Annotated in this window: 423 protein-coding genes, 3 tRNA genes and 2 pseudogenes (2 of these 428 only partly in view); 197 read left to right on the plus strand and 231 right to left on the minus strand. The window is 66.2% G+C overall.

The features are described from left to right. A protein-coding gene (locus tag G6N38_RS09075) for an aldehyde dehydrogenase family protein (RefSeq protein ID WP_163747226.1) crosses the window boundary here: on the plus strand, nt 1–1174 show its 3' portion. Its footprint begins 272 nt before the window's first position; only the last 1174 of its 1446 coding nucleotides appear in the window; its start codon lies beyond the left edge, outside the window; it ends in the stop codon at nt 1172–1174. Between the two features lie 62 nt (nt 1175–1236). Here G6N38_RS09075 and G6N38_RS09080 read toward each other — a convergent pair whose 3' ends face one another. Next, on the minus strand, nt 1237–2295 hold the full coding sequence (locus G6N38_RS09080; RefSeq protein ID WP_163747227.1) for a zinc-dependent dehydrogenase: 1059 nt from the start codon (nt 2293–2295) through the stop codon (nt 1237–1239). Between the two features lie 154 nt (nt 2296–2449). Between G6N38_RS09080 and G6N38_RS09085 the strand changes: the two genes are divergently transcribed. Then, entirely contained in the window at nt 2450–4441 is a 1992-nt protein-coding gene (locus G6N38_RS09085) for a PTS mannitol transporter subunit IICBA (RefSeq protein WP_163747228.1), read from the plus strand. Nucleotides 4442–4462: 21 nt separating this feature from the next. Then, the gene (locus G6N38_RS09090) at nt 4463–5221 is read left to right on the plus strand and encodes a DeoR/GlpR family DNA-binding transcription regulator (protein ID WP_163747229.1); all 759 of its coding nucleotides are present in this window, start codon (nt 4463–4465) and stop codon (nt 5219–5221) included. Between the two features lie 12 nt (nt 5222–5233). Here G6N38_RS09090 and G6N38_RS09095 read toward each other — a convergent pair whose 3' ends face one another. From G6N38_RS09095 to G6N38_RS09110, 5 genes and pseudogenes are all read right to left on the minus strand, one after another. Continuing rightward, nucleotides 5234–6700, minus strand: coding sequence for a peptide MFS transporter (locus G6N38_RS09095; protein ID WP_163747230.1), 1467 nt, complete (start codon nt 6698–6700; stop codon nt 5234–5236). 93 nt (nt 6701–6793) lie between these two features. After that, nucleotides 6794–7543, minus strand: a pseudogene (locus G6N38_RS09100) (L,D-transpeptidase); the annotation flags it as partial. Nucleotides 7544–7811: 268 nt separating this feature from the next. Then, nucleotides 7812–8714 carry a LysR family transcriptional regulator ArgP gene (locus tag G6N38_RS09105; protein WP_246227980.1) on the minus strand — a complete coding sequence of 301 codons (903 nt, stop codon included), beginning with the start codon at nt 8712–8714 and terminating at the stop codon, nt 7812–7814. Continuing rightward, nucleotides 8711–8983: a hypothetical protein gene (locus G6N38_RS30655; protein ID WP_246227808.1), complete on the minus strand. Its 273-nt coding sequence runs from the start codon at nt 8981–8983 to the stop codon at nt 8711–8713. The genes G6N38_RS09105 and G6N38_RS30655 overlap by 4 nt, the downstream gene beginning before the upstream one ends. Nucleotides 8984–9076: 93 nt before the next feature. Beyond that, nucleotides 9077–10327, minus strand: a complete 1251-nt coding sequence (locus G6N38_RS09110; RefSeq protein WP_163747232.1) for a cytochrome P450 — start codon at nt 10325–10327, stop codon at nt 9077–9079. A gap of 75 nt (nt 10328–10402) precedes the next feature. Between G6N38_RS09110 and G6N38_RS09115 the strand changes: the two genes are divergently transcribed. The 4 genes from G6N38_RS09115 (at nt 10403) to G6N38_RS09130 (ending at nt 13239) form a co-directional block, all read left to right on the plus strand. Beyond that, nucleotides 10403–11011: a TetR/AcrR family transcriptional regulator gene (locus tag G6N38_RS09115; RefSeq protein ID WP_163747233.1), complete on the plus strand. Its 609-nt coding sequence runs from the start codon at nt 10403–10405 to the stop codon at nt 11009–11011. Continuing rightward, nucleotides 11011–11814 carry a siderophore-interacting protein gene (locus tag G6N38_RS09120; protein WP_163747234.1) on the plus strand — a complete coding sequence of 268 codons (804 nt, stop codon included), beginning with the start codon at nt 11011–11013 and terminating at the stop codon, nt 11812–11814. Before G6N38_RS09115 ends, G6N38_RS09120 begins: the two co-directional genes overlap by 1 nt. A 139-nt stretch (nt 11815–11953) precedes the next feature. Next, a complete protein-coding gene (locus tag G6N38_RS09125) occupies nt 11954–12133 on the plus strand; it encodes a hypothetical protein (RefSeq protein ID WP_163747235.1) in 180 nt (59 codons plus the stop codon). A gap of 467 nt (nt 12134–12600) precedes the next feature. Then, nucleotides 12601–13239: a helix-turn-helix domain-containing protein gene (locus G6N38_RS09130; protein WP_246227810.1), complete on the plus strand. Its 639-nt coding sequence runs from the start codon at nt 12601–12603 to the stop codon at nt 13237–13239. A gap of 99 nt (nt 13240–13338) precedes the next feature. On the opposite strand, the gene G6N38_RS09135 is transcribed toward G6N38_RS09130, so the two are convergent. Next, on the minus strand, nt 13339–14538 hold the full coding sequence (locus G6N38_RS09135) for an FAD-dependent monooxygenase (protein ID WP_163747236.1): 1200 nt from the start codon (nt 14536–14538) through the stop codon (nt 13339–13341). A 202-nt stretch (nt 14539–14740) separates the two neighbouring features. On the opposite strand from G6N38_RS09135, the gene G6N38_RS09140 reads away from it, so the two are divergent. From G6N38_RS09140 to G6N38_RS09180, 9 genes are all read left to right on the plus strand, one after another. After that, nucleotides 14741–15340 (plus strand): LysE/ArgO family amino acid transporter, encoded by a 600-nt coding sequence (locus G6N38_RS09140; protein WP_163747237.1) that lies wholly within the window; start codon nt 14741–14743, stop codon nt 15338–15340. A 9-nt stretch (nt 15341–15349) separates the two neighbouring features. Beyond that, nucleotides 15350–16336 carry an ABC transporter substrate-binding protein gene (locus G6N38_RS09145; RefSeq protein ID WP_163747238.1) on the plus strand — a complete coding sequence of 329 codons (987 nt, stop codon included), beginning with the start codon at nt 15350–15352 and terminating at the stop codon, nt 16334–16336. A gap of 23 nt (nt 16337–16359) precedes the next feature. Beyond that, on the plus strand, nt 16360–17076 hold the full coding sequence (locus G6N38_RS09150) for a queuosine precursor transporter (protein WP_163747239.1): 717 nt from the start codon (nt 16360–16362) through the stop codon (nt 17074–17076). 21 nt (nt 17077–17097) lie between these two features. Next, nucleotides 17098–17751, plus strand: a complete 654-nt coding sequence (locus G6N38_RS09155; RefSeq protein WP_246227814.1) for a 5-oxoprolinase subunit B family protein — start codon at nt 17098–17100, stop codon at nt 17749–17751. Further along, nucleotides 17751–18644 (plus strand): 5-oxoprolinase/urea amidolyase family protein, encoded by an 894-nt coding sequence (locus tag G6N38_RS09160; protein WP_179968549.1) that lies wholly within the window; start codon nt 17751–17753, stop codon nt 18642–18644. Before G6N38_RS09155 ends, G6N38_RS09160 begins: the two co-directional genes overlap by 1 nt. 10 nt (nt 18645–18654) lie before the next feature. Beyond that, on the plus strand, nt 18655–19206 hold the full coding sequence (locus tag G6N38_RS09165; protein WP_163747240.1) for a GNAT family N-acetyltransferase: 552 nt from the start codon (nt 18655–18657) through the stop codon (nt 19204–19206). A gap of 221 nt (nt 19207–19427) precedes the next feature. Then, nucleotides 19428–19916 (plus strand): MarR family winged helix-turn-helix transcriptional regulator, encoded by a 489-nt coding sequence (locus G6N38_RS09170; protein ID WP_246227816.1) that lies wholly within the window; start codon nt 19428–19430, stop codon nt 19914–19916. A 14-nt stretch (nt 19917–19930) separates the two neighbouring features. Then, entirely contained in the window at nt 19931–20371 is a 441-nt protein-coding gene (locus G6N38_RS09175; RefSeq protein ID WP_163747241.1) for an MmpS family transport accessory protein, read from the plus strand. Then, nucleotides 20368–23271: an MMPL/RND family transporter gene (locus G6N38_RS09180; protein WP_163747242.1), complete on the plus strand. Its 2904-nt coding sequence runs from the start codon at nt 20368–20370 to the stop codon at nt 23269–23271. Before G6N38_RS09175 ends, G6N38_RS09180 begins: the two co-directional genes overlap by 4 nt. A gap of 10 nt (nt 23272–23281) precedes the next feature. On the opposite strand, the gene G6N38_RS09185 is transcribed toward G6N38_RS09180, so the two are convergent. Beyond that, the gene (locus G6N38_RS09185; RefSeq protein WP_163747243.1) at nt 23282–24043 is read right to left on the minus strand and encodes an isocitrate lyase/PEP mutase family protein; all 762 of its coding nucleotides are present in this window, start codon (nt 24041–24043) and stop codon (nt 23282–23284) included. Between the two features lie 169 nt (nt 24044–24212). On the opposite strand from G6N38_RS09185, the gene G6N38_RS09190 reads away from it, so the two are divergent. The 5 genes from G6N38_RS09190 to G6N38_RS30220 all read left to right on the plus strand — a co-directional run bounded on the left by G6N38_RS09190 (nt 24213) and on the right by G6N38_RS30220 (nt 28401). Then, the gene (locus G6N38_RS09190) at nt 24213–24509 is read left to right on the plus strand and encodes an Rv0250c family protein (RefSeq protein WP_163747244.1); all 297 of its coding nucleotides are present in this window, start codon (nt 24213–24215) and stop codon (nt 24507–24509) included. Between the two features lie 68 nt (nt 24510–24577). Beyond that, nucleotides 24578–25414, plus strand: coding sequence for a succinate dehydrogenase subunit SdhC (locus tag G6N38_RS09195; protein WP_163747245.1), 837 nt, complete (start codon nt 24578–24580; stop codon nt 25412–25414). A gap of 56 nt (nt 25415–25470) precedes the next feature. After that, on the plus strand, nt 25471–27399 hold the full coding sequence (locus G6N38_RS09200) for a fumarate reductase/succinate dehydrogenase flavoprotein subunit (RefSeq protein WP_163747246.1): 1929 nt from the start codon (nt 25471–25473) through the stop codon (nt 27397–27399). A gap of 2 nt (nt 27400–27401) precedes the next feature. Then, nucleotides 27402–28157 carry a succinate dehydrogenase/fumarate reductase iron-sulfur subunit gene (locus G6N38_RS09205; RefSeq protein ID WP_163747247.1) on the plus strand — a complete coding sequence of 252 codons (756 nt, stop codon included), beginning with the start codon at nt 27402–27404 and terminating at the stop codon, nt 28155–28157. Nucleotides 28158–28245: 88 nt separating this feature from the next. Further along, nucleotides 28246–28401 (plus strand): hypothetical protein, encoded by a 156-nt coding sequence (locus G6N38_RS30220; RefSeq protein ID WP_170314159.1) that lies wholly within the window; start codon nt 28246–28248, stop codon nt 28399–28401. Between the two features lie 24 nt (nt 28402–28425). Here G6N38_RS30220 and G6N38_RS09210 read toward each other — a convergent pair whose 3' ends face one another. Next, the gene (locus tag G6N38_RS09210; protein WP_163747248.1) at nt 28426–28908 is read right to left on the minus strand and encodes a flavin reductase family protein; all 483 of its coding nucleotides are present in this window, start codon (nt 28906–28908) and stop codon (nt 28426–28428) included. 86 nt (nt 28909–28994) lie between these two features. On the opposite strand from G6N38_RS09210, the gene G6N38_RS09215 reads away from it, so the two are divergent. Both G6N38_RS09215 and G6N38_RS09220 read left to right on the plus strand, forming a co-directional pair. Beyond that, nucleotides 28995–30716: an AMP-binding protein gene (locus G6N38_RS09215; RefSeq protein WP_163747249.1), complete on the plus strand. Its 1722-nt coding sequence runs from the start codon at nt 28995–28997 to the stop codon at nt 30714–30716. Nucleotides 30717–30728: 12 nt separating this feature from the next. Then, nucleotides 30729–31364 (plus strand): GAP family protein, encoded by a 636-nt coding sequence (locus G6N38_RS09220; RefSeq protein WP_163747250.1) that lies wholly within the window; start codon nt 30729–30731, stop codon nt 31362–31364. Between the two features lie 4 nt (nt 31365–31368). On the opposite strand, the gene pe is transcribed toward G6N38_RS09220, so the two are convergent. From pe to G6N38_RS09235, 3 genes are read right to left on the minus strand one after another with little or no spacing between them, the layout of a single operon-like run. After that, entirely contained in the window at nt 31369–32487 is a 1119-nt protein-coding gene (pe, locus tag G6N38_RS09225) for an acyltransferase PE (protein WP_163747251.1), read from the minus strand. After that, complete coding sequence (locus tag G6N38_RS09230) at nt 32484–35462, minus strand: MMPL/RND family transporter (protein ID WP_163747252.1); 2979 nt, start codon at nt 35460–35462, stop codon at nt 32484–32486. Before G6N38_RS09230 ends, pe begins: the two co-directional genes overlap by 4 nt. Before the next feature lie 59 nt (nt 35463–35521). Then, nucleotides 35522–36931 (minus strand): condensation domain-containing protein, encoded by a 1410-nt coding sequence (locus tag G6N38_RS09235; RefSeq protein WP_281357905.1) that lies wholly within the window; start codon nt 36929–36931, stop codon nt 35522–35524. A gap of 352 nt (nt 36932–37283) precedes the next feature. Here G6N38_RS09235 and G6N38_RS09240 point away from each other — a divergent pair, with 352 nt between their 5' ends. The 3 genes from G6N38_RS09240 to G6N38_RS09250 all read left to right on the plus strand — a co-directional run bounded on the left by G6N38_RS09240 (nt 37284) and on the right by G6N38_RS09250 (nt 51920). Further along, nucleotides 37284–48368 (plus strand): type I polyketide synthase, encoded by an 11085-nt coding sequence (locus G6N38_RS09240; protein ID WP_163747253.1) that lies wholly within the window; start codon nt 37284–37286, stop codon nt 48366–48368. A gap of 295 nt (nt 48369–48663) precedes the next feature. After that, entirely contained in the window at nt 48664–50499 is a 1836-nt protein-coding gene (locus tag G6N38_RS09245; RefSeq protein ID WP_163747254.1) for an acyl-CoA dehydrogenase, read from the plus strand. A gap of 185 nt (nt 50500–50684) precedes the next feature. Beyond that, entirely contained in the window at nt 50685–51920 is a 1236-nt protein-coding gene (locus tag G6N38_RS09250; protein ID WP_407662955.1) for an alpha/beta hydrolase family protein, read from the plus strand. Between the two features lie 232 nt (nt 51921–52152). Here the strand turns inward: G6N38_RS09250 and G6N38_RS09255 are convergent, their stop codons facing one another. After that, nucleotides 52153–53457, minus strand: a complete 1305-nt coding sequence (locus G6N38_RS09255) for an acetyl-CoA C-acetyltransferase (RefSeq protein ID WP_163747255.1) — start codon at nt 53455–53457, stop codon at nt 52153–52155. 118 nt (nt 53458–53575) lie between these two features. Between G6N38_RS09255 and G6N38_RS09260 the strand changes: the two genes are divergently transcribed. Both G6N38_RS09260 and G6N38_RS09265 read left to right on the plus strand, forming a co-directional pair. Next, nucleotides 53576–54940: a 3-oxoacyl-ACP reductase gene (locus G6N38_RS09260; RefSeq protein ID WP_163747256.1), complete on the plus strand. Its 1365-nt coding sequence runs from the start codon at nt 53576–53578 to the stop codon at nt 54938–54940. After that, nucleotides 54913–55797, plus strand: a complete 885-nt coding sequence (locus G6N38_RS09265) for a MaoC/PaaZ C-terminal domain-containing protein (protein ID WP_163747257.1) — start codon at nt 54913–54915, stop codon at nt 55795–55797. Before G6N38_RS09260 ends, G6N38_RS09265 begins: the two co-directional genes overlap by 28 nt. Nucleotides 55798–55828: 31 nt before the next feature. Here G6N38_RS09265 and G6N38_RS09270 read toward each other — a convergent pair whose 3' ends face one another. Both G6N38_RS09270 and G6N38_RS09275 read right to left on the minus strand, forming a co-directional pair. Further along, nucleotides 55829–56449, minus strand: coding sequence for a TetR/AcrR family transcriptional regulator (locus tag G6N38_RS09270; protein WP_163747258.1), 621 nt, complete (start codon nt 56447–56449; stop codon nt 55829–55831). 43 nt (nt 56450–56492) lie between these two features. Then, nucleotides 56493–57698 (minus strand): glycoside hydrolase family 3 N-terminal domain-containing protein, encoded by a 1206-nt coding sequence (locus G6N38_RS09275; RefSeq protein ID WP_163747259.1) that lies wholly within the window; start codon nt 57696–57698, stop codon nt 56493–56495. A gap of 119 nt (nt 57699–57817) precedes the next feature. On the opposite strand from G6N38_RS09275, the gene G6N38_RS09280 reads away from it, so the two are divergent. The 4 genes from G6N38_RS09280 to G6N38_RS09295 are packed head-to-tail and all read left to right on the plus strand — an operon-like array spanning nt 57818 to nt 64807. After that, entirely contained in the window at nt 57818–57991 is a 174-nt protein-coding gene (locus G6N38_RS09280; protein ID WP_163747260.1) for a DUF2613 domain-containing protein, read from the plus strand. Nucleotides 57992–58037: 46 nt separating this feature from the next. After that, nucleotides 58038–62333, plus strand: a complete 4296-nt coding sequence (locus G6N38_RS09285; RefSeq protein ID WP_163751898.1) for an alpha-(1->3)-arabinofuranosyltransferase — start codon at nt 58038–58040, stop codon at nt 62331–62333. 10 nt (nt 62334–62343) lie between these two features. Continuing rightward, nucleotides 62344–63348: a phosphotriesterase family protein gene (locus G6N38_RS09290; RefSeq protein ID WP_163747261.1), complete on the plus strand. Its 1005-nt coding sequence runs from the start codon at nt 62344–62346 to the stop codon at nt 63346–63348. Then, entirely contained in the window at nt 63341–64807 is a 1467-nt protein-coding gene (locus G6N38_RS09295; RefSeq protein WP_163747262.1) for an AMP-binding protein, read from the plus strand. The genes G6N38_RS09290 and G6N38_RS09295 overlap by 8 nt, the downstream gene beginning before the upstream one ends. A 23-nt stretch (nt 64808–64830) precedes the next feature. Here the strand turns inward: G6N38_RS09295 and G6N38_RS09300 are convergent, their stop codons facing one another. Then, the gene (locus G6N38_RS09300; RefSeq protein WP_163747263.1) at nt 64831–65571 is read right to left on the minus strand and encodes a winged helix-turn-helix transcriptional regulator; all 741 of its coding nucleotides are present in this window, start codon (nt 65569–65571) and stop codon (nt 64831–64833) included. 134 nt (nt 65572–65705) lie between these two features. Here G6N38_RS09300 and G6N38_RS09305 point away from each other — a divergent pair, with 134 nt between their 5' ends. From G6N38_RS09305 to G6N38_RS09335, 7 genes are all read left to right on the plus strand, one after another. Next, nucleotides 65706–66698: a ferritin family protein gene (locus tag G6N38_RS09305; RefSeq protein ID WP_163747264.1), complete on the plus strand. Its 993-nt coding sequence runs from the start codon at nt 65706–65708 to the stop codon at nt 66696–66698. Next, nucleotides 66698–67048, plus strand: coding sequence for an MmoB/DmpM family protein (locus tag G6N38_RS09310; RefSeq protein WP_163747265.1), 351 nt, complete (start codon nt 66698–66700; stop codon nt 67046–67048). Before G6N38_RS09305 ends, G6N38_RS09310 begins: the two co-directional genes overlap by 1 nt. Beyond that, nucleotides 67045–68547 carry a ferritin family protein gene (locus tag G6N38_RS09315; protein WP_163747266.1) on the plus strand — a complete coding sequence of 501 codons (1503 nt, stop codon included), beginning with the start codon at nt 67045–67047 and terminating at the stop codon, nt 68545–68547. Before G6N38_RS09310 ends, G6N38_RS09315 begins: the two co-directional genes overlap by 4 nt. Next, entirely contained in the window at nt 68544–69584 is a 1041-nt protein-coding gene (locus G6N38_RS09320) for an FAD-binding oxidoreductase (RefSeq protein WP_163747267.1), read from the plus strand. The genes G6N38_RS09315 and G6N38_RS09320 overlap by 4 nt, the downstream gene beginning before the upstream one ends. Nucleotides 69585–69679: 95 nt before the next feature. Then, entirely contained in the window at nt 69680–70984 is a 1305-nt protein-coding gene (locus tag G6N38_RS09325; RefSeq protein WP_163747268.1) for a lipase family protein, read from the plus strand. A gap of 49 nt (nt 70985–71033) precedes the next feature. Next, on the plus strand, nt 71034–71447 hold the full coding sequence (locus tag G6N38_RS09330; RefSeq protein WP_163747269.1) for a rhodanese-like domain-containing protein: 414 nt from the start codon (nt 71034–71036) through the stop codon (nt 71445–71447). A gap of 20 nt (nt 71448–71467) precedes the next feature. After that, entirely contained in the window at nt 71468–71641 is a 174-nt protein-coding gene (locus G6N38_RS09335; protein WP_163747270.1) for a hypothetical protein, read from the plus strand. A 33-nt stretch (nt 71642–71674) separates the two neighbouring features. Here the strand turns inward: G6N38_RS09335 and G6N38_RS09340 are convergent, their stop codons facing one another. Beyond that, nucleotides 71675–71887, minus strand: a complete 213-nt coding sequence (locus tag G6N38_RS09340; protein ID WP_246227818.1) for a hypothetical protein — start codon at nt 71885–71887, stop codon at nt 71675–71677. A gap of 36 nt (nt 71888–71923) precedes the next feature. Then, nucleotides 71924–73138 carry an acyltransferase family protein gene (locus tag G6N38_RS09345; RefSeq protein ID WP_163747271.1) on the minus strand — a complete coding sequence of 405 codons (1215 nt, stop codon included), beginning with the start codon at nt 73136–73138 and terminating at the stop codon, nt 71924–71926. 164 nt (nt 73139–73302) lie between these two features. On the opposite strand from G6N38_RS09345, the gene G6N38_RS09350 reads away from it, so the two are divergent. The 4 genes from G6N38_RS09350 to G6N38_RS09365 are packed head-to-tail and all read left to right on the plus strand — an operon-like array spanning nt 73303 to nt 77245. Then, a complete protein-coding gene (locus G6N38_RS09350; RefSeq protein ID WP_163747272.1) occupies nt 73303–74502 on the plus strand; it encodes a cell envelope lipid trafficking protein PgfA in 1200 nt (399 codons plus the stop codon). A 7-nt stretch (nt 74503–74509) separates the two neighbouring features. Next, nucleotides 74510–76234 carry an MmpA family trehalose lipid delivery protein gene (locus G6N38_RS09355; RefSeq protein WP_163747273.1) on the plus strand — a complete coding sequence of 575 codons (1725 nt, stop codon included), beginning with the start codon at nt 74510–74512 and terminating at the stop codon, nt 76232–76234. Beyond that, on the plus strand, nt 76228–76674 hold the full coding sequence (locus G6N38_RS09360) for an SRPBCC family protein (RefSeq protein WP_163747274.1): 447 nt from the start codon (nt 76228–76230) through the stop codon (nt 76672–76674). The genes G6N38_RS09355 and G6N38_RS09360 overlap by 7 nt, the downstream gene beginning before the upstream one ends. Beyond that, nucleotides 76658–77245: a TetR/AcrR family transcriptional regulator gene (locus G6N38_RS09365; RefSeq protein WP_163747275.1), complete on the plus strand. Its 588-nt coding sequence runs from the start codon at nt 76658–76660 to the stop codon at nt 77243–77245. Before G6N38_RS09360 ends, G6N38_RS09365 begins: the two co-directional genes overlap by 17 nt. Here G6N38_RS09365 and G6N38_RS09370 read toward each other — a convergent pair. Both G6N38_RS09370 and G6N38_RS09375 read right to left on the minus strand, forming a co-directional pair. Beyond that, complete coding sequence (locus G6N38_RS09370) at nt 77242–77706, minus strand: DUF1003 domain-containing protein (protein WP_163747276.1); 465 nt, start codon at nt 77704–77706, stop codon at nt 77242–77244. The two genes, G6N38_RS09365 and G6N38_RS09370, sit on opposite strands and share 4 nt — an antisense overlap. A gap of 58 nt (nt 77707–77764) precedes the next feature. Further along, nucleotides 77765–78922 (minus strand): glycosyltransferase family 4 protein, encoded by a 1158-nt coding sequence (locus tag G6N38_RS09375; protein ID WP_163747277.1) that lies wholly within the window; start codon nt 78920–78922, stop codon nt 77765–77767. Nucleotides 78923–78983: 61 nt separating this feature from the next. Between G6N38_RS09375 and G6N38_RS09380 the strand changes: the two genes are divergently transcribed. Further along, complete coding sequence (locus tag G6N38_RS09380) at nt 78984–79763, plus strand: class I SAM-dependent methyltransferase (protein WP_163747278.1); 780 nt, start codon at nt 78984–78986, stop codon at nt 79761–79763. Between the two features lie 41 nt (nt 79764–79804). Next, entirely contained in the window at nt 79805–81289 is a 1485-nt protein-coding gene (locus G6N38_RS09385; RefSeq protein WP_163747279.1) for an aldehyde dehydrogenase, read from the plus strand. Between the two features lie 54 nt (nt 81290–81343). Here G6N38_RS09385 and G6N38_RS09390 read toward each other — a convergent pair whose 3' ends face one another. Then, on the minus strand, nt 81344–81802 hold the full coding sequence (locus G6N38_RS09390) for a MaoC family dehydratase (RefSeq protein ID WP_163747280.1): 459 nt from the start codon (nt 81800–81802) through the stop codon (nt 81344–81346). Nucleotides 81803–81855: 53 nt separating this feature from the next. Beyond that, a complete protein-coding gene (locus G6N38_RS09395) occupies nt 81856–83685 on the minus strand; it encodes an acyl-CoA dehydrogenase (RefSeq protein ID WP_163747281.1) in 1830 nt (609 codons plus the stop codon). A 261-nt stretch (nt 83686–83946) separates the two neighbouring features. Between G6N38_RS09395 and G6N38_RS30470 the strand changes: the two genes are divergently transcribed. After that, the gene (locus tag G6N38_RS30470; RefSeq protein ID WP_220101384.1) at nt 83947–84084 is read left to right on the plus strand and encodes a hypothetical protein; all 138 of its coding nucleotides are present in this window, start codon (nt 83947–83949) and stop codon (nt 84082–84084) included. Continuing rightward, nucleotides 84085–84714, plus strand: a complete 630-nt coding sequence (locus tag G6N38_RS09400; RefSeq protein WP_179968498.1) for a TetR/AcrR family transcriptional regulator — start codon at nt 84085–84087, stop codon at nt 84712–84714. Nucleotides 84715–84767: 53 nt separating this feature from the next. On the opposite strand, the gene G6N38_RS31000 is transcribed toward G6N38_RS09400, so the two are convergent. After that, nucleotides 84768–86807 (minus strand): hypothetical protein, encoded by a 2040-nt coding sequence (locus G6N38_RS31000; protein WP_163747282.1) that lies wholly within the window; start codon nt 86805–86807, stop codon nt 84768–84770. On the opposite strand from G6N38_RS31000, the gene G6N38_RS09410 reads away from it, so the two are divergent. Beyond that, entirely contained in the window at nt 86800–87276 is a 477-nt protein-coding gene (locus tag G6N38_RS09410) for a hypothetical protein (protein WP_163747283.1), read from the plus strand. The two genes, G6N38_RS31000 and G6N38_RS09410, sit on opposite strands and share 8 nt — an antisense overlap. A 361-nt stretch (nt 87277–87637) precedes the next feature. On the opposite strand, the gene G6N38_RS09415 is transcribed toward G6N38_RS09410, so the two are convergent. Continuing rightward, the gene (locus G6N38_RS09415; protein WP_163747284.1) at nt 87638–88162 is read right to left on the minus strand and encodes a dihydrofolate reductase family protein; all 525 of its coding nucleotides are present in this window, start codon (nt 88160–88162) and stop codon (nt 87638–87640) included. Nucleotides 88163–88224: 62 nt separating this feature from the next. Here G6N38_RS09415 and G6N38_RS09420 point away from each other — a divergent pair, with 62 nt between their 5' ends. Genes G6N38_RS09420 through G6N38_RS09430 form a run of 3 tightly spaced genes read left to right on the plus strand, consistent with a single transcriptional unit; the run spans nt 88225 to nt 91354 of the window. After that, nucleotides 88225–89133, plus strand: coding sequence for a PaaI family thioesterase (locus G6N38_RS09420; RefSeq protein WP_246227820.1), 909 nt, complete (start codon nt 88225–88227; stop codon nt 89131–89133). Between the two features lie 5 nt (nt 89134–89138). Then, nucleotides 89139–90299: an acyl-CoA dehydrogenase family protein gene (locus G6N38_RS09425; protein WP_163747285.1), complete on the plus strand. Its 1161-nt coding sequence runs from the start codon at nt 89139–89141 to the stop codon at nt 90297–90299. Further along, the gene (locus G6N38_RS09430) at nt 90296–91354 is read left to right on the plus strand and encodes an acyl-CoA dehydrogenase family protein (RefSeq protein ID WP_163747286.1); all 1059 of its coding nucleotides are present in this window, start codon (nt 90296–90298) and stop codon (nt 91352–91354) included. Before G6N38_RS09425 ends, G6N38_RS09430 begins: the two co-directional genes overlap by 4 nt. On the opposite strand, the gene G6N38_RS09435 is transcribed toward G6N38_RS09430, so the two are convergent. Beyond that, entirely contained in the window at nt 91348–92244 is an 897-nt protein-coding gene (locus G6N38_RS09435) for a LysR family transcriptional regulator (protein WP_163747287.1), read from the minus strand. The genes G6N38_RS09430 and G6N38_RS09435 overlap by 7 nt on opposite strands. Nucleotides 92245–92316: 72 nt before the next feature. Here G6N38_RS09435 and G6N38_RS09440 point away from each other — a divergent pair, with 72 nt between their 5' ends. After that, the gene (locus G6N38_RS09440) at nt 92317–93366 is read left to right on the plus strand and encodes a DMT family transporter (protein WP_163747288.1); all 1050 of its coding nucleotides are present in this window, start codon (nt 92317–92319) and stop codon (nt 93364–93366) included. On the opposite strand, the gene G6N38_RS09445 is transcribed toward G6N38_RS09440, so the two are convergent. Next, a complete protein-coding gene (locus G6N38_RS09445) occupies nt 93278–94060 on the minus strand; it encodes a crotonase/enoyl-CoA hydratase family protein (protein ID WP_407662956.1) in 783 nt (260 codons plus the stop codon). The two genes, G6N38_RS09440 and G6N38_RS09445, sit on opposite strands and share 89 nt — an antisense overlap. Nucleotides 94061–94214: 154 nt before the next feature. Between G6N38_RS09445 and G6N38_RS09450 the strand changes: the two genes are divergently transcribed. Genes G6N38_RS09450 through G6N38_RS09465 form a run of 4 tightly spaced genes read left to right on the plus strand, consistent with a single transcriptional unit; the run spans nt 94215 to nt 98751 of the window. Then, entirely contained in the window at nt 94215–94955 is a 741-nt protein-coding gene (locus G6N38_RS09450; RefSeq protein ID WP_407662981.1) for a 1-acyl-sn-glycerol-3-phosphate acyltransferase, read from the plus strand. Continuing rightward, nucleotides 94955–96610, plus strand: a complete 1656-nt coding sequence (gene fadD12, locus G6N38_RS09455; protein ID WP_163747291.1) for an acyl-CoA ligase FadD12 — start codon at nt 94955–94957, stop codon at nt 96608–96610. The genes G6N38_RS09450 and fadD12 overlap by 1 nt, the downstream gene beginning before the upstream one ends. Then, a complete protein-coding gene (locus tag G6N38_RS09460) occupies nt 96579–97865 on the plus strand; it encodes an alpha/beta hydrolase (protein ID WP_163747292.1) in 1287 nt (428 codons plus the stop codon). Before fadD12 ends, G6N38_RS09460 begins: the two co-directional genes overlap by 32 nt. After that, entirely contained in the window at nt 97858–98751 is an 894-nt protein-coding gene (locus G6N38_RS09465) for a DUF4436 family protein (RefSeq protein WP_246227822.1), read from the plus strand. The genes G6N38_RS09460 and G6N38_RS09465 overlap by 8 nt, the downstream gene beginning before the upstream one ends. Here the strand turns inward: G6N38_RS09465 and G6N38_RS09470 are convergent. The 3 genes from G6N38_RS09470 to G6N38_RS09480 form a co-directional block, all read right to left on the minus strand. Continuing rightward, on the minus strand, nt 98748–100166 hold the full coding sequence (locus G6N38_RS09470) for a WS/DGAT/MGAT family O-acyltransferase (protein WP_163747293.1): 1419 nt from the start codon (nt 100164–100166) through the stop codon (nt 98748–98750). The two genes, G6N38_RS09465 and G6N38_RS09470, sit on opposite strands and share 4 nt — an antisense overlap. A 58-nt stretch (nt 100167–100224) precedes the next feature. Then, the gene (locus G6N38_RS09475) at nt 100225–101421 is read right to left on the minus strand and encodes an alpha/beta hydrolase (RefSeq protein ID WP_163747294.1); all 1197 of its coding nucleotides are present in this window, start codon (nt 101419–101421) and stop codon (nt 100225–100227) included. Between the two features lie 143 nt (nt 101422–101564). Next, on the minus strand, nt 101565–102557 hold the full coding sequence (locus G6N38_RS09480; RefSeq protein ID WP_163747295.1) for a glycoside hydrolase family 6 protein: 993 nt from the start codon (nt 102555–102557) through the stop codon (nt 101565–101567). Nucleotides 102558–102632: 75 nt separating this feature from the next. On the opposite strand from G6N38_RS09480, the gene G6N38_RS09485 reads away from it, so the two are divergent. After that, nucleotides 102633–104270: an amidohydrolase gene (locus tag G6N38_RS09485; RefSeq protein WP_163747296.1), complete on the plus strand. Its 1638-nt coding sequence runs from the start codon at nt 102633–102635 to the stop codon at nt 104268–104270. A gap of 8 nt (nt 104271–104278) precedes the next feature. On the opposite strand, the gene G6N38_RS09490 is transcribed toward G6N38_RS09485, so the two are convergent. Then, entirely contained in the window at nt 104279–105304 is a 1026-nt protein-coding gene (locus tag G6N38_RS09490) for an alcohol dehydrogenase catalytic domain-containing protein (RefSeq protein ID WP_163747297.1), read from the minus strand. Nucleotides 105305–105311: 7 nt separating this feature from the next. Then, nucleotides 105312–107255, minus strand: coding sequence for a flavin-containing monooxygenase (locus tag G6N38_RS09495; protein WP_163747298.1), 1944 nt, complete (start codon nt 107253–107255; stop codon nt 105312–105314). A gap of 132 nt (nt 107256–107387) precedes the next feature. Here G6N38_RS09495 and G6N38_RS09500 point away from each other — a divergent pair, with 132 nt between their 5' ends. The 4 genes from G6N38_RS09500 (at nt 107388) to G6N38_RS09515 (ending at nt 111997) form a co-directional block, all read left to right on the plus strand. After that, complete coding sequence (locus G6N38_RS09500) at nt 107388–108275, plus strand: alpha/beta hydrolase (RefSeq protein WP_163747299.1); 888 nt, start codon at nt 107388–107390, stop codon at nt 108273–108275. 5 nt (nt 108276–108280) lie between these two features. Next, nucleotides 108281–109381: an acyl-CoA dehydrogenase family protein gene (locus G6N38_RS09505; RefSeq protein ID WP_163747300.1), complete on the plus strand. Its 1101-nt coding sequence runs from the start codon at nt 108281–108283 to the stop codon at nt 109379–109381. Continuing rightward, nucleotides 109378–110541, plus strand: coding sequence for an acyl-CoA dehydrogenase family protein (locus tag G6N38_RS09510; RefSeq protein ID WP_179968499.1), 1164 nt, complete (start codon nt 109378–109380; stop codon nt 110539–110541). The genes G6N38_RS09505 and G6N38_RS09510 overlap by 4 nt, the downstream gene beginning before the upstream one ends. A 118-nt stretch (nt 110542–110659) precedes the next feature. Continuing rightward, a complete protein-coding gene (locus tag G6N38_RS09515) occupies nt 110660–111997 on the plus strand; it encodes an HNH endonuclease signature motif containing protein (RefSeq protein WP_163747302.1) in 1338 nt (445 codons plus the stop codon). Here the strand turns inward: G6N38_RS09515 and G6N38_RS09520 are convergent. The 3 genes from G6N38_RS09520 to G6N38_RS09530 are packed head-to-tail and all read right to left on the minus strand — an operon-like array spanning nt 111994 to nt 115438. Further along, the gene (locus G6N38_RS09520; protein WP_163747303.1) at nt 111994–113292 is read right to left on the minus strand and encodes an amidohydrolase family protein; all 1299 of its coding nucleotides are present in this window, start codon (nt 113290–113292) and stop codon (nt 111994–111996) included. The two genes, G6N38_RS09515 and G6N38_RS09520, sit on opposite strands and share 4 nt — an antisense overlap. Next, nucleotides 113286–114473, minus strand: a complete 1188-nt coding sequence (locus G6N38_RS09525; RefSeq protein ID WP_163747304.1) for a CoA transferase — start codon at nt 114471–114473, stop codon at nt 113286–113288. Before G6N38_RS09525 ends, G6N38_RS09520 begins: the two co-directional genes overlap by 7 nt. A gap of 44 nt (nt 114474–114517) precedes the next feature. Further along, complete coding sequence (locus G6N38_RS09530; protein WP_246227983.1) at nt 114518–115438, minus strand: hotdog family protein; 921 nt, start codon at nt 115436–115438, stop codon at nt 114518–114520. Between the two features lie 197 nt (nt 115439–115635). On the opposite strand from G6N38_RS09530, the gene G6N38_RS09535 reads away from it, so the two are divergent. Both G6N38_RS09535 and G6N38_RS09540 read left to right on the plus strand, forming a co-directional pair. Then, the gene (locus G6N38_RS09535; RefSeq protein ID WP_407662982.1) at nt 115636–116763 is read left to right on the plus strand and encodes an acyl-CoA dehydrogenase family protein; all 1128 of its coding nucleotides are present in this window, start codon (nt 115636–115638) and stop codon (nt 116761–116763) included. Between the two features lie 64 nt (nt 116764–116827). Next, on the plus strand, nt 116828–117583 hold the full coding sequence (locus tag G6N38_RS09540; RefSeq protein WP_163747307.1) for a GntR family transcriptional regulator: 756 nt from the start codon (nt 116828–116830) through the stop codon (nt 117581–117583). Here G6N38_RS09540 and G6N38_RS09545 read toward each other — a convergent pair. The 6 genes from G6N38_RS09545 to G6N38_RS09570 all read right to left on the minus strand — a co-directional run bounded on the left by G6N38_RS09545 (nt 117561) and on the right by G6N38_RS09570 (nt 125317). Next, entirely contained in the window at nt 117561–118517 is a 957-nt protein-coding gene (locus G6N38_RS09545) for an enoyl-CoA hydratase/isomerase family protein (protein WP_170314207.1), read from the minus strand. The two genes, G6N38_RS09540 and G6N38_RS09545, sit on opposite strands and share 23 nt — an antisense overlap. 12 nt (nt 118518–118529) lie before the next feature. Further along, nucleotides 118530–120065: a fatty-acid--CoA ligase FadD4 gene (gene fadD4, locus G6N38_RS09550; protein ID WP_163747309.1), complete on the minus strand. Its 1536-nt coding sequence runs from the start codon at nt 120063–120065 to the stop codon at nt 118530–118532. Nucleotides 120066–120115: 50 nt separating this feature from the next. Next, nucleotides 120116–121009 carry a DUF4436 domain-containing protein gene (locus G6N38_RS09555; RefSeq protein ID WP_163751902.1) on the minus strand — a complete coding sequence of 298 codons (894 nt, stop codon included), beginning with the start codon at nt 121007–121009 and terminating at the stop codon, nt 120116–120118. 51 nt (nt 121010–121060) lie between these two features. Beyond that, nucleotides 121061–122887, minus strand: coding sequence for a phosphoenolpyruvate carboxykinase (GTP) (locus G6N38_RS09560; protein ID WP_163747310.1), 1827 nt, complete (start codon nt 122885–122887; stop codon nt 121061–121063). A 166-nt stretch (nt 122888–123053) separates the two neighbouring features. Next, nucleotides 123054–124466 carry a hypothetical protein gene (locus tag G6N38_RS09565; RefSeq protein ID WP_163747311.1) on the minus strand — a complete coding sequence of 471 codons (1413 nt, stop codon included), beginning with the start codon at nt 124464–124466 and terminating at the stop codon, nt 123054–123056. Then, entirely contained in the window at nt 124463–125317 is an 855-nt protein-coding gene (locus tag G6N38_RS09570) for a hypothetical protein (protein WP_246227827.1), read from the minus strand. The genes G6N38_RS09565 and G6N38_RS09570 overlap by 4 nt, the downstream gene beginning before the upstream one ends. A gap of 171 nt (nt 125318–125488) precedes the next feature. Between G6N38_RS09570 and trmB the strand changes: the two genes are divergently transcribed. From trmB to G6N38_RS09585, 3 genes are read left to right on the plus strand one after another with little or no spacing between them, the layout of a single operon-like run. Continuing rightward, the gene (gene trmB / locus G6N38_RS09575) at nt 125489–126253 is read left to right on the plus strand and encodes a tRNA (guanosine(46)-N7)-methyltransferase TrmB (protein ID WP_163747312.1); all 765 of its coding nucleotides are present in this window, start codon (nt 125489–125491) and stop codon (nt 126251–126253) included. A 7-nt stretch (nt 126254–126260) separates the two neighbouring features. Beyond that, on the plus strand, nt 126261–126953 hold the full coding sequence (locus tag G6N38_RS09580) for an NYN domain-containing protein (protein ID WP_163747313.1): 693 nt from the start codon (nt 126261–126263) through the stop codon (nt 126951–126953). A gap of 45 nt (nt 126954–126998) precedes the next feature. After that, nucleotides 126999–130046, plus strand: coding sequence for a trehalose monomycolate exporter MmpL3 (locus tag G6N38_RS09585; protein ID WP_163747314.1), 3048 nt, complete (start codon nt 126999–127001; stop codon nt 130044–130046). Here G6N38_RS09585 and G6N38_RS09590 read toward each other — a convergent pair. Continuing rightward, the gene (locus G6N38_RS09590; protein ID WP_163747315.1) at nt 130043–131194 is read right to left on the minus strand and encodes an AI-2E family transporter; all 1152 of its coding nucleotides are present in this window, start codon (nt 131192–131194) and stop codon (nt 130043–130045) included. The genes G6N38_RS09585 and G6N38_RS09590 overlap by 4 nt on opposite strands. A gap of 80 nt (nt 131195–131274) precedes the next feature. On the opposite strand from G6N38_RS09590, the gene G6N38_RS09595 reads away from it, so the two are divergent. Together G6N38_RS09595 and G6N38_RS09600 are read left to right on the plus strand one after the other, a co-directional pair. Beyond that, nucleotides 131275–132453, plus strand: coding sequence for a lysylphosphatidylglycerol synthase transmembrane domain-containing protein (locus G6N38_RS09595; protein ID WP_163747316.1), 1179 nt, complete (start codon nt 131275–131277; stop codon nt 132451–132453). 23 nt (nt 132454–132476) lie between these two features. Next, nucleotides 132477–132854 (plus strand): DUF3054 domain-containing protein, encoded by a 378-nt coding sequence (locus tag G6N38_RS09600; protein ID WP_163747317.1) that lies wholly within the window; start codon nt 132477–132479, stop codon nt 132852–132854. Here the strand turns inward: G6N38_RS09600 and G6N38_RS09605 are convergent. The 4 genes from G6N38_RS09605 to G6N38_RS09620 form a co-directional block, all read right to left on the minus strand. After that, nucleotides 132851–134191 carry a HAMP domain-containing sensor histidine kinase gene (locus G6N38_RS09605; protein ID WP_246227830.1) on the minus strand — a complete coding sequence of 447 codons (1341 nt, stop codon included), beginning with the start codon at nt 134189–134191 and terminating at the stop codon, nt 132851–132853. The genes G6N38_RS09600 and G6N38_RS09605 overlap by 4 nt on opposite strands. Further along, entirely contained in the window at nt 134188–134856 is a 669-nt protein-coding gene (locus G6N38_RS09610) for a response regulator transcription factor (protein ID WP_170314208.1), read from the minus strand. The genes G6N38_RS09605 and G6N38_RS09610 overlap by 4 nt, the downstream gene beginning before the upstream one ends. 57 nt (nt 134857–134913) lie before the next feature. Beyond that, nucleotides 134914–135282: a heme-binding protein gene (locus G6N38_RS09615; RefSeq protein WP_163747319.1), complete on the minus strand. Its 369-nt coding sequence runs from the start codon at nt 135280–135282 to the stop codon at nt 134914–134916. 164 nt (nt 135283–135446) lie between these two features. Beyond that, on the minus strand, nt 135447–135983 hold the full coding sequence (locus G6N38_RS09620) for a hemophore (RefSeq protein ID WP_163747320.1): 537 nt from the start codon (nt 135981–135983) through the stop codon (nt 135447–135449). 268 nt (nt 135984–136251) lie between these two features. On the opposite strand from G6N38_RS09620, the gene G6N38_RS09625 reads away from it, so the two are divergent. From G6N38_RS09625 to G6N38_RS09635, 3 genes are read left to right on the plus strand one after another with little or no spacing between them, the layout of a single operon-like run. Next, nucleotides 136252–139188 carry an MMPL family transporter gene (locus G6N38_RS09625; protein WP_163747321.1) on the plus strand — a complete coding sequence of 979 codons (2937 nt, stop codon included), beginning with the start codon at nt 136252–136254 and terminating at the stop codon, nt 139186–139188. Beyond that, a complete protein-coding gene (locus tag G6N38_RS09630) occupies nt 139185–139679 on the plus strand; it encodes an XRE family transcriptional regulator (RefSeq protein WP_163747322.1) in 495 nt (164 codons plus the stop codon). The genes G6N38_RS09625 and G6N38_RS09630 overlap by 4 nt, the downstream gene beginning before the upstream one ends. Before the next feature lie 5 nt (nt 139680–139684). Beyond that, nucleotides 139685–140122: a CoA-binding protein gene (locus tag G6N38_RS09635; protein WP_246227833.1), complete on the plus strand. Its 438-nt coding sequence runs from the start codon at nt 139685–139687 to the stop codon at nt 140120–140122. Here the strand turns inward: G6N38_RS09635 and G6N38_RS09640 are convergent. Then, a complete protein-coding gene (locus G6N38_RS09640; RefSeq protein ID WP_163747323.1) occupies nt 140109–140798 on the minus strand; it encodes a hypothetical protein in 690 nt (229 codons plus the stop codon). The two genes, G6N38_RS09635 and G6N38_RS09640, sit on opposite strands and share 14 nt — an antisense overlap. Beyond that, entirely contained in the window at nt 140795–141403 is a 609-nt protein-coding gene (locus G6N38_RS09645) for a hypothetical protein (protein ID WP_163747324.1), read from the minus strand. Before G6N38_RS09645 ends, G6N38_RS09640 begins: the two co-directional genes overlap by 4 nt. Nucleotides 141404–141470: 67 nt before the next feature. Here G6N38_RS09645 and G6N38_RS09650 point away from each other — a divergent pair, with 67 nt between their 5' ends. The 3 genes from G6N38_RS09650 (at nt 141471) to G6N38_RS09660 (ending at nt 145321) form a co-directional block, all read left to right on the plus strand. Further along, nucleotides 141471–143483, plus strand: coding sequence for a M13 family metallopeptidase (locus G6N38_RS09650; RefSeq protein WP_163747325.1), 2013 nt, complete (start codon nt 141471–141473; stop codon nt 143481–143483). A 5-nt stretch (nt 143484–143488) separates the two neighbouring features. Then, entirely contained in the window at nt 143489–144004 is a 516-nt protein-coding gene (locus G6N38_RS09655; protein ID WP_163747326.1) for a nitroreductase family protein, read from the plus strand. Between the two features lie 102 nt (nt 144005–144106). Then, on the plus strand, nt 144107–145321 hold the full coding sequence (locus G6N38_RS09660) for an MFS transporter (RefSeq protein ID WP_163747327.1): 1215 nt from the start codon (nt 144107–144109) through the stop codon (nt 145319–145321). On the opposite strand, the gene G6N38_RS09665 is transcribed toward G6N38_RS09660, so the two are convergent. The 5 genes from G6N38_RS09665 to G6N38_RS30435 form a co-directional block, all read right to left on the minus strand. Continuing rightward, nucleotides 145287–146735, minus strand: a complete 1449-nt coding sequence (locus tag G6N38_RS09665) for an alpha/beta hydrolase (protein WP_179968500.1) — start codon at nt 146733–146735, stop codon at nt 145287–145289. The genes G6N38_RS09660 and G6N38_RS09665 overlap by 35 nt on opposite strands. 91 nt (nt 146736–146826) lie before the next feature. Continuing rightward, nucleotides 146827–147843 (minus strand): L,D-transpeptidase, encoded by a 1017-nt coding sequence (locus G6N38_RS09670; RefSeq protein ID WP_163747328.1) that lies wholly within the window; start codon nt 147841–147843, stop codon nt 146827–146829. A 144-nt stretch (nt 147844–147987) separates the two neighbouring features. Further along, nucleotides 147988–149223, minus strand: a complete 1236-nt coding sequence (locus G6N38_RS09675) for an MFS transporter (RefSeq protein WP_163751907.1) — start codon at nt 149221–149223, stop codon at nt 147988–147990. Between the two features lie 966 nt (nt 149224–150189). After that, nucleotides 150190–151332: a serine hydrolase domain-containing protein gene (locus G6N38_RS09680; protein WP_163747329.1), complete on the minus strand. Its 1143-nt coding sequence runs from the start codon at nt 151330–151332 to the stop codon at nt 150190–150192. A gap of 151 nt (nt 151333–151483) precedes the next feature. Beyond that, a complete protein-coding gene (locus G6N38_RS30435; RefSeq protein WP_197748122.1) occupies nt 151484–153037 on the minus strand; it encodes an alpha/beta fold hydrolase in 1554 nt (517 codons plus the stop codon). Between the two features lie 67 nt (nt 153038–153104). Here G6N38_RS30435 and G6N38_RS09690 point away from each other — a divergent pair, with 67 nt between their 5' ends. Both G6N38_RS09690 and G6N38_RS09695 read left to right on the plus strand, forming a co-directional pair. Next, nucleotides 153105–153725 carry a TetR/AcrR family transcriptional regulator gene (locus G6N38_RS09690; protein ID WP_163747330.1) on the plus strand — a complete coding sequence of 207 codons (621 nt, stop codon included), beginning with the start codon at nt 153105–153107 and terminating at the stop codon, nt 153723–153725. Nucleotides 153726–154127: 402 nt separating this feature from the next. Beyond that, entirely contained in the window at nt 154128–154955 is an 828-nt protein-coding gene (locus G6N38_RS09695) for a class I SAM-dependent methyltransferase (protein WP_163747331.1), read from the plus strand. 239 nt (nt 154956–155194) lie between these two features. Here the strand turns inward: G6N38_RS09695 and ricR are convergent, their stop codons facing one another. Continuing rightward, nucleotides 155195–155485, minus strand: a complete 291-nt coding sequence (ricR, locus tag G6N38_RS09700) for a copper-sensing transcriptional repressor RicR (RefSeq protein ID WP_163747332.1) — start codon at nt 155483–155485, stop codon at nt 155195–155197. Continuing rightward, the gene (locus tag G6N38_RS09705; RefSeq protein WP_179968501.1) at nt 155486–156082 is read right to left on the minus strand and encodes a DUF305 domain-containing protein; all 597 of its coding nucleotides are present in this window, start codon (nt 156080–156082) and stop codon (nt 155486–155488) included. It lies immediately after the preceding gene. Nucleotides 156083–156159: 77 nt separating this feature from the next. Here G6N38_RS09705 and ilvD point away from each other — a divergent pair, with 77 nt between their 5' ends. Beyond that, nucleotides 156160–157857, plus strand: coding sequence for a dihydroxy-acid dehydratase (gene ilvD / locus G6N38_RS09710; RefSeq protein ID WP_163747333.1), 1698 nt, complete (start codon nt 156160–156162; stop codon nt 157855–157857). On the opposite strand, the gene G6N38_RS09715 is transcribed toward ilvD, so the two are convergent. The 3 genes from G6N38_RS09715 to G6N38_RS09725 all read right to left on the minus strand — a co-directional run bounded on the left by G6N38_RS09715 (nt 157854) and on the right by G6N38_RS09725 (nt 161769). Continuing rightward, complete coding sequence (locus G6N38_RS09715; protein ID WP_163747334.1) at nt 157854–159494, minus strand: PE-PPE domain-containing protein; 1641 nt, start codon at nt 159492–159494, stop codon at nt 157854–157856. The two genes, ilvD and G6N38_RS09715, sit on opposite strands and share 4 nt — an antisense overlap. Before the next feature lie 151 nt (nt 159495–159645). Continuing rightward, on the minus strand, nt 159646–160428 hold the full coding sequence (locus G6N38_RS09720) for a DAPG hydrolase family protein (RefSeq protein ID WP_163747335.1): 783 nt from the start codon (nt 160426–160428) through the stop codon (nt 159646–159648). Further along, nucleotides 160429–161769 (minus strand): FAD-binding oxidoreductase, encoded by a 1341-nt coding sequence (locus G6N38_RS09725; RefSeq protein WP_163747336.1) that lies wholly within the window; start codon nt 161767–161769, stop codon nt 160429–160431. Between the two features lie 90 nt (nt 161770–161859). Here G6N38_RS09725 and G6N38_RS09730 point away from each other — a divergent pair, with 90 nt between their 5' ends. Next, nucleotides 161860–162621, plus strand: coding sequence for an IclR family transcriptional regulator (locus tag G6N38_RS09730; protein ID WP_163747337.1), 762 nt, complete (start codon nt 161860–161862; stop codon nt 162619–162621). Nucleotides 162622–162687: 66 nt separating this feature from the next. Further along, nucleotides 162688–164916, plus strand: coding sequence for a molybdopterin oxidoreductase family protein (locus G6N38_RS09735; protein WP_163747338.1), 2229 nt, complete (start codon nt 162688–162690; stop codon nt 164914–164916). 10 nt (nt 164917–164926) lie between these two features. Here G6N38_RS09735 and G6N38_RS09740 read toward each other — a convergent pair whose 3' ends face one another. Beyond that, nucleotides 164927–165541, minus strand: a complete 615-nt coding sequence (locus G6N38_RS09740) for a pyridoxamine 5'-phosphate oxidase family protein (RefSeq protein WP_163747339.1) — start codon at nt 165539–165541, stop codon at nt 164927–164929. A 7-nt stretch (nt 165542–165548) separates the two neighbouring features. Next, nucleotides 165549–166403: a class I SAM-dependent methyltransferase gene (locus G6N38_RS09745; protein WP_163747340.1), complete on the minus strand. Its 855-nt coding sequence runs from the start codon at nt 166401–166403 to the stop codon at nt 165549–165551. Nucleotides 166404–166516: 113 nt separating this feature from the next. Between G6N38_RS09745 and G6N38_RS09750 the strand changes: the two genes are divergently transcribed. Next, nucleotides 166517–167191, plus strand: a complete 675-nt coding sequence (locus G6N38_RS09750; RefSeq protein WP_163747341.1) for a TetR/AcrR family transcriptional regulator — start codon at nt 166517–166519, stop codon at nt 167189–167191. Here the strand turns inward: G6N38_RS09750 and G6N38_RS09755 are convergent. The 5 genes from G6N38_RS09755 to G6N38_RS09775 are packed head-to-tail and all read right to left on the minus strand — an operon-like array spanning nt 167172 to nt 170999. After that, the gene (locus G6N38_RS09755) at nt 167172–167837 is read right to left on the minus strand and encodes an O-methyltransferase (RefSeq protein ID WP_163747342.1); all 666 of its coding nucleotides are present in this window, start codon (nt 167835–167837) and stop codon (nt 167172–167174) included. The two genes, G6N38_RS09750 and G6N38_RS09755, sit on opposite strands and share 20 nt — an antisense overlap. Then, nucleotides 167834–168331, minus strand: a complete 498-nt coding sequence (locus G6N38_RS09760; RefSeq protein WP_163747343.1) for a TIGR04338 family metallohydrolase — start codon at nt 168329–168331, stop codon at nt 167834–167836. The genes G6N38_RS09755 and G6N38_RS09760 overlap by 4 nt, the downstream gene beginning before the upstream one ends. Further along, a complete protein-coding gene (locus tag G6N38_RS09765; RefSeq protein WP_163747344.1) occupies nt 168328–169077 on the minus strand; it encodes a DUF2786 domain-containing protein in 750 nt (249 codons plus the stop codon). Before G6N38_RS09765 ends, G6N38_RS09760 begins: the two co-directional genes overlap by 4 nt. Nucleotides 169078–169125: 48 nt before the next feature. Further along, nucleotides 169126–170157, minus strand: coding sequence for an alpha/beta hydrolase family protein (locus G6N38_RS09770; RefSeq protein WP_163751911.1), 1032 nt, complete (start codon nt 170155–170157; stop codon nt 169126–169128). 2 nt (nt 170158–170159) lie between these two features. Further along, nucleotides 170160–170999, minus strand: a complete 840-nt coding sequence (locus G6N38_RS09775) for an alpha/beta hydrolase (protein ID WP_163747345.1) — start codon at nt 170997–170999, stop codon at nt 170160–170162. A gap of 65 nt (nt 171000–171064) precedes the next feature. Here G6N38_RS09775 and G6N38_RS09780 point away from each other — a divergent pair, with 65 nt between their 5' ends. Next, nucleotides 171065–172099, plus strand: a complete 1035-nt coding sequence (locus G6N38_RS09780) for a sigma-70 family RNA polymerase sigma factor (protein WP_407662958.1) — start codon at nt 171065–171067, stop codon at nt 172097–172099. A gap of 4 nt (nt 172100–172103) precedes the next feature. Here the strand turns inward: G6N38_RS09780 and G6N38_RS09785 are convergent, their stop codons facing one another. The 3 genes from G6N38_RS09785 to G6N38_RS30665 all read right to left on the minus strand — a co-directional run bounded on the left by G6N38_RS09785 (nt 172104) and on the right by G6N38_RS30665 (nt 174291). Further along, entirely contained in the window at nt 172104–172526 is a 423-nt protein-coding gene (locus tag G6N38_RS09785; protein WP_163747346.1) for a nitroreductase family deazaflavin-dependent oxidoreductase, read from the minus strand. Between the two features lie 129 nt (nt 172527–172655). Next, a complete protein-coding gene (locus G6N38_RS09790; protein ID WP_163747347.1) occupies nt 172656–173618 on the minus strand; it encodes a ferritin-like domain-containing protein in 963 nt (320 codons plus the stop codon). A 427-nt stretch (nt 173619–174045) separates the two neighbouring features. Then, entirely contained in the window at nt 174046–174291 is a 246-nt protein-coding gene (locus tag G6N38_RS30665) for a hypothetical protein (protein WP_246228144.1), read from the minus strand. Between G6N38_RS30665 and G6N38_RS09795 the strand changes: the two genes are divergently transcribed. Next, nucleotides 174209–174547 (plus strand): heme-binding protein, encoded by a 339-nt coding sequence (locus G6N38_RS09795; RefSeq protein ID WP_246227985.1) that lies wholly within the window; start codon nt 174209–174211, stop codon nt 174545–174547. The genes G6N38_RS30665 and G6N38_RS09795 overlap by 83 nt on opposite strands. A gap of 55 nt (nt 174548–174602) precedes the next feature. Here the strand turns inward: G6N38_RS09795 and G6N38_RS09800 are convergent, their stop codons facing one another. Continuing rightward, complete coding sequence (locus G6N38_RS09800; RefSeq protein WP_163747349.1) at nt 174603–175049, minus strand: MarR family winged helix-turn-helix transcriptional regulator; 447 nt, start codon at nt 175047–175049, stop codon at nt 174603–174605. A gap of 92 nt (nt 175050–175141) precedes the next feature. On the opposite strand from G6N38_RS09800, the gene G6N38_RS09805 reads away from it, so the two are divergent. Further along, on the plus strand, nt 175142–175897 hold the full coding sequence (locus tag G6N38_RS09805) for a pirin family protein (RefSeq protein WP_163747350.1): 756 nt from the start codon (nt 175142–175144) through the stop codon (nt 175895–175897). A 93-nt stretch (nt 175898–175990) separates the two neighbouring features. Here the strand turns inward: G6N38_RS09805 and G6N38_RS09810 are convergent, their stop codons facing one another. Further along, nucleotides 175991–176269 (minus strand): GlsB/YeaQ/YmgE family stress response membrane protein, encoded by a 279-nt coding sequence (locus G6N38_RS09810; protein ID WP_163747351.1) that lies wholly within the window; start codon nt 176267–176269, stop codon nt 175991–175993. Nucleotides 176270–176550: 281 nt separating this feature from the next. Here G6N38_RS09810 and G6N38_RS09815 point away from each other — a divergent pair, with 281 nt between their 5' ends. Continuing rightward, nucleotides 176551–177585: a phosphodiester glycosidase family protein gene (locus G6N38_RS09815; RefSeq protein ID WP_246227986.1), complete on the plus strand. Its 1035-nt coding sequence runs from the start codon at nt 176551–176553 to the stop codon at nt 177583–177585. Between the two features lie 4 nt (nt 177586–177589). Here G6N38_RS09815 and G6N38_RS09820 read toward each other — a convergent pair whose 3' ends face one another. From G6N38_RS09820 to G6N38_RS09835, 4 genes are read right to left on the minus strand one after another with little or no spacing between them, the layout of a single operon-like run. Beyond that, on the minus strand, nt 177590–178060 hold the full coding sequence (locus G6N38_RS09820) for a ribose-5-phosphate isomerase (protein ID WP_163747353.1): 471 nt from the start codon (nt 178058–178060) through the stop codon (nt 177590–177592). After that, complete coding sequence (locus G6N38_RS09825; RefSeq protein ID WP_163747354.1) at nt 178057–179775, minus strand: dihydroxyacetone kinase family protein; 1719 nt, start codon at nt 179773–179775, stop codon at nt 178057–178059. The genes G6N38_RS09820 and G6N38_RS09825 overlap by 4 nt, the downstream gene beginning before the upstream one ends. A 26-nt stretch (nt 179776–179801) precedes the next feature. Next, nucleotides 179802–180563, minus strand: a complete 762-nt coding sequence (locus tag G6N38_RS09830; protein WP_163747355.1) for an SDR family NAD(P)-dependent oxidoreductase — start codon at nt 180561–180563, stop codon at nt 179802–179804. A gap of 23 nt (nt 180564–180586) precedes the next feature. Continuing rightward, nucleotides 180587–181417, minus strand: coding sequence for a sugar phosphate isomerase/epimerase family protein (locus tag G6N38_RS09835; RefSeq protein WP_163747356.1), 831 nt, complete (start codon nt 181415–181417; stop codon nt 180587–180589). A 196-nt stretch (nt 181418–181613) separates the two neighbouring features. On the opposite strand from G6N38_RS09835, the gene G6N38_RS09840 reads away from it, so the two are divergent. The 4 genes from G6N38_RS09840 to G6N38_RS09855 are packed head-to-tail and all read left to right on the plus strand — an operon-like array spanning nt 181614 to nt 185460. Next, a complete protein-coding gene (locus G6N38_RS09840) occupies nt 181614–182948 on the plus strand; it encodes an MFS transporter (RefSeq protein WP_163747357.1) in 1335 nt (444 codons plus the stop codon). Next, nucleotides 182948–183775 carry a transketolase gene (locus G6N38_RS09845; RefSeq protein WP_163747358.1) on the plus strand — a complete coding sequence of 276 codons (828 nt, stop codon included), beginning with the start codon at nt 182948–182950 and terminating at the stop codon, nt 183773–183775. Before G6N38_RS09840 ends, G6N38_RS09845 begins: the two co-directional genes overlap by 1 nt. Nucleotides 183776–183804: 29 nt before the next feature. Beyond that, nucleotides 183805–184755, plus strand: coding sequence for a transketolase family protein (locus tag G6N38_RS09850; protein ID WP_179968552.1), 951 nt, complete (start codon nt 183805–183807; stop codon nt 184753–184755). A gap of 39 nt (nt 184756–184794) precedes the next feature. Further along, nucleotides 184795–185460, plus strand: a complete 666-nt coding sequence (locus G6N38_RS09855; protein ID WP_163747360.1) for a GntR family transcriptional regulator — start codon at nt 184795–184797, stop codon at nt 185458–185460. 16 nt (nt 185461–185476) lie between these two features. On the opposite strand, the gene G6N38_RS09860 is transcribed toward G6N38_RS09855, so the two are convergent. The 15 genes from G6N38_RS09860 to fadD5 all read right to left on the minus strand — a co-directional run bounded on the left by G6N38_RS09860 (nt 185477) and on the right by fadD5 (nt 201522). Further along, on the minus strand, nt 185477–186301 hold the full coding sequence (locus G6N38_RS09860) for an SDR family oxidoreductase (protein ID WP_163747361.1): 825 nt from the start codon (nt 186299–186301) through the stop codon (nt 185477–185479). Between the two features lie 14 nt (nt 186302–186315). Continuing rightward, a complete protein-coding gene (locus G6N38_RS09865) occupies nt 186316–186999 on the minus strand; it encodes a YoaK family protein (RefSeq protein ID WP_163747362.1) in 684 nt (227 codons plus the stop codon). A gap of 25 nt (nt 187000–187024) precedes the next feature. Then, entirely contained in the window at nt 187025–187681 is a 657-nt protein-coding gene (locus G6N38_RS09870) for an Mce protein (RefSeq protein ID WP_163747363.1), read from the minus strand. Continuing rightward, complete coding sequence (locus G6N38_RS09875; RefSeq protein WP_163747364.1) at nt 187648–188205, minus strand: Rv1363c family protein; 558 nt, start codon at nt 188203–188205, stop codon at nt 187648–187650. The genes G6N38_RS09870 and G6N38_RS09875 overlap by 34 nt, the downstream gene beginning before the upstream one ends. Continuing rightward, nucleotides 188202–189206, minus strand: coding sequence for an RDD family protein (locus G6N38_RS09880; protein ID WP_246227835.1), 1005 nt, complete (start codon nt 189204–189206; stop codon nt 188202–188204). The genes G6N38_RS09875 and G6N38_RS09880 overlap by 4 nt, the downstream gene beginning before the upstream one ends. Then, nucleotides 189203–189790: an Rv1363c family protein gene (locus G6N38_RS09885; protein ID WP_179968502.1), complete on the minus strand. Its 588-nt coding sequence runs from the start codon at nt 189788–189790 to the stop codon at nt 189203–189205. The genes G6N38_RS09880 and G6N38_RS09885 overlap by 4 nt, the downstream gene beginning before the upstream one ends. A 55-nt stretch (nt 189791–189845) precedes the next feature. After that, nucleotides 189846–191396, minus strand: a complete 1551-nt coding sequence (locus G6N38_RS09890) for an MCE family protein (RefSeq protein ID WP_163747365.1) — start codon at nt 191394–191396, stop codon at nt 189846–189848. 15 nt (nt 191397–191411) lie between these two features. Beyond that, nucleotides 191412–192569: a virulence factor Mce family protein gene (locus G6N38_RS09895; RefSeq protein WP_407662959.1), complete on the minus strand. Its 1158-nt coding sequence runs from the start codon at nt 192567–192569 to the stop codon at nt 191412–191414. Beyond that, the gene (locus G6N38_RS09900; RefSeq protein ID WP_163747366.1) at nt 192566–194188 is read right to left on the minus strand and encodes a virulence factor Mce family protein; all 1623 of its coding nucleotides are present in this window, start codon (nt 194186–194188) and stop codon (nt 192566–192568) included. Before G6N38_RS09900 ends, G6N38_RS09895 begins: the two co-directional genes overlap by 4 nt. A gap of 3 nt (nt 194189–194191) precedes the next feature. Further along, nucleotides 194192–195745 (minus strand): MCE family protein, encoded by a 1554-nt coding sequence (locus G6N38_RS09905; protein ID WP_163747367.1) that lies wholly within the window; start codon nt 195743–195745, stop codon nt 194192–194194. Continuing rightward, nucleotides 195742–196782, minus strand: coding sequence for a virulence factor Mce family protein (locus G6N38_RS09910; protein ID WP_163747368.1), 1041 nt, complete (start codon nt 196780–196782; stop codon nt 195742–195744). The genes G6N38_RS09905 and G6N38_RS09910 overlap by 4 nt, the downstream gene beginning before the upstream one ends. Next, on the minus strand, nt 196779–197990 hold the full coding sequence (locus tag G6N38_RS09915) for an MCE family protein (protein ID WP_163747369.1): 1212 nt from the start codon (nt 197988–197990) through the stop codon (nt 196779–196781). The genes G6N38_RS09910 and G6N38_RS09915 overlap by 4 nt, the downstream gene beginning before the upstream one ends. A gap of 4 nt (nt 197991–197994) precedes the next feature. Beyond that, nucleotides 197995–198864, minus strand: coding sequence for an MlaE family ABC transporter permease (locus G6N38_RS09920; protein WP_163747370.1), 870 nt, complete (start codon nt 198862–198864; stop codon nt 197995–197997). Nucleotide 198865: 1 nt separating this feature from the next. Further along, nucleotides 198866–199666, minus strand: a complete 801-nt coding sequence (locus G6N38_RS09925; RefSeq protein ID WP_163747371.1) for an MlaE family ABC transporter permease — start codon at nt 199664–199666, stop codon at nt 198866–198868. Nucleotides 199667–199896: 230 nt separating this feature from the next. Then, entirely contained in the window at nt 199897–201522 is a 1626-nt protein-coding gene (gene fadD5, locus G6N38_RS09930; protein WP_163747372.1) for a fatty-acid--CoA ligase FadD5, read from the minus strand. A gap of 146 nt (nt 201523–201668) precedes the next feature. On the opposite strand from fadD5, the gene G6N38_RS09935 reads away from it, so the two are divergent. After that, entirely contained in the window at nt 201669–202364 is a 696-nt protein-coding gene (locus tag G6N38_RS09935) for a GntR family transcriptional regulator (RefSeq protein WP_163747373.1), read from the plus strand. Here the strand turns inward: G6N38_RS09935 and G6N38_RS09940 are convergent. Together G6N38_RS09940 and G6N38_RS09945 are read right to left on the minus strand one after the other, a co-directional pair. After that, nucleotides 202361–202804 carry an SRPBCC family protein gene (locus G6N38_RS09940; RefSeq protein WP_163747374.1) on the minus strand — a complete coding sequence of 148 codons (444 nt, stop codon included), beginning with the start codon at nt 202802–202804 and terminating at the stop codon, nt 202361–202363. The genes G6N38_RS09935 and G6N38_RS09940 overlap by 4 nt on opposite strands. Nucleotides 202805–202824: 20 nt before the next feature. Beyond that, a complete protein-coding gene (locus tag G6N38_RS09945) occupies nt 202825–203475 on the minus strand; it encodes a TetR/AcrR family transcriptional regulator (RefSeq protein ID WP_163747375.1) in 651 nt (216 codons plus the stop codon). A gap of 153 nt (nt 203476–203628) precedes the next feature. On the opposite strand from G6N38_RS09945, the pseudogene G6N38_RS30670 reads away from it, so the two are divergent. The 3 genes and pseudogenes from G6N38_RS30670 to G6N38_RS09955 form a co-directional block, all read left to right on the plus strand. Further along, nucleotides 203629–203739 (plus strand): annotated as a pseudogene (locus G6N38_RS30670) (CAP domain-containing protein); the annotation flags it as partial. Between the two features lie 19 nt (nt 203740–203758). Continuing rightward, nucleotides 203759–204907, plus strand: coding sequence for a low temperature requirement protein A (locus G6N38_RS09950; protein ID WP_163747376.1), 1149 nt, complete (start codon nt 203759–203761; stop codon nt 204905–204907). Then, nucleotides 204904–205371, plus strand: coding sequence for an acyl-CoA thioesterase (locus G6N38_RS09955; RefSeq protein WP_246227840.1), 468 nt, complete (start codon nt 204904–204906; stop codon nt 205369–205371). Before G6N38_RS09950 ends, G6N38_RS09955 begins: the two co-directional genes overlap by 4 nt. Before the next feature lie 11 nt (nt 205372–205382). On the opposite strand, the gene G6N38_RS09960 is transcribed toward G6N38_RS09955, so the two are convergent. The 5 genes from G6N38_RS09960 to G6N38_RS09980 all read right to left on the minus strand — a co-directional run bounded on the left by G6N38_RS09960 (nt 205383) and on the right by G6N38_RS09980 (nt 210235). Next, nucleotides 205383–206816: an NAD(P)(+) transhydrogenase (Re/Si-specific) subunit beta gene (locus G6N38_RS09960; protein WP_163747377.1), complete on the minus strand. Its 1434-nt coding sequence runs from the start codon at nt 206814–206816 to the stop codon at nt 205383–205385. Continuing rightward, complete coding sequence (locus G6N38_RS09965; protein WP_163747378.1) at nt 206813–207136, minus strand: NAD(P) transhydrogenase subunit alpha part 2; 324 nt, start codon at nt 207134–207136, stop codon at nt 206813–206815. Before G6N38_RS09965 ends, G6N38_RS09960 begins: the two co-directional genes overlap by 4 nt. Next, complete coding sequence (locus G6N38_RS09970) at nt 207137–208255, minus strand: Re/Si-specific NAD(P)(+) transhydrogenase subunit alpha (protein ID WP_163747379.1); 1119 nt, start codon at nt 208253–208255, stop codon at nt 207137–207139. Nucleotides 208256–208401: 146 nt separating this feature from the next. Continuing rightward, nucleotides 208402–209598 carry a sensor histidine kinase gene (locus tag G6N38_RS09975; protein ID WP_163747380.1) on the minus strand — a complete coding sequence of 399 codons (1197 nt, stop codon included), beginning with the start codon at nt 209596–209598 and terminating at the stop codon, nt 208402–208404. Then, nucleotides 209591–210235, minus strand: coding sequence for a response regulator (locus tag G6N38_RS09980; RefSeq protein ID WP_163747381.1), 645 nt, complete (start codon nt 210233–210235; stop codon nt 209591–209593). Before G6N38_RS09980 ends, G6N38_RS09975 begins: the two co-directional genes overlap by 8 nt. Nucleotides 210236–210386: 151 nt before the next feature. Between G6N38_RS09980 and G6N38_RS09985 the strand changes: the two genes are divergently transcribed. The 4 genes from G6N38_RS09985 (at nt 210387) to G6N38_RS10000 (ending at nt 212979) form a co-directional block, all read left to right on the plus strand. Further along, nucleotides 210387–210557, plus strand: coding sequence for a hypothetical protein (locus tag G6N38_RS09985; protein WP_163747382.1), 171 nt, complete (start codon nt 210387–210389; stop codon nt 210555–210557). Between the two features lie 19 nt (nt 210558–210576). Then, on the plus strand, nt 210577–210786 hold the full coding sequence (locus tag G6N38_RS09990; protein WP_163747383.1) for a hypothetical protein: 210 nt from the start codon (nt 210577–210579) through the stop codon (nt 210784–210786). 184 nt (nt 210787–210970) lie between these two features. Further along, nucleotides 210971–212188, plus strand: coding sequence for an acyl-CoA dehydrogenase family protein (locus G6N38_RS09995; protein ID WP_179968553.1), 1218 nt, complete (start codon nt 210971–210973; stop codon nt 212186–212188). Then, entirely contained in the window at nt 212185–212979 is a 795-nt protein-coding gene (locus G6N38_RS10000) for a tyrosine-protein phosphatase (RefSeq protein ID WP_163747385.1), read from the plus strand. The genes G6N38_RS09995 and G6N38_RS10000 overlap by 4 nt, the downstream gene beginning before the upstream one ends. Here the strand turns inward: G6N38_RS10000 and G6N38_RS10005 are convergent. The 6 genes from G6N38_RS10005 to G6N38_RS10030 form a co-directional block, all read right to left on the minus strand. Further along, nucleotides 212968–213453 (minus strand): DUF456 domain-containing protein, encoded by a 486-nt coding sequence (locus G6N38_RS10005; RefSeq protein ID WP_163747386.1) that lies wholly within the window; start codon nt 213451–213453, stop codon nt 212968–212970. The two genes, G6N38_RS10000 and G6N38_RS10005, sit on opposite strands and share 12 nt — an antisense overlap. A gap of 9 nt (nt 213454–213462) precedes the next feature. Beyond that, complete coding sequence (locus tag G6N38_RS10010; protein ID WP_163747387.1) at nt 213463–214155, minus strand: haloacid dehalogenase type II; 693 nt, start codon at nt 214153–214155, stop codon at nt 213463–213465. 18 nt (nt 214156–214173) lie between these two features. Beyond that, nucleotides 214174–215037, minus strand: a complete 864-nt coding sequence (locus G6N38_RS10015) for an SDR family oxidoreductase (protein WP_163747388.1) — start codon at nt 215035–215037, stop codon at nt 214174–214176. A gap of 70 nt (nt 215038–215107) precedes the next feature. Continuing rightward, entirely contained in the window at nt 215108–216043 is a 936-nt protein-coding gene (locus G6N38_RS10020; protein WP_163747389.1) for a class I SAM-dependent methyltransferase, read from the minus strand. A gap of 155 nt (nt 216044–216198) precedes the next feature. Then, entirely contained in the window at nt 216199–216831 is a 633-nt protein-coding gene (locus G6N38_RS10025; RefSeq protein WP_163747390.1) for a TetR/AcrR family transcriptional regulator, read from the minus strand. Between the two features lie 308 nt (nt 216832–217139). Further along, nucleotides 217140–218540, minus strand: a complete 1401-nt coding sequence (locus tag G6N38_RS10030; protein WP_163747391.1) for an aldehyde dehydrogenase family protein — start codon at nt 218538–218540, stop codon at nt 217140–217142. A 149-nt stretch (nt 218541–218689) separates the two neighbouring features. Here G6N38_RS10030 and G6N38_RS10035 point away from each other — a divergent pair, with 149 nt between their 5' ends. Together G6N38_RS10035 and G6N38_RS10040 are read left to right on the plus strand one after the other, a co-directional pair. Next, on the plus strand, nt 218690–219250 hold the full coding sequence (locus tag G6N38_RS10035) for a TetR/AcrR family transcriptional regulator (RefSeq protein WP_163747392.1): 561 nt from the start codon (nt 218690–218692) through the stop codon (nt 219248–219250). Beyond that, nucleotides 219247–221397, plus strand: coding sequence for an FUSC family protein (locus tag G6N38_RS10040; RefSeq protein WP_163747393.1), 2151 nt, complete (start codon nt 219247–219249; stop codon nt 221395–221397). Before G6N38_RS10035 ends, G6N38_RS10040 begins: the two co-directional genes overlap by 4 nt. 6 nt (nt 221398–221403) lie before the next feature. Here the strand turns inward: G6N38_RS10040 and G6N38_RS10045 are convergent, their stop codons facing one another. Beyond that, the gene (locus tag G6N38_RS10045; RefSeq protein WP_163747394.1) at nt 221404–222381 is read right to left on the minus strand and encodes a pirin family protein; all 978 of its coding nucleotides are present in this window, start codon (nt 222379–222381) and stop codon (nt 221404–221406) included. Nucleotides 222382–222416: 35 nt separating this feature from the next. Beyond that, nucleotides 222417–224114 carry a phosphoenolpyruvate--protein phosphotransferase gene (gene ptsP / locus G6N38_RS10050; protein ID WP_407662960.1) on the minus strand — a complete coding sequence of 566 codons (1698 nt, stop codon included), beginning with the start codon at nt 224112–224114 and terminating at the stop codon, nt 222417–222419. Nucleotides 224115–224217: 103 nt separating this feature from the next. On the opposite strand from ptsP, the gene G6N38_RS10055 reads away from it, so the two are divergent. From G6N38_RS10055 to aqpZ, 6 genes are all read left to right on the plus strand, one after another. Continuing rightward, entirely contained in the window at nt 224218–224997 is a 780-nt protein-coding gene (locus G6N38_RS10055; protein ID WP_163751916.1) for a DeoR/GlpR family DNA-binding transcription regulator, read from the plus strand. Beyond that, entirely contained in the window at nt 224994–226001 is a 1008-nt protein-coding gene (gene pfkB / locus G6N38_RS10060) for a 1-phosphofructokinase (RefSeq protein WP_163747395.1), read from the plus strand. Before G6N38_RS10055 ends, pfkB begins: the two co-directional genes overlap by 4 nt. A 14-nt stretch (nt 226002–226015) precedes the next feature. After that, nucleotides 226016–228019 (plus strand): PTS fructose transporter subunit IIABC, encoded by a 2004-nt coding sequence (locus G6N38_RS10065; protein ID WP_163747396.1) that lies wholly within the window; start codon nt 226016–226018, stop codon nt 228017–228019. A gap of 73 nt (nt 228020–228092) precedes the next feature. Continuing rightward, on the plus strand, nt 228093–228350 hold the full coding sequence (locus G6N38_RS10070; RefSeq protein WP_163747397.1) for an HPr family phosphocarrier protein: 258 nt from the start codon (nt 228093–228095) through the stop codon (nt 228348–228350). A gap of 27 nt (nt 228351–228377) precedes the next feature. Then, nucleotides 228378–229823 carry a chloride channel protein gene (locus tag G6N38_RS10075; RefSeq protein WP_163747398.1) on the plus strand — a complete coding sequence of 482 codons (1446 nt, stop codon included), beginning with the start codon at nt 228378–228380 and terminating at the stop codon, nt 229821–229823. Between the two features lie 112 nt (nt 229824–229935). Next, nucleotides 229936–230697 carry an aquaporin Z gene (aqpZ, locus tag G6N38_RS10080; protein WP_163747399.1) on the plus strand — a complete coding sequence of 254 codons (762 nt, stop codon included), beginning with the start codon at nt 229936–229938 and terminating at the stop codon, nt 230695–230697. 8 nt (nt 230698–230705) lie between these two features. On the opposite strand, the gene G6N38_RS10085 is transcribed toward aqpZ, so the two are convergent. The 8 genes from G6N38_RS10085 to G6N38_RS10120 all read right to left on the minus strand — a co-directional run bounded on the left by G6N38_RS10085 (nt 230706) and on the right by G6N38_RS10120 (nt 237094). Then, complete coding sequence (locus tag G6N38_RS10085; protein ID WP_163747400.1) at nt 230706–231248, minus strand: Dps family protein; 543 nt, start codon at nt 231246–231248, stop codon at nt 230706–230708. 72 nt (nt 231249–231320) lie between these two features. Continuing rightward, nucleotides 231321–232235, minus strand: coding sequence for a DNA-3-methyladenine glycosylase family protein (locus tag G6N38_RS10090; protein ID WP_163747401.1), 915 nt, complete (start codon nt 232233–232235; stop codon nt 231321–231323). A 2-nt stretch (nt 232236–232237) separates the two neighbouring features. Continuing rightward, the gene (locus G6N38_RS10095) at nt 232238–232615 is read right to left on the minus strand and encodes a DUF427 domain-containing protein (RefSeq protein ID WP_163747402.1); all 378 of its coding nucleotides are present in this window, start codon (nt 232613–232615) and stop codon (nt 232238–232240) included. 63 nt (nt 232616–232678) lie between these two features. Continuing rightward, nucleotides 232679–234049 carry an NAD(P)/FAD-dependent oxidoreductase gene (locus G6N38_RS10100; protein ID WP_163747403.1) on the minus strand — a complete coding sequence of 457 codons (1371 nt, stop codon included), beginning with the start codon at nt 234047–234049 and terminating at the stop codon, nt 232679–232681. An 81-nt stretch (nt 234050–234130) separates the two neighbouring features. Further along, nucleotides 234131–234514: a cupredoxin domain-containing protein gene (locus G6N38_RS10105; protein WP_163747404.1), complete on the minus strand. Its 384-nt coding sequence runs from the start codon at nt 234512–234514 to the stop codon at nt 234131–234133. Between the two features lie 31 nt (nt 234515–234545). Further along, complete coding sequence (locus G6N38_RS10110; protein WP_407662961.1) at nt 234546–235565, minus strand: NAD-dependent epimerase/dehydratase family protein; 1020 nt, start codon at nt 235563–235565, stop codon at nt 234546–234548. After that, nucleotides 235562–236062, minus strand: coding sequence for a nuclear transport factor 2 family protein (locus G6N38_RS10115; RefSeq protein ID WP_163747405.1), 501 nt, complete (start codon nt 236060–236062; stop codon nt 235562–235564). The genes G6N38_RS10110 and G6N38_RS10115 overlap by 4 nt, the downstream gene beginning before the upstream one ends. A gap of 57 nt (nt 236063–236119) precedes the next feature. After that, nucleotides 236120–237094 (minus strand): GGDEF domain-containing protein, encoded by a 975-nt coding sequence (locus G6N38_RS10120; RefSeq protein WP_163751918.1) that lies wholly within the window; start codon nt 237092–237094, stop codon nt 236120–236122. A 187-nt stretch (nt 237095–237281) separates the two neighbouring features. Between G6N38_RS10120 and msrB the strand changes: the two genes are divergently transcribed. Further along, a complete protein-coding gene (gene msrB / locus G6N38_RS10125) occupies nt 237282–237743 on the plus strand; it encodes a peptide-methionine (R)-S-oxide reductase MsrB (protein ID WP_163751919.1) in 462 nt (153 codons plus the stop codon). Continuing rightward, nucleotides 237740–238249: a peptide-methionine (S)-S-oxide reductase MsrA gene (gene msrA / locus G6N38_RS10130; protein WP_163747406.1), complete on the plus strand. Its 510-nt coding sequence runs from the start codon at nt 237740–237742 to the stop codon at nt 238247–238249. The genes msrB and msrA overlap by 4 nt, the downstream gene beginning before the upstream one ends. 85 nt (nt 238250–238334) lie before the next feature. On the opposite strand, the gene G6N38_RS10135 is transcribed toward msrA, so the two are convergent. Next, nucleotides 238335–239693, minus strand: coding sequence for a cytochrome P450 (locus tag G6N38_RS10135; protein ID WP_163747407.1), 1359 nt, complete (start codon nt 239691–239693; stop codon nt 238335–238337). A 123-nt stretch (nt 239694–239816) separates the two neighbouring features. On the opposite strand from G6N38_RS10135, the gene G6N38_RS10140 reads away from it, so the two are divergent. Further along, on the plus strand, nt 239817–240434 hold the full coding sequence (locus G6N38_RS10140; RefSeq protein WP_163747408.1) for a TetR/AcrR family transcriptional regulator: 618 nt from the start codon (nt 239817–239819) through the stop codon (nt 240432–240434). Between the two features lie 9 nt (nt 240435–240443). On the opposite strand, the gene G6N38_RS10145 is transcribed toward G6N38_RS10140, so the two are convergent. Then, nucleotides 240444–240956 carry a hypothetical protein gene (locus G6N38_RS10145; RefSeq protein WP_163747409.1) on the minus strand — a complete coding sequence of 171 codons (513 nt, stop codon included), beginning with the start codon at nt 240954–240956 and terminating at the stop codon, nt 240444–240446. A gap of 169 nt (nt 240957–241125) precedes the next feature. Here G6N38_RS10145 and G6N38_RS10150 point away from each other — a divergent pair, with 169 nt between their 5' ends. From G6N38_RS10150 to upp, 5 genes are all read left to right on the plus strand, one after another. Then, the gene (locus tag G6N38_RS10150; protein WP_163747410.1) at nt 241126–241338 is read left to right on the plus strand and encodes a TOBE domain-containing protein; all 213 of its coding nucleotides are present in this window, start codon (nt 241126–241128) and stop codon (nt 241336–241338) included. Nucleotide 241339: 1 nt separating this feature from the next. Continuing rightward, on the plus strand, nt 241340–242380 hold the full coding sequence (locus tag G6N38_RS10155) for a zinc-binding dehydrogenase (protein ID WP_163747411.1): 1041 nt from the start codon (nt 241340–241342) through the stop codon (nt 242378–242380). A gap of 118 nt (nt 242381–242498) precedes the next feature. Then, nucleotides 242499–243755 (plus strand): GTP cyclohydrolase II, encoded by a 1257-nt coding sequence (locus tag G6N38_RS10160; protein WP_163747412.1) that lies wholly within the window; start codon nt 242499–242501, stop codon nt 243753–243755. Continuing rightward, nucleotides 243755–244981 carry a URC4/urg3 family protein gene (locus tag G6N38_RS10165; RefSeq protein ID WP_163747413.1) on the plus strand — a complete coding sequence of 409 codons (1227 nt, stop codon included), beginning with the start codon at nt 243755–243757 and terminating at the stop codon, nt 244979–244981. The genes G6N38_RS10160 and G6N38_RS10165 overlap by 1 nt, the downstream gene beginning before the upstream one ends. After that, complete coding sequence (gene upp, locus G6N38_RS10170) at nt 244981–245610, plus strand: uracil phosphoribosyltransferase (RefSeq protein ID WP_163747414.1); 630 nt, start codon at nt 244981–244983, stop codon at nt 245608–245610. The genes G6N38_RS10165 and upp overlap by 1 nt, the downstream gene beginning before the upstream one ends. A 13-nt stretch (nt 245611–245623) precedes the next feature. On the opposite strand, the gene G6N38_RS10175 is transcribed toward upp, so the two are convergent. The 3 genes from G6N38_RS10175 to G6N38_RS10185 form a co-directional block, all read right to left on the minus strand. Further along, complete coding sequence (locus G6N38_RS10175; RefSeq protein WP_163747415.1) at nt 245624–245890, minus strand: SHOCT domain-containing protein; 267 nt, start codon at nt 245888–245890, stop codon at nt 245624–245626. A 22-nt stretch (nt 245891–245912) separates the two neighbouring features. Beyond that, entirely contained in the window at nt 245913–247406 is a 1494-nt protein-coding gene (locus tag G6N38_RS10180) for a multicopper oxidase family protein (protein ID WP_163747416.1), read from the minus strand. Nucleotides 247407–247607: 201 nt separating this feature from the next. Beyond that, nucleotides 247608–248330 carry a hypothetical protein gene (locus G6N38_RS10185; protein ID WP_246227844.1) on the minus strand — a complete coding sequence of 241 codons (723 nt, stop codon included), beginning with the start codon at nt 248328–248330 and terminating at the stop codon, nt 247608–247610. Nucleotides 248331–248442: 112 nt separating this feature from the next. Here G6N38_RS10185 and G6N38_RS10190 point away from each other — a divergent pair, with 112 nt between their 5' ends. After that, nucleotides 248443–250344 (plus strand): glycosyltransferase family 39 protein, encoded by a 1902-nt coding sequence (locus G6N38_RS10190; protein ID WP_163747417.1) that lies wholly within the window; start codon nt 248443–248445, stop codon nt 250342–250344. Here G6N38_RS10190 and G6N38_RS10195 read toward each other — a convergent pair whose 3' ends face one another. Together G6N38_RS10195 and G6N38_RS10200 are read right to left on the minus strand one after the other, a co-directional pair. Next, the gene (locus G6N38_RS10195) at nt 250345–251421 is read right to left on the minus strand and encodes a fatty acid desaturase family protein (protein ID WP_163751921.1); all 1077 of its coding nucleotides are present in this window, start codon (nt 251419–251421) and stop codon (nt 250345–250347) included. Between the two features lie 27 nt (nt 251422–251448). Then, nucleotides 251449–252495, minus strand: coding sequence for a ferredoxin reductase (locus G6N38_RS10200; protein WP_163747418.1), 1047 nt, complete (start codon nt 252493–252495; stop codon nt 251449–251451). Nucleotides 252496–252565: 70 nt separating this feature from the next. Between G6N38_RS10200 and G6N38_RS10205 the strand changes: the two genes are divergently transcribed. The 4 genes from G6N38_RS10205 (at nt 252566) to glgX (ending at nt 256926) form a co-directional block, all read left to right on the plus strand. After that, entirely contained in the window at nt 252566–253261 is a 696-nt protein-coding gene (locus G6N38_RS10205; RefSeq protein ID WP_163747419.1) for a TetR family transcriptional regulator, read from the plus strand. Between the two features lie 45 nt (nt 253262–253306). Continuing rightward, a complete protein-coding gene (locus tag G6N38_RS10210) occupies nt 253307–253987 on the plus strand; it encodes an HAD family hydrolase (RefSeq protein WP_163747420.1) in 681 nt (226 codons plus the stop codon). Then, on the plus strand, nt 253984–254691 hold the full coding sequence (locus tag G6N38_RS10215) for a pyrimidine reductase family protein (RefSeq protein WP_163747421.1): 708 nt from the start codon (nt 253984–253986) through the stop codon (nt 254689–254691). Before G6N38_RS10210 ends, G6N38_RS10215 begins: the two co-directional genes overlap by 4 nt. Nucleotides 254692–254793: 102 nt before the next feature. Next, the gene (gene glgX / locus G6N38_RS10220; protein WP_163747422.1) at nt 254794–256926 is read left to right on the plus strand and encodes a glycogen debranching protein GlgX; all 2133 of its coding nucleotides are present in this window, start codon (nt 254794–254796) and stop codon (nt 256924–256926) included. Nucleotides 256927–257188: 262 nt separating this feature from the next. Here the strand turns inward: glgX and G6N38_RS10225 are convergent, their stop codons facing one another. The 4 genes from G6N38_RS10225 to G6N38_RS10240 form a co-directional block, all read right to left on the minus strand. Then, entirely contained in the window at nt 257189–257794 is a 606-nt protein-coding gene (locus tag G6N38_RS10225) for a GNAT family N-acetyltransferase (protein ID WP_163747423.1), read from the minus strand. 9 nt (nt 257795–257803) lie between these two features. Then, a complete protein-coding gene (locus tag G6N38_RS10230; protein ID WP_163747424.1) occupies nt 257804–258703 on the minus strand; it encodes an SDR family NAD(P)-dependent oxidoreductase in 900 nt (299 codons plus the stop codon). A gap of 145 nt (nt 258704–258848) precedes the next feature. After that, nucleotides 258849–259631, minus strand: coding sequence for a hypothetical protein (locus G6N38_RS10235; protein WP_163747425.1), 783 nt, complete (start codon nt 259629–259631; stop codon nt 258849–258851). A 46-nt stretch (nt 259632–259677) separates the two neighbouring features. Continuing rightward, nucleotides 259678–260496: a hypothetical protein gene (locus G6N38_RS10240; protein ID WP_163747426.1), complete on the minus strand. Its 819-nt coding sequence runs from the start codon at nt 260494–260496 to the stop codon at nt 259678–259680. Between the two features lie 86 nt (nt 260497–260582). Here G6N38_RS10240 and G6N38_RS10245 point away from each other — a divergent pair, with 86 nt between their 5' ends. Next, the gene (locus G6N38_RS10245) at nt 260583–261227 is read left to right on the plus strand and encodes a TetR/AcrR family transcriptional regulator (RefSeq protein WP_163747427.1); all 645 of its coding nucleotides are present in this window, start codon (nt 260583–260585) and stop codon (nt 261225–261227) included. 23 nt (nt 261228–261250) lie between these two features. Here the strand turns inward: G6N38_RS10245 and G6N38_RS10250 are convergent, their stop codons facing one another. From G6N38_RS10250 to G6N38_RS10270, 5 genes are all read right to left on the minus strand, one after another. Then, complete coding sequence (locus tag G6N38_RS10250) at nt 261251–261766, minus strand: TetR/AcrR family transcriptional regulator (protein WP_163747428.1); 516 nt, start codon at nt 261764–261766, stop codon at nt 261251–261253. Nucleotides 261767–261844: 78 nt separating this feature from the next. Continuing rightward, on the minus strand, nt 261845–262807 hold the full coding sequence (locus G6N38_RS10255; RefSeq protein WP_163747429.1) for a spirocyclase AveC family protein: 963 nt from the start codon (nt 262805–262807) through the stop codon (nt 261845–261847). Between the two features lie 103 nt (nt 262808–262910). After that, nucleotides 262911–263705, minus strand: coding sequence for an enoyl-CoA hydratase/isomerase family protein (locus G6N38_RS10260; protein ID WP_163747430.1), 795 nt, complete (start codon nt 263703–263705; stop codon nt 262911–262913). A 17-nt stretch (nt 263706–263722) separates the two neighbouring features. Beyond that, complete coding sequence (locus G6N38_RS10265) at nt 263723–264961, minus strand: NRAMP family divalent metal transporter (protein WP_163747431.1); 1239 nt, start codon at nt 264959–264961, stop codon at nt 263723–263725. Beyond that, the gene (locus tag G6N38_RS10270; protein WP_163747432.1) at nt 264958–265800 is read right to left on the minus strand and encodes a magnesium and cobalt transport protein CorA; all 843 of its coding nucleotides are present in this window, start codon (nt 265798–265800) and stop codon (nt 264958–264960) included. Before G6N38_RS10270 ends, G6N38_RS10265 begins: the two co-directional genes overlap by 4 nt. A gap of 110 nt (nt 265801–265910) precedes the next feature. Here G6N38_RS10270 and G6N38_RS10275 point away from each other — a divergent pair, with 110 nt between their 5' ends. The 3 genes from G6N38_RS10275 (at nt 265911) to G6N38_RS10285 (ending at nt 273300) form a co-directional block, all read left to right on the plus strand. Beyond that, nucleotides 265911–267206, plus strand: coding sequence for an acyl-CoA dehydrogenase family protein (locus tag G6N38_RS10275; RefSeq protein ID WP_163747433.1), 1296 nt, complete (start codon nt 265911–265913; stop codon nt 267204–267206). Then, complete coding sequence (locus G6N38_RS10280; protein ID WP_163747434.1) at nt 267206–267886, plus strand: helix-turn-helix domain-containing protein; 681 nt, start codon at nt 267206–267208, stop codon at nt 267884–267886. Before G6N38_RS10275 ends, G6N38_RS10280 begins: the two co-directional genes overlap by 1 nt. 179 nt (nt 267887–268065) lie before the next feature. After that, nucleotides 268066–273300 carry a type I polyketide synthase gene (locus G6N38_RS10285; RefSeq protein WP_246227847.1) on the plus strand — a complete coding sequence of 1745 codons (5235 nt, stop codon included), beginning with the start codon at nt 268066–268068 and terminating at the stop codon, nt 273298–273300. A 9-nt stretch (nt 273301–273309) separates the two neighbouring features. On the opposite strand, the gene G6N38_RS10290 is transcribed toward G6N38_RS10285, so the two are convergent. After that, nucleotides 273310–274959, minus strand: a complete 1650-nt coding sequence (locus tag G6N38_RS10290) for a (2,3-dihydroxybenzoyl)adenylate synthase (RefSeq protein WP_163747436.1) — start codon at nt 274957–274959, stop codon at nt 273310–273312. Between the two features lie 111 nt (nt 274960–275070). On the opposite strand from G6N38_RS10290, the gene G6N38_RS10295 reads away from it, so the two are divergent. Further along, complete coding sequence (locus G6N38_RS10295; protein ID WP_163747437.1) at nt 275071–278544, plus strand: non-ribosomal peptide synthetase; 3474 nt, start codon at nt 275071–275073, stop codon at nt 278542–278544. On the opposite strand, the gene G6N38_RS10300 is transcribed toward G6N38_RS10295, so the two are convergent. The 3 genes from G6N38_RS10300 to G6N38_RS10310 form a co-directional block, all read right to left on the minus strand. Continuing rightward, nucleotides 278541–279353: an acyl-CoA thioesterase gene (locus tag G6N38_RS10300; protein ID WP_163747438.1), complete on the minus strand. Its 813-nt coding sequence runs from the start codon at nt 279351–279353 to the stop codon at nt 278541–278543. The two genes, G6N38_RS10295 and G6N38_RS10300, sit on opposite strands and share 4 nt — an antisense overlap. Continuing rightward, complete coding sequence (locus tag G6N38_RS10305) at nt 279350–280483, minus strand: CoA transferase (protein ID WP_407662983.1); 1134 nt, start codon at nt 280481–280483, stop codon at nt 279350–279352. Before G6N38_RS10305 ends, G6N38_RS10300 begins: the two co-directional genes overlap by 4 nt. Before the next feature lie 106 nt (nt 280484–280589). Beyond that, nucleotides 280590–280889, minus strand: coding sequence for a hypothetical protein (locus tag G6N38_RS10310; RefSeq protein WP_163747440.1), 300 nt, complete (start codon nt 280887–280889; stop codon nt 280590–280592). 122 nt (nt 280890–281011) lie between these two features. Here G6N38_RS10310 and G6N38_RS10315 point away from each other — a divergent pair, with 122 nt between their 5' ends. Genes G6N38_RS10315 through G6N38_RS10330 form a run of 4 tightly spaced genes read left to right on the plus strand, consistent with a single transcriptional unit; the run spans nt 281012 to nt 283611 of the window. Then, nucleotides 281012–281512, plus strand: a complete 501-nt coding sequence (locus tag G6N38_RS10315) for a metallophosphoesterase family protein (RefSeq protein ID WP_163747441.1) — start codon at nt 281012–281014, stop codon at nt 281510–281512. 26 nt (nt 281513–281538) lie between these two features. Continuing rightward, nucleotides 281539–281991 carry a MarR family winged helix-turn-helix transcriptional regulator gene (locus G6N38_RS10320; RefSeq protein WP_163747442.1) on the plus strand — a complete coding sequence of 151 codons (453 nt, stop codon included), beginning with the start codon at nt 281539–281541 and terminating at the stop codon, nt 281989–281991. After that, nucleotides 281988–282797 (plus strand): ATP-binding cassette domain-containing protein, encoded by an 810-nt coding sequence (locus G6N38_RS10325; RefSeq protein ID WP_163747443.1) that lies wholly within the window; start codon nt 281988–281990, stop codon nt 282795–282797. The genes G6N38_RS10320 and G6N38_RS10325 overlap by 4 nt, the downstream gene beginning before the upstream one ends. Next, nucleotides 282787–283611, plus strand: coding sequence for an ABC transporter permease (locus G6N38_RS10330; protein WP_163747444.1), 825 nt, complete (start codon nt 282787–282789; stop codon nt 283609–283611). The genes G6N38_RS10325 and G6N38_RS10330 overlap by 11 nt, the downstream gene beginning before the upstream one ends. A gap of 151 nt (nt 283612–283762) precedes the next feature. Here the strand turns inward: G6N38_RS10330 and G6N38_RS10335 are convergent, their stop codons facing one another. The 8 genes from G6N38_RS10335 to G6N38_RS10370 are packed head-to-tail and all read right to left on the minus strand — an operon-like array spanning nt 283763 to nt 296364. Beyond that, nucleotides 283763–284992: an NADH-ubiquinone oxidoreductase-F iron-sulfur binding region domain-containing protein gene (locus G6N38_RS10335; protein ID WP_163747445.1), complete on the minus strand. Its 1230-nt coding sequence runs from the start codon at nt 284990–284992 to the stop codon at nt 283763–283765. Next, nucleotides 284989–285546 carry a ferric reductase-like transmembrane domain-containing protein gene (locus tag G6N38_RS10340; protein ID WP_163747446.1) on the minus strand — a complete coding sequence of 186 codons (558 nt, stop codon included), beginning with the start codon at nt 285544–285546 and terminating at the stop codon, nt 284989–284991. Before G6N38_RS10340 ends, G6N38_RS10335 begins: the two co-directional genes overlap by 4 nt. Further along, complete coding sequence (locus G6N38_RS10345; RefSeq protein ID WP_163747447.1) at nt 285543–286034, minus strand: hypothetical protein; 492 nt, start codon at nt 286032–286034, stop codon at nt 285543–285545. The genes G6N38_RS10340 and G6N38_RS10345 overlap by 4 nt, the downstream gene beginning before the upstream one ends. A 55-nt stretch (nt 286035–286089) precedes the next feature. Further along, nucleotides 286090–287832: an exodeoxyribonuclease V subunit alpha gene (recD, locus tag G6N38_RS10350; protein WP_163747448.1), complete on the minus strand. Its 1743-nt coding sequence runs from the start codon at nt 287830–287832 to the stop codon at nt 286090–286092. Continuing rightward, complete coding sequence (gene recB / locus G6N38_RS10355; protein ID WP_163747449.1) at nt 287829–291128, minus strand: exodeoxyribonuclease V subunit beta; 3300 nt, start codon at nt 291126–291128, stop codon at nt 287829–287831. The genes recD and recB overlap by 4 nt, the downstream gene beginning before the upstream one ends. Then, entirely contained in the window at nt 291128–294415 is a 3288-nt protein-coding gene (recC, locus tag G6N38_RS10360; RefSeq protein WP_163747450.1) for an exodeoxyribonuclease V subunit gamma, read from the minus strand. Before recC ends, recB begins: the two co-directional genes overlap by 1 nt. A 51-nt stretch (nt 294416–294466) precedes the next feature. Beyond that, nucleotides 294467–295687, minus strand: a complete 1221-nt coding sequence (locus G6N38_RS10365) for a sensor histidine kinase (RefSeq protein WP_163747451.1) — start codon at nt 295685–295687, stop codon at nt 294467–294469. Next, a complete protein-coding gene (locus G6N38_RS10370) occupies nt 295684–296364 on the minus strand; it encodes a response regulator transcription factor (protein WP_163747452.1) in 681 nt (226 codons plus the stop codon). Before G6N38_RS10370 ends, G6N38_RS10365 begins: the two co-directional genes overlap by 4 nt. 136 nt (nt 296365–296500) lie before the next feature. On the opposite strand from G6N38_RS10370, the gene G6N38_RS10375 reads away from it, so the two are divergent. Continuing rightward, the gene (locus tag G6N38_RS10375) at nt 296501–297415 is read left to right on the plus strand and encodes an FAD:protein FMN transferase (protein ID WP_163747453.1); all 915 of its coding nucleotides are present in this window, start codon (nt 296501–296503) and stop codon (nt 297413–297415) included. Continuing rightward, entirely contained in the window at nt 297400–297630 is a 231-nt protein-coding gene (locus tag G6N38_RS10380; protein ID WP_246227850.1) for a ferredoxin, read from the plus strand. Before G6N38_RS10375 ends, G6N38_RS10380 begins: the two co-directional genes overlap by 16 nt. A 26-nt stretch (nt 297631–297656) precedes the next feature. On the opposite strand, the gene G6N38_RS10385 is transcribed toward G6N38_RS10380, so the two are convergent. The 4 genes from G6N38_RS10385 to G6N38_RS10400 all read right to left on the minus strand — a co-directional run bounded on the left by G6N38_RS10385 (nt 297657) and on the right by G6N38_RS10400 (nt 302438). Further along, on the minus strand, nt 297657–298979 hold the full coding sequence (locus G6N38_RS10385; protein WP_163747454.1) for a maltokinase N-terminal cap-like domain-containing protein: 1323 nt from the start codon (nt 298977–298979) through the stop codon (nt 297657–297659). Next, nucleotides 298976–300730, minus strand: coding sequence for a maltose alpha-D-glucosyltransferase (gene treS / locus G6N38_RS10390; protein ID WP_163747455.1), 1755 nt, complete (start codon nt 300728–300730; stop codon nt 298976–298978). The genes G6N38_RS10385 and treS overlap by 4 nt, the downstream gene beginning before the upstream one ends. Before the next feature lie 128 nt (nt 300731–300858). Further along, on the minus strand, nt 300859–301845 hold the full coding sequence (locus G6N38_RS10395; protein WP_163747456.1) for an NADPH:quinone oxidoreductase family protein: 987 nt from the start codon (nt 301843–301845) through the stop codon (nt 300859–300861). A gap of 125 nt (nt 301846–301970) precedes the next feature. Beyond that, a complete protein-coding gene (locus G6N38_RS10400) occupies nt 301971–302438 on the minus strand; it encodes a GreA/GreB family elongation factor (RefSeq protein WP_163747457.1) in 468 nt (155 codons plus the stop codon). 263 nt (nt 302439–302701) lie between these two features. On the opposite strand from G6N38_RS10400, the gene G6N38_RS10405 reads away from it, so the two are divergent. Then, the gene (locus G6N38_RS10405; RefSeq protein WP_163747458.1) at nt 302702–303502 is read left to right on the plus strand and encodes a HugZ family pyridoxamine 5'-phosphate oxidase; all 801 of its coding nucleotides are present in this window, start codon (nt 302702–302704) and stop codon (nt 303500–303502) included. Between the two features lies 1 nt (nt 303503). Here the strand turns inward: G6N38_RS10405 and G6N38_RS10410 are convergent, their stop codons facing one another. Together G6N38_RS10410 and G6N38_RS10415 are read right to left on the minus strand one after the other, a co-directional pair. Beyond that, the gene (locus G6N38_RS10410) at nt 303504–303749 is read right to left on the minus strand and encodes a hypothetical protein (protein ID WP_163747459.1); all 246 of its coding nucleotides are present in this window, start codon (nt 303747–303749) and stop codon (nt 303504–303506) included. A 32-nt stretch (nt 303750–303781) separates the two neighbouring features. Further along, nucleotides 303782–304792 carry a VWA domain-containing protein gene (locus G6N38_RS10415; RefSeq protein WP_163747460.1) on the minus strand — a complete coding sequence of 337 codons (1011 nt, stop codon included), beginning with the start codon at nt 304790–304792 and terminating at the stop codon, nt 303782–303784. 89 nt (nt 304793–304881) lie between these two features. On the opposite strand from G6N38_RS10415, the gene G6N38_RS10420 reads away from it, so the two are divergent. Then, nucleotides 304882–305892, plus strand: a complete 1011-nt coding sequence (locus tag G6N38_RS10420) for a VWA domain-containing protein (RefSeq protein ID WP_179968503.1) — start codon at nt 304882–304884, stop codon at nt 305890–305892. Between the two features lie 73 nt (nt 305893–305965). Here the strand turns inward: G6N38_RS10420 and G6N38_RS10425 are convergent, their stop codons facing one another. After that, complete coding sequence (locus tag G6N38_RS10425; RefSeq protein WP_163747461.1) at nt 305966–307384, minus strand: MprF family protein; 1419 nt, start codon at nt 307382–307384, stop codon at nt 305966–305968. Nucleotides 307385–307545: 161 nt separating this feature from the next. Next, the gene (locus G6N38_RS10430) at nt 307546–308916 is read right to left on the minus strand and encodes a cytochrome P450 (protein WP_163747462.1); all 1371 of its coding nucleotides are present in this window, start codon (nt 308914–308916) and stop codon (nt 307546–307548) included. A 144-nt stretch (nt 308917–309060) separates the two neighbouring features. Between G6N38_RS10430 and G6N38_RS10435 the strand changes: the two genes are divergently transcribed. After that, nucleotides 309061–309285 (plus strand): hypothetical protein, encoded by a 225-nt coding sequence (locus tag G6N38_RS10435; RefSeq protein WP_163747463.1) that lies wholly within the window; start codon nt 309061–309063, stop codon nt 309283–309285. A gap of 11 nt (nt 309286–309296) precedes the next feature. Here G6N38_RS10435 and G6N38_RS10440 read toward each other — a convergent pair whose 3' ends face one another. Beyond that, the gene (locus tag G6N38_RS10440) at nt 309297–309917 is read right to left on the minus strand and encodes a TetR/AcrR family transcriptional regulator (protein WP_246227989.1); all 621 of its coding nucleotides are present in this window, start codon (nt 309915–309917) and stop codon (nt 309297–309299) included. Nucleotides 309918–309957: 40 nt separating this feature from the next. On the opposite strand from G6N38_RS10440, the gene G6N38_RS10445 reads away from it, so the two are divergent. Together G6N38_RS10445 and G6N38_RS10450 are read left to right on the plus strand one after the other, a co-directional pair. After that, complete coding sequence (locus G6N38_RS10445; RefSeq protein ID WP_163751925.1) at nt 309958–310797, plus strand: SGNH/GDSL hydrolase family protein; 840 nt, start codon at nt 309958–309960, stop codon at nt 310795–310797. Between the two features lie 173 nt (nt 310798–310970). Continuing rightward, nucleotides 310971–312212, plus strand: a complete 1242-nt coding sequence (locus G6N38_RS10450; protein WP_163747464.1) for an MCE family protein — start codon at nt 310971–310973, stop codon at nt 312210–312212. On the opposite strand, the gene G6N38_RS10455 is transcribed toward G6N38_RS10450, so the two are convergent. Both G6N38_RS10455 and G6N38_RS10460 read right to left on the minus strand, forming a co-directional pair. Beyond that, nucleotides 312209–313111, minus strand: coding sequence for an LLM class F420-dependent oxidoreductase (locus G6N38_RS10455; RefSeq protein WP_163747465.1), 903 nt, complete (start codon nt 313109–313111; stop codon nt 312209–312211). The two genes, G6N38_RS10450 and G6N38_RS10455, sit on opposite strands and share 4 nt — an antisense overlap. Before the next feature lie 14 nt (nt 313112–313125). Beyond that, nucleotides 313126–313854, minus strand: a complete 729-nt coding sequence (locus G6N38_RS10460) for a TetR/AcrR family transcriptional regulator (protein ID WP_246227854.1) — start codon at nt 313852–313854, stop codon at nt 313126–313128. Between the two features lie 66 nt (nt 313855–313920). On the opposite strand from G6N38_RS10460, the gene G6N38_RS10465 reads away from it, so the two are divergent. The 3 genes from G6N38_RS10465 to G6N38_RS10475 all read left to right on the plus strand — a co-directional run bounded on the left by G6N38_RS10465 (nt 313921) and on the right by G6N38_RS10475 (nt 318437). After that, nucleotides 313921–315498: an MFS transporter gene (locus G6N38_RS10465; RefSeq protein WP_163747467.1), complete on the plus strand. Its 1578-nt coding sequence runs from the start codon at nt 313921–313923 to the stop codon at nt 315496–315498. A gap of 32 nt (nt 315499–315530) precedes the next feature. Further along, nucleotides 315531–316673: a GDSL-type esterase/lipase family protein gene (locus G6N38_RS10470; protein WP_163747468.1), complete on the plus strand. Its 1143-nt coding sequence runs from the start codon at nt 315531–315533 to the stop codon at nt 316671–316673. A 96-nt stretch (nt 316674–316769) separates the two neighbouring features. After that, complete coding sequence (locus G6N38_RS10475) at nt 316770–318437, plus strand: acyl-CoA synthetase (RefSeq protein ID WP_163747469.1); 1668 nt, start codon at nt 316770–316772, stop codon at nt 318435–318437. A 95-nt stretch (nt 318438–318532) separates the two neighbouring features. On the opposite strand, the gene G6N38_RS10480 is transcribed toward G6N38_RS10475, so the two are convergent. Beyond that, a complete protein-coding gene (locus tag G6N38_RS10480; RefSeq protein WP_163747470.1) occupies nt 318533–319357 on the minus strand; it encodes a mycofactocin-coupled SDR family oxidoreductase in 825 nt (274 codons plus the stop codon). Nucleotides 319358–319430: 73 nt separating this feature from the next. Between G6N38_RS10480 and G6N38_RS10485 the strand changes: the two genes are divergently transcribed. After that, nucleotides 319431–320225 (plus strand): SDR family NAD(P)-dependent oxidoreductase, encoded by a 795-nt coding sequence (locus tag G6N38_RS10485; RefSeq protein ID WP_163747471.1) that lies wholly within the window; start codon nt 319431–319433, stop codon nt 320223–320225. Continuing rightward, entirely contained in the window at nt 320222–320890 is a 669-nt protein-coding gene (locus G6N38_RS10490) for a YoaK family protein (protein WP_163747472.1), read from the plus strand. Before G6N38_RS10485 ends, G6N38_RS10490 begins: the two co-directional genes overlap by 4 nt. Here G6N38_RS10490 and G6N38_RS10495 read toward each other — a convergent pair whose 3' ends face one another. Next, nucleotides 320891–321691 carry an SDR family NAD(P)-dependent oxidoreductase gene (locus G6N38_RS10495; RefSeq protein ID WP_163747473.1) on the minus strand — a complete coding sequence of 267 codons (801 nt, stop codon included), beginning with the start codon at nt 321689–321691 and terminating at the stop codon, nt 320891–320893. It abuts the gene before it with no gap. A gap of 4 nt (nt 321692–321695) precedes the next feature. Further along, nucleotides 321696–322547, minus strand: a complete 852-nt coding sequence (locus G6N38_RS10500) for an LLM class F420-dependent oxidoreductase (RefSeq protein ID WP_163747474.1) — start codon at nt 322545–322547, stop codon at nt 321696–321698. A gap of 96 nt (nt 322548–322643) precedes the next feature. On the opposite strand from G6N38_RS10500, the gene G6N38_RS10505 reads away from it, so the two are divergent. The 4 genes from G6N38_RS10505 (at nt 322644) to G6N38_RS10520 (ending at nt 328153) form a co-directional block, all read left to right on the plus strand. Further along, a complete protein-coding gene (locus tag G6N38_RS10505) occupies nt 322644–324116 on the plus strand; it encodes an adenylate/guanylate cyclase domain-containing protein (RefSeq protein WP_163747475.1) in 1473 nt (490 codons plus the stop codon). A gap of 126 nt (nt 324117–324242) precedes the next feature. After that, a complete protein-coding gene (locus tag G6N38_RS10510; RefSeq protein ID WP_163747476.1) occupies nt 324243–324800 on the plus strand; it encodes a TetR/AcrR family transcriptional regulator in 558 nt (185 codons plus the stop codon). Between the two features lie 19 nt (nt 324801–324819). Beyond that, nucleotides 324820–327069 (plus strand): molybdopterin-dependent oxidoreductase, encoded by a 2250-nt coding sequence (locus tag G6N38_RS10515; protein ID WP_163747477.1) that lies wholly within the window; start codon nt 324820–324822, stop codon nt 327067–327069. 115 nt (nt 327070–327184) lie between these two features. Further along, nucleotides 327185–328153, plus strand: a complete 969-nt coding sequence (locus G6N38_RS10520) for an enoyl-CoA hydratase/isomerase family protein (protein ID WP_163747478.1) — start codon at nt 327185–327187, stop codon at nt 328151–328153. Here G6N38_RS10520 and G6N38_RS10525 read toward each other — a convergent pair. The 5 genes from G6N38_RS10525 to G6N38_RS10545 all read right to left on the minus strand — a co-directional run bounded on the left by G6N38_RS10525 (nt 328125) and on the right by G6N38_RS10545 (nt 332270). Further along, a complete protein-coding gene (locus tag G6N38_RS10525; protein ID WP_163747479.1) occupies nt 328125–328826 on the minus strand; it encodes a TetR/AcrR family transcriptional regulator in 702 nt (233 codons plus the stop codon). The genes G6N38_RS10520 and G6N38_RS10525 overlap by 29 nt on opposite strands. A gap of 62 nt (nt 328827–328888) precedes the next feature. After that, on the minus strand, nt 328889–330112 hold the full coding sequence (locus G6N38_RS10530) for a cytochrome P450 (RefSeq protein WP_163747480.1): 1224 nt from the start codon (nt 330110–330112) through the stop codon (nt 328889–328891). Further along, nucleotides 330112–330816 carry an NIPSNAP family protein gene (locus tag G6N38_RS10535; RefSeq protein WP_163747481.1) on the minus strand — a complete coding sequence of 235 codons (705 nt, stop codon included), beginning with the start codon at nt 330814–330816 and terminating at the stop codon, nt 330112–330114. The genes G6N38_RS10530 and G6N38_RS10535 overlap by 1 nt, the downstream gene beginning before the upstream one ends. A 3-nt stretch (nt 330817–330819) precedes the next feature. Then, nucleotides 330820–331014: a ferredoxin gene (locus tag G6N38_RS10540; RefSeq protein ID WP_163751926.1), complete on the minus strand. Its 195-nt coding sequence runs from the start codon at nt 331012–331014 to the stop codon at nt 330820–330822. 14 nt (nt 331015–331028) lie between these two features. After that, the gene (locus tag G6N38_RS10545) at nt 331029–332270 is read right to left on the minus strand and encodes a cytochrome P450 (RefSeq protein ID WP_163747482.1); all 1242 of its coding nucleotides are present in this window, start codon (nt 332268–332270) and stop codon (nt 331029–331031) included. 104 nt (nt 332271–332374) lie between these two features. Here G6N38_RS10545 and G6N38_RS10550 point away from each other — a divergent pair, with 104 nt between their 5' ends. From G6N38_RS10550 to G6N38_RS10560, 3 genes are all read left to right on the plus strand, one after another. After that, entirely contained in the window at nt 332375–332923 is a 549-nt protein-coding gene (locus tag G6N38_RS10550; protein ID WP_163747483.1) for a TetR/AcrR family transcriptional regulator, read from the plus strand. 35 nt (nt 332924–332958) lie between these two features. Beyond that, nucleotides 332959–333855 carry an LLM class flavin-dependent oxidoreductase gene (locus tag G6N38_RS10555; protein ID WP_407662984.1) on the plus strand — a complete coding sequence of 299 codons (897 nt, stop codon included), beginning with the start codon at nt 332959–332961 and terminating at the stop codon, nt 333853–333855. Nucleotides 333856–333930: 75 nt separating this feature from the next. Next, entirely contained in the window at nt 333931–334683 is a 753-nt protein-coding gene (locus G6N38_RS10560) for an SDR family NAD(P)-dependent oxidoreductase (RefSeq protein ID WP_163747485.1), read from the plus strand. A gap of 30 nt (nt 334684–334713) precedes the next feature. On the opposite strand, the gene G6N38_RS10565 is transcribed toward G6N38_RS10560, so the two are convergent. From G6N38_RS10565 to G6N38_RS10575, 3 genes are all read right to left on the minus strand, one after another. Then, nucleotides 334714–335640, minus strand: a complete 927-nt coding sequence (locus G6N38_RS10565) for a hypothetical protein (RefSeq protein ID WP_163747486.1) — start codon at nt 335638–335640, stop codon at nt 334714–334716. A 98-nt stretch (nt 335641–335738) separates the two neighbouring features. Next, complete coding sequence (locus G6N38_RS10570) at nt 335739–336947, minus strand: FAD-dependent oxidoreductase (protein ID WP_163747487.1); 1209 nt, start codon at nt 336945–336947, stop codon at nt 335739–335741. 26 nt (nt 336948–336973) lie between these two features. Next, nucleotides 336974–338902: a potassium transporter Kup gene (locus tag G6N38_RS10575; protein WP_163747488.1), complete on the minus strand. Its 1929-nt coding sequence runs from the start codon at nt 338900–338902 to the stop codon at nt 336974–336976. Between the two features lie 97 nt (nt 338903–338999). On the opposite strand from G6N38_RS10575, the gene G6N38_RS10580 reads away from it, so the two are divergent. From G6N38_RS10580 to G6N38_RS10595, 4 genes are read left to right on the plus strand one after another with little or no spacing between them, the layout of a single operon-like run. Beyond that, the gene (locus tag G6N38_RS10580) at nt 339000–339740 is read left to right on the plus strand and encodes a (Fe-S)-binding protein (RefSeq protein ID WP_163747489.1); all 741 of its coding nucleotides are present in this window, start codon (nt 339000–339002) and stop codon (nt 339738–339740) included. Continuing rightward, nucleotides 339740–341227, plus strand: a complete 1488-nt coding sequence (locus G6N38_RS10585; protein WP_163747490.1) for a LutB/LldF family L-lactate oxidation iron-sulfur protein — start codon at nt 339740–339742, stop codon at nt 341225–341227. The genes G6N38_RS10580 and G6N38_RS10585 overlap by 1 nt, the downstream gene beginning before the upstream one ends. Beyond that, nucleotides 341224–341871, plus strand: coding sequence for a LutC/YkgG family protein (locus G6N38_RS10590; RefSeq protein WP_163747491.1), 648 nt, complete (start codon nt 341224–341226; stop codon nt 341869–341871). The genes G6N38_RS10585 and G6N38_RS10590 overlap by 4 nt, the downstream gene beginning before the upstream one ends. A gap of 60 nt (nt 341872–341931) precedes the next feature. After that, nucleotides 341932–342390 (plus strand): hypothetical protein, encoded by a 459-nt coding sequence (locus G6N38_RS10595; protein ID WP_163747492.1) that lies wholly within the window; start codon nt 341932–341934, stop codon nt 342388–342390. A 27-nt stretch (nt 342391–342417) separates the two neighbouring features. Here G6N38_RS10595 and G6N38_RS10600 read toward each other — a convergent pair whose 3' ends face one another. After that, nucleotides 342418–343281: a rhomboid family intramembrane serine protease gene (locus G6N38_RS10600; RefSeq protein WP_163747493.1), complete on the minus strand. Its 864-nt coding sequence runs from the start codon at nt 343279–343281 to the stop codon at nt 342418–342420. Between the two features lie 44 nt (nt 343282–343325). Next, entirely contained in the window at nt 343326–345086 is a 1761-nt protein-coding gene (locus tag G6N38_RS10605) for an N-acyl-D-amino-acid deacylase family protein (protein WP_163751927.1), read from the minus strand. A 379-nt stretch (nt 345087–345465) separates the two neighbouring features. Here G6N38_RS10605 and G6N38_RS10610 point away from each other — a divergent pair, with 379 nt between their 5' ends. The 7 genes from G6N38_RS10610 to G6N38_RS30225 all read left to right on the plus strand — a co-directional run bounded on the left by G6N38_RS10610 (nt 345466) and on the right by G6N38_RS30225 (nt 349475). After that, nucleotides 345466–345906: an STAS domain-containing protein gene (locus G6N38_RS10610; protein WP_163747494.1), complete on the plus strand. Its 441-nt coding sequence runs from the start codon at nt 345466–345468 to the stop codon at nt 345904–345906. Nucleotides 345907–345966: 60 nt separating this feature from the next. Beyond that, on the plus strand, nt 345967–346602 hold the full coding sequence (locus G6N38_RS10615; RefSeq protein ID WP_163747495.1) for a class I SAM-dependent methyltransferase: 636 nt from the start codon (nt 345967–345969) through the stop codon (nt 346600–346602). Between the two features lie 37 nt (nt 346603–346639). Further along, a complete protein-coding gene (locus tag G6N38_RS10620) occupies nt 346640–347047 on the plus strand; it encodes a VOC family protein (RefSeq protein ID WP_163747496.1) in 408 nt (135 codons plus the stop codon). 90 nt (nt 347048–347137) lie between these two features. Beyond that, complete coding sequence (locus tag G6N38_RS10625; protein WP_163747497.1) at nt 347138–347545, plus strand: VOC family protein; 408 nt, start codon at nt 347138–347140, stop codon at nt 347543–347545. Nucleotides 347546–347564: 19 nt separating this feature from the next. Continuing rightward, nucleotides 347565–348050 (plus strand): peroxynitrite isomerase, encoded by a 486-nt coding sequence (locus tag G6N38_RS10630; RefSeq protein ID WP_163747498.1) that lies wholly within the window; start codon nt 347565–347567, stop codon nt 348048–348050. Beyond that, on the plus strand, nt 348047–349300 hold the full coding sequence (gene lipE, locus G6N38_RS10635) for a lipase LipE (protein WP_163747499.1): 1254 nt from the start codon (nt 348047–348049) through the stop codon (nt 349298–349300). Before G6N38_RS10630 ends, lipE begins: the two co-directional genes overlap by 4 nt. 37 nt (nt 349301–349337) lie before the next feature. Further along, nucleotides 349338–349475 carry a hypothetical protein gene (locus G6N38_RS30225; RefSeq protein ID WP_170314161.1) on the plus strand — a complete coding sequence of 46 codons (138 nt, stop codon included), beginning with the start codon at nt 349338–349340 and terminating at the stop codon, nt 349473–349475. A gap of 6 nt (nt 349476–349481) precedes the next feature. Here G6N38_RS30225 and G6N38_RS10640 read toward each other — a convergent pair whose 3' ends face one another. The 6 genes from G6N38_RS10640 to G6N38_RS10665 all read right to left on the minus strand — a co-directional run bounded on the left by G6N38_RS10640 (nt 349482) and on the right by G6N38_RS10665 (nt 353502). After that, complete coding sequence (locus tag G6N38_RS10640; protein WP_163747500.1) at nt 349482–349787, minus strand: DUF2694 family protein; 306 nt, start codon at nt 349785–349787, stop codon at nt 349482–349484. Continuing rightward, nucleotides 349784–350101 carry an ESX-1 secretion-associated protein gene (locus G6N38_RS10645; protein ID WP_163747501.1) on the minus strand — a complete coding sequence of 106 codons (318 nt, stop codon included), beginning with the start codon at nt 350099–350101 and terminating at the stop codon, nt 349784–349786. The genes G6N38_RS10640 and G6N38_RS10645 overlap by 4 nt, the downstream gene beginning before the upstream one ends. 1 nt (nt 350102) lies before the next feature. Then, entirely contained in the window at nt 350103–351494 is a 1392-nt protein-coding gene (locus G6N38_RS10650; RefSeq protein ID WP_163747502.1) for a DUF4226 domain-containing protein, read from the minus strand. Between the two features lie 59 nt (nt 351495–351553). Beyond that, nucleotides 351554–351913, minus strand: coding sequence for a DUF4226 domain-containing protein (locus G6N38_RS10655; protein WP_163747503.1), 360 nt, complete (start codon nt 351911–351913; stop codon nt 351554–351556). A 63-nt stretch (nt 351914–351976) separates the two neighbouring features. After that, entirely contained in the window at nt 351977–352765 is a 789-nt protein-coding gene (locus G6N38_RS10660) for a C40 family peptidase (protein WP_163747504.1), read from the minus strand. After that, the gene (locus G6N38_RS10665; RefSeq protein WP_163747505.1) at nt 352762–353502 is read right to left on the minus strand and encodes a helix-turn-helix domain-containing protein; all 741 of its coding nucleotides are present in this window, start codon (nt 353500–353502) and stop codon (nt 352762–352764) included. Before G6N38_RS10665 ends, G6N38_RS10660 begins: the two co-directional genes overlap by 4 nt. 129 nt (nt 353503–353631) lie before the next feature. Here G6N38_RS10665 and G6N38_RS10670 point away from each other — a divergent pair, with 129 nt between their 5' ends. After that, nucleotides 353632–354042 carry a WhiB family transcriptional regulator gene (locus G6N38_RS10670; RefSeq protein WP_163747506.1) on the plus strand — a complete coding sequence of 137 codons (411 nt, stop codon included), beginning with the start codon at nt 353632–353634 and terminating at the stop codon, nt 354040–354042. A gap of 1 nt (nt 354043) precedes the next feature. On the opposite strand, the gene G6N38_RS10675 is transcribed toward G6N38_RS10670, so the two are convergent. Then, nucleotides 354044–355183 carry a 3-ketosteroid-9-alpha-monooxygenase, oxygenase component gene (locus G6N38_RS10675; RefSeq protein WP_163747507.1) on the minus strand — a complete coding sequence of 380 codons (1140 nt, stop codon included), beginning with the start codon at nt 355181–355183 and terminating at the stop codon, nt 354044–354046. Between the two features lie 95 nt (nt 355184–355278). Here G6N38_RS10675 and G6N38_RS10680 point away from each other — a divergent pair, with 95 nt between their 5' ends. The 5 genes from G6N38_RS10680 to G6N38_RS10700 are packed head-to-tail and all read left to right on the plus strand — an operon-like array spanning nt 355279 to nt 358302. Next, nucleotides 355279–355911 carry a TetR/AcrR family transcriptional regulator gene (locus tag G6N38_RS10680; protein ID WP_163747508.1) on the plus strand — a complete coding sequence of 211 codons (633 nt, stop codon included), beginning with the start codon at nt 355279–355281 and terminating at the stop codon, nt 355909–355911. Between the two features lie 49 nt (nt 355912–355960). Then, nucleotides 355961–356251 carry a hypothetical protein gene (locus G6N38_RS10685; RefSeq protein ID WP_163747509.1) on the plus strand — a complete coding sequence of 97 codons (291 nt, stop codon included), beginning with the start codon at nt 355961–355963 and terminating at the stop codon, nt 356249–356251. A gap of 17 nt (nt 356252–356268) precedes the next feature. Continuing rightward, nucleotides 356269–357234: a pirin family protein gene (locus G6N38_RS10690; protein ID WP_163747510.1), complete on the plus strand. Its 966-nt coding sequence runs from the start codon at nt 356269–356271 to the stop codon at nt 357232–357234. Between the two features lie 10 nt (nt 357235–357244). Beyond that, nucleotides 357245–357439 (plus strand): GNAT family protein, encoded by a 195-nt coding sequence (locus tag G6N38_RS10695; RefSeq protein WP_163747511.1) that lies wholly within the window; start codon nt 357245–357247, stop codon nt 357437–357439. A 29-nt stretch (nt 357440–357468) separates the two neighbouring features. Beyond that, nucleotides 357469–358302, plus strand: a complete 834-nt coding sequence (locus G6N38_RS10700) for a thioesterase family protein (protein WP_407662962.1) — start codon at nt 357469–357471, stop codon at nt 358300–358302. A 58-nt stretch (nt 358303–358360) separates the two neighbouring features. On the opposite strand, the gene G6N38_RS10705 is transcribed toward G6N38_RS10700, so the two are convergent. The 4 genes from G6N38_RS10705 to G6N38_RS10720 all read right to left on the minus strand — a co-directional run bounded on the left by G6N38_RS10705 (nt 358361) and on the right by G6N38_RS10720 (nt 362684). Further along, nucleotides 358361–358636, minus strand: coding sequence for a hypothetical protein (locus tag G6N38_RS10705; protein ID WP_163747512.1), 276 nt, complete (start codon nt 358634–358636; stop codon nt 358361–358363). Nucleotides 358637–358732: 96 nt separating this feature from the next. Further along, entirely contained in the window at nt 358733–360076 is a 1344-nt protein-coding gene (locus G6N38_RS10710) for an APC family permease (protein ID WP_163747513.1), read from the minus strand. After that, nucleotides 360073–361704 carry an amidohydrolase gene (locus G6N38_RS10715; RefSeq protein WP_163747514.1) on the minus strand — a complete coding sequence of 544 codons (1632 nt, stop codon included), beginning with the start codon at nt 361702–361704 and terminating at the stop codon, nt 360073–360075. Before G6N38_RS10715 ends, G6N38_RS10710 begins: the two co-directional genes overlap by 4 nt. Next, nucleotides 361701–362684: a nitrilase-related carbon-nitrogen hydrolase gene (locus G6N38_RS10720; protein ID WP_163747515.1), complete on the minus strand. Its 984-nt coding sequence runs from the start codon at nt 362682–362684 to the stop codon at nt 361701–361703. The genes G6N38_RS10715 and G6N38_RS10720 overlap by 4 nt, the downstream gene beginning before the upstream one ends. Before the next feature lie 76 nt (nt 362685–362760). On the opposite strand from G6N38_RS10720, the gene G6N38_RS10725 reads away from it, so the two are divergent. Next, nucleotides 362761–363366 carry a TetR/AcrR family transcriptional regulator C-terminal domain-containing protein gene (locus G6N38_RS10725; RefSeq protein ID WP_163747516.1) on the plus strand — a complete coding sequence of 202 codons (606 nt, stop codon included), beginning with the start codon at nt 362761–362763 and terminating at the stop codon, nt 363364–363366. 9 nt (nt 363367–363375) lie between these two features. Here the strand turns inward: G6N38_RS10725 and G6N38_RS10730 are convergent, their stop codons facing one another. Further along, nucleotides 363376–364350, minus strand: a complete 975-nt coding sequence (locus tag G6N38_RS10730) for a GGDEF domain-containing protein (RefSeq protein WP_163747517.1) — start codon at nt 364348–364350, stop codon at nt 363376–363378. Next, entirely contained in the window at nt 364350–364619 is a 270-nt protein-coding gene (locus tag G6N38_RS10735; RefSeq protein WP_163747518.1) for a YdeI/OmpD-associated family protein, read from the minus strand. Before G6N38_RS10735 ends, G6N38_RS10730 begins: the two co-directional genes overlap by 1 nt. 476 nt (nt 364620–365095) lie before the next feature. Here G6N38_RS10735 and G6N38_RS30675 point away from each other — a divergent pair, with 476 nt between their 5' ends. The 3 genes from G6N38_RS30675 to G6N38_RS10750 all read left to right on the plus strand — a co-directional run bounded on the left by G6N38_RS30675 (nt 365096) and on the right by G6N38_RS10750 (nt 368269). Next, a complete protein-coding gene (locus tag G6N38_RS30675) occupies nt 365096–366382 on the plus strand; it encodes a diguanylate cyclase domain-containing protein (RefSeq protein ID WP_246227856.1) in 1287 nt (428 codons plus the stop codon). An 89-nt stretch (nt 366383–366471) separates the two neighbouring features. Then, nucleotides 366472–367230 carry a polysaccharide deacetylase family protein gene (locus G6N38_RS10745; RefSeq protein WP_163747519.1) on the plus strand — a complete coding sequence of 253 codons (759 nt, stop codon included), beginning with the start codon at nt 366472–366474 and terminating at the stop codon, nt 367228–367230. Between the two features lie 292 nt (nt 367231–367522). After that, nucleotides 367523–368269 (plus strand): SAM-dependent methyltransferase, encoded by a 747-nt coding sequence (locus G6N38_RS10750; RefSeq protein WP_163747520.1) that lies wholly within the window; start codon nt 367523–367525, stop codon nt 368267–368269. Between the two features lie 44 nt (nt 368270–368313). Here the strand turns inward: G6N38_RS10750 and G6N38_RS10755 are convergent, their stop codons facing one another. Further along, on the minus strand, nt 368314–369033 hold the full coding sequence (locus tag G6N38_RS10755) for an SDR family NAD(P)-dependent oxidoreductase (RefSeq protein ID WP_163747521.1): 720 nt from the start codon (nt 369031–369033) through the stop codon (nt 368314–368316). Between the two features lie 59 nt (nt 369034–369092). Here G6N38_RS10755 and G6N38_RS10760 point away from each other — a divergent pair, with 59 nt between their 5' ends. Next, on the plus strand, nt 369093–369647 hold the full coding sequence (locus tag G6N38_RS10760; RefSeq protein ID WP_163747522.1) for a MarR family winged helix-turn-helix transcriptional regulator: 555 nt from the start codon (nt 369093–369095) through the stop codon (nt 369645–369647). Then, a complete protein-coding gene (locus tag G6N38_RS31170; RefSeq protein WP_407662963.1) occupies nt 369598–369927 on the plus strand; it encodes a pyridoxine 5'-phosphate oxidase C-terminal domain-containing protein in 330 nt (109 codons plus the stop codon). Before G6N38_RS10760 ends, G6N38_RS31170 begins: the two co-directional genes overlap by 50 nt. Nucleotides 369928–369981: 54 nt before the next feature. Here the strand turns inward: G6N38_RS31170 and G6N38_RS10770 are convergent, their stop codons facing one another. From G6N38_RS10770 to G6N38_RS10790, 5 genes are all read right to left on the minus strand, one after another. Beyond that, nucleotides 369982–370881 carry an aminoglycoside phosphotransferase family protein gene (locus G6N38_RS10770; RefSeq protein WP_163751930.1) on the minus strand — a complete coding sequence of 300 codons (900 nt, stop codon included), beginning with the start codon at nt 370879–370881 and terminating at the stop codon, nt 369982–369984. 196 nt (nt 370882–371077) lie between these two features. After that, complete coding sequence (locus tag G6N38_RS10775; protein WP_163747523.1) at nt 371078–371380, minus strand: hypothetical protein; 303 nt, start codon at nt 371378–371380, stop codon at nt 371078–371080. 364 nt (nt 371381–371744) lie between these two features. Beyond that, on the minus strand, nt 371745–373529 hold the full coding sequence (locus G6N38_RS10780) for a hypothetical protein (protein ID WP_163747524.1): 1785 nt from the start codon (nt 373527–373529) through the stop codon (nt 371745–371747). Beyond that, nucleotides 373507–374589, minus strand: a complete 1083-nt coding sequence (locus tag G6N38_RS10785; RefSeq protein ID WP_163747525.1) for a hypothetical protein — start codon at nt 374587–374589, stop codon at nt 373507–373509. Before G6N38_RS10785 ends, G6N38_RS10780 begins: the two co-directional genes overlap by 23 nt. Before the next feature lie 906 nt (nt 374590–375495). Further along, a complete protein-coding gene (locus tag G6N38_RS10790) occupies nt 375496–375780 on the minus strand; it encodes a hypothetical protein (protein ID WP_163747526.1) in 285 nt (94 codons plus the stop codon). A 183-nt stretch (nt 375781–375963) separates the two neighbouring features. Here G6N38_RS10790 and G6N38_RS10795 point away from each other — a divergent pair, with 183 nt between their 5' ends. After that, nucleotides 375964–376296 carry a hypothetical protein gene (locus G6N38_RS10795; RefSeq protein WP_163747527.1) on the plus strand — a complete coding sequence of 111 codons (333 nt, stop codon included), beginning with the start codon at nt 375964–375966 and terminating at the stop codon, nt 376294–376296. Between the two features lie 234 nt (nt 376297–376530). Here G6N38_RS10795 and G6N38_RS10800 read toward each other — a convergent pair whose 3' ends face one another. The 11 genes from G6N38_RS10800 to G6N38_RS10850 form a co-directional block, all read right to left on the minus strand. After that, nucleotides 376531–377343: a uracil-DNA glycosylase family protein gene (locus G6N38_RS10800; protein ID WP_246227858.1), complete on the minus strand. Its 813-nt coding sequence runs from the start codon at nt 377341–377343 to the stop codon at nt 376531–376533. Between the two features lie 121 nt (nt 377344–377464). After that, a complete protein-coding gene (locus tag G6N38_RS10805) occupies nt 377465–377863 on the minus strand; it encodes a hypothetical protein (RefSeq protein ID WP_163747528.1) in 399 nt (132 codons plus the stop codon). Between the two features lie 293 nt (nt 377864–378156). Beyond that, a complete protein-coding gene (locus G6N38_RS10810) occupies nt 378157–378996 on the minus strand; it encodes a restriction endonuclease (RefSeq protein ID WP_163747529.1) in 840 nt (279 codons plus the stop codon). A 421-nt stretch (nt 378997–379417) separates the two neighbouring features. Beyond that, nucleotides 379418–381403, minus strand: coding sequence for an ATP-binding protein (locus tag G6N38_RS10815; protein ID WP_163747530.1), 1986 nt, complete (start codon nt 381401–381403; stop codon nt 379418–379420). 145 nt (nt 381404–381548) lie between these two features. Next, nucleotides 381549–382693, minus strand: a protein-coding gene (locus G6N38_RS10820) for an IS3 family transposase (RefSeq protein ID WP_407662964.1) whose coding sequence is annotated in 2 segments (ribosomal slippage) — nt 381549–382429 and nt 382429–382693 — 1146 coding nt in all. Because the reading frame shifts where the segments join, the coding sequence is not laid out codon by codon here. A gap of 63 nt (nt 382694–382756) precedes the next feature. Beyond that, on the minus strand, nt 382757–383422 hold the full coding sequence (locus G6N38_RS10825) for a hypothetical protein (protein ID WP_163747532.1): 666 nt from the start codon (nt 383420–383422) through the stop codon (nt 382757–382759). Next, on the minus strand, nt 383340–383984 hold the full coding sequence (locus tag G6N38_RS10830; protein ID WP_163747533.1) for a hypothetical protein: 645 nt from the start codon (nt 383982–383984) through the stop codon (nt 383340–383342). Before G6N38_RS10830 ends, G6N38_RS10825 begins: the two co-directional genes overlap by 83 nt. Nucleotides 383985–384280: 296 nt before the next feature. Beyond that, nucleotides 384281–387694, minus strand: coding sequence for a DEAD/DEAH box helicase family protein (locus G6N38_RS10835; RefSeq protein WP_163747534.1), 3414 nt, complete (start codon nt 387692–387694; stop codon nt 384281–384283). Nucleotides 387695–387703: 9 nt separating this feature from the next. Continuing rightward, nucleotides 387704–388867, minus strand: a complete 1164-nt coding sequence (locus G6N38_RS10840) for a restriction endonuclease subunit S (RefSeq protein ID WP_246227990.1) — start codon at nt 388865–388867, stop codon at nt 387704–387706. A gap of 2 nt (nt 388868–388869) precedes the next feature. Further along, complete coding sequence (locus G6N38_RS10845; RefSeq protein WP_163747536.1) at nt 388870–390324, minus strand: type I restriction-modification system subunit M; 1455 nt, start codon at nt 390322–390324, stop codon at nt 388870–388872. Nucleotides 390325–390587: 263 nt separating this feature from the next. Further along, nucleotides 390588–390670, minus strand: a tRNA-Leu gene (locus tag G6N38_RS10850). Between the two features lie 225 nt (nt 390671–390895). Here G6N38_RS10850 and G6N38_RS10855 point away from each other — a divergent pair. From G6N38_RS10855 to pknB, 7 genes are all read left to right on the plus strand, one after another. Continuing rightward, on the plus strand, nt 390896–392311 hold the full coding sequence (locus G6N38_RS10855; RefSeq protein WP_163747537.1) for an FhaA domain-containing protein: 1416 nt from the start codon (nt 390896–390898) through the stop codon (nt 392309–392311). Nucleotides 392312–392459: 148 nt separating this feature from the next. Further along, nucleotides 392460–392927: an FHA domain-containing protein FhaB/FipA gene (locus G6N38_RS10860; RefSeq protein WP_163747538.1), complete on the plus strand. Its 468-nt coding sequence runs from the start codon at nt 392460–392462 to the stop codon at nt 392925–392927. Further along, entirely contained in the window at nt 392924–394537 is a 1614-nt protein-coding gene (locus G6N38_RS10865; RefSeq protein ID WP_163747539.1) for a PP2C family protein-serine/threonine phosphatase, read from the plus strand. Before G6N38_RS10860 ends, G6N38_RS10865 begins: the two co-directional genes overlap by 4 nt. Next, entirely contained in the window at nt 394534–395937 is a 1404-nt protein-coding gene (locus G6N38_RS10870; RefSeq protein ID WP_163747540.1) for a peptidoglycan glycosyltransferase RodA, read from the plus strand. The genes G6N38_RS10865 and G6N38_RS10870 overlap by 4 nt, the downstream gene beginning before the upstream one ends. Further along, nucleotides 395934–397409 (plus strand): D,D-transpeptidase PbpA, encoded by a 1476-nt coding sequence (gene pbpA, locus G6N38_RS10875; RefSeq protein WP_163747541.1) that lies wholly within the window; start codon nt 395934–395936, stop codon nt 397407–397409. Before G6N38_RS10870 ends, pbpA begins: the two co-directional genes overlap by 4 nt. Nucleotides 397410–397475: 66 nt before the next feature. Further along, entirely contained in the window at nt 397476–398753 is a 1278-nt protein-coding gene (locus G6N38_RS10880) for a protein kinase domain-containing protein (protein WP_163747542.1), read from the plus strand. Beyond that, nucleotides 398750–400624, plus strand: a complete 1875-nt coding sequence (pknB, locus tag G6N38_RS10885; RefSeq protein ID WP_163747543.1) for a Stk1 family PASTA domain-containing Ser/Thr kinase — start codon at nt 398750–398752, stop codon at nt 400622–400624. The genes G6N38_RS10880 and pknB overlap by 4 nt, the downstream gene beginning before the upstream one ends. Here pknB and G6N38_RS10890 read toward each other — a convergent pair. Then, complete coding sequence (locus G6N38_RS10890) at nt 400608–401333, minus strand: aminodeoxychorismate/anthranilate synthase component II (protein WP_246227860.1); 726 nt, start codon at nt 401331–401333, stop codon at nt 400608–400610. The genes pknB and G6N38_RS10890 overlap by 17 nt on opposite strands. Before the next feature lie 28 nt (nt 401334–401361). Beyond that, nucleotides 401362–402153, minus strand: a complete 792-nt coding sequence (locus G6N38_RS10895) for a DUF881 domain-containing protein (protein ID WP_179968504.1) — start codon at nt 402151–402153, stop codon at nt 401362–401364. 49 nt (nt 402154–402202) lie between these two features. Between G6N38_RS10895 and crgA the strand changes: the two genes are divergently transcribed. After that, the gene (gene crgA, locus G6N38_RS10900) at nt 402203–402484 is read left to right on the plus strand and encodes a cell division protein CrgA (protein ID WP_163747544.1); all 282 of its coding nucleotides are present in this window, start codon (nt 402203–402205) and stop codon (nt 402482–402484) included. A 155-nt stretch (nt 402485–402639) separates the two neighbouring features. Continuing rightward, nucleotides 402640–403068 (plus strand): PH domain-containing protein, encoded by a 429-nt coding sequence (locus tag G6N38_RS10905; RefSeq protein ID WP_163747545.1) that lies wholly within the window; start codon nt 402640–402642, stop codon nt 403066–403068. A 57-nt stretch (nt 403069–403125) separates the two neighbouring features. Here G6N38_RS10905 and G6N38_RS10910 read toward each other — a convergent pair whose 3' ends face one another. Beyond that, nucleotides 403126–403653, minus strand: coding sequence for a peptidylprolyl isomerase (locus G6N38_RS10910; RefSeq protein ID WP_108058019.1), 528 nt, complete (start codon nt 403651–403653; stop codon nt 403126–403128). Between the two features lie 107 nt (nt 403654–403760). Between G6N38_RS10910 and cwsA the strand changes: the two genes are divergently transcribed. Next, nucleotides 403761–404171, plus strand: coding sequence for a cell wall synthesis protein CwsA (gene cwsA / locus G6N38_RS10915; protein ID WP_163747546.1), 411 nt, complete (start codon nt 403761–403763; stop codon nt 404169–404171). A 43-nt stretch (nt 404172–404214) separates the two neighbouring features. Here cwsA and G6N38_RS10920 read toward each other — a convergent pair. The 10 genes from G6N38_RS10920 to dnaA form a co-directional block, all read right to left on the minus strand. Continuing rightward, a tRNA-Ala gene (locus G6N38_RS10920) sits at nt 404215–404287 on the minus strand. 138 nt (nt 404288–404425) lie between these two features. Beyond that, nucleotides 404426–404499, minus strand: a tRNA-Ile gene (locus tag G6N38_RS10925). A gap of 64 nt (nt 404500–404563) precedes the next feature. After that, nucleotides 404564–405433, minus strand: coding sequence for a DUF3566 domain-containing protein (locus tag G6N38_RS10930; RefSeq protein WP_163747547.1), 870 nt, complete (start codon nt 405431–405433; stop codon nt 404564–404566). A gap of 26 nt (nt 405434–405459) precedes the next feature. Next, nucleotides 405460–407997: a DNA gyrase subunit A gene (gene gyrA / locus G6N38_RS10935; RefSeq protein WP_163747548.1), complete on the minus strand. Its 2538-nt coding sequence runs from the start codon at nt 407995–407997 to the stop codon at nt 405460–405462. A 38-nt stretch (nt 407998–408035) separates the two neighbouring features. Continuing rightward, the gene (gene gyrB / locus G6N38_RS10940) at nt 408036–410051 is read right to left on the minus strand and encodes a DNA topoisomerase (ATP-hydrolyzing) subunit B (protein WP_163747549.1); all 2016 of its coding nucleotides are present in this window, start codon (nt 410049–410051) and stop codon (nt 408036–408038) included. A 222-nt stretch (nt 410052–410273) separates the two neighbouring features. After that, nucleotides 410274–410777 (minus strand): DUF721 family protein, encoded by a 504-nt coding sequence (locus tag G6N38_RS10945; RefSeq protein ID WP_246227991.1) that lies wholly within the window; start codon nt 410775–410777, stop codon nt 410274–410276. A gap of 65 nt (nt 410778–410842) precedes the next feature. Continuing rightward, entirely contained in the window at nt 410843–411988 is a 1146-nt protein-coding gene (gene recF / locus G6N38_RS10950) for a DNA replication/repair protein RecF (protein ID WP_163747551.1), read from the minus strand. A gap of 9 nt (nt 411989–411997) precedes the next feature. Further along, nucleotides 411998–412891 (minus strand): phosphogluconate dehydrogenase (NAD(+)-dependent, decarboxylating), encoded by an 894-nt coding sequence (gnd, locus tag G6N38_RS10955; protein ID WP_163747552.1) that lies wholly within the window; start codon nt 412889–412891, stop codon nt 411998–412000. A gap of 28 nt (nt 412892–412919) precedes the next feature. After that, nucleotides 412920–414107 (minus strand): DNA polymerase III subunit beta, encoded by a 1188-nt coding sequence (dnaN, locus tag G6N38_RS10960; protein ID WP_179968505.1) that lies wholly within the window; start codon nt 414105–414107, stop codon nt 412920–412922. 509 nt (nt 414108–414616) lie between these two features. Next, nucleotides 414617–416119 (minus strand): chromosomal replication initiator protein DnaA, encoded by a 1503-nt coding sequence (gene dnaA, locus G6N38_RS10965; protein WP_163751933.1) that lies wholly within the window; start codon nt 416117–416119, stop codon nt 414617–414619. A 596-nt stretch (nt 416120–416715) separates the two neighbouring features. On the opposite strand from dnaA, the gene rpmH reads away from it, so the two are divergent. The 9 genes from rpmH to G6N38_RS11010 all read left to right on the plus strand — a co-directional run bounded on the left by rpmH (nt 416716) and on the right by G6N38_RS11010 (nt 422804). After that, nucleotides 416716–416859 (plus strand): 50S ribosomal protein L34, encoded by a 144-nt coding sequence (rpmH, locus tag G6N38_RS10970; protein WP_005142265.1) that lies wholly within the window; start codon nt 416716–416718, stop codon nt 416857–416859. An 18-nt stretch (nt 416860–416877) separates the two neighbouring features. Next, entirely contained in the window at nt 416878–417234 is a 357-nt protein-coding gene (gene rnpA, locus G6N38_RS10975) for a ribonuclease P protein component (protein ID WP_163747554.1), read from the plus strand. Beyond that, on the plus strand, nt 417231–417512 hold the full coding sequence (gene yidD, locus G6N38_RS10980) for a membrane protein insertion efficiency factor YidD (RefSeq protein WP_163747555.1): 282 nt from the start codon (nt 417231–417233) through the stop codon (nt 417510–417512). The genes rnpA and yidD overlap by 4 nt, the downstream gene beginning before the upstream one ends. Beyond that, nucleotides 417505–418596 (plus strand): membrane protein insertase YidC, encoded by a 1092-nt coding sequence (gene yidC, locus G6N38_RS10985; RefSeq protein ID WP_163747556.1) that lies wholly within the window; start codon nt 417505–417507, stop codon nt 418594–418596. The genes yidD and yidC overlap by 8 nt, the downstream gene beginning before the upstream one ends. A 34-nt stretch (nt 418597–418630) precedes the next feature. Next, nucleotides 418631–419170, plus strand: a complete 540-nt coding sequence (locus tag G6N38_RS10990) for a Jag family protein (RefSeq protein ID WP_163747557.1) — start codon at nt 418631–418633, stop codon at nt 419168–419170. Between the two features lie 46 nt (nt 419171–419216). After that, entirely contained in the window at nt 419217–419921 is a 705-nt protein-coding gene (gene rsmG, locus G6N38_RS10995; RefSeq protein ID WP_163747558.1) for a 16S rRNA (guanine(527)-N(7))-methyltransferase RsmG, read from the plus strand. Beyond that, complete coding sequence (locus G6N38_RS11000) at nt 419918–420859, plus strand: ParA family protein (RefSeq protein WP_163747559.1); 942 nt, start codon at nt 419918–419920, stop codon at nt 420857–420859. The genes rsmG and G6N38_RS11000 overlap by 4 nt, the downstream gene beginning before the upstream one ends. A gap of 13 nt (nt 420860–420872) precedes the next feature. Beyond that, nucleotides 420873–421844 (plus strand): ParB/RepB/Spo0J family partition protein, encoded by a 972-nt coding sequence (locus G6N38_RS11005; RefSeq protein ID WP_163747560.1) that lies wholly within the window; start codon nt 420873–420875, stop codon nt 421842–421844. Between the two features lie 228 nt (nt 421845–422072). Beyond that, nucleotides 422073–422804, plus strand: a complete 732-nt coding sequence (locus G6N38_RS11010; RefSeq protein WP_163747561.1) for an acetyltransferase — start codon at nt 422073–422075, stop codon at nt 422802–422804. Between the two features lie 4 nt (nt 422805–422808). Here the strand turns inward: G6N38_RS11010 and G6N38_RS11015 are convergent, their stop codons facing one another. The 8 genes from G6N38_RS11015 to G6N38_RS11050 form a co-directional block, all read right to left on the minus strand. Then, nucleotides 422809–424056 (minus strand): N-acetylmuramoyl-L-alanine amidase, encoded by a 1248-nt coding sequence (locus G6N38_RS11015; protein ID WP_179968506.1) that lies wholly within the window; start codon nt 424054–424056, stop codon nt 422809–422811. A 143-nt stretch (nt 424057–424199) separates the two neighbouring features. Then, on the minus strand, nt 424200–424532 hold the full coding sequence (gene trxA / locus G6N38_RS11020) for a thioredoxin (protein WP_163747563.1): 333 nt from the start codon (nt 424530–424532) through the stop codon (nt 424200–424202). After that, nucleotides 424529–425500 (minus strand): thioredoxin-disulfide reductase, encoded by a 972-nt coding sequence (trxB, locus tag G6N38_RS11025; protein WP_163747564.1) that lies wholly within the window; start codon nt 425498–425500, stop codon nt 424529–424531. Before trxB ends, trxA begins: the two co-directional genes overlap by 4 nt. A 109-nt stretch (nt 425501–425609) precedes the next feature. After that, nucleotides 425610–426104, minus strand: a complete 495-nt coding sequence (locus G6N38_RS11030) for an RsmA family anti-sigma factor (RefSeq protein ID WP_163747565.1) — start codon at nt 426102–426104, stop codon at nt 425610–425612. A 42-nt stretch (nt 426105–426146) separates the two neighbouring features. Beyond that, a complete protein-coding gene (gene sigM / locus G6N38_RS11035; protein WP_163747566.1) occupies nt 426147–426695 on the minus strand; it encodes an RNA polymerase sigma factor SigM in 549 nt (182 codons plus the stop codon). 81 nt (nt 426696–426776) lie between these two features. Next, a complete protein-coding gene (gene murJ, locus G6N38_RS11040; RefSeq protein ID WP_163747567.1) occupies nt 426777–430337 on the minus strand; it encodes a murein biosynthesis integral membrane protein MurJ in 3561 nt (1186 codons plus the stop codon). Next, on the minus strand, nt 430334–432667 hold the full coding sequence (locus G6N38_RS11045; RefSeq protein ID WP_163747568.1) for a DUF6049 family protein: 2334 nt from the start codon (nt 432665–432667) through the stop codon (nt 430334–430336). Before G6N38_RS11045 ends, murJ begins: the two co-directional genes overlap by 4 nt. Beyond that, entirely contained in the window at nt 432664–433467 is an 804-nt protein-coding gene (locus tag G6N38_RS11050; RefSeq protein ID WP_179968507.1) for an NUDIX hydrolase, read from the minus strand. Before G6N38_RS11050 ends, G6N38_RS11045 begins: the two co-directional genes overlap by 4 nt. 86 nt (nt 433468–433553) lie before the next feature. On the opposite strand from G6N38_RS11050, the gene G6N38_RS11055 reads away from it, so the two are divergent. Together G6N38_RS11055 and G6N38_RS11060 are read left to right on the plus strand one after the other, a co-directional pair. Further along, a complete protein-coding gene (locus G6N38_RS11055) occupies nt 433554–435020 on the plus strand; it encodes a CCA tRNA nucleotidyltransferase (RefSeq protein WP_163747570.1) in 1467 nt (488 codons plus the stop codon). Between the two features lie 7 nt (nt 435021–435027). Further along, nucleotides 435028–435543 (plus strand): pullulanase, encoded by a 516-nt coding sequence (locus G6N38_RS11060; protein WP_163751934.1) that lies wholly within the window; start codon nt 435028–435030, stop codon nt 435541–435543. Here G6N38_RS11060 and G6N38_RS11065 read toward each other — a convergent pair. The 4 genes from G6N38_RS11065 to G6N38_RS11080 form a co-directional block, all read right to left on the minus strand. Next, nucleotides 435453–437921 carry a putative bifunctional diguanylate cyclase/phosphodiesterase gene (locus G6N38_RS11065; protein WP_163747571.1) on the minus strand — a complete coding sequence of 823 codons (2469 nt, stop codon included), beginning with the start codon at nt 437919–437921 and terminating at the stop codon, nt 435453–435455. The genes G6N38_RS11060 and G6N38_RS11065 overlap by 91 nt on opposite strands. Continuing rightward, nucleotides 437918–438505 carry a molybdopterin-dependent oxidoreductase gene (locus tag G6N38_RS11070; protein ID WP_163747572.1) on the minus strand — a complete coding sequence of 196 codons (588 nt, stop codon included), beginning with the start codon at nt 438503–438505 and terminating at the stop codon, nt 437918–437920. Before G6N38_RS11070 ends, G6N38_RS11065 begins: the two co-directional genes overlap by 4 nt. A 130-nt stretch (nt 438506–438635) precedes the next feature. Next, complete coding sequence (locus G6N38_RS11075) at nt 438636–439409, minus strand: TIGR03084 family metal-binding protein (protein ID WP_163747573.1); 774 nt, start codon at nt 439407–439409, stop codon at nt 438636–438638. Between the two features lie 15 nt (nt 439410–439424). Continuing rightward, on the minus strand, nt 439425–440699 hold the full coding sequence (locus G6N38_RS11080) for an MFS transporter (protein ID WP_163747574.1): 1275 nt from the start codon (nt 440697–440699) through the stop codon (nt 439425–439427). Between the two features lie 71 nt (nt 440700–440770). Here G6N38_RS11080 and G6N38_RS11085 point away from each other — a divergent pair, with 71 nt between their 5' ends. Then, nucleotides 440771–441376 carry a YqgE/AlgH family protein gene (locus tag G6N38_RS11085; RefSeq protein ID WP_163747575.1) on the plus strand — a complete coding sequence of 202 codons (606 nt, stop codon included), beginning with the start codon at nt 440771–440773 and terminating at the stop codon, nt 441374–441376. Here G6N38_RS11085 and G6N38_RS11090 read toward each other — a convergent pair. The 3 genes from G6N38_RS11090 to G6N38_RS11100 are packed head-to-tail and all read right to left on the minus strand — an operon-like array spanning nt 441363 to nt 443642. Further along, nucleotides 441363–442349 carry a bile acid:sodium symporter family protein gene (locus tag G6N38_RS11090; protein WP_163747576.1) on the minus strand — a complete coding sequence of 329 codons (987 nt, stop codon included), beginning with the start codon at nt 442347–442349 and terminating at the stop codon, nt 441363–441365. The genes G6N38_RS11085 and G6N38_RS11090 overlap by 14 nt on opposite strands. A 16-nt stretch (nt 442350–442365) precedes the next feature. Continuing rightward, the gene (locus G6N38_RS11095) at nt 442366–442704 is read right to left on the minus strand and encodes a hypothetical protein (protein ID WP_163747577.1); all 339 of its coding nucleotides are present in this window, start codon (nt 442702–442704) and stop codon (nt 442366–442368) included. A gap of 23 nt (nt 442705–442727) precedes the next feature. Further along, entirely contained in the window at nt 442728–443642 is a 915-nt protein-coding gene (locus tag G6N38_RS11100) for an LpqN/LpqT family lipoprotein (protein ID WP_163747578.1), read from the minus strand. A gap of 223 nt (nt 443643–443865) precedes the next feature. On the opposite strand from G6N38_RS11100, the gene leuS reads away from it, so the two are divergent. Further along, entirely contained in the window at nt 443866–446739 is a 2874-nt protein-coding gene (gene leuS, locus G6N38_RS11105; RefSeq protein ID WP_163747579.1) for a leucine--tRNA ligase, read from the plus strand. A 48-nt stretch (nt 446740–446787) separates the two neighbouring features. On the opposite strand, the gene G6N38_RS11110 is transcribed toward leuS, so the two are convergent. Continuing rightward, nucleotides 446788–447462: an SDR family oxidoreductase gene (locus tag G6N38_RS11110; protein ID WP_163747580.1), complete on the minus strand. Its 675-nt coding sequence runs from the start codon at nt 447460–447462 to the stop codon at nt 446788–446790. A 52-nt stretch (nt 447463–447514) separates the two neighbouring features. On the opposite strand from G6N38_RS11110, the gene ggh reads away from it, so the two are divergent. After that, nucleotides 447515–448855, plus strand: a complete 1341-nt coding sequence (gene ggh / locus G6N38_RS11115; RefSeq protein ID WP_163747581.1) for a glucosylglycerate hydrolase — start codon at nt 447515–447517, stop codon at nt 448853–448855. 149 nt (nt 448856–449004) lie between these two features. Here ggh and G6N38_RS11120 read toward each other — a convergent pair whose 3' ends face one another. The 4 genes from G6N38_RS11120 to G6N38_RS11135 all read right to left on the minus strand — a co-directional run bounded on the left by G6N38_RS11120 (nt 449005) and on the right by G6N38_RS11135 (nt 452746). Then, nucleotides 449005–449463 carry a MarR family winged helix-turn-helix transcriptional regulator gene (locus tag G6N38_RS11120; protein ID WP_163747582.1) on the minus strand — a complete coding sequence of 153 codons (459 nt, stop codon included), beginning with the start codon at nt 449461–449463 and terminating at the stop codon, nt 449005–449007. A 63-nt stretch (nt 449464–449526) separates the two neighbouring features. Continuing rightward, on the minus strand, nt 449527–450267 hold the full coding sequence (locus G6N38_RS11125) for an amino acid ABC transporter ATP-binding protein (RefSeq protein WP_407662965.1): 741 nt from the start codon (nt 450265–450267) through the stop codon (nt 449527–449529). Further along, on the minus strand, nt 450267–452036 hold the full coding sequence (locus G6N38_RS11130; protein WP_163747584.1) for an ABC transporter substrate-binding protein/permease: 1770 nt from the start codon (nt 452034–452036) through the stop codon (nt 450267–450269). The genes G6N38_RS11125 and G6N38_RS11130 overlap by 1 nt, the downstream gene beginning before the upstream one ends. Nucleotides 452037–452080: 44 nt before the next feature. Next, nucleotides 452081–452746: a GntR family transcriptional regulator gene (locus G6N38_RS11135; RefSeq protein ID WP_163747585.1), complete on the minus strand. Its 666-nt coding sequence runs from the start codon at nt 452744–452746 to the stop codon at nt 452081–452083. A gap of 112 nt (nt 452747–452858) precedes the next feature. Here G6N38_RS11135 and G6N38_RS11140 point away from each other — a divergent pair, with 112 nt between their 5' ends. Next, a complete protein-coding gene (locus tag G6N38_RS11140; protein WP_163747586.1) occupies nt 452859–454022 on the plus strand; it encodes a cytochrome P450 in 1164 nt (387 codons plus the stop codon). A gap of 19 nt (nt 454023–454041) precedes the next feature. Here G6N38_RS11140 and G6N38_RS11145 read toward each other — a convergent pair whose 3' ends face one another. Together G6N38_RS11145 and G6N38_RS11150 are read right to left on the minus strand one after the other, a co-directional pair. Beyond that, the gene (locus G6N38_RS11145) at nt 454042–454830 is read right to left on the minus strand and encodes an LLM class F420-dependent oxidoreductase (RefSeq protein WP_163747587.1); all 789 of its coding nucleotides are present in this window, start codon (nt 454828–454830) and stop codon (nt 454042–454044) included. A 53-nt stretch (nt 454831–454883) separates the two neighbouring features. Next, nucleotides 454884–455783 carry an Rv0045c family esterase gene (locus tag G6N38_RS11150; RefSeq protein WP_163747588.1) on the minus strand — a complete coding sequence of 300 codons (900 nt, stop codon included), beginning with the start codon at nt 455781–455783 and terminating at the stop codon, nt 454884–454886. Nucleotides 455784–455862: 79 nt separating this feature from the next. Here G6N38_RS11150 and G6N38_RS11155 point away from each other — a divergent pair, with 79 nt between their 5' ends. After that, nucleotides 455863–457428 (plus strand): cytochrome P450, encoded by a 1566-nt coding sequence (locus tag G6N38_RS11155; protein ID WP_246227862.1) that lies wholly within the window; start codon nt 455863–455865, stop codon nt 457426–457428. Nucleotides 457429–457440: 12 nt separating this feature from the next. On the opposite strand, the gene G6N38_RS11160 is transcribed toward G6N38_RS11155, so the two are convergent. From G6N38_RS11160 to G6N38_RS11170, 3 genes are all read right to left on the minus strand, one after another. After that, nucleotides 457441–458532, minus strand: a complete 1092-nt coding sequence (locus tag G6N38_RS11160) for an inositol-3-phosphate synthase (RefSeq protein WP_163747589.1) — start codon at nt 458530–458532, stop codon at nt 457441–457443. Nucleotides 458533–458591: 59 nt separating this feature from the next. After that, nucleotides 458592–459137, minus strand: a complete 546-nt coding sequence (locus G6N38_RS11165) for a PadR family transcriptional regulator (protein ID WP_108057927.1) — start codon at nt 459135–459137, stop codon at nt 458592–458594. 131 nt (nt 459138–459268) lie between these two features. After that, nucleotides 459269–460120: a DUF1707 SHOCT-like domain-containing protein gene (locus G6N38_RS11170; RefSeq protein ID WP_163747590.1), complete on the minus strand. Its 852-nt coding sequence runs from the start codon at nt 460118–460120 to the stop codon at nt 459269–459271. 112 nt (nt 460121–460232) lie between these two features. Here G6N38_RS11170 and G6N38_RS11175 point away from each other — a divergent pair, with 112 nt between their 5' ends. Both G6N38_RS11175 and G6N38_RS11180 read left to right on the plus strand, forming a co-directional pair. Further along, the gene (locus G6N38_RS11175) at nt 460233–460667 is read left to right on the plus strand and encodes a DUF5318 domain-containing protein (RefSeq protein ID WP_163747591.1); all 435 of its coding nucleotides are present in this window, start codon (nt 460233–460235) and stop codon (nt 460665–460667) included. A 154-nt stretch (nt 460668–460821) separates the two neighbouring features. Further along, nucleotides 460822–461373, plus strand: the 5' end (the start) of a protein-coding gene (locus G6N38_RS11180; protein ID WP_163747592.1) for a transglycosylase domain-containing protein. Its footprint extends 1773 nt past the window's final position; only the first 552 of its 2325 coding nucleotides appear in the window; it begins with the start codon at nt 460822–460824; the stop codon falls past the right edge of the window.

A 461373-nucleotide genomic window follows, 5' to 3' on the forward strand; every position in this document is an offset into this window, starting at 1 on the left:
GACCGAGGAAGGCAAGACCACAGCCGAGGGTATCGGCGAGGTCCGGCGGGCCGCCCAGATCCTGCGGTATTACGGCAACGAGGGCGACCGGCAGAGCGGCGAGATCTTCGCCTCCCCCCGCGCCGGTGAACAAATCCTGGTGACCCGCAAGCCGATTGGCGTCGTCGCCGTCATCACCCCGTTCAACTTCCCGATCGCCATCCCAGCCTGGAAAATCGCGCCCGCACTGGTATACGGCAACACCGTGGTGTGGAAACCGGCCAGCACCGTTCCCCTACTGGCAATCCGGCTCGCGGAAGCATTAACCGATGCCGGCCTGCCCCCGGGAGTGCTCAACCTGGTGATCGGCGACTCGCCAGTCGGTGCGGCACTGGCCGACCACCCCGACGTCGCCGCGATCAGCTTCACCGGCTCCACCACGGTCGGCCGGCGCATCGCCGCCGCGGCCGCAGCCCGCGGGGTACCAGCTCAGGCCGAAATGGGCGGAAAAAACGCCGCCGTCGTCCTCGATGACGCAGACATCGACCTAGCGCTGGACCAAGTCATACTCGGGGCCTTCCGCTCCACCGGCCAAAAATGCACAGCCACCTCACGATTAATCGTCACCGAGCGGATTGCCGATCGATTCCTGGAAGAACTCACGGCACGGGTGGAGGCGCTGGTCGTCGGCGATCCGACCGACGAAGCGACGCAGATGGGTCCGGTCATCACCGGCGCGGCCCAGCGGAACATCTACGGGGGCATCGGGTCAGCGATCAACCAAGGCGTCGAGGTACTGACCGGCGGCGAGCCCTACTTCAAGGGGCTTAGGGCCGAGGGCTTCTTTGTCGCACCCACGATCGTGGAAGTGGTAGGGCCTGCCGACATCTGGTCCGAGGAGTTGTTCGGCCCTGTGCTCGCCGTCAAACGCGCCACCGACGCCGACCAGGCGTTCGCGCTGGCCAACGACAGCGAATTCGGCTTGTCCGCCGCGGTGTTCACCCAGGACCTGACGCGGGCGCTTGCCGCGGTCGAGCACATCGATGTTGGTGTGCTGCACATAAACTCCGAATCGGCCGGCGCCGACCCGCACGTGCCGTTCGGCGGGGCGAAAAAGAGCGGACTCGGCCCCAAAGAGCAGGGCACCGCAGCGCGCGAGTTTTTCACCCACACCACGACGGTCTATCTCCGTTGAGTGAGCGTTGAGGGCGCAAGATCCCGCGAATTTTCTGCGCTGGTGCTCACTGAACGCCTGAACTACGGCTCGACAGTGACTTTGATGGCCTCACCACTTTTGACGATGCCGAAGGCATCCAGCACGTTGTCGAGCGAGATATGGCACGTGATCAGGTCTTTGACCGGAACCTGCCCGGTGGAGATGTACTCGAGCGCGCGCTTGTTGTGCTCAGGGGCCGAGCCGTTGGCCCCGTGGATGTGCAACTGCCGGTAATGCACGACGTTGGAATCGCAGGTGATCGTGGGGTTGGTCTTGGGAAGACCACCAAAGAACGAAATCCGCCCGCTGCGTGCGGCCATCGCGATCGCCTGCTCCTGGGTGATGTTGGCCGCCGTCGCGGTGATGACCACGTCGGCGCCGCGGCCGCCGGTGAGCTCCATGACCTTGTCGACGACGTCGACATCGGCGGCATTGATGACCTCGTCGGGGCCGACGGCATCGGCTGACATCTTGAGTCGGCTGTCGTTGACATCGACCAGATAGACCGGGCCGCACTTGTGCACGCCGCGGGCGATCCGGATGTGCATGCACCCGATCGGGCCGGCGCCGAAAACCACGACGGTGTCACCCTCTTCGATCCCGAGCAGTTCCTGGGCGTTGATGGCACACGCGAACGGCTCGGCGGCCGACGCTTCGTCGAAGCCGACGTTGTCCGGGATGCGGTTCAGCCCATCGACGGCCAGCACCTGCTTGGGCACGATCATGTACTCGGCGAACCCGCCGTCGTACTGATAGCCCACCGAGGTCTGGTTCTGGCACACCGCCATCCAGCCCTTGCGGCATTCGTGACACTTCCCGCACGGCACCGCGGCGATCACCTGCACCCGGTCGCCGGCCTGCCAATCGCTGCCGTAGGCCTGGTTGACGTCCGCACCGACCTCGACGATCTCACCGGCAATCTCGTGCCCGATGGTCCGCGGCGGGGTGAGGTTCTGGTGCCCGTTGTAGAAGATCTTGACGTCGGTGCCGCACGTCGAGCAGTTGCGCACCCGAATCTTGACCTCGTCAGCACCACAGGTGGGCTCGGGAACATCCTCCAGCCGGACATCCTCGGGGGCGTAGAAGCGCAGGGCTTTCATGGCGATCGTCCTTCCGATAGTCCTGTGTTCCAGACAACCCTAGCGACAATCCGGGCATAAATCCACAATCATTTCTGCCCGTTTATGACCGATTGCTTGCGCTACTGCCCGATTATGGGGTTTACTGGTCGTCGGATGTGACCGGCATCACCCCATGATCGGAGGCCTCGAGTTGTCCACCACCGAGACGACGCCGCGGAGCGGCGCACGGGTTCACGTTCAGAAACTGGGCACGTCGCTGTCGAACATGGTCATGCCCAATATCGGCGCGTTCATCGCCTGGGGCCTGATCACCGCACTGTTCATCAAGGCCGGCTGGCTGACCGGGATCTTCCCGGGATTGCGTGACCCGGCCGGGTGGGTGGCCAAGATCGGCGGCTGGGGTGACTTCGCCGACGGCGGCATCGTCGCGCCGATGATCACCTACCTGCTACCGATCCTGATCGGAGCCACCGGCGGGCGGATGGTGTACGGGATCCGCGGCGGTGTCGTCGGTGCAATCGCGACCATGGGCGTCATCGCCGGCACCGACATCCCGATGTTCCTCGGCGCGATGATCATGGGGCCCCTCGGCGGTTGGGTGATCAAGAAGGTCGACGCCATCTGGGACGGCAAGATCCGCCCCGGCTTCGAGATGCTCATCGACAACTTCTCCGCAGGCATCGTCGGGCTCATCCTGGCCGCCTTTGGCTTTTTCGGAATCGGTCCGATCGTGTCGAGCTTCAGCCACGGCGCCGGCAAGGTCGTGGATTTCCTGGTCGCCCACGATCTGCTGCCGCTGACATCGATCTTCATCGAGCCGGCCAAAGTCCTCTTCCTCAACAACGCCATCAACCACGGGGTGCTGACTCCGCTGGGGACTACGCAGGCACTGGCGACCGGTAAGTCGGTGCTGTTCCTCCTGGAGGCCAACCCCGGCCCCGGCCTGGGAATCCTGCTGGCGTTCATGGCATTCGGTCGAGGTGCCGCAAAGGCATCGGCACCCGGTGCGGCAATCATCCAGTTCTTCGGCGGCATCCACGAGATCTACTTCCCGTACGTCCTGATGAAGCCCAAGTTGATCCTCGCCACGATCTTGGGCGGCATGACGGGCGTCTTCATCAATGTGCTGTTCGGATCGGGCTTGCGTGCGCCTGCCGCACCCGGGTCGATCATCGCCGTCTACGCGCAGACCGCCACCGGCAGCTACCTCGGTGTCACGCTGTCGGTAATCGGCGCGGCTGCAGTCTCATTCGTAGTGGCCGCCCTGCTGTTGAAGACGGATAAGTCCGAAGACGACGGCGATCTGGCCGCCGCGACCGCAGGTATGGAGGCCCTCAAAGGTAAGAAGTCGAGCGTGTCGGCGGCGCTGGTGGGATCGGCCAACAGCGGTCCGATCAGCAACATCGTCTTCGCCTGTGATGCCGGCATGGGGTCCTCGGCGATGGGCGCCTCGGTACTGCGAAAGAAGGTGCAGGGCGCCGGCTTTGCCAATGTCAAGGTCACCAACCAATCGATCGCGAACCTCACCGACACCTACGGACTGGTGGTGACGCACCAGGACCTGACCGCCCGCGCGAAGCAGAGAACGCCGTCGGCGGTGCACATCTCGGTGGAGAACTTCATGAACGCCCCACAGTACGACGAGATCGTAGAACTGCTCGGGGAGGTCAACGGCGGCAACGGCGCTGCAGCCACCCCAAGCGTCGAGGAGCCGGCCGACGAGGCGCCGCCTCAGGACGTGCTGGCGGTTGAGTCCATCGTGCTCGCGGGTACGGCCACCACACGAGACGGTGCGATCAGCGAGGCCGGCCGGTTACTCGTGGCGTGTGGCGCCGTCGAACCGTCCTACGTCCACGCGATGCACGAGCGGGAGGGCTCGGTGTCGACATATATGGGCAATGGCCTGGCCATCCCGCACGGCACCAACGAGGCCAAAGATTCCATCAGGCGCACCGGAATCTCGTTCGTGCGCTATGCCGAGCCGATCGACTGGAACGGCAAGCCGGCCGAGTTCGTGGTCGGTATCGCCGGCGCCGGAAAGGACCACATGGCCCTGCTGACGAAGATCGCCGGGGTGTTCCTCAACAAGGACGAGGTGGCCCGGCTCCGGGACGCCACGAGCGCCGAGCAGATCCGATCGGTGCTCGGCGGCTCCAACGCGTGACAGACAAGTGAGAATGGTCAGGTGGATTCGGACACCCGTCAAGGCCGCATCGTCGAGCTCGCCCGCACCAGGGGGCGGGTCGAGGTAGCCGCGCTGGCTGAAGAGCTCGACGTCGCGGCCGAGACGATCCGCCGGGACCTGAAAGTTCTCGCCGGTCGCAGAATGCTCAAACGCGTCCACGGCGGCGCCATCCCGCTTGAGACCGCAGCCTTCGAATCGACGGTCGAGTACCGCAGCCAGGTGGATCTCGCCGAGAAGCACCGGATCGCAGGCGCGGCCACCGACCTGCTACATGGGGCCGAAACCGTATACCTGGACGAGGGATTCACTCCGAGGCTGATCGCCGAACGACTGGCCAACCAGGAGCTGACGGTGGTCACCTCCTCCCTGCTGGCCGCCGAGGCGCTGGCCCACAGCGAGTCCGCGACGGTCCTGCTGCTCGGCGGGCGGATGCGGGGGCGCACGCTGGCCACCGTGGACCACTGGGCGACCGACATGCTGGGCAGCCTGGTGATCGACATCGCATACCTTGGGACGAACGGTATTTCACCCGACCACGGCCTCACTACACCCGACCCTGCGGTCGCCGCGGTGAAACAGACCGCCGTCAAGGTCGCGCGCCGCCGCGTTCTGGTGGCTGCGCACACCAAGTTCGGCGTCAGCAGTTTCTGCCGGTTTGCCGAAGTATCCGATTTCGACTCGATCGTGACCGGCACGGAGCTTTCCGTCACCGAAGCACGCCGCTACGAGGCACTGGGGCCGTCCGTCGTCCGGATCTGAGGACCCGCAGCCTTAGTGCACACCCTCCATCAGCCGGCTGACGCGAGGCGCGAACACCCACACGACCACACCGACGACGATGGCGATCACCCCGAGAATCCCGAAGTAGGCGAATTCGCGGTCCGAACTGTAGTAGCCGGACAGCACACCCGACATCGCCGTGCCCAGGCCGACGGAAAAGAAGTACAGCGCCATCATCTGAGCGCGAAAGGCGTTGGGCGCCAACTGTGTGGTGACCGATAGCCCGATCGGGGACAACATGAGTTCGGAGATCGCGAACACACCCATGATCGCCACCACGAAAAGGGCGGGCACGCTGCGACCCGTCGTCCCGGCCATCGGCAGGAACAACAGAAACGCCAAGCCCATCCCGATGACGCCGTAGGCGAACTTGCGCGGGGTGGTGGGCGCTCGCCGGCCGAGTTTGGTCCACATCGCCGCAAACAGCGGTGACAGCAGAATGATCCACACCGGTTCAATCGAACCAATCCAGTTCGACGGTGCCCGCCAGCCGAAGATCGACCAGTTCATCCGGTCATCGGAGTAGACCGCGAGCACGGTGAAGATCTGCTGAAACAGCGACCAGAACACGGCATTGGCGATGAACAGCGGGATGAACGCGCGCACCCGGGTCCGTTCCAGCGGCTCGACACTGGGGCTGCCCAGCATCACCGCGAAGTAGCCGATGGACGCGACGATGAGGACTCCCGTGGTCACCTGGGAGAGGTTGGCCAGCGTGATCAGACCGAAGACGAACGCGAGTACGGCGGCCGCCAGAACCACCACCGCGACGCCGGCAGTGCGCCAGAACTCTTGGTGCGACAACGGATGCGGAACCGTACGCCCGTGGCCACCGAGGTTGCGCCGGAACACCACATACTGGGTCAGGCCCAGCGCCATACCGACCGCGGCGGCACCGAAGCCGTAGTGGAATCCCACCTTGGTCTGCAAGAGTCCGGTGATCAGAGGCCCGACGAACGACCCGAGGTTGATCCCGAGATAGAACAGCGTGAATCCGCCGTCGCGCCGAGGATCGCCCTCGTCGTAGAGCGTGCCCAACAGCGAGGACGCATTGGCTTTCAGTGCACCTGATCCCAGCGCGATGAGCACCAGACCGACGGCGACACCCGACAGTCCGGGCAGCACGGCCAGCGCGATGTGGCCGCACATCACCACCACACCGCCGTAGAACACGGTTCGCTCCATGCCCAGCACTCGGTCCGCGATCCAGCCACCCAGGACCGTGGACAGGTACACCAGGCCGCCGTATGCGCCGACGATGCCGGTCGCGGTGGCCTTGGGTAGTGCCAGACCACCGTCACTGAGCGAGTAGTAGAGGTAGTACCCGAGGATGGTGAGCATCCCGTAGAACGAGAACCGCTCCCACAGCTCGACACCGAAGAGGTTGGCCAGACCGACCGGATGTCCGAAGAAGGCCTTTTTCGTGGGCACGTTCTCGGTCGCTGCGGCATCGGACATGGCTGTACGATGCCACATCGTTAACCGAGGTTCAGCGGTTCAACACGTTCGAACACCTTCCCCGGGTCGCTGCGCCCCTGCCCGCCGAAACGATCAGGCCCACTGGTCCCAGGGCACGCTCCAGTCCCCGTTCTGCCACAGCTGTAGCGGTTTACCTCCGGTGTTGCGCACCTCGACGACGTCGCCTGGCACCGAGAAGTTATAGAACCAGGTCGCGTTGTCCCGGTTGAGGTTCAGGCATCCGTGGCTGGTGTCGGTGTTGCCCTGAGCCCACACCGTCGCGTCCAATTCGTGGAGGTAGACACCGTCGGTGCTGATGCGCACCGCATAGTTGATCGACTCCTTATAACCGAGGTGGGAGTTGATCGGCAGACCGTAGGTCGAGGAGTCCATGATCACCGGATTGCTCTTGTCCAGAACGGTATAGACGCCCGGTTGGGTCCAGAAGCTCAGTGTGGTGTTGCCGACCTTTTCGGTGCCGCCACGACCCATCGATGTGGGCATGGTGCGCACCAGCTTCCCGCCGTCGAATACGGTCACCTGCTTGGTGGCGTCGTCGGCGATGGACACGTGCGAGGCCCCGATGGTGAACGTCAGCGGCGGTCCCGGCCCTGGGGTCACGGTGACGACGGTGCCAGGGGCGTAGTACTGCGGTGGGCGCCAATGCGCGGTCCGATCGTCGACCCAGTGCCAGGCGCCGTCGACCGGCGGTGCGGTATCCACCAGCAGCGCTTGGTTGGCCAACCCCTTGTCCACCACCGGACCGTCGAAATGCGCGACGATAACCGTGCCGATGCCGTAGGTCGCGCCGTTCTGCAACGCAGCACCCGAGGTCGTGGTGAACCGAACATTGGGCAGGACATCATCGGCATGCGCGGCAATAGCCGGACCAGCCTGCAGCGCGATCAGCGCGACCACCATCGACAACAGGACCCGTACCCCGCGACTCACAACGCTCATTCACCACTCCACGGTCGACGGCCCCAACCAATCGATCGTAGACGGCCAGCCGGCCTAGCCGGGTGTCGCCGATGTCGGCGTGGTGGTGATCTGCGTCCGGATCGATGGAACAGCAACCCGCGCCTCGACTGCGACTTCCCTGTGGCTGCGCCTACCGATGCCACCGCAGACTTTCTGCTGCCGCCAGCACGGTGGTGGTCAGGGTCGCCATGAGCGGGCTCTCGAGCTTCCAACACTGCCAGAACAACGGAACGTCCAGGTGGACATCGTAGACCTGGACGAAGGACCCGTCGGCCAGGGCCGAGGCTGCCGATTGTTCGGGGTACATTCCCCAACCCAATCCGGCTCGTACCGCGGCACCGAATCCCTCCGAAGTCGGCACATAATGGACTGGCCGGTCGATTACTCGGCGAAAGACTTTGCGCACCAACATATCCTGTAGGGCATCGTCGCGGTTCCAGGCTAGCGACGGTGCTTGCGCCACCGCCTCGGCGGTGAAACCACTTGGTAGATAACGTTTCACGTAGCCGCTGCTGGCTACCGGCAGATAGCGCATCACGCCAAGGGGGTGCACTCGGCAGCCCGGCACCGGCGTGCGCTCGGTAGTGACCGCACCCATCACCACACCCTCGCGCAACAGCCGGGCCGAATGGTCCTGGTCCTCGATGCGGATGTCGAACACCACGTCAGCCAGCTCCGAGAGAACACTGACAAACCACGTCACCATTGAATCGGCGTTGACCGCCATCGCAATCCGCGGCCGAGGGGCGAACTGACCGCCACCGGCCATCTCGGCGAGAGCCTCCGCCTCGAGCATCGCGGTCTGAGCGGCAAGCCGCAGCAACGGCTTGCCGGCTGCGGTTGGCACACAAGGTTTTCCGCGGACCAAGAGCACCTGGCCCACATATTTCTCCAACGCCTTGATGCGCTGGCTCACCGCTGACGGCGTCACATGTAACTGTTCGGCCGCCGCCTCGAAACTGCCGAGTTCGACTATCGCGGCGAAAGCCGCGAGCTGGCCCGCATCCAGACGAGCCTCACCGGAGCCGCTCAGTAGCAGGGGTCCGCGCCTGGGGTGTAATACGGCACTCCTTGCGGCGTGTAGCACGGTGGCTGGCCAGAGGCCGCCTGCGCGGCGGCATCGTCTGCGCCGGCCACTGCGCCGGCCACCGCAACATCTCCGGCGACGTTGGTGCATCCACCTACATCGACGTGACGCCCTCCGACGTCACCACACACATCGGCTTGTGCGGCCGGTGCGATCGCCACCGGCACCGCAGCCATTGCCATAGCGCTCAACAGCGCCGCTGCCAGCTTTTTCATCGTCCGTACTTCCCCTCTTAAGACCGGCTCATCGGCATTATCGCCGTTGGCGCTGGGTGCCGTGGGGTATTCGCCGGAGCGGGAGCGCCGGGACTATTTCAGCGAGTAGCGGATCGGCAGGTGCTTGATCCCACCGACGAAGGTGGTGGCCGTCAGTTCGGGCTCGCCGGCCAGTTCGATGCTGTTGATGCGGGGGATGAGTTCGGAGAAGAAGCTGTGCATTTCCATGCGGGCCAGGGCAGCACCCAGACAGAAGTGCACGCCGTAGCCGAAGGACAGATGTTTGTTGGGGTCGCGGCCCACGTCGAAACGCATCGGATCATCGAACACGTCTTCGTCTCGGTTGGCCGAAACATAGGACAGCAGAACCGATTCGCCCTTGGCGATCGGGACGCCGCGGACTTCGGTGTCGGCTTGGGCGGTGCGCATGAATTCCTTGACCGGCGTCGTGCAGCGGATCATCTCTTCGACCGCGGTGCCCATCAGGCCGGGGTCGTTCTTCAGCCGCTGCAGTTCGCCGGGGTTACGCACCAATTCCAAGAGCCCGCCGGCGATTCCGGCGCTGGTGGTGTCGTGGCCTGCGCTGGCGACGATCACGTAATAGGAGGCGGTGTCCATATCGGACAGTGGCTGGCCGTCAATGGTGGCGTTGGCGATGGCCGAGGTCAGGTCCTCGGTCGGGTGTTCGCGGCGCGAGGCGGTCAACGCCGCGAAGTAGGTGAAGAAATCCAACAGCACCGCGATCATCGCGTCACTGGATTGACTGCGCTGCAACTCGATGTCGTCGCCGCCGAACAGTTCCTGGGTGAGCTTGAGCATCCGGGGGAAGTCGGATTCCGGCAGGCCCAACAAACTCAGGATGACGTATAGCGGATAGTTGACCGCGATCTCTTGGGAGAAGTCCAGTTCGGGGCCGCGCTCGACCATCTGGTCGACGTACATCTTGGCCAACTCATCGCAGCGTGCCTTCAAGGCGCGCATGGCTTTCGGGCGAAACCAGTCCGCACCGATCTTGCGCATGTCGCGGTGGTGCGGATCGTCCATGTGGATCAGCGTGCTCAATCCGATCCCGGCTTCACGATCCGCGCGCAACTTCTCGTCGAGCACCGTCGCCACGAGCATCGGCCGGGGATCGTTGGTGAACAGATCGTTCTGCCGCTCGATGTCCATGACATCGGCGTGTTTGGTGATCGCCCAGAACGGCCGATAACCCCCGACATCAACCCACGACACCGGCGCGTGCGCGCGCAAGTGGGCCAGCGCCGCGTGCAGCCGGGCCTCGTCGGCATACGACTGCGGGACAGCCAGAACGCGGGCCGCGTCGTCCATGATGCGTGCGGTCATCGGGGCACTCCTTGAGATCTGGAACGAAGTCGTTCTAGATTATGGCGCAGACCACAGATGGGTCAAGATGACGTCATGACTGCCCAAGGACGCACCTACGGCGGGCAGAGCCCCCAGCAACGCTCCCTAGAGCGGCGAGAACGCCTGCTCGACGCCGCGCGCGAACTGATCGCCGAGGTCGGTGTGGCACCCCTGACCGTCGACCTGGTGTGCCAGCGGGCGAAACTGAGCAAGCGATACTTTTACACCGAGTTCGCCACCAAGGACGATCTACTGGACGCCTGCGCCGACGATCTGTACACCCGGCTCAAAGCCGCAATGGAGACAGTGCTGAGTACCACTCCGCTCCCCGACCGGGCACATGGCGTGTTGCGTACGGTGGTGCGCACATTGGTCGCCAGCGCGGCGGACGCGCGCCTCTACATGGAGTCACCTGGATTTCCGCGGCTACGCCAGCTCCAGCAACGCGAGATCGGCGAGTTCACCGGGCGCATCGCCGCCGAAGCCATGCAATTCGCCGGACCGCCGAAACCGTCGGTCGACCGTCAACTCGCGGCCAGGGCAGCTGTCACCGCGGCCACCGAGCTCATCATCGCGTGGCTGCTCGGTGACATCGACACCGACGAAGACACTCTCGTCGCAACCATGGCTGCCGTCACCCTCGGGGCTGCCGGGGCCGTTTGATGAGCTTCTCCCCAGCGTCTGTCGTCGAGGCGCTCCAGTTGAGCCCGCGGCTGCGCCGGATCAGTCTGCGCGTCGACGACCCCGAATCTCTGGCCATCCCGACGATCGGCGACTGCGCCGTCGGCGTGTATTTCGACCCGGGAACGCCCGAGGAGGGCCGCACCTACACCGTCCGCCACCACGACGGTGACCACATCGACCTCGACATCGCGCTGCACTCCGGAGGCCGTGGCGGCGCCTGGGCGCAGACTGCCACCGCCGGGGATCGGGTCGGGCTCGATCACGCCCGCGCGTGGTACCGGCCGCCGCGGGCTATTGCGCGCCAGCTGCTCGTCACCGATCTCGCCGGGCTGCCTGCCGCTGCCCGCATCGTCGAGGAAACGCCCCCCACCGTCGCGACCACCGTCATCATCGAGGCCGCCGACCACCACGACCTGGACTACCTGCCCGTCCGCCCCGGTGTCGCCGTCGTTCCCAGCCTCGGTACCGGCAACGGCGTCGCACCGAGCGCACTCGCGGATCTGGTCCGGCAGGCCGACTTGCCGGCGTACGGCTACTGCTGGTTTGCCGGCGAAGCCGCCGCATCACGTGAGGTCCGCAATTACGTGCGGGGGCGGGGCTGGACCATCGACCGGTACGACATCACCGGGTACTGGCGATTCGACTCCGCGGCCTGGGACGCCAGGTTCGCTTTGGTCAGTGACGAGGTTGTTGCGGTCTATCAGCGAGCGATCGCTGCAGGTAAGGGCGACAAGATGGCGTTCGAGGAGTTCGAGGACACCCTCGAACGAATGGGGCTCTAGCCGGCGCCGAGACCTGCGCGTAAGGTGGCCGCGCCGTTCCCCATTTGTGATGTGCATCACCTATACTCCAAATGATGAGCCAGGTCACAACCGGAGGTGTTCGATGATCGGCATGGAACGTTCGAGAAGGTCGACAGTCGTGCCGCTCTCGTCCGGCGCGATCAATCCGCACCGGGGCCTGATGGCTTTCCTGATGGTCGCCATCTTCATCGCCGGCATCGTCGGCGTCGTGGTGGCGCTGTCAATGGGCCACGCAGCGGCGGTGCTGAGCATCGTGCTCATCGCGTTCGGGCTGATCGCCGCAGCCGCGATCTGCTGACGTCGCGCAGACATTGGGTTGCCGGCGCGTGCGGTCGGCTACTGGCACGCGCCGATAACGCCGGTTCGGCACCCGCATCTGTGGAGTGGAATTCCTTGCGGCCCATTGTGACTCCAAGCATCATTGCCCCACCGCAACTTTGAAGTCTGGCATACGAATACCAGCATCGGCGGGGCGCCCGTTCGGTCGCAAGGGACGTTTTCTCGCCCGTGGTTACGACGGCTGAGGAAGGTATTTCGGCAGCCGGATTACGCCTCATCCCAGCCATCTGCCGGCCGCACCGCGGCCACCAAATAGCCTTCGCCGTTGATAGATTGACGATGATGCCGGAAGCCCGCCGCTCCTTCGACCCCGTGGTCCCACCCCGGGACATCACACCACCTCACGGCGCGTGGCTCCCCCACGGTTTCCACATCGATGTGCATTCGCACACCGACGGACAATTGGTGTACGCGGCGTCTGGGGCATTGACCACCACCACCGAACGAGGGACATGGATCGCACCTGCCACCCGGGTGACATGGACACCGCCCGGATTCGTCCACTCCCATCGCTTTTACGGGCGGACCGATGTACGTCTTGTCATCATCCCTGCCGAACTGTGTGATGGCGTGGTTGCCTTTCCCAGCGTGTTCGTGGTGACTCCGCTACTGAGAGAGGCGCTGCTCGCCCTGACCGGTCGGCGGGAAGTCCGCCCCGGCAGTTACGAACGCCTGCGAGCGGTGTTGATCGATGAGCTCGGCGAGGCCCCGGATCAGTCGTTGCATCTGCCGGAGCCGTGCGACGACCGTCTGCGTACGGTCACGGGCCTTCTGCACGACGATCCTGCGATCTCACTGAACCTGAGCGAGCTAGGTCGCGCTGCGGGAGCAAGCGAGCGCACTCTCAGCCGTCTCTTCCACACCGAACTAGGCATGAGTTTTCACCGTTGGCGCACTATTTTGCGCGTACACCACGCGCTCGTGCATCTGACCAACGGGAACTCCGTCACAGACACCGCGACCAAATGCGGCTGGTCTAACACCACAAGCTTCATTGACGCGTTCACCGCCGTCGTCGGCCAAACGCCAGGTCGCTACCAAGCGGAACTTCGCCAAGGCAGCTGATCAACGTCAGCTCCGTGCCGAAATCCGTTGGCGCTCTGGCACGCAACCGCCCATGCCGGCCCGGCGAGCAACGCGCTGCCGCGATGAACGAACCCCGCCTCATAGGTAATTCGCAAACACAAAATCGTCCGCAATCCTCCTTGCGCGCTTCGCCGGGCTGGGTTTCAAGATTTTCTGCACGACGCGGCCTGCGACAAGTCTTTGCGCGCGATGTGTGAGAGAGACCCCAAGCCGTGTTTTCGGATGTATCAACCGAATACGACCTGGGCTCAATCTATTCTGCGACGCCTCGACATACGGGCGCACAAGACCTTCGTAACTATCAAAGGCGTGCGCATGATCCGCGCTCCTTTTGATTTCGCCAGCGAGCACATACGCTCCGACGATAGATAACGCCGTGCCCGCCCCAGTGAACGGCGTCGGGCAACAAGCAGCGTCGCCGACCAGAACGAACCGACCCTTCGACCAGCTCGACGCTTGAACCTGGCTCATCGGGCCGAAGTAAAAATCGTTGACCTTGTCCAGATCCGCACTGATTCGGTCGGCGACGGTGCCTCGACCTCTCAGCGCTTGGCAAAGCAACTCCCGCCTCACACCGGGCTCATCATCATTGATGCCAGTTTCGTTCCTGAGGAAGGTCACGAGGACCGTAGTCTCTGCCTCGTTTCCCGGCCTCAGAGTAATGAACGTTCCCCCAACACCATTTACCGAATGGGCCCATTTATCATCCTCGGGACGTCGTGGGATCTTGAAGAACGACATGTACGCCCCCAAGTAACGGAAGTGGGTCTCCGCGGCCAGTACCAAACCCCTGGTCGAAGAATTGATACCCTCGGCGCAGATTACAAGCTCAAACTCCTCGCTCTCACCATTATCAAAATTCACCGATATGCAATCATCCTTCTCATCAAGACCAGTGACGAAGCGCCCGAATCGATATTCACAGTCGTCTTTCGTGGCTTCAAACAGTACCTGCGCGAAATCGCCCCGAAGGATTTCAAAGTCGCTGGTAAGGCATGCGAATGCGCCCTTCGGAAGCACCGCCACCACATTCCCAGCAGCATCAAGATATTTCTGGCCTTTTTCCTGCGTATTCCGTGCTTCGATCCTTTCGGACAGGGCCATCCGGTCGACGACTTGTTGACCCGCACCTTTGATATCGACGTTCTGACCGCCGTCCCTTAGTGCACGAGCTTTTTCTACGATGACGACAGAATAGCCATATTGGTTCAGCCAGTACGCGCACGTGGGGCCGGCGATGCCTGCACCACAGACCAAGATCTTCTTTGTTATCTCCACAATATCCTCACAATTCCGGTCGTTGCGATCGACGTGTAGAGGATGGTCCCCTAAATGAATCGGGGAGCACTACCGGAAATGTGTCATTCGATGCCGGAAACCCGCCAAGCTATGACACCGCATAGTTTCAAATAAGTTGAAGTAATGGGGATGAAGAATCTTTAGCTGTACTGACTCATCCCTGGTGCCTACCGTCATCCCCATGACCTCACCCCTGCTCGTCGGATTTCTGACGTCCTTCACCCTGATTGCCGCCATCGGCGCGCAGAACGCGTTCGTGCTGCGCCAGGGCATCCGACGCGAGCACGTCCTCGCGGTGGTCAGCGTGTGCGCGGTCTCCGACCTGTTGCTGATCACCGCCGGCATCGCCGGAATCGGGGCGGTCATCACCGCCCACCCCCAAACGGTGACCGTCGCCAAGATCAGCGGCGCGGGCTTTCTGTTCGTCTACGGTGCGCTGGCGGCCCGCCGGGCCATGAAACCGTCGACCATGGCACCGGCTCAGAACGGCTCGGCCCGCCTGATCTCGGTTGTGCTGACCTGCCTGGCGATGACGTTTCTCAACCCCCACGTCTACCTGGACACCGTCGTGTTGCTCGGCACACTGGCCAACCAGCACGCCGACAGTCGGTGGTTGTTCGGCATCGGCGCGGTAACCGCCAGCGTGGTCTGGTTCTTCGGGCTTGGGTTCGGCGCGCGCCGGCTTTCCGGCCTGTTCGCCGTCCCGCTGACGTGGCGAATTCTGGACGGCCTGATCGCGGTCACAATGGTTGGGCTCGGCATCTCGCTGGTGGTGAGCTAATCTCGCGCCGTGAGGGCGCAGTGGACGAGGCGCGGGTTTCTTGGGGCCGCCGGCGCGGCGGGCGCGCTGCTGGCCGCGGCGTGCTCATCGGACGGCTCGAGTGATGACGCCACCCCCACAACGGTGACCATCAAGCACCTCTTCGGCGAAACCACCATTCCGGCACCGCCCACGCGCGTCGTCAGCGCCGGGTTCACCGAGCAGGACGATCTCCTCGCGGTCGGCGTCGTACCCATCGCCGTGACCAACTGGTTCGGTGACCAACCGTTCGGGGTGTGGCCGTGGGCACTGCCCAAACTCGGATCCGCCCAACCCGTTGTGCTCAACCTGGACAACGGAATTCAAGTGGACCAGATCGCCGCGCTCAAGCCCGACCTCATCGTGGCGATCAACGCAGGCCTCGACGCCGACACCTACAAGAAACTGTCGGCGATCGCACCGACCATCGCCCAGTCCGATGGCGACGCCTTCTTCGAGCCGTGGAAGGTCCAAGCCACCGCGGTCGGAACCGCGGTGTTCCAGGGGCGCCAGATGAAGCAGCTCGTCGCGGGCGTCGACGACAAATTCGCCGACGTCGCGAAGAACAACCCCGCGTTCAAGGGCAAGAAGGCATTGCTGCTGGCCGGCAGTTTCGTTGGCGACACCCTGACCGCGACGCTGCCCGGGTGGCGCACCGAGTTCCTGACCGCGATGGGCTTCCAGGTTCCCGACAGCATTGGCGCCTACGCCGCCGACGACAACCGGGCCGCCATTCCCCGCGACAAACTCGCCGAGGCCCTCGATTCCGCTGATGTGCTGATCTGGTCCACCGAGAGCGACGCCGATCAGGCTGCGCTGCTGGCTGACCCGTCCGTTGCCGCCCTGGCGGCCACCAAAGCCAACCGGAACGTCTTCACCGGCAAGGACCTCGCCGGGGCGATCGCGTTCGCGTCGCCGCTGTCCTATCCGGTGGTGGCCGATCAACTGCCACCGCTGCTGTCCAGCGCGCTGCGCTGACCAGTCGTGCTTGGATAACATCTGTGACGAGCAGCCCTGACACCGCGCGCCCAGCCGCCCCGACCCCTGGATTCGCTCAAGTCGGCTCGCTCTACTATCCGGGCCTCGTCGCCGTATTCACCGCGCTGGTGATCATCTCCAACGTCACTGCCACCAAGGGGGTCGCGTTCGGGCCCGTGATCGGGAACTGGTCGATCATCACCGACGGCGGCTTCATCGTCTTCCCGTTGACCTACGTGATCGGGGACGTGCTCTCCGAGGTGTATGGGTTCAAGGCCGCGCGGCGGGCGATCGTCCTCGGCTTCGCGATGAACATTCTGGCCGCGCTGGCATTCTGGGTGACCATCTATCTGCCGGCCGCCGACTTCTACACCAATCAAGAACATTTCGAGAACATCGTCCACGCCTACACCCAGTTGATCGTGGCCGGCCTGGCCGGTTTCATCGTCGGCCAGACGATCAACGCCTGGACCGTCGTCAAGATCAAGGCCCGCACCAAGGAGAAGCACCTGTGGGCGCGGCTGGTCGGCTCAACCTTCGCCGGGCAACTCGGTGACACCCTGGTGTTCTGCAGCATCGCCGCCGGCGCCATCGGCATCAACTCCTTCGGCGACTTCGTCACCTACACCGCACTGGGATGGATCTACAAGACCGCCGTCGAAGTGGTCATGCTGCCCATCACCTACCGGGTGATCGGGTACATCAAACGCCACGAGCCGACGTACACCCAGCTGGTCTGACGTATGAGTCGGTGAACGAGTGTGGCGACAGATCTCGTGGTGACCACCACAATCCGTGACTACGGCGACCAGGGGTTGCTGCTCGAATGCGAGTCGACCGAGCAGGTGCTGACACTGGCCGCGGGACTGCGCCAAGCACAGCTGTCCGGAGTGCTCGACATCGTCCCGGCCGCCCGCACCGTCCTGATGAAGCTCGCCGATCCGCAACACCAGGCACCTACCCGTCAGCGACTTCTGCGGCTACACATCGACGCCCCTGATCCGGGCGATCACCGGGGCGCAGACGTCGACGTGGTGATCGAGGTGGTCTACGACGGCACCGATCTCGCCGACGTCGCCGCGCACACCGGCATGGACATCGCCACCGTGATCGAAGCGCACACCGCCACACCCTGGCAGGTCGGATTCGGTGGATTCGCGCCGGGTTTCGCCTATCTGGTCGGTGGCGATCCCCGCCTGGCGGTGCCCCGGCGCAGCGACCCGCGCACCGCCGTACCGGCCGGATCAGTCGGACTGGCCGGCGAGTTCAGCGGCATCTACCCGCGCCAGTCGCCCGGTGGTTGGCAGCTGATCGGACGTACCGATGCGGTGCTGTGGGATATCGACCGGCCGCGGCCGGCACTGCTGGAACCCGGCATGTGGGTTCAGTTCCAGGCGATCACCGGCACCCCCTGATGATCGCGCTGGAAGTGTTGCGGACGGGGCCGTTGGCTCTGCTCGAAGACCTCGGCCGGCCGGGCCTCGCCCACGTCGGCGTGACGCGCTCCGGGGCGGCCGACCGCCGAGCCCACCGGTTGGCCAACCGACTGGTGGCCAACCCAGACGACCGCGCCACCGTCGAGATCACGCTCGGCGGATTCGCCGCACGGGTGCACGGCGGCGGCGTGGACGTCGCGGTGACCGGGGCCGACACCGATCCTGCCGTCGGCGGAATTCCTTTCGGCACCAACAGCATTCACCACGTCCAGGCGGGCGAAGTGATTTCGCTGGGTGCCCCACACGCCGGCCTGCGCAGCTATCTCGCGGTTCGCGGCGGCATCGCCGTTGACCCGGTGCTGGGGTCTCGCAGTTACGACATGATGTCGGCGATCGGACCCCGCCCGCTGCGCGACGGCGACATGCTCCCGGTGGGCGCCCATACCGGGGGCTATCCCGAACTCGACCAGGCCCCGGTTGCCGCCATCGCCGAGGACCTGATCAAGCTGCGCGTGGTGCCAGGCCCACGCGACGACTGGTTCACCGACCCCGACGCCCTCGTCCACACCGACTGGGTGGCCACCGACCGCAGCGACCGGGTCGGCATGAGGCTGGCCGGGCGGCCGCTCGCCTACCGCTGGCCCGACCGCCAGTTGCCCAGCGAGGGCGCCACCCGCGGCGCGATCCAGGTGCCGCCCAGCGGTCACCCGGTGATCCTGGGCCCCGACCACCCGGTCACCGGGGGCTATCCCGTCATCGGTGTGGTCACCGATGACGACACTGACACGGCCGCGCAGATCAGGCCGGGCCAGACAGTGCGACTGCACTGGACCCGGCCGCGTATCGCAGCGGCGAGCTCCCCGGGCTGGTAGAGCTGAGGGTGTGCACGCGCAGGTCCACACCGCCCGGCTGGTTCACACCAGCGACCTGGACACCGAGACCCGCCACAACGCCCGGCAGATGGTTACCGAGGCGTTCGCCGAGTGGACCGAGTTCACCGATTCGGACTGGGAGCACGCCCTGGGCGGGATGCACGCCGTCATCGTCCATCGTGGTGTGCTGGTCGCACACGCGGCCGTCGTGCAACGGCGGCTGCTTTACAACGGCGCAGCGCTGCGCTGCGGCTACGTAGAAGGCGTCGCGGTGCACGAAGACTGGCGCGGGCAGGGCCTTGCGCACGCCGTGATGGACGCGATCGAACAGGTAATCCGCGGGGCCTATCAGATCGGGGCACTGAGCTCGAGTCCCATCGGGGAGAAGATCTACCGTCCCCGCGGCTGGCTGAACTGGCAGGGCCCAACCTCCGTCCTTGCGCCCGGCGGGCCGGCCCGCACGCGAAAGGACGACGGCTCGATCTTCGTCCTGCCGGTCGACATCGATGTCGACACCAATTCCGGACTGACCTGCGACTGGCGCGACGGCGACGTCTGGTAGCGACGCCGATAGATAGTTGACGGAATATAACAGCCCGTGTCGTTGTTCCGATCTGCCCGCGTGCACGCGGACGGCACCTTCGGGGACTAGCTGCACCGCAACAACTCTGAGCCATTCCGCGCTCAGCCAGGCCGTCGACCAGCAAACCTGTGAAGTGGCCGTGAGCGAGATTAGCCTGGGCTTTGATTGCCGCTACATAGCACGCGTGATATAGATACCGGGTGGGAAATCAGCTGACCGATCAAGACGTCAGCGAGTGCGTCGGCGATGCCCTCGACCAAGCAATGGATCTGACGATCCGGTTCCTCGCCGACCGTGCCGACCTGAGCGCATCCGCGGCATTCACGCTCAACCAGGTGTGTCGCGAAGGTCCTATCCGGTTGACCACGCTGGCCGCCAAAGAGGGCGTCAGCCAGCCATCGATGACCCAGTTGGTCCAGCGGTTGGAGCGCGCGGGGCTGGTGAGCAGGCTTGCCGATCCTGACGACGGCCGGGCCTGCTTGATCGCCATCACGGACCAGGGGCAGGCGTTGCTCAACGAGCGCAAGCGCATGCGCCGGGAACGGCTGGCGACGTTGATCGCAACACTGACCGACGAGGAGCAGGCGGCGTTGTGGCTCTCTTCGCGAGTTGCGTTCCCGCTCATCTGCCAGCTCGCTGCAAATGCCGGCGGCGCTACTGAAGCGGCCGCACCGCGGCCGGTGGCTTGACGGAAGGTGTTCGGGTGAAAGCTATTCCGGTGGGTCGCGTACTGAAACGCATCTGGATCCCGGTGGTCCTCGTGGTGGTGCTGGCGGTCTCCGGCCTGGTCGTTTCGCGTCTGCACAAGAAGTTCGGGTCGCAGGACCTGAACGCCGGCGCCGGTGCGGGCATCGAGATCGTCCAGTTCAATCCCAAAGTGATGGTCTACGACGTCTATGGCGCGCCGGGGACCACCGCACAGATCAGTTATTTCGACCCGGAAGCCAAGGTGCACACCGTCACCGTGCCACTGCCCTGGTCGATCACCCTGTCGACAACGTTGCCTGCCGTCAGCGCCAGCCTTATGGCGCGAACGGATGGCGATCAGATTGGATGCCGCGTCACCGTGAACGGAACCGTCCGTGAAGAGCAATCGGCCGATGGCATCAATGCCCAGACCTACTGCCTGGTGAAGTCCGCATGACCCACACCGTCACCGCGGCCGAATCCGCCAGCAAGCCAAAGCGGCCCGCTGTGCCTCACCTGATCCGCATCCTCGCCTGGCCGATCGTCCTGTTCTGGGTCGCGATAGCCGTTCTGGTGAACGTCGTCGCGCCTCAGCTCGAGGTCGTCGGCGAATTGCACTCGGCGCCGATGGCGCCCGAGGACGCCCCGTCGATGCGGGCGATGAAGCTGATGGGCGCCAACTTCCAGGAATTCGACTCCAACAGCACGATCATGATCGTGGTGGAGGGTCAGAAGCCGCTCGGCCCGGATGCGCACCAGTACTACGACGAGATCATCCGCAAGCTGGAGCAAGATCCCGAGCACATTCAGCACATCCAAGACTTCTGGGGCGACACGTTGACGGCCGCAGGCGCCCAGAGCGCGGACGGCAAAGCGTCTTACGTGATGTTGAACCTCGCCGGTGAGCAAGGCCAGACCCTGGCCAACGAAGGTGTCGACGCCGTCCGCAAGGTCATCAAGGAGACCCCGGCCCCGCCCGGCGTGCAGGCGTACGTCGCAGGCCCCGCTGCGCTCACCGACGATATGCACGTCATCGGCAATGCCAGCCTTATCCAGATCACTCTGATAACGCTGATCGCAATCGCGGGCATGCTGCTGGTGGTCTACCGCTCGATCCGGACCACTCTGATCCAGTTGTTCCTGACGTTCCTCGGACTGCTGACTGCGCGTGGCGTGGTCTCAATTCTGGCCACCCACGGCGCATTTGGGCTGACCACGTTCGCCGGCAACATCCTCACGATGCTGGCGATCGCCGCAGCCACCGACTACGGCATCTTCATCTTCGGTCGATATCGCGAGGACCGCGGCATGGGGTTGGACCGCGACGACTCCTACTACGCCACCTTCAAGTCCGTCGCGCCCGTCATCGTCGGCTCGGGACTGACGATCGCGGGAGCGACGTACTGCCTGAGCTTCGCCCGCCTGCCGTACTTCACCACCATGGGTGCCCCCGTCGCGATCGGCATGCTCGTGATCGTGGCCATCGCCGTCACGCTCGGGCCGGCCGTGCTCTACCTGGGCAGCCGCGTCGGACTGTACGAGTCCAAGCGACCACCACAGAGCAGATTCTGGCGGCGGGTCGGCACCGCCGTGGTGCGCTGGCCCGCACCGATTTTCGTGGCAAGCCTGTTCGTGGTGCTGATCGGCCTGGTGGCAATTCCCGGCTACAAGCCGGCCTACAACGACCGCTACTACCTGCCCACCGATGCCCCGGTCAATCAGGGCTTCGCCGCCGCGGACCGGCACTTCAGCCAGGCCAGGATGAATCCCGACATCCTCATGGTCGAAGCCGACCACGATATGCGCAATCCCGCCGACATGCTGGTGCTGAACAAGATTGCCAGCAATGTCATGCACACCGAGGGCATTGCGATGGTGCAGAGCATCACCCGGCCACTGGGTATTCCGATCCAGCACAGCTCGATTCCGTTCCAGACGAGCGTGGCGGGCCAGACCACCAACATGAACCTGCCGTTCCAACGGGATCAATTGGACAACCAGCTCAAAACCGTTGATTCGATGAATGTTTCGATCGACATCCTGGAGAAGCAGTACCAACTCTCCCTCAAGCAGACCCAGCTGACCCAAGACTCGGCAGCCCGGTCAGAGGATCTGCTGGAGACCACCAAGGCGCTGCGCGACAACATCGCGAACTTCGACGACCAGTTCCGACCCATGCGGAACTACTTCTACTGGGAGCCGCACTGCTTCGACATCCCCCTGTGCGCAGCGGCGCGATCCCTGTTCGACTCCCTTGACGGGATCGATGAGGTGACCGATAAAACCCAAGGGGTGCAGGGCAACACCGACCAGCTGGCGGCACTCGCACCGCAGCTGACCGCACTGCTGCCCCAGACGATCGCGTCGATGAAGGTCAGCAGAGACCTGGCGCTGGCGTCATACAACTCGCAGAAGGCGCTGCTCGATCAGATGCAGGCGACCAACGACACGGCGCTGGCGATGGGGGAAAGCTTCGATCAGGCCAAGAACGACGATCTGTTCTTCTTGCCGCCGGAAGCCTTCCAGAATCCCGACTTCCAGCGCGGTCTGAAGATGTTCCTCTCACCGGACGGCAAGTCCACCCGCATGTTCATCACCCACGAGGGCGACCCAGCCACTGTCGACGGCATCGCCCGGGTCGACTCGGAGCGCAAGGCCGCGCAGGAGGCCTTGAAGATGTCCTCCCTGTCAAACGCCAAGATTCATCTCGGCGGGGTCGCGGCCACCTATAAAGACATGTCCGACGGCGCGAGATACGACCTGCTGATCGCCGTGGTGTCGTCGCTGACGCTGATCTTCATGATCATGCTCATCCTGACCCGAAGCGCCGTTGCCGCATTGGTGATCGTCGGAACCGCCGGCAGCTCGATCGCCGCATCCTTCGGTATCTCGGTGCTGATCTGGCAGGACCTGTTCGGGGTGCAGGTGCAATGGCTGGTCATGCTGATGTCCGTCATCATCCTGTTGGCGGTCGGCTCGGACTACAACCTGCTGCTGGTCTCCCGGTTCAAGGATGAGATCCACGCCGGCTTGAAGACCGGCATCATCCGGTCCATGGCCGGCACGGGTGGTGTGGTGACGTCGGCCGGTCTGGTGTTCGCCGCCACCATGGCCGGGATGATGGGCAGCAAGCTGATCGTGCTGGCCCAGATGGGTTCGACGATCGCCATCGGCCTGCTGATCGATACCTTCATCGTGCGGTCGCTACTGATGCCGTCGATCGCGACGATGCTCGGCCGGTGGTTCTGGTGGCCGCAGGTCGTGTACCCCCGTGGCGACAACCACTTCCGCAAGCCGACGCCGCCGCGGGCGTCGAGCGACGACGTCGACACGGCGGCGCTGCCCGCGCAGGCGTAGCCGCTGGCAGCTAGCGCCAGCGGTCCAGGATCTCGTTGGCCCGCACCGACAGCGCGCGCTGCCAGAACGGCCCGAAGCTGATCCGCGCCACCCCAAGTGGCCCGAACCAGGCCGGGTCGTCAGACTCCGGTATCGCGATCGCGTTGATCGGTAGCGGGAGATCAGTGGCCAAGCGGCGCAACGTTTCCGGTTCGTGTCGGCCCACCGGGTAGAGCACGTCGGCGCCCGCCGCGGCGGCCTCGGCCAGCCGCGCGATGGCGCGGTCAACCCGATCGGCATCGTCACCGTCATTACGCAGGAACAGATCGGTGCGAGCGTTGACGACCACATGGACCCCGGCCTTATCCGCGGCGGCCCGCAACGAGCCAACCAGTTCGGCGTGCTCGGCCGATGACCGCAGCCGCTTACCTTCGCTGTGCACGGTGTCCTCGATATTCAGGCCAACCGCCCCGGCGCCAAGCAGCCCCTCGATCAGGCGCTCACCGGGTTGTCCGTAGCCCGATTCGATATCGACCGACACCGGCACGTCCACGGCGGCAGTAATCTGGGCGACCCGGGCAACGACGTCGTCGAAACCCATGCCTTCGCCGTCGGGCTTACCGACCGAGTCGGCCAGTGGATGGCTTCCGACGGTCAGCGCGGCAAATCCGGCTTCCACCGCCAGTGACGCCGACCAGGCATCCCACACCGTGGGGAGCACCACGGGGTTTCCCGGCTGATGCAACGCCAACAACGCTCGAGCATGCTGCGCAAGACTGCTCTGACTGGGCACCCCGGCACCTCTCCTTGAGTTTTTCGTTCACACTGGCGGCCTACTGGCGGTGCAACACGGCTGTCGCAGCGCCATTCCCGACGTGACCTGTCTCACGTTGAGTTCCAAATGTGGCTAGCATCGATTGTCGTACTGTGATCCATGACACCTTCAGCCCAAGGAGGTCCCGTTGTCTACCACTACCGAACTTGCCGAACTTCACCATCTGATTGGTGGATTGCGACGTTGCGTGGCCTCGTTGAAGTCGCGATATGACGACAGTCCGGCAATGCGCCGAATCGTCAACGACGCCGAACGCATCCTCAATGACGTGGAACTTCTCGATATCGACGCCGATGAGCTTGCCCTAACCCAGCAAACAGCAGTCATTGCCGGAGAGAAGATCGGAATTCCGGACACGCCATACGACAGCACCTTCTGGCGGGACGTCGACGACGAGGGCGTTGGCGGCCACAGTCGCCGCTGACCCCGATTTAGCCGGGTGCCGTGATCTAGGTACCCTCCGATGAGTTAATGCGAAGGGGATCACAGTAGATGAGCGCACCTGCGGGTAACCGCCCTGCGACCGGCGTCTTCTCACCCGGCCGTGCCCAAATTCCGCAACGTACGCTGCGGACCGACAACTGGCTGAAATCACCCATCCTCACGGACCTGGGTTTCGCCGCGTTCGTCATCTACGCGACGGTGCGCGCGTTCCAGCGGGACCACTTCTTCGTCCCGCAGTACCACTACCTGACGCCGTTCTACTCGCCGTGCCTGAGCAAGGCGTGCGGTGAGGCAAGCGACTTCTGGCCGCAGATCCTGCCCGCCACCGGGCCGCTGTCGTTGCTGCCGTACGCGTTTCTGTCACTGCCGTTCCTGCTGCTGTTCCGGCTGACCTGCTACTACTACCGCGGCGCCTACTACCGTTCGGTGTGGCAGTCCCCGACCGCCTGCGCAGTGGCTGAGCCGCACGCGAAATACACTGGCGAGACCCGCCTTCCGCTGATCATCCAGAACACCCACCGGTACTTCTTCTACATCGCTGGCGCCATCTCGCTGATCAACACCTACGACGCAATCGTCGCCTTCCACTCCGAGGACGGGCCCGGCGGCTTCGGATTCGGCCTGGGCAACATCATCCTGGTCGGCAACGTCGTCATGCTGTGGGTCTACACGATCTCCTGCCACTCCTGCCGCCACGTCACCGGTGGCCGGCTCAAGCACTTCTCCAAGCATCCGGTGCGGTATTGGATCTGGACCCAGGTCAGCAAGCTGAACACCCGGCACAAGCTGTACGCCTGGATCACGCTGGGCACCCTGATGCTCACCGATTTCTACGTCGCACTGGTGGCCAGTGGCACCATCTCCGATCTGAGATTCGTCGGCTGACGCTGAGATCCATTGACTGACTGAATTTTTCCGAACCATAGCTTGAGCGAGGTCAAATGACGGTTGAGGTCGAACGGCATTCCTACGACGTGGTCGTGATCGGTGCCGGCGGCGCGGGCCTACGAGCGGTCATCGAAGCCCGGGAACGGGGTTTGAAGGTCGCCGTGGTGACGAAGTCGCTCTTCGGTAAGGCGCACACCGTCATGGCCGAGGGCGGTTGCGCCGCGGCAATGCGCAACGTCAACACCAAGGACAGCTGGCAGGTGCACTTCGGTGACACCATGCGTGGCGGCAAGTTCCTCAACAACTGGCGGATGGCCGAGCTGCACGCGCAGGAAGCTCCCGACCGGGTGTGGGAGTTGGAGACCTACGGCGCGCTGTTCGACCGCACCAAAGACGGCAAGATCAGCCAGCGCAACTTCGGTGGGCACACCTATCCGCGGCTGGCACACGTCGGCGACCGCACCGGCCTGGAGATCATCCGCACCCTGCAGCAGAAGATCGTCTCGCTGCAGCAGGACGACAAGAAGGAACTGGGCGACTACGAGGCCCGGATCAAGGTCTTCCACGAGTGCGCGATCACCGATCTCATCAAGGACGGCCCGGAGAATGGTGGGCGGATCGCCGGCGCCTTCGGCTACTGGCGCGAGACCGGCAAGTTCATCCTGTTCGAGACGCCGGCTGTGGTGCTCGCGACCGGCGGCATCGGCAAATCGTTCAAGGTCTCGTCGAATTCCTGGGAGTACACCGGCGACGGGCATGCGCTCGCGCTGCGCGCGGGATCCGGCCTGATCAACATGGAGTTCATCCAGTTCCATCCGACCGGGATGGTCTGGCCGCTGTCGGTGAAGGGCATCCTGGTCACCGAGGGTGTCCGCGGTGACGGCGGAGTTCTGAAGAACTCCGATGGCAAGCGGTTCATGTTCGACTACATCCCCGAAGTGTTCAAGGGGCAGTACGCCGAAACCGAGGAAGAAGCCGATCAGTGGCTCAAGGACAACGACTCCGCGCGCCGCACCCCTGACCTGCTGCCTCGCGACGAGGTCGCCCGCGCCATCAACGACGAGGTCAAGGCCGGTCGCGGCACGCCGCACGGCGGCGTCTACCTGGACATCGCCTCGCGTATGCCCGCCGAGGAGATCAAGCGCCGCCTGCCATCGATGTACCACCAGTTCATCGAGCTGGCCGAGGTCGACATCACCAAGGACATGATGGAGGTCGGTCCGACCTGTCACTACGTGATGGGCGGCATCGAGGTCGATCCCGACACCGGCGCCGGCTCGACACCCGGCCTGTTCGCAGCCGGCGAGTGCTCCGGCGGTATGCACGGCTCGAACCGGCTCGGTGGCAACTCGCTTTCTGACCTGCTGGTGTTCGGCCGGCGCGCCGGACTCGGTGCCGCCGACTATGTGCGGGCGCTCTCCGCACGCCCTGCCGTGACGGACGAGGCGATCGACGCGGCCGCCAAGCTCGCGCTGTCGCCGTTCGAGCCGAAGGCCAACGCCGAGAATCCCTACACCCTGCATGCCGAGCTACAGCAGTCGATGAACGACCTGGCGGGCATCATCCGCAAGGAAGGCGAACTCGAAGAGGCGCTCGCCAAGATCGACGAGCTCAAGGCGCGCTACGCCAACGTCGTCGTCGAGGGCGGACGGGTCTTCAACCCCGGGTGGCACCTGGCGATCGACATGCGCAACATGCTGCTGGTCAGCGAGTGTGTGGCCAAGGCCGCGCTGCAGCGCACGGAAAGCCGTGGCGGACACACCCGTGACGACTTCCCGAAGATGGACGCCCACTGGCGCAATAAGTTGCTGGTCTGCCGGGTCGCACCCGGGGAGGCCGATAGCGTCGTGCCCGACGTGACGGTGACGCCTGAGCAGCAGCCCGTGATGCGGCCTGATCTGCTGGCGACGTTCGAGCTGTCCGAACTCGAGAAGTACTACACCGAAGATCAACTAGCCGAGCACCCTGAGCGGAAGGGCTGAAAATGGCTGCTTACGACGCGAAACTGCGGGTTTGGCGCGGCGATGAAACCGGCGGCGACCTGCAGGACTACACCGTCGAGGTCAACGACGGCGAGGTGGTGCTCGACATCGTCCACCGGCTGCAAGCCACGCAAGCCGGTGACCTCGCGGTGCGGTGGAACTGCAAGGCAGGCAAATGTGGTTCGTGTTCTGCCGAGATCAACGGGCGGCCACGGCTGATGTGTATGACCCGGATGTCGACGTTCGGCGAGGACGAGGTCGTGACGATCACGCCGCTGCGGACCTTCCCCGTGATGCGCGACCTGGTCACCGACGTCTCCTTCAATTACGAGAAGGCGCGGGAGATCCCGTCGTTCACTCCCCCGAAGGACCTGCAGCCCGGCGAGTACCGCATGCAGCAGGAGGATGTGAACCGCAGCCAGGAATTCCGCAAGTGCATCGAGTGCTTCCTGTGCCAGAACGTGTGCCACGTCAACCGTGACCACGAGGAGAACAAGAAGTCTTTCGCCGGCCCGCGTTATCTGATGCGGCAGGCCGAATTGTCGATGCACCCGCTGGACACCCTGGACCGTCGCAATATGGCCCAGGAAGAAAACGGCCTCGGCTTCTGCAACATCACCAAGTGCTGCACCGAGGTGTGCCCCGAGCACATCAAGATCACCGACAACGCGCTGATCCCGATGAAGGAGCGCGTGGCCGACGCCAAGTACGACCCGATCGTGTGGCTCGGCAATAAATTGTTCCGGCGCGATAAGTAGTCAAAGCCTCGGCGAGCGGGCCGCGAGATTTCCCCAGGGATTTCTCGCGGCCCGTTCCTCTAGGCAGCTATCTGGGTAGCCTCGAACCATGGGTAGCGTGCACAGCGTCAACGACATTCGCACAGCGATCCGCGAGCTGACCGTCCGCGCCGAACTGGCTCTCAAAGAGGGTCGGCCCCACGACGCGGCCGAGATCGAGCAGCGCATCGCCGCGTATCGCGAAGAACTCGGCGAGAAACCCTGACCCGCGCGGCGGGACCAGGCTGGGCTAAGCGCCCAGTCTGTGGAAGGTGCTGCGGTGGAACACAATCGGCGGAACGTTGTGCACCGTGATGTTCGTGACCGCCAGGACGACGATGGTGTGGTCGCCGGCCGGCACCAGCTGCTCGATCGAACTCTGCAACCACACGCTGGTGCCGTGCACGAAGACCGCACCACTCTCGTGCGAGTGGGTATCCAACCCGGCAAAGCGATCCCCGGTCTTGGCTGCCAGGGTTCGCGCCGCGACGTCATGCGACTCACCGAGAAGGCTGATCCCCAGAGACGGCAGGTCCTTCAGCTTCGGCCAGGTCTCCGAATTGTTCTGCACACAGAACGAGACCAGCGGCGGATCCAGCGACACCGGCACGAAGGTGCTGGCGGCCAGACCCACCCGAACACCGTCGACCTCCGCGGCGATAGCGATGACACCAGACGGAAAATGCCCGAACGCCTCACGCAGCGAGGTGGGGCTCAGCTCTGTGTTACTCATAACACAGCCATTTTCACATGTGACGGTGCGCCGCGGCCATAGCAGGGTCAGGCCTGATTCAAATACCCGTTGAGTAGCCTAAGGCCGTGCCGAACGTTTCAATCCTGTCCGTGCTGCGCGAACGCGCTGGTCTGACACCAGACGACGTCGCCTTCACGTTCACCGATTACGACCGGGATTGGAACGGAATAGCCCAGAGCTTGACCTGGTCGCAGGTGTATCGCCGGACCCTGAACGTCGCGCAGGAGATCAGCCAGCACGGAGTCCCCGGCGACCGGGCACTGATCATCGCTCCGCAGGGTCTGGCCTACATCGTTGCGTTCCTGGGCGCCATGCAGGCTGGTTTCATCGCCGTCCCGCTGTCGGTACCGGTACCGGGTTCTCATGACGAGCGGGTCAGCGCCGTGGTGACCGATACGTCGCCGACGGTGGTCCTGACGACCTCTGAAGTCTTCGAGGTCGCCGCACAGTATGTGGACGACGGCGCCGCCGTGATAGCCACGATCGCGGTGGACACGCTCGATCTGGATGCCACCAGAGCTGTCGACCCCGAGATACCCGACGGACCGGATATCGCCTACCTGCAGTACACCTCCGGCTCGACCCGGTTGCCGGCGGGGGTGATGATCTCGCACCGCAACATGAGCGCGAACTTCGAACAGTTGATGGCCGACTACGTGCCGCACTTCGGTGGCGAGTTCCCACCGGGAACCAGTCTGGTCTCCTGGCTGCCGTTCTACCACGACATGGGGCTGATGCTCGGGATCGGTGCGCCGATCTTCAGCGGGCACCCGGCAGACCTGATGAGCCCGATCGCGTTCCTGTCCCGGCCGGCGCGATGGTTACACGCCATGGCCCGCCAACCGAAGGCGTGGTCGGCCGCACCGAACTTCGCGTTCGACCTCACCGCACGACGCGCCACCGATGAGGAACTGGACGGCATCGACCTCAGCGGGGTCATCGGCATCATCAACGGAGCCGAACGCATCCACCCCGAGACCGTGGTCAGATTCAACGAACGCCTCGCCCCGATCGGCCTTCGCCCCGAGGTGATGGCACCCTCCTACGGCCTGGCCGAGGCGACGGTCTACGTCGCCAGCAGCACCGCGAATCAGGTGCCGGAAGTCGTCGACTTCGACATCGACGAGCTGTCTGCGGGCGTGGCTGTGCGCAAACCCGGTGGGGCACCATTGCTGCGGTACCAGCTGCCGGACTCGCCATTGGTACGGATCGTCGACGCCGATACCTGCCAACTGTGCCCGGATGGCATCGTCGGCGAGATCTGGACGCATGGTGAGAACGTCTCCGCCGGCTACTGGCGCAAGCCGGAGCAGACCGGGTCCGCGTTCGGCGCGACGCTGATCGACCCGCCCAAGGACATCCCGGGCATTCCGGAGAACGGCTGGCTGCGCACCGGCGACCGGGGATTCGTCTCCGAGGGTGAACTGTTCATCGTGGGGCGCATCAAAGACATGCTGATCGTGCGTGGCCGCAACCACTACTCGGAGGACATCGAGTCGACGGTGCAGAAGATCACCCGGGGTCGGGTGGCTGCCATCGCGGTGTCCGATGAACAGAGCGAGGCGCTGGTGACCATCGTCGAGCTCAAGAAGCGTGCCGATTCCAACGAGTACGCAGAAGTGAAAACCAATGTCATCGCAGCGATTTCGCGTGGCCACGGCTTGCAGGTCGCCGATATCGTGCTGGTCGAACCAGGGTCGATCCCGACGACGACCAGTGGCAAGATCCGCCGGGCAGCGTGCGTCGAGGAGTATCGCCATGGACAGTTCGTCCGGTTGGATGCGTAGCTGATCTCCCCGATGTGGTTCGCCCTCTTGGTGATGGCGGTCGCGGTCAGTCTGGAACCGTTTCGCATCGGGATGGCGGTCCTGATGCTGAATCGGCCCCGCCCCCATCTGCAGCTTGCCGCTTTCCTGTGCGGCGGCTTCGTAATGGGCCTGACCGTCGGCGCGGTGGTGTTGTTCGCGCTGGAGTCCCGGATCCCGGCGTCGGCTCATTTCACCCTGCCCAGGGTGCAGATCGTGATCGGGATGCTGGCGCTGCTGGCGGCGGGGATCCTGGCCGTCACCAAGGGCCGTGACCGCACCGCGCCGGCGTGGCTGAGCCGTCTGCTCGACGGCCAGTCACTGTGGGTGGCCGGCGTGGCCGGCCTGGGTATCGCGCTACCTTCGATCGACTACCTGGCCGCACTCGCCGTCATCGCCGCCGGCGCGGCCGCCCCGGCTGTCCGGTTCGGGGCGTTGGTGACGTTCAATGTGGTGGCGTTCGCGCTGGTGGAGATTCCGCTGCTGGCCTATCTGGTGGCCCCGCAGCGCACCCGCGCAGCGATGACGGCACTGCACGGCTGGGTTCGTGCCCGGCGCCGCCGCGAAGTCGCCGTGTTATTGGCCGTCGTTGGTGTCGTGCTGCTCGCGGCAGGCCTACTCGGCGTGTAGAAAGTCAGTGCGCGCTGGGACCGTGATCCAGCACGTACTGCAGACCCGCCGTCAGCTGCGACAGCGGATCGGTCCCGCCCCCGAAGGCGGCCTGGGTGGCCGGTGCGGTGACGGCCGCCGGGTCATAGCCGTGTACCGGATCGACCTCGATCGGCGCGGTCAGTGGATCGTCGTTGCGCGAATATCCGGAATCCACCATCGGTTTCAGTACGCCGTCCAGCTGATTCAGCGTGCCTTCGTCGACACCGAGATACTTGAACGGCAATACCAGCGGCAGATGTTGTTCGGGGATCAGGTACGTCGTGGTCTTCGCGCCCCTGGAGTTCACCGTGGTCCGAATGTTCTGCGGCGGAACCATGCTCGGGTTGGTGAACGCGACGGCCGTGTGACCGGTCGCCAGTCCGACGATCGCGTTGGCCATGGCCATCCAGTTGTCCTGGCGGTCCGGCCAGTCGGCGATGCTGTCGTAAGCGGAGACGAAACGGTAGGAGTCATACTGGCTCTCGACCGGGGGTGGGATCTGGTAGTCCAGCGCCGGAACGACGCTGCCCACCGGGAAGTTCTGCGCCAGGAAACTCGCACCGAAGGCGTGCGGTGCAATCGGATCGCCATATGTGGCGAAGGACAACTGATCCGGCGGCGGGGCGTTCGGATCGGTGGCCAACCGGTTCTGCACGGCGTTGAGCACCATCGCACCTTCAGACAGCCCGATCGCGGTGCCGGGCCCGCCTGCCTGGATCGCACGAAGGACGTTGCCTTCGCCTTCGTCGACCGACTCACCGATGCTCGGGCCGTCGATGCCCAGGCCGGGGAAGTTGTCGTCCAGCTTGCCGATACCGGGGAACAGCCGCTCCAAGGTGTGGCCCTGGACCTGCCCGGCCGGGTAGTCGACGATCTGGCGGTTCAGGCCGGGGAACCAGTCCGCGCCGGTGCGGCGAATGTACTCGTCATAGGGAATACCGAGAACGTGGGCGCCGCCTAGCGCATATCCCCGGCCCGGCGTACCGATCGGCGTCGGCCCGTCGTTGTTCGGCTGACCCGGCACCGGCTGATCGGCGGCCGCAATTCCCCCGGTGGCACACAGGGTCAGCAGCGTGGTTGCCGTGGCGAGTAGCTTCTTCATGCCTTACCGCTTCCCTGCGATGTCATTCGTGACGGCCACCAATTCGCCTTTCCGACCAGGGTAGCCATGGCGGGCACCGTGACGGTCCGGACCAGGAACGTGTCCAGCAGGATTCCGACACCGATGACGAACCCTCCCTGCACCACGGTACCGATGCTGGAGAACAGCAGACCCCACATGGAGGCAGCGAAGATCAGACCAGCCGCGGTGATCACACCGCCGGTCGACGAGAGCGTGCGGATGACTCCGTAGCGTGTGCCACCAAACGATTCGTCCCGCAATCGTGACGCGAACAGCAGGTTGTAGTCGGCTCCCACCGCGACCAGCACCACGAACGCCAGCGGCGGCACCGTCCAGTGCAGCTCTTGACCGAAGAGGTACTGGAAGACCAGGACGCCGATGCCGAGTGCGGCGAAGTACGAAAGCACCACGGAACCAACCAGATACAGCGGGGCGATGATCGCGCGCAGCAGCAACATCAACGTCAGCAACACCACGGTCAAGGTGACGGCGATGATGAACCGGATGTCCTTCTGGTAGTAGTCGCGGGTGTCCCGCAGCGCGGCGGGATAACCGCCCATCGAGATCGTGGCGTCCGACAGACTGGTGTTCGGTTGCGCACTGCGCGCGGCGTCGCTGATCGCATTGACCTGATCCATCGCCGCGGCGCTGAACGGATCGAGTTTGGTGAGCACGAGGTAGCGCACCGAATGCCCGTCGGGTGAGATGAACATCCTGGAAGCCATCTTGAAGTCCGGCAAATTGAGGACCTCGGGCGGAATGTTGAATCCCGCCATCGCGGGGCTTGCGGCGTCCTGCTTCATCGACAACAGGAACGCCGCGGCCTGATCGAGGCCGGTTCGCATGAGTTGGATCTGGTCGACGACCTGGTCCACACCGTTGGCGACGTCCCGGCTGCCGCTGGCAGCCCGATCAGCGCCCTGCCGAAGTTTGTTGGTGCTCGCCTGCGCGCCACCTGGCGAGTCCAGCCCCATGGAATGCATGACCTTGGTCAGCCTGCCGAAGGCGTCACTGAGCTGGCGCAGGGTCGCGTCGAGGGACTGCCTGTCCTGCATCGACTGCAATTGCCCTGCCAGAGAATTGATCTCGTCGAGGGTTCCGTCGTTGCGTGCGTCGACCAGTGCCTGAAAATGACCGCGGGTCTCGGCACAGGAGGGGTCGAGGTCACAGACGGCGTTACCGTGCAGTGCCACCAACACCGGCCCCACCCAGGCGAACAGATCCTTGGCGGCTTGGACGTTGATACCCATCGAATTGCCCAGCCGGTTCATCGCATTGACGAGCTTGGCCGCGGTCTCGACGTTCTTGACCAGCTTGTCGCCGCCGTACTGGCTTTTGATCGAGGAGAACGCGTCCACCATCCCCTGGACGCCGGTGGCTATCTGACTGACTTGGCCGCGCACATCGCCAAGGTTGTTCGCGAGCGTATTGGCCCCGCCCGCAAGGCGATTGAGGTCGTTCATGTTGGCGGCGATCATCGCGGCACCGTTGCCCAGCTGATTGCCGACCAGGCCCGCTTGATATGTGGCCCTGAACTCTTGCGGCACTGATCCGGTCGGTCGGGTGATACCACTGACCATCGCGATGTTCGGCACCTGACTGATGCGCTCGGCCATCTGTTCGAGGTCCGCCAGTGCCTGCGGGCTGCGCAGGTCACGCGGCGAGCGGACCAGCACGTAGGACGGGATGGACTGGTTGAGGTCGAAATGGCGTTCCAGCGCGGTGTAGCCGACCGAGCTCGGATCTGACGCCGGCACCGCCTTGCGGTCGTCGTAGTTGTATTTCGCCAACCCCACGCAGCTGGCGAGCAGAATCAGGATCAGGACGCTGGCCACCAGATGCACCCGTGGCCGGCGCACGATGCGGATACCCGACCGTCGCCACCACCGGGCGGTCAATTCACGCCTCGGCGTGATCCAGCCGCGCGGCCCGGCGACGGCGATGATGGCGGGCAACAGTGTGAGCGCGGCGAGGTACGCCACCCCGACCCCGATGGCCGATGACACGCCGACGGTGGAGAACACCCCCATCTTGGCGAAGCTGACTCCGAGGAACGTGACACCGATGGTGGCAGCGGATGCGGTGATCACCTTGCCTACCGAGCCCAATGCGTGGCGCACCGCATCCTCGGAGCTTTCGCCGCGCCGCACATAGTCGTGATAGCGGCTGATCAGAAAGACCGCGTAATCCGTTCCGGCACCGGCGATCATCGCGCTAAGGAGAATGATGGCCTGGTTCGATACCCCCAGCCCGGTCAGATTGGACAGGCCGGCGACCACGGACTGCGCGATCACCAGGGATATCCCGATTCCGATCAACGGCAGCAGCATGGTGATCGGGTTGCGATACACCACCAGGAGCACGATGAGAACCAGGATGCCGATCGCGAGTTCGATTGGCAGCCGGTCGCGTTCGCCGGCGACGGTGAGATCGGCGACGGTGGCCGCCGGTCCGGTCAGGTGTACTTCCAGCGGGCTGCCGGCGGTGTTCTGTTTGACGATATTGGCCACCCGCTTGTACGCGTCATACGACTGCGGAGTGCCCAACGCGCCGGCCAGCCCCACCGGCACGACCCAGGATTTATTGTCCTTACTCGTCAAAAAGGAACGCAGCGCTGGTGTTTCGATAAAGTCCTGCAGCATCACGACGTCGTGCTGGTCTTCGCGCAGCGCGCCCACCAGCTTGCGATAGGTCGCTTCGTGAGCGGGGCTGAGCCCGCGCTCGTCGGTGAGCACCACCAGCAGCAGATCGTCGCCGCCCGGTTCAGAGAACGCTTCGGTCATCTGCCGGGCCGCCACGCTGGAGGGAGCGTCGCCAGGCAGCATGGCCAGCGGGTGTTTCTGGGCCATGTCGGTCAAGCTCGGGAACGTCAACGGTAAAGCGACCGCCAACGCGACCCAGAGCCCAATCACCGCCCAGGGCCACCGCACGACAAAGTCAGCTAGCCGTCGCACGTTGTCCTCATCCGGCTGCCCTCACCTGTGTTCTGTGAGGTCTCGCTACTCGCAAGTCGTCACCAATGCCCGCCGTCTGCGATCCGACCGCACACCGATTTCATCGCGGCGATGTACCGGCCGACCGACTTCTGGGCGATCGGGTTGTCCGGAAACATCACTGACATCACGGTGCCGGCCTCGTACCGGAATATATAGATCGTCAGCTGGTAGGAGAATCGTCCGTCCGAGTAGATGCCGATATTGTTCGAATAGCCCATGTCGGCGGCCGCCAACACGGCGTTGAGGGGCGCGGCACCGCCGTGCAGAAAGTTGGAAACCGGGAAGTTCGGCGCAGGCTTGTCCAACCACGGCGCCAACTCCAGCACGCGGTAGTACGGAACCCTCGCCAGGCTCAGGCCGGTATCGAAGGAGTTCTGCGCCGCCCAGGCTGCCTCACCGAACGACGTCGCGGCGATCGGGACGGTGATCGGGACCAGGCCGGTGAACCAGCCCTGCGTCGTGAAGTTATCCGTCGTCCTGCGGGTGTCTCTCGGTGTCAGTCCGTAATAAGTTGCCGCACCGGTCAATTCGTGGTCCACCATGGCGGTGCAGGCAAACAAACCGCCGACGAAGCGGACACCTGCCGCCGTGCACGCGGCTTCGAATCTCGTGGTCTGTTCAGCGTCCATCAGCACGTCGCCGACCATGTCTGCGACGGTCGGTTCCAGCGGGTTGCCCAACGGCAGCGGGAACTCCGGCAGGGTGCCATTGTTGTTCTCGGCAAACTCGATCCAGGCGCGGACCTCCGGCGAATCGACGGTCAAATCCGCCGTGGACTGGTGCTCCTGGAGACAGAAATCGTCGAAGCTGCCCGCCTCAGGCAGGGCCATGGGCTGACCGGTCACCGTCAACGACGTGTACATGCCGTGAGCCTCGAGCATCGTGATCCCGATGAGCGCCGCATCCCCGTGGACGTGGTCGATGCTGGCATAGAAATCGAAGTGATCCGCACTCTGGACCACCCCGAAGGAAAAACAGCCCCATTCCAGGGGAGTCGGGATATCGACAATGTGCTTACGCGCATCTTCGGCAGCCATTTCGCCGAAATCAACGGGCTCGAACTCAATATCGGCGGCGTCCGCGATTGTTCGTCGGACGATATCGCCAGAACCCGAGTATTCGAACCAACTCCGATAGGTGTCATGGCGGCGCAGATAGGCGTTCAACGCGTGATTCATGGCCGATATATCGCACTGACCAGGCACTTCGCAGGTAGCAATGATCTGCCGTGAATAATCGAGCCCAGCGGCATCCTGCTCGTAAACGCCACGAATATGTTGGCCCTGCATATAGCTGACGGGCACCGAACTGACCGGCGCTTGCCGAGCCTTCTCCATCGCCGCAGTTGTCGGGCGCCAGGAAGTCACCACACCGGGGCTCGGCGACCAATCATCGATTGTGCCGATCGAAATCTTCCCGATATGCAATATTCCCCTCCCGGTTCTGAACAGCCACGGCCGGGGGACCGGCAACGCTGGTGGCCAGACCAACATAGCGCCTGTGGCTGAGACGGTCGTCGACAGACCCGATAGGCCAGCTCAGGGGTGGTAGCGAGGCCCGATTCAGGACCCCGTAGGGCACTCCTATGAGGACGCTATCAACGGATCCCGAAAGCGCGTCCTTCAGCAACCCACATGCAATACTGGCCCCCGGGAGATTGAGCCGGCCGTCGCTGTCGGGAGATGACCGGGCCGTGGCCGTTCGGAAGTTAATCCTGGGCCTGACGTGGTCTCCCTTCGTAACGACGATTTACCGGCCCGACGCGGAGAGCACACCCTGATGGCATTAACCCAACGTCCGACGCAGCAGGCACCCCGCTTCGCGATCATCGGCTACGCAGCCCGCTTTCCCGGCGCCGCGGATGCGGACCAATACTGGGACCTGCTGCACAACGGTCGGGACGCGGTCACCGAGGTGCCCCAGGACCGGTGGGATGTCGACGAGTTCTTCGACCCCGACCCAGACGCTCCCGGCAAGATCGTCACCCGTCGCGCAGGATTCGTCGACGATGCCACCGGGTTCGACGCACCGTTCTTCGGAGTGTCGGCCCGCGAAGCCAATGTGATGGACCCGCAACACCGATTGCTCCTGGAGACCGCCTGGCGCGCCGTCGAGCATTCCGGCACCGCGCCAACGACTTTGACGAACACCCGCACCGGCGTGTTCGTCGGTTTGGCCACCCATGACTTCCTCGGCATGGCATCGGACGCACTGACCTACCCCGAAATCGAGGCGTATCTGGCAATCGGCACGTCCAGCGCGGCCGCCGCTGGCCGAATCAGCTACCGATTGGGGCTGCAGGGCCCGGCCGTCACCGTCGACACCGCGTGCAGCTCGTCGCTGGTGGCGATTCATCAGGCCTGCCAGGCGCTGCGTCTGGGCGAATGTGACCTCGCGCTGGCCGGTGGGGTGAACGTCATCCTCAGCCCGGCCACCATGATCACCTTCTCCCATTCCCGGATGCTGGCGCCCGACGGCCGATGCAAGACCTTCGACGCCGCGGCCGACGGCTATGTGCGCGGTGAAGGCTGCGGTGTGATCGCCGTGAAACGCCTCGAAGACGCGATCCGAGACGGTGACCGTATTCGGGCGGTGATCCGTGGCAGCGCAGTCAACCAGGACGGCGCATCGGGCGGCCTGACGGTGCCGAACGGGGTAGCCCAGCAGCGCGTGATCAGTGAGGCGCTGGCCTCCGCGGGGCTGGACCCCAGCGATATCGGCTATCTGGAGGCACACGGGACCGGGACCTCGCTGGGCGATCCCATCGAGGTCCAGGCCGCCGCTGCCGCGCTGGGCAAAGGCCGCGATCCCGACCAGCCGCTGCTGATCGGGTCGGCGAAGACCAACATCGGACATCTGGAAGCCGCGGCCGGTGTCGCCGGTGTCCTCAAAGTCGTCCTGTCCCTGGAACACCAGGAACTACCTCAGCACTTGCACTTCCGCAATCCGTCACCGCACATTCCCTGGGATCGGATTCCCGTGCGCGTCGTGGACGAAGCGGTCGCCTGGGAGCGCTCCGAGAAGCCCCGTATCGCGGGCGTCAGCTCGTTCGGCTTCTCCGGCACCAATGCGCACGTCATCCTCGAAGAAGCACCTCAAGTCGCCCCCACCACCGCTGCAGCAGTTCCGGCCGATGACCGCCGGTTCATGGTGCTTCCGCTGTCGGCCCGCACCCCGGCCGCGTTGGTACAGACCGCCGAGAACTACCGCAGCTGGCTCAGCGAGCATCCGGAGGCCACCCTGGCCGACGTGTGCCTGACGGCCGGCGCCGGTCGCGCCCACTTCGAGCACCGGGCCGCCTTGGTGGTCAATTCCCTGGAGTCCGCACGGGAGCTGCTCGGTGCACTCGCTGACGATCTGCCGGCCCCCGGACTGGTGCGCGGTGACAGCGTCGATACACCCAAGACCGCGTGGTTGTTCCCTGGGCAGGGCAGTCAGTACGCCGGCATGGCCCGCGAGCTCTTCGAGACCGAACCGGTGTTCGCCGAGACCATGACCCGGTGCGCCGAGGCGGTTGCCGGTGCGCAGGAAAAGCCGTTGCTGGACATCATCTTTGACGCGGATGGCACCGAGACCCTGAAGCAGACCCGGCACGCCCAACCGGCGATATTCGCTGTGGAGATGGGCCTGGCCAGGCTCTGGCAGTCGCGGGGCTTCGAACCGGATGTGGTGCTCGGACACAGTGTTGGGCAGTACTCGGCGGCCTGTGTGGCGGGCGTGTTCAGCCTCGAGGACGGCGCCCGGCTGCTGGCCGAGCGGGGCCGCATGTTCGGGGACCTGCCCACCGGTGGGCGGATGTGCGCGATCTTCGCCGACCCCGACCGGGTCGAACGCCTCACCGACGAGTTCCCGAGCCTGTCGGTGGCCGCCTACAACGGCGCCAACACGGTCCTGTCCGGGCCTGCGGCCGACCTGGAGCATGCGGTGGCCCAGCTGACGGACGACGGCGCCCGCTGTGACTGGCTGGACACCAGCCACGCATTCCATTCGGCGCTGCTGGATCCAGCCCTGGACGCATTCGAGTCTTATGCGAATGGGTTCGAATTCGGCGCGCCACAACGGATTCTGGTGTGCAACCGGACGGGTGCCGCCCTCGGGCGTAACGCCAAACTTGACGGCTCCTACTGGCGGCGCCACGCGCGCCAGCCGGTTCAGTTCGCCAAGGGCGTGGCCACATTGGCCGAGCTTGGCTGCGCACTGCTGCTCGAAGTCGGCCCACAGCCGGTACTCACCGCCGCGGCCCTGCGGGCCTGGCCAGACCCGGCGACCGCACCCAAAGCGGTGCCGTCGCTGCGTCGCAACGGCGCCGACCACCGCCAGGTCACCGAAGCACTGGCCAACGCCTATGTCGCCGGACATCTGCCCGACTTCGGCGCGCTGGTGCCGCAGCCGGCGCACAAGCTCGACCTGCCGACCTATCCCTTCCAGCATCGGCAGTACTGGTTCAGCAACAAGCAGGTTCAGACGACCACGACCGACGGTGCGCGCACCGAAGCCGTCCGGCTGCTCGAGGACGGCCGAATTGACGAACTCGCCGCCCTGCTCGATGTCGCCGGTGCCAGCCAGACGACCGCCGACGTACTGAACAAGCTTGCCGCACAACATAACCGGCAACGAAGCGCGCAGTCGATCGCTGACATCCGCTACGAGATCCGCTGGGAACGGTCCTCCAACTCCTCGCCCGCAGAGATCGGTGAAGGCGCCGCTTGGCTGCTCATCGGCGATGACGCCGTGATCATGCGGCCGTTGATCGACGCGTTGACCACCAACGGCCACCGGCACCGGGTCCTCGGACTACCGGTGTCCGACGCCGACGAGGAACGCCTCGTCGACGAATTGCGCGTCGCGGTCCATGATGAGCCCGAGCTGCGCATCCTGCATATCGCGGCGCTGGACTCCGACGGGCCGTCGTCGATGCGCTCGCTGTTGCGGATGCAGCACCGGGTCCTTGGTGGCACCCAGCGGCTGTTCCGCGCCGCGGCCGCCGCTGAACTGCGCACCCCGATCTGGGTGACAACCCAAGGTGCACAACGTGTTACCGATGACGACGCGGTGTCACCCGAGCAGAGCAGCCTGTGGGGATTCTGCCGCGCGGCCGCACTGGAGTATCCGCAGGTATGGGGCGGGCTGGTCGACCTGTCCAGCCGCGGCGCCGACGAGTGGTCCCGGTTGGTCAAGCAGGTCGTCACGGCGTCTCCGGGCGAAGACCAGATCGCGCTTCGGGCGGAGACCGTGCAGGTTCCCCGGCTCGTTCGCCGTACCGGACAACCCAACTCGACGGCATTGGAATTGCGCGCCAACGCAACATATCTGGTGACCGGTGGATTGGGCTCGCTCGGACTCGAGATTGCGGGATATCTGGCCGCGCACGGCGCACAGCAGCTGGTGCTCACCGGCCGGCGGACACCCGACGAAGCAACACAACGCCGCATCGACGCGCTCCGCGAACAACACGGCTGCAGTGTCCGGGTGATCGCCGCCGATGTCGCCGACCCACACGATGTCGCGCGCCTACTCGCCACGGTGCAGGCCGAACTCCCCCCATTGGCCGGCATCGTGCACGCCGCAGGCGAGAACAACACCACCCCCCTGAGCTCCTTGGAGGGCACCGAGGTGGATCGGGTTTTCGCCGGGAAAGTCTGGGGTGCTTGGTATCTGAGCGAGGCAAGCACAGATCTGAACCTGGACTTCTTCTTGTCGACCTCCTCGATATCGTCGGTGTGGGGCAGCTACGGCCAGACCGCCTACAGCGCAGCCAACGCGTTCCTCGACGGGCTGACCTGGCGGCTGCGCGAGCAGGGCGTTCCCGCGATCAGCGTCAACTTCGGTCCGTGGTCGGCAGGCATGGCCGACCAGGACGCCCGAACACAACTCGACCGCCGGGGCATCCGTACTCTGTCGCCCTCAGACGCACTGGCCGGGATGGCCGACGTCATGGCCGCGGCGGGTGCACAGGGTCCGGCGCAGGCAGTGGTGGCGCGGATGGACTGGGCCCGCTTCCTGCCGATCTACTTACAAGCCGGCCGTCGAGCACTGCTGGCCGAGGTGGGCCGCGAGGTGCCGGAATCGGTGTCCGCGACTGGGACGTCGGGCTCGCCCGTCAATACCCGACTGGTCGAGCAGCTCATCGCCGCTCCAGTGCAGCAACGCAAGAAACTCGTCCTCGAACACCTCCGCAACACCGTCGCGGAGGTGACGCGGATCGACGCGTCCGAGATCCGGGAAGAGGCCGGATTCTTCGATCTCGGTATGGATTCCCTGATGGCCGTGGAGCTGCGGCGCCGGCTGGAGCAGGCGGTTGGCAAGGAGCTCCCGGCGACGCTGGCCATGGACTTCCCGCGGCTGTCCGACGTGGCGGACCACCTGCTCTCGGACGTGCTCAACCTGAACGAACGCGCCGGCAGTCAACTTGTGACCCAGCCGACCTCACTCGCGACCTCGGCGACCGACGAACCGATCGCCATCATCGCAGTGGCCTGCCGGTTCCCCGGCTCGCCAGACGCCGACGCGTACTGGGAGGTGCTATCAGGCGGGGTTGATGCGATTCGGGAAATCCCCGAGGACCGCTTCGACGTCGACCAGTTCTACGACCCCGATCAACAGATGCCGGGCAAGATCTACACCCGCAGCGGCGGATACCTGGACAGCGTCGATGGATTCGATCCGGAGTTCTTCGGCATTTCTCCGCGCGAAGCCGTCTGGATCGATCCGCAGCAGCGCCTGATGCTCGAGATTGCGTGGGAAAGCCTGGAACGGGCGGGATACTCGCCGGCTTCGCTGCGCGGCAGCCGAACCGGTGTCTTCGTCGGCGTGGGCGCCAACGAATATTCGCATCTGCTGTCGGGCGAATCGGTCGAGAACCTGGAAGCCCATTTCATCACCGGCAACGCGCTCAATGCCATTGCCGGCCGGGTGGCGTTCACTCTCGGCCTGGAAGGACCGGCCATGGCGGTGGACACCGCCTGCAGCTCATCGCTGGTGGCCGTCCATCAGGCCAGTCAGGCACTGCACTCGGGCGACTGCGATATGGCCCTGGCCGGTGGCGTCAACGTTCTGTTGAGCCCGGCGTCCATCGTCGCCGCGTCCCGCGCGCGGATGCTGGCCCCCGACGGCCGATGCAAGACCTTCGACGCGGCGGCCGACGGCTACGCCCGCGGTGAGGGTTGCGGCATTCTGGTGCTCAAGCGCCTGAGCGACGCGCAGCGCGACGGCGACCGGGTCTGCGCGGTCATCCGCAGCAGCGCGGTCAACCAGGATGGCGCCTCCAGTGGTTTGACAGTGCCCAATGGTGGTGCCCAACAGCGCCTTATCACTGCGGCACTGACGCGTGCGGGCCTGCGTGGTGGGGACGTCGACTACCTCGAAGCGCACGGTACTGGCACCCCGCTGGGCGATCCGATCGAAGTGCAGGCCGCCGCGGCGGCCTATGGCGACGGCCGGGACTCGAACCGGCCGCTGTTGATGGGAACGGCCAAAACCAACATCGGGCATTTGGAGTCCGCGGCCGGTGTCGCCGGATTGGTCAAGGTGGTGTTGTCGCTACAGCACGATCTGCTCCCGCGGAGCCTGCACTTCCAGAATCCGTCGCCGCACATCCCGTGGGACTCACTGCCGGTGCAGGTCGTGGACAAGGCGACACCATGGCACGCCAACGGCAGGCCGCGGCGGGCCGGTGTCAGCTCGTTCGGCTTCACCGGCACCAACGCACACGTCCTGATCGAAGAGGCGCCGCAGCCCGCACTGGCTGACGATGTCGCCGACGAACCTGTGGACGGCGCACCCGCCGCAGCGGCAGCCCGCGAACCGTTGAGCCTGTTGCCGCTATCTGCGCGGTCGGCGCAAGGCCTGGTCGCCCTGGCCCAGCGTTACTCCACCTGGCTGGACACCCATACCGAATCCTCGCTCGCCGACGTGTGTTTCACCGCCGGGGCGGGACGTTCCCACTTCGAACATCGAGCCGCGGTGGTCGCAACGTCCGGCCAAGAGGCCAAGATGCTGCTGGACGATCTGGTGGCGAACCGGTTGCGTCCGGGCGTACTCCGAGGCGAGTGCACCGACCCGCCCACCACGGCGTGGTTCTTCCCCGGGCAGGGCAGCCAGTATCCGGGCATGGCGCGCGAATTGTTCGACACCGAGCCGGTCTTCGCCGACACTGTGCGGCGCTGTGCGCAGGCCGTGGATCCGATGCTGCCGCGTCCACTGCTGGACGTGCTGTTCTCCAGTGACCGTGAGGCTGCAGAAACATTGCGGCACACGTCGTTTGCCCAGCCGGCGATCTTCGCAGTGGAGATGGGCTTGGCGCGGCTGTGGCAGTCGTGGGGCATCGAGCCCGACGTGGTGCTGGGCCACAGCGTCGGCCAGTATGCGGCGGCGTGCGTGGCCGGGGTCTTCAGCCTCGAAGACGGCGCCCGGTTGATTGCCGAACGAGGCCGGCTGTTCGGCAGCCTGCCGGCGGGCGGGCGGATGGTGGCTGTGTTCGCCGATCCGGAATACGTGGAGCGTGCCGCGGCTGCCTTCCCTCGGGTTTCGGTGGGTGCCTACAACGGCCGCAACACGGTGCTGTCGGGTCCGGGCGAGGATCTGGAACAGGTCGTCGCCGCCTGCAGCGAGGATGGCACCCGCTGCACCTGGCTGGAGACCAGCCACGCCTTCCATTCGGAATTGCTGGATCCGGTGCTCGACGAATTCGAGGCGTTCGCCAAGCAATTCGAGTACGCCGTGCCGTCCAGGCCGCTGGTCTGCAACCGGACCGGTGCCGTCCTCACCAGTGAGACGCCGCTCAACGCAGCGTATTGGCGGCGGCATTCCCGTCAACCGGTGCAGTTCACCGAGAGTGTGCGAACCGTGGCCGGGCTGGGCTGCTCGGTACTGATGGAGATCGGCCCGCAGCCGATCCTGACCGCGGCCGCACTGCAGATCTGGCCCGAGACCTCGACAACGCCGCGCGCGATCGTCTCGTTGCGCAAGGGCGCCAATGCCCAGCGCCAGATCACCGAAGCTCTTGCCACGGCCTACATCTGCGGGCACCGGCCGGACTTCGCCGCCAAGCACCACGCTCCGAGCCACCGACTCGAACTGCCGACCTATCCGTTCCAGCGCCGCCGCTACTGGCCCAAGACGTCCGGCCTTTCAGGCGGAGGTGCTGACGGCGTTCGACTCTCCGGAATCCTGGGCAGTGCCAAGGATCTCGCTTCCGGCGACACCGTCTACACCACCGTGCTGTCGGTCAAGACCCAGCCGTGGTTGGCGCATCACGTCATCTACGGCACTGTGGTCGTTCCCGGCGCGACGTACGCGGCGATGGCACTGGCTTCGGCAGGAGCGCCGGCTCGGGTCAAGGAAGTCTTCTTCTACGAGCCGATCATCCTGCCTGACAAGGCATCCCGTGAAGTCCAGCTCACCCTGCATCCGGTCGATGACGGCTGGAAGTTCCAGGTGCACAGCCGGCCCTACGGGGTCCGGGACACCGAGTGGTCGCTGAACTCCGACGGAACCCTGCTGGCGGGCGTCGATCCCGATGGAGCGCAGGAGAGCACACTGTCCCCGGACGAGGCGATCGAACAGATGAATCGCACCCGCCCACAGGAACTGTTCGACATCTTCCACGACATGGAACTGGCCTGGGGACCGACGTGGTCGACCTCGCTGAAATCGTTGTGGGTCGGCCAGAGTGAGGCCATCGGCGATATCGCTATCGGTGAGGAACTCGCCGAACACCTGGGCGCTGAACCGATCCACCCGGTACTGCTGGACCTGTGCACCGGTGTGGCGTTCCCGGCCTTCCCTGCGACGCTGGCCGCCGAGCAGGGGATGTCGGATCTGTTCCTGCCCTTGCGGTACGGGCAAGTCACGGTGGCCGAGAAGATGCCGCGACGGTTCTACTGCCGGGCCCGCTGGCATGAGAACGCCCTCACCAATGAAACCCAGGTCTTCGACATCGACTTCCTGAGCCCCGAAGGGCGGGTGCTGGGCGGGATCCACGAGTTCACCGTCAAGCGTGCCCCGCGCGAGGCGCTGCTGCGTGGACTGGGTGGGGACTCGACCCGGCTGCTGTACAGCCTGGGCTGGCAAGAGATCGCGGCCCCAGTTACCGGAGACGCCGAACGGGAAACCGCCAAGACCTCGAACGGCACCTGGCTGATCGCCGGATTCGACGCTTTGGCGGCCGAAGTCCCCGGCGCCACGACCGTGGATGACGTCACCGACGCCCAGTCCTGGCAGCGGGCGTTTGCCGAGGCGGCCGAGCGCGGTGCGCCGGTCACCGGAATCGTCTGGCGCGGCTTCGGACAGCCGGACTCATCCGGATCTACCGCCGACCTCGCAGCACGGCTGGAGGCCGAGATAGCGACCTTGCTCAGCGCAACTCAGACTGCGTTGACCGCGCAAGCCGCACAGAAGGCCACTCTGGCCGACGGGGTGTGGATCGTCACCGAGAGTGCGGTGGCGACTGAACCCGGGGAGCCGGTCGATCCCGTCCAAGCCGCCCTGTGGGGATTTGGGCGCACGCTGGTCGCCGAGCAGCCGACGCTGCGTATTCGACTGGTGGACGGGGACGGCTCCGACGAGTCGCTGAGCTGGCTGGCCGGTGCGCTCGGCACAGCAGTGGTCGAGCCCGAAATGGCGGTGCGGCAGGGACGATTCCTGGTGTCCCGGCTGCTGCATTGGGCCCGCAACGGCCAGCTGCCGATGCCACGCAGCGACGACTACGCCCTGGCGCCCACCGAGCGCGGCGCGATCGACAATCTGCGCCTGACCGAGGCGGTGGTGACCCCGCCGAAGCCGAACGAAGTGCAAGTCCGGATCGAAGCCGCCGGCCTCAACTTCCGCGACGTGCTGAACGTGCTCGGCCTCTACCCCGGAGATCCGGGCCCGATTGGCGGCGACCTGTGCGGTGTGGTCACCGAATTAGGTTCCGAGGTAACGGGATTCGAAATCGGTCAGCGGGTTTTCGGCTCCATGCAAGGCGCCTTCGCCAGTCGACTGAATGTGCCTGCACCGTTGTTGGCAGGAGTTCCCGAGGGCATCGGCGCAGTGGATGCGGCGACCATTCCCGCCGCGGCACTGACGGTTCGACTCGCCTTCGACTGGGCCAAGCTCAAGCCAGGCGACAAGGTGCTCATCCACGCCGCGAGCGGTGGCGTGGGGTTGGCCGCGGTGCAGATGGCCCGGGCGCACGGTGCGACCGTGTTCGCCACCGCCAGCAAATACAAGCGCGCGACGCTGCGCGAGATGGGCGTCGAGTACGTCTACGACTCGCGCACAACAGATTTCGCGGATCAGATATTGGAGGCAACTGGCGGTCATGGCGTTGACGTGGTACTCAACTCCCTGACCAACGAGGGCTTTGTCGAGGCCACGGTGCGGGCGACCGCCAAGGGCGGCCGGTTCGCCGAGATCGCCAAGCGCGATATCTGGACCGCCGAGCAGATGGCCGCGCTGCGGCCCGATATCGCCTACGAGATCGTTGCCCTGGACGTGACGATGATGACCGACCCGGATCACATCCAGAAGCTGATGGTCGAGGTGTCCGACGGGTTGGCCACGGGTGAGTGGACACCGGTGCCGGCCGAGGTCTATCCGCTGACCGAGGCCAGGACCGCGTTCCGGCGCATGCAACAGGCACGCCACATCGGCAAGATCGTGGTGCAGATGCCCAAACCGCTTCAGCCGCGCGGTGATCGGAGCTACCTGGTCACCGGCGGTCTCGGGGCCCTCGGTCTGCACACGGCGTCGCATCTGGCCCAGCTCGGGGCGGGTGACATCGTGCTGACCAGCCGTCGTGTTCCGGATGCCGAGATCCAGCAGGCCATCGATGCCATCGTCGAACGGTTCCACTGCCGGATTCACGTCTTCTCCGCCGATGTCGGCGTGGAGTCCGAAGTCGCCGCGCTGTTGGAGAAGATCCGGGCCGAACTGCCGCCGCTGGCGGGCGTGGCACACCTCGCCGGCGTACTCAACGATGCCCTGCTCCCCGAACAGGACCTTGAGCGGTTCCGAACCGCTTTGGGCCCCAAGGCTTACGGTGCGCACCATCTGCACCGGTTGACGGTGGACGATGACCTCGAGTTCTTCATCCTCTACTCATCAGCCTCGGCAGTGCTGGGGTCGCCGTCGCAGGCCAACTACGCCACGGCGAACGCCCTGCTGGACGGGCTCGTCGCGCAACGCAGAGCGCAAGGCCTCCCGGCAACGGCCGTCAACTTCGGCCCGTGGGGGCACGGTGGCATGGCCAGCTCGCAGGCCGCTGTCGCCAACCTCAGCGCCCAGGGCATGATGCCGCTGGAGCCGTCGGCGGCGTTGGCTGCTCTCGGCGAGGCCATCCGGCACGGCGCGGCGCAGGCCACTGTGCTCAAGGCCAACTGGCAACGGACCGCGAAGATGCTGGGCGGTATCCGTCCGCCGCTGCTGGATCAGGTACTGCCCAGTGGCGACGGAACGGTTACCGGCGACAGCGAGATGCTGCGGCAGCTGCTGGAACTGCCCGTGGCGGCGCGGGGAGGCTTCGTTACCGAGTTCCTGCAACGCGAGGTGCAGGGTTTCCTTCGGCTCGCCCAACCGCCGGCCGCGTCCAGCAGATTCCTGGACCTCGGCACCGATTCATTGATGGCGGTCGAACTCCGCAACCGGTTGTTCGGCCAGTTCGGCGGCAAGTTCGACATCAGCCCAACTGCGGTGTTCGATTACCCGACGCTTGCAGAACTCGCCGAGCATCTGGTGTCGCAACTGCCCGATTCCGCCGCGCCATCGGTCGATGCGGGAGCTCCCGAGGCCCCGGAGGGTCCCGCGGCCCAGGAGCCCACAGAATCCGCTTCCGAGTCTGAGGTCGCTGCCCAGAACGAGGCCGAGGCCGCCCCCGAGGACTGACCGCAGGGCTTAAATGCGATAGCGGTGTGACCAAGGTCGCACCGCTATCGCTGTTTTAGATGGCACCACATGTCCTCGTTATTACCTGTGTTGACCAGCGGATGCACCACAGCTGACCGACGCAGCGAAGTGCCAACCCAACCAGTGGGTTGATTAGCCGACTGAACTTGCTCACAGGGACTTGCGTTCCGGTTACCCGCCGGTATAGTTTCGGGTTACTGGTGGGTAACTTAGACCCGAGTACCCAACCACAAAGCCCAAGTTCAGATGACTTTCTCGCTGAGGAGTAACCGTCATGAGCCACTACAAGTCCAACGTGCGCGACCAGGTATTCAACCTGTTCGAGGTCTACGGCATCGACAAGGCATTCGGTGAAGGCAAGTACACCGAGCTCGACACAGACACCGCCAAGGAAATGCTCGCCGAGATGAGCAAGCTAGCCGCGGGCCCGCTTGCCGATTCGTTCGTCGAGGGCGACCGCAACCCGCCGGTCTTCGACCCCGAGACCCATACCGTGACGCTGCCCGACGCCTTCAAGAAGTCGATGCGCGCGCTGATCGACGGCGGCTGGGACAAGGTCGGACTTGCCGAGGAACTCGGCGGCATGCCGGTACCGCGCGCACTGCAGTGGGCACTGATCGAGCACGTGCTCGGCGCAAACCCCGCGGCCTACATGTACGCGATGGGCGCGGGCATGTGCGAGATCTTCTACAACAACGGCACTGACGAGCAGAAGAAGTGGGCTGTCATGGCCGCCGAGCGCGGCTGGGGCGCCACGATGGTCCTCACCGAGCCCGACGCCGGCTCCGATGTCGGCGCCGGCCGCACCAAGGCGGTCCAGCAGGAGGACGGCACCTGGCACATCGACGGCGTCAAGCGCTTCATCACCTCGGGTGACTCCGACGACCTGTTCGAGAACATCATGCATCTGGTCCTGGCCCGCCCCGAGGGCGCCGGACCCGGCACCAAGGGCCTGTCCCTGTTCTTCGTGCCGAAGTTCCACTTCGACCCCGAAACCGGTGAGCCCCGTGAGCGCAACGGCGTGTTCGTCACCAATGTCGAGCACAAGATGGGCCTCAAGGTTTCCGCGACTTGCGAGCTGTCCCTCGGACAGCACGGCACACCCGCCGTCGGCTGGCTCGTCGGTGACGTGCACGACGGCATCGCGCAGATGTTCGACGTGATCGAGCAGGCCCGAATGATGGTGGGCACCAAGGCGATTGCCACGCTGTCGACCGGTTACCTGAACGCTCTGGAGTACGCCAAGGAGCGCGTGCAGGGTGCCGACCTCACCCAGATGACCGACAAGACCGCGCCGCGTGTGACGATCACTCACCACCCCGACGTACGTCGCAGCCTGATGACCCAGAAGGCCTATGCCGAGGGCCTGCGTGCGCTGTACCTCTACACCGCGACGTTCCAGGACGCCGCCGTCGCCAAGGCCGTCCACGATGTCGAGCCCGAGCTGGCGGCCAAGGTCAACGACCTGCTGCTGCCGATCGTCAAGGGTGTCGGCTCCGAGCAGGCCTACGGCAAGCTCACCGAGAGCCTGCAGACCTTCGGCGGTTCCGGCTTCCTGCAGGACTACCCGATCGAGCAGTACATCCGTGACGCGAAGATCGACTCGCTCTACGAGGGCACCACCGCCATCCAGGCGCAGGACTTCTTCTTCCGGAAGATCGTGCGGGACAAGGGTGTCGCACTGGCCCACGTCGCGGGCGAGATCAGCGCGCTGATCGCCAACGAGGCGGGCAACGGCCGGCTCAAGACCGAACGTGAACTGCTTGCCAAGGCTCTCGAGGACGTCCAGGCGATGGCCGCTTCGATGACCGGCTACCTGATGGCCGCGCAGGAAGACGCGAGCAGCATCTACAAGGTGGGTCTGGCTTCGGTGCGCTTCCTGATGAGCGTCGGTGACCTGGTCATCGGCTGGCTGCTGCAGCGTCAGGCTGCGGTCGCCATTGCGGCGCTGGATGCCGGCGCCACCGGTGCCGACCGCTCGTTCTACGAGGGCAAGATCGCCGTGGCGTCGTTCTTCGCCAAGAGCTTCCTGCCGCTGCTGACCAGCACGCGACTGGTGATCGAGACCATCGACAACGACATCATGGAGCTCGACGAAGCTGCCTTCTAGAGTTTCGACGCTTAGGCGGCCCCGGGACCATATCGGTCTCGGGGCCGCTGGCGTTCGAACCCGTCGGTGCCCGGCAGCAGCGACTCACGGGCTTTGGTCACTTTTTGCCGGCAATTGCGCCACAACCGACCTACGTCGGGACTTTGGGCCCTGGCAGTTAGCTGGCGATCCGCTACATTCTAGTAATGGCGATGCCTGACAGCAACGAAGCGATTCCCGTGCATCCCGCTGCAACCGGCAGAAAGCCAACCAACGCGAGCCCACTGGCGAATATTGTCGGGCCCTTCACAAAAGCCGGCGGCTACTACGCCCGTTCCTGGGGGGCATACCTCGATGGCGGCAACAACGAGTTGCCCGTCGCCCGCCCGACGCTCTCACTGGCCACCCACGCGCTGCGTGACGAGATCGTCCTGGTCGGGCTGCGGATGCGCCGCCCGCTGAGCGACGCGGCCGTCTACGAGAAGATCAACACCGAGGTGGTCAAGGCCATCGACCTCTACGGCAAGCGGGGCTGGCTGGCCCGCCCGGAGGGTTTCTTCGCCGCCCCGCCAGCCCCGAAAGACGTGACCATCCGGTCGTACAAGGTCCGTGGCCGCACCCACGAGCGGATCAAGTTCGACAGTGGCTACCAGCCGTACGCCCGCGAACCCGGCCGCGCCCGCTGGCTGAGCTACACCGGCAACCACCGCGAATACGCGATGATGCTGCGCCACCGGGAACCGCGTCCGTGGCTGGTGTGTGTACACGGCACCGAGATGGGCCGCGCCAACCTGGACCTCACCCTGTTCCGAGCCTGGCATCTGCATGAGAACTTCGGCCTCAACGTGGTGCTGCCGGTACTGCCGATGCACGGTCCACGTGCCAAAGGCTTGCCCAAGGGCGCGGTCTTCCCTGGTGAAGATGTGATGGACGACGTCCACGCCACCGCACAGGCGGTATGGGACATCCGTCGGGTGCTGGCCTGGATTCGCCTCCAACAGCCCGACGCCAAGATCGGGTTGAACAGCATCTCGCTGGGCGGCTACATCGCGGCACTGGTCGCCAGCCTCGACGAGGGGCTCACCTGTGCGATCCTCGGCGTGCCGCCGGCGAACCTGGTGTCGATCCTGGGCCGCCACGCCGGCTTGGGCACCGACGACCCCCGCCATCGCACGCTGGAATTGGCCGAACCGATCGGCGAGATGATCTCCCCGCTGTCGCTCCAACCGAAGGTGGCTCCCGAAGGCCGGTTCATCTACGCCGGGGTTGCCGACCGGATTGTGCATCCGCGCGAGCAGGTGCTCGGACTGTGGGAGCACTGGGGGCGCCCGAACATCGGCTGGTACCGCGGCGGTCACACCGGGTTCTTCCAAGCTCGTCCGGTTCAACAGTTCGTCGATGCGGCCCTGGTGCAATCGGGGCTGGTGGATTCCGGGGCCTGAGCCAGCGGTCAGCTTCCATGGAAACCGCCGCTGGAATCCCCTCCTGTCCAGCGGCGGTTCCTTCGTTCACGTCAATGCGACGCAAACAAAGAGGATGCCCCGTGTTGCCGTCGGGTCGGGGGGTCAGACGGCAACACGGAGCTATCCAATACATCTGTAACCCGGATGGGTTCGTTACAAACCCTGGGAAACTTTTTTCCGCGATCTTTTTCTGGAATGAAGCATCCGTTCGCTACGCCTCGAGGATCGCGGTGACGCCCTGGCCGCCCGCCGCGCAGATCGAGATGAGCCCGCGAACGGGCTGCCCGGTCTCCTTTTTCTTCTCGGCCAACTGCTTAGCGAGCTGAGCCACGATGCGCCCGCCAGTGGCGGCAAAAGGATGGCCCGCGGCCAGCGAGGAACCGTTGACATTGAGCTTGGAGCGGTCGATAGCACCCAGCGCGGAGTCGAGTCCTAGCAGCTCCTTGCAGTATTCCTCGGACTCCCATGCCTGCAGATGCGCCAGCACCACCGACGCGAACGCCTCGTGAATCTCGTAGAAGTCGAAGTCCTGCAACGCCAGGCCGTTGCGCGCCAGCAGGCGTGGCACGGCGTAGGTGGGAGCCATCAACAGGCCGTCCGAACCGTTGACGTAGTCCACTGCGGCGGTCTCGGAATCGACGAAGTAAGCCAGCGGAGTCAGTGAGTGTGACGTTGCCCACTCCTCGCTCGCCAGCAACGCCACCGAGGCACCGTCGGTCAGCGGCGTCGAGTTGCCCGCGGTCATCGTGGCGTCGCCGTTGCGCACTCCGAACACCGGCTTCAGCTTGGCCAGTTTCTCGGCGCTGGAGTCGGCACGCAGGTTGTTGTCCCGGTAGAGCCCGAGGAACGGCGTGACGAGATCATCGAAGAAGCCGCGGTCGTAGGCGGCCGCCATGTTGCGGTGGCTGGCCGCGGCCAGCTCGTCCTGATCGACGCGTTTGATGCCCATCTTCTTGGCGGTGATCGCGGCGTGGTCGCCCATCGACAACCCCGTGCGGGGTTCCCCATTGGTCGGGATCTCGATGCCCAGCGATGCGGGCAGCTTGCCGACCAGCTTGAGCCGATCCATGTTCGACTTGGACCGCCGCAGACCGAGCAGGGTGCGACGCAGATCGTCGCCGAGCCCGATCGGGGCGTCGGACGTCGTGTCCACCCCGCCGGCGGCCGCGACCTCGTAGCGGCCTGCAGCGATTCCGTCGGCGGCCGCGATCGCCGCCTGCAGCCCCGTCCCGCAGGCCTGCTGCAGATCAATCGCCGGCGTATAGGGGGAGAGCTGGCTGCCCAGCACGCTCTCCCGCATCAGGTTGAAGTCACGGCTGTGCTTGAGCACCGCCCCGCCGATCACCGCGCCGAGCCGCTCGCCGGCCAGGTCAAATCGGTCCACCAGACCGCCCAACGCGGCGGTGAACATGTCCTGATTCGATGCCTCCGCATAGGCGCCGTCCGATCGCGCGAACGGGATGCGGTTGCCGCCGATCACAGCGACCCGGCGACTGTTTCCACTGGTAGAGGCCACGTCAATCTCCGCCTAAAGTTCGGTTTGAAAGGGGGTATACCCACCCATACTACGCACGGTCCTTACTCTGGAGTAAGTTCGTTACAGGTCCCCGCATCGCAACCCGAAAGGCACGTTGGTGGCTTCCGACCTCTTTTCTCAGATCGTCAACTCCACACCAGGGTCACTGCTGGCCAAGCAGCTCGGCATTCCGCAGCCGGAGACGCTGCGCCGCTACCGGCCCGGCGAACCGCCGCTGGCCGGCTCGCTGTTGATCGGCGGCGCCGGACGTGTGGTCGAACCGCTGCGGGTGGCGCTGGCCGAGGACTACGACCTGGTGGCCGATAATCTCGGCGGCCGCTGGGCCGACTCATTCGGCGGCCTGGTGTTCGATGCCACCGGCATCACCGAACCGGCACAGCTGCGCGGCCTCTACGAGTTCTTCACCCCGTTGCAGCGCAACCTCGGGCCGTCGGCACGCCTCGTCGTCGTTGGCACCACCCCCGACGAGGCCGCCAGCACCGACGAACGCATCGCCCAGCGAGCGCTGGAGGGGTTCACCCGCTCGTTGGGCAAGGAGCTGCGGCGCGGCGCCACCGTGGCGCTGGTGTATCTGTCACCGGCGGCCAAACCCGCTGCGACAGGCCTGGAATCGACGCTGCGGTTCATCCTGTCGGGCAAGTCGGCCTACGTCGACGCCCAGGTGTTCTACGTCGGTGCGGCGGACTCCACCCCACCCGCCGACTGGGACAAGCCGCTAACCGGCAAGGTCGGCATCGTGACGGGCGCGGCACGGGGCATCGGGGCCACGATCGCCGAGGTGTTCGCCCGCGACGGCGCCAAGGTCATCGCGATCGACATTGAAAACGCTGCGTCCGCGCTCGAGGAGACGGCGGCGAAAGTGGGCGGCACCGCGCTGGCGCTGGACGTCACCGCCGCCGACGCCGTGGACAAGATCACCCAACACTTACGTGAGCACTACTCCGATCACAATGGGGGCCGCGCCGACATTCTGGTCAACAACGCCGGCATCACCAGGGACAAGCTGCTGGCGAATATGGACGACGCCCGCTGGGACGCCGTCGTCGCGGTGAATCTGCTTGCTCCGCAACGCCTTACCGAGGGCCTGGTCGCCAACGGCAGCATCGGCGACGGCGGCCGGATCATCGGGCTGTCGTCGATGGCCGGTATCGCCGGAAACCGGGGGCAGACCAACTACGCGACCACCAAGGCCGGCATGATCGGCCTCACGCAGGCGCTGGCTCCCGGGCTGGCGGACAAGGGCATCACCATCAATGCCGTCGCACCCGGGTTCATCGAGACGGCGATGACCGCGGCGATCCCGTTGGCCACCCGGGAGGTCGGCCGCCGGCTGAACTCCCTGTACCAGGGTGGCAAGCCGGTGGACGTGGCCGAGACCATCGCCTATTTCGCCAGCCCCGCCTCGAATGCCGTGACCGGCAACGTGATCCGGGTATGCGGCCAAGCGATTCTGGGAGCCTGACCTTGAGCACTGTGACCGAACAGCCAAGTGGCTTGCAGAACCTGCTGCGCGCGGCCGCCGGATCGCTGCCGTTCATTCCACGCAGTGAGCGCCTGCCCAACCGCACGCTGACCGTCGACGGACTCGCCATCGACCCGTCGAACGTCGCCGCCTACGCCGCGGTCACCGGACTGCGGTTCGGCGACACCGTGCCGCTGACGTATCCGTTCGTACTGACATTTCCGACGGTGATGGCGCTGATCACCGGTTTCGACTTCCCGTTCGCCGCCATGGGCGCAGTCCACGTCGAGAACGAGATCACCCAGTACCGCCCGATCGCGGTCACCGACACCGTGACGGTAAAGGTTCACGCCGAGAATCTGCGCGAGCACCGCAAAGGTCTGCTGGTCGACGTCGTCGCCGACGTCCATGTGGGCAACGAGCTCGCCTGGCATCAGGTCACCACGTTCCTGCATCAGCAACGCACCAGCTTGTCCGGAGGACCCAAACCGGAGCCACCCAAGCGACCGAAACTTCCGCCGCCCAACGCAATTCTGCGGATCAGTCCCGGCAAGATCCGGCGCTACGCGTCGATCGGCGGGGATCACAACCCGATCCACACCAATGTGATCGGCGCCAAGCTGTTCGGCTTCCCCACCGTCATCGCCCACGGAATGTTCAGTGCGGCAGCTGTTCTGGCGAACATCGAGGCTCAACTGCCCGATGCCGTGCGCTACTCGGTGAAGTTCGGCAAACCCGTCATCCTGCCCGCCAGTGCCGGCCTCTACGTCGACCGGGTGGCCGGCGGCTGGGACATCGCGCTGCGCAACATGTCCAAGGGTTACCCGCACCTGACCGGAACGATTCGCGGAATGTGAGCGTCGAGCCTGGGAGAAGCGGGGCCCCGGACTACGCCGTTGCAGGTGAGGCATCCCGGTCCGCGGGCGAGCCCTTCAGGCCGCGCCAGAACAGGTTGATCAACATATCGGCGGCTTCGTCCACATCGGCATCGCCGGCGCTGACCCGGGCCGCGACGGCCTCCCCGGCGCCCACCAGCGCCACGGCCATCATGTGAAAGTCCGTGTTGGGCTCGGGATGCCGAGTGCCGGCCTCCACCAACCGCGCCACCATGTCGATGATCTTCTCGCGGCCCTCTCGAACAGTGTGGGCGAACGCCTGCGAGCTGGTCGCCTGGGTGTAGAGCACAATCCACGAGGCCCGGTTGGCGTCGATGTACCGCAGCACCGACAGGATGACGCTGCGCAACAGGTCGTGCGGACTCTGTTTGAGGTCGATGTCCTCGCGGATCGCTTCGGTGAAGCGGCTCAGTTCCCGGCTCAGGCAGGCCCCGAACAGTTCTTCCTTGGAGCCGTAGTACAGGTAGAGCATCGGCTTGGAGATCTGCGCCTCGGCGGCGATGACGTCCATCGACGTCTCGTGATAACCGTTGACCGAGAACATCTGGACAGCGGCGTCGAGCATCTGCTGCTCCCGCACGGCACGGGGCAACCGCTTGGTGCCACCTGCCATATCACTGCCCTTCGATACCGAACTCCGAGGTCGAGCATTCAGGCTAACCGCCGCAACGCGGACTTTGTCCCTTCAAGCGCGCCATTCGCAGTATGGATGTTTCGACCGCGGGCAGCGACAACTCGCCGGCGTTAACCGCCTTCTCCAATCGGTCCAGCACCGCGGGCACCTCGTCGGTGGTCACCCACAGCGTCACATCGATACCGGCCTGCAGGCTGCGCAGCACGGCCTCGGCGACGCCATACCGATCGGAGATCGCCGCCATGCTGGACAAATCGTCACTGAACACCGGCCCATCGAACCCCGGCCCGCCGTAGCCGCCACTGCGCAACAGACCCACCGCCGCAGCGCTGAGGCTGGCCGGCATCGTCCCGGTCAGCCCCGGCACCTCGAGGTGGCCGACCATGACGGCGACAGGCAAGTCGAGAGTCAACGTGCGGTAGGGAATCAGGTCGTTGGTCTGCAGATCCGCCAGTGGCGGGGTGGTGACCGCTCCGGCGGTATGCGAGTCGCCCGATCCGTGCCCGTGGCCGGGAAAGTGCTTGAGCACCGGCAGCAGCCCGGCGTCGCGCAGGCCCCGTGCGTAAGCGCCGGCGTAGGCGGTCACCACGGCCGGGTCGTTGGAGAACGACCGGTCCCCGATCACGGTGTCGTCGGCAGCATCGGTGACATCGACGACGGGCGCGAAATCGACGGTGATGCCCATACCGCGCATCTTGTTTCCGCGGTCGAGCGCCAGTTGGTACACCTGATCAGGGGTTTGGGTCGCGGCCAGCACCCGGGCCGACGGGGCCGTCCCGATCAGCGAGGACAGCCGCTCCACGCGGCCGCCCTCCTCGTCGACGCTGACGGCCAGCGGCAGCGGCCCGGCGTTGGCGATGTCCGGCAGCGAGCCGTCGGTCAGCATCGACAGGTCGGTCCAGCTGCCGATGAAGATGCCGCCGACGTGATAGGTGTCCACCACGGCGCGGGCGTCCGCACTGCCCTTCACCCCGACCATCAGCACTTGGGCCAGCTTGTCGCGGGTGGACATCGAGCTCAGCAACGCCGGGCCGTCGCCGCAAGCGGGTTGCGCCGGCGCCGCGGGCGCCGGGACAGGGCCGGCCATCGGGCTGGCCGACGACGACGTACTGACGGGAGCCGACGACGAGGCTCCGGTGCGCGAAGCAGGGGCTGAGCAGCCGACCAGAAGCAATGGCAGTGTCGACAGGGCCGCGATTCCGCGAATCGAGAGCAGGCGGATAGGCATCCGCACATGCTGTCATGGCCGTCGGCGGGGGCCAACCAAGGTTCGCCGCATGCTAGGTTGGCCAGCGGGTATTCACCCAGCGAGACAGCCGCCCCCAGCACCTGCGAGGAGAACCGATCATGACCCGGTTCGTGGTTCCTGCCGCCGCCAGCATCGTGGTCGGCCTACTGCTCGGGGCTGCGGCGATATTCGGCACGACGTTGATGATCCAGCAGGACACCAAGCCGCCGTTGTCGCCCGGCGATCCGGCATCGTCGGTGCTGAACCGCGTCGAGTACGGCAACCGCGGCTAGTCTGAGCACGCTCGCCGCCGCCTCCCCTGCGGTCACGGAGGCGCACATCACCACCCCGCCGGTATCGCGACGCTGGCTCGGCGGTGCTTTCGTCGTGGCGCTGGTGCTGTGCTTCGCGCAGTCGCCGGGGCTGATCTCACCGGACACCAAACTCGACCTGACCGCCAACCCGCTGCGCTTCCTGGCCCGCGCGGCCAACCTGTGGAACAGCGACCTGCCGTTCGGACAGGCGCAGAACCAGGCCTACGGCTATCTGTTCCCGCACGGGGCGTTCTTCCTCCTGGGCGACACCCTCGGCGTGCCCGGCTGGATCACCCAGCGGCTGTGGTGGGCACTGCTGCTGACCGCCGGGTTCTGGGGGCTGCTGCGGGTGGCCGAGGCGCTGGGCATCGGGACCACGCCGTCGCGCGTCATCGGAGCCGTCGCCTTCGCGTTGTCACCCCGGGTGCTGACGACGCTGGGGTCGATCTCCTCGGAAACCCTCCCGATGATGTTGGCGCCCTGGGTGCTGCTGCCGGTGATCCTGGCTTTACGGGGCGGCAACGGAGCCGCCGAGGGCAGGAGCCGGTCCCTGCGGATGCTGGCCGGGCGGGCCGGGATCGCGCTGGCGTTGATGGGCGCGGTCAACGCGGTGGCCACGATCACCGGCTGTCTGCCCGCGATCATCTGGTGGCTGTGCCATCGGCCCAACCGAGTGTGGTGGCGGTTCACCGGGTGGTGGGCACTTGCCTCGGTGCTGGCCGTCACGTGGTGGGTGGTCGCTCTTCTGGCGCTCGGCCGGATCAGCCCGCCGTTCCTGGATTTCATCGAGTCCTCCGGGGTCACTACACAGTGGACCTCGCTGACCGAGATGCTGCGCGGCACCGACAGCTGGACGCCGTACGTCGCGCCCAATGCCACCGCGGCCGCCGAGCTGGTGACCCAACCGGCGATGGTGCTGGCCACCACACTGGTGGCCGCCGGCGGGATGGCCGGGTTGGCGCTGCGGTCCATGCCGGCGCGGGGTCGGCTGATCGCCATGCTGCTGATCGGCGTGGTCCTGTTGAGCGTCGGCTACTCCGGCGGGCTGGGTTCAGCCATCGCGCACCAGGTGCAGGCCTTCCTCGACGCGGCGGGCGCGCCGCTGCGCAACGTGCACAAGCTGGAGCCGGTGATCCGGATCCCGCTGGTGCTGGGACTGGCGCACCTGCTGGGCCGTATCCCGTTGCCTGGCGGCGCGCCACGACCGGTGTGGATCCGGGCCTTCGCCCACCCCGAGAACGACAAACGGGTGGCAGTCGGCATCGTCGTCCTTGCAGCATTGATGGTGGCCACCTCGATGGCCTGGACCGGCCGGCTCACCCCGCCGGGCGCGTTTCGCGCCATCCCCGACTACTGGCACCAGGCCGCGGACTGGCTGACCGAGCACAACACCGGCGATCCCACGCCAGGCCGGGTGCTGGTGGTCCCCGGTGCACCGTTCGCCACCCAGGTCTGGGGCAACAGTCACGACGAGCCGCTGCAGGTTCTCGGCGAAAGCCCTTGGGGTGTCCGCGATTCCATACCGTTGACCCCTCCGCAGACCATCCGCGCGCTGGACTCGGTGCAGCGGTTGTTCGCCGCCGGCCGGCCGTCAGCGGGGTTGGCAGACACCCTGGCCCGCCAGGGCATCTCCTATGTCGTCGTGCGCAATGACCTCGACCCGGACAAGTCGCGGTCGGCGCGCCCACTGCTGGTGCACCGGGCCATCGACGGTTCACCGGGTCTGCAGAAGGTGGCCCAGTTCGGCGAGCCGGTCGGTCCCGGCACCCTAGAGGGCTTCATCAGTGACAGCGGGCTGCGCCCCCGATACCCGGCTGTCGAGATCTATCGTGTTGGCACACAGGGCAATCCGGGCGCACCCTATCTGACCGACGCCAGCCGAATGGCCCGCGTCGACGGCGGGCCCGAGGTATTGCTGCGCATCGACGAACGGCGCCGACTGCTGCGCCAGGCCCCACTGGGGCCGATGGTGCTGACGTCCGACGCCCAGCGGGCCGGGCTCGCGGTCCCACTGGTCACCGTCACCGACACTCCTGTCAACCGAGAGACCGACTACGGCCGCGTCGACGACCACTCCTCGTCAGCCAGGGCCGAGGGCGACCGCCGCAACACCTTCAACCGGGTGCCCGACTATCCGGTTCCGGGTGCCAAGCTCGTGCACGGCGCCTGGACCGGCGGGCGGCTGTCCGCGTCGAGTTCCTCCTCGGATGCCACCGCGCTGCCCAACGTCGCCCCGGCCAGCGGCCCTGCCGCGGCCATCGACGGCGACCCGGCCACCGCCTGGGTGTCCAACTCCCTGCAAGCCGCGGTCGGACAGTGGCTGCAGATCGACTTCGACCATCCCGTCACGAACGCGACGCTGACACTCACCCCGAGCGCCACCGCCGTCGGCGCCCAAGTGCGCCGCATCCAGGTCTCGACCCAAAATGGCACCACCACAGTGCGTTTCAACGAGCCCGGGAAGCCGCTGGCAGTGGCCCTGCCGTACGGAGAGTCGCCGTGGGTGCGGATCACCGCGATCGGCACCGACGATGGCTCGTCGGGGGTCCAGTTCGGCATCACCGATCTGTCGGTCACCCAGTACGACGCGTCCGGTTTCGCGCATCACATCGACCTTCGGCACAGCATGGTGGTGCCGGGCCCACCTGGCGGATCAACGGTCGCGGCATGGGATCTGGGCGCTGAGTTGCTCGGCCGGCAAGGCTGCGCGGATTCTCCCGATGGCGTGCACTGCGCAGCCTCGATGGCGCAGGCCCCCGAGGAACCGGTCACTCTGAGCCGCACCCTGACGGTGCCCAAACCGATCGAGGTCAGCCCGACAGTATGGGTGCGCGCCCGGCAAGGCCCGCACCTGGCGGACCTGATCGCGCAGCCGGGCACCACCCGGTCGCGCGCCGACGCCGATCTGATCGACGTCGACGGATCGGCCTACGCGGCGACCGACGGCGATCCGCGTACTGCGTGGACCGCGCCGCAGAATGTGGTGCAACACCGCAGCGCGCCCACGCTGACCATCACGCTGCCGAAGCCGACCGAGGTCACCGGGCTGGCGCTGACCCCGAGTGCCTCGCCGCTACCCACCCATCCCACGATGGTCGCCATCGACCTCGGCGACGGCCCTCAGACCCGCCGTCTGGCAGCCGACCCGCACGCGGATACCCAGACGGTGGCCCTGCGGCCGAGGGTCACCGATACGGTGCGAATCAGCCTGCTGAACTGGGATGACGTAATCGACCGCACCGCATTGGGTTTCGACCAGCTCAAGCCCCCCGGCCTGGCTGAGGTCGCGGTTCTTGGGCCGGACGGGAAGCCCGTCGCGCCCGCCGACGCCGCCAGCAACCGGAAACGGACCATCGAGATCCCCTGCGGCGAGGGCCCCATCATCGCGGTATCGGGGCGGTTCGTGCAGACGTCGGTGACCACCACGGTCGGCGCATTGCTGGACGGCCAGCCGATCCCGGCCCGCGCGTGCGACCCGACACCGATCGCGCTTCCGGCCGGCCAGCAAGAGCTGCTCATCAGTCCCGGCTCGGCGTTCGTCGTGGACGGCGCCCAGCTGAGCGGGCCGCAGGCCGACCAAATACCCACCGCACCAATAACTCCCGCCGACATCACCAGCTGGGGCCCGGACCGCAGGGAGTTCAACGTCGTGCGCGCGCCCACCGCACGGGTGCTGGTGGTTCCCGAGAGCGTCAACCCCGGCTGGGTCGCCCGCCTGCCCGACGGCGTCACCCTGACGCCCGTGGTGGTCAACGGCTGGCAGCAAGGCTGGGTGGTTCCCGCCGGTGAGCAGGGCGCCATCACGGTGAGCTTCCCGTCCAACCAGGTCTACCGGATCGGCCTTGCCGCCGGACTATCGCTGCTACCGCTCCTTCTGCTGCTTGCGCTGGTGCCGCCACGTCGTCCGCGGACCGACCACGATCCGGCTCGGCCGTGGATGCTGCCCGTGCTCGCCGGTGTGGGAGTGCTGGCCGCCGGTGGGCTGATCGCCGGCGTCGGCGGCCTGGTGGTGTTCGGGACCGCCATGGTGCTCGGCTACCTGCTGCGTCGACGCACCCGGCTGCGCGACCGGTTGACGCTGGCGGCCAGCGCCTGCGGACTGATCGCGGCGGGCGCACTGCTGTCGCGGTATCCGTGGCGGTCGGTCGACGGCTACATCGGTCACTCACCCTGGGTACAGCTGCTGGCCCTGATTGCCGTTGGCGCGCTGGCCGCCTCCACCACATTCCCCGAGTCGCTTCGCTCCCGCCCGCCGGCCGAGCACCAACCGCCACCGCAAACTGACAGCGAAACCGCCGAGGACACAAGCATTCCCCACTAGGGTGCCGGGTATGGCCGTACCTGACCTGACAGCGCCGTCACAGGTCGAGACCGTGCGCGGAGCGATCCCGACCAACAACCTGGGCGTGGTGTTCATGCACGAACACGTCTTCATCCTGTCCCCCGAGATCATCGCGAACTTTCCCGAAGGCTGGGGCGAGGAAGCGGCCCGCGAAGCCGACGCCGTCGCCAAGCTCAACGAACTGAAGGCCCTCGGGGTGGACACCATCGTCGACCCGACGGTGATCGGGCTGGGGCGCTACATTCCGCGTATTCAGCGGGTGGCCGCGCAGACCGACCTGCAGATCGTGGTCGCCACCGGGATCTACACCTACAACGACGTCCCGATGTACTTCCACTTCAGCGGTCCAGGAACATTGCTGGACGGCCCGGAGATCATGGCCGACCTGTTCGTCCGGGACATCACCGAGGGGATCGCCGGCACCGGTGTGAAGGCGGCAATCCTCAAGTGCGCCACCGATGAACCGGGCATCACCCCCGGTGTCGAACGCGTGCTGCGTGCGGTGGCCCAAGCACACCGGCAGACCGGTGTGCCGATCACCACCCACACGCATGCCCTGACCCGGCGCGGCCTGGAGCAGCAACGCATCTTTGCCGAGGAGGGCGTCGACCTGAGCCGGGTCATCATCGGGCACAGCGGTGACACCACCGACCTGGGCTACCTGGAGGAGCTGATCGCCGCCGGATCCTACCTCGGTATGGACCGATTCGGGCTGGACAGCGTGCTCAGCTTCGACGACCGGGTCGACACCGTCGCGCGGATGTGTGAACGCGGCCACGCCGACAAGATGGTTCTGTCCCACGACGCGTCCTGCTATATCGACTGGCTGCCGGAGGCGGTGGTGCCGGTTGCCCTGCCCAATTGGCATTACCGCCACATCCACAACGACGTCCTGCCCGCGCTGCGCCAGCGTGGCGTCACCGACGACCAGATCACCACCATGTTGGTGGACAACCCCCGCAACATCTTCGCCAGGCAAGGTGCTTATGAGTGACGCGATCCCCCCGATCGGAACCCGGATCAGCCAGCTCGCCGCCGAGGCGCCCGATCGCCCTGCGGTGAGCGCCGATGGCCGCACCATCACCCGTGCCGAGCTGGATTCGGCGTCGAACCGACTGGCTCGGGCGTACGCCGAACTCGGAGTGAAGCACGGTGATTACGTCACGATCGCGGTACCGAACTCGATCGAGTGGGTGCTGGCGACGGTGGCGGTGTGGAAACTGGGGGCGATCCCGCAGCCGCTGTCCCCACGGCTGCCCGATGCCGAGTTCGAGGGTTTGCTCGATCTCGTGCCGCGCGCACTGCTGATCGGCCGCGCCGACCCGCGCGGGGTGGTGCCGTCGGTCGACGCCGAATTCACCGGCAGCCCCGAGCTGTCGGATGCCGCTGTACCCGAAGCGGTTTCACCGGTGTGGAAGTCGTTGGCCTCCGGCGGCAGCACCGGACGGCCGAAGCTGATCGAAGCCGGTGGTGACAGCCGGATCCCGGCCGACCTGCTGGCGATGTCGATGGGCAACGAACCGACCGATACTCAATTGGTCCCGGTGCCGCTGAGCCACAACACCGGATTCACCTCGGCGGCACTCGCCCTGTTGACCGGGCAGCATCTGGTCCTGATGCGCCGCTTCGACCCAGAGCACTTCCTGCGACTGGTCAGCGACTACCGGGTGAACTACCTGGCCACGGTGCCGACGATCCTGCAGCGACTGCTGCCGGTCTACCACGCCAACCCCGACGCCTACGACCTGTCGTCGCTGCGCCGGCTGTGGCACCTGGCCGCACCCTGCCCGCCGAACATCAAGGAGGCCTGGATCGAGCTACTGGGTCCGGATGCAGTGTGGGAACTGTACGGCGGCACCGAACTTCAAGCCCTGACGTTCATCAGCGGCGCGGAGTGGCTGACTCACCGCGGATCGGTCGGGCGGGTGGTAGTCGGCGAGATGAAGGTGCTCGATGACGACGGCAACGAGTGCCCGCCCGGGGTGATCGGCGAGATCTACCTGCGCCCGGCAGTGGGGTCCGCTCCTACCTACCGCTACATCGGCAGCACCGCCAAGTCCCGCGACGGCTGGGACTCGCTGGGCGATCTCGGCTGGTTCGACGACGAGGGCTATCTGTACCTGGCCGACCGGCGGGTCGACATGTTCACTGTCGGCGGGCGTAACGTCTACCCGGCGGAGATCGAGAACGCGCTGGCCGAGCACCCCGCGGTGTTGTCCTGTCTGGTTGTCGGGGTGCCGCAGGAAGACCTCGGCCAAGTGCCACATGCGTTGGTGCACACCGACGGAACCCCGCTCAGTGCAGACGAGGTGGCGGCGTTCGTGGCGCAGCGGCTATCCGACTACAAGGTGCCGCGCAGTGTGGAATTCGTCGACACACCACTGCGCGACGATGCCGGCAAGGCCCGCCGGTCCGCGGTACGCGATCAGGTCATCGCCCGGTTGCAGGCTTAAGCCTGGGCCTGCCACGGGCGGGATCAGCACGCTCCGCTAGTGTTCGCGGGCTGGACACCCGATGCTGATGGCCCAGAATTCACCCGTTTAGCAGCGAGTACCTCAGTCGAAAAGGGGCTCATTGCAAACCATTTCGGTAGCGACCTGACTAGCTTGGCAGGCCCTTCGACAATGATCTCATTCGCGGCGATGGCCTGGCTGAGGTCACGGTGTCCGTACCAGATTTCGTGCCACAGGCGTCCGCTACCGGTGACCGACAGGTCGACTGCAAAGCCGGGATCATGCAAGCACACCGACACTTCGGCATTGGTAGCCACAATCCAAGCCCGTTTCACCTCTCCGTCGGTGAAGTCGAATTGAATCGTGGTCCGCCCCTGCGGCAGATGCGAGGTGATGCCGGCCCGCATGCGCCACAGCAGCAGGGCATTATCGACCTGGTCAGGCAGCGGCTCGGGAAACCACCACTTCACCGTCCAGCGCCCCAAGGCGTAGATGAGTTCGTGCAGGTCCTCACCAGCCTCGGTGAGCCGGTACTCGTGGGTTCTGCCGGCTCCGGTGGGAATGCGCTTGAGTATCCCGAGACCTTCAAGGTGACGTAGTCGCCCGGCAAGCAGACTTCGCGACAGTCCCGGCAGACCGCGCAGGATGGAACTGAATTGATATGAGCCGGCCATGACCTCGCGGACGATCAGCAGACTCCAGCGATCACCGAGTGCGCTCGCCCCGATCGACACCGGGCAGTATTCGGCAGGTACCACGGACATGTCGGAACCTTACACCGGCGAGATGGTTCTTATTCTGAACCAGAATAGTCGTGAATATAAACCTTCATCTGCAAGTGTCCGGCTGTTTGACTCTGTCCTCGAGACATCGCGGAAGCAACGACGAGGACACGGTAATGACAGCCCTTGCAAGCACTTACGAGAAGCTGACGCTTCACCAACAGATCGCACCCGAAGACGGAGCGGTGCAAGGCTGGCCGCTGCATTTCCCCGATGGCTCCGCTCCCTTGAGCGCGGATTCCACTGCAGTGGCCTCCCACGACTGGTACGGCTTCCGTGACCCCAACGAGCTGATCTATGTCAACTGGGTCGCTGGCGTGCACGACGCCGAATCAGATCTTGCCGGGCACCTCGAGCGCTTCGCCGCGGCATTATCGTCACACGCGGTGAGCGCGGATTGGCTCGGTGACGGCGCAGCCAGTGTCCTCGCCGTACTGCCATACACCGACCGCGCATACTTTCGGGTTCTCAGCCGCGCCCAGCGCCTGGCACTGTCAGATACCGTCACGCTGCCGTTGGTCTTCGACGCAGCCGACAAGTTACGCCATGTCGAGCACGCCGCTGCACACCGCGCCGCCATCGAAAATACATTCACCCCAACGTTGTTCGACGATGTGGGAGAGCTTTGGGCGCACTCTGGCGGATGGCTGCCATTGCGGCTGGCCATCGAAGAGTTGCTGGCGACCGACGACTGGGTGGAGGCTCTCCTGGCGACCAACCTCGTCATCGAGCCACTGGTGGGCCGGTGGATCCGTGAGCACTATGTGCGTCCGATTGCGCTGACCCATGGCGACAACTTCGCGCCCGCCATCATCGATGTCTGGAGCGCCGACCTAAACCGCTCCCGCGCATGGACATTCGCCCTGATCGACTACCTGGCAGCCGACCCCACCTACGGACCGGACAACTCCGATGTCATCGCCGGCTGGGCGCACCGATGGGAACACCTCGCCCGCGCCGCAGCGACCAGCCTGGCGCCGCTGTTGGACGACATATCGCGAGCCGAAACCCAACAGGCCGAATCGTGGCGCACGGTCGTCGAACAGTACGACGCCGAGGTCGCAGGTCGCTGGCGCACGCAACTTCTCACCCCAGCCGGTGAGCGCTGATGGCCCGCGCTATTGCCCGTCCTGCCGAGCGTGGCGTCGGCGTCAGTCTCATCCATAGTTTCGAAACCGACGCCATCGCGCGTCACCTGCGGCGCACCCAACCACACGTCACGTTGACCGACCGCGGCGTTTATCTCAAAGCCGATGCCGCCGACGAGATCACGATCGATCTCGCCGCGCTGTCTGCTGACCTGGGCCGCCCCATCGACATAGAAACGGTATTGATTTCCATAGCGAGCTATTTCGGTGAAATCGAACCCCAGCGCGGGGCCGCGCCCGGCACCGGTCGACTCATCCTGCGCGCCGATGCACCTCCCGAAGAAACCGCTGACCAGAAAGCCATCTCATGACCACGCCGGCCACCCGCACGCACGATCTGACCAAGCAGTACAACTGGTCGTCGACGCAGACACCGCCTGCGGCGGTGTTCCCCAGCCGGTACACCATCCCCGAACGTGGCAGGGACCCCTTCAAACTGCTCTTCCGGGACTACGCCCGGATGGAGGTGGAAAAAGACCGGCGCGTCGCCGCGGCTCTCGACAGAGCAGCCTCACTGCACTCCAGCAGCGGAATCGCCCCGCGCTGGGTCGAGGGGCTCAAACTGGCGCTACCGATCACGGCCGAAGCCGAATACCAGGCTATGAAAGGCGCCGGGCTGCTCATCGCCTCGATCAACAACCCTGAACTGCAACAAGGTTATGCCGCCCAGGCGCTCGACGAAGCGCGCCACTTGCAACTCGTCGGAGCCCTGCGCTCGCACTACCTGGATACCGTCGCGCATCCCGAGGGTCTCGGCTTGGGGTCGCGTGCGCTCGCGCGTCACCCGATCGGTGCGGTCGCACGCGCCGCATTCGCCCCCAACTCGGTCAACGATCCCATCGATGCAGTCATCGCTTTGAACGTCGTCTTGGAGACGGCCTACACCAACCCGTTGACCGTTGCGCTACCGCAGGTCGCGGCCGCCAATGGCGACGACGCCTACGCCGCGGCGTATCTGTCCATCCAGTCCGACGAAGTCCGACACATGGCCAACGGCCACGGCACCCTGCGTGCTGTCGCCGAGATCCCCGACAACATCCCCCTGGTGCAGGGTTCGCTTGATCGCGCGTTCTGGCACCAGCATCAAGGCGCAGACACGGTCACCGCGGTGGGGGCCGAATACTATGCGCGGGTGCGGCCATGGGCGTATCGGGACGCCTGGGAGGAATGGGTCGTCGACGATTTCATCGGCTCGTTCTCCCGCCGATTCGGTCCCTTCGGGCTGCGTGAACCTGCCCGGCTTGCCGACGTTGCGCGCGGCGTGGAATCCCAACACCATGCCGTCGCCATCGGACTGGCCGCGCTGTGGCCACTGAACTTCTTCCGCACCGATCCGCTCGATGAAACCGACTTTGAATGGTTCGAGGCCAACTATCCCGGATGGTCGGCGGTATATCAGCCGTTGTGGGAAGCATACGCAGCCCTTTCAGACCCGGCTAACCGGCGGCTGTTACTGCAAGAGCTGCCCGGAGTTCCGCCGTTCTGCCAGGTCTGCCAACTGCCCTGCATCGTCCCGCGCTTCGAGGCGCCGGAAACCCGCATCGTCGAACACGAAGGACAGCGCTACGCGTTGTGCAGCGCTGGCTGCGAAACGAACTTCGCCTGGAATCCTCTTTCGTATACGGCTTTTGGAAGCTTCTGGAGCCGCTACGACGGATGGGACCTGGCCGACGTAGTTCTCGACCTGGGGTTCGTGCGTGCCGACGGCCGCACCCTGGTCGCCCAACCGCACCTGCGCGAAGACCGGTTGTGGACGATCGACGACATCCGCGCGACCGGCGTCACCATCCACGACCCACTGGCCTCGTGAGCGATTCCCCATCGTCGACAGCTCACACCCTGACCGTCGAGCCGTTCGGCATCGAAGTCACTGTCGACGCCGGCGAACGGGTACTGCACGCGGTGCTGCGGTCGGGGCATTATGTGCCGTTCGGGTGCAACCACGGGGGATGTGGAACCTGCACGGCCACCGTGGTTTCCGGTGATCTTCAGCAGGATCCTGGCACGTTGCAGACCCTCGACGAAGACGCGCGCCGCCGCGGCGAGGTCCTGCTGTGCTCGACCACCCTGCTCAGTTCGGCAGCGGTTGTCGACATCAGTGCCAGCGGTGTCACGGAGGAGGAGTTCAGCGGCACGGCAGTACATGATCTGTCGACCACCGTCGAAGAAATCAGCGCGCTCTCCGACAATCTGCGGATACTGCGGCTGGCCGCTCCGGCGCACCCCTGGCAGCATCGCCCCGGCCAGTTCCTGCAAGTCGAGCTGCCCGATCAGACCGGCTGGCGCGCCTACTCGGTCGCGTCGTCACCGGCGGACCCCACCCTAGACCTGCTCATCCGGTCGGTACCGGGCGGTGCGTTCACCGCTGCGCTTGACACGTTGCGTTCCGGAGATCGCATTCGAATCCGAGGTCCGTTCGGAGCATTCAACGTCCGAACGTCACACCGGCCCAAACTGTTCATCGGCGCTGGGGCCGGCATCGGACCGTTGCGCCCCATGCTCGCCCAACATCTCGCCGCCCCTGAGCCGCCGGCTGCCGAACTCATCCACATTGCTTCCGACCCAGCCGAATTCGCGTTCGCCACGGAGTTCCGCGACTGGGCGCAACGCCACAGCGGATTCACCTATCATCCTCTGCCGCCGGACGATTGTCGCCGCGGCACGGAGGTCGTCAGCGAATGGATCAGCTCGAAGGCTTGCGTGGCAGATCTGCGCCGCGTCGAGGCCTACCTGTGTGGTCCTGACGCATTCGTCGACACCGTCGCCGAAAGCCTGCGCGCCAGCGGCCTTCGGTCCCGCTACATATCTGCCGACCGCTTCACCGCGTCCGTCGGCACCACACGCTAACGCTATTGAAAGAAACGATGAACGGCACCGACCACCCGAGCACCGACCCTGCGACCACGAGGCGGCCGCACCGTCGGCGATTTCCCTCCCTGACGATGTCGGCACTGACTGTGATCGCGAGTGCCATCGCCGTCGCCGGCGCCACACACACCGCACCGGCACACGCCGACGACAGCCAGTACGAGCAGTTCTACACCCCGCCCGCCCCCTTGCCACCGGGCGATCCCGGGGATCTGATCCGCACCGAGCCGTCGCGTCTGGTCCTGGAACCCTCGGGCCAGCTCGGAGACTTTGTCGGTACGGGAACACGAATCATGTACCGCAGCAACGACGCCCAAGGACACCCTGTCGCGGTCACCGGTACCTATATCGAACCCGACGTTCCCTGGACCGGTGCCGGGCCACGCCCGCTGCTGGCATACGCCACCGGCCCCTACGGTGTAGGCGAACAATGCGCACCTTCCCGCCTGTTCAACCAGGGCATCCACTTCTCGCAAGGATTCGACCTGACCTTCAACTACGAGGAAGGTTTCATCGCAACACTGTTGGCCCGGGGATTTGCCATCGTCGTGACGGATGGCGTCGGATTGGGCATCCACAGCCCGGCCTCACCGCAGTTCCTCAACCGGGTCGCCGCCGGCACCGCTCTGATCGACGCGGCCCGCGCCGCCAAGAAGCTCCCCGGTACCTCGCTGGATCCGCAGGGCCCCATCGCCTTCTGGGGCTGGGCCTCGGGCGGGCAGGCATCCCTGGCCGCCGCCGAACTCGCCGCGTCCTACGCCCCGGAACTCAAGATAGCCGGCACATATGCGAACGCACCGCTGACCGATATCGCCGCCGCCATTCCGGGCGTCGACGGGAACTTCCTTGCGGTGCTCGCCGGATACCTGCTGCGCGGAATCCAAGCGGCCTATCCACAGACCGAACAGCCGATCCGCGACGCCCTGACCCCGCGAGGTCTGCAGATGCTTGATTGGAGCGGACACACCTGCGTTGTCCAGGGCGGTGTCGACTATGCGTTCCGTCACCTGCAGTTCTGGTTCAAAGATGACCCTACGGACGTCATTTCCAACGATCCCATCAAAACCATCCTGGCCACTCAACGTATCGGCAATGTCAAACCCACTGGACCCATATACATTTCCCACAATCGATGGGATCCGCTGGCCCCGTATACCGCGGCTCATGACACCGCGCGCGACTGGTGCACCAAGGGCGCCGATGTGCAGTTGTGGACCAACGAGCAGCCGCCCCTGTTCAACAAGCTCGACATCAATGTGTTGTTACCGCAATTCGTGGATGGTGAGCGGTCGATCGCTTGGGTGACGGACCGATTCAATGGTGCCCCGTCGACACCCAACTGCGGCGACATCCTCGCCCCGCCGCCCACGCCGCAGTAGCAGCGCTCCGTCACAAAATTCACTCCGATCACCCGCACGGGAGGTACTCATGACCGACAAACCAACCAGTCGAACCTTGGAACTGATCTACGCCGCACAGTCCGACCTCGACCGCCTCACGCCGCAGCAGGCGGCTGATGCGCTCGAAACCGGCGCGTTGTTGATCGACACTCGCACCGCCGAGGAACAGGCCGCCGATGGCATCATCCCGGGCGCGATCCGGGTACCGCGCAATGCCGTCGAAGCCTTTCTCGACCCGACCCACCGGCCACTGTTCGCCCCCGAGGAAGCGGCCGAACTGCCGCCGGTGCCCAACCCCGGCGACCAGATCATCGTGCTGTGCAACCACGGCCTGGCGTCAAGCCTGTCCGCGGCCTCGTTGCAGCGCATCGGACTGACCGGTGCCACCGACGTCGAAGGCGGCTTTCAAGCTTGGAAGGCCGCCGGTCTACCCGTGGAATGATCTCCGAGACAATCGGATACGTGCACACCGTGGAGCCGTTGGTGCGGGCGGCGGTAAGTTCGGGCGCCAGCACCTCGGTCAGCAGCCGGACATCGTCGTCACGGTGGGCCGCCTGCGGACGCCCGGTCGTCTCGGTGGACAGTAGATGCGCACTTGCCGCGGCCGCCTTCTCGATCGATGCCACCAGCGCGTGATGCCCTGCCCGGTCAGGTGCAGCTCGAGTGCCATCAGCAGTCAGCGGCGCCCTCGGCTGGCTCGGCCAGATCGACCAGCTCCTCGACGAAGCCAAACGGGACGAGCTTGCCCGCCCATGAACTCTCGGCGGCGAACACGATTCGGTGGCCACGATCTCGCAGGATGGCGGCCAAGCCGATGCACTGGTTGATCGGCCCATACGCCGATTCCGGCCAGAACATGGTCGTCAACGCCTCAGCTGCCATGGCGGTCGCTTCAGCCTCGGGCGTTCCAGACACCGATCATCGCGCAATCACCGGTTCCGGCGCATCGCTGACCGAACTGTCCAACGGCGGCACCGGGACCTTCCGGCCCCGTCCATTCCCCGGGCGCTCCGCGCTTGCCCGCCGGTACTCCCAGCGCCGCAACGCGTTCCGGCATGGCGACTCGATCAGGGCGTAACTGACCGCTGCCATCGCGAACCCGAGCACCAGCGTGAGGACCAGCATGACGATCAGGTTGCCGTTGAACATGAACTTTCCGACCATCGGGAACACCATCACCAACGCCGCCAGGTGCCAGACGAACAAGCCGTAGGACCAGCGGCCCAGGGTGACCATGAACCGGCTACCCAGAATCGGATGCGGGGTGTCCGGACGATCAAGCACCAGCGGCGCCAGCAGCGCACCGGCGACGATGGCCCCCATCGACGTTCGGACCACGAACTGGCCCAACGTCGCCGGAACCAGATCTTTCGGCCCGGCCAGCGGCGAGGCCGAGATCAGATAAGCCACCAACGCGATACCCGTGATGGCCCAACGATTTCGGGCCAGTTTGTGCGCCCACCCTGGCGGGCTGACGGTCCACTCGGCCAGCAACATGCCCGCCGCGAACCAGGACGCATAGGCCGGCGGCCAGTTCAAGAAATTCACCCCCTGCGCGGTGTGAATCGGTAGCAGACCCCAGGCCAGGCTGGCGAGCGCCACCAGCGCGATCACCGGGACCCGGGCGCGCACCGGCAGCCGGCGCGCCAGGAACGCCAGTATCGGCAGGGCGAGATAGAAGCTCACCTCCACCGACAGGCTCCACATCTGGGTCAGCCCGGCGGTCAAGGTGAGCGGGACGTAGACCTGAGTCAGCGTGAGGTTGGCCCACCACACCGTGAAGCTGGCGTGGTTCGCCTCCGGCAGCAGGGTCAGGATGACGACGACCGCCACCACGTAGCCGGGCATGATGCGCACCAGCCGCGAGCGCAGATAGTGGCCAGTGGGCGGCCGCTGCCGCAGCCCACGAGCCGCCGCCGCGTGACCGCGCCACAACAGGAAGCCCGACAGCGCGAAGAACACCGCAACGGCCAGGTCGAAGCGGTGTAGCAGGCGGCCGATCACGGCACCGGAGGTCCCGGTCTGGAAGGCGACGTGGGTGAGCACCACCCCCATGGCCGCACAGGCACGCATCCCTTCCACCGCGGGCAGAAAGCTGCGGGTACCCCCGACCTGCTCCGCCTCCGGTGTCATAGGTGCCAGTGTGCCGGTTGCTTGCAAAAGTGGGTACACCTGGGCTGCGACGATGACCTCCTAATGAGCCAGTGCCCTGGCCTCTGCTGTTAGGGTCAGACACGTTTGCTTCGCCGTCAGGCGGCGCGCACGGCACGATCGGGAGTGAGGGAGGCCACGGCAGCGTGAATCGCGCAGGCATGTTGCGTATCACGGCATACGGGATCATCGGGCTTGGAGCGGCCCTACTGATCGCCGCGCTGCTGTTGTCGACTTACACCTCCGGCAAGATCAAGAAGATCCCGCTCGATATCGACGAGACATTGGTCAGCGACGGCACCGGCACCGCGCTGGACCCTGCGTCACTCGTGGGCGAGAAATTCGTTGTCGACAAGAACGTCCCCCTGGTATCCCAGCAGCAGATCACCGTCGAGTCGCCGGCCAACGCCGATGTGGTGACGTTGCAGGTCGGCACCAGCGTGCGCCGCAGCGACAAGCAGCAGGACAACGGTTTGTTGCTGGCCATGGTCGACACCGTGACGCTGAACCGCAGCACCGCGCTCGCAGTGTCCGATGACACTCACGCGGGCGGGTCGGTGCAGAAGCCGCGGACCATCGAGGACACCAAGCCGCCGACCAACATCGCGCTGCCACACGAGGGCCTGGCCTACCGGTTCCCGTTCAACACCGAGAAGAAGACGTATCCCTACTTCGATCCGATCGCGCAGAAGGCCTTCGACGCCAACTACGACGGTCAAGAGGACGTCAACGGGCTGACCACCTACCGGTTCACCCAGAACGTCGGGTACGACGCCGACGGCAAGTTGGTCGACCCGATCAAGTACGCGTCGCTCTACGACAAGGACGAGGACGGCGAGGTGACCGCGCGGGCGGAGCTGTGGGGCCTGCCCGGGCCGCCGGAAGAGCCGGTCACGATGACCCGCTTCTACGCCGCGCAGCGCACCTTCTGGGTCGACCCGGTGACCGGCGTCATCGTCAAATCCTCCGAGCACGCCAACCACTACTACGCCCGGGATCCGGTACACCCGGAGATGGAGCTGGTGGACTACAAGGTCACCTCGAGCGAGCAGACCATCGAATCGCGGGTGGCTTCGGCCCGCGACGAGCGCGACCGGGTGGGGCTGTGGTCGCGGGTTCTGCCGATCAGCTTCACTGCGGCAGGCCTGGTGGCGTTGGTCGGCGGGGTTCTGTTGGGCACGTTCAGCGTCCGCGCCGAGTCCGCGCTGATCGATCCGGGCCTGGACACCGCGGACCACGGATTCTTCGGCAAGGACGAGACCGGGCCAATGCCCGCCGCCGAGGCCGCCACCGAGAAGCTGCCCGCGGCGAGACCGGATCTGGAGCCTCCACCGCCACAGCGGTGAGCAGGGCATGACCCAGGCACGCCGGGCCCTGGAGTGGGTGGTGCCGGGATACGCCCTCCTGTTGGCGCTCGCGGTGACCGCACCGCTGCTGGCACCTGGTTATCTGCTGCTGCGCGATGCGGTGTCCACTCCCCGGTCGTACCTCTCCGATAGCGCGCTGGGTCTGGGTGAGTCGGCGCCGCGCGCATTGCCGCAGGATTTCCTGATCGCCGTGGTGTCACCCGTCCTGGATGGCGGCGTGCTGGTCAAGGTACTGCTGATCGTCGGGCTTTTCCTGGCCGGCTGGGGTGCCGCGCGGCTGGCCGACCTGCTGGTGCCGGACGGCGGGATGGCCGGTCAGTTGGTGGCCGCCACGCTCGCGGTGTGGAATCCGTATGTCGCCGAGCGGCTGCTGCAGGGGCACTGGAGCCTGCTCGTCGGTTACGGCAGCCTGCCATGGGTGGCGGCTGCGGTGATTCGGTTGCGGGGCGAAGGGCCCGCGCCATCGTGGGCGCGGTGGGCAGCCCTGGTGCTCTGGATCGCACTGGCCGGGCTGACGCCGACGGGTCTACTGCTGGCTGCCGTTGTCGCGCTGGCCTGTGTCGCGGTCCCGGGTGGCGGGGTGTCGCGGTTGCGGTGTGCGATCGGGGTGCTGATCACCGCGGTGCTGGCCGCGTCGCCCTGGTTGACCGCGTCGGCACTGGGTGACGCGTTGGACTCGACACCGTCGTCGGGTGTCGTTGCATTCGCGGCTCGCGCCGAACCGGGTCTTGGCACGCTGGGCAGCCTGGCCGGTCTTGGCGGGATTTGGAATGCCGAGGCCGTTCCGTCCTCGCGCACAACACTGTTGGCCTTGCTGGCGACCGTGGTACTACTCGCCGTGGTGGCCCTCGGATTGCCGACGGTTCTGCGCCGCCGGCCCGCACTGCCGTTGCTGGTGCTGGCCGCGGCGGGAGTGCTGGTCCCCGCGGCGCTGGCCACCGCGCCCGGGTTGGCTGTTCTGCGCGCGCTGGTCGAGGCGGCGCCGGGGGTGGGGGTGCTGCGCGATGGGCAGAAGTGGGTGGCGCTGGCGATACCCGGCTATGCCGTCGCCGGGGCCGCCGCGGTGGTGACCTTGCGGCATCGGATTCGCCCTCCGATCACAGCGCTGGTGTGTGCGGTCGCGGTGATCGCTGTGCTGCCTGACCTGACCTTCGGGGCCTGGGGCAAGGTCTCCTCGGTGCGGTATCCGCCGGGCTGGTCGGCGGTGGCCGGCATCGTCAACGCCGCGCCGTCGGACGTGGCTGTACTGCCGGCCGACAGCATGCGCCAGTTCCGATGGTCCGGGCCGGCGCCGGTGCTCGATCCGTTGCCGCGCTGGATCCGCGCCGAGGTGCTGGCAACCGGGGACCTGACCATCTCGGGCCAGTCGGTGCCCGGCGAGGGCGGTCGTGCCCGCGCGGTGCAACGGATGCTGCTGGCCGGCGCTCGCCCCCAGGGACTGGCCGACGCCGGGGTCGGGTGGGTTGTCGTCGAATCGGGCAGCCCGGGCACCCTGGGAGACGCGCAACGCACCCTCCACGGGCTCCCGGTGGCCTACCGCGATGCCGACCTCACGCTGTATCGCGTCGGCGGTTCGAGTCAGGCTGCCCCACAAGGGAAGAGAGCGCTGGCCATCGCAACCCACCTGGTGTGGCTGGTGCTACTGACCGGGGCCGGGATCACTGCTCTGGTTGGATACCGACGCAAACATGTACCATCTGGTACATGTTGAGCTCCAGCAGCGTCGACATCGACGCACCTGCGGATCTGGTGTGGGATGTGTTCACCGAGGTCGAGAGTTGGCCGGACTGGACCGCCTCGGTCACCCGGCTGACCGGACTCGACGGGCCACAGATCGCGGTCGGCCGGCGCTTCGAGATCACGCAGCCGCGGATGCCGAAACTGATTTGGACGGTCACCGAGGTGGTGCCCGGCACATCGGTGACCTGGCTGCAACGCTCCCCCGGCGGCCTCACCACGGCGCGGCACCAGGTATCAGCTGTGGGCGGCTGCGCCACCCAAGCGCGCCAGGAACTCGAGCAACGCGGAATCCTCGGATCCCTCGTGGGTGTGCTCATGCGAGGGATGACCCAGCGCTACCTGACATTGGAGGCGCAGGGGCTGAAGGCGCGCAGCGAAGGCCTGTGGAAGCTTCGTGGTTCGAACGCCTGATCTTGCGCGGCGCCGCGAACTGCTCGACGCTTTGGTGACCGAATGCGCTGAGAACGGGGTCGGTGGGCGCTCCCTGCGGGAGCTTGCCGACGCGGTTGGTACCAGTCACCGAATGTTGTTGCACCACTTCGGGTCACGAGAAGAACTTCTGCTGGCCGTCGTGGACGACGTGGAGCGCAAGCAGATGGCGCTGCTGCATGAGCTGGCTGCCGACGGCAGGCAAGAACGAAGGGGCACGGTAACCGGCGGGGGCATGTCCGGGTTCGCGGCGATGTGGGCGCACCTACGCAAGCCCGAGTTGCGCGGTCTCGAGCGCCTGTTCTTCGAGTGTTACGCGCGGGGAGCCCAGGGCGAGTCGCCGTTCACCACCATGCTGCCCGCAGCGGTCGACCGCTGGCTTGCTATGGCGCAGACCGACGCGCAGGCGGATCCAGCCATGGCCCGTCTCGGGTTGGCGGTGACGCGTGGTCTGTTGCTCGACCTGGCCGGCACCGACGATGATGCCGGCGTGGAGGCGGCCGCCCAGCACTTCATCGCACTGATCGGGGCACACGAAAATAGTTCTGACTAGCCAATTTTGGGCTCCAGCGGGCCAATCTGACCGAGGATCCGCGAGATCAGCTCATCCTGCTTGGTGAGGTGCTCCTGAATCATCGCCGCCTCCTTCAACACCGCTTCGGCATCCTTGTACGTCTCGTCGGCGCGGGTGTCGGAAGCCCTGGCCTGGATGTTCTGGCCAACGATGATGATGGGGAGCAGCACCAGCTGAAGGAAGCTACTGGACAACCACACCACGACGAAATAGGTGCCCTGCTTGATGGCATCGGGCAACGCGAACAGCGCGAGCAGCGTGAAAAGATAAGCTGCCCACATGGTCCCGACGACGACGGTGATCTTCAGCCCGAACTTGGCATTGAAACGCACCAGCCAGTTCTGGTGGTCGACGCCGCGAATCTCGGCTGTGCTGAGCGGTTTTCTGGCCGCTAGCTCCGCGGCGCGCGGGTGACGGACATAATCGTAGATTTTCGACATGCCGGGATCATCACACGGCAAACCCGGGAATCAGCTGTCAGTATCGACGTTCGCGCTGCTAGACAACCCCGCCGACGTGAGTGCCGGCGTGCACCGACTCCATCACGCTACGCATGGCGTCGGCGCTCTGCTGCCAGGAGAAGTCCCGACTGCGCGCCTTGGCCTTGGCGCCAAGCTCGTCACGCAGGACATGCTCGGCCAGTAAGTGTTCGAGACGATCGACCAATTCCGCGTGGTCATCGACCAGTAAACCGGTGACTCCGTCGATGACGGAGTCGGTGAGACCTCCCGACGAGCGGTAGCCGATCGTCGGCACGCCGTGCTGGGCGGCCTCGATGACGGCCAGGCCCCAGCCTTCCTTGCGTGACGGCAGCACGTGCACCCAGGATCGTTGGACGACAGCGTGTTTTGTCTGGTCATCGACATGGCCGTGGAAGGTGACCGCGTCGGCGATACCGAGGCGGCGAGCACGCTCCACGAGCCGCTCGTGCCACCAGCCGCCACCGACGATGTCCAGATGCAGATCCGCGACGCGAGGGCGAAGCGCGGCCACCGCATCGAGCGCATCCTCAATCTGCTTGTGCGGCACCAACCTCGACAGGACGACGACGCGGGGCGTCGACGACCGTTGCGCGGTCAGGGTGTCGGCCGGTGCTTCGTCGAGGCCATTGCGCACGACGGCGATACGCGCAGCGTCGACACCGAGATCGGACAGGTCCCGCGCCGACGGTAGGGAGACGGTGACGTACTGGTTGTTCCGGTGCATGCGCGGCGACAGCCAGGATTCGACCAGCCAGCCCAGCCGTCCGACAAAGCGACCGGCCACCGGCCACTGTTCGCGGTGGCAGTGGTGTACCAGCAACGCCACACGTCGTCCGAACGCGAGCCGGGCCAGGAACGGCACCCCGTTCTGGGTGTCGATGACGACGTCGGGACGTACCCCCCGCAGTGGGCCAACCCGCAGGCGTGCGGCGACCATGGCCAATCCGGCCCAGATGTAGACGCTGTAGGGCCCACCACCGCGGCTGATCGTGACGCCGTCGACGACCTCGCGGCGGGGGGCGCCGGCGTACCGGGCGGTGCGCAGGGTGACATTGATGCCCGAGTCGGCCAGCAGCGTGCCGATGCGCTGGACATAGGTTTCGCTGCCGCCACCCTGTGGGTGGCCGGTGTCCCGCCAGCACAAAAGCAGGACGGAGCGAACGGTGGACGACATCCAGTTCAGACTAGACGGCGCAGGATGCGGGCCGGAACCGCCGATCACTAGGGTGAGGCCGATGGCCGCCACCGACCTGTTCGCCCAGCGCGCGACGCTGCGCCGCTCGGTGCGGCTGCTGGCCGAATTTCGGCACGAACAAAGCGACCCCGCGCGCTTCTACGGCGCCCTGGCCGCCGACACCGCCGACATGACCACCGACCTGTGGCGGGCCACCCATGCCGGTACCCCGTCCGGGCACACCGTCGTCGACGTCGGTGGCGGCCCCGGCTACTTCGCCACCGCGTTCACCGACGCGGGCTGGAACTACGTCGGCGTCGAACCCGATCCCCGTGAGATGCACGCCGCCGAACAGGTGCGCCGGGCCGGACCCGGCTCTTTCGTCCGGGCGTCCGGCATGGCCCTGCCCTTCGCCGACGGCAGCGTCGACGTCTGCTTGTCCTCCAACGTCGCCGAGCACGTACCCCGGCCATGGCAGCTCGGCGCGGAGATGCTGCGCGTCACCCGCCCCGGTGGATTGGCGATCCTGTCCTACACCGTCTGGCTTGGTCCGTTCGGCGGGCACGAAATGGGTCTGACGCACTACTTGGGCGGGGCCCGGGCAGCCGCCCGCTACACCCGCAAGCACGGCCGGCCGCCCAAGAACAACTACGGGTCGTCGCTTTTCGCCGTCTCCGCGGCCGACGGCCTGAACTGGGCGGCCGGCACCGGGGCGCTGGTCGCGGCATTTCCGCGCTACCACCCACGATGGGCCTGGTGGCTGACGGTGGCGCCAGGGATACGGGAGTTCTTGGTGAGCAATCTGGTGCTGGTGCTGCGACCGCCGATACGGCGGAAATGAACAGGTTCTAGTTTCTGTCTTCAGTAGGTAATGTGACGGTCATGACACAGGGCACTATTTCGGGCACCAAGTTCAAGAGCGAATGGGACAAGCTGTTCATTGGCGGCAAGTGGGTTGAGCCGTCCACCGCTGAGGTCATCGAAGTGCATTCGCCGGCCACCGGCGAGCTCGTCGGCAAGGTACCGCTGGCCGCCAAGGCTGACGTCGACGCCGCCTGCGCAGCCGCCCGCAAGGCGTTCGACGAGGGACCCTGGCCGCAGCTGTCGCCCGCGGAGCGCGGCGAGATCCTCGGTCGTGCCGTCAAGATCCTGGAAGAGCGGGCCGAGGAGCTGAAGTTCCTGCTGGCCGCCGAGACCGGACAGCCGCCGACGATCATCGACATGATGCAGTACGGCGCCGCGATGTCGTCGTTCCAGTACTTCGCGGGCGCTGCCGAGAAGTTCACTTGGCGCGACTTCCGCGACGGGGTCTACGGCACCACCATGGTGCTGCGCGAGCCGATCGGCGTCGTCGCCGCCGTGACAGCGTGGAACGTGCCGTTCTTCCTGGCCGCCAACAAGCTCGGCCCCGCGCTGCTGGCCGGTTGCACGATCGTGGTGAAGCCCGCCGCGGAGACCCCGCTGTCGCTGTTCGCGATGGCCGAGATCTTCGCCGAGGCCGGGCTGCCCGAAGGGGTGCTCTCGGTGGTACCCGGCGGTCCGGAGACCGGTCGTGCGCTGACCGCCAACCCCGAGATCGACAAGTTCACCTTCACCGGGTCCAGCGCGGTCGGCAAGGAGATCGCCAAGATCGCCGCCGAGAAACTCAAGCCGTGCACGCTCGAACTAGGCGGCAAGTCGGCGGCCATCATCCTCGAGGATGCCGACCTGGACTCGACGCTGCCAATGCTGGTGTTCTCCGGCCTGATGAACTGCGGTCAGGCCTGCGTCGGCCAGACCCGGATCCTGGCGCCTCGCTCGCGCTACGACGAGGTCGTCGAAAAGCTCTCTGCGGCCGTCGCCGCGATGCCGATCGGACTGCCCGACAACGCGGGCGCCATGATCGGCCCGCTGATCTCTGAGCGCCAGCGCGAACGTGTCGAGGGCTACATCAACAAGGGCGTCGAGGAAGGCGCCCGGATCGTCACCGGTGGCAGCCGTCCCGAGGGTCTCGACAACGGCTGGTTCGTGCAGCCTACGGTGTTCGCCGACGTCGACAACTCGATGACCATCGCCCAGGAAGAGATCTTCGGCCCGGTGCTGGCGGTGATTCCGTATGACACCGAAGAGGATGCCGTGCGGATCGCCAACGACTCCGTCTACGGACTGGCCGGGTCGGTCTACACCACAGACAACGACAAGGCCATGAAGATCGCCGCCCAGATCCGCACCGGCACCTACGCGGTCAACATGTACGCCTTCGATCCGGGTGCGCCATTCGGTGGCTACAAGAACTCCGGTATCGGCCGCGAGAACGGGCCCGAGGGTATCGAGCAGTACACGCAGGCCAAGAGTGTGCTGCTGCCGTTCGGGTACAAGCCCGAATAACCGAAACGAAAAGGCCCCCGCACGCTTTGCGTGTCGGGGGCTTTTTCTATTCGACTAGTAGATCGCGCGGACGATCATCTCGGCCACGGCTGCGGGCTTGTCGACACCGTCGATCTCGATGGTGTGCTTCACGGTCAGGTTGACCGTGCTGTCGTCCACCTTGTCGGCGCTGGCCAGCTCGGAGCGCACCCGCACCCTGCTGTCCACCGGCACGGCGGCCACGAACCGGACCTTATTGAGCCCGTAGTTGACGGCGAGCTTCGCGTTCTCGAGGCGGAAGTTGTCCTTGCTGAGCGCGGGAATCAGCGACAGTGTCAGGAAACCATGCGCAATCGGTGCGCCATAAGGGCTTTCAGCCTTGGCCCGCTCCACGTCGACATGGATCCACTGATGGTCGCCGGTGGCGTCAGCGAAGTCGTTGATACGCTTCTGATCGATCTGTAGCCACTCGCTGACGCCGAGTTCCTGGCCGACCGCGGACGCCGCATCGTCGATGGACGTGATCACCTTCATGGGGTCTCTTCCTCTTCTAGTCCCACCGGTTGCCCCGCCATCTTGGCTGACGCCTAGAACGCATCTTCGCTCAGGTCCATGATCGCCAACTCGATCGACTCCGCGATCCGACGCTCGGCGGCCAGCCGGGGCAGCATGTTGGCGGCGAAAAAGTTCGCCACCGCCACCTTGCCGCGATAGAACGCCTCGTCCCGCGGATCGGGATCGCCGTCAAGTGCCTGTAGCGCAATCTCGGCCTGGCGCAACAGAAACCAGCCGATCAGCACATCACCGACGCTGAGCAGGAATCCCACTGATTCCAAGCCCACCCGGTACAGCTCACGGGCGTCTTCCTGGGCGCCCAGCAGGTAGCCGGTCATCACGGTGACGATCCCGCGCAGGTTGTCCAGCGCGTTGGCCAACGATGCGCGGCCGCCGGCGAGCTCGGGCCGGGCATCGGGACTGTCGATGAACTTCTCGATCTGGGTGACAACGTGCGCCAGCGCCCCACCCTGGTCGCGGGCGATCTTGCGGAAGAAGAAGTCCTGCGCCTGGATCGCGGTGGTGCCCTCGTAGAGCGAGTCGATCTTCGCGTCGCGGATGTACTGCTCGATCGGGTAGTCCTGCAGGAAGCCCGACCCACCGAACGTCTGCAACGATTCGGTCAGGCACTGGTAGGCGCGTTCGGAACCAACGCCCTTCACGATCGGCAGCAGCAGATCGTTGACGCGTTCCGCCATCGACGCGTCGGCACCCGAAACCACCTGTGCCACTGCGGGATCCTGATGCGCCGCGGTGAAGAGGTAGAGCGCGCGCAGCCCCTCGGCGTAAGCCTTCTGCGTCATCAGGGCACGCCGCACGTCGGGATGGTGGATGATCGTCACCCGCGGCGCCGTCTTGTCCGTCATCTGCGTCATATCGGCACCCTGCACCCTGGTCTTGGCATACTCCAGTGCGTTGAGGTAGCCGGTCGACAGGGTGGCAATCGCCTTGGTGCCCACGAACATCCGGGCGTACTCGATGACCTTGAACATCTGCGCGATGCCGTTGTGGACATCACCCACCAAGTAGCCGATCGCCGGGGTCCCATGCAGTCCCAGGCTGAGTTCGGTGGTGGCCGAGGCCTTGAGGCCCATCTTGTGCTCGAGGTTGGTGACGTAGACGCCGTTGCGATCGCCGGGCGCACCGGTCTCGGGATCCAGCAGGAACTTGGGGACCAGGAACAGACTCAATCCCTTCGTGCCGGGTCCGGCGCCCTCGGGGCGGGCCAGTACCAGGTGCAGGATGTTCTCGAAGTAGTCGCCGGCGTCGCCGTTGGTGATGAAGCGCTTGACGCCCTCGATGTGCCAGGTGCCGTCTCCGTTGTCCACCGCCTTGGTGCGCCCGGCGCCGACGTCGGAACCGGCGTCCGGCTCGGTCAGCACCATGGTGGCGCACCAGTTTCGTTCGGCAGCCAGCGGCGCCCAATGCCGCTGCTGCTCATTGCCGATGTGAAACAAGATGTTGGCCATGATCGGGCCGGCCATGTACATGAACACCGCCGGATTGGCCCCGAGTACCAGCTCGTCGATCGCCCAGGCGACCATCGCGGGGGCCGGGACGCCACCGACCTCCTCAGCGAGCCCGATGCGGAACCACTCGCCCTGCTGCCAGGCCCGCATCGACTTGGTGAACGGCTCGGGCAGCGACACCACATGGGTGCCTGCGTCGAACGTCGGCGGATGTCGGTCGGTCTCGGCGAACGATTCGGCCACCGGACCCTCGGCCAGGCGGGCCGCCTCGGACAGCATCTCGCGCACCGAGTCCCCGTCGAGGTCGGGATAGTCGTCGAGGGCCTTCCCCAAGTCGAGCAGCTCGAAGAGGTTGAACTCGAGATCGCGAACGTTGCTCTTGTAATGGCTCATCGATTGCGTCCTTTTCAGTCGCCGACGCAGCCGAGCCTAGTCCGTTTAGCTTGCCTGATCAGGGGGATCCACCGGCCGCCAAAAATATGATCTGGATCATATAAACGCACTCCGCGCGAAAATACCCACAGGTCAGAACCAGCTTCTTCCAGCAGTTAACACTCAAAGCAGCCTCCGCCTTGCGCTAAGAGCATTCTAATCTTATGGTCATAACCATAGTTATGGAGTTGGGCTAGAGACTTGTTCCGCAAGGAGAGAAAAATGTGGCTGATCGAGCTGAACATCGCCGGCCACCGGTTCACGCGCCAGGTGCCCGACACGCGCCGGCAGTTGTTCGGCCGGGGCGCTCGCGCGCTCGGGTGGCGGAGTAGCCAAGTCCGTCAATCGCCCGCCGCCTGAATGACCCAGACACCAACCGGTACCACCCGCCGCGCCCGCGGCTCCACCCGCACCAAGATGCTGGTGAGCGCCGCCGAGGTACTGCGCGAACGCGGTGCGGCCGGAGTGACCATCGACGAAGTCCTGGCTCGTAGCGGTGCGCCGCGCGGCTCGGTCTATCACCATTTCCCCGAGGGCCGCAGCCAGATCCTGCGCGAGGCCCTGGATTTCGCCAGCTACGAGATCAGCGCCAGCCTCGACGAAGCCGCCAAGGAAAGCACTGCGGTGCTGCTTCGCCGGTTCGTCCAGCTCTGGGAAAATGCGCTCCTCACAAGCGATTACACCGCCGGCTGCCCCGTGCTGGCGGCTGCGGTGGGTTCCGGCGAGGACGAGCACCAGCTGACCACGGTCGCGGGTGAGATCTTCAGCCGTTGGCGCGACGCCACCAAGCAGTCCTACCTACGGGACGGCTTCGAGGCCGCCGAGGCCAGCGGACTGGCCGACATCACCCTGGCCGCGCTGGAGGGTGCGGTTGTCCTGTGCCGGTCGGTGCGCAGCCTGCAGCCTCTGCACGACGTCACTGCACAACTGGAGTTCCTGATCAGGGCAAAGGAATTCGTGACGAAGTTCGGCGTGCCGACCAATTCCTGAAATGCCAACGGGCACAGCCGAAACGGCTGTGCCCGTTGACTTTCAGTTGACGATCAGGGGTGATCAACTCCCGCGGTGCCGGCCGTGCCCGGCGTGCCGTTGGCCTGTGCATCGCCACCATTGGTACCGGCGGTGCCCACGCCCAGGACCCCCGAGCCGTTGCCGCCGTTGCCGCCGTTGCCGCCGACGCCACCAATTCCGGTGCCGCCGGTGCCGCTGTTGGTGCCCTTACCGCCGGCGCCGCCGTTGCCGCCCGCATTTGTCCCGTTGGTCGAGGTCTGGCCACCGGACAACACGAAGGTGCTGTTGCCTCCGGTACCGCCGGCGCCACCGGCCGCAGCGTTCGTGCCGGTGCCATTGGCTCCACCGTCACCGCCGTTGCCGCCGGTCGACGTGCCGTTGACGATCGCGGTGCCCGCGGCAGCCGGATCGGTCGCATGAAGCCAGGCGAACCCACCGTCCCCACCGAGCGCGCCCTTGGTGGCGCCGCCGTTGCCGGCGATCGCCGAGCCGCCGGTGATGGTGCCGTTCAGACCGATGACCTCCGAGGCACCACCGTCACCGCCGGCCTTGCCATTGACGCTGGAGGCACCGCCGTTGCCACCGGTGGACGTGATGCCGATGGCGGAGCCGATGAGACCTGCGGCCGTGACCGAGGAGTTACCGCCGGTACCGCCGGTGCCTCCGCCACTCGCGGCTCCACCGTTTCCACCGGTCGCGCTGCCACTCGCCACGCCGGAGTTGGTCCCGATAATGCCTGCCTGCAGCTGAGCCGAACCGCCATTGCCGCCGACGCTGCCCGCACCCGTGGCGTCACCGCCGCTGCCGCCCTTGGCGTTTCCTGCAGCGGTGCCGTCCGGGCCGGACTGGATTCCCGCGGCGCCGCCTGCGCCGCCCAGAGCGGCCCCAACACCGCTCTTGCCGCCGGCACCGCCGGTAGCCGTCCCGCTGGCCGAACTCAGCGCGCCATCCGCGACGATGCTGGCGCCGCCGCCCTTACCGCCCGCGACTCCGGCCACGGTTGTCGCGTCGCCGCCGGCACCACCGGCACCACCGGTGGCGGTACCGGCAGCCGCGCCGCCGTTGAGGCCCGCGACAAGGGCGCCGCCGCCACCACCACCACCGCCGCCGCCGAGGCCGGCCGCAGCCGCGGTGCCCGCAGCACCCTTGCCGCCTGAACCACCCTTGCCGCCGGTGGCTCCGACGCCGTCACTCGCACCGGCACCGCCGACGCCACCGACGCCGCCCGTGCCGAACGCGGCGCCGTTGGTCCCGGCACCGCCCTTGCCGCCTGAACCGCCGTTACCACCGGCCTGGGTCGAACCATCGGCCTGGACGCCCTTGCCGGCGCCGCCGACGCCGCCCGCGCCGCCGGTACCACCGACGCCGCCGCTGCCCGCGGCACCGCTCTGATCGAGGATGAACAGGAAGCGCGCCGCACCTGCTGCGCCACCGACTCCGGCGGTACCGCCTTCGCCACCGACGCCGCCGTTCCCACTGGCGCTGCCGCCGTCCACACTTTCGGCACCGGTACCGCCGACACCGCCGGCGCCGCCCTGGCCGCCTGCGCCGCCGTTACCACCCCGGCCGAAGATCGAACTGCCTGTGCCGCCCGCGCCGCCCTGACCGCCAACGCCACCCTTGCCACCGGCACCGCCGTCGTTACCCGCGGTGCCGGTGCCGCCGGCCGTTCCGGTGGTTCCAGTGCCGCCTGCGCCACCGCTACCGCCGGCGCCGAAGATCGACAGGCTTCCGGCGTTGCCACCGGCTCCGCCGGTTGCACCGGTGGCTGCGGCGCCTGCACCGCCATTGCCGCCGTTGCCGGTGAACAGGCCGCCCTTACCGCCCTTACCGCCAGTGCCGCCGTTGATTCCGGCTACGCCCGTCCCACCCCAACCGCCGCTTCCGAACCAGCCGGCATTGCCGCCGTTGCCGCCGTTGAAGCCATCGCCGCCGGTTCCGAACAGGCCTGCGTTTCCGCCATTGCACGCAGCACCAGCAACGCACGCACCTTCGACCTTGGTGTAGCTGTAGCCATTTCCGAACAAGATGCCGGCGTTGGGGTTGTCGGCGGTGCCGTTACCGATGAACATCCTGACGAAGTCCGTAATCGGATTGGCCGCTAGCGCGGCCCTCACGGCCGCGCTGGGCGATGCCGGGTTACCGCTGACCGCCGACGCGGCAGATGCGGCCTTCTTGCCTGCGGCGGCGGAATCGACCGCGGCCGCGCTGGGGGTGGTCACCTGGGAAGCGTCGTCAATTGCCGCGGTTGGCTCGGAGTCGTTCGCCGGCGAGGACGATCGCGCAGCGGCACGGCCGCGAGGCGCAGTCTTCGCCCCAGTCGTCCCGGCCGACGGCGAGGTCGCAGTGTCAGGCTTGCTGGAGGAGTCCCCGCGTGTCGGGGCATGCGATGAACCCGCGGACGACGATCGGCCCGAACCCGCACCGGCAGAGTTCCCCGAGCCATTCGAGTCCGCGGTAGCTACCGGCAACGACACAACCGAAGCGCCCACACCCAGCGCCACCGCCAACACACCAACCCGGCCGACCCAGCGGGCATAACCTGCTGACAACGGCTCGACGCGTACCGCGCGTCGGACATTCTCGCTAACGCGGGCCTCGCCCTTCGGCGGGCTCCCGGGGTGGTCGATGATCTCCAACGAATCGCGCACCATCATTTAGGACTTCCTTGCCCATTCATGCGGAAACCCCAGATGCCCCCGCCCGTGACTCGAAAAGCTACCGAAAACGCGGCGATTCTGGAAGCATTTCCCTCTTTTCGGATCTGGCGAGCCGTCCTCGAACTGCAGCCGAAGCGGCAACGACTAGGTGAGGTGACATTCCTTGGCTGCCGATCACCAAGAATTCGCGATCACGTCACCCCGATTCGCCGCTGACCGAGGCGCTGTGCCAGGCACGACTCCTACCGTCTGAACTGCCAACGGGCACAGACAAAATCGCCATTCACGCCGGTTTCGGCCAGCACCCACTCCGAGCGGATCGGCAACACCGGCGCTCCCGAGCCAAGGCTGCAGGGCGCATACGACACGATCAACTCGTCGACCAGCCCCGCCGCGACGAACTGTGCGCCCACGTCGCCGCCGCCGACCACCCATACGTCGCGCTCCCCGGCGGCCTCGACCAGCTGGGGATGCAGGTCGGTGACCGTGCCGCTGTGCACCGTCACCGGATGCCCTTCGGCGATGATCTGCGGGCGGTGGGTGAGCACCCAGGTCGGCTGGCTGTACATCCACTCGCCGGGCTGATTGGCGAGCAGCCACTCGTAGGTCGCCGACCCCATCACCAACGCGCCTACGCATGCGTTGAAAGCCTCGTAGCCGAACGGTCCGTTGACGTCGATCGCGCGGGAAGTCAACCAGTCCAGGCTGCCCGCATCGTCGACGATGAACCCGTCCAGACTCGATGCGGTGAAGTACACGGTGGCCATGGGTGATGAGTATGGTCGGGCCGTCGGACAATCTATTCGCCCCTGATGCTGGAATACAGGGTGTGACGACCCCCGATCCATCGGCCGAACTGCAGGACCCGGAAACCCCGGAAAGTGTCCTGACCAGGTTCGGCATCACGACGCTCGATGAGAACTTCACCGAGTTCACCGTGGTGGCCTCGATGCCGGTCGGCCGCCTGGTGAACCCCTTCACCGGAATGCCGACCATCGGACCGCTGGCCATCCTGGTCGACGATGTTGGCGGTCGGGCGAACTTCTACCGCCGCGGGTCGGGGCAATGGACCGTATCCAGTGAACTGACCGTCGAGCTGAGCCCCGACGGGATCGACAGCCTGCAGGCCGCCCCCGACGAACCCGTCGTGGCCAGCAGCCGTCCGCTCGGCCCGCACGGTGCGACGCTGCTGGCAATCTGCACACTCAGCCATCGCGGCAGCACGATCGGCGGCGGCACGGTGCGAACGGTCGCGATCGCCGGCGGCCCGGACGGACCCATTCAGCGTGAACCCGACACATTGGTGCGCACACCGCGGACATCACTGGCCGAGCTGATGTCGGCTGACCCGATGCCGCCCGAAGCCGAGCGCAGCGAAGCGAGCAATGCGACCGAAGCCGAGCGCAGCAAGGCGAGCAATGAGCGCAGAGCCGGCACTTACCGCTTGGCACAGCGCCCCGATCCGATCATCAACAACATGATCGGGATCGTGCACGGCGGGGTCAGCAGCGCCGGACTGGAACTCGTGGCCTCCGCAGCGATCAATCACGGGCAGGCCGAACCATTGCGCACGGCGTCGATCCGGGTCAACTTCCTGCGGCCGTTTTTCGCCGGCACACAATCCCGTTACGAAGGAACGGCACTGCGCGTCGGCCGGAACTCCGCGATCGGAGATGCACAGGCCGTCGGCGACGACGGCAAGGTCTCGATCCTCGCGCGGGTCACCGGATACCGGTGAGCGCCATGGTCGACGACTTCGCGACGCTGTGCGCCACCGAACCAGAGCTAGCCGCGCTGCGCGCTGAAGTGCGCGCGTTCCTGTCCGCCGACCGCACCGAATTCGGTTGGCAGCCAACCGTCGACGCGTGGTTGTCGAGCTGGGATGAAGGGTTCAGCGCCCGGCTGGGCGACGCCGGATTCCTCGGCCTGACCATTCCGCGGGACTACGGCGGGCAGGGCCTCAGCCATCTGCACCGCTACGTGGTGACTGAGGAGCTGCTGGCCGCGGGAGCTCCGGTGGCCGCACACTGGATCGCCGACCGTCAGGTCGCTCCCGGCCTGCTGGCCTACGGCTCCGAAGAGCAGCGACAGCGGCTGCTTCCCAGCATCGCTGCCGGACGCTACTTCTCGGCGATCGGTATGAGTGAGCCGCAGGCCGGTTCGGATCTCGCCGCGTCCGCCGCCAAGGCCACCCGGACTGACGGTGGCTGGCTGCTGTCGGGCACCAAGGTGTGGACCAGCGGCGCGCATCTGGCTCATCAGATCGTGGTGTTGGCCCGTACCAGTCCGGTGGACCCAGACCGGCGGCATGCCGGGTTCAGCCAGTTCATCGTGCCCACCGACTCGGAGCGCCTAACGATCAGCCCCATCGTGATGATGTCCGGCGAGCACCACTTCAACGAAGTCACCTTCGACGAGGTGTTCGTCGGCGACGACAATCTACTGGGCGAGATCGGTGCCGGCTGGCACCAGGTCACGGCCGAATTGTCGTTCGAACGCAGCGGCCCCGAACGCATCCTGAGCACCGCTCCGTTGCTGACCGCGCTGGTGCGGCTGCTGGCAAACCTGGACGATCTCGACGACCATGCCGCCGCGGCCGTCGGCGATCTGCTAGCCAGAGTCATCTCACTGCGCCAGCTGTCGGTGTCGGTGGCCAGGGCGCTGGCCGCCGGGCAGTCGCCGGCGAACGAAGCCGCACTGGTCAAAGACCTGGGCACCAGCTTCGAACAGGAGTCGGTGGACCTGGCCGCCGACCTGCTCTCCTACGCTGCCGACACGCCGGACCGCGACCGGGTGGCCGCGCTGTTGGACATCGCGCGACTGCACTCACCGCTGTTCACGCTGCGCGGCGGCACCAACGAGGTGCTGCGCGGCGTGGTGGCACGGGGAATGGGGTTGCGGTGACGCGAGCATTGACCGGTGGGGTGTTCGGGCCCCTAGGCGGCACCAGCGATTTCGCCGAGCTGCGGCGGCTAGCCGAGGGTATCGGCGCGCGATCCTTCGACGACCGGATCGGCCACCGCGGTCTACCCGACGAATTCGACGCCACTGCTTGGGGCCATCTCCAGGACGCCGGCCTGGCCCGCCTGACGAGCGACCTCGAATCTGGCGGTGGTCCAACAGAATTGGGCCTGATTCTGCGTGCGCTGGCTCGTCACGCCGTCACGGTGCCGCTCGCGGAGACCGATGTGCTGGCCGGCTGGCTCGCCGCCAAGGCCGGGCTCGTGGTACCCGGCGAGGGCCCGCTGACAATCGCGATCGGCCCAGCCGGGGCGACGACCATCCCTGGCGTGCCGTATGCCGGTGCCGCTGCCGCGATCGTGCTGGCCCTGCGCGACGGCCCCACACTTCAGGTCGCGATCGCCCACCCCGCGACCATCGCCACGGGGCACAACCTCGGCGGCGAGCCACGCGACACCGTCACCGTGGTCGCGCCAACGGAGTTCGTCACCGTCGGCGGTGCAGCCGACGAACTGATGCGGCGCGGGGCGTGGGCGCGCTGCGTGCAGTCGCTGGGCGCATTGGACGCCGCGGTCGAGTTCTCGGTGGCCCACACTCGCGATCGTGAGCAATTCGGCCGGCCGCTGAGCGCCTTCCAGTCCGTGCAACACACGCTGGCGAAGATGGCCGGTGAAGTGGAGCGGGCAAGGGCAGCCACCGAACTGGCCGTCGCCGCCGTCGCCGACCACGGATTCGACAGCGTCCAGGCCGATTACGCGGTAACAGTGGCCAAAGTGGTGCTGGGCCGCGTCGTGCCGACCGTCGTCACCGCCGCCCACCAGCTGCACGGTGCGATCGGCGTGACCATCGAGCACCGGCTGTGGCTGGCGACTATGCGGGCCCGCGGCTGGATCGACGAGTTCGGCGACACCGCGTCGCATGCCCGCCACCTGGGCCGGCTGGCGCTGGCTGCCGCCCGCGACGGCGACCCGTGGGATTTCGTCGTCGGACGCTACTGATCGACCACTTCTTGGGCGACGGTCGTCAGAATGTCGATTACCTGCGCGACCGCGGGACGCGCGGTGGCTCCGACGCGTGTGACTGCCTCGATCCGGCGTGCGATACGCACTCCACTGAGCGGCTTGCGAACAAGCGCTCGTGTGGTGTGGACGTACCGGGGCAGTAGAGCAATGCCGACCCCAGCCGCAACAAGTTCCTCGACGACTCGGAAGTCGTTGACTCGCTGAACGATTCGCGGACGGACGCCGGCAATGGTCGCCAGAGAGCGCAGGACGTCGTCAACCATCAGTCCACCCTCGACGCCGATCCAGGCTTCGTCGGCCAGTTCACGCAGCGGGATGCGCGAACTGTCAGCCAACCGATGATGCTGTGGCAGCAGGATTTCGAGAGGCTCGCGCAGCAGCGGGATGGCCTCGATTCGAGGTCCCCATGGGTTGGTGTCCCGCTCGTCGCGGTGCACGACGACGACGTCGAAATCGGCGAGTTGAGTGGGTGCGTTCATCGCGGGCTGATCGATATCGCGACCCAGCACCTCCACGCCGACGGCGGCAGCGCGAGTGATGAGTCCAGCGAGCAACATTGCGGCACCCGAAGGGAACATGGCCACCCGGACAGTGCCACGCGGGGTGGACCGGTAGGCGTCCATATCCGCCTGCGCCCGGTCGAGGGCGGCAAGAACCTCATCGGCCCGGGCGACCAGGGTGCGGCCGGCATCGGTGAGTCGCACCCGGCGCCCGTCGGGTTCCAGGAGCGGGACCCCGGCCTCGCGTCGCAAGATCTTGAGCTGTTGGGAAACCGCTGATGGCGTCAGTGACATCGCCTCGGCGACTGCGTGCACAGTGCCGCGCTCAGACAGTTCGCGCAAGAGGCGCAACCGCACCACATCCATGTAGCTAATCTACTGGTTTAGTTCACAATGTATTGCTTGTCTAATGAGTTGGCGCCTGGGCACCATGTCGTCATGTCCGCCCACCGCCATGTCGACGTGGCTCTGCTCGTCGTCGCCGTCGCCTGGGGATCGAGCTATCTGGCGGCCAAGGAAGTCGCCACAACCGAGAGTGTGTTCGGGTTTCTCGTCATCAGGTTCGCCCTTGCCGCGGCCGGACTGATGGTCGTGCTGGGCACGAGACTGCGCCGCATCACTCGATCCGAGATCGCGTTTGGCGGCCTGTTCGGAACGATCCTCAGCGTCATCTTCACCCTGGAGACATTCGGGCTCACCACGACGTCGGCATCGAACGCGGGACTGATCATCTCCCTGACCATTGTGCTGACTCCGTTGCTAGAGCAGTGGATTCACGGCACGCGCCTGCCCGCGACCTTCTACTGCGCGAGCATGGTCGCGGTCCTCGGCGTTGGACTTCTCACTCAACGGGGCGGATACGCCAGACCGAGCCTCGGTGACGTGTTGATGGTGCTCGCCGCTGCGGCCCGTGCGGGTCACGTCATCGTGATGGCACACCTTTCCAGGGGCCGAAGCCTCAACCCCGGATGCGTCACTCTCGTGCAGATCTGCTTCTGCCTGGCGGTGTTCAGCACCGTCGCTCAGTTCACCGGCCGCGGCGCGGGAGACGTCGCTGCCCACTTGCCGCTCCAGGGCTGGCTCATCACCGCCTACCTCGCCCTGGCGTGCACTGTCTTCGCGTTCGTCATCCAAGCCTGGGCGGTGCGCCGAACGTCGCCAGCACGAGTGAGTCTGCTGCTGGGCACCGAACCGCTGTGGGCGGCCGCGGTCGGAATCCTCGTCGCCGGGGACCCGCTCAGCGTTGCCGCAGTCGCCGGCGCCATGCTGGTGCTCGCCGGAACGAACTGGGGCAGAACAATTGTCGTAGCGTCGAGCTCAGAGCCACGTCCCGCGCCAAGTCAAGCTCCCCCGAGCTCGAAGTTGCTCGGGAGATCTACCTATTTATGGCAACCCGGATCTAGCTGCCGGTCCAGTTCGGCGCGCGCTTCTCGGCGAATGCCACCGCGCCTTCGCGCGCGTCGTTGGAGGCGAAGACGGGCATCATGATCTTGCCCTGCTTCTTCCACTGCTCCTCGGGAGACCAGCCGCGCGACTCGGTGATGATCCGCTTGGTGGCCGCCACTGCCAGCGGGCCGTTGGCAGTGATCCGCTCGGCCAGTTCGATCGCGGCCTCCAGCGCATGCCCGGGCTCGGCCACCACGTTGACCAAGCCCAGTTCGTGGGCACGTGCGGCCGGCAGGTTCTCACCGGTCAGCGCCAGCTCCATCGCGATCTGGTACGGGATGCGCTGGGGCAGACGCAGCAGCCCGCCGCCGCCGGCCACCAGGCCACGCTTGACCTCGGGGATGCCGAAAGCGGAGTCGCTGGCGGCCACGATCAAGTCGGTGGCCAGCGCCAGCTCGGTCCCGCCTGCCAGGGCATAACCCTCGACCGCGGCAATGAGCGGCTTGAGCGGCGGACGCTCGGTGAAGCCGAGGCCGCGCCCCTCGGCCACGACGTTCTCGCCGCGGGCGAAGGCCTTGAGGTCCATGCCCGCGCAGAACGAACCACCTGCTCCGGTGACGATGCCCACCGACAGCCCGGCGTCGCCGTCGAGCTCGTCCATCGCGGCAGCAAGACCATTACTGACCGCGGCATTGACGGCGTTCTTGGCTTTGGGCCGGTTGATGGTGATGATCAGGATGCGGCCGCGGCGCTCGGTGAGGACGGCAGGCTCTTCGGTAACGGCGTTTTCGCTCACGTTTGGCATGGTAACGATCGAGGTACAGCGATCGTCGCCAGCCCGGTACGATCAAAACTAGAACACGTTTCAATTCCTAGGAGGATCCGTGAGCTCCATCGACGCGGAACGCACCGAATCGGCCAAATGGGATCCGGGCCTGGTGGAAAAGACGATGGGCGTGCTGCGCCCGTTCCTCAAGCTGTATCACCGCAGTGAGGTCCGCGGGCTGGAGTCGTTCCCGCCCGGCGGCGCACTGGTGGTGTCCAACCACTCCGGCGGCCTGTTCGCGATGGACGTACCGGTGTTCGCGCTGGGCTTCTATGACCATTTCGGGTACGACCGCCCCGTCTACACCCTGAGCCACGACCTGGTGCTGACCGGTCCGACCGCCGGCTTCTTCATCAAGAACGGCTTCATCCGCGCGAATCACGAGAACGCCGACGAGGCGCTGCGTTCCGGCGGCGTGGTGGTGGTCTTCCCCGGTGGCGACTACGACGTCTACCGGCCGACCCTGGCTCAGAACAAGATCGACTTCGACGGCCGCACCGGCTACGTGCGGGCCGCGATCAACGCCGGCGTGCCAATCGTGCCCACGGTGGCCATCGGCGGTCAGGAGAGCCAGTTCTACCTCACCCGAGGCACCGGCCTGGCCAAGGCGCTGCGGCTGGACAAGCTGCTGCGAGCGAAGATCCTGCCCATCTCATTCGGCTTCCCGTTCGGGTTGAGCGCCGTCGTTCCGCTGAACGTCCCGCTGCCCACCAAGATCGTCGTACAGGTGCTCGAGCCGATCGACATCGCCGAGCAGTTCGGCGAGGACCCCGACATTCATGCCGTCGACGCCTACGTGCGCGGTGTGATGCAGCGGGCGCTCGACGACCTGGCCGCGCAGCGCCGCCTGCCGGTGATCGGCTGATGGATCTACTGGCCCGGCTGACCTCGGTCGGCGACGCAGTTGTCACGCTGGCCAAGGCCGGCTTCCTGACCCCGATGCGCCCGGACCGGACGGTGCGGATGGTCGCGGCCGCGCGCGACGAGGGACTGACGATCGCCACCGGGTTCGCGACGGCCGCCGCCCGCCGCCCGGACAGCCCCGGCCTGATCGACGAGCTGGGCACACTGACCTGGCGCGAGCTCGACGAGCGCGCCCATGCCTTGGCCGCCGCGCTGCAGCAGCTGCCGGCCGGGACACCCCAAGTGGTCGGCATCATGTGCCGCAACCACCGCGGCTTCGTCGAGTCGCTGATCGCGGCCACCCGCATCGGCGCCGACGTCCTGCTGCTGAACACCTCGTTCGCCGGACCCGCGCTGGCCGAGGTGGTCAACCGTGAGCAGGCCGACGTCGTCATCTACGACGAGGAGTTCACCGAGTCGGTGGACCGGGCGCTGGCCGACCGACCACAAGCGGCCCGAATCCTCGCGTGGACCGACGCGGCTACCGGATCTGATGTCGCCGGCCCAGCGGCTCCGGCCACGCCCACCGTCGAAAAACTGATCGCCACCCACACCGGACAGCGGGCCACCAAAACCGGCCGCAAGAGCCGGCTCATCCTGCTGACCTCGGGCACCACCGGAACGCCCAAGGGCGCCAAGCACTCCGGTGGCGGGGCCGGCAATCTCGTCGCAATCCTGAGCCGCACGCCGTGGCGGCTGGGCGAGACCACGGTGGTCGTCGCACCGATGTTCCACGCCTGGGGCTTCTCGCAGTTGGTGTTCTCCTCGGCGATGGCCTGCACGGTGGTAACCCGCCGCAAGTTCGATCCGGAGGCGACGCTGGCGCTGGTCGACAAGTATCAGGCCACCGGATTGTGTGTGGTGCCGGTGATGTTCGACCGCATCATGGATCTTCCCGACGATGTCCGCCAGCGCTACAGCGGCCGCTCACTGCGGTTCGCAGCATGCTCGGGGTCGCGGATGCGGCCCGATGTCGTCACCACATTCATGGACGAGTTCGGCGACGTCATCTACAACAACTACAACGCGACCGAGGCGGGCATGATCGCCACCGCGACCCCGGCCGACCTGCGGGTCGCACCCGACACCGCGGGTAAGCCGGCCGCCGGCACCGAGATCCGGATCTACGACGACGAATTCGGACCGGTCCCCACCGGGGAGGTCGGGCGGATCTTCGTCAAGAACTCCACCCAGTTCGACGGCTACACCTCGGGCAATACCAAGGACTTTCACGACGGCTTCATGTCCTCGGGCGATATCGGCCGCCTCGATGCGGCCGGCCGGCTGTTCGTCGTGGGCCGCGACGACGAGATGATCGTCTCCGGCGGCGAGAACGTCTATCCGATCGAGGTGGAGAAGACGCTCGCCGGGCATCCGGAGGTGGCCGAGGCCACCGTGCTCGGCGTCGAGGACGAACAATACGGTCAACGGCTGGTCGCCTTCGTGGTGCTCACCGACGGAGCGAGCGCAGGCTCCGACGACCTCAAAGCCCATGTCCGGGGGAACCTGGCCAACTACAAGGTCCCGCGGGAGATCACCATCCTGACCGAGCTCCCGCGCGGCAGCACTGGCAAGATCCTGCGTAATGAACTCATCGCTCGCACGTCTGACGGCTAAGCTGCGGCGCCCGCGCCCGCTGGCGCGTGCCATCGTCGAATTAACCAATGCCGCCAACGGGTTTCGCCCGCTGGGCCGCAAAGGCTACAAAACGCTGGCGCTGTTCTGGTTTGGCTGGCCCACCTCGGAGCTACCGCTGCTCTACCTGGCGGGCTCGGTGCTCGACGCCGCGCGCCGCGGGCTGCGTGGCGATTTCCGCGGCCGGCGCGGATTCGCGGCTCTGGCACTGACCGCGCTGTCCTGGCCGATCCTGGTGGCCATCCAGCGCCGAAATGTGACCACCCCGAAGCCGGTGCTGCGCGCCGCCCTGGTCGACGGCCTCGGCGAGGATTACCTCGACGTCCTCGACACCCTGCCGAGCACCCCGTCCCCGTCCGGGCGGCCGACGGCCTGGCGGACCACCTGGGCGCGGCGGCAGTACGTGGAGAAGACCAATATCGTCAGCTACGGGCCGCACGGCCGGGCCAACCTGGCCGACGTGTGGCGGCGCCGGGACCTGCCGCGCGACGGCAAGGCGCCGGTGCTGCTCGAGGTGCCCGGCGGGGCGTGGGCGATCGGCTGGCGCCGCCCGCAGGCCTACCCATTGATGAGCCACCTCGCCGACCGCGGCTGGATCTGCGTGGCTATGAATTACCGTGTCAGCCCGGCACATACCTGGCCGGACCACATCGTCGACGTCAAACGTGCGCTGGCGTGGGTGAAGGCCAATATCGCCGATTACGGCGGCGACCCCGATTTTGTCGCGATCACCGGCGGCTCGGCCGGTGGCCATCTGGCTGCGCTGGCCGCGTTGACCCCGAACGACCCCGAGTACCAGCCCGGCTTCCCGGACGCCGACACCTCGGTGGTGGCCGCCGTGCCGGTGTACGGCCGCTACGACTGGTTCACCGCCCACGGCGAGGGCCGCCGCGAGTTCATCGGTTATCTCGAACGATTCGTGGTCAAACGGCAGTTCACCAGATTCCGCGAGATCTACACCGCCGCGTCGCCGATCCGCCGGTTGCGTGCCGACGCCCCGCCGTTCTTCATCCTGCATGGCGAAAACGATTCGCTGATCCCGGTCGGCGAGGCACGCGAATTCGTCGAGCAGTTCCGCGATGTGTCGCAATCGCCGGTGCTCTACGCCGAATTGCCAGGAGCCCAGCACGCCTTCGACATATTCTCTTCACCGCGGGCGCATAACTCGGCCGATGCCGTCGGGCAGTTCCTCTCCTGGGTGTACGCCAGCCGGATGAAGAAGGAGCCTGGTGCGTAGACAGATTCGGCGCGTGCGCGATATCGGCCTGAGGCGGTTGGCCCTCGTTTTCTTCATTCTGGTCGCCGTCATGTCAGCGAGCGTCACCGGATACCTCACCAGCAGGCACAGCACCAATCAGAACAGTTATTTCGGTGACGTCGACAATCCCGATGCCGTCGACGTCACCGTCTGGATTTCGCGTGTCGACGCGACGACGCAATCACTGGCGGTGACCGTCGTAGACATCCACCCGACCGGGACGCTGGCCAACCCCAATGGCACCTTCGCCCAGGACACAACGGTGACCACCGCCGCCGTCGGCAACTGGCAGGCCCAGATCAAGGCCGGTGATCCCGCGCCGGATATCGATCAACGAGTCAGCATCTACGGCGCGGTCACCGACTACCCGTTCGATCGCTACACCGGCCGGCTGGAAGTGCATGCCTACAACGCCGAAAACGCCGATTTCCCGGTATCCCTCACCGTGTTGAACACCGACCCGTTCTTCGGGATCAACACCAAGGCCGACGCCTCGCCGAACGGCGGCGCGGCGGTGAACCTCGGGGTCTACCGCAGCATGCCCACCCTGATCTTCGCCGTGTTCGTCATGGTGCTGATGCTGGGCCTGGCAATAGGCGCCCTGGTCGCGGCCTTCTACGTACTGCACTGGCGGCGCGGTCTGATCTTCCCAGCCTGTTCGATGATGGCGGCCATCCTGTTCGCCTTGATCCCGCTGCGCAACGCGGTGCCCGGCAATCCACCGATCGGATCGATCATCGACTTCGGGTCGTTCTTCATCGCCGAAGCCGTCATCTCAATCGCGTTGATCTCCAGCATCGTGGTGGGCTTCCGTCATCAGCGCAGCATCGAACGCGCCGAGGAAGAACCCCAACCTGCGAGCTAGGCCTGCGCCATGGCGGTCTCCACGACCGCCAGCTCACCGGAAAGCCCTGCAGCCACTCGGATTTCGGAAAACGCCTCGAGCATCGCGTCGGTGACTTCGTGCGGATCGCCGACCGTGGAGCCGTCGGTGAGCACCGAGATGTTGAGCTGGTCCACGTAACTCCACACGGTGATGTTCAACCCGCTGCCCGCGGTAAGCGGACCGACGGAGTAGATCTCGGTGACCAGCGCACCACCGACGCGGCCATGTTCACGCGGGCCGGGCACATTCGAGATGGGCAGGTTCAGCACCTTGTTCTGGCCGTCCCTGGTGGACAACCACTTGAACAGGGCTTGAGCCGGTGCGGGCGGCAGGTACGTCGACCACCGGCTGATTAACTCCGGCCCGACGAGGTGGTGGCCTTCCTTGGCCAACACCGCGGCATCGTGGGTCTGCCGCACCCGCTCCAACGGATCGGCGACCTCCACGGGCACAGCCACCATCATGCCGGTGAAGAAGTTGCCCGACACCCGGTCCGGGTCGAAGTTGAAGCTCACCGGCACCGAAGCCAAGAGTGGATGATTCGCCTTACCGTCGTAGCGCAACAGCAGCGTTCGCAGCGCCCCGGCCGCGGTGGCAAGCACCAGGTCGTTGATAGTCACGCCGAGGAGCTTGCTGGTCTCCTTGAACTCGGCGAGCGCCAAAGTCGCAGTGGCGAAACGTCGTTGGGGGTCGAGCATGTGGTTCATGAACGACGGCGGCGGGGTGAACGGCATGGTCAGCTCGGGTGACAGCTTACGAGAGCTATTCCGCACTCGCCGCATTCCGTCAGCCGTGTACTTGATCACGCCGGGCAGCCGCGACAGCTGGCGCAGATGGTCGGTGAACGCCGAGCGCACCAGGTCGCCGCTGGCCGGTGCGGGGTCGGTCGGAAAATCTTGGTCCGGATCGGGGCCGGTCTGCAGATCCATCCCGCGGGCCATCAGGTTGCCGGAGGCGACCCCGTCGGCCAGAGCGTGGTGGATCTTGCCGACGACCGCGATTCGGCCATTGGCCAGCCCTTCGACGAAGTACATCTCCCACAGCGGTCGGCTGCGGTCCAGCGGAGTGCTGGCGATCTCCCCGATCGCCTCGTCGAGCTCGCGACGGCCACCCGGCTGCCGCACCCGCCACGGGCGGATGTGGTACTCGAGATCGACATCGCAGTTCTCCCGCCACATCGGGTGGTGGAATTTGAACGGGATGTTGACCAACTGGTAGCGGAACGGGTCGAGTTTGTAGAGCCGGCCACGGATGACCTGGCGGAACTCCTCGACGCCGAAACTGCGGTCGCCGACACCCTGTAAATCGATGACCGCGATTTTGAGGGTGTGCATGTGCACATTGGGTGCCTCGCTGTACAACAGCACCGCATCCCAGCCACGCAGTCTCTTCATCGCTGAACCCTCTTCACCCGGTATGCCACGTGCTCGGGACCCTACAACCGGTGCGGGCTCAGATCACCTCTTTGGTGGACATGGCGCCGCGGTCGCGGTGAATCTGGTTGAGGAACAGTCCGATTGCGGTGGCGACCGACCCGGTGCGCGCACCGTCGGTCATGTCGAAACCGTGACCGGCACCGGGCAATTCAACGTAGCTGACGGCAGAGCGGGACACCCCGCGCAGCCGTTCGACGAAGGAACGGGCCTGCTCGACGGGAATCACGCTGTCACCGGAGCCATGCACCACCAAGAAGGGCGGCGCCTTGGGATGGATCCGCGCGATCGGCGAGGCCTTGCGGAAAAGGTCACCGTGGCGGCTCTGTTTCTTGTTGACCACCACGCGCTCCAGGAAGTCCACGAAGCGGGTGCGCTCGGGAGTCGAGCGATCTTCCCAGTCATAGCGCCCGTAGATGCCGACGACGGCGTCGACGGCGGTGTCCGACCCCGCCGGCAGGTGCGCCTGGTACTCGGGGTCGTCGATCGTCAGGCCGGCCAATGCGGCGAGGTGACCGCCGGCCGAACACCCGGCCACGGCAACAAAATTACGGTCGCCGCCGAAGCGGTCGACGTTGGCGCGGGCCCAGGCGATCGCGGCCTTGACATCGTGAATATGCCGCGGCCACCGATGGTGGGGCGCAACGCGGTAATCGATCGACAGGCACACCCAGCCCTTGGCAGCCAGATGGGACATCAGCGCGTACCCCTGCAGAATCCGGCTGCCGTGCACCCAGGCACCGCCGGGCAGGAACACCATGACCGGAGCGGGTTCGGCGGGCAGATCGTCACGGCGCCAGACGTCGAGGAGCTGTGCAGGGTCGTCGCCGTAGCGCACCGACGACCGGTACAGATGCTTGCGGTGTTCCAGGGCATTCAAGACCGGTGGCGTCCGCTCGGGCGCCGGCCACTCGATCTGCAGATCCTCGGTGGCGACGACACCGCGAAGCCCCTCCTCGGACACCGCACGGGTGCTTTCCCGCTCAGTCTTGCGCACCTCGCCCGCACCGGGGCGCAACCACGAACGCGCGGCCGCACCGACCAGCTCAGGCATCTGCCGGGCACCCCAGACACTCATCGCGGTGGCGGCGCCAAGCGGCTCGAGATGCTTGCCGACTATCGGCAGCTGGGCCGAGGCCACACTCATGGCCAGCAGGTAATCAGCCGGACCGGCCTGCATCAGCCAGCGAGCCGTCGTCCACGGTCGTACCGTCATGGCGCGAGCCTACCTCGCCCACTGCGCGGCAAACGACAAATTCCCCGGAATGTTCACTGCTTTGCTGGACATGGGGCAGATCCGCCGCGCTCCAAGGCATACCGCCGCACCTGACGTTTGCCCGTACGCGTCAATTGCGCGTATCAGTGACCGGCGTTGCGAGCCAGATCGATAGCGAATTGATTCACAAAATGACCCGGGCCGGGATCACCACGTCCGCACGACCCGTCGGAGTCACCAGGACGTTTGACCCACAGGAAGGCGTCGATGTGGCCGTTGCCGGTGGCCGTGGTGGGTTGGACCCCAAGGGCCCGCCCGCTGGGATTGCACCAATACAATTCGCCGCCGGCCGGTCCATTGCCATTGCGCGATGTGTCGATCACGTAGGGCTTGCCGCCGGTCATACCCGAAACCGCTTCGCCATAACCGATTTCCTCGTCGGTGGTCAAGAAGTTCGAGGTGTTGAGGCTGAAGCCTCGCGCGCGGTCGATCCCGACCTGGTTGAGCCGGTTGGCGATCTCCTCGGCGGGCAGCCAACGCGAATGCCCGGCATCGATGTACACGGCGGCCGCCGGGTTGCGGGTCAGGGTGTCCACGCCGTATCGGATCAGGTCGAAGCGCTCCTGACGCGCACTACCCGACAGGCAGTCCGCCATATCGAGCGCATCGGGCTCGAGGATGATCGTGACCGGTCCCCCGCCGATCTGGGCCGACACACCGTCGATCCACTGGCGGTAGGCGTCGGCCGACCCGAACCCACCCGAAGCGAAGCTTCCGCAGTCGCGATTCGGGAGCGAATACATGGCCAGCATCGGCATGGCGCCTGCCGCCCACGCCCCGGTCAGGTACTTGGTGACCGCGGCACCCGGGACCAGGTTGTCGATCCAGTAGGCCTGCGGCGTATTGGCGATATAGGCCAGCTCGGGGCTGTCGGGGTTGGCGCGCGAGGCGCGCATGGCCGCCGAGTTCGGATCGACGTAGAAGGGCGACCCGCCGATCGGTGCGGAGTCGTCGGCCAACCGTATCGCGGGCCCGGCGTGCACCGGTTCAGTGGCCAGAACCATCCCGGCGACGACAGCAGCCGTAAGAAGGGGAGCGATCCACCGCGCGACCGCGCCAGCAGCTGAGGATGTCACCGCACAGAACGTAGTGCCGTGAGCCGGTTAGCGCCAGTTGCCGCCTAAACTCGGGTGACCCTGAAGGAGGCCGCGATGGTCGCTGAGGCGGATCTCATCTACACCGGTGGCGACATCGTCACGATCGACGACCGCAATCCATCGGCAACCGCGCTGGCCGTGCGCGGCGGACTCATCACCGCGGTCGGGGATCACGACGACGTGCTGGCCGCGCACCGCGGAAAGGCCACCCGAGTCGTCGACCTCGACGGGGCGACGCTCCTGCCGGGCTTCCTGGATCCGCACAGCCACTACATCAACTCACTGAGCGTCGCCAACCAGGTGAACGTGTTCGCGCCGCCGGCCGGCCCCGGCTCCGATATCGGTGCGATCGTGCGTTCCCTCACCTCTTTTCGGGACGAGCGCCGAGTTCCGCCCGGTGAGATGATCGTTGCCTACGGCTACGACGACACCCTGATGCCCGGCGGGCGGACTCTGCACAAGGAGGATTTGGACGCCGATTTTCCCGCCAATCCCGTTGTTGTTGGCCATGTTTCGATGCACGGCGCGGTGCTCAACTCCGCGGCGATGCGGATGTTCGGCATCACCGCGGAGACCCCGACCCCGCCGGGCGGGGTGATTGTCCGCAAGCAGGGGTCGAGCGAGCCCGACGGGCTGGTGATGGAAACCGCGTTCCTTCCGGTCTTCGCCGCCATGCCCCAACCGACAGCGTCGCAAGAGATCGCGTGGAGCAAGGCCGGCCAGATGCTCTACGCCGCGGCGGGTATCACCACCGCGCACGAAGGCGCGACGAGGGCCTCCGACGTCGAGCTGATCTTTCGGGCCGCCGAGGGTGGGGCCAACCTGATCGATGTGGTGGCCTACCCGTTCATCATCGATCTCGACGACATCCTGCAACGCCATCCGGCGACGACGTTCGGCAGCTACCACAACCGGGTCAAGCTGGGCGGGGTCAAGGTCACATTGGACGGGTCGCCGCAGGGGCGCACCGCGTACTTCACCACGCCGTATCTGGTCGACGGGCCCGACGGGCAGACCAATTGGTGCGGCGAGCTCGGCTTCTCGCAGGACACCGTGAACGGTTGGTTCAAACAGGTTTACGACCTCGGCCTGCCCCTGGACATCCACGCCAACGGCGACGCGGCCATCGATGTCGCGCTGGCGGCCCATGAATTCGCGGCCGCCGACGACCTCACCAGGGACCGTTGCACCGTCATGGTGCATTCCCAGTTCGTCCGCCGAGACCAGCTGCAACGTTACGTGGACTACCGCATCATCCCGTCTTTCTTCACACCGCACACGTTCTATTTCGGCGACGCCCACATCCAGTTGCGCGGCAAGGCCCAAGCGGACTTCCTATCCCCCGTGCGCGCGGCGATCGACCTTGGATTGCGCCCGACCAACCACACCGACTTCGTCGTGACACCGCTGGATCAGATGTTTGTGGTGTGGACGGCAGTCAACCGGATTTCGCGCAGCGGCGCGACCATCGGCGCCGACCAGCGCGTGACCCCACTCGAGGCACTGCAGGCGATTACCATCAACGCGGCCCGTCAATACCGCGAGGCCGACACGAAGGGCTCACTGGAAGTCGGCAAGATCGCTGATCTTGTTGTCCTGGACAATAATCCACTGAAGGTCGATCCGATGGCGATCAAGGACATCACGGTGGTCGAGACCATCAAGAACGGCGGCACCCTCTACCGCGCCTAACGGTGCGGTTATGGGGTGAGCAGCACCTTGACGTGCTCGCCCGATCGCGCGGCGACGGCGGCGTAGCCCTCGGCGGCCTGTTCGAGGGACAGGTTCGTGGTGAAGATGCCGTCGACATCGAGGCGACGGTTCTGCAGCAACGGGATCAGTTCCGGCCAGGTCTGCTGAACCGGCGCGGTGGTCATCCGGAAGGTCAGGCTGCGCAGCAGCCCGGTGAGCGCGGGGAATGGATACGGGTTGAGGTTGTGCACCCCGACCACCGACACCGTGCCACGGGCACGCACGGTGGCCAGCGAATCGTCGAGCGTCGTGTCGTTGCCGACGGCGTCGATGACCGAGTCGGCGCCGATACCACCGGTGGCCTCCAGGACGGCTTGTGCCGCGGGAGGCGCGATCGGTGTTGCACCCAATTTCGCCGCCCGTTCCCGCCGCTCGGCGACCGGGTCGACGGCGAATACCCGTGCCGCACAGAGGAACAACGCGCTGCGCACGGCGCACAGGCCGACCGCGCCGAGGCCGATGACGACGGCGGTGCCACCGACCGGGATGTCGGCACGCTGAGCGGCCGACCACCCGGTGGCCAGGTTGTCGGTGAGCAGTAGCGCCTGCTCGGTGTTGATGTTCTCGGGCATTTTCAGCAGCTGGAAATCAGCGGCCGGGACAGCCATCAGCTCGGCCTGCGCGCCGCCCAGTACCCCCGAGCCGAAGATCTGCGGGCCGGACGCGCATTGGATCGGATCCTTGGTCGCGCAGCCGGCGCAGGCACCGCAGCCGGCTACTGAGGACACGATGACGTGGTCGCCGACCGCGACCGAATGCACCTCAGGCCCGACCTCGACGACGGTGCCGATGGCCTCATGCCCCAGCGAGACGGGCGCAAAGAGCGGGTAGTCGCCCTCGTAGAAATGCAAGTCCGAGCCGCAGATGGCGGCGGCCGTCACCTCAACGATGGCACCGGTGGGTCCTGGCAGGACCGGGTCGGGCACGCTGTCAACCCGGACCGACCCGGGCGTGTCGATGAGCACCGCACGCATGGCTCCCTCACTTCCCTTTTGTCACAACGAAGTTCGACCACTCGGGGTCGCGCACCGCATTCCAGTACACCGGCAGGCGCCACGGGCTCACGGTGTGGATCTCACCGTCGGGGTTTTTGAAGTACGAATGCTTGATCGACGGATGCGCCCACACCATGGTGGCGATCTCGGCCTGATGCCGACGATGCCACTCTTGCGCGGCGTCCGTCGTCGGCTCAATTGCGCTCCAGCCGTTGGTGATCAGCTCTGCCAGACAGGAGTTGATATAACGCATCTGCAGCTCGGAGTTGAAGATCAGACTGCCACCGTGCGCCAGATGGTTGCCCGGGCCGTAGATCATGAAGAAGTTGGGGAACTCGGGCACGGTGATGCCCAGGTAACCGGCCGGCCGTTCCCCCCATGCGGTGCGCAGATCTACGCCGCCCCGGCCGCTGATCTTCAGCGGGTAGAGCACCTCGGTGGCGCGGAATCCGGTGGCGTAGACGATCACGTCGACGTCGTGAGTCACTCCATCGGCGGTGACCACGCCGCGGGAGGTGACGCGTTCGATCGGGGTGCGCACCAGCTCGACGTCGTCGCGGCGCAGTGTGGTGAGCCACGTCCCGTTGTCCTGCAGCGTGCGTTTGCCGGTCGCGGGGTAGTCGGGCAGCACCTTGCTCAGCAGGTCCTGATCGTCACCGACCTGGGTGGTGATCCAGTCGGTGAACATCAGGCGCGCCACCGCGTTGATATCGCTGACCGCGTAGTTCGGATCGTCGCTATTGACATAGCCGGGATCCGAGCGGGCCGCCTCCAAGCCCTTGTCCGCTCCCGGCCACATCACCAGGAATCGGTACCAACGGTTGTAGTAAGGAAGGTGATTCATGGCCCAGCGCACACCGTCGGGAACGCTGTCGTGATACATCGGGTTGGGGAACATCCACTGCGCGGTGCGCTGGAAGACCGTCAGGTGCTCCACCTGGTCGGCAATCGCCGGGGCGATCTGGAAGCCACTGGCACCGGCGCCGATGAGCGCGACCCGCTTACCGGTCAGGTCGACGGAGTGATCCCAGGCCGCCGAGTGGAACGCCGGTCCCGCGAAGGTGTCGGCGCCGTCGATGTCGGGCAGCTGCGGCCGGTTCAGCTGGCCCACCGCGGTGATGACGGCCTTGGCCCGGATCGCCGATTCGGTTCCGTCGTTGCCGCGCACGAGCACCAGCCAGGTGCCGTCGTCGTCATTCCAGTCCGCCGAGACCACCTCAGTCTGCCAGCGGACGTTTTCATCGAGTTCATGCCGAGCCAGTACGGATTCGAAATAGGCGCGCAATTCCGGCTGTTCGGCGAAATAGTGCGACCAGTCGTTGCTCGGTTCGAAGCTGTAACAGTAGAAATGGTTGGCGACGTCGACTCGGGCGCCGGGATAGCTGTTCTCCCACCAGGTTCCACCCGGACCGGCGTTCTTCTCCACGATGGTGAACGGGATGTTGGCCTGTTTGAGCCGAATACCGGCGAGCAGACCCGATTCGCCGCAGCCGATCACGACAACCGGGAAGTCAGCGGCCGCCGCGGCGTCGAGTGCGACGGGACGACGCGGGTCGACATCCTCGAGGTCCATCTCCTCAAGGACCATCGGGCGGTACTCATCGTCGACGTGCTCGCAGGCCGCCCAGTCCAGCATCTCCCCGATCAGCTCGGGACTCAGCGGCACCGGCCCAGGGCAGCCCCGGTCGCGGTAGTCGGCGATCACCGGCATCGCCACCGCGCGGGCCCTGGCCTTGTCCTCCTCGGACATGAAGCCCTGGACCTCGTTGAGGAAGACCCCCGCCTGTTTGAACTCACGAATGAAGCGCGGATCACCGGTGATGTGCACCAGGGACAGCAACAAGGTGGGGATGCTGACCTGCTCCAACGCGGCGGCGATCTCGCCGTCAGAGGACGTGAATGGTTGCCCTGCATACGGATTGGTCGACATTGACGTGTCCTCTCGCCGATCGGCAATTACGCTACGCGTAGTTCCGTAATTGCCGCCACCACGATACTGTCTCCTGTCGTTGTGGATCAAGGTCCTGTCCTACCCGCATCGGCGGTTGCCATACTGGGCGGCGTGGCCACCACTGACATCCATCCCGAGCTGCGCAAAGCCGCACGGTTCACCCCCCGCGGGCTGATCTCCGCCAGGACGCTGCCGGTGATCCGCCGGCTGACCGGCCTGCAGCGGCCGAACAACGAGGGCGTCGAGGTGCTGACGTTGGAGTCGGGCATCGGCGTCCGCCTGTACCGGCCGGCCGGGGCAGCCACGACCACCCCAGCGCTGCTGTGGATCCACGGCGGCGGCTACGTCATCGGCACCGCGGCCCAGGACGACCGGCTGTGCCGCCGGTTCGTCGAGGAACTGGGGATCACGGTGGCTGCCGTCGACTACCGCCTGGCGCCCGAGCACCCCTACCCCGCACCGCTGGAGGACTGCTACACCGCTCTGCAGTGGCTGGCCGGTCTGCCCGCCGTCGACCAAGATCGGGTCGCCATCGGCGGGGCCAGCGCCGGCGGCGGTCTGTGCGCCGCTCTGGCACTACTGGCTCGCGACCGCGACGGGGTGAAGCCGGTATTCCAGCTGCTGGTCTATCCGATGATCGACGACCGCAGTGTGGGCAGCCATCTCTACGACCCGGGGCACCGGTTATGGAACGCCGCCAGCAACCGGTTCGGCTGGCAGGCCTACCTGGGCGGCGCCGATCCGGAGGTCGCCGCACCCGCGCGCCGGACCGATCTTGCGAGCCTGCCGCCGGCCTGGCTCGGCGTCGGAACGCTGGACCTGTTCCACGACGAGGACCTCGACTACGCGGAGCGGCTGCGGGCTGCCGGCGTGCCCTGCCAAATTCACGTCGTGCCCGGCGCGTTCCACGGCTTCGACGGGATCGTCGCCAAGGCCGACATTTCGAACGCCTTCTTCTACAGCCAGTGCGACATCCTGCGCCTGAGCTTCGGAGGCTGAGCTCGATGTCGCCGCTGACCACCGAACAGCGTGACCTGGCCGGGGCGGTGGCCGACCTGATGGCCAAGCGCTCGCCTGAGGCGGAAGTGCGCCGGTTGATGGCCACCGACACCGGCTATGACCCCGCGGTCTGGGCCGAGCTTGCCGCCATGGGCCTGTTGGGCCTGGCGGTACCCGAAGCGTTCGGCGGGTCCGGCGCGGGAGCGGTCGAAGTCGGACTGGTCATGGAGGCCATGGGCCGGGCCCTGCTGTGCGCGCCGTATCTGTCGACCGCGGTGCTGACCACGCAGCTGTTGTTGGCCCTCGGCGACACCAAGGAACAGGCCGATGCGCTGCCACGCATCGCCGCAGGCGAGCTCATCGCAACGGTGGCATTCGCCGAGCCGGGATCGGCCCGTCCGCCCGGGGAGCCGAAAACAGTCGCTCGCTCAGCCGGTTTCGAGTGGCGGTTGTGGGGCACCAAGACTTATGTGCTGGATGCGACGATCGCCGGGCGGATCTACGTTCTGGCCGGAAGCGCCGTGTTCGCAGTGGAGCCCGATGCGCCCGGCGTGGAAATCACCGCACTGACGACGGTCGATGCGACCCGTAAGCAGGGCCGGCTGGTGTTGAGTGACACGCCGGCTCGCCTGGTGGGCTCCTTGGAAGCCGGGTCTGCCGCACTCGATCGGGCGCTGGACCACACATCGGCGGCGCTACTCGGTGAGCAGGCCGGCGGTGCGATGCAGGCGATGCAGATGGCGGCCGACTACGCCAAAACCCGATTCCAGTTCGGGCGTGCAATCGGGAGTTTCCAGGCGATCAAGCACATGTGCGCCGACATGCTGCTGGACGCCGAGTCGGCGGTGTCGGCAGCTCGACACGTCGCCGCGGCCTTCGATGCCGACGATCCCGGGCGGCTTCTGGATCTGGCTGCCGCACAGTCCTATTGCTCGGAAGCGTTCGTGTCGGTCGCGGCGAACGCCATCCAGGTGCACGGTGGTATCGGTTTCACCTGGGAGCACCCCGCACATCTGTACCTGCGGCGAGCCAGAACCAATGCCGAGTTGTTCGGCGACCCGGCGTGGCACCGGGAACGCTACGTGCGGCTGCGGGAGGCACAGTGACCGACGACGAAGTGCGCGACGAAGTCCGGCAGTGGCTCGCGGCCAACTGGGACGCCGAGCTGGACCGCGGGAGCTGGGCGCAGTTGGTGTTCGACGCCGGCTGGGCCGTGCCCAGCTGGGAGCCGCAGTGGTGGGGCCGCGGGCTGAGCGATCCTCAATCACGCATCGTGGCAGCCGAATTCGCTGCTGCCGGCGCACCGGGGACCGGGCACGATCGGGCCAACCTGTTCGCCTGCACGCTGCATGATCTGGGGACCGATGAGCAGAAGCACCGACTGATCCCGCCGTCGATCCGCGGTGAGACCAAGTGGTGCCTGCTGTATTCGGAGCCCGGCGCCGGATCTGATCTGGCCGGGTTGCGTACCCGGGCCGAGCGGGATGGCGATGACTGGGTGATTGACGGCCAGAAGGTGTGGACATCGTTCGCCAAGTCAGCGGACTACGGCCTGCTGGTGGCCCGCACTGACTGGGACGTGCCCAAGCACAACGGAATCAGCTTCTTCATGTTCCCGATGCGCCAGGCCGGCGTCGAGGTCCGCCCGATCCACCAGATCACCGGCGAGTCCGAGTTCAACGAGGTGTTCATCTCCGGGGCCCGGGTGCCCGCCGCGAATCTGGTTGGTGAACCCGGCGGCGGCTGGTCAGTGTTGCAGGTGGCGTTGTCGTATGAGCGGCGGCTAATGGGTGATCTGGCCCGCACGTCGCGTTCGGCCCGTAAGCCGCAGGCCGACGCCGACAGCCTGGTCGCGATGGCGCGGCGGGCAGGCAATCTCGATGATTCGTTCATCAGGCAGGAGATCGCTCGGGTCGAGTCATACGCGGCGGTGAACCGCTGGAACACCCAGCGCGCCAAGGCCACCACCGATCGAGTCGAGGCCGCCACCCTGCTGGCGCTGGGCAAGATCGCGATGTCGCGGATCCTGCACGAGACGGCGAAGGTGCAGACCGAGATCGCCGGCCCGGAGTCGATGCTGAGCGGTCCGGACAATCCGGTCGGCGACGCGGTGACGTTCCGCACCCTCAACGCGTACTTCACCTCCATCGGCGGCGGCACCGACCAGATCCAGCGCAACATCGTCGGCGAGCGCGTACTCGGATTGCCCAAAGAGCCTGAGCCCTACCGGAATACGGCGTTTCGGGAGTTGCCGACCAGTTCTTGAGGTGCGGAGTTTCCCGGTCTCGGGTTCACCCATAGTTTGCGTTTGGGCGCAGTTTTTGTCGGGGAGTGTGATGTCTCAGGGCGACGGTTTTGTCGGTGGGTGGGCATAGTGTTCGAACATGGGTTCGAGTGATGCGGTGCGCGACGCGCTCACCGCTGCGGTCGACATTGTGGCCGCTCTCGATTTCGACGCACTCGACCCGCCCGAACGCTTCGCAGCGTTGGAGCTGATCGAGACCCAGCAGCGTCGCCTGACGGCGATCTCACATGCCGGGGTGGCCAAGTTGGAGCAGTTCGAGGGCTGCCCGCCGGTGGGGATTGCGTTGGCTGATGTGTTGCGGATCAGTCCGCGGGAAGCGCGGCGGCGGATCCGCGACGCCGAGCAGTTGGCACCGCGGACGACGTTGATCGGGGAGCCGTTGGCGCCGGTGCTGAAAGAGACGTCGACGGCCTGGCGCGACGGGCAGCTTGATGGTGAGCATCTGCGGGTGATTCAGAAGTTCTTCCGCGACCTGCCCGATCACGTGCCCCCGGTTGAGGTCGAGAAGGCCGAGGCGTCGTTGGCAGAGCATGCCGTGAATCTGCGGCCCGACCAATTGGAGAAGGTCGCCTACCGGCTGGCGCTGCATCTGAACCCGGGTGGCACGTTCTCCGATGAGGACCGGGCCCGCAAGCGCGGGTTCATGTGGTGTGGCGGCCAGCAGGTGGACGGGATGAGCGTGGGCCGGCTGATCGCCGACCCGGAGTTGCGCTCGGAACTGGACGCGTGGTTCGCGAAGTTCGCCGCCCCGGGTGTGCAACCCGCCGATGGGTCTCCGACCGTCACTCCCACTGACGAGGTGGCCGGGCGGGATCTGCGCAGTTATGGCCAGCGTCAGCATGACGCTCTTAAAGCGCTGGTGCGCGGACAACTCGGGGATCCGAAGTTCGGTCAGCACAACGGCTTACCGGTCACGGTGATCGTGACCGCCACGCTGCAGGACATCCAGAACAAAACCGGACACGGGGTCACCGCCAGCGGAGTGGTGATGCCGATCTCGGACGTGATCCGCACGGGTGGCCACGCGTACCACTACCTGGCGCTCTTCGACGGAGTCAACGGACGGCCGTTGTGGCTGGGCCGCACCAAGCGGATCGCGTCTGCTGATCAACGAATCATCCTGCACGCCAGGGATCGTGGCTGCACTAGGCCCGGTTGTGATGCGCCCGGATATCACAGCGTGGTCCATCACGCCGCCCAAGACTGGAAGAACGGCGGCACCACCGATATCAACGACCTCACCCTGGCCTGCCCACCCGACAACCAACTCGTCGAAACCGGCGGCTGGGACACCCGAATACTGCCCAACGGTCAAACCGAGTGGATCCCACCACCCAGCCTCCCCATGCTCAAAGGCGGCACCAACACCTACCACCACCCCGAACGACTACTCCCCAAAGACGACGAGAAGGACTAGTCGATGACGTGCAGGTGCCCACCGATGACGGTGGCGGTCACCAGACCGGCGTCGAGGGTGTCGAGCACCTCCGCGGGCGGGGCGGACAGCACACACAGATCTCCTGGTTGTCCGGCCTCGATGGTCCGCGGTACATCGGGGCGCTCCGGATGCCCGACGAACAACTTCAGAGCCGTTGCGGCCGAGACACATTCATCGGCATTCAGCACCGTGCCCGTCGCGGCTGTGCGGTGCACCGCGGCGCGCATCGCCGCCCACGGGTCGGCGCCACCGAACGGCAGGTCTGTCGACAGCGCGACCCGCACCCCGGCCCCGAGTAACGAAGCCAGCCGCCAGAGCGCGGGCTGGTCGCCGGGTTCGACATCGGTGAGGTATTGGTCGCCACGTTCGGCGACGAAGTTGGGCTGGGTCACCACCAGTACACCGATGTCGGCGAGTTCGGCGATGGTGTCGGCGGGCACCACCGCAGCATGCTCGATACGGTCGCCGGGGCGGGTGCCCGCTGCCCGCAACGCGGCCAGGGTGACGACCAGTTGGCTGGCGGTCACGCAGTGCAGCGCGACGGCGCCGTTGTTCCTATGTCGTCCGGCAATCCATTCGGTCAGCTCGTCGAGATCCAACGAATCGTCATGCAGGATCAGCTTTCCCGGGGCCAGCCAGTGCACCCCCTGATGCAGTCCACCGTGCCGATGCTCCTCGGTCAGCGTCACGATGTCGTCAGCGCCCAGACCCGGCGTGGCATCGGTGACACCGGTGACGCCATAACCGAGGAGCCGGCGGCTGATCGCGGCCAGATTGGTGTCACGGCGCGCCACCGCATCCGACCAGCTGTCGTAACTGCGCAGCCTGCCGTCCGGGTGGTCGGGCAGGCCGACGGCGGCGAGGCCCGCCGAGTTGAGGAACCACAGCACGCCGCTGCGGTGCTGAATGCGCAGCGGCACAGCGTCGAACAGTTCGTCGAGCACCGACCGGTCCAGCGCTCCCGCGGCGGATTCGTGATAGCCGACCGCGCGGATCCAGCCGTCGACGCCGACCGGTGCTTTGGCTAGGACCTCGGCGAGTTCGGCACGGTTACGGACTTTCGCGGGGCCGACCTGAACTGAATCCAGTGCCGCCGCCGCGGCGCGCAGGTGCACATGGTGGTCGTGCAGGCCGGGGATCACGGTGCCGCCCGCGGCGTCGAATACTGTTTCGGCCGCCCGCGGGGCGAGCGCGTCGGCGATCTCCTCGATCCGAACGGTCACCCGGATGTCGACGATCCGGCCATCCAACAGCTGGGCTCGCTGGATCAGCATGGCACCGAATTCCGTTGATCGACAAGGGCATCAACGGCGGCATTGTCCGCGCCGAGAGCAGCGGCCGGCGCGGCACGCGGCGGCAACGCGGGCGGGGCAGCCGACTTCGGGGCCTGCGACGGCGCGATCGGCAGCGCCGCGTAACTCGCGGCGACGGCCGACATCGCCACCTCGACAATCTCGCCTCCGCCGCGGCGTAAGGAATACGCCGCCGCCAGCGCCGATTCCAGCCCGGTGAGCGGATCTGCGATGGCGTCGCCACAAAACACCGGCCCGCTTCCGCTGGTGCCCACCAGACCGCCCGCCACCGCGGCGTCGTCGCCGAAAGCAGCGCGCTGTGAGTCGGCCCCGTGCCCGCTGACCCGCAGCCACACCCTGCCGTCCGGGCCGGGAAGTGCTTCCGGGCTCAGGCCACGCCGGGCCAGCGCCCCGGGCCGAGAACCCTCGATGACGATATCGGCGGCCACCAGCAATGCCCGCAGACGGTCGTGATTGCGGTCGAAATCCACGGCATAGGAAAGCTTTCCGTGATTGATCCAATCGTAGAAAGCCTGGCCCCCGGCCCGGGTCCCGTCCGGGCGGGCCGGGCTTTCCACCTTGACCACGGTCGCGCCCGCGTCGGCGAGGAGCTGGCCGCACAGCGGCCCTGCCCACATCGATGACAGGTCGACCACCAAAAGTCCCGCCGCAGAGCGAGGTGCAGCCCGGCTTCCCCGCCGAGTCACGCGGGGCGGTGCGGCCGTCGTCTCTCCGAGCCGTGCCGCTGGCAGGCCCAGTAGCGCGGCCCGGTCGACGGCGTCATCGGCGTCGCGTGGGGCGGCCCACTGCGCGACCGTCGGCCAGGGGTCGTCGGGCACGGCGTCGGCCTCGACGAGGGCTGGGACGGCGGCGATGTCGTCGGGACGGGAGAGGGTCAGCGCCCACCAGCCGTCCCGCGTCGGCATCAGGCGAGTGGCGCCGCCGGCCGAGATTCGACCGTTGCGGTGCAATCCGAGAAGCGCGGCCCGGCCCGTCAACGCGCTGACGACGTCCACCTGCACGCCCAGGTGCGCGGCGAGTTCGGCGGTGACGGCGTCGGCCCGGGCCAGCACCTCACCGCGTGAGTGGTCCGGCGGGCCGTCGGACATGCCGGTCAGCCAGGCCAGCCCACTGCCCGCCCAGTCGCTGCCGGAGCTGTCCACCCGACCATTGTTGCGCGCTACGCCTCATCGACGGCAGCGCGGGCTTAGAAGTGCAGCGCGGTGAACCGCCAGTCCAACACTTGACGGTCGTCACCTTCATCGGCCGCCGCGTAGACCAACGAGCGCAGGGTGAGCGCGCCGCCGCGGTCGCCAGGCAGTGCATCGGCCGCTTCAATGTGCAGCTCGCTATACAACGTGTCACCCTCGTGCACCGGGCCGGTGTGATCGCAGGACTGCCAGCCCAGCACGGTCGCCAGGTTGGGCAGCAGCCGGCTGGCCTGAGCCAGCGCTATGCCGATGGTGTGCCCGCCGTACACCAACCGCTGCCCGCCGACCCGTGAATCATGATGGGTGGCAGCGATGTTCAAGCTCAACCGGGCCAGCTCCGGTGCGGAGCTGACGACGTCGCCGGTGCTACGCAGGACCGAGCCGGCCATGTCGGGATAGAAATGCGGGCCGGGCACCCGTTCCCGGAAGGCGACCGCATTCCAATCGGCGGTCGGGTCCGGAGCGGGAGCCAGGTCGGCACCGATCTGCGATAGATCGTCGGCGCGACCGGTGTCGGCGGCGTCCGGGCTCAGCGGCAGCATCGCGCACCGATAGAAGTCCAACACCAGCCGGCCCACCTGGTCGACGGTGGTCATCCGCAGTGCCGCAAGGCCGGTCGCGGCACGACCGGGCTTGGCGGTGTTCTGGCGCAATCCGACCACTTCGGTGCGGGTGAAGATGGAGTCGCCGACGACCGGATAGCGGTAGAACGTCAGGCCGCGATAGAACAGGTTGGCCTTGACCCGCTGGGTCACCAGCGTGCTCTGGCCGATCGCCACGTCGCACACCAGCGCCGGGTGAACCAACGGCGCATTACCGCCGACGACGACGTGGGCCAGCTCGGCGTCCAGCGACAACCGCATCCGATCGCCCAGGATCGCCTGGTGGGTGGCCGCAGCACCGGACGTCAACGTCATCGACGGCGCCCAGTCGAAGACTTGACCCACCACAAGGTCGTCGAAGTAGGGACCGCCCGGCTCGCCACCGCCAATATGGCCGTACAAAGTCACAGTCGTTCATCCTGGTGCTTCTCGCCGTCCCGTGTCAATATGGCCGTACATTTCCCAATCTTGGAGCGACCTTGGTGAGCACTGCACTCAACGACGAAGAAGCGATGCTGGTGGCGACGGTGCGGGCGTTCGTGGACCGCGACGTCAAGCCGACGGTGCGCGAGGTCGAGCACGCCAACACCTACCCCGAGGCGTGGATCGAGCAGATGAAGCGGATCGGCGTCTATGGGCTGGCGGTCAGCGAGCAGTACGGCGGTTCTCCGGTGTCGATGCCCTGCTACGTCGAGGTCACCCAGGAACTGGCGCGCGGCTGGATGAGCCTGGCCGGCGCGATGGGCGGGCACACCGTGGTGGCCAAACTGCTGGAGATCTTCGGCACCCAGGAACAGAAGCAGACCTACCTGCCAGCGATGGCTACCGGCGAGATGCGCGCCACGATGGCGCTGACCGAACCCGGCGGCGGTTCGGATCTGCAGAACCTGACCACCGTGGCCCGTCGCGACGGGAACGATCTGGTGATCAACGGGGCCAAGACGTGGATCAGCAACGCGCGCAGGTCCGGTCTGATCGCCCTGTTGTGCAAGACCGACCCGCAGGCAACGCCACGGCACAAAGGCATCTCGGTGGTGCTCGTCGAATCCCCGACAGCAGGGCTGACGATCTCGCGGGATCTACCCAAGCTGGGCTACAAGGGCGTCGAATCCTGCGAGCTGTCCTTCGACGACTGCCGCGTACCTGCCACGGCAATCCTGGGCGGCGAGCCCGGCCGTGGTTTCAGCCAGATGATGAAAGGCCTTGAGACCGGCCGCATTCAGGTGGCATCGCGGGCGCTCGGCGTGGCGACGGCCGCGCTGGAGGACGCGCTGGCCTACGCCCAGGAGCGGGAGAGCTTCGGCCAGCCGATCTGGAAGCATCAGTCGATCGGCAACTACCTGGCCGATATGGCCACCAAGCTGACCGCCGCCCGCCAGCTGACCCGCTATGCCGCGGAACGCTACGACAGTGGCGAGCGCTGCGATATGGAAGCCGGCATGGCCAAGCTGTTCGCCTCCGAAGTGGCGATGGAGATCGCGCTGGACGCGGTGCGCATCCACGGCGGCTACGGCTACTCCACCGAGTACGACGTCGAACGATACTTCCGCGACGCGCCGCTGATGATCGTCGGCGAGGGCACCAACGAGATCCAACGCAATGTCATCGCCAGTCAACTGGTCGCCCGCGGAGGCATCTGATGCCGACATCAGCCGTGCGAGGCATCTGATGCCGACATCAGCCGTGCGAGGCATCTAGCCGACCATGAAACCCGAGCCCGCGTATCAGGTTCTACGGCAACGACTCCGCGACGAGATCGCCGCCGGGGCCTACCCCGAGGGGGTGCGGTTACCGACGGAGTCCGAGCTGGTCGCCGAGCACGGACTGTCGCGGCAGACGGTGCGCCGGGCGTTCCAGGATCTGGTCACCGAGGGGGTGGTGTACCGGGTGCCGGGGCGAGGCACGTACGCGAATCGGGGGTATCGTCCGGCGGGCAGGAGCGCAGCGACCCGGGGGTATTTACGGCAGCTGGGTTCCATCGAGGACCTGATGAGCCTGTCCGAGGACACCACAATGGAAGTGTTGCAAGGCCTTTCGCGTCGTGTCGACGTGACCGCGGCCAGCCGGCTGCGACTGGATCACGACGTCGTTTACACCGTGGTGTTCCGGCGGCTGCACGACGGTGTCCCGTTCGTGGTCACCACCGTGCACCTGCCCGAGCCGATTGCGCGGCTGGTGTTGGACTCGACCGAGCTGGCCGACGGCGCCGTCGGCACCAACACCGTCATCGGCGTTCTCGAGGCGCACCTCGATCACCCGATCGCCGAGGCAGCGCAGTCGATCACCGTGGCACCCGCCGACGAACTGGTCGCCCAGGCACTCGGCTGCTCCCCGGGACACTCGATGCTGCGGGTGGACCGGCTTTACTCCGATACCACCGGCACTCCGGTCGAGCTGTCGGTCAGCCACTTCCTGCCCGAGCAGTACACCTATCGGGTCACGCTGCGCCGCTCGGGCTGACCTCGTCGACCAGCCCCCATGCCAGCGCGGTGACCGGGTCGATCGTTCGACCCGATAGCACCAGATAGGCTGTGCGCCAACGCCCGATGCGACGGGTCACGCTCAGCGTGCCACCCGCTCCGGGAATCAAGCCCAGCATGAGTTCAGGCAACCCGAGCACCGCATCGGGCCGACAGCTGACCCAGCCGCAGAACGAGGCCATCTCCAGCCCGCTGCCCAGAACACGGCCGTGAATCTCGGCCCGGCAGGTACGGCCCAGCCGGCGGGTCAGTTCGTCGAGCGCGAGTGCGGGGCTGTGCCTGGTTCGGGCCAGATGCGCGGCAGCCGGATCGGCGAACGTACCGAACTCGCCGAGATCCCCTCCGCTGCAAAAGGATGGACCGTTTCCGCCCAGGACCACCTCGGTGACGGTGCCGTCGAGCAGGGCGACGGTCAGTGCCTCAAGGAGAAGCGCGCGCGCATCGGTGCTGAATGCGTTGTGCCGCTTGACCCGATTGAACCGGATCCGCAGCGTGGCACCGTCACGCTCGGCAAGCACCGGATCGGGGATGTCGGGCAGTTTGGCTGGGCCGCGCTCGGCCAGCCACCGGGCGAACTCGGGGCCCGCCTGCAGTGTCGAGTACGCCAATGATTCGGTGACGATCCCCGGCAGTGCGGGACCGGTCACGTCGACGGAGCGCAGCACGTCGTCGCAGACCGCGCTGGCATGCGGCCACCGCCGGCAACGTTCGCTCAGGTCGGCCACCGTATCGCTGACCGATTCCACCGTCACAAACCGGCGGTCTTCGTGCTCGGTATCGGTCAGCGCGAATGTCGCAGTATCAAGCCAGTATTCGCCCTCGGCCGTGGACGACTCCCCGATCGCGACGACGACGCCGGGCGGTCCCGTCACCCCGATCGGAGGCGGGTCGGAGAGGTCCACAATCAACATCAGCCGAGCATTCCGCTATCCCGTCGGCGCGGGCGAGTACTTGACGATCAGTTCCTGCTTGTACAACTTTCCGGTGTCGGTGCGGGGCAGCTGCGCCTCGAAGGAAATCGATCGCGGACACTTGTAGTGCGCCAACCGATCTCGCAACCAGGCCGACAACTCATCGGCCAGTTCCTCGGACGCCTCGGCTGGGTCGACGAGCTGCACCACACCCTTTACGCTCTGCCCCATCTCGTCATCGGGCACGCCGAACACGGCCGCATCCATCACCTTCGGGTGAGTGACGAGCATGTTCTCGGCTTCCTGCGGATAGATGTTCACTCCGCCGGAGATGATCATGTGGTGCCGGCGATCGGTGAGATACAGGTAGCCGTCCTCGTCGAGGTAGCCGATGTCGCCGACCGTCTTCCAGCCGCGATCGTCGCGCGACTTCGCGGTCTTGTCAGGATCATTGAGGTACTCGAAGTCGAGACCGCTCTCGAAGTAGATCTCCCCGGCCTGCCCGACCGGTAGCTCGTTGCCGTCCTCGTCGAGGATGTGCAGCACACCCATCATCGGTTTGCCGACCGAACCTGGGTGTGTGAGCCAGTCCTCGGCGGTGATCAACGTGGAACCGATCGCCTCGGAAGAGGCGTAGTACTCGTCGACGATCGGCCCCCACCAGTCGATCATCTGCTTCTTGATCTCGACCGGACACGGCGCGGCGGCATGCATGATCCGCTGCAGACTCGACAAGTCGTACGAGTTACGCACTTCCTCAGGCAATTTCAGCATCCTGGTGAACATCACCGGAACGAACTGACCGTGCGTGACCCGGTGGCGCGCAATCGCGTCGAGGCAGCCTTCCGCATCGAATTTCTCTAGCACCACAGTGGTGATTCCACCCGCCAGTGTCTGCATCGACCACACCGATGGCGCGGTGTGGTAGAGCGGTGCCGGGCTGATGTACACGGCCTGCGGGTTCATCCAGAACGAGACCAGTGCGGCCATCATGCCGGGCACCTCGGTGGGCGGCAGGTGAGGCAGCGCGCGTTTGATACCTTTCGGACGCCCGGTGGTACCCGAGGAGTACTGCAGCAGGTCACCCTCGATCTCGTCATCGATAGGCGTATCCGGCTGATCGGCAACACATTCGGGGTAGCTCAGCCAGCCATCGAGCTGCCCGTCGGTGATGATCAACAGCGGTGGCAGACCGTTGGGCAGCTCAGCGCCAAGGCCGGCGAGGGTGGCGCGCAGGGCGGCAGACCCGACGACCGCCTTGGCCGCGCTGTTGTCGATGATGTACGCGGCCTCGGCCGCCGTCAGGTGGGTATTGATCGGCACGTAGTACAACCCGCTGCGCCGCGCCGCCCACATCACCGCATGGAAGTGTTCGTTGTTCTCGATCAGGATCGCGACGGCGTCGCCCTCGCGCAGCCCGGCCTGTCGGAACAGGTGCGCAAGCTGGTTGGCCCGCGCCTCCAACTGTGCGAAGGTGACGGTTTTTCCGGAGGGATACAGGATGACTGCCGGCTTGTCGGGAGTGGCCTCGGCATGCTCGCGGATCTGCATGGGAGCACTGTACGACAGCCGGAATTGACAGGCGTCAACTAGGTCCCTCGTCAGTCGCTGCGCCGCGCCCAGGCGACCAGATAGATCATGATGGCCGCAACGAGCGCAATGAGCACCCACACGACGAGCGCCTCATCGATCCAGGATCCCGGCGGCGGGTCACCGGGCAGCACGTTGCGGATCGGGACGACCGCGAACAGCATGGCGGCGAACCACGTCGAGAACGGCGGCTGGAATTTCTTTCTGCCCCGCAGCATTTCGATCGCCGCGTAGAGCGCCATCGCCGGCAACATCAACAGCACCAGGCAGATCCCGAAGATCAATGCCAGCGGGCCCCGGGATCGGGAGAACGTGATAGTGGCGTTGTCGGTCACGCCGCCCGAGTGGCTGGCCGCACCGGCACGGTCGCTGCGGATGTCCCAGCCATACAGCGATCCGCTCACCTCCACCCGCGCCGGAACGTAACGGCGCGTGTCACCGGAGCCGACGACGACGTCCGCGCTGATGGTCTTGGTGGCGTAGGTGTCGAACGGCCATCGGTCCGCATCCCCGGTCGCCAGCAACGAAGTCTTGACCACTTTGGGGACCTTGCCCGCAGGATAGGACAATTCACCGAACTCGGTGCACGGGCACAACCGCACATCCATATCCGTGGTCAGTGCGCCGAACTCCGGCTCTAGGAAACCCTTCTGCGGTATCACCACGACCTCGACATCCACCCGGTTGTCGATCGGATGAATGGCCGTCAGTTCCAGCAGGACGACGGTCGCGTCGGCGGTATCCAGATTGTGCGGCTCCAGTGTGTGGGCCGAGCTGTCAATCCAGAAGTACCCGGCCACCGCCCCGATGTAGATGGCAAGGATGACACCGACAGTAGCGATCCGGCGCCACCACGATTGGACTCGTCGCGGCGCTGCTCCCTGCGGCGCAGGCCCATCGGCCATGGGAACCCCCACGCCCGAGATGCTAACCGGGCGGTGGCGACCAAGGCGCGGTTAGGAACTTTCAGCGAGCCGCTGCTTGAGCGCCTCGAACTCGTCCTTGACCCCGGTCGGCAACTTCTCGCCGACGAACTCGAACCACTCCTCGATCAAGGGCAGCTCGTCGCGCCACTCCTGAATATTGACCGCGAGCGCCTCGTCGACATCGCCCGCGTCGACGTCCAGTCCCTCGAGATCGAGGTCACCGGCCTTGGGCACGATGCCGATCGGCGTCGAGGCGCCGTTGGCCTTGCCTTCGACCCGCTCGATGATCCACTTCATCACGCGGCTGTTCTCACCGAAGCCCGGCCACAGGAAGCGGCCGTCGTCGCCGCGGCGGAACCAGTTGACGAAGAAGATCTTCGGCATCTTCGACTCGTCGGCGTTCTTACCGAGGTCGATCCAGTGGGCGAAGTAGTCGCCGACGTTGTAGCCGAGGAACGGCAGCATGGCCATCGGGTCGCGGCGGACGGTGCCGACCTTGCCCTCGGCGGCGGCGGTCTGCTCGGAACCCAAAGTGGCCCCGATGAAAACGCCGTGCTGCCAGTCGCGGGCCTGCGTCACCAGCGGCACCGTCGTCTTGCGGCGGCCACCGAACAGGATGGCCGAGATCGGCACGCCCTGGGGGTCGTCCCATTCCGGCGCCAGGGTCGGGCACTGCGACATCGGGGTGCAGTAGCGCGAGTTCGGGTGGGCGGCCTTCTCGTCGGAGTCAGGCGTCCAATCGTTGCCCTTCCAGTCGATCAGGTGCTGCGGGTCGCCCTCGAGGCCTTCCCACCACACGCCGCCCTCGTCGGTCAGCGCGACGTTGGTGAAGACGGTGTTGCCGGCGGCGACGGTCTTCATCGCGTTCGGGTTGGAGCTCCAGTTGGTTCCCGGTGCCACACCGAAGAAACCGAACTCCGGGTTGGTGGCATACAGCCGGCCGTCCTTGCCGAAACGCATCCAAGAGATATCGTCGCCGACGGTCTCAGCGCGCCAGCCGGGGATGGTCGGCTGCAACATCGCCAGGTTGGTCTTGCCACAGGCCGACGGGAACGCGGCGGCGACGAAATACGCCTTGTTCTCCGGGGAGATCAGCTTGAGGATCAGCATGTGCTCGGCCAGCCAGCCCTCGTCGTGCGCCATCGCCGACGCGATGCGCAGCGAGTAGCACTTCTTGCCCAGCAGGGCGTTACCGCCGTAACCCGAGCCGAAGCTCCAGATTTCGCGGGTTTCGGGGAAGTGGGTGATGTACTTCGTGTCGTTGCACGGCCACGGGACGTCAGCCTGCCCGTCCTCCAGGGGCGCACCGATCGAGTGCAGCGCCTTGACGAAGAATCCGTCCTCGCCGATCTTGTCCAGCGCGGCCTTGCCCATGCGGGTCATCGTGCGCATCGACACGACGACGTATTCGGAGTCCGTGATCTCGACGCCCAGCTTCGGATCGTCGGCGTCCAGCGGGCCCATGCAGAACGGCACCACATACAGGGTGCGGCCACGCATGCTGCCGCGGTACAGGTCGGTCATGAGGCCGCGCATCTCGGCGGGGTCCATCCAGTTGTTCGTGGGGCCGGCGTCGAGCTCGCGCTCCGAGCAGATGAACGTCCGCGACTCCACGCGTGCCACATCGGACGGCGCCGAGCGGGCCAGATACGAGCTCGGCTCCTCGGTGTCACTCAGCGGGGTGAAGGTGCCAGCAGCCACCAGCTGGTCGCACAGCCGCTGGTATTCCTCAGCGGAGCCATCGGCGAAGACCACCCGGTCGGGCTGCGTCAGTTCGGCGACCTCCTGGACCCAAGCGAGGAGACCGTGATGCTTTGTCGGTGCCGTATCCAAACCTGGGATGGTCGCTGAAGTCATCGCTAAATCTCCTGCTTATTTTTTATGGCCAGAACGCAGGCCGGATTCCGCGCCGAAACGCGGTCCTCCCTGAAAAGTAGGTTAACGCGGGTGAGATACCCGCGGTTAATCGGGATTATGTCCGATCACTCACAGGAACGATTCAGAAAGTCATAATCGGGGTTTTTCATCGATTCAGTTCGGCCCGCACCACCAGCAGGGCCCGATCGATCGCCGGTGCGCGCCGATCCCGGATCGCGGCGGCCCGCGCCCGCTGCACCCTATGTGCGCGGATTTCGGCGTCAATCCGGGCGACCACTTCCTCTATAGCGGCACCCTCGACGGCGTCTCGTTCGGCAGCGGCTCGGCCCAACGACGCCTCCGCGGCCAATACGCGGGTGGCTACCCATTCCTCCATGGCGGTGCGTAGCCCGGTGGCCACCTCCGTCACCCAGCGATCCAGTAGGGCCCGATCGTGCAGCAGCCCACGGACACCAACCACCCACAGGGCTGCCGCCAATCCCAGCACCGCACCCCCGACGGCACCGCCGATCGCCCACTGCGGGGCCAGGTCGGCGAACAGCCGGCTCAGCGTCAACGCGATACCGAGCCCGAAGCCCGCCCCCAACAGCATCGTCAACCGGGACTCCACACTGCGTGATCGCAGTGGTGCAGCGCCCACCTCGACCACCGGGCCCGACTGCGCCGGAGGCTCGATCGCCAGTCCGAGCTGATCGCCAACGTTGGCCAGGCACCGCGCGGTCCCCTGCTGGACCTCGCCGCTCACCTCGGCAGCCCGGCGCCGCACATCGTCGATGACGCCGCCGATCTGGTGTCGGGTCATCGTCGCCACCTCCTGCTGGAGCTCGGCGCGCGCCGATGCACAGCGGGCACGTGCGAAGTAGGCCATCTGGACGCGGGCCTGGTGAATCTGGCTGCGCGCAGCGATGGTGCGCTCCGACTTGTCCAGCCGAAAGCGGCGCAGTTGTGCGCCGCGCTGCTCGCGTAACGCAGCAAGTCGAGCCTCGTGGCCGGCGCCCTCGACGTCACAGTCCAATCTGCGGCGCACAGCAACTAGTCGGTTTTCCCACGCCCGCAAACGATTTCGTCGGTCCAGCGTTTCATCGGCGAGCACGGCCGTCAGCGCCGCGACGAGATCATCGACGACTGGTAGGCCCAGGTCCGGTGCCGCCGCGGCGCCCACCCAGTGCATGTCGCCGTACCGGGAAGCCCGCTCGGTCAGCAGCGCGCGGTTGGCGTCGAGGACATCCCGCCAGGTGCGGTGCACGTCGATCTTGGACACCACCCCGATCACCGCGTCGGTGTCGGCTGCCACGACGTCGAGAAGTGCACAGTCTGATTCGGCCAGCGGCGCGGTGGCCGAGACCACGAACACCACCGCGGCGGGCGCATCGCCGACGGGGAGTTCGCCGGCTTCGAGCACGCTGCGCTCGGGCAGCCGGTCCCGCAGTGCGGCGACTACACCGCTGGTGCCGGCCAGCCACGGACCGGCCACCACCACGGTGTCGCGGCGGATGATCGACGGCGACTCCAGGCCCGGGTCGATCTCGGCGATCACGCTGTCGACCGCGTCGGTCACGGCTTGAGCCCCAGTGGCTCCCACGGTTCCGCGACCCCACCGGCGCGTTCCCACAGCCTCAGCGAGCCGCGCGCGATATCGACACCGCAGCTTCGGTGCAACCGGGACACCGGCCCCCGGGAGTACCGCTGCCAGGTGATCGCGCGCTGCAAATGCGCCGTTGCGGTGACGCCGTCGTCCACCGTCATTCCGGCCGCCCGGACGACCTCCACGGCCGCGGCCATTCTGGCGGCGACCTGCTCGTCCGTCTCGCCGGCGGCCGGGAACTTCGCGGCGTGGGCTTCAGTCAGGCGGCGGTAGCGCACCGGGGCGGCGGCCGTGTCGATCCCGGCGAGCAGCCCGTCGACCGCGCTGGCCCGCCGCAGCGCCGTCACCAGCCCGGTCCGGTCGGCGCCGTCGCGCATCGCCAGCACGCCGTGGGCGATGCCGAACAGGTCGAGCTGGGTGAGCAGCCGTTGCCGAGTTGCGTCGGGCAGCCGATGGGCCGTCGCGGCGAAGCGGTCGGTCGAGCCAAGGTCGGCCGGATCGGTGGTCAGTGCCCGCAGCGCCTCGACCAGCTCGTCGTCGATGACGGTGTCGTCCACCGCGGCGAGCGCGGCCAGCCCGGCCAGCGGGTAGATCGGCACGCCGGTCAGCTCGCGCAGCCGCCGACAGTGCGCGGCGGCAGCCACGACCGGTCCCTCACCGCCGAAGCCGGCCAGGTCCGCTTTGTTGAGCACGGCGACGGCCGGCCGGGGTGATTCGGTCAGCGCACGACGATCCTCGGGCTTGAGTGTTTCGGCCAGCACGTAGACAACAAGGTCCGCGGGCTCGGCCGGGTCGACAATCACCACACCCGCCCCACGCAGCACTCGGGTCACTGTGCGACGGCCACACCCCTTGCGACCAGCGACTTTAACCCGCACCACCTGCCCCACCACACCGCACATGCTGGCATCGGCCGGCCTGTGGCGGTAGCCACTACCAGGCGTAGGCAACTGTTGGGTATCAATCTGCACCACGGTGCGGGTACCCAGGAGTTCATGAGCGACCATGGACGGATGCATGCGCAGCGCCATGGTGGCTCAACCACGCCCGATGCCGTGGCCGCGCATCCGTATCCCCGGATCACGAGCTTCCGCTCGCGCCGCTCGGCGCTGACCGAGGCCCAACAGGAGGTGTGGGACCGGCTGTGGCCGGAGCTGGGCACGCAGGCGCGCCAGGACGGCGAGCCGGCCCCACACCTGGACACGAACGCATGGTTCGGACGCCACGCTCCTGTCGTCCTGGAGATCGGCTGCGGCACTGGCACCTCGACCCTTGGGATGGCCATCGCCGAACCCGACATCGACGTGGTGGCCGTCGAGGTCTACCGGCGCGGTCTGGCGCAGCTGCTCAGCGCCGTCGACCGCGAGGGCCTGACCAATATCCGGCTCGTCCGCGGCGACGCCGTCGATGTGCTCGAGCACATGTTCGCCACCGGCGAGCTGACCGGGGCGCGGGTGTTCTTCCCCGACCCGTGGCCCAAATCCCGCCACCACAAACGCCGGCTGCTCCAGCCGAGCACGATCGCCCTCATCGCCGACCGGTTGCGCCCGGGCGGGGTGCTGCACGCTGCCACCGACCATGCGGGTTATGCCGAGCAGATCGCCGAAGCCGGCGACGCCGAACCGCTGCTGCAGCGCGTGCAGCCCGGTGACCAGCTGCCGATCTCGGTGCAGCGCCCGACCACCAAATACGAGACGAAGGCCCGTCACGCAGGCAGCGCGGTGACCGAACTCCTGTGGTTGAAACGACGCCGGGGATGAGACGACCATGAGTGTGATGGAAGACGCCGAAGCCGCTCCGGTGCTGCCCGACGGCGACGATCAGGTGGTGAGCCCAACGGTTCAGCGGGTACTTCTGGTCTGGGATGCGCCCAACCTGGACATGGGGCTGGGTTCCATCCTCGGCGGTCGACCCACGGCCGCACACCGGCCGCGGTTCGACGCGCTGGGGCGCTGGCTGTTGACCCGCACCGCCGAACTGTCGGCCGGCCACCCGGAGATCTCGGTGGAGCCGGAGGCAACCGTGTTCACCAACATCGCGCCCGGCAGCGCAGACGTCGTCCGCCCCTGGGTGGAGGCCCTGCGCAATGTCGGCTTCGCCGTCTTCGCCAAACCGAAGGTCGACGAGGACAGCGACGTCGACTCCGACATGCTGGCCCACATCGAGCAGCGCCGCACCGAGGGCCTGGCCGCCGTACTGGTCGCCTCCGCCGACGGGCAGGCGTTCCGCACACCACTGGAGGACATCGCTCGAGCAGGCACCCCCGCCTACGTGCTCGGATTTCGCGAACATGCCAGCTGGGCATTAGCGTCGGATACCTTGGAGTTCGTCGACCTTGAGGACATTCCTGGTGTTTTCCGAGAGCCGCTGCCGCGAATCGGCCTAGATTCGCTACCAGAGCAAGGGGCGTGGCTACAACCGTTCCGGCCGTTGTCCTCGCTACTGACATCGCGCGTGTAGGAAAACCCGATGCGCAGGTCGCCACAGATTTAGTTAGGAGATTACGTGTTCGCCTGGTGGGGTCGAACTGTGTATCGATATCGATACATCGTGATCGGTGTCATGGTCGCGCTGTGCCTCGGTGGCGCCGTATACGGGGCCACCTTGGGCAAGCATGTCACCCAGAGCGGTTTTTACGATAACGGCAGCGAGTCGGTGCGGGCCTCGACGCTCGCCGACCAGGTATACGGCCGCGACCGCACCAGTCACGTGGTCGCCATCCTGACGCCGCCGGGCAACGAGAAGGTGACTGATAAGAGCTGGCAGAAGACAGTCACCGATGAGCTCGACCAGGTGGTCAAGGACCATCCCGATCAGATCGTGGGCTGGGTCGGCTGGCTGAAAGCCCCCGACACCACCGACCCGACCGTCAATCAGATGAAGACGGCCGATCTACGTCAAACCTTCGTCAGCATCCCCCTCAAGGGAGACGACGACGACACCATCCTGAAGAACTACCAGACCATCGAGCCGGCTCTCAAGCAGGTCAACGGCGGCGCTATCCAACTCGCCGGCCTCAATCCGCTGGCCAGCGAGCTCACCGGGACTATCGGCACCGACCAGCAACGCGCCGAGCTCGCGATCGTCCCGCTGGTGGCTGTGGTGCTGTTCTTCGTCTTCGGCGGCGCCGTCGCGGCCGCGTTGCCCGCCATCATCGGTGGCCTCACCATCGGCGGGGCGCTCGGTATCCTCCGGCTGACTGCCGAGTTCGGACCGGTGCACTTCTTCGCCCAACCCGTCGTGACGATGATGGGCTTCGGCATCGCCATCGATTACGGACTATTCGTGGTCAGCAGGTTCCGAGAGGAACTTGCTGAAGGCTACGACGTCGAAGCGGCCGTACGGCGGTCGGTGATGACATCGGGCCGCACCGTTGCGTTCTCCTCGGTCATCATCGTGGCGTCCTCGCTACCGCTTCTGCTGATCCCGCTGGGCTTCCTACGGTCGATTACCTACGCGATCATCGCTTCGGTGCTGCTGGCGGCGTTCCTGTCGATCACGGTGCTGCCCGCGACCCTGGCAATACTGGGCGCCAACGTCGACGCGCTGGGGGTGCGGACTCTGCTGCGAGTCCCGTTCCTGGCCAACTGGTCGTTCTCGCGCAGGATCATCGACTGGTTCATCGAAAAAACCCAGAAGACCAAGACCCGCGAGGAGGTCGAGAAGGGTTTCTGGGGCCGCTTGGTCAATGTGGTGATGAAGCGACCCATCGCTTTTGCCGCTCCCATCGTGATCGTCATGACGTTGCTCATCATCCCGATGGGGCAGCTGGCGTTGGGCGGGCTCAGCGAGAAGTATCTGCCGCCGGACAACCCGGTGCGCAGCGCCCAAGAGCAGTTCGACAAAGAATTCTCCAGTTTCCGGACCGAACCGCTGACCCTGGTGATCAAAACCAACAACGGCTCGCCGGTCACCGACCAGCAACTCGACTCTCTTCGCGCCGAAGCACAGACGGTGTCCGGCTTCGCCGGCAGCGACGACCCGGCGAAAATGTGGGAGGAACGCTCGGCCCAGGACAGCGGATCGAAGGATCCGTCCGTACGGGTGCTTCAGAACGGCCTGATAGACAGCAGTACCGCACCCCAGAAGATCCAGCAGTTGCGCGCGTTGACCCCACCGAGGGGTACTACGGTCCTGGTCGGCGGTACCCAGGCCCTGGCACAGGACAGCATTTTGACGCTGTTCGACAAGCTGCCGCTCATGGTGCTGATCCTGGTGCTCACCACCACCCTCTTGATGTTCCTGGCGTTCGGCTCCGTGGTGCTTCCCATCAAGGCCGCATTGATGAGCGCATTGACGCTGGGCTCCACGATGGGCATTCTGACCTGGATGTTCGTCGAGGGCGGACACGGTTCAGGGCTATTGAATTACACGCCACAGCCCTTGTTCGCCCCGATGATCGGTCTGATCATCGCGGTGATCTGGGGTCTGTCCACGGACTACGAGGTGTTCCTGGTCTCCCGAATGGTGGAGGCCCGTGAGCGCGGCCTGTCCACCGCGGAGGCCATCCGGATCGGCACGGCCACCACCGGCCGACTCATCACCGGTGCCGCGCTGGTACTCGCCGTGGTGGTCGCCGCGTTCGCGTTCTCCGACCTGGTGGTGATGAAGTACCTCGCCTTCGGTCTGCTGATCGCTTTGCTGCTGGACGCCACCGTCATCCGCATGTTCCTGGTCCCGGCCATCATGAAGCTGCTGGGCGACGACTGCTGGTGGGCGCCGCGCTGGATGAAGCGCGTGCAGGTGCGGATCGGCCTCGGCGAGACCCACCTGACCGACGAGCGCAAACGCCCGATCGTGCGCGATCCGGCTGACTCACTCGTGGGTGCGGGCGCACCCGTCTCGGCGGCACGCCGCCCGGCGCACGACCCGACCCATCCCGTGGAGGGCCGGGCGATGCCTCGGGTCGTCGGCCGCGCCGACTACCGCACACCGCCGCCGCAAGACCCGCCGTCGGCGGCTGGCACCACCCGGATGCCGGATGCCGGCGAGGCACTCCCGGCGGCGCCCGTCGAGGCAGTCCCAGCCAAGTCCGGCGGGCAGGAGCCCAACCAGCCGGGATTGACTGACGCGCCGACCACCCGGTTCTCGGTGGCCAAGAATGCGGTCAAGAACGCGGTGAACACCGCGACATCGGCGGCCCGGTCGACCCGTCCGCCCGCCCCGCCGGCACCGGACCGGGAGATCGAATCCTGGCTGGGCGAGCTGCGGGGATCCGGCGACCGGGGAGCTACCAAGCCCGCGACGCCGGGTACCCCGACGCCGCCACCGCCGCCGTCGGCCGAACCCACTACGGCGCTCCCGCCCCCGGAGGGCGCCACCACGGCGATCCCGACGGAGCGCGAGCCGCAGCTGACCGACGAGGTCCCCCCCTCGGTCAGCGCCGAGGAGACCCGCGCCATCCCGGTCAGTCGGCCCGACCAGGGTGACACCGAGGTGGCCACCGAGAAGCTGAACTCACGCGGTAAGAAAGAGGGCGACGAACAGCGCCGCCGCGGCACCGGTGGCGGGCTCAGCGCGGCAGACCTGCTGCGCCGCGAAGGCCGCCTCTAATCCTGTTGGCGTTCCCGCGGCACGACGTCTGGTTCGGAGTTGATCACGACGCCGTCCTGCGCCTCGAGTTCGGCGGCCTCTTCGGCTGGGTCATCGGCGACCAGCACGCGGACGGCGCTGTTGAGGAAGGCCACCAACGGGACCGCTAGCAGGGCGCCGACGATGCCGGCCAGCACGCCGCCGCCTGCGATCGCCAGCACGATCGCCAGCGGGTGGATCGATACGGCACGACCCATCACCAGCGGTTGCAGGATGTGAGCCTCCAGCTGCTGCACCGCGATGATCAGACCGAGCGTGATCAGGGCGTAGACCACGCCCTTGGCCAGTAGCGCCACAATGACGGCGAGGAAGCCGGTGATCACCGCACCGACCAGCGGGATGAAAGCACCGAGGAACACCAGCGATGCCAGCGGCAGCGCCAGCGGGATGCCCATGATCGCCAGGCCGGTGCCGATGCCGACCGCGTCCACCAGCGCGACCAGGAAGGTGGCTCGCACGTAGCCGATCAGCGATCCGAACCCGGCGCGCCCGGCATCGCGAACCCGCTCGCGGGTCGCCGACGGGACGATCTTGGTGACGAACGCGTAGATGTTGCGGCCGCCGTGCAACAAGAAGATCAGCGTGAAAAACACCAGCAGTGCGCCGGTGATGATCTCGGTGAGCGTGGCCGCCGTCGATAACGCACCGGTGGTCAGCTTCTCCTGGTTGTCGCGCAATGCCTTGATGGCGGTGTTGCCGGCGTTGTCGATCTGTTCACGGCTCAGGTGCGCCGGCCCCTCGACGAGCCAGCGGCGCAGACTGTCGATGCTCTGGGTGACCTGCTCCACCAGCCCGGGAAGGCCCGAAACGAATTGGCTGACAACGAAAGTCATGATTCCGCCGAACAGTCCGAAGCCGGCGAGCAACACCAGGGCCACCGCGCCACCACGCGGTGCACCGCGGCGGTCTAGCCAGTCGACGGCCGGCAGCAGCAGGGCGGCCAGCATGGTCGCCAGGGCCACCGGAACGACGATGACCTGAAGGCGTTGCACGATCACTAACAGCGCCACGATCGCGGTCGCGATCACCAGCAGACGCCATGACCACGCCGCAGCCTTTCGGACGAGGGGGTCGACGGATTCGTCGTCCGAAGCTCGGATGGCCGGCATGCGGCCAAGCGTAACTGGCACGGGCGGACATCCCGTGCCGAACACTGTCGATGCCGGCCTGCACAGTTACGCTGAATTGCGTGTACCACGACGCGTCGGTAAACACCGCCCGCGAGGAACACGACCCCCCGGCGCGCGGGAAGTACTGGTGGGTCCGCTGGGCGGTGCTCGGGGTCGCCGTGATCGTGCTGGCCGTCGAGGCCACCCTGGTGTGGGATCAGCTGGCCAAAGCGTGGAAGAGCCTGATCACGGCAAACGCCTGGTGGGTCCTGGCAGCCATCGCCGCGGCCATGCTGTCGATGCACAGCTTCGCCCAGATTCAGCGGACGCTACTGCGATCGGCCGGGGTCATCGTGCACCAGTGGCGCTCCGAGGCCGCGTTCTACGCCGGCAATGCGCTGAGCACCACGATGCCCGGCGGCCCGGTGCTCTCGGCCACCTTCGTCTACCGACAGCAACGACTCTGGGGCGCCTCTCCGGTGGTCGCGTCCTGGCAGCTGGTGATGTCGGGGGCGCTGCAGGTCGTCGGCCTGGCGTTGCTCGGCCTCGGCGGCGCATTCCTGTTGGGCGCCAAGAACAATCCGTTCTCGCTGCTGTTCACCCTTGGCGGGTTCATCGCTCTGCTGCTGCTCGCCCAGGCGGTGGCCAGCCGTCCCGAACTCATCGATGGCATCGGCGTCAAGGTGCTGGGGTGGGTCAACTCCGTGCGCGGCAAGCCCGCGGACACCGGCTTGCACAAGTGGCGAGAGACCTTAGCCCAGCTCGAATCGGTCAGCCTGGGCCGCCGGACCCTGGGGGTGGCGTTCAGCTGGTCATTCTTCAACTGGGTCTGCGATGTGGCGTGCCTGGCGTTCGCCGCCTACGCCGCCGGCGGAAAGCCATCGCTGGCCGGGCTGACTGTTGCCTACGCTGCCGCCCGGGCGGTCGGGTCGATCCCGCTGATGCCCGGGGGCCTGCTGGTGGTGGAGGCCGTGCTGGTTCCCGGCCTGGTGTCCAGCGGGATGGCGCTGCCCGCCGCCATCTCGGCCATGCTGATCTACCGCCTGGTGAGCTGGATCTTCATCTCCGCGATCGGCTGGGTGGTGTTCTTCGTCATGTTCCGTACCGAGGCGCCGCTGGACCCCGATGCCGTCGCCGACGAGATAGCCAGGGCCGAGCACGACGGCGCCGCCGCAGCCGAGGATCCCGCCGACACCGCACTTCAGGGTCCCCTGCCACCGCCACCGGGCCTTGGCACCCAGGACGACGCCCGGCACTGACGTACCTGTGCTTGGATCCCCACATGGCAGTTCGTACCGATACCCGGCCGGTGGTTCTGGCGCTGGCCGGCGACATCGTCTGTGTCCTGGTGTTCTGTGCGCTCGGTCGCCGCAGCCACGCCGAAGGACTGACACTCACCGGAATCGCCGAGACCGCATGGCCGTTCCTGTCCGGCACGGCGCTCGGCTGGTTGATCTCCCGCGGCTGGCGGGCCCCGACCGCCGTCGCCCCCACCGGTGTCATTGTCTGGCTGGCCACCGTCGTCATCGGAATGGTGTTGCGCAAAGCCAGCTCTCAGGGAGTTGCGACCAGCTTCATCATCGTTGCGTCGGTGGTGACCGCACTGCTGCTGTTGGGTTGGCGTGGGGTCGCCGCGCTGGTGCGCAAGCGCAATGGTTAGGCCTGCCCGGTCGGCATGACGGGCTCGGGGTAGGTCGACACCGTGAGGATCGCACGCAACCCGCCCAGCGGGCCGTCGGAGAGCTGGATGTCACCGCCGTGCAGCGCCGCCTGCTGAGCCACCAGCGCTAGCCCCAGACCTGATCCTCCCGCCGTGGCTGTACTGCCACGGGCAAAGCGCCCCAACACTTTTCGGTGTTCTTCTGCGGGCAATCCTCGGCCGTTGTCATCGACAGTGATCGCCAACAGCCACTCGTGGCGGTGAGCGCGCAGCACGATACGGGTGGCCTCGCCGTGGGTGATCGCATTGCGAACCAGATTGTCCACCGCCAGCCGCAAACCGGCCGGCCAGCCCCAGACTGTGCCGGCCTCGTCGGCCTCCACGATGATCTCGACCGCACCCGAGCGGACGTTCTCCCGGGCCACCCTGTCGAGCATCTCGGCGACGTCAATCGGCTCGCGGTCCTCGATGCGGGCCAGCTGCCCAGACGCCAGCTGCCCGAGCGCGGTGATGATCGCCTCGACGCGACGCTGCGCACGGGACAGATCGCCGACCACCTCGGCCCGCTCCTCGGCCGGTAGGTCGTGGATGCGCAGGGTGTCCAGATCTGCCCGCATCGCCGTCAGCGGGGTGCGCAGTTCGTGGGCGGCGTTGGCGGCGAAATCCTGAGCCGCCTGTAGCGAATTCGTGGTCGCCGCTTGGGCATCGGCCAACCGGTGCAGCATCGCGACCATCGCCTCGGAGAGGTCCTCGGCTTCGGCGGCGCCGCGTACCGGCTCCAATCGGTCACTGCCCGTGCCCAGGCGCCTGGTCTGTTCGGTGAGCCGCAGCAACGGCCGGATCGCCGGGCCGGCGAGTATCCAGCCAAGGGCGGCGGCCACCAGGACAGCAAGGCACACGATGAACACGTACAGCGGGATCCGCGCACGGCTCAGCAGAATGCTGTCGGCGCGGATCCCGATCGAAACCAGGATGCCGCCGGACTGCTCGACGGCCACCGTCCGCACCCGGTAATCAACGCTGTTGACGGTGACCGTCGCGGTTCCCGGCGGCAGCGGCGGGAGTTGGAAGCCGCGCTGGAAGACGACTTGACCGGTGGACCGCGATCGTCCGGTGGTCAGCACCCGGCTGGGATCGCGCAGCTGCTCGGGAAACATGCTGGCGTCGACGATCGAGTCGAGGCGCCGATCCAGTTGCGCATTGTCGTTGTTGGCCAGAACGATCGACGTCAGGGCCGCCAGCAGGGCGACGACCAGAGCGGCAGCCAGCGCGGCGGCCAGGGCAACCCGGACGCGCAGGGAAAGGCTGCGGCCCGCCCAATTCACCGGCCGGGTCACGGCTCCGACCGGAGCACGTACCCGATTCCGCGCACGGTGTGGATCACCCGTGGCACACCCTCGCGTTCCAACTTTCGGCGCAGGTAGCTGATGAACACGTCTGCGACGTTGGTGTCGACCTCAAAGTCGTAGCCCCACACCAACTCCAGGAGCCGCTGCCGGGACAGCACCACACCGGAGTTTTCGGCCAGGACCGCCAGCAGGTCGAACTCGCGTTTGGTCAGCTCCACCCGATCGCCGTTGACGAACACCAGCCGTCGGGCGGTATCGATCGTCAGCGGTCCGATGGTGACCGCATCCGAGCCCTCGTTCGAGCTGGCCGCGCGCCGCAGCAAAGCATGTAGCCGCGCCACCAACTCACCCAAGTCGAAGGGCTTGGTCAGATAATCGTCGGCGCCGGCCTCCAGACCGGCGATGCGATCGTTGACCGTATCGCGCGCCGAAAGCACACAAATGGGGATGTCGTTACCCAAGGCGCGCAGAGCGGTCACCACCGCCACACCGTCGAGCTCCGGCATCTGAACGTCGAGCACCAAGGCGTCGTGATTCTCATTCGCCAAGAGCCGCAACGCTTCCTTGCCAGTCGCCGCGACCCGGACATCGAACCCCGAATGCCGCAAACCACGTGCGACCGAGGTCCGAACGTCCGGGTCGTCGTCGACCATCAGGACGGTGCGGCCGGCGCCCTCCTGCGCGGGCTGCTGTCCTACCCGCACTGCGAGTTAAGAGACAGGTACGTCGGGGCTACTGCCGCAGCGGTTCTTCAAGTCGACCAGGGGCTGGCGAATGCCCTGAAGGTCGGCCTTCACCGAGGGGTTGTAGTCCAGGTACTGCTTCACCTCAGACCGGATGGTGTCGCGCGGCGCACCTTCCAGACCGGTGAAGAACGCGTTGACGTCCGGGTGAGTGAACAAGTACGCCGAGGTCGCAGCGGACACACCCGCGGCCACTCCGGCAAGGTCGGCGGCGGTGCAGTTCGGCGGCGGATCGGCCAGCGCGGACGGGGCGCCAACCAGGATCGCGCCGGCGACAGCGCCCGTCCCGATCACTCCGACGACCGCGCGACGGGCTAGACGGGCATTAACCAACATGCTCGGACTCCTTAAATGTAGGGAGAAGCCATGCCAGTAACCGCTACTGACAGAGAAAGCTAAGCAGACTTGCTGCAGACTTTCGCGCCTTGAGCTTAACCAATCGTGAGAATGTTCCGATCCCGCTGATCAGGACCCCTTCTGCGGGATCGGCGTCGCGTCGGTCAGCGACTGTTCAAGGTGACCGGCCCGGGCAGCGGCCCGCTCCCCAGTGGACCCTGGGTACCGGCACCCTGGTGGGCGGCCGTCGCGCCGGCGAGCGCATCCGCCGCGGTTGCCTGCAGCCCACTGGCCGGAGCCGACTGCAGCAGGCCGAGCAGCTGCGGCAGGCTCACCGGCAACTTGCATTGGGTGGACACACTTGTCAGCGGCTGCTGGATGGCTTGCAGGTCCTTGGCCGCATCGGGATTGGCGTCGAAGTAGCTCTTCAGTGCCACCAAGGTCTGCGGTCCCGCCTGCTGCCGGGAGATCGTCGTCAGCGCCTGGTTGGTCTGCGGGTGGCTGTCCAGGTAGGTCCCGGTGTTGGTGGCGACGGTGCCGACGGTCTTGGCGATCGAGCTGGCCGCGCAGGGATCCGTGGCGGCAGTCGCCGCGGACGTCGGCAGCACGAGCGCGGCCGCACCTCCGGCCGCCGTTGCGGCCAGCACCGCACACAGGCCGCGGCGTAGCGCCGCGGTCGTCGAGAGGGCGGACGCAGACATCGGGACTCCTCGGGTTCGCTGACGACACACCGCGCCGCAGCAACGCTGCGACCCGGCCACGTTCCCCGACCCGGTAACACCTTTCGGAGCACATCCTGCCATCGACGGCGACTTCGCTGCCACTTCAGCGTCGGTAACGAGAACCCCATCAGCAGGTCTCAATCCAGCTAAGACCGCCGCTCACGCCAGGTCAACGCACAGCTACCTGAGGTACGCTCGCAGCCACGCAGCCCGGGGAGAATGCGGGGAGATAAACATCCAGCAGTTCATGATGCGCCTCAGCAGCAACCTGCGCAGATTCCGCTGGCTGGTGTTCTTGTGCTGGTTGCTGGCCCTCGTGCCATCCGTCTATCTGGCCCTCACTGAGTCCAACCACCTGACCGGTGGTGGCTTCGACGTGGCCGGCTCCCAGTCCCTGCACGTCCAGTACCAACTGGAGGACCACTTCCCCGAGCAGGGCGCCTCCCCGCTTGCCCTCGTCGCTGCGCCCCGCGCCGACGCCAGCTACGACGATATGAACGCCGCCGTCGCCCAGTTGGAGCAAGCGGCAAAGCAAACCCCGAGCGTCGTCGTGGTGCCCAACCCCGCCCAGCCCGCGCCCGCCCCGGACAAGCCTTACGTGGTGTCGCTGCGGCTGGACTTCCACAACACCGGCGCCGTCGACGTCGCGCGCCAGCTGCGCCAGAAGGTCGGCGTCACCGGTGACCAGCCCGGCCAGATCCGGGACGGCCGGGTGAAGCTCTACGTCATCGGCCAGGGCGCACTCGGCGCCGCCGCCCAGACCAGCACCAAGCACGACATCGCCGAGGCCGAGCGCTGGAACCTTCCGATCGTCTTGATTGTTTTGCTCGCGGTGTTCGGCTCCCTGGCCGCTGCTGCGGTGCCACTGGCCCTCGCGCTGTGCACAGTCGTGGTGACGATGGGCGTGGTCTATCTGTTGTCCACCATCACCACCATGTCGGTGTTCGTGACGTCGACGGTATCGATGTTCGGTATCGCACTGGCTGTCGACTATTCGCTGTTCATCCTGATGCGCTTCCGAGAAGAGCTGCGCGCCGGACGCGATCCACAACAGGCGGCTGACGCGGCGATGGCCACCTCGGGCCTGGCAGTGCTGTTGTCGGGTCTGACCGTGATCGCCTCGCTGACCGGCATCTACCTGATCAACACACCCGTGCTGCGCTCGATGGCCACCGGCGCGATCCTGGCGGTGGCCATCGCGGTCCTGACGTCGACCACGCTGACTCCCGCCGTGCTGGCCACCTTCGGGCGATCGGTGGCCAAACGCTCACCGCTGTTGCAATGGTCCCGGCGCGCGGAAGCGACGCAGTCACGGTTCTGGACCCGCTGGGTCAGCGAGGTCATGCGCAGACCGTGGCTGTCGGCGATGGCGGCGACGCTGGTCCTGTTATTGATGGCCGCACCGGCGTTCTCGATGGTGCTGGGCAACAGCATGCAGCGCCAGTTCAAGTCCTCCCACGAGATACGCGGCGGGGTGGCCGCGGCAGCTGAGGCACTGGGCCCGGGCGCGCTGGGTCCGGTGCGGGTGCTGGTCACCTTCCCGGGCGGCGGCGCATCTGAAGCCAAGAACGCCTCCGCGCTCGAGGCGATCAGCGCCGAGATGGCGGAAGCCCCCGACGTCGTCTCGGTCTCCCCGCCGTCGTTCGCCGACAACAACGACAGCGCCTTGCTCTCGGCGGTGCTGTCGGTGGACCCCGAGGACATCGGCGCACGTAACTCCATCGACTGGATGCGCGCGCACCTGCGCGCACTACCGGCGGCGGGCGGCGCACAGGTGGACGTCGGTGGTCCCACCGCGCTGATCAAGGACTTCGACGACCGGGTGTCGCAGACCCAGCCGCTGGTGTTCGTGTTCGTCGCGCTCATCGCGTTCGTGATGCTGCTGATCTCGGTGCGGTCGGTGTTTTTGGCGTTCAAGGGCGTGCTGATGACGGTGCTGTCCGTCGCGGCCGCCTACGGCAGCCTGGTGATGGTCTTCCAGTGGGGCTGGCTGGAAGGGCTGGGATTCGAGAAGATCACGTCGATCGACAGCACCATCCCGCCGCTGGTGCTGGCGATGACGTTCGGCCTGTCGATGGACTACGAGATCTTCCTGCTCACCCGGATCCGGGAGCGCTACCTGCAGGCCGGCGACACCCGAGACGCCGTCGCCTACGGGGTGTCCACCAGTGCGCGCACCATCACCAGCGCGGCGCTGATCATGATCGCGGTGTTCACCGGGTTCGCGTTCGCAGGCATGCCGCTGGTCGCCGAGCTGGGCGTGGCGTGCGCGGTGGCGATCGCCGTGGACGCCACCATCGTTCGGCTGGTCCTGGTGCCGGCGCTGATGGCGATGTTCGACCAGTGGAACTGGTGGCTGCCCGCATGGTTGGCCCGCATCCTGCCGTCAGTGGACTTCGAGAAGCCGCTGCCCAAGGTCGACCTCGGCGACCTTGTCGTCATCCCTGACGACATCTCCGCGCTGGTGCCGCCGAGCGCGGATCTGCGGATGGTGGTCAAGGGTGCGGCTCGGCTGAAGAACCTGGCACCGGACGCCGTCAGCGTGGCCGACCCGCTGGCGTTCAGCGGCTGCAACGAGCTCGCCGGCAAGGTCAAAGGCAGCGACGACGCCAGGGCGCAACCGATCCGCGTCGGCGCGGGTAACACCGCGACGGTCAAATTGATCAGGGGTTACCGCAACGGCAGGATGGGGGCGCCCCGGCCGGTGCACCCGGTCACGATGTGGCGCGGACGCCTCACCATCGCGCTGGACGCCCTGGAAACCGGCGCCGACACCGAGCACCCGGCGGTCGAACGGCTCAGCCCGGTGGAGACCACCAACGTCCAGTTACCCACTGGCGACCGGCTACAGATCCCGACCTGCGCTGAGACGCTGCGGATGCAGGCCTACCTGGTCATGTGCCGCAACAGCCGGTCGGACTTCGCCGAATTTGCCGACCTCGTTCAGGTGATGGACACCGAGGCCGCCGCGGTGGTACTCGGCGGCATGGACCGGTATTACTGTTCTGGACAATCTAAGCGACAATGGGTGACAACCCAGCTGGTACGTCGGCTCGCCGATCCCAACCCGTCCGACGTCGTCGACGACGACCGGTGGGCTGGTCCGGACGGGGCAGCCGAATGGGAGCGGATCAGGCAGCGTTGCCTCGCGGTGGCGGTGGCGATCCTGGAGGAGGCGAGGTGACGGTGGCAGCGGATCGCGAGGCCATACCCGCACCGTCCACGCAGACCTTCGCCGACGGCCGCCCCGTCGAGTTCTGGCCGACGGCCTTGATTCGGGACGCGCTGGAAACCGGTGACATCACCGTCTGGCAGCGCATCGTGGTCGCTATCAAACGTGATCCCTACGGCCGCACCGCCCGACAGGTCGAGGAAGTGCTGGAGCACTCGCAGCCCTACGGCATCTCCAAAGCGCTGTCCGAGGTATTGATCCGGGCGCGCAGCCACCTGGAAGCCAACGAGCGTGCCGAGGCGGCCCGCCATGTACGGTTGCTGCTCGACCGGTCCGGTCTGGCGGTGCAGGAGTTCGCCTCCCGGATCGGGGTGGCCCAGACGGATCTGGCTACCTACCTCGACGGCGCGGTCAGCCCGCCGGCCTCGCTGATGATCCGGATGCGCAGGCTGTCCGACCGGTTCGCCAAGATGCGTGCCCAACGCGCCTCCGGCGGCGAATAGCGCCGATGGCGGTGTCCTTCGCGATGGGCCAGGATTCGGCTGAGCTAGAACAGATTTTGCGTGAGACCCGCACCGTAGCGGTGGTCGGCGCGTCCGACAATCCGGCCCGCCCCAGCAATGAGGTGTACCAATACCTGGCCAAGTTCAGCCACTTCGAGCTGTACCCGGTGAACCCGAAGATCAGCGACATCGACGGACAACCGGTCTACCCGTCGCTGGCCGACCTGCCTATCGTGCCCGACATGGTCGACGTGTTCCGCCGGTATGACGACCTACCCGCGGTGCTGGCCGAAACCCTCGCCCTGAACCCGCGCCCCAAATACCTGTGGCTGCAACAGGGTTTGCGGCACGAGGAGGTCGGTGCAGCGGCGCAGGCCGCCGGCTTGCACGTCGTGATGGATCGGTGCTTGAAGGTCGACTACGCCCGGCTCATCGGGCGTTGATCGGCGCGATGTCCAGGACTACCCACCGGCTGTCCTGCTTGGCCAGCCCGACGCGTAATGCCAGCGCGGCGATGCTCGGCTGCTGACCCGGCTGGCTCTGGGTTCCCCGCATCACCACCGCGACGCTGGCCGCCGCGGGGCCCAATGCCTCCAGGCCCGCCGAGATGGTCTGCGCCGAGGCGGAGATGTTCTTCTTGGCCAAATCTGAAGTGGCCTTACCAAATTCACCTTTGAACGCGTCGGCCCGCTCGGGTGCCATGAAGGATGCGGCCCGGTCGATCGACGAGGTGGGGTCGGCCGGGCTGAAGGTGGCGGTGGCCTCGGCGACGGCGGTGGCGATGCGCACCACTTCCGCGGAGTCGCGGGTGAATTCCTGGTCGGGCTGTGTCCACCGGGTGTAACCGACAGCCACCGCGGCCACCACGGCGACGGTGGCCAGTCCGACGACCGCCAGCCGCAGGCCGGGGCCTTCGTCGTCGGTGCCCACGGTCACCGAATCACGCCGGTACAGCACGAAATTGACGATGATGCCTTGGACGATCAGCAGGCACAGTACCGAGCACACCGACACCCACCACAGCGGCCAGCTGAGCACCACACCGATGGCCAGCAGTGCCCCGATGGCGACTGCGGGAGCGGCGACGTCGAAGCCCAGCACGCGGGCCAGGTTTCTCATCGCAACGACTCCAGCCGCGAGATCATCAGTTTGCCGTCCACGTCGGAGACCCCGAGGCGCAGCTTCCAGCGCACGGTGGCCGGCTTGTCGCCGGCGTTCTCGCTGACCGAGGTGGCGATGACGAGCACGGTGTCGGTGCGCTGGGCCAGTTCCGGTGGCAGCGTCGCAGGTGCGGCCGGGCGCTGACCCGACTGCATGTCGAGATCGTGGTGAACCAGTTCAAAGGACACCGAGTCGATCTGTCCGGTGGTGCGTGCCTTCAGCGTCCGGACCACCTCGCGGTAGGGCGTAATGGCGGCTTCGAAGTCGGAGTTGAGCTGGCCGACGGTGCCGTCATGCAGTTTCTGCAGGCTGGCGTCGACATTGTCGACGTTCATGTTGATCAGCACCCCGGTCCAGTCCGCGGCCGCGGACATCACCCGGGTCTGATAGGCGCGCTCGTCGGTGGCGTTGCGATGTCCCGACCAGATCAACATGCCCAGCACGATCCCGATGACGGCCACCACGCCAAGGACGGCCGAGGCGACGCCGTAGCCGGAGAACACCCCGTGGGGAGCCTCATCCTGGTCCTGGGCAGACGGCGCCGTCTGTTCGGCCTCGGGCATGGGTGGGAGGCTACCGGGCCGCGCTGGGGCCAGACGTCGCGGTCTGACCTCTGGTAAGGATGGTTGGGTGACGGTAGAAGCACTGCGCTCGGGTATCGACCTGTCCCATGTCGAGGCCGAGGTTCGCCCCCAAGATGACCTGTTCGGCCACGTCAACGGACGCTGGCTGACCGAATACACCATCCCCGGTGACCGCGCCACCGACGGCGCGTTTCGCACGCTGTACGACCGGGCCGAGGAGCAGGTCCGCGAGCTCATCACTGCGGCGGCCGGCGAGTCCGGCGGGCAGGAGCACAGCGGCTCGGGGAATGACGCAAGCACGGATGCGCAGCGCATCGGCGACCTGTATGCCAGCTTCCTGGACTCCGACGCCGTGGAGCGCCGCGGTGTGCAGCCACTCCTCGACGAGCTGGCGGGCATCGACGCCGCGGCCGATCCGGCGGCGCTGGCCGCGGTGATCGGTGCGCTGCAGCGCTCCGGCGTGGGCGGTGGCGTCGGGCTCTACATCGACACCGATTCGAAGGACTCGTCGCGCTACCTCGTGCACGCCACGCAGTCGGGGCTGGGCCTACCCGACGAGTCGTACTACCGCGACGAGCAGCACGCCGCGATCCTGGCCGCCTACCCTGCACACATCGCGGCGATGTTCGCCCTCGTGTTGGGCGGCACGGCCGATGACCATGCCGAGCGCGCCGCGCGCATCGTGGCGCTGGAGACCAAACTCGCCGCGGCGCATTGGGATGTCGTCAAGCGGCGCGATGCCGACCTGACCTACAACCTGCGTGCGTTCGCCGATCTGTCGACCGAGGCGCCCGGCTTCGACTGGGCGGGCTGGATCATCGCACAGGGCACAACCCCGGATGTGGTTGCCGAACTGGTTGTGCGCCAGCCGGATTACCTTACGGCCTTCGCCGAACTGTGGTCGAGCCACGACTTCGCCGACTGGCAGGATTGGGCTCGCTGGCGGCTGATCAACGCCAGGACCGCCTACCTGACTGATGCGGTGGTACAAGCGAATTTTGACTTCTACGGTCGCACCCTGTCGGGCACCGAGGAGATCCGCGACCGCTGGAAGCGGGCAGTCTCGCTGGTGGAGAGTCTGATGGGCGACGCGGTCGGGCGGCTGTATGTCGAGCGGCACTTCCCGCCGGACGCCAAGGCGCGCATGGACATTCTCGTCGACAATCTGCGCGAGGCCTACCGGGTCAGCATCAACGATCTGGAATGGATGACGCCGGCCACCCGCCAGCGCGCATTGGCAAAGCTGGACAAGTTCACCGCCAAGATCGGCTACCCGGCCAAATGGCGGGACTACTCCACGCTGGTGATCGATCGAAATGATCTGTACGGCAATGCTATTCGTGGCGCCGAAGTTTCCCACGACCGGGAGCTGGCCAAGCTGGGCGGGCCGGTCGACCGGGATGAGTGGTTCATGACACCACAGACGGTCAACGCGTACTACAACCCCGGCATGAACGAGATCGTGTTTCCTGCCGCGATCCTGCAGCCGCCGTTCTTCGACGCCGAGGCCGACGACGCGGCGAACTACGGCGGCATCGGCGCGGTCATCGGTCACGAAATCGGGCACGGGTTCGACGACCAGGGCGCCAAGTACGACGGTGACGGAAACCTCGTCGACTGGTGGACCGACGAGGACCGCGCCGAGTTCGGCACGCGCACGGGGCAGCTCATCGAGCAGTACGAGGCGTACGTACCACGCGGGCTCGAGCCGTCCCATCACGTCAACGGCGCGTTCACCGTCGGCGAGAACATCGGCGACCTGGGTGGGCTGTCCATCGCACTGCTCGCCTACGAGCTGTCGCTGGGCGGCACACAAGCCCCGGTGATCGACGGGCTGACCGGCCAGCAGCGTGTTTTCTTCGGGTGGGCCCAGGTGTGGCGCACCAAATCCCGTGAGGCCGAGGCTATTCGGCGCCTGGCAACTGATCCGCACTCGCCGCCGGAGTTTCGCTGCAACGGCGTCATCCGCAACATGGACGCCTTCTACGACGCGTTCGAGGTCAGCGCCGACGACGAGCTGTACCTGGAGCCCGAGCGACGCGTCCGGATCTGGAGCTGACGACCATGGACGCCTTGGACGCCATCCGGGCACGACGCAACGTGCGCAGCTACACCACTGCACCGATCCCCGAGGCTGATATCGACCGAATCCTCGAGGCGGGTTGGCGTTCCCCGTCGGCGCGTAACAACCAGCACTGGGATTTTGTGATCGTCACCGATCACGCGGTACTGCAAGAGCTTTCAACGGTGTGGATGGGAGCCGGTCACATCGCCGCAGCGCAGGCCGCGATCGCCCTGGTGATTCCCGAGCCGGCTGACGAGCGCACCAAGCTCCTTGACCAGTACGACCTGGGCCAGGCCACGATGGCAATGGCGATCGCGGCCACCGAGCTGGGCATCGGCACCGGCCACTCGGCAGTCGGCGATCAGGACAAGGCGCGGGCGATCCTCGGTGTTCCCGGCGACCACCTCGTGGCCTATCTGCTTGGGCTGGGCTATCCCGCTGATCGTCCGCTCTCGCCGATCAAAAAGCCGAGCCGGCGCCCGTTCGACGACGTGGTCCACCGCGGAAGCTGGTAGGCCAACGGGCGGGGCGGCGTTCCGGCAGGAATGCCGCCGGCTCAACCATGGTTGTGTCCGCTCGGACGAGTTGCCAACCATCAAACGTACGGAGAGTCGTTCATGGCGTGCCTCGACGAGGGCCAGCACAGTGAGGTCGCCGTTCAGCGCTGGGCGTACCCACTGCTACTTGTGCTCAGTGGGGTCGCGCTGGGGGTATCCGGTCTGCCCGCGCCGCTCTACGGCATCTACGAATCCAACTGGCACCTCACCCCGCTGGCCACCACCGTCGTCTTCGCGGTGTACGCATTCGCCGCACTGGTGGCCGTGTTGGTGTCCGGCCGGATTTCCGACGTCGTGGGCCGCAAGCCCGTGCTCCTGGGCGCACTGATCGCGCTGATCGTCGGTTTGGGCATCTTTCTGATCGCCGACAGCATCGAGATGCTGCTACTGGCCCGCACCATCCACGGCGCCGCCGTCGGCTCGATCGTGGTTGCGGCCGCGGCCGCGCTTCTGGATTTGCGGCCGAACCACGGTGTGCGCACCGGTCAGCTCAGCGGTGTGAGCTTCAACATCGGTATGACCGTCGCGATCGTCGGTTCCTCGGTGCTGGCCCAGTACGTCGCCCACCCGCTGCGCACCCCGTACGCGGTGGTCGCGGTGGTGTGCGCCGTCGTGGGCATCGGTGTGGTGGCCCTGCGGGAAACTCATTCCGGTCGGACCGGCGGCCGCATTCGGATCAGTAAACCGGCGGTGCCGCAGGAGATTCGTGACGACTTCTGGTTCGCGGCGCTGGGCGCGATGGCGTCGTGGTCGGTGCTGGGCGTGCTGTTGAGCCTGTATCCGTCGCTGGCCGCCGAGCAGACCCATGTGCACAACCTGGTGTTCGGCGGCGGGGTGGTCGGGGTGACGGCGTTCTCGGCGGCGATGGCGCAATTGGTGGCCACTCGGGTGCCGGCCCGGCGCTCGGCGGTGATCGGCGACATCGGCATGGCTGCGGCGCTGCTGCTGACCGTGCCGGTGCTACTCACCCACCGCTGGCCGTTGGTGTTCGCCGCGGCCGCACTACTCGGTGCGACGTTCGGGCTCGGCTTCGGCGGCTCGCTGCGTCACCTGTCCGATGTGGTGCCCGCCGACCGGCGCGGCGAGACGATGTCGGCGTTCTATCTCTTGGCCTACACCGCGATGGCACTGCCCACGATCGCGGCGGGCTGGGCCGCCACCCGGTGGCCGCTGGCGCAGGTGTTCCCGTGGTTCGCCGCGATCGTCGCGCTGGCCTGCCTGGCTGCGGCGGCGGCCGGCCTCAGGCGGGTGAGTCCGTCGCGCCAGGCGTCTTGATCTGGGCAGCCAGCCACGGCAGCGCATCGGAGAACGCCCGTTCGGCGAACTGCCAGGTGTGAAAGCTGATGATCCGATGCACCGCGCAGGAGATGCCCACGGTCTGGGCGGTCGCGCACAGATCGTCGGCCGCGCCGGCCTCGTCGGAGTCACGGAACTCGTCGTGCCCGCCAAAACCCAACGGCGCATCGGATTGCGGCCGGTGCCCGCTGCCGTAGGGCGATGCGGCATTGGCGGGTTTGACGGTGTCCTCGAACCAGCCGGAGACGCCTTCATACGGCCCGTGCTTGAGCATCACCGTGCGCGGGTCGAACTGATCCCAGGCCGCGGCGTCGCCGCCGTAGAGCCGGCTGATCGTTTGGTCCTTGCTCCCTGCCGTCGGCCCGTGATCGCCGGCGATGTCCTCGAAGGTGCTGAACAGTTCGGGATGCATCACGGTCAGGTCGATAGCGCAGGTGCCGCCCATCGACCAGCCGACGACTGCCCAGTTGACAGCTTGGTCGGACGCGCCGAAATGGTCCACGACATAGGGGCGGACGTCCTTGGTGAGGTGGTCGGCGGAGTCGCCGCGGGGACCGTTGACGCATTCGGTGTCGTTGTTGAAGCTGCCGCCGGAATCGACGAAGACGAAGATCGGCGCCTGGCCGCCGTGGCTCTGCGCGTAGCCGTCGATGATGGGCATCACATTGCCGCTGCGCATCCAGTCCGCTGGGGTGTTGAACTCGCCGGCGACCATCATGATGACAGGAAGCCGCGGCGGAGTGGGGCCGGCGAACCAGGCCGGCGGCAGGTAGACGTATTCACTGCGGTGCTTGAATCCGCTTGCATCCGAACCGATGTCGACTTCAACCAGCTTTCCGGTGGTCTGCACCGTGTTCCGCAGGCCGGGCAGGTCGGCAGCATCGATCTGGTTCGGTAGCGGGCCGGCCGTCAGTGCCCCCCACGCGGCCTGCACGCTCGGGTAGTAGCCGACCCACTTGTTGAGCGCCAGCAGCGCCGTCAACAGCGTCAAAGGAATCGCCAGCAGCGCGACACCTCTTCGCCACCAAAAATTCCCGCGCCAGCCCAGCACCGCCACCGCGACCCCGGCCACGAAAATCCCGGTCCACACCCACAAATAGAAGGGCGCCGGATCCGATGCCAGGCCTTCGGAGTTGACGTAGGTGCGCGCAGCGAGTGCGCCGAGCACGCCGATCACGACGCAGACCGGCAGCCACACCATCCACCAGCGCCGGGTCCGCCGCCATCCGATGGCGACGATCACAGTGACGACGGCGACGATCTCGATGGTCAGCGGCAGCCAGCCGCCGAGCAGCGAAACTCCATGCGCGTATTGGTGGACATCGGTGGCGGGCAGCTGCGGCAGGGGTGTCGGTTCAGCCGGCGACGGTGCAGGCGACGGGGTTGGCGGCACGTACCCCATTGTGGGGGCCGTTGCTGTGCTTAACCTTTGAGCCTCCGACCGGCGCTTACCTTTGTTCAATACCTGGCCCGGTGACCCGGCGCTAGGACAGCTGCCACTGCCAGTCGTCGGCGCCGTCGGGCTTGTTGTACGTGCCGACGGAGTTCTTCACGATGATCGGGTCACCGCTACCGAAGTTGTCGTAGAACCATTGCGCATTCGCCTGGCTGAGGTTGATGCAGCCATGACTCACATTGCGCTTGCCCTGGTCTCCCACCGACCACGGCGCGCTGTGCACGAAGTTGCCTTGGTTATCGATCCGCACAGCGAGTTTGACGTGAACCTTGTACCCGTCCGGCGATGTGTTGGGGACGCCGTAGGTGGCCGAGTCCATGATGATGTCGGGGAACTTCTCCAGCACGTAGTAGGTGCCGTTCGGGGTGTCGTGACCCGGCTTACCCATCGACATCGGGAAGGTCTGCTCCAGCTTGCCATTACGGGTGATCGTCATCTGGTGGGTAGCGTTGTCGGCGGTGGCCACCAAGGCGTCTCCGACGCGGAAGCTTGACTTGGCGCCGCTGGCGTCGATGTTGACGACGGTGCCGGCGGGCCAGAAGCTGTAGGGCCGCCACCGCACCTGGGTATCGGTCAACCAGTAGAACGCGCCAGGAACGGGCGGCACCGACGAGATGTGAATCGCCTGCTCCGCCAACGGGCGGTTGGCGATCGGGCGAGCGAAGTTGATGATGATTGGCTTGGCCACCCCGACCATCGCCCCGTTGACCGGATTGAATGACGGCGGGGCGAATACCGGGTCACCGGTGTACGGCGTCGGGTTCTGTCCCTTGACCGGACCCGCAGCCGCTGCGGCCGCCTGTTGCGCGGCCATGGGATCGGCCGGCGGCGGGGCTGACGGATCGGCGGGCGGCGGCACCGCCGGGTCACCTGCCGGGTCCGCCGCGGGCGGTGGCAACTGCGCCGGCGGCACGTCCACGACGCCGGGATCGGCGGGGGCAAGGTCCGGATCGGCCAGCGCCGACCCGCTGCCGAGACTGATTCCGGCGGCCACTCCGACCACGCATAACGTGGCGGCGATCGCCCCCCTCACCCGCAGCGTCATAACCAAAACTCCCTCGATACCGACTCGAACCCAGTGTTACACAGCAGGCTGGGTGCACGTCCTGACAAATTCGCTAGCGAACCCGACCTCGGGCATTCTCACCGCCCTGAACTGTGCAGATAGTCGTTCCGCGGGTGACAAGCGTTACTTGTCGCTGGTAGCCGGGACGAGAGCGAACAGGCCCCGGCTGAACAGTACGCAGACCAGGGCGCCCAGCATCAATGCCACCGATGCAGTGATCATGGCCGCCACCCCGGCGTGCTGGTAGAGCAGGCCTCCGGTCAGCGAGCCGGCCATGATGCCGATCTGGAACATCGCCACATACAGCCCCGAGGCGCCATCGGGATCTTCCGGTGAGTGCCGCATGGCGGCCGCCTGCAGCATCGGTGGCATGGCGTTGGCCGTCGCTCCCCACAGCACGATCATCGCCGCGCCGAACAACGACGCGGCGAGTACGTGCCAGTCGGCGAAGCCTAGGGTCGCCAGCGCCGCGAAGGCCAGCGACGATCCCGCCAGGCAACCCACGACGGCGGCCTGTGGTCGCCGGTCTCCTGGCCGAGCCAACAACGCCATGCCGGTCAGCCCGGCAACGCCGTACGCGGCCAGCAGCCACGCCTGATGGGCCCCGCGCACGCCGACCACGTCGCGGATGATCACCACGATGAAGGTGTAGGAAATGAAATGCGCGGTGACACCCACCAGCGTGAGCGCGCACAGAACAACCAACGGTCTGTTGCGGTGGTGACCGCCTCGGCGCGGGCGGACGCCGGCGACCGCACCTGCCATCGCCATCACGGGAAGCGCGAGCCGCGCGGCCACCAACACCACCACCGAGGCCACAGTGATGGCGCCGACCGCTGGCCGCCAGCCCCACAACTCGCTCATCGCCGCGGTCAGCGGGCTGCCCACCACCAGTGCCAGCCCGGTTCCGACGTAAACGGCCATGGTGGCGCGACCGGCATAGCTCGGCGGCACCAGGCGCGCACCGATCGGGGCGATCACCGACCACATCAGCCCGTGGGTGACTGCGCACAGCACCCGGCCGACGGCCAGCACCGCGAAGGTCGGGGCCAGCGCCGAGATCAGTTGCGATACCGACAGGCAAGCCAGCGTCCAGAGCAGGGTGCGCCGTCGCGGCCAGGTCGCCGTCCAGCGCACCAACGGCATCGTGGCGAGCGCGGCCACCAACGCATAGCCGGCCAGCAGCGTGCCGACCATGGCTTCACTGACATGCAGGTCGCGTGCGATGGCCGACAGCGCACCGACTGGCATGATCTCGGCGGTGACATAGATGAACGCCGCGGCGGCGAGCACGGCCAATGCCACGGTGACCCTCGGTGTCCACGGGCCTGCGCGCGGCACTGTGGTCACGCTGGACACTCCCGCGGCGAGCGAGCTTCGCCGAGACTCGACGCTCGGCCTGCTATGACGTAGCCAGCAGGCTGCTGCGGGCGGCGGCGATTCCACGCCTCCACGATCTCGGCTGCCCCCATACGCCACAATAAGGTGACCAAGGCGTCCTGATCTCTCACCACGACGCGATCGCCGCCGCGCAGCTTGGCAGCGACGCAGAGGCGAGGGGCGGCGCTGATCCCGGCTCGGCGTCCATGGTGGCCGTCATCGCAGCCCCTTCCTCGTGCGCTGGTGACGCTCACTCGTTCTCGTTGCATCCACGCCTTCTACTAACCCCGGCCATGTTCGCCCCATGATGCATCAACATCTGCGCCAATCCGCAGTGCCGCCGCCACCAGTTCTGCAGCTGCACCGATAGCCAGGCCCCTAAGGCACCGCTCCGATACCGTCGCACGGGCCGACCCAGATCCATCAGCGCCTCGATACCCTCCCCACGGGTTGGTCGCCTTCGTCGACATGCTGATTGCCAGACCGTAAGGGCCAAGCCGAGATCAGCACCGCCGACGACGTGAATCCGTACCAGCTCGCTTGCATCGACCAAATCGGTGTCCCGTCCGCGGGTGTGCACAGGAACCCTTGCAGGAGCGGCTATTCGGACCGACGAGGCGCACACAAATCGGCGGTATTCCTCAATCCTGGTGAAGGTGGAAATCAAAGATCACGACGACCCGGTTCACTTCGCGGTCGAGGCCCTCAACGAGTGGCTGGATCGCGTTCGGCGGGAAGGGTCGAACTCTATCGGGCGAGTTTGTCGAGTGCGCATTGCTGCGGCGTAAAGGGAGTGCGTGCTCGATACACGTCACCGATGGCCGGACGCGTAAGGCCGCGCCGCATGTCCACTGAACTTGCGTGACGGAGTCCGGCACGTTGAATCCCGCGGCTTTCGCCGCGAAGGGTCACCCAGAGCCAGCCGTGCACGCATGAATTCCGTGACTACTGGTCGCACAAAGCGTAGGTGAGGAGTGCCGCGATATCGGGTTGTGCGTCGGGTGCTTGAGTGAACGTGATCGTAGCCGCTCGTCCTTGGGCAGTTGCACCAGAGATGGTGTAGTAACCGGGGATCCCGCCGGAGTGACCGATCAGTCTGGCTCCGCAGGGAAGGGCCGTGGCTTCGAGTCCGATCCCGTATCCAGGTCCACCGTCCCCGTTGGGAATGAACTGTTCCATCTCGGCCAGTTGGGCGGGCGCGACGACTTTGCCGTTCAGTAGATCGAGGAAGAACCGGTTGAGGTCAGCGCCCGTGGAGACGATGGCGCCAGCCGCCCAGGGCACCGACGGTTCGATCCGAGATACATCCACGACAACGCCGTTGTCCTTCTCGTAGCCGTGCGGATGCGGGCCCCGAATACCGAGTTCACCCGGTGGGGGAAGGTACGTGTCATTCAAGCTATGGGGCCTCAACAGTCGATTGTTGAGCTCGTCTGCGTAGCTATTCCCGGTGATCTTTTCGATCAGAATTCCAGCAATCAGGTAGTTGGTGTTCGTGTACTTGTACTCAGCTCCCGGGCGAGACTGGGCCGGATAGCCGAGTGCGACCGCCAAGGCCTCACTGGGGGTTACGGTCCGATGTTCGGCGGCGGCCTTCAGTTCGTCAGTGCGTGGATCTCCAGCGAATTCCGGTAGGCCGCTTCGGTGTTGGAGTATCTGGCGCACAGTGATGGTTCGACCGTCCACACCCTCACCTGAGAGCATTCCGGGCAGATGCTTTTCGATGGTGTCGTCCAGATTCAGCCTGGCTTCACTGACCAGCTGCATCAGTATCGCGGCGGTGAATGATTTGGTGATGCTTCCGATTCGGAACCGTGAATTCACCGAAATGGATTCGCTGGTGTCATGGTTGGCGACTCCGCTGGTGAGGGTGGTCGTGTGACCATCAGCGGTGAGTGTGGCCAGCATGCCCGCTACGCCGGACTTAACGATTTTGTTGATCTCCGATTGGACGGCTGCGTTGCGTCGGGCCGCGAATGCAGTTGACTGATCAGCCGGACTATCCGAGTTGGTCGCGCAGCCGGCCGACAGGACTGCAGCGGTCGACACGACCAGGGCTGTCGTCAGCGCCTGGAGGGGTCTGGACATCGGGAACTCAATCGACATTGCGGTTACCTCTTATGCCTTATTGTGTTGATCCTGAGTGCAATTCGGCTGTTTCGCTCACGGTCACCGCTTCGGGTGCTCCAGCCTTCGTGACGAGGGCTCCATGCACTCGCAGTTCCGGAGAACATTCGTTCTACCGTTGCGGGCCAACGGTTTCAATCAGTGAATTAATGGTGGCGACGACGAGATCGGGTTGGTCGTGGATAATCATGTGACCGCTCTTGGTTGCGGTGACGAGGGTACTGTCAGTTGATAGGTCAAGCATTCTCCGTTGCTCGTCGCGCCAGATTGTCTCGAGCCGTTCGCCTACCGCTTGGGGAATGCCGGCGCTTGCATAATCCTGCGATCTGCCTCGGGCAATGATGCGGACGGGAAGGTCGCCGAGGTTCTGCCCTCGGATGGCGTCCTCGGTGCGGTAGGCCAGATCTGCCTCCTGTTGCTTTGTCGTGAAGTAGCTCGGGGAAGCAACGACATCAAGGAAGGCGGCCCGATCCCGTGGCGCGACGAGCCCGTCCAGCAGTACATCCGAGAACATGCGTAGGGCCCCAGACATCTTCAGTGCTGTCAGGATTGCAGGGCGCGGGTTGCCTGCCAATCCGGCTTCTTTGAGGATCGCTTGCGTTCTGCTGTCGTCGTCCTCCGGGCGAGCGTCGACGAGGACGAGGCCGGCAACTTCTTCCTGATGGAGCTGTGCGAACTCGCGCACGTACATTCCGCCGAGGGAATGCCCCACTAGCACATACGGACCCGCCAGTCCGGACGCGTGCAGGGCGGTGCGGAGTTCGGCGACGATATTCCTTCCGGTGCGCGGGTTCGGGGAAGCGTCGCTCCACGCGTATCCGGCACGGTCGTAGGTGACCACGGTGGCATTCCCGGACAGTGCGGCGGGGATATCACGCCACGACAGGCTTGTCTCACCGCTGCCAGCTTCCATGACCACCAGCGGGCCGCGGGAACCCCGCTTGACTAAGTGGAGGTCAAACCCGCCGGCATCGATCAGCTGCCCCGGCATCGCGACCTGCGCTCTTCTGTTCGCGGTAATCAGGTGTTCGGCCGTCACGCTGCTCACACCGAGACCGAGCATGAGTACTCCGCCGAAGGCAATGCCACGAAGTACCCGACGGCCCTCGAGGAGACTTGGCGGACCGACCGCTGGTGTTGCGCGGGGTTTCGGACGGTTTCGCGACCAGAGCGCATAACCGATAGCCGCTAGGACTTCGGCCATGGCGACGAGACCGAGGACGGGGAACATCACGTCCAAGGCCGCGGATCGCCGAACACAGCCTATCCATCCGATCAGTCCCAGCAGCAGCGCAGCAGAGATCGAGGCTCCAAGAATGGTGCGGCCAATGTCGAGCCAGCGCCGACGTGGGTACTGGCGGCCCGCCGGCCCCGGCGGGCCGCCAGGTCGGTTGGCGCAACGGGTTTTAGTCCAGCGCAACACGCGCTGACCGTAGGCAATACAGAGGGTGAGGTAGAGCGCCCCGAGCCCATGTCGCCAGGACGCGACCGTGCCGCGATTTAGATCAAGGGAGGCGACGAAGAGCAGCACCAGAGCGACAATCGGAGCAAGCCCCAGTAGTGCAGCACCTAGCGTCGACGACCGCGGCCGGCGCCGAGCAACGAGTCCGGCTGCGATCACAATCCAGAAACCGATCTCGCACGCCACCATCACCTGCCGGAACATGACCAACCTTTAAATAGCACAATTGTGTTCAAAAACGCATGCTAGCACGACTGTGTACATTGGGGCGGTGCCGAAACGTATCGACCACCGGGCCCGGGAGCGGGACGTCGCCGAGGCCGCGTGGAAGGTCGTCGCGCGAGACGGTGTTGGCCAGCTTTCGGTACGCAAAGTCGCCGAGGAGGCGAAGTTGGCGACAGGCTCACTGCGTCGCGCTTTTCCGACACAGGACGCTCTGCGTGCTTACTGCCTGGAGCTGGTTCGCGAACGGGCGCAGGCCCGCGTTGATACTGTCGATCAAAGCCTGCCCGTGTCAGAGTTCGTTGAAGAGTGTCTGCAACAACTACTTCCGCTCGACGACGATCGCAGACTGGAGATGGAGGTCTTCATCGCGATTGGCGTGCTGGCCCTGACTGACAACGCGCTTCGCGGCCCATACGGCAAGGTCCACGACATGCTCGCAGTCGGGTGCAGTTCATTGCTGAGGATGGTCGCGCACGACAGCGCGCCAGGCGATATCTGCGACGACGAAATCAATACCGAGTCGAAGCGTTTGCACGCGCTGGTCGACGGGCTGGCTTTGCATCTCGTGCGCCAGCAACGCACTGAACCCACCTCCTGGGCGACCGACGTTCTGTCCACACACTTGCGGCAAGTCCGCAGCCGATGGCAGGCATCTTCGACCCGATGATGCTGGATTCCCAACGCGACCGGTGACTGACATTGGACGCGGTCCAACCGACTAAAATTGCTGGGGTGCATGGCTTTCGGAACAGGAAGTAGCTCGCTGACAGCCAGCTGAATTCAGCCCCGACGGGTGGTGCGCAAGCGTTGTCCGGCGACTTCCAAGTCGATGGCATCGACCAGTGGGTGCAGTTGCGCTTCACGGCCAGCTTCAGAGGCCAATCATTGGGCGGGAGAGCCCCGATGTCGACGGGTGTCAGCATGGGGCTCGTCGGCGCCCCGCAGGAGCCGACCATCCGAATTATATTGCCCTGCAGCACTTCCTGGAGTCTCCGCCCGTTCGTCGTGGTGTCGATCCGCAGCCGAGTCGATGGCTTCGACCGCGCTGTCTTATGGCACTATCGGAATCATGGGTCTCAACTGGCGGACGATGAACCTTGCGAATTGGGAATCTAGGGTGCCCGTGCACCTCGGGCCCGACGGATACGATCTCGCCCGCTTCGACGATCCGCAGTTGCTCTCGGGTGTGGTGGCCTACGACCTGCCACGGCTGGGACGTTTGGATGGCCTGGACGTGGTGCACCTCCAGTGTCACATCGGAACTGACACGGTCTCACTGGCCAGACTCGGGGCACGCTCGGTCACCGGGTTGGACTTCTCCCCAGCGGCGATCTCCGCGGCCCATCACGTCGCTCAGCGCAGCGGGAACGAGGTCCGATTCGTCGAATCCGACGTCTACGAGGCAGTAGCCGCGCTAGGCGCAGCATCCTACGACGTGGTGTATACCGGCATCGGAGCATTGTGCTGGCTGCCCGACGTGCAGCAGTGGGCTGAGGTGGTCGCCAAACTGCTGCGTCCCGGCGGTCGGTTGTTCATGCGCGAGGGGCACCCCATGCTCGATGCGTTGAGCGACCCCAGGCCCGACGGCCTGCTGGTCGTTCAGTATCCCTACTTCGAGACCACAGGAACAGTGTTCGCCGACGAAACGAGCTACGCCGGCAGCGGCATGCTGTCTTCACCGCAGTCAGTCAGCTTCAACCACGGTTTGGGCGAGGTATTTACGGCCCTCACCTCGGCCGGCTTGACGGTGACGGCGCTCGAGGAACACCGCGAAATGCCTTGGAATGCCTTGGGCGATGCGATGATTGAAAGCACCCGATACGAAGGCGAATATGTTCTCGCTCATGATCCCGAGCGACTTCCGCTGACCTACACCATTCAGGCGCGCAAACGCTGACGGCCCGTCACCGAATTGATGGACTCGCTTAACCGTAATTGACGGTGCTGCGGCGAAATAGGTTGAGGAACAACCTGACTGAGTTGAGGTTGCTCCCGGATGGTTGACACGGGGTCAACCTCATAAGTCCTCTTCCGAAGCTTTGCGGTGCCGCAACGCCGACTCAGTCGCAAGATATCGGCTGCCCAGGCCGAACAGGCCGACATTGCCCCGCGTCGCGCGTCCGACGTTCTACCGCGTCAGGACCGAACTAGCCGGGCAATCGCGGCCGAGGCCTCGGCCAGCTTCTTCTCGGCCTCCTCGCCACCTTCGGCGACGGCGTGGCTGACGCAATGGCCGAGATGTTCTTCGAGCAGCCCGAGCGCCACCGACTGTAGCGCGCTGTTGACGGCGCTGATCTGGGTCAGCACGTCGATGCAGTACTTGTCCTCGTCGATCATCTTGGAGATGCCGCGGACCTGTCCCTCGATCCGGCGCAGCCGCTTGGTGTAGTTATCTTTGCGGGCCGAATATCCATGTGCGCCAGTCATTTACCCTCCCAGCATCTGCTTCATCTGGTCGATCTCGCCTTGCTGCGCGGTGACCATGGTCTTGGCCATCGCGGTCATGTCGGCGCTCTGGCCGTTGGCGATCTCGGCCTTCGCCATGTCGATGGCGCCCTGGTGATGGCTGATCATCGCCTGCAGCCACAGTGTGTCGAACTCGGGGCCGTTGAGCGACTTGAGTTTGGCCATCGTCGCATCGTCGACCATGCCCTGCATGCCGGCGCCGTGGCCGCCGTGGTCCCCCATCGCGTTCGGATCGACGTCCCACTGCAGCAACAGCGCCTTCATCGCGTTGATCTCTGGCTGCTGCTGGGCCGAGATGGTGGTCGCCAGGGTGAGCAGGGCCTGGTTGGTGGAGTGCTCGGGAGCCAGCGCTGCCAGCTCAACGGCCTGTTGATGGTGCGGGATCATCATCTGCGCGAACATCACGTCGTCGGCGTTGTGGGCGGCCACCGTTGCGCTGGTCGTGGTGGTCGAGGTGGCGTGCTGGGAGTGGTCGTCGGTCTTGCTGCAGGAGGAGACGACGACGGCGGTGGCCAGGGCTGCGGTGACCGCCACGATGCGGCTGCTGGTGGACATCATGACCCCACCGTACCGGAATACCCCTTGGGGGTATAAAAAGATTTGGCCACCACCCCCGACCACGGCATACTTGTCCGGTGACTCAAACGCCCGATCTGAAGCCCCGTAGTCGTGACGTCACCGACGGTCTGGAGAAGGCTGCCGCGCGTGGCATGCTCCGCGCGGTAGGCATGGGTGACGAGGATTTCGCCAAGCCGCAGATCGGGGTGGCCTCCTCCTGGAACGAGATCACCCCGTGCAACCTGTCCCTGGACCGGCTGGCCAAGGCCGCCAAGGACGGCGTGCACGCCGCCGGCGGTTATCCCATGGAGTTCGGCACCATCTCGGTGTCCGACGGCATCTCGATGGGCCATGAGGGCATGCACTTCTCGCTGGTGTCGCGCGAGGTCATCGCCGACAGCGTCGAGACCGTCATGATGGCCGAGCGCCTCGACGGGTCGGTGCTGCTGGCCGGCTGCGACAAGTCGCTGCCGGGCATGCTGATGGCCGCCGCACGCCTCGATCTCGCCTCGGTCTTCCTCTACGCAGGCTCGATCCTGCCGGGCCGGGCGAAGTTGTCCGACGGCACCGAGATGGACGTGACGATCATCGACGCTTTCGAGGCCGTCGGCGCATGCGCGCGCGGGCTGATGTCCCGCGCGGATGTCGACACCATCGAGCGGGCGATCTGTCCGGGCGAGGGCGCCTGCGGGGGCATGTTCACCGCCAACACGATGGCCAGCGCCGCCGAGGCGCTGGGCATGTCATTGCCGGGCAGCGCGGCGCCGCCGGCCACCGACCGCCGCCGGGACGGGTACGCCCGCCGCAGCGGCGAGGCCGTCGTGGAGCTGTTGCGCCGCGGTATCACCGCACGCGACATCCTGACCAAAGAGGCCTTCGAGAACGCGATCGCGGTCGTGATGGCGTTCGGTGGGTCCACCAACGCGGTGCTGCACCTGATGGCGATCGCGCACGAGGCCGACGTCAAGCTGACGCTGGCGGACTTCACCCGGATCGGCGCCAAGGTGCCGCACCTGGCCGACGTCAAGCCGTTCGGCAAACACGTGATGTTCGACGTCGACCGCATCGGCGGCGTGCCGGTGGTCATGAAGGCGCTGCTGGATGCCGGGCTGCTGCATGGTGACGTCATGACGGTGACCGGCGAAACGATGGCGGCCAACCTCGCCCACATCGCGCCGCCGGATCCCGACGGCAAGGTGCTGCGAGCGCTGAGCAACCCGATCCACCCGACCGGCGGCATCACGATCCTGCACGGCTCGCTGGCTCCCGAGGGCGCTGTGGTCAAGTCAGCGGGTTTCGATTCCGACGTGTTCGAAGGCACTGCAAGGGTTTTCGACGGCGAACGCGCCGCGATGGATGCTCTCGAAGACGGCACGATCGTGGCCAATGACGTCGTCGTCATCCGCTACGAGGGCCCCAAGGGCGGTCCGGGAATGCGCGAGATGCTGGCGATCACCGGCGCGATCAAGGGCGCCGGGCTGGGCAAGGACGTTCTGCTGATGACCGATGGCCGGTTCTCCGGCGGCACCACCGGCCTGTGCGTGGGTCACATCGCACCGGAGGCTGTCGACGCCGGGCCGATCGCCTTCGTGCGCGACGGTGACCGGGTGCGCCTCGACGTCGGCAAGGGCACGCTGGACGTGCTGGTCGACGCCGACGAATTCGATTCCCGCAAGGCGGGCTTCAACCCGCCCCCGCCGAAGTACACCACCGGCGTGCTGGCCAAGTACCGCAAGCTGGTCGGCTCGGCCGCGCAGGGAGCCGTCTGCGGCTAGGCCGCAGCCCCACCGGCGGATCGCTTGGATCCGGCCACGCCGCTCTTGTGGGTGGATCCGGCGCTCGCCGACGAGCCACTCGAGCTTGAGCCGGTCTGGTTGGCTGCCGCGGCCGACTTGGCGCTGCCAGCCGACGACTTGGTGGTCGACTTGACCGTCCCGGTGGCGCCGGTCGAGGGGGATCCAGCCGACGGCGTGCTGGCGGTCTCTGTGCTGGCGGAGGAACCCGAGGGCGAAACGCCGGACACCAGGGAATTCACCGAGTCAATCACAGCGGCGCTCGTCGTTGAGGCCGTCGGCGTGCTCGTGCTACCTGCTGATGCCGACGGGTAGGTGATCGTCAGATGGTTGCCGTCCACCGCGAGCACCGGCGCCGTCTTACCGAATCGCAGAATCGGGAACGAGTCCTGGAACCCGACGACGAGAGCGCGGAGTACGTCACCGGGCACCTGTGCCCACTCCGCTGGTGTCAGCGGAGCCTGGGACAGGAACGTTGTGGCCGTGCCGGACTGGTCGAACGTCCGGTTGTAGGTGCCACCGTTGGTTGGGGTCTGGACATCGGTGTAGCCGGTGTTGACCAGGATGGTCAGTGCGGGCTGCAACGCGTCGGCGAGCGGGGTCCCCAGGTTCAGCGGATGACCGAGCGCGTTCGAGACGGCGTTGATCAGGCGCGCCGGCAGGCGCAGCGGCTCCAATAGCGGCAGATCGTTGGGTGCCAAAGTGCTGTAGGTGGTACTCGTTGAACCCAGCGTCGCCAGCAGGCCGAGGGCAGTCTCGATGTCACCCAGCGACGCGCCCCCGAGGTTCACGCCGCCGAGCAGATTTGTTGGCAGAACACTGGCCAGCAAGGTGTTGGTGAGCGAGAACGGATTCAGGGTCGCCGGGAAGTCGGACAACACGTTGTACTCCAGCCCGATGTTCACCACCGCGGAGTGCAGAGTGACGATGCCACCGCTGCCCGCGGTGGCCGGAGTTGAACTCGTCGCGCTGGTACCGACCGGCGTGACCGGGTTGATACCGAACAAGTTCAGGATCGGCGCGAAGCGCGAATAAAGCCCACCGTTAGGCGTCAGCGGGCTGTTCAGCAGGAGAAGCGCCAGGGTGGTCACATTGGTGCCCGGCTTGCAGAAGGTGCCCTGGGAAGAGCACTGTGCGCCGGTCAGAGTGTTGGTCAGCCCTGGACCGACGAGAGGGGTGTATCCCGGCAACGTGTTACCGCGGGCACTCGACAGCAAAGCTTGATAGGCGTCGTTCGTCCCGAAGGTGGCAAATCCCGATCCTGCGAGCAGCGCCGACCCCACGACCCCGCCCGGTTGCCGTCGGAAACTGTTGCTCAGGATGTTCCAACCGCCGAACGAGTAGGCGTTGATCCGATCAGCCAGATTCACCGGATTGGAATTGGTGTAGGCGAAGTTGATCGTGAGGGTGTCGATCAAGGGCGGCGCCAGATCGGGGAAGGCCACCGAGTTCAGCCCAGCGGCCTGCAAGATCCGGAACACCGGTCCGGTGGTGATCCCGTTGAGAGTGACATCTGCTGCGCTGGCAGAGGGCAACATGGCCGGTGCCGTCATTCCCAGCGCCATCGCGGTGGCGGTCGCGGTCACCGCGGCAAGCCGCGCGACCTTCTTGCCACGCACTCTTGGGATCGCCCGAATATTGCGAGTTACCGTCGAAATTCTCATTGTCCCCAACCCCCAACATCCGGTTTCTCAGCTTCTACTCAGGAAGATAGCCCTTTCGGTCCACAGTGGCGGCAATTTGGCGATCGGCCCACCTGAGAGAGTTCTGCTAACTCCGGCCCAGCTTGTCATAAATCGCCGGCAGGAATGCGGCCAGGTGGTTCATCTCCTGAGCGCAATGCACCAGCAGATCTCGGGGTTCCGGCAGCTGATGTGCGGCGATCGGGCGGATCACCGAGTCGGCCAGCCGGTTGCCACGGCGCACACCGATATACGGACCACCCATCCAGAATCGGGACCGCATTTCCGCCCCGCCCGGGGTGGCCCGGACGTGGTGAATGAACCAGCCGATGTCCACGGGCAGCTCACTGGATCCCAGCCGCGCACACACCGCGACGTCCCCGCCGAGCCGGGACGCGTCCAGGCCCAGCGCCGCAGGCTCGAGGAACTGGATGGCAGCCTTGGCGTAGGACGAGCCCAGATACTCCTCGATGATCGAGGTGCGCCCGACGTAGCTGCCGTCCGGTCCGTGATCACCCCAGTGCGCCCAGGCGTGGGCGCGCGGATGCCACAGCTTGTAGCGGCGCGAGTCGCTGCCGTGCCAGCCGAACCACCAGTCCCACATCGCCGGTGTGACGCCAGGCATGTCGGTACGCACCGAGACCTGAAATCCACCGCCGCGCAAACTACCGTAGCCGTTCTCGGTCTGCTGATATCCCTCGTCGAGAATGGTTGCGGCAGAATCGAAGCCAAGTAACACCTGATCGGCCTGTGGGCCCTGCTCGAGTGCGATGACGACGTGCCGGGGCAGCTCCGCCATCTCCGGATTGAAGTACGTGCCCCACGGGGTGTCCCCGTCGCCGGGGCGGTATCCCAGGTAGGTCTCGGCCATCTACAGCCGTCCCATCCAGCCGTGGAACCGGCCGTCGGGGTCGTACTCGGCTCGTACCCGGTCGAGCTTCGCCATGTTCTCGTCGGTGGCGAACTTCGCCGGCCGCTTGCCCAAATTCTCGTCGGCCAGCTGGATTCCGGTGGCCAACGGCGCCATCGCCGCCATGTTCGAGCGCGGCCAGTCGCCGTACTTGTCGTCGTCGGCCGGGTCCATCCAGCCGGCGTAGAGCGCCAGATAGATCTCGCTTTCCAGGCTGTAGGCCATGTCCTGACGCTGCGGTGACGGGCCCCAGTTCAGCCAGAGGAAATGCGACGGGTGCGGTGGCATGGTGTCCAGGATGCGATGAATGCCCGGCAGCAGCTCGGCGGCCGAGGCATTGGTCCACATGTTGTCGGCGGTGTACCGGTGATCGGCGAGGTAGTTGCTCATCACCGCGGTGTACCAATCGGCCAGGGCCATCGGCGCATACGGGAACGCCACCAGCGCCTTGTCGACGACCGGGCATCGGTCCAGGATGCCGAAGGCCTCCTTGGCCTCGGCCTCGGTATCGGCGAACGCCGGGGAGGCCATCACGATGGCCGGTCGGTCGATGCCGGCATTAGGCACACTGCGGGTGGCCACGATCTGCAACTCGACCCGGCGGTCCACCTCGGCGGAAATATCGCGCGCCCAGGTGAAGATCTCGTCGGCGAGCTCGATCGGGTAGGCGTAGAAGCTGCTGCCCAACACCGCGGGTCTCGTGTAGAGCTTGAGGTGGAACGCGATGACCACGGCGAAGAACCCTGGCCCCGAACCGCGGGCCGCCCAGTACAGATCCCGATGGTGGTCAGCGTCGATGTAGATCCGATCACCGTCGGCGGTGACCACATCCAGACCGATGACGCTCTCGCAGGCGGGCCCGACGACGCGGCTGTTCCAGCCGTAACCGCCCTGCAGTAGATAGCCGCCGATACACACGCCCTTGCAATGTCCGGCGGGGAAGAACAATCCCAGCGCCTCGAGTTCGGCGGCCAGCGCGCTGCCGCCCTTGCCCGGGCCGGCGACCGCGGTCATCTTGTCGGCGTCGATGCTGGTCTGATCCACCCGGCTCATGTCGAGCAGCACCGCGCCGTCGCGTAGGTGGCTGGCCGCCCAGCTATGCCCACCGGACTTGATGCTGACTTGCTTGTTGTTGGCCTTGGCGTAGCGCACGGCGGCGACCACGTCGTCGGCGTCGACCGCCTGGACGATGACGTCCGGATAGCGGTCGGGCACGCGCTGGTTCCACACCGTGGCAGTGCGTGCGCTCTCGTAACCGTCGTCGCCGCGGAAGAAATGACGCCCCTCAGGAAGTGACCCCACCTAAGCCTCCTCTGATTCACATTCCGAATCAGTACGATCCGTATTGCGGCACGATACCGTGCAAGGAACGCCCAGGGAAGGGACGACAAGATGGCAGATCCGGAAATTTCCGTGGTGCATGGCGAGCGTTCGGGAAGTGCCCGCGACGATGGCATCCAGGTTCTGCGCCGCGCCGCGGCCGCACTTGACGAGATCGCGACGGCTCCGGGCCGGCTACGACTGGTCGATCTGCATAGCCGGCTGGGCCTGGCCAAGTCCACCGCGCGGCGGCTGTTGTTCGGTCTGGTCGAGGTGGGGTTCGCGGCCGTGGACGACGACGGCCGCATCGTCCTTGGCGACCGACTGCTGGGGTTGTCCAGCGCAAACGCCGCCCACATCGCCTCGGCATTCCGGCCGACCCTCGAGCGGGTGGCCGACGCCACCGGGGAAACCGCGGACCTCTCGGTATACCGCGGCGGGCAGATGCTGTTCATCGACCAGATCGAGTCGCCACACCGGCTGCGGGCGGTCTCGGCGATCGGCGGCCGCTTCACCCTCTACGACACCGCCAACGGGAAGGCGGCACTGGCGCTGTTCGACGACGCCGACACCGACTCGGCGCTCGCCTCCCTGGACCCGGCGGCAGGCTCGAAGGTTCGCGACGAACTCCGTGAGATCCGCACCAGCCGAATAGCTTTCGACCGCGACGAGCACACCGACGGCATCTCGGCCGCCGGGATCGCGGGGCGTGCGTTGGGCGGCAATATCGTCGCGATCTCGGTGCCCGCGCCGACGGAGCGGTTCAACAAGCACTCCGACCGCATCGTCGCCGCCCTGCGCTCGGCCCTGGATTCACCGATCTGGTCGACCTGAGGCAAATCTGACCATCCGGTTGGTTGGGCTTGCCAGTGTGTCTGTCAGCAGAGCACAGTGGCTGGTATGAGTCGCACCGCTTTGCGTATCTGCCCGCTGTGCGAGGCCACCTGCGGGCTGGTCCTCACCATCGATGACAACGACCGGGTCAGCTCGGCCCGGGGCGATCGGGACGACGTGTTCAGCCACGGTTTCATTTGCCCGAAGGGCGCCAGTTTCGCCGAATTGGACAACGATCCGGACCGGTTACCGAACCCGCTGGTGCGCCGCGGCGGCGAACTGGTCGAAGCCACCTGGGCGGAGGCCTTCACCGCGGCCGCAGAGGGGCTGCAGCGCGTCATCGCCGACACCGGCAGCACGTCGGTGGCGGTCTACCTCGGCAACCCCAACGCGCACACCATCGCCGGTTCGCTCTACGGGCCGGTCGTCATCAAGTCGCTGGGCACCCGGCAGGTGTACTCCGCCAGCACGCTCGACCAGATGCCGAAGCACGTCTCGTGCGGCTACCTGTACGGCAACCCGCTTGCCTTCACCGTGCCCGACCTCGACCGTACTGACTATCTTGTGATCATCGGCGCAAACCCGTTGGTATCTAACGGCTCTCTGGCCACCGCGGCTGACTTCCCCGGCAAGATCAAGGCATTGCGCCGCCGCGGGGGCACACTCGTCGTAATCGATCCCAGCCGCACCCGCACCGCCGAACTGGCCGACCGCCACCTGCCCGTCCGCCCCGGCTCGGATGCTGCACTGCTATTCGCGATCGTGCACGTCCTCTTCGATGAGGGCCTGGTCGATTTGGGCCGGCTCGCCGACCACGTGACGGGCCTGGATCGGGTGCGCGCGGCAGCACTCGACTTCCCGCCGGACGCAGTTGCCGAGCACTGCGGGGTGGGATCGGACGAAATCCGCACCCTTGCAAGGGAAATCGCTGCGGCGCCCAGTGCCGCAGTCTATGGCCGGATCGGCACCTCGACCGTCGAGTTCGGCACGCTGACCAGCTGGCTGGTGGACGTGGTGAACATCCTGACCGGGAACCTGGATCGGCCTGGCGGAGTGATGTTCGCCAGCTCACCGATCGCCGGTGCCCCGCGACCGGCGCGCCCCGGCCGGGGTTTCGCGACAGGTCGCTGGCGCAGCCGGGTCTCGGGGCATCGCGAGGTGTTGTCCGAAATGCCTGCGGTCGCGTTGGCCGAGGAGATCGAGACTCCCGGCGAGGGTCAGATCCGGGCGATGATCACCATCGCGGGCAATCCGGTCTTGTCAGCGCCGGATGGCGCCCGCCTGCAGGATGCCCTGGCCGGCGTCGACTTCATGGTGTCGGTCGATCCCTACCTCAACGAGACAACCCGGCACGCCGACGTGATCCTGCCCCCGCCGCCGCCCTCGCGCGCAGCGCATTTCGACCTCGCGCTGTCCGGCGCGGTGGTGCGCAACAACGCCCGGTTCTCCCCTCCGGTGCTACCGCTGGCCGACGACCGGCCCGACGAGTGCGAGATCCTGGCCCGGTTGACGCTGATCGTGCTGGGCCTGGGCCCGGACGCCGACCCGAACCTGGTAGACGACCAGGTGATTGGGTCGACGCTGAGCAAGGAGGTCGCCGACGAACACTCGCCGGTCGCCGGCCGTTCGGTCGACGAGTTGACCGCGATGCTGCCCGACGGTCGCGGTTTCGAACGGCGGCTGGACATGATGCTTCGCCTGGGCCCGTTCGGTGACGGGTTCGGCGCCAATCCCGACGGCCTGACACTGCAGCGGGTCAAGGACGCACCGCACGGGGTGGACTTGGGCGCGCTGGTCCCCCGGATCCCCGAGGTGCTCCGAACACCATCGGGGACAGTCGAACTAGACCCCGAGCCGATCCTGGCCGATATCCCGCGGCTGCTTGCTTCGCTGGCATCAGAGCCGGGGTTCCTGCTGATCGGCCGGCGGCACCTCCGCTCCAACAACAGCTGGATGCACAACCTGCCCGCGCTGTCCGGCGGCTCCAATCGCTGCACTCTGCAGATCCATCCCGACGATGCCACCCGGCTGGGCCTCGACGACATGGCCGTGGTCACCGGTCCTGGCGGGAAACTCGAAGTGCCCGTTGAGATTACCGACGCGATCCGCCCTGGCGTGGTGTCACTGCCGCACGGCTGGGGCCACACCGAGCCGGGCACCCGGATGCAGGTGGCAGCCCGGGACCCCGGCGTGAACGTCAACAGTCTCAACGACGGCACGCTGCTGGATCCGCTGTCGGGCACCGCGGTGCTCAACGGGCTGCCGGTCGAGGTGGCCCCCGTCGGAGCGCGGTGAGACGCCTCGCCTAGTACAACACTCGGCGCATGCCGTCCTCGCTATAGCATGCCTCGAGTTGGGCGTCGGTCCAGTTCGACCGGATCGCTTTGGCCATCTGGGCGACACTGGGCAGTGCGGTCGGATTCCAGGTCTCGGGTTTCCATGCGTCCGAACGCAGGAACGCCTTGGCGCAATGAAAGAACACTTCCTCGATGCCGATCTCCAGCGCAAGCAGCGGCCGCTTGCCCTGAACGACCATACTGTCGAAATAGTCGGCGTCGGCAAGGATGCGCGCAGTCCCGTTGATCCGCAATGTATCCCCGCGCCCAGGGATCACGAACAGTGTCCCGACCTGCGGGCGCTGCAGCACGTTGAGATAGCCATCGACGCGCCTGTTACCGGGCCGCTCGGGGATGGCGATGGTGCGGTCGTCGATGACATGCACGAACCCCGGCGGGTCACCTTTGGGTGAAACATCAACGCGGCCTTGTGCATCGGTCGTGGCGACGAACGCCAACGGCGATTGCGCCAACCAGTCGCGCTGCAGGGGCAGGAGCCGATCCTTGACCTTGTTGACCACGGCGCTGTCGGGCTCACCGATGATCGACCGGAGTTCGGCGATGGTACTGACTTCACGGCGCATCGCTCGATTATCCATGCCGCCCGTGGTAGTCGGCCGGGAGCTCCCCGCGTCCGAGTTGATAAAGATTGAGTCGGTAACTGCCGACGATCCCGGGGGCGATCCTGGCCAGAATCGGCAGGGCGCACCGGTACCGGGCGGGCAGCTTTGCCGCGACTTCCGGTTGCGGGCTGGCCAGAGTTCTGCTGTCGAGCAGTCTCAATCCCCACTTCTCGAGGGCACGAGGATCACCACAGGTCCATTGCATGCGGGCATCGACTGCCTTCATCGCGCCGCCGCGTTTCTGATTGGCGATCATCTTCGGGCCGGCTGTGTCGAACGCGATGAGCGACTCCGGAAACCGTTGAGCGAGTTGCGCTAACACATTGCCCACCTGCGCTTCTCGGAGATACACCAAGACCGCTTCCACAACAAAGAGATAGGGCCCCGGCGCCGCGGTGACCGCGTCGTACCAGTCGGTGTCCAGCACCGAACCGGCCAACATGGTTCGGCGGTCGGTATCGGAGAAGAAGTTCCGTCGCAGTTGGATGCTGTCGGGAAGGTCGAGGTCGAACCAACGCACGCTGCCGTTGTCGACGCGCTCGAAGCGGGTGTTCAGGCCGGTACCGACGTCGACCACGGTTCCGGCCGGGTGGTCGTCGAGGAATCGGCGAACCCACCCGTCGAACACCGCTGTCCGCAGGACGGATCCGGGCAGCGAACCACCACGGAATGCGGTGAAGTCGTAGTCGATGCGATCCACGAGGTCGCGTGCCCACCGGTCGTTGATGACCGGGTGTCGCGACGCCGCATCACGGGCACGTCCATAGAGCGGGATGAGCAGGGTCTCCTGAACCTCCCCCAACTCCGGTCGGATCTTGTTCATGCCGGTAGGTCCGGTTCAGCGTGACATGTAATTTGTATACGGCATATCATAATAATCAATTCGTACCTCGCAGGTTGTGCCGACGCAAGACCTCCCCGTGGTTGACTCGGCTCATGACCACCGGGACCCCACGGCGCGGCCGGCCGCCGACCGTGAACCGTGAGCTCATCGTCGACGTCGCCCGCGCCCAGCTCGACGAACGGGGTATCGAGACCTTCAGCATGCGGTCGTTGGCGGCGGAAATCGGTGTGTCGCCGATGGCCATCTACCGTCACGTCGGTGACCGCGACACTCTCCTCGGACTCGTGCTGGACGACGTCTCCGCGCTCTTCCCCGCCATCGAATTACCGGCGGATCCGCACGAACGTATCGCGACCCTGCTATGTGCCGTCTTCGACGTGTTGGCAAGCAAACGCTGGATCGCCGACGTGTTACGCGCAGGCAGCCCTGGCGGGTCCGGCGCACTCTGGCTCGTGGACCGAATTCTTGCTGCTGCAACCGAACTCGGACTGGATAGCCCAGCTGCCATGGCGATGTACCGGGCATTGTGGACCTACACCCTTGGGGCAGTTCTCAACGCCCCGACTGCCCAAGACCAGGCCGCAGCCAACGAGCGCATCGAGCGGAAAGTCATGGCCCTGGGCGCCGACGGCTTCCCGCATCTCGTCGCCGCCCTGCAGACACTCCCGGCAGCCGACCCAAAGGACGCCTACCGGCGCGCCATCGGGCACCTCATCGAGGGTTACACCGCGGGCACAGCGCCGCGCCCTACGTCACCACCGCAATAGCGAAACCGTCCCACCCTTTGAGCCCGACGGTCTGAATCGCGGCGCTGTCCAGACGGGGGTGGGTGCTCATCATCTCCAGCATGTCGCGCACGCCCCGGGCCTGCCGGTCATCGGCCGCCGGAGCCAGAATCCGGCCGTGGCGCACCACGTTGTCGACGACGATCACGGTGCCCGGCCGACCAAGATCGATCGCCCACTGGACGTAGGCGGTGTTGTTCTCCTTGTCGGCGTCGATGAACACCAGGTCGAACTGCCCGGTCAGGCCGGGCAGGTTGTCCAGCGCCGCGCCCACGACGACGTCCACCCGGTCGGCTACCCCGGCGCGCTCCAGGTTGATCCGCGCGACCTGGGCGTGCCGCGGGTCGTATTCCAGGGTGACGACGCTGCCTTCGGCGCCGACGCCGCGGGCCAGACAGATTGTGCTGTAGCCGCCGAGGGTGCCGATTTCGAGCACCCGGCGAGCGCCGCTGATCCGGGTCAGCAGATACAGCAGCTGCCCGCTTTGCGGTGACACTTCGATGACAGGAAGGCCCGCGGCGGCCGAATCGGCCAGCGCGGCAGCCAATGCCGGGTCGTTGGGTAGCAGCAGTTGGTTCAGCAGCGTGTCAACAGGTTGCCAGTCATTCGGGCCGATGGTGTCGTTCATCGCACTCCTTCTTTGGTGTACACGACGCGCAGCACATGGCCGACTTCCGGTCCCATCACCGCGGCGGCCAGTTCACAGAACGTCGCGATGAAGTTCGGGCCATGGGCCGGTCCCGCCGGTGTCAGATGATGCGCGATCTCGTGCAGGAGCACCAGCTCCCGCATCGCCCAGTCCGCGGAGTCCCGGTCCGGAATGGCGATAACCCCTGTGCCGTCGAAGTTTTCGTAGTGGGCGGCGCTGGCTGCACGCCGGGCACGCACACTGACTGGTCCCGGTGCCGGCCAGCGGGCCGTCACGGCGGGCAGCGCCAGGACATCGTCGACGTAGCGTTGCACCGAGGACATCGACGCGAACCGCCCCTCCGGAGGCAGGGTGAGCTGCGTGCCGAAGAAGTCGATGCTGCGTGAACTGTGCTGGGCGGCCCGGTCGAAGAGGGTACGGACGAACTCCTCGGCCGCGTAGACGCGGGAGCGCTGGCTGTCGCGCGCCGTCACCTCGGCAGCCGGCTCCGCGACCCCGGCAGCTCGGGACTGGACCCCAGCCGGGCCTGCCGCCCGGCCCGGTCACCGGCGCGTCTGGCGGCCGACGAATACCCGGCCGAGGCACGGCTGGCCTGCCAGGTGCCGCGCGCCTTGGAGTTCTGCCGGTAATGGTCGCGCAGTTCAAGTTCCTTGTTGCGCAGCGCAAGCGCGGTTCCCGGCGCGGTCTTGCGGTCTTTGGTGGCCTCGTGGCGGGCTTCGTCGCGGGCCTGGGACAGACGCTGGGCGACGCGGGCACCGAAGGCCAGTTGGAAGTTGAGTCGCGCGGTGATGGTTGGCGTGGGCTTGTGTGCTCCGGTGGCCAGGTAGGCGTCACAGGACCGCACCATCTGGACGACCAGGCTGGCATATAGGGCGTGGCTGGCGTCGATGTCCTCGGTGAATCCGTAGGCGTAGACGAACGTGGAGTTCGAGGCGACATCGCACTGCACATCGTTGGCCGCGGCGATACCCGCGAACAGTTGCACGTAGGTGCGCAGGCCCCGGGAGCCGGGGTCGCCGATGGTGATGGTCCGCTGGGTCGGCGCCTGCGCTGCCGTCCGGGTGGCGGAGTGGGCACGCGCCACGGCCAAGTCGATCGACGTCGCGGTGGCCAGCCGCTGGGCGGCGGCCATGAACGCTTCGGCCTCGTGGACGTTGTCGGTGCCTTCGGCCTGGCGCAGGAGTGCTGCGATCCGCGCCAGCATCTTGTCGTCCGTCACGATTGGCAACCTAGCGGAGCGCGCCGACATCGGTGTGCCACCGGCTCGTCACTGGCCGACGAACCCATCCAGCGCCACCGTCAGCTGTGGTGAGAGCGGACCGGGCTTGGCGTAATTGCCGACGTTGTCGGTCGGGTCGTCGCGCAAGACATGGTTGACGCCTTTGAGCGCGACCACCGACAGCGACGTGTGTGCCAGGGCGTCGGTGAACGGTTTGATATCGGCGCAGTTGGCCTGGCCGTCGGTGTCCGAGCACGTCACCAATACCGGTGTGGCGGCAGGGATGCGGGCGGCCAGCTCCAGCGGGTCGATGGCGTCGGCTTCCACGACGGCCTTGACATTGCCGGGGTTGAGGATCGCGCTCAGGCTCTCGGGCAGTTTGGCGGGCACAGTGCCCTTGGTGCGCGCCTCGGCGACCGCGGCGTTCCATGCGGCGATCGTCGCGTCAGCCTGCTGCTGGGTCTTCTGGCCGCCTTTCACGGCGGCGGCCATATCGGTCTTGACCCGGTTGCTGATCAGGTCGAGATAGCGGCCGGCCAGTGGCTGCAGCAGCCCCAGCGAGTGGATCTTGGGCGCTCCGGCCGAGGTGTCGTCGGCCAGCGTCATCGCGTGGATGGTGCCCTCACCGAGCGCGTACACCGAGATGCGGTCGGAATCGGTGCCAGCCTGCCCGGCCAGGAACCGCACCGCAGATTTCGCGCCGGTGGTGTAGACGGCGCTGCCCACGTCGGCCGGGTGGTCGGCGTAGGGGCCCAGCCCCGTCTGACCGGTGCCGACCTTGTCGTAGCGCAGCGAGGCCACCCCGTGCTCGGACAGGTACTGGGCGAGCTGACGCATGTTGCCGATCGGCCCGGCAACGTTGTTGTCGCCGTTGCGGTCGGTACGCCCGCTCTCCGAGATCAGCAGCGCCGCCGGCCCTTTCTGGTCACCGTGCTGATGGCGGTAGGTGCCGTGCACGGTCAGCCCGTCGGCCACGAACGTCACCTCGTCCTCGACCCAGGCGTTGTGCGACTCGCTGTTCGACGAGCAGCCTGCCACCAACGTCAGCGCCATCGCCGCCAGGACGATGCGACGCCGCAAGCTCACAGCCTGGCCTCGATCCAAGCGGTCACGTCGTCAAGCACCCGATCGCGCTCGGGCTCGTTGAACACCTCGTGGTAGAGCCCCGGATAGACCTTGAGATGCACGTCGGTCGAGCCGACACAGTCGACCAGCAGTTCACTGCCGCTTGCGGCTACCAGTGCGTCCTCGGCGCCGTGCACCACCAGCAGCGGTGCGGTGAGCTCACGCGCGCGCTGCGGCATGGCCTCACCGACCGTCACCAGTGCCTTGGCGATGCCGGCGGGGATCTTGCCGTGATGCACCAGGGGGTCGGCGTTGTAGGCGGCCACCACCTCGGGATCGCGCGAGATCGCGTTCGAGTCGAGCTCCTCGACCGGCAGATCCGGCAGCAGCGAGCCGACCGCCTTGCCGAGAAGAAGTTTGACGGGTGACACCCCGGTTTGGGCCGAGACCGCGGGACCGGACAGCACCATCAGGTCGAAGTCGCCTCCGTGGTCGACGCCCCAGGCGAACACGATGCCGCCGCCCATGCTGTGGCCGAGCACGATTCGCTTCAGTCCGGGGTGTTCGGCGGTGGCGATTTTGACGAGAATGTCGAAATCCCCCGTGTACTCGTTGATCGACCGGACACGCACGCGCTTGCCGCCGGAGCGGCCGTGTCCGCGATGGTCGAGTGCGTAGGTCACCAAGCCGGCTTGGCCGAAACGCTCGGCGACATGGTCATAGCGGCGGGCATGCTCACCCAGTCCGTGCGAGAGCACGACAACCCCGCGCGGCTCGGTGTCCGGCGTCCACACGTCGTAGACGATGCGGACGCCGCCGACTCCGTCGAACGTCCGCTCGGTGCGCGTTGTGACCATCAACGGAGCCTAACTGCCACGACAGCCCCGGCACGTGTCGGTGCGCGTGCGTAAGCTCGGTCGGTGTGAGCGTGCTCGCACGTAATCTTGATGACGAGCCCGGCCCGAAGCGTCTTGATGACGGACTCGACCCGAACCGGGGCGATTTCCTGGCGCAGGCTGAGCCCTACCGGCGCGAATTATTGGCGCACTGCTACCGGATGACGGGGTCGTTGCACGACGCCGAGGACCTGGTGCAGGAGACGTTCCTGCGGGCGTGGAAATCCTATGACCGCTTCGAGGGCAAGTCCTCAGTACGCACTTGGCTGCATCGCATCGCCACCAACACGTGCCTGACGTCGCTGGAGGGCAGGCAGCGCAGGCCGTTGCCCACCGGGCTGGGTGCGCCGAGCTCCCAACCCACCGCCGAGCTCGTCGAACGTGCCGAGGTGCCGTGGCTCGAACCCTTGCCCGACTCGTCAACGGACGACCCTGCTGATCCGTCTGTGATCGTCGGGTCGCGGGAATCGGTCCGGTTGGCTTTCATTGCGGCGCTGCAGCATCTGTCGCCACGGCAGCGGGCCGTTCTGGTGCTGCGCGATGTGCTCCAGTGGAAAGCCGCTGAAGTCGCCGGCGCCGTCGGCACCTCCGTCGCCGCTGTCAACAGTTTGTTGCAACGGGCCCGCGCCCAGCTCGACGCCGTCGGGCCCAGCCAGGACGATCAGCTGTCGCCGCCGGAGTCGGTGGAGGCCCGCGAACAGTTGGCCGGCTACATCTCGGCGTTCGAGGACTACGACATCGAGCGGCTGGTGGAAATGTTCACCGCCGAAGCGATTTGGGAGATGCCGCCGTTCGACGGCTGGTATCAGGGCGGCCCTGCCATCGGTGCGCTCATCCACCACAACTGCCCGGCCAACGCGAGCGGGGACATGCGGTTGTTGCCGCTGACCGCCAACGGCCAGCCGGCCGCGGCGATGTACATGCGCCTACCCGAGACCGGCGGCCGCCATGTGCCATTCCAGCTGCATGTGCTCGACTTGGGCCCCGACGGCATCTCCCATGTGGTGGCCTTCCTCGACACCACTCTGTTCACGAAATTCGGCCTGCCCGAGGCGCTTTAACCGGTTACGTGCGTTGCAGCTCGACGACGGGGATGACCCGCGAGGTGCTGCGCTGGTAATCCCCGAACTGGGGCTCCGCGGCAACCTGGCGGGCGTACACCTCATCGCGCTCGGATCCGCTGAGCACCCAGGCAGTGACGGGGAAGGACTCGGTACCCAATTCGACGGTCACGTTCGGATGCGCGACCAGATTGTGGTACCAGTCGGGGTTGGTGTCCGCACCACCCTTACTGGCGAAGATGAAGATCCGGTCGTCGTGCAGAAGCGGCACCAGCGGCGCGATGCGCTCGGTCCCGGATTTGGCGCCGACGTGGTGGACCAGCACCAGTGGCTTGCCCTCGAACATCCCGCCGGCTTTGCCGCCGGTAGCCCGGAATTCATCGATGACCGCTCGGTTGATCTCGTCGAAGTTCATTGCTTCCGTCATGTGAACACCGTAGGCCTACCGGCGTGAGTTGTTGGGCCTTAGCCACATTCGGAGCAGCCCGAGTCAGTCCACACCACCGCCCCCGACGACGGTTGGATTCATCGGGGACGGCGCGTGACACGGGTCGGGTCAGTCGATGCCGATGATCTCCTGCGCGATTGCGGCCACCCGGGTCTGGGCAGCCGACACCAGCCGCTGACGGTTCTTGTTGGCCTCCTCATAGGCGACGACGGCGCGAATATCGGCGGGATCCTCAAGCTGCTTCACCGCGGCGACAGCGTCGTTGAGGTTGAGCTCGTCGTAACCGGCGATCGGCAATTCCTGGGGCGACAGCACACCGGTTGCACTGCGCAACGAGTGCAACGCATCGGCGGCACCGTCAGCGCCCTCGCGTCGGGCCACCCGCTCGGCGGTCTCCAGCGCCGCATCCCGCGAGGCCTGGGCCGCCTTGACCGCCACCTCACCGGCGTGCGCGCCGCGGCTGACCAGCTGGTCGACGATGGGCCGGCTATTACGGATGGCGTCCAGCGCCCGGTCGATACCGCGGACCGATGAAATCACCGGCCAGTTGGCCACTCGGACGGTCAGCCCGGTGAGAATCTGCAGCGGCGTGCGCCGCAGTGCGGCCGGACCGCCCAGCGCGTCCTCGGCCAGCACGGTGGTCAGCCAGTCGACGGTCGCCGAGTGCGCCGTGATCAGGCGATTGGCCAGGCTTTCGACCTCGGGCTGGTGTGCCGCGACGGCCAGCGCCTTGACGTAGCGGGAGCGATCGAGCAGCTGACCCTCCAGGGCGAGATCGCCCAGCAGGGCCTCCTCGAACGGCTGTGCCTGTTCGGTGAGGGCCTTGACGGCCGCGGCCGCGCGGCCGAAGAACGGGCCGATCACGTCGGGAAAGCCGCCAAGATCGCGGATGGCAGCCTCGATGGCTTCGGCGCGTTCGCGGCCGTTGGCGGCGTTCTGGGTGAGCTCGGTGCGCACCGCATCGGTGCGCGCCTGCGCCACCCTGGTTTCGGCGATCTGGATCTCGGTGTTGGTCAGGTCGAGGACCGCCCGCAGTTGGGCGAGCAGAGTGGTGGTGTCTGGTGTGGTCATCGCGTTTCTTCCCTTGTGCGTTGACTTGGTGTCGGCGCGGGGTTTTGCGCCTCGTTCAGTGGCCTACCCGATATGTCCGATCGGTACTCGCGTGCGGCGGTTGTCACAGTGTTCGGGCAGCGAATTTCACATTCCATTCAGATTTCCTGGACGAACGCCGACCAACTTCCCCACACGTTGCCTCGAACGGTAACGCTGTGGTGCAGAATCGGCCGGCCGATTCTTCGCCGTGACGTTACGTTCGGCGAGCGAATAGCCCTGCAATTCAGCGGTATTCAGCTTTGCTGATGGCACAGTTTGGTCACGGTGGGTATCACGATCGCTTACGGGATCATCACCGGTATTAAGGACTCTCCGATGCCGAGAGTCTGACCGCGCCACATTCCGGGCAAACTGAGCCCAACATCACCGAACGCACCTGTAACACTCACAACCGGCGCGAATCACGCTCGCGGAACGGGGTTTTGCCACAAAGCCCGATGGGTACGTTGGGTTGGAGGATGGGGGACAAGCAAAAGAAAGAAGTGATCGTTATGTTCAGCAGTATCGCGCCGAGCCGGAAGGCTGCGGCGATATGTGCCGGTTGGCTCGTGGGGGGCTTGGCGGCGGCGACGCTCGCCGCGCCGATGGCCTCGGCGGCACCGGACTGCAGCAGCGCCGGCGTTTCCAACACCGTCAGTTCGGTGACTGGCTCAGCACACCAGTATCTCGCCGGCCACCCCGGCGCCAATCAGGTCTTGACGGCGGCTTACACCCAGCCGCGCCCGCAGGCGGAAGCCAATGTGCGCGGGTACTTCACCGCCAACCCCGGGGAGTACTACGAGCTGCGCGGGATCCTGGCGCCGATCGGTGACACCCAGCAGGCGTGCAATGTCACGGTGCTGCCGCCCGATCTACAAACGGCCTACAACGCGTTCATGGCCGGCTGACCCAGCCCGATATGGCGATCCGCCGCCACTGCCTGTGCTGTGGCGGCGGATTGCGTCAGTCCTCAAGGCGTTCCAGCGCCCCGGCAATGACCTCGTCGAATCCGCGCAGCTGCGCCTGCGTCGCCCCGTCGAAGAGCACCGAGCGGACCAGCGCGACGTGGTCGGGTGCCGCGGTGGCGAGCGCAGCACTTCCGACCGGGGTGATCTCGACGGTGGCGCCGCGCCGATCATCCTCGCTATCACGGCGCTCCACCAGGTCACGGGTCCGCATTCGGCGCAGTTGATGGGACACCCGGCTCTGCTCCCAGTCCAGCGCAGCGGCCAGTTCGAGCACCCGGAGTGGACCGCGCTCGGAGAGTGCGACCAATACCTCGTAGTCGGCGAGCGACAATCCGCAGCGCGCCTGAAGGTGGCGGTTCATCGCGACCTGCAGGCGGTTGCCCAATGTCAGGTAGTTGCGCCAGATCCGCTGTTGGTCATTGGTCAACCAGCGCTGAGCCATGCAACCACCATAGCGGAATACATGACACGTCATCTATGTTGTGGCAGTCAGCGCCGGCCACTTAGGCTGGCATCGACCCAAGGGGTGATGACATGGCCGCAACCGTCGACATCAGGCGTGCCGCCGACCGCGCCGCGACAAAGATCGACTGGCTGGACTCCAAGCATTCGTTCTCGTTCGGACACCACTACGACCCGGTGAACACCCACCACGGCCTGCTGTTGGTGAACAACGACGACATCGTCAAACCCGGATCCGGTTTCGACACCCATCCACACCGGGATATGGAGATCGTCACGTGGGTGCTGCAGGGATCGCTGGTGCACCAGGACTCCACCGGCCACTCCGGGGTGATCTATCCTGGCCTGGCCCAACGGATGTCGGCAGGACGAGGCATCTTGCACTCGGAGAAGAACGACTCGTGGACACTGACCGGAAACGAAACACACAGCGATCCAGTGCATTTCGTCCAGATGTGGGTGGTTCCCGACGAGTCGGGCCTCGATCCGGGCTATCAACAACTCGAAATCGATGACGAGTTACTGCGCGGCGGCCTGGTGACGATCGCCTCAGGGATGCCCGAACACAAGGACCAGACCGCGATCGCAATCCGCAACCGGTATGCGGCATTACACGGTGCGCGGCTACAGCCCGGCGACGCCGTGGAGTTGCCAGAAGCTCCGTATCTGCACCTGTTCGTCCCGCGCGGCGAGGTGACGTTGGAGGGTGCCGGTGCGCTACGCGAAGGTGACGCGGTGCGGTTCACCGCGGCGGGTGGTCAGCGGATCACCGCCACCCAGCCCGCCGAAATCCTGGTCTGGGAGATGCATGCCGGCCTGGCGGCTTAGAGTCGCCGCCGCGGTAGTCGGCCCGGGCGGCGCGGTCTACATCACCGACGATTACGCCGGTGCGGTATATCGCGCCGCCGGGCCGCTGACCTACTAGCGATGCACTCGGCTGCCGCGTCCGGTGACTGCGACGTAGATGGCAATCAACACGACGGCGACGACGACGCCGACCAAGAACGGGATGATCGCAAACCCGCCGTTGGAGTTGGAGTATCCGACCTGGTAGGAGATCCACGTCCCCAGGAAGGAACCCACCGCCCCCAGCAGGATCGTCACGATAATGCCAATGTTCTGCTTACCGGGCATCACTAGCCGTGCCAGTGCGCCGACGATCAGTCCGACGACGATCGCTCCAATAATCGTTCCGATCATTGCTGCTCCTCATGTTCTGGCGGCCCCGGAAGGGCACCGCGCCAAGCAGTAGTTCCCCACCTGTGACGCGGATAACCGTCCCGCGGGCAAGAAATTGTCGGCGCGGCAAATCAACGTCGCTGGTCGTGACGACGCCGGTGCCGAACCGCCGCAATGCCGTTACCAAAGTTGGCTGTGTGGTTGCTGAGAATAGGGGTGTACCTGCCGTAGTGGGCTCTCAGCATGAAAGGGCAACTGTGCCAACCATCGCCGCGAAGCTACGCCGCCTGGTCGCGGGCAGCATGGCTGTGACCAGCTGCCTCGCGCTCGCGGCCACGATCGGCATGCCCGTCGCGTCGGCCGATGGCCGTGAGCAACTGGCACAGGCCATCGCCACCACGCGCGGCAGCTACCTCGTCTACAACTTCGGAAGTGGTTATCCGGCGCCAATGCTCAATGCCGGCGGTAATTGGTACGAGCTGACCAACGGCGGCCACCTGATGATCATCAAGGCCGCTTCCAGACGGCTGACTCCCCGGCTGCTGGTCGATACCCACACCGGCTACCAGGCTCGCTGCGAGCAGACTCCTGGCACCCGCACCCGTGAGGGATTGGTGCAGGCCTCCGAGACCTACACCCCGCTGCAGGCGTGGCAGGCGCTCGGGCAGCCGACCATCGCGATCAACGCCAACTTCTTCGATGTCCGTGGGCAGCAGGCCGGTTCGTGGAAGTCGACCGGGTGCAGCTCTCCGCTGGGCGCTTATGTTGACAACACGCAGGGACAGGGCCGGGCCAACGCCGCGGTGACCGGGACCGTCGCCTATGCCGGCAAACAGGCACTGTCCGGCGGCGACGAGGTGTGGACCGCACTGACGACGATGGTCCTTCCCGTCGCGGGTGCGCCATTCGTCGTCCCGCCCAAGTCGCCCAACGACTATGACGCCGCCACCCCGGTGATCCAGGGGCTGCTGGACAAGGGCACCCGGTTCGCCGCGGTCAGCGGACTCGGACTGCTGGCCCCCGGCGACACCGGCCAGCTCAACGATCCAGGCCCCAGCGCGGCGCGCACTGCGCTGGCCTACGCCAGGGACAAGGACGAGATGTACATCTTCCAGGGCGGCAGCTACACACCCGATCAGATCCAGGATCTCTTCCGCGGGCTGGGCAGCGACACCGCGATCCTGCTCGACGGTGGTGGGTCGTCGTCGATCGTGTTGCGCCGCGACACCGGTGGCATGTGGGCCGGTGCGGGCGTGCCGAGAGGCTCCTGCGACACGGTGGCTGTGTTGTGCGATTCCCGTGAGCGCGCCCTGCCCGCCTGGCTGGGCTTCAACTAACGACTCACGCGTGCTGTGGCTCGTAGCCGCAGATGGCTGCCACCTTGTCGGCCGATGCGGAGGCCGGGTCGAATTGGTAACCAAGCCATTCGGTTGCCAGACGCCGGGCGAGTTCGATGCCGACGACCCGCTGGCCGAAGCACAACACCTGAGCGTTGTTGCTCAAGATCGCGCGCTCCACCGAGAAGCTGTCGTGCGCGGTGACAGCGCGGATCCCGGGTACCTTGTTGGCGGCAATGGCGACGCCGAGGCCGGTGCCGCAGACCAGTAGGGCACGGTCGGCGTCGCCGTTGGCGATCATGCGGGCAGCGGCGACCGCGACGTGCGGGTAGGCGGTGTTCTCGTCGGACCTGACCCCGACGTCGACGACAGAAGTGACGCGCGGGTCGGCCTCGAAGTCCTTGCGCAGGATGTCTTTGTACTGGAGCCCGGCGTCGTCGCTGCCGACAACGATACGGAGTTTCTCGTGGCTCATGATCTCTCCTCGATGAGTTCAGCGACAGCATGGATGCACATGGCCAGCGATATCGCGCCGGCATCTGGGGTGCCGACCGAACGGTCGGCCAGCGGCCGAGCCCGTCCAACCTTCGGGCGCAGCTCGGCGGTTTCCACGGCGGCCTTCTCAGCAACCTCCGACGAAGCGAGCCAGGCTGTGCGCCAACTAATTCCGTCCGACACAGCCTGCTCGAGCGACTCAACGAAAGGTCCCAGCGCGTCCAGCATGGTCTTGTCGCCGCGCTTGGCACCGCCGAGTTCCACCAGCGCGTCGTGCCCGGCGCGCACCGCCTCGGCGACGTCGCGATCGCCGGGGGTGCCGCGATCGCCCAGGCGAGCGGCGGCGGCATTCAGCGCCGCGCCCCACAGCACGCCGGAGGTGCCGCCGGCTTTGGCGGCCCAGGCCTCGCCCGCCGCGGTCAGCGCCGCCGCCCCACCGCCACCCTGGGTCACCGCGGCGGCGGCGGCCCGCGAAGCCGCTGTGGCGCCTTTGACCATGCCGCGACCGTGGTCGCCGTCGCCGGCAACAGCGTCGATCCGACCCAGGTCGGACTCCGCCTCGATCATCTGTCCGGCGATCGCCGCAATACCCTGTGCGACAAGCGCACCGACGGCGCGGGAGGCGTCGTCGGCTGTGAGAATCGCGACGGCGCCCGTCTGCCTGGTCACTTCGGCGCGCCGGGTCTCGGCGACGGTGGCGACCGCGCCTTTCCGATAGGCGGGCGTATCGGCCGGTGAGATCCACAGCCGTTCAAGTTCGTCGTCGAGCCACATCACAGTGAGCGAGCAACCGGCCATATCCAGGCTGGTGACCAGTTCGCCAACCTCTGGCTGAATTACAGTGTGCCCGGACGCGACGAGCAACTCGGCGACGGTTTTCCAGACCACGAACAGTTCCTCGTACTTGGTGCGCCCCAAGCCATTGAGGATCACCGCAATGCGGTTCGCGGCGCCACTTGGCTTTTCGGCGAGCACGCCGCAGACCAGCAGCCCGGCGAGTTCGGCGGCCGTGGGCATCTCATGGCTTGATACGCCCGGCTCGCCATGTATGCCCAGGCCCAGGTCCATGGTGCCAGGGCTGACCGTGAACAACGGCCGGTCGGCTCCGGGCATGGTGCAACCGTCGAACGCCACACCGAGGGTGCGGGTGGCGGCATTGGCCTTGGCCGCTGCTGCCTCGACCGTGCCGAGGTCGGCGCCTTCCTCCGCGATCGCACTGGCACAGCGGAATACGGTGAAATCGCCGGCAATACCCCGGCGCTTGGCGGCGTCCTGCGGAGCGGCACTGGCAATGTCGTCTGTCACCGCTAGATACCGCGCCTCGATCCCTTGGTCGCGCAATTCCTGCACGGCCAGGCCGAAGTTCATCACGTCTCCGGCGTAGTTACCGGTGATCAACAGCACCCCGGCATCGCCGTGCGCGGCTTGCGCCACCGATACCACCTCCCGCGCGGAGGGCGAGGTGAAGATATTGCCGACCACTGCGCCGTCGGCAAAGCCAGGCCCGACCACGCCGCAAAATGCGGGGTAATGGCCGGAACCACCACCGACGACGACAGCGACTTTGCCCGTGGGGGTTTCAGTCGCTCGCACCACGCCACCGGGAACCCCGACGACATAATCCGCGTTGGCGTCCAGGAAGCCGGCGAGCATGTCCTCGGTGAACGTGGCCGGGTCGTTGAACAGGCGTGTCATCTCAGCACCTCATCGATGAATGCGGATCAGTGAATGTGGCTGCCGCCGTTGATGTCAACGGTGGTTCCGGTCAGATAGGCGGCGTCGTCGCTGGACAGGAAGGTGATTACTGCAGCCACTTCCTCGGTGGTCGCGGTGCGGCCGACCGGGATGTCGGCGGCCAGCTTGGCTTCCTGCTGGTCGGTGGACCCCACGCGAATATTGGTGTCGACCGCGCCCGGGGTCACGGCGTTGACGGTGACCCCGGTCTCGGCGATCTCGCGGGCCAGCGCCTTGGTGAAGCCAAGGATCGCGGCCTTGGCCGAGGAGTAGGGCACCTTGCCGAACACCCCGCCGCCGCGCTGCGCGCTCACCGAGCTCATATTGACGATGCGACCCCAGCCTTGGCCGATCATCGCCGGCAGGAACGCCTTGGTCACCAGGTAGGTCCCGGTGGCGTTGACGGCCATGACCGTGTTCCAGATGTCGAGCGTGGTCTCCAAGAACGGGACCGGCGAGGTGATACCGGCGATGTTGGCCAGCGCTCCCACCGGAGGTAAGTTGCCGGAGGACACCTCGGCGGCGACCGCGGCTTGGGCCAGGGTCACCGACTCTTCAGAGGTGACGTCCACTGCGTGGCCGAAAGCCGGTACGGCGTACTGATTCCCGATTTCGGCGGCCACCTTGGCGGTCTTCTCACCGTCCAGGTCCAGGATGACGACGGCCCAACCCTCGCGTGCGTAACGCTGAGCGACGGTCATGCCGATACCACGCTCCGAGGTGGCCCCGGTGATCACTGCGGTTTTCATGATTCTCCTTGAGATCAGTTCTGTTAGATCAGTTCCGAGATGAGGTGCCCGGTTTGGACTGCCCAGCCGGGTCGTTCGTCATGGGTGATGTCGCGGGTTTCCAGCTCCAGCGCGAAATGGCTGTGGTAGCCAGCGCCGGCAAGCGCCTTGAGGCCGCGGCCAAAATCGACGGCGCCGTTGCCGACGGACAGGTTGATGTCGCCGGGCACAGCATCGCGGATGTGCACATGCGCGATGTGGGGGCCGAACCGGTCCACGAACTCGACCGGATCCCCGCCGGAGGCGACGATGTGGCTGAAGTCCATCACAATCCCAACCCGGCCCTCGACGCGTTCGGTCAGTGCCCCAGCACGATCGATGTCGAAGCACAGTCGGTGGAAGTGCAGTGACTCGGTCCACAATTCGACTCCTGCGGAGGCGGAAATACCGGCCGCCCAGATGAGTTCGGTGGCGACTCGGTCGAGGTCGATGTCCAGCGATTCCAGCGGATCGTGGCTCAGTGCGCCGCACGGCAGCACCAGAGCGCGCGATCCGGTGGCGGCCGCGAGTGCGACGAGCGCCTCGACGTGCGCAGTGCGGGCAGCACGGGCGGCGACGTCCAGCGCGGCGTTGAGGTCGCCGACGTCGCCGTTGATCGATCGCACCGTCAGCCCGGACTCCGCAACGGTGGCGGCGACGGCGGCGACGGCCACCTCGTCCAGGACATAGGGCACGTGGTCGCAGACGCCAGGCAGGGCGCCGAGGTCGATCTCGGTGAAACCCAGACCCGCGATCGTCTGCAGCGCCGCAGGCAGCGGCTGGTGCCGAAAACTGATCGTCGAACAGCCGAGCCGGGGATGGAATGTCGCGTTCACGTCACCTCCTGTGATGGCGACCACAGTATCCCAGTCGACTGTTAACAGTCAACGGGCGACTATACGTTGATGTCGACTGTTGACATCTATTGTGCGCGGGATCACACTGGTTGCCTACTGCACTGTTGACCGTCGACAGTGGCCTGGATTGCTAATTGGAAGCCCAGGTGGGAATGGTTTTGAAAGGATGACCACCATGAGCGCTGACGCTCTGAGGATGCGCGGGCCGGTGAACGGCACACCGGACGCCAGGCGGGTCGCGATCGGTTCCGCCGTCGGCGCCGTCATCGAGACTTACGACTTCATCGGCTTCGGTACCGCGGCCGCCCTGTACTTCGGCCACGCGTTCTTCCCGAACTCCAGCCCGGTCGCCGGCACGTTGGCCGCGTTCGCCACCCTCGGCGTCGGCTTCGCCGCCCGCCCACTCGGTGGCATCATCGGCGGGCACCTCGGCGATAAGCTCGGCCGCAAACCCGTGCTCGTCGCGTCGCTGATCGTCATGGGACTGGCGACCTTTGCGATCGGACTGCTGCCCACCTATGCCGCGGTCGGCGTGCTGGCGCCGGCGCTGTTGGTGACCGTTCGCATCGTCCAGGGCCTGGCGTTCGGCGCCGAGTGGGGTGGCGCCATCCTGATGAGCTACGAGCACGCGCCGTGGAAGAAGAAGGGTCGCTACACCGGCATCGTGCAGGCAGGGTTCCCGGTCGGGCTGCTCTTGGCCAACCTGGTCTTTCTGGTGAGCGTCCACCTCGGTGGCGACTGGGCCTGGCGCGTGCCGTTCCTCGCCAGCATCTTCCTGGTCATCGTCGGCCTGATCATCCGGGCCCGGGTGCCCGAATCCCCGGTGTTCGAAGACGTCAAGAACGAGGGCAAGATCGTGCGCTCCCCGATCGTCGAGGTCCTACGCACCGATTGGCGAAATATCTTGCGCGGCATCGGACTTCGCATTGCCGAAACCGCCGGTTACGCGGTGTCCATCACCTACATGATCAGCTATCTGAAGAACGCCCACCTCGCTACCGCGACCCAGACCCTGGTGGCGCTGTGCATTGCCTCGTTCCTCGGCATCTTCGCGACCATGGCGTGGGCGAGACTGACCGACCGGGTGGGCCGCCGGCCGGTGTACATCTGGGTGTGCGCCCTCGGCATCCCGTTCGGCGTGCTGATGTTCCTGCTCGTCAACACCGGGCTGCTCGTGCTCATCGTCGCGACCTTCGTGGTCGCCTACGGCGTGTGCCAGAACGCGCTGGCGGGCGCGCAGGGGGCCTGGTTCCCGGAGCTGTTCACCGCCAACACCCGCGCTTCCGGCGCCTCACTCGCCTACCAGATCTCGGCCATGGTCTCCGGCTTCACGCCCTTCATCACGACGCTGTTGTTCGAGTGGTTCGGCTGGATGGGGCCGGCACTGCTGTTCTCCGGCTATGCCGCCATCGGCCTGGTGGCCGCGCTGTCCACCCGGGAGACGTGGGGTGCTGCCGAGCGCCAAGCCGCGGACCTGGCCGCCTCCCAATCCCATGTGCTGGCCGCCTGATGCGGGCCGACAAGGTTCGAGATGCCGCGTACCGCATGCGCCATCACGTCCTGAACATGGGTGAAGCACAGGGACAGGGCTACGTCGGCCAGGCCCTGGGAGCCGCCGACATGCTGGCCGCGGTCTACGCCGACCAGCTGAACTACCGGGCTGACGACCCGCATTGGGACGGCCGCGACCGCTTCCTACTGTCGACCGGGCACTACGCGATCGGGTTGTATGCGGCTCTGGCCGAGGCCGGCATCATCGGCGTCGACGAGCTCGACACCTACGGTTCCGACGACTCCAGATTGCCGATGTCCGGAATGGCCAGCTACACACCGGGAGTGGAGATATCCGGTGGATCGCTCGGGCACGGTCTGACCGTGGCTGTCGGGATGGCTTTGGGGCTGCGACACCAAGGCTCGAGGGCTCGTGTGATCAACTTCCTGTCCGACGGCGAACTCGACGAGGGTTCGACATGGGAAGGCGCCATGGGTGCTGCGCACCATCGGCTGGGCAACCTGGTTGCCATGGTCGACATCAACGCGCTGCAAGCCGACGGTCCCACAGCCGGTGTGCTGCGCACTGAGCCGGTGGCCGACAAATGGGCGGCCTGCGGCTGGCATGTGCAACGCATCGACGGCAACGATGTCGGCGCGCTGCTCGAGGCCTTCGATCTCTGCGATCCCGATAGACCATCAATCATTCTGTGCGACACGAGAATCGGATGTGGGGTACCACTGCTGGAGGACCGCGAGAAGGCGCACTTCATGCGCATCGACGCCGACGAATGGCAGATCTGCCGCGATCAGCTCACCCAGAACCACGAAGGAGTTCCCGCGTGACCGCGCCCGCCAAGCTCAAGACTTCGGCGATGATCGCGTCGTTCGCCGATCCCGGCCAGAAGACCGCGCCGGCGCCATTCGGCCACGCTCTGGTCAAGGCCGCCCGGGACGACGACCGGATCGTCGGCCTTACCGCCGATCTGGGCAAGTACACCGATATGCACATCTTTGCGACTGAGTTCCCCGACCGGTTCTTCCAAATGGGGATGGCCGAGCAGTTGCTCTTCGGAGCAGCGGCCGGCATGGCGGAGACCGGTCTGGTGCCGTTCGCATCGACGTACTCGGTGTTTGCCGCGCGGCGAGCCTACGATTTCATCTGCCTGGACATCGCCGAGCCGAATCTCAACGTCAACATCGTCGGCGGCCTACCGGGGCTCACAACCGGGTACGGACCGTCACATCAGGCCACCGAGGACATCGCCATCTTCCGCGGCATGCCGAACCTGACGATCGTCGACCCGTGCGATTCGGTGGAAATCGAGCAGGCCGTACCGCAGTTGGCCCGGCACCCGGGACCGACGTATCTGCGGCTGCTACGCGGGAATGTGCCGACAGTGCTCGACGAATACGGCTACCGTTTCGAGCTCGGCAAGGCCAAGACGCTCAGGGACGGGGCCGACGTCGTGCTGATCTCCAGCGGACTGATGACAATGCGTGCGTTACAGGCCGCCGACGCACTCGCCTCGCATAACGTCGGCGTCGCGGTGGTGCACACCCCGACCATCAAACCGTTCGACGCTGAAACCGTGCTGGCGCAGGTTGATTCGGACCGCTTGGTGCTGACGTGCGAGAACCACACGGTGATTGGCGGACTCTTTGAGACGGTGGCCTCCGCCGCTGTATCGCGGGGCCTGAGCCGACAGATCACGCCCATCGCGCTACCAGACGAATTCCTGGCTGCCGGCGCCCTGCCGACGCTGCACGATCGCTACGGGCTATCGACAACGAAGATCGTCACGACGGTACTGGAGCGACTGTAGAGTGTTGACAACTGAATGTTGACATTAAGGGAGCGTCCCATGTCGGTGGATGGCACGTCGTTGCTGCGGCTGGAAAAGACCAGCCTGCGCGAGCAGGCGCTGAGTGCTCTGCGGCGCGCCATCACCACCGGCCAGCTCACCCCCGGCACGCATCTGGTGGAAACGGATTTATCCGACGCTCTGCAGATCAGCCGCGGCACCCTGCGTGAGGCCATGCGCCAGCTACAGCAGGAAGGCCTCATTTCAATGGGCGCCCGGGGCCGCCTGTCGGTACGACACCTGGACGCCAAGGAGATCCGCGACATCTTCAATGTCAGGGCGGCATTGGAATCGCTGGCCGCCCGCGAATTGGCTTCTCGCGCAGACCGGGCGGACCTGGTGACAGCGCTGCGTCACGCCGTCGATGAGATGCAACGCTGGGCGGCCGCCAACCTTGAGGACCGGATCGAGGCCGACTTACGTTTCCACCGCACGATGTGCCAACTAACCGGAAACGAGACGCTCCTGCACCAGTGGACATCGCTGGAAGGCAGCATCCGGATGTCAATCATGTTCGCCGGCGTGGACCGCGCGATCAAAAACATGGATGCCAAACGACATAACGACATTGTCGACGCCATCGAGTCGGGGGACGGCGACAAGGCCGCCGCCACGGTTCAGGACCATATGTCGGGTGCGGCGTCGACGTTGGTCGGTTCCGCGTAGTAGGGCGCCTAACCCGTCAGGGCTGCCCGAGCACCCGGCGCATAACCGCGTCGCGCGCGCGGGCCGGGAGCTTGGTCATCACCGTCATCTGGATCGTGGTGGCCACCCCGACCGGGTAGCGCGCCTTGGCACGGCGAGCGGTCAGCGCCTCGTGTACCACCTTGGCCACCTTTTCCGGGTCCACGGCCAGCCGCTGCTGCATCTGAATTGACTTGCGCATGCCTGCAACATGTTTGGTGTAGAGGGCGCGGTGGTTCGCCGTCAGCGCGGCTTCCATGTCGGCGACAGCCTGGTCGGCCGTGCGCCACAGGTCGGTGTCTGTCTGGGCCGGCTCGACCACACTGACCGCGATCTGCCATGGGCGAAGCTCAAGTCGCAGCGCATCGGCGGCAGCCTCGAGTGCGAACTTGGAGGCGCTGTACGCACCCATCATCGGTGCCGAAACCTGGCCATTCACACTGGAAATGAACACGATTCGGCCACGCGACTCGCGCAGCAGCGGAAGCACCGCCGAAGTGACAGCGAGTTGACCGACGACATTGACGTCCAATTGCCGTCGAATCTCGGCCGGGGGCAACCCCTCCAGCGGGCCGGTGACTGCGATTCCGGCGTTGTTGACCACCGCATCAAGACGCCCCGGCAGCACCTCTAGCAGCGCGGCGACCTGTGCGTCGTCGGTGATGTCGAGCGTGACCGCACTGACCCGAGGTAGTGCTGACAACGCTTCGGCGTCGGCCGCACTACGCACACCGCCGATGACGTCCCAGCCGGCGGCGGCCAGATAACTCACTATCGACCTACCGATTCCCCGGGCTGCGCCGGTGACCAGAACAGTGGGCATAGGCCCGACTGTAGCTATCCCGCCGCGGGTCGCGGGCCGTACCGGAAGACGGCCAGACTGGTTGCCACCACGATCGCAGCCAGCCCGATCACCGGTGCCACCGTCCAGCGCGTCATCGTCGCACCGACCATCGCGCCCGCGCATAGCGTCGCCACCACGCTGAAGCGCAGCTTTTGGCGCGCCCCGCTGCCGCCGGCGAGCCGACTGTCGACGCCGATGCCTACCAGCGTGGACGTCAGCACCGTGGTGCTGAGTTCCTGCACGCCGAACTGGCGCGCGGCGGCGTTCTGGGCGCCGAAGGTCAGGGCCAGGCCGGCGATCAGGATGAGCTTGCCGTTGTCGTGATAGTCCACGACGCCGGTGCCGGCGAGCACCGCCAGCACGCCCAGCAGGACCACCTCGCTGCCCAGCGCCGCCGTCAGCCATACCCGCACCTCGTAGTCGAAGTGGCGCGCGAACCGGCCGCCCAACACGGTCCCGACGAGGAAGCTGACGAACGAGAGGATCGCGGCGATCATGTCCACCCCGGAATGCGGAACGAACCAGAATCCGAGGAAGACCACGTTGCCGGTCATGTTGGCGACGAACACATGCCCGAGCACCAGCACGCTGACCGCGTCGACCAAGCCGGTGGCAAAGGTCAACAGCAGCAGCGCGACGACGGTGGAGCGTTCCGATACGGGCGAGGCGACGACCATGCGCCAAGTATCGCCAATCGGCGTCTCAGAGCCTCGGCGTGAGGTCCAGCGACGTCACGGTGGTCATCTTGGTGACCAGCCAATGCGAGCCCTCCCGGGTGAGCTGCACGCGGTAGGACAGGTACTTCGTCGACGGGATGTCCTTGCTCAGCGGGCTCTTCGACGTGGTGTTGGTGTAGACGATCGCGGTGGCATCTGAGCCATTCAGCGATTCGACGGCCGCGCCGACCACTTCGGTGCTGTTGGTGACCTTGGCCTGTTTGTTGGTCGGCACGATGGCGTCGACGTACTTGCGGTACTGATCCTCGAAGTCCCCGGACAGGTACTTCGCTGACCGGTCCGGCAACTTGTCCATGTCGTCGGGGGTGTAAGTCCACAGCGTCGTGATCGCCTCGGCAGCGGTGCGGGCGATAGTGAGCTTGGTGTCGACGGTCGCCCGGTCCATCAGATAGGGCTGCACGGTGGCACCGGCGAAGGCACCTGCCGCGACAAACAGCGCCGCCGATACGCCCACCGCTAGAGTTTTCTTGTTGGGGCTGAAGCGCTTTCGCGCCTTCGGCGACTCTTCGGTTGCCGACTCGGAGGCGGTCTCGGCGACGCCAAGCTCGACGGCCTCGCTACGCACCTCGCGGTCGGACGCCCCGTCAGTCAGATCACCTGCAGTAGGTTGCTGATCTTCCACGGCCCTGCCGCACCTCCTTCTTGAGTCGCGGTGACCATCCAGCGGCTACCGCTTTCGATGGTCTTGCCGTCGGGCATCCTGGTCTTGGTCGTGGCGGCCACTGCCACATCCGCACTGCCGTCGCGGTTCCAGCGCTCGATACCGAGGGCCTGCACGGTGCCCGCCGTCGGCTCGGCCCGGGCCACCTGGATGACGACCTCGTTCATCTTGTCCTGATACAGCTTGGCGAACTGCCCGGTGCCCTGGGACAGCACCTTGTCGGCGTAGTCGTTGGCGTGGAACGGGTCGATCGACGTGTACTGCGTGACGAAGCCGCGAACGAAACTCAGCACCGCCACCTCACGAATCGCGTCCTGCCGCTGGGTTTCCCGTTTCACCAGCAGCAGAGTGCTCACCGTCAGTGCGGCGATGATCGCGACCGCGGCAAGACCCGCGACCAGCGGCAGTACCCACCGGCGCGGTTGCGCGTCGGGCAGCCGGAACAGCTCCTGGGCGTCGGCGTCGACCTTGCGCCGCGGGCTCACTTCGCCTCCCCCGACGGGTTGGGCTTAGCCAGCACCGAGAGATTGGCCACCTGCCACTGACCGGAGGCGGATCGCTCGAAGCTCACCTGCACGGTCGCGGTGATCAACCGTTGGTTGGGGGCTTCGCCGCGCTGGCCCTGCATGAGCAGCAGCATCTCCCCGCGATCGCCGGTGTTGGTCAGCACGGCGCTGTTGGTGACCCAATAGTCGTTGTCGACAGCTCCGGCCTTGCGAACCGAATCCTGCTGGGCCACAAGCTGTTGCCGATAGCCGTCGGTCACCAGCCCCCGGGCCCGCGCGAAATCCGCGTCGATGGTGGCGACGTTGTAACTCAGCATCTGCTGGACGAGCTTGGGTCCCTGCACCGCCAGCTGCTGACGGCTCTGCTCGACGGCGAGTTCAGGCCGGTACACCGCGAAGTACCCGAGTGCGGTCGCCGCACCGGCGACCACCGCGAGCGCCACCAGCACCGCACCGGCGAACTTCCGCCGATTGGGACGCTCGGCGACGCGGTGCACCCCGGTGCGCGCGAGCAGATCGGCGAACGTCCGATTGCGCGGGTCCCACAACGGCCACAGCCAGCCGATGAACAGTGCGGCGGTGTCAAGCAGGTGCGCGACATCGCGCACGAGCAAGCGCCACGGATCGATCGGGGCGCCATCGCGTCTGACGACAGCGATACCAGCCAGCGAGCGGCCGAGTGTCCACCCGGTGAGCGACGGCAGCAGCAGCCGGTTGAGTGCCATGGCCAGGAACACCGCCGCGGCCAGGGCAATCACCGTCCACCGCAACCACCCCCGGCCCGATATCGACGCCGACTGTGCGACCAGCAGACAGGTGATCACCACACCGGTGGGAAAGAACACGTCGACCGCGAAGGCGCCCGCACGCGCCGGCCAGCTCGCCAACACAGCGGCGGGCGTCTGGCCAGTCACCTCGATGGCGTCGATCTCGACGGCGGTGGCGTCAGCCTCGTCGGCGTCCGGGGCCGTCACCGTCACTTACTCACCTGGTCGAGTTTGGCGATCTTGTAGGTGCCTCCCTCGGGCATCATCCGGACCCGCAGACGGTAGCCCTGCTCCTGATCTTGCGTCTGGGAGTTGGACACCTTCACCCGCACGGCCACCAGGACGTCCATCGAGCCGTCATCGTTGTGCCGTTCCACGGCCGCGCGCATGTTGGAGACCTGCACCTGGACCTTGGCGGCCTGGTAGGCGTCCACCAGAAGCCCGCTGTAGAGGGTTGCCTGCGCACCGAAGTCGCCCGTCGCGCACTCGATGATCTTCTGCTGACTGGCTGCCATCGCGGCGGCGTCAGGTGCCTGAGTGGCGGTGACGCAATCCTTGGCGGCAGCCAGCGCGACCGTCTCCGCCCGAGCCGCGGCAACACTCTTCTGGTGCGCGCGCATGGCGAAGAAACCGCCGGCGGCGATCAGCAGGCTCGCGATCACCAGTGCCGAGCACACACCCGCCAGTCGGCGCCCACTCAGCCGGGACCCTCGCGGCTGCTCACCGTCAGCTGCTTGCGTCTCATCGACCGCACTGGCCTGGGACTCGACGATGTCGTCGTCGGTAGCCGGTCTCACCGACTCCTCGACTTCGCTACGTTCAGCCTCATCATCGGTGTGGGCGGGGTGGGGGTCAGCCGGCCGGGGCCAGCATCTCCTTCCATCCGTCGTCTCCTGTACTGCTCGAGTTGCTGACGCTGTATTTCACACCGTCAGGACCGACCAACTCCCCGCTCTGCGGGCTGTAGATGGCCGTATTGCCCGCTGCCGGGGTGTACGTGCAGGGATTCGGCTGCTGGCCGTTGCACTGCACGGTGCCAGTCCCGGATGGGCTGGCGTTGTCACTGACCGGTGGCGGGGTCCCTGGCAGCAGATCGGCCGGCAACGGGTTCATCCCGTTGTTGATCGAAGGTGCCGGTATCACGGTACCGGGGTTCACTGGCTGGTCGCATCGCGCACCGGGCGCCGGGCAGTTCAGCACCTGGTTGGGATCACCGAACCACGGGTTGTTCCCCAGCGGCGTGTACGGCTCGTTGCTCCGGCACTCCATCGGCGTCGCCGCCCGTTTCCCGGGCACATCCGTGCACGGGAAGTTACGTGCGCCACGAACCACGTTCGCGGGGGTGTCCTTGGGGATCTTGCAGTACAGCCCGTTCTCCACCGGCATCGGCCTGGTGTCCGCGGGTGCACGCCACTGGCTGGCCGGCAGGAAGCCGGTCAGACACGGCGGCGGCTGGTTGATGGTCAACCCGAAGTCCAGCGCCGCCTGACCCGGGTACGGCGCCGACACCGACTGCGCGACCGAAGCGCCCTGCGGCAACAGCACCAGTGACTGCTCGACGCCCTTGTTGTAGCGCTTGAGCATGTCCAGCACGATCTCGAGGTTGGCCAGCGTCTGCGGCAACGCCTCGCGTACGTCGCTGAACACCGCGTTGACCGCGTCGGCGGTCGGTGCGGCCTGGCGCAGCCCATCGCGCAACGCCTGATCCTGTGCAGCGGTCTGCGACGCGATGGTGTTCAGGTTCGCCGACCACCGCTGGATCGCATTCGAGGAGTCGATCTGGCTGTCGATGACGGCAGGCGAATTCGCGATGATGTCGTTGACGTCGGCGATGTTGGTCTTGAAATCACCCACGATCGCCTGCGTGCCGTCGACCAGGCGTTGCAGCGACGGGCCCAAACCGCCTACCGCCTGGGCGGTTTCGTTCAACAGCACCGGGATCTTGTCGGCAGGCAGCGCGGCGAGTCCCTTATTGGCCGCATCCAGCGCCGGGCCGATCTCCTCCGGCACCGTCGACTTCGTGATGGTCTGCCCGCTGGCGAAGTACTGACCAGGATTTCCGTCGGACACCAGGTCGAGGTACTGCTCACCGACCGCGGACACCGAGTGCACATTGGCCGACGCGTCGAGCGGAATCTTGTACTTGTCGCTGATGCTCATGGTCGCCCGGACACCGTTCTCGGTGGGCTCGACCTCGGTGACTCTGCCGATCGTGATACCCCGATAGGTGACGTTGGCCGTCCGGTACAGACCACCCGACGACGGCAGGTCCGCCTTCAGTTCGTACTGCCCGATACCCGCCAGCGTGGGCAGGCGCAGGAAATACCAGCCCAGCACCAGCAGGGCGACCACCGTCAGCACGCCGAACACGACGAGCTGTGTCTTGATGAAGCGCGTCAACATCTACTCGTCACCCCTTCACTCGCCACGCTCGACAAACGGTCCGCCACCGTCGGTCATGTTCGGGTGAGGCGTGAACCGGACATCCGGAATCATCGTCTGCGGATCGCGACCCCAAGCCTGCTCGAGGGCGCGCAGCATTCCCGAGACTCCGGTACCGGTCAGGAATGCGTTGTCGAGCGAGCTCAGCGTCAGGTCGAAAGTGGCCGACGTATTGATGTAGTCGCCACGAATCACCTTCGGGATGTTGTCGATCGGGTACGGAGCCGTGATGACCAACTTCAGCGAGTCGATCAGATACGGCGCGGCCCGGCCGAACTGCTTGAGCGGACGCTGCAGCAGCGCCAGGTTGGTGTCGAAATCGGCACGCGACTGCGACAGCGTCTGATCGGTGATCGCACTGAACCGGCCGAGCGCCTCGACGGCGCCGGTGAACCGGTCCCTGGCATCGGCGAAATACTTGATCAGCGGCGGGAATTCGGTGAGCACGCGGTCCAGGGTGGCGTTACGAGCGGCAACGATCGACACCAGTTCGTTGGTCTTGTCGATCGCCCGGGTCAGGTCGTCGCGCTGCTGGTTGAGCTGATCGGTGAACGTGTCCAGCTTGCCCAGGAAGTCGCGGATCTGCTCGGCGTTGCCGTCCAGGATGTTGGAGACCTCGGTCTGGATGATCTCCAGGTTCGGGATGCCGCCACCACGCAGCACGGTGGCGATGCTGGCCAGCGTGCGTTCAGTGGTCGGGAAGGACTGCGAGTTCTTCAGCGGGATCGTCGCGCCGCTGCGCAGCGGCTCGGACGACGGATTCGGCGGCGGATCCAGCTCGACGTGCTGAGTGCCCAGCAAGCTGGTCTGGCCGATCCGCGCAATGGCGTTGGCCGGCAGCTTGATTCCGGGCTGCAGCTCGAGCGTCAGGGTCGGAATCCAGTTCTTCAGCTCGATGGCGCGCACCGAACCCACGAACACGTCGGCAACTCGCACGCGGCTGTTGACGTTGAGCGCCAACGTATCCGGCATCTGGACGTAGATGGTCATCTTGTCCTTGCCGCTACCGGGCCCGCCCGGCATCGGCACGTTGGCGATACCGCGCCAGCCGCACGACGTCAGCACCAGCGCCGTCAACAGCAGGATGAAACCGCGCCAGCCGAACCGGCGGGCGGTGGTCAGAATGGCACTCACTGTCCACCTCCCGCTTCAGCGGGCAACACCGGACCGGCGGCGGGAGCCGCGGGTGCGGCCGCCGGAGCCCCGCCGTTGATCTGCTGCGAGACGGGCAACGGTCCAGGGACCACGTCCGGCCCCGGCGGTGGCGGCGGGATCGCGCCCGGGTACCACGGCGGCGGCAGCGGATTGTTCTGGTCGTAGGAGTTCGACGGGGCACCACCGCGCGGGCCACCCGGCGGGTAAGAGACCGGGTCGGGACCGCCCAGCAACGCCGCCAGCGAGTCCGGGGTGAGCATGTTGGCGGTGAACGCCTGCACGTCCACACCCTGCATGCCCGGCGCCACAATCCAGCCCGGCTCGTGATTGCCGTGCGAGAACAACGTGTCCCGCGACCAGATGCCGGGCACCGTCGTGTCCTTGTACCCCGGCGGCGGCCGCAGCCGTTCCTCGGAGTAGGCCACGTACTTCGGCAGCATCTCGGCGGTCGAGAACTGGTTGACGCCGAACGGCGGGAAGTTGAACTTGATCGCGTCCATGATCGGCGCGAGGTACTCCGCGCACATCTCTGCCGAATCCTGATAGCCCAGCCGGCTACCGGACTGGATCGCGCTACAGATGAACTGCAACGGGTTGGCGAAGCTGGCGATGGTCGGAATCGCCACCAGCGCACCGTGCGTCGGGTGGTAGATGTTCTGCAGGTTGGCGGCCAGGTTCGGGTAGACGTGCAACACCGTCTCCAGGCCGTTGCGCGATTCCGGCTGCAGGACCTGGGTCGTGACCTCGGAGAGGTTGTTGATGTCCTTGCTCAGCACCGAACCGTTGTCGTTGACGAACTTGCGCGCCGTGGTCAATAGCGTGTCAATGTCCTTGACCGCCTTGGCGACTTCTTGATCTGAGTGGCTGAACGAGTTGGTGAAGGTGGCCAGGTTGTTGTTCAGCGACACCAGCTGCTGGTCACTCTTGTGCAGTGCGTTGACGAACAGGGCCAGGCTCTTGAGCACACCGAAGAAATCGCCACGCCCTTCGTTGAGCGCCGTCACCGCGTCGGACAGCGCCTTGAACGTGGTGTTGATCTGCTCGCCCTTGCCCTCCAGCCCGTTGGCGAAGGACTCCAGGACATCACCGAAGGGGCCCTTGGGCTGATCGGGTGTCGGGCCGAGTTTGGTGACGATATCGGAGATCTGGTTACGCAGGTCGTCCCACTCCACCGGCACCTGGGTGCGTTCGATCGGGATGACGGCGTTGTCGGCCATCACCGGACCGCCGTTGTAGGGCGGTGCCAGCTGGATCACCCGGGAGGCAACCAGACTCGGGTTGAGGATCGTCGCGGTGGCGTCGGCGGGGACCTTGTACTTGTTCTGGTAGTTGAAGGTGACCTTCATCTTGTCGCCGGCCGGTTCGATCTTGTCGATCTGGCCGACCTGCACACCCATGATCTGGACGCGGTCACCCGGGTACAGCGCGAGCGCCTCGGGGAAGTACGCCACCACAGTGTTGGTGGTCAGCTTCTTGTACAGCTGGTAGCCGACCAGCCCCGCAACCAGCGCGATGATCACCACGAGGGTGCCCACGACGACGGACATCCGAGACATCTTCGGCACACCCAGATTACGAATATTGAAGACTGTCGACATCGCTTACGCTCCCCCTCCCTGATCGACGGGCGCCAGGTCCCCGACCGGCGGCACCTGCGGCCCCGGTCCCGGTGGCGGGATCGGTCCGATGAGGGCGTTCGGCGGTGGGGCGTAGCCGGGGATATCGGTGGCCGGTCCCGGTGTCGGGGCGACCGGAACGGTGCGGGCTCCCGGCGGACCGGGCGCCAGCGGCGGGGCCGGCACGCCGGCCACGTTCGGGGAAAGCTCGCCGGGGAAGGCTGCGCTCGGCACGCCCGGGCCGCCGACCGCGGCGGGGTTCGGCGCTGAGATCGGCACGTCGGCGAGCGGGTAACCACCCGGCACCGGACCGAACGGACCGTCCGTCAGGCCGGCACAGGGCAGCGGGTTGCCCGGTGTCGGAATGCCATCGGCGGGTGGGGTGTACGAGCACGGTGAGCCCGGGCCGACGGCGGGACCGGGATGGTCCGGTGTGCCCTCCAGCGGGATCGGGGCCGGCGGCGGCGCACCGTTGGGCTGGCGCTGTCCGTTGGGATCGGGGAACTTGAAGGCCGGCAGACCCGCGTTGCGCCAGAACTGTTCGGGATCGATGCCGCGCTTCTTGAACGCGGCGTCCACCCACGGCTGCAGGATCTGGTAGGGCACCAGGTTGACCACCAGCACCTTGAAGTACGGACCCGACCCGATGGCCTCGGCCAGTGCGCCCATGAACTTCGAGGCGGTGATCAGCACATCGGACAGGTCGGTCTTGTGCTTCACCAGCACATCGCTGATTGTTTTGAGCTGCTCCAGAACATGATTCAGGTTCGGATTGTCGTTGACGAATCCGGTGAACTGCTCGGAGAGCGCAGAAACATTGGCCAGCAGGTAGTCGACCTCGGAACGGCGCTCGTTGACGGCGGCCAGCAGGGTCTGGGCGTTGACCGCCAGGCGGTTGATCTGCTCGCTGCGGTTACCGAGCACGGCGGCGACCTTGTTGGCGTTGGCCAGCAGTTGCTTGAACTGCTCGTCACGCTTTCCGATCGTGTCGGAGAACCGGGCGACCCCGTCCAGCGCCGCGCTCAGGTGCGGATAGGTCTGATCGATGGTCTCGGACAACACGTTCAGCGACCGTTTGACGGTGTCGATATCCCAGCCCGCAGCGGCTTTCGTCACATCGAAGACCGCGTCGTAGATCTGGTAGGGCGTGGTGGTCTGGCCGATCGGCAGCACCGCGCCCGCCTGCAGCAGCTTGCTGCCTCGCGGCTCGATCTCGAGCACCCGCTTGCCCAGGATCGTCTCGGTGCGGATAGCCACTCGGCTCTCGGTGCCAATCTGCCTGGGGCCCAGGTTGAATCCGATCAACACGTGGTCGCCATCGATCTTCAGCGACTTGACCGTGCCGACGTCCATCCCGGCGATACGCACCTTGTCATCGGGGTTGAGGCCCGCGCTGTCGCTGAATTGGCCGTAGTAGGTCGGCTGGGCGAACAGCTGGGGAATACCGGAGAAGCTCTGTCCCACAGCGACGACGAGCACGATGATCACGATGCCGGCCAGGCCGTTCTTGATCCGGTTGGGAGTCTCTAGCGTCCTCATTGCGGCGTGCACCTACCCGTGGGCTGCTGAGTGATCTTCACGGTGCGGACCGGGCCACCGGGCTGCAGACCGTTGAGCTTCAGGTTGATGTCACACAGGTAGAAGTTGAAGAAATCGCCGTAGATACCGCCGGCGCGGCCGATCATCTTCACTGCCACCGGCAACTTGGTCAGCAGGTCGTCGAGGCGGTCCTGACCGTCGGCCAGCGGCTGCTGGATGGTCTCGAGCTTGCCGATCGTGTCCTTGAGCTGCGGGCGATCATCGGCCAGCAGATCACTCAAAGTGCCTGCCGCACTGCTGATGTTCGCGGTGGCTGAGGCCAGCGGGTCGGCGCGGTTCTTCAGGCCGGTGATGAGGATCTCGAAGTTGTTGACCGTCTGGTCGAAGTCCTTCTCATGCTTGACGGTGGTGTCCAGCACGGTGTTCAGGTTGGTGATCACCTCGCCGATCGCCTGATCACGGTCCGCCAGCGCAGAGGTCAGCTGGGCCGTCTGATCCAGGATGTCGTTGATGGTGCCGCCCTGCCCCTGAAAAACGGTGATGAGCGACGAGGCGATGGTGTTGACCTTCTGCGGATCCAATGACTTGAACAGCGGCTTGAAACCACCGATGAGCGCGTCGAGATCCAGCGCCGGCTGAGTCCGCGACATCGGAATGAAGCCGCCCCCAGGCAGGATCCGGTCGGCACCCTCGCCGGTGCCGCGATCGAGGTTGACGTAACGGTTGCCGATCAGATCCTGGTAGCGGATCTGGGCGGTGGTCGACTGATACAGCGGCAGGGTCCGATCGACGTTGAGCGTCACCTGAACACGATCGCCGTTGCCGATCAGCTTGATGTCGGAGACCTTGCCGACCTCGACACCGCCAGCACGGACGAACTGACCATTACGCAAACCACTGGCATTGCTGAATTCAGCTGTGTACGAGGTCGTTCGGTCGAAACGGAACTGACCAAACACGATGACGATAATCGCCGTGAAAAGCAGGAGCACCAGTGAGAATGCCCCGAGTTTGACTGCTGTGCCGGTGATTTTCATGGGTTGATCGTGTTCTCCCCGACTTGGCGTCCCCACACATACTCGGTGAGGATCGGCTGGCCGAGCTCAAAGTGGTTGTACGGAGCGAGCGAGGCGCCGTCGTCGACCACCAGGTGCGGCGCAGGCCAGAAGTTGCGGTTGACCGTCTGCCAGCAGCCGGGCGCTCCGCCCGGGCCGCCGCGACCGTTGATCCTGGGGAGGTTGTCCGGATAGACGTACGGGTTAGGCGCACCGAGGAATTCGGTGACGGTGTCCAGCGAGTACCCGTTGCCGCCGAACGAAGCCAGCGCCGGCTGCAACGCCTCGGCCTCACCCTTGATCTGGCAGTAGAACTGCGGGCTGTAGGTGTCCAGCAGTTTGGCGGTGGGGATGAGGTCGGCCTGGCCGCGCACGAAGTAGGGGCCGCCGCGTTCGAAGATGTCGGCGCCGGTGTTGCCGAAGCCGGTGGAGGCCAGCAGCGCGGCGTCGAGGTCCTTCTGCTGCCCGTTGAGGGTGCGGGCGGTGGTGACCGCGTGGTCGAGGAAGTCCCACAGGTCGGGGCTGGCCTTGGTGTAGACATCGGCCAGCTTGGACAGCTGCTGAATGTTGGTGCGGATCTGCGGCATCTGCGGGTTGATGTCATCGAGGACGGCATTGCCGTTGACGATCGACTGCCCGAACTTGGTGCCCAACCCGCCCAGCGCTTCGGCAGCCGCCGACAGAGTCAGGTTCAGTTTGACCGGATCGACCTTCTCCGAGATCGACGTGAGCGTCTCGAACAACGTGTTGAACTCGGTGGTGACTCCCGAGGCCTTGATCACGTCGGCACTCGAAATCCGGGTCTTCACCGGGTCTTTCGGGCTGGTGAACGACACGTACTTGTTGCCGAACACGGTGCTGGCCTTGATCTGAGCATCGACGTTGGCTGGGATCAAGGGGATGTAGTGCGGTGCGACCTCCAGGGTGAGTTCGGCCACCGACTTACCGCCGCGATCCACCGCGGCCACGTTGCTGACGCGGCCGATCTCCACCCCGTTGTAGGTCACCTTCGAGCCCGGGTCCATCACCAGGCCGGCGCGGTCGGAGACCATCGTGAGCGTCGTCTTACGCGTCAGGTCACCACGGAATTGGAGGTAGACCAACGTCACCAGCACGATCGCCAGGACGAGGAAGACCACGCCCGCCAACTTCAGTGGCGGGCGCCGGGAAGCGTTCAATGGCTGCGTCATACCGCTACACCGTGAGGTTGAAGTTCGGGTCGGTGCCGTAGAGCGCCAACGAGGCCAACAGAACCACGGTCGCGACGGCGACCAGCGAGGCGCGCATCGAGATCCCGACCGCCTCACCCACGCCGACCGGACCGCCGCTGGCGTTGTAACCGAAGTAGCAGTGATTGATCATCACGAACATGGCGATGATGATGGCCACGACGAAGGACCAGAACACGTCGTCGGGCCGCAGGAATGTGCGGAAGTAGTGGTCGTAGGTGCCCGTCGACTGGCCGTACAGGACGGTCGTGGTGAGCTGAGCGGCCAGGAACGACAGCAGCAGCGCCATCGCATACAGCGGAATGATCACGACCATGCCGGCCAGGATGCGTGTCGACACCAGGTAGCTGATGGACTTGATGCCCATCACCTCGAGTGCGTCGATCTCCTCACTGATCCGCATGGCGCCCAGTTCAGCGGTGGCGCCCGCACCGACCGTGGCGGCGAGGGCATGCCCGGAGACCAGGGGCGCGACGACGCGGACGTTCACCAGCGCCGCGACGAAGCCGGTGAAGGCCTCGACGCCGATGTTGCCCAGTGAGGCGTAGCCCTGGATCGCGATCAGCGAGCCACCAGACAGTGTCACGAAGCCCACGATCGCGATGGTTCCGCCGATGACGGCCATCGCGCCGGTGCCCATGCCGATCTCGGCGATCAGCCGCAGTGTTGCGCGACGGTAGTAGCGCAGGGCGTGCGGAATCTGGCCGACCGCGGAGACGGTGAACCACGCCACGTCACCGACCCTGTCGATGAACCGGCCCGGCGACGACGCCCACTTGGTCGCCCTCGAATACGCGCGCGGGTACCGGCTGCGCAGGACTGTCGCGGTACTCATATCAGTGCCCCGTTCCGAACCGAACACCGATGGTCGTCAGGACGACGTTGACGGCGAACAATGCGACCACGGAAAGGACGAGCGTTTCGTTCACCGCGGTGCCCAGGCCCTTGGAGCCGCCGGACACGGTCAGGCCGCGGTAGCACCCGACCAGTCCCGCGATCAACCCGAAGGTGAGCGCCTTCACGATCGAGATGATCACCTCGGGTAGTCCGGTGATCAGCGTCAGCGTGGAGACGTACGCGCCGGCGGAGATGTTCTGCATGTAGACACCGAAGATGAATCCGCCGACCAGGCCGACGGCGATGACAGCGCCGTTGAGAAGCACCGCGACGAACGTCGAGGCGACCACCCGGGGCAGGACGAGACGGTGGATGGGATCGATGCCGAGCACCTCGAGGGCGTCGATCTCCTCGCGGATGGTGCGGGCGCCGAGGTCGGCACAGATTGCCGTCGACCCGGCGCCTGCGACGACCAGCACGGTCACGATCGGACCGAGCTGGGTCACCGCGGCCAGCGCAGCGCCCGCGCCGGACACGTCGGCGGCGCCGAACTCGACCAGCAGGATGTTGATGGTGAAGATGATCAGGATCGTGTTGGGGACCGCGACGGCGATGGTCGGCAGGAACGTCACCCGGAACTGAAACCAGCCCTGGAGGATGAACTCTCGCCACTCGAACGGCCACTTCGTCGTTGCTTTCGCGGTGAGCACGCACATGCGGAAGAAGCCACCGATGGCGGTCAGCGCCGGACGCGCCTTGTCCTGGAGGTAGCCGCCAACACCGGCCGTCGTCGTCGTCACGAGAACGTCCACGTGACGGGACCGCGCCGGTCGCGGCTAAGCGGCAGTCCGACTGGCACGTACCCTCCTTGCCCCGATCCGCGGTGAGTGAGTGTCGTCTCCCTACTTACGAGTAGTAAGACGGACCACAGGAATGTACCCGATCGCTGAGGGCGTGTGCACCGCATCTGCACTATTGAACCTCCCTCGTTATTCGCCGATATTTGTCGTGCTCGTAAGTGGTTCGGTTGTTAGCCGGGATCGGCTGTATGCGAAGCATTTTCGCCAGCGAGATCCGTTTGTGCGCTGGCGCTGAAGCGAATCCGCAACTCCGTCTTGAGCACTTTGCCGGCGGGGTTGCGGGGCAAGACATCGACGATCTCGAGGCCCTTGGGATGCTTGTACCGGGCCAGTCGCTCGGTGAGGAATTCGTCGAGTTCGGCCAGCCGAAGGTCGCCGCCGGAGATCGCGGCCACGGCGACCGGCACCTCGCCCCACTTGGGGTGGGCGCGCCCGATGACCGCCACCTCGACGATCGCAGGATGCGCAGCCAGGACGTTCTCGACCTCGGCGCAGTAGATGTTCTCTCCGCCGGAGATGATCATGTCCTTTTTCCGGTCGACCACCCAGACATAACCGTCGGAGTCCATCTTGACCAGATCACCCGAGTGGAACCAGCCGCCGGCGAACGCCTCGGCGGTGGCCTCCGGGTTGTTCCAGTAGCCGGCCATGAGAGTCGGTGCACGATAGACGATTTCGCCGACTTCACCGACCGGGACATCGTTCATGTCCTCGTCAACAACACGAGCCGACACGGTCGGTATCACCTTGCCGACCGACCCGCGCTTGGCGATCGCGTCGTCGCCGAGCAGCATGCAGGTCACCGGTGACATCTCGGTCTGGCCGAACGCGGCGAGGATCTTGCTGTCAGGGAAGGTTTCCGACATCTCGCGCAGCAAGGTGTCCGACGCCGGGGCGGCACCCCAGGACAGCGACCGCAGCCGGATATCCCGCGGCTTGGCCTGCTGCGCGGCACAGACCGCCTGCCACTGCGCCGGGACCAGGAAGATGCCGGTGACCCGTTCGGCCTCGAGAACGTCGAGCAGTTGCCCGGGGTCGAATCCACCCAGCGGGTGGATGACGGTCGGGGTGCCCAGGATGAGACCGCCGAGGGTGTTGCCGATGCCGGCGATATGGAACAGCGGAACTCCGATGAATCCGACGTCGTGATTGATGTCCGGCCCGGTGGTGTACATCCCGGTCATCGCCTGGCCCGCCAGGTTCGCGTGGGTCAGCACCGCGCCCTTGGGCCGTCCGGTGGTGCCCGAGGTGTACATGATCAGGGCCGGGCTGTCATTGGGGATGTCAACGGGTTCGTGCTCATCGCCCTCTTCGACGATGAGGTCCTCGTAGCCGAGCAACCCATCGTCGGTGGCGCCACCGGCGACGACGACGGCGGTCAACGCCGGCGCGAGGTCACCGACGGCCTTGGCGACATCGGCGAGCACGGTTTCGGTGACCAACACCGCCGCCCCGCAGTCCTGAACCAGAAACGCCAGCTCCGGCGGGGTGAGCCGGAAATTGACCGGGACAGCGATCGCGCCGAGCTGGTTGGCGGCCAGGGTGGCCTCGACAAACTCCGGGCGGTTGAGCATCAGGATCATCACCCGGTCGCCGAACCGGACGCCGCGCCGGCTCAAGGCATTGGCGAGTGCGGTAACGCGGCGGTCGAACTCGGCCCACGTCGTCGTATGACCCATATAGCGCAGGGCGGTCGCGTCCGGTTGCATCAGCGCGTGCCGCGCCAGCTGGTTGGTCCAGTTCTGGCGGCGCGCGAGATATGGCTGGTCGGTGGTCGCGGTGAGCTGCCTGGTCACTAGTCCTCTTTTGTCCGTCCGTCTGGCGTGAACGTTGTGTGAACCCGATACTGGAGAACGCAGGAATCGTTATATTTGATCAAATCCAGTGTTGCTTGGGTCACACTATTGCCTCGCTGCTCGCCACACAAGTCCTCGGGGGTCACGTGAACGCACCGGCTTCCGCACGGCTTGAAAACCGTCGGGGACGCCGTCGTTCACAACTATCGGACGAGGTCGCCGCGCATCTGCGGGAAGCCATCATGACCGGCGTGCTACGGCCGGGGACGTTCATCCGCCTCGATGAGACGGCCGCCCGGCTCGGGGTCAGCATCACCCCGGTGCGAGAGGCCCTGCTGACCCTGCGAGGCGAAGGGATGGTGGCTCTCGAGCCGCGCCGCGGGTACGTCGTGCAACCACTGAGCCGCCAGGACGTCGCCGATATCTACTGGCTGCAGGCCACGATCGCCAAGGAGCTGGTGACCAGTGCGGCGCAGCGACTGACCGACGAACAGATTGACGAGCTCGCCGAGGCCAACGAAAGGCTGGCCGCGGCGGTGACCGCGGGCGATCAGGCCACCATCGGCGCCGCCGAGTTCGCCTTCCACCGATTGCTCAACCGCGGGGCCGGCCGGATGAAGCTGGCCTGGTTTCTCCTGCACGCGGCGCGCTACATGCCGCCGCAGATCTACGTCACCGACGCATCCTGGGGTGCGGCGGCCGTCGAGACCCATCGCCAGCTGATCGCCGCGCTGCGGCGCCGCGACACGGCCGCGCTCGTCGAGCTGTCCGGGGCGGAATTCAACGATGGCGTGAACCGGCTGCTGGAGCAGCTGGAACGCAACGGGATGTGGCGGCGCTAACCGCTCGCCGCAAGCTGCTCGGCGCGGGTCTTGAGGTTGTCGGCCAGATGCTCGAGCACGTCGTTGATCAGCTTCTTGACCATGATGTCCGGAACCGGCAGGGACACCTCGACCTCGAGGTCCACCGTCAGCAGACTCGAGGGCCCCATGGCGACCACGGAGAACAGCTGATCCTGCTTGGTGAACACCTCGCCCTGCTGCAGCACGGTCTGGATCTGGCCTTCGCCGGGGTAATAGACGGCCTGGATGAAAGTGCCCGACTGGCCCTGGATCTCCATGTCGAGCCGCAGCTGGCTGGGCCGGCCGTCGTCGTAGCGAGCCAGCACGTAGACGGCCTTGGCCTCGTCGTTCCATTCCGGATACTTCTCGAAGTCGGCGACGATGCGCAGGATCGAATCGGCATCGGCGTTGACCTCAACGGTCTTACTGACGAGCGGCATCGGGCGAGTCTATTTCAGAGCTATCCGTCTGCTTTCGTGGCGCTGGCAGCCGGGCCCAGCGGTGACTCCACCCTGACCTTCTCCTCACGGATCAGGCCCCGTAACAACGCGGTGCTGAACTCGGCGGCGATCTCCTTGGCGGTGCGCCGGCCGTCCGGGCGAAGCCAGCGATAGGCCCCCAGCGTCATCCCGATGTAGCCGAGCGCCACCACGTGGGTGTCGCACTCGAAGAACTCGCCGCTGACGATCCCCCGGTCGATCAGGCCGTGCACGTGCTCGTAGACCTGGGTTTCCTTCTCCCTGACCTCGATGACCTGCTCGGCGGTGAACCACTCGGTGATGTAGGGCGCTTCCTGGAAGTACACCGCTGCGCCCTCGGGGTTCTCGGCGATGTTCGTCAGCAGCCGGACCGTGTACTGGTAGAGCGCCTCCCGCGCGGTCCAGGACGGATCGTCGTGGACGGCCTCGAGAGTGTTGTCGGCGGCGCGGCGATAGATGTCGAACAGGATCAACGACTTGCTGGCGTAGTAGTGGTAGACCGTCGCCTTGTTCAGGCCGACGACATCAGCGACGTCATCCATCCTGGTGCCGTGATAGCCACGCGCGGCGAAGAGCTTGGTGGCGACGGCCAGCAGCTCTTCGCGGCGGGTCATCCCGGTCTCGGGTGGCATGATGTCCTCGCTTGTCCTCTTCCGGGCTTGTCTGCGTCCGACGAGCCGGCGTTCTATCTATCAACTGGTTGGATAGTTTAATGACCGGTGTCGCGTGAGCGACCCGCGGACTAGACTCAGCGAAGGTTGCGGCGGCTCTGGGAGGTGTGGCGGATGGATCCGAATCCGGATTACGACGCGAGCGATGAGGTCGAGTACTTCTTCAGCTGGCTCCCGTGGGCACTGCGCGGGGTCTACCCACCACCCGCTTACCCGCCGGTTTAAGCCAGCCTTACCAAAACCTTTGCCGGCCGGCCTGCGGGCGATGCTCGCCCGCGACCCCGACGAACCGCACCGTGCGGCCAGCTCACTAGAGCTTCTCTTCGACCTCGTTTTCGTGGTCGCCGTCTCCCAGTCGTCCGGCGCACTGCACCACCTCTGGGAAGACCACCATTTCGCCGAAGGCTTGGCGGCCTACGCGATGGTCTTCTTCGCCATCTTCAACGCCTGGATGAACTTCACCTGGTTCGCCAGCGCGTATGACACCGACGACTGGCTCTATCGGCTGACCACGTTCGTCCAGATGGCCGGGGCGCTGGTCATCGCCGCGGGCGCGCAGCGCGCGATGCTGGACAACGACTTCGGGGCCATCATCGTCGGCTACGTGATCATGCGGGTGGCGATGGCCGCCCAGTGGACCAGGGCCGCAATCAGCGACCCCGAGTACCGAGGCACCTGCGTGCGCTATGCCGTCGGCATCGTCATCGTGCAATCGGTGTGGGTGACCTGGGCGGTCCTCGGCGGCTCGGTGTGGTGGTTCCCGGTACTGGCGGTGATCGACCTGTCGGTGTCGCCGATCGCCGAACACCACAAGGTGACGACCTACCATCACAGTCACATCGCCGAGCGGTATGGCTTGTTCACGTTGATCGTGCTGGGCGAATCGATTCTGGCGGTGGCTAATTCGATCATCGGCGGACTGTCCGACCCTCACGCGCGCACCAGCCTGATCGTCGTCGCGGCCTGTTCGCTGACCATCGTGGCGTCGATGTGGTGGATCTATTTCGACCGTCCGCAGCACCGTCAGACCATGACCTTCGGCCGGTCCTTCTACTGGGGCTACCTGCACTACTTCATCTTTGCCTCGGCAGCCGCATTCTCGGCCGGGGTGGAGATCGCGGTCGCCGATCGTCTCGGGGAGACTCACCTGCCGCATATCGCTGCCGCGATGACCCTGACCGTTCCGCTTGCGGTGTTCCTGCTTGCGACCTGGCTGGTGCTCGACGCGGTGCGCCGCGACGTGATCCAGGCAGTCGGCACTGTCGCGCTGACGGTGGCGATGGTGGGGACGTCGCTGCTACCCAACGCGCCCGTCGGCGCGGCCGTGGTCATGGTCGCGGCGGCGGCGCTGGTCAGCTGGCGGCACGCCGCGGCTAAGCTTGCGCACTTGTGAGCGACTGGACAACCACTGCGGCACGCCCGCACGAGATGCGGCTGCGGCTGGACTCCTACCCCGTCATCGACGCCATCCAGGCGCGCTACGGCGACATGGATTCCAATGCCCATCTCAACAATCTGGCCCTGGAGTCGCTGCACGAGAACGCGCGGGCCACGATGAACCGCAACCTATTTGCCGATATCTACGACGTGAGCACCCGCCGACTGCGCCTGGTCACCTCGCAGAACGCCGTGCATTTCCTGGCCGAAGTGCACTGGCCGGGGACGATCCAGACCGGCGCCGGGGTCGGGCGGATCGGGCGCACCTCGTTCGTGGCGTCGACGGGATTGTTCGTCGACGGCAACTGTGTCGGCGTCTGTGACACCGTGCTGGTCCTATTGGGCGACGAGGGTCCGGTGCCGATTCCCGACGACCGGCTGGCGGCGCTGGAATCCGTGCGACTGGGCGCGCGTCGCTAAAAAGCCCGCGGCTAAAGGGCCTTGAGCTCCTCGATGACCTCGCTGACCGATTTCTTGGCGTCCCCGAACAACATTGAGGTCTGCTCCAAGAAGAACAGCGGGTTCTCGATGCCGGCGTAGCCCGAGCTCATTCCTCGTTTGAGCACGATCACCGACCGCGACTGGTCGACGTTGAGGATCGGCATTCCGTGAATCGGGCTCGACGGGTCGTTGCGCGCCGCGGGGTTGGTGACGTCGTTCGCGCCGATCACCAATGTGACGTCGGTGCGGGCGAATTCGCCGTTGATGTCGTCCATTTCCTTCATGGCGTCGTACTCCACGTCAGCCTCGGCGAGCAGCACGTTCATGTGCCCGGGCATGCGGCCGGCCACCGGATGAATCGCGTACTTGACCTCGACACCCTTGCTCTCCAGGATCTCGGCCATCTCCTTGACCGTGTGCTGAGCCTGGGCGACAGCCAGTCCGTAGCCGGGCACCACGATCACCTGGTTGGCGTACGCCATCTGGATGGCCGCATCCCCCGCCGAGGTCGCCTTCACGGTGCCCTGATCGCCGCCGGCCGGGCCGGCGCCGGTGGCCCCGCCACCGAACGAGCCGAACACGATCGCCGGGATGGAGCGGTTCATCGCCACCGCCATCAGGTTGGTCAGAATCGAACCCGAGGCACCCACGATCATGCCCGCCACGATCATCGCGGTGTTGTTCAGCGCCAAACCTGCTGCCGCAGCCGACAATCCGGTCAGTGCGTTGAGCAGCGAGATGACCACCGGCATATCGGCGCCGCCGATAGGGAACACCACGAACAGCCCCATCACGCCGGCCAGCACCAGCACCAGCACGATCAGCCAGGCCGGGCTGCCGTGCCCGGCGTTCACGCCGATGAAGACCGCTGCGGCCACGGCACCGATCAGCAGCACGATGTTGGCCGCCTGGAAGAGTTTCGCCGAGCGCACCAGCGCCTTCTCGACGTTCTTCGGGATCGACTCCTGCAGCTTCAAGAACGCGACCAGCGAGCCCCAGAACGACACCGAGCCGATGATCGCGGCGAACAGCGATCCCACGACCAGGGCCACCGTGGGCTCGTGCTCGGGCTTGAAGACCGAAAAACCATCGGTCTCAATAAATTCCGACCACGCGATCAGCGCGACCGTGCCACCGCCCACGCCGTTGAACAGCGCGACCAGCTGCGGCATCGCGGTCATCTTGGTCTTCTTGGCCGGAGGCACACCCAGTACGACGCCGATAAGCAGGCCCGCGGCAATCAGGATCCAGTTGATGGTCGCGGTGTCGCGCACCTTGATCAAGGTGGCCACCACGGCGATCGCCATACCGGTGGCGGCAATCCAGTTGCCGCGCACTGCGGTCTTGGGTCCGGTCAGCCCGGACAAGCCAAGGATGAACAGCGCGAACGCGACGATGTAGAGAACGTTGACGAGGTAGGTCACTTATCGGCCCCGGCCTTCTGGTCGGTCTTCTTCTTGCCCTTGAACATTCCGAGCATGCGGTCGGTCACCAGGAAGCCACCGATGACGTTCAGCGTGCCGAACACCAGCGCGACGAACGCGATGATCCGCACCCCCCAGTTGGCGTCGGCGGGCAGGTCGCCCAGCACCAGCAGCGCACCCAGCACCACAATGCCGTGGATGGCATTGGTGCCCGACATCAGCGGAGTGTGAAGCGTGTTGGGCACTTTGGAGATGACGGCGAATCCGACGAACCCGGCCAGCACCAGGATCGCCAGATTACCCAGCAGTTGTTCGTACATTTACGCCTCTTCGCTTGATGGCTTCGCCGCCGGTGCGGCTTCGCGAGTCACGCAGGAGGCCGCGACGACCTCGTCGGAGAAGTCGGGCGCCAGCGCACCGTCGGTGATCAGAAGTTCCAGCAGCGAGGTCAGGTTCTTGCTGTACAGCTCGCTGGCATGCTCGGGCATGGTGGCCGGCAGGTTCAACGGCGAGGCGATGGTCACCCCGTGGCGGACGACCGTGCGGCCCGGCTCGGTCAGCTCGCAGTTGCCGCCGGTCTCACCGGCCAGGTCGACGACGACGCTGCCGGGTTTCATGCCCTGCACCGCGGCGGCGGTCACCAGTCGCGGCGCCGGACGCCCGGGCACCAGCGCGGTCGTGATGACCACGTCGAAGCCACCGATGGCGGTCTCCAACGCCTTCTGCTGCTGGGCCCGCTCCTCTTCAGTGAGCTCCCGGGCATAGCCGCCCTCACCAGCAGCATCGATACCAAGATCCAGCCACTGCGCGCCCACCGAGCGGACCTGATCGGCCACCTCGGGGCGAACGTCGTACCCGGTGGTGCGCGCGCCCAGGCGCTTGGCCGTGGCCAGCGCCTGCAGGCCTGCCACACCCACACCGAGGACCAGCAGGCTGGCCGGCTTCACTGTGCCCGCCGCGGTCGTCAGCATCGGGAAGAAGCGGGTCGACTCGCTGGCAGCCAGCACGACCGCCTTGTAGCCCGCCACGTTGGCTTGCGAGGACAACGCGTCCATCACCTGGGCGCGGGAGATCCGCGGAATCGCCTCCACCGCGAAGGCCTGCACTCCGCCCTGCTTCAGCGCAGCGATCTGGTTGTCGGCATTGCGGGGAGCCAGAAAGCCGATCAGGGTCTGGCCAGACCGTAGCCGGGCGACCTCCTCGGCGGTGGGCGGCGCAACCTTGACCACCACATCGGCGGACCAGGCGTCACCGATCGTTGCACCGGCATCGGTATAGAGCTCGTCGGGCAACAGCGCCCGCTCTCCCGCGCCGGACTGCACCAGTACCGCGACACCGCTGTTAACAAGTGTCGACACCGCCTTGGGCACCAGCGCTACCCGGCGCTCGTCGGCGCCGGACTCAGCGACGACGCCAACAGTCGTCTTCGTTTCAGTCATGACCCCTGCGTCTGCTTCCTAGCGTGGATTTCGCCGGGGAAGGCCCCTGCGCTCGTGACACCCTAACCACATTGGCTGGTATCTCCCCAAGCCAAAACGGCCCGCATCGATACAGTTCCCCCATCTGGGGGAGTGACCTTCGTCGTTTACAGCTCGGTATCCGGCACGGTCACGATCGCTGTCGTGCCCCCACCGGGGGTCTCCACCAACGCGACCGAACCGCCCATCGCTTCGACGCCGACCAGCAGCGACGACAACCCGATGTGACCCTCTGCCACCTTCTGGTCCAGCACCGCGGGGTCGAATCCGACGCCGTTGTCAACCACTCGCAGCACCAGCGAACCCGGCACCGGGTCGAGCTCAACCCGCAGCCGGGTCGCACGAGAATGCTTGTGCGCGTTGGCAAGTAGCTCGCGTGCGGCGCGGTAGAGCAGGGCCTGCGATGGCGGTTTACCGACCTCCTCGACAGCACAGTCGATCGTCACGCCCCAGCGCCGTTCGTACTGGCCGACCAGCTCGCGCAGCGCGGCGCCGAGGCCCACCTGCGCCAGCACCTGGGGATGCAGCGTGGAGACCGCGCTGCGCAGCTGGTTGATGGCGTCCTGCAGCGCCGCATCCACCCGCTCGAAGCCGGTCTCGGAGGGCTGGTCGCGCAGATCCTCCAGGTCCAGCCGGGCGGCCAACAGGTTCTGCAAAGGCCCGTCATGCAGTTGTTCGGACAGCTGCCGGTTGTTGCGTTCATCGGCCTGCATCGACTCCGAGACCAGCCTGCGCCGCACCTCGAGAAGTGAGCGCACTCGGGCCCGCCGGCGGGCCAGCACCAAGCACAGCGCCGTGGTGGCCAGCGCCAGCCAGGCCAAGCAGCCGACCTGGACGTAGACGATATTGGGCAGGCCCATCGTGTCGTCGCGCTTGGAATAGAGGATCCACGCTCCCAGATATCCGACCGCCGTGCTGGCACCGATCACGGCGGTGATCTCGGGCCGGTCCAGAAACGCAACCGTGATGGGGATCAGAAAGAAGATCGGCAGCAGCCAGCTCGTCGCGCCCCCGGAAGCGACGCACATCGCCAGCACCGCCACCACGTCGATAGCCGTTGAGGCCCAGCCGAACCACCACTGCAGCGGCCGGCGTAACACCACGGCCAGCCAGACCGCGGCGGTGACGGTGTACACGATCAGCACCGACCAATACACCGCGGGCAGCCAATGATCGACGCCCTCGATCCACACCAGCAACGCGATCAGGACGATCAGCGGTAGCCGCAAGACCGCCGCGACGCGGACCGGCTCGGTGCCCAGGTGATCGGCCGCGCGCGCCAGCGGGGCCGGCAGGTTACTCAAGCAGGCCCCGACGCATGGCTTCGGCGACCGCAGCGGCCCGATCACCCACGCCGAGCTTCTCGTAGAGCCGCTGCACATGGGTCTTGACCGTCGAAGGGGCCAGGAACAGCGCCTCGGCAATCGACGGGATGCTGCGTCCCCCCGCGATCATGCTGAGCACCTCGCGTTCCCGCGAGCTCAGCGAGGGTCCCGACGGCTCGGCGCGGCGCCGGATCTCGACGGCCAGCCCCGAGGCCAGCCGCGGCGCGAGTACATCGCGGCCCTTCGCGCAGTCCAGGACCGCGTTGACGATCTCGGCTCGGGTGGAGTCCTTGGGTAAATAGCCCGCCGCCCCCTGCTGGAGCGCGTGATAGACGATCTCGGCGTCGTCGTGTGCGGAGACCAACAGCACCCTGGTCGACAGCTCGTCGCGCCGTACCGCAGCGGCTACCTCGGCGCCGTCCATGCCAGGCATCCGGTAGTCCAGCAGTGCGACGTCGGGGCTGTGTTCCTTGATCAGCGCCAGTGCCGACGCGCCATCCTCGGCTTCGGCGACAACCTCGACCTCGCCGCTGCCGGACAGGGCCCGAACCAGACCGTCTCGGAAGAGCGGGTGGTCGTCACCGACGATGACGCGCACCTTTCGGTTATCGGGCATACCAGCAGCTTTCCACATTGGGTCCACCGATCGGGGGACAACCAGTTCATCCCTACCCACGTCCCATCGGCGGACAGACAGGGCAGCGCGTGCGGGCAATAGTCATTGCATAGCCGAAAACAATCGGCCCGCACGCAATAGGGAGACGGACATGGACCGCACATTCACTCGCCGCTTCACCACCGCTCTGGCCGGACCCACCCTGGCGGTGGGCGTGCTGGCCGGCACTCTCGTCGTCGCCACCCCCGCCGCGGCCGACACGATGGGCCTGAGCATGACGGCACCGGACTCCCCCGCTGCCTTGATCCCCGTGACCCTCTGACGCGGACGGCAGCCCCGACATGAACGGCACCCCGGCAACCCGACTCATAGCGCTCCACGTCGCAGCGGTCGCCACGATCGGCATCGTCGCGGCGTCGGTCATGTCGAACTTCAGCGGCTCGCAGTCCTCCGACGTCGCCGACTACGGGTCGAGCATCACCGCACAGATCGGCATGGCCCACGCGCAACACCAGGGCGTGTCACACCAGCACAACGGCGGCCATCAATAACCCATCACCACAATCCCGCGCAGAACCGCACATGGGCACTCACCTTCACGCGTTCTCGGGAGTTCGGAGGTCTATTGATCGATGACCCTTTCTCCACATGCCTACGAGGCCCTCCCTATGGTCATAAGGGAGGGCCTCGTCGTGGTGTTAACGGGTGTCATATCGTGGCGGCATGGATTTCGCCATGTCTGCCAAGGGTGCTGACTACCACAAACGCCTCTCCGAGTTCATGGTCGAACACGTCTTCCCGGCTGAGAAGTCCTACGACGAGTACCGGGCCGCGGCCGGACCGAACGACTTCACCGTGCCGCCAGTGGTCGAGGAATTGAAGGCGCTGGCCCGCGGCCAAGGACTGTGGAACCTCTTCCTGCCGGCCGAGTCGGGTTTGACCAACCTGGAGTACGCGCCGCTGGCCGAGCTGACCGGTTGGAGCACCGAGATCGCGCCCGAGGCCATCAACTGCGCGGCGCCGGACACCGGCAACATGGAAACCCTGCACCTGTTCGCGACCGAAGAGCAGCGCAAGCAGTGGCTGGAGCCCCTGCTCGCCGGCGAGATCCGCAGCGCCTTCTCGATGACCGAACCCGCGGTGGCCTCCAGCGACGCACGCAACATCGCGACGTCGATCGTGCGCGACGGCGACGACTACATCATCAACGGCCACAAGTGGTGGACCTCGGGCGCCAACGATCCGCGCTGCAAGATCCTGATCGTCATGGGCCGCACCAACCCTGACGCCGCGTCCCATCAGCAGCAGTCGATGATCCTGGTGCCCACCGATACCCCCGGGGTCAACATCAAGCGCTCAACGTCGGTGTTCGGCTGGCAGGACCAGCACGGCCACGCCGAGGTGATCTTCGACAACGTGCGCGTACCCGCGTCGAACCTGCTGGCCGAAGAGGGGATGGGCTTCGCCATCGCCCAGGCCCGGCTGGGGCCGGGCCGGATTCACCACTGTATGCGCGCGATCGGCGTGGCCGAGCGGGCGCTGGCGTTGCTGACCGAGCGCGCCCGCACCCGCATCGCGTTCGGCAAGCCATTGGCCGAACAGGGCGTGGTACAGCAGCAGATCGCCTTGTCCCGCAACGAGATCGACCAGGCCCGCCTGCTGTGCGAGAAGGCCGCGTGGACCATCGACCAGCACGGCAACAAAGAAGCCCGCGACTTAGTCGCCCAGATCAAGGCCGTCGCGCCACAGATGGCCTGCAACGTCATCGACCGCGCCATCCAGGTACACGGTGGTGGCGGTGTCAGCGACGACTTCCCGCTGGCCCGGATGTACGGCTGGCAGCGCGCCATGAGGATCTTCGACGGACCCGACGAGGTTCATATGCGCAGCATCGCCCGCGCTGAAATCGGCCGGGAGAAAAGCGCTTTCGCGGCGGCGGTGACCAGAGCGTGAACAACGGCCAGCTCTCGGGCGCGTGGAACTTCCGCGATATCGCCGCGACCACCGGGCTGCGTCCCGGCCGGTTCTTCAGGTCCAGTGAGCTCAGCCGGCTCGACGATGGCGGCCGCGAGGTCTTCCGTGCGCTCGGCATCACCGACGTCGCCGACCTGCGTTCGCCGCAGGAGGTGGAACGCCGTGGGGCCGGGGCAGTTCCAGACGGGGTCGCGATCCATCTGCTGCCGTTCCCGGATCTGTCGAACACGACCGCCGAGGCGCCGCACGAGACCAGCTGGCAGAAGATGATGACCGACCAGACCGCCGAAGACGATATCGAGGCAGCGGCGGAACGGTTCATGACCGAGGAGTACCAGAAGTTCCCGGTGCTCGGTGGCGCGCAACGTGCTGTGCAGCAAGTGTTTTCACTATTGGGTGCGGGACGCCCGGTGATCACGCACTGCTTCGCCGGCAAGGATCGCACCGGGTTCACGGTGGCGGTGGTGCTGGAGGCGATCGGGATAAGGAACGACGCCGTGCTCACCGATTTCCTGCGCAGCAACGACGCCATCGACTCGTTGCGCGAACGCATCATGGAATCGGTGATCGACCATGCTGGAGAGACACCCGAGATCACCACCTTCGCCGAGGCGCGCCTGACCAACGGAGTGCTGGGCGTGCGGGAGGAATACCTGGCGACGGCACGGCGCACCATCGACGAGCACTACGGCAACCTGGACGGCTTCCTGCGGGTGTGCGGCGTGAGCGCCGAGGATGTCGCGCGGGCTCGCACCGAGCTACTGGGCTAGCAGCAAACCGGCCACCCACACCGCGGTGGCGATGAGCCCGCCCGCCAGCTCGACGCCCACTGACAAGGCGACGGCCTTGAGCGCGTGCGCGGTGGCGACCCAGGCGCGCCGCTGATTGCGGCGCGCGGCGAGCTCGGCGAGGTACACCCCGAGCACGAATCCGAGCAGCAGGCCGACAATCGGCACGACGAAGAACCCGACAACGCCAAGGATCGCGCCCGCCGCGAGCGTCCACCTGCCGACCTCTGCCGCCCGCATCCGCCGGGCCGGCCACAGATACTTGATCAGCAGACTGGCCCCGAGCACCACCGTGACCACCCCGAGCACCACCCAAGACACCACGGTGTGTTCGACGGCAGCCCACACCGCGATGGCGGCATAGACCAGCAGGGTGCCCGGCAGCAGCGGGACGATGACGCCCACCAGTCCAATGGCGATCGCCAGCCCGACGAGGACGATGCCGCCGATACTCACCCGTCGAATCTAGAGCTTGTCGGCCAGGTCCAGGAGGTCCGTTGCCGTCACATCGAACTCGTCGGGCTCGATCATCGCCCGATCACGCCCGGGGCCGTACTCCATCGGCCGGTCGACGTAGGCGGTGCGCAACCCGGCATCGCGGGCGGCTCGCAAATCGCTGGGGTGCGCCGCGACCAACATGAGCTCATCGGGCGCCACATCCAGGATCTGCGCGCAGCCCAGGTAGGCCTCCCGATCGGGTTTGTAGTGGCCGAAGATCTCGGCGGACAGCACGCAGTCCCAGGGCAGACCCGCGCGCTTGGCCATATCGGTCAGCAGCGACACGTTGCCGTTCGACAGCGTGGTGATGGTGTATCGCTCCTTGAGCCGCTGCAGCCCGGCGACGCTGTCGGGCCAGGGGGCCAGCCGATGCCACGCACGGTTCAGATGATCGACGTCGGCGTCGGCCGCCTCGATGGCGGCATCACGGAGTAACCCGTCAAGGATCCTGCGGTGCAGATCGTCAAGCCGCGTCCACGGCAGCTCGCCGCGGCGGACCAGATCCATCGCCGGAACGTAACCGGCCCGCCAGCCATCGGCGAATTTCGCCCAATCACGTTGCACGCCTTGGCGGATCCCGAACTCCTGGAGTTCAGCGATGAGGCTCGCGCGCCAGTCGACGACAGTGCCGAACACGTCGAAGGCCAGCACGCGAACCACTACGCCTCCAGGATGAGATCAGCCGAGCTTGAAGGTGGCGTGCTCGGCAGACGACAGATCGTCGATCTGCGACCACTGCGACGCGATGTCTTCGACGGTCGGCACATGGTCGAAGGTGACACCCTCATTCTGGAACAGCGCAGTGCGCTGCACCTTGCCGCCGCCGACGATGAACACCGATGCCGAGTCCGGCACTTCCTCGGTGCACAGGTACGACACGACGGGGGCGACGTACTCGGGCGTGAGCTTCTTGAACACCTCGGGCGGAAGGATGTCCTCGGTCATCCGGGTGGCGGCGATCGGGGCCACCGCGTTGGCCTTGATGTTGTACTTGGCGCCTTCCTGGGCCAGCGTGTTGATCAGGCCGACCAGACCGAGCTTGGCGGCGCCGTAGTTGGCCTGCCCGAAGTTGCCGAACAGGCCGCTGGTGGAGGTGGCGACCACGATGCGGCCGAAGCTCTGCTCGCGGAAGTGCGGCCACGCGGCGCGGATGACGTTGTAGCCGCCGTATAGGTGCACCTTGAGAACGGAGTCCCAGTTCTCGAACGACATCTTGTGGAAGGTGCCGTCGCGCAGGATGCCCGCGTTGCTGACCACGCCGTCGACCTTGCCGAACTCGTCGATCGCAGTCTTGATGATGTTCTCGGCGCCCTCGGACTCGGCGACCGAGTCGTAATTGGCGACGGCCCGACCGCCGGCGTCCTTGATCTCCTGAACCACCTGGTCGGCCATCGAATGGCCGGCGCCGGTGCCGTCGCGCGCACCACCGAGGTCGTTGACCACAACACTGGCGCCTTCGCGGGCCAGGGTCAGGGCGTATTCACGGCCCAGACCACCGCCGGCACCGGTGACGACGACTACTCGATCCACAACTCCGGGCATGAGCTTCCTTTCTGACGGGACGTACTCCCTGTATACGTGGGCCGTCGGCGCTGCAGGCACCCGGGTGGCGTCAGGCCTTCTGCGCGACGACGAAGGTCGAAAACGCGTCCGCATCGTCGGCCATCGGCACCTCGACCCAGCGGTCCAGCCGCCGCATCGCGTCGGTGGAGCGCTCGCCGGACGCGAGCCAGCCGTGCGCGTTGAGCCAGTCGGTCACCTCGGCGCGATCGGGGTCGTTGTATGTCAGGGTCTGCATGTCGATGGTCTGCTCGATGCCGAGTTGGTCGGCGAACTTCTCGAACCGTTCCCGCGCCTGTGCGCGGCGCTCTTCGGAGTGGTGCCCGACGGTCTCGGCCGAGACCCGACTGCCTGGCGCGCTCAGCTCGGTGACCAGTTCGAACAGCCGGTCCTGAGCCTCGGCGGGCAGATACATCAGCAGTCCTTCGGCCAGCCAGGCGGTGGGCTGCGACGGATCAAAGCCTTGCCCGGTGAGTGCGGCCGGCCAGTCCTGACGCAGGTCGACGGGAACCTCGTGGCGTTCGGCGATCGGCTGCACATCGTGTTCGGCCAGCTTCTTGGCCTTGTAGTCGAGGACCAGCGGCTGGTCGATCTCGTACACATGGGTGCCGGCCGGCCAGTCCAGCCGGTAGGCGCGCGAGTCCAGACCCGAAGCCAGGATCACGACCTGACGGATACCGGCTGCAGCGGCTTCGGTGAAGAATGCGTCGAAAAAGTGGGTACGCACCGCCTGGTAGTTGAGCATGTGGGTGAACATGGCGACCGCTTCGGGATCGACTTCGGTCAACTTCTCAGCGATGGACGAGTCGAGGAAGTGCTCCCACATCCCGGTCCCCGCGCCCTCCACCAGAATCCGGGCGTAGGGATCGCGGATCAGTGCATCGGGACGGTCGGTCTCGCTGGCACGGGCGGCGGCCACCAATACGGCGGTCGAACCCACGCTCGTCGCGATGTCCCAGGTGTCGTCATCAGTACGCACGGTGCTCATGGCAGCGGTATCCCTAATTTTGCGTCGCTTATCGGCTCGACACTGGTCCGCGAGCCCAAAGGGCAGCGCATCAACCCAGTTCAGCCGGGGTTATACGACGATGCTACCGAGGAACTTAGCCAGACTATGTGACTGTGGCGCACGTCACCGGACCGCTAACCGGCGTGCCAGGCCTTGCCGTTGAGCAACTCCAGGAACTGGTCGGTGATCGCCACCAAGCGCTCGTTGTCGTCCACGAATCCGGCGTAGAAGCCCAGGCCCCACATCACGGCCATGAACATCTCGGCAGCCGCCTCGATATCGATGTCGGATCGGACTTCGCCTGACTCGATGGCGTCCCGGATGGCGGCCTTGATGTATCCGCGGGTGAACTCTCGCGAATCGTGGTTGGACTCGGCCAGCTCCGGATGTCGCTCGGCTTCCAGCACCGCCGTCACCAGGAACGCAGCAACCGAGCGATCCTGGCCCTCGGCCTGCACCACAGCGCCGATGAAAGCGCGGATCCGTCCGGCCAGCGTCCCCTCACGCTGCGACTGCTGGACGGCGGCCTCGATGACCAACGCGTTGGTCTGATCGACCACCTCTTGGTACAGCAGCCGTTTGCTGGCGAAGTAGTGATTGATGGCGGGTCTAGTCAGGTCGGCACGGATGGCGATTGCCTGAAAGGTGGCAGCGTCATAACCCAATTCGCTGAACACCTCACGGGCGGCGCGCATGATGCGCTCGCGCGTTTCCGCGGCCTTAGCTGCTGGGGGGCGACCCGGGCCCCGACTCGCTGTATGCGGCACGGTCAAATTGTGCCACAACCACCCGCAAAATTTTGACGGCCGACAACATTTGCTTATTCCTGAGAAATTAGAATTCCACTCATATTCAAATCTGCCCGCGGAATCCGTTGCAGCGGCGCCGATCTGGCTCGCGATCCGTGCGCAACCTGCGGTTTTAGGATCGCATACCCGATAGTCACCACCAGGTAAATTATTTGGAAATACGAATTCCGCCTGAGAATTCGCCAGTAACGCATTTGCGCGCGAGAGTACCCCGTCAAAAGGCTGCCGGGTAGTGGAGGCGTGTTTGCTAGCGGCGTTTTAGGGTTCTACATCACCTTACGCATGAGCCTGATCGCCCGATCAGTGTAAGGCGGGTACATCAGTTTCAAATCCAGTTTGGTCGATTTAGCCAACACAGCGCGACGGTGGCTGAGCGCTTCGAAGCCCCACTTGCCGTGATAGGCGCCCATCCCGCTGGCCCCGACACCGCCGAACGGAAGTTGCGGAACAAGGCAGTGCACCGCCACGTGGTTGACCACCGCACCGCCGGACGGTATCCGGTCGACCAGGTCCCGAGCCACCTGCTGCGAGGCGGTGAAGACGTACAGCGCCAGCGGCTTGGGCCGGGCGTTGACGAACGCGACGGCAGCGTCTGGCGAATCCACCGCGACGATCGGCAGGATTGGGCCGAAGATCTCGTCGGACATCACCGGGTCGTCGGCGGCCGGGTTGACGATCACCGTCGGCTCGATCCGCAGCGCCGCGCGATCCGAGCCGCCGCCGGTGACAACGGTGCCGCTGGTCGCGCTGATCAGTGACACCAGCCGGTCGAACTGCCGCTCGTTGACGATCCGCAGCGACGGATCCTTCTCTTCGGCGCGGAACGCGGCGATCGTCGCCACGATCTTGTCGGCCAGTTCGGCGGCGATCGTGCGGTCGGCCAGCACGTAGTCCGGGGCGATGCAGGTCTGACCCGAGTTCAGCATCTTGATCCAGGCGATCCGGCGGGCCGCCACGTCGAGGTCAGCGTCGGCGAGCACGACCACCGGGCTCTTGCCGCCCAACTCCAGGGTCACCGGCGTCAACGTCGGTGCGGCAGCGGCCATGATCTTGCGGCCGATCTCGGTACCCCCGGTGAACAGTGCATGGTCGAAGCCCTGCGCCATCAGGTCCTGAGTGACCGCAGCATCGCCCTGCACCACCCGGATGGCGTCGGCGTCCAGGTACTCCGGAACCAGCCGCGCGATCAGCGCTGATGTGGCCGGCGCCAACTCCGAGGGCTTGATCACCACGGCGTTTCCGGCGGCGATCGCAGCCACCACCGGCGCCATGCACAGATAGAAGGGGTAGTTCCACGGCCCGATCACCAAGATCACGCCCAGCGGGTCGAACTGCACCCAGGCCTTACCGGGCAATTGCGCGAGCGGAAGCCCATACCGCTGCGGCTTCACCCACTTCTTCAGGTGCTTGCGGGCGAAAGCGGCTTCGGCCTTCGTCGAGCCGATGTCGCCGAGCCATGCCTCGAACGAGGACCGGCCCAGGTCGCTGGCCAACGCCTCGGCGATTTCCGGCTCGCGCTCCTCGCACATCCGCTCCATGGCACGCAGCTGCTCGGATCGCCACATCAGCGAGCGGGTGCGGCCGCCGTTGAACACCCGGCGGACATCAGCCAGCACGCCAGCGGCACCCCCGTCGGTGGCTTGGTCATTGGTGATCTGAACGGTCATGCCAACTCCTCGAATAGCTTCGCGTGATTCCCAGCTTGCCCCATCACCGGGTGCGCGTCACAAGCGCTGGCGGCCGATCCTGTGAAACTTGGTCACGATCACGTACGTCACGGCCGGCTGGCCGGGGCCGCGCACTATCGTCTTCTGTCATGGCCACCGTTGCCAACCGAGAGGCATACTTCGAGACCGGCCTCGAAGTTCTCGCTGACGTGGGTTACGGCGGACTCAAACTTGCCGAAGTGTGCAACCGGCTCGGCGTGACGACCGGATCGTTCTACCACTACTTCTCAAGTTGGCCGGCCTACACCCGAGACCTGGTGTCGTACTGGGTCCAGGACCGGACGATCCGGCTGATCGGCGCGATCCGCGAGGTGTCCGACCCACGTCGCCGCATCGAGGCGATCATCCAGGTCGGTCTATCTCTGCCGCACGGCGCCGAGGCCGCCATCCGGTCGTGGAGCTCGGTTGACCCGCACGTGCTGGCGGTGCAATCCGAGGTGGACCGGCAGCGGTACAAGATCCTCTATGACTCGGCAATCGAAATCGTCGACGACACCCGCCAGGCGCAGGTCTACGCATCCTGGGCGGTTTACGTCTTCATCGGCTACGAGCAGGCCACCCTGCCGCGCGAACCGGGGATGTTCGGCTGGATCGCCCGCTACATGCTCGACGCGCTGGACTCGGGCAGTTTCGCCGGCGTGCCGCGGTGAGCCCGGCTGCCTTGTGGCGGCGGGCGGTTGAGCGGGTTCGGACACGCGACCCTGAGAACGACGGTGCGCGGCGTGCGCTGCGGGCTGCCATCGTCGTGCCGATCGCCGCGGCGGTCAGCTTCGCCCTCGGCGGAGGGTCCCAGACGCCGATGTTCACCATCTTCGGGTCGATCGCGCTGCTGATCGTCGTGGACTTTCCCGGCAATATGAACACCCGGGCGCTGGCCTACGGCGGGTTGGGCTTCAACGGTGCGGTGCTGATCAGCCTGGGCACCGTGGCAGCGCCGATCCCCTGGCTTGCGGTCACGCTGATGTTCATCATCGGGGTGGCAGTCGTGTTTTCCGGCGTGCTCAGCGAGATCGTCGCCGCCGGGCAGCGGGCGACCTTGCTGACCTTCGTGCTTCCGGTGTGCACGCCGGTGGGCCCGCTCGGCGAGCGGCTGTTCGGCTGGCTGATCGCTCTGGTGATCTGCGTGCCGGCCGCGCTGTTCCTCTTTCCCCCGCGCCACCACGGCGAGCTGCGCCAGCATGCCGCCGCGGTCTGTGCGGTGCTTGCCGACCGGATCGAGGGCACCGCATCGGCAAACGACGTCACCACCGCGATGGACGCCTTGCGGGCCAATTTCCTCGGGGTGGCCCACCGCCCGGTGGCGCTGACCGCGGGCAGCCGCGCACTCGTCCGGGTCGTCGACGACCTGCAGTGGCTGTGCGACCGGGTCGGCGGTGACACCGGCGAGCTGCTCGGGCCGATGCGCGAACCGGTGGTTGCGGTGCTACGGGACTGCGCCCGGGTCCTGCGGATCACCCAGCCGGGTGCCCGGGCCACCGAACGCGCGCAGTTGGCCAGGGCATTGATCGACTCACGGACCGTCGCGATCGGCAGCTACCGGCAGGACATCGTGGACATCCTCGCCGAGCCCGATGACGACGAAGCCGTAGCGCTGGGGCGCACGCTGCTCAACCGGCGCACCATCGGCGCCGCGATCGGGGTCACCGGGCGGCTGATCGCCAGCGCAGCGGCGGCTGACGCGCGACCCGTGTGGGCGCGGGTACTGGGGCGCCAGCTTCCGGAGACCGGGATCGCCGAGCGGGTCTACTCCGAGACCGAAGCGGTCACCACGCTCACCAGCGGGCATCTTGCGACCCGTTCGGTCACGGCCCGCAACAGCCTGCGCACCGGGCTGGGGCTGGCACTGGCGGTACTCGTCACGTTCGTGTTCCCGGTCCAGCACGGTTTCTGGGTGGTCCTGGGTGCGTTGTCGGTGCTGCGTAGCAGCGCCCTGACCACCGGTACTACCGTCGTGCGGGCGGTCACCGGCACGGTAATCGGTTTCATCCTCGGCGCGATCGTGATCGAGCTACTCGGCACCGACCCGAAGGTGATGTGGATGCTGTTGCCGCTGGTGGCATTCGGCTCGGCCTATGTGCCCGAGATCGGTTCCTTCACGGCCAGCCAGGCCGCGTTCACCATGATGGTGCTGATCGTGTTCAACGTGATCGTTCCGAGCGGCTGGGCCGTCGGCCTGATCCGGATCGAGGACGTCGTAGTGGGCGCTTCGGTGGGTGTTGTCGTATCGCTGCTGCTGTGGCCGCGCGGGGCCAAAACTGCGGTGCAGCAGGCGATCGACACGGCACGTGAAGTGGGCTCCCGCTATCTGCGGGTCGCGGTTCTGCGCGTCACCCGCGGAGCTTTCGAACACGCCGAGAACCGGGTGAACTCGCTGAGCCACGATGCGCTCACGGCGTCACGGACTCTGGATGACGCAGTGCGCCAATACCTTTCCGAAAGTGGCGGCCCGACAGACTCCCGAGCGCCCGTGGTGCGGTCGGCCAGCCGCGCGGTCCGACTGCGCGCCGCAGCCGACCTGATCGCCGACATCGTGCCGCCGCCGCTGGGGGTATACCCGCGGGCGCGGGCAGTGCTCGAGGCCCATGCCGCCGCGCTCTGCGCCCGCTTCGACGGCAGCGGCGGAACCGGGCTGGCCGCCCCCATCAGTGACGATCTGGTGCCCGCGCTGCGAGCCGAGGCCGGCGAGGGCGAGCTGGCCGTGTCGGCGGCGCTGCCGCTGGTCACCGCGGCAGCCAACATCGGTGAGCTGGAGCTGACCTATCCGCCGGCGGTGGCGGCCGAGCCGGCAGCCGCCTGAACCTGGCTACCCGCGGCCGGCCCGGTGCGGCATCAGCGCGCCGGGCGGGATAGCGCCGAACCGGCCGGCGTTGAAATCGTCCAGCGCTTGGATCACCTCGGACTTGGAATTCATCACGAACGGCCCGTAATGGAAGACCGGTTCACGAATGGGCCTGCCGCCCAACAGAAGAACCTCCATGGCTCCCCGGTTGGAGTCCTGGCCGGAATCGGCGGCCACCGTGATGCGGTCGCCCGGTCCGAGCACCGCAAGCTGTCCCTGCTGGATCGGATTCCTGACCGGACCGACCGTGCCGCGACCGGAAAGCACATAAACCAGTGCGTTGTAGTCGCGTGGCCATGCCAGGTTCAGCTGAGCGCCCGGCTCGATGCTGATGTGTGCCAACGTGATCGGGGTGTGCGTCACGCCCGGGCCGGCCCAGCCATCGACCTCACCCGCGATGACGCGCACCAGCGCCCCGCCGTCGGCCGACGACAAAAGGCGCACGGCGGGACCCTCGATCGACTGATAGCGCGGCTGCGTGAACTTGTCCTTGCGGGGCAGGTTGACCCACAACTGGATCCCGTGGAACAGCCCGCCGCTTTCCACGAGTTCAGCCGGAGGGGTCTCGATGTGCAAGATCCCGGCGCCCGCAGTCATCCACTGGGTGGCACCGTCGGCGATCAAACCGCCACCGCCATGCGAATCCTGATGGGCGAACCGGCCGTCGATCATGTACGTGACGGTTTCGAAGCCGCGATGCGGGTGCCAATCGGTGCCCCGGGGCTCCCCGGGCGAGTATTCGACCTCGCCCATCTGGTCCATGTGGACGAAGGGGTCGAGGTCGGCGGCGCTGACGCCGGCGAACGCGCGCACGACGGGAAAGCCTTCGCCTTCGAACCCGCGCGGTCCGGTGGTGACGGACCTGACGGGCCGTTCGGTATCGGTCGCGGCGGCTGCGCCTACCCGCGGCAAGGACAACGTGTCTGCGGTGACTGCTGGCATGACACAGATAACCGGACCGCAGTCCGATTAATTCCTCAGTCCAGCACCGCGAGCGCCGCCGCGCGGGCCTCGGCGGCACTCGCCGTGGTCAGCACGGCCTCGGCGGCGTCGCGGCATTGTTGCAGCGTGACCGAGGCGAGCTTGGCGCCGACGCCGGTCACGGCGGCGGCGGCCGCGGACAGCGATGTGACGCCCAGCCCGACGAGGACACAGGCCAGCAGTGGGTCGGCGGCGGCCTCGCCGCAGACCCCGACGGGCTTGCCGCGGCTGGCCCCGGCGCGCGCGGTCTGCGCGACCAGTGTCAGCACACCGGGCTGCCAGGGGTCGGTCAGGGTGGCCAGTTCGGCGGACATCCGATCAGCGGCCATCGTGTATTGCGCCAGGTCGTTGGTGCCGATCGAGAGAAACTCGACATGGGCCAGGATGTGGTCGGCCAGCAACGCGGCGGCGGGCACCTCGATCATCACGCCAGGGACCAGGCCGCGTTGGCGGGCCCGATCGGCGAACCGCTTGGCCTCGTCGGGGGTGGCGATCATCGGCGCCATCACCCACGGCGCGCTGCCGGTCCGTTCAGCAGCGAGCGCGATCGCGTCCAGCTGACGCTCGAGCACCTCGGGATGAAGGGCCTCGATCCGGATTCCTCGCACGCCGAGCGCGGGGTTGGCCTCGTCGGGATGCCCGACGAACTTCAGCGGCTTGTCCGATCCGGCGTCCAGGGTGCGGATGACGACCTTGCACCCGGCGTAGGCGTCGAGCACCTCGGCGTAGATCGAGGCCTGTTCGTCGACGGTGGGTTCGGTGTCGCGGTTGAGGAAGCACAGTTCGGTGCGGAACAGCCCGATGCCCTCGGCCGGGGTTTCCCGCGCGGACCGGGCCGCCGACCCGTCCTGAACATTGGCCAGGATCGACACCGGGTGGCCGTCGGCGGTCGCGCCGGGGCCCGTCCAGCCGGCCATCGCCGCGGCTGCCGCATCAGCGGTCTCGACGGCCGCGGCGGCTTCGGCCGGGTCGGGCGAGACGCTGACGGTGCCGTGGGTTCCGTCGATCAGAACGTCGGCGCCGGCCGGGATGTCGTCGAGGCCATGGACGGCCACGACGCACGGGATACCCAGCTGACGGGCGATGATCGCGGTGTGGCTGGTCGGCCCGCCGAGCGTGGTGGCCAGGCCGACGACGAGCGTGGGGTCCAGCCCCGCGGTGTCGGCGGGTGCGAGGTCCTCGGCGCACAGGATCGCCGGTTGCGCCGGTACGGGCACGCCGGGCTCGGCCAGCCCGCTGAGTTCGGCGACCACCCGGTCGCGAATGTCACGCAGGTCGGTGACGCGCTCGGCCATCAGCCCACCCATCGTGGTGAACAGGTCGACGAACTGGTCCACCGCCGCGGCGGTGGCGCGCACCGCCGGCGCGCCCTCTTTGATACGTTTCTCCGCCGCCCCCAGCCAGGCGCGGTCCTGCGCCAACGTCGCGGTGGCGGCCAGCACCTCCGAGGCGGCGCCTGTCGCCCGGGCGGCGCGCTCCCGCAGCCGCCCGGCGACCGTGGCCGCCGCGGTGGTGAACCGGGCCGCCTCGCCGTCGCGCTCGTCGTCGGCAAGCTCACCGCCGGGGTCGAGGTCCTCGATGGCGGGGAGGCGACCGGGGCGGATGACCGGTGCGTAGCGGACACCGGGGACCACGGGGACGCCGGTGAGGACCTGTCCGGCACCGAGTGAGGTAGGTGTGGATGAGGTGGACATGTGAACTAGGTTACAACGAATCGTTGACAAGTCAACACGAACGGGGGTAAAACAACACATATCAACATTCAATGCCGGCATGACCCCACATAAACGGAGAATCGTGTACCCGGAAGAACGTCAGCAGGCGATCGCCGCCCGAGTGCTGTCCCAAGGACGCGCCTCGGTGGCCGAACTGGCCCAGGTCTACGACGTCACGACCGAGACCGTCCGCCGCGACCTCGCGGTACTGGACCGGGCCGGAGTGCTGCGGCGGGTGCACGGCGGCGCGGTCCCGGTACGCGCGCTGCATGTGGTCGAGCCTGGCGTCGATGAGCGAGAGGCCACCCGTGCCGACTACAAGGAGGCCATCGCTCGGGCCGCCGCCGAATTCCTTCCGCTGTCCGGTGCGACCGTGCTTTTCGACGCAGGCACCACCACCGCCCGCGTCGCGGGCATGCTGCCGGCCGACCGCGAACTGGTCGCGGTCACCAACTCGGTGCCGATCGCGGCCCGGCTGGCCGCCCTGCCAGCAATCAACCTGCAGCTGCTCGGCGGCCGGGTTCGCGGGCTCACCCAGGCAGCCGTCGGCGAACCGGTCCTGCGCGCGCTCGACACGATCCGGGTGGACATCGCGTTCATCGGGGCCAACGGCATCACCGTGCGCCACGGGCTCTCGACCCCCGACAGCGAGGAAGCAGCTGTCAAACGCGCGATGGTCCGCTGCGCCAACTATGTGGTCGTGCTGGCCGACTCATCGAAGGTCGGTCGCGAGGAGTTCGTCAGCTTCGCCCCCATCGATAGTGTCGACGCGCTGATCACCGACCGCGAGATCAGCGCCGCCGACCGCGCCGAGCTGGCCGAGCAAGGCATCGAAGTCGTTGTGGCAAAAGGGGAATCATGATCGTCACCGTCACGCCCAACCCGAGTATCGACCGCACGGTGACGCTGCCCGCCCAGTTGGTGCGCGGCGCGGTGCACCGGGTGCAGTCGGTGACGACCGAACCAGGGGGCAAGGGCGTCAACGTCGCGCGGGCGCTGACGCTGGCCGGGCTGGACACCGTCGCGGTGCTGCCCGCCGCCCGACACGACCCGATCGTCGCGGCGCTGGAGTCGTGTGGTGTGCCGTTCTATCTGGTGCCCATTGACGGCGCAGTGCGCACGAACCTCGCGATCACCGAATCTGACGGCACCACAACGAAGATCAACGAGCCAGGCGCGGTGATCGATGTGCCCGCGCTGGCCGCGTTCACCCAGGCGATCCTCGATCGTGCGGCGGGTGCCCGCTGGGTGGTGTTGTCCGGGTCCCTGCCGCCCGGAATTCCCGACGGCTGGTACGCCGATGTGGTGGCCCAGTTGGGCTCCTATGACTGCAAAGTCGCGGTCGACACCTCCGATGCCCCACTGACAGCGCTGGCGGCGGGCTTCGCCACCGCCGCCCCCGACCTGATCAAGCCGAACTCCGAGGAGCTGGCCAGCCTGGTCGGTGTCGATGCGCAGGAGCTGGAAGACGCTCTGGCCCAGGGCAATCCCGATCCCGTCGTTGACGCTGCCCGACAACTGCTCGACCGTGGCGCCAAAACAGTGCTGGCCACACTCGGCGCCGCCGGCGCCCTACTGGTCAACGACACCGGCAGCTGGCTGGCCACGCCACCGCCGATCAAGCCAAGGAGCACCGTCGGCGCCGGCGACTCCTCTCTCGCGGGCTACGTACGCGCCGACGTCGGTGGTGCGCAGGCGCCGCAACGACTGCAAATGGCTGTCGCCTACGGCAGTGCCGCTGCGGCACTTCCCGGTTCGGCGCTTCCGTCGCCGGCCCAGATCGACCTCGATGATGTGGCGGTCACGCCGATATCGCCCTACCCCGCCGGATCCACGCGCACCGCAACTCCGCCAGCCCTTCCCTGAGTAAAGGCATTCCCATGACGAACTCCGCCAGTTCCATCATCAGCACCGACCTGGTGCTCCTCGACGTCGACGCCGGGTCGGACAAGGAGTCGGTGATCGGCCGTCTCGCGACCCGGCTCGCCGACAGCGGACGGGTCAGCGACGGCGCCGCGTTGAAGGCCGCAGCCATGGCGCGCGAAGCGCAATCGGCCACCGGGCTTCCCGGTGGTATCGCGATCCCGCACTGCCGGTCGGCGGCGGTGGCCAGTCCGTCGATCGGGTTCGCCCGGCTGTCACCGAAGGTCGACTTCGGTGCGCCCGACGGCCCAGCGGATCTGGTGTTCCTGATCGCCGCACCGGACGGCGCCGGCGCCGAGCACATGAAGCTGCTGTCCAGCCTGGCGCGCGCGTTGGTGCGGCCGGACTTCGTGCAGTCGTTGCGCGACGCCAAGTCGGCTTCAGACGTGGTGGGTCTCGTCGACGGGGTGGTGAATCCGGCAGCCCCCAAGCCGGCCGCTGCCGCGGCCACACCCGCAGCGGTGCAGGCCAAGTCGATCGTTGCGATCACCGCGTGTCCCACCGGCATCGCCCACACCTATATGGCCGCCGACGCGCTGAAGCTGGCCGCCGAGCGCGCGGGCGTGAACCTGACGGTCGAAACCCAAGGCTCCTCGGGCAGCACACCGGTGAGCGCGGAGACGATCACCGGCGCCGATGCCGTCATCTTCGCCACCGACGTCGGCGTCAAGGACCGTCAGCGATTCGCCGGCAAGCCGGTGATCGCCTCCGGGGTGAAACGGGCAATCAACGAACCGGACACCATGATCGCCGAAGCCGTTGCCGCTTCGAGTAATCCGAAGGCCGCCCGGGTCGAGGGCACGGCAGCGGCCGCCGACGCCGGCGCGCCCTCCGGTGGGATTGGCTGGGGTACCCGGATTCGGCAGATCCTGCTGACCGGTGTCAGCTACATGATCCCATTCGTGGCCGCCGGTGGTCTGCTGATCGCGTTGGGCTTCCTGTTCGCCGGCTATGACATCGCGAATACCCCCGACGGCGCGACCAAGTCGCTGGGCAATCTGATCGCCACCACCAACTCGCTGACCAATCTGCCCAGCGGCGGCTTCACCCAGTATCTCGGTGCGGTCTTGTTCACCCTCGGCGGTTTGGCATTCAGCTTCCTTGTTCCAGCACTGGCCGGCTACATCTCGTTCGCCATCGCCGACCGACCAGGTATCGCACCGGGTTTCACCGCCGGCGCGGTCGCGGTGTATGTCGGCGGCGGGTTCATCGGCGGTATCGTCGGCGGCTTGATCGCTGGCTTCGCCGCGCTCTGGATCAGCCGGGTCAGCGTGCCGCAATGGCTGCGCGGCCTGATGCCGGTGGTGATCATTCCGCTGTTCGCCTCGCTGATCGTCGGCCTGCTGATGTTCTTGCTACTGGGCCGCCCGCTGGCCGCGATCACGTCCGGGCTGACCAACTGGCTCAACGGGCTCACCGGCGCGTCGGTCATTCTGCTCGGCGTGATCCTGGGCCTGATGATGTGCTTCGACCTCGGCGGACCGGTCAACAAGGCGGCCTACGCCTTCGCCACGGCTGGACTCAACGTCGCCGACCCCGCCTCACTGCGCATCATGGCCGCGGTGATGGCCGCCGGCATGGTGCCTCCGCTGGCGATGGCGCTGGCCACCACGATCCGGCCCGGACTGTTCAGCGAGCCGGAACGCGAAAATGGCAGGGCCGCATGGTTGCTGGGCGCCTCGTTCATCTCCGAAGGGGCGATCCCGTTCGCGGCCGCCGACCCGCTGCGGGTGATCCCCTCCATGATGGCCGGCGGTGCACTCACCGGCGCGCTGATCATGGCCTTCGACGTCACGCTCAAGGCGCCGCACGGTGGGATCTTCGTGTTCTTCGCGATCGGCAACCTGGCATGGTTCCTGGTGGCGCTGGCCGCAGGCACCGTCGTCGGCGCGTTCGCGGTGATCGGCGCCAAGCAGTTCACCCGCAGTACCCCCGCTGTCGCCACTGCGCCAGTTTCCTAAACCGCCGTTTGACCGCAGAAGTTCGAGTAAACATCTCCATAACGTCGAATTCGACACCAACAGAGGGAGTCTCATGCACACCAAGACCGTCATCGTCGGCTCGGCGATCGGGCTGCACGCCCGCCCCGCCGCAATCATCTCCGAAGCTGTTGTCAACGCGGGTGTTCCGGTGACGTTGTCACTGGACGGCGGCGAGCCAGTGGACGGCGGTTCGGCACTGATGATCATGACCCTGGGCGCCGGCAATGGCGCGCAGGTCACCGTCGCCTCCGAGGACGAGGCGGCGTGCGCGAGCATCGCCGAGCTGATCCAGCAGGACCTCGACGCGTAACGCGCTTCGCGCTGTTAGCATCCCCCCATGGCCGATGCGCCGATCGGCAGCAAGGCGGGCGGGCGGTTGGGCGAGTTCCTGAGGGAATCTCCCTACCTACGTAAATGGCTGATACTCGGGGTGGCCATCGGCATCATCGCCGGACTCGGTGCCGTTGTCTTCTACCTGGCCTTGGATTACACCGGCCAGTTCCTGCTCGGATACCTCGGCGGCTATCACCCGCCGGGGGCCTACGCCGACGGCGGCGGGACCGGAACGGCCGGTTTCATCCGCCCGTGGGCCATCCCGTTGATCGTGTTCGGCGGCGCGCTGACGTCAGCGATCCTGGTGGCCAAGCTGGCACCGGAGGCTGCGGGGCACGGCACCGACAGCGCCATCGAAGCCGTCCACACCGATCCCCGCTCGATCCGCGTCCGCGCGGTGTTGGTGAAGCTGGTCTCCAGCGCACTGACCATCGGTTCGGGCGGCTCCGCCGGGCGCGAGGGACCCACGGCCCAGATCTCGGCGGGTTTCGGGTCGCTGCTGACGCGGATGTTCGATCTGTCCGACGCCGACGGTCGAGTCGCGGTCTCGCTGGGTATCGGGTCGGGTATCGGCGCGATCTTCGGGGCACCGCTGGGCGGGGCGGTGTTGGCCGCGTCGATCGTCTACCGCGAGGATTTCGACTACAAGGCGCTGATCCCCGGTTTCGTCACTTCCGGGACGGCGTACGCGATTTACGGCTCGATTCTCGGTTTCGAGCCGATGTTCGGATTCGTGGAACACGACTACGTCTTCGATCCGGCACAACTGGGCTGGTTCGCCGTCATCGGAATCGCCTCGGCGGCAGTCGGATACCTGTATGCACGAGTGTTCTACGGCACCGTTGCACTGACCCACCGGCTACCCGGGAACAAGATCATCAAGCCCGCGATCGGCGGGCTGCTGGTCGGTCTGCTGGCCCTGGCCATTCCGCAGATCCTGTCCAGTGGCTACGGCTGGGTGCAGATTGCCATGACGAGAGAGGGGCTGCTGTCGATCCCGCTGTGGATCGTGCTCGTGCTCCCGATCGCCAAGATCATTGCAACCTCGCTGTCTATCGGAAGTGGCGGCTCCGGAGGCATTTTCGGTCCCGGCATCGTGATCGGCGCGTTCGTGGGCGCAGCACTGTGGCGGCTGGCCGATGTGGCCGGTATGCCGGCAGTGCCTTCCGGACCGGGCGTTTTCGTGATCGCCGGGATGATGGCCTGCTTCGGCAGCGTGGCACACGCGCCGTTGGCGGTGATGCTCATGGTCGCCGAGATGACCGGATCGTTCTCGGTGGTTCCGGGCGCGATGGTCGCTGTCGGCATCGCCTATCTGATCATCATCCGGACCCCGGTGTCTATCTATCGGGCCCAACGGCTCAACCGCGAAACCGCCGCTGCCGAGCGGATTACCGCCTCGGCACCGGAATTCACCACGATCGCCGAGGATGACGCGCCCGAAAAGTGACCGCCCACAGGTCACTGTCTCAATACGATTCAGCAAAGGCCGGTGCGTTCGAGACCCCGCCGTGCGATCCTTGCGCCAGACAGACCCGATTCAACGACGAAGGGTTTAACCCGTGAACGCTCCCACGATGGCGCACCGACTGGCCGCAGAATTCGTCGGTACATTCTTGTTGGTTCTCGGGGGTTGCGGCGCAGCTGTTTTCGCAGCCGACCCCGCCGAGGACAGCTCGGTGGGTATCGGATTCCTCGGTGTCTCACTGGCTTTTGGCCTGACTGTGCTGGCCGGCGTATACGCATTCGGCACGATCTCCGGCGGGCACTTCAACCCGGCAGTCACCCTCGGTGCCGCGCTGGCCAAGCGCGTGGAATGGAAGGCGCTGCCAGCATATTGGGTCGTCCAGGTGATCGGTGGCCTGGCCGCCGGCGCCGTGATTTATTGGGTCGCCAAGGGTAAGCCAGGCTTCACCGCGACCGGCCACCTGGCCGCCAACGGGTACGGTGAGCACTCCCCGTTCCACTACTCACTGGCCGCGGTGGCGATCACCGAGGTGCTGATGACGTTCCTGTTCCTGCTCGTCATCCTCGGCGCCACAGATAATCGTGCGCCAAAAGGGTTCGCTGGCCTGGCAATCGGTCTGATGCTCACGCTGATCCACCTGATCTCGATCCCGATCTCGAACACGTCGGTCAACCCGGCCCGCTCGACCGGTGTCGCATTCTTCAATGCCGACGGCGCACCGGCCCAGCTGTGGGTGTTCTGGCTGGCGCCGCTGGTCGGCGCGGCCCTGGCCGGTGTCCTCTACCCGCTGCTGTTCGGCCGCAACGAAGAGCTGGCTGACCGGCCGGTGCGCGACGACGCCCTGGAGACGTCCTAGCAAGGCGCTCAGCGCGCCGCGCCGGCGGCGCCCTTCTCGGTCGATTTACCAGCATGCGTCAAAGTGCCAGCGGCACTTTCGAGATGGGCCCGCACGAACCATTGGAACTTCTCCAGCGCGGCGGCGTGGCCGATGAGCAGATCCTGGGTGACCGGATCCAGATCCTCGGTGGTGTCGATCGCCTTGCGAAGATCCTCGATGACGCCGTCGTAGACCAGATCCAGAGCAGCCAGATGCGCCGGCACGGTGTCGCGGCCGACGGAGTAGTCATCCCACGTGCGGTCCTTGAGAATGGCGCCCGGCGTGCCCTGCGGTGACCGTCCGAGTGTCGCAATCCGCTCGGCGACCTCGTCGGCATAGCCGCGGACGAGTTCAACCTGCGGGTCGATCATCTCGTGCACGCCAATGAAGCTGGGGCCCACGACATTCCAGTGCACGTGCTTGAGGGTCAGGTGTAGGTCGTTGTAGGTACTGAGCTGCTTCTGCAACAGATCGGCGACCTTGCGGCTCTTCGCGTCCGACAAACCGGGGACGGTGAATTTCGAACCCATGTATCGCTCCTTCGTGCTTTCGCTGTAGACACCCCGCATACCCGGCCTGCCCTGCAGGAAACCCGAAGCGCGCTACAACTTGCTGATCTGCTGAACCGGGAGCCGGGCGCCGCGACGCGGTTCCTGGGCGAGTCCGCTGGCCTGGAGCATGCGCACCACGCGATAGCGGTGCGGGCGCATCGGTTCGAGAAGCTCCACCATCCCGGCGTCGTCCACCGGACGGCCGATCAGTGTCCAGCCGATCATCTTCGAGACGTGGTAGTCACCGATCGACAGTGCGTCGGCGTCGCCGAAGGCCCGCTGGGCGACCTCGGCCGCCGTCCATACGCCGACACCGGGAAGCGTGGTCAGCGCTTCCCTCGCCTCGAGCACGGGACGGCCCGACAACCGCTCGAGCGTGGCCGCCCGCTGCGCGCAGCCGACGACCGTGCGGGCCCGGCCAGGGTCCACGTTGGCGCGATGGAACTCCCAGGACGGGACGCGCCGCCATGCCTCGGCCGATGGTGGCACCCGCATCAGGGCGGGCGCGGGGCCCGGGGCCGGGGTACCGAACTTGGTGACCAGCAGCCGCCAGGCTCGAAACGCGTCTGCACCGGGCACCCGCTGCTCGATCACCGCGGGAATCAGTGCCTCCAACACCCGAGCGGTGCGGCCCAGTCGGAGATGGGGGACCCGCGCGGCGGCGGCCGCCACGACCGGGTGCTGCGGACGGAAGTCACTCGCGTCGTCGTCGAAGCCCAGCAGCGCTGGCAGCGCATCGACGTACTCCTGCGCCCCCTCGCCCCAGGCCTGGCAGGCCACAGTGTCGGGGGCGGTGCGGTGGATCCGAGCGGTGACGGGACCGCTGGCCTGCAGGCTGGTCCGCCAGATCGCCCGCTGCGCGTCGAGCTGGTAGCACGGGTCGCCCGGCCCGCGCCGCTGCGGCGCCAAAGTGAGCCCGGGGCTGACCGGACCGGGGAAGACCAGCGTGCGCTCTTTCGCGTCCAACGTCAGTCCGGGTCGACGCTGATGTCAGCCTTGTTCGGGTAGAACGCAACGTGTCCGGCAATGGCGGCGACCGCTGGATACGGCTCTTCGTAGGTCCAGATCGCGTCGTCCACGGTCGTCCCCGCCGCGGTGACGCTGTAGTAGGTCGCATCACCTTTGTACGGGCAGTACGTCTGGGTGTCGGTGCGGGTCAGCACGGCGGGGTCCACGTCACCGATCGGAATGTATTGCACTACCGCGTAAGTGGATTCGGCAAGGCCGAGCGCGGCGCGGGTGTCGGCGACCAGTTCACCGTTGACCCGGACCTGTACGCGCCCGCCGGTCGGGGTGATCGTGATCGGATGCTCGGCAGTGGGCTGCTTGATCTCTCGTGTGCTCATCGGAGGTTCTCCCTGCTCTCGGCGTAGTTCATGCAACACCGCAGCACATCGATGATTCCCACGCTACGGCCGACGGGCGATGGCGTCTGCGACAACGGCAATCGGCGACGTCGTCGACCGGCCCCCTGCCTCGTGCCGGTCGGCCACTTTGTAGGCGGTGTACATCCCGCGCACGCCGAGCCAGCGGAACGGTTCCGGTTCCCAAGTGCGCGAGTGGTGACCGACCCAGGGCAGGGCGGTCAACGGCGTGGACCGCTTGAGCACCAGGTCGGTCAGGGTCCGGCCGGCCAGGTTGGTCGCCGTGACGCCGTGGCCGACGTAACCGCCGGCCTCACCCAGTCCGGTGACCGGGTCCAGGCTGACGCCTGCCGACCAGTCGCGGGGCACGCCCAGCACGCCGCACCAGCCGTGCGCGATCGACACCCCCCGGGTCTGCGGCAGGACAGTGTTGAGCACCCGGGTCAGGTATGTGATGGTGTCGGCGCCGACGGCCCCGTCGTGATCGATGCGGGAGGCGTAGCGATACGGCACCGCCCGGCCACCGATCGCGATGCGGTTGTCGGCGGTGCGCTGTGCGTAGAAGAATCCGTGCGCCAGATCGCCCACCGTTTCGCGGCCTTCCCAGCCGATGCGTGCCCAAACATCGTCCGGTATCGGTTCGGTGGCGATCATCGCGCTGTTCATCGGCAGCCAGCGCCGCCGCAACCCGCGCATCCGGGGCGTGAAGCCCTCGGTGGCGCGCAGCACGATCGGTGCCCGCACCGCGCCCATCGGCGTCTGGGCCCGTCCCGGGCCGATCGCCGTCACGGGAGTCTGCTCGTAGATGGTCACGCCGAGACGTTGGACGACGTCGGCCAGACCGCGGGCCAGCTTGGCCGGCTGGATCCGCGCGCAGTGCGGGTTGAACGAGCCGAGCACCAGGCTGTCCACCCGTACCCGCGACGCCGCTTCGGCGGCGGTCAGCATCTCGATGCCATCGGTCCCCCACTCCCGGTCCTCGTCGGCCTCGGCGCGCAACCGCCGGGCCTGGGCCGCGTTGCGGGCGACCTCGAGGTTGCCGCCCTTGACGATGTCGGCGTTGATGTTCTCCCTGGCAGCCACCGCGATGACTTCGTCGACGGCTGCGTTGAGGGTCTGCTGCCAGGCCACCACATTGTCTCGGCCGTACTGCTTGGCCAGCAGCCCGCGGTGGCCGGGCGCCAGCCCGGACAGCCAGCCGCCGTTGCGCCCGGAGGCGCCGAACCCGGCAAAACGGGCCTCCAGCACCGTGATCCGCAGCGACGGGTCGGCCTGCTTCAGGTAGTAGGCGGTCCACAGCCCGGTGTACCCGGCACCGACGATGCAGACGTCGGCGTCGCGGTCACCGGGCAGGGCGGGGCGAGGTTGGGGAAGTTCGGTGAACCAGTGCGAGACGGCGCCGTTGATCGTGGGCATCCTACGAATCTAGAGCGCGCGGCGGTGATACCGCGCCATCGCCTCGAGCGCCGGCACCCAGGACATCCTCGGGGCCCGATGTCAGGCAACGATCAGCTGCCCGTGCATCGTCGGGTGGTAGGTGCAGTGGTAGGCGTATGTTCCCGGCTGCGTCGGGGCGGTGAAGGTGGCGGTGCCCTTCTCGCCGATCTCGACGTTGAACGCATTGCCGGAGTCGGCGGTGACGGTGTGCTCGACCCCGTCGGAATTGGTCACAGTCACCGTGGCGCCGGGCGGCACCGGGGCCGGTGAGGTGAATTTCATGGCGGCGATGGCAATCGTCGGGCCCGCGGCCTGCACTGCGGTCGGCGACGCGGACGACGGTGCGGACGACGGTGCCGACGTGGGCCCCGCCGAACACGCCGCCACCAGCAGGACAGCGGCGATCAGAATAGCGACCGACAGCACAAGGATGCGTGGCGTCATACGCGGGACACGTAATCGGCTGGCCTCCGGTTCAGTCCGGCTTGGCCGCCTTCGCCTGTCGTTTGGCCTCACGCAGCCCGACCCAGAAACGTGCGGCCTCTCGGACGGACTCTTCCACCGGCCGCGGCTCCCAGCCCAATTCACCGACGGCCTTGCTGTGGTCGAGCGGGCCCTCGGCGCGCATCAGCCGCAGCGAACCCAGGGACAGCTTCTCGTCGGTCTTCTGCAACCGGGCCTTGGCGGTGCCCATCGCGGCCAGCGCGTAGGCGAGCGACAGCGGAATCGTCCTGGCGGGCGGCGGAACTCCGGCCTCGACGGCGGCAATCCGGGCCACTTCGGCATTGCTGATCATCTTCTCCGAGATCAGGTAGCGCTCCCCCACCCGGCCTCGCTGCGCGGCCAGGATCATCGCCCGGGCGGCATCCTCGACTCCGACGGCTTCCAGCTCGATACCTCCCATCACGAACGGCAGCTTGCCGAACGCCGCGCCGGCGATGATGGCGCCGTGCGGGGTGCGGCCCCAGTCGCCGGTGCCATAGGTGGTCGACACACACATCGCGATCGCGGGCAGGCCGTACTCGCGCGCATAGCGCAACACCAGTTCCTCGGCCTGGACCCGGGAGCGGACGTAGGGCGTCAGGCCGCGGTCGTCGATGACGTCGTCCTCGCTGGCGGTCCTGCCGCGGCGACGCCCGACGGTGACGTAACTACTGGTGAAGATAAACCGGTGCAGGCCTAGATCTTTGGCGATTTCGAGGACATTGCGGGTGCCCTCGACGTTGGTGTGGAACAGCGGCGCGGGATCGCTCAGCCAGCCGCGGGTGTCGACGACGCAGTAATAGACGTCGTCGCATCCGGCCATCGCCTCGCGCAACACCGCGTTGTCCCAGATATCGCCGACGAACCGCTGCACGTCGAGATCGTCGATCGAGATGGTGGAAGCATTGGCCCGCACCATGACCCGGACCTGATGCCCGGCGGCGACCAGTTGGCGGGTGACGTGCGAGCCGAGGAATCCGTTGGCCCCGATGACGAGCTTGGGCGCGCTCACTTGAATCCCCCGTTGGCGCGCATCCAGGCGGCCGCCTCGTCGTCGAGGGTGCCCAGCTTTTCGGCTTTCTTGCACCACTTCATCCCGGCTTGCAGGAAGCGCAGCGGGTTGTAGATGTCCTCTTGGCGCGACCACAGCCCGTCACCGGCGTAGGTGACGATCGAGATGTTGGTGGCGCTGATGATCGTGCCGTCACCGGGATCGCGCATGGGGTTGTCCAGCTCGCAGATGACCCGGCCGGTGTCCTCATCGAACACCGCCCACAGCGACGGGAACTCCGTCATATAGCTGCCGGGGAAGCTGCCCATCGTCGTGGTGATCCAGGTCCGCACCTCGTCGCGGCCCTTCATCGTGCCCATCGCGTGCTCGATGTAGTCGACGTCGGGGGTGTAGTGACTCACCCAGGCGTCCCAGTCTTGGCTGCGAGCGGCGGCGTCGACCGTCTGCTCGAAAATTGCGAATGCTTCGGTCAGTTCTTCACGGGAGAATCGCGCCACAGCATCAAACTAGAACAAGTTCTAGTACGCATGTCGCGAATCCGTCCCGATTCGGGCTCAGCGGTCGGTCTCGCGGCGATTCCGGCCCTTGGCGGCATACAACTGGGCGTCGGCGTGCGCGTACAGCGCCGCGATGTTGGCGGTGTCGCCGGGCTGCGACGCCATCCCGAAGCTCGTGTCGGGAGTGTGGTGCCTGACATCGCCGACGAACCGCTGTGCAGACGACGTGCCGCGGTCGGTGCGGTCGGCGACGCATGCGGCGAACTCGTCGCCGCCGAGTCTGGCCAGCACCGCGCCTTCTGGCACCAGGCCGCGCCATCGGCGCGCATGACCCGCGAGGTGCTCGTCCCCTGCCTGATGCCCGAGGGTGTCGTTGATCTGTTTGAAGCCGTCGAGATCCATCACGATCACTGTGATGGTCGTCATTGGTGATCGCCTACGAGCCAAGAGGTCTCGCGTGGCGATCTCCCATCCGGCCCGATTCAGCAGGCCAGTCAGCGGGTCGGTGCACGCGCTGGTGACCAGGGCGCGCATCACGAGCCCGAACGATTCCGCCGCCCCGACGATCGCGACGGCCCAGATCAGGTAGTCGATGTAAAGCTTGGGCAGCGGCGCGACGGCCAGCGCCACAACCGAGGCCAGTGTGAGAAGGCCGATGAGCACGACGGCCCGCCGCGGTGGATAGAACGCCCGCAAGTACATCGCGAGGAACATCGGCGCGATCAGGCAGGCAAACTCGGCGCTCATCGCGATGTGGAAGGCCATCACCAACGGGGTCGCGACGATGGCCGCCAGCGTCGCGGGTCCTGGTTTATCCGGTTTGGCGGCCAGCCAGAGCAACGCCGCGACGCCCAGGCAGATGGCCAGCATGCCGCCGGTCGGGTTCGCGTACGTCAGATCCTTGCGGATCGGCCAGATGGTGAACACGACACCGTAGGCGTACAGGAAGGTCGTAAGGCCCAAATAAATTCGCAGCAAGCGGATCTGCTGGGCGCCGTAGAAATCGCTGCCGGTGTAGGCAAGCAGCTTCACCCGATACATGCGGTCCCGCTTAGTGGTGGGCGCCGGACCGCCGCTCCGGCGAAGCCGCATTACGTCAAACTTTCCTGGTCAGGACCGGCCACGTTGCCGGCTAGCCAATTGTGACACCGACGTAGATTAACCGCAGCAGACATGCGCACCCGGGATTATCTGAATGACAGTTGAGGTTGAATCGGGCATGTCGCACGACTATCACCGCAATCCGGCGGCCGTTTCCGCGTTGTCTCCCGAGCAGTACCGGGTAACCCAGGACAACGGCACCGAGCGTCCCTTCACCGGTGCGTACTGGGACAACCACGAGCCGGGCATCTACGTCGACGTCGTCTCGGGCGAGCCGTTGTTCGCCTCGATCGACAAGTTCGACAGCGGCTCCGGGTGGCCCAGTTTCACCAAACCGATTGACACCTCCAACGTCGTGACCAAACGGGACTTCAGTCACCTGATGGTCCGTACCGAGGTTCGCTCGGCCAATGGCGATAGCCATCTGGGGCACGTGTTCAAAGACGGGCCGCGCGCGCAGGGAGGGTTGCGCTACTGCATCAACTCCGCTTCGCTGAAGTTCATCCACCTCGACGATCTCGAGGCGCAGGGCTATGGCAACTACACGAGTTTGTTCGAGACTTCCAAGGAGGACGTGTGAGCGACACCAAGACGGCGATATTGGCCGGCGGTTGCTTCTGGGGCATGCAGGACCTGATCCGCAAGCAGCCCGGCGTGGTATCCACCCGGGTCGGCTACACCGGCGGCCAGAACGACCACCCGACCTACCGCAACCATCCCGGTCATGCCGAGGCGATCGAGATCGTCTACGACCCGGCCCAGACCGATTTCCGCGCACTGCTGGAGTTCTTCTTCCAGATTCATGATCCGAGCACGAAGAACCGGCAAGGCAATGATGTCGGCACCAGCTACCGGTCGGCGATCTTCTACCTCGACGACGAGCAGAAGCAGGTCGCCCTGGACACCATCGCCGACGTCGACGCCTCCGGGCTGTGGCCGGGCAAGGTGGTCACCGAAGTGACGCCGGCCGGTGACTTCTGGGATGCCGAGCCAGAGCACCAGGACTATCTGGTGCATTACCCGAACGGGTACACCTGCCACTTCCCGCGGGCGGGCTGGAAGCTACCGAAGCGAGCGCAGGTCTAGGGTCACCCCTCCGGCCCGGGTGTGCGGTTTCGTACGCAACTCGCCGCAGCTACCGTATGAGAGCGCACACTCGGCGCGTCGCGCGTCAGTTTCGTCGATGCACGACGACGCGCCCACCCTTTTTCGGCGTGAACGCCACCCCGCGCGAATGCCATTTCTCACCCGGCGCGGTTGTTGTCGCAATGGTGAAGTGACGCAACACCGTTCGTAGGACGACGTCCATCTCCATATTGGCGAAGGCGGCGCCGATACAGCGACGGGTACCACCACCGAACGGTACCCAGGCGAAGGTGTTGGGCCTGGCGTCGAGGAAGCGCTGCGGGTCGAACCGCTGCGGATCGGGGAACATCTCGGGGTTCTCGTGCAGCTGATTGAGGCTGACCATTACCGAATAGCCCTGCGGAACCCGCCATTCGCCAAGTTCGTAGATCGGCGCCATGACGTGCCGGCCGGAGAAGTCGATCACCGTCCGGTTGCGCTGGATCTCGAAAATCGTCGCTTGACGGTAGGTGTTGTCGTCGGTCTCGGCCTCGGCAACCAGGCGGCGCAACACTTCCGGATGCCGGGAGATCCGTTCGAACGCCCACGCCAGGGTCGACGCGGTGGTCTCGTGACCGGCGGCCAGCAGCGTCAGCAGCTCGTCGCCGATCTCCACGCGCGTCATCTTCGAGCCGTCCTCGTAACTGCTGCGCAGGAACAGCGACAGCACATCGGTCCGGTCCTCGAAGTTGGGGTCGCGTTGCACCCGATCGATCAGTGTGTCCACCAGACCCTCGTATTCACGACGGTATTCGGCGAGTTTCCCCCAAGGGGTCCAGGGCAATTCGCGTTTCGGCGCGGGCAGCACCGCCAGCCGTGAGCCCAGGGTCACCCACCTCGGGATGAGGTCACGCAGGCGTTCCAGCTCGTACCCGTCGGCGCCGAAGATCGCTCGCAGGATGATGTTGAGGGTGATGTGCATCATCGGCTCGAGTGTGGCGAACTCGGTTCCCTGCGGCCATGATTCGACCTCGCGCAGCGTCTCCTCGATCACGATCTGCTCGTAGGCCTTGATGCTCTTGCCGTGAAAGGGCGGAGTGAGCAGCTTGCGCCGTGCGCGGTGCTCGACACCATCGAGAGCGAACACCGACCCCTTGCCCAGAAGCCGGCTCAGGTTGGGCTGGATGTTGTAGAGAACGTCGGGACTGGTAGTGAAGATCTGTTTGGTCAGCGCGGGGTCGGACACCAAGACGGCATTGCCGAACACCGGCACCTGCAGTGTGATGCTGCGCCCGTAGCGGCGAGTCAGCCAGTCTGACGTCGACCGGCGCGCGGCCACAAACGCCACCTTGATCAGGGCGCTCGGCAGCCCTGGAGTCGGTGGCAGCTTCGGTTCGACTACAACCGGACGATCCCTGGCCGATGTCGCCGGCCCGGCGGCTCCGACGGTTGGCGCTTCGCTCATCGGTGAGGCCTTCCAGTACTGGCGTGGTACCGCGTTGTACCACGGGGTTGCGGGGTACGGTACCCTTCGGTACCAGGCCCTGACAAGGGGCTGGCGCAATCGGACGGCAACGGAAGGAGTCGGATGAGCACCACGGCTGTTGACGAAGCCGCCGCCGTCGGGCGCAACGACGACTTCCGCCAGCGGCTACTCGACGGGCTCGCGGTCTCGATCGACGAACGCGGCTACCGCGACACCACCGTCGCCGACATCGTCCGGTACGCCCGCACCTCGAAGCGCACGTTCTACAGCCAGTTCGCCACCAAGGAGGAGTGCTTCGCCGAGCTGCTGACGGCCAACAACGATGAGCTCGTCGCCACCATTCGCGATGCCGTCGACCCGCGCGCACCCTGGGACGAGCAGGTTCGCCAGGCCGTGGTCGCCTACGTGCACACCATCGAAGAACGACCGGCCATCACGCTGAGCTGGATCCGTGAGCTTCCGGCACTGGGTGAATATGCCAGGCCCACACTGCGCCGCGGGTTCGGTCGGCTCGCGACGATGATCGTCGAGTTGACTACCAACGAGGGTTTTCGCACCGCCGGCCTGGCACCGATATCGCATGCGGCGGCGGTGATCCTGGTCGGTGGTCTGCGCGAGCTCACCGCACAGACCGTCGAGGACGGCAAGCCCACCACCGACATGATCGAGCCCATAATCGCGGTCTCCCTGGCCCTGCTGGGCCCGAAGTCTTCTGCGTGAGAACGACTCTCACTCGGTGAGGCGCGGGACGACGAATGCGAATGCCCGCGGGAACCCCAAACGCGACAATCGGCCGCGCCGAATGTCGTCGATCGGAACAACCAGCACCTCACCGGACGACGGCTCGTAGCAGTGGGTGGCGACGCCGTCGATCTCGGTCAGCAGCACCCAGTGCCGGGGCAGCACCGCACCGATCAGCATCGCCACCGGCCAGCCTGCGGCAACCGCATCGCACACGTCGGCCAGCCGGTCACCACAGCACGCCGACCGCCACCGATAGCGCACGCCGCGGGACGCACTGTGCACGGTCAGCGCCCGGGCCACCCCCGCCGGCGTCGCGCCCAGCGCAAGTGGCCACACCACGTTGATCGCCCGGTGTACGCGTGCCTGCTCGGCCTCGAACCACGACTGCGCGTCATCGGATCGCAGCGGGGCTCCGTAGTGGGCATCCAGCAGTGCGCCGGCCAGCACCGCGACGCTGGGACCACAGCTGAACCCGTCGCGCTGGTGCAGCCCGCTCACGACGGCGGGAAACCCCGGGTGGCCGCCACCGGGCCCCAGGTCTGAGGCAGCTCGGCATGGTCCACAGTGTCGGCTTTGACGATCCTGGGCGACATACGACCAACTCTAGGCTCGCGGGTCTGGCTTCTGCGTAGGCTCAAAGCGCCGCTTCGAACCGACGGAGGATCTCATGCGTTTGTCGACCCGCAATCAGCTCAAAGGCACCATTGTCGAGGTTCACCTTGGCGCGGTGATGGCCACGGTGAAGGTCCGCCTCGACGGTGGCGATCAGGTCGTGACGGCGTCGATCACCAAGGACGCCGCAGAGGAACTGGGTCTGACCGAAGGCCAGCCCGCCACGGTGCTGGTCAAATCGACCGAGGTGATGATCGGGGTTCAGTGATATGACCACCATGCGCGCCCAACGCTTTTACGCCGATACCAAAACCGTTGCACTGGAGGATGTTCCCATCCCCGAGCCCGGCGACGGCGAAGTCCTGGTCAAGGTGGCGTTCTGCGGCATCTGCCATTCCGACCTCAGCCTGATCAATGGCACTTTCCCGGCCCAGCGTCCGGTGGTCACCCAGGGGCACGAAGCCTCGGGGACCATCGCCAAGCTCGGCCCTGGTGTCACCGGCTGGTCCGAGGGTGATCGGGTCGTCGTCGCTGCGGGCCGCCCATGCGGGAAGTGCGCCAACTGCCGCCGCGGCGACCTGGCCAACTGCATGCGAATTCAGCTGATGGCCTTCGCCTATGACGGCGCATGGGCCGAATACACCGTCGCGCAGGCCTCAGGACTGACCCGGGTGCCTGACAACGTCCCGCTGGAGCAGGCCGCGATCCTTGCCGACGCGGTGTCGACGCCCTTCGGCGCGGTGGTGCACACCGGCAAGGTGGCGGTCGGGGAGTCGGTCGGGGTGTGGGGTGTCGGCGGCGTCGGTACCCACATCGTGCAGCTGGCCCGTCTCGTCGGGGCAGTTCCGGTGATCGCCGTCGACATCAATCCGGAGGTACGCGAGCGCGCGCTGGAACTCGGCGCCGACTACGCATTCGATTCGCGTGACCCCGATTTCGCCGACAAGCTGGCGCAAGCCACCGGCGGGCGCAATCTCGATGTGGCGTTCGACGCGGTCGGATTGAAGGTCACCTTCGAGCAGGCGCTGAATTCGCTCACGATCGGCGGCCGACTGATCGGGGTGGGCATGAGCGCCGAGGCACCGACAGTGGGACCGACGTCGATGTTCAATCTGGTGCAACGCCAGGTGCTCGGCCATCTCGGTTACCACAACACCGATATCGAGACGCTGGCGCAGCTGGTGTCCCGCGGCCGGCTCGATCTGTCCCGATCGATCAGCCAGATCATTCCGCTCGAGGACATCGCGGACGGGATCCGCATTCTCGAGCACGCCGAAGGCAATCCGATCAGGGTGCTCGTTCAGCCTTAAGCCTTTTGGCGCCGAGCGTCACTCCGGCGTCACGGTGGGCGCCGAACGCGGCTCCGGCGCGACGCTCGGCGGGAATGCCGGCCGGTGACTAAGCTGGCGTGCCTCAGAAGGAGCGCACATGTCCGCCGAACCGAAAAGCCAGCCTGGCCATATCCGGCTGACATCGCACCGCGGCGCCGACGACGCGCTGCCGATCAGCTGGGGTGCGGCCACCGCCGGCGAGCGCGGACCACTGATCGGAACCACCAGCACCCGAAGCCACCGCAATGTGATCGGCACTCACAGCGGCTCCTACAGCGTCTACCGCGCACTGGCCGTCGCGGCCGGCGCGCTGTCCCGCGAGCATCGGGCGGACCTGACCAACACCTCCCCCACCGATAGCATCGGCCCGTACCCGCAGTGGAGTCGTCCCGAGGCGATCGTCAGCCTGGACCCGTGGGGCGCCATGGTCGCCGACGCGTTCGCCGCCGAGCTGGCCGCCGGCCAGGACATCCGCCCGACCATCGCGGTCACCAAGGCGCACGTGATCTTGCCGGAGATCGCCGACGCGATCGACAGGGGCCGGCTGGTTCCCGACGGCCGGGTGCTGCTGCCGGGCGGGGCAGCACTGGTGACCAAGGCCGCGATCGAGCCGGTCTGGTATCTGCCCGGTGTCGCACAACGTTTCGGTTGCAGCGAGGCACACCTGCGCCGGGTGTTGTTCGAGGAGACCGGCGGTATGTATCCCGAACTGGTCACCCGCTCCGATCTCGAAGTGTTCCTGCCTCCGATCGGCGGGCAGACTCTCTACATCTTCGGCGCCCCAGGCGATCTCGCCGATCCCACGGTCGAGCTGACCGCCCGCGTGCATGACGAGTGCAACGGCTCGGACGTGTTCGGTTCCGATATCTGCACGTGCCGGCCCTATCTGACGCATGCGATCGAGGAGTGCATCCTCGGCGCGCAGCGCGGCGGGGTCGGGCTGGTCGCGTACTCCCGCAAGGAAGGCCGAGCGCTGGGCGAGGTGACCAAGTTCCTGGTGTACAACGCCCGCAAGCGCCAAGAGGGCGGCGATACCGCAGAGGCGTACTTCGCCCGCACCGAATGCGTAGCCGGAGTTCAGGACATGCGGTTCCAGGAGCTGATGCCAGATGTGTTGCACTGGTTAGGGATCCGTAAAATCCACCGGCTGGTCTCGATGAGTAACATGAAATACGACGCCATCGTCGGCTCGGGAATCGACGTGGGCGAACGAGTCAACATTCCCGACGAGCTGATCCCGGCCGATGCCAGGGTGGAGATCGACGCCAAGATGGCCGCCGGCTACTTCACTCCCGGCCCAGTGCCCGATGCCGACGAACTGAAGAAGGCCAAGGGCCGCGGGCTGGAGGGCTGATGGGTTCGGCCATCGAGGTCGACGTCGACAGCCCGGCGGGCGCCGCGGCGGCATTGCGCAGCACCCATACCGTCCGGGAGCGGGCCGCGGTGCTGACTCAGCGAGCCCGGGCCGGCGGGTCACCGTGGTTCACCGTGCACGACGACGCGCTGACGTCGGCGGCGACGCTGGTCGCCGACGTCACCCGGGACAGCTATCCGGATCTGCAGATCCCGTTCCACAGTCGATGGCGCCACTTCGAGGCGGGCGGCGTGGACCGTAAGACCGACCTCCTTGGCGCCGCCGATGCCCGGGCGCTGGTCGATCTCACGGTGGTCAGCGTGCTGCTCGACGCCGGCGCGGGGCCATCGTGGTCCTACCTCGAGCCAGGAACGGGTCTTCGGCTGAGCCGCTCAGAAGGCTTGGGTGTAGCCAGCTTTCACGCCTTCACCGCGGGCCTGTTCTCGTCGGACCCCGACGACCCGCTGCGCGTCGACGCCGCCGGGCTGGCAGGCCTGACCGCGCAGCAGCTGGGCGCGGCGTTTCAGGCCGACGCCGCCAATCCGCTGGTCGGGCTCGATGGCCGGGTGGCGATCCTGCGCCGGCTCGGGGCCGCACTGTCCGCCACGCCGGAGGTGTTCGGTCCAGACGGCCGCCCCGGCGGACTACTCGACGCCGTGCGTACGCCGGGCCAAGGCTCGGTGCGCGCCCACGACATTCTCACCGCGATCCTGACCGCGCTGTCGCCAATCTGGCCGGGCGGCAGCATGATCGGCGATCAGCCGGTCGGCGACTGCTGGCGCCACCCCGCGCTGGGTGGGCCCGGCCTGACCGCGGGATGGATGCCGTTTCACAAGCTGTCCCAGTGGCTCACCTACTCCCTGCTCGAGCCGTTCGGCTGGGCCGGGGTGGCAGTGACCGATCTCGACGAGTTGACCGGACTGCCCGAGTACCGCAACGGTGGTCTGCTGCTGGACACCGGGGTGCTGGGTCTCCGAGAAGCCGAGTTTGCTTCCCAAAACTTCACGGCGGCAGATGAACTGGTGGTCGAGTGGCGAGCGCTGACGGTGGCTCTGCTCGATGAGCTGGCACCGTTGGTGCGTCAGCAGCTCGGGGTGGACGCCGAGCAGATGCCGCTGGCGCGGGTCCTGGAGGGCGGTACATGGGGCGCCGGCCGGCGACTGGCTCAGCAGCTACGTGGGGGCCTGCCGCCACTGTCCATCCTCAGTGATGGCACGGTGTTCTGATGCGCGACGTCCACGTCATCGACCACCCGCTGGTGCAGCACAAGCTGACCTTGATGCGCCGGGAGGAAACGTCGACCAACACTTTCCGCCGGCTCGCCAACGAGATGGCCACGCTGCTCGCTTATGAGGTGCTGCGCGACACCCCAACGCACAAGATCGAGGTGCGCACCCCATTGGAGACGACGACCGGCACCGTCATCGACGGCAAGAAGCTGGTGTTCGTCTCCATCCTGCGAGCCGGCACCGGCATCCTGGACGGAATGCTGACCGTCGTGCCCGGCGCCCGCGTCGGCCACATCGGGCTGTATCGCGATCCGAAAACTCTTGTTGCCGTTGAGTACTACTTCAAGATGCCCAACGACCTGCACGAGCGCGAGGTCGTGGTCGTCGACCCGATGCTGGCCACCGGCAATTCGGCGGTGGCTGCGGTCGACCGGCTCAAGGAGTTCCGGCCCCGCTCCATCAAGTTCGTCTGCCTGCTCACTTGCCCGGAAGGCATCGCCGCGCTGCACGACGCCCATCCCGAGGTGCCGATCTACACCGCGGCGGTGGACCGCGGTCTCGACGAGCACAGCTACATCGTGCCGGGTCTCGGCGATGCCGGGGACCGGCTGTTCGGCACCAAGTAGGGCGACAGGTTTGTCAGCCGGCGGCCGCACGCAAAACGGCCAGGCGCTGTTGGTATTCGGTTTCGTTGATCTCTCCGCGGGCGAACCGCGCAGCAAGGAGCTGCTCGGGTGACTCGCCATAGGGCAGGAGCGCAGGGACCGATCTCGCCTGGGGTGCGCCGGAGGTGAACCGGACCAACGCGACGATCCCGACGATGATGAGGATCCAGAACAACACCATACCGATCGCCATGCCTGTGTATCCCCATCCGCTCATGTCGTGGTCGTACCAGAACATCATGGGAACTCTCCTTTCTCTACTGTCAGCCGGTGTAGTTGAGGGTCGTCATCATTCCGGCGTCCATGTGATATCCGTTGTGACAGTGCAGCATCCAGATCCCTGGGTTGTCAGCGACGAGCTTGACTGCCACAGTCTGCATCGGTTTCACGATGACGGTGTCCTTGCGTGGGCCCGGGCTACCGTCGGCTTTGATCACCTGGAAGGTATGTCCGTGCAGGTGCATCGGATGCCACATCATGCTTGCGTTGGTGAAGGTCAGGGTGGCGTGCTGCCCTCGACCGACGGTCAGCGGGACGGTTTGATCGTAGGGGCGGCCGTTGATCATCCAGTCGTAGTGCATCATCGAGCCGGAGAGTCGGGCCTGCAGGTCGAGTTCGCTGCCGGTCGGAAGTTGGACTTCCGTTGTCGCGGTGAAGGTGTCGACGGCGCCGACTCGGCGGGACAGTTCCGGCGGCCGGTAGTCGGCGCCCGGGCCGGCTCCCGCGCCGGTGGACAACAGGGCGCGGGCCACAGCGTTCTTTCCTTCGGCCGAGGCCACCAACGGGAACACCCCGTCCCCGGCGGTGATGACCACGTCGTAGCGCTCCCCCATCCCGAGCAGGACCGCATCGACCTCAGTGGGCACGACCGGGAAACCGTCGGTATGGGTGACGGTCATGCGGTGCCCGGCCAGGGCGACCCGGAACGCAGTGTCGGCGGCGGCGTTGATGATCCGGATTCTGATACGTTGTCCCGGCTTTGCGGTGAATGTGCTCGCCGCAGCGGGAATCCGCCCGTTGATGAGGTAGTAGGGGTAATTGACGTCGCCGGCGTCGCCACCGAGCAAATCACTCGTCCCCACACCGCCCATGCCAGGCATTGAGCCCATGCCGCCCATGGCCATCGACCGCAGCCCGTCGAAGATCTCCTGGGGGCTGCGGCCGACTCCGGAGGTCCAATCGTCGAGCATCACGATCCACTCGGCGTCATAGCGTCCGGGCTCGGCTGGGTCGTCGATGATGACCGGTAAATACAGGCCGTAGTCGGTGCCCAGCCCGGTGTGCGGATGGGCCCAGTACGTCCCCGGATACGGCGAGCTGAAACGGTAGGTAAAGCTCTCCCCAGGCGCGATGTCGGGGGTGGCAGGGGCGGCGCCGTCCATATCGTTGCGCAGTGCGATTCCGTGCCAGTGCACCGACGACGGCTGGTCCAGGTTGTTGTCCACGGTGACAGCGATCTCGTCGCCGACATTGGCCCGGATCAGCGGACCGGGAACTTGCTGGTTGTAGGCCAGGGTGGCGGCCCTGGTCCCGCCGAGGTCGATGTCGGCCGAGCCCGGGGTGAGCCGGGCGGTGACCGTCGTCCCGGTGTGGGGTCGGGCGGCTTCTGCCGCATCGATCGCAGCGGTTGCGGTGGGGCCACTGGGAGTGGTGTCGGGGGTGGAACGGCTACACGCCACCACGGCGGCGCCGAGAGCGCCGGCGGCGAGAAAGCCGCGCCGAGTCAAGGGTGTCGCGGCTAGGTGGTGTGGACTCATCGCCGATCCTGCTGTCTACGCTTCCTTGGCCTGTTCACGTCAACATCCCCTCGCTCGGTCGGACGCTTCGATCCTCCGGCCCCAACCCTGATCCGCCTCGTTAGTGCTTGCCCTAGGCGTTCAGTGAAGATTCGATAAAGAACGTCGACCCACGCACCATTGGCGCTGTCGCAGTGCCAGATTCAGAAAGTGCTCGGGATCTCAGTGGGTGTGGTCGTGATGACCGTCAGTATCCAGACTCGACTCGGAGATCGGCAGGCCAGGATTAGTGGGCGCCGGCGCGGTGGCAGGCCCGCTCATCGCCTCCTCGCGCGGCGGACCCACGGGCTCCGTAGGGTGCTGATGGCCTGGCACCGGAGCATCGTGGGCCACCTGATGGTCATCCCGTGCTTCGGCCGGGCCGTGGTGATCGGCGTTATGCCCATAGAGCCCAGAGGCCAGGCCCGCCGTCACCGCGGCAACCATAACCGCGTTGGCGCCAAGCAGTACCAACGCCCTGCCAAGGGTCGACACCTGTTCTGCGCGAGAGCGGCGAACCCACGCCCATGTCGCGCCCATGATGACGTAACACTGCAGCAGAAGCACGCAGATGCCCGCGGCGTCTACCGCTTCGGGCTGGCCGGCGGCGGGCCCAAATGCGGCACCTCCGGTCCGGGAATGGGCCCACAGGGCGACTGCTCCTGCGTTGGCCGCGATGCCGATCGCCAGTACCAACGCGGTCGGGCGCGACCAAATGAGGAACACCCACATCAGTTGCAGTGAACCGATCGAGACGAAGAACACCCCCGATGGCACCCAGTGCGCCCAGTGCATCGGCGCGACCGCGAAGTGAATCGCCGCCGCGCCCGCGGAAGCGATCGCTGCGCAGCGCGCAGCCAACCGGCTGTCACTACGTCTCCCTGCCCTGGTAATCACGGCCGTCATGGTTGCACCGCAGCACCGCCCGCGACGAGCAGCACTGCATAACGTTCCGGTGCCGGATCGGCTACGGCGCTCGCAGTGTTCTCCCAGGCAACGGTCAGGCCGGGATGGGTCAATGGCGAATGTGACAACGACGTTTCAAGCATCGCTGCCGCAGGACTCCGAAGAGGGTGCCACACCACCGACGCGCCCAACGCGCTGGGAGCGGGCCGGGCTGGTGCTCCTGCTCGTCGGAACCGCGGTCATGTACCTGTGGAACATCACCGTCAACGGGATGGGCAACCAGTTCTACGCCGGCGCCGCCCAGGCCGGCTCGAAGAACTGGGAGGCGCTGCTGTTCGGTTCGCTCGACTCGGCCAACTTCATTACCGTCGACAAGCCGCCGGTGTCCCAGTGGGTGATGGGATTGTCGGGTCAGCTGTTCGGCTTCAGTAGCGCCAGCATGCTGATTCCCGAGGCACTGATGGCGGTGGCCACCGTCGCATTGCTCTACGCCGCGGTGACCCGCATCTGCGGCCCCCGCGCCGGTCTGCTGGCGGGCGCCGCGTTGGCGCTGACCCCGGTGGCGGCCCTGATGTTCCGGTTCAACAACCCTGACGCCGCGATGGTGCTGCTGATGATGGCGGCGGCGTACTGCACGGTGCGAGCGCTCGAGCGGGCCAGCGGCAGGTGGCTGGCCTGGGCTGGTGTCGCACTGGGTTTCGCGTTCCTGGCCAAGATGCTCGAAGGGCTGCTGGTGGTCCCGGCCGTGGGGCTGGTGTATCTGCTCGCGGCCCCGACGACGTTGCGGCAGCGAATCCTGCACCTGCTCGGTGCCATGGCGGCATTCCTGGTGTCTGCGGGCTGGTTCGTCGTGCTCACCGTGGTCTGGCCGGCGACGTCGCGTCCCTACATCGCCGGCTCGACCGACAACAGCTTCATGGACTTGGTGATGGGCTACAACGGTTTTGCCCGGGTAGCCGGCCGCAATCACATGAACTTCGGTCCGAGTGATCCGATCGGTAACTCGGTGGGCACCCAGCTCCGTCACCTCGGCTTCGGCGGTATGGACCAGCACGAAGGGTTGAGTCGACTGTTCTCCGGCGAGTTCGGCTTCGAGATCGGCTGGCTGATTCCGGCGGCGCTGGTCGCACTGATCCTCGTGCTGATTTCGCGGGGACGCGCCCCCCGCACCGACGCGGTACGGGCCGGCGCACTGTTATTCGGTGCATGGTTGGTCATCGACGGGCTGGTGCTGAGCTACATGAAGGGCATGGTGCACCCGTACTACTGTCTGTCGTTGGCGCCCGCGGTGGCCGGCACGGTCGCGATCGGCGCCCACGAGATGTGGGTGCGCCGCCAGTCCCGGTTCGGCCGGATCGGCCTGACCGCGCTCGTTGCGGTGACCGGCATCTGGAGTTGGTGGGTAATGGGCCGCAACGGCGATTGGCTGCCGGCTCTGCGGTGGACCATCCTGGTCGGCACCGTGCTCGCCGCGGTCGCACTCGCGCTGTCGGCGCCGCGCCGGCGTCGTGTCACGGCCGTCGCCGCCGCACTCGGCGTGATCGCGGTGCTGGCCGGCCCGACGGCGTATGCGGTCGCCACGCTCAACTCCCGCCATAGCGGAGGCGGGCCGACCGTCGGGCCCGCGACGTCCAAATCTGGCTCCGGGCGGGCTTTCGGCGAGTCGGACGACAACCCGCAGCTGGACGACCTGTTGCGAGCGACCAAGACCAAGTGGTCAGCGGCAGTAGTCGGCTCGGCGACGGCGGCCGGTCTCGAATTGTCCTCCAGCACCGCGGTTATGGCGATCGGTGGGTTCACCGGCGCGGACCCGGTGCCGAGCCTGGGGCAATTCAAAGCCGACGTTTCCGCCGGCCAGGTGACGTACTACGTCGTTCAGCGAGACTGGCGAGGCAAGCCCGGCGGGTGGCCTGATAATCGCAACCACAGCGGCATCACCGACTGGGTGACCGCCACATTCGCGGGCACCCAGGTCGGCGACACCGACGTCTACGACCTGACCAAACCCAAGTAGTCAGGCGGCCGAGACCAGTTCGCCGGCCTCACGGCGCTGCCTGGTCGGCAATGCCAGCCTGACGATCTTGCGGACCACCGTGCCGAACTGCTTGGGCAGCGGCCCCGCGTTGTACGGGATGCCGTAGCGCTCGCACACCTCGCGAACGTGCGGAGCCATCTCTGCGTACCGGCGGGCCGGAACGTCGGGGAAAAGGTGGTGCTCGATCTGGTGCGAGAGGTTGCCCGACAACAGGTGGAACAGCTTGCCGCCGGTCAGGTTGGCCGAGCCGAGGACCTGCCGGAAGTACCACTGGCCACGGGACTCGTTGCGGGTCTCCTCGACAGTGAATTCCTGTGTGCCGTCTGGGAAATGACCACAGAAGATGATCGCGTAAGACCACACGTTGCGGATCAGGTTGGCCGTCAGGTTTCCGGTGAACACGAACGGCGCGAACGGTCCGGCCAGCAGCGGGAAGGCGACATAATCCTTGAGCAGCTGGCGGCGGGTCTTACGCCAGATCGCTTGCAGAACATCGCGTTTGTCAGCCAGCGAGATCTCGCCGGACCGGATGCGTTCGGCTTCCAGTTCATGCAATGCGACACCGTACTGGAACAGCACCATGAGCAGGAATGCGTACACCGGGTTGCCAAGGTAATACGGCCGCCAGCGTTGATCGGGGCTCATCCGCAGGATGCCGTAGCCGATATCGCGGTCCATGCCGACGATGTTGGTGTAGGTGTGGTGGGAGAAGTTGTGCGAATGCCGCCACTGGTCGGCCGGGCAGGCGGTGTCCCACTCGAAGGTGCGCCCGGCCAGCGCCGGGTCACCGGTCCACTCGTACTGGCCGTGCATGACGTTGTGGCCGATCTCCATGTTGTCGAGGATCTTCGAGACGGCCAGCAGTGCGGTGCCGGCCAGCCAGGCCGGCGGGAAGATGCCCGCGAACAGCAGCGCGCGCCCGCCGATTTCCATGGCGCGCTGTGCCTTGATGACGCGGCGGATGTAGTCGACGTCGGTCTGGCCGAGGTCGGCGATCACCTTTTCCTTGATGGCGTCGAGCTCTCTGCCGAACGCGTCGGCCTGCTCGGGTGTCAGCCTGGTGGGTTGGGATTCCCTTTCGTTTCACAGCGCAATGTCGACGTCACCGACGGGAACGGACACGCAGATCTGCACGTCCTCCTCGTCGGCGGTCGACACCGCGCCGGTGGTCACGTTGCGCACGGCACCGCGATGCTTGCGGCGGGTGCAGGTGTGGCAGATGCCCATCCGGCATCCGCTGGCGGGTTTCAGTCCGGCGTCTTCAGCCTGGTCCAGGAGTGGACGCCCATCGTCTTCTGTGTCGATACCGCTGTCCCTGAAGCTGATTCGACCACCCGACGGGGCGTCGGGGACGACGAACGGCATCGGGACGAAGCTCTCCGAGGAGACTCTCGCGCAGTGCGTGCGCACCGCCTCGACCAGTGCCGGCGGTCCGCACACGTACACCGCGTCCGGATCGGCCATGGCGGTCTGCAGGTGTTCCGGCCCGAATCGGCCGGTGAGCTCGCCGCCGGGCGAGCGGGTATAGCCGTGCAGGACCCGGATCGGCAATGTCGCGAGTTCGGCCCGGTAGCAGGCTTCGTCCGGGGTCCGCGCGTAGTGGATGAAGGCGATCTCGCCATCGAAGTTGTCCGCGTGCAGGGTGCGCAGCATGGACATCACCGGCGTGATCCCACTGCCGCCGGACACGAACAGGATGCGCCGGGGCGTGCGCTCGGGCAGCACGAAGTCACCGGCTGGTTCCGAGAGCCCGACCACCATGCCGGGGCGGGCATGCCGGTACAGGTGGTTGGACACCAGGCCGCCGTCGTGGCAGCCGATCGTGAGCTCGATGAGCGGTGCCCCTTGCGCACTGGCCGGCGAGTAGCAGCGGGTGTGGCGGCGGCCGGCGATCTCCACCGTGAGGTTCAGGTGCTGGCCGGCGCGGTGGCCCGCGACGGCCGCATTCGGGGCGAGAAGCAAGGTGACACTGCGCGGGGTTGTCCGTCGGACGTCGACCACCTTGGCCCGTGCGTCGGTGGTCCAGGTGGGGTCCACCAGCTCGGTGTAGCGGTCGACGCCGTGCGGACCGGTGAGCAGATCGACCAGCGGCGAGCGGAGCACCTTCTTGGTCAAAGTTTCAGTGAACATATGTACACAGTCGTCGTTGAAACTGCACGTCGTCAAGGAATTGGACCAGAGTGTGGTAGCGTTCACAACAGTGAACAGTCGTACGCCGAGCTCACGGCGCGAACGGTCAGGGAGGTCCCGTTCGCGGGATACGCCGTCGCGCGAGGAGCGTAAAGAGGTCACTCGCCGGGCGATCATCGCGGCCGCGCTCAAGCTGCTCGACGAGCGTAGTTTCAGCGGCTTGAGCCTGCGGGAGGTCACCCGCGAGGCCGGGATCGTGCCCGCGGCGTTCTACCGACATTTCGAATCGATGGAAGCCCTCGGTTTGGTCCTCATCGACGAGTCGTTCCGCACGCTACGAGAGATGCTGCGCAGCGCCCGCGCCGGCAAACTCGACCCAAACCGCGTGATCGAGTCGACGGTGGAGATCCTCGTCGCAGGGGTGGCCGAGCAACGCGAGCACTGGCGGTTCATCGGACGCGAGCGTTCCAGCGGCGTGACAGTACTGCGGTACGCGATCCGCACCGAGATCCGGCTGATCACCTCGGAGTTGGCCACCGACCTGGCCCGCTTTCCCGCCCTGAACACCTGGAGCACCGAAGACCTCAACATCTTGGCCAGCCTGTTCGTGAACTCGATGATCATCATCGCCGAAGCGATCGAGGACGCCCACGATGCGGCCGCGCTCGACGAGATCAAGCGCACTGCGGTCAAGCAGCTGCGGATGATCACCGTCGGCGTCAACGCCTGGCAGCCCGAGCAAGGCGGGGACGCAGCCGAGCTTTAACCGGCGAACACGTGCAGTCTGGGCGCATCCGGGTATACCGCCGCCATGGAAAAGGCCCAGCCGGCGGTGCTCTTCGACATCGACGGCACCCTGATCGATTCGAACTACCTACACGTCCACGCCTGGCTGCGCGCGTTTCACGAAGCGGTCCTGCCTGTCCAGGCCTGGCACATCCACCGCTCGATCGGGATGGACGGCGCCACGCTGGTCGACGAACTCTCCGAGGGCGCCGACGACGATGTGCAGAAGCGGCTCAAGGACTTACACACCCGGTACTACGAGGCTGGCGGTGAGCTGCTGACCGCGTTGCCCGGCGCACGCCAGCTGCTGCACCGGGTGGCCGAACTCGACCTGCAGGTCGTGCTGGCGACCTCGGCGCCGGAGAACGAACTGGCCATGCTGCGTTCGACCTTGGCTTGTGATGATCTCGTATCGGCGATCTCCTCCTCAGAAGATGTGGAGCAGGCCAAGCCCAGTCCCGACATCGTCAACGTCGCTCTGGAGAAAGCCGGCGTGACAGCGCGCGACGCTGTGTTCGTCGGCGACACCGTCTGGGACGTCGAGGCCAGTGCCCGCGCCGGGGTGCCGTGTATCGGCGTGCTCTCCGGCGGAGTGTCGCGCGGTGAGCTCGAAGATGCCGGCGCCGCCGCGGTTTTCAACGATGTCCAGCACCTGTGCGAGCACCTCGAGGATTCGCCGATTGCCGTGCTGATCGGTCGCCGATGACCCTCGACGAGCTGGTGACGCTCTATCGCGACCCGCCCGACGGGGTGCGGGTCAACATGATCATGTCGCTGGACGGCGCGGCCGAGTTCGGCGGCCAAGCCGGGCCGCTGTCGGATGCGACCGACCAGGGGCTGTTGCGTGCCCTGCGCGGCTATGCCGACGTGGTGCTGGTCGGCGCGGGCACGGTGCGTGCCGAGGGCTACGGCCCGGTGCGATTGACCGCCGACCAGTGTGCCGAGCGGTGGGAACGCTCGGGCGTCGCTTCCGCCCCGCCGATCGCGGTGGTGACGCGTACCGGCCACGTGCCCGCATCGTTGTTCGCCGCCCCCGCGCAGCGTCCCATCCTGGTCACCACCGCGCACTTGGCGCACGCCCACCCGGAACTGCGTGAACACGCCGATCTACTCATCGCCGGCGACACCGCGGTCGACCTCGCGGCAGCAGTGACGGCCCTGCGGGCGGGCGGCATGCACCGGATTCTCTGCGAAGGTGGTCCCACCCTGCTCGATGAGCTGGTGGCCAACGACCTGGTCGACGAGATGTGCCTGACCATTTCCCCCACCCTGGCCGCAGGACCCGCGACGGACCGCCCCGGAGCGCCGGCTTTGACCGCGCCCACCCGCTTGGCGCTGGGCCACGTCGTGACCGTGAAGGACTACGTCTATCTGCGCTACGTCCGCCCCGGTCACGACGCAACTCCGTGAGCCGAATTGTCACGACAGTCACAAACCGCTCTGCACTGATTTGGCGCCGTCGGTTCCTGGGTATTCCGGACAGTCCAGCCCGCCAATTCAAGGGAGCTCTCCGTGACCAACGCCGCCGCATATGAGGTATGGCCAGGCAAGGCCTACCCATTGGGCGCCTCCTACGACGGCTACGGCACCAACTTCGGGGTGTTCTCCGAAGTGGCCGAGCGGGTCGAACTGTGCTTGTTCGACGAGGACGGAACGGAGACTCGAATCGTTCTGCCCGAGGTGGACGGGTTCGTCTGGCACGGCTACCTGCCAGGCATCGAACCTGGCCAGCGCTACGGATACCGGGTGCACGGCCCCTACGACCCCGCCGAGGGGCAGCGCTGCAATCCGAACAAACTGCTGCTGGACCCGTACGCCAAGGCCATCGACGGTCACTTCGACTGGAATCAGTCGCTGTTCGGCTACACCTTCGGCGACCCGAACAGCCGTAACGACGACGACTCGGCGGCGAGCATGCCCAAATCGGTGGTCATCAATCCGTACTTCGACTGGGGTGTGGACCGCCCGCCGCAACGCGAATACGCCGACAGCATCATCTACGAGGCACACGTCAAAGGGTTGACCCAGACCCACCCCGACATCCCCGACGCCATCCGGGGAACATACTCAGCGATCGCGCATCCCGCGATCATCGAACACCTGAAGTCGATGGGCGCCACGGCTATTGAACTGATGCCGGTGCACCACTTCGCCAACGATTCCACCCTGATCGACAAGGGCCTGTCAAATTATTGGGGCTACAACACAATTGGGTTCTTCGCCCCCGACAGCAAGTACTCGGCCAGCAGCACGCCCGGCGGCCAGGTGCAGGAATTCAAGGCAATGGTGCGTTCGCTGCACGAGGCCGGTATCGAGGTGATCCTCGACGTCGTCTACAACCACACCGCCGAAGGCAACCACCTGGGGCCGACGGTGTCGTTCCGCGGCATCGACAACAGCGCCTACTACCGGCTCGTCGAGGACGACAAGCAGTACTACATGGACTACACCGGAACCGGCAACAGCCTCAACGTCGGTCACCCGCATTCACTGCAACTGATCATGGATTCACTGCGCTACTGGGTACTCGAGATGCACGTGGACGGCTTCCGCTTCGACCTCGCCGCGACGCTGGCCCGCGAGTTCTACGACGTCGACCGGCTGAGCACCTTTTTCGAACTGGTGCAACAGGATCCGACAGTCAGCCAGGTGAAGCTCATCGCCGAGCCGTGGGATGTCGGTCCCGGCGGCTACCAGGTCGGCAACTTCCCTCCGCAGTGGACGGAGTGGAACGGCAAGTTCCGCGACACCGTCCGCGACTTCTGGCGCGGAGAAGACGCCAGTCTCGGCGAGTTCGCCTACCGGCTGACCGGTTCACCTGACCTTTACGAGCACACCGCACGCCGACCGGTCGCCTCGATCAACTTCGTCACTGCGCACGACGGCTTCACGTTGCGAGACCTGGTGTCCTACAACGAGAAACACAACGAAGCCAACGGTGAGGGCAACAACGACGGCGAGAGCAACAACAGCTCGTGGAACTGCGGCGTGGAGGGGCCCACCGACGATCCCGAGATCAACGCACTCCGGGACCGCCAGCAGCGCAACCTGATTGCCACAACGATTTTGTCGCAGGGCGTCCCGATGATCTGTCACGGTGACGAACTGGGTCGTACCCAGGGCGGCAACAACAACGGATACTGCCAGGACAACGAGATCACCTGGATCGACTGGGCCGGCGCCGACACCGAGCTGCTGGAATTCGTCGCGTCGGTGTCAGCGGTGCGTGCAGCCCATCCCGTATTCCGCCGACGGCGGTACTTCACCGGCCGGCCAGTTCGGCAGCGCGGAAGCGAAGGCCTGCCGGACATCTCCTGGTTCCGCCCGGACGGGTCGGAGATGAACGACGAGGACTGGGATTCTGGCTTCGGTAAGTCGGTGGCGGTCTACCTCAACGGGCACGGCATCCCCGATCTGGACGCCCGAGGTCAGCGGGTCACCGACGACTCGTTCGTCTTGTGCTTCAACGCTCACCACGAACCCATCGAGTTCACCCTGCCGCCGCCCGAGTTCGGTAAGGCTTGGCAACCAGTCGTCGATACCGCGACCGGGCTCGGGGAGATCGACGATGCTGCGGCGGTAAAGGCGGCGGGGCCGTTACGGCTCGAGTCTCGGTCGATGCTGGTGCTACGCGCGTCGGAGTAGGGCGCCCAATCGCTCGAAATGCGCTTCGGGCAACGAGATTTGGGAACACGGCCGATCCCCTCCCCTCCGGGGGACCCGCCATGACCCGTCTGGCGCTAGGCCCAATTATCACAATGGGGAACGCGCGAAGCGCACTTTTCGCAAACCTGAATTCAAGTATTTCCAGTCACGCAGCAACCGTTCAGGAAGCAGCGCCATTGGCGCTGCTTCCTATCGCGGTGCCCGCCACATCCGCCCTATCGCGGTGCCCGCCACATCCGCCCTATCGCGGTGCCCGCCACATAGGCCACAACGACGGCCCGCCCTCGGGCAGCTCGATCTCCCCGGTCACCTCGAAGCCGAACCGCTCGTAGTAGGGGACGTTGTCGGGGTTACTCGACTCCAGATAGGCCGGCGCGTATTCGGCGTCGCACCGATCCAGCCTGGACTGCATGAGCGCGTGGCCGAAGCCGCCGCCCCGCACGATGGGGTCGCTGCCGATGACGGCCAGATACCAGTGCGGTTCCTCCGGATGGTTGGCCTTCATCAGGTCGGTGACCGCCCGTCCGGCGGCCAGCCGACCTCGAAAGGCGCGCACGACGCCGGGCAGCATGGCGAGTTGCTCGCGCGGTGACTGCAGCCAGCCCCCGGGGGGATCCCACAGCGCGGCGGCCGCCACCCCGTCCTCGGCCAGGGCGACCTCGCAGCCGCGGCCGGCCAGGAAGTGGTGGCGAGTCAGGGCACCGAACAGTCCCGGCAGTGCCGCCGTGCGGCGGTCGGTGTCCGGTTGCACCCAGGCCATTACCGGGTCGTCGTGAAATGCCCGGGCCAGCACCCGCGCCAGCGCGGGTATGTCGCCCTTGCGGGCTGGGCGGACGTCGATGGGCACCACTGCAGGTTAGCCACCCAAATTAAGTTCGGCCTGTCGCTGAGACCACTCCCACAACCGGGTTGCCTGCTCGGGGTCAACGGCCCAGGCCGCGTAGCCACCCTCCGTGCCTTCCACGAATGGTTCGGCCAGCCGACAGTCCTCCAGATACCGCCCGCCGAGCCCCCCGAGTTCGGGGCTGGTGGCCGCCCACACCGTGGTGGCCGCACCGTGCACGACGTCGGTCACCTCGAGGTTGGCCAGCGTGCCGCCCTCGCTGAAATCATCACGGGTCATGTGCCGGGCCAGGTCGGTGTGGACCACCCCGGGATGCACGGCGAACGAGTGCACGCCGCGGGGGCCCCAGCGTCGCTCGGCCTCGACGGTGAACAACACGTTGGCCGTCTTGCTCTGCCCGTAGGCCTGCCACTTGTCGTAGGCGCTTTCGTCGTCGTAGTTGGGATCCGCCCAGCGGATCCCGCTCAGTTGGTGCCCTCGGCTGCTGAGGTTGACGATGCGGGTGCCGTCCCCGAACACCTCGGCCAGGCCGGTGGTGAGCACGAAGTGACCGAGATGGTTGGTGCCGAGCTGCATTTCGTAGCCCTGCGCGGTGCGGGTCAGCGGCGGCGCCATCACCCCGGCGTTGTTGATCAGAACATCGATGCGGTCGTGGCGCCCGGCGATGGCTTCGGCGGCGGCGCGGGCTGAGCGGAGGTCGCCGAGTTCGAGTGGGACCGTCTCGCAGTCGATGGCCGCGCGGGTCTTCTCCACATCACGTACCGCGGCGATGACCCGCGCCCCGGCCGACTGCATGGCACGGGCGGTGTGCAACCCCAGGCCTGTCGAGGCACCGGTGATTACGACGGTGCGCCCGGTCAGATCGACGCCGTCGAGAACGTCGGCGGTGGTCATGGTGCTCGTCGTGGTCATGCCGGATCTCCCGTCTGGCCGGTGGCGGACCGCCGCCCGTTTCAGGTGCACCGTAGCCTCCCCGACCACCCCGTCGGCGTTCAGGTTGTCGGCGACGGTCGTTGCGTGCCGGCCAGGTCCGTGGCGTCCGGAATCTGGCAGTTCCTCAGCGATCTGAGCCCCGACGGTCCGGATCGACGGATTCGCGCCAGCGTGACGCCAGGTGCGTCGCCCCGGCTGCCGTCGCGGCACACATTGCCAACAACGCCGCCGAGGCCACCCAGTCCACACCCGAAGGGAGGTCGGTGTGCAGCGCAAAGTAAGCCGGCCACGATGTCGCCGCGTAGCCGATGGGAAGGATCATCACAGTGATGGTGAAACCGGTCAGCAAGCGGCGCCAGCCGCTGAGTGGGCTGGCCAACGCGTAGAGAAGGAACCCACCGACCATCGGGTAGGTGACGGCTTGGGGTGCAACACCGAGGTATTTCATCGGCGGCTCACCGTAGTAAGTCCACAGTTGCAACGAATTCCCGAAGATCTCCACACACGCCACCGAGACGAACAGTATGGCGGCCGCGATGTGCAGTGTGCGGCGAGGTACCCCCGCTTGCATGGCCTTGAACACCAGATACGGCGCCAGTCCTACCCACGGTAGATAACCCAGCACCAGGAACCACGGTATCGACCTCCCGAATGCGTGATATGCCATCGGGTTGTTCTCCGCGTACACGATCTTGCCCAGGATGTCGTAGATGGGTTCGTTCAGCGCCGCGAGAAGCGCTGCCCCGCAACACACAACCGGCAGCGCGTCGCGGTGCGTCAGCGCCAGTCGGAGGGCCGTGGCCAGTGCCGCGGCGACGAGAATTACGAAGATTCCCAAGAGGATTCGCGGGTCGATGACCGCGATCAAAGGCGGCGGTCCGGGCAGTCCCGAGTCGGCAAGGTACATGATCAGGCTCCCGCGCGCTGATGAGAGTTCTGGCTGCCAGCCCCGGCTAACGATCCGCTCGCTGTCCTTCGGCGACGACGATGCCGTCCGGTCTTGCCGCCTGTCGGGTGCGCAACTCGGAAGCGACGAAGGCAGTCAGCCCGAACGACATCGCGATGGCATAGGCCGCCGCAACATATCCGGCCCACTGCGGTGCATCAGAATGCAGCGCCAACCACACCGGCCACGCACACGCAGCGTGGGTCGTTCCGAATGCGGTCGCCGGCGTCACCAGGAACGCCGCGCGGCGCCAGCCCGTCAGACGGTCCTCCAAGGTGAGTACCAACCACACTCCCACCACTGCGGCCGCAGCATTGACGAAAGCCCACCACAGCGGAAAACCCAAGAGCTTCAAGGGCGAGAAGTCGTAGTAGAGGCCAACACCGAGCACGCTGACGCCCAGATACTCCACGATCAGATCCATGACGAACACCGCGGCGAACACCTTGTAGATCGACAACCCGTTGCCGACCAATCGAGATGCGATGTATACCGCGCCACCCCAAAACAAGGAGTAGCCCATCAAGAGGAACGCCGGCTGCGGCACGCCCATCCCGACGTAGACCACCCATGGGTTGTCGTGGGCGTACCAGACCTTGCCCAGGGTATCGACGGCTGGTTCCAAACCCATGGAGATGAGACCGCCGGCCAGCATCACCAACGGCAACGCATCGCGCTGACGGACTGCGTAGACGGCGCACCAGATCACCGAGACCACAAATGCCGCACCGACGACCAGGGTGTACGCCCACGCCGACGGTGACGCGGTGACCCACTCCGGACGTCCGCCCAATGCCACCACCGACATAACCATCGGGCTACCCACGTCCACTCCCATACCCCTCGGGAGCCGATTTGCCCAGTTGAGAGCCGATAGTTGTCATCGCCTCACGATAATGTGAGCATTAACTCATGTCTACTCACGTTCGTGAGGACGGTCCCGATGCTTCGAAACCCGGGATTCGGCGTCCTGTCCAGGCGAGATCGCGGGCCAAGGTCGATTCGATCCTCGGCGGAGCCGCTCGCGTACTCGCATCCCGCGGTTACTCAGCGACGACGACGAATCACATCGCCGACGCCGCGGGCGTCAGCATCGGGTCCTTCTACCAGTACTTCACCGACAAGGACGACGTAATTCGAGCTGTCGCGACCATGTTCGCCCGTGAGGCGCTGACATTCTCCGGAGAGCACATCCACGACGGTGACGACGAGGCGACGCAGGTCCGGGCGTGGCTTGACGCGGTCTTGTCGCGCGCGACCCAGGACGAAGCCTTGATTCGCGTGCTCTTTCGGGAAGTGCCCTACACCTGGACCATTCCGGGTGTGCGTGAGGTCATGGACGAGTCACTGGCGGTGATCGAACGCCTTGGGCCGCTGAACCGCGTCGACGCTGCCCGCAAGCGAGATCAAGCTTTCGTGATCTTCAGGTCCATGCTGGCAGTCATCATTGACGTCGCTGCCGACCCGGTTCTTCAATCGCGACGGGAGAACATCGTGGACGAGCTGGCCCGCATGATCGAGTGCTATCTCATGTCCACTCGAGATCAGTCCGATTGAATCAACAACGCCCGGTACCGATGTCACCCGTCGAGAGAACTGCGCACGTTCGCACCCTCGGTGAACATCTCGAAGATCAGTCGGGGTCGGTCGCCCGGTTCCACGTCCATCGACAGCGGTCCCGAATGGTCTTCGAGCGCGATCGCCAGTGCGGTGAACGCCACCGCAAGCCATTGGGCCGGAAGGTCCTTGCGCACAATCCCGGCCTTCTGCCACTGACGCATCAGCGGTATGAGTCCGATCGGGTCGGCACCACTGTGCAGGACCGGTGCCGTCCCGACAAGAAAGCGGTACCGGTCGCCGAAGTCGGTGATCGCGGCAGCGAGCCGCCTCACCGCATCTCGACTCGGGTCAAGTTCAGCGATCTCGTCGACGAGCCGCCGACCTTCTGTGGTGGCACGTTCCGTGAGGCGTGCGATCAAGGCCTCCCGCGTCGGAAAGTGCCGATACAACGTGGCCCGGTGAATACCCACGCCCGCCGCCAGGGTCGTCATTGACGCATCGGCGTCGGTGCGCAGCACGTCGATTGCGTACCGCATTATTTGATCTTCGACGCGGCGGGCATCCGCTCGGCGCCGCGGAGTCTCGACCACCGAAGAATTATCTCAGAGCGCCATTCACGGCAGCGGAAAGTAGGAGGGCAGCACGATCGGCGGAGTCGTTCGCATGATGGAGAACAGGTTCCATGGCAGGAAGTAGCCCACCAGATAGATCACCTCAAGGAAGGCGAAGATGGCCAGCAGGCGAAGGACGGCGGCCGGTCGCTGACCTTGGCTGATCCCAGGGAGTGCCCGCTCGACGAACGAGTATCCGTTCTCGTCGCGATACCACCTTAACGCCGTCAGCACGGTCCACACCAGCGCGAAGAGAAACGGGTTGTACAGCGGCCAGGCGTATTGCGTTCCCTCCCAAAGGGTTAGCGGCTCGAAGGGTCGGACGTTGACCATGGCGCCGATGCGGAGGTAGACGTTCTCCGCGATGGCTTCCAGAGCCATGTTGGACAGGAAGACCAGTCCGAAGGCGCGCACTGGCCCCCAGGTCGGATGCCGACGCTGAACGTAGGCCAGCAGGCGACATCCCGACCGGACGGCCAGAAAGAACGCCCATGTGTAGGCGCCGAAGACGAATCCGATGGGCACCGCCCACAGATGCGGATCGGGGCTGTTCCAACCTGGAATGAAGCCGCCCCACGACCCGACGTTGAGATGGTGCGCGTTGTACTGGAAGGAAAACACCCAGTAGTTGTCCATGACGTCCCAAAAGTTCAGCATGAACGCCGCGATCACGAACAGCCCGTCGAATCCCAAGGGCCGCCGCGCAATCAGCGGCCGAACCACCACCCATCCGACGATTCCGACAAATGCGGCGAACTGAATCCACTCGAGCGCATGCATGAGCAACAGCTGCAACGGCGGCATCGGATCGTCACCCGGGGACACCGAGCTCACTCCCCCGGCTACCCACCGCCCGAGCGAGTAGCAGGCAAAGACGACGGACGCCGCACCGAGGATCGGCCAGAAGTTCCCGATCCAGCGGCGACTGGACGGCCGGGGGCTGATTTCTGGCAGCACTGCGGACATGAAGACCTCCTGGAGACCACTAAATGCGACAGCAATGTCGCACATAGGCCTCGGGGTGGTCAAGACTCGTCGGCGTCGCGAACCGCGGCGCTACTCGCCCCGGTCATGCCGGATCGCCCGTCTCGCTGGCAGTGGATCGCCATACCGGCGGCCGGCTCTCCCGCCAGGCGGCCGGCCCTTCCGCCGCATCCGGGCCGCCCATCAATGTCAGGTGCACCCTGGTCTCCTGCGCCGCCACCGCGTCGATGGTCTCCTCGGCCCACAACAGCCGCTTGCTGTAGGCCACCGATGCAGGGTTGGCGTTGACGGCAACGTCGCGAGCCAATTCCATTGCCGCGGAGAGCACGTCGCCAGCCGGCAGGGCGCGGCTGGCGATCCCCAACGCGGCGGCCTCACTGCCGGAGAACGTGCGCCCGGTGAGCAGGACGTCAGCGGCCACGGCCAGGCCGACGGCGCGTTTGAGGGTGTAGTGCACCGCGCAGTCGCCGACCATGCCCCGACGCACCTGCGGAATGGCCAGCTTGGCGTCTTCGGCCACCAGCCGGACGTCGCACTGCAGCGCCAAAGTCAGGCCGATGCCGATCGCAGGCCCGTTGACCGCGGCGATCACCAGCTTGCGCACCCGCCAGGCCGGTGGCTGCACGGGTGACGCGCTGAACCCCTCCGCAGGACTGTCGAACACCGCGGCCTGCGCGGTCATGTCGGCGCCGGCGCAGAACGCCCGGCCTGCACCGGTGACCACGACGGCGTGAACGGTGTCGTCGGCGTCGCAGCGACGGTAGGCCTCGCCGAGCTGGCGAGCGGTGTCACCGGAGAATGCGTTGAGCCGCTCCGGGCCGTCCAGGGTGATCAGGGCGACGCCAGAAGAGTCGACGTCGACGCGGACGGTGGTTGCCATGCTGCGACCCTCTCTGCTCAACTCAGTGCCGTGGTGATGCCCAGCGCCAGCACGCATAGCACCACCACGGCGGTCGTGACGACGTAGCCGATCAACGCGGTGCGCCCGATCACAAACCGGCCCATGATGTTTCGGTCACGGCCCAGCCCTATCATCGCGACCATCAGTGGCACCAGCAGCACAGCGTTGAGCACCTGGGTACCGACCAGGATCGCCACCAACGGCGCGTTGGGAACCAGCACGATGCCCGCGCCGATGACGGTGACGATCCCGTACGTCAGATAGAACGTCCGCGCATCGCGGTAGGAATCGTCCATCGCGGCTTCGACGCCGGCGTATTCGCAGACCGAGTAGGCGGTGGACAACGGCAGGATCGAGGCGGCCAGGAAGGCGGCACCGATCAACCCGACGCCGAACAACGTGGCGGCAGCGTTACCGGCGAGCGGCTGCAGCGCGATCGCGGCGTCAGCGGCGTCGGTGATGCTGCGCCCGTTGCGATGCAGGGTCGCCGCGCAGGCCACCACGACGAAGAATCCGATCACCCCAGTCAGCACCGCGCCGGTGATCACATCCACCCGTTCCAGCGGCAGGTCGTCGGTGCGCAGTTTCTTGTCCACGGCGTAGGACTGCATGAATGCCAGACCCCACGGTGCCAAGGTGGTGCCGAGCGTCGCGGTGACGATCGCGATCGCGGAACCGGTCATCGGCATGGTCGGCACGAAGGTCCCGTGCAGTGCCGCACCCCAGTCGGGCTTGGCCAGGAATCCGGAGGCGATGTACGCCAGGAAGACGGTGGACAGCAGTAACAGCAGATGCTCGACGCGATGGAAGCTGCCGCGCAAGACGAGCAGTGAGACCGCCACCGCCGCGACCGGCACGCTGACGTAGCGGCTGATCCCGAACACCTCGAAGCCCGCTGCAATACCGGCGAATTCGGCGCAGGTGGTGCCGACATTGGCGACAACGAGAGCGGCCAGCACGCCGCCACCCACGCGGACGCCGTAGCGCTGGCGCACCAATCCGATGAGCCCCTGGCCGGTCACCACTCCCATCCGGGCCGCCAGGCTGTGGAAGACGATCAGCGCGACGGTGGACAACAACAGGACCCAGAGCAGCTGATAGCCGTGGTCGGCGCCCAGCACCGAGTAGGTGGTGATGCCGGCCGGGTCGTCGTCGGACAAGCCGGCCAGCAACCCGGGCCCCAGGACAGCCAGCAGCGCGCCGAATCTCGTCGCAGTGCGGCTCGGGGTCCTCATGGCTTCGGCTCGTTGACGTGGTGGCGTCGCGGCCACACCCGAGAGCGCAGGAATCGGCGGCCGCGCAGCACTGGCGCATGTGCCAGGCGTTCCCGCCACCGCCGGGCGCGGTCGGCCGGCATGGCCGCGACAATCCGGGCCGCTTCGGTGCGGGGCAAGGCGCGCAGGATCCGCTCGCCGACCACCGGGTGGGCGACACCAACGACCTCGGCAGCGATATCCGGGCCCCTCGCCACGAGGATCTCGGAGGCCGACTCGGTGTCCATGCGGCCGACGAGGGCGGCCAGTCCGCGTGCGTCGAGATGGTGTACCGCGGCGAGCGGACTGGCCAGTTGAACGGCGTGGCCCCGCTCAGAGGTCAAGTGCAGGTCCGACCAGGCGATGGCGTCGCGCGCGGCAGGGCCCGCGATCCGGCCCAGCTTCAGCCGCCGCAACACTGCGCCGAACCCGACTTCGACTCCGGCCAGTTCGAATCGACCGGCCGGGGTGCGCGCCAGCACCACGTCGGCGACCCGGGCCAGACGCTGCCCGACGACGTCGACCACTTGGGTGTCCAGGACGTCGCGCACCAGCAGGATCTCGCGCTCATCGAGGGTGGCGGCCGCGAACCGTTCGGCACCCGCGGCATCGGCGCTCAGCACCACTTGGCTGGGCCCGAAGTCGGTCACCTGGTCCCATGGCACCAATAGCGAAGAGCCGTTCCGGCGCGTAATCAGCAGACGTGCCACCAGCTGGGGACCGGATTCACCCAGGCTCGCGGTCAGGTCGGCGAGCCGGCCGAGCACCCGCCCGTCGGATCCAAGGACGGCGCCACCGGTGACGCCGCTGAGTAACAGCACGCTGGAAGCATGCCTGATGGCCGGAGTGGTTCAGCGCAGGTCGTTGATTAATGCAAATGCATCACGTTATGCTCCCTGCGCCTTAACGCTGCGAGCCCGAGGACGGCATCATGTGGGACTTCGAAACCGACCCCGAATACCAGAAGAAGCTCGACTGGGTCGAGGAGTTCATGCGTGAGCAGCTTGAGCCGCTGGACTTCGCACCGCTGGACCCCTACGAGAAAACCAACCCCGAGGTGCTGCGGGTGCTGCGCCCGCTGCAGCAGCAGGTCAGGGACCAGGGGCTGTGGGCCGCGCACCTGGGCCCGGAGTTGGGCGGGCAGGGCTACGGGCAGGTGAAGCTGGCGCTGCTGAACGAGATCGTCGGCCGGTCTCGCTGGGCGCCTTCGGTTTTCGGATCACAAGCGCCGGACTCCGGAAACGCCGAGATCCTCGCCATGTTCGGCACCGACGAGCAGAAGAAGCGCTACCTGCAACCACTGCTCGACGGTGAGATCTCGTCGTGCTATTCAATGACCGAACCGCACGGCGGTTCCGATCCCGGCCTGTTCACCACCCACGCCGAACGCGACGGTGACGATTGGGTGATCAACGGCGAGAAGTGGTTCTCCTCCAACGCCCGCAACGCCTCGTTCTTCATCGTCATGGTGGTGACGAGCCCGGAAGCCCGCACGCACCAAAAGATGTCCCTGTTCATCGTGCCGGCCGAGACACCCGGCATCGAGATCATCCGCAACGTCGGCGTCGGCGGCGAGTCCGACGATCGCGCCGGGCACGGCTACATCCGCTACAACGACGTCCGGGTGCCGGCCGACCACGTGCTCGGCGGCGAGGGGCAGGCCTTCGCGATCGCGCAGACCCGGCTCGGCGGTGGCCGGGTGCACCACGCCATGCGGACAATAGCGCTGGCCCGCAAGGCTTTCGACATGATGTGTGAGCGAGCGGTATCCCGGCAGACCCGCCAGGGGCCGCTGGGCAATTTCCAGATGACGCAGGAGAAGATCGCCGACAGCTGGATTCAGATCGAACAGTTCCGGCTGCTGGTGTTGCGCACCGCCTGGAAGATCGACAAGTACCACGACTACCAGTTGGTGCGCCGGGACATCGCAGCGGTCAAGGTGGCCATGCCGCAGGTCCTGCATGACGTCGTGCAGCGCGCCATGCATCTACATGGCGCGCTGGGGGTTTCCGATGAGATGCCGTTCGTGAAGATGTTGGTGGGTGCCGAGTCACTGGCCATCGCCGATGGGCCTACCGAGGTGCACAAGCTGACGGTGGCCCGGCGCACCCTCAAGGAGTACGAACCTGTCGACACGTTGTTCCCGTCCCAGCACATCCCGACCCGGCGCGCGGCCGTCCAGGCCCGGTTGGCGCAGCTGCTCGAACACGAGGTCGCCGAACTCTGATGGCGGCCGACACGTCGGCCAACCTGGTGGCCGCCGCCGAGCGGTTGTTCGCCGAGCGTGGGGTGGACGCGGTGAGCCTGCGGGAGATCGCTCGCGAGGCCGGGGCCCGCAACGTGATGGCGGTGCAGTATCACCTCACCGACCGCGCGGGGGTGTTGGCCGCGATCGCCAACAAACACCTGCCGATGGTCGATGCTCGTCGCGGTGCGCTGCTCGATGCGATCGAGGCCGAGGCGGCGCCGTCCATGCGGTCAATGGCCTCGGCCCTGGTCCGGCCGCTGGCCGCCAAGCTCGCCGACCCCGACGGCGGCCCGGCGTTTCTGCGCATTCACGCCGATCTGCTGAACCGGCCGGTGCCCACCTTCGATTTCACCGGCCACTCCAGCAGCCTGCAACGCTGGCGCCGGCTGCTTGAGCCGTTGTTCGATCCGGTGGCCGTCACGCTGCATCCCCGGCTGGGAGCGCTGGTGTACACCGCGGTCGAGTTGGGCCGCCGCGCAGCCACCGCGCCGCACGCCGACGACCGGCTGTTCATCAGCCACCTGGTCGACACGGTCGCCGCGATGCTCGCCGCAATGCCCTCGGAGGAGACCCGATCCTTGGCGAAGGAGCGCCAGGCGCGCCGGCCCAGGCGAGCATCGGCCGCACCGGACCCGGCGAATTCCGGTCGCCGTCAATAGACCGACTTGCCCGTCAGCACCCACGCCCACCAGCGCAGGAACCGGCGTGACATGCCCCAGGGGGTCCTGGTGGGCGCCGATGACACCATCCCAGCGGCCATGACGTTGTGCGACCATGTCTCGTATGAGGTACGAGGTTAGGCAAGGCTATGCTTCTATGGCGTTCGGGACGCTGTGCCGTGGCGCCTGAAGCGACGGTTGGCCAGGCCGAACAGGGCGACCCGATCGCCGTCGTCGGCATCGGCTGCCGGGTAGCGGGCAACGTCACCACCCCGGCCGCATTCTGGACGTACCTGATGGAAGGCCGCAGCGACGTCCGGGAGATTCCCGAAGAACGCTGGGAGCCGTACCTGCACCGAGACCCGCGCAACGCCGCCGTGTTGCGGGATGTGACGCGTCGGGGAACCTTCCTCGACGCCCTGGACGCCTTCGACGCCGAGTTCTTCGGGGTGTCCCCGCGCGAGGCAGAGTTGATGGATCCTCAGCAGCGCCTTGCCCTTGAAGTGAGCTGGGAGGCGCTCGAGCACGCGGGTATCTCTCCGCGCTCGCTGGCCGGCAGCGACACCGCCGTGCTGATGGGCGTGAACTCCGACGACTACGGCAAGCTCATCATGGAAGATCTGCCCGGTATCGAGGCGTGGACCGGAATCGGTACCTCGCTGTGCGGCATCGCCAACCGGGTCTCATATCTGCTCGACCTGCGAGGACCGAGCGTCGCCTTGGATGCCGCGTGCGCAGCGTCGCTGGTCGCAGTCCATCAGGCCTGCCAGATGCTGAGGGCGGGCGAGACCTCGCTCGCCCTGGCGGGCGGCGTCAGCGCGCTGATCGGGCCCGGGCTGATCCGAGTGCTCGACGAAGCAGGCGCCACCGCGCCCGATGGCCGGTGCAAGACGTTCGACGAGTCCGCCGACGGGTACGGCCGCGGCGAAGGCGCCGGTGTTGTTGTGCTCAAGCGGTTGGCCGACGCCACGCGTGACGGTGATCGGGTGCTCGCCGTCGTGCTCGGCGGCGCCGTCGCTCAAGACGGCCGAACCGTGGGGATCATGTCGCCCAATGGCGACGCCCAGGCGGCGCTGTTCCGACGGGTGTGCGAAAGTTCGCGTGTCTCACCGCAATCCGTGGACTACGTCGAGGCGCACGGCACCGGTACGCCGACGGGCGACCCGGTCGAGGTCAACGCGCTGGCGGCTGTCTACGGAGCCGGTCGCGACAATGACGCACGGTGCCGGATCGGATCCGTCAAGCCAAACGTCGGCCACCTCGAGGGCGGAGCCGGCGTGATCGGGCTCATCAAGGCGGTGCTGGCCCTGCACCACAAGGCGATTCCGCCGACTGCCGGCGTACGCCAGCTCACCTCGGCGGTGGACTGGGCAGCGAGCGGACTTCGTGTTCCCACCACAGTCGAACGGTGGGAATCCGTTGACCGCCCACGCCGCGCAGCCGTGTGCAGCTACGGATACGGCGGCACCATCGCTCACGTTCTGCTGCAGGAGGCTCCCGAGTCTCACGTCGAGGCGGTCGACGCACCGCAGGCCGACACGCCCCTAATCGTGCCGTTGTCGGCCCGATCACACGAGCGTCTGAAGCACCACGCCGATGCGCTGGCCGATCACCTCAGGACGGTATCGTCGCCGGTCGCCGAGATCGCCGCCACGATGTGGCGACGCCGAGCACACGATCCGATCCGAGCGGCAGTCATCGCGGCGGCACCTCATGAACTCACGTCGGGCCTGGACTGCATCGCGCGCGGGGAAACCACCGCAGACGTGACCACCGGGCCGGCGCTGCCCGGTGAGACCCGTGCGCCGGTATGGGTGTTCTCCGGTCACGGTTCGCACTGGGTCGGGATGGGCCGCGAGCTGCTCGATACCGAACCGACCTTCGCGCGGGTCATCGATGAGGTTGACGAGGTGTTCGCCGCCGAACTCGGATTCTCCGCCCGCGACGCGTTCACCACCGGTGAACTCGGTAGTACCGACCGCATTCAGGCGTTGACCTTCGCGGTGCAGGTCGGCCTGGCCGCGGTGCTCGGCGACCGTGGGGTCACGCCGGCCGCCGTGATCGGACACTCGGTCGGCGAGGTGGCAGCCTGCGTGGCAGCCGGTGTGTTCGATCTGCGTCAGGGCGCAGCGCTCGCGTGCTACCGAGCCCGGGGGTTTCGGTCCGTGCTGGGCCAGGGTGCGATGGCACTCGTCCGACTGCCGTTCGCCGAAGCCGAAGCCAGGTTGACGGGGCACACCGACGTGGTCGCCGCCATCAGCGCGTCACCCGAAACGACGGTGATCTCCGGTGACACCGACGCCGTGTTGGCCATCACTCACGCGTGGAAGGCCCAGGGCATCGAGACACGCCAGGTCAACACCGATGTGGCATTCCACAGCCCCGCGATGGACGCTCTCACCGGCGAGCTGGCGCGGCTGGTCGCAGGTCTGCACCCGTCGCGCCCGCCAGCGGTGCCGTTGTATACGACCGCCCTCGACGATGCCCGCTCCCAGGCACCGCGCGGGCCGGAGTATTGGGTGGCGAACTTGCGCGGCCGGGTTCGATTCGCCGAGGCGATCACCGCAGCAGCCGAAGACGGCCACCAGCTGTTCCTGGAAGTATCCGCGCACCCCGTTGTCTCGCACTCGATCGTGGAGACGTTGCTGCATCTGGGCATCGATGAACACGCTGTTGTCCCGGTGCTGCGCCGTGACCAACCTGAGCGTCGCGCCGTTGCCGTCGCGGTCGCGTCGTTGTGGTGCCACGGCGCCGAGGTCGCGCCCGCTGTCGCACCGACAGATCCGTGGGCCACGGACCTACCCGGCACGCAGTGGCGGCACAACCGGTTCTGGCGGGTACCGACACAGCCTCCCGGAGTGCGCGGTGTTCACGACCCGCAGAGCCACACCCTGTTGGGTGGACGCATCGATCTCGCCGGCACCCCCGACACGTGTCTGTGGGAGACCCAGCTGGACATGTCCACTCGTCCCTACCCGGGCGACCATCCAGTGCACGGAACCGAAATTGTCCCTGCCGCAGTACTTTTGAACACATTATTGACCGCCGCCCACGGCGGGGAGGACATCGGCGCGCACTGCATCGGGCTTGCCGACGTGCGACTGCGCACACCGGTACTACCGAGCCGTCCGCTCGATCTGCAGGTGGTGCGCAACGGCCGGGGGCTGACGCTGTCGACGCGGCGGACCGGCGCGGACACCGCAACCGACGGCTGGCTCACGCACACCAGCGCCGTCATCGCGGTCGGGGACGATATCGACGAACTTCTTGCCTCACGCCTCGATTTGGACGCCGCGCGGGTGCGCTGTGCTGAAGCATTGCCGCCGAATCACGTCATCGACACATTGGCCGATCTCGGCGTAGCCGCGATGGGTTTCGACTGGCAGATCACCGAATTGATGCGTGACCACGGGGAAATCTTGGCAGTCGTGAAGTCGAATCCGCACGGTGCGGGTGCGACATCGTGGGCCTCACTTGTCGATGCGGCCACCTCGACTGCGTCTACGGTCTTCGATACGCCCGGTGTTCGGCGCTGCCTGCGGATGCCCGCGCGTATCGAACGCGTGCACGTCCACGGCCCTGCCCCCGCTACTGCGACGATCCTCGTACGGCGACGGCCGGAGGGGATCTGCACAGATGCAGCGATTGCCGATGACAACGGCACCGTGCTGCTGTCTATCGCCGGGATGGCGTTCGAAGAGCTTGAAAATGACGGAGTTTCGGCGAACAACACCCAACGCATGGTGCATCACGTTGGATGGCGCCCGGTGGGCGTCCGCCCCGATGAACACCCCAGCGGAGTCGTGCTGGTCGGCGGTGACGGCGAGGGACTCAACCGCATGATCGACGATCTGGCGGCCGCCGGATTGCCCTATCGAGCCATTGAAGACCCCGCGGATATTGGTGTCGGCGAGACGATTCCGGACACCGACCGGTTCCCCGCCGAGCTTGGCGCCACACCCGTGGTCCTCGTGCTCCCGCGCACCGACGACACTCCCGAAGCCTCAGTCGATCTTGTGCTGAGAACGCTTGTGCGGCTGCAGAACTTCGGAATACAGACCCGAGTATGGGTCAGGACCACCGGCGTACATGAAGGTACGAACCTCAGCCAGGCACCGTTGTGGGGGCTGGCCAGGGTGGCCGCAGCAGAGCATCCCGCGCTGTGGGGCGGCGCTGTCGACGTACTCGACGGTCGGTTCCCGTTCGCCATGCTCCCCTCGCTGCACGGTCACGGTGTTGTCGTTGTCCGCGACGGTGTCGCCCAGATCGCGCGGCTGGCACCGACTGTTTCGCGTCCCGCGTCGGGCGCGCCTCTGCAGTGCTCACCGGGGGGCACATACCTGATCACCGGTGGCACCGGCGTTCTCGGGTTGCGCATGGCGCAGCGCCTCGCTGATTTGGGGGCACGCAGGCTGCTGCTGTTGTCGCGCTCAGGTGTGTCGCCGCGGTCCCAGTGGGCGGACGAGCCCCGCGGTGAAGCCGTCGCAGCCATCACAGCACTGGAAGCCCAAGGCGTGTCTGTCCATGTCGCTGCGGTCGACATTGCGGCCTCCGATGCCGCCGACACGCTGCGCGCCGTGATGGCCGATCTGCCACCTGTGCTCGGCGTGATCCACGCTGCGGGCGTGGAGGCTGGTGCACTGCTGATGAATACGAGCTCCGAGGACATCGCCGCCACGATGCGGCCCAAGGTGCACGGGGCACTCACGCTGCACCGGCTGTTCCCGCCCGAGCAACTCGAGTGGATGGTGCTGTTCTCCTCGTGCGGGTATCTCGCGGGCTTCCCGGGCCAGGGCGCCTACGCGTGTGCGAACTCGTTCCTCGACGTGATGGCGCGGCACCGCCGCCGCCTGGGCGACCGCACCACCGCGATCGCCTGGACAGCATGGCGCGGCCTCGGCATGGGGTCGACATCGGAGTACGTCGCGGCGCAACTGGACGCATTCGGGATGGGAACCGTCACCGCAGACGATGCGATGCGCGCGCTCGATATCGCCATGCGCGACGATGACCCCAATATTGTTGTGCTGCCGTTGCTTCCGTCGGCCACAGCGCTACCCATCTTTGCCGACGCCGTGTCGGATCCAGAGGATGAAGCAGATTCCGACGGCCCGGCTCACCCCACCAAACCAGGCCGGGTACTCGACCCGGACTCACTGACGCAGGAAGTCCTCGGGGCGGTGTCCGTCCAGCTCGGAGTGCCCGGCACCGAGGTGGACCCGGAGGTGCCGTTGTTCGAACTTGGCGTCGACTCGATCATGGCCGTGCGATTGCGACGTGAGCTCGAGAAGCAAACCGGGCTCTCGTTGCCGCCAACACTGCTGTGGGAGCATCCCACCACCGGCGCAGTCACCGAGAAGTTGGCGGAGCTGTTGGGTTTCTCGCGCGAACCGCAGGAGGTCGAGTCGGCGTGATCGCGGCGGTCAGCTGAGAATGCTCGCGACGAGCTTCTTCTTGTCGACCTTCCCCACCGCAGTCATCGGCAACGACGGCACCGGTACCACCATGTCCGGGCGAGCGTGCTTGGAGGCTCCGCGCTCGTCGAGAAAGGCGTTCAGCTCCACCAGACCGATCGGCGGTCCGCTGAAAACAACTGCCGCGCAGATTTTTTCACCTAGATAGTCGTCGGGCAATGCGACTGCGGCAGCCGAGTACACGGCCGGATGAGTCACTAGGTGGTCTTCGAGGTCAGTGGCCGATACGGTCTCGCCGCCACGGTGGATCACATCCTTGATCCGGCCCGTCACCTCCACATAGCCCGCTTGGACGCCGTCGGCACTGATACGCACACGGTCGCCTGTTCGGTAGAACCCGTCGGGACTGAAGGATCGTGCGTTGGCATCGTCGTCCCGGTAGTACCCGTTGAGTGTGTAGGGGCCGCGCACCAGAAGCTCACCTTCCTCGCCGGGAGCTACCGGCGCACCCGACTCATCGACGACCCGCATCTCGTCGTGCGGTGACATCGGTCGCCCCTGGGTGTTCATCACCACATCGACCGGATCTCCGGGTCGGGTGAAGTTCAACATCCCCTCAGCCATGCCGAAGATCTGCTGGAGCCCGGTGGTCAGCCCGTTGTAGATGTAGTTCGCCTCGTCGGGCGACATTCGCGAGCCACCCACCTGAACCAGGCGCAGCGATGTCGGAAGCACCGGCTCCCACTCGCAGGCCTGCGTCCAGACCTTCGCCAAAGCGTTGACGAGTCCGGTGACCGTAACCCCGTGACGGTCGATCAAGTCGAACGCCGATTCCGGGCTGGGGTCGTCGGTGAAAACGACGGTGGCGCCGACGCTCATCGCGCCGAGCAGGCCCGGGCAGGCGAACGGGAAATTGTGCGCGGCCGGAAGTGCGACCAGGTAGACGTCCTCGTGCACGAGCTCGCACGCTTGCGCACATGCCCTCGCGTTGTAGGTGTAGTCGTCGTGGGTGCGAGGAATCAGCTTCGGTAATCCGGTTGTGCCGCCGGACACCAGGAGCACAGCGGGCATGTCGGTGTCGGCGGTCAAGGCCGGTGGGGCGCCGCCGTCCGATTCCGCCAGTGCAGACCAGGATTGGAACGTGCCGGGCTCGCCGTGCACGAGCACATGCTGCAACTGTGGACGATTCTCAACGAGAGCAGCGGCCATCTCGCGGTAATCGAATCCGCCGGCGACGTCGGCGATCACCATGCCGACCGCCCCGCTGACGTCGGCGAAGTGTGCGAGCTCGGCGGTGCGATGCCCGGGTAGGCACATCACCGGCACGGCCCCCGCGCGCAGCAGTGCGAATACGGCGACGGCGAACTCACGCGAGTTGGGTAGCTGCAGCAGCAGGCGATCGCCCTGTGCGATGCCCCGGGCCGCCAGGCCGGCCGCGAACCGGTCGGCGAGCGCATCGAGATCGGCGAAGGTGTACTCGCCCTGGGAGTCGATCACCGCGGTCTTCTGGGGCCAGTTACCGGCGGCCTCGCGCAGTATTGTGTCGAGACGCCGACCCAGCCAATACCCGGTCCGCCGGTACTCGGCAGCACGGTCTTCAGGAAATGGCACGAAGCCGTTCCTGAAATCGGATTTCTCGTGGTCAGAATCGGTATTCATCGGCGAAGATCAACCCCTCGACTGGGCCCTGTCAGCGTCATTTCCTATAGGGTAGCCTCCACTAAGTTAGGGCAGCCTTGGTAGCTGGAATCCGATGCGGGAGGTTCAACAGTGGGTATCCGCTCAACGACGCCGGAGAGCGTCCGAGACGAGGTTGCCGAACTGCTCGGAGTGGCCCCTTCCGCCGTGGACACCGAGGCTGACTTGATCGCGTCGGGGCTGGATTCGATTCGGATGATGTCGTTGTCGGGACGGTGGCGCAAGCAAGGCATCCGCATCGGCTTTGCCGAATTGGCGGCCGACCCCACCGTGGCCGCATGGACCGATCTCGTCGCACAACGCCAGCCCCCCGCCGAACCGACACCGGGGGTCCCCCACGAGATCGAGGAGTACGCCGGGGATCCCGACGCACCGTTCCCGCTCGCTCCGATCCAGCATGCGATGTGGGTGGGTCGGCACGGCGAACAACAACTCGGCGGTGTCGCGGCGCACCTCTACGTCGAGTTCGACGGTATCGGTGTCAATCCCGAGCGGTTACGCACTGCTGCAACGAAACTCGCCGCTCGCCACCCGATGCTGCGTCAGGAGATCCTTCCCGACGGCACTCAGCGGATTAGCGACCGAGAGCTGCCGGTAAAGCTCCACGACCTCCGTGAACTCGACTCACACGCCGCCGCGGAGCGCCTGGAACAGATCCGCCACGAAAAGTCGCACCAGCTGCTCGAGGAGGAAGTGTTCGAGATTTCGCTGTCGCTGCTCGCCGGCGGCCGTACCCGCCTGCACGTCGATATGGACATGCAGGCTGCCGACGCGGTCAGCTATCGCAATCTGATGGCGGACCTTGCCGCCCTCTATCGCGGCGTCGAACTGCCCGAGCTGGGTTACACCTATCGCGAATACCGTGCGCGACTGACCGAAACGACTCCGCCACCCTCAGCGGAAGACATCCAGTGGTGGGCGCAGCGAGTTCCCGACCTCCCGGAACCACCTGCGCTGCCCGTGGTTCCCCGCTCCGACCAACGCGACCCGCGCCGCAGTGTCCGGCTCTGGCACATATTCGACGTACCGACCCGTGACGCGCTGTTCGCAGCCGCGCACCGTCGCGGAATCACTCCGGCGATGGCAGTGTGCGCCTCCTACGCCAATGTCCTGGCGCATTGGTCGGCAAACCGGCGATTTCTGTTGAACCTGCCGATGTTCGGGCGGGAGCCCTACCACTCCGACGTCGAGAAGTTGGTCGGCGACTTCACCTCGTCGTTGATGCTCGACATAGATTTGGCCGGCACCGACAACGCCGAGTCGCGGTCGAGAGCGGTGCAGGAGGTACTGCATGCGACGGCCTGCCATTCGGCGGTCTCGGGTCTGGACGTTCTGCGCGATGTCGGCCGCCACCGAGGCACTCAGACGCTGGCAACGATCGTCTACACCAGCGCCCTAGGGCTGGGTGACCTATTCGCGGGTGACGTCACCGATCAGTTCGGCGCGCCGGTGTGGACGATATCGCAAGGGCCGCAGGTGCTGCTCGACGCGCAGGCGACACCTCTCGCCAACGGCCTGATGATCAACTGGGACGTCCGCGTGGAGGCATTTCCGCCGGGAGTTCCCGAAGCGATGTTCGCCTATCATATCGCTGAGCTGAAACGGCTGGCCGACGATGATTTCGCTTGGGATGCAACAGATCCGCCCGCACTGGCGGCTCAGAGTCGCGCCGTCCGAGACGCCGCCAACGCCGTCGTCGTCCCGGCGAGCGGAGACAGTCTGATCGACGGCTTCTTCCGTAACGCACGGAGTCGGCCCGACGCCACGGCCGTGATCAGCGGCGGTGCCACACTCACCTACGGCGAATTGGATCGCAGAGTGCGGGCGGTCGCCGCGGCGCTGCAAACGAGTGGTATCGGCCGCGGGGATATCGTCGCGCTACTGGGACCCAAGAACTTTGAACAGATCCCCGCACTACTGGCGATCCTGGCGACCGGCGCGGCATACCTCCCGGTGGGCATTGACCAGCCGGCAGATCGCGCAGCACGCATCCTTGAGACCGGCGGTGTGAAGTTCGTCCTCACAACGGGTTCCGATCTACCGGACACATCGTTACCCGCCCTCACGGTCGCCGGAGCCGAGAGGCTGGGTACGCCGGCTGATTTCAATCCTGTCCAGATCGCTGCCGACGACCTGGCCTACGTGCTGTTCACGTCCGGCTCGACTGGGGAGCCCAAGGGGGTGGAACTCACTCACGACGCGGTGATGAACACCCTCGAATACCTCTACCGGCACTTCGATATCGGCCCCAGCGACCGTGCGCTCGCGCTGTCGCACCTCGAGTCCGACATGTCCGTGCCCGATGTGTTCGGCACGCTTCGGGCCGGCGGCGCGCTCGTCGTGGTCGATGAGGAGGATCGGCGCGACCCGGACACGTGGGCACGGCTGATCCAGCAACATAGCGTCACGGTGGTCAACTTCCTGCCCGGCTGGCTGGAGATGCTCCTCGAGGTGGGCGGCGATCTCTCCGCGCTGCGGGTGGTGCTTGCCGGCGGGGACGTGATTCGGCCCGAACTGGTTCAGGCCCTGCGGCGACGGTCCCCGGGCGTCCGCTTCGCCGGCCTCGGGGGTGCCACCGAAACCGCGGTTCACGGAACCCTTTTCGAGGTCGTTGGGGACCCACCATCGCAATGGCCGTCGATCCCCTACGGAGTGCCCTTTCCGAACAACATGTGCCGCGTGGTGGACCCCACCGGAGAGGACTGCCCGGACTGGGTGGCCGGCGAACTGTGGTTCGGCGGGCGCGGCCTCGCGAAAGGTTATCGCGGCCGGCCTGACCTGACCGCGCAGAGGTTCGTCGAGTACCAGGGCCACACCTGGTACCGCACCGGCGATGCCGCGCGATACTGGCCGGACGGAACGATCGAGTTCCTCGGCCGCCTTGACCACAGAGTCAAGATCAGCGGGTACCGGATAGAGCTCGGCGAAGTCGAAGCCGCGCTCCTGCGCATCGAGGGTGTCAGCGCGGCCGTTGCCGCGGTCGTGCACGTGGATGGTCGCGAGCTACTCGGCGCGCTGGTGTGCACCACTGGCCCCGCGGCAGACCGCGGCGATATCTCCATACAGCTGGCCGAATTACTGCCCCCACATATGATTCCGGCGATACTCATGACCACTGAGCGCATCCCACTGACGATCGGCGGCAAGATCGACCGCCGAGCCGCAGCACAGCGTCTGGCTGCGGCGTGGCTGCCCGCATCGGACGAATACCGCTCGCCGTCAACTCATCTCGAGAAGGCGCTCGCCGGACTGATGGCCGAAGTGCTCGGCACCACCGAGGTCGGTGCCGACCAGGATTTCTTCTCACTTGGCGGTGATTCGGTGATGGCAACCACTCTCGTGGCCCGTATCAGGAATTGGCTTGATACCGACACGGTCATGGTGGCCGACGTCTTCGCGACGCGAACCGTGGAGCGGCTGGCCCAACAGTTGTCGGAGCGCGAAGCCGGCAGCGACCGCCTCGAGAGTGTCGCGGAGTTGTATCTGGAGATCGCCGGCATGGACAGCGCCGAGGTCATGTCCGAGCTGGAGCGCTCGTCCGGCTAAGGGCGTGGCACCGATCGTAGGATCGCCAAACCCTCCTGAACGAGCGTCGCGGTGCGGACCTTCTCGGCGTCGTAGAGGTTCAGGGTGACCAGGCCACGCCCGCGCGCGGCTGCCGGTGAGCGCGACTCCAGCAAGTTCCACTCCCCGGCCCGGATGGGGCGGTGAAACCAGATCGACGAATCCGTGGTGGCGGTGCGGTGGCTGCGGTCGGTCATCGTGTGGCCGTGTACCTGCAGCACCGGGTCGATGCCGTAGATGTCGGTGATGTACACCGCAGCGCACTGCGCTAACCACGGCTTGCCGTCCAGCGGCACCGTGACCCGCCACCACAGCCGGCGGACGAATTCTCCTGTGCTCCAGTCGTCCTCGTAGCGGATGTCGATCTCGTCGAGCGGTAGCGACGGGGCCGGGCCGATCGGGCCGGTGGCGGGCAGCTGTTCGGGATCGTGTGGTGTCGTTGCATGCACGGCGTGCTCGGGCCCGTCGGCCGCGGCCGAGAACGAGACGGTCGCCGTGGTGAGCAGCCGGCCCTCCTGGCGGGCCAGCACCCGGCGCGAGGCGGCGGTGCGCCCTTCGTAGACACGGTCGACCTCGTAGTGCACCGGCGCGCCCGCGTCACCGCCGCGCAGAAATTGCACGTGCAGGCTCGTCGGGGTCTTGTCGGCGTCCACGGTGTGACAGGCCGCGGCCATGGCCTGCGCGGCGAGATGTCCACCGTAGGCGCGCTTCTCGGCGGGTCCGCTTTCGGCGCCGACGAAGCTGTCGGCGCCCGATGCGGTGACGTCGAGCAGTCGGGCCAACACGCTCACGTCAGCTTGGTTCCCGTTGCCACGGTGCCGGATTCGACCAGACTGGCGATCTTCTCGGCGGTGAATCCAGCCTCGGTCAACACTGCCGCGGTGTCGTCGCCGAGCGCGGGGGCGGGCTGCGCCGCGACGTGCGCGCCGTCGACGGACATCGGCAGACCCGGCGCCAGGTAGTTGCCGATCCTGGGTTGCGCCAGCATCGTGAACAACGGGTTGGCGGTCACCCGTGGGTCCTCGGCAACTTCGGCGAAGTCCAGGTAGCGGTCCCACAGCACCGAGGTTTGCGATAGCGCGGCTGCCACCTGCTCGGCGGTGTGGCTGGTGAACCACGGCGCGAACAAGCCGCTGAGCACCGCACGATGCTCGTAGCGCTGGCCCTCGTCGTTGAAGTCCGCACCCAGCGCTTCGGCCACCGCGGCAACGGCTTTGGCGGTACCGGTCAGCTCGGCGAGATCGCGGAAGTGCCGGCTGGTGAGCGCCACCAGCATGAAGGTCACGCCGTCGCCGCTGGTGTAGTCCTGACCGTACTGCCCGTAGATCGCGTTGCCCAGGCGTGGACGCTGGGTGCCGTTGACCATCGGCTCGGTGAGGAATCCGAGGTTGGCCGCGGTAGCCAGCGCGACATCGTCCAGCGGCAGCCGGATGCGGCTGCCCGCCCCGGTGGCGTCGCGGCGGCGCAGCGCCGCCAGGATCGCCAGAGCCGCGTACAAACCGCAGCTGACGTCCCAGGCCGGCAGCACGTGGTTGACGGGGCCGCCCTGTGCGGGTGATCCGGTAACCAACGGAAATCCGGTGGCCGCGTTGACCGTGTAGTCGACGCCGGTTGATCCGTCACCGCGGCCGACCACTTCCAGGTGGATCAGGTCTGGGCGCTGGGCACTCAACTCCTCATAGGAATGCCATTGCCGCCCAGCGACATTGGTGATCAGGATGCCGGCGTCGGCGATCAGTTGGGCAACCAGCCGCTGGCCTTCCTCGGAGCGCATATTGGCGGCCACCGAGCGTTTGCTCTTGTTGAGCCCAGCCCAGTAGATGCTGTCACCGGCCTCGGTCACCGGCCAGCGCTTGTAGTCGGCCGCCCCGCCGACCGGATCAACCCTGATGACCTCGGCACCCAGCTGCGCCAGAGTCATCCCGGCCAGCGGCACCGCCACGAAGCTGGAGATCTCGACAATGCGGACACCTGCCAACGGCAGGTCATCAGAAGCGCTCACCCGACGAGTATGGCGGGTGCCCCGCTCACCACACCGCGACGGGTACGCCCAGGCAGAGCAGGAACAGACCCAGCAGGACCCATCCGGCGCCCTGCCAGATCGGCCAGGTTCCCGCTATCCGCCAGACCCGATAGGTCTGCACGAACGCGCCGATCCCACCAGCGAACAAGCTCAGCGGCACCAGAATCCCGGCGATCCGCGAATGCCAGATCACCGCCGCCGCGAAGGCCAGCCCGGCCACCACCACGACGGATACGACGTACATCACCGCCGCGCGAAAGGCCGCCGGATCGTGCCAGCTCTTCTCGACATCATTGCGGTCCATCAGTCACCTCATCTCCGTCCCCAGCGTAGGTCGTGGAACACATTGATTGAGCGCCCACGTTCGACCATCGGGTGAAATATGCCGCGTGGGCTCTCAATCAACGCGGTGGGGATAATCGGCCTATGCGTCTGCTGCTGATGGCCGACACGCACGTTCCCAAGCGCGCCCGCGACCTGCCGGAACTCCTCTGGCGGGAAGTTGAGCGCGCTGACGTCGTCATCCATGCCGGCGACTGGATCGAGGCCGGCCTCGTCGATGAACTGTCGGAGCGCTCCAACCGTCTGGTCGGCTGCTGGGGCAATAACGACGGACCGGAACTGCGGTCCCGGCTGCCTGAATGCGCCGACGTGACGTTGGACGGCCTGCGCTTCACTGTCGTTCACGAAACCGGCGCCGCCTCCGGCCGGGAAGCCCGGATGGCGCAGCGCTTTCCGCACACCGACGTGCTGGTGTTCGGCCACAGCCACGTCCCATGGGACACCACCGCGCGGACCGGGCTGCGACTGCTCAATCCCGGCTCGCCAACCGACCGGCGCCGCCAGCCGTTCTGTACGTATATGACCGCCATAACCAGGCCAGGAGCGCTGGCTGACGTGCTGCTGCACCGCATCGAGAAGACTTAGCTCTGAAACAGAGCTAATCTGACCGAGTGAACCTTCGCACCGATCTCGTCGCCGAGCTATTCGGCACCGTCGGCCGATTCCGTCGCACGATTCGCAGAGCCGCAGGCGCCTCGTTCGTGACCGCCGGGTTGACCGAATCGCAGGCCGAGCTGTTGCGACTGGTTGGCCGGCAGCCGGGCATCTCGGTCAGCGCGGCCGCCGCCGAACTCGGGTTGGCTGCCAATACCGCCTCCACGCTGGTGTCGAAGCTGTCGACCGACGGACTGCTGGTGCGCACACCGGACCCCGGCGATCGCCGGATAGGCCGCCTCGAGCTCACCACACCGGCCCAGCGGATCGCCGACGAATCCAGAGCCGCACGCCGCGCGGCCGTGGCCGAAGTGCTCGACGAACTCGACGATGACGACGCGCAGTCGCTGGCCGCTGGGATCCGAGTGCTGGCCGAGGTCACCACCAAGTTGCGAGAGAAGCGGCCATGACCACACCCGCGATCGACTGCCAGAACCTGACCCACCGCTACGGCGACTTCACCGCCGTCGACGATCTGACGCTGCAGGTCCATACCGGCGAAACCCTTGGTCTGCTGGGCCCCAACGGCGCAGGCAAGACCACCGTGGTGCGGCTGCTGACCACGCTGGCCCCGATCCAGCGCGGGCAGGTGCGCATCTTCGGGCTCGACGCGCGGCACGACACCATGGACATCCGGTACAACCTCGGCTATGTGCCACAACAGCTTTCGATCGAGCCGGCGCTGACCGGCCGGCAGAATGTGGAATGGTTCGCCCGGCTCTACGACGTGCCGCGGTCGGTGCGCAAGCAACGGGTCGCCGACGCCCTGGAGGCGATGCAATTACTCGACGTCGCCGACCGGCTGGCCAACACCTATTCCGGCGGCATGGTGCGCCGCCTGGAGCTGGCTCAGGCATTGGTCAACCAGCCGTCGCTGCTGATTCTCGACGAACCGACGGTGGGGCTGGATCCCATTGCCCGCGACAGCGTTTGGTCACAGGTGGCCAGCATGCAGCAGGAGTTCGGCATGACCGTGCTGCTGACCACCCACTACATGGAGGAAGCCGACGTTCTGTGCGACCGGGTCGCGCTGATGCACCACGGCCGGCTGCGGGCGGTCGGCACCCCCGCCGAGCTCAAGACCAAGATCGGCCCCGACGCGAGCTTGGAGGACGTCTTCCGCCATTACGCCGGCTCCGGGCTCGATGAGGCAGGAGACCACAGCGGCCTCGGCACGGTCCGGGCCGGGCGGAAGGCGGCACGCAATGCCGGTTGAATCCGCTATCACGCCCCGCCTGCTGCGGGCGCCGCGCGGCTGGCGGCGAGTGCCCAGTTTGGCCGGCCGGATGGAAACGTTCGCGTGGGTCGAGTTACAGAAGCTGCGCCACGACCGCACCGAACTGTTCACCCGCATGGTGCAACCGGCGTTGTGGCTGCTGATCTTCGGCACGACGTTCAACCGGTTGCACGTCATCGATACCGGCTCGGTACCGTACCTGGCGTTCCTGGCTCCGGGCATCATCGCCCAATCGGCACTGTTCATTTCGATCTTCTACGGCATCCAGATCGTCTGGGATCGCGATGCCGGCATCCTGGCCAAGCTCATGGTGACCCCGGCCCCCGCGTCGGCGTTGGTGACAGGTAAGGCGTTTGCCGCGGGGGTCCGTTCGATAGCGCAGGTGGTCGGTGTGCTGGCGCTGGCCTACATCATGGGTATCCACATGACCTACAACCCATTACGGATCCTGGCCGCGATGGGTGTGGTGATGCTCGGGTCGGCGTTCTTCGCCTGCCTGTCGATGGCGCTGGCCGGGCTGGTGCGCAACCGGGACCGGCTGATGGGAATCGGGCAGGCGATCACGATGCCGTTGTTCTTCGCCTCCAATGCGCTGTACCCGGTGTCGGTGATGCCGGAATGGCTGCGCTGGCTGTCCCGGGTGAATCCGCTCAGCTACGAGGTGGATTCGCTGCGGCTGCTGCTGGTGGGCATCCCGTCGGCGCATCCGTGGCTGGACCTGGGCGTGCTGGCACTGTCCGCGGTGATCGGTGTCGCCGCGGCGTCGGCGCTGCTGCGCCGGCTGGTGCGGTAGCGCCCCGCTCCCCTTCTTGTCGCCGAGCGTGTCGAACGCGGCACCGAGCCGGGGAACGCGCGCAGCACCGTGTGGGGAGTGGGCATGATCCTGGCCGACCCGTCAGCGCGGTGACCTTGCGCCCAGCGTGACTCTGGTGTCGCGTTCGGGTTTATGGGCGAGCTGTCGAGACCGCCGGCGAAACCGAGGTGGCTTCGCAGCGGCGATGACGATGGTGCTCGACGTCGGTGGCGAAGGCGCCGAGTGCGCTGCGGATCATCCGGGCAGTCCCGTCGGGATGTCGACACGATCCTCGGCCTTCGACCAGCCGGACGATTCTGCGTATCTCCTTGACCAGGCTGTCGCTGACCCGGGTGTAGGCAAGGTCGTTGAGCAGCTGCTCCAGCCGAGGTAGGCCATTGCGGCACGGTCCGCACTGGCGGGCGCTCTGCTCGGCGAGATAACTGGCGATCTCCGCGGTGCGCGCGAGCCCGCACTCGCCGACCCCGAGGGCGTGAATGACCCCGGCACCCGGGCTCGCCCCCAGTGCCTTCAAACCCGCCCGCGATAATCCGCTGCCCTCGAAGGCTTTCGCGGGAATCCAACTGCCGTGATAGCCACCGACGAGAATCGCGCGCACAGTGCGAGGGTCGGTGCCGCCGTTGCGTTCGATCAAGCTCGTCAGGAGTGCACCGGTCGGAACCTCGATGACACCGGTGTTGTTCAGCGCTCCGGACAACGTGATCAGCAGGCTGCCGGGGTCTGCCTGATCGCCCACCGACCGGAACCAGCGCGGCCCGAATCGAGCGATCAGCGCGATATGAGCCAGTGTTTCAACGTTGTTCACCAAAGTCGGCCGTCCGCGAACCCCCGAGATCGCGGTCAAGACAGTGCGGTCGCGCGGCAGCGCGGGGCCGCCCTCGATCCGTCTGACAGCCGCGGACTCCTCCCCCGCGACGAACCTGTCGGGAGCCTCGACCACGGCGACCCGATACCGATCGAGCCCGGCGGCGCGGCGCTCGTCGAGCGCGCGGGTCACCGCCGGCACGGCGGCCGAGTGCACATACAGGTAGACCGTGTCGGCCTCGACTGCCGCTGCCGCGGCATCCAGGCCGTCGAGGACCAGATGCGGCGCCTGTGTCAGCAGGACCGCATCCTTACGGCTCAGCGGCTCGCCCTCGGCGCCGTTGCCCACCACTACCGACTTGGGTCCGGTGATCGCGGCGATCTTGCGAGCCGTCGGGAAACCCGCGCCGCCGCGCCCCGACAGGCCGGCCTGCTCGAGTAACGGGATCAAGTCCTGGCCGGCGGCATCGGGCAGGGCACCGAACTGCAGGTGATGTTCGGCCAGACCGGGTCCCGGCGCGGCGAGCAGACGGGGAAGCTGCGGTGCCGTGGTCATGAGCGTCCGGTCTGCGCGTCGGCATACTCGGTGTAGTTGGCCCGCAGCCGCCACACCAGGACGCCGGCCACGATCAGCGCGCAACACCCGGCGAACGCCAGGAACCACGCGCGATCGGTGTCGGTTCCGTTCCCGAGCGCATGCCCCAAAGCGATCGGCCAGAGCGCGTACGTCGCCCAGTGCACCGCGCGGAAGATCCGCAACCCGATCCGCTGACGCAGCAGGCTGGTGACGATCACCACGACGAGCACGTCAAAGGCGAGCGTGCCCAGGCCTTGCCACAGCGGTCGGTACGCGCCGAGGAACGGAACCACGAAGTCGACAAGTCGCAGCTGCGCGTACGGGTCGAAGAACAGCAGCCCCATGTGCAGCACGATCAACAGGGTTCCGGCCAACGCGGCGAAGCGGTGGACATCGGCGACGGCGAAACGCGGCAGCACGAACAACGGACGGCCCGATCGGGTGGCGATCCCCATTGCCAGCGAGACAGTGAGGAAGCCGAGCGCCGTGATGCCGGTGCCCCGGCCCAGGGCCCAGAGCGCCTCGCTGGTCATGAGCCGCGGGTGCGGGTGACGTGCGGGGTGAAGTTAGGAGAGCTGCTTCCCACCGACGGCGTGTGACTGGTCCGGATGGGGAAGGCCGGCTGGGAGGCGGGCGCCTGGGTCTGCTGCACCGGGGCCTGCTGCACGGCGGTCTTCGGCGTGTACTGCGGCGCAGGCGTGGACCGCGGCGTGTAGGTCTCGACCGGCGCCTGGGTGACGGGCTCCGGGTTGGACGTCGGTGCCGGCTCAGGCACCGGGGGCGGCGGTGGTGGCGGCGTGTCGGTCGGTGAGACCGCCTCGGGTACTGCCGGGCCGTACACGACGGGGCTGGTAGCAGGATCGCCCGCTACGGAATCGGCGGCGGGGGCTTCCGCCGGGACGGGCCTGACGGTGTCGGCATACGCGAGGGCAGACGCACCGGCCACACCGGCCACACCGATGCCCGACAGCGCCCACGAAGCCACGGCGGCCCGGCGGAATCCCGAACGAGGTGATTTCATGCCGAGATACTGGCAACCAGTTCTTACAGCCTTCAAAGAACCAACGCGAGCTTGCTCACACCGACTCGTCGCGCAACCGCCGGCTCAGCCCACTGGCCCGCACCGCCCTGCGCGCCACCGCGGCGTGCAACTGCTCGGCCGAGCCGATCACCCGCACCTTGGTCCTGGCCCGGGTGATCGCGGTATACAGCAACTCCCGGGTCAGCAGCCGGGAATCCGCGGGCGGCAACAGCACGGTGATCTCGGTGGCCTGGCTGCCCTGACTCTTGTGGATGGTCATCGCGTGCATGGTTTCGATATCGGCGAGCCGACTTGTCGCGAGCTCGAGCGCGCCGTCGGCTCCGGCCATCACCGCTCGCAGCGCACCGCCACGCAGCACCGCCACCCCGACGTCGCCGTTGTAGATGCCCAGTCCGTAGTCGTTGGCGGTGGCCAGAACTGGTCGGCCGACGTACCAGGACGCCCACAGCGGCATATCGGTCGCCTCGGTCAGCCAACGTTCGACCTGACGGTTCCAGTAGGTGGCGCCGTAGGGACCATTGCGGTGCGCGCACAGCAGCCGGTGCTCTTCCAACGTGGCCAGCGCCGCTTGCGCGTCGCCGAGTATCGCGGCCTCGCGCAGCCGCAGGGCATGGGGCACAACGATTCTGCGCAGGTGATCTGTCGGTTGGTCGGTGTCGATCCATTCGATGTGCTCGCCACCGGCAGCCAGCACTTCGAGGGCACGATCTGCTTCACCGAGACGGATCGCGCTGGCCAGTCGGCCAATCGACACCCCGAACCGATGTGACGTGACGAGCGTGGCGATCGGGGTGTGCCCCTGCGAGCCCAGGCCCTCGACCAGATCGGCCAACACCGCCCCGGCTTCGACCGACGCCAGCTGGTCCGGGTCGCCGACCAGTAGTAGGCGCGCCTGGGGGCGCACCGCTTCGACCAGTCGGGCCATCATCGTCAGCGACACCATCGATGTTTCGTCGACGACGATCACGTCGTGCGGCAGCCGGTTGCCGCGGTGATGGCGAAACCGCGACGACGTGTCCGGGCGGCTGCCCAGCAACCGGTGCAGCGTGGTCGCCCGGAGCCCGGGTAACCGGTCGCGGTCAACGGATTCGAGGCCGTCGACCTCGAGCTGGACTGCCTCCTGCAAGCGGGCGGCCGCCTTCCCGGTCGGTGCGGCCAGCGCGATGCGCAGGCGTGGCTCCTGGCTCAGCTCCGCCTGTTCGGCGAGCAGCGCCAGCAGTCTGGCCACCGTGGTGGTCTTGCCGGTGCCCGGACCGCCGGTGAGCACCGTCAACCCCTGCGACAGTGCGATCTCCGCGGCTCGTCGCTGCTCTTCGTAGCCCGCGGGGAAAAGCCGGTCGATGGCGGGCACCGCCCCCAGCGGTCGAACCGCGACCAGGCCCAGCACGTCGGCGGCGACCTGGCGCTCCTCGAGCCAGTACCGGTCCAGGTAGAGCAGGTCTTTCTCGAGGTGTAGCACCGGGGGCGAATCGAGCAACGGGCTGGCCGCCACGGCACCCAGCCACTCTTGCGCGACGGGCCATGGCAGGTCGGGCTTCGCGATCTGATCCTGCAGGGCAGGCAGGGCCACGCACACCGAACCGCCGCGCACCGCGCGCACCACGAATGCGACAGCCAGCGCCACCCGATCATCGGGCTCACCGGCCATCGCCGTCAGGCGTTGCGCCACAAGCACATCGGCGGACTCGATCACCTCGGCGTCGTTGAAGGTCCGCAGCAGCCCGTCGGCGTGCTGAGCATGCCGCCAATGCGCGAGGTCCACCACATCCGCCGTCATGCCGCCACCTGCTGACCGTCGAGCAGGTCCGACAGGGCGACCACCAGGGCCGCGGTCGGCCGCCAGCTGAACACCCCGGCGGGATGCCCCTCGGCCGTGGGCGTAGCCGGCCCGCACATCCCCCGCACGAACAGATACAGCACCCCACCCAGGTGGCACTCCGGGTCGTAACCGGGTTGGCGCCAGCGCAGAAAACGGTGCAGAACAACGCTATACAGCAGCGCCTGCAATGGGTAGTCCGAGTGCAGCATCGCCTCGGCCAGACGCGGGCGCTGGTAGTCCGCAGCCGTCAGCGGCTTGTCCGGTTCACCGAGCCAGTTCGTCTTGTAGTCGACCACCAGGTAACGATGCCCCGCCTGGTCGGGAACCCGCAGCACCGCGTCGACCGAGCCGCTGAGATAGCCACGCAGCGGCTGTGACCCGAGCGCGCCGCCGCTCAACCGGTCGACGTAGGCGGCCAGCGGATCATCGGCCGGCAGGTGCGCCCGCAGCAGCCGGCCCACATCGGCGAGACGGATATCGCGCGCGCTCGGCCGCAGATCACCGCCGGCCAACGGGAACTCGAAATCCATCTCCCGCAACCGGTCCCGCAATCCGATCTGGCGCAGTGTCAACCCATCGGCGAGTGGGCCCAACGGGGTGTCGTGCAGCGGCACCAGTGCCGCAGCCAACTCGGCAGCGGGAACGTCGACAGGCCACCACACCGAGTGCCGCTCGATCTGGGTCTGGAGTTCGGCGGCGAGATCGGCCGCGAACGGATCGGCGGTCTCCAGCACCGCATGCACCAGGGTGCCGAACTTCGCGCCGCTCGGCAGATCCGCCATCGGCGATGGAACATCAGGGCCTGCAACCGGTTCCAGCAACGGAATGTCGCCGATCTCGTCGTCCAGTTCGCTCACCTCGGGTTCGCTGCTGACCCCGTCATTCTCGGCCGACCGGATCAGGCCCGAGTACGAGGTGCGCCGCCACGCGGTGTCGATGCTGCGGTGGAAGTGCCGTTCGTCGATATCGGCGGACGGACGTTCGTGCGGCACTGACGCCACGGTGGCAACAACCGAGTCCTCGATCACCGGGCCGCCGGCAGCCTCCCACTCTCGCAACCGGGCCAGCGCGTCGTCGTCGCTGATCTTGGCCGGCTCACAGCGATCCGGCACCGCCGACTCCCCGGGCCGACGGCCGCGCAGCAGCCGCGACAGCCCGCCGTTGGGTTCGTCCCACGACGGCGCCCACCACGCCACCACCTGGGCCTGCGCCCGCGTCATCGCAACATAGGTCAAACGGCTGTCGTCGCTGGCGGACTCCTTGCGACCCAGCCGCTCGACGGCGTTGTAGTCCGGACTGTCCTTGCCGCCGATGTGCAGGCAGCGCGCCCCCTCGTCGTGGAACAGAATCAGATCGCGCTCCTGGACATTGCGATTGAACGCGAACGGCAGGTACACGATCGGGTACTGCAGGCCCTTGCTGGCCCACACCGTCATGATCTGCACGGCCGCGGCGTCACTGTCCAGGCGGCGGTTCCGTTCGGTCGCGCCGCTGCGCTCCTCACGCTGGTGACGCAGCCAGTCCCGCAGGGCCGGCAGGTTGTAGTGCTCGCGGTGAGCGGCGTCCTGCAGCAGCTGCGTCATGTGCGCCAGGTCGGTCATGTGCCGCTCACCGCCCACCCAGGACAACACCCGATCGGCCATGCCGTGCAGTTGGGCGGCCTCGAAGATGGCCGCGACGCCGCGCTCGCGGGCATGGGCGGCCCATTCGCGCAGGGTCTCGGTCATCCGGTCGGTCAGCTCGTCACCGCCCGCGGCAAGGGTTTCGGCAGTCTCGCCGAAGAACATCGTCGCCGCCGCCGCTCGCACGAGCCCGGGCCGGTGCGGCTGGTCGAACGCCTCGAGGAGGCAGAGCCAGTCCTCGGCGGCCTCGGAGTCGAACACGTCCGAGTCGCCGGTGTAGACCGCGGGAATGCCCGCGGCGGTGAGCGCCCGGAAGCAGGTCCGGGCGTCCTTGTGCTTCTCGACGATCACCGCGATGTCGCGGGCTTGCACCTGCTCGCCGTCGAAGGTGGTGTCGCCGCTCAGCAGGGCACCGATGTCAGCCGCCAGATCCCTGCCGACGTGCGACCGCAGCTCGTCGATCGGCATGTTCTGGATGCCTCTGCGGCCGAACGTCTCCCGGCGAACCACCCGCAGCCGGAACGGATCGGTGCGAGTGCCGCCGGCCAGTCGACTGCCGCGGTGATGTGCTTCGACACGGTGCACGACGATGCGATGGTCACCCAGCTCGGCACCGCCCAGCACGACCTGCAGACGATCGACGAGCGCGGCGTCGCTGCGCCAGTTGGTGACGAGCGTCCTCTTGTCACCTGCGGTCTCGGCCGCCTGCAGGTAGGTGACGATGTCACCGCCGCGGAAAGCGTAGATCGCCTGCTTCGGGTCCCCGATGAGGATCAGCGTGGAGCACTGGCTGAACGCCCGGTCGATGACCTTCCACTGCACGGGATCGGTGTCCTGGAACTCGTCGACCATGACGATCGGCCAGCGCTGATGCATCCGAAGCCGGGCCGGCGAATCGGGGCTGTCCAGCGCGTCGGCGAGCCGGCTGAGTAGATCGTCGTAACCCAGGACGCCCAGCCGCCGCTTGCGTATCTCCAATTCGCTTTGCACACATGTCGCGAAGTGCAGACAGACCGCGGCGCGCGAATCCGGATCGGGCTCACGTGGCCGCAGTTCCGTCGACGGGTTCTTCACCACCTCGCGGGCCAGCCGCAGCGCGTCAGCGTAGCTCAGCAAGGGGTCCTCACGCTCTCGGCCGAAGTGGGCGAGGTAGAGGTCGTCGACGATCTCACCGACCAGGTCGTCGAGGCTTTCGACCAGCGTGACCCCGGCGTCGGTGTCCCCGGCTACCCCAAGGGATCTCAGCACCAGCTGACAGAACTGATGCGTGGTGGCGATGGTGGCGGCGTCGAAACCGGCGAGCGCGTCGCGTAACCGGGTCCGGCGGTCGGTGCGCTGTTCGTCGGTGCCCGTGACAAGTTGCGCCACCACCTTATTGTCGCCAACCAGCGCGGGATCGTCGAATGCCCGTACCGCGTGCAGGATTTGGCCCCGCACCCGTTCCCGTAGCTCCTGGCTCGCCGCCCGGCTGAAAGTGATGAGCAGCATCTGGTCAAGCGTCGCGGCGCCCTCGGCGACGTACCGGGTCACCAGACCCGCCAGAGCAAAGGTTTTGCCCGTGCCCGCGCTGGCCTCCAGCACAGTGGTGCTTCGGGGCGTCGGCAGGGGTCCGAGCAGATCGAACGGCGTCATCAATCGTTACTCCCCTCGGCGCGCAGCATTGGCAGCCAGAGCCGAGCCGAGTACGCCCCGAGCCGGTTGTTCTCGCCCTCGTACTCTTCGCCGGGGCGAACCGGTTCCATCAGTGTCGTCAACGGGGCGTTGCGTCCCCACACCCGCAGACTTGCCGGCTGCTGGTCCTCGCCGGGATAGCGCCCAGACCGCCATCGGTAACCGGCCGCACGATCGGGGTCGTCACCGCAGTGCCTGGCAGCAGCCCACGCATAAGAAGTCTTGGGAGGTAGGGGAATCGGCTCACGTCGGCCAGCGTCGTAGATTGCGACGAGATCTTGCAGCAACTCGACCGCGTCGACGTCGGGCCGGCCGAGGCTCTCCCGGCGGGGCGCGGTTCCCCGCTTCGGCCTGCCGATGCACACCGCCGACCAGTCCCGTCGTGGCACATGAGCGAACAACGCCAACAACGGAATCCATGACTCCAGCAGGTGCCTGCCGTCCAACTTGGAGTACGTCACCGATACCAGCCGGTCGCCGAACACCGGCGCGACGGTTCCGGTCAGCCGCCGCCCGGAACCCAGGTCCACGTCCAGATCGATCGCGTGTGATTCGGTGGTGCGGCAACGCATCGCCTCGCCAGCCAGCAACGCCACCTGGTCCCGTATCTGGGTGGCCTTGCGCCACCCCAGATTGCCGGGCGGCAGCGTACCGCGGCGCCATTCGGCCTGCCGCGCTTCGTCCGGAGTCATACCGCCCACGATGTCGCCGAGCATCCGGTCACCGACCGCCCACTCCTCGAGCGCGTCGATGTCGACGGGCATGGCGTCGCTCACCCCGTCGACATCCCACGGCAGGGTGAAGTCGAGGGCGCGGAAGAAACCCTTCACCGGGTCCTTGAAGAAGCCGACGAGATCAGCGAGCACGACATCATCCGGCGGCGGCGCGGGCAGCGGGCCCGAGATGAACCGCGACTGCTCGCCCCGATGGCCGGTCATGGCGCGTGCGGCGCTTCGCACTGTCGGATCGAAGCTGAAGGCGACGCCGGGAACCAGAGCACCACGTTCGACATTACGGATGTCGAAGGGCTGCAACGGGTGATGAACCACGATGCGCTCACGGACCTGCTCGCCAGTGGTGACGTCGAGAGCGTCGAGCAGTTCGGCAAGCGGCACCGCCGGCGGGCGCGGCTGACCGGAGTACTCGTTGGCGCCGGTGTAGGTGATGACGAGCTTCTCGGTCGCCGCGCCGATCGCGTCGAGCAGCAATTGCCGGTCCTCCGAACGGATGTCGCGCTCCCCGGTCATCGGGTTGCGCGCCAGAACGTCGTCGCCGTCGACCACGCCGAGCCGCGGGTAACTGCCGTCGTCGAGACCGACCAGGCACACCACCCGGTGCGGCACCGAGCGCATCGGCACCATCGTGCACACCGTCAGCGTGCCGGTGCGGAAGTTGGCCCGGGTCGGCCGCCCGGCGAGATGACGCGAGAGCAGCGCTCGGATGTCCGGCAGGCGCATCAGGGTGGCGCGCGACCCCGCGCTCGACAGCACGTCGTTGAACTCCCGTTGCAGCTGACTGATCTGCCATGCGTCGCCGTCGTCGACCCGGGTGAGCACGTCGATGCCGGAGGCGAGCGCCGACAGCCAGTCGCCCAGCGGCCGGACCCCGGTCAGCGCGTCGATGACGTGCTGCAGTCGGCCGACGTATTCAGCAAGCCGGCCGGCCAGTTCGACGCGGTTGCTGCCCACGTCGTCCAGCGGCAGGGTGGAGTCGATCCAGGCGTGGGAATCGTCGGACATCGCCACCCCGGCCAGCACCCGGTCGAGGCCGAAACGCCAAGTGTTGTGCACGAAGTCGACGCCGAACGGCTTGCGGTGCTCCTCGTCGAATCCCCACCGGATGTTGGCTTGCCGCACCCAGCGAGTGATGCCCTCCAGATCGTCGTCGGTGAAGCCGAACCGGGCCCGGACCGGTGCGGCCTGGGCCAGGTTGAGCACCTCGCTGGCGGTGACCCTGCTGCCGGCGAGGGCGAGCAGCTGGGCGGCCACCCCGAGCAGCGGGTTGGTCTGGATCAGCGACCGGTCGGCCAGACGCACCCGCAACTGATGGGCGGGATGGGCGCCCGGCACGACGTCACCGAGACCGAAATCAGCGACGATCAGCGGCGCGTAGGCCTCGATGTCGGGGCACATCACCAGGATCTCGCGCGGTTCGAGGGTTGGATCGTCGGCAAGCAGCCCGAGCAGTACCTCGCGCAGAACGTCCACCTGTCGAGCCGGCCCGTGACAGCTGTGCACCTGCACCGATCGGTCGTCATCGCGCACTGCCCTGCGCGCCGGGCGCAGGGCATTGGCGGAGATGTCGGACTGCAGCCAGCCGAGCAGGGTGTCGGGGCGCTGGGCGGGATCGGCGCCGAGGAACTCATCGCTCGCCACGGTGTCTGGCATCCCTCGCTGCAGCTCACGCAGGTCGCGGCCGAGCGTGGCCAGCAGCGGATGCAACACCTGCCGATGGCTGGTGTCAGCACGGCGCGGAATCGACCCCCGCAGTCCGGACAGCGCCGTCCACAGCTCGGCGCTGGGGTGCGGCACCCACAGGTGCAGCTCATGGTGATCGGCGAGCGCGTCGAGCAACTCCATGTCGGTGCTCGACAACCTGGTGTGACCGAACAGTGACAGGCGCGCGGGCAGCTCAGCCCCTGATTCACGCAGCCGCGCAACGGTTTTGGCGTGCCTCACGTGCGGCGGGTCGATTCCCACCCGGTTGACGAGCGCTCGCCAGAGGTGCGGTTGCCAGCGCAGGTCGGAGTCGAGGTCACCGGCCTCGCCGCCCAGCCAGTCGATCAGCAGCCGCGGGCGCTGCCGGGCGTAGGAGGCGAACAGCCCCGCCAGCCGACGTGCCACCGCGTAGCGCCGACCCTGCCGCAGCTCCTGTTCCTCACCGATCTCGAAGTAGCCGAGGTGGGTGGCCAGGGTGTGACACCACGGTTCGCCGAGGCTTGCGTCGATGACCTCGAGAAGGGGCCACGACATCGCCTCGGGCGACCACGGGTCCTCGTCGCCGGTGCCGGTCAGTTCCGTGACGAGCGACGCCGGTGACCGGAAGGACACGCCCGCGCACACGCCGTCGGCGCCATCACCGCGGCCGAGTAGATGCGACAGCCGTTGGGACAGCCAGCGTTCGACCCCGCGAGCGGGCACCACGACGAGTTCCTCGGCGAACGGGTCGGATTGAGGCCTGGCCAGCAGCCCGCCGAGTCCGTCGGCAAGTGTGTCGGTGCGCTCGGCCCGGTGTACGTGCAGGGACATCGCCACCACCGTAGACCGCCCCACCGACGGCCGAAACGCGGTGCGCGCAGATTATGCCGGCGGCGCTGCGGGCAGGGTCAGGGTGAAGGTCGCACCCTCGCCGGGTACCGATGTCACCGCGATATCGCCCCCGTGCGCATCGGCGATCTCGCGGACCAGCGCCAGCCCGATGCCGTGCGGTTCCCGGTCCGCCCGGGTGGTGTGTTCGACGCCGTGCGAGAACCGGGTGAACAGCGTCGCCACGGCGTCCGGGTCGATACCCACCCCGTCGTCGGCGACCGCCACACTCACCTTCGGGCCGGCGCGCCGCACCCACAGTTCGACCGTCCCGCCGCCGTGCTCGTGCGCGAGCGCGTTGTCGACCAGAGCGGTGAGCGCCCGACGCAGCGCTGCCACCGAACCGATCACGTCGAATCCGGCTGAGCCGTTGACACTTTCGCACTCGCAGTTCAACGTCACACCGATCGACTGCGCATAGGGGGCCATGCTGTCGCGCACCGACACCGCCACCGCCGATAGGTCCACGCGATCGCGTGGCGGCTTGCCTGCGGCCATCGTGGCAGCGGCGAGCAGATCCTCGACGATGTCGCCCAGCGCCCGGGTGTCGGCGACCAGCGCGTCGGCATCCTTCTGCAGCGCGTGCACATCGGCAGTGCCGACCCGAAGCGCCAGCATCTGCGCCCGGGTGTGCAGCACCGTCAAAGGTGCCCGCAGCTCATGGGAGGCATCGGCGACGAACCGGCGCTGCAGGGCCAGCGCATTGGCCAGTGGGCGCACCGACCGCCGACTGAAAAGAGCGACCACAGCGATCGACGCGAGGATGCCCGCCAGCTCCGCGAACCCCAGCGCCATCAGCAGCCGGTTCCGTCCCGCGTGGTACGGCGCCAGATCCGTCATCGCCACCACCCGGCCCTCGGGGCGGTCAACCACCAGCGTGCGGTACTCCCGTCCGTTGGCGTAGAGATCGCCATAGCCGGTAGCACCAGTCAGCAGCGGAACCCCAGGCTCGCCGCCGTCGCTGGTCGAGATGTGGCCGTTGTCGTCCCGCAGCGCCAGCTCCATATCCGAAGGCGGATCGTTGGCGTCGTCGGCGGTCATGGCCAGCTTCTGGAGTTCCGCACCGATCTGGCGGTTCTGCGCCTGCAGATACACCGCGAACACCACGCCGCCCACGACCAGCAGCACCAGCGCGAGCGCCACCGAGGCTTGCACCGCAGCGACCCGACCGGCCCGCTTCACGACGGTGAGGTCGTTGGGTGGAGCCGCTGTCATTCGAGCCCGAATCGGTAACCGGTTCGGTGCACGGTGCGCACCACCTGCTTGCCCAGCTTGCGGCGCAGATAGTGCACATACAGGTCGACCGCTCCGGTGGTCTCCGCGCCGTCGAACACCGACTCGAGCAGCTGGGCCCGGCTGAACACGCGCTTGGGCGCGGCCATCAGTACACCCAGCAGCGATGCCTCCCGCTCGGAGAGTTCCACCTCAATGCCCGCCGGGGTGGCTCCGGCCACCCGGCGGGTGACCCGGTCGAGTCGTAGACCGCCGGCTTGCACCACGGTCGCCGCACTGTCGGCGCGCCGGACCAGCGCGCGGACACGGGCCAGCAGTTCGGGAATCTCGAACGGTTTGACCAAGTAGTCCTGGGCGCCGGCGTCCAGGCCCTCGACGCGGTCCTCGACCGCGCCGCGGGCGGTGAGTATCAGCGCAGGAGTCGCGATGCCGCGCGACCTCAGCAGCGCCACCAAGTCCGAGCCGTCCATCACCGGGAGCCCGCGATCGACGATCATGGCGTCGTAGTCGCCGGTCAATCCACGGTGCATGCCTTGCTGACCGTCGTAGGCGGCATCGGTCCGGTAGCCCTGCTCGTTGAACAACTCGACGAGCATCGCGCTGAGCGCGCGGTCATCCTCGACCACCAACAGTGCGGGCGACAGATTCCGCGCGGACACGTAGCGAGCGTGCCATGCCGATGGCGTACGCCGCGCACAAAAGCGTTTGTTACAGCGCTAGCGTTTCTTACAGCGCTCAAAGAATGTCCCCTCAGCATGGCTGCATGCAGTCACCTGACTCTGGATCTCGCGACTCATGAGCCAATCCGCCCTGGTCAACCTCGCCCAGTGTGAGTGGACCAGGTGGAGCACCGGAATGCATCTGCTGGTCACCGAGCCTGCGGCGCTGTCACCGGCGCGGGCAATCGTCGATACCGTCCTCGACGATGTCGAGGACGCCGCGTCGCGGTTCCGGCCCGACTCCGAGATCTGCACGCTGGCCGCCGCCGGCGGGGTCCGCACAGCGGTCAGCCCCGTGCTCGCCGCGCTCATCGATGCCGCGCTCGCCGCGGCCCGCTGGACTGATGGCGACGTCGATCCGACTGTCGGCTCGGCGATGATTGCGCTGGGCTACGACCGCGATATCGCCGATCTCGATCCGTCGACGCCGCGATTGAGTTCACTCACAATTCCCTCCGATTGGTCGATGGTTGAGTTCGACGGGCGCAGCGTGCGACTACCCGCCGGCGTGCTGCTCGACCTCGGCGCCACTGCCAAAGCGCTGGCCGCCGACTGGTGCGCGCAACGCGTCCATACCCAAACCGGCAGCGGCGTTCTGGTCAATCTCGGCGGCGACATCGCCACTGCGGGAGCTCCTCCCAACGGCGGTTGGCATGTCCTGGTGCAGGACACCGACGACGACCCGGCCAGCCAGGTCGCGCTGGGCGCCGATACCGGCCTGGCCACGTCGAGCACCCGCCGCAGGCAGTGGTGGCGCGACGGTGACCTCGTCCACCACATTCTCGAGCCCCGGACCGGCCGCCCGGCCGATCCGGTGTGGCGCAGCGTCAGCGTCGCAGCAGGCAGCTGCCTGGCTGCCAACACGATCAGCACGGCCGCGATCGTCCGCGGGCACCGCGACCCGGATTGGATTGCCACACTTGGCGTTCCAGCCCGGCTGATCGATCGCACCGGCGCCGTGCGCACCGTAGGAGGGTGGCCACAATCGTGAACAAGAGCCGAAGTCGTCTGCACATCGACTGGACCCGCTGCGACGGCCGCGGGCTGTGCACCGAACTGCTGCCCGACGTGTTCACCCGCGACGACTGGGGCTATCCGCTGGCTCGAGACGGCTCTGCTGAGCCGGCGATCCCGCCGGAGGTAACGAAGTTCGCGAAGGCTGCGGTCAAGCGGTGCCCGCGGCTGGCGCTGCGGCTGCTGGACTGACCGCACCCTCGTCAACTGGCGCCGGACTACCCCACCAGGCGGGCGATCGACCGCATCGGGATGTGTAGCCAGCTAGGCCGGTGCCGCGCCTCGTAGGCAGCCTCGTACACCGCTTTGTCCAACTCGTAAGCCGCGAGCAGGGTGGCACTATTGCGCGGGTCGGTCTCGGACTCGGCGGCATAGCCGTCGCAGAACGAGGTGCAGTTGCGATCCACCCATTCCTTGGCGCGGGCGGCCAGTTGCCGGTCCTCGGACTGACCGATCAGCTGTTGATAGGCCGCATATTCGAACGAACGCAGCATGCCGGCGATGTCACGCAACACCGAGTCCGGCTTGCGGCGCTCGTCCAGCGGCTGACCCGGCTCCCCTTCGAAGTCGATCAACAGCCAGCCCTCCGGGGTGCGCAGCGCCTGGCCGAGGTGAAGATCGCCGTGCACGCGCTGCACGGTGATCTGCTCGTCGGTCACCTTCGCGTAGCGCTCCTCGATGGCAGGCAAATACTCCGCGAGATCGGGCACCGCCGCAGCGGCGCTCGCCAGTCGCTCGCGCATCACGTCGACCGGTAGGACCGCCGTCGAGGTACCCAACTCCTGGGCCAGCGTGGCGTGCACCGACGCCACCGCCTCGCCCAATCGGTATGCCTCCCCGGCGAAGTCACCGCCGACCTCGTAGGCATACAGGTCACCCTCGGCATACAGGTCGCGGGTGCTCGCGGTAGCCATCTTCCAGCCCTCGGCGGAGTTCGCGGCATAGGCCGTCACCATGCCCAGCGGACAAGGCAGGCCGTTGTCACTCGCCTCGAACGACCCGAGAAGCCTTGCCACATGGGGGTTCCCGGCCCGGCCCAGCACCCGATTGAGTTCGATATCGGGGTTGATCCCGACGGAAACCCGGCGGAACAGCTTGAAGATCGCCTGGTCGTCGAACACCACACTGGTGTTGCTCTGCTCGGCGTCCGAGACCCGCGGCGCGGCATCCAGTGGCAGGGCCACGCCGGGTTCCTTGGTGAAGACGATGTCTCCGATCCTGGCCTCCGAGTCGATCAGCGACAGCAGGAACTGCGCCGACGACTGATCATAGAGACCGTCGTAACCCGTGTGATCGTTGTCGGAACCGATGGTGGCGATGGTGCCGTATTCCGATACTGGTGCCGAATCCCATTGGACCACAACCTGATAACGCTCGGCAGAGTCGTCAGTGTAGGCGACGTCGAGCAGCATCAGGTCCAGCTCGGGCCGTAGCGACACGACCTCGGCGACCTGCACTGAGGACAGCGTCCGGCTACGACCGGCGTACCACCGCTGGGCGGGCAGCCACTGCGTCCAGGGCAAGTTCACCGGTGAGCTCATTGCGTGGCCTCCGACGGACTCAACCTGAACCAGTAGAACCCGTGCCCCGGCAGCGTCAGCAGATAGGGCAGCTGGCCGATCCGCGGAAACGGTACGTGCCCGGTCAGCTCCACCGGCGTGAACGAGTTCCAATGCTGCAGATTCAACTCGATCGGTTGCGGGAAGCGGGACAGATTATTCACACACAACACCGTGTCACCGTCGTCGATCTCCCGCACATACGTCAGCACCGACGGGTTGGAGCCGCTCAGTTCCCGAAAAGTTCCGGTGGCGAACGCGTCGTAACGGCGGCGCACCGCCAGCATGGTGCGAGTCCAGTTCAGCAGGGAGGTCGAACTGTCGCGCTGGGCTTCGACGTTCACCGACTGGTAGCCGTAGATCGGATCCTGGTTCGGCGGCAGGTACAGCCGGCCCGGGTTGGCGGTCGAGAATCCGGCGTTGCGATCCGGGGTCCACTGCATCGGGGTGCGGACGCCGTCGCGGTCACCCAGCCAGATGATGTCGCCCATCCCGATTTCGTCGCCGTAGTACAGCACTGGCGAACCAGGCAGCGACAACAGCAACGCGGTGAACAACTGCATCTGGTTGCGGTCGTTCTCCAGCAGGGGCGCCAGCCGCCGGCGGATACCCACGTTGGCCTTCATCCGCGGGTCCTTGGCGTACTCCGCGTACATGTAGTCACGTTCTTCGTCGGTGACCATCTCGAGCGTCAACTCGTCGTGGTTACGCAAGAAGATGCCCCACTGCGCCATCTCGGGGATTTCCGGTGTCTGGGCCAGGATTTCCGAGATCGGAAAGCGAGATTCGCGGCGGACCGCCATGAAGATGCGCGGCATCAGCGGGAAGTGGAACGCCATATGGCACTCGTCGCCGCCGGTGTTTGGGTCACCGAAGTAGTCGACGACATCTGCCGGCCACTGGTTGGCTTCGGCCAGCAGGATCCGGCCCGGGAACTCGTCGTCGATGACCTTGCGGCAGTGCTTGAGGAACGCATGCGTCTCGGGCAGGTTTTCGCAGTTGGTGCCCTCGCGTTCGAACAGGTACGGCACCGCGTCGAGGCGGAAGCCGTCGATCCCGATGTCCAGCCAGAACCGCAGGACGTCGATCATCGCTTCCTGGACGGCTGGGTTGTCGTAATTCAGGTCGGGCTGGTGGGAGAAGAACCGGTGCCAGTAGAACTGCTTGCGCACCGGGTCGAACGTCCAGTTCGACTCCTCGGTGTCGATGAAGATGATCCGCGCGTCGGTGTAGCGCTGGCTGGTGTCGCTCCATACGTAGAAGTCCCCGTAGGGGCCGTCCGGGTCGCGACGCGACTCCTGGAACCACGGATGCGAGTCAGAGGTGTGGTTCATCACCAGGTCGGTGATGATCCGGATACCGCGCCGGTGGGCGGCGTCGAGCAGGGACACGAAGTCGTCGACGGTGCCGAATTCCGGCAGCACCTTGTAGAAGTCGCGAATGTCGTAGCCGCCGTCGCGCAGCGGCGAGTCGTAGAACGGCGGCAGCCACAGGCAGTCGACGCCAAGCCACTGCAGGTAGTCGAGTCGTTCGATCAGGCCACGCAGATCGCCAATCCCGTCGGAATTGGAGTCGTAGAACGCCCGCACCAGCACTTCGTAGAAGACCGCGCTCTTGAACCAGGTGCGGTCGGCGGGCAGGGCTCGCGCCTGCCCGAAGTCCTCAGCGGTGGGGTGCTCGACGACGCCACCTTCTACATGGCTGCCCTCTGCCGGATCGTTGGTCAACTCCATCTAGGTCTCACTACCCCACACTGGCCGAGCCGAATCGTCTCCGCGACGTCGTTGTCGTCGCCCACCGTTGTAGTGCTCGCCCGGACCGGCGGCAACCGGGATTCGAAAACGCCTGGAGCAGAACAGATCTATCCCGCCCCTGCCTCGCGGACGCGGACGACGACCTTGCCCTTGGCGGTGCGATTCTCCAGCGAGGCGACCGCTGCGGCGGCCTCCTCCAGCGGATACACCTCGGGCTGCGGGGCTGCGAGCTTGCCGGAGATCAGCAATTCGGCCAGCCCGTCCCACTGCTGACTCAGCGCGCCCGGGTGGCTCATCGTCCAGGCACCCCAGCCCACCCCGACGACGTCGATGTTGTTCAGCAGCAGCCGGTTGACCTTGACAGTGGGGATCTCACCACCGGTGAACCCGACCACCAGCAGGCGGCCGGCCGGGGCCAGCGAGCGCAGTGAGTCGGTGAAACGGTCGCCGCCGACCGGGTCCATCACGATGTCGACGCCCAAGCCGCCGGTCAGCTCGGCGACCGCGTCCTTGAATCCGTCCGCCAGCACGACGTCGGTGGCGCCGGCCGCCCTGGCGATGTCCGCCTTGTCCTCGGTGCTGACCACCGCGATCACTCGGCTGGCGCCCAGCGCCGGGGCGAGCCGCAGGGTGGAGGTGCCGATACCGCCGGCCGCGCCGTGCACCAGCACCGTCTCCCCGGCGGCTAACCGCGCGCGCACTTTCAGCGCGAAATACACGGTCAGGTCGTTGAACAGCAGCCCGGCGCCCGCCTCGAAGCTGACGTTGTCGGGCAGCGGGAACACCCGGTCGGGGGTTAGCGCCACCGTCTCGGCCATCGCGCCGGTAATCATCGTCAGGCCGAGGACCCGGTCACCAGCCTTGACCGGGGCGCCATCGGGCGCCGAGCGCACCACACCGGCGATCTCGGCGCCGAGGGTGAACGGCAGCTCCGGCTTGTACTGGTAGAGCCCGCGGGTCAGCAGGGCGTCGGGGAAGGCCACGCCCGCGGCGTGGACGTCGACCAAGATCGTGCCCTCACCCGACGGTTCGTCGATCTCGACCAACTGCACCGACTCCGGACCGGCCAGCTCGGTCACCCTTATCGCCCGCATCGCACCTCTATCGCTCGTTCGGAACGTCAGTGTTTCACGACGCCGGCACAGGGATTTTGAGAACGCTCTGGGAGCGGAGCTTTGACCGAATCGTCGCTCTCAGCGCCCTCTCAACGGAGCCAGGCCTACGGAGACTCAATGGCGAGCAGCTCGACCTGCAGTTCGCCGCGCGGCGTGGTGTAGGTGACGGTCTCGCCGGCCTGCCGCCCGACCAACGCCAAGCCCAGTGGACTGTCGGAGGTCAACGTGGTGTCCTCTTCGCCGGCCGGCGTTTCCTCCAGGAAGTGGACGATCCGCATCTGGATCGGCTCGTCGCCGGGGAACCGCAAGGTGACCTTCGTACCGTTGGGCACTTGGCCCGGGGTGTCCGCATTTCCCCCGGCCAGCAGCCAGGTCAGCCGGTTGATCTGCTCGTCGATACCGGCCAGATCCTCGGAACGCTGCAGCGCGTCGGCAGCATCCCCACGGTCCCCGACGGTCTCGGCGTCGCCCTGCAGTTCGGCGCGAAGTTGATCACGACGAGTGCGTAGCTCGGCGAGCTCCTCTTCGATCCGATCGCTTTCCTCACCGGTGAAATTCGTGTCCTGACCCATGCTCGACAAGGTACCCGCGGGGTTGCCTTCCAGATGCTGTCTTGTCCGCAACCGCCGATTTCGATGCCGCGCCGTGCGCGGATCGCCCAACTGGCCGGTCCGTCCCGTGCGACCCCCAATCGAGGCTCGATCAAGCTGCGCGGCAAGAGATTACTGAGCGCTGATAGCCGAGGCGGCGATGGCCGGTCTGTCGGAATCGGCACTGCGGCTCCGAGCAGGTGCACCACGATGTCGCGGCAGCACCGCCGCGGTAGGGTCCTGACGTGGTAACCCGCGATCATGGCGACCCAGGCGATGCGCCCTCGGTTCCGCCGCCGCTCACCGATATCGCCGACGCGACCCGCCCCTCGGCGGCCGAGGAGGCGCGCAGCATCGCCGAGTCGACCAACACCGCGACGCTGGCCTCCCTGACCGCCACCGGCGATCCATGGGCCTCGTTCGTCACCTACGGGCTAGTCGGCGGCGCGCCAGTGCTGTGCGTCTCCAACATGGCCGAACACGGCCGCAACCTGCTCGGTGATCCTCGCGCCAGCCTGGCCATCGTTGCGCCCACCAGCGACTCCGATCCACTCGCCAGTGGGCGGATCACGCTGGCCGGTGTCGCCGAGCGCCCGAGCGGAGACGAACTACTGGCGGCGCGACAGGCGCACTTGGCGGCCGTCGCGGCCGCCAAGTACTACATCGACTACTCCGACTTCACGTTGTGGGTGCTGCGAGTTCAGCGGGTGCGCTGGGTGGGCGGTTACGGCCGGATGGATTCGGCGACCGCGGCCGACTACGCCGCGGCCGCGCCGGACCCGGTTCGCCCGAACGCCGCCGGGGCGCTGGTACATCTCAACGCCGACCACGCCGACTCCCTGGTGGAGATGGCGCGGGCGCTCGGCGGCTATCCCGACACGACCGTCGCGGTGTGCACCGGCATCGACCGGTACGGGCTGGACCTTCGCGTGGAGACTCCGCGGGGCATGGGGTACACCCGGGTCGGGTTCGGTGCACCGCTGTCGTCGGCGGACGAATTACGCTCGGCGTCAGTCGATCTGGTCGCGCGCGCCCGGCGCGGGTGAGCTAGCCGCCGAGTTCAGCGACGGCCATATCGAGGGCGGCAGCCTGCTCCAGCAGTTCACGATCGGACAGCTGCTCGGCACCGGCCTGCTCGATCAGTTCTTCGCGAGTGACGACCTGTAGCGCGCCGCGGTACTGTTTGGCACCCAATGCTGATGGGTCGAGAATCTCGATGCGGCCCTCGACGAGGACCATTACCGCATCCGTCGGGCTGTCGAGCAGTCGGCGAACGTCGTCGGCAGTGATCATTAAGGTGCCTCCTCTAGTGATGTCTGTACTCATCATGCGGGCAGGCTTCGGTTCACTGCCAGACCCAGGAACACCGCAATCGTGGCAATCAGGACAGCCAGGCGCAGCCATCCGGTGCCGGCCGGGGCGCTCACCGTCTGATAGCCGACCTGCTGCAGCACCGAGTCGTAGCTTTTGTTGAGCTCATCGACGTTGGTGGCCTTGTAGCTCTGGCCGCCGGACAGTTGCGCGATCTGCTTCATCTGCCTGTCGTCAGAGGGCACCGGGATGGTGTCGTCTTTCAACTTGACGACCCCGCCCTGGGTGCCGAAGGTGATGGTGGAGATCGGCACGCCTTGGTCCTTGGCGGCCCGGGCGGCGGTGAAGGCTCCCCGCGGATTGTCGGGGTTGGCCGGCTTGTTCTCGCCGCCGTCGGACAGCAACACGATGCGGGCCGGCGGTGGGGTCGCATCGCCGGCGCTGAGCACCGTCGAGACGGTCTGGATGGACTCCAGTGCGGTGAAGAGGGCCTCCCCGGTGGCGGTCTGGTTGTCCGGCTGCAGTTTGTCCAGTGCGGTGACGGTGGCACCGTGATCCGGCGTTGGCGAGACGAGCAGGTTCACGTTGCCGCCGAAGGACACCAAGCCCAGATTCACGCCCGGTGTCAGCTGTTGCGCGAAGGTCTTCGCCGCGTCCTGCGCCGCCCGCAGTCGGGTCGGGGGAACGTCTTTGGCCTGCATGGACTGTGAGACATCGATGACCAGCATCACGACGGCCCGGTTGCGGGGGATGCGCGCCTGATGGGTGGGGCCGGCCAACGAGAAGACCAGGAACAGCAGGGCGACCATGGCCAGCACAATGGGCAAGTGCCGCAGGCGATGTGGACGCTTCGGCGTGAGGCGGACCATTGCCGCGGGATCGCCGAACTGGCGCAGGCGTCGGCGCCGTTGAATCTGCACGGCGGCGTACAGCGCGACCAGCGCGACGGGCACCAGCGCCAGCAGCAGCAGGCCCGGATGCGCCAGTCCGGCCAGAGTCAACGACCCGATGCCGGGCAACGTCATCACGCTCGACCTACTCCTATCGTCACTACTCTCGGCTAGTCATCAGAAATCGTGGCTAACGTGTCCTTTGTACCGGCGGAAGTTGAGAGGTGGTTGCACAGGCTGTGAATTCGCTGTCCCTTTCTGGCTTCGCAACCCCGTGGTTGTTCTTGTATCTGTTGATCATCGGCGTCGCCGTCGTGGTCTACGTGCTCATTCAACGGGTGCGGGCCCGGCGGGTGTTGCGCTTCGCGAACATGGCGCTGCTGGAGCAGGTCGCCGCCGGACAGAAGCCCCGGCGGTGGCGACACCTGCCGGCGGCGTTGTTGGTGGCGGCATTGGCCTTGTTGACCACCGCGATGGCCGGCCCGACCCACGACGTGCGCATCCCCCGCAATCGCGCCGTCGTCATGCTGGTGATCGATGTCTCGGAGTCGATGTCGGCAACCGACGTGGCGCCCAGCCGGATCGAGGCCGCCCGCGAGGCGGGTAAGCGTTTCGCCGACCTGCTCACGCCGGGCATCAATCTGGGCCTGGTGAAGTTCTCCTCCGGCGCAACGTTATTGGTTGCCCCGACGATCGACCGTGACCAGGTCAAGCAGGCAATCGACAAGCTGGTGCCCGAGCCGCGCACCGCCACCGGCGAAGGTATTTTCACTGCGCTACAGGCGATTGCCACCACTGGCGCGGTGATGGGCGGCGGTGACGGACCACCGCCCGCCCGCATCGTGCTGGAGTCTGACGGTAAGGAGACGGTGCCGCCCGACCTGGACGCCCCGCGCGGTGCCTTCACCGCCGCCCGCGCGGCCAAGGAACAGGGCGTGCCGATCTCGACGATCTCGTTCGGCACTCCAAACGGGGTCGTCGAAGTCGACGGTCAGCAGATCCCCGTTCCCACCGACGACGCATCGCTGGCCACGATCGCCGATCTCAGCGGCGGCCAAGCCTTCCGCGCGGAGAGCCTCGGTGAACTGAACCGGGCGTATTCAACCCTGGACCAGCAGATCGGCTACCAGGTGGTGCGCGGTGATGCCAGTTCAGGCTGGGTGGCACTGGGCGGGCTGGCGCTGGCGTTGTCCATCGGCGCGGGGATCCTGGTGAATCGCCGACTGCCCGCGTGACGCATGCCTGACAGCCGAAGGCCTGCCCTTCCGCCTGGATGATCGCTCCACCCATCGAATTCACAGCACATTCCTAGGTGTTGTGCAGCGTTTGCCTTCGCTGAACGGTCGGATTCCCGGCCAGCCTGCGCCGGCGCGGCAAGAACTCGAGGGTGAGCAGGACGACAAGCGCCGAAGGAATATGGCGTAGCGATACGAGCACATACCGCCGTCGTCCTAGCGCATGGAATTTACCCAGGTAGCGGTAGAGGGCCTCGAGTCGGATCAGCAGGCTTCCCAAAGAGATCACCCGGTAATAGAAGTCCTCGAGCGACGTCCGCTGCCGCTCATCGAACAGCTCGGGAAAAGCAGCGAAGGCCAGCGAAAGCCTTTGAGTTCCTTGGCCCTTGCACCACTCGATCATGTCGACGGTCAATCGCTCATCGATGCCGTTTGGCGAGCCGGGCCGGCGCCAGGAGACGTCGAGGGACACATCGCTTCCGCCGCCGGCCACCAGGTAGCGTTGGAAGCCTTGGATCCTTCCCGTTCGTTCACGCCCGATCATCAACAGAACGCCGGGGTATCGGCCCTCCAAAGCGGCGTCCAGGATCATCGAGAACCCCCGCTCCCAGCGGGCGCCGCGGTGCGAGGCGTAGAGCACCTCTGCCAGTTCGGCAGCCACCGCAGCATCCAACTCCCGTTCGGCTACCAGTTCCGTCGTCATACCGCGGTTGTGGGTACGCGAAACAGCCTGTCGCAAATTGCGATAACGCCGTCCCACCATGTCGAACCGCTGGACCTCCACGACGACGTCGCGCCCGAACGGGATCGCCGTAAGCGCCTGGCCGAGAATCCTGGCGTCGCGCCACAACGCAAGTCGATTCTCCCCGCATCCCAGCACCATGATGCGCCAGCCTCGGCTTTGACACATCGCGGCGAAATCGACGACCAAATCTGCGAACGCGGTGTGCCGTCCAACCGGGTCACCGCTGACCACCGCGAAACCCAGCCGGGCGCGATAGGCCACCGCAGCGGTGCCGTCTGAACTGAAATGGTGGCTCTTCTGCGAGTGCATTGCGAAGGGTGCCAATGGATCTCCGCGTGTCTTACCGATGAGCTTCCACACCTGCGGAAGAAGCTCAGGATCCGGCCGTGATCCTATCGGCCACACCAACGCGGCACCCCCGGCAACAAGGAGGGAATCTCCTAGCAGCCGAAACGACATCAGATGCAGGCCCAGGCCACTGACCAACAGTGCCATCGCTGCCATCGAGTGGCGCGCGGAGACCGGTCGCCCGAGGTAGATCCCACGGGCAATCAGCATGACCACCAACGTCAAAGTGATCAGCCATTCCGATCGGCTGACGAGATGGTGATGATTACCGCGCCGGCCGTCTGCCAGGAGGAACACCAGCCAGGAGAAGCCGGCGATCACCGTAATGGCGGCGAAGCGGCGCGCCCGGCGGGATTCGATATCGACCAGCACCCGCTGGCGCACAACGGACTTCACCATTCTGATGTTGCGCGCACCGCAGTATGGGGTTCCACCACTACCCCTTCCTTGGTACGGGCCCTCCTGCATCCGGAAACGGCTTCGCGAGATCGCCCACCCATCCGATCAGCCCTAGTGGTGCAGCAAACAGGGCCTTTGGCCTCTCCAAGGGAAGCCGATGGTCACGAGTTGGCCTGCGACCCGGCCACTGCGGCGTTTGCCACACCGTTCGGCCTGCAGACACCCGAGCGCCGCTGCACGACCGCAAGTCCGCCGTCGCCAGGGGCGTTGGCGATCCCGCGTGAGTGATAGGCCTCACCCGGCGCACTGGTTGGCTCAAAAGTGAATTCGCGCAGCAATGTTCGCAGGGTCACGCGCATCTCCATATTGGCGAACGCGGCCCCTATGCACCGGCGGATGCCGCCGCCGAAGGGAATCCAGGTGTAGTTGTCCGGTGGGCTGCCGACAAATCGGTCTGGGTCGAATGCCGATGGGTTCTCGAACCGGTCACGGTTAGCGTGGGCCGCGGCGATGCTGACGATCACGACACACTTCTCCGGGATCACCCACTCGCCCAACCGCATGCGCTGCAGAGTCAGCCGGGAGGTGCCGTCGATGACGGGCCGCGTCCGCTGCACTTCCCAGATCGTCGCCTGTTGCAGTTCGGAGCCGCCGGCGTCGACTTCCTCGGTCAGCCGGTCCAACAGGCGCGGGTGCCGGCGCATGCGCTCGACCAGCCAGGCCAGAGTGGTCGCCGTGGTCTCGTGGCCGGCGGTCAGCAGAGTCAGCAGTTCGTCGGCGACATGGCGATCCGAGATCGCGGATCCGTCTTCGTAGCGTGCCCGCAGCATCAGCGAGAGCACATCAGCGCGCTCTTCGAATGCCGGGTCGTTGCGGGCGTCGGCGATCAGCGAGTCGAAGATCTCGTCGTAGCGGCGCCGGTAGCGCCGCATCGCGCCGCCCGGGCTGCGCGGGCCATAATCCCGACGGAATAGCTTGGGCAGAATGGCCAGGCGGGAGCCGACCACCACCGCCTTGGGCAGCGCTTCGCGCAGCTCATCGAACGCCGCGCCCTCGGCGCCGAATACCGCACGCAGGATCGCGTTGAGCGTGATGTGCATCATCGACGGCAACGTCTCGAACTCGACCCCGTCGGGCCAGCCCGCGATCTCGCGCATCACCTCCTCTTCGACGATGGCTTCATAGCCCTGCATCCGCTTGCCGTGAAACGGCGGGACCAGCAGTTTGCGCCGCTCGCGGTGTTCGTCGCCGTCCAGGCTGAAGGTGGAGCCCGGACCGAGCACCTCACCCAGGTTTGTCGCCCGGCCCACCAAGTCGCCGCCGGTGGTGAACAGGTCCTTGACCAGAGACGGCTCGCTGATCAGCACGGCCTTGCCGAAGATCGGCAGGTTCAGGGTGACCGCCGAACCGTAGCGCCGCGTGAGATCGCCGACTGCCGCCCGCCGGGAGCTGACGAACTGCAGCCCCTGGATCCATCTTGGGGTGTGCGGACCGGGGGGCAGTCGAATCGGATCACTCGTCACCTGCGCCATCGTCCTCATCCCTCCACTTCGGTACGTGACCGTACCGGACACGGTACGCCGATGTACCGAACGACACAACGTGGGTCTGGCGGGGTCGTCGCAGTACTGTTGGTCGTCGGGGCCTCATACGACGGCCAAGAGGAGTAGTCACTGATGTCTGGCACCGACGAGCGGCAGGCCCTTGCGGAGGCCGGCGAGGAAAAGGGCTGGCACCGCCGGGAAAGCGATCGCGTCGATGTCTACCTCCGCGACCGCTACCGGGTCAGGGTGATCTGGCAGGGCGCCGACAAGATCAGCGGTGCGTCGTTCTTCGACAACGAAATGTACGAGACCTACACCCGCGACCTGGCCAAAGTCCGTACCTGGCTGAAGAAGTAGCCGCACGCGACTCAACCGCCGCGGGGTGGTCCGAGCAGTGCGATGGCGGCATCGACCGCCTCGTCGGTGACGTCGCTCATCCGGCCACCGCTCTCGACGGTGACCGCCGTCAGTTCTCTCAGGCCCCCGATCAGCATGAGCGCCCGTTGCCGGGACACCGTCGGGATACCGGCGGCGCGCAATTCCTCGGTGTCGGACAGAGTCTGGACCATCGTGATGAACGATTCCGTGACCTCGCGCTGCAACTCGCGGGCCGCCATGCCAAGCGCGGGCAAGTCACGGATCCAGCTCAGCATCACCGCTGGCCGTGACTCGGCATTGGCGACCCATGCCTGCACCGCCTGCCTGATCTGCACCTCCCACGGCAACGCCGGGTCGACGGCCGCCGAGATCGTGCCGACGGCACGACGATTGGTGTCGGCGAGCAGCGCGACCAGACACGCTTCGCGATCGGTGAAGTACTCGTAGAACGTGCGCCGGGAGGTTCGCGCGCGGCGGACGATTTCGGCAACCGTGGTGGCCGAGTAGCCGATGTCGGTGATCGAGGCGGCCAGGGCGTCGACGAGCCGCTGACGCGGGTTCGACGGAAGACGGTCCGAAAGCGGTGCTGCGGATTTCGCCGATTCCACCAACTTCACCGTTTGTACACCCTGCCTTCCCCTCCGCATGCCGATGGTACTGGCGTGCCTGGCACTAAAGTGGAAGATCGTGTCGGACATTGGTTTCTCCCGGTACGTCGCGATCGGCGACAGCCAAACCGAGGGCCTGTGGGACGGCGATGACACCAGTGGTGTGATCGGATTCGCCGACCGGCTCGCGGCCCTACTGGACACCCGCTATCCCGGGTTGATGTACGCCAACCTCGCCATTCGGGGTAAGCGCGTGATCGACGTTCTCAATGACCAACTGCCACAGGCACTGGCGATGGAACCCGACCTGGTCACCGTCTGCGTGGGCATGAATGACGTGACCAGACCGGGCAGGACGTTCACCGCCGCGATGGCCGATCTCGACGACGTCTATCAGCAGCTCTCCGATTCCGGAGCGACCGTGGTGACGACACTGTTCCCCGACGTCGCCAGGATGCTGCCGGTGGGCCGGCTGATCGGTTCACGAATTCAGCAGGTCAACGACATCATCAGGGATGCGGCCGATCGGCACGGTTTCGGATTGGTCGATCTTTACCACGCCGAATCGATGAACGAGCCGTCGATCTGGAGCCACGACCGCATGCACGCGTCGACAAGGGGTCACATCCTGTTTGCCGAGGCCGCCGCCGAAGCACTGAAACTTCCGGGCAGCAACCATGATTGGGCGCAACCCAGCGGTGAAGAGATCCAGGACAGCTTCTGGGAACGGATGTACGCACAAGCGCAGTGGACCCGCGGTCTGCTGATTCCCTGGGTGTGGCGCCACGCGCGCGGCCGGTCATCCGGAGACGGCAGGGTTCCGAAATATGGTGAGCTGCAACCGGTTTCCGAGCGCGTGCGGGTGGACCACCAGACCGCCTAATCGGCCTGATGTGACGCAGCTCACACCCGCTTCGGGACTGCGGACTCATCACTGATATCGATTGGTCTGAAAACGCCGACGGCCCCGACCTGCATGGGATAGTGGCAACACGAACGAACGGCGAGCCGCAGTTGAACGGTGGGGGGAAACCGTGATTGGTAGGCGCGGACCTGATGACTGACCGCAACGGCGCACCGCCCGGGTGGTTCCAGTCCCGAGTCCGGCACTGGCAGTACTCGCCACCGCTCAAGACTGCGTTCACCGTGACGATTGCCCTGTTCGCCGTGGTCGTGGTGGTCGTCCTCATGCAGTTCCGCGGCGATTTCACGCCCATGACCCAATTGACGCTGATCTCGCAGCGATCCGGCCTGGTGATGGACACCGGGTCAAAGGTCACCTACAACGGGGTGCAGATAGGCCGAGTCACCGGCGTCAACCCCGTCGAACGCGACGGCGTCACCAAGGCCAAGCTGTCGTTGGACGTCGACCCGAAATACATCGCGTTGATCCCGGCCAACGCCATCGCGGAGGTCCAGGCGAGCACTGTGTTCGGCAACAAGTACGTGTCCTTCCGCAGCCCGCCCGATCCGACCAAGCAGCGTATTTCCAGCAAGGACGTGATCGACGTTTCACACGTGACGACCGAGTTCAACACGTTGTTCGAGACGCTCACGTCGATCTCGGAGAAGGTCGATCCGGTCAAACTGAACCTGACTCTGTCGGCGGCTGCCGAAGCGCTGGGCGGGTTGGGCACCAAGTTCGGGCAGTCGATCGTCAACGGCAATGCCGTCCTCGATGACATCAACCCGCAGATGCCGCAGATCCGCACCAACATTCAGCAGCTGTCCAAGCTGGCCGATGTCTACACCAAGGCCAGCCCCGACCTGTGGGACTTCCTCGACCACGCGGTCACCACCGCCCGCACCCTCAACGGGCAACAGAAGGACCTCGACGCCGCGCTGCTGGCCTCCACCGGCTTCGGCAACACCGGCGCCGACATCTTCGAACGCGGCGGCCCCTACTTCGTACGCGGCCAGGCCGACCTCATCCCCACCGCCAAACTGCTGGACACCTACAGCCCCGAAATCCTCTGCACAATCCGCAACTACGCGACATCGAACGCCAAGGACAGTGCCGGGGGCAATGGCTACTCGATCGATTTCCACATCGGTCTGACCGGCGCCCCCAATCCGTACGTCTATCCCGACAACCTGCCGCGGGTGAACGCCAAGGGTGGCCCCGGCGGAGCGCCCGGCTGCTGGCAGCCGGTCACCCACGACTTCTGGCCGGCACCATTCCTGGTCGCCGACTATGGCGCATCCTTGGCCCCGTACAACCACTTCGAGCTCGGCCAGCCGATCCTCACCGAGTACGTCTGGGGACGTCAGGTCGGCGAGAACACCATCAACCCCTAAAGGTTCAGCACCGCGGCGAGTTCGCGCAGCGCCGGACGCGGGTCCCAGGCCGGATCTCCGTCGCCGAGCACCTGCACCACCACGTGGTCGGCACCGGCATCGAGGTGAGCGGTCACCGACGCCGCGGCCTGTTCCACGGAGCCCTGCCCGACGATGCGGCCGGCCAGCCGGTCCGAGCCACCGCGCACCAGATCCGATTCCTCGAAGCCCTGCCGAAGCCAGGAATTGCGGTAGTTCGGCAGGCCCGAATAGACCTCGAGGTGCAGGTGCGCCCGGCGCAGTTGCTCCTCGGCGCTCTCACCCACGACGACGGCCTGCTCGGACACCACCCATTTGTCCGGCCCCAGGATCTCCCTGGTGGTGGCGGTCTGTTCGGGCAGCACCAGATAGGGGTGCGCACCGTCGGCGTGGGTGCCCGACAGCTCGATCATCTTGGGGCCCAGCGCTGCGAGCAGCCGGGTCGGCCGTCCCGAGCCCGGCTCGACGAACTCCGGTAGCCCAGCCATCCGGTCCAGGTAGCCCCGCATGGTGGCCAGCGGCTTCTCGTAGGTGCCGCCGAGCATGTTCTCCACCAGCGGACCGTGGCTGACGCCGAGACCGAGAATGAACCGCCCCGGGTAGGTGGCGTTCAGGCTGCGGCCGCCGCCTTCCGCGATCGTCGCCAACCGAGCGTGGATGTTCGCGATGCCCGTGCCCAGCACCAGTCGCTGCGTCCCGGCCAGAAATACCGCCGACTGCACCATGGCGTCCTTGAGGCCGACCTCGGGGATGAACAGCGAACCGTAGCCGAGTGCTTCGATTTCCTGGGCAACCTCGACGGCCGCGGGCATCGGCCAGCTCTCGCTGGCCCACCACACGCCGATGCGGGACGGGAAGTCGACGGTCGGGCGATCAGTCACGGGCCACTCCTGGTTCAGTCGTCAGCAAGAGATTCGATGCGCAATGTGTCACCCGTCAGCATGGCTATCGAACTGCGGAGCTCCTCGGCGGGGGTGGGTGGCGGCAGCGCGTCGTGCGGACCGACCCGAAACGCGTCGACCATCAATGCGGCGAATCGGCGCCAGGCATCGGGCGCGTGCTCGCGGGTGGCTTCGAGAACTCCGGTGTTGGCCAACAGCATCACCACGATGTCGCCGACACCGATATCCGGGCGCAGCATCCCGTCCTGCTGCGCGCGGGCGATGACCTGGGCGAGCTTGTCCACGGCTTCGGCGGCGCGCTGTTCGATCACCGAGCTGGCCGGAAACGCGGTGGTGAGCAGGGCCCGCAAGCCCGGGTCGGATGCCTGCAGGGCGCATACGTCGTAGACGAGGTCACGAAAGCCGTCCCAGGCCACCGGATTGTTCATGGCCTTCCCGACGGCGTCCTCATAGGAGGTCATGTTGCGCTCGAACGCCGCAATCGCCAGATCGGTGCGGGTGGGAAAGCGCCGGTACAAGGTCGCCACCCCGACGCCTGCGCTGCGCGCCACATCCTCCAAGGGGACTGACAGGCCTTGTTCAGCAAACAGGCGAGCGGCAGCGGTCACGATCCGCTCCCGGTTGCGTTCAGCGTCGGCCCGCAGTGGCCTGGATCGCTCCACACCCCGTTGTGCGCCTGGAATCACCGCTTCAGAATACTCGCCGAAGTGGAGGGTTGCCACCAGTTACGGCTAGGGTTGTGAGCAACAAGTGGTGGCATTCCTCCACTTATCGAAAGGAGTGGAACCGTGGCTATCACCACAGTTCAGCACCCTGCGCACGCGCGTCACGCGCGACCCACGCAGGGCGTACGCGGGAATCCGTGGTGGATTCTCGCCGCCGTGTCAGTCGGCGTCATCATGGTTGGGCTGGACGCATCAGTCGTGGCCATCGCCAACCCCCGCATCGCCACCGACCTCAACGCGTCGTTGTCGGACCTGCAGTGGATCACCGACGCCTACCTGCTCAGCCTGGCGTCGCTGTTGATTTTCGGCGGCAAACTCGGCGACATGTTCGGCCGACGCCTGGTCTTCCTGATCGGCGTGGTCGGGTTCGCGGTGACCTCCGTCGGGATCGGCGTCATCGGCACGGTCGCCGGAGTGATCGCCATGCGCGCGTTGCAGGGCGTGTTCGGCGCGCTGCTGATGCCCAGCACGCTGGCGATCATTCGCAAGGCATTCCCGCAAGAGAAGCTCAACACCGCCATCGGGATCTGGGGCGCCGCGACCGGGGTGTCGGTGGCTGCCGGACCTGTCTTGGGTGGCGTCCTGGTCGAGCACTTCAACTGGGAATCGGTCTTCTACATCAATGTGCCGATCGCGGTGGTCGCCGTGGTCATCGGTGCTGCCGCGATCGTCGAAAGCCGCAGCGACGAGAAGGCGCGACTGGATGTGGCCGGCATCCTGACCCTGTCCGGCAGTCTGTTCTTGCTGGTGTACGGACTGATCAAGGCCCCGGAGTGGGGCTGGCTGGATCCGCAGACCGTGGCCTTCCTGATCGGTGGGGTGGTTCTGATGGGCGCCTTCGTCATCGTCGAACGGCACACCAGCGACCCGATGCTGCCGCTGCGGTTGTTCGCCAACCCGTCGCTGTCGATCGGCGCCGCCGTGGTCACCATCAACTTCTTCGCACTCTTCGGTGCACTGTTCTTCATGACGCTGTACCTGCAGAACCTGCAGGGCTGGAGCCCGGTGGAAACCGGCGTCCGGACTCTGCCCCTCAGCGCGGCGATGATGGTCATGGCCCCGCTGTCCGGTGTCATCACCGAGCGGTTCGGCCCGCGACCGGCGATGGTGGCCGGCCTGCTCGGTGTCGCCGGCGGCCTGGCACTCCTCAGCGGACTGCAGGCCGATTCCGGCTACGGCGCGATCTGGCCGGCCTTCGCACTGCTGGGCACCGGCGTCGGCCTGGTGCTGACCGCGAGCTCGGACGCCATCGTCGGCAACGCGCCGGTCGACGACGCCGGAGTGGCCGGGGGTATCCAGAGCACGTCCGTTCAGCTGGGCGCCGTGCTGGGCACGACGATCCTCGGCTCGGTGCTGTCCAGCAAGGTCGGCTCGACCCTGGTCGACAAGCTGACCGCCGCGGGCACCCCGGCCCCGGTAGCCGAAAAGTTGTCCCCGGCAAAGGAATTGGTCTCGAAAGGGTTGGCTCCGTCAATCCCCGGTGCGCCACCCCAGCTGACGGCCGCGATCGCCGGCGGTAGTCACGAGGCGTTCATGGCCGGCCTGCAGCTGTCGATGTGGGTTGGGGCCGCCGCCGCGGCCGTCGGCGCGGTGCTGGCGCTATTTGTCCGGGGCGGCGGAGCTGTGGCCGCGGCTCGATAGATTCGGGAGATGCCGAGCCTCATCGTTTCGCCGTGATCACCCAGCCCATTGCGGCCGGCCTCTTCCGCGGACTGGCCGAGCTGGAACGGACCGAACGGGGTTGGCTTGCACACCGACTGCCACACCGCGCGCGCGAGCAGTGTGCCGACTCCCAACTGGCGGCCGCAGAAGCGCAACCGTCCGGCGTTCGTCTGGCATTCCGCACTCGCTCGACGGTGGTCGAGGTGGACCTGCTGCGAACCCGGACGGTGCTGACGGGTGTGCCTGAACGCCCGGACGGCACGGTCGACCTGCTCATCAATGGCACGCTCGCCCGCCAGGCGCCGACGAGTGGCGGAGACACCGTGCTGGTCGATCCGGCCTCCGGGCTCACCACCGTCGAGCAAGGCTCGGCCGCGACCGTCCGGTTCGCCGGGTTGAACGCACAGGAGAAGGACGTCGAGATCTGGTTGCCGCACTACGAGCGAACCGAGGTCGTCGCGCTGCGCACGGACGCTCCCGTCGCGCTGTCACCGACCGGACGCCGACCGGTCTGGCTGCACCACGGAAGTTCGATCAGCCAGGGTTCCAATGCCGCCAGCCCGAGCACCACCTGGCCGGCGGTGGCGGCCAGGCTCGGCGGGGTCGAGGTGATCAACCTCGGACTGGCCGGCAGCGCCATGCTCGACCCGTTCACCGCACGCGCCATGCGGGACACTCCCGCCGACGTCATCAGCATCAAGATCGGGATCAACCTGGTCAACGCCGACGTCATGCGGCTGCGGGCCTTCGAACCCGCCGTCCACGGGTTCTTGGACACCATCCGGGACGGCCACGCGGGAGTGCCATTGCTCGTGGTGGGGCCGCTATACTGCCCGATCCACGAGCACACGCCGGGGCCGGGTGCCTTCGATCCGGCTGCGCTCGCCGCGGGGCAGGTCAGATTCCTGGCCACCGGCGACCCGGCTGAGATCGGTCGAGGCACGTTGACGCTTTCCGTCATCCGGGAGCGCCTCGCCCACATCGTGCGGGACCGCGCTGCCAACGACCCCCACCTGGACTACCTCGACGGTCACGACCTCTACGGTCCGCACGACAGTGCCGAACACCCGCTTCCCGACAACCTTCACCCCGACGCGGCCACCCACCAGGTGATCGGCGAGCGCTTCGCCCACCGCGCGTTCTCCGCACTCTGACCGCGGTCCCGCTAGGTGATGTTCCGCCACAGGCGAAGTCGGGCGCCGTGGCAGACTCGATCGCGTTCTGGAGTCTGGGCACGCAGAGGAGCGCCAATGAGCAGCGACGTCAGCTTCGACCTTTCGTCGGTGTTCCGTACCGTCGCCCAGACCCTGCCGGATCGTGAGGCGCTAATCTGGCGGGACAGTCGCTGGACGTATGCGCAGCTGGACGCCCGCATCGACGGCGTCGCGCACTACCTCGCCAGCCGGGGACTGGGCTGCCATACCGAACGCGATCAGCTGGCCCCGCACCAGTCCGGCCAGGACCACCTCGGGTTGTACCTGCGCAATGGCAACCAGTACCTGGAGGCCATGATCGCCGGCTACCGGGCCCGAGTGGCGCCGTTCAACGTCAACTACCGCTACGTCGAGGAAGAACTCCTCTATCTGCTCACCGACTCTCACGCCAAGGCCCTCGTCTACGGCGCCGAGTTCGCCCCGCATGTCGCGTCCATTCGCGACCGGCTGCCCGAACTGCAGGTGCTGATCCAGGTCGCCGACTCCTCCGGTAACGACCTGCTGCCCGGCGCGGTGGACTATGAGTCGATCGTCACCACCCCGGCTCCGTCCGGCGGCATGCCCACCCCGAGCGGCGACGACCTCTACATCCTTTACACCGGCGGCACTACCGGCATGCCGAAGGGCGTGCTGTGGCGTCAGCACGACATCTTCATGTCCGCGATGGGCGGCCGCCCGTTCGGGTCCGACACGTCGCTGGCGTCCTACGAGGAACTCGCCGAGCAGGCCCGTACCAACGCCGGCTTCCGGTCGATCCTGATGATCCCGCCACTGATGCACGGCGCGGCGCAATGGGCCGCCTTCAACATGTTCAGCACCGGCGGGTGGATGGTGTTGCCCGACGACGTCGATCGCATGAACGCCCCTGCGGTGATGAAACTCGCCGAACGTGAACGGGTACTGAGCATTCCGGTCGTCGGCGACGCGATCGCCCGGCCACTGCTCGACGAGATCGAGACCGGCACGTACGACCTGTCCGGCTTGCTGACCATCACGAACGGCGGAGCGCCGCTGTCACCGACGGTACGTGAGCGGCTACTGGCCGCGTTGCCCAACCTGATGGTGCTCGATGCGGTCGGCGCTTCGGAGACCGGGATGCAGATGACCACCATGGCGGCCAAGGGCGTCGAGCAGAAGGCGGCCACCTTCACTCCCCAGCACGACACCGCCATCATCTCGGCGGACTTGCGCACCGTATTGCAACCCGGCGACGGCGAGGGCTGGCTGGCCCGGCGGGCATACGTGCCGCTGGGCTATCTGGGCGACGCCGAGAAGTCGGCACGCACCTTCCCCACCATCAACGGCGTCCGTTGGTCGGTGCCCGGCGACAAGGCCCGCTTCCTTGCCGATGGCCAAATCGAGCTGCTGGGCCGCGATTCGGTGACCATCAACTCCGGTGGGGAGAAGATCTTCGCCGAAGAGGTCGAGCGCGCGGTCGCCAGCCATCCGGCGGTGTACGACGTCGTTGTGGCCGGGCGGCCGTCGGAACGATGGGGCAGCGAGGTGGTGGCCATCGTGCAGTTGGCGGAGGGCTGCAGCGCCACCGACGATGAGCTCACCGATGCCTGCCGCGCCCACATCGCGCAGTACAAGCTGCCGAAGGCCTTCATCCGGACCGAGAAGGTGCTGCGCTCACCCGCGGGCAAGGCCGACTACCGCTGGGCCAAGGAGTTGGCCGTCGAAAGCCTTGCCGCACAAGGCTAATTTGCCGTGGATTGATTCCGCGAACGTAACGTCACGGCGGGAATTCGGGGGGCCAAGGCCCGCCGTGGCGTTACGCTCGACGGGGACCAGACCAGTTAGACCTTCAGATAGCCCTTGTCCGCCGGGATCTGGGCGGCGGTCAACAGCGCCGAGGCATCGCTGGCCAGGAACAGCACCACCTCGCTGACCTGATTCGGCGCGATGAGCGACTCGGTGGGCAGCGCACCCGGAGAGAAGCTGTAGACGTAATGCGGGTGCTTCTCGAACATCCCGTACATCGACAGGTCGTTACCCAGCGTGGTGTCGACACCGTAAGTGTGCACCGAGTTCACCCGGATGCCGAACTCGCCCAACTCCAGCGCGAGCGAATTCGCCAGTCCCACAACGCCGAACTTGCTGGCGCAGTAGTGACCCGCGCCGGGAACGGATTTGATTCCGGCCGAGGAACTGATCGCGATGATCGACCCGCCGTTGCCGGCCTCGATCATCGCCGGGACGGTGGCCTGCACGGTGTTGAAGAACCCGGTCAGGTTGATGTCGATGACCTCCTGCCACTGCTCGGCCGGGATCTCCCAGGCGCGACCCCAGCTCATCACCCCGGCATTGGCGACGACGACGTCTAGGCGGCCGAATTGTTCGATGGCGCTGGCGATTACCCGCTTCTGCCCGTCGAGGTCACGCACGTCGACCCGGTCGGCACTGATCTTGACGCCCTCGTCTTCGACCAAGCGGACGGTCTCGGCGAGATCCTCGGGCTGCGAAGGTTGGTAGCCGATGTGCTTGCCAACCGGCCCGCAGGCATCGATGGTGACGATATCGGCTCCGGCGCGAGCCAGCCGGACACAATGCGCGCGGCCCTGCCCCCGGGCCCCGCCGGTCACATAGGCGACTTTGCCCTCCAGAGGGCGTTCGTTGGTCACGGCCTCACCATACGTTCGCCTGCTTCGTGGATGGTCAGGAATGCGGCAACCTCCCATACCGCTTCTACACGCTATGCACATCAACCTCAGCGGAAAAACAGCATTGGTGACCGGCTCCACCCAGGGCATCGGTCTCGCGATCGCCAAGGGCTTGGCGAGTTCAGGGGCACGGGTTGCGATCAACGGACGCTCCGCGACCTCGGTACAGCGGGCGGTTGACCACCTGGCGGCCACCGTCGACGGCGCCAACCTTGTTTCGGTGCCCGCCGACGTCACGACCGACGAAGGTGTGGCGGCGGTTCAGGCGCAACTCCCCGGTGTCGACATCCTGGTGAACAATGTCGGGATCTTCGAGGCGGTGCCCGCCCTCGAGATCGACGACGAGGCGTGGCGCAGATTCTTCGAGGTCAACGTGCTGTCGGCGGCGCGGCTGAGCCGTACGTACCTGCCGGGCATGATCGAACGGTCCTGGGGGCGAGTCCTCAACATTGCCAGCGACTCTGCTGTGGTGACGCCGGTGGAAATGATCCATTACGGCATGTCCAAGACCGCGTTGCTCGCGGTAACCCGCGGATTCGCCAAGGCTGCGTCGGGATCCGGGGTGACTGTCAACTCCGTCATCGCCGGGCCGACCCACACCGCAGGTGTCGAGGACTTTGTCTATCAGCTCGTCGACAAGGCCCTGCCGTGGGATCAGGCGCAGCGGCAGTTCATGATTGAACACCGGCCCCAGTCACTGCTGCAACGGCTCATCGAGCCAGAGGAGATCGCAAACATGGTGGTGTATCTCAGCTCACCGCTGGCGTCAGCCACCACCGGTGGTGCGCTGCGCGTCGACGGCGGCTACGTCGACTCCATCCTGCCGTGAGCGGCGGCCCGGCAACCTCGCGGCTGACCATCGCGGCGCTGCTGAGTCTCACCGCCGGCACCGGGGTGATCGACGCGGTTTCCTACCTTGGCCTCGGTCACGTGTTCGTCGCCAACATGACCGGCAATATCGTGTTCCTCGGCTTCGCGGCCAATCCCAGCTCCGGGCTGTCGGCATCGCTGGCGCTGATCGCGCTGGCCGCGTTCATGTTCGGTGCACTTCTCGGCGGTGCCGCCGGGCACCGGCTTGCCGGGTCACGGGTGTGGCCGACGTCGGTATTGCTGATTCAGGCAGTCCTTCTCGGCGGCGTCGCGGCGGCGGGTGCGGCACTGGGCATCGCCACGCTGGGCCGCCCGGCTGTCGTCGCGGTGCTGGCGTTCGCGTTCGGGTTGCAGAACAGCACGGCGCGGCGGATGGCCGTCGCCGACCTGACCACCACCGTGCTGACATTGACGGTGACAGGCCTGGCCGCCGACAGCCGCGTCGCCGGTGGACCTGGCGCCAAGCCGATCCGGCGAGTGGCGTCGATCGCCACGATGCTGGCCGGGGCGGCCGCCGGCGCGCTGTTGGTGCAGGTGTCCGTGCCGCTGACTATCGGTGCCGCGGCGCTCTGTGTCCTCGTCGCCGCGGGCCTGCTCGGCATGGACCGTCCGGTCGCGGATTGATCAGCCCGGCCCGAACCGGGCACCGTCGTCGGTGTGATACCAGCCCGACGCGGCGTGCGTTCCACCATCGACGTGCAGCGTCTGCCCGGTGATGTTGCGCGCCATGTCGGAAGCGAGAAAGACTGCAACTGAGGCAATTTCGTCGACATCGCCGAGGCGTCCCAAGGGGACGGCCTGGCTGAGCTCCTGGCGGATCCCGTCCGGGGACAGCGCGAGCAGGCCTTCGGTGATCGTGATGTCGGGGGCGATCGCATTGACCCTGATGTTGTGCGTCGCCAGCTCAAAAGCCGCCGTCCGGGTGTAGTTGATCACCCCGGCCTTGGCCGCGGAGTAGGCCGCGTAGCCGGGTGCGGCGCGCACGCCCTCGATCGACGTCAGCGAGATGACACTGCCGGGTCGCCCGTCGACGACCAGCTGGCGCGCGACCCGCTGCGTGCACAGCAGCACGTGACGAAGGTTCGCCCTGTACAAGGCATCCCAACCGTTTTCGGTGGTGTCCAGCAGCGGGGAGGCGAACACACCGCCGGCGTTATTGACCAAGATGTCCACCGGCCCGAGTTCGTCGCGGGTGCGCTTCAACGCGGCGTCGACCTGCTGCGCGTCACGGACGTCGGTGACGATCCCGAGCACGCCTAGCTCGACTGCGATCGCCGCGCAGGTGTCCGCGTCGCGTTCCCAGATCGCGACCTTCGCGCCGAATTGCGTCAGCCCGGCGGCAATCCCACGTCCAATACCGGTCCCGCCACCGGTCACGACCGCCACCCGGTCGGTCAGCAGGATGTCCGACGGCGCGATCGCCACGGCGCTAACCGCTCCGCGACGGTGTGAGGATGTCGTCGGCGAAGCGGGCGATTCCGTCGAGCGCTTCCCGGGTACGCCGCCACGGCATGACGATCATCCGGTCGATGCCGGCATCAGCCGCCCGCGCGACGTCCCCGGGCGAATCAGCCGGGGCCGATGTGGTGATCTCGGGCTTGCCGGTCCGGCCGTGTTCGGCCCACAGCGCCGACAGCGTCTGCACCGACCCGGGGATCTGGTCCAGGGTGTGGTTCATCGGGATCCAGCCCGACCCGAAACGTGCCACGCGCCGCAGGGCGGGCCGGCCATCACCGCCGACGTGGATCGGCGGGCCGCCCGGCTGGACGGGCTTGGGCTCGAACGCGACGGCATCGAAGTCGAAGAAGCGGCCGTGATGGGAGATGGTCGGCTCGGTCCACAGCGCCCGGCACACCTCCAGCGCCTCGTCGACACGGGCGCCGCGGGTGCTGAAGTCCAGCCCGGTGGCGTCCCACTCCTCACGCAGCCAGCTCGCGCCGATACCGAAGTCGAAGCGGCCGCCCGAGACGATGTCCAGCGTGGTGGCGGCGCGCGCGCTGACGAACGGGTGCCGCAGCCCGATGTTGTAGACGTAAGTACCCATCCGGATCGTGCTGGTCTGGCCAGCCAGGTACGACAGGTAAGCGATCGCGTCGTACATCGGGGTCTGGGACGGGATGGGCGGATGGCTGTCGCCGTGATGCGGGCTGCCCGACATCGCGGCCGGCAGCACGAGGTGCTCGGGCAGCCAGACCGAGTCGTACCCCAGCTCCTCGGCGCGCACGGTCAGATCACGCCAGAGGCCGGGGTGGACGCCACCCAGCGGAATCCCGAACTTCACAGCGCGGATGTTACGCAGCCGGACTCCCCTTCGGAAGTACTACTCTCATTTTATGAGAGCGTGATTCTGCGCCGGCGTCCCAGTAGCGTCTGAGCCATGACGGCGAGGTGGTGGAAGGTCCGCTACGCCGCCGCTCTCGTCTTGGCCCAGATCCTGGCCGGCGTCGAACTCACCGCGCTGGTGCTGCCGCTGCGCCACGATCTGGTCGAGTCGGTCGACACGGTGTTCGCGACCGACACCCTGATCGCCGCGATCGTCCTGTCGGTCTTCGGCATCGCCGGCGTCATCGTCTACGCCGTCCTTGTCGTCGACTACAAACTGCGCTGGTTCACCGCCGGCGAGCCGCCCGATGACAAGGACCGGTTGTTCGTCGAGCGGTTCCTGCGCAATCAGTCCGCGATGCTGGGGGCGATCTGGGGGCTGAGCGCCGTCGTGCTGCTCGTCATCAACCGCGACGGCGGCCCGCCGGCGGCCTGGTTGATCGGGATGACTCTGCTGTTGGGTGTCACCACGTCGACCGGTGCGGCGCTGCTGTTCATCCAGCGCCCGATGCGACCGATCGTCGCCGCCGCGACCCGGCTCACCGGCCGGGACACCGCACCGGGGGTGCTCTCGCGGCTGCTGCTGATGTGGCTGATGAGTAGCGCGCTGCCGATCATCGGCCTCGCCGTGGTGGTCATCATGCGGTCCAACGGCTGGATCATCCAGAAAACTGCGTCGCTGGAGATCCCGGTGATCGTGCTCGCGGTGATCTCGGTGTTCGTTGGGCTGCGCGGGATGGCCATCGTCGCGCTGTCTATCTCCGATCCCGTGCACGACGTCGTGGCCGCGATGGCCGAGGTCGAGCGCGGCCAGATGACCACGAGGGTCGGCGTCTACGAACGCTCCGAGATCGGCCGGCTGCAAAGCGGTTTCAACCGGATGGTCGCTGGGCTGGCCGAACGTGACCGACTGAAAGATCTGTTCGGCCGCCACGTCGGCACGGACGTGGCGCTGCGCGCGGTCAAGGACGCGGACACGCTCACCGGCGAGGTCCGCGAGGCCGCCGTGCTGTTCGTCGACCTCGTCGGCTCAACCCAGCTGGCCCAGAGCCGGTCACCGGCCGAGGTGGCCGAGGTGCTCAACCACTTCTTCCAGATCGTCGTGGCCGCGGTCGACGAACGCCGCGGGCTGATCAACAAGTTCCAGGGTGACGCGGTCTTGGCGGTGTTCGGTGCGCCGCTGCCCAGCGCCAACCCAGCTGCCGACGCGCTGGCGACAGCTCGCGCCTTGACCGCCGCGCTGCGCCGGCTGCCCGTGGTGGACTTCGGCATCGGGGTGTCCGCGGGGCCGGTGTTCGCCGGGAACATCGGCGCTGCGCATCGCTACGAATACACCGTGATCGGTGATGCGGTCAACGAGGCGGCGCGACTGGCGGATCGGGCCAAGGACTTCGACGCACGCGCCCTGTGCTCGGATGTCGCCCTGCTGAAATCCGACGCGACCGAACGCGCGCACTGGACCGAGTGCGCCGCCGAAGTGTTGCGCGGCCGGCGCGAACCCACCCGGATGTCGGCACCCACCACGTGAATTGCGCGACGAGTTCATCCATTCTGCGGTGAGCGCGGCGCCCGGAGGCCGGCAACACGCGCTCAGCGCAGACTCGATGTCCACGACTCTAGCGCCCGGCGATTATATATGGTTGCATACATAATCATGCCGAGCCCGCGCGACCGGATGGTCGCTTCCGCCGCACTGTTGATCCGCGAACGCGGAGCGCAGTCGACGGCGATCGCCGACGTCCTGGCGCACAGCGGAGCACCGCGCGGCTCGGCCTATCACTACTTCCCCGGCGGTCGCACCCAGTTGCTCTGTGAGGCCGTCGATTACGTGGCCGACTTCGTCGCCGCTCGAATGGCCAAGGCGGACAGCGGCATCCAGGTGCTCGACGGCCTGGCCCGCTTCTACCGCAAGAACCTGCTGGAAACCGACTACCGCGCCGGCTGCCCGATCCTGGCCGTCGCCGTCGAAGCCGGCGAAGCCGGGAAGGACAACCCGGTGCTCGAGCGGGCCGCCGCGACGTTCGCCCGCTGGAACGATCTGATTACTCAGCGCCTCATCGCCGACGGCTTCGCCAAGGAGCGCGCCGAGGACCTCGCGGTGTCGATGACCGCCGGGCTGGAAGGCGCGATCGTGCTCGCGCGTGCGGCTCGCGATACCAAGCCACTCGACATCGTTCACCGGCAATTGCGCGATCTGCTCGAGGCTGAGTAGCCCGACGAGAGGAAGACCGATGTCCGCCGACTGGCAACCCACCGCCTGCATTCTCTGCGAATGCAACTGCGGCATCGTGGTGCAGACCGAGGGCCGCACGCTGGCCCGCATCCGCGGGGACAAGGACAACCCGGCCTCGCAGGGCTACACCTGCAACAAGGCCCTGCGCCTGGACCACTACCAGAACAACCGGGCCCGGCTGACCTCGCCGATGCGCCGCCGCACCGACGGCAGCTATGAGGAGATCGATTGGGACACCGCGATCTTCGAGATCGCGGCGGGGTTCCGGCGCATCGCCGACACCCACGGTGGGGACAAGATCTTCTACTACGGCGGCGGCGGTCAGGGTAACCACCTCGGCGGCGCCTACAGCAGCTCCTTCCTCAAGCTGCTCGGTTCGCGCTACCGGTCCAATGCGCTGGCCCAGGAGAAGACCGGCGAGAACTGGGTGGACGTCCAGCTATACGGCGGACACACCCGCGGCGAGTTCGAGCACGCCGAGGTGTCGGTGTTCGTCGGCAAGAACCCGTGGATGTCGCAGAGTTTCCCGCGCGCCCGCACGGTGCTCAATGACATCGCCAAGGATCCCGCCCGCTCGATGGTGGTCATCGACCCGGTGGTCACCGATACCGCCAAGATGGCGGACTTCCACCTTCGGGTGAAACCCGGCACCGACGCCTGGTGCCTGGCCGCGCTGGCCGCCGTGCTGGTGCAGGAGGACCTCTGCAACGAAACCTTTCTCACCGAGCATGTGCACGGCGCCGACGAAGTCCGCGAGGTATTGCAGACGATTCCAGTCGGCGAGTATGTGCAGCGCAGCGGTGTCGACGAGGAGCTGTTGCGCGCCGCCGCACGCCGGATGGCCGCCGCCGATTCCGTCGCGGTCATCGAGGACCTCGGCGTGCAGCAGGCCCCGAACAGCACCCTGTGCTCCTACCTCAACAAACTGTTGTGGATTCTCACCGGGAGCTTTGCCAAACGTGGCGGGCAACACCTGCATTCGTCGTTCGCGCCGTTGTTCAGCCTCAGTGGCGTCGGGCGCTCCCCGGTGACGGGTGCGCCGATCATCGCCGGCCTGGTGCCGTCCAACGTGGTGCCCCAAGAGATCTTGACCGATCACCCCGACCGGTTCCGGGCCATGCTCGTCGAGAGCGCCAATCCGGCTCACTCCATCGCCGACTCCGGGAACTGCCGCGCCGCGTTCGAGTCGCTGGAGCTGCTGGTGGTCGTCGACGTGGCGATGACGGAGACCGCACGGCTGGCCCATTACGTGTTGCCCGCGGCCAGCCAGTTCGAGAAGCCCGAAGCCACGTTCTTCAATTTTGAGTTCCCGCGCAACGAGTTCCACCTGCGCCATCCCCTGTTCGATCCGGTGCCCGGCACCCTGCCCGAGCCCGAGATCTGGGCACGGCTGGTACGCGCGCTGAATGTGGTCAGCGATGACGACCTGCGACCGCTACGCGAAGCCGCCAAGCAGGGGCGGGACGCCTACACAAGGGCGTTCTTCACCGAACTGGCCGCCAATCCGGCGCTGGGCAAAGTGCTGCCGTACGTGCTCTACGAAACGCTGGGTCCAACCCTGCCCGACGGGCTGGCCGGCGCGGCCGCACTGTGGGGCCTGGCCCAGAAGGCTGCCGTCGCCTACCCCGACGCGGTGCGGCGTGCCGGTCACGCCGACGGCAATGCGCTCTTCGACGCTATCCTGACCGGCAAGTCGGGCGTGACCTTCAGCGTGCACGAGTATGCCGATGACTGGGCCCTGATGAGTCACGCCGATCACAAGATCCGACTGGTGATTCCAGAGATGCTCGACGACATTCGCGCGCTGACCAATGCCGGCGCCGAGCTGACCAGTGCGGAGTTCCCGATCGTGTTGTCCGCCGGTGAGCGGCGCGCGTTCACCGCCAATGACATCCTCCGGGATCCGTCCTGGCGCAAGCGCGATGCCGACGGCGCGCTGCGGGTCAGCGTCGAGGACGCCGAAGCCCTTGGCCTGGTCGACGGCGCCCGCGCCCGCATCACCACCGCCGCGGGCAGCGCCGAGGCCGTGGTCGAGGTCAGCGAGACCATGCTGGCGGGGCATGCGGCCCTGCCCAATGGTTTCGGGCTCGACTTCGTCGACGCCGATGGGCAGACCCGCGTGCCCGGTGTCGCCCCGAACGCGCTGACCTCAACCGACTGGCGCGATCCCTATGCCGGGACGCCGTGGCACAAGCACGTCCCGGCACGTATCGAAGCGGTACCGGCCGGCCTCGTCGCGGCCGGGTAAGACGCTGCCGGTCAGTCATCCAATCAAATAAATTGGTTGATTTACTCTCGCGGGTGGCTCAATGTCGTTATGTTGCGGGCAGCATCACCACCTCGACGACGGGAGCATGGCCACAATGAACCACGACTACGAGGAGATGAAGAAGGACGCCGAACCATTCATCAAATTTGAGAAAGACGTCGCGAATCGGATCGCGTACATAACATTCGACCGACCCGACGAACTGAACTCGACCACCATGGGGATGCGGCAGAACTTCGCCGACATGATCCACAAGTGCAACGTCGACGACGACGTCAAGGTCGTGGTGATCCGCGGTGAAGGCAACGATTTCGGCAGCGGCGGCGATCTCCCTGAGCAGCGCGAGATGTTGGAGAACCCGGGAACACCTCTACTGCACGAACTTTCGATCAACGATGACAGCGTGAAGTACCCGCCCGGGGATTCCTACCGCTACCTCTACACCCTCACCGATCACTACGCCAAGGCCCGGGCCGGCAACCGCCCGCTGCAGGAATGTAAGAAAGTCACGATCGTGGAGGCGAAGGGATACTGCTACGGCTGGCACTTCTACCAAGCCGGCGACGCGGACCTGGTGGTGTCCTCCGATGACGCGTTGTTCGGTCACCCGGCCTTCCGGTACGTCGGCTGGGGTCCACGACTGTGGTGGTGGGCAGAGACGATGGGCTTGCGCAAATTCTCCGAAATGCTGTTCACCGGTAGGCCGTTCACCGCCCAAGAGATGTACGAGTGCGGGTTCATCAATAGCGTGGTCCCCCGCGACCAGCTCGAAGCCGAGACCCTCAAGTATGCGATGGCCTGCTCCAAGTCACGCCCGACCGACACCGTCGTGGTCCAGAAAGCCTTCCTCGAACTCTACAAGCAGCACAAGGGTGAGTACTTCGGCAGCCTGCTGACGGGTGTGGTCGAGGGCATGCTGCCGATGATGACCAACGACCGCGACAACTACCCGGACCTCACTGAGGGCACCTTCGAGAAGGGCCTCAATAACGTCGTCAAGGACAACGACCTCAACTTCCCGCCGGAATGGCGGCTCAGCCACTCCGGACGGAAGAAACCCTGACCTGGACGTCGCGGCGGGCACCTTCTCGCCGAGCTACCGGCGCCTCCCACAACCCCACCAGCGCGGTGACCAGCTCCTCGGCCACCACCGGCCAGTTCGGACCGGTTGTCCCTCGAGTGTTGGCATGCTCGCCTTCGATCTCGGCGAGGCTGTGCATCAACAGATTTCGCGCCATCATCCAGCGGCCAGCCCGAACGCGCTTCGGGTGATCGGGAAGGCTCCGGTTGATTCCTCGGACGGTTTTCAGCATGAGCTCGGAGGTCATCGCATCGGATCCCACCAGATCCCGACAGGTGGGATCGGCCATCACCTGGGCCGCGAAACGTGCGTAAGACGTTGTTGTTCCGAGTGCTTCGAGATGCTCGGTCAACGGATAGACCAGGACGCCGATCCAGTCCCGTAACTGTGGGGTCGACGGAATGCTGGCCAGCTCGCGCTGCCGGATCTCGTCAATGGCGGCGCGGTGCCTGGCTTCGATCGCGCGCAGCAGATCTGCCCGGGAGCCGAAGTGGTAACAGGCGGCCGCATTGTTGCCCTGGCCGGCGGCCTCACTGATATGCCGGTTCGACACCCCATGCATGCCGTGCTCAGCGAAGAGTTGCTCTGCAGCAGCCAACAGTGCATCACGGGTGACGGCCGACCGATCAGTTCGCTGGTCTTTGGCTGGGCTCACCGTTCATAGTGGACACCAGAGGCCAAAGTAAATCAAGAAATTTAGCCCGCGAACCCGCCGAGCTACACCTGAACCGGGATGCTGTTCCAGCCCCACTGGAAGCTGGACGGCGGCCGGTGAGCCTCCTCGCCGATGATGCGATAGTCACCGACGCGTCGCAGCCATTCCTGCACCATCACCGCGATCTCCAGGCGCGCCATGTGATAGCCCAGGCAGAAATGCTGACCACGCCCGAAGGCCAGTGATCGCTGGATCGGCCGATTCCAGATGAACGTCTCCGGCTCGGGGAACTCCCGCTCGTCGCGGTTGGCCGACGCCAACAGCGTGATGATCCGCTGACCCGGCACAAAAGTGGTGTCGTGGATGGTAAAGGGCCGCCGCACCGTTCGGGCGAACCACTGCGCAGGAGCGCAGTAGCGGATGATCTCTTCGCGGGCCACCGGCACGGTGGCCTCGGTATCGGCCCGCACTGCCGCCAGCTGTTCGGGGTTACGGCGCAGCTCCCACAACCCGTGCGCGACGATCTTCGGCACCGTCTCGGTGCCGCCGATGAACACCCCCAGCATCTGGACGGCCACTTCACTGTCGGTCAGTGCCGAGCCGTCGGGCAGCCGGTAGGCCAGCAGATTCTCCACGATCGGCAGGGGTCCGCCGAAGCTGCCTGCCCTGACCCGTTCCACGATCGGGATCAGGTACTCCAGGTAGCCGGGCCTGGCGTTGGCCACCTCGACACCGCTGCCCGGCTGCGCCAGGCTGCCGGCGTTGACGGTGGCCAGTACATCGGCGGCCAAATCGGTCGGTAGACCGACGAGTTCGCACACCACCGCGGCAGCGACGACGCCGCCGTAATCCTGGGTGAGGTCGAATGTGCCGCGGGGCAGCAGTTCGTCGAGACGCTGGTTGGCCAGCTCGCGGATCCGCTCCTGCCACGTCGCAACCGACTTCGGCCGAAACTGGCTTGCGGTGCAGCGGCGGACATCGTCATAGAGCGGGGCGTCGAAGTTGGCGTGAAACGGCAAGGGGTGCAACGGCGGATCAGCGACCGGACCGTTGTTGCGCCTGCCGAGTACCGCCGCGGCAGGCAGTGTCCCCTCCGATGCGACGAACGTCCCGTCGTTGATCGCGAGCACCTGCCAGACGTCGCTGAACCGTGACAACGCGAAGGTGTCGAGCGCTTCGACGTAGTACACCGGGTGGTGGTCGCGCAGCGTCCGGTAGAAGGGCTGCGGATCTGCCATCACCGCCGCGTCAAAAGGGTTATACGAGAAGTCTTGCATCACAACCATTATCGGAGCGGTGACGGCGGTAGCGCCTGCAGGATGGAGTCCTCCCAGCCGTCGCGCAGGGCGGGTGCGACGCTCATCCACGTCACGATCTCGGCCGGCGGGCTGTCCTTCCAGGACGGATAATGGTTCTCGAAGCAGTCCCAGCCGCCGTCGAGCGCCCAGTAGTGGATCACCTCGTTGAAGCGGAAGGTGGTGATGAACGACCCGAGCCACCGTTTACCCGTCCGCTCCGACCACGGGACGTAGAGGCGCTCCAATTCGCGGATGTAGTCGTCCTGCCGGCCGGGTTTGGTCTGCATGATCTCCTGGATCACCAGTCCGGCACCGAACTTCGCGTCCTGCAGCTGCGCCAGCGTGCGGTTGCTGCGACCGGCGTACATGATCCGGCCCTCCCCCGATGCGCCGACGCTGGCGAGGTAATCCGACCATGCCACCGCCGCCTCGCGCTGGCCGCCGCCGGGAGCCTGGTCCCGGCCGATACGGGCGTAGTCGGCGAACGCGTCGATCTCCCAGATGATCGTCACCTGCGGCCAACGGCCGTTGTAGGGCGTGGTTTCCCAAATGGAGAACAACCGTGCCCCAAGCGCTTCCATCATCGGCTGATAGACACTGGTGAACTGCTCGGTGAAGCGATCGCTGCGCTCCGAACCCAGCGCGATCGTCTCGTGCAGATACATCAGGGTGTGGCTGAAGAACTTCTTCACCGATCAGTCCTCGACCAGACTCAGCGCCGCGGCCGGACATTGGCTGACCGCCTGCCGGATCCGCTCCCGATCCGATTCCGGACGCGGATCACCGTGGATGCGGACGCTCCCGTCGTCGGCGACCTCGAACACGTCCTCGGCGATCGACTCGCAGATGCCGTGTCCGGTGCACTTGTCGAGATCCACTTCAATCCGCATGACCTGTTCCACACTCACCGGACGAACGCTGGGAGGTGCTTGATGCCGTGGACGAAACTGCTCATCAGATAATCCGGCTCACCCAGCTCAACGTCGACCCGGAACAACAATTCCCGGAACAGATTCCGCAGTTCAGTCCGGGCGAGCTGATTGCCGAGGCAGAAGTGCGGACCGCCACCGCCGAAGCCCAGGTGTGGGTTGGGCGAGCGCTCCAGGTTGAACGCCCCCGGTTGGTCGAAGGCGGCTTCGTCCCGGTTCGCCGAGCAGTAGAACAACCCCACCTTGTCACCGGCCTTCAGTTCCTGGCCGGCCAGTTCGGTGTCCTCGGTGACGAACCGGGCGAACTGCAACACCGGGGTGGCCCATCGGATGAACTCCTCGACCGCCGGGCCGATCCTGGCGTCGAAGTCCGCCATCAGCCAGGCTCGCTGGTCCGGGTTCGCCGCCAGCGCCAGCATGGCGTGCGACGTCGTCTGCTTGGTGGTGTCGTTACCGGCCGAGGCGAGCAGCACCAGGAAGGCGCCGATCTCCTCGTCGGTGAGCCGATGCCCATCGACCTCGGCGTTGACGATGCTGGTCATCAGGTCGTCGGCGGGATGACGGCGGCGGAACTTCGCCAGTTCGATGCCGGTGCCCGCGAGCAGGAACATCTCGTTGACGGTCGCTTCGGCTCGTTCCTCCAGCGAGCTGTACTCGTCGTCGCTCATGCTGAACAGCTTCTCGGCAGCTTTGGCGACGGCCTCCCGCTCGGAGTTGGGCACCCCCAGCATTTCGGAGATCGTCATCATCGGCAGTCGCGCCGAGCAGGCGGCGACGAAGTCCACCTCCCCGGCGCCGACCAGTTCGTCGACCACAGTGGCGGCGTTCTTGCGGACCTGCTCGTCGATCTGGGCGACGTTGCGGGGGGTGAACGCCGCACTGATCAGTCGGCGGTAGGTCGTGTGTTGCGGGGGATCCATCATCAGGAAGAACGTTGCGATTCGCTGGATGTCGGCGGGCATCGGGTCCAGCGCGATGCCCTGCGCCGAGCTGAACAGCTCCGGATGCAGGCTGGCGTGGGCGATGTCGGCTCGGCGGGTCAGCGCCCAGTAACCGGGCTCCTCCATCGGGAAGAGCGAGGGAAAAGGCTGGTGCCAGGTGAGGCCGTCGACGGCCCGCAGCGCGGCGAAGGTCTGCTCGCGGACGTCGAACGGCTGGCCCCAGAATCGCCGCGACGTGATGTCGTGATGGCTGTACTCACGTTGGTCCCCGGACACGTGCCCAGCGTGACACTTTGCCTAGTATTTGTAAAGACAGTGTTTTCCGTCTCGGATGTGCCGACGGACGTGACACATAGCCTTCGACCTGTAATCCTGTACACGTGACCCAGGCGCCGGCAGGAAGCACCGCGATACCCGACGAGGACGAGTCCTCCTCGCGGCGGCGCATCCTCAACGCCACCGCCGAGGTGCTTGCCCGAAGCGGTCAGACCAAGCTCAGCTTGTCCGAGGTCGCCCTGCAGGCCGGTGTCTCGCGGCCCACGTTGTACCGCTGGTTCGCCTCCAAAACAGAGTTGCTCGACGCGTTCGGCGTCTACGAGCGGGAGATGTTCGACACCGGTATCAGCCGAGCCACCGCTGGGCTGCGCGGGACCGACAAGCTGGACGCGGCGCTGCAGTTCATCGTCGCCTATCAGCAAACCTACTCCGGTGTCCGGCTCATCGACGTCGAACCCGAGGTAGTGGTCGCCCAGCTGGCGCGGATCCTGCCGGTGATGCGGGCACGGCTGCAACGACTGCTGAGTGGGCCGAACGCTGGACTCAAGGCGGCCACCGCAATTCGCGTCGCGGTCTCGCATTACGTGGTCCGCAGCGACGACGCCGACCAATTCCTGGCCCAGCTGCGGCACGCCGTCGGCATCAAGCAGTGACTGTTCCCCTCGACATCGGGATCTACGTCCCGCAGATGGGCTTCGCCTTCACTGAGGTGCTGCACCGCGCGCATCGCTGCGAGGAGCTCGGGATCGGGTCGCTGTGGCTCTACGACCATATGTATGGCCCCGGTGTCCCCGGCATCGATTCGCTGGAGGCTTGGACACTGGCGACCGCACTGCTGACCCGGACCGAGCGGCTCCGCGTCGGACACATGGTGCTGTGCAACCAATTCCGTCACCCGGCTGTGCTGGCCAAGATGGCCACCACACTGGATCAGATTTCCGGCGGCCGCCTCGAGCTGGGCATCGGCAGTGGTTCCATCGAAGACGAACACCACCGGCTCGGACTGGACTGGGGATCGTTAGCGGAGCGATCCGATCGGCTGCGGGAGACGCTGGAGATCCTTACCCAGGCATTCGCCGAACAGCGGATCGATTTTGCCGGAACGCATTACACGGTTCGCGATATGCCGATCAGGCCCGGCCCGGTCCAGGCTCCCCGGCCACCGATCGTGGTCGGCGGCTCCGGGGAGAAGTACACCCTGCCGCTGGTGGCCCGCCACGCCGATGTCTGGAATGTGCCCACCTACGCACTGGGCGAGGTGGAGCACAAACTGTCCGTGCTGCGCGGGCTGTGCGAGGAAATCGGGCGCGATCCGGCGACCATCGTGATGTCGGTGGAGGCCGTGCTGGCCATCGCCCCCGACGATACGGCATTGGACGAGGTCCGGAGGATCGCCGAAAAGCGCTTCGGTGGGCCAGGATTCGGGCTGCACGACGGCGGGCTGATCGGTACGCCGCAGGCGATCGTCGACCGCCTCGGTCAGCTGCGTGAGATGGGATTCGGCCAGGTGGTGTTGTTCACCCATGACCGGGCCTCGGATGCGACACTCGAGCTGCTTGCCGGCGAAGTGCTCCCACAGTTCTGAGCCCGGCTCGCGCACAATGCTTTTCGAATATTCGACGGTTGACACCACAGGTCGCGCACCCTAGCGTTGGCCTCCATGAGCCACCCCCTGCAAGGACGCCGCGCGGTGGTCACCGGTGCCGCCAGCGGTCTCGGTGCCGCGGCGGTGCGCGCACTGTCGGCCGCCGGCGCACACGTCGTGGCGACCTACCACCAGACGCAGCCAACCGACGAGGCGCAGGCGACCTGGATCCAGTGCGATGCCAGGGAAGCCGCCTCGGTCGAGAAGATGATCGACGCTGCGGTGGCGACCCTGGGCGGGCTGGACGTGCTGGTCAACGCCGCCGGGCTCTGGCAGCAGGGCGTCCCGGGAAACATCAGCGCCGACGATATCGACTTTCTGCTCGCCACCAACGTGAAGACGACGATTCTCACCAACCAGGCCGCGCACGCGGTGATGCGAAAGTCCGGTGGGCGCATCATCAACTTCGGCTCGGCCGAGGCGGTGATGGGCAGTCCGATCTCGGCGGTGTACGCCGCGACCAAGGGAGCGGTGCAGGCCTGGACCCGCTCGGCAGCCAAGGCCTGGGCGTCGGACAACGTGACGGTCAACGCGCTGGCGCCGGCGATGCAGACCCGAGGAGCCGACCGGTTGCGCGAGTTCCTCGGGCCCGAGGCAGCACCATTCATCGATCAGCAGATCAAGGCATCCATCCCGCTGGGCGGCGCGCTCGGCGATCCCGATCGCGACCTCGGCCCGGTGCTGGTCTTCCTGGCCGGTGAGGGTTCACACTTCATCACCGGTCAGCTGCTTCCCGTGGACGGCGGACTGATCATGGTCGGCGGTTAGCGCAGGCAGGCCAGCTTGAAGACGCCTGACCTAGCGCCGGGCGCTACGACCGGTGCCGGCCTTCCGCTCGTCGCCGCTACCGTTCGTGCTTGCCTTGGCTGCTGAGCTGGCAGACCGATGGGCACCTTGATGATTTCGCGTGCCAGCGGCGGCTCGAGCTGGACTCTGTTCTGCGGCATTAGCTTTGGGCTGCACCTCGACAGTGAGATCACCGGACTTGTTCGTGCTATCCGCTGCCGGCAGAGGGCCGTCGATGTTCCGCGGCGTCACCGTGGCACCCCACGGGGTGAACAGTCCTGGCGGCGCGATCACGTCGCCCTTGCCGTCGAAACCCTGGCCCAGCAAGGGACCAAGATCGCCGTAGCCGCCATTCAAGAATCCGTCGATGACGTATATGGGCGCCTTCACCACCGCCACCAGGAAACCGGGGATGTCCCACGTGGTCATCGGCCGGAAAATCCCGGCATGAGCCTCACCGGCCCCGGCGAACGCACTCAGGAGCGGTCCCACCACCCTGATGGCGGCGTACTCGACCGCTTCGAAGAACTGTCCGATCTCCTCGGAGTGGTCCGGGAATTGATCACTCAACACACCGGCGAGGGCGCGGTTGAACGGCCCCGATACAAAGGGCACCGCCGGTAGCAGAAGCAATTCGGCGACCCGACCGTAGTTGCGCCCGGTCAGCCGCTCATCGATCCAGTCGGCGGTCACCGTGTTCCATAGCTGGGGAACTTCGGTCGTCCACGCATGAACGCTGGCCCGCAGGGTGTCCATTGCGGCCGCGGCGAGCGTCTCGGCGGAACTGGCGGTGGGCACGACGTCGGCGACCACGATCCGCGGCGCAGCGAGCGCCGTCTGGTCGCCAACCAGGGCCGGCACCGGCGCCCAGGCGAGCACACCAGCCCCCGCGAGCGCCACCCCGGCGTTGATGGACCGGCAGAATACGTTGTGCCCCATAGGTGATACGGCTCCCGAGTTGGATCGAATCGCTGACGGCGCTGACCGTACTCGAAGACCACCGAAATGGGTGGCGTCCCATTCACTCGAAGCTTGTGCTATCGCCTGGCGAAGTCAGGCGCGTGCTCGGGTCGCACGCCGACCCCGACGAGGTAGGCCGGGATCACCGAAAGCCACGGCAGCCGGCGGATCAACGCGACAGCCGCCGCCGGCGGGTTACCGCTCTGGCCCCGCAGGATCGGCGCCACCAGCTGACGGTGCAACACCCGCTGCACAGCCTGGGTGATCGCGGCCGGCGGCAGCCGCCGGCGGCGCACCGCCGCCAACGCCCGCTCGGTGACGACGCCGCGTCGCAGCGGGTCGGCCAGCAGCCTCGCGGCACCCACCGCATCCTGAACCGCCACGTTGATGCCCACCCCGCCGACCGGCGACATGGCGTGCGCCGCGTCGCCGATACACAGCAGCCCGTCGGCATGCCAGCGTTTGAGCCGGTTCAGCTTGACGTCGAGAAACTTCACGTCGTCCAGCGAGGTCAGGCTATCGACGTCGGCCTCCGGAATCAGTTCGGCGAGTTCGGCTTTGAGGGCATCCAGGCCGCGCGCCCGAAGCTGACCGTCAACGCCTTTCGGGATCAGGTAGGCGATCTGGAAATAGCCCTCGCGCGGAATCATGATCAGCACCCGGCCCGCAACGATCCGTGGAATCAGGGTGTACTGCCCGCCCGCCTGTCGAGGAAGGCGAAACCACCACACGTCGAATGGAACTGGAAATTCTCGCGCGGTCAGGCCGGCGCTCTGCCGCACGATCGACCAGCGGCCGTCGCAGGCCACTGTCAGATCGGCGCGCAGCTCGCCTTCCCCGTCCGGAGAGGTGTAGGTGACTCCGGTCGTCCGGCCGCCGCTGCGCAACAGCCCGGTCACCTCGTGGCACATCGCAAGTGTGTAGGTCGGCTCGGCCTGGCCGGCCTCGGCCAGCAGGTTCAGCAGATCCCACTGCGGCACCATCGCGACGTACGGATGCGGTTGGCGCAGTCGGCGGAAGTCCACCATGGTCAGGGACTGCCCGTCGACGGTGATTTCGGCGTGGTCGACTTTGCTCTGTGGGAGCGCAGAGAAACGGGCGCCCAGACCCAGCTCATCGAGCAGTCGCAAGGTCGTGGGATGCACTGTGTCGCCACGGAAGTCACGCAGAAAGTCGGCGTGTTTCTCCAACACCGTGACTTTGACACCCGCCCTCGCCAACAGCAGTCCGAGCACCATGCCGGCGGGGCCCCCGCCGACGATCGCACAGGTGGTGGAGTCGGTCATGCGCTAACCGTAGCTCGCGCGGGAGACTAAACCTCGATTCGCGATCCGATCAGCACCGTCTGATCACCCGGCAGCCCGAAATACCCGACCGAGTCCGCGGCCAGGAACGACGTCGCGATAAAGAGCCGCTTCCGCCAGGGCGCCATCGTTGGCTGGTCCCCCAGGACGGGCTCGATCTTGGACAGGAAATACGACGCGCGCGTGCAGTCGATCGGGCCGCCGATCAGCGCCGGGTCCACCATCCGCAACGCGCTGGGGACGTCCACGCGTTCCATATAGCCGAATTGGGCCTTCACGTACCAGATCCCGTCATCAGGGTCGCCGAGGTCGTCGACGCTGATGCGCTCCTCGTCGGGCACCCGGGGTACCGGCGGCACCACGATCGACAAGATGATGACTCGTTCGTGGACGACGTGGTTGTAGTTGACGTTGGCCCGCATCGATAGCGGTGCCGTCTCGTCCTCGCGGTTGAGGAACACCGCCGTGCCGGGAACCCGCGGATACGGCGGCTTGTGGGTGTTGATCTCGTCGATGAACGGCTGCAGCGGACCCTCGGCCTTCTCCCGGGCCTGCGAGACGACCGCGCTGCCCCGCTGCCAGGTGATCAGCACGGTGAAGGTCACGACCCCGATCAGCAACGGCAACCAGGCACCGTGAACGAGCTTGGTCAAGTTGGCGGCCAGGAACATCAGATCCACGGTCAGCAGCGCACCGCCACCGACGATCACCATCCACAGCGGCCATCGCCAGCGGGTGTGCGCAATGTAGAGGAACAGCAGGGTGGTGATCGTGATCGTGCCGGTGACCGCCATTCCGTACGCGTAACCCAGTGCCGCCGAGCTACGGAAAGCGAACACCAGGATCAGCACCGCCACCATCAGCATGCCGTTGATCCACGGGACGTAGATCTGGCCGATCGACGACGCCGAGGTGTGTGCGATCCGCAACCGCGGAAGGTATCCGAGCTGGGCCGCCTGCGAGGCCACCGAATACGCCCCGGTGATCACCGCCTGGGAGGCGATCACCGTCGCGGCGGTGGCCAGGATCGCCATCGGTAGCTCCCAGCCGCTGGGCACCAGCAGAAAGAACGGCGCGTTCACCACGCTTTGGTCACCCAGCAGCAAGGCACCCTGGCCGAGGTAATTGAGTACCAGCGCCGGGAGCACCAGGCCGAGCCAGCCCCAGGTGATCGCCTTGCGGCCGAAGTGCCCCATGTCGGCGTAGAGCGCTTCGGCTCCGGTAACCGCCAGGACCACGGCGGCGAGCGCGAAGAAGGCGATGTGGAAGTGGCCGAAGATGAATTCGAGGGCGTACGTCGGGGACAGTGCCTTCAGAATCTGCGGGTGACCGGCGATCCCGCGCAGCCCGCACGCGGCGATCACGAGGAACCACACGATCATCACCGGGCCGAAGTAGCGGCCCACCGCGGCGGTGCCCCGTTTTTGCACGGCGAACAGCCCGACGATGATGACCGCGGTGATTGGCACCACCCAGTCCGACAGCGACGGATCCACGAGCTTCAGGCCTTCCACCGCGGAGAGCACCGAGATCGCCGGGGTGATCATGCTGTCACCGAAAAACAATGCTGCACCGAGGATTCCGAGTGCGGATAGGGCGCTGATGATCCTCGGACTAGACCGCCGTCCCAGTCTGCGCACCAGAGTGATGAGGGCCATGACGCCGCCCTCACCTTCGTTGTCGGCGTGCATGACCAGCGTGACGTAGGTCAGGGTGACGATGATCATCACCGACCAGAAGATCAGTGACACCACCCCGTAGACGTTGGCACTGCTGATCGGCACGGGGTGCGGATCGCCGGGGTTGAACAGCGTCTGAATGGTGTAGATCGGGCTGGTGCCGATGTCACCGAACACCACTCCGAGCGCGCCGACGATCACCCCGGTACGGGCCTTGCTCGCGACCGAATGCACCGGAACCGCGGCAGCTGTGCTCACAGGTCAGTCCCCCGATCGCTCCGCCCGGTGTCGGTCCCCGGCGACGTGGTCGCCAATCGTAGCGGTCAGGACCCGGTCCCGACGTACGGTGGAGCGGATGCGTATCGCCCTGTTCGCGACCTGTCTGGCCGACGCGATGTTTCCTGCGGCCGCGATCGCGACTGTCGAGTTGCTGGAGCGGCTTGGGCATGAGGTGGTGTTCCCGAGCGGGCAGACGTGCTGCGGCCAGATGCACGTCAACACCGGCTATCTGGGGCAGGCCGCCGATCTGGTGCGCCACCACGTTGAGGTGTTCGAGCACAGCGGTTGCGATGCCGTGGTGGCCCCGTCGGGGTCGTGTGTCGGCTCGGTTCGCCACCAGCACGCGATGGTGGCCCGGCGCGCGGGCGACGATGCGCTGGCGCGGCGTGCCGAGACGCTGGCAACGCGCACCTACGAGCTATCCGAATTCTTGGTCGACGTCCTCGGCGTGGCCGACGTCGGCGCGTACTACCCCCACCGGGTCACCTATCACCCCACCTGCCATTCGCTGCGGCTGTTGCGCGTTGGGGACAAGCCCTTGCAACTGCTGCGTCGGGTGCGGGGGCTGACCCTGGTGGAGCTGGCCGAGGCGGACACGTGCTGCGGGTTCGGCGGCACCTTTGCGATCAAGAACGCCGACACGTCGACGGCCATGCTGGCGGACAAGATGTCGGCCGTCATCGCCTCCCGCGCCGAAGTGTGCACCGCAGGGGACAGTTCATGCCTGATGCATATCGGTGGCGGGCTGAGCCGCATGCGCTCGCCGGTGCGCACCGTGCATCTCGCCGAGATCCTTGCCTCGACCGAGGCCGGCTGATGGCGACGTCGGATCCACCCCCGGGTCCTGCCCGCCGCTTCCTCGGGGTGCCCGGCACCGGCAACCTGCGGGGCACGCAACCGTTTCCGGAGGCGGCGCGCCGCGAGCTGGCCAACACTCAGATGCGCCACAACGTCGGGCACGCCACCCACACAATCCGCACCAAACGCCTTGCAGCAGTGGCCGAGTGCGGCGATTGGGAAGAACTGCGGGCCGCAGGCAGCGCGCTCAAAGCCGACGTTATGGCCCGGCTACCCGAGTTACTCGAAGAGCTGGAAGCCAACGTGGTGGCCCGCGGCGGGGTGGTGCATTGGGCGCGCGACGCGGGACAGGCCAACCAGATCGTGACCGGCTTGATCCGGGATACCGGCGCCGACGAGGTCGTCAAGGTCAAGTCGATGGCCACCCAGGAGATCGGTCTCAATGAGCACCTGGAGGCCCAGGGCATCGCCGCAATCGAAACCGATCTGGCCGAGCTGATCGTCCAACTCGGCCACGACAAACCGAGCCATATTCTGGTTCCGGCGATCCACCGCAACCGGGCCGAGATTCGCGAGATCTTCGCCCGGGAAATGCCGGATGCCGGCGAGCTGACCGATGAGCCGCGGGTGCTGGCGATGGCAGCCCGAGCGCACCTGCGCCGAAAGTTCCTGTCCGCCAGGGTCGCCGTCAGCGGCGCCAACTTCGGGATTGCCGAGACGGGCACGCTGGCCGTCGTCGAATCCGAGGGCAACGGCCGGATGTGTGTAACCCTGCCGCAGACCTTGATCACGGTGATGGGCATCGAGAAGGTGGTGCCGGCCTTCACCGATCTCGAGGTGTTCATGCAGCTGCTGCCGCGCTCGTCGACCGCCGAACGGATGAACCCGTACACCTCGATGTGGACCGGCGTGCACCCCGGTGACGGACCGCAGGAGTTCCATCTGGTGCTGCTGGACAATGGCCGCACCGCGGTGCTCGGCGATCCGGTCGGCCGCGCCGCTCTGCACTGCATCCGCTGCAGCGCCTGCCTCAATGTCTGCCCGGTCTACGAACGCACTGGCGGGCATGCCTACGGGTCGGTCTATCCCGGCCCGATCGGCGCGATTCTGAGTCCCCAGCTGACCGGCACCCGCGGGCACGACGACCCCAACGCGTCGCTGCCGTATGCCTCATCACTATGCGGCGCGTGCTTCGACGCCTGCCCGGTGCGCATCGACATCCCGTCGATCCTGGTGCATCTGCGGGCCGCCCAGGTCGAGGATCACCGGGCTCCGGGACAGGACCTGGCGATGCGGGCGGCGGCGTGGGCGATGGCATCGCCGAAAAGGTTCGCCGCCGCCGAGAAGCTGCTGGCGGGCGGACGGCTGGTGGCCGGCCCCGACAAGCGGATCACCGCGCTGCCCTGGCCCGCATCGCGCTGGACGTCCAGTCGCGATATCCCGGCCCCGCCCGCGGAGACCTTTCGGCAATGGTGGGCACGCACCCATGGTGAGCCGTCCCGATGAATGAGACTCGCCGGATCGTCCTCGATCGAATCCGCGGCGCGCTCGCAGCCGCCCCGCCCGAAGCCGTGCAGGTGCCTCGCGACTACGAGCGGCAACCCGCACGCGGGCCCGGCAACCCGGACCGCTTCGCGGAGATGGTGGCCGAATACCGAGCCCAGGTTTTACGTGTCGACGCCACGGCGATCGCCGCCACGATCGCCGCGCTATCCGGTCCCGATGCCCGGGTGGCGATCCCCGCCGACCTGCCACCGCACTGGGTCAGCGGAATCCGCACCGTCCCCGACGACCCCGAAAACCCTTTAGCGGTAACCGAACTCGACCAGACCGACGCCGTCGTCACCGGCTGCGCCCTGGGCATTGCCGCCACCGGCACGATCGTCCTCGATGCTGGACCGACCCAAGGCCGGCGCGCACTGACCCTGATACCCGACCACCACATCTGCGTGGTCTTCACCGATCAGATCGTCGATACCGTCCCCCAGGCATTCGCCGCCCTCGACCCGCGCCGCCCGTTGACCTTTATCTCCGGGCCAAGCGCCACCAGTGACATCGAACTGAACCGCGTCGAGGGCGTGCACGGACCGCGCACCCTCGACGTACTCCTGGTGACCGGTGACATTGCAGATTCCACTCGATTCCGATGACCACACCGCTTAGATTTCATGGTCGGACCATCCGTGAAAGTCGGAGGAGGGAGCCCGCCCATGCGGACGTTGGCGATAGGCGTTGCGCTCACGGCAGTGGCGTCAGCATTGACACTGGCGCCGCCCGCTTCGGCTGAGCTGTGGCCGGGCAACTACAACTTCATCATCCCGGACCGGCGCGACTTCCATACCTGGGCCTGGGCGGCCAACCCCTGCCCCGGAGAGATCGTGTTCTCCCCGACGTGCGTGCGGGTCTCGGCCAACCCGATGCCGATCGCCAAGGCCTATCCCTGGTACGGCATTGCGACGCTGAACAACGGGCAATACACGATGACGGTCGACAACCCCGACGGACTGCGCTGCGGCGATATCTACTACGGCCCGGTCATCCCGACCCGCGACGTCTTCACCTGGGACGCCACGACCCTGTCTGGCACCTTGCAGTCGTCATTCGACGCCGGTTGCGACGGGGCGCCGGGCGGCACCTTCACCTATCCGTTCTGGCTGACCCGGCTGTAGCCCCAGCTCTAGCGCCGATTGTCTCGCTCAGCCTGTGATGAGCGCGCCGTACTGGCCGATCAACTCGGCTGTGCGCCAGTAGATCAGCGCTGCGAACACCAGCAGTACGGCCGCGCAGGCCCCGCCCTGCACCAGGTTGCGGCGCTCTCGTGGGGCGTAAACGAAGACCGCGGCGATCAGCGACCCGGTGACCAAGCCACCGATATGACCCTGCCAGCTGATCGTCGGCACGCTGAATGTCAGAACCAGGTTGGCCACGATGATCGCGATCAGCCACTTCATATCGAGACGCAGGTGCTTAGCGAGTACGAACGTGGCGCCGAACAGACCAAACACCGCCCCCGACGCGCCCGCCGTCGCGGCCCCGATCGGGGCGAGCAGATACACCAGCACCGACCCGCCCAGCGCGCTGAGCCCGTAGAGGGCTCCGAATCGCAATCGCCCCAGCCAGGCCTCCAGCGGCGGGCCGATGACATACAGCGCCCACATGTTGAACAGCAGGTGCAGCACGCCGTAGTGCATGAACGCCGAGGTGAGCAGCCGGTAGTACTCGCCGCCGGCCACACCAGGAGCCCACAGCACGAGTTCGCGTTCCAGATTCTTTGAGGACATCTGCAGCACGAGCATCAGCACGTTGACTGCGATCAGCGCGAAGGTGACCACCGGCCGGCCGGTGCGCCACACCCCACCGGCTGCGGTTCGCGCCTGGGGTACGGCCTGCGCGGCTGCGGCCACACAGTCGACGCACTGATGACCGACCGCGGCGCTGCGCATGCACTCGGGGCAGACGGGTCGCTGACAGCGCGTGCACTGCACGTACGTCGGCCGGTCGGGATGGCGGTAGCAGGTCGGTATGCCTGCCGGTGTTTGCGGTATGTACGGGATGCTCATGGTCTTGCCACCGAAGATACTGTGCCGCGCAAGCGGCACCGCGCTCAGCGCACGCCGCGCAGTACTTTGCCCGGCCGAGCCCCGGTGTCGGCGCCGCCCAGGCGGGTGACGACACCGCTGACCACAGTGGCGTCGTAGCCGCTGGCGCCCTGGATCAGCCTCTTCCCGCCGGCCGGCAGGTCGTAGGCCATCAACGGCACCCCTAGTGTCAACGCATCGAGGTCGATGACGTTGACGTCGGCTTTCTTACCGACCTTCAGCACCCCCCGGTCGGTCAATCCGAACAGGGTTGCCGTGTCGAGGGTCTGCTTGCGCACCACGTACTCCAGCGGGAAGCGCGGACCGCGCCTGCGGTCACGAGCCCAGTGCGTCAGCATGAATGTCGGATACGAGGCGTCGCAGATCAGACCGCAATGCGCGCCACCGTCGGACAGTCCCGACACCCCGGCGCGGTGCGACATCATCTCGTGGATGGCATCGTGGTTGCCCTCGACGTAGTTGAAGAACGGCATCATCAGCATCGCTGTGCCGTTGGACTCCAGCATCAGGTCGTACATCGTGGCCAGCGGGTCCTCCCCGCGGGCCCGGGCAATCGCGCCGACGGTCTGATCCGGCGTCGGCTCGTAGTCCGGCGGGTCACCGATCGCGTAGATGCTGTCGGCGGCGTGCTGGATCATGGCGTACAACGCGTCGAACAGCGGCAGCGGCTGCGGCGGCAGGTCCGTGTCGGCCAGGATCGCGGCCCGCACCGCCGGGTCGGCCAAGCGGGTGCCCAACTCCTGCGGGCTCAGCTCAGCCTTCAACTTCCGAAACGTCGGCCGGTGGGTGAAGGCGTGATAGCCGGCAAACCCGAACAGCATGCCGAAGGGGCGGGCGGCGAACTGGGGGTGGACGCGGATTCCGTCGTCGAGGGCCTGACCGGCGATATCCAGCTGTTTTTTCCAGAGGTCGGGCGCGGACTGGGTCTGCACCATCGCGAAGGACAGCGGCCGGTCGATCTCGGCTGCCAGCCGGACCATCCAGTCCAGCTCACGCATCGGGCCGTCGAGGCTCTCACCCGCGGTGCCGGCCGGGGCCACCTCGAAGACGGCCTGGCCGCCGCGGGCCATCGCCCGGCCGAGTGCGAACAGTTCATCCTCGGCGGCGTAGGTGCCGGGCACCGGTTCGCCGTCGATGGCGCGGTGGGCTTCGGTCCGGGATGTCGAAAACCCAAGTGCCCCGGCCTCAATGGCCTCCTGGACGATTTGCGCCATGGCGGCGATGTCGTCCTCGGTGGCGGACTCATTGCGGGCCCCACGGTCTCCCATCGCGTAGCCGCGGACCGCGCCGTGGGCGATCTGGGTTCCGAAATCGACTGCAAGCGATTGCTTTTCGACTGCATCCAGGTACTCCGGGAAGCTCTCCCAGCCCCACTTGATGCCTTCGGTCAATGCCGTTCCGGGGATGTCTTCGACACCCTCCATCAGCTCGATGAGCCACTGCTCGCGACCGGGCTGCACCGGGGCGAACCCCACACCGCAGTTGCCGCTGACCACGGTGGTCACCCCGTGCTGGCTACTCGGTTCGAGCAGACCGTCCCAGCTGATCTGGCCGTCGTAGTGCGTGTGAATGTCGACGAAGCCGGGTGTGACGATCTTGCCGGTGGCGTCGATGCTCTGGGCGGACTCCCCTGTTAGGCCGGCGTCGTCACCGTCGCGGCGGCGGACTTCGACAACCCGCCCATCCTTGATGCCGATATCGGCTCTGAAGGGCTTGTCGCCCGTACCGTCTACGACGGTGCCACCAGTGATCGTCAGGTCGTACATCTGTGCCTCCTCGACGGTGCGCCGACAGCCAGGGTAATCCGGGTCACCAGCGTTGGTAGACACAATTTCAAAACTGTCATCAGTGTCGGTCGGTAGTTAACCTGCGGAATCAATTGTTCGCGCCGTAAATATTTGCCAGGTCCGCGCATCCACGTCCCATCTCCGGGACACATGAATCATGCTTGAAGTGCAGCGATGAGGATTAGAAACAATTAATGGTCCGGCAACGAAATCCGTAGTACATTTCCAACAGGTTGAGTTCACAGCCGCCCGGAGATGCCAATGCGCGAGGGCCTACGAACTCTCGCAGCGAAGTCTCGACACGAGCTTGCGCCTTGCACCCCGGCAGCATTGCGGAACACAAATATTTGGAGGCGTGATGTCTGTTGCCACCACCGCGACGCCCTTGGGGGTTGCCCGCCTGGGCCGTGACCGTGCAGATCACGGGCTGTTCCGGGCGCGAGAGCTCAGCGCGACCACCGTTCTCGTCGCCGCGGTCGGGGAGGTCGACGCGGCGAACTCCGATGAGCTGCTCAGCTATGTCCACAAGCTCCTGGGCGACTACGACCAGCTGGTCCTGGATCTGTCGCGACTCAGCTTCTTCGCAACCGACGGCTATTCGATCCTGCAGCGCATCCAAGCGCGCTGCTCACGGCTCGGAATCGACTGGGTGCTGGTTCCGGGCCCGGAAGTTGCGCGAGTGCTCCGCGTCTGCGATCCCGACGAGCAGTTCACCACCGCGGGCAATATCGTCTCGGCGGTAGCCGCACTGGCCCGGGGCCCGCACACTCATCTGCAGCTCGCCCCGCTGGCCAAGTAGTCCCAGCCGCGCTTCCTAGACTGGCCGGTATCGGTCGGTTCAATCGGAAGCGGGCAGCCCATGGCCACACACGGTCGCAACCTCAACGATGTCGTGACGCAGTTTTGGACCATCGCCGCGCCGCTCTACGACCACCCGGGACTCCAGCAGTGGGTTTACCGCCCCGCCCAGGACGAGGTGATCGACGAGCTCCGCGCCCATGGCTCTCGCCGAATCGCTGATATCGCTTGCGGGACAGGCATTCTGGCCGCTCGCATCGCAGAAGAGCTGGAGCCCGACGAGATCTACGGCGTCGATATGTCCGACGGCATGCTGCGCCAGGCCCGAGCACGATCACCGCAGGTGGACTGGCGCAAGGGCCCGGCCGAACAGCTGCCCTTCGACGACGAAGCCCTGGATGCCATCGTCTCGACATCCGCGTTCCACTTCTTCGACCAGCCGGCGGCGATGCGCGAGTTCCACCGAGTGCTACGACCGGGCGGTCTGGCGGCGGTCGCGACCATCAGCCCGCCCCAGCTTCCGCTACTGGGGCGGCTCACCAACTCCCGGTCCAGCGCCGCCCACAATCCCTCGGCGCAAGAGATGCGCACACTGTTCGCCGACGCCGGCTTCACCATCACCGACCAACGCCGGGTCGACCGGCCGCTATGGACCAAAGGTGTGTGGGACCTGGTCACCATCGGCGAGAAGGGCTGACGCTTACGGTGAATCGAGCGCCGATACTCTGAATCTCATGGCCATCGAGCTGCTCGCCCACAGTGTCGAAATCGGTCTGGTCACCACGAACCTGGACCGAATGGTCGAGTTCTACGAGAACTTCCTCGGCCTGCCGTTCCAGCTCGACCTCGACTTCCCCGGCGGCACGATGAAGCGCTACCTGATTGGGGACAACACCCTCAAACTGGTCACCTACGATCAGCCGCCTGCCGCGGAGGTGACACCCGGCGGCGGACGTGCTCAGACCGGCGTTCGGTACCTCTCCCTGGTGGTCAAAAACGTCTCGGAAGTCGCCGAGCAGGTGACAGCCGCCGGATACGAGATTGTCGAACCGCTCACCGCTTTCACCGCGCTGCCCGGCATCGGTTGGCTGTTCGTCGCCGATCCCGACGGCAACTGGGTGGAACTGGCCGGACCCCTGTAGTTCCCCGGGTCGCTTCGCTCCTGCGCGCCGGACGTAGATCTGGCGCGGCTATTCTTCCGACGTCAGCCGAACTCAGCGCGGAGGAGCCCCATGGCCATCGATCTACTGGCAAAGAACATCGAAGTCGGTTTGGTCACCACCAACCTCGACGCCATGGTCGAGTTCTACGAGAACTTCCTCGGCCTGCCCTACACCGGCGACCTCGATTTCCCCGGCGGCACGATGAAGCGTTACGCGCTCGGTGACAACGTGCTCAAGCTGATCACCCTCGACCAGCCGCCGGCCGCACCGGCGACACGGGGCGGGGGGCCGGCCGCCGCCGGCATCCGCTACTACACCGTGGTGGTGGCCAGCGTGACCAAGGCCGCCGAGCAGGTGAAGGCCGCCGGATACGAAATCGCGCAGGAGCTGGCCGAGTTCGCCCCGGTCCCCGGCATGGGCTGGATGTTCGTCGCTGACCCCGACGGCAACTGGGTCGAGCTCGTCGGACCGCTGTAGACCGTCGTAGCCTGGGATTGTGCCCGACCTGCATCCTGACCTTGCGATCCTCGCTCCCCTGCTGGGCACCTGGGCGGGGGCCGGCGCCGGCGAGTATCCGACGATCGACTCGTTCGGCTATCGCGAGGAGATCACCATCGGTCACCTCGGCAAGCCGTTCCTGACCTACTCACAGCGCACCCGCGCCACCGACGACGGCCGGCCTTTGCATGCCGAGACCGGCTATCTCCGGCTGCCTGCACCCAACCGGATCGAACTGGTTGTGGTGCATCCCACCGGGGTCACCGAAATCGATGAGGGCGCGCTGTCCGTCGAGGGCGACGACCTGACCATCGAGGTGGTGTCGACCGCCATCGGGCTCACCAGCTCCGCGAAAAGCGTTACCGCGCTGAGCCGTTCGCTTCACCTCACCGGTGACCAGCTGAGCTACCGCCTGGCGATGGCCGCTGTCGGCGAACCCCTGACCCATCATCTGGCCGCAACGCTGCACAGGCAGCCGGGGTGAGCTCCTCCCCCGCCCGCCAGCGACGCATCGCCGTTCCGACCGACTTCGACGCCGTCACCGATGTCGGCGTCGAAGACCACGGCGACGTCTCGGCGGCCACCGCCGAGCGGATCTGGCAGTCAGTGCGGCACTGGTACGCCGCGGGCATGCACCCGGCCATCCAGCTGTGCCTCCGGCACAACGGAAAAGTCGTGCTCAACCGGGCGATCGGGCACGGCTGGGGCAACGGGCCCGCCGACCCGCCCGACGCCGACAAAGTGCCCGTCACCATCGCGACCCCGTTCTGCGTGTACTCCGCGGCCAAGGCGATCAGTACGACGGTGGTGCACATGCTCGTCGAGCAGGGACACTTCTCACTCGACGACCGGGTCTGCGACTACCTGCCGAACTACACCAGCCACGGCAAGGACCGCACCACCATCCGCCATGTGATCACCCATAGCGCAGGGGTGCCATTTGCGACGGGACCACGGCCAAACCTCAAGCGGATGAACGAGAGTGACTACGCTCGGGAAATGCTGGGTGAGCTCAAGCCCATCCACCGACCCGGATTGATGCACATCTACCACGGCCTGACCTGGGGGCCGCTGGTCCGCGAGATCGTCTCGGCCGCCACCGGGCGCAACATCCGCGACATCCTGGCTGACCAGATCCTGGATCCGTTGGGGTTTCGGTGGACGAATTACGGTGTGGTCGAACAGGATGTCCCCCTGGTCGCCCCCAGTCACGTGACCGGAAAACCGCTGCCTGCTCCACTTGCCGCCGCGTTCCGCACCGCCGTCGGCGGCACACCAGCACAGATCATCCCGTTCTCCAATACCCCGCTGTTCCTCACCGGAGTAGTCCCATCGTCCAGCACGATCTCGACGGCCGACGAACTGTCCCGATTCGCCGAAATACTGCGCCGCGGTGGCGAACTCGACGGAGTGCGGATCATGCGAGCTGACACGCTGCGGGCCGCGACTGCACCGGCCCGGCGGCTGCGGCCCGACATCGCGACAGGACTGGCGCCGATCCGCTGGGGCACCGGTTACATGCTGGGGTCCACCAGGTTTGGACCGTTCGGGCGCAACGCGCCGGCCGCGTTCGGCCATACCGGACTGACCAACGTGGCGGTCTGGGCGGATCCGGAGCGGCAGCTGTCGGTCGGGCTGATCAGCAGCGGTAAACCTGGACAGCACCGCGAAGCCGGGCGCTACACCGCGTTACTCGACCGCATCAACGCTGAGATCCCCCGCGCCGGCAGGTGAATTGTGCCCGCCCGGCGGGGCGGATAACGTACCGGCCATGGGTGACTCGCTGCTGCAGCAGCAACTCGACGAGGTGCGCGCCCTGCTTGTGCGGGCCCGGGAATTGTTCGGCACGAATCCTGTTGCGCCACCTGAGATCATCGCCCCCGACGCCGAGTCCCCGCGCGACCGGTAGCCGGAGTCAGGGCGCCTCGGGCCGCAGCCGATGCTGGGCCAGCGCCTCAGTGGCGAGCTTGAGTTCACGGCTGCCCGCGATGTCATCTGACGGCGTATGGCCCGCCGCCACGATTTCTGCGCGAACCTGCATCAACGCCTTTAGGTAGGACACGTCAGCGGTCAGCAGGATCGCTTGCGCCAGGGTGTCCGCGGTGGCATCCATGGCCGCTTCGGCCAGCGCCACGCTGTGCAGGTATCCGCCCCGGCACGAGCGGAACAGGATGTGCCCACTGGGATGGACGGCATCGAACTCCGGGTCCGGTGCGGTCATGGACCATCCTCGGTGATCCGACCCAGCTCCGCGGCAGCGGCAGTGTCCTGCTGCTCCCAGACGTCGGCGGCGTAGCGCAGGTTGGTGGCGAGCTCGGCGTGCGCCGCCGCCTGCTGCTCGTAGCAGACTCGCCGCTGATCCAGCAGTTCGCGGCCAGCGTCGCGCAGCTCCCCGAAGATCGGGCCAAGCGAATCGAGGCTGGCCAGGATGTCCGCGTGCCGCGACGGCACCGAGCTCAGCTGCTCGGCGGTGTCCTGGTGGTCACGAGCCGCCCTGCGCAGTTCGTCGGGCACCACATGGATGCGCTCGGCCATGTCACTCTCCTATCGGTGGGCCGGCCGTTACCGCCGGCCGGGTCGGAGTCGGTTGGTCTGGTTTCGGCGTTCGCGTCGTGCTGCCCGGTTCCGGCGGATGCTCCCACCCTAGAAAGCTCGGCCCGGTGACGCTGGCAATGGGTTGGATCTGATTGTTGAATACCGCTTTGCCGTTGCCCAGGGCCAGTGCGTGCCGATCGGTCAGCATCCCGATATCGCCGGGGATGACCCGGGTGGGGTCGATCGGCTGCGGCACGGCACTGCCGGGCGCCGGGATCGTGATGCCCTGCTGTCGGAACGCCTCCGGGATGGGCGTGCCGGCGACGGCGGCGGTGATGGCGGCGGCCAGCGCAGGAGTCGGCGCTGTGACGGTTTCGCCGTTCGGCAGGTGCACGACGGTCGCGTCGTCCGAGGTCGGCGCGGTGGGCTCCTCCGCCGCGGCCTCATCCTCTGCATCGGCTGGCGGGTCGTCCGCACCGTCATCGACGGGCTCGTCGAGCATCGGGGTGTCGAGCAGGCTGTCATCGGTGGGTAACCGCGGCGACGTCAGGTTGTCGAGAGTCGGCGGCAGTGGCGCCGGACCCGGGGCCGGACTGCCGCTCCCGCCACCAAACGCGGGCATTCCCGCCATTGGCGGGATCATCGGCGCGGGCATCGGTTGGCTGGCGGCGCTCGGCTCCGGCGGGAGCTCGGCGAGATCGTCGGGCAGTAGCGCATCGTCGAGAGGGTCGGCCGCAACCGGCGGGAGGTCGGTAGGCATTGGCGGATGCTCGGCGGCCGGTGCTACCGATTTCGGTTCCGGTGCCTTTTCGTCCGTGACGTCCGGGGTGGCGCCCACGTAGAGCGATGCCAGCGCGGCGGCCAGCGTCGCCTTGGAGGTGTCGTCCAGACCCGCGGTTTCCACGACGGCCTTGATGTCGCGCAATTTTCCGATGAGATAGCGCTGGAACGTGCGGGCACCCGCTGGGGTGTCCAGATCGGTGCGGGTGGCGACTGCGTTCTCGATATCGCGCTGCAGACCGTCGAGTGCCTCCCGGCCCGCGGCATGCGTGCTGTGCGCATTGAGTACTGCAGTGATGACCTGGAGGTCGAGCTGCGCGCTCACCGAATGCTGCTGGACCAGCGAGGTTTCAGCGGTACGGATGGCGTCTGCCGCTCGGCCCTCCGCGACGACCGGGCCCGGTACCGCGGGCGGCACCGGATCGAACACTTGGCGGTGCTGGGCGCGAATCTTGGCCACCACGTTGTCAATTCCGTTCGGCGAGATGACGTTGACCGGGCTGGTGACCAAGGCGAGGTCCGCGTCCGACAGCCCCGTCATCCACGCCCGATTGTCGCCGGTGGCAACACCCACGCGCGCTATGGCGTCGAGCAAGTCTTGGTAGCTCGCCACCGGTGCCCCTTCATGCCGGCGACTGTATCCAGCCAACCCGGGGCCGACAATTCACCCGCTCACTGTGGTGTGGATGGCAACCGATACCGGCCGAGAAGCTGCTGTAGCACAACCACTTTGGCATCAGCGTCGGCACGTGCTGTGGTGAGAATGTCACTGATCTCGTGCTGCTTGTCGATCAGGAACCGGGCAAACTCACGTCCTTCGGACGGCGCGGTCACCGTGCGCTGGGCGACCGCTGCTTCGATCTCGGCGCTGACGGCGTCGAGCTTGCGGATGGCTTCTGTCGCGGCGGCGTGGGCACTGGCGACCACCGCGGCCAGTTCGGCGTCGGCCTGGGCGAGATCGTGATCGCGCACGGCGAGCACCGATCGGGCGGCTTCAAGTGCCTCCCCCGACGCTCCGGCGTGCTCAGCCATGGGTCGACGGTACTCAGCGGGATTTCGCCGAACAACTCACATAGCGTCCGAGGAGTCCTGCGACTAGAGCGGCCGGCGGATCGCGACGTTGGCTCCCATGCGGCTGATCTGCACGTTGGCCCCGGCGTGTGGTGCCTCCACCACCATCCCGTTGCCGATCGCCAGCTGGACGTGCCCGGCGTGCGGGAACACCAGATCGCCGGGCCGGACCTGGGAGCGGGCCACCGACACGCCGTCGTTGATCTGGTCGTAGGTGGTGCGGTCCAGATGTACCCCGGCCTGGGCATATGCCCACTTCACCAGGCCTGAGCAGTCGAACCGATCAGGTCCGGCCGCACCCCAGACATAGGGACAACCCAACCGCGAGAGCGCTGCCCGCACGGCCAGCGCCGCGCGTTCATTCGGCGCGGGTACCCGCAGACGATGGCGGCGGTACCGCAATGCGCGCACCAGCGCCAGACGCCGGCGGGCCCGCCGGCGGGCGGCAAGGACGTGGGCGTGCTGGGCCCGCAACCGTCTTGCGCGGCGGCGCATCAGCTCACGTTGGGCGACCGGATTGTCGGGGGCTGATTCGGCGTCGGCGCGGGCGGCATCGAGCACAGCCCGGGTCTGCTGATGTGCCTCGCGCTGGTCGCGCTGCGCACGGGCCAGGATCGCCGACAGCTCGGCATCGACGCGGCGGACTGCGCCGAGATCCTCGCGGTGCCGGTCGGCGGCCTGGCGGTAGGCGGCGGGCAATCCGTCCGGTGACGCTGACGGGAGCCCGGAAGTCGGTTCCAGCACCGGCATTTCACGCCGGCCAGCGAACAGCGCATGGGCCCGGCCCAGGATGTCCAGCTCGGGAGCGGTCACGACTGCTCCTCGACGAATGCCCGCACTCGCGGCAGCGCACCCGGTGGGATGGCACCGCGGTTGCGGATGTCCCACACCTGGTCCACTCCCACCCCCAGCAGTGTCGCGATCACTGACTCCGGCAGATCCGAGCGTGCGCAGGCTTGGTCGAAGCGGGCGCTGATGCTGCCGGGCATCCGGGCCAGCAGGCCCGTTCGGATTGCTTCCAGCGACTTGAGGTGGGTCATCAGACGATCCGCTGATTCGGCGCCGGCGTTGACCGCGACGCGCCACGAGTTGGCGGCCAGCAGTTCCGCCTTCACGCATTGCTCGATCACAGACTGAATATACGTTTCGTATTCGTTTGACGTCTCCGCTGGCAGCCGGGCTATCAACGAGTTGAGCGAATCCAGGTGCGCCTCGGCGTGCCCTTCGAGGACATCGGCGTCGCTGTGGCGGCTCACGATGATGCCGGCGGTGGCCCGCGGCTGGGTCGAGTCGGCTGGCGAGCTGGCCAGAATTTGAGCGATCTCGGCGTCCGGATCGTCGGCAACAACCAGCCGCGCATACGTCCCAGGCGGCAGGCCCAATCCGTTTTCAACCTTCTGAACTGTGCCTTTGTGGGGTTTGCGGACTCCGCGTTCGAGAAAGCTCAGGCCCATGATGCTGACTCCGGTGGCCGCAGCCAGATCGGCCAGTGACCAGTCCCTAGCTTCCCGCAATGTCCGAATGGCCGCGCCCGCCGCCTCTCGGCTCACCGTGGGGCTCCAGCCATATACGGAGCGTACACAGCGTGGTTCGTATATACGTTTTCTTCTACGTTTCTCTTGCCATCCGCGCCGAACGCATATACGCTTCCGTCATTGAATCTCGTCAAGGAGGCTCCGATGAACAACCGCCCATGCTCGCTCGAGCCGGATCTCTGGTTCGGCTATGCCGACGACGACGCCAGTGACGGCGCGGCCAAGGCCCGCGTCTACGAGCAATCGGCCACCCGCGCCAGGACGATCTGCCTGCGCAGGTGCCCGCTGGCCCAGCAGCGCGCGTGCGCCCGCGCCGCCGTCGAGGGCGGCGAGGAGTACGGGGTGTGGGCCGGGGTGAAGCTGCCCGGCGGTCAGTACCGCAAGCGGGCCCAGCTGGCCCATGCCCACGATGTTCTGCAACGCATTGCCGACGGGCAGCTCAACCCGCGCGAGCTACCCGAGAGCGCGGAACTGCTGGCTCGCAGCGAAGCGCTGCCAGCCCAGGTGGCAACCGTCGTCCACCTGCCGCTGGGCCAGCCGCGCACCGCCGCGTGATCTAGCTGGAAGTTATCGCAGCAGAACGCTTCTGCATGTTCGCGTCCACCTCACGCTGCCACACGTCATAGGCGTGCGTGGTGTCGACCTCGAGCTCGAAGCGGTTGGTCATATCCGGGGTGACATCGGCGACGTCGACGTAGAACTGCTCGTACCACCGCCGGTACTGGTAGAGCGCCCCGTCTTCCTCGCACAGCAGCGGGTTTTCGATCCGGGTCTTGTGCTTCCAGATCTCGACGTCCTGCAGGAAGCCGACTTCATAGATCTTCGAGTACGACTCGGCGAGCTTGGCGGTCTTCTCTTCTGACAACCCCGGCATGCTCTGCACCGAGACCCCGAACTGCAGCATGAATGAGTTCTGACTGATCGGGTAGTGGCAGTTGATCAGGACCGACTCCACAGTGAAGTCCGGTCCGAGGTCGTTGTGCAGCCAGTTGATCATGTACGACGGCCCGAAGTATGTGGCCTCCGAGCGCAGCTTGGTGCCCTCCCACAGCCGTTCAGGATGCTCGGTGAAGTCTTGGCGGCCTTTGGATTCCATGAACTGGCTGGCGGTGTGTCCTTCGAAGACGTTCTTGAAGTAGGTGGGGTAGGCGTAGTGGATGTAGAAGAAGTGCGCCATGTCGACGTTGTTGTCGACGATCTCGCGGCAGTGCGCCCCCTCGATGACCATCGAGTTCCACGCCCATTTCGACCACCGGCCCTCGTCGTAGCCCTCGATCGTCGGCGGGGTGAGTTCTGCGCTCGGCGTTCCCCGTTCGGGGTCGTGCCACACCAGTAGCTGTCCGTTGACTTCCAAGGTCTGCCACTTGCGTGTGCGTGCCAGCTTCGGAACCCGTTTGGCATAGGGGATTTCGACACAACGGCCGGTTGCGCCGTTCCAGCGCCAATCGTGAAATGCGCACGCCAGGTTGTCACCCTTGATCGTGCCCATCGCCAGGTCGGCGCCAAGGTGGCGGCAGTAGCCGTCGAGCACCTGGATGTCGCCGTTTGAGTCGGCGTAGACCACCAGCTTGCTGCCGAATGCTTCGATGCCGTGTGGCTTGCCGTCACGGAAATCATCGGCCAAGCCCAGGCAATGCCAACCCCGCGCAAATCGCGTCATCGGCGTGCCGGGGTCGATCTCCCGGATCTCGGTCATGTGGCGCACATCCTTTTCACTCTGGCTGAGGGGCACCCAGCCCTAATTTAAGCACGAGTGCTTAAATCTGCCTAGCATGCATTTAGACTGCTGGCGTGGACCGCGGCGCTCGATCTCGAGAAGAGCTGCTCGACGCCGCCGAACGGCTGATTGCCGAGCATGGCTTCGAGGTGCCATTGCGCGAGATCGCCAAGTCCGCGGGGCAGCGCAACAACTCTGCGGTCAACTACTACTTCCGCAGCCGCCAAGACCTGATTGACGCGGTGGTGGCCCGTCGGCTGATGCCGATGGAGGTCGAGCGTCAAGCCCTGCTCGATCGCATGTCTGACGAGCAGATGGCCGACGCACACGCGGTGCTGCGGATCCTGGTCGGACCCTTCTTCCACAGCGAAGGCACCCACTACGCGCGATTCCTCGAGGTGGTCCGGATCCGGCTGAACAGGGAGCCGCAAAGCCCCGCCGAGTCCGCCTGGCCGCGCATCCTGGACGCGCTGGCCAGGCTGGTTCCGCTCAAGGAACGCAGTGCCAGAGAGAGCCGGGTCAGCGCCGTCGCGACCACGATGTTCGCCCTGCTGGCCGACCATGAGCGGCGGGTCGAGGCAGGCGACGGTCCCCGAGGGCAGCAGCGGAGCCACTCGCGGGGTGGCGCGGACAGCCTCGAAGAGATCGTCACAATGCTGGCGGCGATGCTGACCGCGGCGCCGGTGGCCGCCGCCGCGACTCGCTGACTGTGGCAATTCCCGTCGGGGGAGCGCATCTGCGGATAGAACTGTGTCCGTGCGGATCGTTGTCGTGGTGGCGCTGGCGGGCTTGATCACGCTCGTGGTGGCGGTCCTGACCGACAACACGTTCGTCGCGATAGGTGTGATCGCGTTGGCCGTCCTGGGCATCCTGTTACTGCTGCGGGACTGGCGTTCCGACCGTCGAGCGCCCGCCACACCTGTCGAGACTGCCGAGGTCGATGAGCCCGAGCCGGAGACGGTTGCCATCCCCCTGAGTCCGGAGATGTTCGCGCCGGACATCTCCACCGACAGTGACGGCCCGTCGGCGGACGCCCGCGCGGACTAGCGGGGGGAGTCGCGGGGATGAGCAATCTGGAGACCACGCCGACGGAATTCGCCTGCGTGTCAACAGATGCCGCAGAGCTCGAAGTCCTCTCACCGCGGGAGGTCCCGTTGGGCGGACCGCGCGCGCTGCCGGTCCGGCGGACCTTGCCGCAGCGCCAGCGCTCGCTCATCGGCGCCTGGTGCTTCGCCGACCATTACGGCCCGCAGGACGTGCGGCAGGCCGCCGGCATGGATGTGCCGCCACACCCGCACACCGGCCTGCAGACCGTCAGCTGGCTGTTCCGAGGACAGATCGAGCACCGCGACAGCGCCGGCGTGCACCAGCTCGTCAACCCGGGCGAGCTGAACCTGATGACGGCCGGAGCCGGCATCTGCCACTCCGAGGTGTCGACGCAAAAGACCACCGTGCTGCATGGCGTGCAGCTGTGGGTGGCGCTTCCCGATGCCCACCGCAACGTCGCACGCGATTTCGATCACTTTGTGCCCGAACCCATCTCGCGAGACAGTGCCGAGATCCGGGTTTTCCTGGGTGAGTTGGCCGGCCAGCGTTCACCGGTGCACACGTTCACGCCGCTGTTGGGGGCCCAGCTCGACCTGGCAGCTGGGTGCACGATCGACCTCGACATCGACGCCGGCTTCGAGCACGGGGTGCTGGTGGATCTCGGCAGGGTCGACGCCGCGGGACGGGCGCTGGAATCCGGTGAGCTGGCATACCTGGGACCCGGCTGCACCACCGTGCGTCTGCACAACCCCGCCGGGATGGCGGCCCGGGTCGTGCTGCTCGGCGGAGCACCGTTCACCGAGGACCTGCTGATGTGGTGGAACTTCGTCGGGCGCAGCCACGACGAGATCGTCTCCTACCGCCAGCTGTGGCAGGACGGCGATGATCGGTTCGGAGCCGTCAGCGGGTACACCGGACCAGTCCCGCGATTGCCCGCACCCGCGCTGCCCGCCACCCGATTGCGACCGCGCCGCCAAACCTGAAGGAGTTCCCATGACCACCGACAAAACCGGCGCGCCCACTACCGTCACCGCAGGCACAGACCAGTTCACCCTTGCCGGCCTGCGCATCGTCGCCGTGTGCCCGATGGTCGCCGATTACCTCGACAAGCATCACGACTTCGACGACGTCATCGATCCACTTACTCCGGACATCAAGCGTCACCTGCAGACGGTGCCAGGCGGGTAACCACCGCTGCGCCGCTATCGTGTGAGCTCGTGACAGATCTGGGCAGCACCGATAGCACCTCGCGGGCCTATGCCGTCTCGGACGGCGACGTGCTGTTGCCCGGCCCGGCAGCACAGGGCCCGTGGGGTCCGACGATCAGCGGGCATGTCGTCGGCGGCTTCCTTGCACGCTCGCTGGAACAGGTCGGCAGCGGGCCCGGGCTGGTGCCCGCCCGACTGACCGTCGACCTGCTGCGGCCCACCGCGATCGCACCCCTGGAGGTTCGCACCACCGTGCAGCGTGACGGCCGGCGCATCCGGTTGGTCGATGCCGAACTCGTCCAGAACGATGTCGTCGTGTCCCGGGCCAGTGCGGTGTTCCTGCGCCGCGGTGAGCACCCGAGCGGCGACATCTGGTCCTCGCCGGTGACCATGCCGCCGCTGCCCCCGGATCCCGGTCCGCTGCCCGACGATTTGATGATGTTCGTCTGGGGATACGGGGGAGACGGCGGGTCCAGCGGAGCGATGGGTTTCACCGAGTGGAATGACGCCGCCGGCCCCAAGTACGCCTGGATCCGGCAAGTCCGTCCGCTAATCGAAGGCGAAGTCACCAGCCCGTTCGTCCAGGTGGCGATGGCCGGTGACGCAACGAGCGCGTTATCCCATTGGGGCACTAAGGGTTTGCGTTACATCAACGCCGACTACACCCTGACCCTGGCCCGCGAGCCAGTCGGCGACTATATCGGCCTGGCGGCCATGTCCCATAACAGCTACGACGGTGTGGCCTCCGGCGCGGCGGCGGTGTTCGACGCACAGGGCCCGATCGGCAATGCGATCACGGTGGGGTTGGTCAACCCGGCGGAATCGTTTCACCCACGGGCGTAGAACGGTCCGGTGAGAAGCGCCGGCCGGGCCGCGGGCGGCCGACCTTCGACGACCGACCTCAGGGCCAGGGACCGCCCACCGGCGGACCGCCCCCGCGGGGCGACTGATTCTGCAGGATGCCTAGACAGGTGCCCACCGACTTGCCCGGGATGCACGGGATGCCGCCAACGCTCGGCAGACCGTTGCCCACATAGCACTGACCGGTGATGGGGTCCGACAGATGCCCGATCGGGCAGGCGGCGGCCGGGGCCGCGACCACGACCGGCGCGGCCACGAACAGCGCCCCGCACGCGGCGGCCAACAACGCCCTGGAAATCCCCGCCCGCATGCCCATCCTGTGACCTTACTGCGAGATCGATCCGCGGGCGGCGATGTTGGTCAGGCCGCCCGGCGAAGACGTCGGACCGGATGCCCGGATAGCCGACCAGGCTCACTCGTATTCCAGGTCCAACACCGGAGTGGGCCGACGGAATCCGTGAGTGACGACCAATAGCCAGACGAAGCCTATTGCCAGCCAGATCAATCCGATCGTCAGCGCGGTACCCGACAGGCTGGTCCACAGCCAGGCGGTGAGCAGGAACCCGATCAACGGAGCGATCACGTTGAGTAGGATGTTGCGTTCCCGCATGTCGACGAAGTAGTGCTTGATCACCGACAGGTTCACCACCGAGAACGCCACCAGCGCACCGAAACTGACGACCGAAGCCAGAATCGTCAGATCGATCCAGATCGCGAGCAGCGAGATGACGCTGACGGTGAGAATGGCGTACACCGGGGTGCTGTATTTGGCGGACACATGCCCGAAGACCTTGCGCGGCAGGATGCCGTCGCGACCCATCGCGTACAGGATCCGGGCTACCGAAGCCTGCGAGGTCAACGCCGAACCGAGCGCGCCGGCCACGTAGGCCGCGGTGAAGAACGTGTTGACGAATGCCCCGCCCGCGGCCAGCATCACGTCGGTCGAACCGGTGTCCACATCGGCGAACTTGTTGGACGGGAACACCAGCTGCGACACATAGGACAGCAGGATGAAGATGATCCCCGAGACGATCGTCGCGATCATGATCGCCTGCGGCACCGTGCGTCTGGCGTCGCGAGCCTCCTCGGACAGCGTGGAGACCGCGTCGAAACCGAGGAACGACAGACACAGGATCGCGGCGCCGGCCAGGACCGGGCTCATGCCGCCTGCGGTGCCGTCACCGGTGAAGGGCGCCAGCAGGTCGACGGTGCCGTAGCCGGTGGTCTTGGCGATCGCGAGGGCGACGAACACCACGATGAAGATCGCCTGGATGGCGATGATGAGGAAGTTGGCCCGCGCGACGGACACGATGCCGATGATGTTGAGCACCGTGACGATCGCTATCGACACAACGACGATGACCCAGGCGGGTAGCGCCGGTAGCGCCGCGTTCAGGTAAAGCCCGATGACCAGATAGTTCAGCATCGGCAGGAACAGGTAGTCCAGCAGCAGCGACCACCCGGCCAGGAAGCCGGCGGGTGCCCCGAAGGTGCGCTGCGTGTAGGTGTAGGCCGAACCGGCGACCGGAATCGCCGCCGCCATCCGCGCATAGGACAGCGCGGTGAACACCATGGTGATGAGCGTGACGATGTAGGCCAGCGGCAGCCGGCCGCCCGAGGTTTCGGTGACGATGCCGTAGGTGGTGAATACGGTCAGCGGGACCATGTAGACCAAGCCGAACAAGACCAGCGACGGCAGGCCCAGCGCTCGTTTCAGGTGCCCCTCGTGGGGACCGGTGATGTATTCCGCGGTCATGGTCGTACCTTTCGTTCGTCAGCCCGGTAGGCCTGCGCACCGCGCAAGTAGGTGGCGCGGATGCCCACGCCCGGCAGATCCAGCGGCGGTGTGTTCCGCGGATCCTGGTCGAGCCACACCAGGTCGGCGCTGGCGCCGGGAGTGATCGCTCCCCAGGTGTTTTCGGCATAGGCCTGGTAGGCAACGGCACCGGTGTACGACGACAGCGCACGCTCGATCGGCACGATCTCGTGCGGTGTCCACCCGCCTTTCGGCTGACCTTCGGCGGTGAGCCGGGACGTCGCCACCGCGATGCCGTCCAGTGGGGCACCCGAGGACACCGGCCAGTCCGATCCGAACGCCAGTGCGGCACCGGAGCGGTTCAGGGTCTGCATCTGGTATTGCCGATCGGCCCGTTCGGTGCCGAGCCGGGGGATGGTCAGCACGGTCATCAGCGCATCCATCTGGGCCCACAGCGGTTGCATGTTAGGGATGACGTCGAGCGCGGCGAACCGTCCGATGTCGGCGTCGTCCACGAGCTGTACGTGGGCGATCACCGGCCTGCGGTCCCGACTTCCGTTGCGCGCCTGGGCATATTCGATCGCATCGAGGGCTTGGCGGACGGCGGCATCACCAATGGCGTGGATGTGGATCTGCAGTCCGAGTTCGTCGACCCGGCGGGCCGCCTCGGCCAGTGAGTCACCCTCCCAGTTCTGCATGCCGTGGCTATGCAACCCGGAACAGTAGGGCGCCAGCAGCGCACCGGTCTCGTTCTCGACGACACCGTCGGCGAAGAACTTCACCGTCTGCGCGGTCAGCAGGGGCGACCCCGCTTCCTCGACAGCGCGTCGCGACGCCGCGAATTGTTCGATCTGCGTGTCGAAATGGCGCGGATCGGCGTAGAGCGCCAGGTTGAACCGCATCCGCAGAGCACCCTGGCCGGCCGCGGCCACATAGGTGGCGACATCGCCGGGTTCGACCCAGGCGTCCTGCACCCATGTCACACCGCGGGCCAGGAAATAGTCTGCAGCCGTCTCAAGCGCACCGATGCGGTGGCGCTCGTCACGTGGCGGCATCACGTTCATTACCAGATCGGTTGCGCCCCACTCCCGCAACGTACCCAGCACGGAACCGTCCGGCCGATGCGGGATTTCACCCAGAACCGGATCTGGCGTGTCAGGGGTGATGCCGGCCCGCTCGATGGCCGCGGTATTGCACCACAGCGTGTGGTAGTCCCACGCCCGCAGCACAACCGGCCGATCCGGCACCGCCGCATCCAGCCAGCGGGCGTCGAATAGGCCACCGGGTGCGAGGCTGCCGTCGTAGGAGGCCCCGACGATCCAGTCCTCATCGGGATGGTCTTGCGCGTAAACCTTGACCGCAGTAACGATTTCGTCGATGGTGCTGCACCCGCGCACCGCGGGGCCGACGGCTTCGAGTCCACCATAGAGCGGATGGGCGTGGCCGTCGCCGAAAGACGGCATCAGGAATCCGCCCTCGAGATCGATGCGTTCGCACTCGATACCGGCGGCAAGTTCCGTTGCCTGCGCACCCAACGCACGGACCACCCCGTCGGTGACCAGCAGAGCATCGGCGTCGCTGCCCGTGCCCGTCCAGATCACACCGCCGGAGAACAGGATCGAGGTCATTTGACCACAGCCGTGGCGAGGTGTCCGGCGCCATAGGGCTCGTCGGCAACCACCGGACGAGTCAGCGCGGCATAGGTGTCGGGGCGGCGGGTCAGCAGGAAGGGGAACAGCTCCAGCCAGTCGCGGCGCTGGTCGAGGTCGAGATCGGTGACCAGCACGGCCTCCTCGTCGCGGGGGGCCTGCACGAGGATGCGGCCGTATGGGTCGGAGATGAACGAGGAGCCGTAGAAGGTCACCTTGCCTTCGTCGCCGACCCGGTTGGGCACCACCATGAAAAGCCCGCTGTTGATCCCGTTGGCGACGATGACCTGCTGCCACAGCGGCCGGGTGTCGAAGTCGGGGAAGACCGGTTCGGACCCGATGGCGGTGGGGTAGACGACGATCTCGGCGCCGGCCAGTGAGTAGTTCCGGGCGACCTCGGGAAACCACTCGTCCCAGCAGGTCGGCAAGCCGATGCGAGCGTCGAGACCGTCCGGGGCGTAGACGGGGTAGGGGTCGGCGCCGGGGCCGGGCCGGAAATAGGTGTCCTCGTAATAGCCCGCCGAGATCGGGATGTGCAGCTTGCGGGTGCGGCCGACGAGTTCGCCGGCGGGGGAGACCAGGATTGCGGTGTTGTAGCCCAGGCCGTCGTGCGTCTCGGGCGCCTTCTCGTAGAGCGACGCGTGCACGTAGATCCCATGGGCCCGTGCGGCGTTCGCCGCCAGTTCGAAGGTGGGGCCGTCCGCCAGGTCCTCGGCCAACGCGGCGGGGTTGGCTCCAGCCGGGGTGTCGGCGGGATAGCGCAGCAGGGTGATCTCGGGCAGGAAGACCACCGATGCGCCTTCGGCGGCCGCCCTGTCGATGCCGCCGCGCAGGGCGGCCACCAACTCGTCGCGGTCAGGGCGCCACCGGTGCTGAACCAGTCCTACCCGTAGTGGCGGCCGAAGCGACGGGCCCGAGCGGGAAAGCGGCTCGAGCGCGGGCGCGGTCAGGATCTTCATCCGGCTCCTAAAACGAATCTATTTCGTTTTAGTGTGAACTGGCTCATACTTCTTCGCAAGAGGGAGAGGGGATGTCATGGGCAGGCCGCCGACGCCGCTGCTGTCCATCGACCGGATCGCGTCCGCCGCGATGGAGTTGGTCAACGCCACCGGCGGTTTCACCATGCTGGATCTCGCGAAAAAACTGCAGGTCACCCCGTCCTCGCTGTACAACCACGTGACCGGCCGTGACCAGATCGTCGAACTGCTGCGCGAGCGGGCGATGTCGGAGGTCCAGTTGCCCGACGACGAGCCCGCCCGCCCGTGGGCCGATGTGGTCGCCGACATCCTGCGCTCGTACCGGCGCAGCTTCGCCCGGTATCCGCGGCTGATCCCACTGCTGACCGCCTATCCCGTCAACAGCAGCCACGCCATCGGGATGTACAACGTGCTGGCGATGACGCTGCGCCGGGCCGGATTCGACGCCGCCGACACCTTACGGGCGATCACGTTGATGGACTGCTTTGTGCTGGGGTCAGCGCTGGACCTGGCCGCGCCCGAGGAGCCCTGGGAGTCCGGCGCGGAGGTGGGACCGGAACTCGCGGCCGCATTGGCGACCGGCGGACCCCAGCCCGGGCGGGCCGACGACGCTTTCGAGTACGGACTGGCGGTGCTGCTGCGAGGGATGTCGCGGGAAGCCTGATCGTGGTCGTCAGTCGAGACTGGGTGCCTGCGCCTTTCGCTTGCGCTTGCGCCGGTAAAGATCGTCGTCGGCGGCTGCCAGCAGGGGCGGGAGATCGTCCGGCCCATCGAGCTTCCCGCACGCAACACCGACAGTGACGCGGACCGTGCCGTTGGCCAATGTCGAGGCGACTTCGTGGGCGCTCTGCATGTCGTATCCGCTGAGCAATACGACGAACTCGTCGCCGCCGAGTCGTCCGATCACCGCACCGCGGGGCATGTGCCTCCGCCACTGGCTGGTCAGGTCGACCAGGACCCGGTCACCGGCCGCATGACCCTTGTTGTCATTGATGGCTTTGAAGTCGTCGACGTCCAGGACGAGCACTGCCAGCGGGCGGTCGCGGCCACCGACCCGCGACAGCAATGAATTGGCCTGCCAGAGCAGACCGGCGCGATTCCAGACCCCGGTCAGGGGATCGCGGTCGGCGGCGTCGCGTAAGGCGGCGTGACTGAGCCCGAAAATCCAAATCGCGGAGCCGATGGACAAGACGAACAGCACGGGCCACAGCAGCGGCGCCGGTTGCGGGGCGAGCAACAACCCCGCCGTAGCCGCGAGACCCACGGCAGCGACGTAGGACCAGGTCACCAGCTGCCCGTGCCAGGTCCGCACAAAGATGCCGAGGAACATCAGCGGGATCAGCGACCAAACCTGGGCCGCGAGTACGTGGTGAAAGAACAATGCCGCAACCGGTGCGGCGCTCACGCACACCAGGGCCGACACGTAACGCCACCCTCGCAGCGGCCGTCGTACGCACAGCAGGACACCGACCGCGCTCAGGCCGGCCGCAACAACCTCCCCGCGGAAGTCGATGTTGTCGGTATCGCGGAACCACGCGATCATTCCCAGGCAGTAGACACCGGCGAAGAACAAGCAGTAGCTGGTCAGGATTCGACGGCGAAGCAGCAGCGGGGGTTCTCGCCCAGCGACCGAAGCGGTGTCCGTCATCAGGGCTTTCCGGTGCGTTCCCGGTGCTTGCAGCCCGGCCAGCAGCATGGGCGACGCATGCCTTCCTCCAACTCTTCCTGAGTCCGGCGGATGCGGCGCTCGCGGGTTTTCTCCTGCTTGGCGTCTTCGACCCAGCAGATGAACTCGTTGCGCGCCAGGGGAGTGATGTCGCACCAGGCCGCCAGCGCGGTGTCGTTGCCGAGCAGCGCGGTGCGCAGGTCAGCCGGCAGGTTGTGCACCACCCCGCCGGGTACCGTCTGCGTACTCATTAGGCCAGGTTAGCGAGTCTTGAGATCCCCTCAGCCCGGTGGCGGCTCATTTTCGGCCGCGACTGATGTTTCGCCTCACCACCAATTTGCTCGGGCTACCGTGCACCCCGTGCGGGAGCGTCGGTGAACGACGAACGGGCTGCTGGGCAGAGCAGCCTGCCGGGCGGGCCGTTCACGCGTTGGTGGCGGCTGCCCGACCAGTTCGACTGGCTTTCGGGATATCTGCGGGCACGCGGATTGGAGTTGCCTACCAAGTTGTTGATGGCGCTCGTCTCGTCAGCATTCGCACTCATGGGCGTGGACGTTCTGCACCGCGTCGGTGCTGTGCATCGCCATCGACGCCGTTCCTTCTGCCGTCGCCGAGCGACTGCCGGTTCACCTGTGTGCGGCCAAACGGGCCGGCAGCAATCAGACGCGGATCTGCCGGCCCGCCCGGCCGGGAGCTGAGCCCACATGCATGGCCTATCTTCAACGCTGTGGGGGGTTCGAGCGGACAACGGCTATCGCTGCGGACACTGATTTTCTGTTGTGTCGGCGTCATAACCCTGGTCTTCGTCGCAACGATGGCAGCCTCGATCGCCGGGCGGATTTCGGTCGCCCGCAATGTCCAGACCCTTGGTGACTGCCTCATCCCCGTCAGGTCCCAGATCTCTGAGTTGAGTCGCGCCTACGTCGACCAAGAGACGGGTCAGCGGGCGTTTCTGCTGACCGGCAATGTGGTTGCGCTCGACCTGTTCGAAGTCGGGGCCGCCACTGCCAATCGCCTAGTGCCCCAGCTCCGTCGGGAGCTCGCGGGTATGCCCGATGCCGATGCACTTTTCACTCTCTTCGAGGACGAGGTGGCCGCGGCCCAGACATGGAAGCGCCAAGCGGCCGACCCTCAGATCGTTGCGCTGCGCACCGGACCCATCCCGCGCGCCCAGCTCGATCAGATGGTTCTCGATGGGAAGAATCTGTTCGACAGACTCCGAGAACGGTTCCGTGCCCTCAATGCTCGAATCGACACCCTCATCGCCGAACAGATCGAGCACATCCAATCGGTGCTGCGCGCGGCGAACATCAGCCAGTACATTGCGCTGACGATCTTGGTGGCCAGCATCATCGCCTGCATCGTGACGGTGCAGCGCATGCTCACCCAGCCGGTGTCCCGGCTGTTACGCACTGTCCGCGCAGTGGCAGACGGCGACTACGACCAACCCATCGGCCGGGGCGGTCCCCGCGAAATCGCGGAAATTTCTGCGGCCGTGGACGATATGCGCAACCGGCTCAGAGAACTCGCTCGCTTCGACAGCGTCACCGGCTTGGTCAACCGTGCCGAGACAATGAGTCGTTTCGATGCCGCACTGGAGAACCCCCATGTGCGAGTGGGCGTTTTGTACTGCGATATCGATCATTTCAAGCAGATCAACGACACCTGGGGCCATGCGGTCGGTGATGCGGTGCTGTCGACGATCGCCGCCCGCATGCGTGAGTGTGTCCACTTGGATGACACCGTCGGCCGGATCGGGGGCGACGAGATCCTGATCCTGTTGCCCGGCGCGAGTAGTACCAACGATGTCGTCGACGTCGGCGAACGGATTCGGCGGCTGGCCGCCGAACCGATCCATCAATTTGGGCTGACACTCCACACGACCCTCAGCATCGGCGCCACCACATCGCGCCTGCCGGGCGAGACTGCTGCCGCGGTCATGGCGCGAGCCGATTCAGCGATGTACCAGGCCAAGCAGGCGGGTCGGAATGCGGTTGCCAGCATCGATTCGTAGCTGCGTTCTCTGTTAGCTGCCATCGTCGACGGGGCGGTGCGCCCATCGCCCCAGGACTGCCGGTTGTCGCTCTGGTAGACACGAGTCTCATGCGGAAATGGGTGACCAGAACGTCACTCGGACTGGTGGTGTTGCTCGTGGCCACGTTCGCCACCTACACGTTGTCCAAGTCGCGGACCGTTCAGCTGGCTGGTGAGCTGATCAGCCGGGTGGACACCACCGAGAAGATGGTTGCACTCACCTTTGACGACGGTCCCACCGAGTGGACACCAGCAATCCTCGACATGCTGGCACTCGCCGACATCCCGGCAACCTTCTATCTCAACGGTGCCGATCTGGACCGGCACCCGGAGCAAGGTGCAGCGATCGCCCGGGCCGGCCACGAGATCGGCAATCACACCTACACCCACCGCCGGATGATGTTTGTCTCGGCCGAAACTGTTGCCGAGGAGGTTGAAAGAACTGACGCGGCCATCACGCGAACCGGTTATCGAGGTCCAGTGACTTTCCGCCCGCCCTACGGCAAGAAACTGTGGGCGCTTCCGCACTATCTCGCCGAACACGGACGCATCTCCGTCACTTGGGATCTGGAACCAGACTCCGCCGGCGCACCGACGACCGACCAGATCGTCGACGACACCGTGAACAATGTCCGTCCAGGGTCAATCATCTTGTTGCACGTCATGCAGGAGAGCAGATCGGCCACGCGTCGCGCAGTGCCCCGGATCATCGAGCGGCTGCATGCCGAAGGCTACCGATTTGTGACCGTCAGCGAACTCCTTGCCCTCAACAGTGCCGATACCGACACAGCCCAGGAGGTTCCGCTTGAAGACAGCGCCCGGCGGTAAGTCCCCGGTCGGCCAAGCGTCAGCGGTTCATGAAACTGCCGGCTCGGGAGCGGAGCCGCGGGAATTGCTATGGCCGACAAACTGATTGATGCTGCGCAACTCCGTCGGCAGGATTGACCGTCTCGCAACTAAATTCGTTGGAAGCATTCGGCCAGGGACGTTAGGTTCATCGGGTTCAAACTCCACCTGCCCACAAGAGGTGCCAGTGATGCCGGCCCGCGCACCGACAGCCGACTCGGTCGACTGCGCTGCGCAACTGTCATGACGAGATCAAGCCCAAGGAACGCGCCTCATGGATCTTCCACGCATCTTCACCATTCGCGAAAGCAGCCACCGCATCCACAACCCGATCACCGCCGGCCAGCTCGTCGCACTGGGGCAGGCTCTGCGCCTGGAACCCGGGACACGCGTGCTCGACCTCGCCAGCGGGTCGGGCGAAATGCTCTGCACGTGGGCGCGCGACCACGGCGTCACCGGGACTGGGGTGGATATCAGCACCGTGTTCACCAAGCAGGCCCGTCTCCGCGCGGCTGAACTCGGCGTCGCTGATCACGTCACCTTCGTGCACTCCGACGCCGCCGGCTTCGTCGCAGACGATCCGGTTGACGTCGCCGCATGCGTGGGTGCCACCTGGATCGGAGGTGGCGTAGCCGGCACCATCGCGCTGCTGAACAAGACGCTGCGCCCTGGCGGCCTGATGCTGATCGGCGAGCCGTACTGGCGTCAAGAAGTACCCGACGAAGCCACCGCCAAAGCCTGCGGCGCGAACAACAAGGACGACTTTTTGGCACTCCCGGAGCTGATCGAGAAGTTCGGCGATCTCGGGTTCGATGTCGTGGAAATGGTGTTGGCCAATCAGGACAGCTGGGACCGATACCAGGCGGCGCAGTGGCTCAATCTGCGCCGCTGGCTGGACGACAATCCAGACGACGAGCTGGCCGCCGAGGTGCGGGCCGAGCTCACCACCGACCCCATCCGCTACACGCGATACCAGCGGGAGTACCTCGGTTGGGGAGTTTTCGCGCTGATGGGCCGCTGACCGTACGGCGCGCCACGCCCCGTTCGTCAGCCGCCCGGTAGCTGCTATCGGCTGGGCCACTCACCTCCGTTGACTGCAAGCGTCTGACCGGTGATCTGACGGGCGGCCGGGGATGCAAGGAAGGTGACCATGGCAGCGACGTCGGCGGGGGTTCCGGCACGTTTGGTCATCGTCGCCGCCACCAGCGCTTGGCGACGCTCATCGTCAAGTACGTCGCGGAAGAACTCGGTATCGGCGATGTAGCCCGGTGAAACGATGTTGGCCGTGATCCCGCGTTTTCCCACCATGCGCGCCAAGTCCACGTTCCACGAAGCCACGGCCGCCTTCGCTGCGCCATACGAACCCGCGCCCTTGTCTGCCGCGATGGAGCCAATGGTGATGATCGACGCTCCCGCGGTCATCGCCGGTAGCAAGGCGGTGGTCATCAACACCGCGGTGGTGAGGTTGGCGTCGACGTTCGATCGCCATGCCGCGGCGACCTCGGCCAGTCCCTGCGGAGCCGGCCGATCGAAGTCCGTGTTGCCGCCGGCGTTGTTGACCAATACATCGACCGCCCCCAGCTCCTGCGCGACCGCTTCGATTCCCGCGGTGTCGAGGCCATCGACGACCACTGCGCGAACTGAGCCCGCTAGTTCGTGCGCCGTTGCCTCGAGGACCTGCCCGCGGCGTCCGGTGATGACGACGTCGTCCCCACCGGCCGCGAAGCGGGCAGCGACTTCCCGCCCGATGCCGGTACCTCCACCGGTGACGACCACTTTGCGCATGCCGGACACTCCGTTCTACTCTTTCGTTTAGACCTAAACAACGTTAGCAGGGGGTCGAGTTGGACCACAATGAACCAGGCGATACCGTCGATGCGATCGTCGCGGCGTGGCGGCGCGAACTACCCTCTGTTCCAACGGATTCCATTGGCATCGTGACGCGCCTGTGGCACATTGCCAAGCTGCTCGGTGACGACCGTGCGCGGGTCGTGCGTTCCTTGGGTGCAGATATGGCCACGCTCGATCTACTCTCGACGCTGCGTCGCAGCGGTAGCCCGTATCGCATGACGACCAGGGCGCTTGCCGATGCCTCCCTCATCACTGCCGGCGCGATCACCCAGCGCGTGGATCGGGCCGTCACGCAGGGTCTCGTCACCCGCACTAGCCGCGCAGGCTCGCGAGCGGTCGACGTCGAACTGACACAAGTTGGCTACCGCGCCACCGACGAGCTCGTCACCGCCGTCTTGACGCACGAGAACGAGCTGCTCGATGGACTCGACGCACGCCAGCGGCAGCACCTCGCAGATACTCTGTCGACCCTGCTGTCCCACCTCGTTAAGACACTTGATGACCGGCGCCCAATTGGGCACGTTGGACACGACAGAGACCAGCCCTAGCCATTCGCAGTTGACACTTAACGTGTTCGAAGGTCTTGTCTCACAGCGAGTGTTTGAGATCCGAGCGGCATGTGAGACGGCGTTCGCCGATGCTCGGCATCGACTCGCCGACGATCCGGGATTGGTCTCGCCCACGTGGTGCGTGTACGTCGTGGAGGCGCACACCGTCGAGTTTTGGCAGGGCGACACCGACCGCATGCACACCCGCGTGCAGTATCGCCGGAATCCGCCCGCTGGGACCGCACATTGCTCTGGCCCTAACGCAACGTCTCGTTTCTAGAGAACCAAGACTTATCGGATGCTGTCTCGCAGGTCGGCGCGCCGGACCGTGCTGTCAGCAGTCGGTGTCGGCTTGGATGCGCTCAAGGGTGCGGCGGCAGTTGGTGCTCATGATGGGGTTGCTCTCGACGTAGTACCAGACAGCGCCCATGGCCTGTTGGAACGCCCATCCGCGTCCACGTCGCCATTCGTCGTCGTCGCATCCGAGGTGGTTGCGGAGCAGCTCACGACGAGGCGCGTCGAGTAAGTGCCAGGCGCTCACCAGGTCCAACGCGGGATCGGCGGCCTTGAAGCCGCTGACATCGAGCACTCCCGCAAGACAACCGCCGAGGATGAGGATGTTGGGTGGGATCAGGTCGCCGTGGTTCATCACGTCGGGGGTCTCTCCCCGCGGGAGCACTCGGATCTGATCCCACGTCGCCTGCAAGCTCGGCACGTCCAGCAGGCCTTCGCTGTTGGCCAGACACAGCTCGATCCACTCGTCGTACGATCCCAGGTCGCCGCCGCGGCCGTTGCCGTCGTAGGTGCGGCCCCGGGTGTCGATGGCACGCACCGCCTTAATGAACTTTGCCAAATCCGTTGCGAACGAATCGGATTGAGAACAGCTATCGGCGGTAGCGGGGTCACCTGGTAACCAGGTGTAGACCGACCACGGCAACGGATAGCCCGCGCCGGGTTGCCCAATCCCCAGCGGAGTGGGAGTAGCAACGGGGGTGCGCCCACTGAGTTCTTCGGCGGCTGCCGCCTCCAGCCCAAGCTCCTGGCGCACCGACTCGATGTCCTCACTGGGCTCCAGAGGAAATCGGACTACGACATGCTCGCCGATACGGAAAATAGCGTTGACAGTGCCGGCTCCCGACACTGGCTGGATGGGCAGGCCCGTCCACTGAGGGAACTGCTCAGCGATGAGCGTTCCGACCACGGCCGCCGAGATGGTCAGCTGACCGGGGTGCATCTCCACCGCGGCAGCGTGTCAGCAATGCCAGCTCAAACGCAACAAGATTTCGGATAAGGCCCGCGGTTCCATCGGTTGCCGCTCGTCTCGTTTCTAGGGATTCGAGGTCAGTCAGATCCTGTCTCACCAGGCCCTACCCGTAGGGGCCCGCGCTAGGCGTGGGACATCTAAGTTGGCAGACCGAAACGCCGGCGGATCAGTCGCACACGGTTGGGCCACCGATAGGGCCGCTCAACCGACCCCCCGTGGCGGCCTGTTCGAGATTGTCGAGGAGCTGCTCCAGGACGGCGTCGTGCGCTGGGACTACTGTCGCGCTCAGCGTGAGCCAGGTGCCAAAGTCGGTTTCGAGATCGAGGGTGTGGCGAATCAGTGTTCCGGCCTTCCGGGGAATCGCCTCAAACACATGGCGTCCATCGACAGGGCGACCATGAAATGCGCGCCCGCGAAGCCGACGTCGCTGATCCTGACTTTGCGCGCGATCACCAAACACAAAGGTCACGAACCATTTCTGGTTCGTGACCTTTGTGGTCGCAGTTCAAAAGAACCGCTCATTGTGTGTGGATCTCAAATGCAGGTCAGAGTGCAAATCCCGCGGTTGATTCCACCGACTTTTCACGATTTTTCCACCGACTTTATCCAGGATCAGAAGACGACTTCGGTGGTGCCGCGCTGGCCTTCGTTCGGTCGCGTCTGGTTTCATCAGCGCTCCTTATCGCAAAATGTGAGCCTGGCGTTTCCGCTGGCAGCGGGCGTTCTGTGGCGGTTCGTCGAATTCTTTCCGTTTCAATCCACCGACTTTTTCCGGGTGCAGACATGGCGATGGACCGCGCCGGTTGGGAGCGGTCCATCGTCCGGAGTTGTTTTTAGGTTCGAGGCGGTGTGCGGGCGGGTTCGTGGCCGAGGTCGGCGGCGAGCTGACGCATCCGCATGTCAATAGACTCTTCCCGGACCTTGGCGGGGTCGAAGTTTGCTTGGCTTTCCCGGTTGGAAGCGACAACGGCCATAGCCAGGATCAGCTTGACCATCGGGTCACGCCGCGGCCCGTCGGTCAGCTTGCTCAGCCCCGTCACATGGGCCGATTTGAGATGGCTGAACCGCTGCTCGGTCAGCGCGCGAGCTGCCTCGAAGTACACCGCATGTTCCCAGCTCCCGGGTACCAGATCCCATTGCGCGCGCTTGAACTGATCCGGAGTGAGGGTGACCATGACGCTGGACTTGGCGCAGCAGCCACGTTCGTGGCCCTGCCAGGTCGGCTCCGCGACCGGGACACCGCGGCGGCCGTACTGCATGGATTCGGGTTTGAGTGGGCACATGACGTTCCCCAACGCCGCCGGACAGACCAGTTTGACCTTCACCACCTTGTTGCGTGAGCGACCCAGAACAGGCCTGCCGTGCCCGCCTTGTGCGTAGAAGGGCCGTGAGTTGTAGCCCATGAGGTAGGGCAGGATGCGCCGCAACCGCTTGTCGTGGAGGCGGAACTGGTCATTGCTGAGAAGGTATTCCATCTTCGGTGCGCTGTGGCCTTTGATCTTCTCCAGGACGGCGGGGCAGAAGAATGCCCCGGCCCATTGGAGAGCGCCCGGTTCGGGCTCAGAGGCGGGCGCCCCGGCAGGTTTCGTCGAGGGACATTCGAGCCCCCAGCCCTTGGGAAACCGGCCGACGAAGTTGTAGCGACGTTCGAGCAGGATGTCGGCAGTTTTGTCCTTCGTGTTGTAGGCCATGTCGGAAACCATGAACGGCCACTTAGCGCGAAGGCTTTCGGGACGTCCGGTCAGACCGTTGGCCTCGGCTCGTTCAAGCGCATCGGCCATGCCTTCCGGGCTTCCTGAGGTTCCGTAGTGGATGGCAACGCCGACGAAGACCGGGGCCACGGCGTGCATCGCAGTGGGTTTACCAATGCGGGTCAGTGCTGTCATCTCCAGGGTCATCCCCGCGTAGGTGATCTGGCGGGTGGCGCCGGTGCCGTCGCTGGCCGCAGACTTGCGGTCGCGCACGTGGTAGTTCGCACTCGGTACAGCGCCGCGCATCTTGTCGTCGGCGACGCCGATCGTGCCGTCCTGTTTGGCGACGAGGTAGAGGGTGCCGTCGACGACGAGGTCTCCCCGACAGCCTTCGGGGTTCTTGACCTCCACGGACGCCGCGACGAGGCGGTTGATGGCCAGGTGCACAAGTCGTGCGGCGCGTTCAGCATGCTCGCGTTGTTCATCGGTGCGCTTCTTGAGGCGGGCGTCATAGTGGGCATTGGTCATGCGCCTGGCCGGCAGGTCAGCCCAGGAATCGAAAGGCCTGAGTCGGCGTGTCCACCAGGCGCCGAAGCGCTTGTACTCAGCATGGTGTTGTCGCCAGATCCGCGAGCAATCCTGGTCGTCCATGCCGACTGCGCTGCGTTGGGTCGCGGTGAGCTCCGTGATCGTCTGCAGGATGCCCGTCAGTGTGGGGGGACGTTTCATGATGACCCTGATCAGCAGCGAGACCAGAACCGCGGTGGTTGTATAGGCGATGCCTTGTCGGCGTTGCCCGACCGCCTCACGACGATGAGGGTGTTGATCGTCGATGAGTTCGGCTACCCCGGATTCCCACACCAGGTGGCGGGCGTAGTTGAAGAGGTCGTCGGCGATGATGCACTCAGGTTTGCGTGCGGCGATCATCGCAGACTCTCCTGCTGGATGGTGATAGCGTGCCGGATTTGAAGTGCGGCAATTCCTTTCGTAGATCGCTCAATACCCTCAGGTCCGCAACATCCGCTAACTGCAACAACATCGCTGTGGGTATGCGTCGTTCGGCCATATCGAGAATCCACCGGTTGCGCAGCGCCGCCGCCCTGACGGGTGGATATCCCTTGTTGGTCAGCTTTTCGCTGATGCGGTTAACGATGTTGCGTTCAGCGAACTCGGCGTTAGGGGCCAGCACTAGGCCGTCGCCGACTCGGGCCGCCAATTCGATGAGCCGGGAGTTGATGCCGGGTTCCAGGACCGGTACCTGCCGTGCACCGCCGGCGGCGTTGGGCAGGGTGACGACGCAGATCGCTCGGCTATGTGAGCGCACGGTGGTGATCGCCGTTCCTCGCAGGACCTTGAAGTCGGCCGCACGAGCGCCGACACCGTAGCTCAGATCCGCCAACGCCAGCGCTCGCATCCCCAGCGGGGTGGGCAATTCCCAGACGACCCTGTAGAAGGAGCGGATCTCGTCGTAGCTGGCTGCCTTTCGCTTCGTCCGCGCCACCGGCGTTACCCGCTCTGGCGGGTACTCCCGGGGATGGAATAAGCGTCCCGCCGTGTAGAGGACGTGTCGGACTTGCCGATGACCTCGGGGGCTCTGCGCTCCGGTGACCTCCAGTCGCTCGTCGACAGGTCCGCGTTTGAGAGCTCGCTTGGCATCGACGACGCCACCGACGGCGGCCCAGGCCAGATGCCGCGCCACCTCAGCGCACGATTTCTTGTCGGTCGCTGCGGTGGTGAACTCAGTCATGCACTGGACCTTCGCGGCCTCCAGAACCGCTTCCCTGGCGATCTCGGGGTCCGGGTAGCGGATCGTGATCGCAGTAAGCATGGCCATGCGCTCTTCGAGATCAGGACCCGGCTCCGGCACCGGCGTTAAGGCGGCGCGTTGCATAAACGCCGATGCCGCTTCCAGAAGCGGCTCGGGCGGTACCGCGTCAGGAACCGTCACCGACGCATCCGCCGTAGTGAACTTCTTGAATCGGGCCATCAGCGACCACCACCGACCACGCGGTGTGGTTGGTTGACAATCGTGCGTGGGCACGCTGAAATGAACACAGTCCTCCTTGGAGGGTTTGAAGAGCCTCAGAACTCTTTGTTTGTCTGGAAGCCGGGCGGCAACCCGGCTTTCGGCATTTCTGGGCGGCACATGCCGCAGGAAGCGCCGTTACCGCACTCAAGCTAGGTGTTCGGTGCACCTCCCAAATTCCGTTCGGGAGCAACAGGATTGAGTGGAGACTCGATAGACTCTCCGCGATCGACCCGCCGCTGGCTCAGCGCCAGCTTTAGGAGTTCACTGCCAGCCTGCGACAACGTGATGTCGGCGGAGTCCGCGTACGTGTAGACGGCTTCGGCGATTGCCGGAGGCAGGCTGAACTCAACCCGCACCCGTGAAAGGCGCCCATTCCGTGGCCTGCCCATCGCAGCTCCCATCGAGTCCCGGAGATTTGTCGAGAGATCCCCGGCCGTAGATTAACCGGCCCATCACGCTAAACATTCTGCTGTTGAGGGCTTCTCGCACTAGTTGGTGTCGAAGTTCACCGCATGTGGTGAACTTCGAAAGCTACGCACCTCGGTGACGAAGATGGTGCCCTGTTCAGGTCATGGTTCCACTCGATGTACGCGCTCTGTGCTGCATAACCGTTGCATGACAACATATTTCGACTTCCCGAGAGCAAACAGGGCTTCCAGGTTGATCGAACTCGCGACCGCCACTAAGTTCCTGCGCACGGTACGCGACAATGCAGATCAAAACATCCAGCTACAGCCTCAGAGAAATCCTTGCGGACGGTTCTGCGCGCGCGTGTCGCCGGCGCTGACGCATCGACTGCAGCGAGAACCCAGGACGGGGCACGAGACACGCAGCTTCGTCTATCGCCAGATCTGACGATTCCATTCAATCAGCAACCACGGCAACTGAGTCCGGTTCTCCGGCGATACGCCTGACGGTAGCCCGCTGCGCGTCGGTCAGCATGTCCTCGGTGTAGTCATCGATCGCGAGAGCCCACCACACCGTTCTCATGTTGGGACATTGAGGACAACAGCGGGGGCCGACGACGCCGAACTTGCCCATGCGCGGCGGGTAGTCCCATCCGAGGTCGAATGCTTTGGCCGGGGTCAGGATCTCCTCAACCCCGCACACTTCGCAGATGTGCCGCCACTGTGGTTCGGTGTCCGTCATGCGGGCCAGTCTCGCCTGAAGGAGTGACAAGTGTGCGAGGCGGGCGAGGCGCACCTCGGCACCGCACCCCAAGGTGTCGACCAGGCCGCGCACACACCCAAGCGGCTATCGGCCGTGCTGGCCTCAAGCCGGCCGCGGCGCACGCCGGGTTTAGTGAGAATGCCGCCGCCGAGGCCACCGTGATTGGCCACCTCGTCCACGACCAACGAGCGCGGCCAGATCACCCCGGTTACGACCGCCAGCTCACCGGAACTGCTGCACCTGTCCGGTGGTGACGGCGAGGTGTTCGTGACGGCCATCGCCATCGAGGACACCCAGACGCAGCGCGACCTACTCGGCGATCAGATCACTGCGCAGGTGCTGCCGGACTGGAGTGGCCGCCCCTGGGCCGACTTAGGCCGCCCCATCGTGGCCAGGTCGGTGTCGCCGACTTCGTGGTCCGGGTTCAGAATCCCGTCACCGGCCCGACGTTGGCATTGCCACGTGACCGACGCCGCTACTCTGGGTATCGGTTGAGGCAGTCACGGGCTAAGTCAGAAGGAGGTGAGGACGATGTCGTCCGAAACGCCTCCGGCACCACATGAGTGGCGGACATGGCCTGACATAGCCGAATTGTTCAATGGGCCAGAGGATTCTGGCTGGATCGCGGACCAAGACCGAGTTGCGCAGGACGTCCGCGATCCAGATAGCGACCATCGAAGCGGCACTTGATTGTGTCGAGTGACGCGAAGATGGTGTCACGGCCGTTGGTCAGTCCGTCGCGTTGACGTCGGCCATTCCAGCGCACGTGGGCTCAAGAACGGGGGCAGCACCGTGAAAGGCCCACCGCATGGCGTCGGCCAAACTATGGACGTACTCCTGTTCGAGCGCGTTGTCGTGCTTGCGCTTGATCCAGGCGGGGTGCTTGGCGAAGAGCAAGTAGGGCGAACGCGGCTGCCGACCGCTCGGCGCACGGAACGGCCACGGAGAGACCCGCGCCGAGGGATAGAAGAATGACAGAACACGTTTGGCGTCGACACCGAGCGCGATGACCAATCGTGGACGGACCAATTCGAGCTCGCGATGCAGAAATGACGAGCAGTTCACTATCTCGTGCTCATGGGACCCACGGTTCTTGGGCGGGTGACAATGCACCACGTTGCTGATGAATGTCTCGTCCTTTGCGCGGCCGGCACGCCTCAGACTTTCGTTCAGCAAGCTTCCACTTCCCTCGAAGAAGGGCTCCTGCGGCTTCATGCACTGCTCGCAGAGGCTTTGACCCACAATCACGACCGGTGAATAAAGGTTGCCCCAGCCAGGCGCAGCCTGGGTCACCCCCTCCTTGTTCATACCTGGACAGCGTGCACAGCTGCGGATCTCGTCATCGAGCTGGTTCTTTCGCTGCTGAAGCGAACCCTCAGAATCCTCGCGAATTGTCACCAGACTGCTCCCCTCGGAGTTACTGCGAGCCCCCGACACGCGGCACGGCTGACGCCGAGAGTACGGCGCACCACCGACACCGGCGGCCAAGTGTTTCGCTGTCAGGGAGGCGCGAGAGCGCGCGCAAGGGCCCTCGACGATCACCTGCTAAGCGTCGATCTGGCGCGCGCTTTGAGGATGACATCACTGCGGAGAATGCCCTAACTCCCCGAAGCACGCCAATACATCAGCGAGGGTGCAGTCGCGTCGAGACTGGCGTTGTTTGTCAATTCGAACTTTGGGCGTCGCGCTCGTCCTCTTCGACTGTTTGTACTGCATCGTCGAGTGCGTCGAGGAGCGCGTCCATGCGCTCGGCAGTGCGGGACTCCTGCCAAGACCGTGCGCAATCTAGGGCTTGCTCCAGGTCTGGCCAGTACCAGTCGGCTCCGTCGGTCCTGCGATTACCCACGCTGTACTCAGCCTCCGCGATGAAGGCGGCGATAACGTCGTCTGGGCTGGATAGGGCGTCGCGGATCCGCGCGATGTAGTCGCGCACCGCGCCTGCAGTCGTGATTAGTTCGAGTTCGGTGTTAATTGAATTCCCTTCCTGTAGAAGCTGATACACCGTCGGCCTGCTGACACCGGAGGCGCGCTGGATCGCTGTCTTGTCGCTGTCGAGCGGCATGCTGCGAATGATCTTGTAGATCTTGTCGCGTACACCGTCGGCAGCCCTTTGGTGCACAGCTCGTTCATCTCTTAGCACCACGAGGCGCTCGAATCTTCGATCCATGTACCGACTGTAAAGCACTTTACGGCACAGCGCGCCGGTATGTAAAGTGGTTTACAGCCGGGCGTCTGGAGCCTCCGGGAGGTATCTATCCTGCGAGCCCGTAATTCGAGCTCGATGAGGGGTCGTCGATCGTTCCCAGGTGGCGCAGCTGGTTCTGTATCCAGCGCCCCTGAGGCACCGAAGCACACTCACGAGTCGATCACCCAGTACTCGCCGCCCTCGGCTATCCACGCCGTGGCCCCCGTCAGAGAATTGCAAAGTACCCACGCAACCGCTTGCGGTCCTGCAACCGTGGCCGTCGCCGGCGATGCAAGGAAGTCACCGACCGAGGCGCTGACAGCACGTATTCTTGCCACGTCATGCCCGTCCATGCGCAACACAACAGGTGAATCAAAAGAACGTCTCACTTCGTGCACGGGTTTGAGGTCATTCAAGTTTCCTAATTCTCCGTCGCACAGCAGGTTCGACATGGCGATCACCTGCCCGTCAGGCAGCCGAATTTCGAAGGCGCCGAGTATCGCGAGTCCGCTGTCGAAGCTTTCCACAAGCAACTCAACGTCTTCGAATCGGAGGTTCTCGACGATTGCGAGAGCTGGGGTGGCGTTCAGAATGATTTGCTTGAGTTGGCCGTCCAACTCCCCGTCGGCCGGCTCGCGAAGCTCCAGTACGACGACCCCATAGGTTGACGCCACCCTTCTTGCGCCGACCTGGTATCGGGCAGTCGTCACCATCACGCCTGTCACTGGCCTATCCGGATCCTGTATGTCGTCGACCACCGACCGAAACGCATGCAATTGGCCCTGTTTGATGTCGGACTTGTAAGAGCGCGCCTCGAACACCAGCCGGTGAGGCTGTCCACGCTCATCGCGAAAATCCCAAACAACGTCCAGCTGGTTTGTAGTCGCGTGTCCTTTGATGTCTTCGTCCCACCGAATCCGCTCAGTGCGGACAGGTGCTCGTTTGGCGAGACGCCTAACCAAGCTCTCCACAAATTGTTCGTACTCCGCGCTTTCCGGAGGAGTTGTCATACGCGTAACCGTCGCACACGGCGTCGAGACATCGGGATGATTGCCGAGACACGCCGACTTGTCGGTTGATTGGTCTCAACCCGACGCAGTGTTGCCCTGCCCCCTTCATGTTCATTTCGGCAGAGTGCGTGGACGTGGCCGGCCGGATGTTCGCCACTCATCGTCACAGCAGACTGCAGGTCGGCGAACCAGGGGCTTGCGCTGACTTCGAACGGCCCGAACCTCCCGTTCGGCATTTTCGCGCTGGTGGCGAGACTGTCTGCAGTACGCGACAGCATGATCTGGAGGGCGCTCTCGTTTTCAACCGGGGTCTTGGCGAAGTAGCTGGGCACGTGACCTCCCAGGAATGAAAGCCCTGGCGCGCTTGGACGTGTTACGCAGCAACAGCAGCGCAGTTCACATTTACGTTCGCCTTAATGAGTCAGAATGGAGGTTCGTCATCCGCGGAAACGCCGGTGTCGAACTCCCAGCCAGTATCGCCCTCATCGCCTTCGGCCAAAGGCAAGGCCTTCAGCCAGTCTGCCGTAACCGTCATTGTCCGGCTGTCCGGAGCCGTAGCAGCCGGAAGTTCGGCTATCTTCACCACAACCGGCACTTGGGTCGCCACGCCTGCCAATACGCATGCACCTCTGGGCAGGATCGGCAACGATTCGAACGAGATTCGGTCGAGGTAGGCCACGGCCTTTTCGATTGCTTGGATGTCTAGATTGTTCACTAGGCGGTGCAGGAAGTAATTGTGGAGCTGGGAGATAATTGTCGGCGATATGTCGTGTGGACGCTGGCTAGCGAGCGTCATGAAGACGCCAAACTTTCTCCCTTCTTTAACGATTTCCTCGAAGGTCTCCAACCGATAGTCGCGCCATGCCTCACTCTCCCTTGAAGATTCGAGCGACAAAATATTATGGGCCTCGTCGATAATGAGGCCGAGGTAACGTTGATTGGTCGGATCGATAACCTTTTTTCGATCGTAAAGATATTTGCATAACAACATGGGAATGACCTTGCGCATAGCCAAGTTCACGTCCCGTAGCGACACCACGATCAACGGTTCACCAAAAGAGTCGTCGCCGGCAGCTTCAACCAGCTTCTTGATGTCTGGCACCCGAGTTTCCAAACGCTTAATGAGCGGGGCGAGATGCTCCCGGTTCGAGAATCCGCTGATGACGTCGTTGTAGTACTGGAGAACGATCTTGAACCGAACCAAATCGATGCCGGGCTCGATCGAGGTGAAATCGATGTTTAAAGCAGCGACCCTGTCTTTCGTCAACGCCGACCAGGAAGGGTGATCCGGATCGATGGGCGATCCGCTCCAAGCTCCCCAGTAAAACTTTCGCATGGTCGCGTTGTAGTGCAGGTTCTGCTGAAAGTCTTGAATCAGAGCCGCGAGCTCGCCGGAGGAGTTGGGCCCAAGGCAGGTTTGAACTTCAGCAAGCAGATTCAGGACGGTTTGGCGATCGAGCGAAGTATCGCTGCTTTTTGTTGCACGCAAAATCATGTCGCCCAGCACGCCGAGGAGGTCGCCCGAGTCGGCGAGACGCTGCTCCCAGTAGTCGCTCGACAGTACTCTCGCTAAGAAGGGTGCCTGGGTCTTCTCTGTGGCGTCGAGGAGCACCGTCCAGAAGCTGAGGTCGCCGATCGCACTCTGTGGCAGAGGCAGTCGCGGCCCGGAGTCCGTCCTTGTGCTGAGGGCATACTCGCGCTTGTTCCCCTGCCCAGTGATGACCGAGGTTGACGCTAATTGGCCGTCCGCACCGTCACGGCTGAGGTACTCACCGTTGAAGTCGATAAGCACGAACTGAGCTCGTTGCCGAAAGGTCTGAATCGAACCGTAACGCTCAAACAGCTCATGAAAAAGCTTTGCGAGCGTGTAGGACTTTCCGCTGCCTGTGTTCCCGAAAATCCCAACATGACTCGCGAAGATTGCGTTGATACCAACGGATACGGGCTGGGTCGGCTCCATTGCCAGCGCACCGATAATAATCGCTTCATCGTCGTCGGCAACGAAGGTGTGAATGAGTTCAAACTCGCGTTGCGTCAGGATGAAACACTCATTGTCGAGCAAGGGCAACTCCCTCACGCCCCGCTCAAAACCTTCGTCTTCCAGATACCCGACAAGGCTTACCTCAAGCTGGCGAGATAGCGGGTCAGCCCCTCGCTGATATACGGCCGACACGGACCGATCTTCTTCGACGAATTCACCGTCTACTTTAGCAATGAGTTCGGCGAAGCCTTTCGTGATCTTGACGTAGCTGCCGACTGCAACGTTGCGAACTAAACCGCCTTTGTACAGGAGATGGGAAGTGTTCTTTAATTTGTCCACCGCGATTTTCACGCGGCGGCCATCGACGGACGTGACGCGCCCGACCCGGAACACCGCGTCGCGCTCGAAGTCGACCTCGTCGATCATTGATCGCCCTCCGGCACGGTTGCGCGGATGTTGAGTTCAATACGCTGATCCGGCTGTGGGAGCTTGTCGGCTACAATTGGCGCGAGTGGCGAGTTCCCGATACTGAGTCCACCCGGTTCTCGAGTCGGGTTGGTTTGATCCGTTCTCAGTTGATGCTGCAGGCCACCGGGGTGTGGGTGCACCTGCACGCCGCAGCGTACTCGGCCGGCGTCAAGTACCCCAGGGCCGAGTGGCGGTGTCGGTGGTTGTGCTCGTGCTTGAAGTCGCCGATGACCACGCGGGCCTCGAACAGGGTGTTCCAGTAGTTGCGGTTGAGGCACTCCTTACGCAGTCGGTTGTTGAACGATTCGATGTAGCCGTTGTCCCACGGGCAGCCCGGCGGGATGTACACCATGCCGGTCTTGTTCTTGCAGAACCGTTGCAGCGCTGCCGAAACCATCTCCGGTCCGTTGTCCATGCGCAGCACCTTCGGTGGGCCACCATGGGCGGCGAACACCTCCGTGAGCTCCTCGACCAGGCGTTCGCCGGTGATCGAGCGCTCCACCAGGTTCAGCAGCGACTCGCGGGTGTGTTCGTCAACCATCGAGGCGATCTTGATGGCCTTCCCGTCGATGGTGGAGTCGAACTGGAAGTCGATCGCCCACACCACCTTCGGCGCATCGGCGAGGACCGGCGGTACCGAGGAGACCCCGGCCCGCTTGCGGGGGCTGTGCACCCGCACCTGCAGACCTTCCTCGCGCCACAGGCGGTGGATCTTCTTCTTGTTGACCTCACGGCGCTCGTTGTAGCGCAGCGCCGCCCAGGCTCGCCGGAACCCGTGGCAGGGGTGTTTGGTGGCATAGGCGCGCAGCCAGGCCCGCATGTCGGCGTCCGGATCATCAGGGGTCTGCCCGAGCGGCAGGCGGCGGTAGGTGGAGCGGGCCAGCCCAACAGCCTTGCACGCCAACCGTTCCGACATGCTCAAGGTGTCCTTGAGCATGTCGACGGCGCGGCGCTTGGCAGCTGGGCTCAGAATTTTCCCTTCGCGACCTCCCGCAACGCGTCCTTCTCAAGCTCGGCCTCGGCCAGCAGCCGCTTGAGCCGGGAGTTCTGCTCGCGCAGCTCCTTGAGCTCCTTGGCGGCGTCGGTATCCATCCCGCCGTAGGTGCGCCGCCAGTTGTACAGCGTGGCCGGCGAGACCTGCAGCTCGGCCGCGATCTCCTCGCCAGTCTTGCCCTCAGCAGCCAGCTCATCCGCCCGGCGCAACTTGCGCACGATGTCCTCCGCGGAATTCCGCTTCCGACCAGCCATGTGTCCCATCGTCCCTTCTGGCCCGACATCGGGCCACAGGACTCTAAAACTGGTTGGATTCATTCAGCGGGAACACGCCACGAGGTAATCCTGCTCGATAACGTCGAGCGTTGCGAAACGTTCGTTCTCATCGATGCCAGGCTCCGACGGAGCCACAAACAGGATGTTCCCGTTCTTTACCTCTGTGTCGGGTAGAAGCTGTTCATAAGATCTTCGGTCGCCACGTGAGTAGCAGAACACGATCACCAACAGAGTAGGGTTCGTGCGAGCAGCCCGAAGTACTAGGTCACGTAGATGCTCGTCTCGAAACGAGAACCCATGCACAAGCAGGACGCTATTTTCCTTCTCCAGCTCGTTTGCGAACCGTCGAATCAGCTCGTAATAAGTCTCGTTCATGACGGTTGAGGCAAATTTGCGTTTGTCCGGGTTTACGATTCCCAACCGGTTATAAGCAAGGGCAAATCGTTTAACATCTGATAGGTCAGCGTCGTCTTGGAGAGCACTGTCTGCTTCGCTGACAAGGTCGGTTACAGGACGTATGGTCGGTCCCCAACCTTGCTGCTGTGGCTCAGCGGTGACGTCTAGAAGACGTGTCCGAGCAGCATCGAGCTTGCTCTCGACCTCCGCGACGACAGTGAGGCCGTGGTCAAAGAATATGTCGGTCTTGTTGTCGTCGCGGATCTCTTGACGCCATGCCGCCGACCCATGCAGCTTGACAAGGTTGAACACCGGGACCTCTGATCGGTGTTCGTAACGGCTTCCTGTACGGAAGCGTTGTGTTGAAGTCGCCAAGGTCGAAACGGGGTCTGATCTTGCCGCTGAAGCCGTCGCTGTAATCGATTCCGAGTTGCTCCAGCGCGACCTCAAAGATCATGTCGACGTTAGTTGTGAAGACGTTGATCTGCTTTGGGACCAGGGTGCTGTGGCGCTTAGTCAAGATACGATTGAGTGTTCGCAAGAACCTCGCGTATGAAAGCAACACCGTTTCGGCGGACTGGTCCCTAGCGAGGATTTTTTGATTCGGAACGAGGACATTCTCAAAGAAGTACGCCTGAATCGACGCGCGTACGAGCAGCTTGGACCTCGTGGTGCCCTGCAGTGCCGCGAGGTCGGTAAGTGCCTGCTCAATGTTTCCGAGCGACGCGAAGAAGCTACTCGATGTACCCGCACCGATCAGGAAGTTGAGGCGCGAGTCCTGAAAAATTGTCCGTAGTCGATCCGGCGAGATCTCTCCGGGGGCATCCGTCGTTGCGGGTTGTTGAGGTACCCCATTTATTCGAACTTCCGTCATGCCGTGCTACCTCTTTGCGAATGTAGTTGATGCGGGAGTGACTATTTTCCGGAACTCCTGCTGCCAAGCCCCCGTACCGAGCTGGTTGGCGAAGCCCCTTAGAAAGGAGTCGAGCGACGACGAAGCTGGTCTTCCAACCGCTACAACGTGGGCCGACCGGTCTCGGACTGCCCGTTCCTCTGACGGTCTCCGTCCGCGCCTTGGTCGGAAGGTCGTCTCGACCTTGTTGTCACCTGCCGCCCCGTGCGAGTGGAAGCGCATCGACAACCCAGAACTGCGGCCGCCGCGAACATACGTCACGCCGCGCCGCCTCGGGGTATCGCGTTGTCCCGCACGTTATTCAGGATGGCAACGATCTGGTCAACGTCAGTATCCGCGAATACGTGATCGGGCCCGGTGGGCGCGTGGTCGATGTAGGGCGACTCGTAGAGCCTCACGGGTTCCATGAAACCGTTGGCTGTCAGTTCGGTGATGATGAGGTTCACGAAACGGATCTGGTCGGCATTGAACTTCGTGCCGTCCAGGTATGCGCCGAAAGCTTCAGCGGCGGCTTCGCGGTCCAGCCCGACTAGTGACCGCACGAACAACCCCAGGCCATGCGACTGCTCCTTGGCCAGCTCGATATCGGCTTGCTCTCCCGTACCGCTCTCGACGAGCATCTGCTCCAACGAGGCGAGGTCATCCGGGGTCAAGGGCCTATTGCGTCGTAACCGTTGCAGCGCAACGTGATCCTGGTGCTGTCTGAGATACGCGCGGGCCTTGGCTTGGAAGCGTTCCCAGTTGGTGCCGGGCGTGATCCCCGGGAGATCAACGAGGGTGGCTTCGCTGAGTTCGTCGGCGAAGTCGGTATAGACCTGGTTCCGTTTCGCCTTCTCCAGGAACCGGAGCAAACCGCGTAGCTTGCGCCGCACCGACTCGAGCATCGGCAGGGTGACGTCAACCCACCACTCATCCCCGCCGACCTCTTCGAGAAGCCCCTCTTGTGCCTTCACCGACGGGATCGCTGTCTGGCTCAGCAGGCCAATTGCGATGTTCTGGATCTGTTCGCGTAGCCGTTCGGCCGCGACAGCGTCGCCTTCGAGTTGGGCGAGTTGACGGCGCAAGACGAGCATGTCGAAGCGCTTGGCGTCCTCGTCGTCGTCCTTGTGCGCTGACGGCAGCCCTGCGAGGTGTTCGGCGACATCGCCTGCGACATCGGGCGTCAGAGACGTCCAGGCCGGCCATTGCGAGTATTGCTCGACCAGCCGGCGGTGGGGTCGCACCAGAAAGTTGTCCAGGTTCATTCCCGTGACGGCCCGATGGAGCGACCACGCAACATCGACCCGCAATCCTCTTTCGGTCTCGGTGCCCTGCCCCTCGTCGGGTTCTGCCTCCGAGGGCGGCCAGGCGTGGTCGATTGCGGTGATCAGGCCAAGGCGCGTTTCGAACAGCCGCTGGTTCAATGACTTCTGGAACGAGCCTTCGGATCCCTGCAGGTCCTGGCTGAAGAATTCGAGGTTGCCGCAGAAGTCGAAGACGTAGAAGTTCTGCTTGTCCTTGCCGGGGCCGAAGAGATCGGGGCGTAGGCGGGTCCCGCGGCCGATCATCTGCCAAAACTTGGTCTTGGACCGAACAAGCTTAAAAAAGACGAGGTTGACCACGTCGGGGACATCGATGCCGGTGTCGAGCATGTCGACCGATATGGCGATGTGTGGGGCCTTGTCGGTGACGGAGAAATCGTCAATCAGCGACTGGGCATAGGCAGTGCTGTGGGTGATGACACGGGCGAATGTTCCAGAGTACTGCGGATATTGGACGTCAAAGCGTCGGGCGATGAACTCGGCGTGGGCTTGGTTCTTGGCGAAGATGATGGTCTTGCCGAGCCGGTCGCCCTCGGCGACGCGGTGGCCCTTGCTCATCAGTTCGGCGAGCACCTTGTCGACGGTGTCCTCGTTGAACAGGAACCGGTTGATCTCCTCTGAGCTCACCTCGTCAGGTGGGTCCTCGTCGCCCCAGTCCAGGGCGTCCCAGTCGTCCTTCTCCTCTTCGGACAGATCGGCGTAGCGGATCCCTTGGCGCAGGAATTTGGTGCCGACGGAGATCCCGACAGCAGGCACCAGGAAGCCTTCCTTGACGGCGTCGTCGAGGCTGTAGGCGTCCGTGGGCACGCCGTCTTCGAGGTGGAACAGCCGGTACGTGTTGTGGTCGACTTCGTCCTTAGGGGTGGCGGTCAGGCCGACGAGGAGTGAGTCGTACCAGTCGAAGATGGCCCGGTACTTCTGGTAGACCGAGCGGTGGGCTTCATCAACGACGACGAGGTCGAAGTAGCCGGGTCCGAATTTCCTGATGCCAGAGTCGGTGTCGTTGATGAGGTTCATCATCGTCGGGTAGGTGCACACGTACACCCGACCGTCGGTGATCTTTTCGGTCACCAGGTTCACAGTGGTCGCGTCGGGAAGGTGCGCCTTGAACGCGTTGGCGGCCTGGGTGACCAGTGCGGTGCGGTCGGCAAGGAACAGCACCCGTTTGACCCAGTTGGCTTCCATTAGCTGCTTCACCAGCGCGATAACGGTGCGGGTCTTGCCCGATCCGGTGGCCATCACCAACAGGGCTTCGCGTTCCTTGCTAGTGAACGCCTCGTCGATCGCGCGGATCGCGCGGTGTTGGTAATGCCGTTCTACGACGCCCGAGTCGATTGGCATGTCGGTCAACGGTTTGCGGGTGTCGCGGCGCTGGATCAGAAGCTCCAGTTCGTCCCGGGTGTAGAAGCCCTGGATCTCCCGCGGAGGGTAGCCGCCGGTGTCATCCCAGATCCAGTGCTCGAAACCGTTGGTGTAGAGGATCACCGGCCGACGCCCTGTCATCTTCTCCAGGCAGTCCGCGTACAGCTTGGCCTGCTGCTGGCCGGCCTGCGGACTCTTAGTGGTGCGTTTGGCCTCCACAATCGCCAGCGGAAGACCATCCTGGCCCCATAACACGTAGTCGACGGAGCCCTTGCCGTCGCCATTGGGCATGCCGGTGACCGGGTACTCGCGGTCCTTGGTGTCTGTCAGAGGCCAGCCTGCTTCGGCGAGCATGACATCGATGAACCGGTCACGGGTGTCGGCTTCGTTGTAGTCACGGTCATCGGTCTGCTGGTTGGCGGCCTGGGCCTTATTGACAGCCTCGCGCAATGCGGCGATCTCGGTGGCCTGCGCAGCGGCGAGTTCGTCCTTCTCGGCCAGCGCCTTGGCGTGGGCTTCATCCTGAGCGGCGAACTTCGCGGCGAGCTGCGCGACCTCCTGCCGGGATAACGGTGCGGCCTTCACCGCGATCTTCGGATCGAACACGGCCTTAATCGGAACTGACTGCGGCTGAGTCGAATACCGGAATGCCGCCCAAAGCATGACGTGGTGCAATTCGCGAAGCGCATCCAACGCCACCCGTGGCGGGATGGGCTGCGCCTCGTGGACCGCGGTGTTGCCAAGCTTGCGGATCAGGTTGAGCTTGGTGGCGATCCCAACGCCGACCTTCGACTTGAACTTCGGATCATTGATCTTGGCGGCCAGGTCGTTCTTGTACGGAATCGTCAGCGCCAGAACGTCATACAGGTAGTCGACCAAATGCTCGACAGTGCGTCGGCTGTAGAAACACGCCGAACGTGGATCACTCGTGGCATAGCTCTCCGCCCGCGCACAGTCGGCGTGCATCTCTGGCCAACCGATGAATTGCAGGAAGGCGAAGTTCGACATCTAACTACCTCACAGCCGACCGAAGAAGGCACGGGATTCGAGGGAGGCGAACAGCTCGTCTAAGGCCGCAGCAGCTTCAGCCCGGCAGGTTCGCTCTTCTTCTAGCTTTGCCATGATGTTGCAGAACTGTCGCTGGAGCTCGATCGGCGGTAATGGGCAGGGCAGCGCTCGCAGCCCAGGTCCGCTGAAGTTCTGCTGTGCCGACTGGTGCGAGCCGGCTTTGATGATGGATTGAATGGATCTAGTTCGCAGGAAGGCTGCTGCGAACCTTGGTTCCACCGAGTCGCGCAATTTGATCCGGATAAAGTAGGCCCCCGCAATGCAAAGTGGGTCATCGTGCTTGATCAAGGCAAGTTTGCCCACTGTGGCCCCCGTGCGCGCAAACAAAATATCGCCAGCAGTAAGTGCAAATTTTTGTCGTTCGTCATCCGTTACAGTCATTTTCGGCATCGGCCCAAAGTTGAGGTGCCCAGCTGTATCCAGATCGGTGATGCGAACGATCCGGACACCCTCAAACGAGTACGACTCGTTGTAGAAACGTGGCCCATACTGCATCGACGCCACGAGCTCCCCAAAACTATGCCTCGGCCAACCTCTTGGGTTCGCGATGGGGTCACCAAATAGCCGGTCGAAGATTGCTGACGCGAGCTCCGTCCAACTGCGCTCGATCTGAGCACGTTTGGTGCGAAGCGCATCAGCGTTGTCGAGGATCTCGGCGATGCGCCGCTGCTCGTCAAGTGAAGGGAGTGGGACGCGCAGGCCCTCAACAAAGTTTACGGGGACACGACGTTGGCCTGCGCTACCGGTCATTCGCCGCTCCCCTGCACGACGTACTTTGTCCTGCCGCAGGAAGTGCAGGAGGTATCGGTCATGGAGGCGCTCCGAAGGGCGCACCACGTGAAACTCGGTTGACCCGACGCCGATCTTGCAGCTGAGTCGCGCCTGCCCGATTTTGTTGTTCTCAAAGCATGGCGTGATCTTTGCAACGAGGATGTCGCCATCGGCGAAGGTGGTGTAGCCCTTGCTTACCTCGCGGAAAGGACGGACTGTTGTCGACTGTGTCAGAGCGCTCGCGATGTCTAGATCGGCCATGCCTACGAAGCTGACTTCTTCGTCCGGTGCGATCTTCTCTGCCTTCGGGTTGATGTCGGCCACATCCCCCAACGCAACCATCTTCACGACAGCATCGCCTTCAACTCCGCAAGCCCCGAGGCAATCTCGCCCTCGAGCTTCTCGATCTCCGCAATTATCTCGATCGGCGGCCGGTACTCGATCTCGTCATGAACGATCTCCTTGTACCGGTTCAGCGACAAGTCGTATCCCTGCGCGACGATGTCCTCCTTAGAAACACAGAAAGACTGTTCGGTTCGCGCCCGCTCAAGTTCAGATCCAGCGCGCTCGGTCCAACGCGACAGCACATCGGGAAGGTCGTTGGTCCCGACCGGATGCCGTTTGTCGTCCAACGAGAACCCATCAGCAGTGACGTCGTAGAACCACACATGATCGGTGCCGCCCGAGTCCGTCTTCGTGAACAGAAGGATCGCCGTCGATACCCCGGCATAGGGTCTGAACACACCTGCCGGCAGCTTCACAATCCCGTCGAGCTTCTGCTCTTCGACCAGCGCGCGCCGAAGATCCCTGTGCGCCTTCGACGACCCAAATAGCACCCCGTCGGGAACGATTACCGCCGCGCGGCCGCTAGGCTTCAGCAGTTTGAGAAACAACGCTACAAACAGCAATTCGGTCTTCTTGGTCTTGACCATTCGTTGGAGGTCCTTAGACGTCGACTCATAGTCCAAAGACCCAGCGAACGGCGGGTTTGCAAGGATCAGCGTGTACTTCTCGGCGTCCTCAGAAGCGCCCTCGGACAACGAGTCTCGATACCGGACGTCCGGCGCCTCGATACCGTGCATCAACATGTTCATGCTGGCGATCCGCAGCATGGTGTTGTCGAAGTCATATCCATGGAACATGCTGGCGTGGAAATGTTTCCGCTGGGCGGCATCGGTGAGCACCGACGGGTGCTCGTCGCGGATGTACTCCGCCGCAGCCACGAGAAAGCCCGCTGTGCCAGCTGCCGGATCACAGATCTCATCGGCTGGCGTCGGCGCCGTCATATCCACCATCAGCTTGATGATGTGGCGAGGCGTGCGGAACTGACCGTTGACACCAGCGCTCGCGATCTTCGACAGCAGGTACTCGTAAAGATCGCCATTGGTATCGCGGTCGTTCATCGGGATGTCGTCGAGCAGGTCCACAACTCGCGAAAGCAGCTGCGGGGTTGGAATCGTGAACCGGGCGTCCTTCATGTGCTCGCCATAGGTTGAGCCGTCGCCACCCAGGGTCCGGAGGAATGGGAAGACCTTCTCCCCGACCGTCGCGAACATGACAGCCGGCTCCTCATTCTTGAAGCGCGACCACCGCAGTTCTTGTTGGTCTGAACCGAACCGCAGCTGACCGGCTGCGCCGAGGCGAGCTTTGCGCTCCTCCAGGGTCTCCAGGTCGTCGAGGCGTCGGATGAACAGCAGGTAAGTGATCTGCTCGATGACCTCCAGCGGGTTGGAGATGCCGCCCGACCAGAACGCGTCCCAGACCCGGTCGACTTTGCTCTTCAACTCACCGGTGATCACGGCGGAGGCCCCCTCAACTCATCGTCTTGAACTGAACGGAACTGTATATAGGACCCAGCCGACAAGTGGAGCACAACGCTGAGGATCGACCTGGTAGATCGCGACCTCGCGACAAGCGACCACACAGACGGGGACTTGGGGCTCGATATCCCGCGGACCTGCCGTCGTGAGGTTCACCCCGGCCTTCTCCACCAAACGCAAAGGTCACGAACCATTTCTGGTTCGTGACCTTTGTGGTCGCAGTTCAAAAGAACCGCTCATTGTGGGCGAAGGGGGACTTGAACCCCCACGTCCCGAAGGACACTGGCACCTGAAGCCAGCGCGTCTGCCATTCCGCCACTCGCCCAAAACAACCGGGGGAGCGTATCACGGCCCAGGGGGTGAACCTCAACTCGCGCCCGCGGCTCTGATCAGCCTAGCGACCGCCGTCACACCCCCACGGTCGAGCCTCTGACCTGGCGTAACGGGATTCTCAGAATTCTCAGGGTGACGAGGCGTCGACCTGGGCCGATACCATCAGGGGACGGCGTGCGCCGATGCGACACGCGGCGGACTCGAGGTAGGCGGTGAGATGAGTAACCAGAGAGGTCTGGTTCAACGCATCGAGCGCAGACTCGAGAACACCCTGGGCGACGCCTTCGCCCGAGTGTTCGGCGGATCAATCGCGCCTGCGGAGGTAGAAGCCGCGCTGCGGCGGGAAGCCTCCGCGGGTGTGCAGAGCTTGCCCGGCGAACGCTTCTTGGCCCCCAATGAATACGTCATTACGCTCAGTGCATCTGACTTCGAGATGGTCAGCGCCGATCGCGATCTCACCACGATCTCTTTTGCCAGACACTTGGGCGGATACATCCGAGATCAGGGGTGGCAAACGTATGGTGATGTGGTTGTCAGGTTCGAGCAGTCGCCGAGCCTGCACACCGGCCAATATCGTGCGCGCGGCGTCGTCAATCCGGACGTCGACCCCCACCCGTCCCAAGCCAGCACCGCCCCAGCACAATCGAACCAGGCGTACACCCCAGAACCAGGAGTACCAGCGATGAGCGAAAACCCCCCCTACCGCGGCGACCAGGGTCAGGGGCGGCCCGGCGACGACTACTACGACGACCGCTACCCGCGCCCGGAAGAGCCGCGGCCCGCCGCCCCTGAGCAGCGCGGCCCGTATCCGCCCGAGCAAGGCGGCTACGCACCACCCGGTGAGCAGGGCTACGGCCAGCGGCAAGGCGGCTACCCGGAGCAGGGCGGCTACAGCGGCCAAGGCTACGAACAGCGCCCCCCGGCCGGCGGCGGCTACGGCGGCGGACAGGGCTATGACCAGGGCTACCGTCAGGGTCCGCCCCCCGGCTACGGCGCTCCGTCCTACGGCCCGCCGCAGGGCGGCGGTTATCCCGCTCAGGCGCCACCGGCCGGACCGCCCGCCGCTGACTACGGCCGTGGGCCGGGTCGGCACGAGGACGCCGGCTACGGCCGCCCCGAGCCCCGCCCCGCCTACCCGGATCAGGGTGGCTATGAGCAGGGCGGTTACGGCCAGCCTCCCAGTGGCTACGGCCGTCCGGAGTATGGCCAGCCCGAATACGGTCGCGGCTACGAACAGGGCGGTTACCCCGAACCCGCCGGCCGCGACTACGACTACGGTCAGCCCGCCGGGGGCGGCTACGCCGGTTACGCCCAGCCGCCCGCCCAAGGCGACTACCCGTCCGCCGGGCACGCCGTCACCCTGCAGCTCGACGACGGCAGCGGCCGCACCTACCAGCTTCGCGAAGGCGCCAACGTCATCGGCCGTGGCCAGGACGCCCAGTTCCGGCTGCCCGACACCGGGGTATCTCGCCGGCACCTGGAGATTCGGTGGGACGGCCAGGTCGCGCTGCTCTCCGACCTGAATTCCACCAACGGAACCACCGTGAACAACGCGCCCGTGCAAGAGTGGCAGCTGGCCGACGGGGACGTCATCCGCCTCGGTCATTCCGAGATCATCGTCCGCGTCCACTGAGGTAGGCGGGCCGCGGCTTGGTTGATGCGGGAGTGGCTTCACCCGCGCACCCACCGGCGTCCAAGTATCGTGACGGTGCCGTAGTCGGCCCGGTGCCTGCTGGTACCACGGGAACGGCAAGCGGGTACCAGGACGGAGAGGACGCCGGATGCAGGGACTAGTACTGCAGCTGACGCGCGCCGGCTTCCTGCTGTTGCTGTGGCTGTTCATCTGGTCTGTGCTGCGCATTCTGCGCAACGACATCTATGCGCCCACCGGCGCTGTGATGGTCCGTCGCGGCCTCGCGCTGCGCGGCACGCTGCTGCCATCGCGCCAGCAGCGCCACGCCGCCCGCTACCTGGTGGTGATCGAGGGAGCGCTGGCCGGTACCCGGATCACCCTGGGCAGCCAGCCCGTGCTGATCGGTCGCGCGGACGACTCCACGCTGGTGCTGACCGATGATTACGCCTCCACCCGCCACGCCCGGCTCTCCCAGCGCGGTTCCGAGTGGTACGTGGAAGACCTAGGATCGACCAACGGCACATACCTCGACAGGGCGAAGGTGACAACGGCAGTTCGCGTTCCGATTGGCACGCCGGTACATATCGGCAAGACGGTGATCGAGTTGCGCCCGTGACCCTTGTCCTGCGCTACGCCGCCCGCAGTGACCGCGGCCTGGTGCGCGCCAACAACGAAGACTCGGTCTACGCCGGGCCGCGGCTGCTCGCGCTAGCCGACGGTATGGGCGGGCACGCGGCCGGCGAAGTGGCTTCCCAGCTGGTGATCGCCGCACTGGCCCACCTCGACGACGACGAACCCGGCGGCGACCTGCTGAGCAAGCTCGACGAGGCGGTGCACGAAGGCAATTCGGCCATCGCAGCGCACGTCGAGCTGGAGCCCGAGCTCGAGGGTATGGGCACTACCTTGACCGCAATCCTGTTCGCGGGCAACAGACTTGGGCTCGTTCACATTGGCGACTCCCGCGGCTATCTGCTGCGCGACGGGGAGCTGGCGCAGATCACCAAGGACGACACCTTTGTGCAGACCCTCGTCGACGAGGGCCGCATCACTGCCGAGGAGGCGCACAGCCACCCGCAGCGCTCACTGATCATGCGGGCGCTGACCGGCCACGAGGTCGAGCCCACGCTGATCATGCGAGAGGCCAAAGAGGGCGACCGCTATCTGTTGTGCTCCGACGGCCTGTCCGACCCGGTCAGCCAGGAGACCATCCTGGAGGCCCTGCAGATCCCCGACGTCGCCGAAAGCGCCGACCGGCTGATCGAACTCGCCCTGCGCGGCGGCGGCCCAGACAATGTCACCGTGGTGGTCGCCGACGTCGTCGACCATGACTACGGCGGGCAAACCCAGCCGATCCTGGCCGGAGCGGTCTCCGGCGACGACGACAACACCGCGCCGCCAAACACCGCCGCCGGCCGCGCCTCGGCCATCACGCCACGGCCCGCAGCCGCCAAGCGGGTCGTAGCCGAACCCGAACCGCCGGCCAAACCGCGCTCACGCAGGCGGATGATCATCGCCGTCGCGGTGATCCTGCTGCTGGCACTGGCCGGTTTGGCGGTGGGCCGCCAGATCATCCGCAGTAGCTACTACGTGAGTGCCCACGACGGCACGGTCGCGATCATGCGCGGTATCGAAGGCTCGATTCTGACCTACCCGCTCCAGGAGCCCTACCTGTTGGGCTGCCTCAACGACCGCAATGAGCTGTCCCAGATCAGCTACGGCCAGCCCACCAACGCGCTGGGCTGCCAGCTGATGCGGCTGCAGGATCTGCGCCCCTCCGAGCGCGCGCAGGTGACGGCCGGGCTGCCCACCGGCAGCCTCGACGACGCGATCGGGCAGCTGCGGGAGTTGGCGCACAGCTCGCTGCTGCCGCCGTGCGCGCCGCCGCCAAGCAGCACACCGACCACCACCCCGGCAGCTACACCCGCCCCGACTCCGGCTCCGAGCGCACCTCCCGCGCCGGGGCCGTCGCCCACCTCAGCCGCGCCGGCATCGACGCCGGCACCCGCGCCCACGGCCGCACCGACGTCTGCGCCGGCACTGAGCGCCACCCTTACCCCGGCACCAGCGCCGTCGCCCACTCCGGGAACCGCGCCGGCGCCGACTGAAAGTGGCACCACCACAACCGGTTCCGCTGTTCCCGCGCCGCCGGTCAGTCCCGCGCCGACCGTGACACAACTGCCCGCCGCACCGCAGAAACCGGGCACCGACTGCCGGGCGGCGGCATGAGCACCCAACCGCAGGCACCCGTCACGCTGGCACCGACAACACCGACCCGGCGTAATTCCGAACTGGCGCTGCTGTGCTTCGCCACGCTGATCACCGTCGTGGCGCTGCTGATCGTGGAGGCCAACCAGGAGCAGGGCATCAGCTGGGATCTGGCCAGCTCCACACTCGCCTTCCTCACCCTGTTCGTCTGCGCGCACCTGGCCATCCGGCGCTTCGCGCCCTACGCCGACCCGGTGCTGCTGCCGGTCGTGGCGCTGCTCAACGGCCTTGGCCTGGTGATGATCCACCGTCTTGACCTGATCGGCGGCGCGCTGACAACGCAGCAGCGTCCCAGCGAGGAACAGCAGATGCTGTGGACCCTCGTCGGTGTTGTCGGCTTCTCACTCGTTGTGGTCTTCCTCAAAGATCACCGCATCCTGGCCCGCTACGGCTACACCTTCGGTCTGGTCGGCCTTGTGCTCCTGGCGATTCCGGCTCTGCTGCCCGCCCGCTTCTCCGAGACCAATGGCGCCAAGATCTGGATTCGCTTCCCGGGCTTCAGCATTCAGCCCGCCGAGTTCTCCAAGATCCTACTGCTGACCTTCTTCGCGGCCGTGCTGGTGGCCAAGCGCGACGTGTTCACCAGCGCCGGCAAGCATTTCCTTGGGGCCGACATACCGCGGCCGCGTGATCTCGCCCCGCTACTGGCCGCGTGGATCGTCTCGGTCGGTGTCATGGTCTTCGAGAAGGACCTGGGCACCTCGCTGCTGCTGTATGCCTCGTTCCTGGTGATGGTCTACATCGCCACCGAGCGGTTCAGCTGGGTGGTCATCGGCCTGACCCTGTTCGCAGCGGGCAGCGTCGTGGCCTACTACCTGTTCGGCCATGTTCGCGTCCGGGTGCAGACGTGGCTTGATCCGTTCGGTGACCCCGAGGGCGCCGGCTACCAGATGGTGCAGTCGCAGTTCAGCTTCGCCACCGGTGGCATTTTCGGCACCGGGCTGGGCAACGGCCAGCCCGGCACCGTGCCTGCTGCCTCGACCGACTTCATCACCGCCGCGGTCGGGGAGGAGCTGGGCCTGGTCGGCCTGGCCGGGGTGCTGATGCTCTACACCATCGTGATCGTGCGCGGGCTGCGCACGGCGATCGCCGTGCGGGACAGCTTCGGCAAGCTGCTGGCCGCCGGACTGGCCTCGACCCTGGCCATCCAGCTCTTCATCGTCGTAGGCGGCGTCACCGGGCTGATCCCGCTGACCGGTTTGACCACCCCGTGGATGTCTTATGGCGGCTCATCGCTGGTGGCCAACTACGTGCTGCTGGCGATCCTGATCAAGATCTCGCACGCCGCCCGGCGTCCCCTCATCACCAACCCGCACGCGTCCATCGCGGCCTCCAGTACCGAGGTGATCGAGCGGGTATGAACACTTCACTGCGCCGCATATCGGTGATGATCATGGCGTTGATCGTGCTGCTGCTGCTCAACGCCACGGTCACCCAGGTTTTCCGCGCCGACGGCCTGCGTGCCGATCCGCGTAACCAGCGGGTACTGCTGGACGAGTACTCCCGCCAGCGCGGCCAGATCACCGCGGGCGGGCAGCTGCTGGCTTATTCGGTGTCCACCAACGGTCACTACCGGTTCCTTCGGGTGTACCCGAATCCCTTTGTGTACGCACCGATTACGGGTTTCTACTCGCTGCGTTACTCCAGCACCGGGCTGGAACGAGCCGAGGACGGCATCCTCAACGGTTCCGATCAGCGGCTGTTCGGCCGGCGGCTGGCCGACTTCTTCACCGGCCGCGACCCGCGCGGCGGCAACGTCGACACGACGATCGTCCCGCGGATTCAACAGGCTGCCTGGGACGCACTGCAACAAGGCTGCACCGGCGGATGCCGCGGCTCGGTGGTGGCGCTGGAGCCGTCCACCGGCAAGGTCCTGGCGATGGTGTCCTCGCCGTCGTACGACCCCAATCTGCTGGCCACCCACGACACGGAGGAGCAGGGCACCGCCTGGCAGCAGCTGCGCGACGACCCCGCCTCGCCACTGACCAACCGGGCCATCGCCGAGACGTTCCCGCCGGGCTCGACCTTCAAGGTGATCACCACCGCAGCCGCGCTGCAGTCCGGCGTGACCGATAACGATCAGCTCACCAGCGCGCCGCAGATCCAGCTGCCGAACAGCACCGCCACGCTGGAGAACTACGGCGGCACCCCCTGCGGCAACGGCCCGACGGCGTCGCTGCGCGAGGCCTTCGCCCGATCCTGCAATACGGCTTTCGTCGAACTGGGTATCCGAGTGGGTGCCGACGCCCTGCGCAGCGCCGCTCAGGCGTTCGGGTTCGACAGTCCACCGGCGCCGATCCCGCTGGAGGTCGCGGAGTCGACGATAGGCCCGATGTCCGACGCCGCCGCGCTGGGAATGTCGAGCATGGGCCAGAAAGACGTGGCGGTGACACCCTTGCAGAACGCGTTGGTGGCGGCAGCGATCGCCAATTCCGGTGTGATGATGCAGCCGTACCTGGTGGACAGCCTCAAAGGACCGGACTTGTCCAACATCAGTAGTGCAGCGCCTCAGGAGCAGCGGCGTGCCGTTTCGCAGCAGGTCGCGGCTAAACTTACAGATTTGATGATCGGCGCCGAGCAGATGACCCAGCAGAAAGGGGCGATTCCCGGCGTGCAGATCGCATCGAAGACCGGTACCGCTGAGCACGGCACCGACCCACGCAATACCCCGCCGCACGCCTGGTACATCGCGTTCGCACCGGCCCAAAGCCCCAAGGTGGCGGTCTCGGTGTTGATCGAGAACGGCGGTGACCGGCTCTCGGCGACCGGCGGCGCGCTGGCCGCCCCGGTCGGGCGGGCAACCATCGCGGCGGCTTTGCAGGGGACATCGTGACCCCCCGAAGCAGAGCGAAGCGAGGCGAGCAATGACCCCCCGCAGGCGAGCGAAGCGAGGCGAGCAATGACGCCCCGCGTAGGAGTGACGCTGTCGGGCCGCTACCGCTTGCAGCGGCTGATCGCCACCGGCGGTATGGGCCAGGTGTGGGAGGCCGTCGACAGCCGGCTGGGACGCCGGGTCGCGGTCAAGGTGCTCAAGCAGGAGTTCTCCTCTGACCCCGAGTTCATCGAACGGTTCCGCGCCGAGGCGCGCACCGTCGCGATGCTCAACCACCCGGGCATCGCCGCCGTGCACGACTACGGCGAGACCGATATGGACGGCGAGGGCCGTACCGCCTACCTGGTGATGGAGCTCATCAACGGCGAACCGCTGAACTCGGTGATCAAGCGGTCCGGCCGGTTGTCGCTGCGGCACGCGCTGGACATGCTCGAGCAGACCGGACGTGCACTGCAGGTGGCCCATTCCGCCGGCCTGGTGCACCGCGACGTCAAACCCGGAAACATCCTCATCACACCGACCGGTCAGGTGAAACTCACCGACTTCGGTATCGCCAAAGCCGTCGACGCCGCCCCCGTCACCCAGACCGGAATGGTGATGGGCACCGCCCAGTACATCGCCCCCGAGCAGGCGCTGGGTCACGATGCCACCGCGGCCAGTGACGTGTACGCACTGGGAGTTGTTGGCTACGAATCGGTTTCAGGCAAGCGGCCGTTCGTCGGCGACGGCGCGCTGACGGTGGCGATGAAGCACATCAAGGAGACGCCGGCACCGCTGCCGGCCGACCTGCCGCCCAACGTGCGCGAACTCATCGAGATCACCCTGGTGAAGAACCCGGGCATGCGTTACCGCAACGGCGGCCAGTTCGCCGACGCGGTGGCCGCGGTGCGAGCCGGCCGACGCCCGCCGCGGCCCAACTCCGCGCCGACGATCCGCGCGACGCCTGCCGCGATCCCCGGAAGTTCGCCCCGGATGCCAGCAGCGCCGCCCACCGGGATGCGCCCGCGCGCCAACACGGGCAGCCACCGCCCACCCCCTCCGCGGCGCACGTTCTCCTCCGGTCAGCGGGCCCTGCTGTGGGCAGCTGGCGTGCTGGGCGCACTCGCGATCATCAGCGCCATCCTGATCGTGCTCGCCGACCGTAAAGACAGCGCCCCGGTACAGCGGACCGAAACGGAAACGGTGCAACCGCCCGCGACGCCCCAGTCGGCGCCGACCGGTTGGACGGATGACCCGCGAACCGGTCAAGCTGGAGACCAGATCGGGCCAATCCGATTCACGGCAGGCAGCGTGGCTGTTACTGCGCTGACCGAGTCCGATCGAAACGACGAGATACCGCGATGACCACCCCACAGCATCTGTCCGACCGCTACGAGCTGGGCGAAATTCTCGGCTTCGGTGGCATGTCCGAGGTGCACATGGCCCGCGACACGCGGCTGCACCGGGACGTCGCGGTCAAGGTGCTGCGCGCCGACCTGGCCCGTGATCCTAGCTTTTACCTGCGGTTCCGCCGGGAAGCGCAGAATGCCGCCGCGCTGAACCACCCCGCGATCGTGGCGGTGTACGACACCGGTGAAGCCGACACCGGCAACGGTCCGTTGCCCTACATCGTGATGGAGTACGTCGACGGGGTCACCCTGCGTGACATCGTCCACACCGACGGTCCGATGCCGTACCGGCGGGCCATCGAGGTCATCGCCGACGCCTGCCAGGCACTGAACTTCAGCCACCAGCACGGCATCATCCACCGCGACGTCAAGCCGGCGAACATCATGATCTCCAAGACCGGCGCGGTGAAGGTGATGGATTTCGGCATCGCCCGGGCGCTTGCCGACGCCAACAACGTCACGCAGACCGCAGCGGTGATCGGCACCGCCCAGTACCTCTCCCCGGAACAAGCCCGCGGCGAGAAGGTCGATGCCCGCTCGGACGTCTACTCGCTGGGCTGCGTCCTCTACGAGATGCTCACCGGGGAGCCGCCGTTCGTCGGTGACTCGCCTGTGGCGGTGGCCTACCAGCATGTCCGCGAGGATCCGGTACCCCCGTCGGCAAAGCATCCGGGTATCTCCCCGGAGCTTGACGCCGTCGTGCTCAAAGCGCTGGCCAAGAACCCCGACAACCGCTACCAGACGGCCGCCGAGATGCGCACCGACCTGGTTCGCGTGCACAACGGCGAAGCCCCCGAGGCGCCCAAGGTCTTCAGCGCCGCCGAGCGGACCTCCATGCTCAACGCACCGTCGGTGCCGTCCCGCGGCGACGACACCGACGAGATTCCCCGGACGGCCCGCTTCGTCGACAACGACCGCGCCGGCGGGTCGATCGGCCGCTGGCTGATCGTCGTCGCCGTGCTGGCCATCCTGACCGTGGTGGTGACGATCGCGATCAACATGGTCAGCGGAAGCCCACGCAATCTGCAGATCCCCGACGTCCGTGGCCAAGCGACCGCCGACGCGATCGCGGCACTGCAGAACAAGGGCTTCAAAATTCACACCGTCCAAAAGCCCGACAACACGGTGCTGCCGGACAAAGTCATCGACACCGACCCCCCGGCCAACTCGATGGCCAGCGCCGGTGACGACATCGCGATCAATGTGTCGACCGGCCCCAAGCAGGTGGAAGTTCCAGACTGTACGGCGTTCTCGGCCGCCGATTGCACCAAGAAGCTCAAAGACGCCGGGTTCAGCAAGTTCAAGCAGACAAACTCAGCTTCCAAGCCCGAGGACAAGGACCGAGTCCTGTCGACCGTTCCGCCCGCCAACCAGTTGTCGGCGATCACCAACGAGATCACCATCGTCATCGGCTCCGGACCGCAGAATGCCGAGGTTCCGGTGGTCGCCGGGCAGACCGTCGACGTGGCGCAGCAGATTCTCACCGCATCCGGCTTCGTGAAGACCGTGCCGGTGCCGACCGACAGCACCGAGCCATCCGGTCAAGTGATCGGTACCGACCCGGCGAACGGGCAGACAGTGCCTCAGGACACCCCGATCCAGATCAAGGTGTCCAAGGGCAACCAGTTCGTCATGCCGGATCTTCGGGGCATGTTCTGGACGGATGCCGAGCCACGTTTGCGTGGCCTGGGCTGGACCGGTGGGCTGGACAAGGGCGGCGACGTGCAGAACAGCGGTCAGCGCTCGAATGCCGTCGTATCCCAGAGCCCGGCGCCGGGTAGCGGTGTGAACTTCGGGGCGACGATCACCCTCAGCTTTGCGTCGTAGCTAGGGAGGGCTCCCCGCCGGAGCTAATCCCCCGGTCGCTGCGCTCCTGCCCGCCACCCCCGAGGGCGTGCCGCACGGTATCGGCCACCTCTTGCTCGAGGCGATGCACCAGCGTCTCCTCGGGAGCCTGCCCGCAGTAGCCCAGCCAGTTGGCGAGCATCCGGTGGCCGCCCTCGGTCAGGATCGACTCGGGATGGAATTGCACACCGTGGATCGGCAGTTCCACGTGCCGCACCGCCATGATGACACCCCCCTCGGTACGGGCGGTCACCTCCAGCTCGGCTGGCATGGTCTCCGGCAGGATGGTCAGCGAGTGGTAGCGCGTCGCCGTAAACGGGTCCGGAAGTCCGTGTAGCACACCGATATTGGTGTGGTAGACGGTGCTGGTCTTGCCGTGCAGCAGCTCGGGCGCGCGGTCGACCGTTCCACCGAATGCCACGCCGATCGCCTGATGACCGAGGCACACCCCCAGCAGTGGGGTGCCGGCAGCGGCGCAGGCGCGCACCAACGGGATCGACGCGCCCGCCCGCTCCGGTGTGCCCGGCCCCGGACTCAGCAGCACCCCGTCGAACTCAGCAGCGATACTGGCTGCGTCGGCCAGTCGCGCGTCGTCGTTGCGCCAGACCTGTGCGTCCACACCGAGTTGGCCCAGATACTGGACCAGGTTGAACACGAAGCTGTCGTAATTGTCGACGACCAAGACCTGCACCCGGTCAGATTACCCGGGCCTGAACAGCTCAGTAGCCGAGCGGACCGACCGGCTGGGCGTAGCGCATCCGCACCGGCCCGGCATAGGCGGCGACCGCGATGTCGTCACGGGTCTGCTCGCTGTAGCCCAACCCGAACCGCACGACGTATTGCTTGTACAAGGTGACCAGGGGAGCGGCGGCCAGCGCCGCGCGCATCGCGGTCGCGTCACCGATCGCGGTGATGGTGTACGGCGGGCTGTAGGTACGACCGTTGAGCAGCAGCGTGTTGCCGACGCAGCGGGGTGCCGAGGTTCCGATGATGCGCTGGTCTTGCATCTGGATCGCCTCGGCGCCGGAGCTCCACAGCGCGTTCAGCACGGCTTGGATGTCCTGCTGATGGACCACCAGATCGTCGGGCGAGGCGTCGCGCGGGAAGCGCCCGTTGGCGTCGCGCTGGGCGTCCGACAGCGTGACGATCAACCCCGCACCGTGCACCGGATCCAGCCCGGCGTCGCCGGCCAGTTCGTCGGCGCGGGCCAGCATCGCCGCCAGCGCAGTCCCGGCCGACGCACCGTGGGTGGAGTCGACCTGGGCGGCCAACGCATCGCGCTGGGCGTTGAGCCGGTCAACCGAGTTCTGGGCGTCGTGGACCAGATCGACCAGCCGCGGTGAATCGGCGCGACGGATGTCGGTGCCACCGGAAACGCCATGGGTGGCGGCCAGCAGCACGCCGGCAAGCAGGCATACCACCGGGACGCCGAACCGCCACGGCGAGCGCGCCGCGCCCGTCGTCGCTGGTGCCGGAGTTGTCGGGTCGCGGCGCCGCTGCGTTAATCTCATAGTCGGTCTGCGCACCATCGTCGCAGAAGATCCCGGCCCGAAGGTACCCATGCCCAAGTCCAAGGTTCGCAAGAAGAACGACTTCACGGTCAACCCGGTGAGCCGCACTCCGGTCAAGGTCAAGGCCGGGCCGTCGAGCGTGTGGTTCGTCGTGCTGTTCATCAGCCTGATGCTGATCGGGCTGGCCTGGCTGCTGGTATTCCAGTTGGCCGCCTCCGGCCTGGACGTGCCCAGCGCGCTGCAGTGGATGGCCAACCTGGGTCCGTGGAACTACGCGATCGCCTTCGGGTTCATGATCACCGGATTGTTGCTGACAATGCGGTGGCGCTGACCGAGGCGGACAGCTTAGAGGATCCGTGCTGTGCGTTCACCGTTCTGAGGCTGGCAACCTTCTGGTCACCCAATCACACGCGTGTGATTCATCCCCATTGTTGATAACGCCTGTGGATAACTGCATCACCCACGGTAGATACACCCGAGGACGCCATGCAGCAAACTGAATGGGGCCCCCGGATCGGGGCCATCGCAGGTCTCGGGATCGCGGGCATCTTGATGGCAATCGGCTGTGTGACCGTTGTCACAGACCCTCCCGGCCGGATCCTCACCGGGATTGCTGCGGTAGGGCTGCTGGCGTTCGCATTCGGATCATGGCGAGCCAGACCCAAGCTGGCTATCACCGCCGACGGGCTGGTGTACCGAGGGTGGTTCCGGTCGCAGACGCTGCAGCGTCACGACATCACGCTGATCCGCATCACCGAGTTCCGCCGCATCGGTCGCAAGACGCGATTGGTGGAGATCGAAACGGCCGCCGACCGGCTGATCGTGCTCAGCCGGTGGGACCTGGGAGCTGATCCGCTGGATGTTCTGGATGCGCTGACCGACGCGGGTTACGCGGGGGCTTCAGGCGACCGTTGACACCGCATTGAGAGCGAGATTCCCGCGGGATCTCTCGCTCTCAACGCTGTCTCGACGCTAGGAGATGGTGATGGACTCGATCACCACGGCGTCGTTCGGCCGATCATTGCGATCAGTGGCCGTGGTGGCGATGGCGTCGACGACCTTCTGCGACTCCGGATCGACGACCTCACCGAAGATCGTGTGCCGACGATTCAGATGCGGGGTCTTGCCGACAGTGATGAAGAACTGGGACCCGTTGGTGCCGGGGCCGGCGTTGGCCATCGCCAGCAGGTAGGGCTTGTCGAACTGCAGCTCCGGGTGGAATTCGTCGGCGAACTTGTAGCCGGGGCCACCGCGGCCGGTGCCGGTCGGGTCGCCGCCCTGGATCATGAAGCCGTCGATGACGCGGTGGAACACCGCGCCGTCGTAGAACGGACCCGAGGTGCTGCCCGATGCGTTCTGCGTCGAGTACTCCTTGGTGCCCTGGGCCAAGCCGACGAAGTTGCCGACGGTCTTGGGGGCGTGATTACCGAACAGGGCGATCTTGATGTCGCCGCGGTTGGTGTGCAGGGTCGCGGTCGCGGTCGCAATGGGGCTAGTCACGGGAAATCAGTGTGCCACTAGCGTCGAGTGCCCCAACTCGCGGCCACCCCTCACGGCGCTGTGGCACTGTTGATAACACCACCAACCGCAAGCGCCGGGAGGACCCTATGGGCCGCAGGACTGAACCCAAACTCACGCCGCGCGAGCGGCTTAACCGCGGACTGCACTACACCGCAGTGGGTCCGGTGGACATCACCCGGGGCGTGGTCGGCATCAGCGTGCACGGGGCCGAGTCGGCCGCGAGCACAATCAAGCGTCGGGCTCGCGAAGCGCGCGCTGTGCAACACGAACTCACCAAAGAGGCCGAGGCGGTCAAGCAGGTGGCGGCGGAGCTGCCGCAGCTGCTGGCCGAGGCTCGCAAGTCGCAGCATCGCCGTCGGCGGCGGCTGTTCGTGTTCGGATTCCTGGGACTGGCCGTGGTGGCCGGTGGCGCCGTTGCGTTCTCGATCGCGCGGCGATCGGCGACTCCTGAGCCGTCGGCGTTACCGCCGAGCGTGGACGTGGCGCCCAAAATCTAGGGTGGTGGACGTCGAGCTCCCGAAAGGCCGCCCGACCGTTATGTGGAGCCTAGGAGATTCGAACTCCTGACATCTGCCTTGCAAAGGCAGCGCTCTACCAACTGAGCTAAGGCCCCTCGTGTCTCAGTCGTCGAGGGTGTGCCAGATTTCGCCGCGGCGGCTGCGAATGATCGCCGCGCCCAAGGAAACCACCGCCAACACCGCTACCAGCAGTGCAATCCGCACGGGCGCCCTTCCTGTCGACCAGGACATCGTGGGCCTAGGAGGACTCGAACCTCCGACCTCTTCGTTATCAGCGAAGCGCTCTAACCGCCTGAGCTATAGGCCCGTACTCACATACGACCGAGCGACGAGATTACCGCACCCCCGGGGCTGCGCCCAAACCGCGAGCGCTAGTCCCGGTCGGCGAGCGTGACCTCGACCCCACCGACGATGTCGGTGCTGAGGTTGTAGATGAACGCCCCGACGGTCGCCATTGCCGTCAGCAGCACGATATTCACCAGACCGATCAAGGCCGCGCCGCCGAAGATCGTCCCGCTGGACACCAGCTCGCCGCCGCCGCCGCTCGTTGCCGTCAGCAGGTCACCCACGTTGCTGTTGAGCTTGCTCCACACCCCCATGCCGCCCAGCACCAAGTAGAGGAACGCCACGGCAACCATCCACACGAAGAACAACGCCACCGACAGCAGCAACGACACCTTCAGCGCGCTCCACGGATCGATGTGCCGGATCTGCATGCTGGCTCGTACCGGCCCGCGAGATCTACTGGCCGCCACCGCAACCCGGGCGGCTGCCCCGGCTGGCCGCGCCGACTGCTCCGGTGCCGCCTTACGCGGCTGTGCCACCGGCTTGGGCGGGGTCGACCCCGACAGATCCGGCAGCTCACTTCCGTAGCCCTCGGGGCGCGCGGGTTCAGTGCGCGGCTCCGGCCTGGGTTCAGGACGGGGCTCCGGCCTGGGCTCAGGGCGCGGCTCCGGACGGTTCACCGAAGCGTCGTTATCGGGCCGAGGCGGCGGTGGTGGTCCGCCCTGCCCAGGCTGATCCGGTGCGCCCGTACCGGTGATGAACCGGTTGACGCGGGCCTCAATGCTCGACGGGGGACCCGCTGGCGGGGCCGGTGGACGGGGCTGTCCCTCGGCGGCCGGTCGCTGCGGTGCGCCGCCTTGTCGCGCCCGCGCCGCACCGCGTTGCCAGGGTGGAACCTCGCCGGATCCACCGTTAGCACCCGGTCCGGGTTGGCCCGGGTCGTTCGGTGCGCTCACCGCCACTCCTTACTTGTCCCGCCGCGCTACGTTTCGTCAGAGTCGACATCCGGCCCGGCCACCTCGTCCGGCCCGGCCACCTCGTCGGTGGTGTCCTGCTCCTCGGCATTGCGGGCAATGGCTAACAGTGTGTCGCCCTCGCCCAGGTTCATCAAGCGAACACCCTTTGTCTGGCGCCCGGCCTTGCGGACCTGACGAGCAGCGGTGCGGATGACCCCGCCGCCCGAGGTGATGGCGTACAGCTCACTGTCTTCATCGACCACCAATGCGCCAACCAGACTGCCACGCCTGCGGTCGTATTGAATGGTCAGGATGCCTTTACCGCCGCGTCCCTGGACGGTGTACTCATCGATGGCCGTCCGCTTGGCGTAACCGCCGGCCGTTGCGACCAGCAAGTATGTGCCTTCGATCACGACGTTCAGCGACAGCAGGCGGTCGTCCTCGTTGAACCGCATGCCCTGCACACCCGAGGTGGCCCGGCCCATCGGCCGCAGCGCCTCGTCGGTGGCCGAGAACCGGATCGACTGGCCGTTGGCACTGACCAGCAACAGGTCGTCCTCCGCCGAGCACAGCACCGCACCGACCAGTTCGTCGCCGTCGCGCAGGTTGATCGCGACGATTCCGCCGGAGCGGTTGGAGTCGAAATCGGTGAGCTTGGTCTTCTTCACCAAGCCGTTGCGGGTGGCCAGCACCAGATAGGGCGCGTCCTCGTAGCTCTTGATCTGGATGACCTGGGCGATGCGCTCCTCAGGCTGGAACGCCAGCAGGTTGGCCACGTGCTGGCCGCGCGCGGTGCGCGACGCCTCCGGCAGCTCGTAGGCCTTGGCCCGGTATACCCGGCCCTGCGTGGTGAAGAACAGGATCCAGTCATGCGTCGACGACACGAAGAAGTGCCGCACGATGTCGTCCTGCTTGAGGCCGGCGCCCTGCACACCCTTGCCGCCGCGCTTCTGGCTGCGGTACAGGTCGGTCTTGGTCCGCTTGGCGTAGCCGGTTTCGGTGATGGTGACGACGACGTCCTCGCGGGCGATCAGATCTTCGTCGGAGACGTCACCGTCGGAGGCGATGATCCGGGTGCGCCGGTCGTCGCCGTGCTTGTCGGCAAGTTCAGCGAGCTCATCACGGACGATCGCGCGCTGGCGTTCCGGCTTGGCCAGAATGTCTTCCAGGTCGGCGATCTCGGCCTCGATCTTGGCAAGGTCGTCGACGATGCGCTGACGCTCCAGGGCAGCAAGCCGACGCAGCTGCATATCGAGGATGGCCTGAGCCTGGATCTCGTCGACGTCGAGCAGTTCCATCAAGCCAACCCGGGCGACGTCGGCGCTCTCCGAGGCCCGGATCAGGGCGATGACCTCATCGAGGGCATCGAGCGCCTTGACCAGGCCGCGCAGGATGTGGGCCCGCTCATTGGCCTTGCGCAGCCGGTAGGTGGTGCGCCGGATGATCACATCGAGTTGGTGCTCGACGTAGTAGCGGATCATCTGGTCCAGGCGCAGCGTCCTGGGGACACCGTCGACGATCGACAGCATGTTGGCGCCGAAGCTGGTCTGCAGCTGGGTGTGCTTGTAGAGGTTGTTCAGCACGACCTTGGCCACGGCGTCGCGCTTGATCTCGACGACGATGCGCAGACCCACCCGGTCACTGGACTGGTCTTCGATATTGGAGATGCCGCCGAGCTTGCCGTCGCGGACCTGCTCGGCGATCGAGGTGATGAAGTTGTCGTGGTTGACCTGATAGGGCAACTCGGTGATCACGATCGACGTACGACCGCGGGAGTCCTCCTCGATCTCCACGACGCCGCGCATCCGGATCGAGCCGCGGCCCGTCGTATACGCGTCGTGAATGCCCTGGGATCCGACGATCAGACCGTGGGTGGGGAAGTCGGGACCCTTGACTCGCTCGCAGCAGGCCGCCAGCGTCGCCTCTTCGTCGGCCTCGTGGTTGTCCAGGCACCAGTACACGGCCTCGGCCAACTCGCGCAGGTTGTGCGGCGGGATATTGGTGGCCATACCGACGGCGATACCGCCCGAACCATTGGCCAGCAGGTTCGGAAACCGGCTCGGCAGAACCGTCGGCTCCTGCACACGACCGTCGTAGTTCGGAACGAAATCGACTGTCTCCTCGTCGATTTCACGCAGCATCTCCATGGCCAACGGGGTCAGCCGCGCCTCGGTGTACCGCATGGCAGCCGCCGGATCATTGCCCGGCGAGCCGAAGTTGCCCTGGCCGTCGACCAGTGGATAGCGCAGCGACCACGGCTGCGCCATACGCACCAGGGTGTCGTAGATCGACGAATCGCCGTGTGGGTGATAGTTACCCATGGTCTCGGCAACGGAGCGCGCCGATTTCGCGTGGCCGCGGTCGGGTCGGAATCCGGAGTCGAACATCGCATACAGCACGCGGCGGTGCACCGGCTTGAGGCCGTCACGCACCTCCGGTAACGCGCGCCCGACGATGACGCTCATCGCATAGTCGATATAGCTGCGCTGCATCTCCTGCTGGATATCGACCGGCTCGATACGGTCGCCGGCTTCCTCGCCGGGCGGCAGGGTGGTGTCAGTCATGTGAGTCCTCTTTTGTCCCTATGACGGGGTGTACTTCGCTAAACATCCAGGAAGCGAACGTCTTTGGCGTTGCGGGTGATGAAGCTGCGACGGGCCTCGACGTCCTCACCCATCAGGATCGAGAACAACTCATCCGCGGCGGCGGCGTCGTCCAGCGTGATCTGGCGCAGCACCCGGACCGACGGGTCCATGGTGGTTTCCCACAGCTCCTTGGCGTCCATCTCACCCAGACCCTTGTAGCGCTGAATGCCGTCGTCGACGTTGATCCGCTTGCCGGCGGCCTTACCCGCTTCGAGCAGGCCGTCGCGCTCCCGGTCGGAGTAGGCGAACTCCGGCTCGCTGCGCTGCCACTTCAGCTTGTACAGCGGGGGCTGCGCCAAGAAGATGTGGCCGTTCTCCACCAGCGGCTTCATGAACCGGAACAGCAGGGTCAGCAGCAGGGTCGAAATATGTTGTCCGTCAACGTCGGCGTCGGCCATCAGGACGATCTTGTGATAGCGCAGCTTGGCAAGGTCGAACTCATCGTGGATGCCGGTGCCCAGTGCGGTGATGATCGCTTGGACTTCGGTGTTCTTCAGCACGCGGTCGATGCGCGCCTTCTCGACGTTGATGATCTTGCCGCGCAGCGGCAGGATCGCCTGGAACATCGAATCGCGGCCACTCTTTGCCGAGCCACCGGCCGAATCACCCTCCACCACATACAGCTCCGACTTGCTCGGGTCGGTGGAACGGCAGTCAGCGAGCTTGCCGGGCAGGCCGCCGATGTCGGTGGCGCTCTTGCGCCGTACCAGTTCACGAGCCTTCCGGGCGGCGATGCGGGCCTGCGCCGAGGACACCGCCTTGTTTACGACGGTCTTGGCCTCGGTCGGGTTGGCCTCGAACCAGTGGGTCAGCTGTTCGTTGCAGATCTTCTGCACGAAGGACTTCACCTCGGTGTTGCCGAGCTTGGTCTTGGTCTGCCCCTCGAACTGCGGCTGGGAGACCTTCACCGAGATCACCGCCGCGAGACCCTCGCGGATGTCATCACCGGTGAGGTTCGCATCCTTTTCCTTGAGCAGCTTCTTGTCCTTGGCGTACTTGTTGACCACCGTCGTCAGCGCGGCACGGAAACCCTCTTCGTGGGTACCGCCCTCGTGCGTGTTGATCGTGTTCGCGAAGGTGTGCACCGACTCCGAATAGCCGGCGTTCCACTGCATCGCGATCTCGACCTCGTGGCCCACACCCTTGCCGTCGAAATCAATGACGCTGGGCTGGATCGAATTCTTGGTGCGGTTGATGTGCTTGACGAAGTCGACCAGACCGCCGGGGTAGTGGAACACCCGGTGCTTGACCTTGTGCTGGCCCGAGGCCGCTTCGGCGGCCTTTTCTTCCGCGGATTTAGGCGCTGCGGCGGTGTCGCTGACGACGTCATCGACAACCTGGTCGGGGGTGACGCGCTCGTCGGTCAGCTCAATCGTCAGGCCCTTGTTGAGGAAGGCCATCTCTTGCAGGCGGCGGGCGATGGTTTCGAAGTCGTAGGTCGTCGTCTCGAAGATGTTGGGATCTGCCCAGAACCGGATGGTGGTGCCGGTCTTGCGGGTCTTCTCACCCTGGCGCAGAGTCCCCGGCACCGAATGGTCGTAGGTCTGGAACCATTCGTAGCCGTCGGTGCGGACGTCAGCCTCGAGGCGGCTCGACAGTGCGTTCACCACCGAAACACCCACGCCGTGCAGACCGCCCGAGACCTGGTAGGCGCCCTCTTCGAACTTGCCGCCGGCATGCAGCACGGTCATGACCACATCGATGGTGGGGATTCCGGTGGAGTGCATCGCGACCGGAATGCCGCGGCCGTCGTCGGTGACCTCGACCCCACCGTCCTCGAGAATCCGCACCGTGACCTTGGTGGCGAATCCCGCCATCGCCTCGTCGACCGAGTTGTCGACAACTTCCCAGACGAGGTGGTGGAGCCCTCGTTCACCGGTCGAGCCGATATACATGCCGGGGCGTTTACGAACCGCCTCCAGGCCTTCGAGGACTTTGATCGAGTCGGCACCGTACTGTTCTGTGGCAGCCACTAGCGGAACGCTCTCCTTGGGGTTCGCAGCGCACGACTCAACGACCGTGCACAGGTCTTGAGTAAGTCTACCGGTTAGCGCTTTCCGGACTGATTCTGCGGCGGCGTTTCTACACACCTAGTTGCGCCGTGCACGGAATTTCTCGGATTGGCATACGTCATGACGCTTGGCGCGTTGGTCAGCGACCGTCTCGTGGCCGTCAGCCGATTGTGGTAGTAGGGCTCAGCCGTAGGTGTCGCGCGGGCCGCGCCCGGAAATGTGCAACTTGCCCTTCCGCCACGACGGAGCGACCGGACCAGTGATCTTCAACGCCGTCACCACGCCATCACCGACCGCCGCGGCGATCTTGGCCAACAGCTGCGCTTGCACCATCCGCAGCTGGGTCGCCCATGCCGTCGACTCAGCGGCCACACTCAACACACCGTCCCGCAGCGTGGTCGGCTCGGCATGCTCGGCAATCTGTTCACCAACCACGGTGGCCCACTGCGCGAACACCGCACCCTCAGCGACCTTGGGGGTCCAGCCACGCGATTTGGCCAGTTCGTTGGCCACCGTCCCCAGTGGCTGCGGGTCGCGGCCATCCGGACCTGGTCCCGACCAGCGGCGACGACCATCCCGGTCGGCGCTGCGGCGGGCACCGGGGGAGCGGCGACCCCGGCCGACCTCCTTACCCTGACTGCGCGCTGCGCCGCGAGCTTCCTCAAGAGTGCGACGCACCAGATCCATCCCCGCCAATCCAGCCAAATGCTCGGGCGGGCCCTTGACCTCGTCGGTCTCGTCGTCGGGTTCCGTCACGAGGTCACCTCCGACATCCGGCCGTCGTCGTCGTCACGCAGGGCAATCCCAATTCGGGTGGCGTCCCAGTCCGCCGGGATGTCCTCACCGACGGCGGCGGTGATCAGTACCTGCTCGGCATCAGCGGCGACACCAGCCAGCGCGCGCCGGCGCGCACTATCCAGTTCGGCGAACACATCGTCGAGAATCAGCACCGGTTCACTGCCCTCAGTGCGCAACAGCTCATACGAGGCCAGCCGCAAAGCCAGTGCCATGGACCAGGATTCGCCGTGACTGGCAAAGCCCTTGGCCGGCTGGTCGCCCAGGCGCAATTCCAAATCGTCGCGATGGGGCCCGACCAGGCAGACGCCCCGTTCCAGCTCCGCGCCGCGACGCGCGGCCAGCCCGGCCAAGAGGGCGGCTTGTAGGTACTCGACGTCCAGGTCGGTACCGTCCAACTCGACGCTGCTGCGGTAGCCGATGGCTGCCGGCCGCGACGCGGGCGCCAGCAGTTGGTAGGCCTTCTCCACTTCCGGTGCCAGCAGGTTGGTCAGTTCGATACGGGCGGCCATCAGCTCCGCGCCATGCGCGGCGAGGTGGCCGTCCCACACATCGAGTGTCTCGAGCACCCCAACGTCACCCCGAAACCGCCCTCCCACAGCTGATTTCAGAAGCGCGGTGCGCTGCTTGAGCACCTTCTCATAGTCCGCACGAATCGCGGCCACCCGCGGTCGGCGTACCGAGGCGAGTTCGTCGAGATACCGGCGGCGTTCCCCGGGATCGCCACGCACCAGGGCAAGATCCTCTGGGGCGAACAACACCGCACGCACGGCCCCGAGCACTTCGCGGGTGCTGCGTACCGGAGAACGGTTCAGCCGCGCCTTATTTGCCCGTCCCGCCGCGATTTCGATATCAACGGCGAGCTCTCGTCCCTCATTGACGACGATTGCCGAGACCACCGCGCGTTCGGCCCCGGCCCGGATCAAGGGGGCGTCGGTGGCGACCCGATGTGACCCGAGAGTCGCGCAATACCAAAGCGCCTCAACAAGATTCGTTTTGCCGAAACCGTTGGGACCGACGAAGACCGTCCGGCCCGGCGCTAATTCGAGTTCGACGTGTTGCCACGACCGAAAGTCGCGTAGCGCCAGCTGCCGGACGTACATCGGACCTCGCTATCCCGACACCGAGACCCGCTTGACGGCGTGTCCACCAAACTGATTGCGCAGCGCAGAGACTGCCTTCATCGTCGGCGAATCCTCTTGCCGGGAAGCAAACCTCGCAAATAGCGACGCAGCGATCACTGGCATCGGAACCCGGTGACGAATCGCCTCCTCGACGGTCCAGCGACCCTCACCGGAATCCTCGGTGTAGCCCGAGATCGCGTCGAACGACGGATCTTCGGCGAGTGCCTTTGCCAATAGCTGCTGCAGCCACGACCGCACAACGGTGCCATTCGTCCACGCCTGGATCACCGCCTGAGTGTCTTTGATCAACGGTTCGGCGGCCAGCAGTTCGTAGCCTTCGGCGTAGGCCATCATCAGCCCGTATTCGATACCGTTGTGCACCATCTTGGCGTAGTGACCCGCACCGACGGGCCCGGCGTGCACGAAACCGTCGGCAAGATCACCGGGTGGGCGCAGGGTATCGAAGATCGGCATTACCCGGGCGACATCCTCGTCGCTGCCACCAACCATCAAGCCGTAACCTTCGGCCAAACCCCAGATACCTCCGGAAACACCCGCGTCAACGAATGAAATCCCCTTCTTCCCAAGGAGTTCCGCATGGGGACCATCCTCGGTGTACTTGGAGTTACCACCGTCGATGACGAGGTCGCCCGGGCTGAGGACCTCAGCCAACTCGCTGATGGTGTCATCGGTGATCGGACCCGACGGCACCATGACCCAGACGACACGGGGAGCACTGAGCTCCTGGGCCAGCCCAGCCAAGGTGGAGACATCCGTCACCTCAGGCCTGGGGTCATACCCGATGACTTCGTGGCCGCCTTCACGCAACCGCTGGCGCATGTTGAAGCCCATTTTTCCAAGACCGACCAAACCCAACTGCATGTGTGCCTCTCTAGGTCAGCGGTCCGGGTCAACCGGGTAGCCGGACCGGCATCAACAGATATACGTAGTCGGTCTGAACAGCGGGGAACGGCCCGGTGCCTTCTACCTGTTCATCACTATTGGCCGGCCGCAGCACCGCGGGTCGGCTCGGTGTGGTGAAACCGAACGTCACTTGGTCGGAATGCAGCGAACCAAGGCCGTCGGTGAGGTAGGTCGGATTGAACGCGATCGTCAGCGGCTCGCCGGCGAAGTCCACCGGCAGGTCCTCCTCCGCGCGGCCGACATCATCGGCGCCAGCCGAGAGCCGCAGCACTCCATCGCCAAATTCCATCCGCACCTGCGCGCCGCGATCGGCGACCAGCGCAACACGCTTGATCGCCTCGCTCAGCTCCGCCACTCCGATGGTCGCTACGGCAGTGTGCTCGGCAGGCAGCAGCTGACGGAATTTCGGGAACTCGGCATCGAGCAAGCGCGTCGTGCTGCGCTTGCCGCCGCTGCGGATTCCCAGCAGACCTTCTTTACCGACTGTCGACCCGGCACCCAGGGCCAGATGGACCTCCGAACCCGACGTGCCGGCCTTGGCTGCTTCTGCCAACGTCTTGGCCGGCACCAGCACCGCAGCTTCCAAGCTGGGCGAAGACGTCGCCCAGGTCAGCTCGCGCACCGCCAACCGGAACCGGTCGGTGGCAGCCAAAACTACTGCCTCACCGGAAATCTCCACCCGGATACCGGTCAGCATCGGCAGCGTGTCATCGCGCCCGGCTGCCACAGCGACCTGGCCTATCGCCTCGCCGAACAGATCAGCCGAGACGACACCGGTTTCCTCGGGGAGCTCCGGCAGCGCCGGATAATCCTCCACTGCCATGGTCGGCAGTGAGAATCGGGCGCTACCGCACGTCAACGACACCCGAGTGCCCTCCACGCTGACGTCCACCGGCTTGGCCGGGAGCGCCTTGGTGATGTCGGACAACAACCGACCGGAGACCAAAACGCTTCCCGGAGAGGCGATTTCAGCAGGAACACGCACCTCGGCCGAGACTTCGTAATCGAAGCCGGAGATGACCAAGCCCTCGTCAGTGCCGGTGAGCAACACTCCAGCCAGCACCGGCACCGTCGGACGAGTCGGAAGATTACGGGCAACCCAGGCCACCGCATCGGCGAAGTCTTCCCGCACGAGGCGGAACTTCAAGTCGGAGCCAACCGTCGTAGCTGCCACGTGCACCCAGTCCCTTCATCACCCAATAACCCCGACCAGCGTCCACCCCTGCCGAAGCAGCGGCGAGCGTGATCTGTGAGCGACAGCCGCAGAACGGCAGTCAGAAGAACAACCGTAGAGCGTCGGACGCCATCTTGAAAGCTAATCGATCCGGGTGACAAGAGCACCGCGGGACGGTGTGCGACGACCTGTGCAGCGGCTACTCCCCAAGCCTGTCTTCAAAGAGGAAATTGGAAGAGAGATAACAGCAACAGTAATAGGGCCTGTGCAACCTGTGGACTGGACCGCCGATGCCCAGCTCGGATGTGGTGTGCGGTTGTGTATCAGTTGTGTATGACGGCCGCAGAATCTGCGGGCGCGTGTGCACAGCCGTCGGTTGTTCATTGTCATTCCGGTTCTTCGGCAGAGTTGCCAGGTGTTGTCCACAGCGGTGTGCACAAGCCGTGAGTGTGACCACTGGTACGACAGTGACCAAAGTTTTTGTGCGCGGATGACAGAAAAGTGGGATTTCAGCGCTTGGAGCGCTGGCGGATCCGCGTGGTGAGTTCCTTGACGTGATCGAACACCTCACGCCGGTGGGCCATTTCACCGCGAATCTTCTTCTCGGCGTACATGACCGTGGTGTGGTCGCGGCCGAATGCCTGGCCGATCTTGGGCAGTGACAGATCGGTGAGTTCACGGCACAGGTACATCGCGATCTGCCGGGATTGCGCCAGCGCCCTGGTCTTGCCGGGACCGCGTAACTCCTCGACGCTGGTGTCGAAGTACTCGGCCGTGGCGGCCATGATGGCCGCGGTGCTGATCTGCATCGTGCCGGCATCGGCGATGAGATCGCGCAGCACGATCTCGGCGAGAGCCTTGTCGATCGGGGTCTTGTTCAGCGATGCGAAGGCAGTGACCCGAATCAGTGCGCCCTCGAGCTCGCGGATGTTGCGTTCGATGCTGCTGGCGATGAGTTCGAGTACGTCGTCGGGAACGTCGAGCCGGTCCATCTGCGCCTTTTTACGCAAGATGGCGATGCGGGTTTCCAACTCAGGTGGTTGAACGTCGGTGATCAGTCCCCACTCGAACCTGGTCCGCAACCGGTCTTCGAGGGTGGCCAGTTGTTTGGGCGGCCGATCGGAGGAGATGACGATCTGCTTGTTGGCGTTGTGCAAGGTGTTGAAGGTGTGGAAGAACTCTTCCTGGATACCTTCCTTGCCTTCGATGAACTGGATGTCATCGACCAGTAGCACGTCGATGTCGCGGTAGCTGCGTTTGAACGCCACCTTGCGGTCGTCGCGCAGTGAGTTGATGAAGTCGTTGGTGAACTCTTCGGTAGAGACGTATTTCACCCGCATGCCGGGGAACAGCCGCTGCGCATAATTGCCGGCGGCGTGCAACAGGTGTGTCTTGCCCAGGCCGGACTCACCCCAGATGAACAGCGGGTTGTAGGCCCGGGCGGGCGCTTCGGCAATCGCCAGGGCGGCCGCGTGCGCGAATCTGTTGGAGGCTCCGATGACGAAGGTGTCGAACGTGTAGCGCCGGTTGAGGCTGGTGCCGGGCGTCTCGGCGGAAGTACTGCTACGCGGACGCTCGATGAAATAACTGGGCCAGGTTTCGTGCGCACTGGCCAACGCTTCACGGTCTTCGTCGACCTCATCGAGTTCGGGATCGACGGCGGGGGCCTCCGGCGCGGCGGTCTCTTCGGTCTCTTCGAGATCGGGCGGGGCGATTCGCACGCCCAGTTCGACCCGTTGTCCTAGCCGGCGGCTGAGTGCGTCGACGATCTGGGTTCGCAGGTGTCGTTCGATCTCGTTCTGGACGAAACTGCTCGGCACCGACAAAAGTGCGAAACCTTCGGCGATGGTGAGGGGCTGGACCAGCTTGAGCCAAGCGCGTTGTTGGGGAGTCAGCGGCGGATTGCCACCAGAGCCATTGCCGAGGCGTGAGTCTGCCGTTCCATCGCCGTTGAGCTCGGCAACGACCGAGCTCCACACTGTCGCGAACGCTGAACCGGGATCTTCGGTCAACGACAGATCCCCCCTGGTCAGATCGGTAAATTTCATCTAGTACACAAAAGCAAACGAGACGACGACGAATCTGTCCACATAGTTATCCACAGGTGTGGACAGGACAGTCGTCCTCGTCTCGCAGCATATCGGCGCAGGAACTCGGGCCGGAAGCCAAACCGAGCATTTCGGTCTCGTCTGGACTTCCGCCGGCCGTGCCCCCGCTTGTTGATTGGCGCGCCGCCCCGTGCTGAAGCGGCTTTGGCAGAAGCTAACAGTTTTCGGGGCGGGTGCCAACCGTTCTGCAACATTGCGATCACGTTCGTATAACGGCGCGTGGGATGGCCGTGACGGCTGTGACGGTAGTGCCCTGGTCATCCCGGACGTTGACGGAATCGCATGGTGATCGACGGCACGACAAGGCGGTTTGACCAGGGCAAGTGAGGTCAGTACCCTCGAACAGTCGCCCACACGTGGCGATACGGCTGCGACCGGGTTTCGGGACCGCGCCGGTTACGAGCGAGACCAGAGCTTACCAACGGCAGTCGCGTTCGTTCGGGTACACACGCAAGCGTGTACACCGGGCGGCGACCGCCATACGACGAGGAGATATAGCCGTGGCCAAGGGCAAGCGGACCTTCCAGCCGAACAACCGGCGCCGGGCGCGGGTTCATGGCTTCCGTCTGCGGATGCGCACCCGTGCTGGGCGCGCCATCGTGACGGGTCGGCGGCGCAAGGGTCGTCGTTCACTGACTGCCTGATCCACGAGATCACGCGCCGTGCTCCCGGCTCAGTTCCGGATGACGCGGTCTGCGGAGTTCGGCGCCACGATCAAGCATGGGGTGCGAGCGGCGCAGCCGGACATCGTCGTGCACGTACGACGCGAGGCCGAGACCGGTGGGGGACCTCGGATCGGTCTGGTGGTGGCCAAATCCGTCGGCAATGCGGTGCAACGACATCAGGTGTCCCGTCGACTGCGGCACGTTGCGAGATCTGTCCTCTCTGACCTGAACCCCGATGAGCGCATCGTGATTCGTGCGCTGCCCACCAGCCGGCACGCGATGTCGGCTCGGCTCGAGCAGCAGCTACGAAACGGTCTTCGGCGCACGCACGATCTGATGGAGAAGGCGCGGTGAGCCACCTTCCGGTCCGGGTGCTGGTCTTCCTTATCGAGCTCTACCGCCACACCATCTCGCCGCTGCGGCTACCTACGTGCCGGTTCACACCGACGTGTAGTCAGTACGCCGTGGATGCCCTGACCGAGTACGGCTTGATCCGGGGGAGTTGGCTGACGGTGATCCGGCTCGGGAAGTGCGGGCCGTGGCATCGGGGAGGATGGGATCCGATACCCGAGCGGTGCCCGCAGGCACCCGGGGCCGATGTCGAACACGACAGCAGGAGCATGCATGTTTAATTGGTTCAGCCTGGACGTCATCTATTACCCGGTGTCGGGCATCATGTGGCTCTGGTACAAGTTGTTCGCTTCTTTCCTCGGTCCCACGAGTTTCTTCGCCTGGGCGCTGTCGGTGATGTTCCTGGTGTTCAGCCTGCGCGCGCTGCTCTACAAGCCCTTCGTTCGTCAGATCCGCACCACGCGGCAGATGCAGGAATTGCAGCCACAGATCAAGGCGCTGCAGAAGAAATACGGCAAGGACCGCCAGCGGATGGCGCTCGAAATGCAGAAGTTGCAGAAGGAGCACGGGTTCAACCCAATCCTTGGCTGCTTGCCGATGCTGGCCCAGATTCCGGTGTTCCTCGGTCTCTACCACGTGTTGCGTTCGTTCAACCGGACCACCGGCGGGTGGGGCCAGCCGCACCTGACCGTCGCCGAGAACCGGGCTACCGGCAACTACGTCTTCGGCCCCGCCGACGTCGGGCACTTCCTGGACGCCAACCTGTTCGGTGCACCCATCGGCGCGTTCATGACGCAGCACACCGGTCTGGACGCCTTCACCGAATTCAGTCGGGCCGCGGTCATCGGGGTGTCGGTTCCGCTGATGCTGCTGGCCGGCATCGCTACCTACTTCAACAGCCGGGCTTCGGTCGCACGCCAGAGTGCGGAGGCGGCGGCCAATCCGCAGACCGCGATGATGAACAAGCTCGCGCTGTACGTCTTCCCGCTCGGTGTTGTGGTGGGCGGGCCTTTCCTGCCGATCGCGATCATCATCTACTGGGTCTCCAATAACATCTGGACCTTCGGTCAGCAGCACTACGTGTTCGGCAAGATCGAGCAGGAAGAAGAAGCGAAGAAGGAAGATGCGCTGGCTCGCCGTGCCGCAAACGCACCGGCGCCGGGCGTCAAGCCAACCAAGCCGAAGAAGAGCGCGCCGGGAGCCACCAATGGCTCGGCAGCCGACCCCGCCGTTGATTCGACAGATATTGCCGATATGGCGGACGCGGACACTGATACCGACACCGGGCCGGAGAAGCCGGCCGACGGCGGTACGACCAGCCGCACCCCGCGCCCGGGAGCACGGCCCAAGAAACGTAGGCGTTGACCGGAGATCGATCCGGCGAAAGAGGGAGAGACACATGGCGGAAGCCGATACCACCGACGTGACCGAAACCGATGCAGCGGTGGACCAAGACGTTGAAAAAAGTGACGACCTGGAAGAGCGCCTCGTCGCTGAGGGCGAGATCGCGGGCGACTACTTGGAGGAGCTGCTCGACCTGCTCGACTTTGACGGCGACATCGATCTCGATGTCGAAGGCAACCGCGCGATCGTGAGCATCGACGGTGGCGAGGACTTGTCGAAGTTGGTTGGCCGCAAGGGTGAGGTTCTCGACGCGCTGCAGGAGTTGACCCGGTTGGCCGTGCACCAGAAGACGGGGGAGCGCAGCCGGCTGATGCTGGACATCGCGAACTGGCGCCGCCGCCGCCGCGAGGAGCTGAGCGCCCTGGGCGATAAGGTGGCCCACCGCGTCCTGGAGACTGGCGAGCGTGAAGAGTTGGCACCGATGACGCCGTTCGAGCGCAAGATCGTGCACGATGCCGTGGCGGGCGTGGACGGTGTGCACAGCGAGAGCGAGGGCGTGGAGCCTTCGCGTCGCGTCGTCGTGCTCAAAGGCTGAAGTTACATCGATGTAGTTCGATGCCGGAGGCCGAGATGACCGGAGGATGTTTCACGTGAAACATGGCGTTGCGCCCCCACCTCCGACAGCCGCCAATGCGGTGTTCGGTGATCGCGCGAGCCTGGCCCACCGCTATGCCAATCTGCTTGCCGGTCCCGGTGTCGAACGCGGATTGATCGGTCCCCGAGAAGTCGAGCGGCTGTGGGACCGCCACATCCTGAATAGTGCCGCGGTCGCGGAGCTCATCGAGCCGGGCGCCAGGATCGCCGACATCGGCAGCGGCGCCGGCCTCCCGGGTCTACCGATTGCGATCGCGCGCCCTGACGTCCATGTCACGCTGATCGAGCCGATGCTCCGCCGAACCGAGTTCCTCGCGGAGACGGTTGCGGAGCTGGGCCTGCCGGTGGAGATCGTCCGCGGCCGGGCGGAAGAACCGGACGTCCGGGCCCGAGCGGGGGGAGTGGATGTGGTGGTCTCCCGAGCGGTCGCGTCACTCGAGAAGCTCACCCGGTGGAGTCTGCCGCTATTGCGTCCCGGTGGCCGGATGCTCGCGATGAAGGGCGAGCGGGCCGACGAGGAAGTGGTCGAGGGCCGCCGCGGGATGACGTCGTTAGGCGCAACGGATGTCAGGGTGATGAGATGTGGCGAGAGCTATTCGGATCCACCCGTGACCGTGGTGATCGCGGTGCGGGGGGAGCGAGCCCCAGGCGGGAAACGGCCCACGCGAACCTCGGAGAGAAGAGGATCATGACTGTCCCACCCAACCCAGATCGTTCGGGGGCGGCGGGCGCCGATGTTTCACGTGAAACATGGAGTGCGCCCAATGACTACGAGACACCGATCGGCGCGGCGGCTCAACGCGCCATGCAGGTCCTCCACACGGTCGCCGGCCAGCTGCCCCGACCGGTTCGGCGCCGTGTCCTCACTGTTGCCAATCAGAAGGGCGGAGTGGGGAAGACGACGACTGCGGTCAACATGGCCGCTGCGCTTGCGGTTCAGGGGCTTAAGACCTTGGTGATCGATCTCGATCCGCAGGGCAACGCCAGTACCGCATTGGGCATCGCCGACCGGCACTCGGGCACGCCGTCGTCGTACGAAGTGCTCCTCGGTGAGATCCCGCTACAGGCGGCCCTTCGGCAGAGCCCGCACAGCCCGCGACTGTTCTGTGTGCCGGCGACGATCGATCTTGCCGGCGCTGAGATCGAACTCGTCAGCATGGTGGCCCGGGAGAACCGACTGCGCACCGCGTTGGCCGCGCTCGATGATTCCGATTTCGACTATGTATTCATCGACTGCCCACCGTCGCTCGGACTGCTCACCATCAACGCACTCGTGGCCGCACCCGAGGTCTTGATCCCGATCCAGTGCGAGTACTACGCCCTGGAGGGCGTTTCGCAACTGATGAACAACATCGAGATGGTGCGCGCCCACCTCAATCCTCAACTGTCCGTCTCGACCGTCGTCCTCACGATGTACGACGCGCGCACCAAACTGGCTGACCAGGTCGCCTCAGAGGTCCGCCGCTTTTTCGGGGACAAGGTTCTGGGGACCGTGATCCCGCGTAGCGTCAAGGTGTCCGAAGCACCCGGCTACAGCATGACGATCCTCGATTACGACCCCGGTTCACGCGGTGCGTTGAGCTACCTGGACGCGAGTAAAGAACTCGCACAACGGGCCACCCCGGCATAGTGGAGGCAGAACAATGACCCAGCCCGCATCGAAGAAAAAGGGCGGCCTCGGCCGCGGCTTGGCCTCACTGATCCCGACCGGACCGGCTGACGGGGGCCCGCGGCTGGGCGACGCGGCGGCCGATGTGGTGATCGGCGGTGCCCCGCTGAACGTCGACAGTGTGGGGGCGGTTTACCGCGAGATCGATCCCTCGGCCATCGAGCCGAACCCGCGCCAGCCCCGTCAGGTCTTTGACGAGGAAGCCCTCGCCGAACTGGTGCACTCGATCCGCGAGTTCGGTCTCATGCAGCCGATTGTGGTGCGTTCGGTCGCGGATGCCGCAACCGGAGCGCCGAGCCGCTATCAACTGGTGATGGGGGAGCGGCGCTGGCGCGCCGCCCAGCAGGCCGGGCTGGCGACCATCCCGGCGATCGTGCGGGAGACCGCCGAGGACAACCTGTTGCGGGACGCGCTGCTGGAGAACATCCACCGGGTTCAACTCAACCCGCTGGAAGAGGCGGCGGCCTACCAACAGTTGCTCGAGGAGTTCGAAGTCACCCACGATGAACTGGCCGCGCGCATCGGACGGTCGCGTCCGGTCATCTCCAACATGATCCGCTTGCTGAGGTTGCCGATCGCGGTCCAGCGGCGGGTGGCCGCCGGCGTGCTCTCGGCCGGACACGCTCGGGCGCTCCTCGCACTCGAAGGCGGCCCGGAGGCTCAGGAAGAGTTGGCCGCCCGCATCATCGCCGAAGGATTGTCGGTGCGTGCCACCGAAGAGGCGGTGACCCTCGCCAATCGGACCGATGCGAAGACACCCACCGCTCCGCGCCGCAAGCCGATCCAGATGCCCGGGCTTCAAGATGTGGCCGAGCGGCTCTCGAGCACCTTCGATACCCGGGTCACCGTGAGCCTGGGCAAGCGCAAGGGCAAGATCGTGGTGGAGTTCGGGTCGGTCGACGATTTGCAGCGCATTGTGGACATGATGAACCGGCCGGGAGGCTGAAGAGCCAGGTATCGCGACACCAGCCAGTTCCGTCACAGTGACACCAGCGTCGGCCAGCGTTCGCTACCGAACCCGTGGAGCGAGGAATCGCACAGTGCACCAACAGCTTTCGCCGCCAGGCGGCCGGCACTTCAGTTGCCCGGTCACTACTGGCACGTTCGGTGTGGACTCTCCTATCCTGAAGGGGCTGTTGTGTACATCTGCACCGCGTGAAAGCCGGGGAGGCTAGTGTCCGTTCGCATCATGCCGCTGCGGCTCGAAGCTTTCGACCAATTGCCGAAGCACGCTCGTCGGTGTGTGTTCTGGGAACTCGACCCCGCGACGCTCGGTGCCGGTGATTACCTTCCCGACCCCGAATTCGAGAAGGAAGCGTGGCTGTCGATGGTCATGCTGGAGTGGGGCTCGTGCGGTCAGATCGCGAGTAAGACGTCCGCCGACGGGTCCGAGTCCAATGACGAGGAACCATGCCTCGGCTACGTCCTCTACGCACCCCCGCGTGCGGTGCCGCGCGCACAGCGCTTCCCGACCGGACCGGTCAGCGCGGACGCCGTCTTGTTGACATCGATGGGTATCGAACCCGGACAGTCCGACGGGCTGACGCACTCCTTGATCAGTCAAGTGGTGAGCGAACTCGTCCGCCGCGGTGTACGGGCCCTGGAGGCGTTCGGCCGCACCGCCGATGCCACCGAACTACTCGACCCCGAGATCGCTGACCCCGAGCTGAGCCCAGCCATCGAAGCACTCGGAGACTGCTCCTTCGACCAGTGCATGATCGGTGCCGACTTCCTACTCGACGCGGGATTCACCGTCGTCGCCCCGCACCGGTATTTTCCGCGGCTGCGGTTGGAGCTGGACAAGGGGCTGGGCTGGAAAGCCGAAGTCGAAGAAGCACTGGAGCGCCTGCTGAAAAGTGCACAACTGCAGCAGCCGGTCGGCGCCGGCGCGGAGATTCGCGGCTAGCGATCTAGAGAGCGGGCCGAGCCTGTTCGACCGACAGCTCGTGGGCCAGAAGTTCAGCGAAGGTGAACGTGCCGGTGGGCCGGTCGTTCTTGCCCAACAGGTACAGCCGCTTGACGGCGGCCAGGATGCCCTCGGCGACGGAGTCGCGGGCCTGGTTGGTCACCAGCATGGAGCGGTCCCGCGGGTTGGTGATGTATCCGACATCTACCTGAACGGTGGGCATTCTGGTGAGCCGCAGCAGATCCCAGGTCCGGCCGTGTGTCCGGCAGTCGCGTAAGCCGGTGCGCGCCACGACCTCTCGCTGAATGAAGTCCGCCAGGTTGCGACCGATCGTCGACACCGAGCCGTGCGAGCTGCCGAAGTAGAACGATGCAACGCCATTCGCCGACGGGCTGGGTTGAGTCTCACAGCGCAGACTGATCATCAGGTCGGCGCCGACGGTGTTGGCGGTTGCCGCGCGCTCGGCGTCCAGCGGACTGCGGCTGGCCGGACGGGACAAGAAGGTCTCCATGCCGATCGCTGTCATCCGGCCTTCGAGCCGACACGCCAAGTCCCACAGGATGTCTGCTTCGCTGATCGGCCCATCGGGACCGCTGGTGATCAGCCCGTGGTCGTTGCCGCCGCGGCCCGGATCGATGATGATCCGCTTACCGGACAGTCTGGGTCCGGAGCGGCGGACCAACTCCTCTTCCCGGATGGCATGCAGCGAGCCGCCGGTGACGCGCGAACCCAGGAAGTACAAGGAGCGCAACGTTTCTGGGCCGCAGATACCGTCGGCGGCCATGCCGTACTCGCGCTGATAGGACATCAGCGCATTGTGCGTCTGCAACCCGAAGTAGCCGTCCACCAAAGCGGTGTAGAAGCCGAGCTCCTGCAGCTTGGACTGCAGCGTGGCCACATCGTCGCCGTACATCGGGGCGCCGAACTGATGGACCAGGGTCCGCGCCCCGAGCCGATAGGACGCCTCTTTGAGGGCGCGGTAGGTGGCCTCGCCGACGATCCCGTCTACCAGCAGGCCGCGGCGCTGCTGAAACGCGCGCACCGCGTGGTCGAGGTCGGCGTCGAACACGTCGGCTGCCACATGCCGCCCGGTGGTGAGGTTCTCGTCAGGGTTGTCGACCAGCCCCAACGCGGCCAACGCTCCGCGGATTTCGACGACGGCGCTGCTGCGGTCACCGCGGCGCAAGACATCATCTTGACCGCTCCGGTTCCAGGGGGTATCCCCCCCGGGACCGTGGCGAAGACTCGACATACAGGGCCCTTCGGTCACCGTTGTCAGCTGGCTATTGAAGCCCTGACGATTGCACACAGGCTAGGAGGCATTCTCTCAGAAGCCTGCCGCATTCCGGAAAACGGCAGGCGACGCCGCCTATAACGGAATCGTCTCGGTCAGGTCTAGACGATGTCAGCGATTTCGCGCAGCAGGGCTGCCTTGCCCTTGGCGCCGACGATCCGTTTCACCGGTTGACCATCCTTGAACAGGATCAGCGTCGGAATCGACACCACCTGGAAGTCACGGGCGGTCGCCGGATTGGCGTCGACGTCGAGCTTGGCCACCGTGAGCGAACCGGCCTTCTCGGAGGCGATCTCCTCGAGGACCGGGGCGACCATCCGGCACGGACCGCACCAGGTGGCCCAAAAGTCAACGAGGACAGGGGTATTGCTGGACAGGACGTCCTGGCTGAAGGAGTCGTCGGAAACCGTTACGGTCGCGCCACCGTCGCTCATTGAAGTGCTCCAATCATCTCGGTATTTGCAGTGTCGTCGGCATCGGCCAGCCAGCGCTCGGCGTCGATCGCAGCCGAACAACCCATCCCCGCGGCGGTGATGGCCTGCCGGTAGGTGTGGTCGACCAGGTCGCCGGCGGCGAACACCCCGTCCACCGACGTCGCGGTGGTGCGGTCACGAACCAGCACGTAGCCCTCGGGGTCGAGGTCTACGGCACCGCGCACCAGCTCAGAGCGGGGATCGTGGCCGATCGCGACGAACACACCCGTCACCGGGAGGATGGATTCCTCGCCGGTCAGCACGTTATGCACGCGCAGCCCGGACACCGTCTTGTCACCTTCGACGGCGTCGACCGCGGTGTTGGTGAGGAAAGTGATCTTCTCGTTCTCGCGGGCACGCTCGAGCATGATCCGAGACGCCCGGAACTCGTCGCGCCGGTGCACCAGGGTGACACTGCGCGCGAAGCGGGTCAGGAACGTGGCCTCTTCCATGGCCGAGTCGCCGCCGCCGATGACGGCGATGTCCTGGTCCTTGAAGAAGAACCCGTCACAGGTGGCGCAGGCGCTGACGCCGCGGCCGAGCAGTTCCTGTTCGCCGGGTACGCCCAGGTAGCGGGCCGCAGCGCCCATCGCGAGGATGACCGAACGGGCGAGGTGGGTCTCGCCGTCGCCGGTCACCACCTTTTTGACAGGTCCGTCCAGGACCACCGACTCGACGTCTTCCATCCGCAGGTCGGCGCCGAAGCGCAGGGCCTGTTCGCGCATCTCGTCCATCAACTCCGGACCGGTGATTCCGGAGCGGAAGCCGGGGAAGTTCTCCACCTCGGTGGTCGTCATCAGTGCGCCGCCGAAGGAGGTGCCTTCGAAGACCAGGGGCTGCAGCTGCGCGCGGGCGGTGTAGATCGCCGCGGTGTAGCCGGCGGGGCCTGATCCGATGACGATCACGTCATGAACATGGTTGGCGCTCATTCCAGCCTTTCTGCCCGGTCCCGGGCTGCAGGCGAAGAGCCTGCGCGTCGGGTGCCTTGTGGGCACCTGGTCAAACAACAGGGTAGGCCGCGCTGTTCCCCACCGTGCACTATGGGCGGCGCACAGTGGTGTCGGCAATTAGTCCGGTGGACACCGAGCTGCACGATGCGGCGACCGTCACCCCGACGATGACGTCGGGCTGATCACCGGGCAGCACCAGCACGACGGCGGGCCGGCCGTCGACCTGCAGCGTTTGGGCGCCTAGCACCTGCACCGAGCTGGGGTAGCCCAGCGCGCTCAGGCAGGCCGCCCGGCGCTTGGGGTCGGCCAGCGGACCGAAGTCGGGGCTGCGGGCGATCAGGGCGTTGAGCTCGCGGCTGGATATCGGCATCTTGGGTGTGACGGTGATCAGGCTGGCGCTGGTCAGGGTGCTGGCGGTGGGGCCGGTGGATGTGAGCAGCGCCGCGGTGCCGACGCCGACGGCGGCCAGCACCGCTGCCAGCCCCGCCCCGGCCGCGATGAGGCGTCCGGTCCGGACGGCAGGGTGGCGGGCGTGTGCCGCCCCGTGCGTGGACCCCGGGGTGACGGTGTGTGTGGGCTCCACCCGACCAGTGTGCCGGGTCCTCGCGCAGCGACCCGGGATGTGTCAGGGAGGGCAGGAGCGCAGCAGTCCGGTCAGCCGAGCCCGTCCCCGGGCGCAGCGGCTCTTTACCGTGCCCTCGGCGACACCCAGCAGCGCGGCGGCGTCGGCCACCGAATAGCCGTGCATGTGGACCGCTAGGACCGCCGCGCGCTGGTCGGCCGGTAGCCGCATCAGTGCGCGGCGTACCACCAGCACGGTGTCCACCTCGGCGGTGCGATCGCCGATCGCCTCGTTATCGGTCAGTGCGATCGTGGGCTGCGCCGCGGTGCGCCGCAGCCGGTCCAGGCAGGCGTTGACGACGATGCGGTGCAGCCAGCTGCCGACGGCCGCGTCGTGCCGGAAGGTGGCGGCGCCGCGGTGGGCGGCCAGCATGGCGTCCTGCAGCGCGTCGGCAGCGTCTTCGGGGCTGCGCGTGGTGCGGTGGGCCAGCCGGGACAGTCGGCGCTGGTGGCGGTGAAACAATTCTTCGAATGCGTAGCGGTCGCCGCCGACGTGCGCGGCGAGCAGCTCGGCGTCGCTGCGTGCGGCGGTCGTACCGAGAAAGCTGAGCATGGCCGGACGGTATTGAAACCGGCGCGGCGAGGCACTTCACCCGGGCCGCGGCCTGTTAGGAACGTTGGACGCGACGGACGCCTACGACGCTGCCTTGACCGTCAGCCCGGAGATCTCGGTCTTGTTCTTGCCATCGGTGGTGCCCATCGTGGATATCCACACCACCAAGTACGTCGTCGGATCCTTGGCGTTGACCTGAATCGTGTTGGCGCCTGGCTGCAATGCCTGGGGTTGGGTCAGCACGGTGGTGTCGTCAAGGGAGCCGGGGTTGGCCGAAGACGCCGACCGGATTTGGACCTGGGTGCCGGTGCTGGGAACCGTCAGCGACACACTGCCGACAGTGGTCGGCTGCGGCAGCTGCAACAGCAGACCGACGCCGTTCTTGAAGTTGGGGAACGGATTCGGATCGGTGTAGGTGTCGGTCGGCCAGCCGCTACCGGTGCCCACGGTCAGGGCGAGGTCGGCCTTGTCCGGATTGTCCGCGCCGCCGCCCGGTGAAAAGACCGTCACCTTAACGGGTTTGACGGTGCTGCCGCTGGGTGTGCTGTCTTGGTGCTGCGAGGTCGACGGGTTCAGGCCGAGCTGATCACCTTTGAGGCCACCGCCCACATCGCCGAAGATGCTGGACAGCACCGAGGCCAGCACGATCAGGGCGATCACCAGAATGGCGGCGCCGACCCCGATCCCGATCAGCAGGTTGCGCCGCCTGCGCGCCTGCGCCTCGGCATCTGCTCCGGTCACGGGCTGCGCGGACGGCGGGCCGACCGGCTCGACCGGCTCGACCGGCTCGATTAGTTCGGTCCGGTCGGCAAGCGCGGTGGCCTGCTGCAACAGATTCAAAAGTGTTGGAGCCGAACGGATACCGCCACCGGCCTGAACCGCGCGAGCAGCCGCCGCCGAGATCTGGAACGGGATGGCGCCGTCGATAGCGCGGGGTTCCCGTGCCTCACCGGCGGCGTCGATCTCGGCGGGTTGCAGACCGCTGGGCACACCATTCTCCGGCAGTGGCCAGCGATCGACCAGCAGGGCATACAGGGTGGCACCGATCCCGCGGATATCGTCCTCGGGGGTCGCTGCCGGCAGCGTCGCGGGAAACGCCAGCGCGACATCGCCTTCGATGCTGACTCGCACCCGGCTGGGGTGGTCGATGGACAGCGCGACGCCCGCTCCATGGGCGGTATCAGCCGCGGCGGCCAGCGACTGAACCGCCCGCGCCCCGCCGATGGGGGAGGGCGAGGTATCGGCCACTTCCTTCAGCGACCCGCCGCGAATCCACTCCGAGACCACCAGACCGCCGGCCTGGGTCTGGGCGACATCGAGTACCCGGGCGATCCCCGGCCGCTCGAGGCGGCTGAGTTTGAGTGTGCGGGAAAGAATTTCCTGCACCTGCGCGTCGGTCATGGTGCGGTCAGGGTCGACGAACGTCAGAGCAACCTGGCGGTCAAGCGCGGTGTCCAGCGCCTGCCAGAACTGCAATCCTGGTGGGCCGCCGTGGAACACGAGCAGCCGGTAGCGCCCGCCGGCGATGCTCGCACCGGGGATGAGGTGAGCCTCGTCATCGTCAGCGGTCGCGGTGGACTCCACGGCCGGTTCGCGCGGGGGATCGAACGCCGGTGACTCGCGGGTGGGATCGCCGGGGAAGTCCGCGTTGGGAAGTTTCGGTGGCACCGGCTCCGCCCCCGTGCCGACCTGAACCTCATCGGGCACGTCGGGCTGGAAGTCGTCGGCGGCCTGGCGCGGGATCTGCGTGGTCGCGTCGCCGGTCGAATCGGCCGGAAGCATGCCCGAGGGTTGGTCGTTCACCTCCGGTCCTTTCCCCGTTGCGTCCGCCGTTGTCTCGTACCGGAGTGGCCGGTGCCCGGTTCCGGACGAATTGCTGTGCTCAGGGTACGTGACCGGGGTCGCGACCTGCGGCCGGTCGAGTGCAGCGATGGGAGTGATGATCACCGGCGGGGTCCGGGTGATGCGACGCTTCACCGCCCCCCAGGCGGCGACGGCATCGGGCACCCGTGCTGCCAGCATCACCCCGGCCAGGATCGGCAGCATGATCAGGCCGAGCACCAGCAGCCGCAGCAGCGAACCGGCGCCGCCGGAGTGCTCGGTCAGGGCCTGCAGGCCCAGCAGCCGGTCGACAACGTAGGCGACCAGACCCGCCAGCAGCGACGCGGCCGTGGTGACCAGGATGGTCCGGATGACGTCGAGGTCAAGGAGCTTGCCGCGCGGCGGCTTCAGCGCCCGGTGCAGCAGTAGGTAACCGAGGATGGCCCCGGCCAGGAATCCGATCCCGTTGGCAAGGCCCAGGTAGCCGGCGACCATTTCCTTGTCACTGGTCACGTGCGGCGCTAGCAGCGATGTCGCGATCTTGACGATGGTGATCACGATGATGATCAAGATCGGCGTCCATGGCTGTTCGCGGGCATAGAACACCCGCAGCTGCAACAACACCAGCGCGTAGGGGATCAGCGTGAACGCCGACAGGCTGATGGCGATGCCGAGGTAGTTCGCGTCGACCTCGCCGAACTTGCCGTAGGCGAACAGCGCGCTGCCCATCGCCGGGCCGCCAACGGTCATGAACGCCACGATCGGGATCAGCGTCACCATCGTCAGCCGGGTGGCCAGTGACAGGTCGGCCAGCACGGCGGGTCCGTTGTCGGCGGCGGCGTTGCGGCTGAGCCGCGGCATCACCACGGTCAGCACGGTGACGCCGATGATGCCGAACGGCAACTGCAGCACCAGCCAGGCGTAGGCGTAGATTGCCGGACCCGAAGCGGCGGCGGTGCTGGCGATCTGGTTGCCGACCACCAGGCCGATCTGACTGATCAGCACGTAGAGCACCATCGCGCCGGCCATCGCGCCGAACCGCTTGAGCCGATCGTCGATTCCCCACAGCGGACGCAAGCTGATCCGCTCGACGCGGATCGCGAGCAGCAGAACCAAGGTCTGGGCCACCACGCCCAGCGTTGTTCCGATCCCGAGCACCAGCAGCTTGGCGTTCCCCATCTGGACCGGATCAATCGAGAGGGGGCCTGGAACAACGAGATACAGGCCCAGGGTGGCGATCGCCACGACGTTGTTGATCACCGGTGCCCACGCTGGCGGCCCGAACACGTTGCGGTTGTTCAGGATTGCCATGAACACCGACGACAGTCCGTAGAAGATCACTTGGGGCAGAAGCAGATACGCGAAGGCTGTGGTCAGCGGCTGGTTGACCTGCGGGTCGTGACCGAGCATCAGCCGCACCAGCAGCGGGGCCGCGGCCACGGACAGGATGGTGGCCACCAGAAGCAACGTGGTGGCCAGCGTGACCAGCCGGCGCACGAAGGCTTCGCCGCCGTCGGCGTCGTCGCGTTCGGCCCGGGCCAGTACCGGCACGAAGATCGCGGTGAACGTGGCCTCCAGCACCAGGGCCGCGATCAGGTTCGGCAGCTGGTTGGCCACCGTGAACGCACTGGACAGTGCCGCGCCGAGGATGGCGGCCAGCAGCACGATGCGGATGAACCCGGTGATGCGGCTGACGAGGGTGGCCAGCGCCATTCCCCAGGAGCGTGACACCACCGCGGCGTCGGAGAGCTCGGTGCGCACCGCGCGGGTGGCGGTGCCGGGCCGGCCGTAGGCGGCCGGCCGTTCGGGCGGCGGCTTCATCGGCGGCCTTCGGCGCTGGCCCGTCGTGGCCGGTCGAGGTCGGCGGGGTCGGGCTGGCCGCGGAAGCGGTGGTAGAGCCGGCGCCCGACGAGCAGCGCCAGCACGGTGCCACCGATCAGCGTGATCGCGAAGAGCACCTTGCCGTAGGCATTGGAATGCACCGACAGGCGCACCGGCTCACCGAGTTGCAGTCCGTCGGGCGTGCGCAGCGTCACGTCGACGGCGACCCGCTGGGTGAAGTGCACCTCGATGGGAACCCGCAGCGGCAGATAGCCCGGCGGCACCTCCTGCTCGCCGAGGTCGGTGACCGTCATTCCTGGTGGGGCGTCGACCTGCAGGCGCACCCGGATCGGCACGGCCAGGTCGTTGCGCACCGCCAGCGGCAGCGGGCTGTGCTCTGTGGCCAGCGTGTAGGAGCCGCCCGGGTTGACGATCGTCACCGCGCCGAACAGGTCGCCGATCGTGGCGCCGACCGCCGCCAGCCGGTGCCGGGCCAGGTCGTTGCGCTCATCGGGCGGTTCGGTCTGGCTCAGGGCGCGCAGCATGTCCTCGCGCAGCGGCGCGGTGTACTGCGGTCCGGTCAGGCCGGTGCGGGGGTCGGTGGTCAGCGCCGCGGTCAGACCCCACAGCCGCCCGACCTGGCCGGCGATGGTCGAGACGACGTCGTCGTCGAACCGGCCCCGGCCGTCAGCAGGCAGATTGGGGCCGGGACCGGCGGTGGCGACCGCCGTCGACTCGCTGATCACCGCATCCAGTGGGCGGGGGACGGCCAGGCCCGAATGGATCGTGGTGGCCAGCGCAGTCAGCATTGACTGCGCATCGCTGGGTTGTGGACTCCACTTCAACGGCGGCAGCAGGATCTGGTCGCGCGGTTCGGCTCCGGGCTGCAACGCCCGCCACAGCATCGACGCGACGGCGTCCTGACGGCGGGCGACGGTGGAGTCGTGGTTGAGCGGAACGTTCAGCGACGAATCCAGGTAGGTCGGCAAGTCGGGGTCGTTGCCGACGGCGGCCAGCGCCGCCCCGACGGCCGGGTCGAACGGCGCCATGACGACCTGCGGCGTCAACCGGCGGGGGGTCACGTCGGCGATCGTCGGCTCCCCGGTCGCGGAGTCCTGGGCGGTGCAGTCCGCGGCCGCGATCGCCACCGTCGAACCTTGCCCGCTCAGCAGGTCGACGGCGGGCTGGGTCAGTGGACCGTCGCCCAGGATCGTGGCGCCGCGAACGGATGTGACGCCGAGGATCTGATCGATGATGTCGCCGGCGGCACCGGTTGCCGCCGAGTTGAGCCCGGCGTCCCCGACCCGCTGTAGTGCGTCGAGATCGGCCTGCGCGTACGGGGTGGCGGCGACGCACATCCGTTTGGCCAGTCCACGCAGCTTGTCCAGCCAGGCCACCGCGGCGGCCTGGCCGGTGCCTGGGTGGGCAGCGGCGCCCAGTCCGTCGGGCGCGTCGGCGACGACGTAGCCGGCGGTCATCGCGTTGACGGTCACCAATAGGTCGGGGTCGACGGCCAGGCACAGTGCGCGGGCGGTTGCTCCCCCGGGATCAACGGCCGGGCTGGTGGCGAACTCGACCGCCGCCAGCAGGGTGTCCAGCCGGCCGCCGGCGGCCAGCGACACCGCGAGGTCATCGTTCATCAGCCGGACCGGTGTGGTGCCGCCGGGAACCCCGGGTGCCAGGCGTGGCTTGTCGGCCAGTGGCCACAGCATTGTCACCGCGACGGGCTTGGTGGTGTCGGGAGGCACGACGTCGGCAACGGTGTCCGATGCCGGGTCGGCCGATTCGGGAGGAACACCGAGTACCGGCAGCAGGAATCGGGCGTCGTCGAGCCGGGCGGCGTCGCCGTAGTCCGGTGTGCCATTGATGTTCACCAGCAGCGGGTATACGCCGGGCCGGTCGATGCCCAGCGACGGCGCGGTGAGTGAGCGCATCGGATAACTGAAGGTGAAGCCGACGGCCTGACCGCGCTGCATTTCGGCTGCCACCGTGGTGAACTCGCCGACGGGCTGGAACTGGTCGTTGGCGCCGTCGAGGCTGGTGCGCAGCCCTGCCGATGAGGTCACCGCGCCGGCGTGTTCGAGGCGAGCGACGACGTCGCGCACGGGTCGGTCCCCGACGTTGGTGACGGTGCCGGTGACGGTGACGGTGGGCTCGCTGGTCGTGGTGATCAGATCCGGCGTGACGCTGTCCACCCGAACTTGGAGGAACGGCGCCGATCCGGGTTCGCCGGCGGCGGCCGGCGCGGTTGTTGGCATTGCGAGCAAGGCAAGTACACCGAGGATCACCAAGATCCGGGGCAGACCGCCGACCCGCCTCGGCATGGTCACGTTCCCGGTCCGCACCCGTTCGTCCGCGGGCCGGATTGCCGTGGCCCGGCATCGTCGGAGCGACGGTTGCGGGTGTGTGAATGCGTTTGGGGGCGCCGCCGCGGGGTGGTGCGCGGCAGTGGGGGCAGCGCGGCGACGCCGTCGGACTGCAGCAGTTGGATCAGTTCCCCGGCAACTTCGGCGAGCCGGCGCTCATCGGCGTAGGCCAGCCGCTTGGGCAGTTCCCCGACCGGCACCCAGGCCACCTCGGTGACTTCGACGTCTTCGTCGCACAGTTCACCGCCGGAGAACTGCATGAGGTAGTGGTGAACGGTCTTGTGCACGCGGCGGCCTTCGGTGACGAACCAGTAGTCGATGCTGCCGAGCGCGGCCAGGACTTGTCCGCGGATACCGGTTTCCTCGGCGACCTCGCGGATGGCGGTTTCTTCTGCGGTCTCGCCTTGTTCGATGTGGCCCTTGGGTAGTGACCACAGCATCCGCCCGCGCCGGTCCACCCGGCCGATCAGTGCGGCCACCTGAGTTTCGGGCGGGCCCTCGATGCCGTCGATGACCAATCCGCCCGCCGAGGTCTCATGCACGGTGCGCAGCCGGGCCGGGGCGCGACGCGAGGAGCGGGGCCGGCCGGGTTTGCCCGGTCGAGGCTGGCCATTGCCGCTGCTGGGGGTGGGGGAGGCGACGGTGGCGTCGGAGGTTTCCGTGGTGGCGGCGTCTGCTGCGGTGGGATTTGCCGGACCTGCCGCGCGACGGCCGCGGCGCCGACCCCGGCGCCGTCGTGGTTTGGCCTGTTCGCCGTCCGACACCCAAGCGATAGTAGCTGGCACGGGATGGCCTCCCGCCCACACTCGCCGGTAGTGAGTCGCCTGAGTCACGACTAGGCTCACCCCACGTGTCCGAAGCCACCCACGACGTCGAGCTGCTTGCCCGGGCCTTCGTCGCGCTCAATCAGCGCGGCGCAGTGCTACGCGAAATCGGTGGCCGGTTCGCCGCGGCGGGCCACGAGCTCTATCTGGTCGGGGGCAGTGTCCGAGACGCCTTTCTGGGCCGGCTGACGGACAAGCTCGACCTCGACTTCACCACCGACGCCCGGCCTGAGGTCGTTCAAAAGATCGTGCGCCCGTGGGCCGACGCACTCTGGGATACCGGCATCGATTTCGGCACGGTCGGCGTGGGCAAGGGCGACGACCGGCTCGAGATCACCACCTTCCGCGCCGACAGCTATGACCAGGTGTCACGTAACCCCCAGGTCAAATACGGCGACCGGCTCGAGGACGATCTGGTGCGCCGCGATTTCACCGTCAACGCGATGGCCGTGCGTATCACCGCCGACGGTCCCGGCGACTTCATTGACCCGCTCGGCGGTCTCACGGCGTTGCGGGAACGCATCCTCGATACCCCAGCGGCACCCGAGGTGTCCTTCGGTGACGATCCGCTGCGGATGCTGCGCGCGGCGCGCTTTGTTTCGCAGCTGCAGTTCGCGGTGTCCGACCGGGTGCGCGGCGCGATCGTGGAGATGGCGCCGCAGCTGGGGCGGATCACGGTCGAACGGGTGGCCGTCGAGCTGGACAAGCTGCTGCTGGGTGCCGACCCGGTCGCCGGCCTCGACCTGATGGTGCAGACCGGCATGGGTGATGTGGTGTTGCCCGAGATCGGCGGTATGCAGATGGCCATCGACGAACACCATCAGCACAAGGACGTCTATCAGCATTCGTTGACGGTGTTGCGCCAGGCCATGGAGCTCGAAGAAGGGGAACAGCCGGACTTGGTCTTGCGGTGGGCGGCGCTCCTGCATGACATCGGTAAGCCGGCCACTCGCCGGCACGAGACCGACGGCGGGGTGAGCTTCCATCATCACGAGGTGGTCGGCGCCAAGATGGTCCGCAAGCGGATGCGGGCACTGAAGTACTCCAAGCAGATGGTCGACGATGTCTCGCAGTTGGTGTATCTGCATCTGCGATTCCACGGATACGGCGACGGCAAGTGGACCGACTCGGCGGTGCGACGCTACGTCGCTGACGCGGGGCCACTACTGCCCAAGTTGCACAAGCTGGTTCGCGCCGACTGCACCACCCGCAACAAGCGGCGGGCGGCCCGGCTGCAGGCCAACTACGACCAACTCGAGACGCGGATCGCCGAGCTGACCGCCAAGGAGGACCTGGCGCGGGTGCGCCCGGATCTGGATGGCAACGAGATCATGCGCCTGCTCGGTATCCCGGCCGGCCCGCAGGTCGGACAGGCCTGGAACTTCCTCAAGGAGCTGCGTCTGGATCGCGGACCGCTCGATCACGACGACGCCGTCGCCGAATTGCTGGCTTGGTGGAATGAACGGAACGCGACGGACGATTCCGGCGTCTGACAAGGGTATGGATTACTGCCTGGGATCCGGCGATGGAACGGCAACGATGTTCAGCGGCCACCCGGCCATCGATATCGATGGTGACGGTGAACTCGACGCGGTGCGTCTCGATATCGATGGCGACGGCGTTTTCGACGACGCGCTTGCCGACTTCGACGACGATGGCCTGGCCGACCACGCCGCGCTCGACCGGGACAACGACGGCACAGCAGAAAGCCTCTATACCGACGACGGATCCGGCACCTGGGCGCTGACGCCGGCGGGGACGGGTGGGCCGTTGCGCTGGTTCGGTCTGGATGGAATCGAGCACACGTCAAGTGGCGCAGCCGATTTCGATGGTGATGGTCGACTCGACCGACTACTGGATGTCGATCGAGACGGATTGGCCGACCGGGCATTGACAGGCGGGCCCGACGGCGGTTTCGACACCGGCTACGTCGACACCGACGGGGACGGTCGCTGGGATCTCACGCTGGTGGACAGCGACGGCGACGGCGCCGCGGACGACGCCAGCCCGGTGTAGTCGCTGTCGGCGGAGACCGCGCAGACCCCGCCTGATTCGAGCAGTTCGCGCGCGGCGTCCCACAACAGCGGCTGGTGATAGAGGAAGCCCTGACCCGTGCGTGCCCCGAGGTCCAGGAGGGTGTCACGTTCGGCGATTGTCTCGATGCCTTCCACGACTAGGTCCAGGTCCAGCGCGCTGGCCAGTGAGACCACCGACTGCACGACGGCGCGCTGCTTGGCGTCGCCCTCGTCGAGCGCCGCGGCGAACGAGCGGTCGAGCTTGATCTGGTCGACCGGCAAGGTGCGCAGCTGGGTCAGAGACGAATAGCCCGTCCCGAAGTCGTCGAGCGAGACGCTCACCCCGGCGTCCCGCAGCCGGGCCAGCGTCGGATGGGCCACCCGCAGGTCGACCAGGGCGTGTTCGGTGAGTTCGATGATCAGCGATTGGGGTGGCAGCCTGGCCGCGTCGAGCAGGTGCAGCACCTCTTCGGCGAACCCGGGCTCGCGGACCTGCCGTGGTGAAACGTTGACCGACATCGTCAGGTCCAGTGCCAGGCCGTCCGCGCGCCACCGGGCCAGCGTGCGGATCGTCTCGTGCAGCACCCACCGGCCGATCTCGACGATCATGCCGTTGTCTTCGGCCAGCGGGATGAACGCACCGGGCGAGAGGACCGGCAGGCCGGCTCGGTGCCACTGCAGCAGCACCTCGAAGCCGATGACGACGCCGGTGTCGAGCATGACGATCGGCTGGGCCCCCACGCGCAGCTCGTCGCGTTCCACCGCGTGCCGCAGCGCGGTGTCGAGGTCGAGGCGCTGTGCGACCTCGGCTTCGAGAAGGGAATCGAAGACGTTGATGTGGCTGCCGTCGGTGAGCTTGGCGCGGTACATGGCCACGTCGGCCTCGCGCATCAGTTCGGCGCCCGACACCGTCGATTCGTCGGCGAAGGTGATCCCGATGCTGACGTCGACGAACGCTTCCTTGCCATCGATGGTGTACGGGGCGCTGAGCGTGGCGCGGATTCGTTCGGCCATCGCGATGGCCTGGGTCCGGTCGGGCAGCTCCGGGCAGAGCACGACGAACTCGTCGCCGCCCAGCCGGGCCACCGTGTCGCTATCACGGACCGTTCTCGACAGCCGTCGCGCTGCCTCGATGAGCAGCTCGTCGCCACCGGCGTGCCCGATGGAGTCGTTGACCATCTTGAAGCGGTCCAGATCGCAGAACAGCAGCGCCAGCGGGCTGCCGCGGCGGCGGGCCAGGAGCAGACTCTGCGACAGGCGGGCCAGGAGCAGGCTGCGGTTGGCCAGCCCGGTCAGCGCGTCGTGGCTGGCCTGATAGGACAGCCGCCGCGCGGAGGCATCCCGTTCGAGCGCCAGCGTCACCAGATCGCGGCAGCGCACCAGGGCGGTGTGGGCCAGATCGTCCAGGGCTTCAGCGTCACCGAATACCTCGAGCATCCCGGCGGCGTCGGCGGTGTCGTTGACGGCGGCGGTCCACGCGGGCGTCGCCGACACGTCCGCGCCAGCTGGATAGACGACGGATCGCGGCCCCAGCGCGATTCGGACCGCGGGTGCGCCGGAGACTTCGGCGGCCAGTTGCACGATCTGGCGCAGGACCGACGGCACCGGGTCGGCGGTCGCGATTCGCTCGAGGATGCGTGCCTGTCCGCGTTCGAGGGCGGAGACCCGGTCGAGGCGGTCTTCGGTCTTGCGTAGCGCCTCTCGCTCGTCGTCGAAAGCCCTTCGGGCGGAGCGGTATTGGCGCACCACGTTGGCGGCGACCCACCAGAGCAGCGCCGAAGCGAGCACTAGGGCGGCGATCAGCATGGTCAGCTGGATCACCCCGCCGAGCAATAGGCCCTGTTCGTCCGAGCGATCGATGCGGTGTAGGCCGGTCGGGCCGCCGGCGGCCAGTGTGTGCGTCGCCTCTGAGAGCTGCTCGGTTCGGGGCAGGATGGTGCCGGCCCACTCGTCGCGCTGGTCGGCGGGCAGGACACCGGGCGGAGCCTCGGCGATCGCACTGTCGAGTGACGTGAGCGCCCAGCGGTAGTCAGGGGTGGTCTCGTCGCCGGCGGTCAGCCCGTTCGCGGCGATCACGCGCAGGCGTTGGGCGAGCAGAGCGCGGGCCACCTGAACGTCACGGCGCGGCACGACGCCGAGCAGGTACTGCTGGGCTTGTTGGACGTAGGTGAGTGAGTCGCGCACGGTGAAGAACGTGTTGGTGCTGACGGCCTCACTGCGGGTGTTGTGATGGGTGTAGGCGCGCTGCTGCGCTGAGGATTGGATGCCGACGACGACCAGCGCGATGAGCAGCAGCACGAGCACACCGGCGACGACCTGCTGGCCGCGGTTGAGGGTCAGCCGCGGGCTGGGCGGGGTGAGCCACTGGTCGCTGATCATGAGCCAGGACCGCTGGGGGTCTTGACGGTGATGGACGCCAGGCTCCAATTCCACGCGTCGAGTACTGATGACAGCGGGGTGCCATCCGGGAACACGATTCGGATCGGCCCACCCTGGTCGTAGGGGATGGGTGCGTCGTTGCGGTCGGTGGCGATCAGCGCCCGTGACTCGATCATCGGCTTGGCGGCGCTGATGTAGTGGTAGTCGTCGAGCCCGACGGTGTCGATCGTTGCGTTGTCAGGGATTCCGGCTTCGGAGAGCACGACGGCCAGGGGAACGCCGGTGTAGGTTTCTCGCCGCTTCACGAAGGGTTCGTCGAGGGTGACGGTCTGACTACCCAGGGCGTTGAGCTTGTCGAGGGTCAGTGACAGCGGCGTCCTGCCGCCATTGACCGTCAGGACCGGTTCGGATGCGGCGGGAGGGTCGATCGCTCCGACGCCGTAGGGGTTGGCCGTCGGTGATGGAGCCGGCGCGGTGGCCGAATGTTGTGCGGCCTCGTGGGGAGTGTGGGCCGGCGCGCAGGCCGTCAGTCCCAGGATGGTCACCGTCCCCGCCGCGACGACGGCAAGGAGGCGGGTGCGCATGAAGGGCGATGATACTGCCCAAAGCAACCATTTACCGTCTTCGTCAAAACGCGTCTAGCGCGCTCAACGACCCACATGATGAATAGCTAGCGAATAAACAAGCCAAGCTAATTGTTGGCGTTGTGGTGCGTTATCTGCCCTGTCCTGGAGGACCGGCGAAAGCTTGAGCGATCGCCAGCCACTTCGCGGCGTCGGGGCCTTCGGCGGTCACGTCGAGTTCGGCGCGCGGTCGGCGCTGGGTGACCAGACAACAGAAATCCATCGCCGAACCGGTGACTCGCTGGCCGGCGTCCTCGGGCCCCCACGTCCAGTGGGTCCCGTCGGGGGCGATCAGGTCGACGTGGAACGGCTCGGCGGGCGGGGTCAGCTCGTGCACGGCGAAGGCGAAATCGCGGGTGCGCACACCCAGATGGGCGATCGACTTCAGCCGGGCCGACGGCTGGGCGACGGCGCCGACGGCGTCGGCCACATCGAGACCGTGCGCCCAGGTCTCCATCAACCGTGCGGTCGCCATGGACGCCGCGCTCATCGGCGGCCCGAACCACAGCAGCTTGCGCCCTTCGGTGACCCCGCGCAGTGCGGTGTGCAGCTGAGTGCGGGTCTGCCGCCACTGCGCCAACAGTTGATCCGGCGGGGTGAGCGCCAATTCTTCGGCGGCTTTGTCGACGAAGCCCAGCGGATCGGCGGCCGCCGCGGTGAGCTGTTCGCCGAACGCGGGTTCGTCGGTGATCGATGTGAGGGAGACCCGATCAGTCCAGAGCAGATGGGCGATCTGGTGGGCGATGGTCCAGCCAGGCGCCGGGGTACGCGCAGCCCAGCCGGCCGCGTCCAGCGGTGCGACGAGTGCGTCGAGGGCGTTGCTCTCGTCACGCAGGTCGTCGACGATCGGGTCTGCGGCAGCCATGGATCGAACCTATCGCTAAGCGGGGCGCCGCCCGACGATCGCGTGCGCGGTCAAGCCGAGCAGATAGATCGCCGAGCCGGCCAGCGCCAACGCCCGCGAATGGCCGTCGGCCGGGATCACTAGGGCCGACAGCATGGTCGCCACGATGAACGACACCCAGAACACCGAGTCCTGCACGGCGAAGACGTGCCCGCGCAGGGCGTCTTCGACGTCGATCTGCATCGCCGTGTCTGCGCACAGCTTGACCATCTGGCCGGCCAGGCCCAGCAGGAATCCGCACGCGATCATCACCGCCAACTGCAGTGTGGCGCCGGCCAGTTGGATAATCGCCGCGCACACCAGCGCGCCGTTGGCGGTCGCGTACCGGCCCCACCGCTTGATCGCCAACGGGGTGAAGACGTTGGCCAGAAAGGCGCCGCTTCCGGTGGCCGCGACAAACACGACGGCGGTGCCAAGGCCGCCGACGGCCTGGGCGTCGCTGTGGCGCACGATCACCAACACCAGCAGGGTGTTGATCCCGAACACCATGCGGTGGCTGGCCAGTCCGGACAAGGTGGCCGCGACGGTCGGCGTGGACAGCACCGTGCGGGCGCCGTAGAGCCAGCCGGTGGCCACCGCATAGAGCACCGATCCGTGCACGGCGCGAGCGGTGTCGTCGGGCCCCAACTGGTGGCGGGGAAATCGCAACGACAACACGAACGCGATCGCGACGGGGATGGCCACCAGGAACATGACCGTGGCGGCGCCGGCGTCGCCGGAACCGAACAGCCACCGGGGCAGCAGCATGAAGTTCGCGCCGAGGAAGGTGGCGGTAGCCCCGGTCGCGGTGGCGACGGAGTTCATCGTCACGACCTGCTCGCGTGGGACCACGTGCGGCAGCGCCGCCGACAGCCCGGAGGTGACGAACCGGCTGAATCCGTTGACGATCAAAGCGCCGCAGAGCACGGTGATCTCGCGTGCACCCACGGCGAGCAGCACCGCGACACCGATCACCAATCCCAGCCGCGCGAGGTTCGCCGCGATCAGTACCGTGCGGCGGTCCCAACGGTCCAGCAGCGCGCCGGCGAAGGGGCCGACGATCGAGTACGGCAGGAACAGCACAGCGAACGCCCCGGCCACCGCCCACGGGCTGGCCGCCCGTTCCGGGTTGAACAACAGTCCACCGGCAAGGCCGGCCTGAAACAGGCCGTCACCGAACTGGCTTGCCGTCCGAAGCTCCAGGAGGCGCCAGAAGTCGGGCAGGCTGCGCACCGATCGCCATAGCGAACCGGATGCGCGGCTGTCGACCATCGGACCAACAGTACAAATATCCACACGCGCCCGTTACCGCAGCAACACCTCGGTGATGCCATGATGGTGAGGTGTCACAGCACGAGGACCCCGAAGACTTCGTGGCGCCCGCGGCCAACAGAGTGCGGCCCGGGACCCTGCTGCTGGCCAACACCGACCTGCTGGAGCCGACGTTTCGGCGCAGCGTGATCTATGTCGTCGAGCACAACGACGGCGGCACGTTGGGTGTGGTGCTCAACCGTCCCAGCGAGACCGCCGTCTACAACGTGTTGCCGCAGTGGGCGAAGCTCGCCGCCAAGCCCAAGACCATGTTCATCGGCGGCCCGGTGAAGCGGGACGCCGCACTGTGCCTGGGCACGCTGCGGGTTGGCACCGATCCGCAGGGCATGCCAGGGCTGCGTCATGTGGCGGGCCGGATGGTGATGGTGGACCTCGACGCCGATCCCGACCTGATCGCCCCGGTCGTCGAAGGCGTGCGGGTCTTCGCCGGCTACTCGGGCTGGACCATTGGTCAGTTAGAGGGCGAAATCGAACGCGATGACTGGATTGTGTTGTCCGCGTTGCCTTCTGACGTGCTGGTGGAGCAACGGGTGGATCTGTGGTCGCGGGTGTTGCGCCGCCAGCCGCTGCCGCTGTCGCTATTGGCCACCCACCCGATCGACGTCAGCCGGAACTGATGTGCGGGGCGCCTCGCCCCAGCCGGCTGGCGATCACCGCACAGGTGAAGAGCTGAATCTGATGGAACAGCATCAGCGGCAGCATGATCAGACCCACGGTGGCGGGCGGGAACAGCACCAGCGCCATCGGTAGTCCAGACGCCAGGCTCTTCTTCGACCCGCAGAACAGCAGCACGATCGCATCACCGCGGTCCAGTCGAGCCAGCCTGCCGGTGACCCATGTCAGGGCCAGCACGATGGCCAGCAGCAGGGCGCTGACCGCCGCGACGGCCACCACCCGCCACGGCCGCACGCTGATCCAGATGTGCTCGGTCATTCCCACCGAGAACGCGGCGTAGACGATCAGCAGGATCGAGCCGCGGTCGACGACCTTGGTCAGCACCGCGTGCCGGGTCACCGCCGGTGCCAGCCATGGCCGCAGCAGCTGGCCGACGGCGAACGGTGCCAGCAGTTGCAGCACGATGTCTCCCACCGCCGACCCGTCGACTCGTGGCGCCCCGTTGATCGGCATCAGCACGAGAACCAGGAGCGGGGTGAGCAGCACCCCGACGATGTTCGACAGCGACGCGCTGACGATCGCCGCCGGCACATGTCCGCGCGCCATCGAGGTGAAGGCGATCGACGACTGCACGGTCGAGGGCACCAGGCACAGGAACAGCAGGCCGGTATAGAGATCGTCAGTCAGCACCGACGGGACGAACGCGCGGGCGGCCAGTCCGAGCAGCGGGAATGCCACGAACGTGGTCGCGAGCACCAGCAGGTGCAGTTTCCATTGCCGTACGCCGTGCCACGCCTGCTGCGGTGACAACCGCGTGCCATAGAGAAGGAAGAGCAGGGCGATGACGACCTTGGTGGCCACCGAGAGCACGTCGGCGGCCGCCCCGCGCGCGGGCAGCACCGTGGCCAGCGCGACGACGGCGACGAGCATGAGCAGGAACGTGTCGACGGGTGGCCGCGACAGCCGTGCCCTCATCAGGTCGTCGCGGGGCTCACTTGCAAGACAGCGTGCAGCTTGCGCAGCTGCCCGCGCAGCTGGCTTCGGCTTCCCGGCGTGCGGCGTAGCGGGCCCCCTGCCACGAGCCGGCGGCCACGGTTGCGACCGCGCCAATCACGCAGACGATCACCACGGTCAGCGCGGTGCGCGGGGGTGCCGCCAAGGCGGTCGACCCACCGGCAGCCAGCATCACGGCCGCGGCCAGCTGGGTCGGCGCAACCGAGCGCAACACCTGGCCGGTCACGTCAACAGCGGGCGGCCGGGTCAGCGCCCATACGCCCGAGCCACCGATCAGGAGGGCCATCCCAAGGCACACCAGTGCGACGACGAACATGGGGCCACAATACGAGCCCGGGTTCAGTGCTGCTGAGCGGGCACCGCGGCTAGGGGTCCGTCGGCGGGCGCCGCCGCATCGGCCGGCGGCGCTGCCGCGGGGTCGGAAGCTGGTGCCGGAGCGGCCGTCGGGGAGGTGACCCGGAAACCGTTCACGATGGCGTCGGTCGCGTCGGCGGTGGCGACCACCTGGTTGGCGGCGGTGGTCACGAACAGCGAGACCAGGTAGCGGTCCGGGCCGGACTGGACGAGGACGTGGCGACGCGAGGTGTTCAGCGTCATATCGTTCTCGCGGTAGGTGCCTTCGATGATCGAGGACGGGGAACCGCCGAAGTCGGCCAGCGACGCGTCGGTCGCCTGCCAGTTGGACAGCTGCTGGCTATCCAGGTAGCCGTGGGTGATGGCCACCTTCGGGTCGAAGTCGCCGACCAGTTTGTAGACCTTCAGCTGGGCGTTGGAGGTGTAGAGCCCGTCACCGCCGAGGCGATCGGCCAGCACGGTGAACGCATCGGGCACATTCGGGTCGGGGACGACGCTCCAGCCGCGGGGCATGGGCAGCACCAGGCTGAGCCCGGTGAAGCCGGCCGCCTTCTGCGGCACCATCTTCACGCCTTTTTCCTTGAAGTAGTCCGCGAGTGTGCCCGACTCGGCGGGGACCAGGGTTTCCGGCGCGGCGGCCGGAATCGCGGGGGCTGCGGCTTGCGGCACGCTGGCCGCCTGGTCGGCGACCGGCGCGGACGCGGGTGCGGCGGCCGGGGCGGCGTTGGCGGCGGCCACCTCGGGGGCAACGGTGACGGTCTGGGTGACAGTGACGGGGGCCGGCAGCACTGGAACGACGGGATCGGCAGAGGCGCTGGCGCCGGTAAATCCGAGTACGGCGGCCGTAGCCGCGGCCACACCACCAATTACTACCCGCCAGTTACGGGCAAACGTCATCATCGCAGCTGTCCTTCTCGACACGTTTGGGCCAGGTAAGACCCCTTGTCAGGGGGCGACTGTAACCACCGGCCCAGCCGTGCGGATAGGGCTGGAACCGAGCTGGAACCAACCGTCGACCGCACTGCAATCCAACCGATATCGGGCCGTTGCACAGGGTGCGACCGGGGTCACACACCGCTATCGGCGGGACGGCGCCTGCCGCTGCCCTTATACCCTGTGTGACGTGACCGAATCGCCGACCGCCGCAGTCTCGGACCCCGACGGCTCCGACAACGATGTGCCGCGGCACCGCTATACCGCCGAGTTGGCGGGGCGGATCGAGCGGGACTGGCAGGAGAACTGGCAATCGTGGGGCACCTTCAACGTGCCTAACCCGGTTGGCGCGCTGGCCCCCGCCGACGGCGCGGCCGTACCTGGCGACAAGATGTTCGTCCAGGACATGTTCCCCTATCCCTCGGGGGAGGGCCTGCACGTCGGGCACCCGCTTGGCTACATCGCCACTGACGTCTACGCGCGCTACTTCCGGATGACGGGCCGCAATGTGCTGCACGCGTTGGGCTTCGACGCTTTCGGGCTGCCGGCCGAGCAGTTCGCCATTCAGACCGGCACCCATCCGCGGATCCGCACCGAAGCCAATATCGTCAATTTCCGCCGCCAGCTGGGCCGGCTGGGCCTTGGGCACGACCAGCGGCGCAGCTTCTCGACTACCGACGTCGACTTCTACAAGTGGACGCAGTGGATCTTCCTGCAGATCTACAACGCCTGGTTCGACACCGACCTGAACAAGGCCCGGCCCATTGCTGAGCTGTTGGCGGAATTCGACAGCGGCGCACGCATTCCCGACGATGGACGGGACTGGTCGGCGTTGTCGGCGGGGGAGCGGGCCGACGTCATCGACAGCTTCCGGCTGGTCTACCTGTCCGATTCGCTGGTGAACTGGTGCCCAGGGCTGGGCACGGTGCTGGCCAACGAGGAGGTCACCTCCGAGGGCCGCAGCGAGCGGGGCAACTTTCCGGTGTTCCGGAAGCGGTTGCGGCAGTGGATGATGCGCATCACCGCCTACTCCGACCGGTTGCTCGAGGATCTCGAGGTGCTGGATTGGCCGGAGAAGGTCAAGGCGATGCAGCGCAACTGGATCGGCCGCTCCACCGGAGCGTCGGTGCTGTTCGGTGCGAACGACACCGACATCGAGGTCTTCACCACCCGGCCCGACACCCTGTTCGGCGCGACGTATCTGGTGCTGGCCCCCGAGCATGACCTGGTCGACACCCTGACCGCCGCGCAGTGGCCCGACGGTGTGGACCCGCGGTGGACGTCGGGTGCGGCTACCCCGGCCGAGGCGGTGGCCGCCTACCGACGGTCGATCGCGGCGAAGTCCGACCTGGAACGTCAGGAGAACAAGACCAAGACCGGGGTGTTCCTCGGCACGCACGCAACCAATCCGGCCAACGGCCAACAAGTTCCGATCTTCATCGCCGACTACGTTCTGGCCGGCTACGGCACCGGTGCGATCATGGCAGTGCCCGGTGGGGATCAGCGGGACTGGGAGTTCGCGACCGAGTTCGGGCTGCCGATCATCGAGGTGGTCACCGGGGGCGATGTCACGGAGGCGGCCTACACCGGTGACGGCGCCCTGGTGAACTCGGACTACCTCGACGGGCTGAGCGTGCCGGACGCCAAGAAGGCGATCACCGAGCGGCTGGAGGCCGACGGCCGTGGCCGCGCCCGCGTCGAGTACAAGCTTCGCGATTGGCTTTTCGCGCGGCAGCGGTACTGGGGCGAGCCGTTCCCGATCGTGTACGACGCCGACGGGCGAGCTCACCCGCTGCCCGATGCCGCGCTGCCGGTGGAGCTGCCCGATATCGCCGACTACTCGCCGGTGATGTTCGACCCCGACGATGCCGGCAGCGAGCCGTCACCGCCGCTGAACAAAGCCACCGAGTGGGTGCAGGTCGAGCTGGATCTGGGCGACGGTCTGCGGCCCTACACTCGCGACACCAATGTGATGCCGCAGTGGGCCGGCAGCTCCTGGTATGAGCTGCGCTACGCCGATCCGCACAACGCAGAAGAGTTCTGCGCCAGGGAGAACGAGGCCTACTGGATGGGTCCGCGCCCGGCCGAACACGGGGCCGCCGATCCGGGCGGGGTCGACCTTTACGTCGGTGGCGTCGAGCATGCCGTACTGCACCTGCTGTATTCGCGGTTCTGGCACAAGGTTCTTCACGACCTTGGCCATGTCACGTCGCGGGAGCCCTACCGCCGCTTGGTGAACCAGGGCTACATCCAGGCGTTCGCCTACACCGACTCCCGCGGTGCCTATGTGCCGGCCGCTGACGTCGTCGAGCGGGACGGCAAGTTCGTCCTGCCGGGACCCGACGGTGAGACCGAGGTCTTCCAGGAGTTCGGCAAGATCGGCAAGAGCCTGAAGAACTCGATTTCCCCGGACGAAATCTGCGACGGCTACGGCGCCGACACGCTTCGGGTGTACGAGATGTCGATGGGCCCGCTGGAGGCGTCGCGGCCGTGGGCGACCAAAGACGTCGTCGGCGCTCATCGGTTCCTGCAGCGGGTATGGCGTCTGGTGGTCGACGAATCAACCGGTGAGTCAAGGGTTTCCGAGGACGAGGCGCTGGAAGACGACACGTTACGGCTGTTGCACCGCACGATCGCCGGGGTGTCGGACGACTATGCGAGCCTGCGGAACAACACCGCTGCGGCCAAGCTCATCGAGTACACCAACCACCTCACCAAGGAGGGCATCAACGCACGCGCGGCGCTGGAGCCGCTGGTGCTGATGGTGGCTCCGCTCTCGCCGCACCTGGCCGAAGAGCTGTGGCAGCGGCTGGGCCACTCGAAGTCGTTGGCGCACGGCCCATTCCCGGTCGCCGACCCGCAGTATCTGGTGACCGACACTGTCGAGTACCCGGTCCAGGTCAACGGGAAGGTCCGCGGGCACATCACCGTCGCGGCCGACGCCGACAAGGCCAGCCTCGAGGCGAGTGCGTTGGCCGACGAGAAGGTGCAGGCGTTCCTGGCTGGCGCTACCCCGAAGAAGGTCATCGTGGTGCCGGGCCGGCTGGTCAACTTCGTCGTCTAGTGATTTCGGCGCGCAAACCGTCGCACAGCGGCGGAAACCGCGCCCCAATCACGCCCGCCGGCGCGGCCGGACCACCACCTGATGAGTGTGCGCGTCGGGCGGGGTGGCGATCACATCGGCGACGATTCGCGCCACGGTCTCGGCCTTGAGGTAGTTCGCCGGGTCGTATTGGCCGCCCTCGTAGGCGACCAGATCCTCCTGCATCTCGGTGTCGACCCGGCCAGGGTGCACGCTGGTGACCCGCAAGCTGGGCTCGTCGGCGCGCAGCGAGTCGGCGAACGCCCGCTGTGCGAACTTGCTCGCCGAATACGCCGCCAGCCCGGACGAGACGTTGAGTCCCGCGCCGGAGTTGATGAAGACGACGTGCCCCCGGGCCGCCCGTAGCGCCGGGAGTAGCGCCAGTGTGAGTGCAACCGGGCCGGCCACGTTCACCTCGAAGCAGGACCGCCATTGTTCGGGGATCGACTCCTCGAACCGCCCCGGATGTGCGACGCCGGCGTTATGCACCAGCACCTCGAGCTCGACCAGCGGCTCGGCGGCGGCCTCGATCCCCGCTTGGTCGGTGAGGTCCAACGGCCAGGTGGTGGCCCCGAAACGGGCGGCGACGGCGTCGAGCCGGGCGGACGGCCGGCCCGCCAGCAGCAGCGTGTGGGTGGGTGCCAACGCCTCGGCGATCGCCGAGCCGATGCCGCCGCCGGCTCCCGTTATTAGCGCTGTGGGCATATCGAGACCCTACCGATCTGCGATTCCCACTCGGGCGACGCAGAATGAACGCGTGGCATTCGACCCGAGTTTCGGCCCGACACAGTTGGCGGCCCGCGCGGCCTACCTCCTGCGCGGTAACGACCTGGGTGTGATGACCTCGGCCGCGCCGCTGCTGTACCCGCACATGTGGAGCTGGGATGCCGCATTCGTCGCTGTCGGCCTGGCCCCGCTGAGCGTCGAACGTGCCGTCGTCGAACTCGACACGCTGCTGTCGGCGCAATGGGCCAACGGGATGATCCCGCACATCGTGTTCGCCAACGGGGTCGACGGATACTTCCCGGGCCCGGCCCGCTGGGCCACCTCGGCGCTGGCGGCCAACGCCCCGCGCAACCGGCACACCTCGGGGATCACCCAGCCGCCGGTGCATGCGATCGCGGTACAGCGCATCCTCGACCGGGCTCGCACCAGGGGCCGCTCCACCCGCGCCGTCGCCGAGGCGTTCCTGGACCGGCGGTGGGCGGATCTGGTGCGCTGGCATCGCTGGCTGGCCGAAGCCCGCGACCAGGATGAGCGCGGCCGCATCACGCTGTACCACGGCTGGGAATCCGGGATGGACAATTCGCCGCGCTGGGATTCCGCCTACGCCAACGTGATTCCCGGGAGCATCCCGGAGTATCAGCGCGAAGACAACCACATCGTCACCGACGCCAGCCAGCGGCCCTCCGATACCGAGTACGACCGCTATATGTGGCTGCTCGAGGAGATGAAATCCGTTCGCTATGACGATGATCTGCTGCCGAAGGTGATGAGCTTCGCTGTCGAAGACGTGTTCGTCTCGGCGATCTTTTCGGTGGCGTGCGATGTGCTGGCCAATATCGGCGAGGACTACAAGCGCCCGCATGCCGATGTGCGCGACCTGTATTCGTGGGCCGAACGGTTCCGCACCGGTGTCGTCGAGACGACGGACGCAAGGACAGGCGCGGCAAGGGATTTCGATGTGAGATCCGGTAAGTGGATCGCCACGGAGACCGCCGCGCAGTTCGCGCCCCTGCTGTGCGGCGGGTTGCCGCACGACCGCGAACGTGCGCTGCTGCGAGTTTTGGAGGGCCCGCGCTTTTGCGGCCACCCGGATCTGAAGTATTCGGTGATCCCGTCGACGTCACCGGTTTCCAAGGATTTCCGGCCCCGCGAATACTGGCGGGGCCCGGTCTGGCCGGTGCTGACGTGGTTGTTCTCCTGGGCGTTCGCTCGCCGAGGATGGTCGGAACGGTCTTTGCTGCTTCGCCAAGAAGGTCTTCGGCAGGCCAGCGACGGCACCTTCGCCGAGTACTACGAACCGTTCACCGGCGAGCCGCTCGGCAGCATGCAACAGTCTTGGACCGCCGCCGCAGTTCTCGACTGGCTTGGTTAGTCCCCGGGTCGCTGCGCTCCTGCCCGCCGGGTGCTAATCCCCGGGTCGCTGCGCTCCTGCCCGCCGGGTGCTAATCCCCGGGTCGCTGCGCTCCTGCCCGCCGGGTGCTAATCCCCGGGTCGCTGCGCTCCTGCCCGCCGGGTAAAGCCCTAGTTCTCAGCCTGCTCGGCCAACCGCTCCAAGGGCTTAAGTGCCTTGGCCAACGTGTCGCGCTCCTCGTCGGTCAACTTCGCCAGCAGGACCGACAGATGCGCTCGCCGCACAGCCAGCGCCTCCCGGTGTTGCACCAGCCCCTGCGGGGTGACCTCGACCAGAACGGCACGCAGGTCCGAAGGATCCCGCGAGCGCTTGACCAGGCCCAGCTTCTCTAGACGACGGATTGCCACCGTGGTGGTCGGGGTGCGCACCCGCTCGCGCGCCGCGAGCTCGGTCATCCGGATGGGACCCTGATCGAGCAGGGTCAGCAGGATCGACAGCTGAGCAAGCGTGAGGTCCGCGCCGGCGTTACTGGTCTTGGTGTCGGCGCGGCGTAAGACCGAAAACAGCTTCGAGAGGACCCGCTGCAGGTCTCCAGACAGGTCGGTGACCTGCGACTCGGCCTCAATCATAGTTCGCTAGTCTAACCTGTCTGTGCCGGTCAACCGCGCGATACGCGGTTTTCGCAGCTGCAATTACAGAACCTGGGACAGGAACCGCTGCAGCCGATCGGTCTCGGCGGCGGTGAAGATCTGGTCGGGCGGCCCGGATTCGACCACCTTGCCGTGGTCCATGAACACCACCGAGTCCGCCGTGGAGCGGGCGAATCCCATCTCGTGGGTAACCACCACCATCGTCATGCCGTCGGATCCGAGTTCGGCGATCAGCGTCAGGATCCCCTTGACCAGCTCAGGATCCAGCGCCGAGGTGGCCTCGTCGAAGAACATCACCTGCGGGGTCATCGCCAGCGCCCGGGCGATCGCGACCCGCTGCTGCTGCCCGCCGGACAGGGTGGCCGGCCGCACGTCGGCCTTGTGCCGCAACCCGACCCGCTCGAGCTGGGCCAGCGCCAGCTCCCGGGATTCGTCGGCCGACAACCGCTTGAGCTTCCGCGGCCCCAGGGCGACGTTGTCCACCACGCTGCGATGTGGGAAAAGGTTGAACTGCTGGAACACCATGCCGATGCGCTGACGCAGCTTGTCGGGATCGTCGCGTAGTACCGAGCGGCCGTCGAGCAGGATGTCGCCGCGGTCGGGTTCGTAGAGCCGGTTCAGCGTGCGCAGCAGTGTCGACTTGCCCGATCCCGACGGGCCGATCACCGCCGATGTGCTGCCCGCCGGGACCGTGAGGTCCACCCCACGCAGTATCGCGTTACCGCTCAGCGTCAGGTGAATATCGTTGGCCGCCAACGAAACCGGCTCAGCTGCCGGGGCCATCACACCATCTCCTGGGTCGTGGTGTTCGGGTCAAGCGGGTCTTCGGACGCTGTCGGGCGCCCGCGGCGCAGCCGCGCGTCGATGTAGTTCACCAGGTGGGTCAGCGGGATCGTGAGCAGCAGGTAGAACAATCCGGCCGCGACCAATGGTGACAGGTTTCCGGTCTGGGCGTTGAGATCCCGGCCCACCTGGAACAGCTCACGCTGGCTGGCGACCAGGCCTAGGAAGTACACCAGCGACGACGCCTTCAGCAGCGAGATGAATTGATTCACCAACGCGGGCAGCACTCGTCGCACGCCCTGCGGCACCACCACCAACCGCATCGAAGAGGTGTAGCTGAACCCGAGCGCGCGGGAGGCTTCCATCTGCCCGGCATCCACACTCTGAATGCCGGAGCGGAAGATCTCGCCGATGTAGGCGGCGGCCATCAACCCGAGCGCGGCGATGCCCAGCGGGTAGGGATCATTGCCCGTGAGCTGACCGACGATCGGCCCGACGCCCAGACCGATCAGCAGGATGATCACCACTTCGGGGAGCCCGCGGAAGATGTCGGTGTAGAGGCGGGCCGGCCAGCGCAGCCACCGCGAGCGGGAGATCCCGGCCACGGCCAGTCCCATGCCGAGCACCAGCCCGATGGCGGCAGCAGACACCGTCAGCAGCAGGGTGTTGGGCAGGCCGGTGGTCAGCAGGTCGGGGATGGCTTTCTTGTACAGCTCCCAATCCAGGAACGACTCGCGCAGCTGGGTCAGCACCGATTTCGGCGCGCTCGCGGCGGCCGGGGTCTGGTGGGCGGCCGCGATCGCGGCGAAGTCGGGTAGCTGCGGAGCCGGCGCCGCCTTGGACCCCGGTTTCCAGCCCGGCGGCAACGCCCGCGGCACCCATTCGGAGTACAGCCGCGACCAGGTGCCGTCGGCGATGACGGCATCCAGACCGGCGTTGAGCGCGTCGATCAGCGGCTTGTTCTCTCCGGCCACCGCGTAGGCGACGAAATTGTCCAAGCTGAAGGTGTTTTCGACGATCTGGGCGGGGTCGCCGGGGCGCACAGTGCCCACCGCCTGCTGCGACGGTGCCACCCATGCGTCGATCTGGCGGGTCTTGAGGCTGGCGTACACGGTGTTGTAGTCGGGGAATTTCACCGGCTGCAGGTGCAACGTGTCGACGAGGTAGGCCTCCTGCACGGTGCCCTGTACCACCCCGATGCGTTGGCCCGGCCCGAGTTTGTCGAACCCGGTGATCGGCGAGCCCGACGGCACTACCAGTGAGAAATAGCCGAAGTCGTAGCCGTTGGTGAAGCCGACGGTGCGCCGCCGCGCGTCGGTGGTGGTGATCGACGATGACCCGACGTCGAAGCGGCGGGCGGCCACCTGGGCGAGCAGGCCGGAGAATTCGGTGCCCACGAAGGTGATTTTCAGGCCCAGTTTGTCGGCGATCGCGCGCAGCAGTTCATTGTCGAACCCGGTGAACTGACCCTTGGCGTCGATACAGATGCTCGGCGGCGCGTCCGACAGCGTGCCGACGGTCAGCGTGCCGGGGGTGATCAGTCGCAGCGCGTCGCGGTTGACCGCCGTGAGGGGCTCGGTGGTGGCGGTGGTGTATTTGTCCTCGTTCGGCCCCTTGGCCGCGGCCGCCAGGTTGGTGGGCAATGCGCTGGCCGACTCGACGCCTGGCGGTGCGCACTGGTCGGCGCCGGCGGGCGCGGCGGCGACTAACCCGAAGATCATCAGCAGAACCGCCAGGATCGCCGCGAACCGACTCGAATGGAAAGGCATCACTAGCAAGGTACTGCGGACAGCGGGCCGGGCACGGCTTGCGATCAAACGGAATCCAAGTCGGCGAACACGCCGCCGCGGCGCAACTCGGCGGTCAGCACATCGGCCATCAGGTCGGTGCGGTCCAGGCAGGCCTGCCGCGCGGCGGCTGGATGGCGGCGCTGGATCGCGGCGTACTCGGTCTCGTAGAGCGGCATCAGCTGGGCCGGGCCGTCGGCATGGGCGGCCCAGAACTCTTGGGGCAAGAAGCTGCGCGACGCGCTGATGGCCGCCCTGAGCCGGGGTCCGGCGTACTCGTTGACGAGAACGTCCCGGAACAGGTTGGCGCCATGGAGGTACTCCCGGGGGCCGGCGGCGTCGCGCATGATCACCATGGTCGCCTCGAGCGCCTCGAGTGCCGGTGGCCGCGGGTTGGTCGCGGCGCGGGCGGACGCCGCGCCGGTCAGCAGTCCGTGCACCTCGTGGTGTTCGCGCAGCACGTCGGCATCGAAGCGATGGACGAACGCACCGCGGTGATAGCGCGACTCCAGGATGCCGTCGTGTTCGAGCTGGACCAGGGCCTCCTGCACCGGCACCCGGCTCAGGCCCAGGGCAGCGGCGATCCCATTGCGGTCCACTCGATCACCGGAGCGCAGCCGGCCGGTGAGCAGGAGGTCGAGGACATGTGCAACGACCAAGTCTTTCTCTTTGACCCCATAGTGTTTGGGCATCGTTCTCTCCGCGCCGTCTTGGACACGTACTTGCGGGTAATCCTGCCGTTTTCGGGCGCGGATCTCGGTGAATCTACCGTAACGAGACTGTCGGTCTCGTTACGCTCTGGAGATGACGACGACGGAACTACCCGAGACGTACTACGCGGACACGCCGATACCGAGTGGTCGCACCGCGGCCGTGGAGTATTTGCAACGGCCAGGACCGGTTTATCGGGTTGGCCGGACGTGGATGATCACCAGCTACGAGGGTGTGCGCTACGCCCAAAAGCACCCCGAGCTGTTCTCCTCGGCGAAAGCCTTCGACGGGGTCGTCAACGCGATCAAGATGATCCCGATCGCGATCGACCCGCCCAAGCACGCCGACTACCGGCGGGTGCTCGACCCGATGTTCGGACCCAAACGCATGGAGGCGATGGACGGCGAGCTGCGTGCCCAGCTGCGCGGGCACATCGATGCGTTCGCTCCGCTCGGGCGCTGCGACGTCGTCGCAGACCTGTCCTACAAGTTCCCCACCCAGGCGATCCTGACGCTGTTCGGGTTACCGCTGGAACACCTGCCCAAGTTCCTGGAGTGGGTGACCGGCATCATCAAGGGCGCCGATATCGCGTCCTTGGGCCAGGACCAGCCGCAGCACGTAATCGAGTGCGCCATGGGGCTTTTCGGCTTCCTGGCCGAGCAGATCGAGGTCAAACGCAGCCATCCGGGCGACGATATGCTCAGCAACATCCTGGCAATCGACGGTGACGCGGCGTGGACCGACGCCGAGATCCTGGGCCTGTGCTTCCTGATCATCCTGGCTGGCCTGGACACCGTCACCGGTGCCATCGGGTTCTCGTTGCTCACGTTGGCCAACGATCCAGCATTGCGCCGCCGGCTGATCGACGATCAGTCCCTGATCGCGCCGTTCATCGAAGAGATGCTCCGCCTGGAGGGCCCGGTGCCAGGGGTTCCCCGCGTCACCACCGCCGACGTCGAGGTCGAGGGCGTGCAGATCCCGGCGAACTCGCAAGTCATGCTGATGCTGTTCACCGCCAATCGTGAAGGCCCGCACGCGCACCAGATGGACCTGACCGCAAAATCCACCCACCTCGGATTCGGCGGCGGTATCCACCGGTGCCTCGGCTCGCATCTGGCCCGCCGCGAACTACGGCTGACCATCGAGGAATTCCACGCCCGCATCCCGGACTACCGGCAGGCCGGCGAAGCTACCGTGCTGTGGCCCGCCGGCACCTTCGGTTTGGAGTCGCTGCCGCTGGAATTCGACCCCTGTTAGCGAGGCAATCGGCGCTAGCTCAGCGGTTGTCGCGCCAGCGGACCAGGGCCTGGGCCGGACCGAGGTCGTAATCGGGCCCGTTGCTGCCGACGGTCAGCAGGGTGACGCCGAGGTTAGCCAGCGCCTCGGCATTGGCCACCAAGGCGTCACGGTCATTGCCGCCTTCCACACCGGCCGAGCGTTCGATGGCGGCCGGTTCGCGACCGACGTCGGAGCAGTGGCGGTCGAGCACTTCGGCCTTGGTCGGGTAGGTCTCGGCGTTGGTGAAACCGTGCCAGATGTCGCCGTGCTCGGCGACCAGGCGCAGGGTCTTCTTCTCGCCTTGGCCGCCGATGAGGATCGGGATGTCGCGGGTCGGCGCCGGATTCAGCTTGGCGAGACGGGATTTGATGCGTGGCAGCGCGCCGGCGAGATCGTCGAGCCGGCTGCCGACGGTGCCGAAGTCGTAGCCGTACTCGTCGTAGTCCTTCTGCTTCCAGCCCGAGCCGATGCCCAGGATCAGCCGGCCACCCGAAATGTGGTCGACCGTGCGGGCCATATCGGCCAACAACTCCGGATTGCGATAGGAGTTACAGGAGACCAGTGCGCCGATCTCGACGCGGGAGGTCTGCTCGGCCCAGGCACCGAGCATGGTCCAGCACTCGTAGTGGGCGCCGTCGGGGTCGCCGTAGAGCGGGAAGAAATGATCCCAGTTGAAGACGACGTCGACGCCGATGTCCTCACAGCGGCGGACGGCATCGCGGATCTGGTGGTAATCAGTGGAATGCTGCGGCTGCAGTTGCACGCCGATGCGAATGGGAAAGGTCACGGTTCAACCGTACGTTCGGTCAGACCCCGATATTCCCGTTCGGCTCGAACGACTCAGCCGCCCAGCACGCCGCGCAGGATCTCGACCAATGCGCGGGGCTGATCACCCTGCACCGAGTGGCCGGAGTCGGGTACCACGATCACCCGCTGGAAACCCGGTGCGGTGCGCGCGAATTCGTCGGCGTCGTCGTCGTTGACGAAGAATGAGTTGGCGCCACGCACCAGTGTGGTCGGAACGGTCAGTCCGGGCACGTCGTCCCACAGGCCCTCGAAGCCGTCGCCCTTGCGGAACGTGTCGTAGCGCCAGGTCCAGTTACCATCGTCGAGTTGTTTGGAGTTGTGGAATACCCCGCGGCGCAACGAGTCTCGGTCACGGTGCGGTGCTGCGGCGATGGTCACGTCGAGCATGGCCTGGAAGCTGGGGAAGGTGCGGTCGCCCTGGACCAGCGCGACGGTTCCCATTTGAGCCTTGGTCATCTGTTCGTGGCGTTCGGGCGCCGACGGGGTGACGTCCACCAGAACCAGCTTGCGGACCAGGTCGGGTGCGATCGTCGCCAGCCGCAACGCTGTCAGGCCGCCCAGCGACATGCCGACCACCAGCTCGGCATCGGGCGCCAGCTCACGCACCACCGGTTCGATGGCCTCGGCGTTGAGCCTCGGGCCGTAGTCGCCGTCCGCTCGCCAGGCGGAGCGACCGTGCCCGGGCAGGTCGACGGCCAGCGCGGGCGTCCCGAGACCGAGGATGACGGTGTCCCAGGTGTGGGCGTTTTGGCCGCCGCCGTGCAGGAAGACCACGCGGACCGGGTCGGCGCCCCAGCGCACGGCGCTGATGGTGCCGCGATCGACGCGTTGCACCGGCGGCAGGGGGTCACTCACTGCGGCCTGGGCGGCGTTTTCGGGCAGCAGCGCGAACTCGTCGAGTCCGATCAATTGGTCGTCGGCGATCTCGGTCATGTGACGACTGTAGGACTCGCTGACCTGTCGTACGGGAGCACGTCGCGTATGTTCGACGCGAGGTCGAGAGGGGTCACCGATGAAATCAGTGAAGCGCCGGGCGTTCCTTGCTGGTGGTGCCGGAGCAGTCGCCGCGGTGACGGCACAGGCCGCGGTCGCGTGCGCGCCACCGCCACCGCCGTCGCCTGCGCCTGCGGGTGATCCGTCCGCGAGCCTCGGGTTGCCGGACGCGGTGGCCAAACTGCGCACCAGGTACCTGTCGGAGTTCGAGGTCGACTATGTCGACAACGTCATCGTCCCGTTCCTGATGAACCGCATCACCGAGGGTTCCCGGCCGGTGTTGCCGATGATCGATGTCGCCCTCAGCAAGGAGAACGCCCTGCCTCAGGATCTGTGGGGCTTGTTGAGCAAGACCTGGGGGCCAGACCCGGAGCAGGGCGTGACGGTTTTTCTGCAAGGGCTGGAAAAGCGGGGGCCCGACAACCGGCGTAAGCGGATCTACATGTCGGCGGTCACCCCAGACCTGTATCGGGCGGTGTATCAGCCCAAGGTCGTCGCGTTCTGGAACCAGTTGTTCTCGCCGGCCAACGCCGACAAGCCGTTGATGCGCGTGTATCTGGACACGTTCTGGGATCTTTACTGGGATCTGCACCTGGGCGTCACAGGGGCCGACATTCCGGCGCAGGTGAAAGAAATCGGCACGAGTTTCATGGCGGTGCTGGCCTACCGCGACGTCACCCAGCGCAACGTTCACGACTACTACATGACGGTCCGCCGCAATCTCGACTTCCTGAAATCCTGGATCGACGACCGTCTTGGCGACATCAAGTCCGGGAAGACCCCCAACCCCAAGGCGACGTTCGCCTGGTACTGGCTCACCAACGGTGAGGAGAGCGAGTACTTCAACCACAAGGACGTCGTCTTCGAGTGCTTCCACAACTTCGTGGCGTTCAGCCAGTGGGGCAACAGCCTGTTCAACGTCATGACCAGGCTGGGCCGGGACGGTGGCGATCCGCAGGCCAAGGACTGGTTCGCCAAGACCATGGCAGGAAGCCCCGATACCGGTGCGCCGTTCCCGCCGCTCGAGCGGCTCGTGATGGAGCTCTTCCGGGTCATCTCACCGAATGCGGGCAGCATTTCGGCGCTGTCCGAAACCACGCCGGCGCCGTTCGAACGGCACAGCTACATGGTCAGCCCACACACCACGACCAGCCACGACCCGGTCCAGTGGGTCAACCCCGACGCGTTCGACCCGGAGCGCTACACACAGGCTCCGACCAGCGCGCAGATCGACGAGGCCCGGATCAAACAGATGGGGTTGGCGAACTGCCCGTTCAACCCGGTCGAGTGGCCGGTGAAGGACGGACGCCCAGCCGCGCTGCGTAACAGCGGTTTTGGGACGGTGTTCGGAGTGGCCGACGGTCAGCCGATGCCGGTGTGCGACTACGCGGGCTTTGCACCCTTCGGCTTCGGCTACCGGCGCTGTCCGGGTGAGCAGCTGACCACGATGGCGTTCGAGGACCTGCTGCGCAAGGTGTGGACCGACCGGCTGGACTTCATCAAGGTGCCCGGCTCGAGCGCCGAGCAGTTGCCGGTCGGCCCGTCAACGGTCATCACCGACGATATGGGCTTTGTTCGTCGGTGATGACCTGACGCCCTACTTGTCGTCGATGAAGTCCTCGAGCTGTGCCCGGGCGATGTCGTCGGGCAGCTGCTTGGGCGGGCTCTTCATCAGGTAGGCCGACGCCGCGACAACCGGTCCGCCGATGCCGCGGTCCTTGGCGATCTTGGCCGCACGTACCGCGTCGATGATGACGCCGGCCGAGTTCGGCGAGTCCCACACCTCGAGCTTGTACTCCAGGTTCAGCGGCACGTCGCCGAAGGCGCGACCCTCAAGGCGGACGTAGGCCCACTTGCGGTCGTCGAGCCAGCCGACGTGATCGGACGGGCCGATGTGGACGTCCTTGGTCTTGAATTCCTTCTGCAGGTTGCTCGTGACGGCCTGGGTCTTGGAGATCTTCTTGCTCTCCAGACGCTCCCGCTCGAGCATGTTCAGGAAGTCCATGTTGCCGCCGACGTTGAGCTGCATGGTGCGGTCCAGCTGCACACCGCGGTCCTCGAACAGTTTGGCCATAACGCGGTGAGTGATGGTCGCGCCGACCTGGCTCTTGATGTCGTCGCCGACGATCGGCACACCGGCTTCCTCGAACTTCTTGGCCCAGACCGGATCCGAGGCGATGAACACCGGCAGCGCGTTGACGAACGCCACCCCGGCGTCGATGGCGCACTGCGCATAGAACTTGTCGGCCTCTTCCGAACCCACCGGCAGGTAGGACACCAGCACGTCGACTTGAGCGTCCTTGAGCACCTTGACCACGTCGACCGGCTGCTCGTCGGAGATTTCGATGGTCTCGGCGTAGTACTTGCCGATGCCGTCCAGCGTCGGGCCGCGGTGCACGACGACATCGGTCGGCGGCACGTCAGCGATCTTGATGGTGTTGTTCTCCGACGCGAAGATCGCCTCCGACAGATCGAAGCCCACCTTCTTGGCGTCGACGTCGAAAGCGGCGACGAACTTCACATCGCGCACGTGGTACGGACCGAGCTTCACGTGCATCAGGCCCGGCACGGTGGCGTTCGCGTCGGCGTCCTTGTAGTACTCGACGCCCTGGACCAGTGAGGACGCGCAGTTGCCGACGCCGACAATGGCGACTCGCACATCTGCCGATGCTCCGTTGTGCTCCGTCATGGGACGTTCTCCTAACTCGTACTTCTACTGGCTGCTGTTCGGGTATATCGGTGGCCGCGTCAGGCCTGGTCTGGATGGCTCTGCGCCACCCGCTCAGCGGCGATCAGCTCGTTGAGCCACTTGACTTCCCGCTCGCTGGACTCCAGGCCCAGCTGATGCAGTTGTCGGGTGTAGCGGTCGAGCGAATTGCTCGCCCGGGCGATGGCCTCCCGCAGACCCTCGCGGCGTTCTTCCACCTGGCGCCGGCGGCCTTCAAGGATCCGCATCCGCGCCTCGGCCGGTGTGCGGTTGAAGAACGCCAGGTGCACACCGAAGCCGTCGTCGGTGTAGTTCTGCGGACCGGTGTCGGCTACCAGCTCGGCGAACCGCTGGCGTCCGGCATCGGTCAGCTGGTACACCCGGCGGGCACGGCGCAACACCGTTGTTCCCGCGGGTGCGGTGTCCTCGACGATCAACCCGTCGGTCTGCATCCGGCGCAGTGCCGGGTACAGCGAGCCATAAGAAAACGCCCGAAAGGCGCCCAACAGGCCCGTCAGTCGTTTGCGCAGTTCGTAGCCGTGCATGGGGGATTCGAGGAGAAGACCCAAGATGGCAAGCTCCAACATCGGGTCACCTCCTTTGCTCAGCTGTTACGGCGCTTCGACACCTCTGGCGATAGTATCGGAGCGATATATTTAGCGCCACTTGAGTGCGCGCCTGCGCGCCGAACGTCACGCCAGCGTCGCGCTCGAGGTGATTACGGGTAGTTGATCTGCTTGATCGAGCCGTCGGGGTTGAGCTGGATGTAGCCGCTCCCGAAATCGCTGGAGACGTAGACCGAGATCGACACCGTTTCCGGGGCGGTGATATCCCGCGTCGGCTCGATGATCAGGTAGGTGCTCTTGACGTCGCCCGGCTTCATGTTCAGCGTTTCGGGCGCACCGCGCAGGACGCCGACGACGGCCTTGGTGTCGAACTTGCCGAGATCCACCAGCTTGGCGTCGCTGCTGGCCGCCGAGGTGCTCGGGTCGCCCCAGCCGCCGCGGTAGGTGTAGCTGAGTTCGCGGCGCTCGTCGCCGGGATCCGGGCGGGTCAGCGACGCGTAGTCGGGGTAGATCACCAGCCGGTAGCCTTCTGCGTCGCCGAATTTCTTCCTCATCTGCTCGAGCAGCCCGGTCAGGCCGCCGAGCGACTGCAGCTGGCGCGGCGGGGTCAGCACGATGGGTGCCACCCCGTCAGGCTTGGCGCCGGGGTCAGAGGTGAAGTTCAGCGGTGAGGACGTGTTGCCGTACAGACCCCAGCCGATGCCGATGCCCAGCACGATCAACACGGCCATGATCGCGATGCGGATACCCCAGCTGGCGCCAGCCGCCGACGGCTGCCGCGGCTTGTTCAGGGTCGGCAGCTGGACGGGAGCGTTGCCGGTCTGCAGGTCCGACACCAGGGCACGCAGGTCACCCAGTGTGGTGGCGGTGGTGGCGCTCTTCACCCGCTGCTGGTGCTCGCTCATCGACAGCTGCCCCTCCGACAACGCGGTGTCGAGGATCTGGCAGGTGTCGTTGCGGTCAGTGTCCTTGGCGCGCGTGCTGGCTGTCTGGGAAGTCACCACGGCGTTGATCGTAGGAGCTGGACTGCCAAGAACGGCAGACCAGGCACACAATCCGGCGCACCGCGAGTCGGTTGCGCGCCGGTGTCCAGATCCCCGACGTACTCTGGTCAACGTGCGATTGCAGCGACAGGTGGTGGACTACGCCCTTCGGCGACGCTCCCTTCTCGCCGAGGTGTACTCCGGCCGGACCGGTGTGACCGAGGTCTGCGACGCCAACCCCTATCTGTTGCGCGCCGCCAAGTTTCACGGCAAGCCGAGTTCGGTGATGTGCCCGATCTGTCGCAAGGAGCCGCTCACGCTGGTGTCCTGGGTATTCGGCGATCACCTGGGCGCTGTCTCCGGCTCGGCGCGTACCGCCGAGGAGCTGGTGTTACTGGCGACCCGGTTCGACGAATTTTCGGTACATGTGGTGGAGGTATGCCGCACCTGCGAATGGAATCACTTGGTCAAGTCCTATGTGCTCGGAGCGCCGCGGCCCACCAACGGGACGCGTGGCCGCCGGGGTACCCAGACGGCGCGTTCTGGCGCGCGCACGGCCAGTGAATAGCGAAGGGCGTCACGACGGGCCTGGCACTGACAACCGCACGGGATCAGGGTCCGATGGTGCGTCCGGCAGACACGAGGCGCCGACCACCAAGTTCCCGATAGCCGGTGCGACGGAGTCGTCGTCCGGTCCGGCTCGCGGTGCGCCGCGCCGCCAGGTGCCCCCCGATGACCGACTGACGTCGATCATGGAGCCGATCCGCGACGACACCCTGCCGCTGCGTGACCCGATCGACGTGGTCAAGGCGGCTCTGGATGGCACCCCCCCACCGAAGTTCCCGCCGCCCCCGCCACCACCGCCGCGCAGTGGGGGACCGGGCGGCCCGCAGCCTCCGAAGCCGCCGACCTTCTCCCAGCAGGTCAACTGGAAGTGGGTGCGCCGCTCGCTTTACCTCGCGGTGGTGCTGGTGGTCGTGCTGCCGCTGATCACCTTCGGCATGGCATACATGATCGTCCAGGTGCCTCAGCCCGGTGACCTGCGGACTAACCAGGTGTCGACGATCCTGGCCAGCGATGGCTCGGAGCTGGCGAAAATCGTTCCCCCCGAGGGCAATCGGGTTGACGTCAGCATCGACCAGATACCGGTTCCGGTGCGCAACGCGGTGATGGCGGCCGAAGACCGGGACTTCTATTCCAACCCGGGCTTTTCGTTCTCGGGCTTCGCCCGGGCGATCAAGAACAACCTGTTCGGGGGCGACCTGCAGGGCGGG

The organism is Mycolicibacterium helvum (genome assembly GCF_010731895.1).
Classification (GTDB): Bacteria; Actinomycetota; Actinomycetes; order Mycobacteriales; family Mycobacteriaceae; genus Mycobacterium; species Mycobacterium helvum.

What these genes read in the sequence shown, in the direction of transcription:
- G6N38_RS09080 (WP_163747227.1), bottom strand. Translation starts at nt 2,295, where the DNA reads ATGAAAGCCCTGCGCTTCTACGCCCCCGAGGATGTCCGGCTGGAGGAT.
- G6N38_RS09085 (WP_163747228.1), top strand. Translation starts at nt 2,450, where the DNA reads ATGATCGGAGGCCTCGAGTTGTCCACCACCGAGACGACGCCGCGGAGC.
- G6N38_RS09095 (WP_163747230.1), bottom strand. Translation starts at nt 6,700, where the DNA reads ATGTCCGATGCCGCAGCGACCGAGAACGTGCCCACGAAAAAGGCCTTC.
- G6N38_RS30655 (WP_246227808.1), bottom strand. Translation starts at nt 8,983, where the DNA reads ATGAAAAAGCTGGCAGCGGCGCTGTTGAGCGCTATGGCAATGGCTGCG.
- G6N38_RS09110 (WP_163747232.1), bottom strand. Translation starts at nt 10,327, where the DNA reads ATGACCGCACGCATCATGGACGACGCGGCCCGCGTTCTGGCTGTCCCG.
- G6N38_RS09115 (WP_163747233.1), top strand. Translation starts at nt 10,403, where the DNA reads ATGACTGCCCAAGGACGCACCTACGGCGGGCAGAGCCCCCAGCAACGC.
- G6N38_RS09120 (WP_163747234.1), top strand. Translation starts at nt 11,011, where the DNA reads ATGAGCTTCTCCCCAGCGTCTGTCGTCGAGGCGCTCCAGTTGAGCCCG.
- G6N38_RS09140 (WP_163747237.1), top strand. Translation starts at nt 14,741, where the DNA reads ATGACCTCACCCCTGCTCGTCGGATTTCTGACGTCCTTCACCCTGATT.
- G6N38_RS09160 (WP_179968549.1), top strand. Translation starts at nt 17,751, where the DNA reads ATGATCGCGCTGGAAGTGTTGCGGACGGGGCCGTTGGCTCTGCTCGAA.
- G6N38_RS09180 (WP_163747242.1), top strand. Translation starts at nt 20,368, where the DNA reads ATGACCCACACCGTCACCGCGGCCGAATCCGCCAGCAAGCCAAAGCGG.
- G6N38_RS09195 (WP_163747245.1), top strand. Translation starts at nt 24,578, where the DNA reads ATGAGCGCACCTGCGGGTAACCGCCCTGCGACCGGCGTCTTCTCACCC.
- G6N38_RS09200 (WP_163747246.1), top strand. Translation starts at nt 25,471, where the DNA reads ATGACGGTTGAGGTCGAACGGCATTCCTACGACGTGGTCGTGATCGGT.
- G6N38_RS09205 (WP_163747247.1), top strand. Translation starts at nt 27,402, where the DNA reads ATGGCTGCTTACGACGCGAAACTGCGGGTTTGGCGCGGCGATGAAACC.
- G6N38_RS30220 (WP_170314159.1), top strand. Translation starts at nt 28,246, where the DNA reads ATGGGTAGCGTGCACAGCGTCAACGACATTCGCACAGCGATCCGCGAG.
- G6N38_RS09210 (WP_163747248.1), bottom strand. Translation starts at nt 28,908, where the DNA reads ATGAGTAACACAGAGCTGAGCCCCACCTCGCTGCGTGAGGCGTTCGGG.
- G6N38_RS09220 (WP_163747250.1), top strand. Translation starts at nt 30,729, where the DNA reads ATGTGGTTCGCCCTCTTGGTGATGGCGGTCGCGGTCAGTCTGGAACCG.
- pe (WP_163747251.1), bottom strand. Translation starts at nt 32,487, where the DNA reads ATGAAGAAGCTACTCGCCACGGCAACCACGCTGCTGACCCTGTGTGCC.
- G6N38_RS09240 (WP_163747253.1), top strand. Translation starts at nt 37,284, where the DNA reads ATGGCATTAACCCAACGTCCGACGCAGCAGGCACCCCGCTTCGCGATC.
- G6N38_RS09245 (WP_163747254.1), top strand. Translation starts at nt 48,664, where the DNA reads ATGAGCCACTACAAGTCCAACGTGCGCGACCAGGTATTCAACCTGTTC.
- G6N38_RS09250 (WP_407662955.1), top strand. Translation starts at nt 50,685, where the DNA reads ATGGCGATGCCTGACAGCAACGAAGCGATTCCCGTGCATCCCGCTGCA.
- G6N38_RS09265 (WP_163747257.1), top strand. Translation starts at nt 54,913, where the DNA reads ATGCGGCCAAGCGATTCTGGGAGCCTGACCTTGAGCACTGTGACCGAA.
- G6N38_RS09270 (WP_163747258.1), bottom strand. Translation starts at nt 56,449, where the DNA reads ATGGCAGGTGGCACCAAGCGGTTGCCCCGTGCCGTGCGGGAGCAGCAG.
- G6N38_RS09275 (WP_163747259.1), bottom strand. Translation starts at nt 57,698, where the DNA reads ATGCCTATCCGCCTGCTCTCGATTCGCGGAATCGCGGCCCTGTCGACA.
- G6N38_RS09280 (WP_163747260.1), top strand. Translation starts at nt 57,818, where the DNA reads ATGACCCGGTTCGTGGTTCCTGCCGCCGCCAGCATCGTGGTCGGCCTA.
- G6N38_RS09290 (WP_163747261.1), top strand. Translation starts at nt 62,344, where the DNA reads ATGGCCGTACCTGACCTGACAGCGCCGTCACAGGTCGAGACCGTGCGC.
- G6N38_RS09295 (WP_163747262.1), top strand. Translation starts at nt 63,341, where the DNA reads ATGAGTGACGCGATCCCCCCGATCGGAACCCGGATCAGCCAGCTCGCC.
- G6N38_RS09300 (WP_163747263.1), bottom strand. Translation starts at nt 65,571, where the DNA reads ATGTCCGTGGTACCTGCCGAATACTGCCCGGTGTCGATCGGGGCGAGC.
- G6N38_RS09305 (WP_163747264.1), top strand. Translation starts at nt 65,706, where the DNA reads ATGACAGCCCTTGCAAGCACTTACGAGAAGCTGACGCTTCACCAACAG.
- G6N38_RS09310 (WP_163747265.1), top strand. Translation starts at nt 66,698, where the DNA reads ATGGCCCGCGCTATTGCCCGTCCTGCCGAGCGTGGCGTCGGCGTCAGT.
- G6N38_RS09315 (WP_163747266.1), top strand. Translation starts at nt 67,045, where the DNA reads ATGACCACGCCGGCCACCCGCACGCACGATCTGACCAAGCAGTACAAC.
- G6N38_RS09325 (WP_163747268.1), top strand. Translation starts at nt 69,680, where the DNA reads ATGTCGGCACTGACTGTGATCGCGAGTGCCATCGCCGTCGCCGGCGCC.
- G6N38_RS09330 (WP_163747269.1), top strand. Translation starts at nt 71,034, where the DNA reads ATGACCGACAAACCAACCAGTCGAACCTTGGAACTGATCTACGCCGCA.
- G6N38_RS09340 (WP_246227818.1), bottom strand. Translation starts at nt 71,887, where the DNA reads ATGGCAGCTGAGGCGTTGACGACCATGTTCTGGCCGGAATCGGCGTAT.
- G6N38_RS09345 (WP_163747271.1), bottom strand. Translation starts at nt 73,138, where the DNA reads ATGACACCGGAGGCGGAGCAGGTCGGGGGTACCCGCAGCTTTCTGCCC.
- G6N38_RS09355 (WP_163747273.1), top strand. Translation starts at nt 74,510, where the DNA reads ATGACCCAGGCACGCCGGGCCCTGGAGTGGGTGGTGCCGGGATACGCC.
- G6N38_RS09360 (WP_163747274.1), top strand. Translation starts at nt 76,228, where the DNA reads ATGTTGAGCTCCAGCAGCGTCGACATCGACGCACCTGCGGATCTGGTG.
- G6N38_RS09370 (WP_163747276.1), bottom strand. Translation starts at nt 77,706, where the DNA reads ATGTCGAAAATCTACGATTATGTCCGTCACCCGCGCGCCGCGGAGCTA.
- G6N38_RS09375 (WP_163747277.1), bottom strand. Translation starts at nt 78,922, where the DNA reads ATGTCGTCCACCGTTCGCTCCGTCCTGCTTTTGTGCTGGCGGGACACC.
- G6N38_RS09380 (WP_163747278.1), top strand. Translation starts at nt 78,984, where the DNA reads ATGGCCGCCACCGACCTGTTCGCCCAGCGCGCGACGCTGCGCCGCTCG.
- G6N38_RS09385 (WP_163747279.1), top strand. Translation starts at nt 79,805, where the DNA reads ATGACACAGGGCACTATTTCGGGCACCAAGTTCAAGAGCGAATGGGAC.
- G6N38_RS09390 (WP_163747280.1), bottom strand. Translation starts at nt 81,802, where the DNA reads ATGAAGGTGATCACGTCCATCGACGATGCGGCGTCCGCGGTCGGCCAG.
- G6N38_RS09395 (WP_163747281.1), bottom strand. Translation starts at nt 83,685, where the DNA reads ATGAGCCATTACAAGAGCAACGTTCGCGATCTCGAGTTCAACCTCTTC.
- G6N38_RS30470 (WP_220101384.1), top strand. Translation starts at nt 83,947, where the DNA reads ATGTGGCTGATCGAGCTGAACATCGCCGGCCACCGGTTCACGCGCCAG.
- G6N38_RS09400 (WP_179968498.1), top strand. Translation starts at nt 84,085, where the DNA reads ATGACCCAGACACCAACCGGTACCACCCGCCGCGCCCGCGGCTCCACC.
- G6N38_RS09410 (WP_163747283.1), top strand. Translation starts at nt 86,800, where the DNA reads ATGAACATCCTGACGAAGTCCGTAATCGGATTGGCCGCTAGCGCGGCC.
- G6N38_RS31000 (WP_163747282.1), bottom strand. Translation starts at nt 86,807, where the DNA reads ATGTTCATCGGTAACGGCACCGCCGACAACCCCAACGCCGGCATCTTG.
- G6N38_RS09415 (WP_163747284.1), bottom strand. Translation starts at nt 88,162, where the DNA reads ATGGCCACCGTGTACTTCACCGCATCGAGTCTGGACGGGTTCATCGTC.
- G6N38_RS09425 (WP_163747285.1), top strand. Translation starts at nt 89,139, where the DNA reads ATGGTCGACGACTTCGCGACGCTGTGCGCCACCGAACCAGAGCTAGCC.
- G6N38_RS09435 (WP_163747287.1), bottom strand. Translation starts at nt 92,244, where the DNA reads ATGGATGTGGTGCGGTTGCGCCTCTTGCGCGAACTGTCTGAGCGCGGC.
- G6N38_RS09440 (WP_163747288.1), top strand. Translation starts at nt 92,317, where the DNA reads ATGTCCGCCCACCGCCATGTCGACGTGGCTCTGCTCGTCGTCGCCGTC.
- G6N38_RS09450 (WP_407662981.1), top strand. Translation starts at nt 94,215, where the DNA reads ATGGGCGTGCTGCGCCCGTTCCTCAAGCTGTATCACCGCAGTGAGGTC.
- fadD12 (WP_163747291.1), top strand. Translation starts at nt 94,955, where the DNA reads ATGGATCTACTGGCCCGGCTGACCTCGGTCGGCGACGCAGTTGTCACG.
- G6N38_RS09460 (WP_163747292.1), top strand. Translation starts at nt 96,579, where the DNA reads ATGAACTCATCGCTCGCACGTCTGACGGCTAAGCTGCGGCGCCCGCGC.
- G6N38_RS09470 (WP_163747293.1), bottom strand. Translation starts at nt 100,166, where the DNA reads ATGAAGAGACTGCGTGGCTGGGATGCGGTGCTGTTGTACAGCGAGGCA.
- G6N38_RS09475 (WP_163747294.1), bottom strand. Translation starts at nt 101,421, where the DNA reads ATGACGGTACGACCGTGGACGACGGCTCGCTGGCTGATGCAGGCCGGT.
- G6N38_RS09485 (WP_163747296.1), top strand. Translation starts at nt 102,633, where the DNA reads ATGGTCGCTGAGGCGGATCTCATCTACACCGGTGGCGACATCGTCACG.
- G6N38_RS09490 (WP_163747297.1), bottom strand. Translation starts at nt 105,304, where the DNA reads ATGCGTGCGGTGCTCATCGACACGCCCGGGTCGGTCCGGGTTGACAGC.
- G6N38_RS09495 (WP_163747298.1), bottom strand. Translation starts at nt 107,255, where the DNA reads ATGTCGACCAATCCGTATGCAGGGCAACCATTCACGTCCTCTGACGGC.
- G6N38_RS09505 (WP_163747300.1), top strand. Translation starts at nt 108,281, where the DNA reads ATGTCGCCGCTGACCACCGAACAGCGTGACCTGGCCGGGGCGGTGGCC.
- G6N38_RS09515 (WP_163747302.1), top strand. Translation starts at nt 110,660, where the DNA reads ATGGGTTCGAGTGATGCGGTGCGCGACGCGCTCACCGCTGCGGTCGAC.
- G6N38_RS09520 (WP_163747303.1), bottom strand. Translation starts at nt 113,292, where the DNA reads ATGCTGATCCAGCGAGCCCAGCTGTTGGATGGCCGGATCGTCGACATC.
- G6N38_RS09530 (WP_246227983.1), bottom strand. Translation starts at nt 115,438, where the DNA reads ATGACGTTGACGTCCGGTGCTGCGGCCACCCACCAGGCGATCCTGGGC.
- G6N38_RS09535 (WP_407662982.1), top strand. Translation starts at nt 115,636, where the DNA reads ATGCTGGTGGCGACGGTGCGGGCGTTCGTGGACCGCGACGTCAAGCCG.
- G6N38_RS09540 (WP_163747307.1), top strand. Translation starts at nt 116,828, where the DNA reads ATGAAACCCGAGCCCGCGTATCAGGTTCTACGGCAACGACTCCGCGAC.
- fadD4 (WP_163747309.1), bottom strand. Translation starts at nt 120,065, where the DNA reads ATGCAGATCCGCGAGCATGCCGAGGCCACTCCCGACAAGCCGGCAGTC.
- G6N38_RS09555 (WP_163751902.1), bottom strand. Translation starts at nt 121,009, where the DNA reads ATGGCCGATGGGCCTGCGCCGCAGGGAGCAGCGCCGCGACGAGTCCAA.
- G6N38_RS09560 (WP_163747310.1), bottom strand. Translation starts at nt 122,887, where the DNA reads ATGACTTCAGCGACCATCCCAGGTTTGGATACGGCACCGACAAAGCAT.
- trmB (WP_163747312.1), top strand. Translation starts at nt 125,489, where the DNA reads ATGAGCGACCATGGACGGATGCATGCGCAGCGCCATGGTGGCTCAACC.
- G6N38_RS09580 (WP_163747313.1), top strand. Translation starts at nt 126,261, where the DNA reads ATGAGTGTGATGGAAGACGCCGAAGCCGCTCCGGTGCTGCCCGACGGC.
- G6N38_RS09590 (WP_163747315.1), bottom strand. Translation starts at nt 131,194, where the DNA reads ATGCCGGCCATCCGAGCTTCGGACGACGAATCCGTCGACCCCCTCGTC.
- G6N38_RS09600 (WP_163747317.1), top strand. Translation starts at nt 132,477, where the DNA reads ATGGCAGTTCGTACCGATACCCGGCCGGTGGTTCTGGCGCTGGCCGGC.
- G6N38_RS09610 (WP_170314208.1), bottom strand. Translation starts at nt 134,856, where the DNA reads ATGGTCGACGACGACCCGGACGTTCGGACCTCGGTCGCACGTGGTTTG.
- G6N38_RS09615 (WP_163747319.1), bottom strand. Translation starts at nt 135,282, where the DNA reads ATGTTGGTTAATGCCCGTCTAGCCCGTCGCGCGGTCGTCGGAGTGATC.
- G6N38_RS09620 (WP_163747320.1), bottom strand. Translation starts at nt 135,983, where the DNA reads ATGTCTGCGTCCGCCCTCTCGACGACCGCGGCGCTACGCCGCGGCCTG.
- G6N38_RS09625 (WP_163747321.1), top strand. Translation starts at nt 136,252, where the DNA reads ATGATGCGCCTCAGCAGCAACCTGCGCAGATTCCGCTGGCTGGTGTTC.
- G6N38_RS09635 (WP_246227833.1), top strand. Translation starts at nt 139,685, where the DNA reads ATGGCGGTGTCCTTCGCGATGGGCCAGGATTCGGCTGAGCTAGAACAG.
- G6N38_RS09640 (WP_163747323.1), bottom strand. Translation starts at nt 140,798, where the DNA reads ATGAGAAACCTGGCCCGCGTGCTGGGCTTCGACGTCGCCGCTCCCGCA.
- G6N38_RS09645 (WP_163747324.1), bottom strand. Translation starts at nt 141,403, where the DNA reads ATGCCCGAGGCCGAACAGACGGCGCCGTCTGCCCAGGACCAGGATGAG.
- G6N38_RS09655 (WP_163747326.1), top strand. Translation starts at nt 143,489, where the DNA reads ATGGACGCCTTGGACGCCATCCGGGCACGACGCAACGTGCGCAGCTAC.
- G6N38_RS09660 (WP_163747327.1), top strand. Translation starts at nt 144,107, where the DNA reads ATGGCGTGCCTCGACGAGGGCCAGCACAGTGAGGTCGCCGTTCAGCGC.
- G6N38_RS09670 (WP_163747328.1), bottom strand. Translation starts at nt 147,843, where the DNA reads ATGACGCTGCGGGTGAGGGGGGCGATCGCCGCCACGTTATGCGTGGTC.
- G6N38_RS09680 (WP_163747329.1), bottom strand. Translation starts at nt 151,332, where the DNA reads ATGTCCAGACCCCTCCAGGCGCTGACGACAGCCCTGGTCGTGTCGACC.
- G6N38_RS30435 (WP_197748122.1), bottom strand. Translation starts at nt 153,037, where the DNA reads ATGTTCCGGCAGGTGATGGTGGCGTGCGAGATCGGTTTCTGGATTGTG.
- G6N38_RS09695 (WP_163747331.1), top strand. Translation starts at nt 154,128, where the DNA reads ATGGGTCTCAACTGGCGGACGATGAACCTTGCGAATTGGGAATCTAGG.
- ricR (WP_163747332.1), bottom strand. Translation starts at nt 155,485, where the DNA reads ATGACTGGCGCACATGGATATTCGGCCCGCAAAGATAACTACACCAAG.
- G6N38_RS09705 (WP_179968501.1), bottom strand. Translation starts at nt 156,082, where the DNA reads ATGATGTCCACCAGCAGCCGCATCGTGGCGGTCACCGCAGCCCTGGCC.
- G6N38_RS09720 (WP_163747335.1), bottom strand. Translation starts at nt 160,428, where the DNA reads ATGGCCGAGACCTACCTGGGATACCGCCCCGGCGACGGGGACACCCCG.
- G6N38_RS09730 (WP_163747337.1), top strand. Translation starts at nt 161,860, where the DNA reads ATGGCAGATCCGGAAATTTCCGTGGTGCATGGCGAGCGTTCGGGAAGT.
- G6N38_RS09735 (WP_163747338.1), top strand. Translation starts at nt 162,688, where the DNA reads ATGAGTCGCACCGCTTTGCGTATCTGCCCGCTGTGCGAGGCCACCTGC.
- G6N38_RS09740 (WP_163747339.1), bottom strand. Translation starts at nt 165,541, where the DNA reads ATGCGCCGTGAAGTCAGTACCATCGCCGAACTCCGGTCGATCATCGGT.
- G6N38_RS09745 (WP_163747340.1), bottom strand. Translation starts at nt 166,403, where the DNA reads ATGAACAAGATCCGACCGGAGTTGGGGGAGGTTCAGGAGACCCTGCTC.
- G6N38_RS09750 (WP_163747341.1), top strand. Translation starts at nt 166,517, where the DNA reads ATGACCACCGGGACCCCACGGCGCGGCCGGCCGCCGACCGTGAACCGT.
- G6N38_RS09755 (WP_163747342.1), bottom strand. Translation starts at nt 167,837, where the DNA reads ATGAACGACACCATCGGCCCGAATGACTGGCAACCTGTTGACACGCTG.
- G6N38_RS09775 (WP_163747345.1), bottom strand. Translation starts at nt 170,999, where the DNA reads ATGGTCACAACGCGCACCGAGCGGACGTTCGACGGAGTCGGCGGCGTC.
- G6N38_RS09785 (WP_163747346.1), bottom strand. Translation starts at nt 172,526, where the DNA reads ATGACGGAAGCAATGAACTTCGACGAGATCAACCGAGCGGTCATCGAT.
- G6N38_RS09790 (WP_163747347.1), bottom strand. Translation starts at nt 173,618, where the DNA reads ATGACCACACCAGACACCACCACTCTGCTCGCCCAACTGCGGGCGGTC.
- G6N38_RS09800 (WP_163747349.1), bottom strand. Translation starts at nt 175,049, where the DNA reads ATGGCTCAGCGCTGGTTGACCAATGACCAACAGCGGATCTGGCGCAAC.
- G6N38_RS09805 (WP_163747350.1), top strand. Translation starts at nt 175,142, where the DNA reads ATGGCCGCAACCGTCGACATCAGGCGTGCCGCCGACCGCGCCGCGACA.
- G6N38_RS09810 (WP_163747351.1), bottom strand. Translation starts at nt 176,269, where the DNA reads ATGATCGGAACGATTATTGGAGCGATCGTCGTCGGACTGATCGTCGGC.
- G6N38_RS09815 (WP_246227986.1), top strand. Translation starts at nt 176,551, where the DNA reads ATGGCTGTGACCAGCTGCCTCGCGCTCGCGGCCACGATCGGCATGCCC.
- G6N38_RS09820 (WP_163747353.1), bottom strand. Translation starts at nt 178,060, where the DNA reads ATGAGCCACGAGAAACTCCGTATCGTTGTCGGCAGCGACGACGCCGGG.
- G6N38_RS09825 (WP_163747354.1), bottom strand. Translation starts at nt 179,775, where the DNA reads ATGACACGCCTGTTCAACGACCCGGCCACGTTCACCGAGGACATGCTC.
- G6N38_RS09830 (WP_163747355.1), bottom strand. Translation starts at nt 180,563, where the DNA reads ATGAAAACCGCAGTGATCACCGGGGCCACCTCGGAGCGTGGTATCGGC.
- G6N38_RS09840 (WP_163747357.1), top strand. Translation starts at nt 181,614, where the DNA reads ATGAGCGCTGACGCTCTGAGGATGCGCGGGCCGGTGAACGGCACACCG.
- G6N38_RS09845 (WP_163747358.1), top strand. Translation starts at nt 182,948, where the DNA reads ATGCGGGCCGACAAGGTTCGAGATGCCGCGTACCGCATGCGCCATCAC.
- G6N38_RS09850 (WP_179968552.1), top strand. Translation starts at nt 183,805, where the DNA reads ATGATCGCGTCGTTCGCCGATCCCGGCCAGAAGACCGCGCCGGCGCCA.
- G6N38_RS09855 (WP_163747360.1), top strand. Translation starts at nt 184,795, where the DNA reads ATGTCGGTGGATGGCACGTCGTTGCTGCGGCTGGAAAAGACCAGCCTG.
- G6N38_RS09860 (WP_163747361.1), bottom strand. Translation starts at nt 186,301, where the DNA reads ATGCCCACTGTTCTGGTCACCGGCGCAGCCCGGGGAATCGGTAGGTCG.
- G6N38_RS09865 (WP_163747362.1), bottom strand. Translation starts at nt 186,999, where the DNA reads ATGGTCGTCGCCTCGCCCGTATCGGAACGCTCCACCGTCGTCGCGCTG.
- G6N38_RS09890 (WP_163747365.1), bottom strand. Translation starts at nt 191,396, where the DNA reads ATGTTGACGCGCTTCATCAAGACACAGCTCGTCGTGTTCGGCGTGCTG.
- G6N38_RS09900 (WP_163747366.1), bottom strand. Translation starts at nt 194,188, where the DNA reads ATGTCGACAGTCTTCAATATTCGTAATCTGGGTGTGCCGAAGATGTCT.
- G6N38_RS09905 (WP_163747367.1), bottom strand. Translation starts at nt 195,745, where the DNA reads ATGAGGACGCTAGAGACTCCCAACCGGATCAAGAACGGCCTGGCCGGC.
- G6N38_RS09910 (WP_163747368.1), bottom strand. Translation starts at nt 196,782, where the DNA reads ATGAAAATCACCGGCACAGCAGTCAAACTCGGGGCATTCTCACTGGTG.
- G6N38_RS09915 (WP_163747369.1), bottom strand. Translation starts at nt 197,990, where the DNA reads ATGACGCAGCCATTGAACGCTTCCCGGCGCCCGCCACTGAAGTTGGCG.
- G6N38_RS09920 (WP_163747370.1), bottom strand. Translation starts at nt 198,864, where the DNA reads ATGAGTACCGCGACAGTCCTGCGCAGCCGGTACCCGCGCGCGTATTCG.
- G6N38_RS09940 (WP_163747374.1), bottom strand. Translation starts at nt 202,804, where the DNA reads ATGCCGCTCGTCAGTAAGACCGTTGAGGTCAACGCCGATGCCGATTCG.
- G6N38_RS09945 (WP_163747375.1), bottom strand. Translation starts at nt 203,475, where the DNA reads ATGCCACCCGAGACCGGGATGACCCGCCGCGAAGAGCTGCTGGCCGTC.
- G6N38_RS09965 (WP_163747378.1), bottom strand. Translation starts at nt 207,136, where the DNA reads ATGTACGAACAACTGCTGGGTAATCTGGCGATCCTGGTGCTGGCCGGG.
- G6N38_RS09970 (WP_163747379.1), bottom strand. Translation starts at nt 208,255, where the DNA reads ATGACTGAAACGAAGACGACTGTTGGCGTCGTCGCTGAGTCCGGCGCC.
- G6N38_RS09980 (WP_163747381.1), bottom strand. Translation starts at nt 210,235, where the DNA reads ATGCCCGATAACCGAAAGGTGCGCGTCATCGTCGGTGACGACCACCCG.
- G6N38_RS09985 (WP_163747382.1), top strand. Translation starts at nt 210,387, where the DNA reads ATGGACCGCACATTCACTCGCCGCTTCACCACCGCTCTGGCCGGACCC.
- G6N38_RS09990 (WP_163747383.1), top strand. Translation starts at nt 210,577, where the DNA reads ATGAACGGCACCCCGGCAACCCGACTCATAGCGCTCCACGTCGCAGCG.
- G6N38_RS09995 (WP_179968553.1), top strand. Translation starts at nt 210,971, where the DNA reads ATGTCTGCCAAGGGTGCTGACTACCACAAACGCCTCTCCGAGTTCATG.
- G6N38_RS10015 (WP_163747388.1), bottom strand. Translation starts at nt 215,037, where the DNA reads ATGCCCGGAGTTGTGGATCGAGTAGTCGTCGTCACCGGTGCCGGCGGT.
- G6N38_RS10020 (WP_163747389.1), bottom strand. Translation starts at nt 216,043, where the DNA reads ATGAGCACCGTGCGTACTGATGACGACACCTGGGACATCGCGACGAGC.
- G6N38_RS10030 (WP_163747391.1), bottom strand. Translation starts at nt 218,540, where the DNA reads ATGACCGTTCAGATCACCAATGACCAAGCCACCGACGGGGGTGCCGCT.
- G6N38_RS10035 (WP_163747392.1), top strand. Translation starts at nt 218,690, where the DNA reads ATGGCCACCGTTGCCAACCGAGAGGCATACTTCGAGACCGGCCTCGAA.
- G6N38_RS10045 (WP_163747394.1), bottom strand. Translation starts at nt 222,381, where the DNA reads ATGCCAGCAGTCACCGCAGACACGTTGTCCTTGCCGCGGGTAGGCGCA.
- ptsP (WP_407662960.1), bottom strand. Translation starts at nt 224,114, where the DNA reads ATGTCCACCTCATCCACACCTACCTCACTCGGTGCCGGACAGGTCCTC.
- pfkB (WP_163747395.1), top strand. Translation starts at nt 224,994, where the DNA reads ATGATCGTCACCGTCACGCCCAACCCGAGTATCGACCGCACGGTGACG.
- G6N38_RS10065 (WP_163747396.1), top strand. Translation starts at nt 226,016, where the DNA reads ATGACGAACTCCGCCAGTTCCATCATCAGCACCGACCTGGTGCTCCTC.
- G6N38_RS10070 (WP_163747397.1), top strand. Translation starts at nt 228,093, where the DNA reads ATGCACACCAAGACCGTCATCGTCGGCTCGGCGATCGGGCTGCACGCC.
- G6N38_RS10075 (WP_163747398.1), top strand. Translation starts at nt 228,378, where the DNA reads ATGGCCGATGCGCCGATCGGCAGCAAGGCGGGCGGGCGGTTGGGCGAG.
- G6N38_RS10085 (WP_163747400.1), bottom strand. Translation starts at nt 231,248, where the DNA reads ATGGGTTCGAAATTCACCGTCCCCGGTTTGTCGGACGCGAAGAGCCGC.
- G6N38_RS10095 (WP_163747402.1), bottom strand. Translation starts at nt 232,615, where the DNA reads ATGAGCACACGAGAGATCAAGCAGCCCACTGCCGAGCATCCGATCACG.
- G6N38_RS10100 (WP_163747403.1), bottom strand. Translation starts at nt 234,049, where the DNA reads ATGCCCACGATCAACGGCGCCGTCTCGCACTGGTTCACCGAACTTCCC.
- G6N38_RS10105 (WP_163747404.1), bottom strand. Translation starts at nt 234,514, where the DNA reads ATGACGCCACGCATCCTTGTGCTGTCGGTCGCTATTCTGATCGCCGCT.
- msrB (WP_163751919.1), top strand. Translation starts at nt 237,282, where the DNA reads ATGTCGCACGACTATCACCGCAATCCGGCGGCCGTTTCCGCGTTGTCT.
- G6N38_RS10135 (WP_163747407.1), bottom strand. Translation starts at nt 239,693, where the DNA reads ATGAGCGAAGCGCCAACCGTCGGAGCCGCCGGGCCGGCGACATCGGCC.
- G6N38_RS10140 (WP_163747408.1), top strand. Translation starts at nt 239,817, where the DNA reads ATGAGCACCACGGCTGTTGACGAAGCCGCCGCCGTCGGGCGCAACGAC.
- G6N38_RS10150 (WP_163747410.1), top strand. Translation starts at nt 241,126, where the DNA reads ATGCGTTTGTCGACCCGCAATCAGCTCAAAGGCACCATTGTCGAGGTT.
- G6N38_RS10155 (WP_163747411.1), top strand. Translation starts at nt 241,340, where the DNA reads ATGACCACCATGCGCGCCCAACGCTTTTACGCCGATACCAAAACCGTT.
- G6N38_RS10160 (WP_163747412.1), top strand. Translation starts at nt 242,499, where the DNA reads ATGTCCGCCGAACCGAAAAGCCAGCCTGGCCATATCCGGCTGACATCG.
- G6N38_RS10165 (WP_163747413.1), top strand. Translation starts at nt 243,755, where the DNA reads ATGGGTTCGGCCATCGAGGTCGACGTCGACAGCCCGGCGGGCGCCGCG.
- upp (WP_163747414.1), top strand. Translation starts at nt 244,981, where the DNA reads ATGCGCGACGTCCACGTCATCGACCACCCGCTGGTGCAGCACAAGCTG.
- G6N38_RS10175 (WP_163747415.1), bottom strand. Translation starts at nt 245,890, where the DNA reads ATGATGTTCTGGTACGACCACGACATGAGCGGATGGGGATACACAGGC.
- G6N38_RS10180 (WP_163747416.1), bottom strand. Translation starts at nt 247,406, where the DNA reads ATGAGTCCACACCACCTAGCCGCGACACCCTTGACTCGGCGCGGCTTT.
- G6N38_RS10185 (WP_246227844.1), bottom strand. Translation starts at nt 248,330, where the DNA reads ATGACGGCCGTGATTACCAGGGCAGGGAGACGTAGTGACAGCCGGTTG.
- G6N38_RS10190 (WP_163747417.1), top strand. Translation starts at nt 248,443, where the DNA reads ATGGCGAATGTGACAACGACGTTTCAAGCATCGCTGCCGCAGGACTCC.
- G6N38_RS10200 (WP_163747418.1), bottom strand. Translation starts at nt 252,495, where the DNA reads ATGTTCACTGAAACTTTGACCAAGAAGGTGCTCCGCTCGCCGCTGGTC.
- G6N38_RS10210 (WP_163747420.1), top strand. Translation starts at nt 253,307, where the DNA reads ATGGAAAAGGCCCAGCCGGCGGTGCTCTTCGACATCGACGGCACCCTG.
- G6N38_RS10215 (WP_163747421.1), top strand. Translation starts at nt 253,984, where the DNA reads ATGACCCTCGACGAGCTGGTGACGCTCTATCGCGACCCGCCCGACGGG.
- G6N38_RS10230 (WP_163747424.1), bottom strand. Translation starts at nt 258,703, where the DNA reads ATGACCACGACGAGCACCATGACCACCGCCGACGTTCTCGACGGCGTC.
- G6N38_RS10235 (WP_163747425.1), bottom strand. Translation starts at nt 259,631, where the DNA reads ATGTACCTTGCCGACTCGGGACTGCCCGGACCGCCGCCTTTGATCGCG.
- G6N38_RS10245 (WP_163747427.1), top strand. Translation starts at nt 260,583, where the DNA reads ATGTCTACTCACGTTCGTGAGGACGGTCCCGATGCTTCGAAACCCGGG.
- G6N38_RS10250 (WP_163747428.1), bottom strand. Translation starts at nt 261,766, where the DNA reads ATGCGGTACGCAATCGACGTGCTGCGCACCGACGCCGATGCGTCAATG.
- G6N38_RS10255 (WP_163747429.1), bottom strand. Translation starts at nt 262,807, where the DNA reads ATGTCCGCAGTGCTGCCAGAAATCAGCCCCCGGCCGTCCAGTCGCCGC.
- G6N38_RS10260 (WP_163747430.1), bottom strand. Translation starts at nt 263,705, where the DNA reads ATGGCAACCACCGTCCGCGTCGACGTCGACTCTTCTGGCGTCGCCCTG.
- G6N38_RS10265 (WP_163747431.1), bottom strand. Translation starts at nt 264,961, where the DNA reads ATGAGGACCCCGAGCCGCACTGCGACGAGATTCGGCGCGCTGCTGGCT.
- G6N38_RS10275 (WP_163747433.1), top strand. Translation starts at nt 265,911, where the DNA reads ATGTGGGACTTCGAAACCGACCCCGAATACCAGAAGAAGCTCGACTGG.
- G6N38_RS10280 (WP_163747434.1), top strand. Translation starts at nt 267,206, where the DNA reads ATGGCGGCCGACACGTCGGCCAACCTGGTGGCCGCCGCCGAGCGGTTG.
- G6N38_RS10290 (WP_163747436.1), bottom strand. Translation starts at nt 274,959, where the DNA reads ATGAATACCGATTCTGACCACGAGAAATCCGATTTCAGGAACGGCTTC.
- G6N38_RS10305 (WP_407662983.1), bottom strand. Translation starts at nt 280,483, where the DNA reads ATGACTCTGGCGCAGCTGGGTGCCGAGGTCATCAGGGTTGATCCGGTC.
- G6N38_RS10310 (WP_163747440.1), bottom strand. Translation starts at nt 280,889, where the DNA reads ATGGACCGCAATGATGTCGAGAAGAGCTGGCACGATCCGGCGGCCTTT.
- G6N38_RS10315 (WP_163747441.1), top strand. Translation starts at nt 281,012, where the DNA reads ATGCGTCTGCTGCTGATGGCCGACACGCACGTTCCCAAGCGCGCCCGC.
- G6N38_RS10325 (WP_163747443.1), top strand. Translation starts at nt 281,988, where the DNA reads ATGACCACACCCGCGATCGACTGCCAGAACCTGACCCACCGCTACGGC.
- G6N38_RS10330 (WP_163747444.1), top strand. Translation starts at nt 282,787, where the DNA reads ATGCCGGTTGAATCCGCTATCACGCCCCGCCTGCTGCGGGCGCCGCGC.
- G6N38_RS10335 (WP_163747445.1), bottom strand. Translation starts at nt 284,992, where the DNA reads ATGACCACGGCACCGCAGCTTCCCCGTCTGCTCGCCGCGCCGGGACCC.
- G6N38_RS10340 (WP_163747446.1), bottom strand. Translation starts at nt 285,546, where the DNA reads ATGACCAGCGAGGCGCTCTGGGCCCTGGGCCGGGGCACCGGCATCACG.
- G6N38_RS10345 (WP_163747447.1), bottom strand. Translation starts at nt 286,034, where the DNA reads ATGAAATCACCTCGTTCGGGATTCCGCCGGGCCGCCGTGGCTTCGTGG.
- recD (WP_163747448.1), bottom strand. Translation starts at nt 287,832, where the DNA reads ATGACGGCGGATGTGGTGGACCTCGCGCATTGGCGGCATGCTCAGCAC.
- recB (WP_163747449.1), bottom strand. Translation starts at nt 291,128, where the DNA reads ATGACGCCGTTCGATCTGCTCGGACCCCTGCCGACGCCCCGAAGCACC.
- recC (WP_163747450.1), bottom strand. Translation starts at nt 294,415, where the DNA reads ATGTCCCTGCACGTACACCGGGCCGAGCGCACCGACACACTTGCCGAC.
- G6N38_RS10365 (WP_163747451.1), bottom strand. Translation starts at nt 295,687, where the DNA reads ATGACAGCGGCTCCACCCAACGACCTCACCGTCGTGAAGCGGGCCGGT.
- G6N38_RS10375 (WP_163747453.1), top strand. Translation starts at nt 296,501, where the DNA reads ATGAGCCAATCCGCCCTGGTCAACCTCGCCCAGTGTGAGTGGACCAGG.
- G6N38_RS10385 (WP_163747454.1), bottom strand. Translation starts at nt 298,979, where the DNA reads ATGAGCTCACCGGTGAACTTGCCCTGGACGCAGTGGCTGCCCGCCCAG.
- treS (WP_163747455.1), bottom strand. Translation starts at nt 300,730, where the DNA reads ATGGAGTTGACCAACGATCCGGCAGAGGGCAGCCATGTAGAAGGTGGC.
- G6N38_RS10395 (WP_163747456.1), bottom strand. Translation starts at nt 301,845, where the DNA reads ATGCGGGCGATAAGGGTGACCGAGCTGGCCGGTCCGGAGTCGGTGCAG.
- G6N38_RS10400 (WP_163747457.1), bottom strand. Translation starts at nt 302,438, where the DNA reads ATGGGTCAGGACACGAATTTCACCGGTGAGGAAAGCGATCGGATCGAA.
- G6N38_RS10410 (WP_163747459.1), bottom strand. Translation starts at nt 303,749, where the DNA reads ATGATCACTGCCGACGACGTTCGCCGACTGCTCGACAGCCCGACGGAT.
- G6N38_RS10415 (WP_163747460.1), bottom strand. Translation starts at nt 304,792, where the DNA reads ATGACGTTGCCCGGCATCGGGTCGTTGACTCTGGCCGGACTGGCGCAT.
- G6N38_RS10425 (WP_163747461.1), bottom strand. Translation starts at nt 307,384, where the DNA reads ATGGTGAAGTCCGTTGTGCGCCAGCGGGTGCTGGTCGATATCGAATCC.
- G6N38_RS10430 (WP_163747462.1), bottom strand. Translation starts at nt 308,916, where the DNA reads ATGGCGCAGGTGACGAGTGATCCGATTCGACTGCCCCCCGGTCCGCAC.
- G6N38_RS10435 (WP_163747463.1), top strand. Translation starts at nt 309,061, where the DNA reads ATGTCTGGCACCGACGAGCGGCAGGCCCTTGCGGAGGCCGGCGAGGAA.
- G6N38_RS10445 (WP_163751925.1), top strand. Translation starts at nt 309,958, where the DNA reads ATGGTACTGGCGTGCCTGGCACTAAAGTGGAAGATCGTGTCGGACATT.
- G6N38_RS10450 (WP_163747464.1), top strand. Translation starts at nt 310,971, where the DNA reads ATGACTGACCGCAACGGCGCACCGCCCGGGTGGTTCCAGTCCCGAGTC.
- G6N38_RS10475 (WP_163747469.1), top strand. Translation starts at nt 316,770, where the DNA reads ATGAGCAGCGACGTCAGCTTCGACCTTTCGTCGGTGTTCCGTACCGTC.
- G6N38_RS10485 (WP_163747471.1), top strand. Translation starts at nt 319,431, where the DNA reads ATGCACATCAACCTCAGCGGAAAAACAGCATTGGTGACCGGCTCCACC.
- G6N38_RS10505 (WP_163747475.1), top strand. Translation starts at nt 322,644, where the DNA reads ATGACGGCGAGGTGGTGGAAGGTCCGCTACGCCGCCGCTCTCGTCTTG.
- G6N38_RS10510 (WP_163747476.1), top strand. Translation starts at nt 324,243, where the DNA reads ATGCCGAGCCCGCGCGACCGGATGGTCGCTTCCGCCGCACTGTTGATC.
- G6N38_RS10515 (WP_163747477.1), top strand. Translation starts at nt 324,820, where the DNA reads ATGTCCGCCGACTGGCAACCCACCGCCTGCATTCTCTGCGAATGCAAC.
- G6N38_RS10520 (WP_163747478.1), top strand. Translation starts at nt 327,185, where the DNA reads ATGAACCACGACTACGAGGAGATGAAGAAGGACGCCGAACCATTCATC.
- G6N38_RS10530 (WP_163747480.1), bottom strand. Translation starts at nt 330,112, where the DNA reads ATGGTTGTGATGCAAGACTTCTCGTATAACCCTTTTGACGCGGCGGTG.
- G6N38_RS10540 (WP_163751926.1), bottom strand. Translation starts at nt 331,014, where the DNA reads ATGCGGATTGAAGTGGATCTCGACAAGTGCACCGGACACGGCATCTGC.
- G6N38_RS10555 (WP_407662984.1), top strand. Translation starts at nt 332,959, where the DNA reads ATGGGCTTCGCCTTCACTGAGGTGCTGCACCGCGCGCATCGCTGCGAG.
- G6N38_RS10560 (WP_163747485.1), top strand. Translation starts at nt 333,931, where the DNA reads ATGAGCCACCCCCTGCAAGGACGCCGCGCGGTGGTCACCGGTGCCGCC.
- G6N38_RS10565 (WP_163747486.1), bottom strand. Translation starts at nt 335,640, where the DNA reads ATGGGGCACAACGTATTCTGCCGGTCCATCAACGCCGGGGTGGCGCTC.
- G6N38_RS10570 (WP_163747487.1), bottom strand. Translation starts at nt 336,947, where the DNA reads ATGACCGACTCCACCACCTGTGCGATCGTCGGCGGGGGCCCCGCCGGC.
- G6N38_RS10580 (WP_163747489.1), top strand. Translation starts at nt 339,000, where the DNA reads ATGCGTATCGCCCTGTTCGCGACCTGTCTGGCCGACGCGATGTTTCCT.
- G6N38_RS10585 (WP_163747490.1), top strand. Translation starts at nt 339,740, where the DNA reads ATGGCGACGTCGGATCCACCCCCGGGTCCTGCCCGCCGCTTCCTCGGG.
- G6N38_RS10590 (WP_163747491.1), top strand. Translation starts at nt 341,224, where the DNA reads ATGAATGAGACTCGCCGGATCGTCCTCGATCGAATCCGCGGCGCGCTC.
- G6N38_RS10595 (WP_163747492.1), top strand. Translation starts at nt 341,932, where the DNA reads ATGCGGACGTTGGCGATAGGCGTTGCGCTCACGGCAGTGGCGTCAGCA.
- G6N38_RS10600 (WP_163747493.1), bottom strand. Translation starts at nt 343,281, where the DNA reads ATGAGCATCCCGTACATACCGCAAACACCGGCAGGCATACCGACCTGC.
- G6N38_RS10605 (WP_163751927.1), bottom strand. Translation starts at nt 345,086, where the DNA reads ATGTACGACCTGACGATCACTGGTGGCACCGTCGTAGACGGTACGGGC.
- G6N38_RS10610 (WP_163747494.1), top strand. Translation starts at nt 345,466, where the DNA reads ATGTCTGTTGCCACCACCGCGACGCCCTTGGGGGTTGCCCGCCTGGGC.
- G6N38_RS10615 (WP_163747495.1), top strand. Translation starts at nt 345,967, where the DNA reads ATGGCCACACACGGTCGCAACCTCAACGATGTCGTGACGCAGTTTTGG.
- G6N38_RS10620 (WP_163747496.1), top strand. Translation starts at nt 346,640, where the DNA reads ATGGCCATCGAGCTGCTCGCCCACAGTGTCGAAATCGGTCTGGTCACC.
- G6N38_RS10625 (WP_163747497.1), top strand. Translation starts at nt 347,138, where the DNA reads ATGGCCATCGATCTACTGGCAAAGAACATCGAAGTCGGTTTGGTCACC.
- G6N38_RS30225 (WP_170314161.1), top strand. Translation starts at nt 349,338, where the DNA reads ATGGGTGACTCGCTGCTGCAGCAGCAACTCGACGAGGTGCGCGCCCTG.
- G6N38_RS10640 (WP_163747500.1), bottom strand. Translation starts at nt 349,787, where the DNA reads ATGACCGCACCGGACCCGGAGTTCGATGCCGTCCATCCCAGTGGGCAC.
- G6N38_RS10645 (WP_163747501.1), bottom strand. Translation starts at nt 350,101, where the DNA reads ATGGCCGAGCGCATCCATGTGGTGCCCGACGAACTGCGCAGGGCGGCT.
- G6N38_RS10655 (WP_163747503.1), bottom strand. Translation starts at nt 351,913, where the DNA reads ATGGCTGAGCACGCCGGAGCGTCGGGGGAGGCACTTGAAGCCGCCCGA.
- G6N38_RS10670 (WP_163747506.1), top strand. Translation starts at nt 353,632, where the DNA reads ATGAACAACCGCCCATGCTCGCTCGAGCCGGATCTCTGGTTCGGCTAT.
- G6N38_RS10675 (WP_163747507.1), bottom strand. Translation starts at nt 355,183, where the DNA reads ATGACCGAGATCCGGGAGATCGACCCCGGCACGCCGATGACGCGATTT.
- G6N38_RS10690 (WP_163747510.1), top strand. Translation starts at nt 356,269, where the DNA reads ATGAGCAATCTGGAGACCACGCCGACGGAATTCGCCTGCGTGTCAACA.
- G6N38_RS10695 (WP_163747511.1), top strand. Translation starts at nt 357,245, where the DNA reads ATGACCACCGACAAAACCGGCGCGCCCACTACCGTCACCGCAGGCACA.
- G6N38_RS10705 (WP_163747512.1), bottom strand. Translation starts at nt 358,636, where the DNA reads ATGGGCATGCGGGCGGGGATTTCCAGGGCGTTGTTGGCCGCCGCGTGC.
- G6N38_RS10710 (WP_163747513.1), bottom strand. Translation starts at nt 360,076, where the DNA reads ATGACCGCGGAATACATCACCGGTCCCCACGAGGGGCACCTGAAACGA.
- G6N38_RS10715 (WP_163747514.1), bottom strand. Translation starts at nt 361,704, where the DNA reads ATGACCTCGATCCTGTTCTCCGGCGGTGTGATCTGGACGGGCACGGGC.
- G6N38_RS10720 (WP_163747515.1), bottom strand. Translation starts at nt 362,684, where the DNA reads ATGAAGATCCTGACCGCGCCCGCGCTCGAGCCGCTTTCCCGCTCGGGC.
- G6N38_RS10725 (WP_163747516.1), top strand. Translation starts at nt 362,761, where the DNA reads ATGGGCAGGCCGCCGACGCCGCTGCTGTCCATCGACCGGATCGCGTCC.
- G6N38_RS10730 (WP_163747517.1), bottom strand. Translation starts at nt 364,350, where the DNA reads ATGACGGACACCGCTTCGGTCGCTGGGCGAGAACCCCCGCTGCTGCTT.
- G6N38_RS10735 (WP_163747518.1), bottom strand. Translation starts at nt 364,619, where the DNA reads ATGAGTACGCAGACGGTACCCGGCGGGGTGGTGCACAACCTGCCGGCT.
- G6N38_RS10745 (WP_163747519.1), top strand. Translation starts at nt 366,472, where the DNA reads ATGCGGAAATGGGTGACCAGAACGTCACTCGGACTGGTGGTGTTGCTC.
- G6N38_RS10750 (WP_163747520.1), top strand. Translation starts at nt 367,523, where the DNA reads ATGGATCTTCCACGCATCTTCACCATTCGCGAAAGCAGCCACCGCATC.
- G6N38_RS10755 (WP_163747521.1), bottom strand. Translation starts at nt 369,033, where the DNA reads ATGCGCAAAGTGGTCGTCACCGGTGGAGGTACCGGCATCGGGCGGGAA.
- G6N38_RS31170 (WP_407662963.1), top strand. Translation starts at nt 369,598, where the DNA reads ATGACCGGCGCCCAATTGGGCACGTTGGACACGACAGAGACCAGCCCT.
- G6N38_RS10770 (WP_163751930.1), bottom strand. Translation starts at nt 370,881, where the DNA reads ATGCACCCCGGTCAGCTGACCATCTCGGCGGCCGTGGTCGGAACGCTC.
- G6N38_RS10780 (WP_163747524.1), bottom strand. Translation starts at nt 373,529, where the DNA reads ATGATCGCCGCACGCAAACCTGAGTGCATCATCGCCGACGACCTCTTC.
- G6N38_RS10785 (WP_163747525.1), bottom strand. Translation starts at nt 374,589, where the DNA reads ATGGCCCGATTCAAGAAGTTCACTACGGCGGATGCGTCGGTGACGGTT.
- G6N38_RS10790 (WP_163747526.1), bottom strand. Translation starts at nt 375,780, where the DNA reads ATGACGGACACCGAACCACAGTGGCGGCACATCTGCGAAGTGTGCGGG.
- G6N38_RS10805 (WP_163747528.1), bottom strand. Translation starts at nt 377,863, where the DNA reads ATGCCGCTCGACAGCGACAAGACAGCGATCCAGCGCGCCTCCGGTGTC.
- G6N38_RS10810 (WP_163747529.1), bottom strand. Translation starts at nt 378,996, where the DNA reads ATGACAACTCCTCCGGAAAGCGCGGAGTACGAACAATTTGTGGAGAGC.
- G6N38_RS10815 (WP_163747530.1), bottom strand. Translation starts at nt 381,403, where the DNA reads ATGATCGACGAGGTCGACTTCGAGCGCGACGCGGTGTTCCGGGTCGGG.
- G6N38_RS10830 (WP_163747533.1), bottom strand. Translation starts at nt 383,984, where the DNA reads ATGACGGAAGTTCGAATAAATGGGGTACCTCAACAACCCGCAACGACG.
- G6N38_RS10835 (WP_163747534.1), bottom strand. Translation starts at nt 387,694, where the DNA reads ATGTCGAACTTCGCCTTCCTGCAATTCATCGGTTGGCCAGAGATGCAC.
- G6N38_RS10840 (WP_246227990.1), bottom strand. Translation starts at nt 388,867, where the DNA reads ATGGTTGCGTTGGGGGATGTGGCCGACATCAACCCGAAGGCAGAGAAG.
- G6N38_RS10855 (WP_163747537.1), top strand. Translation starts at nt 390,896, where the DNA reads ATGAGTAACCAGAGAGGTCTGGTTCAACGCATCGAGCGCAGACTCGAG.
- G6N38_RS10860 (WP_163747538.1), top strand. Translation starts at nt 392,460, where the DNA reads ATGCAGGGACTAGTACTGCAGCTGACGCGCGCCGGCTTCCTGCTGTTG.
- G6N38_RS10870 (WP_163747540.1), top strand. Translation starts at nt 394,534, where the DNA reads ATGAGCACCCAACCGCAGGCACCCGTCACGCTGGCACCGACAACACCG.
- pbpA (WP_163747541.1), top strand. Translation starts at nt 395,934, where the DNA reads ATGAACACTTCACTGCGCCGCATATCGGTGATGATCATGGCGTTGATC.
- G6N38_RS10880 (WP_163747542.1), top strand. Translation starts at nt 397,476, where the DNA reads ATGACGCCCCGCGTAGGAGTGACGCTGTCGGGCCGCTACCGCTTGCAG.
- pknB (WP_163747543.1), top strand. Translation starts at nt 398,750, where the DNA reads ATGACCACCCCACAGCATCTGTCCGACCGCTACGAGCTGGGCGAAATT.
- G6N38_RS10895 (WP_179968504.1), bottom strand. Translation starts at nt 402,153, where the DNA reads ATGAGATTAACGCAGCGGCGCCGCGACCCGACAACTCCGGCACCAGCG.
- crgA (WP_163747544.1), top strand. Translation starts at nt 402,203, where the DNA reads ATGCCCAAGTCCAAGGTTCGCAAGAAGAACGACTTCACGGTCAACCCG.
- G6N38_RS10905 (WP_163747545.1), top strand. Translation starts at nt 402,640, where the DNA reads ATGCAGCAAACTGAATGGGGCCCCCGGATCGGGGCCATCGCAGGTCTC.
- cwsA (WP_163747546.1), top strand. Translation starts at nt 403,761, where the DNA reads ATGGGCCGCAGGACTGAACCCAAACTCACGCCGCGCGAGCGGCTTAAC.
- gyrA (WP_163747548.1), bottom strand. Translation starts at nt 407,997, where the DNA reads ATGACTGACACCACCCTGCCGCCCGGCGAGGAAGCCGGCGACCGTATC.
- G6N38_RS10945 (WP_246227991.1), bottom strand. Translation starts at nt 410,777, where the DNA reads ATGGATCTGGTGCGTCGCACTCTTGAGGAAGCTCGCGGCGCAGCGCGC.
- recF (WP_163747551.1), bottom strand. Translation starts at nt 411,988, where the DNA reads ATGTACGTCCGGCAGCTGGCGCTACGCGACTTTCGGTCGTGGCAACAC.
- gnd (WP_163747552.1), bottom strand. Translation starts at nt 412,891, where the DNA reads ATGCAGTTGGGTTTGGTCGGTCTTGGAAAAATGGGCTTCAACATGCGC.
- yidC (WP_163747556.1), top strand. Translation starts at nt 417,505, where the DNA reads ATGTTTAATTGGTTCAGCCTGGACGTCATCTATTACCCGGTGTCGGGC.
- G6N38_RS10990 (WP_163747557.1), top strand. Translation starts at nt 418,631, where the DNA reads ATGGCGGAAGCCGATACCACCGACGTGACCGAAACCGATGCAGCGGTG.
- rsmG (WP_163747558.1), top strand. Translation starts at nt 419,217, where the DNA reads ATGTTTCACGTGAAACATGGCGTTGCGCCCCCACCTCCGACAGCCGCC.
- G6N38_RS11000 (WP_163747559.1), top strand. Translation starts at nt 419,918, where the DNA reads ATGACTGTCCCACCCAACCCAGATCGTTCGGGGGCGGCGGGCGCCGAT.
- G6N38_RS11005 (WP_163747560.1), top strand. Translation starts at nt 420,873, where the DNA reads ATGACCCAGCCCGCATCGAAGAAAAAGGGCGGCCTCGGCCGCGGCTTG.
- G6N38_RS11015 (WP_179968506.1), bottom strand. Translation starts at nt 424,056, where the DNA reads ATGTCGAGTCTTCGCCACGGTCCCGGGGGGGATACCCCCTGGAACCGG.
- trxA (WP_163747563.1), bottom strand. Translation starts at nt 424,532, where the DNA reads ATGAGCGACGGTGGCGCGACCGTAACGGTTTCCGACGACTCCTTCAGC.
- trxB (WP_163747564.1), bottom strand. Translation starts at nt 425,500, where the DNA reads ATGAGCGCCAACCATGTTCATGACGTGATCGTCATCGGATCAGGCCCC.
- sigM (WP_163747566.1), bottom strand. Translation starts at nt 426,695, where the DNA reads ATGCTCAGCTTTCTCGGTACGACCGCCGCACGCAGCGACGCCGAGCTG.
- murJ (WP_163747567.1), bottom strand. Translation starts at nt 430,337, where the DNA reads ATGAAGCCGCCGCCCGAACGGCCGGCCGCCTACGGCCGGCCCGGCACC.
- G6N38_RS11060 (WP_163751934.1), top strand. Translation starts at nt 435,028, where the DNA reads ATGGATTACTGCCTGGGATCCGGCGATGGAACGGCAACGATGTTCAGC.
- G6N38_RS11065 (WP_163747571.1), bottom strand. Translation starts at nt 437,921, where the DNA reads ATGATCAGCGACCAGTGGCTCACCCCGCCCAGCCCGCGGCTGACCCTC.
- G6N38_RS11070 (WP_163747572.1), bottom strand. Translation starts at nt 438,505, where the DNA reads ATGCGCACCCGCCTCCTTGCCGTCGTCGCGGCGGGGACGGTGACCATC.
- G6N38_RS11075 (WP_163747573.1), bottom strand. Translation starts at nt 439,409, where the DNA reads ATGGCTGCCGCAGACCCGATCGTCGACGACCTGCGTGACGAGAGCAAC.
- G6N38_RS11080 (WP_163747574.1), bottom strand. Translation starts at nt 440,699, where the DNA reads ATGGTCGACAGCCGCGCATCCGGTTCGCTATGGCGATCGGTGCGCAGC.
- G6N38_RS11090 (WP_163747576.1), bottom strand. Translation starts at nt 442,349, where the DNA reads ATGAGGGCACGGCTGTCGCGGCCACCCGTCGACACGTTCCTGCTCATG.
- G6N38_RS11095 (WP_163747577.1), bottom strand. Translation starts at nt 442,704, where the DNA reads ATGTTCGTCGTCGCACTGGTGTGCCTTGGGATGGCCCTCCTGATCGGT.
- G6N38_RS11100 (WP_163747578.1), bottom strand. Translation starts at nt 443,642, where the DNA reads ATGATGACGTTTGCCCGTAACTGGCGGGTAGTAATTGGTGGTGTGGCC.
- G6N38_RS11110 (WP_163747580.1), bottom strand. Translation starts at nt 447,462, where the DNA reads ATGCCCACAGCGCTAATAACGGGAGCCGGCGGCGGCATCGGCTCGGCG.
- G6N38_RS11120 (WP_163747582.1), bottom strand. Translation starts at nt 449,463, where the DNA reads ATGATTGAGGCCGAGTCGCAGGTCACCGACCTGTCTGGAGACCTGCAG.
- G6N38_RS11125 (WP_407662965.1), bottom strand. Translation starts at nt 450,267, where the DNA reads ATGGCCCCGGCAGCTGAGCCGGTTTCGTTGGCGGCCAACGATATTCAC.
- G6N38_RS11130 (WP_163747584.1), bottom strand. Translation starts at nt 452,036, where the DNA reads ATGCCTTTCCATTCGAGTCGGTTCGCGGCGATCCTGGCGGTTCTGCTG.
- G6N38_RS11135 (WP_163747585.1), bottom strand. Translation starts at nt 452,746, where the DNA reads ATGCCCAAACACTATGGGGTCAAAGAGAAAGACTTGGTCGTTGCACAT.
- G6N38_RS11140 (WP_163747586.1), top strand. Translation starts at nt 452,859, where the DNA reads ATGACGACGACGGAACTACCCGAGACGTACTACGCGGACACGCCGATA.
- G6N38_RS11150 (WP_163747588.1), bottom strand. Translation starts at nt 455,783, where the DNA reads ATGACCGAGATCGCCGACGACCAATTGATCGGACTCGACGAGTTCGCG.
- G6N38_RS11155 (WP_246227862.1), top strand. Translation starts at nt 455,863, where the DNA reads ATGAAATCAGTGAAGCGCCGGGCGTTCCTTGCTGGTGGTGCCGGAGCA.
- G6N38_RS11160 (WP_163747589.1), bottom strand. Translation starts at nt 458,532, where the DNA reads ATGACGGAGCACAACGGAGCATCGGCAGATGTGCGAGTCGCCATTGTC.
- G6N38_RS11165 (WP_108057927.1), bottom strand. Translation starts at nt 459,137, where the DNA reads ATGTTGGAGCTTGCCATCTTGGGTCTTCTCCTCGAATCCCCCATGCAC.